This window comes from Nocardioides sp. Z38_18, from assembly GCF_058215695.1.
In genome coordinates this window covers 1,411,657-1,853,363 of the sequence record NZ_JBZAJE010000001.1, presented here as the reverse complement: position 1 = coordinate 1,853,363, position 441,707 = coordinate 1,411,657, and the positions used below count along the sequence as shown (strand labels likewise).

At 70.0% G+C, this 441,707-nt stretch carries 446 protein-coding genes, 5 tRNA genes, 2 pseudogenes and 2 riboswitches (2 of these 455 only partly in view); of the genes and pseudogenes, 205 read left to right on the top strand and 248 right to left on the bottom strand.

Features of this window, described 5'->3' with window-relative positions; translation table 11 throughout:
* Positions 1-1,302: the 5' portion of an HNH endonuclease signature motif containing protein gene (locus tag AC4BGC_RS08940; protein WP_490555241.1), read on the bottom strand. 45 nt of this gene lie to the left of the window's left edge; only the first 1,302 of its 1,347 coding nucleotides appear in the window; the start codon lies at positions 1,300-1,302; its stop codon lies beyond the left edge, outside the window.
* Between the two features lie 624 nt (positions 1,303-1,926).
* Here AC4BGC_RS08940 and cobT point away from each other — a divergent pair.
* Positions 1,927-3,000, top strand: a complete 1,074-nt coding sequence (cobT, locus tag AC4BGC_RS08935; protein WP_490555240.1) for a nicotinate-nucleotide--dimethylbenzimidazole phosphoribosyltransferase — start codon at positions 1,927-1,929, stop codon at positions 2,998-3,000.
* On the top strand, positions 2,993-3,742 hold the full coding sequence (locus tag AC4BGC_RS08930) for an adenosylcobinamide-GDP ribazoletransferase (protein ID WP_490555239.1): 750 nt from the start codon (positions 2,993-2,995) through the stop codon (positions 3,740-3,742). The genes cobT and AC4BGC_RS08930 overlap by 8 nt, the downstream gene beginning before the upstream one ends.
* Here AC4BGC_RS08930 and AC4BGC_RS08925 read toward each other — a convergent pair.
* From AC4BGC_RS08925 to AC4BGC_RS08910, 4 genes are read right to left on the bottom strand one after another with little or no spacing between them, the layout of a single operon-like run.
* A complete protein-coding gene (locus AC4BGC_RS08925; protein WP_490555238.1) occupies positions 3,739-5,067 on the bottom strand; it encodes a DUF2252 domain-containing protein in 1,329 nt (442 codons plus the stop codon). The genes AC4BGC_RS08930 and AC4BGC_RS08925 overlap by 4 nt on opposite strands.
* On the bottom strand, positions 5,064-5,699 hold the full coding sequence (locus AC4BGC_RS08920) for a hypothetical protein (RefSeq protein WP_490555237.1): 636 nt from the start codon (positions 5,697-5,699) through the stop codon (positions 5,064-5,066). Before AC4BGC_RS08920 ends, AC4BGC_RS08925 begins: the two co-directional genes overlap by 4 nt.
* 36 nt (positions 5,700-5,735) lie before the next feature.
* Positions 5,736-6,950, bottom strand: coding sequence for an acyl-CoA dehydrogenase family protein (locus tag AC4BGC_RS08915; RefSeq protein ID WP_490555236.1), 1,215 nt, complete (start codon positions 6,948-6,950; stop codon positions 5,736-5,738).
* 52 nt (positions 6,951-7,002) lie between these two features.
* Positions 7,003-8,388, bottom strand: a complete 1,386-nt coding sequence (locus AC4BGC_RS08910; protein WP_490555235.1) for an acyl-CoA dehydrogenase family protein — start codon at positions 8,386-8,388, stop codon at positions 7,003-7,005.
* 78 nt (positions 8,389-8,466) lie between these two features.
* Here AC4BGC_RS08910 and def point away from each other — a divergent pair, with 78 nt between their 5' ends.
* Positions 8,467-9,126 (top strand): peptide deformylase, encoded by a 660-nt coding sequence (def, locus tag AC4BGC_RS08905; RefSeq protein WP_490555234.1) that lies wholly within the window; start codon positions 8,467-8,469, stop codon positions 9,124-9,126.
* Here the strand turns inward: def and AC4BGC_RS08900 are convergent.
* The 3 genes from AC4BGC_RS08900 to cobA are packed head-to-tail and all read right to left on the bottom strand — an operon-like array spanning position 9,039 to position 12,713.
* A complete protein-coding gene (locus tag AC4BGC_RS08900; RefSeq protein ID WP_490555233.1) occupies positions 9,039-10,583 on the bottom strand; it encodes a sensor histidine kinase in 1,545 nt (514 codons plus the stop codon). The two genes, def and AC4BGC_RS08900, sit on opposite strands and share 88 nt — an antisense overlap.
* 25 nt (positions 10,584-10,608) lie before the next feature.
* Positions 10,609-11,427: a TrmH family RNA methyltransferase gene (locus tag AC4BGC_RS08895; RefSeq protein WP_490544194.1), complete on the bottom strand. Its 819-nt coding sequence runs from the start codon at positions 11,425-11,427 to the stop codon at positions 10,609-10,611.
* A 2-nt stretch (positions 11,428-11,429) separates the two neighbouring features.
* Positions 11,430-12,713 carry a uroporphyrinogen-III C-methyltransferase gene (gene cobA / locus AC4BGC_RS08890; RefSeq protein WP_490555232.1) on the bottom strand — a complete coding sequence of 428 codons (1,284 nt, stop codon included), beginning with the start codon at positions 12,711-12,713 and terminating at the stop codon, positions 11,430-11,432.
* A 69-nt stretch (positions 12,714-12,782) separates the two neighbouring features.
* Here cobA and AC4BGC_RS08885 point away from each other — a divergent pair, with 69 nt between their 5' ends.
* The 4 genes from AC4BGC_RS08885 (at position 12,783) to AC4BGC_RS08870 (ending at position 15,354) form a co-directional block, all read left to right on the top strand.
* Positions 12,783-13,310, top strand: a complete 528-nt coding sequence (locus AC4BGC_RS08885; protein ID WP_490555231.1) for a YbhB/YbcL family Raf kinase inhibitor-like protein — start codon at positions 12,783-12,785, stop codon at positions 13,308-13,310.
* Positions 13,311-13,373: 63 nt separating this feature from the next.
* Positions 13,374-13,994, top strand: a complete 621-nt coding sequence (locus AC4BGC_RS08880) for a LysE family translocator (protein WP_490555230.1) — start codon at positions 13,374-13,376, stop codon at positions 13,992-13,994.
* A gap of 27 nt (positions 13,995-14,021) precedes the next feature.
* Positions 14,022-14,960, top strand: a complete 939-nt coding sequence (locus tag AC4BGC_RS08875) for an alpha/beta hydrolase (protein WP_490555229.1) — start codon at positions 14,022-14,024, stop codon at positions 14,958-14,960.
* Positions 14,961-14,997: 37 nt separating this feature from the next.
* Positions 14,998-15,354, top strand: a complete 357-nt coding sequence (locus AC4BGC_RS08870; protein WP_490544199.1) for a hypothetical protein — start codon at positions 14,998-15,000, stop codon at positions 15,352-15,354.
* A 37-nt stretch (positions 15,355-15,391) separates the two neighbouring features.
* Here the strand turns inward: AC4BGC_RS08870 and AC4BGC_RS08865 are convergent, their stop codons facing one another.
* The 4 genes from AC4BGC_RS08865 to AC4BGC_RS08850 are packed head-to-tail and all read right to left on the bottom strand — an operon-like array spanning position 15,392 to position 18,655.
* Positions 15,392-16,159, bottom strand: coding sequence for a sulfite exporter TauE/SafE family protein (locus tag AC4BGC_RS08865; RefSeq protein ID WP_490555228.1), 768 nt, complete (start codon positions 16,157-16,159; stop codon positions 15,392-15,394).
* Entirely contained in the window at positions 16,156-17,340 is a 1,185-nt protein-coding gene (locus tag AC4BGC_RS08860) for an SPFH domain-containing protein (RefSeq protein WP_490555227.1), read from the bottom strand. The genes AC4BGC_RS08865 and AC4BGC_RS08860 overlap by 4 nt, the downstream gene beginning before the upstream one ends.
* Positions 17,341-17,377: 37 nt before the next feature.
* Complete coding sequence (locus AC4BGC_RS08855; protein WP_490555226.1) at positions 17,378-17,839, bottom strand: NfeD family protein; 462 nt, start codon at positions 17,837-17,839, stop codon at positions 17,378-17,380.
* A 30-nt stretch (positions 17,840-17,869) separates the two neighbouring features.
* Complete coding sequence (locus AC4BGC_RS08850; RefSeq protein ID WP_490555225.1) at positions 17,870-18,655, bottom strand: ABC transporter ATP-binding protein; 786 nt, start codon at positions 18,653-18,655, stop codon at positions 17,870-17,872.
* A 63-nt stretch (positions 18,656-18,718) separates the two neighbouring features.
* Between AC4BGC_RS08850 and AC4BGC_RS08845 the strand changes: the two genes are divergently transcribed.
* Both AC4BGC_RS08845 and serB read left to right on the top strand, forming a co-directional pair.
* Positions 18,719-19,420, top strand: coding sequence for an Rv1486c family protein (locus tag AC4BGC_RS08845; RefSeq protein WP_490555224.1), 702 nt, complete (start codon positions 18,719-18,721; stop codon positions 19,418-19,420).
* 33 nt (positions 19,421-19,453) lie between these two features.
* Positions 19,454-20,680, top strand: coding sequence for a phosphoserine phosphatase SerB (serB, locus tag AC4BGC_RS08840; RefSeq protein WP_490555223.1), 1,227 nt, complete (start codon positions 19,454-19,456; stop codon positions 20,678-20,680).
* Between the two features lie 8 nt (positions 20,681-20,688).
* Here the strand turns inward: serB and AC4BGC_RS08835 are convergent, their stop codons facing one another.
* Positions 20,689-21,228: a SixA phosphatase family protein gene (locus tag AC4BGC_RS08835; protein ID WP_490555222.1), complete on the bottom strand. Its 540-nt coding sequence runs from the start codon at positions 21,226-21,228 to the stop codon at positions 20,689-20,691.
* Between the two features lie 34 nt (positions 21,229-21,262).
* On the opposite strand from AC4BGC_RS08835, the gene AC4BGC_RS08830 reads away from it, so the two are divergent.
* On the top strand, positions 21,263-22,231 hold the full coding sequence (locus tag AC4BGC_RS08830; RefSeq protein ID WP_490555221.1) for a cyanophycinase: 969 nt from the start codon (positions 21,263-21,265) through the stop codon (positions 22,229-22,231).
* Entirely contained in the window at positions 22,228-25,038 is a 2,811-nt protein-coding gene (gene cphA, locus AC4BGC_RS08825) for a cyanophycin synthetase (protein WP_490555220.1), read from the top strand. Before AC4BGC_RS08830 ends, cphA begins: the two co-directional genes overlap by 4 nt.
* Positions 25,039-25,051: 13 nt before the next feature.
* Here cphA and AC4BGC_RS08820 read toward each other — a convergent pair whose 3' ends face one another.
* The 3 genes from AC4BGC_RS08820 to AC4BGC_RS08810 form a co-directional block, all read right to left on the bottom strand.
* The gene (locus tag AC4BGC_RS08820) at positions 25,052-26,281 is read right to left on the bottom strand and encodes an NYN domain-containing protein (RefSeq protein ID WP_490555219.1); all 1,230 of its coding nucleotides are present in this window, start codon (positions 26,279-26,281) and stop codon (positions 25,052-25,054) included.
* Positions 26,282-26,406: 125 nt separating this feature from the next.
* The gene (locus AC4BGC_RS08815; protein ID WP_490555218.1) at positions 26,407-28,107 is read right to left on the bottom strand and encodes a Mur ligase family protein; all 1,701 of its coding nucleotides are present in this window, start codon (positions 28,105-28,107) and stop codon (positions 26,407-26,409) included.
* A 7-nt stretch (positions 28,108-28,114) separates the two neighbouring features.
* Positions 28,115-28,327 (bottom strand): dodecin, encoded by a 213-nt coding sequence (locus AC4BGC_RS08810; protein WP_490544211.1) that lies wholly within the window; start codon positions 28,325-28,327, stop codon positions 28,115-28,117.
* 84 nt (positions 28,328-28,411) lie between these two features.
* Between AC4BGC_RS08810 and AC4BGC_RS08805 the strand changes: the two genes are divergently transcribed.
* Both AC4BGC_RS08805 and AC4BGC_RS08800 read left to right on the top strand, forming a co-directional pair.
* The gene (locus tag AC4BGC_RS08805; protein ID WP_490555217.1) at positions 28,412-28,708 is read left to right on the top strand and encodes a DUF3099 domain-containing protein; all 297 of its coding nucleotides are present in this window, start codon (positions 28,412-28,414) and stop codon (positions 28,706-28,708) included.
* Entirely contained in the window at positions 28,705-28,911 is a 207-nt protein-coding gene (locus AC4BGC_RS08800) for an acetone carboxylase (RefSeq protein WP_490555216.1), read from the top strand. The genes AC4BGC_RS08805 and AC4BGC_RS08800 overlap by 4 nt, the downstream gene beginning before the upstream one ends.
* A 91-nt stretch (positions 28,912-29,002) precedes the next feature.
* On the opposite strand, the gene moaA is transcribed toward AC4BGC_RS08800, so the two are convergent.
* Entirely contained in the window at positions 29,003-30,013 is a 1,011-nt protein-coding gene (gene moaA / locus AC4BGC_RS08795) for a GTP 3',8-cyclase MoaA (protein WP_490555215.1), read from the bottom strand.
* A 67-nt stretch (positions 30,014-30,080) separates the two neighbouring features.
* On the opposite strand from moaA, the gene AC4BGC_RS08790 reads away from it, so the two are divergent.
* Complete coding sequence (locus AC4BGC_RS08790) at positions 30,081-30,962, top strand: SURF1 family cytochrome oxidase biogenesis protein (RefSeq protein WP_490555735.1); 882 nt, start codon at positions 30,081-30,083, stop codon at positions 30,960-30,962.
* Here the strand turns inward: AC4BGC_RS08790 and AC4BGC_RS08785 are convergent.
* From AC4BGC_RS08785 to AC4BGC_RS08770, 4 genes are read right to left on the bottom strand one after another with little or no spacing between them, the layout of a single operon-like run.
* Positions 30,903-31,658 carry an SDR family oxidoreductase gene (locus AC4BGC_RS08785; RefSeq protein WP_490555214.1) on the bottom strand — a complete coding sequence of 252 codons (756 nt, stop codon included), beginning with the start codon at positions 31,656-31,658 and terminating at the stop codon, positions 30,903-30,905. The genes AC4BGC_RS08790 and AC4BGC_RS08785 overlap by 60 nt on opposite strands.
* 9 nt (positions 31,659-31,667) lie before the next feature.
* On the bottom strand, positions 31,668-33,611 hold the full coding sequence (locus tag AC4BGC_RS08780) for an ABC transporter ATP-binding protein (protein WP_490555213.1): 1,944 nt from the start codon (positions 33,609-33,611) through the stop codon (positions 31,668-31,670).
* Positions 33,612-33,668: 57 nt separating this feature from the next.
* On the bottom strand, positions 33,669-34,460 hold the full coding sequence (locus tag AC4BGC_RS08775) for an enoyl-CoA hydratase/isomerase family protein (RefSeq protein WP_490555212.1): 792 nt from the start codon (positions 34,458-34,460) through the stop codon (positions 33,669-33,671).
* 42 nt (positions 34,461-34,502) lie between these two features.
* Complete coding sequence (locus tag AC4BGC_RS08770) at positions 34,503-36,101, bottom strand: ABC-F family ATP-binding cassette domain-containing protein (protein WP_490544218.1); 1,599 nt, start codon at positions 36,099-36,101, stop codon at positions 34,503-34,505.
* Positions 36,102-36,215: 114 nt separating this feature from the next.
* On the opposite strand from AC4BGC_RS08770, the gene ypfJ reads away from it, so the two are divergent.
* Both ypfJ and AC4BGC_RS08760 read left to right on the top strand, forming a co-directional pair.
* Positions 36,216-37,130, top strand: coding sequence for a KPN_02809 family neutral zinc metallopeptidase (ypfJ, locus tag AC4BGC_RS08765; RefSeq protein ID WP_490555211.1), 915 nt, complete (start codon positions 36,216-36,218; stop codon positions 37,128-37,130).
* A 100-nt stretch (positions 37,131-37,230) separates the two neighbouring features.
* Positions 37,231-37,818, top strand: a complete 588-nt coding sequence (locus AC4BGC_RS08760; protein ID WP_490544220.1) for a biotin transporter BioY — start codon at positions 37,231-37,233, stop codon at positions 37,816-37,818.
* On the opposite strand, the gene AC4BGC_RS08755 is transcribed toward AC4BGC_RS08760, so the two are convergent.
* Together AC4BGC_RS08755 and AC4BGC_RS08750 are read right to left on the bottom strand one after the other, a co-directional pair.
* Positions 37,805-38,248 (bottom strand): DUF6314 family protein, encoded by a 444-nt coding sequence (locus tag AC4BGC_RS08755; RefSeq protein WP_490555210.1) that lies wholly within the window; start codon positions 38,246-38,248, stop codon positions 37,805-37,807. The genes AC4BGC_RS08760 and AC4BGC_RS08755 overlap by 14 nt on opposite strands.
* Positions 38,249-38,257: 9 nt before the next feature.
* Positions 38,258-38,983: a Clp protease N-terminal domain-containing protein gene (locus AC4BGC_RS08750; protein WP_490555209.1), complete on the bottom strand. Its 726-nt coding sequence runs from the start codon at positions 38,981-38,983 to the stop codon at positions 38,258-38,260.
* Between the two features lie 125 nt (positions 38,984-39,108).
* On the opposite strand from AC4BGC_RS08750, the gene AC4BGC_RS08745 reads away from it, so the two are divergent.
* Entirely contained in the window at positions 39,109-39,783 is a 675-nt protein-coding gene (locus tag AC4BGC_RS08745; protein WP_490555208.1) for an alpha/beta hydrolase, read from the top strand.
* Between the two features lie 24 nt (positions 39,784-39,807).
* On the opposite strand, the gene AC4BGC_RS08740 is transcribed toward AC4BGC_RS08745, so the two are convergent.
* A complete protein-coding gene (locus AC4BGC_RS08740; protein ID WP_490555207.1) occupies positions 39,808-40,713 on the bottom strand; it encodes a phosphotransferase in 906 nt (301 codons plus the stop codon).
* 93 nt (positions 40,714-40,806) lie between these two features.
* Here AC4BGC_RS08740 and AC4BGC_RS08735 point away from each other — a divergent pair, with 93 nt between their 5' ends.
* A complete protein-coding gene (locus AC4BGC_RS08735; RefSeq protein WP_490555206.1) occupies positions 40,807-42,630 on the top strand; it encodes an amino acid permease in 1,824 nt (607 codons plus the stop codon).
* On the opposite strand, the gene AC4BGC_RS08730 is transcribed toward AC4BGC_RS08735, so the two are convergent.
* The 3 genes from AC4BGC_RS08730 to AC4BGC_RS08720 form a co-directional block, all read right to left on the bottom strand.
* A complete protein-coding gene (locus tag AC4BGC_RS08730) occupies positions 42,631-43,242 on the bottom strand; it encodes an acVLRF1 family peptidyl-tRNA hydrolase (protein ID WP_490555205.1) in 612 nt (203 codons plus the stop codon).
* Positions 43,239-43,970, bottom strand: coding sequence for a dienelactone hydrolase family protein (locus tag AC4BGC_RS08725; protein ID WP_490555204.1), 732 nt, complete (start codon positions 43,968-43,970; stop codon positions 43,239-43,241). Before AC4BGC_RS08725 ends, AC4BGC_RS08730 begins: the two co-directional genes overlap by 4 nt.
* A 76-nt stretch (positions 43,971-44,046) precedes the next feature.
* The gene (locus AC4BGC_RS08720) at positions 44,047-44,568 is read right to left on the bottom strand and encodes a hypothetical protein (protein ID WP_490555203.1); all 522 of its coding nucleotides are present in this window, start codon (positions 44,566-44,568) and stop codon (positions 44,047-44,049) included.
* An 82-nt stretch (positions 44,569-44,650) separates the two neighbouring features.
* Here AC4BGC_RS08720 and AC4BGC_RS08715 point away from each other — a divergent pair, with 82 nt between their 5' ends.
* From AC4BGC_RS08715 to AC4BGC_RS08700, 4 genes are all read left to right on the top strand, one after another.
* Positions 44,651-44,995 (top strand): hypothetical protein, encoded by a 345-nt coding sequence (locus tag AC4BGC_RS08715; protein WP_490555202.1) that lies wholly within the window; start codon positions 44,651-44,653, stop codon positions 44,993-44,995.
* Positions 44,996-45,073: 78 nt separating this feature from the next.
* Positions 45,074-47,398, top strand: coding sequence for a protein translocase subunit SecD (gene secD / locus AC4BGC_RS08710; RefSeq protein ID WP_490555201.1), 2,325 nt, complete (start codon positions 45,074-45,076; stop codon positions 47,396-47,398).
* Positions 47,399-47,574: 176 nt separating this feature from the next.
* On the top strand, positions 47,575-48,948 hold the full coding sequence (locus tag AC4BGC_RS08705) for an HNH endonuclease signature motif containing protein (RefSeq protein WP_490555200.1): 1,374 nt from the start codon (positions 47,575-47,577) through the stop codon (positions 48,946-48,948).
* 775 nt (positions 48,949-49,723) lie between these two features.
* Positions 49,724-50,089, top strand: coding sequence for a hypothetical protein (locus AC4BGC_RS08700; RefSeq protein ID WP_490548757.1), 366 nt, complete (start codon positions 49,724-49,726; stop codon positions 50,087-50,089).
* 77 nt (positions 50,090-50,166) lie between these two features.
* Here AC4BGC_RS08700 and AC4BGC_RS08695 read toward each other — a convergent pair whose 3' ends face one another.
* From AC4BGC_RS08695 to AC4BGC_RS08685, 3 genes are all read right to left on the bottom strand, one after another.
* Positions 50,167-50,799, bottom strand: coding sequence for a hypothetical protein (locus AC4BGC_RS08695; RefSeq protein ID WP_490555199.1), 633 nt, complete (start codon positions 50,797-50,799; stop codon positions 50,167-50,169).
* Positions 50,800-50,883: 84 nt separating this feature from the next.
* Positions 50,884-51,198, bottom strand: coding sequence for a type II toxin-antitoxin system PemK/MazF family toxin (locus AC4BGC_RS08690; RefSeq protein ID WP_490555198.1), 315 nt, complete (start codon positions 51,196-51,198; stop codon positions 50,884-50,886).
* A 3-nt stretch (positions 51,199-51,201) separates the two neighbouring features.
* Entirely contained in the window at positions 51,202-51,435 is a 234-nt protein-coding gene (locus tag AC4BGC_RS08685) for a YlcI/YnfO family protein (protein ID WP_490555197.1), read from the bottom strand.
* Between the two features lie 338 nt (positions 51,436-51,773).
* Here AC4BGC_RS08685 and AC4BGC_RS08680 point away from each other — a divergent pair, with 338 nt between their 5' ends.
* The 3 genes from AC4BGC_RS08680 (at position 51,774) to AC4BGC_RS08670 (ending at position 54,568) form a co-directional block, all read left to right on the top strand.
* On the top strand, positions 51,774-52,055 hold the full coding sequence (locus AC4BGC_RS08680; RefSeq protein WP_490555196.1) for a hypothetical protein: 282 nt from the start codon (positions 51,774-51,776) through the stop codon (positions 52,053-52,055).
* Positions 52,056-52,207: 152 nt separating this feature from the next.
* Positions 52,208-52,282 (top strand) — tRNA-Gln (locus AC4BGC_RS08675).
* 27 nt (positions 52,283-52,309) lie between these two features.
* Positions 52,310-54,568, top strand: a complete 2,259-nt coding sequence (locus tag AC4BGC_RS08670) for a hypothetical protein (RefSeq protein ID WP_490555195.1) — start codon at positions 52,310-52,312, stop codon at positions 54,566-54,568.
* 156 nt (positions 54,569-54,724) lie between these two features.
* Here AC4BGC_RS08670 and AC4BGC_RS08665 read toward each other — a convergent pair whose 3' ends face one another.
* Positions 54,725-54,979 carry a hypothetical protein gene (locus tag AC4BGC_RS08665; protein WP_490555194.1) on the bottom strand — a complete coding sequence of 85 codons (255 nt, stop codon included), beginning with the start codon at positions 54,977-54,979 and terminating at the stop codon, positions 54,725-54,727.
* A gap of 256 nt (positions 54,980-55,235) precedes the next feature.
* Positions 55,236-55,592: a hypothetical protein gene (locus tag AC4BGC_RS08660; protein WP_490555193.1), complete on the bottom strand. Its 357-nt coding sequence runs from the start codon at positions 55,590-55,592 to the stop codon at positions 55,236-55,238.
* Between the two features lie 179 nt (positions 55,593-55,771).
* On the opposite strand from AC4BGC_RS08660, the gene AC4BGC_RS08655 reads away from it, so the two are divergent.
* The gene (locus tag AC4BGC_RS08655) at positions 55,772-56,053 is read left to right on the top strand and encodes a hypothetical protein (RefSeq protein ID WP_490555192.1); all 282 of its coding nucleotides are present in this window, start codon (positions 55,772-55,774) and stop codon (positions 56,051-56,053) included.
* A 90-nt stretch (positions 56,054-56,143) separates the two neighbouring features.
* Here the strand turns inward: AC4BGC_RS08655 and AC4BGC_RS08650 are convergent, their stop codons facing one another.
* The 4 genes from AC4BGC_RS08650 to AC4BGC_RS08635 all read right to left on the bottom strand — a co-directional run bounded on the left by AC4BGC_RS08650 (position 56,144) and on the right by AC4BGC_RS08635 (position 58,530).
* Positions 56,144-56,428: a hypothetical protein gene (locus AC4BGC_RS08650; RefSeq protein ID WP_490555191.1), complete on the bottom strand. Its 285-nt coding sequence runs from the start codon at positions 56,426-56,428 to the stop codon at positions 56,144-56,146.
* Positions 56,429-56,980: 552 nt separating this feature from the next.
* Entirely contained in the window at positions 56,981-57,283 is a 303-nt protein-coding gene (locus tag AC4BGC_RS08645) for a hypothetical protein (RefSeq protein WP_490555190.1), read from the bottom strand.
* 371 nt (positions 57,284-57,654) lie between these two features.
* Positions 57,655-58,020, bottom strand: coding sequence for a hypothetical protein (locus AC4BGC_RS08640; protein WP_490555189.1), 366 nt, complete (start codon positions 58,018-58,020; stop codon positions 57,655-57,657).
* Between the two features lie 234 nt (positions 58,021-58,254).
* Positions 58,255-58,530 (bottom strand): hypothetical protein, encoded by a 276-nt coding sequence (locus AC4BGC_RS08635; protein ID WP_490555188.1) that lies wholly within the window; start codon positions 58,528-58,530, stop codon positions 58,255-58,257.
* A 443-nt stretch (positions 58,531-58,973) separates the two neighbouring features.
* Here AC4BGC_RS08635 and AC4BGC_RS08630 point away from each other — a divergent pair, with 443 nt between their 5' ends.
* Entirely contained in the window at positions 58,974-59,243 is a 270-nt protein-coding gene (locus AC4BGC_RS08630) for a hypothetical protein (protein WP_490555187.1), read from the top strand.
* An 83-nt stretch (positions 59,244-59,326) separates the two neighbouring features.
* A complete protein-coding gene (locus tag AC4BGC_RS08625; RefSeq protein ID WP_490555186.1) occupies positions 59,327-59,764 on the top strand; it encodes a hypothetical protein in 438 nt (145 codons plus the stop codon).
* Positions 59,765-59,858: 94 nt separating this feature from the next.
* Here the strand turns inward: AC4BGC_RS08625 and AC4BGC_RS08620 are convergent, their stop codons facing one another.
* On the bottom strand, positions 59,859-60,455 hold the full coding sequence (locus tag AC4BGC_RS08620; RefSeq protein ID WP_490555185.1) for a hypothetical protein: 597 nt from the start codon (positions 60,453-60,455) through the stop codon (positions 59,859-59,861).
* 259 nt (positions 60,456-60,714) lie between these two features.
* Here AC4BGC_RS08620 and AC4BGC_RS08615 point away from each other — a divergent pair, with 259 nt between their 5' ends.
* From AC4BGC_RS08615 to AC4BGC_RS08605, 3 genes are all read left to right on the top strand, one after another.
* On the top strand, positions 60,715-61,179 hold the full coding sequence (locus AC4BGC_RS08615) for a PH domain-containing protein (RefSeq protein ID WP_490555184.1): 465 nt from the start codon (positions 60,715-60,717) through the stop codon (positions 61,177-61,179).
* Positions 61,180-61,544: 365 nt separating this feature from the next.
* The gene (locus AC4BGC_RS08610; protein WP_490555183.1) at positions 61,545-62,045 is read left to right on the top strand and encodes a hypothetical protein; all 501 of its coding nucleotides are present in this window, start codon (positions 61,545-61,547) and stop codon (positions 62,043-62,045) included.
* A gap of 365 nt (positions 62,046-62,410) precedes the next feature.
* Positions 62,411-63,028: a hypothetical protein gene (locus AC4BGC_RS08605; protein ID WP_490555182.1), complete on the top strand. Its 618-nt coding sequence runs from the start codon at positions 62,411-62,413 to the stop codon at positions 63,026-63,028.
* A gap of 589 nt (positions 63,029-63,617) precedes the next feature.
* Here the strand turns inward: AC4BGC_RS08605 and AC4BGC_RS08600 are convergent.
* Positions 63,618-63,971, bottom strand: coding sequence for a hypothetical protein (locus AC4BGC_RS08600; protein WP_490555181.1), 354 nt, complete (start codon positions 63,969-63,971; stop codon positions 63,618-63,620).
* Between the two features lie 225 nt (positions 63,972-64,196).
* On the opposite strand from AC4BGC_RS08600, the gene AC4BGC_RS08595 reads away from it, so the two are divergent.
* The 4 genes from AC4BGC_RS08595 (at position 64,197) to AC4BGC_RS08580 (ending at position 68,006) form a co-directional block, all read left to right on the top strand.
* Positions 64,197-64,607, top strand: coding sequence for a VOC family protein (locus AC4BGC_RS08595; protein ID WP_490555180.1), 411 nt, complete (start codon positions 64,197-64,199; stop codon positions 64,605-64,607).
* Positions 64,608-64,763: 156 nt separating this feature from the next.
* Positions 64,764-65,240 carry an META domain-containing protein gene (locus AC4BGC_RS08590; protein ID WP_490555179.1) on the top strand — a complete coding sequence of 159 codons (477 nt, stop codon included), beginning with the start codon at positions 64,764-64,766 and terminating at the stop codon, positions 65,238-65,240.
* Positions 65,241-65,616: 376 nt separating this feature from the next.
* The gene (locus AC4BGC_RS08585; RefSeq protein ID WP_490555178.1) at positions 65,617-67,821 is read left to right on the top strand and encodes a carbon starvation CstA family protein; all 2,205 of its coding nucleotides are present in this window, start codon (positions 65,617-65,619) and stop codon (positions 67,819-67,821) included.
* Positions 67,818-68,006 (top strand): YbdD/YjiX family protein, encoded by a 189-nt coding sequence (locus AC4BGC_RS08580; protein ID WP_490555177.1) that lies wholly within the window; start codon positions 67,818-67,820, stop codon positions 68,004-68,006. The genes AC4BGC_RS08585 and AC4BGC_RS08580 overlap by 4 nt, the downstream gene beginning before the upstream one ends.
* A gap of 418 nt (positions 68,007-68,424) precedes the next feature.
* Here AC4BGC_RS08580 and AC4BGC_RS08575 read toward each other — a convergent pair whose 3' ends face one another.
* Positions 68,425-69,372: an alpha/beta hydrolase gene (locus tag AC4BGC_RS08575; RefSeq protein WP_490555176.1), complete on the bottom strand. Its 948-nt coding sequence runs from the start codon at positions 69,370-69,372 to the stop codon at positions 68,425-68,427.
* Between the two features lie 80 nt (positions 69,373-69,452).
* Here AC4BGC_RS08575 and AC4BGC_RS08570 point away from each other — a divergent pair, with 80 nt between their 5' ends.
* Both AC4BGC_RS08570 and AC4BGC_RS08565 read left to right on the top strand, forming a co-directional pair.
* On the top strand, positions 69,453-70,004 hold the full coding sequence (locus AC4BGC_RS08570; RefSeq protein ID WP_490555175.1) for a TetR/AcrR family transcriptional regulator: 552 nt from the start codon (positions 69,453-69,455) through the stop codon (positions 70,002-70,004).
* A 275-nt stretch (positions 70,005-70,279) separates the two neighbouring features.
* A complete protein-coding gene (locus AC4BGC_RS08565) occupies positions 70,280-70,789 on the top strand; it encodes a cupin domain-containing protein (RefSeq protein ID WP_490555174.1) in 510 nt (169 codons plus the stop codon).
* A gap of 272 nt (positions 70,790-71,061) precedes the next feature.
* Here the strand turns inward: AC4BGC_RS08565 and AC4BGC_RS08560 are convergent, their stop codons facing one another.
* The 8 genes from AC4BGC_RS08560 to AC4BGC_RS08525 all read right to left on the bottom strand — a co-directional run bounded on the left by AC4BGC_RS08560 (position 71,062) and on the right by AC4BGC_RS08525 (position 77,830).
* A complete protein-coding gene (locus AC4BGC_RS08560; protein ID WP_490544246.1) occupies positions 71,062-71,436 on the bottom strand; it encodes a metal-sulfur cluster assembly factor in 375 nt (124 codons plus the stop codon).
* Entirely contained in the window at positions 71,433-71,891 is a 459-nt protein-coding gene (gene sufU, locus AC4BGC_RS08555) for a Fe-S cluster assembly sulfur transfer protein SufU (protein ID WP_490544247.1), read from the bottom strand. The genes AC4BGC_RS08560 and sufU overlap by 4 nt, the downstream gene beginning before the upstream one ends.
* Positions 71,891-73,144, bottom strand: a complete 1,254-nt coding sequence (locus AC4BGC_RS08550) for a cysteine desulfurase (RefSeq protein WP_490555173.1) — start codon at positions 73,142-73,144, stop codon at positions 71,891-71,893. Before AC4BGC_RS08550 ends, sufU begins: the two co-directional genes overlap by 1 nt.
* A gap of 129 nt (positions 73,145-73,273) precedes the next feature.
* Positions 73,274-74,032 carry a Fe-S cluster assembly ATPase SufC gene (sufC, locus tag AC4BGC_RS08545; RefSeq protein ID WP_490544249.1) on the bottom strand — a complete coding sequence of 253 codons (759 nt, stop codon included), beginning with the start codon at positions 74,030-74,032 and terminating at the stop codon, positions 73,274-73,276.
* 29 nt (positions 74,033-74,061) lie between these two features.
* Entirely contained in the window at positions 74,062-74,385 is a 324-nt protein-coding gene (locus tag AC4BGC_RS08540; protein WP_490544250.1) for a non-heme iron oxygenase ferredoxin subunit, read from the bottom strand.
* On the bottom strand, positions 74,385-75,581 hold the full coding sequence (gene sufD / locus AC4BGC_RS08535) for a Fe-S cluster assembly protein SufD (protein WP_490555172.1): 1,197 nt from the start codon (positions 75,579-75,581) through the stop codon (positions 74,385-74,387). The genes AC4BGC_RS08540 and sufD overlap by 1 nt, the downstream gene beginning before the upstream one ends.
* 117 nt (positions 75,582-75,698) lie before the next feature.
* On the bottom strand, positions 75,699-77,117 hold the full coding sequence (gene sufB / locus AC4BGC_RS08530; protein WP_490544252.1) for a Fe-S cluster assembly protein SufB: 1,419 nt from the start codon (positions 77,115-77,117) through the stop codon (positions 75,699-75,701).
* On the bottom strand, positions 77,114-77,830 hold the full coding sequence (locus AC4BGC_RS08525) for a helix-turn-helix transcriptional regulator (RefSeq protein ID WP_490544253.1): 717 nt from the start codon (positions 77,828-77,830) through the stop codon (positions 77,114-77,116). Before AC4BGC_RS08525 ends, sufB begins: the two co-directional genes overlap by 4 nt.
* Before the next feature lie 100 nt (positions 77,831-77,930).
* Here AC4BGC_RS08525 and AC4BGC_RS08520 point away from each other — a divergent pair, with 100 nt between their 5' ends.
* The 4 genes from AC4BGC_RS08520 to AC4BGC_RS08505 are packed head-to-tail and all read left to right on the top strand — an operon-like array spanning position 77,931 to position 81,095.
* A complete protein-coding gene (locus tag AC4BGC_RS08520) occupies positions 77,931-78,434 on the top strand; it encodes a mycothiol transferase (RefSeq protein ID WP_490544254.1) in 504 nt (167 codons plus the stop codon).
* 23 nt (positions 78,435-78,457) lie between these two features.
* Positions 78,458-79,396 carry an ABC transporter ATP-binding protein gene (locus AC4BGC_RS08515; protein WP_490555171.1) on the top strand — a complete coding sequence of 313 codons (939 nt, stop codon included), beginning with the start codon at positions 78,458-78,460 and terminating at the stop codon, positions 79,394-79,396.
* On the top strand, positions 79,393-80,163 hold the full coding sequence (locus AC4BGC_RS08510) for an ABC transporter permease (RefSeq protein ID WP_490555170.1): 771 nt from the start codon (positions 79,393-79,395) through the stop codon (positions 80,161-80,163). The genes AC4BGC_RS08515 and AC4BGC_RS08510 overlap by 4 nt, the downstream gene beginning before the upstream one ends.
* A gap of 2 nt (positions 80,164-80,165) precedes the next feature.
* A complete protein-coding gene (locus tag AC4BGC_RS08505) occupies positions 80,166-81,095 on the top strand; it encodes a COX15/CtaA family protein (protein WP_490555169.1) in 930 nt (309 codons plus the stop codon).
* Here AC4BGC_RS08505 and AC4BGC_RS08500 read toward each other — a convergent pair.
* The gene (locus AC4BGC_RS08500; protein ID WP_490555168.1) at positions 81,079-81,393 is read right to left on the bottom strand and encodes a DMT family transporter; all 315 of its coding nucleotides are present in this window, start codon (positions 81,391-81,393) and stop codon (positions 81,079-81,081) included. The genes AC4BGC_RS08505 and AC4BGC_RS08500 overlap by 17 nt on opposite strands.
* Positions 81,394-81,404: 11 nt before the next feature.
* Positions 81,405-81,469: riboswitch (guanidine-III (ykkC-III) riboswitch) on the bottom strand.
* A 135-nt stretch (positions 81,470-81,604) separates the two neighbouring features.
* Between AC4BGC_RS08500 and AC4BGC_RS08495 the strand changes: the two genes are divergently transcribed.
* Positions 81,605-82,156, top strand: coding sequence for a hypothetical protein (locus AC4BGC_RS08495; RefSeq protein ID WP_490555167.1), 552 nt, complete (start codon positions 81,605-81,607; stop codon positions 82,154-82,156).
* 9 nt (positions 82,157-82,165) lie between these two features.
* Here AC4BGC_RS08495 and AC4BGC_RS08490 read toward each other — a convergent pair whose 3' ends face one another.
* Positions 82,166-83,107 (bottom strand): heme o synthase, encoded by a 942-nt coding sequence (locus tag AC4BGC_RS08490; protein WP_490555166.1) that lies wholly within the window; start codon positions 83,105-83,107, stop codon positions 82,166-82,168.
* Positions 83,108-83,316: 209 nt separating this feature from the next.
* On the opposite strand from AC4BGC_RS08490, the gene tkt reads away from it, so the two are divergent.
* The 6 genes from tkt to pgl are packed head-to-tail and all read left to right on the top strand — an operon-like array spanning position 83,317 to position 91,482.
* Positions 83,317-85,437, top strand: coding sequence for a transketolase (gene tkt, locus AC4BGC_RS08485; protein ID WP_490555165.1), 2,121 nt, complete (start codon positions 83,317-83,319; stop codon positions 85,435-85,437).
* 41 nt (positions 85,438-85,478) lie between these two features.
* Positions 85,479-86,594 carry a transaldolase gene (gene tal, locus AC4BGC_RS08480; protein ID WP_490555164.1) on the top strand — a complete coding sequence of 372 codons (1,116 nt, stop codon included), beginning with the start codon at positions 85,479-85,481 and terminating at the stop codon, positions 86,592-86,594.
* Positions 86,591-88,228, top strand: a complete 1,638-nt coding sequence (locus AC4BGC_RS08475; protein ID WP_490555163.1) for a phosphoglucose isomerase-related protein — start codon at positions 86,591-86,593, stop codon at positions 88,226-88,228. The genes tal and AC4BGC_RS08475 overlap by 4 nt, the downstream gene beginning before the upstream one ends.
* A gap of 11 nt (positions 88,229-88,239) precedes the next feature.
* The gene (zwf, locus tag AC4BGC_RS08470; protein WP_490555733.1) at positions 88,240-89,808 is read left to right on the top strand and encodes a glucose-6-phosphate dehydrogenase; all 1,569 of its coding nucleotides are present in this window, start codon (positions 88,240-88,242) and stop codon (positions 89,806-89,808) included.
* A gap of 49 nt (positions 89,809-89,857) precedes the next feature.
* Positions 89,858-90,766: a glucose-6-phosphate dehydrogenase assembly protein OpcA gene (locus tag AC4BGC_RS08465; protein WP_490555162.1), complete on the top strand. Its 909-nt coding sequence runs from the start codon at positions 89,858-89,860 to the stop codon at positions 90,764-90,766.
* Positions 90,763-91,482 (top strand): 6-phosphogluconolactonase, encoded by a 720-nt coding sequence (gene pgl, locus AC4BGC_RS08460; RefSeq protein WP_490555161.1) that lies wholly within the window; start codon positions 90,763-90,765, stop codon positions 91,480-91,482. Before AC4BGC_RS08465 ends, pgl begins: the two co-directional genes overlap by 4 nt.
* A gap of 13 nt (positions 91,483-91,495) precedes the next feature.
* Here the strand turns inward: pgl and AC4BGC_RS08455 are convergent, their stop codons facing one another.
* Genes AC4BGC_RS08455 through uvrC form a run of 9 tightly spaced genes read right to left on the bottom strand, consistent with a single transcriptional unit; the run spans position 91,496 to position 100,063 of the window.
* Entirely contained in the window at positions 91,496-91,855 is a 360-nt protein-coding gene (locus tag AC4BGC_RS08455; RefSeq protein WP_490544267.1) for an RNA polymerase-binding protein RbpA, read from the bottom strand.
* A gap of 27 nt (positions 91,856-91,882) precedes the next feature.
* Positions 91,883-92,119 carry a preprotein translocase subunit SecG gene (secG, locus tag AC4BGC_RS08450; protein ID WP_490544268.1) on the bottom strand — a complete coding sequence of 79 codons (237 nt, stop codon included), beginning with the start codon at positions 92,117-92,119 and terminating at the stop codon, positions 91,883-91,885.
* 42 nt (positions 92,120-92,161) lie between these two features.
* Positions 92,162-92,962: a triose-phosphate isomerase gene (gene tpiA, locus AC4BGC_RS08445; protein WP_490544269.1), complete on the bottom strand. Its 801-nt coding sequence runs from the start codon at positions 92,960-92,962 to the stop codon at positions 92,162-92,164.
* A 10-nt stretch (positions 92,963-92,972) separates the two neighbouring features.
* Positions 92,973-94,181: a phosphoglycerate kinase gene (locus AC4BGC_RS08440; protein ID WP_490555160.1), complete on the bottom strand. Its 1,209-nt coding sequence runs from the start codon at positions 94,179-94,181 to the stop codon at positions 92,973-92,975.
* 15 nt (positions 94,182-94,196) lie between these two features.
* A complete protein-coding gene (gene gap, locus AC4BGC_RS08435) occupies positions 94,197-95,201 on the bottom strand; it encodes a type I glyceraldehyde-3-phosphate dehydrogenase (protein WP_490544271.1) in 1,005 nt (334 codons plus the stop codon).
* 57 nt (positions 95,202-95,258) lie between these two features.
* Positions 95,259-96,245 carry a DNA-binding protein WhiA gene (whiA, locus tag AC4BGC_RS08430; protein ID WP_490544272.1) on the bottom strand — a complete coding sequence of 329 codons (987 nt, stop codon included), beginning with the start codon at positions 96,243-96,245 and terminating at the stop codon, positions 95,259-95,261.
* Positions 96,246-96,254: 9 nt separating this feature from the next.
* Positions 96,255-97,205 carry a gluconeogenesis factor YvcK family protein gene (locus tag AC4BGC_RS08425; RefSeq protein ID WP_490555159.1) on the bottom strand — a complete coding sequence of 317 codons (951 nt, stop codon included), beginning with the start codon at positions 97,203-97,205 and terminating at the stop codon, positions 96,255-96,257.
* A 3-nt stretch (positions 97,206-97,208) separates the two neighbouring features.
* A complete protein-coding gene (gene rapZ / locus AC4BGC_RS08420) occupies positions 97,209-98,084 on the bottom strand; it encodes an RNase adapter RapZ (RefSeq protein WP_490555158.1) in 876 nt (291 codons plus the stop codon).
* Positions 98,084-100,063: an excinuclease ABC subunit UvrC gene (gene uvrC / locus AC4BGC_RS08415; RefSeq protein WP_490555157.1), complete on the bottom strand. Its 1,980-nt coding sequence runs from the start codon at positions 100,061-100,063 to the stop codon at positions 98,084-98,086. Before uvrC ends, rapZ begins: the two co-directional genes overlap by 1 nt.
* Positions 100,064-100,174: 111 nt before the next feature.
* Here uvrC and AC4BGC_RS08410 point away from each other — a divergent pair, with 111 nt between their 5' ends.
* Genes AC4BGC_RS08410 through AC4BGC_RS08395 form a run of 4 tightly spaced genes read left to right on the top strand, consistent with a single transcriptional unit; the run spans position 100,175 to position 103,597 of the window.
* Positions 100,175-101,275 (top strand): substrate-binding domain-containing protein, encoded by a 1,101-nt coding sequence (locus AC4BGC_RS08410; RefSeq protein WP_490555156.1) that lies wholly within the window; start codon positions 100,175-100,177, stop codon positions 101,273-101,275.
* A 59-nt stretch (positions 101,276-101,334) separates the two neighbouring features.
* Entirely contained in the window at positions 101,335-102,372 is a 1,038-nt protein-coding gene (locus AC4BGC_RS08405; RefSeq protein WP_490555155.1) for an ABC transporter permease, read from the top strand.
* Positions 102,369-103,190, top strand: coding sequence for an ATP-binding cassette domain-containing protein (locus AC4BGC_RS08400; RefSeq protein WP_490544278.1), 822 nt, complete (start codon positions 102,369-102,371; stop codon positions 103,188-103,190). The genes AC4BGC_RS08405 and AC4BGC_RS08400 overlap by 4 nt, the downstream gene beginning before the upstream one ends.
* Positions 103,187-103,597 (top strand): universal stress protein, encoded by a 411-nt coding sequence (locus tag AC4BGC_RS08395; protein WP_490555154.1) that lies wholly within the window; start codon positions 103,187-103,189, stop codon positions 103,595-103,597. Before AC4BGC_RS08400 ends, AC4BGC_RS08395 begins: the two co-directional genes overlap by 4 nt.
* Here AC4BGC_RS08395 and AC4BGC_RS08390 read toward each other — a convergent pair whose 3' ends face one another.
* Positions 103,598-104,062 (bottom strand): Rieske (2Fe-2S) protein, encoded by a 465-nt coding sequence (locus tag AC4BGC_RS08390; protein WP_490555153.1) that lies wholly within the window; start codon positions 104,060-104,062, stop codon positions 103,598-103,600.
* A gap of 35 nt (positions 104,063-104,097) precedes the next feature.
* On the bottom strand, positions 104,098-107,043 hold the full coding sequence (uvrA, locus tag AC4BGC_RS08385; protein WP_490555152.1) for an excinuclease ABC subunit UvrA: 2,946 nt from the start codon (positions 107,041-107,043) through the stop codon (positions 104,098-104,100).
* Between the two features lie 124 nt (positions 107,044-107,167).
* Here uvrA and AC4BGC_RS08380 point away from each other — a divergent pair, with 124 nt between their 5' ends.
* From AC4BGC_RS08380 to AC4BGC_RS08345, 8 genes are all read left to right on the top strand, one after another.
* A complete protein-coding gene (locus AC4BGC_RS08380; protein ID WP_490555151.1) occupies positions 107,168-107,854 on the top strand; it encodes a phosphatidylserine decarboxylase in 687 nt (228 codons plus the stop codon).
* Positions 107,821-108,747 (top strand): CDP-diacylglycerol--serine O-phosphatidyltransferase, encoded by a 927-nt coding sequence (gene pssA, locus AC4BGC_RS08375; RefSeq protein WP_490555150.1) that lies wholly within the window; start codon positions 107,821-107,823, stop codon positions 108,745-108,747. The genes AC4BGC_RS08380 and pssA overlap by 34 nt, the downstream gene beginning before the upstream one ends.
* Positions 108,748-108,765: 18 nt before the next feature.
* Positions 108,766-109,194, top strand: coding sequence for a cupin domain-containing protein (locus tag AC4BGC_RS08370; protein WP_490555149.1), 429 nt, complete (start codon positions 108,766-108,768; stop codon positions 109,192-109,194).
* 5 nt (positions 109,195-109,199) lie between these two features.
* Positions 109,200-109,895: an MBL fold metallo-hydrolase gene (locus AC4BGC_RS08365; RefSeq protein WP_490555148.1), complete on the top strand. Its 696-nt coding sequence runs from the start codon at positions 109,200-109,202 to the stop codon at positions 109,893-109,895.
* Between the two features lie 95 nt (positions 109,896-109,990).
* Positions 109,991-110,269 carry a type II toxin-antitoxin system RelE/ParE family toxin gene (locus tag AC4BGC_RS08360; RefSeq protein ID WP_490555147.1) on the top strand — a complete coding sequence of 93 codons (279 nt, stop codon included), beginning with the start codon at positions 109,991-109,993 and terminating at the stop codon, positions 110,267-110,269.
* A 17-nt stretch (positions 110,270-110,286) separates the two neighbouring features.
* Positions 110,287-110,571, top strand: a complete 285-nt coding sequence (locus AC4BGC_RS08355; RefSeq protein ID WP_490544287.1) for a HigA family addiction module antitoxin — start codon at positions 110,287-110,289, stop codon at positions 110,569-110,571.
* 147 nt (positions 110,572-110,718) lie between these two features.
* Positions 110,719-111,048 (top strand): hypothetical protein, encoded by a 330-nt coding sequence (locus tag AC4BGC_RS08350; RefSeq protein ID WP_490544288.1) that lies wholly within the window; start codon positions 110,719-110,721, stop codon positions 111,046-111,048.
* A 297-nt stretch (positions 111,049-111,345) separates the two neighbouring features.
* Positions 111,346-112,251 (top strand): abortive infection family protein, encoded by a 906-nt coding sequence (locus AC4BGC_RS08345; RefSeq protein ID WP_490555146.1) that lies wholly within the window; start codon positions 111,346-111,348, stop codon positions 112,249-112,251.
* A 726-nt stretch (positions 112,252-112,977) separates the two neighbouring features.
* Here the strand turns inward: AC4BGC_RS08345 and AC4BGC_RS08340 are convergent.
* The 7 genes from AC4BGC_RS08340 to AC4BGC_RS08310 all read right to left on the bottom strand — a co-directional run bounded on the left by AC4BGC_RS08340 (position 112,978) and on the right by AC4BGC_RS08310 (position 118,213).
* Entirely contained in the window at positions 112,978-113,364 is a 387-nt protein-coding gene (locus tag AC4BGC_RS08340) for an aggregation-promoting factor C-terminal-like domain-containing protein (RefSeq protein WP_490544291.1), read from the bottom strand.
* 466 nt (positions 113,365-113,830) lie between these two features.
* Complete coding sequence (locus tag AC4BGC_RS08335; protein WP_490555145.1) at positions 113,831-114,226, bottom strand: YybH family protein; 396 nt, start codon at positions 114,224-114,226, stop codon at positions 113,831-113,833.
* Positions 114,227-114,697, bottom strand: a complete 471-nt coding sequence (locus AC4BGC_RS08330) for a hypothetical protein (RefSeq protein ID WP_490555144.1) — start codon at positions 114,695-114,697, stop codon at positions 114,227-114,229.
* An 18-nt stretch (positions 114,698-114,715) separates the two neighbouring features.
* Entirely contained in the window at positions 114,716-115,798 is a 1,083-nt protein-coding gene (locus tag AC4BGC_RS08325; RefSeq protein WP_490555143.1) for a 2Fe-2S iron-sulfur cluster-binding protein, read from the bottom strand.
* Positions 115,788-116,090, bottom strand: a complete 303-nt coding sequence (locus AC4BGC_RS08320) for a hypothetical protein (RefSeq protein ID WP_490544295.1) — start codon at positions 116,088-116,090, stop codon at positions 115,788-115,790. Before AC4BGC_RS08320 ends, AC4BGC_RS08325 begins: the two co-directional genes overlap by 11 nt.
* Positions 116,090-117,271: a 3-ketosteroid-9-alpha-monooxygenase, oxygenase component gene (locus AC4BGC_RS08315; protein WP_490544296.1), complete on the bottom strand. Its 1,182-nt coding sequence runs from the start codon at positions 117,269-117,271 to the stop codon at positions 116,090-116,092. The genes AC4BGC_RS08320 and AC4BGC_RS08315 overlap by 1 nt, the downstream gene beginning before the upstream one ends.
* A 63-nt stretch (positions 117,272-117,334) precedes the next feature.
* Complete coding sequence (locus tag AC4BGC_RS08310) at positions 117,335-118,213, bottom strand: SDR family oxidoreductase (protein ID WP_490555142.1); 879 nt, start codon at positions 118,211-118,213, stop codon at positions 117,335-117,337.
* Positions 118,214-118,391: 178 nt separating this feature from the next.
* Between AC4BGC_RS08310 and AC4BGC_RS08305 the strand changes: the two genes are divergently transcribed.
* The 3 genes from AC4BGC_RS08305 to AC4BGC_RS08295 are packed head-to-tail and all read left to right on the top strand — an operon-like array spanning position 118,392 to position 122,310.
* Positions 118,392-119,606, top strand: a complete 1,215-nt coding sequence (locus AC4BGC_RS08305; protein WP_490555141.1) for an acyl-CoA dehydrogenase family protein — start codon at positions 118,392-118,394, stop codon at positions 119,604-119,606.
* 8 nt (positions 119,607-119,614) lie between these two features.
* Positions 119,615-120,739: an acyl-CoA dehydrogenase family protein gene (locus AC4BGC_RS08300; protein WP_490544299.1), complete on the top strand. Its 1,125-nt coding sequence runs from the start codon at positions 119,615-119,617 to the stop codon at positions 120,737-120,739.
* Positions 120,736-122,310, top strand: a complete 1,575-nt coding sequence (locus tag AC4BGC_RS08295; RefSeq protein ID WP_490555140.1) for an AMP-binding protein — start codon at positions 120,736-120,738, stop codon at positions 122,308-122,310. The genes AC4BGC_RS08300 and AC4BGC_RS08295 overlap by 4 nt, the downstream gene beginning before the upstream one ends.
* A 127-nt stretch (positions 122,311-122,437) precedes the next feature.
* Here the strand turns inward: AC4BGC_RS08295 and AC4BGC_RS08290 are convergent, their stop codons facing one another.
* Together AC4BGC_RS08290 and AC4BGC_RS08285 are read right to left on the bottom strand one after the other, a co-directional pair.
* Positions 122,438-123,499 carry an HNH endonuclease signature motif containing protein gene (locus AC4BGC_RS08290; RefSeq protein ID WP_490555139.1) on the bottom strand — a complete coding sequence of 354 codons (1,062 nt, stop codon included), beginning with the start codon at positions 123,497-123,499 and terminating at the stop codon, positions 122,438-122,440.
* Positions 123,500-123,505: 6 nt separating this feature from the next.
* Positions 123,506-123,709, bottom strand: a complete 204-nt coding sequence (locus AC4BGC_RS08285) for a hypothetical protein (protein ID WP_490555138.1) — start codon at positions 123,707-123,709, stop codon at positions 123,506-123,508.
* Positions 123,710-123,966: 257 nt separating this feature from the next.
* On the opposite strand from AC4BGC_RS08285, the gene AC4BGC_RS08280 reads away from it, so the two are divergent.
* Positions 123,967-124,578 (top strand): MBL fold metallo-hydrolase, encoded by a 612-nt coding sequence (locus AC4BGC_RS08280; protein ID WP_490544302.1) that lies wholly within the window; start codon positions 123,967-123,969, stop codon positions 124,576-124,578.
* 123 nt (positions 124,579-124,701) lie between these two features.
* Here the strand turns inward: AC4BGC_RS08280 and AC4BGC_RS08275 are convergent, their stop codons facing one another.
* Positions 124,702-125,196, bottom strand: a complete 495-nt coding sequence (locus tag AC4BGC_RS08275; RefSeq protein WP_490555137.1) for a DUF3995 domain-containing protein — start codon at positions 125,194-125,196, stop codon at positions 124,702-124,704.
* A 75-nt stretch (positions 125,197-125,271) separates the two neighbouring features.
* Between AC4BGC_RS08275 and AC4BGC_RS08270 the strand changes: the two genes are divergently transcribed.
* Positions 125,272-125,802 carry a DUF1990 domain-containing protein gene (locus tag AC4BGC_RS08270; protein WP_490555136.1) on the top strand — a complete coding sequence of 177 codons (531 nt, stop codon included), beginning with the start codon at positions 125,272-125,274 and terminating at the stop codon, positions 125,800-125,802.
* On the opposite strand, the gene AC4BGC_RS08265 is transcribed toward AC4BGC_RS08270, so the two are convergent.
* Together AC4BGC_RS08265 and AC4BGC_RS08260 are read right to left on the bottom strand one after the other, a co-directional pair.
* Positions 125,784-126,287 (bottom strand): hypothetical protein, encoded by a 504-nt coding sequence (locus AC4BGC_RS08265; RefSeq protein ID WP_490555135.1) that lies wholly within the window; start codon positions 126,285-126,287, stop codon positions 125,784-125,786. The genes AC4BGC_RS08270 and AC4BGC_RS08265 overlap by 19 nt on opposite strands.
* A gap of 9 nt (positions 126,288-126,296) precedes the next feature.
* A complete protein-coding gene (locus AC4BGC_RS08260) occupies positions 126,297-126,869 on the bottom strand; it encodes a TIGR03086 family metal-binding protein (protein WP_490555134.1) in 573 nt (190 codons plus the stop codon).
* 185 nt (positions 126,870-127,054) lie between these two features.
* Between AC4BGC_RS08260 and bsh the strand changes: the two genes are divergently transcribed.
* The 5 genes from bsh (at position 127,055) to AC4BGC_RS08235 (ending at position 132,617) form a co-directional block, all read left to right on the top strand.
* Complete coding sequence (gene bsh / locus AC4BGC_RS08255) at positions 127,055-128,002, top strand: choloylglycine hydrolase (RefSeq protein ID WP_490555133.1); 948 nt, start codon at positions 127,055-127,057, stop codon at positions 128,000-128,002.
* 88 nt (positions 128,003-128,090) lie between these two features.
* Positions 128,091-130,652, top strand: a complete 2,562-nt coding sequence (locus AC4BGC_RS08250) for a helix-turn-helix transcriptional regulator (protein WP_490555132.1) — start codon at positions 128,091-128,093, stop codon at positions 130,650-130,652.
* Positions 130,653-130,716: 64 nt separating this feature from the next.
* On the top strand, positions 130,717-131,163 hold the full coding sequence (locus tag AC4BGC_RS08245) for a cupin domain-containing protein (protein WP_490555131.1): 447 nt from the start codon (positions 130,717-130,719) through the stop codon (positions 131,161-131,163).
* Positions 131,160-131,618 (top strand): hypothetical protein, encoded by a 459-nt coding sequence (locus tag AC4BGC_RS08240; RefSeq protein ID WP_490555130.1) that lies wholly within the window; start codon positions 131,160-131,162, stop codon positions 131,616-131,618. The genes AC4BGC_RS08245 and AC4BGC_RS08240 overlap by 4 nt, the downstream gene beginning before the upstream one ends.
* 102 nt (positions 131,619-131,720) lie before the next feature.
* Complete coding sequence (locus AC4BGC_RS08235) at positions 131,721-132,617, top strand: arginase family protein (protein WP_490555129.1); 897 nt, start codon at positions 131,721-131,723, stop codon at positions 132,615-132,617.
* 171 nt (positions 132,618-132,788) lie between these two features.
* Here AC4BGC_RS08235 and AC4BGC_RS08230 read toward each other — a convergent pair.
* From AC4BGC_RS08230 to AC4BGC_RS08220, 3 genes and pseudogenes are all read right to left on the bottom strand, one after another.
* Positions 132,789-132,890: pseudogene (locus AC4BGC_RS08230) on the bottom strand (DUF3027 domain-containing protein); the annotation flags it as partial.
* A 148-nt stretch (positions 132,891-133,038) separates the two neighbouring features.
* Positions 133,039-134,100 (bottom strand): hypothetical protein, encoded by a 1,062-nt coding sequence (locus AC4BGC_RS08225; RefSeq protein WP_490555128.1) that lies wholly within the window; start codon positions 134,098-134,100, stop codon positions 133,039-133,041.
* A 449-nt stretch (positions 134,101-134,549) separates the two neighbouring features.
* Positions 134,550-136,454, bottom strand: coding sequence for an AAA family ATPase (locus AC4BGC_RS08220; RefSeq protein ID WP_490555127.1), 1,905 nt, complete (start codon positions 136,452-136,454; stop codon positions 134,550-134,552).
* Between the two features lie 306 nt (positions 136,455-136,760).
* Between AC4BGC_RS08220 and AC4BGC_RS08215 the strand changes: the two genes are divergently transcribed.
* The 3 genes from AC4BGC_RS08215 (at position 136,761) to AC4BGC_RS08205 (ending at position 139,046) form a co-directional block, all read left to right on the top strand.
* Positions 136,761-137,099: a hypothetical protein gene (locus AC4BGC_RS08215; protein ID WP_490555126.1), complete on the top strand. Its 339-nt coding sequence runs from the start codon at positions 136,761-136,763 to the stop codon at positions 137,097-137,099.
* Positions 137,100-137,240: 141 nt separating this feature from the next.
* Positions 137,241-138,575, top strand: coding sequence for an HNH endonuclease (locus AC4BGC_RS08210; protein ID WP_490555125.1), 1,335 nt, complete (start codon positions 137,241-137,243; stop codon positions 138,573-138,575).
* Positions 138,576-138,680: 105 nt separating this feature from the next.
* Positions 138,681-139,046 carry a hypothetical protein gene (locus AC4BGC_RS08205; protein WP_490555124.1) on the top strand — a complete coding sequence of 122 codons (366 nt, stop codon included), beginning with the start codon at positions 138,681-138,683 and terminating at the stop codon, positions 139,044-139,046.
* A gap of 237 nt (positions 139,047-139,283) precedes the next feature.
* Here the strand turns inward: AC4BGC_RS08205 and AC4BGC_RS08200 are convergent, their stop codons facing one another.
* Together AC4BGC_RS08200 and AC4BGC_RS08195 are read right to left on the bottom strand one after the other, a co-directional pair.
* A complete protein-coding gene (locus tag AC4BGC_RS08200; RefSeq protein ID WP_490555123.1) occupies positions 139,284-140,240 on the bottom strand; it encodes an NAD(P)-dependent alcohol dehydrogenase in 957 nt (318 codons plus the stop codon).
* Positions 140,241-140,400: 160 nt separating this feature from the next.
* Positions 140,401-140,976 (bottom strand): GNAT family N-acetyltransferase, encoded by a 576-nt coding sequence (locus AC4BGC_RS08195; protein ID WP_490555122.1) that lies wholly within the window; start codon positions 140,974-140,976, stop codon positions 140,401-140,403.
* Between the two features lie 158 nt (positions 140,977-141,134).
* Between AC4BGC_RS08195 and AC4BGC_RS08190 the strand changes: the two genes are divergently transcribed.
* The 3 genes from AC4BGC_RS08190 (at position 141,135) to AC4BGC_RS08180 (ending at position 142,742) form a co-directional block, all read left to right on the top strand.
* The gene (locus AC4BGC_RS08190) at positions 141,135-141,659 is read left to right on the top strand and encodes a 2'-5' RNA ligase family protein (protein ID WP_490555121.1); all 525 of its coding nucleotides are present in this window, start codon (positions 141,135-141,137) and stop codon (positions 141,657-141,659) included.
* A 103-nt stretch (positions 141,660-141,762) separates the two neighbouring features.
* Positions 141,763-142,395: a dihydrofolate reductase family protein gene (locus AC4BGC_RS08185; protein ID WP_490555120.1), complete on the top strand. Its 633-nt coding sequence runs from the start codon at positions 141,763-141,765 to the stop codon at positions 142,393-142,395.
* A gap of 125 nt (positions 142,396-142,520) precedes the next feature.
* Positions 142,521-142,742 (top strand): hypothetical protein, encoded by a 222-nt coding sequence (locus AC4BGC_RS08180; RefSeq protein WP_490555119.1) that lies wholly within the window; start codon positions 142,521-142,523, stop codon positions 142,740-142,742.
* Between the two features lie 16 nt (positions 142,743-142,758).
* Here the strand turns inward: AC4BGC_RS08180 and AC4BGC_RS08175 are convergent, their stop codons facing one another.
* Positions 142,759-144,345 (bottom strand): long-chain-fatty-acid--CoA ligase, encoded by a 1,587-nt coding sequence (locus AC4BGC_RS08175; RefSeq protein ID WP_490555118.1) that lies wholly within the window; start codon positions 144,343-144,345, stop codon positions 142,759-142,761.
* 123 nt (positions 144,346-144,468) lie between these two features.
* Between AC4BGC_RS08175 and AC4BGC_RS08170 the strand changes: the two genes are divergently transcribed.
* Genes AC4BGC_RS08170 through AC4BGC_RS08155 form a run of 4 tightly spaced genes read left to right on the top strand, consistent with a single transcriptional unit; the run spans position 144,469 to position 147,457 of the window.
* On the top strand, positions 144,469-145,227 hold the full coding sequence (locus tag AC4BGC_RS08170) for an SDR family NAD(P)-dependent oxidoreductase (protein WP_490555117.1): 759 nt from the start codon (positions 144,469-144,471) through the stop codon (positions 145,225-145,227).
* Positions 145,217-146,062: an alpha/beta fold hydrolase gene (locus AC4BGC_RS08165; protein WP_490555116.1), complete on the top strand. Its 846-nt coding sequence runs from the start codon at positions 145,217-145,219 to the stop codon at positions 146,060-146,062. The genes AC4BGC_RS08170 and AC4BGC_RS08165 overlap by 11 nt, the downstream gene beginning before the upstream one ends.
* The gene (locus AC4BGC_RS08160) at positions 146,055-146,366 is read left to right on the top strand and encodes a hypothetical protein (protein WP_490555115.1); all 312 of its coding nucleotides are present in this window, start codon (positions 146,055-146,057) and stop codon (positions 146,364-146,366) included. The genes AC4BGC_RS08165 and AC4BGC_RS08160 overlap by 8 nt, the downstream gene beginning before the upstream one ends.
* On the top strand, positions 146,363-147,457 hold the full coding sequence (locus AC4BGC_RS08155; protein ID WP_490555114.1) for an alpha/beta fold hydrolase: 1,095 nt from the start codon (positions 146,363-146,365) through the stop codon (positions 147,455-147,457). Before AC4BGC_RS08160 ends, AC4BGC_RS08155 begins: the two co-directional genes overlap by 4 nt.
* Positions 147,458-147,460: 3 nt before the next feature.
* On the opposite strand, the gene AC4BGC_RS08150 is transcribed toward AC4BGC_RS08155, so the two are convergent.
* The 5 genes from AC4BGC_RS08150 to AC4BGC_RS08130 are packed head-to-tail and all read right to left on the bottom strand — an operon-like array spanning position 147,461 to position 151,999.
* Complete coding sequence (locus AC4BGC_RS08150; RefSeq protein WP_490544328.1) at positions 147,461-147,775, bottom strand: DUF6510 family protein; 315 nt, start codon at positions 147,773-147,775, stop codon at positions 147,461-147,463.
* Between the two features lies 1 nt (position 147,776).
* Complete coding sequence (locus tag AC4BGC_RS08145) at positions 147,777-148,583, bottom strand: ferredoxin reductase (RefSeq protein ID WP_490555113.1); 807 nt, start codon at positions 148,581-148,583, stop codon at positions 147,777-147,779.
* The gene (locus AC4BGC_RS08140; protein WP_490555112.1) at positions 148,576-149,175 is read right to left on the bottom strand and encodes a molybdopterin-dependent oxidoreductase; all 600 of its coding nucleotides are present in this window, start codon (positions 149,173-149,175) and stop codon (positions 148,576-148,578) included. The genes AC4BGC_RS08145 and AC4BGC_RS08140 overlap by 8 nt, the downstream gene beginning before the upstream one ends.
* 58 nt (positions 149,176-149,233) lie before the next feature.
* A complete protein-coding gene (locus AC4BGC_RS08135) occupies positions 149,234-150,337 on the bottom strand; it encodes an NAD(P)H-dependent flavin oxidoreductase (RefSeq protein WP_490544331.1) in 1,104 nt (367 codons plus the stop codon).
* 3 nt (positions 150,338-150,340) lie between these two features.
* Positions 150,341-151,999 carry an acyl-CoA synthetase gene (locus AC4BGC_RS08130; RefSeq protein ID WP_490555111.1) on the bottom strand — a complete coding sequence of 553 codons (1,659 nt, stop codon included), beginning with the start codon at positions 151,997-151,999 and terminating at the stop codon, positions 150,341-150,343.
* Between the two features lie 46 nt (positions 152,000-152,045).
* Here AC4BGC_RS08130 and AC4BGC_RS08125 point away from each other — a divergent pair, with 46 nt between their 5' ends.
* A complete protein-coding gene (locus tag AC4BGC_RS08125; RefSeq protein WP_490544333.1) occupies positions 152,046-152,891 on the top strand; it encodes a crotonase/enoyl-CoA hydratase family protein in 846 nt (281 codons plus the stop codon).
* 33 nt (positions 152,892-152,924) lie between these two features.
* Here the strand turns inward: AC4BGC_RS08125 and AC4BGC_RS08120 are convergent, their stop codons facing one another.
* From AC4BGC_RS08120 to AC4BGC_RS08100, 5 genes are read right to left on the bottom strand one after another with little or no spacing between them, the layout of a single operon-like run.
* Positions 152,925-154,679: an ABC transporter ATP-binding protein gene (locus tag AC4BGC_RS08120; protein ID WP_490555110.1), complete on the bottom strand. Its 1,755-nt coding sequence runs from the start codon at positions 154,677-154,679 to the stop codon at positions 152,925-152,927.
* On the bottom strand, positions 154,676-156,400 hold the full coding sequence (locus AC4BGC_RS08115; protein WP_490555109.1) for an ABC transporter transmembrane domain-containing protein: 1,725 nt from the start codon (positions 156,398-156,400) through the stop codon (positions 154,676-154,678). Before AC4BGC_RS08115 ends, AC4BGC_RS08120 begins: the two co-directional genes overlap by 4 nt.
* Positions 156,393-157,190, bottom strand: a complete 798-nt coding sequence (locus tag AC4BGC_RS08110) for an ABC transporter ATP-binding protein (RefSeq protein WP_490555108.1) — start codon at positions 157,188-157,190, stop codon at positions 156,393-156,395. Before AC4BGC_RS08110 ends, AC4BGC_RS08115 begins: the two co-directional genes overlap by 8 nt.
* Positions 157,183-158,277, bottom strand: coding sequence for a FecCD family ABC transporter permease (locus AC4BGC_RS08105; RefSeq protein WP_490555107.1), 1,095 nt, complete (start codon positions 158,275-158,277; stop codon positions 157,183-157,185). Before AC4BGC_RS08105 ends, AC4BGC_RS08110 begins: the two co-directional genes overlap by 8 nt.
* The gene (locus AC4BGC_RS08100; RefSeq protein ID WP_490555106.1) at positions 158,274-159,290 is read right to left on the bottom strand and encodes a FecCD family ABC transporter permease; all 1,017 of its coding nucleotides are present in this window, start codon (positions 159,288-159,290) and stop codon (positions 158,274-158,276) included. The genes AC4BGC_RS08105 and AC4BGC_RS08100 overlap by 4 nt, the downstream gene beginning before the upstream one ends.
* A gap of 56 nt (positions 159,291-159,346) precedes the next feature.
* Between AC4BGC_RS08100 and AC4BGC_RS08095 the strand changes: the two genes are divergently transcribed.
* The 8 genes from AC4BGC_RS08095 to AC4BGC_RS08060 all read left to right on the top strand — a co-directional run bounded on the left by AC4BGC_RS08095 (position 159,347) and on the right by AC4BGC_RS08060 (position 167,140).
* Positions 159,347-160,336, top strand: coding sequence for an ABC transporter substrate-binding protein (locus AC4BGC_RS08095; protein ID WP_490555105.1), 990 nt, complete (start codon positions 159,347-159,349; stop codon positions 160,334-160,336).
* Complete coding sequence (locus tag AC4BGC_RS08090; RefSeq protein WP_490555104.1) at positions 160,336-161,205, top strand: siderophore-interacting protein; 870 nt, start codon at positions 160,336-160,338, stop codon at positions 161,203-161,205. The genes AC4BGC_RS08095 and AC4BGC_RS08090 overlap by 1 nt, the downstream gene beginning before the upstream one ends.
* 42 nt (positions 161,206-161,247) lie before the next feature.
* Entirely contained in the window at positions 161,248-161,826 is a 579-nt protein-coding gene (locus AC4BGC_RS08085; protein WP_490555103.1) for a DUF1707 SHOCT-like domain-containing protein, read from the top strand.
* A 10-nt stretch (positions 161,827-161,836) separates the two neighbouring features.
* Entirely contained in the window at positions 161,837-162,397 is a 561-nt protein-coding gene (locus AC4BGC_RS08080; RefSeq protein WP_490544342.1) for a DUF1707 SHOCT-like domain-containing protein, read from the top strand.
* A 33-nt stretch (positions 162,398-162,430) separates the two neighbouring features.
* On the top strand, positions 162,431-163,228 hold the full coding sequence (locus tag AC4BGC_RS08075; protein WP_490555102.1) for a class I SAM-dependent methyltransferase: 798 nt from the start codon (positions 162,431-162,433) through the stop codon (positions 163,226-163,228).
* A 29-nt stretch (positions 163,229-163,257) separates the two neighbouring features.
* Positions 163,258-164,826, top strand: a complete 1,569-nt coding sequence (locus AC4BGC_RS08070; protein ID WP_490555101.1) for an alkaline phosphatase D family protein — start codon at positions 163,258-163,260, stop codon at positions 164,824-164,826.
* The gene (locus tag AC4BGC_RS08065) at positions 164,826-166,082 is read left to right on the top strand and encodes an alkaline phosphatase family protein (protein ID WP_490555100.1); all 1,257 of its coding nucleotides are present in this window, start codon (positions 164,826-164,828) and stop codon (positions 166,080-166,082) included. The genes AC4BGC_RS08070 and AC4BGC_RS08065 overlap by 1 nt, the downstream gene beginning before the upstream one ends.
* 65 nt (positions 166,083-166,147) lie before the next feature.
* Complete coding sequence (locus AC4BGC_RS08060) at positions 166,148-167,140, top strand: YihY/virulence factor BrkB family protein (RefSeq protein WP_490555099.1); 993 nt, start codon at positions 166,148-166,150, stop codon at positions 167,138-167,140.
* Between the two features lie 9 nt (positions 167,141-167,149).
* Here AC4BGC_RS08060 and fadD8 read toward each other — a convergent pair whose 3' ends face one another.
* From fadD8 to AC4BGC_RS08045, 3 genes are all read right to left on the bottom strand, one after another.
* Positions 167,150-168,808 carry a fatty-acid--CoA ligase FadD8 gene (fadD8, locus tag AC4BGC_RS08055; RefSeq protein WP_490555098.1) on the bottom strand — a complete coding sequence of 553 codons (1,659 nt, stop codon included), beginning with the start codon at positions 168,806-168,808 and terminating at the stop codon, positions 167,150-167,152.
* 31 nt (positions 168,809-168,839) lie between these two features.
* Positions 168,840-169,241, bottom strand: coding sequence for an SseB family protein (locus AC4BGC_RS08050; protein WP_490544348.1), 402 nt, complete (start codon positions 169,239-169,241; stop codon positions 168,840-168,842).
* A gap of 100 nt (positions 169,242-169,341) precedes the next feature.
* Positions 169,342-169,743, bottom strand: coding sequence for a hypothetical protein (locus AC4BGC_RS08045; RefSeq protein ID WP_490544349.1), 402 nt, complete (start codon positions 169,741-169,743; stop codon positions 169,342-169,344).
* A gap of 194 nt (positions 169,744-169,937) precedes the next feature.
* Here AC4BGC_RS08045 and AC4BGC_RS08040 point away from each other — a divergent pair, with 194 nt between their 5' ends.
* Positions 169,938-170,906, top strand: coding sequence for an MsnO8 family LLM class oxidoreductase (locus tag AC4BGC_RS08040; RefSeq protein WP_490555097.1), 969 nt, complete (start codon positions 169,938-169,940; stop codon positions 170,904-170,906).
* Between the two features lie 52 nt (positions 170,907-170,958).
* Here the strand turns inward: AC4BGC_RS08040 and AC4BGC_RS08035 are convergent, their stop codons facing one another.
* The 3 genes from AC4BGC_RS08035 to AC4BGC_RS08025 all read right to left on the bottom strand — a co-directional run bounded on the left by AC4BGC_RS08035 (position 170,959) and on the right by AC4BGC_RS08025 (position 172,875).
* The gene (locus AC4BGC_RS08035) at positions 170,959-171,387 is read right to left on the bottom strand and encodes an SAM-dependent methyltransferase (RefSeq protein ID WP_490555096.1); all 429 of its coding nucleotides are present in this window, start codon (positions 171,385-171,387) and stop codon (positions 170,959-170,961) included.
* Positions 171,387-171,770, bottom strand: coding sequence for a hypothetical protein (locus AC4BGC_RS08030; protein WP_490544352.1), 384 nt, complete (start codon positions 171,768-171,770; stop codon positions 171,387-171,389). The genes AC4BGC_RS08035 and AC4BGC_RS08030 overlap by 1 nt, the downstream gene beginning before the upstream one ends.
* Before the next feature lie 61 nt (positions 171,771-171,831).
* A complete protein-coding gene (locus tag AC4BGC_RS08025; RefSeq protein WP_490555095.1) occupies positions 171,832-172,875 on the bottom strand; it encodes an LLM class F420-dependent oxidoreductase in 1,044 nt (347 codons plus the stop codon).
* Between the two features lie 122 nt (positions 172,876-172,997).
* Here AC4BGC_RS08025 and AC4BGC_RS08020 point away from each other — a divergent pair, with 122 nt between their 5' ends.
* From AC4BGC_RS08020 to AC4BGC_RS08010, 3 genes are read left to right on the top strand one after another with little or no spacing between them, the layout of a single operon-like run.
* Positions 172,998-174,059 carry a Zn-ribbon domain-containing OB-fold protein gene (locus tag AC4BGC_RS08020; protein ID WP_490555094.1) on the top strand — a complete coding sequence of 354 codons (1,062 nt, stop codon included), beginning with the start codon at positions 172,998-173,000 and terminating at the stop codon, positions 174,057-174,059.
* Between the two features lie 30 nt (positions 174,060-174,089).
* Positions 174,090-175,151, top strand: coding sequence for a thiolase family protein (locus AC4BGC_RS08015; RefSeq protein WP_490555093.1), 1,062 nt, complete (start codon positions 174,090-174,092; stop codon positions 175,149-175,151).
* On the top strand, positions 175,151-176,329 hold the full coding sequence (locus AC4BGC_RS08010; RefSeq protein ID WP_490555092.1) for a thiolase family protein: 1,179 nt from the start codon (positions 175,151-175,153) through the stop codon (positions 176,327-176,329). The genes AC4BGC_RS08015 and AC4BGC_RS08010 overlap by 1 nt, the downstream gene beginning before the upstream one ends.
* Before the next feature lie 4 nt (positions 176,330-176,333).
* Here AC4BGC_RS08010 and AC4BGC_RS08005 read toward each other — a convergent pair whose 3' ends face one another.
* Entirely contained in the window at positions 176,334-176,783 is a 450-nt protein-coding gene (locus AC4BGC_RS08005; protein WP_490555091.1) for a GNAT family N-acetyltransferase, read from the bottom strand.
* A gap of 92 nt (positions 176,784-176,875) precedes the next feature.
* Here AC4BGC_RS08005 and AC4BGC_RS08000 point away from each other — a divergent pair, with 92 nt between their 5' ends.
* Positions 176,876-177,202 carry a helix-turn-helix domain-containing protein gene (locus AC4BGC_RS08000; RefSeq protein WP_490544358.1) on the top strand — a complete coding sequence of 109 codons (327 nt, stop codon included), beginning with the start codon at positions 176,876-176,878 and terminating at the stop codon, positions 177,200-177,202.
* Positions 177,203-177,221: 19 nt separating this feature from the next.
* On the opposite strand, the gene AC4BGC_RS07995 is transcribed toward AC4BGC_RS08000, so the two are convergent.
* Positions 177,222-177,563, bottom strand: coding sequence for a hypothetical protein (locus AC4BGC_RS07995; RefSeq protein WP_490555090.1), 342 nt, complete (start codon positions 177,561-177,563; stop codon positions 177,222-177,224).
* A 59-nt stretch (positions 177,564-177,622) separates the two neighbouring features.
* On the opposite strand from AC4BGC_RS07995, the gene abmR reads away from it, so the two are divergent.
* Positions 177,623-178,141 (top strand): ATP-binding transcription factor AbmR, encoded by a 519-nt coding sequence (abmR, locus tag AC4BGC_RS07990; RefSeq protein ID WP_490555089.1) that lies wholly within the window; start codon positions 177,623-177,625, stop codon positions 178,139-178,141.
* 37 nt (positions 178,142-178,178) lie between these two features.
* On the opposite strand, the gene AC4BGC_RS07985 is transcribed toward abmR, so the two are convergent.
* Together AC4BGC_RS07985 and AC4BGC_RS07980 are read right to left on the bottom strand one after the other, a co-directional pair.
* On the bottom strand, positions 178,179-179,075 hold the full coding sequence (locus tag AC4BGC_RS07985) for an alpha/beta fold hydrolase (protein ID WP_490555088.1): 897 nt from the start codon (positions 179,073-179,075) through the stop codon (positions 178,179-178,181).
* Entirely contained in the window at positions 179,072-179,647 is a 576-nt protein-coding gene (locus AC4BGC_RS07980; protein ID WP_490555087.1) for a TetR/AcrR family transcriptional regulator, read from the bottom strand. The genes AC4BGC_RS07985 and AC4BGC_RS07980 overlap by 4 nt, the downstream gene beginning before the upstream one ends.
* A 71-nt stretch (positions 179,648-179,718) precedes the next feature.
* Between AC4BGC_RS07980 and AC4BGC_RS07975 the strand changes: the two genes are divergently transcribed.
* Positions 179,719-180,648, top strand: a complete 930-nt coding sequence (locus AC4BGC_RS07975; protein WP_490555086.1) for a DMT family transporter — start codon at positions 179,719-179,721, stop codon at positions 180,646-180,648.
* Here the strand turns inward: AC4BGC_RS07975 and AC4BGC_RS07970 are convergent.
* On the bottom strand, positions 180,635-181,867 hold the full coding sequence (locus AC4BGC_RS07970; protein ID WP_490555085.1) for a cytochrome P450: 1,233 nt from the start codon (positions 181,865-181,867) through the stop codon (positions 180,635-180,637). The genes AC4BGC_RS07975 and AC4BGC_RS07970 overlap by 14 nt on opposite strands.
* 43 nt (positions 181,868-181,910) lie before the next feature.
* Positions 181,911-183,143, bottom strand: coding sequence for a cytochrome P450 (locus tag AC4BGC_RS07965; protein ID WP_490544378.1), 1,233 nt, complete (start codon positions 183,141-183,143; stop codon positions 181,911-181,913).
* A 135-nt stretch (positions 183,144-183,278) separates the two neighbouring features.
* On the opposite strand from AC4BGC_RS07965, the gene AC4BGC_RS07960 reads away from it, so the two are divergent.
* Positions 183,279-184,445: a steroid 3-ketoacyl-CoA thiolase gene (locus tag AC4BGC_RS07960; protein WP_490555084.1), complete on the top strand. Its 1,167-nt coding sequence runs from the start codon at positions 183,279-183,281 to the stop codon at positions 184,443-184,445.
* Between the two features lies 1 nt (position 184,446).
* On the opposite strand, the gene AC4BGC_RS07955 is transcribed toward AC4BGC_RS07960, so the two are convergent.
* The 3 genes from AC4BGC_RS07955 to AC4BGC_RS07945 are packed head-to-tail and all read right to left on the bottom strand — an operon-like array spanning position 184,447 to position 187,484.
* A complete protein-coding gene (locus AC4BGC_RS07955) occupies positions 184,447-185,910 on the bottom strand; it encodes a protein adenylyltransferase SelO (RefSeq protein ID WP_490555083.1) in 1,464 nt (487 codons plus the stop codon).
* 39 nt (positions 185,911-185,949) lie between these two features.
* Positions 185,950-187,023, bottom strand: a complete 1,074-nt coding sequence (locus tag AC4BGC_RS07950; RefSeq protein WP_490555082.1) for an NAD-dependent epimerase/dehydratase family protein — start codon at positions 187,021-187,023, stop codon at positions 185,950-185,952.
* Entirely contained in the window at positions 187,020-187,484 is a 465-nt protein-coding gene (locus AC4BGC_RS07945) for an SRPBCC family protein (RefSeq protein WP_490555081.1), read from the bottom strand. Before AC4BGC_RS07945 ends, AC4BGC_RS07950 begins: the two co-directional genes overlap by 4 nt.
* A gap of 118 nt (positions 187,485-187,602) precedes the next feature.
* Here AC4BGC_RS07945 and AC4BGC_RS07940 point away from each other — a divergent pair, with 118 nt between their 5' ends.
* Positions 187,603-188,001, top strand: a complete 399-nt coding sequence (locus tag AC4BGC_RS07940; RefSeq protein ID WP_490555080.1) for an SRPBCC family protein — start codon at positions 187,603-187,605, stop codon at positions 187,999-188,001.
* Positions 188,002-188,022: 21 nt separating this feature from the next.
* Here AC4BGC_RS07940 and AC4BGC_RS07935 read toward each other — a convergent pair whose 3' ends face one another.
* Positions 188,023-188,925: an SDR family oxidoreductase gene (locus tag AC4BGC_RS07935; RefSeq protein WP_490555079.1), complete on the bottom strand. Its 903-nt coding sequence runs from the start codon at positions 188,923-188,925 to the stop codon at positions 188,023-188,025.
* Positions 188,922-189,716, bottom strand: a complete 795-nt coding sequence (locus AC4BGC_RS07930; RefSeq protein WP_490555078.1) for an SDR family oxidoreductase — start codon at positions 189,714-189,716, stop codon at positions 188,922-188,924. Before AC4BGC_RS07930 ends, AC4BGC_RS07935 begins: the two co-directional genes overlap by 4 nt.
* A 121-nt stretch (positions 189,717-189,837) precedes the next feature.
* Between AC4BGC_RS07930 and AC4BGC_RS07925 the strand changes: the two genes are divergently transcribed.
* Genes AC4BGC_RS07925 through AC4BGC_RS07910 form a run of 4 tightly spaced genes read left to right on the top strand, consistent with a single transcriptional unit; the run spans position 189,838 to position 193,380 of the window.
* Positions 189,838-190,644, top strand: coding sequence for an enoyl-CoA hydratase family protein (locus AC4BGC_RS07925; protein WP_490555077.1), 807 nt, complete (start codon positions 189,838-189,840; stop codon positions 190,642-190,644).
* A 2-nt stretch (positions 190,645-190,646) separates the two neighbouring features.
* Positions 190,647-191,510: a CoA transferase subunit A gene (locus tag AC4BGC_RS07920; RefSeq protein WP_490555732.1), complete on the top strand. Its 864-nt coding sequence runs from the start codon at positions 190,647-190,649 to the stop codon at positions 191,508-191,510.
* Entirely contained in the window at positions 191,507-192,316 is an 810-nt protein-coding gene (locus AC4BGC_RS07915; protein WP_490555076.1) for a CoA-transferase subunit beta, read from the top strand. The genes AC4BGC_RS07920 and AC4BGC_RS07915 overlap by 4 nt, the downstream gene beginning before the upstream one ends.
* The gene (locus AC4BGC_RS07910) at positions 192,313-193,380 is read left to right on the top strand and encodes an NAD(P)H-dependent flavin oxidoreductase (protein WP_490555075.1); all 1,068 of its coding nucleotides are present in this window, start codon (positions 192,313-192,315) and stop codon (positions 193,378-193,380) included. Before AC4BGC_RS07915 ends, AC4BGC_RS07910 begins: the two co-directional genes overlap by 4 nt.
* Before the next feature lie 7 nt (positions 193,381-193,387).
* Here the strand turns inward: AC4BGC_RS07910 and AC4BGC_RS07905 are convergent, their stop codons facing one another.
* Positions 193,388-194,095 carry a TetR/AcrR family transcriptional regulator gene (locus AC4BGC_RS07905; RefSeq protein ID WP_490555074.1) on the bottom strand — a complete coding sequence of 236 codons (708 nt, stop codon included), beginning with the start codon at positions 194,093-194,095 and terminating at the stop codon, positions 193,388-193,390.
* Between the two features lie 133 nt (positions 194,096-194,228).
* Here AC4BGC_RS07905 and AC4BGC_RS07900 point away from each other — a divergent pair, with 133 nt between their 5' ends.
* Complete coding sequence (locus AC4BGC_RS07900; RefSeq protein ID WP_490555073.1) at positions 194,229-195,179, top strand: NAD-dependent epimerase/dehydratase family protein; 951 nt, start codon at positions 194,229-194,231, stop codon at positions 195,177-195,179.
* Between the two features lie 45 nt (positions 195,180-195,224).
* On the opposite strand, the gene arr is transcribed toward AC4BGC_RS07900, so the two are convergent.
* A complete protein-coding gene (arr, locus tag AC4BGC_RS07895; RefSeq protein WP_490555072.1) occupies positions 195,225-195,635 on the bottom strand; it encodes an NAD(+)--rifampin ADP-ribosyltransferase in 411 nt (136 codons plus the stop codon).
* An 85-nt stretch (positions 195,636-195,720) separates the two neighbouring features.
* Here arr and AC4BGC_RS07890 point away from each other — a divergent pair, with 85 nt between their 5' ends.
* The 3 genes from AC4BGC_RS07890 to AC4BGC_RS07880 all read left to right on the top strand — a co-directional run bounded on the left by AC4BGC_RS07890 (position 195,721) and on the right by AC4BGC_RS07880 (position 197,835).
* Complete coding sequence (locus AC4BGC_RS07890) at positions 195,721-196,188, top strand: hypothetical protein (protein ID WP_490555071.1); 468 nt, start codon at positions 195,721-195,723, stop codon at positions 196,186-196,188.
* Positions 196,189-196,312: 124 nt separating this feature from the next.
* On the top strand, positions 196,313-196,777 hold the full coding sequence (locus AC4BGC_RS07885) for a hypothetical protein (RefSeq protein WP_490555070.1): 465 nt from the start codon (positions 196,313-196,315) through the stop codon (positions 196,775-196,777).
* 347 nt (positions 196,778-197,124) lie between these two features.
* Positions 197,125-197,835 (top strand): serine protein kinase RIO, encoded by a 711-nt coding sequence (locus AC4BGC_RS07880; RefSeq protein WP_490555069.1) that lies wholly within the window; start codon positions 197,125-197,127, stop codon positions 197,833-197,835.
* Positions 197,836-197,869: 34 nt separating this feature from the next.
* Here the strand turns inward: AC4BGC_RS07880 and AC4BGC_RS07875 are convergent, their stop codons facing one another.
* From AC4BGC_RS07875 to AC4BGC_RS07860, 4 genes are read right to left on the bottom strand one after another with little or no spacing between them, the layout of a single operon-like run.
* Positions 197,870-199,036, bottom strand: coding sequence for an acetyl-CoA C-acetyltransferase (locus tag AC4BGC_RS07875; protein ID WP_490555068.1), 1,167 nt, complete (start codon positions 199,034-199,036; stop codon positions 197,870-197,872).
* Positions 199,029-199,706: a TetR/AcrR family transcriptional regulator gene (locus AC4BGC_RS07870; protein ID WP_490555067.1), complete on the bottom strand. Its 678-nt coding sequence runs from the start codon at positions 199,704-199,706 to the stop codon at positions 199,029-199,031. Before AC4BGC_RS07870 ends, AC4BGC_RS07875 begins: the two co-directional genes overlap by 8 nt.
* Positions 199,703-200,506 carry an SDR family oxidoreductase gene (locus tag AC4BGC_RS07865; RefSeq protein WP_490555066.1) on the bottom strand — a complete coding sequence of 268 codons (804 nt, stop codon included), beginning with the start codon at positions 200,504-200,506 and terminating at the stop codon, positions 199,703-199,705. Before AC4BGC_RS07865 ends, AC4BGC_RS07870 begins: the two co-directional genes overlap by 4 nt.
* Positions 200,503-201,684 (bottom strand): acyl-CoA dehydrogenase family protein, encoded by a 1,182-nt coding sequence (locus tag AC4BGC_RS07860; RefSeq protein WP_490555065.1) that lies wholly within the window; start codon positions 201,682-201,684, stop codon positions 200,503-200,505. The genes AC4BGC_RS07865 and AC4BGC_RS07860 overlap by 4 nt, the downstream gene beginning before the upstream one ends.
* A 52-nt stretch (positions 201,685-201,736) precedes the next feature.
* On the opposite strand from AC4BGC_RS07860, the gene AC4BGC_RS07855 reads away from it, so the two are divergent.
* The 7 genes from AC4BGC_RS07855 to AC4BGC_RS07825 all read left to right on the top strand — a co-directional run bounded on the left by AC4BGC_RS07855 (position 201,737) and on the right by AC4BGC_RS07825 (position 209,823).
* Positions 201,737-203,326, top strand: coding sequence for a FadD3 family acyl-CoA ligase (locus AC4BGC_RS07855; RefSeq protein WP_490555064.1), 1,590 nt, complete (start codon positions 201,737-201,739; stop codon positions 203,324-203,326).
* The gene (locus AC4BGC_RS07850; protein WP_490555063.1) at positions 203,323-204,492 is read left to right on the top strand and encodes an acyl-CoA dehydrogenase family protein; all 1,170 of its coding nucleotides are present in this window, start codon (positions 203,323-203,325) and stop codon (positions 204,490-204,492) included. Before AC4BGC_RS07855 ends, AC4BGC_RS07850 begins: the two co-directional genes overlap by 4 nt.
* Positions 204,492-205,553, top strand: coding sequence for an acyl-CoA dehydrogenase family protein (locus tag AC4BGC_RS07845; RefSeq protein WP_490555062.1), 1,062 nt, complete (start codon positions 204,492-204,494; stop codon positions 205,551-205,553). Before AC4BGC_RS07850 ends, AC4BGC_RS07845 begins: the two co-directional genes overlap by 1 nt.
* The gene (locus AC4BGC_RS07840) at positions 205,553-206,551 is read left to right on the top strand and encodes an acyl-CoA dehydrogenase family protein (RefSeq protein WP_490555061.1); all 999 of its coding nucleotides are present in this window, start codon (positions 205,553-205,555) and stop codon (positions 206,549-206,551) included. Before AC4BGC_RS07845 ends, AC4BGC_RS07840 begins: the two co-directional genes overlap by 1 nt.
* Positions 206,552-206,583: 32 nt before the next feature.
* Positions 206,584-207,816, top strand: coding sequence for a serine hydrolase domain-containing protein (locus AC4BGC_RS07835; protein ID WP_490555060.1), 1,233 nt, complete (start codon positions 206,584-206,586; stop codon positions 207,814-207,816).
* 70 nt (positions 207,817-207,886) lie between these two features.
* Positions 207,887-208,948 (top strand): HpcH/HpaI aldolase/citrate lyase family protein, encoded by a 1,062-nt coding sequence (locus tag AC4BGC_RS07830; RefSeq protein WP_490544420.1) that lies wholly within the window; start codon positions 207,887-207,889, stop codon positions 208,946-208,948.
* Positions 208,948-209,823, top strand: coding sequence for an HpcH/HpaI aldolase/citrate lyase family protein (locus AC4BGC_RS07825; protein ID WP_490544422.1), 876 nt, complete (start codon positions 208,948-208,950; stop codon positions 209,821-209,823). The genes AC4BGC_RS07830 and AC4BGC_RS07825 overlap by 1 nt, the downstream gene beginning before the upstream one ends.
* 34 nt (positions 209,824-209,857) lie before the next feature.
* Here AC4BGC_RS07825 and AC4BGC_RS07820 read toward each other — a convergent pair whose 3' ends face one another.
* The 7 genes from AC4BGC_RS07820 to hsaA all read right to left on the bottom strand — a co-directional run bounded on the left by AC4BGC_RS07820 (position 209,858) and on the right by hsaA (position 215,230).
* Positions 209,858-210,070 (bottom strand): hypothetical protein, encoded by a 213-nt coding sequence (locus tag AC4BGC_RS07820; RefSeq protein ID WP_490555059.1) that lies wholly within the window; start codon positions 210,068-210,070, stop codon positions 209,858-209,860.
* A gap of 68 nt (positions 210,071-210,138) precedes the next feature.
* On the bottom strand, positions 210,139-211,032 hold the full coding sequence (locus AC4BGC_RS07815; RefSeq protein ID WP_490555058.1) for a type IV toxin-antitoxin system AbiEi family antitoxin domain-containing protein: 894 nt from the start codon (positions 211,030-211,032) through the stop codon (positions 210,139-210,141).
* Positions 211,033-211,095: 63 nt separating this feature from the next.
* The gene (locus AC4BGC_RS07810; protein WP_490555057.1) at positions 211,096-211,527 is read right to left on the bottom strand and encodes a TetR/AcrR family transcriptional regulator; all 432 of its coding nucleotides are present in this window, start codon (positions 211,525-211,527) and stop codon (positions 211,096-211,098) included.
* A 21-nt stretch (positions 211,528-211,548) separates the two neighbouring features.
* Positions 211,549-212,238 carry a flavin reductase family protein gene (locus AC4BGC_RS07805; RefSeq protein ID WP_490555056.1) on the bottom strand — a complete coding sequence of 230 codons (690 nt, stop codon included), beginning with the start codon at positions 212,236-212,238 and terminating at the stop codon, positions 211,549-211,551.
* Positions 212,239-212,272: 34 nt separating this feature from the next.
* Positions 212,273-213,169 carry an iron-dependent extradiol dioxygenase HsaC gene (gene hsaC / locus AC4BGC_RS07800; RefSeq protein ID WP_490555055.1) on the bottom strand — a complete coding sequence of 299 codons (897 nt, stop codon included), beginning with the start codon at positions 213,167-213,169 and terminating at the stop codon, positions 212,273-212,275.
* Positions 213,166-214,062, bottom strand: coding sequence for a 4,5:9,10-diseco-3-hydroxy-5,9,17-trioxoandrosta-1(10),2-diene-4-oate hydrolase (gene hsaD / locus AC4BGC_RS07795; protein WP_490555054.1), 897 nt, complete (start codon positions 214,060-214,062; stop codon positions 213,166-213,168). Before hsaD ends, hsaC begins: the two co-directional genes overlap by 4 nt.
* A gap of 1 nt (position 214,063) precedes the next feature.
* Positions 214,064-215,230 (bottom strand): 3-hydroxy-9,10-secoandrosta-1,3,5(10)-triene-9,17-dione monooxygenase oxygenase subunit, encoded by a 1,167-nt coding sequence (gene hsaA / locus AC4BGC_RS07790; protein ID WP_490544436.1) that lies wholly within the window; start codon positions 215,228-215,230, stop codon positions 214,064-214,066.
* Between the two features lie 196 nt (positions 215,231-215,426).
* On the opposite strand from hsaA, the gene AC4BGC_RS07785 reads away from it, so the two are divergent.
* Positions 215,427-215,945 (top strand): nuclear transport factor 2 family protein, encoded by a 519-nt coding sequence (locus AC4BGC_RS07785; RefSeq protein WP_490555053.1) that lies wholly within the window; start codon positions 215,427-215,429, stop codon positions 215,943-215,945.
* Between the two features lie 199 nt (positions 215,946-216,144).
* On the opposite strand, the gene AC4BGC_RS07780 is transcribed toward AC4BGC_RS07785, so the two are convergent.
* The 14 genes and pseudogenes from AC4BGC_RS07780 to AC4BGC_RS07715 all read right to left on the bottom strand — a co-directional run bounded on the left by AC4BGC_RS07780 (position 216,145) and on the right by AC4BGC_RS07715 (position 229,877).
* Positions 216,145-216,600, bottom strand: a complete 456-nt coding sequence (locus AC4BGC_RS07780; RefSeq protein WP_490555746.1) for an IclR family transcriptional regulator — start codon at positions 216,598-216,600, stop codon at positions 216,145-216,147.
* 54 nt (positions 216,601-216,654) lie between these two features.
* Positions 216,655-216,837, bottom strand: a pseudogene (locus AC4BGC_RS07775) (helix-turn-helix domain-containing protein); the annotation flags it as partial.
* A 35-nt stretch (positions 216,838-216,872) separates the two neighbouring features.
* On the bottom strand, positions 216,873-218,474 hold the full coding sequence (locus AC4BGC_RS07770; protein ID WP_490555052.1) for an FAD-dependent oxidoreductase: 1,602 nt from the start codon (positions 218,472-218,474) through the stop codon (positions 216,873-216,875).
* Positions 218,474-220,111, bottom strand: a complete 1,638-nt coding sequence (locus tag AC4BGC_RS07765) for a bifunctional 3-(3-hydroxy-phenyl)propionate/3-hydroxycinnamic acid hydroxylase (protein ID WP_490555051.1) — start codon at positions 220,109-220,111, stop codon at positions 218,474-218,476. The genes AC4BGC_RS07770 and AC4BGC_RS07765 overlap by 1 nt, the downstream gene beginning before the upstream one ends.
* Positions 220,112-220,137: 26 nt before the next feature.
* Complete coding sequence (locus AC4BGC_RS07760) at positions 220,138-220,995, bottom strand: alpha/beta fold hydrolase (RefSeq protein ID WP_490555050.1); 858 nt, start codon at positions 220,993-220,995, stop codon at positions 220,138-220,140.
* Positions 220,992-221,948: a 3-carboxyethylcatechol 2,3-dioxygenase gene (locus AC4BGC_RS07755; protein ID WP_490555049.1), complete on the bottom strand. Its 957-nt coding sequence runs from the start codon at positions 221,946-221,948 to the stop codon at positions 220,992-220,994. Before AC4BGC_RS07755 ends, AC4BGC_RS07760 begins: the two co-directional genes overlap by 4 nt.
* A gap of 13 nt (positions 221,949-221,961) precedes the next feature.
* A complete protein-coding gene (locus AC4BGC_RS07750) occupies positions 221,962-222,747 on the bottom strand; it encodes an ABC transporter ATP-binding protein (RefSeq protein WP_490555048.1) in 786 nt (261 codons plus the stop codon).
* 1 nt (position 222,748) lies between these two features.
* Positions 222,749-223,999 (bottom strand): ABC transporter substrate-binding protein, encoded by a 1,251-nt coding sequence (locus AC4BGC_RS07745; RefSeq protein ID WP_490555047.1) that lies wholly within the window; start codon positions 223,997-223,999, stop codon positions 222,749-222,751.
* Positions 223,996-225,066 carry a branched-chain amino acid ABC transporter permease gene (locus tag AC4BGC_RS07740; protein WP_490555046.1) on the bottom strand — a complete coding sequence of 357 codons (1,071 nt, stop codon included), beginning with the start codon at positions 225,064-225,066 and terminating at the stop codon, positions 223,996-223,998. Before AC4BGC_RS07740 ends, AC4BGC_RS07745 begins: the two co-directional genes overlap by 4 nt.
* A 19-nt stretch (positions 225,067-225,085) precedes the next feature.
* Complete coding sequence (locus tag AC4BGC_RS07735; protein WP_490555045.1) at positions 225,086-225,976, bottom strand: branched-chain amino acid ABC transporter permease; 891 nt, start codon at positions 225,974-225,976, stop codon at positions 225,086-225,088.
* A gap of 4 nt (positions 225,977-225,980) precedes the next feature.
* The gene (locus AC4BGC_RS07730; RefSeq protein WP_490555044.1) at positions 225,981-226,760 is read right to left on the bottom strand and encodes an ABC transporter ATP-binding protein; all 780 of its coding nucleotides are present in this window, start codon (positions 226,758-226,760) and stop codon (positions 225,981-225,983) included.
* Positions 226,761-227,066: 306 nt separating this feature from the next.
* The gene (gene dmpG, locus AC4BGC_RS07725) at positions 227,067-228,140 is read right to left on the bottom strand and encodes a 4-hydroxy-2-oxovalerate aldolase (protein WP_490555043.1); all 1,074 of its coding nucleotides are present in this window, start codon (positions 228,138-228,140) and stop codon (positions 227,067-227,069) included.
* On the bottom strand, positions 228,137-229,078 hold the full coding sequence (locus AC4BGC_RS07720) for an acetaldehyde dehydrogenase (acetylating) (protein ID WP_490544440.1): 942 nt from the start codon (positions 229,076-229,078) through the stop codon (positions 228,137-228,139). The genes dmpG and AC4BGC_RS07720 overlap by 4 nt, the downstream gene beginning before the upstream one ends.
* A 1-nt stretch (position 229,079) precedes the next feature.
* A complete protein-coding gene (locus AC4BGC_RS07715; RefSeq protein ID WP_490555042.1) occupies positions 229,080-229,877 on the bottom strand; it encodes a 2-keto-4-pentenoate hydratase in 798 nt (265 codons plus the stop codon).
* A gap of 34 nt (positions 229,878-229,911) precedes the next feature.
* Between AC4BGC_RS07715 and kstD the strand changes: the two genes are divergently transcribed.
* The gene (gene kstD, locus AC4BGC_RS07710) at positions 229,912-231,630 is read left to right on the top strand and encodes a 3-oxosteroid 1-dehydrogenase (protein ID WP_490555041.1); all 1,719 of its coding nucleotides are present in this window, start codon (positions 229,912-229,914) and stop codon (positions 231,628-231,630) included.
* The gene (locus tag AC4BGC_RS07705; RefSeq protein ID WP_490555040.1) at positions 231,630-232,517 is read left to right on the top strand and encodes a MaoC/PaaZ C-terminal domain-containing protein; all 888 of its coding nucleotides are present in this window, start codon (positions 231,630-231,632) and stop codon (positions 232,515-232,517) included. The genes kstD and AC4BGC_RS07705 overlap by 1 nt, the downstream gene beginning before the upstream one ends.
* Here AC4BGC_RS07705 and AC4BGC_RS07700 read toward each other — a convergent pair.
* Positions 232,514-233,311, bottom strand: a complete 798-nt coding sequence (locus AC4BGC_RS07700; protein WP_490555039.1) for an IclR family transcriptional regulator — start codon at positions 233,309-233,311, stop codon at positions 232,514-232,516. The two genes, AC4BGC_RS07705 and AC4BGC_RS07700, sit on opposite strands and share 4 nt — an antisense overlap.
* A gap of 133 nt (positions 233,312-233,444) precedes the next feature.
* Here AC4BGC_RS07700 and AC4BGC_RS07695 point away from each other — a divergent pair, with 133 nt between their 5' ends.
* Genes AC4BGC_RS07695 through AC4BGC_RS07660 form a run of 8 tightly spaced genes read left to right on the top strand, consistent with a single transcriptional unit; the run spans position 233,445 to position 242,207 of the window.
* A complete protein-coding gene (locus AC4BGC_RS07695; RefSeq protein ID WP_490544448.1) occupies positions 233,445-235,019 on the top strand; it encodes an ABC transporter substrate-binding protein in 1,575 nt (524 codons plus the stop codon).
* 3 nt (positions 235,020-235,022) lie between these two features.
* Positions 235,023-236,057: an ABC transporter permease gene (locus AC4BGC_RS07690; RefSeq protein ID WP_490555038.1), complete on the top strand. Its 1,035-nt coding sequence runs from the start codon at positions 235,023-235,025 to the stop codon at positions 236,055-236,057.
* On the top strand, positions 236,054-236,920 hold the full coding sequence (locus AC4BGC_RS07685) for an ABC transporter permease (protein ID WP_490555037.1): 867 nt from the start codon (positions 236,054-236,056) through the stop codon (positions 236,918-236,920). The genes AC4BGC_RS07690 and AC4BGC_RS07685 overlap by 4 nt, the downstream gene beginning before the upstream one ends.
* On the top strand, positions 236,920-238,725 hold the full coding sequence (locus tag AC4BGC_RS07680; protein ID WP_490555036.1) for an ABC transporter ATP-binding protein: 1,806 nt from the start codon (positions 236,920-236,922) through the stop codon (positions 238,723-238,725). The genes AC4BGC_RS07685 and AC4BGC_RS07680 overlap by 1 nt, the downstream gene beginning before the upstream one ends.
* Positions 238,725-239,855, top strand: a complete 1,131-nt coding sequence (locus tag AC4BGC_RS07675) for a serine hydrolase domain-containing protein (protein WP_490555035.1) — start codon at positions 238,725-238,727, stop codon at positions 239,853-239,855. The genes AC4BGC_RS07680 and AC4BGC_RS07675 overlap by 1 nt, the downstream gene beginning before the upstream one ends.
* 50 nt (positions 239,856-239,905) lie before the next feature.
* Positions 239,906-240,796, top strand: a complete 891-nt coding sequence (locus AC4BGC_RS07670; protein ID WP_490544459.1) for a beta-keto acid cleavage family enzyme — start codon at positions 239,906-239,908, stop codon at positions 240,794-240,796.
* Entirely contained in the window at positions 240,793-241,740 is a 948-nt protein-coding gene (locus tag AC4BGC_RS07665) for a 3-hydroxyacyl-CoA dehydrogenase NAD-binding domain-containing protein (RefSeq protein WP_490544461.1), read from the top strand. The genes AC4BGC_RS07670 and AC4BGC_RS07665 overlap by 4 nt, the downstream gene beginning before the upstream one ends.
* Positions 241,737-242,207, top strand: coding sequence for a thioesterase family protein (locus AC4BGC_RS07660; protein WP_490555034.1), 471 nt, complete (start codon positions 241,737-241,739; stop codon positions 242,205-242,207). The genes AC4BGC_RS07665 and AC4BGC_RS07660 overlap by 4 nt, the downstream gene beginning before the upstream one ends.
* A 3-nt stretch (positions 242,208-242,210) precedes the next feature.
* On the opposite strand, the gene AC4BGC_RS07655 is transcribed toward AC4BGC_RS07660, so the two are convergent.
* Complete coding sequence (locus AC4BGC_RS07655) at positions 242,211-243,206, bottom strand: zinc-binding metallopeptidase family protein (protein WP_490555033.1); 996 nt, start codon at positions 243,204-243,206, stop codon at positions 242,211-242,213.
* Between the two features lie 501 nt (positions 243,207-243,707).
* Between AC4BGC_RS07655 and AC4BGC_RS07650 the strand changes: the two genes are divergently transcribed.
* Entirely contained in the window at positions 243,708-244,382 is a 675-nt protein-coding gene (locus AC4BGC_RS07650) for a GNAT family N-acetyltransferase (protein WP_490555032.1), read from the top strand.
* Positions 244,383-244,478: 96 nt separating this feature from the next.
* On the opposite strand, the gene AC4BGC_RS07645 is transcribed toward AC4BGC_RS07650, so the two are convergent.
* Genes AC4BGC_RS07645 through AC4BGC_RS07585 form a run of 13 tightly spaced genes read right to left on the bottom strand, consistent with a single transcriptional unit; the run spans position 244,479 to position 257,762 of the window.
* The gene (locus AC4BGC_RS07645; protein WP_490555031.1) at positions 244,479-244,907 is read right to left on the bottom strand and encodes a type II 3-dehydroquinate dehydratase; all 429 of its coding nucleotides are present in this window, start codon (positions 244,905-244,907) and stop codon (positions 244,479-244,481) included.
* Entirely contained in the window at positions 244,904-246,019 is a 1,116-nt protein-coding gene (aroB, locus tag AC4BGC_RS07640) for a 3-dehydroquinate synthase (protein ID WP_490555030.1), read from the bottom strand. The genes AC4BGC_RS07645 and aroB overlap by 4 nt, the downstream gene beginning before the upstream one ends.
* The gene (locus AC4BGC_RS07635) at positions 246,012-246,557 is read right to left on the bottom strand and encodes a shikimate kinase (protein ID WP_490555029.1); all 546 of its coding nucleotides are present in this window, start codon (positions 246,555-246,557) and stop codon (positions 246,012-246,014) included. The genes aroB and AC4BGC_RS07635 overlap by 8 nt, the downstream gene beginning before the upstream one ends.
* A complete protein-coding gene (aroC, locus tag AC4BGC_RS07630; RefSeq protein WP_490555028.1) occupies positions 246,554-247,732 on the bottom strand; it encodes a chorismate synthase in 1,179 nt (392 codons plus the stop codon). Before aroC ends, AC4BGC_RS07635 begins: the two co-directional genes overlap by 4 nt.
* Before the next feature lie 42 nt (positions 247,733-247,774).
* Positions 247,775-248,581: a prepilin peptidase gene (locus tag AC4BGC_RS07625; protein ID WP_490555027.1), complete on the bottom strand. Its 807-nt coding sequence runs from the start codon at positions 248,579-248,581 to the stop codon at positions 247,775-247,777.
* A gap of 29 nt (positions 248,582-248,610) precedes the next feature.
* Complete coding sequence (locus AC4BGC_RS07620) at positions 248,611-249,453, bottom strand: shikimate dehydrogenase (RefSeq protein WP_490555026.1); 843 nt, start codon at positions 249,451-249,453, stop codon at positions 248,611-248,613.
* 3 nt (positions 249,454-249,456) lie between these two features.
* Positions 249,457-250,632, bottom strand: a complete 1,176-nt coding sequence (mltG, locus tag AC4BGC_RS07615; RefSeq protein WP_490555025.1) for an endolytic transglycosylase MltG — start codon at positions 250,630-250,632, stop codon at positions 249,457-249,459.
* A gap of 10 nt (positions 250,633-250,642) precedes the next feature.
* Positions 250,643-251,131 carry a Holliday junction resolvase RuvX gene (gene ruvX / locus AC4BGC_RS07610; RefSeq protein ID WP_490544482.1) on the bottom strand — a complete coding sequence of 163 codons (489 nt, stop codon included), beginning with the start codon at positions 251,129-251,131 and terminating at the stop codon, positions 250,643-250,645.
* Positions 251,132-251,137: 6 nt separating this feature from the next.
* Positions 251,138-253,798, bottom strand: coding sequence for an alanine--tRNA ligase (alaS, locus tag AC4BGC_RS07605; protein WP_490555024.1), 2,661 nt, complete (start codon positions 253,796-253,798; stop codon positions 251,138-251,140).
* A 3-nt stretch (positions 253,799-253,801) separates the two neighbouring features.
* Positions 253,802-254,056: a DUF6167 family protein gene (locus AC4BGC_RS07600; protein WP_490555023.1), complete on the bottom strand. Its 255-nt coding sequence runs from the start codon at positions 254,054-254,056 to the stop codon at positions 253,802-253,804.
* 21 nt (positions 254,057-254,077) lie between these two features.
* Positions 254,078-254,578, bottom strand: a complete 501-nt coding sequence (locus AC4BGC_RS07595) for a hypothetical protein (protein ID WP_490544488.1) — start codon at positions 254,576-254,578, stop codon at positions 254,078-254,080.
* An 11-nt stretch (positions 254,579-254,589) separates the two neighbouring features.
* Complete coding sequence (locus AC4BGC_RS07590) at positions 254,590-255,996, bottom strand: replication-associated recombination protein A (protein ID WP_490555022.1); 1,407 nt, start codon at positions 255,994-255,996, stop codon at positions 254,590-254,592.
* Positions 255,997-256,025: 29 nt separating this feature from the next.
* Positions 256,026-257,762, bottom strand: a complete 1,737-nt coding sequence (locus AC4BGC_RS07585; RefSeq protein ID WP_490555021.1) for an ABC transporter ATP-binding protein — start codon at positions 257,760-257,762, stop codon at positions 256,026-256,028.
* A gap of 56 nt (positions 257,763-257,818) precedes the next feature.
* Between AC4BGC_RS07585 and AC4BGC_RS07580 the strand changes: the two genes are divergently transcribed.
* Complete coding sequence (locus AC4BGC_RS07580; RefSeq protein WP_490555020.1) at positions 257,819-258,349, top strand: PH domain-containing protein; 531 nt, start codon at positions 257,819-257,821, stop codon at positions 258,347-258,349.
* Positions 258,350-258,372: 23 nt separating this feature from the next.
* On the opposite strand, the gene AC4BGC_RS07575 is transcribed toward AC4BGC_RS07580, so the two are convergent.
* The 6 genes from AC4BGC_RS07575 to AC4BGC_RS07550 all read right to left on the bottom strand — a co-directional run bounded on the left by AC4BGC_RS07575 (position 258,373) and on the right by AC4BGC_RS07550 (position 267,027).
* Complete coding sequence (locus AC4BGC_RS07575; protein ID WP_490555019.1) at positions 258,373-259,440, bottom strand: ABC transporter permease; 1,068 nt, start codon at positions 259,438-259,440, stop codon at positions 258,373-258,375.
* A gap of 70 nt (positions 259,441-259,510) precedes the next feature.
* Complete coding sequence (locus AC4BGC_RS07570; protein ID WP_490555018.1) at positions 259,511-261,064, bottom strand: ABC transporter permease; 1,554 nt, start codon at positions 261,062-261,064, stop codon at positions 259,511-259,513.
* Between the two features lie 140 nt (positions 261,065-261,204).
* Positions 261,205-263,025: an ABC transporter family substrate-binding protein gene (locus AC4BGC_RS07565; protein WP_490544499.1), complete on the bottom strand. Its 1,821-nt coding sequence runs from the start codon at positions 263,023-263,025 to the stop codon at positions 261,205-261,207.
* Between the two features lie 171 nt (positions 263,026-263,196).
* On the bottom strand, positions 263,197-264,966 hold the full coding sequence (gene aspS, locus AC4BGC_RS07560) for an aspartate--tRNA ligase (RefSeq protein ID WP_490555017.1): 1,770 nt from the start codon (positions 264,964-264,966) through the stop codon (positions 263,197-263,199).
* Complete coding sequence (gene hisS, locus AC4BGC_RS07555; RefSeq protein WP_490544501.1) at positions 264,963-266,309, bottom strand: histidine--tRNA ligase; 1,347 nt, start codon at positions 266,307-266,309, stop codon at positions 264,963-264,965. Before hisS ends, aspS begins: the two co-directional genes overlap by 4 nt.
* Position 266,310: 1 nt before the next feature.
* The gene (locus AC4BGC_RS07550) at positions 266,311-267,027 is read right to left on the bottom strand and encodes an MBL fold metallo-hydrolase (protein WP_490544503.1); all 717 of its coding nucleotides are present in this window, start codon (positions 267,025-267,027) and stop codon (positions 266,311-266,313) included.
* 151 nt (positions 267,028-267,178) lie between these two features.
* On the opposite strand from AC4BGC_RS07550, the gene AC4BGC_RS07545 reads away from it, so the two are divergent.
* Positions 267,179-268,543 (top strand): DUF349 domain-containing protein, encoded by a 1,365-nt coding sequence (locus AC4BGC_RS07545; RefSeq protein ID WP_490555016.1) that lies wholly within the window; start codon positions 267,179-267,181, stop codon positions 268,541-268,543.
* Positions 268,544-268,738: 195 nt separating this feature from the next.
* Here AC4BGC_RS07545 and AC4BGC_RS07540 read toward each other — a convergent pair whose 3' ends face one another.
* The 12 genes from AC4BGC_RS07540 to pgsA form a co-directional block, all read right to left on the bottom strand.
* Positions 268,739-271,072, bottom strand: a complete 2,334-nt coding sequence (locus AC4BGC_RS07540; protein ID WP_490555015.1) for a RelA/SpoT family protein — start codon at positions 271,070-271,072, stop codon at positions 268,739-268,741.
* A 63-nt stretch (positions 271,073-271,135) separates the two neighbouring features.
* Positions 271,136-271,687 (bottom strand): adenine phosphoribosyltransferase, encoded by a 552-nt coding sequence (locus AC4BGC_RS07535; protein ID WP_490555014.1) that lies wholly within the window; start codon positions 271,685-271,687, stop codon positions 271,136-271,138.
* A gap of 11 nt (positions 271,688-271,698) precedes the next feature.
* Complete coding sequence (gene secF / locus AC4BGC_RS07530) at positions 271,699-272,934, bottom strand: protein translocase subunit SecF (protein ID WP_490555013.1); 1,236 nt, start codon at positions 272,932-272,934, stop codon at positions 271,699-271,701.
* Complete coding sequence (gene secD, locus AC4BGC_RS07525; RefSeq protein WP_490555012.1) at positions 272,934-274,649, bottom strand: protein translocase subunit SecD; 1,716 nt, start codon at positions 274,647-274,649, stop codon at positions 272,934-272,936. Before secD (AC4BGC_RS07525) ends, secF begins: the two co-directional genes overlap by 1 nt.
* Before the next feature lie 10 nt (positions 274,650-274,659).
* On the bottom strand, positions 274,660-275,022 hold the full coding sequence (gene yajC, locus AC4BGC_RS07520) for a preprotein translocase subunit YajC (RefSeq protein ID WP_490555011.1): 363 nt from the start codon (positions 275,020-275,022) through the stop codon (positions 274,660-274,662).
* A 124-nt stretch (positions 275,023-275,146) separates the two neighbouring features.
* Entirely contained in the window at positions 275,147-276,202 is a 1,056-nt protein-coding gene (ruvB, locus tag AC4BGC_RS07515; protein ID WP_490555731.1) for a Holliday junction branch migration DNA helicase RuvB, read from the bottom strand.
* Positions 276,203-276,236: 34 nt separating this feature from the next.
* On the bottom strand, positions 276,237-276,842 hold the full coding sequence (gene ruvA / locus AC4BGC_RS07510) for a Holliday junction branch migration protein RuvA (RefSeq protein WP_490555010.1): 606 nt from the start codon (positions 276,840-276,842) through the stop codon (positions 276,237-276,239).
* Positions 276,839-277,381 (bottom strand): crossover junction endodeoxyribonuclease RuvC, encoded by a 543-nt coding sequence (gene ruvC / locus AC4BGC_RS07505; RefSeq protein WP_490544518.1) that lies wholly within the window; start codon positions 277,379-277,381, stop codon positions 276,839-276,841. The genes ruvA and ruvC overlap by 4 nt, the downstream gene beginning before the upstream one ends.
* Positions 277,382-277,478: 97 nt before the next feature.
* Entirely contained in the window at positions 277,479-278,243 is a 765-nt protein-coding gene (locus AC4BGC_RS07500; protein ID WP_490555009.1) for a YebC/PmpR family DNA-binding transcriptional regulator, read from the bottom strand.
* Positions 278,243-278,860 (bottom strand): pyridoxal 5'-phosphate synthase glutaminase subunit PdxT, encoded by a 618-nt coding sequence (gene pdxT / locus AC4BGC_RS07495; RefSeq protein ID WP_490544520.1) that lies wholly within the window; start codon positions 278,858-278,860, stop codon positions 278,243-278,245. The genes AC4BGC_RS07500 and pdxT overlap by 1 nt, the downstream gene beginning before the upstream one ends.
* 190 nt (positions 278,861-279,050) lie before the next feature.
* Positions 279,051-279,965, bottom strand: a complete 915-nt coding sequence (gene pdxS, locus AC4BGC_RS07490) for a pyridoxal 5'-phosphate synthase lyase subunit PdxS (protein WP_490544521.1) — start codon at positions 279,963-279,965, stop codon at positions 279,051-279,053.
* A 44-nt stretch (positions 279,966-280,009) separates the two neighbouring features.
* The gene (gene pgsA, locus AC4BGC_RS07485; RefSeq protein WP_490555008.1) at positions 280,010-280,630 is read right to left on the bottom strand and encodes a phosphatidylinositol phosphate synthase; all 621 of its coding nucleotides are present in this window, start codon (positions 280,628-280,630) and stop codon (positions 280,010-280,012) included.
* A gap of 95 nt (positions 280,631-280,725) precedes the next feature.
* On the opposite strand from pgsA, the gene AC4BGC_RS07480 reads away from it, so the two are divergent.
* Both AC4BGC_RS07480 and AC4BGC_RS07475 read left to right on the top strand, forming a co-directional pair.
* Positions 280,726-280,860: a hypothetical protein gene (locus AC4BGC_RS07480; RefSeq protein WP_490555007.1), complete on the top strand. Its 135-nt coding sequence runs from the start codon at positions 280,726-280,728 to the stop codon at positions 280,858-280,860.
* On the top strand, positions 280,857-282,005 hold the full coding sequence (locus tag AC4BGC_RS07475) for a N(5)-(carboxyethyl)ornithine synthase (RefSeq protein ID WP_490555006.1): 1,149 nt from the start codon (positions 280,857-280,859) through the stop codon (positions 282,003-282,005). The genes AC4BGC_RS07480 and AC4BGC_RS07475 overlap by 4 nt, the downstream gene beginning before the upstream one ends.
* Here AC4BGC_RS07475 and AC4BGC_RS07470 read toward each other — a convergent pair.
* From AC4BGC_RS07470 to AC4BGC_RS07460, 3 genes are all read right to left on the bottom strand, one after another.
* Positions 281,998-282,558 carry an HIT family protein gene (locus AC4BGC_RS07470; protein WP_490544527.1) on the bottom strand — a complete coding sequence of 187 codons (561 nt, stop codon included), beginning with the start codon at positions 282,556-282,558 and terminating at the stop codon, positions 281,998-282,000. The two genes, AC4BGC_RS07475 and AC4BGC_RS07470, sit on opposite strands and share 8 nt — an antisense overlap.
* Positions 282,555-284,486 (bottom strand): threonine--tRNA ligase, encoded by a 1,932-nt coding sequence (gene thrS / locus AC4BGC_RS07465; protein ID WP_490555730.1) that lies wholly within the window; start codon positions 284,484-284,486, stop codon positions 282,555-282,557. Before thrS ends, AC4BGC_RS07470 begins: the two co-directional genes overlap by 4 nt.
* A 232-nt stretch (positions 284,487-284,718) precedes the next feature.
* Positions 284,719-284,793, bottom strand: a tRNA-Val gene (locus AC4BGC_RS07460).
* A 356-nt stretch (positions 284,794-285,149) separates the two neighbouring features.
* Between AC4BGC_RS07460 and AC4BGC_RS07455 the strand changes: the two genes are divergently transcribed.
* Positions 285,150-285,575, top strand: a complete 426-nt coding sequence (locus AC4BGC_RS07455) for an SsgA family sporulation/cell division regulator (RefSeq protein WP_490544531.1) — start codon at positions 285,150-285,152, stop codon at positions 285,573-285,575.
* 30 nt (positions 285,576-285,605) lie between these two features.
* On the opposite strand, the gene AC4BGC_RS07450 is transcribed toward AC4BGC_RS07455, so the two are convergent.
* On the bottom strand, positions 285,606-286,427 hold the full coding sequence (locus tag AC4BGC_RS07450; protein ID WP_490555005.1) for an aminotransferase class IV: 822 nt from the start codon (positions 286,425-286,427) through the stop codon (positions 285,606-285,608).
* 125 nt (positions 286,428-286,552) lie between these two features.
* Between AC4BGC_RS07450 and AC4BGC_RS07445 the strand changes: the two genes are divergently transcribed.
* The 8 genes from AC4BGC_RS07445 (at position 286,553) to AC4BGC_RS07410 (ending at position 289,920) form a co-directional block, all read left to right on the top strand.
* Positions 286,553-286,625: transfer RNA gene (locus AC4BGC_RS07445), tRNA-Gly, on the top strand.
* A gap of 23 nt (positions 286,626-286,648) precedes the next feature.
* Positions 286,649-286,719 (top strand) — tRNA-Cys (locus AC4BGC_RS07440).
* A 24-nt stretch (positions 286,720-286,743) separates the two neighbouring features.
* A tRNA-Val gene (locus tag AC4BGC_RS07435) sits at positions 286,744-286,818 on the top strand.
* Positions 286,819-287,059: 241 nt separating this feature from the next.
* Positions 287,060-287,542, top strand: a complete 483-nt coding sequence (locus AC4BGC_RS07430) for a hypothetical protein (protein WP_490555004.1) — start codon at positions 287,060-287,062, stop codon at positions 287,540-287,542.
* A gap of 322 nt (positions 287,543-287,864) precedes the next feature.
* Entirely contained in the window at positions 287,865-288,272 is a 408-nt protein-coding gene (locus AC4BGC_RS07425) for a hypothetical protein (protein ID WP_490555003.1), read from the top strand.
* A 40-nt stretch (positions 288,273-288,312) separates the two neighbouring features.
* Positions 288,313-288,657, top strand: coding sequence for a hypothetical protein (locus AC4BGC_RS07420; RefSeq protein ID WP_490555002.1), 345 nt, complete (start codon positions 288,313-288,315; stop codon positions 288,655-288,657).
* Positions 288,654-288,995, top strand: a complete 342-nt coding sequence (locus AC4BGC_RS07415; RefSeq protein WP_490555001.1) for a hypothetical protein — start codon at positions 288,654-288,656, stop codon at positions 288,993-288,995. The genes AC4BGC_RS07420 and AC4BGC_RS07415 overlap by 4 nt, the downstream gene beginning before the upstream one ends.
* Before the next feature lie 529 nt (positions 288,996-289,524).
* A complete protein-coding gene (locus tag AC4BGC_RS07410) occupies positions 289,525-289,920 on the top strand; it encodes a hypothetical protein (RefSeq protein WP_490555000.1) in 396 nt (131 codons plus the stop codon).
* 6 nt (positions 289,921-289,926) lie between these two features.
* On the opposite strand, the gene AC4BGC_RS07405 is transcribed toward AC4BGC_RS07410, so the two are convergent.
* From AC4BGC_RS07405 to AC4BGC_RS07395, 3 genes are all read right to left on the bottom strand, one after another.
* Complete coding sequence (locus tag AC4BGC_RS07405; RefSeq protein WP_490554999.1) at positions 289,927-290,781, bottom strand: hypothetical protein; 855 nt, start codon at positions 290,779-290,781, stop codon at positions 289,927-289,929.
* A gap of 493 nt (positions 290,782-291,274) precedes the next feature.
* Positions 291,275-292,300, bottom strand: a complete 1,026-nt coding sequence (locus AC4BGC_RS07400; RefSeq protein WP_490554998.1) for a hypothetical protein — start codon at positions 292,298-292,300, stop codon at positions 291,275-291,277.
* Between the two features lie 114 nt (positions 292,301-292,414).
* Positions 292,415-292,639 carry a hypothetical protein gene (locus AC4BGC_RS07395; protein WP_490554997.1) on the bottom strand — a complete coding sequence of 75 codons (225 nt, stop codon included), beginning with the start codon at positions 292,637-292,639 and terminating at the stop codon, positions 292,415-292,417.
* A gap of 195 nt (positions 292,640-292,834) precedes the next feature.
* On the opposite strand from AC4BGC_RS07395, the gene AC4BGC_RS07390 reads away from it, so the two are divergent.
* Positions 292,835-293,971, top strand: a complete 1,137-nt coding sequence (locus AC4BGC_RS07390; RefSeq protein ID WP_490554996.1) for a hypothetical protein — start codon at positions 292,835-292,837, stop codon at positions 293,969-293,971.
* 31 nt (positions 293,972-294,002) lie between these two features.
* Here the strand turns inward: AC4BGC_RS07390 and AC4BGC_RS07385 are convergent, their stop codons facing one another.
* Genes AC4BGC_RS07385 through nadA form a run of 5 tightly spaced genes read right to left on the bottom strand, consistent with a single transcriptional unit; the run spans position 294,003 to position 298,368 of the window.
* Positions 294,003-294,308 (bottom strand): hypothetical protein, encoded by a 306-nt coding sequence (locus tag AC4BGC_RS07385; RefSeq protein WP_490554995.1) that lies wholly within the window; start codon positions 294,306-294,308, stop codon positions 294,003-294,005.
* Positions 294,309-294,337: 29 nt separating this feature from the next.
* A complete protein-coding gene (locus AC4BGC_RS07380; RefSeq protein WP_490554994.1) occupies positions 294,338-294,955 on the bottom strand; it encodes a hypothetical protein in 618 nt (205 codons plus the stop codon).
* A gap of 10 nt (positions 294,956-294,965) precedes the next feature.
* Positions 294,966-295,880, bottom strand: a complete 915-nt coding sequence (nadC, locus tag AC4BGC_RS07375; RefSeq protein ID WP_490554993.1) for a carboxylating nicotinate-nucleotide diphosphorylase — start codon at positions 295,878-295,880, stop codon at positions 294,966-294,968.
* Positions 295,877-297,403, bottom strand: coding sequence for an L-aspartate oxidase (gene nadB, locus AC4BGC_RS07370; RefSeq protein ID WP_490554992.1), 1,527 nt, complete (start codon positions 297,401-297,403; stop codon positions 295,877-295,879). The genes nadC and nadB overlap by 4 nt, the downstream gene beginning before the upstream one ends.
* On the bottom strand, positions 297,400-298,368 hold the full coding sequence (nadA, locus tag AC4BGC_RS07365) for a quinolinate synthase NadA (protein ID WP_490554991.1): 969 nt from the start codon (positions 298,366-298,368) through the stop codon (positions 297,400-297,402). The genes nadB and nadA overlap by 4 nt, the downstream gene beginning before the upstream one ends.
* A gap of 59 nt (positions 298,369-298,427) precedes the next feature.
* Between nadA and AC4BGC_RS07360 the strand changes: the two genes are divergently transcribed.
* Together AC4BGC_RS07360 and AC4BGC_RS07355 are read left to right on the top strand one after the other, a co-directional pair.
* Positions 298,428-299,138, top strand: coding sequence for an NUDIX hydrolase (locus AC4BGC_RS07360; RefSeq protein WP_490554990.1), 711 nt, complete (start codon positions 298,428-298,430; stop codon positions 299,136-299,138).
* 609 nt (positions 299,139-299,747) lie between these two features.
* Positions 299,748-300,089 carry a LapA family protein gene (locus tag AC4BGC_RS07355; protein ID WP_490554989.1) on the top strand — a complete coding sequence of 114 codons (342 nt, stop codon included), beginning with the start codon at positions 299,748-299,750 and terminating at the stop codon, positions 300,087-300,089.
* Between the two features lie 102 nt (positions 300,090-300,191).
* Here AC4BGC_RS07355 and AC4BGC_RS07350 read toward each other — a convergent pair whose 3' ends face one another.
* The 5 genes from AC4BGC_RS07350 to AC4BGC_RS07330 all read right to left on the bottom strand — a co-directional run bounded on the left by AC4BGC_RS07350 (position 300,192) and on the right by AC4BGC_RS07330 (position 303,867).
* Entirely contained in the window at positions 300,192-300,578 is a 387-nt protein-coding gene (locus tag AC4BGC_RS07350; RefSeq protein WP_490554988.1) for a hypothetical protein, read from the bottom strand.
* 152 nt (positions 300,579-300,730) lie between these two features.
* A complete protein-coding gene (locus AC4BGC_RS07345) occupies positions 300,731-301,213 on the bottom strand; it encodes a PGPGW domain-containing protein (protein ID WP_490554987.1) in 483 nt (160 codons plus the stop codon).
* Between the two features lie 80 nt (positions 301,214-301,293).
* Complete coding sequence (locus AC4BGC_RS07340) at positions 301,294-302,400, bottom strand: potassium channel family protein (RefSeq protein WP_490544551.1); 1,107 nt, start codon at positions 302,398-302,400, stop codon at positions 301,294-301,296.
* Between the two features lie 6 nt (positions 302,401-302,406).
* Positions 302,407-302,757, bottom strand: a complete 351-nt coding sequence (locus AC4BGC_RS07335; RefSeq protein WP_490544553.1) for a hypothetical protein — start codon at positions 302,755-302,757, stop codon at positions 302,407-302,409.
* A gap of 45 nt (positions 302,758-302,802) precedes the next feature.
* Complete coding sequence (locus AC4BGC_RS07330) at positions 302,803-303,867, bottom strand: YihY/virulence factor BrkB family protein (protein WP_490544555.1); 1,065 nt, start codon at positions 303,865-303,867, stop codon at positions 302,803-302,805.
* An 18-nt stretch (positions 303,868-303,885) separates the two neighbouring features.
* Between AC4BGC_RS07330 and AC4BGC_RS07325 the strand changes: the two genes are divergently transcribed.
* Positions 303,886-305,532, top strand: a complete 1,647-nt coding sequence (locus tag AC4BGC_RS07325; protein ID WP_490554986.1) for an acyl-CoA dehydrogenase family protein — start codon at positions 303,886-303,888, stop codon at positions 305,530-305,532.
* 28 nt (positions 305,533-305,560) lie between these two features.
* Here the strand turns inward: AC4BGC_RS07325 and pgm are convergent, their stop codons facing one another.
* On the bottom strand, positions 305,561-307,207 hold the full coding sequence (gene pgm, locus AC4BGC_RS07320; protein WP_490554985.1) for a phosphoglucomutase (alpha-D-glucose-1,6-bisphosphate-dependent): 1,647 nt from the start codon (positions 307,205-307,207) through the stop codon (positions 305,561-305,563).
* Complete coding sequence (gene glgC / locus AC4BGC_RS07315) at positions 307,204-308,451, bottom strand: glucose-1-phosphate adenylyltransferase (RefSeq protein ID WP_490544561.1); 1,248 nt, start codon at positions 308,449-308,451, stop codon at positions 307,204-307,206. The genes pgm and glgC overlap by 4 nt, the downstream gene beginning before the upstream one ends.
* Positions 308,452-308,514: 63 nt before the next feature.
* Between glgC and glgA the strand changes: the two genes are divergently transcribed.
* A complete protein-coding gene (gene glgA / locus AC4BGC_RS07310) occupies positions 308,515-309,723 on the top strand; it encodes a glycogen synthase (protein WP_490554984.1) in 1,209 nt (402 codons plus the stop codon).
* On the opposite strand, the gene AC4BGC_RS07305 is transcribed toward glgA, so the two are convergent.
* Together AC4BGC_RS07305 and AC4BGC_RS07300 are read right to left on the bottom strand one after the other, a co-directional pair.
* Positions 309,705-311,117: a cation:dicarboxylate symporter family transporter gene (locus AC4BGC_RS07305; RefSeq protein ID WP_490554983.1), complete on the bottom strand. Its 1,413-nt coding sequence runs from the start codon at positions 311,115-311,117 to the stop codon at positions 309,705-309,707. The two genes, glgA and AC4BGC_RS07305, sit on opposite strands and share 19 nt — an antisense overlap.
* A gap of 140 nt (positions 311,118-311,257) precedes the next feature.
* The gene (locus tag AC4BGC_RS07300; protein ID WP_490555729.1) at positions 311,258-312,742 is read right to left on the bottom strand and encodes a glycine hydroxymethyltransferase; all 1,485 of its coding nucleotides are present in this window, start codon (positions 312,740-312,742) and stop codon (positions 311,258-311,260) included.
* 336 nt (positions 312,743-313,078) lie between these two features.
* Between AC4BGC_RS07300 and AC4BGC_RS07295 the strand changes: the two genes are divergently transcribed.
* The 4 genes from AC4BGC_RS07295 to AC4BGC_RS07280 all read left to right on the top strand — a co-directional run bounded on the left by AC4BGC_RS07295 (position 313,079) and on the right by AC4BGC_RS07280 (position 316,584).
* A complete protein-coding gene (locus tag AC4BGC_RS07295; RefSeq protein ID WP_490554982.1) occupies positions 313,079-314,809 on the top strand; it encodes a nitrite/sulfite reductase in 1,731 nt (576 codons plus the stop codon).
* Positions 314,806-315,012 (top strand): hypothetical protein, encoded by a 207-nt coding sequence (locus tag AC4BGC_RS07290; RefSeq protein WP_490554981.1) that lies wholly within the window; start codon positions 314,806-314,808, stop codon positions 315,010-315,012. Before AC4BGC_RS07295 ends, AC4BGC_RS07290 begins: the two co-directional genes overlap by 4 nt.
* Positions 315,009-315,755 carry a phosphoadenylyl-sulfate reductase gene (locus AC4BGC_RS07285; RefSeq protein ID WP_490544571.1) on the top strand — a complete coding sequence of 249 codons (747 nt, stop codon included), beginning with the start codon at positions 315,009-315,011 and terminating at the stop codon, positions 315,753-315,755. Before AC4BGC_RS07290 ends, AC4BGC_RS07285 begins: the two co-directional genes overlap by 4 nt.
* 85 nt (positions 315,756-315,840) lie before the next feature.
* Positions 315,841-316,584 carry a sirohydrochlorin chelatase gene (locus tag AC4BGC_RS07280; protein WP_490554980.1) on the top strand — a complete coding sequence of 248 codons (744 nt, stop codon included), beginning with the start codon at positions 315,841-315,843 and terminating at the stop codon, positions 316,582-316,584.
* Between the two features lie 7 nt (positions 316,585-316,591).
* On the opposite strand, the gene AC4BGC_RS07275 is transcribed toward AC4BGC_RS07280, so the two are convergent.
* From AC4BGC_RS07275 to AC4BGC_RS07265, 3 genes are read right to left on the bottom strand one after another with little or no spacing between them, the layout of a single operon-like run.
* Complete coding sequence (locus tag AC4BGC_RS07275; RefSeq protein ID WP_490554979.1) at positions 316,592-317,002, bottom strand: DUF3037 domain-containing protein; 411 nt, start codon at positions 317,000-317,002, stop codon at positions 316,592-316,594.
* Positions 316,999-317,769 (bottom strand): HipA family kinase, encoded by a 771-nt coding sequence (locus tag AC4BGC_RS07270; RefSeq protein WP_490554978.1) that lies wholly within the window; start codon positions 317,767-317,769, stop codon positions 316,999-317,001. Before AC4BGC_RS07270 ends, AC4BGC_RS07275 begins: the two co-directional genes overlap by 4 nt.
* Positions 317,766-318,665: a PPK2 family polyphosphate kinase gene (locus AC4BGC_RS07265; protein WP_490554977.1), complete on the bottom strand. Its 900-nt coding sequence runs from the start codon at positions 318,663-318,665 to the stop codon at positions 317,766-317,768. The genes AC4BGC_RS07270 and AC4BGC_RS07265 overlap by 4 nt, the downstream gene beginning before the upstream one ends.
* 109 nt (positions 318,666-318,774) lie before the next feature.
* On the opposite strand from AC4BGC_RS07265, the gene AC4BGC_RS07260 reads away from it, so the two are divergent.
* The 3 genes from AC4BGC_RS07260 (at position 318,775) to AC4BGC_RS07250 (ending at position 321,561) form a co-directional block, all read left to right on the top strand.
* Positions 318,775-319,899 (top strand): ATP-dependent DNA ligase, encoded by a 1,125-nt coding sequence (locus tag AC4BGC_RS07260; protein WP_490554976.1) that lies wholly within the window; start codon positions 318,775-318,777, stop codon positions 319,897-319,899.
* 88 nt (positions 319,900-319,987) lie between these two features.
* Entirely contained in the window at positions 319,988-320,524 is a 537-nt protein-coding gene (locus AC4BGC_RS07255) for a hypothetical protein (RefSeq protein ID WP_490544582.1), read from the top strand.
* On the top strand, positions 320,524-321,561 hold the full coding sequence (locus tag AC4BGC_RS07250) for a DUF695 domain-containing protein (RefSeq protein ID WP_490554975.1): 1,038 nt from the start codon (positions 320,524-320,526) through the stop codon (positions 321,559-321,561). The genes AC4BGC_RS07255 and AC4BGC_RS07250 overlap by 1 nt, the downstream gene beginning before the upstream one ends.
* Before the next feature lie 5 nt (positions 321,562-321,566).
* Here the strand turns inward: AC4BGC_RS07250 and AC4BGC_RS07245 are convergent, their stop codons facing one another.
* The 4 genes from AC4BGC_RS07245 to AC4BGC_RS07230 are packed head-to-tail and all read right to left on the bottom strand — an operon-like array spanning position 321,567 to position 325,382.
* Positions 321,567-322,643 (bottom strand): DNA polymerase domain-containing protein, encoded by a 1,077-nt coding sequence (locus AC4BGC_RS07245; RefSeq protein ID WP_490554974.1) that lies wholly within the window; start codon positions 322,641-322,643, stop codon positions 321,567-321,569.
* 46 nt (positions 322,644-322,689) lie between these two features.
* Positions 322,690-323,097: a hypothetical protein gene (locus AC4BGC_RS07240; RefSeq protein ID WP_490544587.1), complete on the bottom strand. Its 408-nt coding sequence runs from the start codon at positions 323,095-323,097 to the stop codon at positions 322,690-322,692.
* A complete protein-coding gene (locus AC4BGC_RS07235; protein ID WP_490544589.1) occupies positions 323,094-324,287 on the bottom strand; it encodes a fatty acid desaturase family protein in 1,194 nt (397 codons plus the stop codon). Before AC4BGC_RS07235 ends, AC4BGC_RS07240 begins: the two co-directional genes overlap by 4 nt.
* Before the next feature lie 18 nt (positions 324,288-324,305).
* Positions 324,306-325,382 carry a ferredoxin reductase gene (locus AC4BGC_RS07230; protein ID WP_490554973.1) on the bottom strand — a complete coding sequence of 359 codons (1,077 nt, stop codon included), beginning with the start codon at positions 325,380-325,382 and terminating at the stop codon, positions 324,306-324,308.
* Positions 325,383-325,499: 117 nt separating this feature from the next.
* Here AC4BGC_RS07230 and msrB point away from each other — a divergent pair, with 117 nt between their 5' ends.
* Complete coding sequence (msrB, locus tag AC4BGC_RS07225; protein ID WP_490544591.1) at positions 325,500-325,919, top strand: peptide-methionine (R)-S-oxide reductase MsrB; 420 nt, start codon at positions 325,500-325,502, stop codon at positions 325,917-325,919.
* Positions 325,920-325,936: 17 nt separating this feature from the next.
* Here the strand turns inward: msrB and hemQ are convergent, their stop codons facing one another.
* Positions 325,937-326,638, bottom strand: a complete 702-nt coding sequence (hemQ, locus tag AC4BGC_RS07220) for a hydrogen peroxide-dependent heme synthase (RefSeq protein WP_490554972.1) — start codon at positions 326,636-326,638, stop codon at positions 325,937-325,939.
* A 196-nt stretch (positions 326,639-326,834) separates the two neighbouring features.
* Positions 326,835-328,274 carry a protoporphyrinogen oxidase gene (hemG, locus tag AC4BGC_RS07215; protein ID WP_490554971.1) on the bottom strand — a complete coding sequence of 480 codons (1,440 nt, stop codon included), beginning with the start codon at positions 328,272-328,274 and terminating at the stop codon, positions 326,835-326,837.
* 67 nt (positions 328,275-328,341) lie between these two features.
* Here hemG and AC4BGC_RS07210 point away from each other — a divergent pair, with 67 nt between their 5' ends.
* Positions 328,342-329,289, top strand: a complete 948-nt coding sequence (locus AC4BGC_RS07210) for a DUF4349 domain-containing protein (RefSeq protein WP_490554970.1) — start codon at positions 328,342-328,344, stop codon at positions 329,287-329,289.
* On the opposite strand, the gene hemE is transcribed toward AC4BGC_RS07210, so the two are convergent.
* A complete protein-coding gene (gene hemE, locus AC4BGC_RS07205; RefSeq protein ID WP_490554969.1) occupies positions 329,255-330,307 on the bottom strand; it encodes a uroporphyrinogen decarboxylase in 1,053 nt (350 codons plus the stop codon). The two genes, AC4BGC_RS07210 and hemE, sit on opposite strands and share 35 nt — an antisense overlap.
* 69 nt (positions 330,308-330,376) lie before the next feature.
* Between hemE and AC4BGC_RS07200 the strand changes: the two genes are divergently transcribed.
* Both AC4BGC_RS07200 and AC4BGC_RS07195 read left to right on the top strand, forming a co-directional pair.
* Positions 330,377-330,976, top strand: a complete 600-nt coding sequence (locus tag AC4BGC_RS07200; RefSeq protein WP_490554968.1) for a DUF3000 domain-containing protein — start codon at positions 330,377-330,379, stop codon at positions 330,974-330,976.
* Positions 330,976-332,298 carry a ribonuclease D gene (locus AC4BGC_RS07195; protein ID WP_490554967.1) on the top strand — a complete coding sequence of 441 codons (1,323 nt, stop codon included), beginning with the start codon at positions 330,976-330,978 and terminating at the stop codon, positions 332,296-332,298. The genes AC4BGC_RS07200 and AC4BGC_RS07195 overlap by 1 nt, the downstream gene beginning before the upstream one ends.
* Positions 332,299-332,396: 98 nt before the next feature.
* Here AC4BGC_RS07195 and AC4BGC_RS07190 read toward each other — a convergent pair whose 3' ends face one another.
* A complete protein-coding gene (locus AC4BGC_RS07190) occupies positions 332,397-333,806 on the bottom strand; it encodes an extracellular solute-binding protein (protein WP_490554966.1) in 1,410 nt (469 codons plus the stop codon).
* Between the two features lie 132 nt (positions 333,807-333,938).
* Here AC4BGC_RS07190 and AC4BGC_RS07185 point away from each other — a divergent pair, with 132 nt between their 5' ends.
* The 3 genes from AC4BGC_RS07185 to AC4BGC_RS07175 all read left to right on the top strand — a co-directional run bounded on the left by AC4BGC_RS07185 (position 333,939) and on the right by AC4BGC_RS07175 (position 335,965).
* Positions 333,939-334,703: a hypothetical protein gene (locus AC4BGC_RS07185; protein WP_490544603.1), complete on the top strand. Its 765-nt coding sequence runs from the start codon at positions 333,939-333,941 to the stop codon at positions 334,701-334,703.
* 1 nt (position 334,704) lies between these two features.
* Positions 334,705-335,331, top strand: coding sequence for a hypothetical protein (locus tag AC4BGC_RS07180; RefSeq protein WP_490544605.1), 627 nt, complete (start codon positions 334,705-334,707; stop codon positions 335,329-335,331).
* A gap of 154 nt (positions 335,332-335,485) precedes the next feature.
* Complete coding sequence (locus AC4BGC_RS07175) at positions 335,486-335,965, top strand: type II toxin-antitoxin system PemK/MazF family toxin (RefSeq protein ID WP_490554965.1); 480 nt, start codon at positions 335,486-335,488, stop codon at positions 335,963-335,965.
* Between the two features lie 42 nt (positions 335,966-336,007).
* Here the strand turns inward: AC4BGC_RS07175 and hrpA are convergent, their stop codons facing one another.
* The gene (gene hrpA / locus AC4BGC_RS07170) at positions 336,008-339,775 is read right to left on the bottom strand and encodes an ATP-dependent RNA helicase HrpA (protein ID WP_490554964.1); all 3,768 of its coding nucleotides are present in this window, start codon (positions 339,773-339,775) and stop codon (positions 336,008-336,010) included.
* 120 nt (positions 339,776-339,895) lie between these two features.
* Between hrpA and AC4BGC_RS07165 the strand changes: the two genes are divergently transcribed.
* The 4 genes from AC4BGC_RS07165 (at position 339,896) to AC4BGC_RS07150 (ending at position 345,565) form a co-directional block, all read left to right on the top strand.
* Complete coding sequence (locus AC4BGC_RS07165; RefSeq protein ID WP_490554963.1) at positions 339,896-340,645, top strand: response regulator transcription factor; 750 nt, start codon at positions 339,896-339,898, stop codon at positions 340,643-340,645.
* Between the two features lie 3 nt (positions 340,646-340,648).
* Positions 340,649-342,076, top strand: coding sequence for a sensor histidine kinase (locus tag AC4BGC_RS07160; protein WP_490554962.1), 1,428 nt, complete (start codon positions 340,649-340,651; stop codon positions 342,074-342,076).
* A 79-nt stretch (positions 342,077-342,155) separates the two neighbouring features.
* Entirely contained in the window at positions 342,156-344,258 is a 2,103-nt protein-coding gene (locus AC4BGC_RS07155) for a mannosyltransferase YkcB-related protein (protein WP_490554961.1), read from the top strand.
* Between the two features lie 8 nt (positions 344,259-344,266).
* Positions 344,267-345,565 (top strand): bifunctional glycosyltransferase family 2/GtrA family protein, encoded by a 1,299-nt coding sequence (locus AC4BGC_RS07150; protein WP_490554960.1) that lies wholly within the window; start codon positions 344,267-344,269, stop codon positions 345,563-345,565.
* Here AC4BGC_RS07150 and AC4BGC_RS07145 read toward each other — a convergent pair.
* A complete protein-coding gene (locus tag AC4BGC_RS07145) occupies positions 345,492-346,100 on the bottom strand; it encodes a TetR/AcrR family transcriptional regulator (RefSeq protein ID WP_490544618.1) in 609 nt (202 codons plus the stop codon). The two genes, AC4BGC_RS07150 and AC4BGC_RS07145, sit on opposite strands and share 74 nt — an antisense overlap.
* A 70-nt stretch (positions 346,101-346,170) precedes the next feature.
* On the opposite strand from AC4BGC_RS07145, the gene AC4BGC_RS07140 reads away from it, so the two are divergent.
* From AC4BGC_RS07140 to AC4BGC_RS07120, 5 genes are all read left to right on the top strand, one after another.
* Positions 346,171-347,709 carry a flavin-containing monooxygenase gene (locus tag AC4BGC_RS07140; RefSeq protein ID WP_490554959.1) on the top strand — a complete coding sequence of 513 codons (1,539 nt, stop codon included), beginning with the start codon at positions 346,171-346,173 and terminating at the stop codon, positions 347,707-347,709.
* The gene (locus AC4BGC_RS07135) at positions 347,706-348,551 is read left to right on the top strand and encodes an SDR family NAD(P)-dependent oxidoreductase (RefSeq protein ID WP_490554958.1); all 846 of its coding nucleotides are present in this window, start codon (positions 347,706-347,708) and stop codon (positions 348,549-348,551) included. The genes AC4BGC_RS07140 and AC4BGC_RS07135 overlap by 4 nt, the downstream gene beginning before the upstream one ends.
* A gap of 43 nt (positions 348,552-348,594) precedes the next feature.
* Positions 348,595-349,107, top strand: coding sequence for a DUF402 domain-containing protein (locus AC4BGC_RS07130; RefSeq protein ID WP_490554957.1), 513 nt, complete (start codon positions 348,595-348,597; stop codon positions 349,105-349,107).
* A gap of 134 nt (positions 349,108-349,241) precedes the next feature.
* Complete coding sequence (locus tag AC4BGC_RS07125) at positions 349,242-350,798, top strand: hypothetical protein (protein WP_490554956.1); 1,557 nt, start codon at positions 349,242-349,244, stop codon at positions 350,796-350,798.
* 28 nt (positions 350,799-350,826) lie between these two features.
* Complete coding sequence (locus tag AC4BGC_RS07120; RefSeq protein WP_490554955.1) at positions 350,827-351,939, top strand: glutamate--cysteine ligase; 1,113 nt, start codon at positions 350,827-350,829, stop codon at positions 351,937-351,939.
* Positions 351,940-352,132: 193 nt separating this feature from the next.
* On the opposite strand, the gene AC4BGC_RS07115 is transcribed toward AC4BGC_RS07120, so the two are convergent.
* Genes AC4BGC_RS07115 through AC4BGC_RS07105 form a run of 3 tightly spaced genes read right to left on the bottom strand, consistent with a single transcriptional unit; the run spans position 352,133 to position 356,380 of the window.
* Complete coding sequence (locus AC4BGC_RS07115; RefSeq protein WP_490544628.1) at positions 352,133-353,284, bottom strand: FUSC family protein; 1,152 nt, start codon at positions 353,282-353,284, stop codon at positions 352,133-352,135.
* Entirely contained in the window at positions 353,262-354,788 is a 1,527-nt protein-coding gene (locus tag AC4BGC_RS07110) for an aldehyde dehydrogenase family protein (RefSeq protein WP_490554954.1), read from the bottom strand. The genes AC4BGC_RS07115 and AC4BGC_RS07110 overlap by 23 nt, the downstream gene beginning before the upstream one ends.
* A complete protein-coding gene (locus tag AC4BGC_RS07105) occupies positions 354,785-356,380 on the bottom strand; it encodes a GMC family oxidoreductase (RefSeq protein ID WP_490554953.1) in 1,596 nt (531 codons plus the stop codon). The genes AC4BGC_RS07110 and AC4BGC_RS07105 overlap by 4 nt, the downstream gene beginning before the upstream one ends.
* A gap of 179 nt (positions 356,381-356,559) precedes the next feature.
* On the opposite strand from AC4BGC_RS07105, the gene AC4BGC_RS07100 reads away from it, so the two are divergent.
* The gene (locus AC4BGC_RS07100) at positions 356,560-357,966 is read left to right on the top strand and encodes a WS/DGAT/MGAT family O-acyltransferase (RefSeq protein WP_490554952.1); all 1,407 of its coding nucleotides are present in this window, start codon (positions 356,560-356,562) and stop codon (positions 357,964-357,966) included.
* An 18-nt stretch (positions 357,967-357,984) separates the two neighbouring features.
* On the opposite strand, the gene AC4BGC_RS07095 is transcribed toward AC4BGC_RS07100, so the two are convergent.
* The 5 genes from AC4BGC_RS07095 to AC4BGC_RS07075 all read right to left on the bottom strand — a co-directional run bounded on the left by AC4BGC_RS07095 (position 357,985) and on the right by AC4BGC_RS07075 (position 361,544).
* A complete protein-coding gene (locus tag AC4BGC_RS07095; protein WP_490546775.1) occupies positions 357,985-358,287 on the bottom strand; it encodes a helix-turn-helix domain-containing protein in 303 nt (100 codons plus the stop codon).
* A gap of 102 nt (positions 358,288-358,389) precedes the next feature.
* Entirely contained in the window at positions 358,390-359,037 is a 648-nt protein-coding gene (locus AC4BGC_RS07090) for a response regulator transcription factor (RefSeq protein WP_490546776.1), read from the bottom strand.
* Between the two features lie 71 nt (positions 359,038-359,108).
* Entirely contained in the window at positions 359,109-359,636 is a 528-nt protein-coding gene (locus tag AC4BGC_RS07085; RefSeq protein WP_490554951.1) for a flavin reductase family protein, read from the bottom strand.
* A complete protein-coding gene (gene macS / locus AC4BGC_RS07080) occupies positions 359,633-360,793 on the bottom strand; it encodes a MacS family sensor histidine kinase (protein ID WP_490554950.1) in 1,161 nt (386 codons plus the stop codon). The genes AC4BGC_RS07085 and macS overlap by 4 nt, the downstream gene beginning before the upstream one ends.
* 4 nt (positions 360,794-360,797) lie before the next feature.
* Positions 360,798-361,544, bottom strand: coding sequence for a lysophospholipid acyltransferase family protein (locus AC4BGC_RS07075; protein WP_490546777.1), 747 nt, complete (start codon positions 361,542-361,544; stop codon positions 360,798-360,800).
* Between the two features lie 271 nt (positions 361,545-361,815).
* Between AC4BGC_RS07075 and AC4BGC_RS07070 the strand changes: the two genes are divergently transcribed.
* Together AC4BGC_RS07070 and AC4BGC_RS07065 are read left to right on the top strand one after the other, a co-directional pair.
* Positions 361,816-362,583, top strand: coding sequence for an alpha/beta hydrolase (locus tag AC4BGC_RS07070; protein ID WP_490554949.1), 768 nt, complete (start codon positions 361,816-361,818; stop codon positions 362,581-362,583).
* Positions 362,584-362,596: 13 nt separating this feature from the next.
* On the top strand, positions 362,597-363,064 hold the full coding sequence (locus AC4BGC_RS07065) for a hypothetical protein (RefSeq protein ID WP_490554948.1): 468 nt from the start codon (positions 362,597-362,599) through the stop codon (positions 363,062-363,064).
* Positions 363,065-363,081: 17 nt separating this feature from the next.
* Here AC4BGC_RS07065 and AC4BGC_RS07060 read toward each other — a convergent pair whose 3' ends face one another.
* The 6 genes from AC4BGC_RS07060 to AC4BGC_RS07035 are packed head-to-tail and all read right to left on the bottom strand — an operon-like array spanning position 363,082 to position 368,574.
* Positions 363,082-364,077, bottom strand: coding sequence for an ROK family protein (locus tag AC4BGC_RS07060; protein ID WP_490544640.1), 996 nt, complete (start codon positions 364,075-364,077; stop codon positions 363,082-363,084).
* A complete protein-coding gene (locus AC4BGC_RS07055; RefSeq protein ID WP_490554947.1) occupies positions 364,074-365,483 on the bottom strand; it encodes a TgpA N-terminal domain-containing protein in 1,410 nt (469 codons plus the stop codon). The genes AC4BGC_RS07060 and AC4BGC_RS07055 overlap by 4 nt, the downstream gene beginning before the upstream one ends.
* A gap of 59 nt (positions 365,484-365,542) precedes the next feature.
* A complete protein-coding gene (locus AC4BGC_RS07050; RefSeq protein WP_490554946.1) occupies positions 365,543-366,487 on the bottom strand; it encodes an ROK family glucokinase in 945 nt (314 codons plus the stop codon).
* On the bottom strand, positions 366,484-366,951 hold the full coding sequence (locus tag AC4BGC_RS07045; protein ID WP_490554945.1) for a hypothetical protein: 468 nt from the start codon (positions 366,949-366,951) through the stop codon (positions 366,484-366,486). The genes AC4BGC_RS07050 and AC4BGC_RS07045 overlap by 4 nt, the downstream gene beginning before the upstream one ends.
* On the bottom strand, positions 366,948-368,135 hold the full coding sequence (locus AC4BGC_RS07040; RefSeq protein WP_490554944.1) for an ArsA family ATPase: 1,188 nt from the start codon (positions 368,133-368,135) through the stop codon (positions 366,948-366,950). Before AC4BGC_RS07040 ends, AC4BGC_RS07045 begins: the two co-directional genes overlap by 4 nt.
* Position 368,136: 1 nt before the next feature.
* Entirely contained in the window at positions 368,137-368,574 is a 438-nt protein-coding gene (locus AC4BGC_RS07035; protein ID WP_490544648.1) for an SRPBCC family protein, read from the bottom strand.
* Positions 368,575-368,777: 203 nt separating this feature from the next.
* On the opposite strand from AC4BGC_RS07035, the gene AC4BGC_RS07030 reads away from it, so the two are divergent.
* From AC4BGC_RS07030 to AC4BGC_RS06985, 10 genes are all read left to right on the top strand, one after another.
* Positions 368,778-370,580, top strand: a complete 1,803-nt coding sequence (locus tag AC4BGC_RS07030; RefSeq protein WP_490544649.1) for an AMP-dependent synthetase/ligase — start codon at positions 368,778-368,780, stop codon at positions 370,578-370,580.
* A 186-nt stretch (positions 370,581-370,766) separates the two neighbouring features.
* The gene (gene cpaB / locus AC4BGC_RS07025; RefSeq protein ID WP_490554943.1) at positions 370,767-371,492 is read left to right on the top strand and encodes a Flp pilus assembly protein CpaB; all 726 of its coding nucleotides are present in this window, start codon (positions 370,767-370,769) and stop codon (positions 371,490-371,492) included.
* 47 nt (positions 371,493-371,539) lie between these two features.
* The gene (locus AC4BGC_RS07020; RefSeq protein ID WP_490544653.1) at positions 371,540-372,718 is read left to right on the top strand and encodes a CpaE/TadZ family protein; all 1,179 of its coding nucleotides are present in this window, start codon (positions 371,540-371,542) and stop codon (positions 372,716-372,718) included.
* Positions 372,715-374,313, top strand: coding sequence for a TadA family conjugal transfer-associated ATPase (locus AC4BGC_RS07015; RefSeq protein ID WP_490554942.1), 1,599 nt, complete (start codon positions 372,715-372,717; stop codon positions 374,311-374,313). The genes AC4BGC_RS07020 and AC4BGC_RS07015 overlap by 4 nt, the downstream gene beginning before the upstream one ends.
* On the top strand, positions 374,310-376,313 hold the full coding sequence (locus tag AC4BGC_RS07010) for a type II secretion system F family protein (protein WP_490554941.1): 2,004 nt from the start codon (positions 374,310-374,312) through the stop codon (positions 376,311-376,313). The genes AC4BGC_RS07015 and AC4BGC_RS07010 overlap by 4 nt, the downstream gene beginning before the upstream one ends.
* On the top strand, positions 376,313-377,248 hold the full coding sequence (locus AC4BGC_RS07005) for a type II secretion system F family protein (protein ID WP_490544659.1): 936 nt from the start codon (positions 376,313-376,315) through the stop codon (positions 377,246-377,248). Before AC4BGC_RS07010 ends, AC4BGC_RS07005 begins: the two co-directional genes overlap by 1 nt.
* 2 nt (positions 377,249-377,250) lie before the next feature.
* Positions 377,251-378,771 (top strand): sensor histidine kinase, encoded by a 1,521-nt coding sequence (locus tag AC4BGC_RS07000; protein WP_490544661.1) that lies wholly within the window; start codon positions 377,251-377,253, stop codon positions 378,769-378,771.
* 36 nt (positions 378,772-378,807) lie between these two features.
* A complete protein-coding gene (locus tag AC4BGC_RS06995) occupies positions 378,808-379,446 on the top strand; it encodes a response regulator (RefSeq protein WP_490544663.1) in 639 nt (212 codons plus the stop codon).
* Positions 379,447-379,667: 221 nt separating this feature from the next.
* Positions 379,668-379,868 (top strand): Flp family type IVb pilin, encoded by a 201-nt coding sequence (locus tag AC4BGC_RS06990; RefSeq protein ID WP_490544665.1) that lies wholly within the window; start codon positions 379,668-379,670, stop codon positions 379,866-379,868.
* 297 nt (positions 379,869-380,165) lie between these two features.
* Entirely contained in the window at positions 380,166-380,369 is a 204-nt protein-coding gene (locus tag AC4BGC_RS06985) for a Flp family type IVb pilin (RefSeq protein WP_490544666.1), read from the top strand.
* 162 nt (positions 380,370-380,531) lie between these two features.
* Here AC4BGC_RS06985 and AC4BGC_RS06980 read toward each other — a convergent pair whose 3' ends face one another.
* The 4 genes from AC4BGC_RS06980 to AC4BGC_RS06965 all read right to left on the bottom strand — a co-directional run bounded on the left by AC4BGC_RS06980 (position 380,532) and on the right by AC4BGC_RS06965 (position 384,550).
* A complete protein-coding gene (locus AC4BGC_RS06980; protein ID WP_490554940.1) occupies positions 380,532-381,794 on the bottom strand; it encodes a M48 family metallopeptidase in 1,263 nt (420 codons plus the stop codon).
* Between the two features lie 5 nt (positions 381,795-381,799).
* A complete protein-coding gene (locus AC4BGC_RS06975) occupies positions 381,800-382,999 on the bottom strand; it encodes a gluzincin family metallopeptidase (protein ID WP_490554939.1) in 1,200 nt (399 codons plus the stop codon).
* Between the two features lie 67 nt (positions 383,000-383,066).
* On the bottom strand, positions 383,067-384,050 hold the full coding sequence (locus tag AC4BGC_RS06970; RefSeq protein WP_490544671.1) for a C40 family peptidase: 984 nt from the start codon (positions 384,048-384,050) through the stop codon (positions 383,067-383,069).
* A 12-nt stretch (positions 384,051-384,062) separates the two neighbouring features.
* A riboswitch (cyclic di-AMP (ydaO/yuaA leader) is annotated at positions 384,063-384,216 on the bottom strand.
* A 127-nt stretch (positions 384,217-384,343) separates the two neighbouring features.
* Positions 384,344-384,550: a hypothetical protein gene (locus AC4BGC_RS06965; RefSeq protein ID WP_490544673.1), complete on the bottom strand. Its 207-nt coding sequence runs from the start codon at positions 384,548-384,550 to the stop codon at positions 384,344-384,346.
* A 134-nt stretch (positions 384,551-384,684) separates the two neighbouring features.
* Between AC4BGC_RS06965 and AC4BGC_RS06960 the strand changes: the two genes are divergently transcribed.
* Together AC4BGC_RS06960 and AC4BGC_RS06955 are read left to right on the top strand one after the other, a co-directional pair.
* Complete coding sequence (locus AC4BGC_RS06960) at positions 384,685-386,436, top strand: DEDD exonuclease domain-containing protein (protein ID WP_490554938.1); 1,752 nt, start codon at positions 384,685-384,687, stop codon at positions 386,434-386,436.
* Between the two features lie 31 nt (positions 386,437-386,467).
* The gene (locus AC4BGC_RS06955; protein ID WP_490544677.1) at positions 386,468-386,746 is read left to right on the top strand and encodes an Lrp/AsnC family transcriptional regulator; all 279 of its coding nucleotides are present in this window, start codon (positions 386,468-386,470) and stop codon (positions 386,744-386,746) included.
* Positions 386,747-386,779: 33 nt separating this feature from the next.
* On the opposite strand, the gene trpD is transcribed toward AC4BGC_RS06955, so the two are convergent.
* The 3 genes from trpD to AC4BGC_RS06940 are packed head-to-tail and all read right to left on the bottom strand — an operon-like array spanning position 386,780 to position 389,139.
* Positions 386,780-387,808 carry an anthranilate phosphoribosyltransferase gene (gene trpD, locus AC4BGC_RS06950; protein WP_490554937.1) on the bottom strand — a complete coding sequence of 343 codons (1,029 nt, stop codon included), beginning with the start codon at positions 387,806-387,808 and terminating at the stop codon, positions 386,780-386,782.
* A gap of 13 nt (positions 387,809-387,821) precedes the next feature.
* On the bottom strand, positions 387,822-388,241 hold the full coding sequence (locus AC4BGC_RS06945; protein ID WP_490555728.1) for an Rv3143 family two-component system response regulator: 420 nt from the start codon (positions 388,239-388,241) through the stop codon (positions 387,822-387,824).
* Position 388,242: 1 nt separating this feature from the next.
* Positions 388,243-389,139, bottom strand: coding sequence for a cytochrome c oxidase assembly protein (locus AC4BGC_RS06940; protein WP_490554936.1), 897 nt, complete (start codon positions 389,137-389,139; stop codon positions 388,243-388,245).
* A gap of 103 nt (positions 389,140-389,242) precedes the next feature.
* Here AC4BGC_RS06940 and ctaE point away from each other — a divergent pair, with 103 nt between their 5' ends.
* Genes ctaE through qcrB form a run of 4 tightly spaced genes read left to right on the top strand, consistent with a single transcriptional unit; the run spans position 389,243 to position 393,558 of the window.
* Positions 389,243-389,881, top strand: coding sequence for an aa3-type cytochrome oxidase subunit III (gene ctaE, locus AC4BGC_RS06935; protein ID WP_490554935.1), 639 nt, complete (start codon positions 389,243-389,245; stop codon positions 389,879-389,881).
* A gap of 23 nt (positions 389,882-389,904) precedes the next feature.
* Positions 389,905-390,783, top strand: a complete 879-nt coding sequence (gene qcrC / locus AC4BGC_RS06930) for a cytochrome bc1 complex diheme cytochrome c subunit (RefSeq protein ID WP_490544684.1) — start codon at positions 389,905-389,907, stop codon at positions 390,781-390,783.
* Positions 390,780-391,814, top strand: coding sequence for a cytochrome bc1 complex Rieske iron-sulfur subunit (gene qcrA / locus AC4BGC_RS06925; RefSeq protein ID WP_490544687.1), 1,035 nt, complete (start codon positions 390,780-390,782; stop codon positions 391,812-391,814). Before qcrC ends, qcrA begins: the two co-directional genes overlap by 4 nt.
* A gap of 7 nt (positions 391,815-391,821) precedes the next feature.
* A complete protein-coding gene (gene qcrB / locus AC4BGC_RS06920) occupies positions 391,822-393,558 on the top strand; it encodes a cytochrome bc1 complex cytochrome b subunit (protein ID WP_490544689.1) in 1,737 nt (578 codons plus the stop codon).
* Positions 393,559-393,697: 139 nt separating this feature from the next.
* On the opposite strand, the gene AC4BGC_RS06915 is transcribed toward qcrB, so the two are convergent.
* From AC4BGC_RS06915 to AC4BGC_RS06875, 9 genes are all read right to left on the bottom strand, one after another.
* Positions 393,698-394,102 (bottom strand): hypothetical protein, encoded by a 405-nt coding sequence (locus AC4BGC_RS06915; RefSeq protein WP_490554934.1) that lies wholly within the window; start codon positions 394,100-394,102, stop codon positions 393,698-393,700.
* A 233-nt stretch (positions 394,103-394,335) separates the two neighbouring features.
* Positions 394,336-395,292: an SPFH domain-containing protein gene (locus AC4BGC_RS06910; RefSeq protein ID WP_490554933.1), complete on the bottom strand. Its 957-nt coding sequence runs from the start codon at positions 395,290-395,292 to the stop codon at positions 394,336-394,338.
* Between the two features lies 1 nt (position 395,293).
* Positions 395,294-395,563 carry a hypothetical protein gene (locus tag AC4BGC_RS06905; RefSeq protein WP_490554932.1) on the bottom strand — a complete coding sequence of 90 codons (270 nt, stop codon included), beginning with the start codon at positions 395,561-395,563 and terminating at the stop codon, positions 395,294-395,296.
* 201 nt (positions 395,564-395,764) lie between these two features.
* Entirely contained in the window at positions 395,765-396,367 is a 603-nt protein-coding gene (locus AC4BGC_RS06900) for a hypothetical protein (RefSeq protein WP_490554931.1), read from the bottom strand.
* Positions 396,368-396,414: 47 nt separating this feature from the next.
* Positions 396,415-397,596, bottom strand: coding sequence for a L,D-transpeptidase (locus AC4BGC_RS06895; RefSeq protein WP_490554930.1), 1,182 nt, complete (start codon positions 397,594-397,596; stop codon positions 396,415-396,417).
* Between the two features lie 135 nt (positions 397,597-397,731).
* Positions 397,732-398,127: a cytochrome c oxidase subunit 4 gene (locus AC4BGC_RS06890; protein ID WP_490544698.1), complete on the bottom strand. Its 396-nt coding sequence runs from the start codon at positions 398,125-398,127 to the stop codon at positions 397,732-397,734.
* Positions 398,124-399,815 carry an aa3-type cytochrome oxidase subunit I gene (ctaD, locus tag AC4BGC_RS06885; RefSeq protein ID WP_490546779.1) on the bottom strand — a complete coding sequence of 564 codons (1,692 nt, stop codon included), beginning with the start codon at positions 399,813-399,815 and terminating at the stop codon, positions 398,124-398,126. Before ctaD ends, AC4BGC_RS06890 begins: the two co-directional genes overlap by 4 nt.
* A gap of 56 nt (positions 399,816-399,871) precedes the next feature.
* Positions 399,872-400,759, bottom strand: a complete 888-nt coding sequence (gene ctaC, locus AC4BGC_RS06880; RefSeq protein ID WP_490544700.1) for an aa3-type cytochrome oxidase subunit II — start codon at positions 400,757-400,759, stop codon at positions 399,872-399,874.
* A gap of 163 nt (positions 400,760-400,922) precedes the next feature.
* Complete coding sequence (locus AC4BGC_RS06875; protein WP_490554929.1) at positions 400,923-401,897, bottom strand: carbohydrate kinase family protein; 975 nt, start codon at positions 401,895-401,897, stop codon at positions 400,923-400,925.
* A gap of 102 nt (positions 401,898-401,999) precedes the next feature.
* On the opposite strand from AC4BGC_RS06875, the gene AC4BGC_RS06870 reads away from it, so the two are divergent.
* A complete protein-coding gene (locus AC4BGC_RS06870; protein ID WP_490544704.1) occupies positions 402,000-402,239 on the top strand; it encodes a hypothetical protein in 240 nt (79 codons plus the stop codon).
* A 176-nt stretch (positions 402,240-402,415) separates the two neighbouring features.
* Here the strand turns inward: AC4BGC_RS06870 and erpA are convergent, their stop codons facing one another.
* From erpA to AC4BGC_RS06835, 7 genes are all read right to left on the bottom strand, one after another.
* Complete coding sequence (erpA, locus tag AC4BGC_RS06865) at positions 402,416-402,778, bottom strand: iron-sulfur cluster insertion protein ErpA (protein ID WP_490544706.1); 363 nt, start codon at positions 402,776-402,778, stop codon at positions 402,416-402,418.
* 127 nt (positions 402,779-402,905) lie between these two features.
* Positions 402,906-404,000 carry a glycerate kinase family protein gene (locus AC4BGC_RS06860; protein WP_490554928.1) on the bottom strand — a complete coding sequence of 365 codons (1,095 nt, stop codon included), beginning with the start codon at positions 403,998-404,000 and terminating at the stop codon, positions 402,906-402,908.
* 54 nt (positions 404,001-404,054) lie between these two features.
* The gene (locus AC4BGC_RS06855) at positions 404,055-405,296 is read right to left on the bottom strand and encodes a GAF domain-containing sensor histidine kinase (protein WP_490554927.1); all 1,242 of its coding nucleotides are present in this window, start codon (positions 405,294-405,296) and stop codon (positions 404,055-404,057) included.
* Positions 405,297-405,343: 47 nt separating this feature from the next.
* Positions 405,344-405,913 carry a PspA-associated protein PspAB gene (pspAB, locus tag AC4BGC_RS06850; protein WP_490554926.1) on the bottom strand — a complete coding sequence of 190 codons (570 nt, stop codon included), beginning with the start codon at positions 405,911-405,913 and terminating at the stop codon, positions 405,344-405,346.
* Positions 405,914-405,915: 2 nt separating this feature from the next.
* On the bottom strand, positions 405,916-406,824 hold the full coding sequence (gene htpX, locus AC4BGC_RS06845) for a zinc metalloprotease HtpX (protein WP_490544714.1): 909 nt from the start codon (positions 406,822-406,824) through the stop codon (positions 405,916-405,918).
* Positions 406,825-406,837: 13 nt separating this feature from the next.
* Positions 406,838-407,119, bottom strand: coding sequence for a PspA-associated protein PspAA (gene pspAA / locus AC4BGC_RS06840; RefSeq protein WP_490544716.1), 282 nt, complete (start codon positions 407,117-407,119; stop codon positions 406,838-406,840).
* Entirely contained in the window at positions 407,116-407,898 is a 783-nt protein-coding gene (locus tag AC4BGC_RS06835; protein WP_490544718.1) for a PspA/IM30 family protein, read from the bottom strand. Before AC4BGC_RS06835 ends, pspAA begins: the two co-directional genes overlap by 4 nt.
* A 118-nt stretch (positions 407,899-408,016) precedes the next feature.
* Here AC4BGC_RS06835 and AC4BGC_RS06830 point away from each other — a divergent pair, with 118 nt between their 5' ends.
* Positions 408,017-408,610 carry a DUF3043 domain-containing protein gene (locus AC4BGC_RS06830; RefSeq protein ID WP_490544720.1) on the top strand — a complete coding sequence of 198 codons (594 nt, stop codon included), beginning with the start codon at positions 408,017-408,019 and terminating at the stop codon, positions 408,608-408,610.
* A gap of 10 nt (positions 408,611-408,620) precedes the next feature.
* Here the strand turns inward: AC4BGC_RS06830 and AC4BGC_RS06825 are convergent, their stop codons facing one another.
* Together AC4BGC_RS06825 and gcvT are read right to left on the bottom strand one after the other, a co-directional pair.
* Complete coding sequence (locus tag AC4BGC_RS06825; protein ID WP_490544722.1) at positions 408,621-408,875, bottom strand: hypothetical protein; 255 nt, start codon at positions 408,873-408,875, stop codon at positions 408,621-408,623.
* Between the two features lie 38 nt (positions 408,876-408,913).
* A complete protein-coding gene (gcvT, locus tag AC4BGC_RS06820; RefSeq protein WP_490554925.1) occupies positions 408,914-410,014 on the bottom strand; it encodes a glycine cleavage system aminomethyltransferase GcvT in 1,101 nt (366 codons plus the stop codon).
* 99 nt (positions 410,015-410,113) lie between these two features.
* On the opposite strand from gcvT, the gene AC4BGC_RS06815 reads away from it, so the two are divergent.
* Positions 410,114-411,646, top strand: a complete 1,533-nt coding sequence (locus AC4BGC_RS06815; protein ID WP_490554924.1) for a leucyl aminopeptidase — start codon at positions 410,114-410,116, stop codon at positions 411,644-411,646.
* Here AC4BGC_RS06815 and AC4BGC_RS06810 read toward each other — a convergent pair.
* Positions 411,643-412,035 carry a hypothetical protein gene (locus tag AC4BGC_RS06810; protein ID WP_490544726.1) on the bottom strand — a complete coding sequence of 131 codons (393 nt, stop codon included), beginning with the start codon at positions 412,033-412,035 and terminating at the stop codon, positions 411,643-411,645. The genes AC4BGC_RS06815 and AC4BGC_RS06810 overlap by 4 nt on opposite strands.
* Before the next feature lie 159 nt (positions 412,036-412,194).
* Between AC4BGC_RS06810 and lpdA (AC4BGC_RS06805) the strand changes: the two genes are divergently transcribed.
* Both lpdA (AC4BGC_RS06805) and sucB read left to right on the top strand, forming a co-directional pair.
* Positions 412,195-413,574 (top strand): dihydrolipoyl dehydrogenase, encoded by a 1,380-nt coding sequence (gene lpdA, locus AC4BGC_RS06805; protein ID WP_490554923.1) that lies wholly within the window; start codon positions 412,195-412,197, stop codon positions 413,572-413,574.
* A 57-nt stretch (positions 413,575-413,631) separates the two neighbouring features.
* Positions 413,632-415,428: a 2-oxoglutarate dehydrogenase, E2 component, dihydrolipoamide succinyltransferase gene (gene sucB / locus AC4BGC_RS06800; protein ID WP_490554922.1), complete on the top strand. Its 1,797-nt coding sequence runs from the start codon at positions 413,632-413,634 to the stop codon at positions 415,426-415,428.
* Between the two features lie 166 nt (positions 415,429-415,594).
* Here sucB and AC4BGC_RS06795 read toward each other — a convergent pair whose 3' ends face one another.
* Positions 415,595-416,644 carry a type IV toxin-antitoxin system AbiEi family antitoxin domain-containing protein gene (locus AC4BGC_RS06795; RefSeq protein WP_490555727.1) on the bottom strand — a complete coding sequence of 350 codons (1,050 nt, stop codon included), beginning with the start codon at positions 416,642-416,644 and terminating at the stop codon, positions 415,595-415,597.
* Between the two features lie 38 nt (positions 416,645-416,682).
* Here AC4BGC_RS06795 and AC4BGC_RS06790 point away from each other — a divergent pair, with 38 nt between their 5' ends.
* Together AC4BGC_RS06790 and AC4BGC_RS06785 are read left to right on the top strand one after the other, a co-directional pair.
* Complete coding sequence (locus tag AC4BGC_RS06790; RefSeq protein WP_490554921.1) at positions 416,683-417,294, top strand: carboxymuconolactone decarboxylase family protein; 612 nt, start codon at positions 416,683-416,685, stop codon at positions 417,292-417,294.
* Between the two features lie 221 nt (positions 417,295-417,515).
* Positions 417,516-418,685 carry an RtcB family protein gene (locus tag AC4BGC_RS06785; RefSeq protein ID WP_490554920.1) on the top strand — a complete coding sequence of 390 codons (1,170 nt, stop codon included), beginning with the start codon at positions 417,516-417,518 and terminating at the stop codon, positions 418,683-418,685.
* A 120-nt stretch (positions 418,686-418,805) separates the two neighbouring features.
* Here the strand turns inward: AC4BGC_RS06785 and lpdA (AC4BGC_RS06780) are convergent, their stop codons facing one another.
* Positions 418,806-420,218: a dihydrolipoyl dehydrogenase gene (lpdA, locus tag AC4BGC_RS06780; RefSeq protein ID WP_490554919.1), complete on the bottom strand. Its 1,413-nt coding sequence runs from the start codon at positions 420,216-420,218 to the stop codon at positions 418,806-418,808.
* Positions 420,219-420,274: 56 nt separating this feature from the next.
* Between lpdA (AC4BGC_RS06780) and AC4BGC_RS06775 the strand changes: the two genes are divergently transcribed.
* Positions 420,275-421,174, top strand: coding sequence for a TIGR01777 family oxidoreductase (locus AC4BGC_RS06775; protein WP_490544739.1), 900 nt, complete (start codon positions 420,275-420,277; stop codon positions 421,172-421,174).
* Here AC4BGC_RS06775 and AC4BGC_RS06770 read toward each other — a convergent pair.
* On the bottom strand, positions 421,134-421,649 hold the full coding sequence (locus tag AC4BGC_RS06770; RefSeq protein WP_490554918.1) for a hypothetical protein: 516 nt from the start codon (positions 421,647-421,649) through the stop codon (positions 421,134-421,136). The genes AC4BGC_RS06775 and AC4BGC_RS06770 overlap by 41 nt on opposite strands.
* A 75-nt stretch (positions 421,650-421,724) precedes the next feature.
* Here AC4BGC_RS06770 and lipB point away from each other — a divergent pair, with 75 nt between their 5' ends.
* Genes lipB through AC4BGC_RS06755 form a run of 3 tightly spaced genes read left to right on the top strand, consistent with a single transcriptional unit; the run spans position 421,725 to position 424,450 of the window.
* Entirely contained in the window at positions 421,725-422,468 is a 744-nt protein-coding gene (gene lipB / locus AC4BGC_RS06765; RefSeq protein ID WP_490554917.1) for a lipoyl(octanoyl) transferase LipB, read from the top strand.
* A 54-nt stretch (positions 422,469-422,522) separates the two neighbouring features.
* A complete protein-coding gene (locus AC4BGC_RS06760; RefSeq protein ID WP_490554916.1) occupies positions 422,523-423,482 on the top strand; it encodes an ABC transporter ATP-binding protein in 960 nt (319 codons plus the stop codon).
* Entirely contained in the window at positions 423,482-424,450 is a 969-nt protein-coding gene (locus AC4BGC_RS06755; RefSeq protein ID WP_490554915.1) for a hypothetical protein, read from the top strand. Before AC4BGC_RS06760 ends, AC4BGC_RS06755 begins: the two co-directional genes overlap by 1 nt.
* A 6-nt stretch (positions 424,451-424,456) precedes the next feature.
* Here the strand turns inward: AC4BGC_RS06755 and AC4BGC_RS06750 are convergent, their stop codons facing one another.
* Both AC4BGC_RS06750 and AC4BGC_RS06745 read right to left on the bottom strand, forming a co-directional pair.
* The gene (locus AC4BGC_RS06750; RefSeq protein ID WP_490554914.1) at positions 424,457-424,957 is read right to left on the bottom strand and encodes an SRPBCC family protein; all 501 of its coding nucleotides are present in this window, start codon (positions 424,955-424,957) and stop codon (positions 424,457-424,459) included.
* Positions 424,954-425,331 carry an ArsR/SmtB family transcription factor gene (locus tag AC4BGC_RS06745; RefSeq protein WP_490554913.1) on the bottom strand — a complete coding sequence of 126 codons (378 nt, stop codon included), beginning with the start codon at positions 425,329-425,331 and terminating at the stop codon, positions 424,954-424,956. Before AC4BGC_RS06745 ends, AC4BGC_RS06750 begins: the two co-directional genes overlap by 4 nt.
* Positions 425,332-425,524: 193 nt before the next feature.
* On the opposite strand from AC4BGC_RS06745, the gene lipA reads away from it, so the two are divergent.
* The gene (gene lipA, locus AC4BGC_RS06740; RefSeq protein WP_490555725.1) at positions 425,525-426,460 is read left to right on the top strand and encodes a lipoyl synthase; all 936 of its coding nucleotides are present in this window, start codon (positions 425,525-425,527) and stop codon (positions 426,458-426,460) included.
* Positions 426,461-426,557: 97 nt separating this feature from the next.
* On the top strand, positions 426,558-427,310 hold the full coding sequence (locus AC4BGC_RS06735) for a DUF4191 domain-containing protein (RefSeq protein ID WP_490554912.1): 753 nt from the start codon (positions 426,558-426,560) through the stop codon (positions 427,308-427,310).
* Positions 427,311-427,346: 36 nt separating this feature from the next.
* On the opposite strand, the gene AC4BGC_RS06730 is transcribed toward AC4BGC_RS06735, so the two are convergent.
* Together AC4BGC_RS06730 and AC4BGC_RS06725 are read right to left on the bottom strand one after the other, a co-directional pair.
* Positions 427,347-428,150, bottom strand: a complete 804-nt coding sequence (locus AC4BGC_RS06730; protein WP_490554911.1) for an SCO4651 family lipoprotein — start codon at positions 428,148-428,150, stop codon at positions 427,347-427,349.
* Between the two features lie 74 nt (positions 428,151-428,224).
* On the bottom strand, positions 428,225-428,593 hold the full coding sequence (locus tag AC4BGC_RS06725; protein ID WP_490544757.1) for an RDD family protein: 369 nt from the start codon (positions 428,591-428,593) through the stop codon (positions 428,225-428,227).
* A 189-nt stretch (positions 428,594-428,782) separates the two neighbouring features.
* Here AC4BGC_RS06725 and glnA point away from each other — a divergent pair, with 189 nt between their 5' ends.
* From glnA to AC4BGC_RS06710, 3 genes are all read left to right on the top strand, one after another.
* Entirely contained in the window at positions 428,783-430,207 is a 1,425-nt protein-coding gene (gene glnA, locus AC4BGC_RS06720) for a type I glutamate--ammonia ligase (RefSeq protein WP_490544759.1), read from the top strand.
* A 281-nt stretch (positions 430,208-430,488) separates the two neighbouring features.
* Entirely contained in the window at positions 430,489-431,448 is a 960-nt protein-coding gene (locus AC4BGC_RS06715; RefSeq protein ID WP_490554910.1) for an alpha/beta hydrolase, read from the top strand.
* Positions 431,449-431,644: 196 nt separating this feature from the next.
* The gene (locus AC4BGC_RS06710; RefSeq protein WP_490554909.1) at positions 431,645-432,163 is read left to right on the top strand and encodes a MarR family winged helix-turn-helix transcriptional regulator; all 519 of its coding nucleotides are present in this window, start codon (positions 431,645-431,647) and stop codon (positions 432,161-432,163) included.
* An 8-nt stretch (positions 432,164-432,171) separates the two neighbouring features.
* Here AC4BGC_RS06710 and AC4BGC_RS06705 read toward each other — a convergent pair whose 3' ends face one another.
* A complete protein-coding gene (locus AC4BGC_RS06705) occupies positions 432,172-432,858 on the bottom strand; it encodes an NADPH-dependent F420 reductase (RefSeq protein WP_490554908.1) in 687 nt (228 codons plus the stop codon).
* 67 nt (positions 432,859-432,925) lie between these two features.
* Between AC4BGC_RS06705 and AC4BGC_RS06700 the strand changes: the two genes are divergently transcribed.
* The 4 genes from AC4BGC_RS06700 (at position 432,926) to AC4BGC_RS06685 (ending at position 439,547) form a co-directional block, all read left to right on the top strand.
* On the top strand, positions 432,926-434,788 hold the full coding sequence (locus tag AC4BGC_RS06700) for an FAD-binding oxidoreductase (RefSeq protein WP_490554907.1): 1,863 nt from the start codon (positions 432,926-432,928) through the stop codon (positions 434,786-434,788).
* Positions 434,785-435,699, top strand: a complete 915-nt coding sequence (locus AC4BGC_RS06695; protein ID WP_490554906.1) for an LLM class flavin-dependent oxidoreductase — start codon at positions 434,785-434,787, stop codon at positions 435,697-435,699. The genes AC4BGC_RS06700 and AC4BGC_RS06695 overlap by 4 nt, the downstream gene beginning before the upstream one ends.
* Before the next feature lie 6 nt (positions 435,700-435,705).
* Positions 435,706-436,764: an LLM class flavin-dependent oxidoreductase gene (locus tag AC4BGC_RS06690; protein WP_490554905.1), complete on the top strand. Its 1,059-nt coding sequence runs from the start codon at positions 435,706-435,708 to the stop codon at positions 436,762-436,764.
* Between the two features lie 170 nt (positions 436,765-436,934).
* Positions 436,935-439,547, top strand: a complete 2,613-nt coding sequence (locus AC4BGC_RS06685) for an ATP-binding protein (protein ID WP_490554904.1) — start codon at positions 436,935-436,937, stop codon at positions 439,545-439,547.
* Positions 439,548-439,581: 34 nt separating this feature from the next.
* Here the strand turns inward: AC4BGC_RS06685 and AC4BGC_RS06680 are convergent, their stop codons facing one another.
* Positions 439,582-441,707, bottom strand: partial view of an AAA family ATPase gene (locus tag AC4BGC_RS06680; RefSeq protein ID WP_490555723.1) — the 3' portion only. 625 nt of this gene lie beyond the right edge of the window; 2,126 of the gene's 2,751 nt are visible here — the last part of the coding sequence; the start codon falls outside the window, past its right edge; its stop codon occupies positions 439,582-439,584.

Below are 441,707 nucleotides of genomic sequence, written 5' to 3'. Positions count from 1 at the left end.
ACCCGGCGGCGGGTCGAACCTGAACTCGCTGGGTCCGGTGCGGGTGATCTGCCATGGCCCGGCGTGGATCAGCCGGTGGTGGTGGCCGCAGAGCAGGATCGTGTTCGAGAGTGAGGTCTCGCCGCCCTCGCACCAGTGCACGAGGTGGTGGGCGTGGCACATCACCGGCGGGCGGGTGCAGTTGGGGAACCGGCAGTGCTTGTCCCGGGCGACCAGGGCCTTCCAGATCGCCGCGGAGGCAAGCCGCATCTGCCGGCCGACGTCGAGGACCTCGGACCCGCCACCGAGCACGATCGGGATGATGTCGGCGTCGCAGGCCATCCGGCGTACGGCTCCTGCGTAGAGGTCCTCACCGGTCTCGGTGGTCCCGAACCCGGACAGCTTCTTGAGGTCCTCGAAGTCGATGGTCACCGAGACCCTGGGCCGGGCGCCGTGGCACTCGGGGAGCAGGTCCACAGTGGCGGCGCGGTCGCAGAGCTCCACCAGCGCGTCGAGCATCCGGGCGCCGTGGTCGCGCGGGTCGCGGCCGTCGTGCCCGCAGCCGGGGATCTCGCAGGTGCCGGGGTCACAGACCGGTCCGGGGGCGGGCTGGGGCTTGGCCAGGGGCAGCAGGGTGGCGCGGAGCTTGGCACCGTCCTCGGCCGAGCAGCGGCCCTTGATCCAGCAGCCACCGGCGGTGTCGAACCGCAGGGAGAGGTCGCGGTCGAGGTGGGCGGCGCGTTCCTCGCGGTCCAGCTCGCGTTCGGCGCGACGCTCCTCGCCGTCGGGATCCACGATGGAGACGAGGATGCGGCCGACCTTGGCCAGGTCGGTGGCGTCCAGTGCCTTGGCCTCGGCGAGCATCGCGTGCACGCCACGGGTCCGGACGTCGGGGTTCGTGGGAAGGGCGTCGACAGCGCGCTCGATCACCTGGGCCTTGGTCACCGAGAGCCAGCCGTCGGCCAGTGCGTCACCAACCGGCGCCAGCACCGGCGTTTGCACGGCAGCGGAAAGGCGTACGGTCGCCGCGCCGGTGCCCTTGCGGCCGCCCGCGACCGCCGTCACGAAGTCCTGGGTCGAGGCCCAGCCGACCGGCTTCACCGCGTGGCTGACTTCCAGCTCGTGGACCACCTGAAGCTCGACGGCATCCAGGGTCGACTTCAGCCCCTCGATCTCGGCGACGGTGTCCATCAACTCCTCGCCACGACCGGCCGCCCACAAGGTGTCGATCATGCCGTCCACCTCGCCGCGGATCCTGGCCAGCGCAGCCGCGACTCCCCCGGCGCAGGAGGCGCCGGGCGGAGTGTCCGGCTGGGAAGTCATGAGTCGATCCAAGCATCGAGCACTGACAGGAATATTCGAGAATCCCCTTGTTCTATGGGGATTCAGGGATATATCTGGACGGTTTCCTGTGTGAAGTGGAGATGCGCTGGAAGGTGGAGCGTGCGCCTTGGGTTTGGCTGTCGCGTCGCCTGAGTGGTCTCGACTGTTCGCTCGCTTCGCTCGCTGCTCGACCACCTATGGGTCGCTTGAGTGGTCTCGACTGTTCGGTCGCTTCGCTTGCTGCTCGACCACCTATGGGTCCGCTTGAGGGGTCTCGACTATCCGCTCGCTTCGCTCGCTGCTCGACCACCTTCGGGTCACCTGAGTGGTTTCGGCTGTCGCTCGCTGTCGACCACCTTCGGGTCACCTGAGTGGTCTCGGCTGTTCGCTCGCTTCGCTCGCTGCTCGACCACGTATGGGTCGCCTGAGTGGTCTCGACTGTTCGCTCGCTTCGCTTGCTGCTCGACCACCTATGGGTCACCTGAGTGGTCTCGACTATCCGCTCGCTTCGCTTGCTGCTCGACCACCTTCGGGACTGCCGCTCGTCTGCCTACCTTGCCGCTGGTCGGCCACCGCAGGGCGGCGGTGCTCAGCTGCGGGGTGGGGCTCTGGTAGAGATCGCCCATGGACAACACCTGGTGGAGCCTCCCCTGCGCCGAGCCCTCCGAGGCGCATCGTCGGGGGGCGCTGGAGCGGCAGGGGCAGCTCACCAAGCCCGCAGGCTCCCTGGGGCGGCTCGAGGAGGTCGCGGTGACGCTGGCTGCGCTGCAGGGACGGGAGCGACCCTCGGCGGACCGGGTCCCGGTGCTGGTCTTCGCCGGTGACCACGGCGTCGCCCGGCGGAGCGTCTCGGCGTACCCGCCCGAGGTCACCGTGCAGATGCTGTGCAACTTCATCGGCGGCGGGGCGGCGATCTCGGTGCTCGCACGCCAGCTGGGCCTGCCCCTGACCGTGGTGGACGTGGGCACGCTCGCCGAGGAGCCGATCCCGGGCGTGGTCGACGACAGGACTCGCCGCAGCACCGCCGACTTCACCACCGAACCGGCGATGACCGAGGCCGACCTGGCGCACGCGCTGGACGCCGGCCGCCGCGCCGTCGCCGAGGCGTTGTCCGCCGCACCCGCCGGGGGCACCGACCTCGTCGTCCTCGGTGAGCTCGGCATCGGCAACACCACCTCCGCCAGCGCGGTGGCCGCCGCCGTACTCGGCGAGGACCCCGCCCGGCTGGCCGGGCCAGGAACCGGCCTCGACAGCGAAGGTGTACGCCGCAAGGCAGCCCTGATCTCCGAGGCGCTGGAGCTGCACGGGCCGGCCGTCACCGAGGCGGACCTTCCTGCCCACGAGGCGCTGCGCCGACTGGGCGGGCTGGAGATCGCCGCGCTGACCGGGGCAGTGCTCGCCGCGGCACAGCAGGGCGTACCCGTCCTGGTCGACGGGCTGATCGTCTCGGCGGCTGCGCTGGCCGCAGTCGGCATCAACCCCGGCTGCCGCGAATGGCTGGTGTTCTCCCACCGGTCCGCCGAACAGGGCCACGCGCGGGTGCTGGAGGCGCTGGACGCACGCGAGCTCCTCCAGCTCGACCTGCGGCTCGGCGAGGGCTCGGGTGCCGCGCTCGCCGTACCGCTGCTGCGGCTCGCGTGCGCGCTGCACAACGAGATGGCGACGTTCGCTGAAGCCTCGGTCTCTGACCGTGGCTAGCGGACCCGTGCAGGTGCTGCGCGCCCTCAGCGTCGCGTTCGGGTTCATGACCCGGCTCCCGATGCCGGCGGTCAAGGACTTCGGTCCGCGCGACCTGGAGCGGGCCTCGACCTACTTCCCCGTCGTGGGCCTCGTCCTGGGGGCGGGCGTCGCCGCGTCCCTGGCGTGGGCACCCGGCGGTCCGTGGGTGGGCGCCTGGCTCGGCCTGCTGATCTGGGTCTGGGTGACCGGGGCGCTGCACCTCGACGGCCTCGGCGACGTCGCGGACGCGTTCGGGGCCGCCCACCGCGTGCCCGAGCGGTTCTACGAGGTGCTCAAGGACCCGCACATGGGGGTCTTCGGGGTCGTCGTCGTGGTGATGCAGGTGCTCACCAAGCTGGTCCTGCTCGCGGAGCTGGCCCCGTCCGGCTGGTGCTGGGGCGTCCTGCTGGTCCCGGCCTGGGCCCGCTGGTCCACGATGCTCTGCGGCCGCGTCGTCCCCCGGTTCGACGGCAGCGCCGCCGAGCCGCAGACCGCTCCGACGAGCTGGGCGCCGATCATTGTGTGGGCCGTGCTGCTCGGCGGCCTCGCGCTCTGGCTCGCGCCGGTCACCCTGGTCGCGCTCCCCCTGGCCGGACTCGTGATCCTCTACTGGCGGCTGCGGCTCGGCTGGGTCTCCGGCGACTGCTTCGGCGCCAGCATCGAGGTCATCGAAAGCGTCCTGATCGCCGCCCTCGTGCTCGCAGCAGCCGTCCAGCTCTAGGTCGCCGCGACCCCGATGCGGCCGCTGCGGAACGCCTCGACGAACAGCGCGTGGTCCCGGCGCACGCGCTCCGCGTAGGCGAGGGCAAACTCCACGAGGTGGTCGCTGAACTCGCGCCGACGGCCCTTCAGCGAGGCCACGATCGCCCCCTCCACCTGGAAGTCGACCAGGTCCTGGTCGCTGTCCTCGTCCGAGGCGCAGTGCACCTTGGCGGTCGCCTGCCCGAGCAGCTCCACCACGGCAGCGATGTCGTCGGGCTCGGTGATGTTCGCCCAGTCGAGGTCGACCTCGTAGGGCGAGACCTCGGCGACGACGTAGCCCACGCCGCCGAGCTCGGCGTACCCCAGCAGCGGGTCGGTGTGCACCTGCAGCGCGCGCTGGCTCACCACCGTGCGATGGCCCTCGTGGTCGAAGTAGCGGCCGACGGCCGCACTGTCCACGAACCTGCTCAGCGCCGGCACGTTGGCCTGCTTCATGGACAGCACCACATCGTTGTCCAGGGCCTGGCTGTAGCCCTCGACCAGCAGGTTGTACGCCGGGAGCCCGGCACTGCCGATCCCGAAGCCCGACTTGCCCACCACGTCGCGCAGCTCGTAGAACAGCTCGCGATCAAACCGCTTGGACGGCGGGATCGTGTCCAGGTAGGACTCGAACGCCGCCGCCACCGCGTCGCGCTCCTTCGCGGGGAGTCGGCGGATGCTGGCGTCCTCGGTGAACACCCGGACGTGGTTCTCGACATGGGTCATCTCGTCGAGCAGGTCCGCCCGGCGGATCGACCGCGCGGCGACCAGGGCGTCCTGGACCGGGCCGGTGGTGTTCTCCAGGTGCAGCCCGAAGTCCTCGTCCTGTGCCGTGCTCGCGTAGTGGTCCACCTGCTTGAGATAGGAGCGGAGGTAGCGGCGGATCAGCGACTCGATGTCCTTCTGCGGCAGCGCCTTCTGCCACGCCATCAGGGCCAGGCTGGCGACGAACCGCTGCAGGTCCCAGCTGAAGTGGCCGATGTAGGCCTCGTCGAAGTCGTTGACGTCGAAGACCAGCCGCCCGTCGGAGCTGAGGTAGGTGCCGAAGTTCTCCACGTGCAGGTCGCCGTGGATCCAGATGGCGCCGCTGCGCTCGTCGACCCACGGGTCGCGGGTGGCCGTCACGTCGGCGTAGTAGAGGCAGGCCGCGCCGCGGTAGAACGCGTGCGGATCGGCCGCCATCTTGCGGTACTTCGCGCGGAACGCCTTCGGGTCCGCCCGCATGAGCGGGGCGAACGCGTCCCGGAAGACCTCGATCAGCAGGTCGGTCCGGCGGGTGTCGTTCATCCGGGGCACGGTGCTCACGAGGTGCCCCCTTCCGGGAGCCGCTCCGGCACGCGCAGACCCGCCGAGCGCAGCTCGAGACGCGCCAGCCGGTCGATCACCGCCGGGTCGCCGCGGCGCCACGCGCCGGCCGGGTCCGGGTCGATCCGTGCGAGCACGTGCAGCGGCTGCGAGGACATCGCCCGCAGGGCGAACAGGTCGAGGTCGGCGCCGGAGTCCACAAACTTCCGCCCCGCAGTGGCCCGGCGGACGAACGCGATCCGCGCGGGCAGGTAGAACCCCAGCACCACCAGGATCGGGATCAGCGCCACCGCCAGGCCCAGCCAGTTGGCGAGGCTGCCCACGGCGTCGACCTGCTGCTGACCGGCGGCGGCCAGCCCGCTGGCGGCCTTCCCGGCGTCGTCGAACGGGCTGCTCGCCTGGTCACCCACGAGCGGCACGTCGGCCACGATCCTGCCGGCGTCGCGGAGCCGCTCGGCCAGGTCGCTGGCCGACGAGTCGATCTTGCGCCCGGGGGTCGCGAGACCCAACGTGGCGTCATGGACCTGGTCGGCGACCGTGATCCACAGCCACACCCAGACCACGACAGCCAGGTCCCCCACGATCTGGAGAGTGCGACGGACGCTGGTGTCGGCGTACAGCTTGAGGCTCATACGGTGACTGTGCCCGCTGGCCTCAGCTTGGAACGCTCACTTCAGCTGGGCTGAGGTGAGGCCCAGCACGCGGCGAGCCACGATCAGCTGCTGGATCTGCTGAGTGCCCTCGAAGATGTCGAGGATCTTGGAGTCCCGGCCCCACTTCTCGAGCAGCTCCACCTCGGAGTAGCCGAAGGTGCCGGCGAGCTCCACGCAGCGCAGCGTGACGTCGGATCCCATCCGGCCCGCCTTCGCCTTGGCCATCGAGGCCTGCATCGAGTTGGGCTTGCGGTTGTCGGCCATCCACGCCGACTGCAGGGTGAGCAGGTACGCCGCCTCCCAGTCCGCCTCGAGCTGGAGGAAGGTGGCTGCGGCCGCGGACTGGGCGAGCGCCGGCCGGTCGTAGTCGATGGTGATGCCGGCCTCGGCCAGGATGTCGCGGGTCAGGTCGAGCGAGGCCCGGGCGCAGCCGAGCGCCATCGCGGCCACCAGCGGACGAGTGTTGTCGAAGGTCGCCATCGCGCCCGCGAAACCCTGCTTGGGGTCGACGCCGGCGTCGCCGAGCAGGTCCTCGGCCGGGACCCGGCACTCGTCGAGGATGATCACCGCGGTGTCGGAGGCACGGATCCCGAGCTTGTGCTCGAGGCGCTCCACCCGCATCCCGGGGTTGCCCTTCTTGACCACGAACGACTTGATCGCCGCGCGGCCCAGGCTCTTGTCCAGGGTCGCCCAGACCACGACGCTGTCGGCGCGCTCGCCGGAGGTGACGAAGATCTTCTCGCCGTTGAGGACGTACTCGTCGCCGTCCTTGCGGGCGGTGGTCTGGATGGCCCCGGAGTCCGAGCCGGTGCTGGGCTCGGTGATCGCCATCGCGGCCCAGGTGCCGGCGAAGCGCTCGAGCTGCTCGTCGTTGGCCACCGAGGCGATCGCGGAGTTGCCCAGGCCCTGCCGCGGCATCGAGAGGAGCAGGCCGACGTCGCCCCAGCACATCTCCATGACGGAGAGCACCGAGGCCAGGTTGGCGCCGTTCTTGTTGCCCTGCTTGTCCTCGGGCTTCTCATCACGGCGTACGCCGGCCGCGCCTGCGCCACCGGTCGCACCGGACTCGGAGATGCCGTCGATCATCGCGGCGAGCATGTCGAGTTCCTTGGGGTACTCGTGCTCGGCCTCGTCGTACTTGCGCGAGATGGGCCGCAGCATGTTCATCGCGACCTGGTGGGCCTGGTCGATCAGCGGGCGGATCTTCTTGGGGGTCTCGAGGTTGATCATGAGTGTGTGCTCCTGGGTCGAAGAGTGACGGACGTGACGGGGACGGCCGTGCTCAGACCAGGACCGCTCCTTCCATGAGTCCGATAGCGCGCAGGTCGCGGTACCAGCGCTCGACGGGGTGCTCCTTGACGAACCCGTGCCCGCCGAGGAGCTGGACGCCGTCGAGGCCGATCTGCATGCCGCGCTCGGCGCACAGCCGCCGTGCCAGCGCGATCTCGCGCTCGGCCGGCTTGCCCTGCGCCACCCGGCTGGCGGCCCGGTAGGTGACCAGCCGCATCCCCTGCAGCTCGATCGCGATGTTTGCGACCATGAACGCCACCGACTGCCGGTTGGCGATCGGCTCGCCGAAGGCCTCGCGCTCCTTGACGTAGGGCGTCACGTAGTCGAGGACCGCCTGTCCGGTGCCCACGGCGAGGGCGCACCAGGCCAGGCGGGAGAACCGGACGCAGTCCCGGTAGTCGTCGGCGTCGCCCAGCAGGGCGATCTTCTCCACGGCGACGTCCTTGAGCACGAGGCGCGAGAGGCTGGCCGCGCGCACGCCCATCGAGGGGTCGGACTCGATGGTGATCCCGTCGGTGGAGGACTCCACGACGAACAGCTGCGGCCGGCCGTCGACCTCGGCGCCGACGATGAACAGCTCCGCCTCGGAGCCGCGGACCACGGCGGACTTCACACCGTTGAGCACGTAGCCGTCACCGCGGGCCTCGGCCGTGGCCGACGGCGAGAGCGGGTCGAAGAGCGCGGTGGGCTCGCTGAGGGCAAGCGCGGCAGCCGGGACCTCGTCGCCGGTGAACGCGGGCAGGTAGGTGGACTGCTGCTCCTCGGTGCCCCACAGGGACAGGGCGGTGGCCACGGCGCCGGGGGCGAGGGCGGCGACCGCCAGGCCCATGTCGCCCTTGGCGAGCGCCTCGTGCACCAGGGTCCCGGCCATCGCGGAGCGCTCGGTGGCGATCCCGCCGAGGTCCTCGGGGACCCCGAGGATCGGCAGGCCGATGTCCAGGGACGCCTTGAGGATGTCCTCGGGTGCGGCGCAGGACTCGTTGGCCGCCGCCGCGGCAGGCCGCACGACCTCTGCGGCGAACTCGCCCACCACGTCGGCCAGCATCTGCTCGTCCTCGCCGGGGGTGAGGTCGAACAGGCCGGTGTTCTTCGCCGGCGGCACCCGGTTGCCCTGGGTTGCCTTGCCGGCGCGGGCGAAGGTGCGCCCGACGCTGCCCGCGGTCCGGAACCCCGCACTGGTGACGCGGTAGACACCCCGCTCGCTGGCCTTGCGCAGGCCCAGGGAGTCCAGCAGGTCGCTGGAGGCCAGCCGGTTCAGGGCGGCGACAGCCAGCCCGATCGGGTCCCGCTTCTCGCTGTCGGAGAGCCCGTGACGGCCTCCGGCGCGGAGGAGGCTCCAGGGCAGCTTCTGTGGCTCGTTGACCGTGTTCGAAGACATGACAGGTAATGTAACTGCGAGTTACACATCGTGCCACACCCGCCCGGCGTGTCGCGGGTCACGCACTAGGATTCGGGCATGCCCACATCGCAACCTGTCCCCGAGGCCGCCCCCGGTTCGGCTGTCCTCCCCACGGGAGGAACGGTGCGTCCCGTGGTCCGCTGGGGCACCGAGGTGATGCATCGTCAGGCCCGGCCGGTCACGGCGTACGACGAGGAGCTGCGCAGCCTGGTGGCCGACATGGTCGCCACGATGTACGCCGCCAACGGGGTCGGCCTGGCCGCCTGCCAGATCGGGGTCGACCTCGCAGTGTTCGTCTTCGACTGCCCCGACGACGCGGGCACGCCGCACCGAGGCGTGGTCTGCAACCCGGAGCTCCACCTGCCCGAGGGACGCGACCGTCGGCTCGACGACGGCGACGAGGGGTGCCTGTCCTACCCCGGCGCGTTCGTGGAGTGCGCGCGACCCGACTGGGCCCGGGTCACCGGGTTCGGGCTCGACGGGCAGCCGGTCGCCTACGAGGGCGACGGGCTGCTGGCGCGCTGCCTCCAGCACGAGACCGACCACACCGTCGGCACGGTGTTCGGTGACCGGCTCAACAACCGGGCACGCAAGCGGCTCCGCAAGGAGATGGAGGCCGCGATCGCGGACTACCCGCCGGACTGGCCCGTGGGCGAGTCGGGGACCCCCGAGGGGCCCGCTGACACCACGGCCGAGGACGACCACGACGCTCTCTGAGTCGCAGGGAGCTCGCGCAGCGACCCGGGTGCGGGCAGCTCCACGGTGACCGTGGTGCCGACCCCCACCTCGCTCTCGATGGTGACGGTCCCGTCCTGCTGCTCCATCAGCTCACGGACGCTGGTCAGTCCCAGGCCGGTGCCGCCGTCGTCCTCGGAGAGCCGGCCGCGGACGAACTCGTCGAAGATCGTGCCGAGGTCCCCGGCGTCGATCCCCCGGCCTTGGTCCCGGATCGACACGCGCACCCGGCCGGGTCCGGCGCGGCCGAAGGTGACCTCGACGGGCGAGTCCGGCGCGGAGTACTTCAAGGCGTTCACGAGCAGGTTGCTCATCACCCGGTGCATGGCCACGCCGTTGGCGCGGGCGAGCGCCACCACGTCGTCGGACAGCCGGACCCGTGAGGAGCCCAGCACCGGCGCCAGGTCCCGGACGACGCTGCGGGTGACCTGGACGATGTCGATGTCGGCCATCAGCAACGTGGCGTTGCCGGTGCGCTGGCGAGCGAACTCGACCAGCCCCTCCACCATCCCGAGCAGCCGGTCCGCGCTCGCCTCCACCCGCTCGATCAACGTCTCCCGGGACTCCGGACCGGCGTTCCGGAGGGCGTCGACGAACCCCTTGATCGCGGTGATCGGCGTCCGGAAGTCGTGGTTGAACGTGGCGTAGAACGCGTCCTGGGCGTCCTCGAGCGTCTTGGCGTCGGTGCGGTCACGCGTCACCTTGGCGTAGCCGGTCAGCGTGCCGGACTCGTCCCGCAGCGCGGTGATGATCACGTCGCCCCAGAACCGGGAGCCGTCCTTGCGGACCCGCCACCCGGTGTGCTCGACCCGGCCCTTCTCGCGGGCCTCGGTGAGCAGTCGCTCCGGCAGGCCCGCGGCCAGGTCCTCGAGGGTGTAGAACATCTCGAAGCTGTGGCCGATCGCCTCCTGGGCGCTGTACCCCTTCACCCGCTGGGCGCCGAGGTTCCAGGTCTCGATGATCCCGTCGGGGTCGAGGGCGATGATCGCGTAGTCGACGACCTGGCCCACCAGCAGCCGCAGGCGCTCCTCGCTGGCGCGCAGCGTGGTCTCGAGCTCGTGCTGCTCGGTGAGGTCGCGGGTGACCTTGGCGTAGCCGATCAGGTCGCCCGCGTCGTCGTGGAGGGCGGTGATCACCACGTCCGCCCAGAACCGGGATCCGTCCTTGCGGACCCGCCATCCGGTGTCCTCGACCCGGCCCTCCTCACGGGCCAGCGCCAGCAGCTTGTGCGGCCGGCCCGAGTCACGGTCGTCCTCGGTGTAGAACATCTCGAAGCTGCGCCCGATGGCTTCCTGGCTCGAGTAGCCCTTCACCCGTTGAGCCCCGAGGTTCCACCGCCTGATGATGCCGTTTCGGTCCAGGCCGATGACCGCGTAGTCGACGACCTGGCTTACGAAGTCGTCGACGAAAGGTGAGCCCTGATCGGCTTCCGATCCCACGGGAGAGAAATATAGGGGACAACCCTCATTTCGGGGCCAGTTCTCTGCGAGCGGTTTCGTAACAGGCGATCGCCGAGGCCGCCCCCACGTTGAGCGAGTCGATCCCCGCGCGCATCGGGATCACCGCGCACCGCTGGGCGGTTCGCTCCCACCGCGAGGACAGCCCGTGCCCCTCCGAGCCGAGGACCAGCGCGACCCGTTCCTGGCCGGCCACCGCCTCCTCGATCGGTACGGCGCCCGGCGCCAGGGTGAGGGCGACGGTGGTGAACCCGTGCTCGGCGAGGGTGGGCAGTGCGTCGTACCAGTCGGGGAGGCGGGTCCAGGGCAGCGCGAAGACCGCGCCCATCGCCACCTTGATCGACCGGCGGTAGAGCGGGTCCGCGCACCGGGGGGCGAGCAGGATCCCGTCGACGCCGAGCGCCGCGGCCGAGCGGAAGATGGTGCCGAGGTTCGCGTGGTCCACCAGTTCCTCGCACACCACGACCGTGCGGGCGCCGTCGAGCACCTCCTCCACCGAGGGCAGCGGGGTCCGGGCCAGCGAGGCGAGCGCCCCGCGGTGGACGTGGAAGCCGGTGACCTCCTCGGCGAGCGACTCCGCCAGCACGTAGCAGGGGGCGTCGGTGCGGTCGAGCACGTCCGCGAGCCCCTCCAGCCAGCGCGGAGCCATCACGAACGAGCGCACCGGGTGCCCCGCCTCGACGGCACGGCGCACCACCTTCTCGCCCTCGGCGATGAACAGCCCGTGCTCGGCCTCCAGCGACTGGCGCAGCTGTACGTCGCGCAGGTTGCGGTAGTCGTGCAGCCGGGGGTCCTCGGGGTCCGAGATCTCGACGTACGTCGCCACGTTCAGGCGTCCTTCGCGGCGGCAGCCCCGGTCGCGTAGCGGTCGGGGAACGCCACCCGCACCACCTCGCCGACGACGATGATCGCGGGCGGTTGCACGCTCTCGGAGTCCAGGGTTCCGGCCAGCGTGCCGAGGGTGCAGAGCACGGTGCGCTCGGTGGGCATCGTGCCGTCGCAGACGACCGCCACCGCGGTGTCGGCGTCGCGTCCGCCGCGGAGCAGCACCTCGGCGATCAGTGGCGCGTTCTCCACGGCCATCATCAGCACCAGGGTGCCGCGGAGGCTGGCCAGCGCGCCCCACTGGACCAGGGACTCGGGGTGCCCGGGCGGCAGGTGCCCGGAGACGATCGTGAGGTCGTGGGTGACCCCGCGATGGGTCACCGGGATCCCGGCCATCGCGGGCACGGCCAGCGGGCTGCTGATGCCGGGTACGACGCTGACGGGCACCCCCGCGGCGCGGCACGCCAGCACCTCCTCGTAGCCCCGCCCGAAGACGAAGTTGTCACCGCCCTTGAACCGCGCCACCCGCCGCCCGGCCAGTGCCGCGTCGACGATGATCTGGTTGATCTGGTCCTGGGTGGCCGAGCGACCGCGCGGGAGCTTGGCGACGTCGACGATCTCGGTGTCCGAGGGGAGCTCGGCGAGCAGCTCACGCGGTGCGAGCCGGTCCGCGACGACGAGGTCGGCCTCCATCAGGGCCTTGCGACCCGCCACCGAAATCAGCTCGGGGTCCCCCGGTCCCCCACCCACCAGCACCACGCCCGCAGGGCCGTCGACGTGGTGGCGCGAGGTCACCGAGCCCTCCCGGAGCCCGGCGACGATGTCGTCGCGTACGCCGGCCGAGCGGCGCGGGTTGCGGTCGGCCGCGGAGCTGCCCATCACGGCGACGGTGATGCCGCCGTGGCTGCCGACCGCGGGGGTGAACGCCGTGGCGGCGTTCGCGTCGTCGGCCCGCACGCAGAAGATCCGCTGCTGCTCGGCGAGCTCGCTGACCCGCTCGTTGACGGCCGAGTCGTCGGTCGCGGCCATCACGTACCACGCGCCCTCGAGGTCGTCGTCGGCGAAACCTCGGCGGATCCAGAGCACCTCGCCTGATCCGACCAGCCCCTCGATGGCGGGGGTGACCTCGGGCGAGACCAGGTGCACCACGGCCCCGGCGGCGATCAGCGTCGGCACCCGGCGCTGGGCGACGTTGCCCCCGCCGACCACCAGGACCCGGCGCCCGGCGAGCCGCAGCCCGGCCGGGTAGGTGGGGAAGTCGCCGGGGGTTCGAGAATGGGATGTCACGGGTCCATTGTGCGGACTCGCGACGTGGGGTCCGTGTGCCGGGTTCACCCCGCGGACTATGTTCAGGCCATGACTCTCGAGCGCCCAGTCCACCCAGACCCCTACGAGCTGCTCCCGCGCGTCCCGTCGTTCACGGTGACCAGTGCCGACGTCACCGAGGGCGAGCCGCTCAAGGACGACCAGGTCGCCTCGGGAGGCGACAGCTCACCGCAGCTGTCCTGGAGCGACGCACCCGAGGGCACCAAGAGCTTCACGGTCACCTGCTTCGACCCGGACGCGCCCACCCCCTCCGGCTTCTGGCACTGGGTGCTGGTCGACCTCCCCGCCGACGTCACCTCGCTGGACGCCGGTGCCGGCGCCGAGGGCGCGGACCTGCCCGGCAACGCGTTCATGTGCCGCAACGACGGTGGCACCAAGGCATTCATGGGCGCGGCTCCCCCCGAGGGTGACCAGGTCCACCGCTACTACTTCGTGGTGCACGCGGTGAAGGAGGAGACCCTCGGTGTCGACTCCGACGCCTCCCCCGCCGTGGTGAGCTTCAACCTCGCCTTCAAGACGGCCGGGCGCGCCATCGTGAAGGGCACCTACCAGCACTGACCATCGGGCCGGTCCCCGTTTGCGCCGGTTGCCCACACTTCTCAGATCGGATGACCTCCTCACGTGGACCTGCTGCTGCTGGGCGCCACGATCGGCCTCACCGCCGGCATCAGTCCCGGGCCGCTGCTGTTCCTGACGATCACCTCGGCGCTGCGCTCCGGAGCCCGGGCCGGGGTCGTGGTCGCGTGCGCGCCGCTGCTCTCGGACCTGGTGGTCGTCACGTTGACCCTGCTGGTGCTCGGTCAGCTGCCGGAGGAGGCGCTCGCGGTCATCGGGGTGCTCGGCGGGGTGTTCATGGCCTGGCTGGGCGTGGGCACCTGGCGCGAGGCGGCCACTGCCTCCCTGTCCGCCGCCGAGGCGCAGTCCCGGCCCTCGACGCTGCGGGCCCTGCGTGACGGTGCCGTGGTCAACCTGCTCAGCCCGCACCCGTGGATCGCGTGGGCCACGGCGCTTGGCCCCCTGACCCTGGCGGCCTGGCGCGAAGGACCGGTGGGGGCGGTCGCCTTCGTGGCGGCGTTCTACCTGCTCCTGGTCGGGGCCAAGATCGCGGTAGCCCTGCTCGCCGGCAGGGGGCGGCGACGTCTCGGGGACCGGGGCTACCGGTACGCGCTACGGGTGGCGGGACTCCTGCTGCTGGTCAGCGGCGCCGCCCTGGTCGTCGAGTTCGGCCGGGCGCTGCTGTAGGCCGGGTCCCATGGCAAGATCGCGCGCATGGCATCGGCGCGCGAGGACATCCTGGGGGCGCCGTACACCTCGGAGACGCTGGCGCTGCGGCCCGACGCCGAGGGCGAGGTCGTCGCGACCCTGGTGCACCGCCCCGCGGAGGTTCCGACGGGCAAGGCCGTGCTGCACGTGCACGGCTTCTGCGACTACTTCTTCCAGACCGCGGCGGCCGACTTCTGGGTCGACCGGGGCTACGACTTCTACGCGCTGGACCTGAGGAAGTACGGCCGCTCGCTGCTCCCTCACCAGACCCCCAACTACGTCGCGGACCTCGCGACGTACTACGAGGAGCTCGACCTCGCGTTCGCCCGGATCACCCGTGACCACGACCACGTGGTGCTCTCGGCGCACTCCACCGGTGGCCTCACGGTGCCGCTGTGGCTGCACGACCGGCGTCACCGGGCCGCGGGCCTGTTCCTCAACGCTCCCTGGATCGACATGCACGGCGATGCCTTCACCCGGCTGCTCGCCATGCCCGCGATCCACCGGATCGGCCGCTACCAGCCGATGCGCCTGGTGCCGCGCGAGGTCAGCGGCGGGTACACCCGCAGCCTCCACCGCGACTTCGGCGGCGAGTGGGACTTCGACCTCGCCTGGAAGCCGGAGCACTCCTGGCCGGTGTACGCCGGCTGGATCCGGGCCGTCCGGACGGGGCAGGCGCGGATCCAGCGCGGCCTCGAGGTGGACGCGCCCGTCCTGCTGGTCAGCTCGACGAGATCGGGTACGGCGCTCTCGCCGGCCGACCTGGCTGCCACCGACGTGGTCCTCGACGTGGAGCGGATGCGCAGGCGCGCGGCCCGGCTCTCCCGCCACGTCACGATCGTGCAGGTGCCCGGCGCGCTGCACGACGTCACCCTCTCCCCAGAGCCCGCCCGCGGGATGGTCTTCGGCGAGCTCGACCGGTTCCTGTCCGCCTACGTGGACTGAACAGACAGGTCGCCCGCGCACCGCTAGCCTCACCGCCATGGATCCCATCACCGGCCTGGCACTCGGCCGCATCGCCCTGGGCACAGTCGCCCTCGTCTCCCCCTCGCTGGCCGCCAAGGCCCTGATGCTCGACGGCGCCGCGAACCGGTCCCTGCCCTACATGACCCGCATGTTCGCCTCCCGCGAGATCGCCCTCGGCGGCCTCACCCTCGCCTCGACGGGCGCAGCCCGGCGCCGGCTGGTGCAGGTGGGCGTCGCCATCGATGCGGCCGACGTGTTCACCGGGATCACCGCCGCCGCCAGCGGAGCCGTCACGAAGAAGGCCGGGGTCGCTCTCGCCCTGGTCGCCGCCGGCGCCGTCGCGAACGGTGCGCTCGCCCTCCAGGAGGAGTGAGCCAGCCGGCCTTCGTTCGATCCGCGTTACGAGCAGCTCAGAGCGGGAAGACGAACGCCACCACCGCGACGAGCCCGACCACCACGATGATGGCGCGCAGCACGTTTGCGGGGAGCCTGCGGCCGACGGTGGCGCCGATCTGGCCGCCCACGATCGAGCCGAGGGCCAGCAGGCCGGCCACGGACCAGTCCACGTCGGCGACGAAGGCGAAGATCACGGCCGCGATGCCGTTGACCAGCAGGGCGAGCACGTTCTTGGTGGCGTTGTGGCGCTGCATCGAGTCGACGACACCGATGCCGAGGATGGCCATCAGCAGCACGCCCTGGGCGGCGCCGAAGTAGCCGCCGTAGACGCCCGCGAGCGCGACCGCCGGCCACACCCACCACAGTCCGCGGTCGGGCACCCCGCCGTGTCCCGCGGCCCGCTGGGCGACGCGCCGGGAGATGCGGGGCCCGAGGATGACCAGGACGCAGCCTAGGAGGATCAGGACCGGCACGATCGTGTCGAAGGCCGCCGACGGCAGCACCAGGAGCAGTACGGCGCCGGCGACTCCGCCTACCAGTGAGGCGCTGCCCAGCCAGACCAGCCGGGACCGCTGCCCCGCGAGCTCGGCCCGATAGCCGATCGCACCCGACAGCGAGCCCGGCGCGAGGCCGACGGTGTTGGACACGTTGGCCGTCACCGGGGGGATCCCGAACGCCAGCAGGGTCGGGAACGTGATCAGCGTTCCCGACCCCACCACGGTGTTGATCGTTCCGGCCGCCACCCCTGCGAGCAGGATGGCGACCACCTCCACGGGGCTCACCTGGCGGTGGGCGCCTCTCCCGTGGGATCACCCGGGTCCGTCAGGAACGGCGTCGGCGGCTCTGCGGGAGTGGTGTCCTGCGGCACCGACGGTGCGGCGGGCGCTCCGTCCGGGGTCGGCGTACCGCCTGCGGACCGGGCAGCCCCCTCCGCGGCAGCGATCGCCTTCTGCACCTCGGCGTGCGCACTGGAAAGCGAGGCGTCGGAGTCGGTGTCCGGCTCGATGACCGGCACCTCCACGCGCTTGCGCGGGCCGTCGACCTTCTGCGGGATCCCGGCCGCCTGGTGCACGGCGGAGCCCAGGCCCTCGAGCGCCTTGGTGATCTCCGAGGGCACCACCCAGACCTTGTTGGCCGAGCCCTCGGCGATCTTGGGCATCATCTGGAGGTACTGGTAGGCCAGCAGCGCCTGGTCGGGCTGTCCGTCGTGGATGGCCTGGAAGACCGTCTGGATGGCCTGCCCCTCACCCTGGGCCTTGAGGATCGCGGCCTCCCGGTTGGCCTGGGCGCGCAGGATCAGCGCCTCACGGTCACCCTCGGCGTTGAGGATGGCGGCCTGCTTGTTGCCCTCCGCGGTGAGGATGGAGGACTGTCGCTGCCCCTCGGCGGTGAGGATGACGGCACGCTTGTCGCGGTCCGCGCGCATCTGCTTCTCCATCGAGTCCTTGATGGAGGGCGGCGGGTCGATCCCCTTGATCTCCACCCGGCCGACGCGGATGCCCCAGCGGCCGGTGGCCTCGTCGAGCACCCCGGAAAGCCCGCGGTTGATCTCCTCGCGGGAGGTCAGGGTCTGCTCGAGCGTCATGCCGCCGACGATGTTGCGCAGGGTGGTCATCGTGAGCTGCTCGACGGCCGAGATGTAGTTGGCGATCTCGTAGGTCGCCGAGACCGGGTCGGTGACCTGGAAGTAGATGACGGTGTCGATGGAGACCACCAGGTTGTCCTCGGTGATCACCGGCTGGGGCGGGAACGAGACGACCTGCTCACGCATGTCGATCACGTAGCGCACCCGGTCCACGAAGGGGGTGACCACGTTGAGGCCTGGCGAGAGCGTGTTCTTGTACTTGCCGAACCGCTCCACGATCCCGGCCCGCGCCTGCGGGACGATCCGGATCGTCTTCGCCAGCACCAGGACCACGAAGACCAGGAACAGTGCGAACAGGATGAGGATTGCCGAACCCATTGCGGGACCCCCTACTTTCTTCCGTGTGCTCGGGTCGTCATGACCCGAGGCTCTGGACACGCAGCACGTAGGCCGTCGCGCCCTTGATCTGTACCACGTCGACGAGCTCGCCGGGCTCGATCCGGTCGTCCTCGTCGTAGGGGAGCGCGGTCCACTCCTCGCCCTCGATCTTCACCCGCCCCGGGGTGGCGTGGGTCAGCTCGCGCAGCACGGTCGCCCGCTTGCCGATCAGCGCCTCGGCGCCGGTCTTCAGGTCGGGCCCGCTGTGCAGGCGGCGTACGACGCCCGGGCGGATGACGCCCAGGAGCCCCACCGCCGAGATCATCGCGAACACGATCTGCAGCGGGATCGGGCCGCCGAGCAGCGCGGTGACGGATCCGACGAGGGCTCCACCGGCCAGCATCACCAGGAACAGGTCGAGGCTGACCAGCTCGAGCACACCGAGCAGAACCGCAAGCGCCAGCCAGCTCTCCCACATGTGGTCCCGAAGCCAGTCCATGCGTGGACCCTACCCAACCGCCCGCAACGCTCAGACCACCCGGCGCGCCGTGTAGCGGTCGTCCTCCTCGCGCAGCCTGAGCCGCATCCCGAAGGTCTCGCTCAGCACCTGCTCGGTCATCACCTCGGGCAGCGGCCCCGCGGCCACGACCCGGCCCTCGCGCAGCATCAGCGCGTGCGTGAAGCCCGGGGGGATCTCCTCGACGTGGTGGGAGACCAGGATGGTCGCCGGGGCGTCCTCGTCCAGGGCCAGCCGGGAGAGGGTCGCGACGAGGTCCTCACGGCCGCCGAGGTCGAGCCCGGCCGCGGGCTCGTCGAGGATGAGCAGCTCGGGGTCGGTCATCAGTGCCCGCGCGATCTGCACCCGCTTGCGCTCGCCCTCGCTCAGGGTCCCGAAGGTGCGGTCGAGCAGCGGCGCGGCGCCCACCTCGACCAGCAGCTCGCGGGCCCGGTCGTGGTCGAGCTCGTCGTAGTGCTCGCGCCAGCGACCGACCACCCCGTAGGAGGCCGAGACCACCACGTCTCGGACGATCTCGTGCCGCGGGATGCGCTCGGCGACCGCGGCGCTGGTCCAGCCGATGCGGGGGCGCAGCTCGAAGACGTCGACCGTTCCGACGACCTCGCCCAGGATGCCGGCGACCCCGGACGTCGGGTGGATCTGGGCCGAGCAGATCTGCATCAGGGTGGTCTTGCCGGCACCGTTCGGTCCCAGGATCACCCAGCGTTCGTCCTCCTCGACCGCCCAGTCGACGTTGTCGAGCAGGGTGGCCTGCCCGCGCCTGACGGTGACGGATGCGAGCTCGAGTACGGCGTTCACGGCCGCCAACCTAGCGCGACAGGTGCTGAGGGTCATCGGGCCGGGTGCGCCTAGGCTGCCCAGATGAGTGCTCTGCCGATGTCGGCCGTGCTGTGCACCTGGCTCGATGCCGTGCAGGAAGGCCGTGCGGGTCCCGACGACCTGGCCGACGCCGTGCGCGGCGATGCCCCGCGGCACCTCGTCACCGGACTGCCCGAGCGTGGGGACCTGGACCTGCACGAGCTGCCGGCGGCCCTGTCCGGGCGCGTCTCGCTCGCCCTGCCCGCTTCCGGGGACCCGCTGGGGCTGGGCGGCCCGGCTGCGTTCAACCTCGCGGCGCTGGACGCCGGCGAGGCCGTGGTCGCGGGCTCGGTGGGGCTGGTCCCGGTGGAGGACGCCCGAGTGGTCGTCTGGCACGCCCATCCCGCGAACCCGGCGCCGTGGGTCGACGAGCGGGAGACCGCCTCCGAGCTCCGGATCACCCTCGCGGAAGCCACGCAGCGGCTGGTGGACCTCGACGTGGCGTCGTGGCAGCCCGACATCCCTGACCTGCTGCTCAACCTGCGCCACCGGTCCCCGCTGCCGCTGCCTCCGGGGTACGACGCCCGCCGGCTCGAGACGACGGAGCGGGCGGTGCTCTGCCTCGACATCGTCGCCCTGGCCCGCCGGGACCCGGGAGGGGCCGTGTCGGCGTACGAGATGGACCGGAGGCGGACCGCGCTGGACGACCTCGACCGAGCAGCGAGGCGCGCCCTGGTGGGCGCCTGCTCGTCGCGGACCGACTGAGCCGGCGGGACCGCGCCCGGTTAACCTCGTCCCGTGCCGGAGGACAAGACCCGCGACCTGCCGCGGACGCTGCTGATCACCCTGACCGGCAAGGACCGTCCGGGCGTGACGTCCCTGGTCTTCGACACCCTGGCCGGGTTCGGGGTCGAGGTGATCGACATCGAGCAGATCGTGCTGCGCGGCCGGCTGATCCTGGGCGTGCTGGTGAGCGCGCCCCGGGACTGGAAGTCCCTGCGCAGCGCGATGGAGCAGGTCGCGGCCGACCTGGGGATGACCCTCGACGTCGACCGGGGCACCGGGGACAACCGGCCCCGCCCGCGGGGACGCAGCCACGTCACCGTGCTCGGCACCCCGCTGAAGTCCCAGGCGATGGCCGCCATCGCGGGCCGGATCGCCGACACCGGGGCCAACATCGACCGGATCGAGCGGATGGCGCGCTACCCGATCACGGCCATCGACCTGCACGTCTCCGGCGTCGACCCGGAGCGGCTGCGCGACATCCTGGCCCGCGAGGCCGCGGTCCAGCGCGTCGACATCGCCGTCCAGGCCGCGAACCTGCTCCGTCGCGGGATGCGGCTGATCGTGATGGACGTCGACTCCACCCTGATCCAGGGAGAGGTCATCGAGATGCTGGCGGCGTACGCCGGCTGCGAGGCCGAGGTGGCCGGCATCACCGAGCGGGCGATGCGCGGCGAGCTCGACTTCGCACAGAGCCTGCGCGAGCGCGTCGGCCTGCTCGCCGGCCTCGACGCCGACGTCCTCGACAAGGTCTACGACGCGCTGGTGCTCTCCCCCGGCGCCCGGACCACCGTGCGGGTGCTCAAGCGGCTCGGCTACCGGTTCGCCATCGTCAGCGGCGGGTTCAGCCAGCTCACCGACCGGCTCGCGGCGGACCTCGGGATCGACTTCGCCATGGCGAACGAGCTCGAGATCGTCGACGGCAAGCTCACCGGACGCGTGGTCGGCGACATCGTCGACCGGGCCGGCAAGGCCTCCGCGCTGCGGCGGTTCGCGGCCGAGTGCGGCGTACCGGTCAGTGCCACCATCGCGATCGGGGACGGCGCCAACGACCTCGACATGCTGAACGCGGCCGGGCTGGGGATCGCCTTCAACGCCAAGCCCGTCGTGCAGGAGGCCGCGCACGCAGCGGTGAACGTCCCCTACATGGATGCCGTGCTCTACCTGCTCGGGATCAGCCGCGAGGAGATCGTGGCCGCGGACGCCGAGGCCGGGATCACCACCCCCGAACCGCTGATCTGATCCTGGGCTCAGCCGCCACCGGGGTGGAACGCCACCAGGTGGCCGGTGGCCAGCTCGAGGTCGGCCCAGGGCACGGAGATCTCCAGCACCGCGAGCGAGGCGGGCGAGAAGCCGTCGCTGAGCGCGCGGAACGCCTCGGCGTCGGGGGTCCCGTCGTCGAGCAGGTGGCCGAGCGAGGCCACGGTGGGGTTGTGCCCGACGTAGAGCACCACCTCTGCGTCCGCGGGCGCACCGCGGAGCACGTCCAGCGCGCCCTCGGTGTCGGCCGAGTAGACGGCGTCCTCGACGCTGGCCCGGGCCTGCGTCCCGGAGCCGGTCACCACGGCGTTCCAGGTCTGCTGGGTGCGGGTGGCCGAGGACACGAACGCGTGGGTGGGCACCAGGTCGTGGCGGGCCAGCCAGCGACCTGCGGCGAGGGCCTCGGTCCACCCCCGGTCGGTGAGCCGACGCCCGTGGTCGTCCTCGGCGAAACTCTCCGCCTTGCCGTGTCGCATCACCACGAGCAACCTGCGTGGCACCGCAGCAGAATCGGGAGAAGACGGGCTCACCGAGGTCACTCTAGGACCCCTTAGGCTTCCTGTCATGCCACGGGATCCCGAGAACGGCGAAGGCGACCTGCTCGTCATCGGAGGGGCCGAGGACAAGCTCGGCAAGCGCACGGTGCTCAGGGAGTTCGTGGAGCGGGCGGGCGGTGCGGAGGCCCGGATCGCGGTGATCCCGACGGCCTCCTCGCTGGGACCCGAGATCATCGAGGTGTACGCCGCGCTGTTCGAGCGGCTCGGTGCCGCGGAGGTGTACGCCGTGCGCCCGGAGAGCCGGGCCCAGGCCGGCGACCCGGCGCTGGTGGCCGAGCTGGACCGCGCGACCGGCATCTTCATGACCGGGGGCAACCAGCTCAAGCTCTCCACGGTGATCTCCGGCACCCCGTTCGGGCAGGCGATCGTCGACGCGCGGCACCGCGGGGTCACCGTGGCCGGCACCTCCGCAGGCGCCAGCATCCAGTCCTCGCACATGGTGGCCTTCGGGCCCGGGGGCTCGACCCCCAAGCAGCGGATGACCCAGGTCGCGGCCGGTCTCGGGCTGGTGCCGAACTGCGTGATCGACCAGCACTTCGCCCAGCGCAACCGCTACGGCCGGCTGCTGATGATCGTCTCGCAGAGCCCGCAGCTGCTCGGGATGGGCGTCGACGAGGACACCGCCGCGATCATCAGCACCACCGAGGAAACCCAGGTGCTCAGGGTCGTGGGCCGCGGGTCGGTGACCCTGATGGACGGCACCCACATGGTCACCAACGCCCACGAGGCGCACGAGCACCGGCCGATCCTGGCCTCCGGGGTGGCGCTGCACGTGCTGCCCGCGGGCGCCGTGTTCGACCTGCAGGCCAGGGTGCTGCTGTCCTCCCGGCCACCCGCGGACCCCGACGAGGCCGACGAGCTCGCCGGCGCCAACAGCGACCTGCGCAAGATGGCCCGTGACATCGCGGCCGGTGACATCGGGCCCCAGGTCCTGCGCCGCCGCATCGCCCGACGAAGCAGAGGAGCCACCCAGTGACCGACACGAACGACCGAGCGGGCGTCCGGGGCTCCGGAGGCCGGCCGACCGCCGACCTCGCGATCCTGGAGACCCGTGTCTACCGCGGCGCCAACGTCTGGTCCTACGACAAGGCGATCCACCTCGTGGTCGACCTCGGCGTGCTCGAGGACTACCCGACGAACACGATCCCCGGGTTCACCGACCACCTCCTCGAGGCGCTCCCCGGCCTGCGCGAGCACTCCTGCTCACGCGGGCGCCGCGGCGGCTTCGTGGAGCGGCTCAACGAGGGCACCTGGCTCGGTCACGTCGCCGAGCACGCGGCCCTGGCGCTCCAGCAGATCGTCGGCCACGACATCCGCCGCGGGAAGACCCGGCAGGTCAAGGGCAAGCGCGGGCACTACAACATCATCTTCGGCTACGTCGACGAGCAGGTCGGCCTCGAGGCGGGCCGGCTCGCCGTACGCCTGGTCAACCACCTCGTCGAGGCCGACCCCGACCTCGACTTCGCCGACGAGCTGGACGCGTTCATCCTGCGCGCGCAGCGCACGGCGTTCGGCCCGTCCACGCAGGCCATCCTGGACGAGGCCGTCTCCCGCGACATCCCGTGGCTGCGGTTGAACAAGCACTCGCTGGTGCAGCTCGGCCAGGGAGTGCACGCCAAGCGCATCCGCGCGACGATGACCTCCGAGACCAGCTCGATCGCGGTCGACATCGCCTCGGACAAGGACCTCACCACCCGCCTGCTGAGCGCGGCCGGGCTGCCGGTCCCCAAGCAGGAATCGGTGCGTACGGCGGACCGGGCGGTCGCGATGGCCCGGCGGATCGGCTTCCCGGTCGTGGTCAAGCCGATCGACGGCAACCACGGCCGAGGGGTGTGCCTGAACCTCGACGACGACGACGCCGTCCGGGAGGCCTTCGACATCGCGAAGGCCCAGTCCCGCGGCGGCACCGTGGTCGTGGAGTCGTTCATCACCGGCAAGGACTACCGGTGCCTGATCATCGACGGCAAGGTCGCCGCGATCGCCGAGCGCGTCCCCGCGCACGTCATCGGTGACGGCGACCGCACCGTGCAGCAGCTCGTCGACGACACCAACGCCGACCCGAGGCGCGGCGTCGGCCACGAGAAGATCCTCACCCGGATCCGGATCGACCCCGTGGCCGAGGAGGTGCTCGCCAGCCAGGGGCACACCCTGTCCTCGGTGCCCGAGCTGGGCGAGATGGTGAAGCTGGCCCTCACCGGGAACATGTCCACCGGCGGCATCTCGATCGACCGCACCCTGGAGGCGCACCCGGAGAACGCCGAGATCGCCGAGGAGGCGGCCCGGATGATCGGGCTCGACATCGCCGGCATCGACTTCATCTGCCCCGACATCACCCAGCCCGTCCGCGAGACCGGTGGGGCGATCTGCGAGGTCAACGCCGCACCCGGGTTCCGGATGCACACCCACCCGACCATCGGCGAACCGCAGTTCATCGCCAAGCCCGTGGTCGACATGCTCTTCCCGCCCGGCGCCCCGAGCCGGATCCCGATCGTGGCGGTCACCGGCACCAACGGCAAGACCACCACCAGCCGGATGATCAGCCACATCTTCAAGGGCATGGGACGCAAGGTCGGGATGACCTCGACCGACGGCGTCGTCATCGACGAACGGCTCGTCATCCGCGCCGACGCCTCGGGCCCGCGCAGCGCCCGGATGGTGCTGCAGAACCCGCGCGTGGACTTCGCGGTCTTCGAGGTGGCCCGCGGCGGCATCCTGCGCGAGGGCCTGGGCTACGAGCGCAACGACGTCGCCGTGGTGCTCAACGTGCAGCCCGACCACCTCGGCCTGCGCGGCATCGACACCGTCGAGCAGCTCGCCGACGTGAAGGCGGTCCTCGTGGAGGCCGTGCCGCGCGACGGGCACGCCGTGCTCAACGCCGACGACCCGCTGGTGCGGGAGATGCGACGCCGCTGCTCCGGACAGGTGGTGTGGTTCTCGATGGCCGCCCCCGGGTCGGAGGAGCGTGACCTGATCGACGCCCACTGCCGTCGCGGTGGCAAGGCGCTGGTGCTGCACGCCACCGAGCGCGGCGAGATGATCGTCGTACGCCACGGAGGGCGCGACATGCAGCTCGCGTTCACGCACCTGTTGCCCTCGACGTTCTCGGGCCGGGCCCGGATGAACGTGCAGAACGCCCTGGCGGCCGCGGCGGCGGCGTTCGCCGCGGGCGCCCCCCTGCACGACATCCGTCAGGGGCTGCGCACGTTCTCCACCAGCTACTACCTCTCCCCCGGTCGCCTCAACGAGATCGAGGTCAACGGCGTCAACGTGATCATCGACTACTGCCACAACGCGCCGGGCATGAAGATGCTGGGCGACTTCGTGGACCGGCTCGGTGACAGCCTCGACTCGGGAAGCGAGCTGGGCAAGCCCTCCCGGATCGGCGTGATCGCCACCGCGGGTGACCGGCGCGACGAGGACATGCGGGAGCTCGGCCAGATCGCCGCCCACCACTTCGACGTGGTCGTGGTGCGTGAGGACGAGGCGCTGCGGGGACGCGCTCGCGGCGAGACCGCGGCGCTGGTGGCCGAGGGCGTGCGCACCGCCATGGACGAGGGGGTCCGGTGCAAGCAGCTGGAGGTGATCGTCGACGAGATCGAGGCAGTCCGGCACGCGATGAGTCGCGCCAACCGCGGTGACCTGCTGATCGTGTGCGTGGACAAGCACGGCGAGGTGATGGCCGAGCTGGAGAACTGGTCCCCGCACGCCCAGGCCGGCGCCACCTCAGGCGGTGACGCCAGCCGGGTCGCTGATCCTGACTACACGCCGCCGCCGGAGGCCTGAGCAGCGTCCCGGCCTAGGGCTCTACCGGGGCCTGTGCGTTCGTCGCGGAGACCTTCCGGGTGGTACGCCGGCGCGCAGGAGCCTTCTTCACCGGCTCCTCGTCGCGGTCTCGCGACGCGGGCTCAGCAGTCTTCTGAGCGGGCTCCTGGGCAGGCTTCTCGGCGGGCTTCTCGGCGGGCTTCTCGGCGGGCTTCTCGGCAGGCTCCTCGGGCGCCTTCGCGGCAGTCTTCCGGGTGGTCCGGATGGTCCTCTTCCGGACGGCCCTCTCAGGTGCCTGCTCGGCAACTGGGTCAGGTGCCTGCTCAGCAACTGGCTCAGGTGCCTGCTCGGCAGCCTTCTCAGGTGCCGGTTCAAGCGCCCGCTCGGGTGACTGCTCGGGCGCGGGTGCCTTGACCGGGGTCGGCTCGTCCGCCTGGGGAGCCGGCTCGTCCTTCGCCTTGCGGGGTGACCTCGCCGCGGCCTTCTTCGGCGCGCTGCCCCCGCGTCGCTTGAGCCGCACCCACACCTGGGCCCGCCCCGAGTCGCCCTCGACGGACCTGGTCTCCAGGAAGGGCTGGTCCTTGACGAGGTCGCTGAGCTTGGCGAACCCGTAGGTGCGCGGGTCGAAGGAAGGATCGGTCCGGTTCAGGTGGCTGCCCAGTGATCCGAGCGCGGCCCAGTCGTCCTCCCCCGCGGTCTTGTTCAGGGCCTTGGTCAGCATGCTCTGCAGGTTGCCGCCCTTGGTGTCGCGCACCGGCTCGGGGGTGGCCGCCTCGTCCTCGGTGACCGGAGCAGCTGTCACCGGGACATCGGCCTCGGTGTTGTCGGCCCGCAGCACCTCGAGGAAGGTGAACTTGTCGCACGCGTCACGGAAGGCCCGCGGGGTCTTCTTGGCCCCGACGCCGTAGACCTTCATCCCCGACTCCCGCAGCCGGGTGGCCAGCCGGGTGAAGTCGCTGTCGCTGGAGACCAGCACGAACCCGTCGAGATGGCCCGCGTAGAGCAGGTCCATCGCATCGATGATCAGCGCGGAGTCGGTCGAGTTCTTGCCGACGGTGTAGGCGAACTGCTGCATCGGGGCGATGGCGTAGGCGTGCAGCTGGTCCTTCCAGCCGTTGAGCTGGCTGGTCGTCCAGTCGCCGTACGCCCGCTTCACTGTCAGCGTGCCGTAGCTGGCCAGCTCCTCGAAGATGTCCTTCGCGACCTTCGCCGAGATGTTGTCGGCGTCGATGAGTACTGCGAGCCGACTGTTGTCGTCGCTCATGGTTAGTCCCTCTCCCTGGTGGGGGTGTGGCGGGGTCTCGGTCGAACAGGCGGCCGCGTGGGGGCCGGACCAGGAGATGACCCCGTCCATGGGCCAGCATGCCTGATCGCGGTCGCGGCGGGGACTCAGCCCCGCTCGGCGGCCCGCAGCACCTTGTCCCGCAGCTGCTCGGGCGAGTCGGGGGTGGCGCCGTTCCCGGCGAGCCAGTCGTAGACCTCCTGGCGTTCGGCGTGGCACATCAGTCCCACCACGTCGCCGGGTTCCGCCAGCGCCACGAGAGCCTCCAGGGAGGCCAGCTCGGTCGGGTAGGACTCGATCTCCGTGACGCCGACCCGGGCCGCCCCGGCGCGGAGCAGCGCGTCGAGCTCCCCGACGGTGCGGTCGCGCAGGTACTTCTCCTTGTGCCCGATAGCCACCACGTCCGCGTCCCGGGCGGCGATCTCCCCGAGCATCTCGAGCAGGACGTCCTGGCGGTCGCCCACGGCGCCCAGCCCCAGCAGCAGGCGCCGCCCGGGGGCGCGTACGCCGCGCATGATCTCGATCATCGCCTCCAGCCCGGCCTCGTTGTGGGCCAGGTCCATCACCACGGTGACCTCCCCTGCCGGGGTGGGCAGGGTGAAGAAGTTCATCCGGCCCGGGTTGTGCTCGGCGTCGGGGAGGAAGGAGCGCAGCCCGGCCGCGACGTGGCCGGCGGGGATGCCGGCCGCGAGCGACGCCGAGGCCGCGGCGAGCGCGTTCTCGACGTTGAACCGGGAGAGGCCGCTCAGGGTCATCGGCACGTCCACGACCTCCACGAGGGGGTCGGCCCGGTTGCCCTCGAGCACGGTGATCCAGCCGTCGATGACGGTGGTGGCCCGTCCTCCCTGGGCCAGGACCTCGCGCAGGGCCGGCGAGTCGGGGTCGCGGGTGAACACCCAGGGGCGGGCGGGGGTCACGCTGCGCATGGCCAGGACGCGGGGGTCGTCGGCGTTGAGGACCGCCCACCCGGACCTCTTGGTGATCCGGGGGACCACGCTCTTCACCTCGGCGAGCTGGTCCACGGTGTCGATGCCCTGGAGCCCGAGGTGGTCCGCGGTCACGTTCGTGACCACGGAGACGTCGTTGCTGGCCACCCCGATCCCCTTGAGCAGCACGCCGCCCCGCGCGGTCTCGGTCACCGCGAAGTCCACGCCCGGGAACGCCAGCACCCGGCCGGCGCCCGAGGGCCCGGAGTAGTCGCCGGCCTCCACGAGCCGGCCGTCGAGGTAGATCCCGTCGGTGTTGGACCACCCGACGTGGTGACCGGCCTGCCTCGCGACGTGCGCGATCATCCGCGAGGTGGTGGTCTTCCCGTTGGTGCCGGTCACCGCGACCACCGGGACGCGCGGCCGGATCGTCGTGGGCGAGGGTCCGCGGTCCACCGACGAGACGTGCTCGGCGGCACGCTCGACCAGCACGCCCACCTCGGCGGTGCCGAGGTCGTCGAGGACCGAGGCGACCGCCTCCCCCAGCGCCTGGGCGCGGTTGCGGTCACGCCAGGGGTAGGCGACCACGATCAGCTCCGGCTGCGCCGTCGGACGGACGCGTACGCCGAGCCGGGTCGTGCCCGCCTCGGCCGCGATCCGGCGTACCAGCTTGACCAGCAACCGGGTCAGGGACCGCTGGCGGAACCCGCTCAGCGGTACCCCGGGCCGGATCGAGGCGATGCCGAGCCGCTGGGCCAGCCTGCGGACCTCCTCCTCGGGCGCCTCCGCCAGGGACGTGACGTCCAGGGTGAGCTTGACGGCGGCACGGGGGAAGTAGAGGTTGGGCCCTTCGAGGACCCTCAGCTCGACCAGCGACGACACGGGTGGGTCAGTCGTCCTCGAGGCGGAACCCGACCTTGAGCCCGACCTGGAAATGCTCGACCTGGCCGTCCACGACCGCACCACGGACCTGGGTGATCTCGAACCAGTCCACGTGACGCAGGGTGCGCGCGGCCCGCTCGACGCCGTTGCGGACGGCCTGGTCGATCCCCTCGGGAGAGGTCCCGACGATCTCGGTGATGCGGTAGGTGCGGTTGGACATCGGCGCTCCTGTGCTCGGTGGTGTGGGGCCCCAGAATGTCACGTCGGGTCGGGGCTGCCGTACTCGCGACGTAGGCTGGTGGACGTGGCAGCAGGAGGCAGGGCACGACGCGAGCCCGAGGCGGTTCGGATCACCACGGCCGCGACCAGCAGGCACGACGACATCGACCTTCGCCGGCGCCGCTACATGTTCTCGATGGCGGTGCGGACCCTGTGCTTCCTGGGCGCCGTGGTCGTCGGCGACAACTGGTTCCGGTGGGTGCTGGTCGCCGGCGCGTTCATCCTTCCTTACATCGCCGTGGTGGTGGCGAACACCGCGACCACACGCGTCGAAGGAGCCGACCTCGTCGGCCCGCAGGACACCCACCGGGAGCTGCAATGAGCGACGACCAGGGCCCGGCGATCTGCTCGGCCAAGGGTTGCCAGACGCCTGCGACGAACGAGCTCCGCTGGAACAACCCCAAGCTGCACACCCCCGACCGCCGCAAGGTGTGGCTCGCCTGCGAAGACCACCGCCAGAGCCTCTCCGACTTCCTCTCCGCGCGGAAGTTCCTCCGCGAGGTCGCCCCGCACGAAGCCGGGTAGGGGGCCTCGCCAGCCGTGGCTTGGCCTCGCTCGCTCCTCACCCGGTCTCGTGACGCGTCGACCTCCGCCATTTTCGGAGGCTTCGCTTCGCTCAGCCTCCGATGGCGGACATCGAGCGGGTGGGCTGGAGGAAGGACTGGTCATCGATGCCGTGGCCGGGGCGCTTGGTCATCATCGCGAGGCGCCACTGGTCGGCGATCTCGGCGTCGGTGGCGGTGCCCCGGAGCGCCTTGCGCAGGTCGGACTCCTCGCGGGCGAACAGGCAGTTGCGGACCTGGCCGTCGGCGGTGAGGCGGACGCGGTCGCAGTCGCCGCAGAACGGCCGGGTCACCGAGGCGATCACGCCGACCTTCGCGGGGCCGCCGTCGACCAGGAAGGTCTCGGCGGGCGCGCTGCCGCGGTGCTCGGGGTCGGGGGTCAGCTCGAACTCGGACTCCAGCGCGGCGAAGATCTCCTCCGCGGTCACCATCGCCTCCCTCGACCAGCCGTGCTGGGCGTCGAGGGGCATCTGCTCGATGATCCGGAGCTGGTAGTCGTGCTCGAGGCAGAAGCGGAGCAGCTCTGCGGCGTACCGGTCGTTGACCCCGCGCAACAGCACGGCGTTCACCTTGACGGGGCCAAGTCCCGCCCGCTGGGCGGCTGCGAGGCCCTCCAGCACGTCGTGGAGGCGGTCACGGCGGGTGATCTCGTGGAAGACGTCGCGGCGAACGGTGTCCAGGCTGACGTTGACGCGGTCCAGACCCGCCGCAGCGAGCGCCCCGGCGGTGCGCGAGAGGCCGAGCGCGTTGGTGGTCAGGGAGACCTCCGGCGACGGGGAGAGCGCCTTGGTACGGGCCACGATGTCGGGCAGGCCGCGGCGTAGCAGCGGCTCGCCGCCGGTGAACCGCACCTCGCGGATGCCGAGGCTCTCCACACCGATCCGGACCAGCCGGACGACCTCGTCGTCGGTCAGCGTCTCCTCGGTCGGCAGCCACTCCAGCCCCTCGGCCGGCATGCAGTAGTTGCAGCGCAGGTTGCACCGGTCGGTGAGCGAGACACGCAGATCCGCGGCGACACGTCCGTAGCTGTCGACCAGTCCGAGATCACGTGTGGAATTGCTCACTGAGCCAGTCTAGGGCCACGTCAAGGGGGGTCACCGGTGACGAACTACTGTCGCGGACGTGAGATTCATGTTGAGCCGGCGATGGGGGCTGTTCGCACTGACGGTCGGGCTCCTGGCATGGGGAGCCGTGGAGCTGGGCCAGTGGCAGTTCCATCGCCTCGAGGACCGCAAGCGCGACAACGACATCGTCTCCACCAACCTGTCCGAGCCGCCGGTCCCGATCCAGGACGTGCTCTCCACGGACCGGCAGCCCGCGCCCGACCAGGAGTGGCGCCGCGTCACCGCGCACGGCACCTGGGACGACGAGAACACGATCGTGCTGAAGTACCAGACCCGCGACAAGGGCGCCGGCGTCGACGTGATCACCCCGCTGGTCACCGACAGCGGCGACGCCGTCCTGGTTGACCGTGGGTGGATGGCCACCGACAACTCCGGCGGCGCCCGCCCAGACCTCCCCGCCGCGGCCGAGGGTCAGGTCACCGTCACCGGATGGGTACGCCGGGACGCGACCGGGAACGCCACCAAGGTCGACGACATGTCGACGCGCGCGGTGTCCTCGGTCGTGATCGCCGAGGAGCTGCCCTACCCGCTCTACCAGGGCTTCCTGGACCTGGCGGCGGAGAGCCCGACTCCCCCGGACGAGCTCAAGCTGACCGAACTGCCCGACGACACCAGCAACGGCCCGCACTTCTTCTACGGACTGCAGTGGTGGTTCTTCGGGGCGCTGGCGATCTTCGGCTTCTGCTACCTGGCCTGGGACGAGTTCCGCCAGGCCCGGACCCGGCGGGCGGACGCGGAGGCCGCGGCTGCCGCAGGCCCGGATCCGGATCCGGGCAACAAGCAGCCAGGCAACCCGAAGTCAGGCACTCAGAGGCGGGTGAGCCCAGGTTCAGAGGGCGCGGAGCATGCCGCCGTCCACGGGGAGCATCGTCCCGGTGATGAAGGATGACGCCGGGCTGAGCAGGAAGGCGGCTGCGGCCGCGAACTCCGCGGGTTCTCCGTAGCGGCCCAGCGGGATCGTGGCGATGGCCTTGGCCCGAGCGGCCTCGGCGTCCCCGGTCGAGGCGTCGAGCTCCTCGAGCCGCTCGGTGCCCACCCGGCCCGGCAGCAGGCCGTTGACCCGGATGCCCTCCGGCCCGAGCTCGTCGGCGAGGTTCTTGGCGACCATGGCCAGCCCGGGACGCAGTCCGTTGGAGATCGCGAGGTTGGGCAGCGGCGCCCGCACGGAGCTCGACAGCACGAACGCGATCGACCCCGGTCCCTCGATGGCGGAGGCGACCGCACGGGCGACCCGGAGCCCGCCCAGGAACACCGACTCGAAGCTCGCCGTCCAGGCCTCGTCGGGGGTGTCCATCACGGTGCCGGTCGGCGGGCCACCGACCGAGACCAGGGCTCCGTCGAGACGGCCCCAGGTGGACAGGGCGGCGTCGACCAGGCGCTGTGCGGCCCCGGGGTCGGCGTTGTCGGCGACCACGGTGACCGCGTTCTCACCCAGCTCGGCGGCCGCGGCGGAGAGGGACTCCTCGCTGCGGCCCGAGATCACCACGCGGGCGCCCTCGGCTACGAGGAGGTCCACGGTGGCCCGGCCGAGGCCGCGGCTCCCGCCGGTGACGAGGTAGACGTGCTGTGCGAGTCCGAGGTCCATGGCGACAACCTAGCCAACCCGCTCGGGACGGGTCACCCCGTCCACTCCTCCCGCCCCGGTCGCGCGCCGCCTCCCCTCGACGTCGACGGTGGCGTCCTCGATGAACTGGGTCCGGTAGAGGTCGGCGTACAGACCCCCCTCGGCGAGCAGCTCGGTGTGGGTGCCGCGCTGGACGATGCGTCCGTCGTCGATCACCAGGATCATGTCGGCATTGCGGACCGTGGAGAGGCGGTGCGCGATCACCAGGGACGTGCGCCCCTCGAGCGCCTCGTCCAGTGCCCGCTGCACGGCGTACTCCGACTCGGAGTCGAGGTGGGCGGTCGCCTCGTCGAGCACCACGATGTCGGGTGCCTTCAGCAGCAACCGGGCGATCGCCAGGCGCTGCCGCTCGCCGCCGGAGAGGCGGTAGCCGCGGTCGCCGACCACGGTGTCGAGGCCGTCGGGCAGCGAGCGCACCAGCGCTGCGACCCGCGCCGACTCCAGGGCGGCCCAGATCTGCTCCTCGGTGGCACCGGGAGCGGCGTACAGGAGGTTCTCCCCGATGGTGTCGTGGAACATGTGCGCGTCCTGGGTCACGTAGCCCACCGCGTCCTCCAGGGACTGCAGGGTGACCTCGCGGACGTCCTCGCCGCCCACCAGCACAGCTCCCCCGGAGACGTCGTAGAGCCGGGCGACCAGGTGGGTGATCGTGGTCTTCCCCGCGCCGGACGGCCCGACCAGTGCGACCATCTGCCCGGGTTCGGCGGTGAAGGTGACGTCGTGCAGCACCTCGGTGTTGTCGCGTCCCTCCGCCCGCGACACCGTCTCCAGGGACGCCAGCGACACCTCGTCGCCGCGCGGGTAGGTGAAGTCGACGTGGTCGAACTCGACCCGAGCCGCACCAGGGGTGAGCGGCTTGGCGTCGGGCTTCTCCACCACGGTCGAGGGCAGGTCGAGCACCTCGAAGACGCGGTCGAAGCTGACCAGGGCGGTCATCACGTCGACGCGCACGTTGGAGAGCCCCTGCATCGGGCCGAGCAGGCGCAGCAGCAAGGTGGCGAGAGCGGTCAGCGTCCCGATGGTGAGCGCGCCGTTGACGGCGAGCGTGCCGCCGATGCCGTAGACCAGCGCGATGGCCAGTGCCGGGATCAGCGTCATGATCGCCATGAAGATCCGGGTGATCAGGGAGATCCGGACCCCCAGGTCGCGCACCACGCCTGCCTTCTCGGCGTACTTCGCGTCCTCCTCGTCACGGCGGCCGAACAGCTTGAGCAGCAGGGCTCCGCCCACGTGGAAGCGCTCGGTCATCATGTTGCCCAGGTCGGCGTTGCCGTCCATCTGCTGGCGGGTGAGCCCGCTGATCTGGCGCCCGACCCAGCGGGAGGCGAGCAGCAGCAGCGGGAACAGCGCCAGGCAGGCCAAGGTGACCTGCCAGCTCAGGAAGAACATGGTGATCCCGACGACCACCACGCTGATCGAGTTGGACACGGTGCTGGACAGGGTCGAGGTGAAGGCCCGCTGGGCGCCGATGACGTCGTTGTTCAGCCGTGAGACCAGGGCGCCGGTCTGGGTGCGCGTGAAGAACGCCAGGGACAGTCGCTGCACGTGGGCGAAGACCTGCGTGCGCAGGTCGAAGATCAGGCTCTCGCCGATGCGGGAGGACAGGAAGCCGGACCCGACCCCGAGGATCGCCGTCACGATCGAGACCACCCCCATCGCCAGGGCCAGCCAGAGAACGACGCTGGCGTCCTTGGCGAGGACACCGTCGTCGAGCAGATGCTTGATCAGCAGCGGGTTCACGACCACGAGGCCGGCGTCGAGCACCACGAAGAACAGGAAGCCCGCGATCAGCTTCTTGTGGGGTACGGCGAACCCGACCACCCGTCGTACGGTGTCGCGGGTCAGCTTCTGCTCGACGACCGAGGGGTCGCGCCGCATCGATCGCATCAGCATTCCGGGATGCATGGAGCTCATCTGCGCTCCCTCCTTCTCAGTCGCCGGGTGGGAGCCCGGCCGACTCTCCTGAGCGTCTCAGGCCCCGCTGACAAGCTCGCGGAACCTGCGAAGCTGTGCTTCACGCTCCGCGCGACGTTGCTCCTCCAGGTCCCGCTCGCCGGCGCCGATCAGCAGCGCCTTCGTCTCCCGGACTGCTCCGGTGTTCGTGGCGAGCAGGGCCCCGACCAGGTCCGACGTGGTCGCGTCGAGCTCGGTCCGTGGCACGACCGCGGTGGCGAGCCCCAGGTGCTGGGCCTCCCCTGCCTCGACGTACCGCGCGGTGGCGCAGATCTCCAGCGCCCGCGAGTAGCCAACAAGGTCCACCAGCGGTTTTGTTCCCGCGAGGTCGGGGACCAGGCCCAGCGCGGGCTCCTTCATGCAGAGCTTCACGTCGTCGGCCACCACCCGCAGGTCGCACGCCAGCGCCAGCTGGAAGCCCGCACCGATCGCGTAGCCGTGCACCGCGGCCACCGAGACGATCCGGGGGTCCGAGAGCCAGACGAAGCCGCGCTGGTAGCCCTCGATGGCGTCCAGCACGTCCTGGTCGCTGCGCTGCATCAGCTCGAAGACCGAGTCCTCGCCCTCGACGCCCTCGGGGCCGAACAGGCGGGTGTCGATGCCGGCGGAGAAGCAGTCGCCCTCGCCGCGTACGACGACCACGCGGACGTCCTCGGGTAGGTCCTCCCCGATCGCGGCGAGCGCGTGCCACATCCGCGGGGTCTGGCTGTTGCGCCGCTCCGGCTTGTCGAGCGTGATCGTCAGGATCGCTCCGCTGGTCTCGACGCGGAGGCCGGCGGACCGGAGGTCTGCCTCAGAAGGGAGTGCCATGTGGCGCACTCTAGGTCAGGACCCGGCGGTCGCAGGCCCGGGTCAGGCCAGGGTCACGAGGTCCGCGTAGTCGGGGGTCCAGAGGTCCTCGACGCCGTCGGGGAGGATCAGCACCCGGTCGGGCTCCAGCGCGTGTACGGCGCCCTCGTCGTGGGTCACCAGCACGATCGCGCCGGCGTACTCGCGGATCGCGGCGAGCACCTCCTCGCGGGAGGCCGGGTCCAGGTTGTTCGTGGGCTCGTCGAGCAGCAGCACGTTGGCGCTGGAGACCACCAGGATCGCCAGTGCGAGCCTGGTCTTCTCCCCGCCGGAGAGCACCGCGGCCGACTTGTTGGCGTCGTCGCCGGAGAACAGGAACGAGCCCAGCACCGAACGCGCCTCGGCGTCCTGGAGCTGCGGGGCGGACGCGTGCAGGTTCTGCAGCACGGTGCGCGAGGTGTCCAGGGTCTCGTGCTCCTGGGCGTAGTAGCCGATCTTGAGCCCGTGCCCGGGCACGACCCGGCCCGTGTCCGGCTCGTCCACGCCGGCCAGGATCCGCAGCAGCGTGGTCTTGCCGGCGCCGTTGAGCCCGAGGATCACGACGCGGCTGCCCTTGTCGATGGCCAGGTCCACGTCGGTGAACACCTCCAGCGACCCGTAGGACTTGGAGAGCTCGGTCGCGGTCAGCGGGGTCTTCCCGCACGCGGCAGGCGCCGGGAACTTGATCCGGGCGACCTTGTCGGCCTTGCGCTCCCCCTCGATGCCGGCCATCAGCTTCTCGGCGCGCTTGAGCATCGACTGCGCCGCCTGGGCCTTGGTGGCCTTGGCGCGCATCTTGTTGGCCTGGTCGGTCAGCGTCTTGGCCTTGGTCTCGGCGTTGATGCGCTCGCGCTTGCGGCGCTTCTCGTCGGTCTCCCGCTGGGCCAGGTAGGCCTTCCAGCCGATGTTGTAGATGTCGACCACCGCGCGGTTGGCGTCGAGGTGCAGCACCCGGTTCACGCACGCCTCGAGCAGGCCCACGTCGTGGGAGATCACCACGAGGCCGCCCTTGTGGTTGCGCAGGAACTCGCGCAGCCACCCGATGGAGTCGGCGTCGAGGTGGTTGGTGGGCTCGTCGAGGAGCAGGGTCTCGGCCCCGGAGAACAGGATCCGGGCCAGCTCGACCCGGCGGCGCTGTCCACCGGAGAGGGTGCCGAGAGGCTGACCCATCAACCGGTCGGCGATGCCGATCGAGGAGGCGATCTGGGCTGCCTCCGCCTCGGCGGAGTACCCGCCCGCGGCGTGCAGGGCTGCCTCGGCCTTCTCGTAACGGCGCATCCCCCGGTCGCGGACGTTCGGGTCGTCGCTGCCCATCTCGGCCTCGGCCTCCCGCAGGCGGCGTACGACGGTGTCGAGCCCGCGTGCGGACAGGATCCGGTCCCGGGAGAGCACCTCGGGATCCCCGATGCGCGGGTCCTGGGGCAGGTACCCGATGTCGCCGGAGGTGGTGACCGTGCCGCCGGCCGGAGCTGCCTCACCGGCGAGGATCTTGGTCAGCGTGGTCTTGCCGGCGCCGTTGCGGCCCACGAGGCCGATCCGGTCCCCCGCAGCGATGCGGAAGGAGACGTCATCCATCAGGAGGCGGGCACCGGCACGGACCTCGAGCTTTGAAACAGTGATCAAGACAGACTTTCGAAAGAGTGTGGCGGCGCCGCCTCGCAATGGGCAGGCCGATGGGGGCGCGTCAGGGCACCCGGTGACTAGTCTACGAGCCCGGTACTGGTGAAAGGGACACGCATGCGCTTCAACCCCAGGGCCAGGATCGACCGGAGCCAGATCCAGACCCGCGGCGGCGGTGGCGCGGGCCGTGGCGGGATGCGGTTGCCGCTCCCAGGCGGGGGCGGTGGTGGCGGCAGGATCGGCCTGGGCACGGTCGTGGTGGTGATCCTGTTCGTGGTCGTCAGCCAGTTCGCGGGTGTCGACCTCCTCGGCGGGAGCCCCGGCGACGGGGAGACCACCAGCGCCGAGGAGTGCCGTACCGGCGCGGACGCCAACGCCTCGGACGCCTGCGCGATCGACCTGTTCACCAACTCGGTCCAGGACTTCTGGAAGAAGACCTACCCCGAGCAGGTCGGCAACGAGTACGACGTCGTCCAGACCGTGCGGTTCGAGGGGTCCACCAGCTCGGGCTGCGGCCAGGCGAGCTCGCAGATGGGGCCGTTCTACTGCCCCAACGACAGCCTGGTCTACCTCGACGACAGCTTCTTCGACGACATGCTCGAGGGCGAGCTGGGCGCTCGGGGAGGCCCGTTCGCGATCGGCTACGTGATCGCCCACGAGTACGGACACCACGTCGAGGACCAGCTCGGGTTCCTGGGCAGGATCCGCACCCAGCAGGGGCCGAGAAGCGACGCGGTGCGGGTCGAGCTGATGGCCGACTGCCTCGCCGGCATGTGGGCCGCCGGTGCCCAGGAGACCGAGGACAGCTCGGGGCAGCCGATCATCTCCGACCTCACGCCGGAGGACATCCGGCTCGCGATCGACGCCGCGGAGGCCGTGGGCGACGACCGGATCCAGCAGCGGTCCTCCGGCCGGGTGGACACCGACTCGTTCACGCACGGCTCCGCCGAGCAGCGCGTGAAGTGGTTCAACCGCGGGATGGAGAAGGGCACGATCAAGGCCTGCGACACCTTCGCGACCGACAAGTTGTGATGCTCAAGCCCCTTGCTGCGTGGGGTAGGTCACTGCTCTGGTAGACATGTCCGCAATCCTGACCAGTCGCCCCGGAGGTCGTCCCGTGTCCAGCTCTGCGATGTCTGCCCCACTGCACCAGCAGCGTCCGCTCGTCCTCGCCGACCTCGTGCCCGGCGCCCGGGTGCGCGATGTGCTCCTCGTCGTCGGAGGTGCGGCGCTGACCGGGCTCGCGGCCCAGGTCGTGATCCCGGTGGCCGGCTCCCCGGTCCCCGTGACCGGCGGCACCTTCGCAGTGCTCGCGGTGGGCGCTGCCCTCGGCTGGCAGCGTGGCGCGGCCTCCCTCGCGCTCTACCTCGTCGCCGGCATGGCCGGGATGCCGTGGTTCGCGGCGGCCGGCTCGGGCTTCGGCTTCCCGGCGTTCGGCTACATCGTCGGCTACGTGTTCGCGGCGGCGATGGTTGGCGCGCTCGCCAGCCGTGGCGGTGACCGCTCGGTCGCGAAGACCATCGTCACGATGCTGCTCGGCAACGCGGTGATCTACGCCTTCGGCCTCGGCTACCTGATGTACGACCTCGACCTGAGCATCGTCGGCGCCTGGGACATCGGGATGAAGAACTACCTGCTCGGCGACGGCCTCAAGATCCTGCTGGCCGCCGGCTGCCTGCCCGCCGTCTGGCGCGGCGTGGACGCGTTCAGGAAGGGCTGAGCCCCGACGGGCGCAGCGTCGTCCGCATCAGGTAGTCCTTGGCCGGGCCGGTGACGTCCCAGGCCACGGTCCAATGCTCCGGCGTACCGGCCACGACTCCGCGGTAGGTGTCGGCCCCGCACGGGTGGGTGACCTGCTCCCCCGGCGACCAGGGGTGGAACTCGCGCTCGTCGTCGAACCTGACCCACCAGCCCGCGGTCTCGGGGTCCCGCACCACCCAGAGGTGGCGGTGCACCTCGACGTCACCACCCGGCTGGTGCCAGTGGCCGCGCTCCACCCAGCGGAGGCGGTCCGGAGACACGGCGGTGAGCGTGAGCACCCCGTCGATCCTGCTCTCCTGGCCCGACAGGCGGTCGTCGATGACCCGGGAGAGCTGCCAGGTGCCGGTGAGGCTGAGCGGGTCGCTGAGCACGTCGGAGCCGGTCGCCATGGGGGAAGCCTAGGCGGTCGAGGACGAGGCGCCGGCGTCCCGGAGCAGCCGGACGATCTCGGGCTCCACCGTGGCCTTGGTGACGCCGAGCCCGCCCAGGGGTCCACCGTCGCCCTCCTGCTCCAGCAGGGCCAACAGCACGTGCTCGGTGCCCACCGCGTCCTGCCCCAGGCGCAGCGCCTCCCGGAACGTCAGCTCCAGCACCTTGCGCGAGGCCGCGTCGTAGGGGACCAGGCTCGGAGGGTCCTCCGCCGCCGCCGGGAGGGTGACGGCCCCGCGTACCGCGGCGGGTGCGGTCCCCAGCGCCTCGAGGGCCCGGCAGGCCAGGCTCTCCGGCTCCGAGAGCAGGCCGAGCAGCAGGTGCCCCGGGGTGATCTCGGCGTTGGCTGCCGCCACGGCCTCGTTGTGGGCGGCCATCACGGTGTTGCGGGCACGCGGGGTGAACCGGTTGAACCCCTGCTCGGCGTCGAGGTCGTTCTGCTCCTTGGGCACGAACCGCTTCTGCACGGCTTGCTTCGTCACCCCCATGCTCCTGCCGATCTCGGCCCACGAGGCGCCCGCGCGGCGGGCCTGGTCCACGAAGTGCCCGATCAGGTGGTCGGCGACGTCGTCGAGGTACTCCCCTGCCTCCACGGCGCCGGAGAGCCGCGCGAGCGGGTCCTCGCTGGTCTGCTTGATGGCGACGATCAGGTCGTCGAGCCGGATCGGTCGCAACGGGCGGGTGGGCTGGGTCATGGCGTCAACCCTAGGTTGACGATCTAGGCCCGTCAACCCTGCGTTGACGCTTTCCGGCGGTGGGTACGTTCTCGTCAGGGCCCCGACTGGCCCTTTTCAGCGCGACCGCCGAACACAGGAGCACCATGGACACCGCCGCCAGGCTGATCACCACCCGCCTCCCGCGGGACCCCGAGGGGCTCGTCCTGGTGCTGCACGGAGGTGCGTCGCGGCGCGAGACCACCGCGGTCAGCCCCACCCAGCTCTCGGTGGTCCGGATGATCCCGATCGCGCACCGGATCGCGCGGGCCGGACGCGGCCGCCTGGCCGTCGTACGCCTGCTGAACTCCGTGCGTGGCTGGGACACCGGGCACACGCCGGTGGAGGACGTGCGGTGGGCTCTGACGGAGCTGGCCGAGCGCCACGGGGGTCCGCTCCCGACCTGCCTGGTCGGGCACTCCCTCGGCGGCCGTGCCGCGCTGCTGTCCGGTGACCAGCCCGGGGTGACCAGCGTCGTCGCCCTGAACCCGTGGGTGCAGGTCAGCGACCAGGTCGACCTGGACGGGCGACCCACCCTGTTCGTGCACGGCACCCGGGACCGGGTCGCGGACCCGCGTCGCGCCGAGGTGCTGGCCGAGCGGCTGGCCCGTACGGCGCCGGTGGGCTTCCTGCGGGTCAGCGGAGGCAAGCACGCGATGCTGGGTCACCGGGACGTCTTCGAGAAGGCGGCCGCCGACTTCGCCACCGCCACCCTGCTCGGCGCCGAGGTCGACGGCCCCGTCGCCACACTGCTGTCGGGCGAGCGCAGCGTCACCGTGTGAGAGCACCTGCGTGAGGCCGGGCGGTCACAGCAGCTGCTCGATCTGGGCCCCCTGCCGCTGCAGGGCCCGCAGGTGCGGGGCCACGGCCGGGTGCCGGAACTTCGCGGCCAGGGCGCCCTCCCCCGGGGCCGCACGGGCCAGGGCCCACTCGGCGCGGCTCAGCACGGTGTAGACGGCCGTGACCTGGGCGGCCATCCTGATCGCCGTCCGGTCGGCGCCGGGGCCGACTCCCTCTAGGAACGCCTCGAGCAGCACGTCGAACTCCTCCCGGGTGGACAGGGAGTAGTAGCCGAGGTCCGAGCCGATCGGCCCCACCCCGAAGCACTGCCAGTCGACGGCCACCACGTCCTCACCCCGGCGGGTGAGGAAGTTGCCCGGTACGGCGTCACCGTGGAGCCTGCCCGCGGGGCCCTGCGCGCAGCGCGCCAGCCAGTGGCCTCGGCGTCTCCACAGCACGTCGGCGACGTCCGCCAGGGTGGTCCTGGCCAGGGTGGGCCAGCCGCCGCGTCCCTCGGCCATCAGCAACCGGTCCGCCAGCAGGCCGCGCGAGGCCCAGGCGGGCGCCGCGCTCTCGGCGGCGGCGAACCGGCCCAGGGCACGGGCGACGAACAACCCCGGAGGGGGCTCCCCGACCTCCTCGAGGGTGCGCACGGTCACCCCGTCCTCGTCCTCCTCCACCGGCCCGAACTCCGGTGCCACCAGCCCGGGTCCGTCCACGAACTCCGGGGCCAGGGCGACCTCGGCCTCGCGCCGCCAGTAGCCGGCCCGGGTCGGCTGGGTCAGCGCCGGGTCACGGTCGTGGGGCGCACCGAGCCGCTTGACCACCCACCGGTGTCCGTCCGCCTCGGCGAGCCACAGGCCCACGGTCGAGGGGCCACCCGCCCCCGGGAGGCGGCGCCACGACGGGTCCGGCTCCCACATGCTGGTCATCTTGACAGAACGCGGGTCTCACCGGCGGTTATGCATGCTGCGGCGCGGGGTACGACCTCGGCACTGCCCGCCCCAGGGGATCGAGGACGCGCCATGACCGAACCCGCACAGCTGCAGAAGGGCCTCAAGCAGCGGCACCTGACGATGATCGCCATCGGCGGCGTGATCGGGGCCGGCCTGTTCGTGGGCTCCGGGGTCGTGATGAACGAGGCGGGCCCCGCGGCGTTCCTGACCTACGCCATTACCGGGGTGCTGATCATCCTGGTGATGCGGATGCTCGGGGAGATGGCCACCGCGAACCCCTCCACGGGATCCTTCGCCGACTATTCGCGCCGAGCGCTGGGCGGCTGGGCGGGCTTCTCGGTCGCCTGGCTCTACTGGTACTTCTGGGTGATCGTCGTCGGCTTCGAGGCGGTCGCCGGCGGGAAGATCATCCAGGAGTGGGTGGACACCCCGCTGTGGGTGCCGGCGCTGGTCCTGATGGTGCTGATGACCGCCACCAACCTGTTCTCGGTGGGGTCCTACGGCGAGTTCGAGTACTGGTTCGCCGGCATCAAGGTGGTCGCGATCATCCTGTTCCTGGTCATCGGCGCGGCGTTCGTCCTCGGGCTCTGGCCCGACCGCAGCGTCGACTTCAGCAACCTCACGGACCAGGGTGGCTTCCTGCCCAACGGGGTGGGTGCGGTGTTCTCCAGCGTCGTGGTGGTGGTGTTCTCGATGGTCGGCGCCGAGATCGCCACCGTGGCGGCCGCGGAGTCGCGCGACCCGGAGAAGGCGATCGCCAAGGCCACCAACTCGGTGATCGTCCGCGTCGGCACCTTCTACGTCGGTTCCATCTTCCTGCTGGTGTGCATCGTCCCCTGGAACGACAGCGAGCTGGGAGCCTCGCCGTACGTTGCGGCGTTCCGGCAGATGGGGATCCCGTACGCCGACCACATCATGAACGCGATCGTGCTGACCGCCGTGCTGTCCTGCCTGAACTCGGGGCTGTACACCGCCTCGCGGATGCTGTTCGTCCTCGCCGCCCGCCGCGAGGCCCCGATGCAGCTGATCACCGTGAACAGGCGCGGTGTGCCGGTCTGGGCGATCCTCGCCTCAACTGTGGTGGGGTTCCTCAGCGTGATCGCCGCCTACGTGGCCGAGGACACCGTGTTCAAGTTCCTGCTGAACTCCTCGGGCGCGGTGATCCTGTTCGTGTACCTCCTGATCGCCATCTCGCAGTTCGTGCTGCGCCGGCGTACGCCCAAGGAGGACCTGAAGGTGAAGATGTGGCTGTTCCCCTGGCTGACGATCGCTGCGGCGCTCGGCATCCTCGCGGTCCTGGCGCAGATGGCCTTCAAGAGCGACACCCGGTCCCAGCTGCTGCTCAGCCTGCTGTCGTGGGTCGTGGTGCTGGTCCTGTACGGCGTCACCCGGTGGCGTGGCGGCTCCGTGTCACCCGACGAGCTCGAGGAGGACGCCGGGCCCGACCCGCAGCCGGCCCAGCGCGTCCTGCTGCTCGCGAACCAGACGCTGGCCGAGAGCCAGCTGCACGACGCGCTCGAGCGCATCGTGGGCAGCCAGGACGCCAGCTACTTCGTGGTGGTCCCTGCCAACCCGGTCGACACGGGACAGGCCGAGCTCGAGGGGGCGGCCTTCGTGTGGCAGGCGACCACCGAGGCCGCCCAGCGGCGGCTCGACCAGACGATGGAGGCCCTCCGCGACCGCGGCCTGAGCGTGGAGGGGGAGCTCGGTGACCACCGGCCGCTCGTCGCGCTGGACAAGGCGGTCCGTGAGTTCGACCCGGACCACGTGGTGATCGCCACCCACCCCGAGGACCGGTCGACCTGGTGGCGTCAGGGAGTCGTCTCCCAGGCGCGCAGGCGCCACGACGTCACCATCCAGCACGTGGTGGTGCAGGGCGTGCTCACCGGGTAGTCAGGCGTTGTGCACGACCAGGCGCACCGAGGAGGCGTCCGCGACCGCCTGCTCGAGCACCGACCTCCGGGGATCGGGCACCGCGAGGAACGGCGGCACGACGACGAGCCGGGTGAGCCGGCGGTCGCCGAGCACCGCTTCCACGGCGGAGTGGTCGCCTCCGGTGACGACGAGATCGACGCCGGCCAGGATCCTGGCCGCGTGCTCGGCGGCCGCCTCGTACGCCGCTCGCGCCTGGTTGTCCCGGCGCCTGGCGAACCGCTGCTGGCTCTGCCCGCCCGCCTTGGTCCGGCCCTGGACGTGTCGCTGGCCGACCTTCGACTCCTCGGTGCGCTCCCCCGCCAGCCGCGCGACGGCGAAACCGCCCTTGCGGACGAGCAGCACGCCCCACAGCGGGGGCGGTGCACAAGCCGCGACGAGCGAGGCCGGGTCTGCCGGGCCGGCGTACGGCCGACCGAAGGGTGGATGCGCGGCGAACCGGGAGCCGTCCTCGGCCAGTCCGGTGAGCCGCCCGTCGGCCACCTCGAGGGCTGTCTGCCCGTGACGGGTGCCGAAGTTGGCCACCCACCGCTCCAGCCGGGCCGGCGGGACCAGGACGTCCTGACCGGTCATCGGGTGGGCAGGTGCCGGCCCAGGAAGTCGACGGTGCGGTCCCAGGCCAGCGCCGAGGACTCGGCGTCATAGAGGAAGAAGTCGTCGTTGTCGAAGGCGTGGTCGCCGGACTCGTAGGTCTCGAAGGTGACCTGATCCAGCGGGGACAGCAGGTGACGGAGCTGTTCGACCGTCGGGCGGGTCAGGAAGCGGTCCTGGAGCCCGAAGTGGTGCAGCGAGCGCGCTCGCACCTGGGTGGGGTCGAGGACGGGCATGCCCGGCGCCGTCGGGGCGAGGCCGAGCAGCTGGGGCAGCGCGGAGCCGTAGTAGCTGACCAGGACCTCCGGCGAGCGCTCGGCAGCGACGTTGAACCCGAGCCCTCCGCCGAAGCAGAAGCCGACGATGCCCGCTCCCCCGGTGGCCTCGGGCCGCTCCTCGAGCACGTCGAAGGCGAGCGCGGCGTCCTGCACCGCCGTGGGCCAGTCGGTGCGCTGGAGCAGCGCCGAGGCCTCGTCGAGCGCGGTGGGCCCGTCCTGGACGCTGGAGACCCCGAGCCGCCAGAAGATCTCCGGGGCGAGGACGACGTACCCGAGCTCGGCGAGGTCCGCGGCGCGGCGCTCGATGTAGGGGCTGATCCCGAAGATCTCCTGCAACAGCAGGAGGCCAGGGCCGGTTCCCGAGGCAGGACGCCACAGATGGGCGGGCATCGCCCCGTCGGCTGTCTCCACCGTGATGACGTCGTGATCCATCCTCGGAACCTACGCCACGGGCGGTGCGGGCAGGCTTCCCGTCCGACGCTCGCCCCGGACGTCTCTATCGGTCGGCTCAGCGGTCGGCCGCAGTGATGCGTACGTCGACTCCGTCCCCGACCGGCGCGGCGAGCCCACCCAGCGCGCCCACGAGCACGCCCACCGCGACCAGGTGACCGATCCGGGCGCCTTCGCGGACCGACGGTCTCGTGCGCTGCCAGGCGTACCAGTCGCTGCGTCGGAACCTTGCAAGTGCGGCGAGAGCCACCGCCGTGCAACCGAGCGAGAGCGCGGCGACTCCGGCCTGACCCAGGTCGTCGACCAGGACCAGGCCGACGAGCCCACCGATCGCGCTCAAGGTGAGCACGACCCAGGCAAGGACGAGGCGGACCGTTCGGCCGCGAACGACGCCGGCGGAGACGTACCCCACGAGGAGCCCGCTGATCACGACGGACAGCCCCAGCGAGACCTCGTCGCCGAGCCGGAACCCTTCGCGGCCCAGCAGCACCGCTTGTCCCGCCAGCGAAGCCCAGGCAACCACCCAGATCGAGCTCGGCAATGGTGGCGGGGCAACGTCGACAGCACGTTCCTCGTTCACGGGCGCCATGCTCGCACCTGGGGCGCACGGGCTGTCGCGGTTCGGTCGATCCGGTCCGCGCGGAGGCACCTACACTCGGACGATGCCACGCGTCTCGCACCACGACGGCCGCCGCGCGGTCGTGGCGGTGCTCTCGGCGGTGTTGCTCCTCTTGGGGGCGCTGGCAGGCGTGCAGTCCTCGGCGTCCGACCCGGTCGGCCACAGCGACCTGCACTCCTCGAGCCACCTGGACCTGGGGACGCTGGCCGTGGCGAAGAGCCATTGGACCAGCCACCACCAGCGGCCCGACGTGCACACGCCAGGAGTCCTGACCTCTCGGGCCGAGTCGGCCGATGCGTTGTTCCCGGTGGCGACCTCGCCCGCGTCTCTGGCTCCGCGGTGCGCCGCGTGCCAGGTCCCTCTGCGGGGCCGAGCTCCTCCTGCCTGACGTACCCACCAGTCCGTCCGGTCCAGTCCTGTCGCCGCTGTGTGCGGTCGTCAGGCGCCCCTCTTTCGTGGAGTCCGCATGCCCACAGCACCGTCAGCTCGTCCGCCGTCCCGCGCGCCACTGTGGCGCGCCGTCGCCTCCTTGGTCGTGATCGGGCTCGCCCTGTTCGCAGCGCTCTCCCTGTCACCCCGGCTCGGCCTCGACCTCGAGGGCGGCACCCAGATCGTCCTCGAGACCCAGGACACCGAGCGGGTCAAGGCCGACCGCGAGTCCACCGATCGTGCCCTGGAGGTACTCCGAGGGCGGGTCGACGCGCTCGGTGTCGCCGAGCCCACCCTCGCCCGCGCGGGTGAGCGGCGCATCATCGTCGAGCTGCCCGGCGTGCAGGACCCACGGGAGGCGGCGCGGGTGATCGGACGCACCGCCCAGCTCGGGCTGCACGTCGTCCAAGGGCCCGGCCAGACCGACGACGCTGCAGCCGAGCCCTCGACCCCGGAGGGAACCACGCAGGTGGACGACGAGGACGGTCGGCCGATCCTGATCGGCCCCCTGGTGCTGGACGGCAACGGCATCAAGGACGCACGGGCCGAGATGCAGCAGAGCGGCGTCGGCGCCTGGGTCGTAGCCGTCACCTTCAACGGGTCCGGTGTGCCGCAGTGGCGCGAGCTGGTCGAGCGCGCCTGCAGCACACCTGAGGGCAACCAGCGGATCGCGATCCTCCTCGACCGGGAGGTGATCTCGTCACCCGCAGTGCAGCCCGGACTCTGCTCGGGGCCGGGGACCGCGACCAAGATCACCGGACAGTTCACCCAGCAGTCCGCCGAGGACCTCGCGGTCCTGATCAAGGGCGGCGCGCTGCCCGTTCCCGTCGAGGTGATCGAGCAGCGCACCGTCGGTGCGACGCTGGGCGACGCCGCGATCGACGCCTCCGTGAAGGCCGGCATCATCGGCATCGCGCTCACCGGGTTGTTCATCGTGCTGGTCTACCGGTTGATGGGCCTGATGGCGACGATCGCACTGGCGTCGTACGCCCTCATCTCCTATGGCCTCCTGCTGTGGTTCGGCGCCACGCTGACGCTTCCAGGACTCGCGGGCTTCGTGCTGGCCATCGGCCTCGCCATCGACGCCAACGTGCTGGTCTTCGAACGCGCCCGGGAGGAGTACGCCGCCCGCCGCGGCGAAGGGCTCGCCCCGGCGCTCGACACGGGCTACCGCAAGGCCTGGTCGGCGATCCTCGACTCCAACGTCACCACCCTGCTCGCGGCGGCACTGCTGTTCTTCTTCGCCTCCGGTCCCGTCAAGGGCTTCGGCGTGACACTGTCGATCGGCGTGGTGGCCTCGATGGTCTCGGCGCTCGTGATCGCGCGCACGCTCACTGACTGGGCAGTACGACGATCCTTCACCTCACCGGGACTCTCCGGCTTCGGCGGTAGCGGCCGACTGCGCACCTGGCTGGTCACCAGCGGCCCGTTCCTGATGCGTCGCGCGGGCGCCTGGATCGGCGTTGCTGTGGTGATCGGCGTGGTCGCCATCGGCGGTATCGCCCTGCGCGGACTGAACCTCGGGGTGGAGTTCACCGGCGGACGCCTGTTGGAGTTCTCCACCACCCAGGACGTCGATGTGGACAAGGCGCGCGCTGCGGTGGCGGACGCCGGGTTCCCGGGCGCGGTCGTGCAGAGCTCCTCTGGCACCGGCGACTCGGAGAACATCACCGTGCGCACCGGGCAGATCAACAATGATGAGGCCGTCGCCGTCGAGGAGTCGCTCGGACAGGTGGCCGGACAGGTGATCAAGGAGCGCGACGAGCTGATCGGCCCGACTCTCGGCCAGGAACTTCGTACGAAGGCACTGATCGCGTTCGCGATCGCCATCGGTGCGCAGATGGCCTACCTGGCCTTCCGGTTCCGCTGGACGTACGCCGCTGCGGCTGTCCTGTCGATGGCGCACGTCGTGCTCACCGTGGTCGGCATCTTCGCGTGGCTCGGCAAGCCCGTGGACGGGGTGTTCCTCGCCGCGGTCCTCTCCATCATCGGACTGGCCGTCAACGACACGATCGTGGTCTTCGACCGGATCCGGGAACGGGTGCGAGGCAGCGATGCGCGCCTGCGGGAGACCGTCAACCTGGCCATCCTGCAGACCATCCCCCGCACGCTGAACACCGGGCTCGGCGCGATGTTCATCCTGGCCACGCTGGCCGTGCTGGGTGGCGACTCCCTGCAGGACTTCGCCGTTGCGCTGCTGCTCGGCCTGACGATCGGCATCTATTCGACGATGTTCACCGCGGCTCCGCTGGCCATCTGGGCCGAGGAGCGGTGGGGGCCACGAGTGCGCTCCTCGCGCCCGCCCACCACCGACCCTTACGCGGAGGTGCCTGTCGCCGGACGGGAGAGCGGATCGCTCTAGGAGAGGCCTTTCCTGTGGCTCTCGGCGGATGTCGCGCTGGGGCAGCGATCCAACACCTAGGTCGGTAGGCAACCGCTGATCTTCACACAGGAAACTTCTCAGAAAGTTCGAGAATCCCCTGCAGAACAAGGGGAATCTCGCCAATTCTTGTCGGTGGTCGCTGCTTAGATTGATCCATGACCAGCCACCCGGACACTCCTCCGGACACCCCGTCTGGCGCCTCGTGCGCCGGCCGGGTCGCGGCCGAGCTCGCCCGGATCCGGCGACAGGTCCAAGGGCTGCAGCACACGTTGTGGGCGGCCGGACGCGGCGAGGAGCTGATGGACACCGTCGCCGAGATCGAGGCGCTCAAGTCGACCCTGGATGCCGTCGAGCTCCACGTCGTCCACGAGCTCGAGGTCACCAACGCCGTCAAGCCGGTCGGGTGGGCCTCCACCCAGGACTTCGTCACCTCGGTCGCGGGTGGTCGCAAAAGCGCCGGGTCCGGCACCGTGCGCTTGGCGAACGCGGTGCAGACCCCCGTGCTCGCCCCGGTCGGCGAGGCCCTCGCCGACGGCTGGCTCTCCACCGCCAAGGCCCAGGTCATCGAACGAGCCGTCGAGGACCTCCCCACCAACCCCGACCTCCGGACTCGTGGGTGCCGGGCAATGCTCGCCGAGGCCAAAGCGCTCGATGCCACCGACCTCGCCAAGGTCGGCCGGATCCTGGTCACCCTGGTGGACCCCGACGGCCAGGAGCGCCGTGCCGAGCGCGAGATGGAGCGTGAGGACCGCGCCGCCCACCTCGACCGCGATCTCTCGCTGCGGTTCGACACCGCCGGGGGCTGCTGGATCAAGGGCCGTTGCTCGGCCGAGGACGGCGCCAAGCTCCGCGCCACCCTCCTCCCCCTGGCAAAACCGGTCCCCGCCAACGGCCCGGTGTGCGACCCCGGCACCTGCGAGATCCCCGGATGCGGGCACGACGGCCGCGACCCCCGCGACCACGGCGCCCGGATGCTCGACGCCCTGGTCGAGCTCTGCGACCGCGCCGCGGCGGTGGAACTGCTGCCGGAGTGCCACGGAGCCAGTCCGCGGGTCTCGGTGACCATCACCCTGGCCGACCTCCAGCAGCAGACCGGGTTCGGGACCACCGAGACCGGTGAGGACCTCTACGTCGCCGCCGTACGCCGGATGGCATGTGACGCCCACGTGATCCCGATCGTCCTCGGCAGCGACGGCGAGGTCCTCGACGTCGGCCGCCAGCTGCGGCTCGTCACCGCCGCGATCTGGAAAGCCCTCGTCGCCCGCGACAAGCACTGCCGATTCCCCAACTGCACCCGCCCACCGGTGATGTGCCACGCACACCACCTCATTCACTGGGTAGACGGCGGGTCGACGTCGCTGGCGAACACGCTCTTGCTCTGCGGGCATCACCACCGCCTCGTCCACGCCGGCCCCTGGCAGATCACGGCCACCGGACCCAACGAGTTCGAGTTCACCCCACCGCCCGGCGTACGCCGGATGATCTCTGGCGGACGAGAACCACCCGACGGTCAGAGGCTCAGGAGCTGAGGGAACCAGGGATGGCACGCACGAGCAGCCGCTCCCCGGGACGGCTACGTCGTTCGCCCTCGCCGGATCGCCAGCGAGAGCCCAGCATCAAGGGCAGCCACCCGAGGTGGACGGTTCCAGAGTTGGGGCCGGTCGACTTTCCGACAACATCCGGACATGCCGATGAGCGGACGTTGCGGTCGGCCTTGCGGACGGATCAATCCGAGGTCAGTTCTTCGACCAGTACGTCCCAACTCCGGGCCGTGAAGGACGACGGCCACCGAGAGTCAGTCTCGACGTGATACGTCAGGTGGACCCAGGCCCAAGTGGACGAATCCGGCAGCCAGAAGATGACCTCTTTCAGGTGACGCCGAACCGCAACGGCGTGAGCCGAGACGCCAGCGAAAATGTGGTCCGGCGGCAGTTCACTTGCCATCTCGCGTTCGAGACCGGCTCCGTCGTCAGTCCCGTGGACCTCCCACCACTCGCCCGGCAGCCGCTCTAGATGAAATGGCGGAAGCATCCACTGATCGCCAGCAGCACTCACTCGACGCACGCATCTGCCGCCATCCGCGGCGACCCTGCTGATGAGCGTGGCAGGCACAGACACCTAGGCACCGGTGAGTACCTGTGCGGATGCGGCGGCCTTCCGGCTGGACGACCCTGGGGTCATGAACTCCGAACAGGGCGGCGCTCCGACACATCTCGTGCGGCGATCTGGCTCGTCGCCAACTAGGACGCGTGACTGATGAGCCGTAGTAGACCCCTGCGCGCCGGGCTGGTGACGCTCTGCTCCGTGTCAGCGTTCTGGCTGCTCATGCACGAGCTCTTTACCGGGCCTCAGTGCGACTCGAGCTACATGCAGCAATCCAGCTGCCTCGGAGGCGAACTCCTCATGGCCGCGATTGGCGCACCCTCCTTGCTCATCATCGTCGCCCTCGCCCTCTCGGGCCGTGGGATGGGCCACTCGTTGCTGGGAGCGCTGCTGTCCCTGGGGGCAGGTTGGCAATCCGTCAGCGGCATCTTCGACTTGCTTGACCTGGCCGAGTCCGACTTCCTCGGGCAGATGCTCACGGCCCCCGCCGCAGCCCTCTGCGCCGCCTTGTGGGCTTTCTACGGTCCAGGCACTACGGACGCGAACGAGCCACCATCGGAGGCCTAGACCGCGCCCGCGTCGGGCGAGAGCCCGCTCATGCAGCGCTCCGCGCGGTCTGTCGAGATGCGGACGTTCTTAGCGTCTCAGTCTGTGTCAGTGATGCAGAGGACGGTCATCTCGGCGTTTCGATAGTCGGTGAGGACAAACGTCTCGTCCCACGCCACATCGAAGAACCATGGTGTCCAGGGTTCGTTCGTCCGGTCGAGACGAAAGTCCTCATACCTTCTGCCCGTAAGTCCCGCGACCGCTTCATCTGCCAGTCGCTTAGCCTCGGCTCCACGCCCTGCGAAAGCCCCGTAGGCACCACCGTGCACGATGGTCGTGGCGAGGATGCCGTCCAGGGTGAGCGCACCTCCAGGCACCTCCTCCAACGCGCCTGGCAGAGGGTCGAGCTTCGCGGGAATCTTGAGCGGTGACAGGTCATCGCGGACGACCGGACTGTCGAAGAGCAACCTGTGCATCTCGTACTCGTCCAGACGGTTGCGCGATGCGAACCAGGCGGCGGGGTCGCCGTACTCAACGGCGCGCCATCGTCCAAGCTGGTACCCGCCATTCACGTGAGTCTCTGCGACGTGGCCGAGGTACTCGTCTAGGGGCGCGGAATCAACCGGCACCGATTCCCAAATCACTTGCGGCCACGAGTCGACTACTTCCTGGCCTGACGGTCGCGGCTGATCCCAATCGATGTCCTTCCACGAGCGCACAGCGCCGATCATCTCAGCATTGGAGGATTCGCATGCCTACATCTTCCGATCAGACGCCGCGGCAATCTCATGCTGCAGTCGGTGCACGCCTGCGGGTCATTCGAGAACGGGCAACTCGAGGTCGTAGGCCAAGACCACGGCGTGCGCCAGCTGAGCCTCTTGCTCGGCGCTGAGGTACCCGACGGTGCGACCGAGCAGGTTCACCGGGACGGTGATGACATTGTCGAGGGCGACCACGCAGTCGTGATCCAGCCCGTTCTCGGGTCCGACCAGGACCTCGCTGGACAAGCCCTTGATGGTGGTGGTGATCGGAGCGACCGTCACCTTGGTCATCGCGGCCCTTGCCGCTTCGCGGGTCAAGACCAGTGCCGGCCGGGTCTTGTCGAGACGGACCAGGCAGATCTCGCGCACCGATCAGTCCTCGACCTCGAGGTGGGTGCTGCTCCACTGCACCAGATCGTCCAGCTCGTCGGCGGGGCCGTGCTCACGTAGGGTCTGTGCGTCTTGCTCGGCAGCCTGTCGACGCATCTCCCGCTCCACCGCGGCTGCGACGAGCGCGGCCCGGCTGGGAGCCTTGCCAGTGGCCACGGCGCGGTCCAAGAAGGCGACCATCTCGGCGGGGAGGCGAACGGCGATCTGTGTGCTCATGCGACCCATTGTACCTGGACGCATCCCATTGTGGGATGCGCACGCTCATGCCGCGATCCGCGCGGTTATGGCCCATGGCCTCTGTCGGACGCTGACATGATTGGCAAGTGAGCGATCCGGTCCAGAGCCAGTCCCTGTGGGTGCGCATGCACGATTGGATCCCCGTTGAAGCCGAACTGCCCGACCCCCTGCCTGGGTCCGTCCTCCAAGGGATCGGCCTCAGAGTGCGGGGTGCACTTGTACCTTCAGGCCCTGGAACTGTTGAGGGACTCGTCAGGTGTGAGCCCGCCGGAGTGGAGTCGTCGCGCACGGTCGAGTACCTCGTCAGTGGATCGGCGGTGGATGCGAGTGACTTCAATACCGATTCGGGGCACGGCGGGGCGGACGTCGTACTGACGGTGAACGGGTCCGCGATCCAGGTGCAGACGGACGGGTGGGCACGTGACGTGGTGGCGGGCTCCCGCCTAAGTGTGCGAGGCGAACTCCTGGTGATCCCGTTGTACGAGTGGGCAGACTTCGATCTGGTGGACACGCGCGGCACATGGGCAGTCGAAGAGACACTTCGACTGCCCGACGGCGAGATGTTGCTTCGACTGCGCCTCACGCCAGCATCCACCTGATCCGCCGGTGGTCGAACGTCCGCTCATGCCGCTGACCGTGCGCCGCAAGAGGTGCCGCCCATCGCGTCTTGCGAACGAGATCGGGGGTAGGCGCGCGCTGGTTCGAGAAACCTGAGCGCAGGTGCCATGTCGCTCACTAGGGTGGCTTCCATCGGCGTGTAGCTCAGTAGTAGAGCACCGGGCTCTGGACCCGGAGGGCGCAGGGGCAGGACCTGCCACGTCGGCCATACCAGCTACCCGGGCAGGCGGGCGCGATGACAAACGGCTACGCCCTTGGGCAGTTGGCACAGGCGTTCCTCACGTCAACGACTCACGAGAGCCCTGAGGTTCGTCGCCGTGCGGACCGTCGCGCGCTGCGCTGGACTCAGGCGATCGAGGGAATGGCCGACGGCCGTTTGGCTGTCGGGTCTCGGATCCCCGTGCGTGGGCTTCCGGCATGGGTGACTCTGGAGGTCTTGCGAGGCGGATTCGCGACCGGTACGGCCTCGGCTGAGGTGCCCCTCCAGGCCGATGAGAGGGCAGTGGCACGCCGACAGGGGTTTGCTGCAGAGCGTGGACTCATCCTCGGGTACTTCCTGACCGACTCCGGGCTAGAGGAGCTGTACGACCTTTTGGACTCAGGCGCGTATCAGGTCGAGATTCCGGAGGACGCCATACTCCTCACGATCGCGTGGCTGGTGCGGGCGGGGGATCGCGAAGCCGCTTTCGACGTCCTTGACGCTGTGGCACCGCTGACACAGCGGCTCCGGCTAGCGCCCAAGATCGCGACTGCTCCGACTTCGCCGCCCGACTTCGTCTTCCGCATCGCTGCAGACGAGGCCGCCAAGGCACTACGGGCCCGAAAGCCGAATCCTCGGGTAGAGGCGCAGCGCGAAGCCTTGACCGTATGGAACCCGTTGGGCGACCGGGTGCTCGACCTGTGGCTCGAGAGGTACGGGAACGACCTGGCTCCCATTGCCGTAGACCCCGCGTGGACAGGCAAGGCGGCAGCACTTGTTGAAGAGTACGAGCGGCTCGCTGAAATCCACACGCGCTGCACGAAGCATCGCAACCCGAAGCAGAATCTTGCGATTCTCATTCGTGGCCTGAGAGCTGCGAGCGCGGGTGAGGACCTTGAAACCCGTGAGTTGGGGCTCCTACGTCGCGCGATCGATGCTTCGGTGGCAAAGCGTGGGATCCCGGGGTCCTCGGGGCACGCAGGCTTGCGCGAAAGGCAAGCATCCATCGCGGCCGCCCCCGCGCACAGCCGGCTCGCGATGATCGCCGCTGACCGCCTCAGCGGGCTGGTTGCTACCGAGGGCATTGAGCATCCGGAGTCGTTCGCTGGCGAACTTACGCCGGAGGAGGCGGCAGAGTCCGGAATCGCGCAGGGGTCGGCAATGCCTCCGATCGTTGCAAGACTTCTCACCCGCGCGCATGCCGCCCCGGTCGAGGACCTCCTCGACGAGGGGGTGGTGCCATCGGCTGAAGTGCTTGCCGCACTGGTGCCCCGTATCAGTGCCACCGTCGTGGCCTCTGGCTTCACAGACCAGTCTCTCGCCACCCTGGCGGCCGCGAACTACCGCGCGTTCCGACGGCGCCGCTCACTACTCTTAGTGAACCTCGAGGAGCAAGTCCAAATCACCGAGCTTCCCTGGGTACGCGCCGTCGCTGGGCACAGTGAAGTTGCGACCGACGACGCCATGGCCGTGGCCCTACGCCTGGGGGCCCTGGCGCTCGATCACTTCCCAGCGACCATCACACCGAACCCGCTGGTCCAGGAACTCCAGCAGCTTCTCTCGCAAGCAGCCCATGACGTTCCCCTTGTCGAGGAACTCGCGGCCGACATATTCATGGGTCGATTCTCAGACAAGTTCCGCACGGCCGCGCAAGTCGCAGCACGAGTCGTCGACGGAACGCTCTACGCGCACTACTACGCAATCGACACCGCCCAGGTGCTGAGCCTTGCGGCACCGCCCGGGAAGACGTCCCGATGGGCACGGTGGCGCACCCGGGCCACTAAGCCTGGGCTGAGTTTTAGCGAGCTATGCCGGGCTCGGGCAGGGGAAGCACCTGCTGACAACTGGTCCACTGCCGCAAACGGCACGATCATCGAGCAGGCTCAGATCCTGACCACCCACAACCTCGCTGCCATGGTCTCGATCGGCATCCAGCCAACAAGACCTTGGATCGACCTAGCCCGCGCGGCGTTCGATCAAGCTGCCGACCTCCTTGATCTCGCGACTCGACAACGACGCCCGCTCGCGTCCGTGAAAGACGCTGCCTACGCCTGGCGTCAGGGAGTCTTTTTCCTGAGCCTCGCCGGGCCGGCGGAAGCGCAGGCTCTACTCAGCGACGCCTCCGTCGCTGCCTCCGGACCAGCGGTGTTGAGAGCTCTCCTCGGCGATCTGGCCGCCTTGAATGCAGAACATGCACTCGACACGAGACTCCCACCGTTTCTCGGCTGGACCGTGGAACGACACTGGATGCTGGACGCCATCGGCCACGTCAGAACCGGGTCCCTAGACTTCTGACCGGCCGCGTCTTTGCGGCGAATGTCACCACTTCGAACGTCCGCATCTGCCGCGAAGTGCGTTGTCGCGCGGAGTTGCATGCGTCAGCATGCGTGGACCTGTGGCCCGGCTGCCAGTGAGTCGGCGCCGGCGCAGGGAGATCGACGCTTGGGCGGGTCAGAGCGCGGCGACGGCCATCCGCTTTGCCCGGGCGAGTGCGTCAGGCACCGTCAGTCTGATCACCTCGCCGCTGCTCTTGTCGACCAAGCGGGGCCCGTTTGCGACGGGCTCGACGCCCCGCTGGCCGCCGCTCGTGTCGAGGACCAGCAGGAGATATGCCTCCGCGTCATGTCGCGCCCGCTTGCGATCGACGCGAAGATGCGGAGAGTCCAGTGTTGCTTCGACGGCAGCAACGGCGTCGTCCAGGGTCATGTCGAGAGGCCTTTCCTAGGCGCTACGCTCCTGTGAAGCGCGGTGCAGCAAGCGGTATTCCCCCTGGCGATCTGCACGGCGGGGGCTGCCCGTTCGAGCCGGGCCGGGTCCGGGAAACTCACTCCTCGGCGGGAGGTGTCGGGGTTCCCACCTTCTCCGGCCATCCGGATCTGCCGCGATGCGCGCGATGCGCCAAGGCGACTCGCGTGCCTAACTGGGTGTGTCCCTATTGACCGCCGCGCGCCGGACCGCGCCCTTACCGGATCTGGCCGATGTCCGGTCGGTCCCTGCCGTCCGCAGGGAACACGAGAAGGTCGCCGTCGGGAAGTTGGGCAACTATCGAGCCCTCGGTGGCAGCCGCGGCCCGAATGAGCGAGTCTGAGGTGTTCTGGTGTCGCGGCCGCGAGAACTTGAAACCGCGCGCCCCGAATGATCTCAGGCTCCTAGTCGCAGCCCTGCGTTCAGTCGATGCGCAGGCCAACCAGGCCTCCTCGCGCGTGGACGTGTCGTGGACCTTGCAGGTAACGACCACCAGCCCTGGCGAGAGGTACCACCACCCAAGTAGGTCGGCGGTCATGTCGTCGAAGCGTTCACGGAACTCGTCCGGGGTCATCTCCAACTCGAGTCTGCGGATTGTTTGGCTCGCCTATCGTCTGTCACGGCGGGGATGATCTCGTCTCGAGCTTCGCGCGATCGGTGAATACACGAGACAACGTCCGGATCTGCCGCTCATTGCGCGCTCGGTGCCGATGAGTGAGGCGGGACGGCGAGTGTGTGTCCTATGGTGCACAGATGCCGGCCATTCGGATCTTTCAGGACGGCAGGCGGGTGCTGCTCGACGGAACGAAACTCGACCTTGAACATGTCTGGCTCAGTCATGAGGATGCTCGGTTGGTGTCCGAACTCGCTGACTTCGTGGTCCATGCGACTGGTCTTGGGACGGCGGATATCTCGTCGGACCGGGATCACATCGTTGAACTGCTGGCGCGAGTCGACGGGAACAGGGGTCCGGTGGGGGCGCGGCGCTACCGGTCAACTGACATGGTGGTGCTTGTCCTTCAAGAGTTTCACTGAGGTCTAACGGCCGCCCGCAAAATCCGCATCTGCCGCGATCCGCACTCTTGTCGATGGTCGCGTAGTGGCAACGTGAGAACGAGCCCGGGTTCACTCCCAGATGAAGAGCCCAACAACGACCAAACCGACTCCAAGAACTAGGAGTGCGTTGCGAAGGCGGTTCAGGTTCCTGGGAGGTGCATCGGGACTGGCAATGATCGCCCCGACCATCACGAGCACGGCGACACCGATCAGGGCGAGGCCGGGTGTGGGACCAAGTTCCTCGCCCCATGCCAGCGTGGAGAACAGCGGTGCCATGAAGAGGAAGGCAACCAGCAGGCCGGCCAAAACGCTCATCCAGTTCAGGACCTGATTCCGCCAGGCAACCGATCTCATGTTCCGGACCCTATGCCTGCCGGGCGGCCCGAGCATCCGCATCTGCCGCGATCCGGGCGATCGCGCCAATCAGTGGTGCGATTGAGAGCGCATGGCCAGACGGCGGCGTCGGCAGCGCCATCAATCGTCCAGGCAGGCAGCTTGAAGTCAACAAACTGCATCGCTTGGCGCACTAAGATCAGTAAATGCCCCCAGCGCAGGAACAGCCCGCACCGGAACCTGCGCCTGCCTCTCCCCTCTCGTGGCGGAGGGTGATGGCGACAGTGTCACTTCCCGTATTGGCCGTCTCGGCCATGCAAATCATCTTCGCCCTTGCGGCGGGTGAAGACATCAACTGGATCGCACAGGCCCTCGGGGCGGTCTTGGTCTTCCTTCTCCTCACAGTCTTGGTCCTCTGCGGACAGCGCCTCGCTCGCTCGAACGGGTAGTGCGCCAGAGGCCCTAGTCGTGGAGCCGTGCTCCTGCGGGTGCTGGGATCGCACAGAAACGCACTCACATACCGCTGATCGCGCGCTCGTGCCGAGATGAGTGTGTCCTCCGGCGGCCGTTCGATCAGGGCTTCGAGTCCACTCGGCGTTCGTGCATGCGCGCGTTCCAGTGCTGCCACGGAACCCAAGAGCGGTCACCCAGAAAACTCAGTCGCCAGAGCAACATGGCCGCCGGCCAGTAGGCCACGGCCGCGATCAGGGCCGCGGGCGTCCTTCGGCTTCCGGCCGTCCATGCCGCATGGCCAAGCGCGTTGGCCCATGCGTCGACGGCGAGGAAACTGACGACCCAGCCGACGACGATGGCAATGCCCCACACCCGCCGCGCCAACTTGGATGACCGTCGATGCTTCCAATCACCCGCCGCCACGTCCCAAGTGTTTCACCTCTGGCCGCGTTTCGTGGGCGGGGGAAAGGTGGCGAGTCCCGTCAGGCGCAGTATTGCGCGGAGCTGGCTCGATCCGAGCGGGTATGCCGAATGAGAATGCGTTCCTCTCCGGTGAGACCTACGCTGTGGCCGAACCCGCCCAAGGCGCATCTAGCCGGTAAGGGTGCGTCCTGCCCGCCGCATGGCGAGGGTGGCTGCCCGTTCGTGCCGGGCCGGGTCCGGGGAACTCGCTCTTCGGCGGGAGGTGTCGGGGTTCCCACCTTCTCCGGACATCCGCATCTGCCGCGATCAGCGCGGGGCGTATCGCGGGTCAGCAATTCCTTGTCCGTCGCGTGGCCTGGGGCTGGTCCCACCTACTCGAGCATCACCCATACGAGGGTCCAGAGGAGATACAGGAGAGGCGTGCCTAGGACGACGAGGCGACCGAACCCCGCTAGTAGTCGCGCGGTCTCCGGTCGCTGGCCACGGATGCCGATCCCCAAGGAGCCGAGCGCGAGCGAAAGCAGCCCGAAGAGTCCGTAGAACTGGGCTTTGAACATGAACTCGTCACGGGGAGTGTCATCGAACTCGACCATGAGGGCTTGTCGCAAGAACCACAGCCCTAAGCCGCACAAGACAAGTCCGCCCACCATCGCTATGAATCCGTCTCGCAGAACGGCACTGGGCCGCCATGCTGTGACGGCCTCCAGCTGGGAGGTAGGGACCTGCTCGGGCGTCACCACCACAGTCTGCCCACGGTCGGGTGCAAGGTGTGCGCGAACTTCCGCATCTGCCGCGAATTGCGCTCCCTACGCGCGGGCAGGCGTGCCAGACTGCGTTGGTGACTTCATGGCGAGACTCCGTTCCTGAAGCGGTTCAGGAGGAGCTCGACGGCCTGTTCAACGTCGCCCTTGATGCGGCGTCGGAGTTCTTGGTCAAGAACGGCGAGTTCGTCCCCTTCGGCTTTTCAGTCGCTAATGAGAACGATTTTCGGGGCGGATCCGACCCTTGGTGAACATCCGCCCTCGACCGAGGTGCTCAAGTTGCTCGGCGAAGGAGCCCGCGCAGACCGTGAACGGCTTCGAGCTGTCGCGTTCGTGGCCGATGTATCGCTTCGCGATGGCGGCGATGCCGTGCGCATCGAGCTCGAACACCGAGAGGGCGCGGTGCTGGAAATCCACCTCCCGTACAGGCGTCGAAGGTTCGGCGGCAAGCTGACTCTTGGCGAGATGTTTGTGAGTGAAGGACACTCTCAGGTCTGGGCAGTCTGAACGTCCGCATCTGCCGCTGATCGGGCTCCCTGCCGAAATGCGCGGCCCTATGGTGGTCCCGTGAGCAACCCTTTACGTCGCGCCTATCGTGACGCCTGGCGAGTCCGACAGCAGACAGGGAACGAGTCGCTTGATCTACTGCTGGACCACCTGCGGGCAGAATCCGCCGACCCGGTGTGGTTGGAGCCAGACGGGGAGTTGCACAGGTGGCTGATGGGGGTTTGGGGGCGCGGCGTCTCGCCTCGAGGGATGACTGTGGAAGCGGCCAAGAAGATGGGCAGCCTCATTCCGCGCATCGTAAAGCCGTATCGAGAGATTCTTCGATACATGCGCTGAGAGGCCTTGCCGTCCGCATCTGCCGCTGATCTCGCGCTCGTGCCGAGTCGGGTGGGTTCGGGCTAACGGCGTGAGAACCTCTGCGCATGACCACTGCGGAGCCGGATCAGCGCCGACTGTTTCTCTGCGCAGCGGGGTTGGCGACGCTATTGGTTGCTGGTCTCGTGTTGGCCTCGGCCTGGTTCGTGTCGTACCCCCCAGCAGTGCTGCAGGGGGCATGGCTGCTGGCTGTGTCGGCGATGACCGCTGTGGTCGTACTCGCCTTTCGGCAGGCTAGAGCAACCGGCAGCACCTTCTTCGCGGCAATCGGTCATGGTTTCAAGGCGCTGGGACAGTTCATCCTCGCCTTCTTCTAACGACCCAGCGGACCGCAACAGCAACGTCTGCATCTGCTGCGAATGCGCTCTCTACGCGCGGGCAGGCGTGCCAGACTGCGCCGATGACTTCATGGCGAGACTCTGTCCCTGCAGCCGTTCAGGAGGAGCTCGACGGCCTGTTCAAAGTCGCCCTTGATGCGGCGTCGGAGTTCTTGGTTAAGAACGGCGAGTTCGTCCCCTTTGGGTTTTCAGTCGATGACGAGAACGAGGTCGCGATGTTCGGGGCGGATCCGGCCCCTGGTGACCATCCGCCGTCGACCGAGGTGCTCAATCTGCTCGGCAAAGGAGCCCGCACAGACCGTGAACGACTTCGAGCTGTCGCGTTCGTGGCCGATGTATCGCTTCGCGATGGCGGCGATGCCGTACGCATCGAGCTCGAGAACCGAGAGGGCGCCGTGCTGGAAATCCACGTCCCGTACAGGCGTCGAAGGTTCGGCGGCAAGCTGACTCTTGGCGAGATGTCTGTGAGTGAAGGACACGCTCAGGTATGGGCAGTCTGAACGTCCACATCTGCCGCGATCCGCGCGGTCGTAGCCGATGAGCGAATGTTCGGGAGTAGCGACTCTGCCGACCCGAGCAGGCGGCTGCGAACCGTCAGTATCGGTTTGATCTACGACCCCGCTTCAAGGTGCGCTTCGCCTCAGGGCCTAGGTAGGGGTGCTCCGTTAGTTGCCCAAGCAACTCCATGGCGGCTGGTGTACGCAGGCCGATCAGCCCGTCTAGGAGCAGGGTCCGATTGTTGTCGGAGTCGTCGTTGAACAGTTCGAGGAAGCGGTCCTCGTGCTCGGGTGTGACGGTTGCCGCGACCGCGACCGCGAGCCCTTGGACTCCAAACTCGGATCTAGCGCGATCGGTCACATACATCTGATAGAGCCTGTCGAACGCGAACGCGGCCTTCTTTGGCACTGCCAGCTTTCGCGCGATGCCGTCGATCGTGCCGTCGTCATATGGCCCACGGAGATGGTCAAACAACACGCGAAGCACCGCGGGCGAGTTATCGGCTTGCTCTCTGGTCATGTACCAAACCGAGTCCACCTCGACCCCGACCTCGGCGAGGTCCGCCAGCAGCAGTGCTTCGTGTTCTCTGCACTCCGCGGCTTCCGCGGCCTCCTCGGCGAGCGCCTCTTCCTCGCTCTGAACGTCCGACGCAGGCAACTCAGGGCCTTCGACATGCTTGACTGAGGGTTTCACGCGATTGATCGCAGTTTGCAACATGCTTCGGAGGCCAGGCATTGTTGAAATCTACCGCGCGGCAGCTGGACCCAGGTCCGAGTTCATCCCGGCGTCGTTCGCGACCCGATCGTGCGGTTGGGGTACGAACGCGCGGATCTGCCGCGGACGGCGCACCACCCAAATTGGCCAGCGCTCCCGATCCGACGCATGCGATTGATCGCTGCGAGCGCGACCAAGAAGACTGCCCTGGAACCCTCCTTGGTGGAGACTCACCAGCATGACGTCTAACCAGGTGCGACCGACTGGTGCACCGATGAAGGGCATCGTGCTGCGCACGCCCAAGCTTGTGCGAGCCCTCGCAGTTGGCGCGGCGCTCCTGTTCACCGGATTGGCGTGGAACGCGCAAGCCTCGACCTCATCTTCAACGCCGGAGTGGTTTCTCGTCTTTGCGTTAGTCGTTGGATACCTCTTCTGCTGGGTCGCGGCGTTTCGCCCACGGGTCAAGTTGGACGAACGGCACCTTGCGGTGATCAACTTTCTGCGCGCCTACCGAATCCCGCTCGCGCACATCCAGGATGTAGAACCCTCCTTCGACGGGATCGTGATCAGCACGAGGGATGGCAGACGAGTCACCGCCGTCGCGGTTCAGCGTCCCAACCTGTGGCTCTTCCTCAAGAGGCGAAGTAGGAGCGACGACTTCGCAGCCGAGATCCTCCGCCGCGCGGGAAGCAGCGAACACTGACCAGCACTCAACGTCCGGATCTGCCGCGACCCGCGCGTGGTCGTGTCGATGAGCGAATGTTGCCACCACAGCCATGGAAGTGTGTGCCTATGTCGGCGCGTGGGGCGAAGTTGCGTTACGAGGCAGCGCACCTCGTAGAGGCGATTGATTGTGCACGTGGCGATGGTCGCTATTTCTTGGTGAAAGCACTTTGCGACCTGCCCTCAAATCAACGTGAGGATGCGCTAGCGCAAGCGCTGGGGAAAGACCTACGACTAGGCGAGCGCCAAGTTGTACTTGCCGAACTCGCGCGGCTACGACCGACGACGTATCTCGCGCCTCTGATCGAGACGGGGCTCCGGTCCCGATCTATCAACGTTCAGCAGATGGCTGTTGCCAGCCTTCCCGGGTTGGTTCGCGAGGGCCTGGCGCCTGCACTCGCGGATCAGGTTGAGGCCTGGCTGCGCCGCAGGCTCGCGAACCCGCGACGAGAAGGCACATGGGCAATGTGGGAGATACCTAGCGCTGCCCTATCGCTGTTGCCGTCGTACGGAACAGACCGCGTCGTCGCACTGCTCACTGACCTTGACCCATGCATGCAGGCAGAAGAGCGGGACACCTGGCGGTCACTGAAGACAACGGTGAACGACTCCGGGGCATTAAAGGAGGGGCTGGTGGACTGGATGCGCGAGAACAATCACCCGACTACGGAGTCCGATCCGCGCGACCCGACCGCGGAGGTCAGCGTCGACCGAGTGATGAAACGGCTGGGTTATACCCCTGACAACCCCGAGAGTGACGTCTACGACTCCCTTGCGGCGGGCTTTGATGTACCGCCATACGTGATTGGCGTAGGCGATAATGGACGGTTCACGAACGAGGGCTGACCAGCAGAACGTCCGCTCTTGCCGCTATCTGCGCGCCGTCACCCCGATCTGATCCTGCGAAGATGATCCCGTTCATCCTCGGCGATTCCTGCTGGGTGGGCCGATTGACGCGTGGGCGAGCGAGTTCAGCTGAGCCGCGAGCGACTCGGCACCTAGCAAGGATCGCTCAAGGACTTAACCCTGTTCCTGCTCGGACTGGCGCTCGTAATCGCACCGATCTGGATCATCGGGGAGCTTGTATTCGACCCGACCGGGTGATTCCGGCATGCTCGCGAAGTTCGGTCATGGGATGACCGCGTGCGGTCCTTGTCGTAGTCATTCCCGGAAAGGGCCCTACGCCACTGGTTGGCTGGGAGACTCTGCGCGTGAGGATCGCGAGCCCCGACATTGAGCCGACCCCTGGGGCTCGGCCGCGGCGTTGGAGTCAGCGGCGCACGGTCGGCCTGGTCCTGCTCGTGGGGGCCATGCTCGGCGTCGCGGCAGGTGCTTGGTGGTGGACGCATCCTCGGGCGTTCATGAGCGGCGCCGGCGCCGAGATGAAGCTCGACACGGTGCCACTGGATGACGTCCCGTTCTACGTCGGCTTCGCCCATGCCGGAGCAAGCAAAGGCTCCGAGACCGTCACCCTGCGCTCGGTGCGGGTACGGCTGCGCGACAACACCGCTGGGGAGACCGCGAGCGTGGCGGTGTGCACGCCCCGTCCGGTCGCCGAAGGCACAAGCGCCTTGGGGAGCGGTACGGCTGCAACCATGCCCGACCTCGGCAAGTACTGCACGAGCCTGAGGCCGGTGCGTCCCGGATCAAAGATGCGGCTCGAAGACGGCGGTCAATACTTGATCGCGTCCATCTCTGCATCTCGGCCCGGACACGCGATCTTCGCGAATGCTGATCTGACCTACAGCCGCGACGCAAGTCACCTGTACCAGCGCGGTACCCAACACATCGAGATCGGCACCATCACGACCCTGCGGGTTAGTGAATAGATAGCTACTCCTGCCCAGGGTTCACTTCTACGGGCATCAGGTGCACAAGAAGGTTCGTCGTCCACCCACCGATGCTGGCATCGACATCCTCATCTGGCGCGATCCGGGCGATCGCGCCAATCAGTGGTGCGATTGAGAGCGCATGGCCAGACGGCGGCGTCGGCAGCGCCATCAATCGTCCAGGCAGGCGGCTTGAAGTCAACAAACTGCATCGCTTGGCGCACTAAGATCAGTAAATGCCCCCAGCGCAGGAACAGCCCGCACCGGAACCTGCGCCTGCCTCTCCCCTCTCGTGGCGGAGGGTGATGGCGACAGTGTCACTTCCCGTATTGGCCGTCTCGGCTGTGCAAATCATCTTCGACCTTGCGGCGGGTGAAGACATCAACTGGATCGCACAGGCCCTCGGGGCGGTCTTGGTCTTCCTTCTCCTCACAGTCTTGGTCCTCTGCGGACAGCGCCTCGCTCGGTCGAACGGGTAGTGCGCCAGAGGCCCTAGTCGTGGAGCCGTGCTCCTGCGGGTGCTCGGATCGCACAGGAACCGTTCACATGCCGCCGATTGCGCGCGCGTGCCGATGTGCGTGCGTATCGACTAGTGAATGGGCCGTCCGGCTCGACGCCACCAGGCAGCAATCAGACCAGCGCCAAGCACGGCCAGCACCGCTGTCAGGACAGCGAACATCCGGGCGTCCTTCGTGTCATCCTCGAACCCGTTGGTGGAAACGACAACCCACAGGAAACCCGTCATGAAGGACGACACCAGGCACAGGTAGCCAGTCTTCATGAGCGCTCGGTAGCGTCCCCGCCGGACAGCGAAGGAAGGCCTGCGAAAGACCGTCTCCTTCGCCTCGTCCACAGCAAAGTCACCGATAACCATGAGGACTATCCAGCCGAGTCCTGATAGGACCACCGCACCCACTGCAAGAAGGGATGCCTGGGTCACCACCGCACAAACGGTACTTCACCACGCCTGCCATCGCGGGTGATTGCAGCCCTCAACAACGTCCGCATCTGTCGCGAAGTGTGCGGTCCTGTCGATGGGCGAACGTTCCCCGCACCACAGCAAAGAGAGCGGTGCCGTGAAGGCACCTCTCAACTCTTCGATGAGGATTGAACCCGGTCGCGGTCCCTACCGATGGACCAACGACACCAGACCAGAAGGAACGTGCTGATGCCAGACCGCGCCGCACAGTCGATCATGGTGAGCCTGCCCATCGCCGACCGACCAGCATCGTCGGCGTTCTACCGAACGTTCCTCGGGCAGGATCCTTGGGGCGAGCCGCAAGACGACGGTGAGCCGGAGCCGTTGCAGTTCGTGCTCAACGACGGCACAGGCTTGATGTTGATCCCCACAGGTGGTTTCGCGTGGGTGGTCGGGGACGATCACCAAGTCGCCGGACCCGGCCAGGTTGAGGTCTTGCTTAGCCGAGCAGCAGCTGGCGAAGAGGAGGTTCGATCCTGGTGCCTCCTCGCGGTGTCCGGGGGCGGCCGGATCGTGGCCGAACCTGATCGCCAGCCGTGGGGCTACACCGCCGTCGTCGCCGACCCAGATGGCCACCTGTGGCAACTCGCCACGGACTGACGGTCTAGCTCTGACGCCGCCGTGCATGTCACCCGGGCGCAACGCGCGTCACTCCTTTGCCTACGAGCGCTTCAATGTCCGGATCTGCCTCGATCCGCGCTGGTGCTGTGAGCACGTGCTATCCCATGGGGACCGACCGGGTCATCATTGCGTCCCATGAACGTGACCTCTGGACCTCGCCTCGCTACGGCAGGGACATTGATGACCTTGGCTGCCGTACTTACGGCATGCGGAGGGAGCGCCAAACCTTCTGCCGAAACGTCAGCAACCCATGGTGCCGGGGTCGCCGGCTCGACGTTGAATGGAGTTTGGACCGTACGAGAACTGCACGACCGAGAGGGGCACGCCACGCTCAGGTCCTCGTATGCCGGCAAGGTGCAGTTGACCTTCGATGGCGACACCCTGACAGGGAACACCGGCTGCAACTCCATCTCAGGCCCTTACCGACAGTCGGGCCATCAACGGCAAGACCTCGTGTTCTCCAAGAACATGTCCACAACCTTGGTGGGTTGCCCCGACGAGCCACAGCTGATGCAACGTTTGCTCGACGTCCGACACGTAAGCGGAGTTGGTGACGTCCGGTATCTACGCGACGCAGACGATTCTGTGATCGCGGAGATCCGCAGGGCATAGCCATCCGATCCACCTCGCGGATCTGCTGATGACCGGGCGCGCGATCGTGCCGATGTGCGGGCGGCGGAATCCCGCGTCAGGGACCTTCCGCGGCTCCCCTGTCCGCACCGAAACGACCACGACGTGGATCGCCCGGGTGACCGAGGCGACATGATTGGGTATCCACGAAGGAATCATGGGTCGCCTCTGACACGACGCGGTGAAAGCTGCTGGTCGGTAGCGTGACCGTCGTTCTGACGGTGTAGTCGACAGGACGGGCCGACCAGCACATACGGACCCGGAACATCTGCACGATCCAGCAGCATGAGGTGGCTGTGGGCGGATACTGATCCGGTGCAGGGCCTGCCGGGCCCGCAGGACGCTCGAGGAGGACCCCATGTCGACGACCATGTCCGGACGCACCAGGCCCCCTGGCGGCAAGCCGCGGATGAGTAAGAAGTCGGTTGCGATCTGGGGGGCGGTCGCCGTTGTCGGAGCCGTCTGCTGGAGCGTGCTGGCCCTCTCCCGTGGTGAAGACGTCTCCGCGCTGTGGATCCTGTTCGCTGCCCTCTCGTCGTACGCCATTGCCTACCGCTTCTACGCACGCTTCATCGCCTACCGCGTGCTCGAGGTCGACGACACCCGGGCCACCCCCGCCGAGCGCCTCCAGAACGGCCGTGACTTCGACGTCACCGACCGACGGGTGCTGTTCGGCCACCACTTCGCGGCGATCGCCGGCGCGGGACCGCTCGTAGGTCCCGTGCTGGCCGCGCAGATGGGCTACCTGCCGGGCACCATCTGGATCATCGTCGGTGTCATCTTCGCCGGCGCCGTCCAGGACATGGTTGTTCTGTTCTTCTCGATGCGCCGCGACGGCAAGAGCCTGGGTCAGATGGTCCGCGAGGAGATCGGCACCATCGGTGGGATCGCCGCCCTCATCGCCGTCTTCGCGATCATGATCATCATCCTCGCCGTGCTGGCGCTTGTGGTCGTCAACGCGCTCGCTGAGTCGCCGTGGGGCGTCTTCTCGATCGGGCTGACCATCCCCATCGCACTGTTCATGGGCTTCTACCTGAGGCACTTGCGACCCGGCCGTGTTGCCGAGGTCACCGCCATCGGCGTCGGCCTGCTGCTGCTCGCCATAGTCGGTGGCGGCTACGTCGAACAGATGGGTCTCGAAAGTGCCCTGACGCTCTCCCCGGAGCGGCTGACCCTCGGCCTGGTCGTTTACGGCTTCGTCGCCTCGGTCCTGCCGGTCTGGATGTTGCTGACGCCGCGCGACTACCTGTCGACCTTCATGAAGGTCGGCGTCATCGCCCTGCTGGCCATCGGTCTACTGTTCGCCGCGCCGGTCCTGCAGAACGAGGCCATCACTGACTTCGCCATCGAGGGCACCGGCCCCGTCTTCGCCGGAAAACTCTTCCCGTTCGTCTTCATCACCATCGCCTGTGGCGCGCTGTCCGGCTTCCACGCGCTGATCGCGTCGGGGACCACGCCCAAGATGGTGGCCAAGGAGAGCCACGTCCGAATGATCGGCTACGGCGGCATGTTGATGGAGTCGTTCGTGGCGATCAGTGCCCTGATCGCTGCCTCGGTCATCGACCCGGGCCTCTACTACGCGATCAACTCGCCGATCGGTGCGACCGGCGGCGACGCGCAGACTGCCGCGGAGTTCGTGAAATCGATCGGCTTCTCGATCAGCCCCGACACCCTCACTGCGGCCGCGGCGTCGGTCGAGGAAGGGACGCTGATCTCCCGCACCGGCGGCGCGCCGACCTTGGCGTTCGGCATGTCGTCGATCTTCACGACCGCTTTCGGTGGCGGACTGGCGGCGTTCTGGTATCACTTCGCGATCATGTTCGAGGCACTCTTCATTCTCACCGCTGTCGACGCCGGCACCCGGGTCGGCCGGTTCATGCTGCAGGACACCATCGGCAACGTGTGGCCGAAGTACGCCGACCTGTCCTGGAAGCCCGCCTCCTGGTCCGCGAGCGCGATCGTCGTCGGGCTGTGGGGCTACATGCTCTACGTCGGGGTCACCGACCCGCTCGGGGGCATCAACCAGCTCTTCCCGCTGTTCGGCATCGCCAACCAGCTGCTGGCCGCGATCGCACTGACCCTCTGCGTCACGCTGCTCATCAAGCACGGCAAGGTGAAGTGGGCCTGGGTGCCCGGAATCGGCCTGGCGTGGGACCTGATCACCACCATGACCGCCAGCTACCAGAAGGTGTTCTCGTCCAACCCGAAGATCGGCTACTTCGAGCAGCGGTCGACGTACCAAGCAGCGATCGACAACGGCGAGGTCCTGGCCCCCGCGACCGACATGGACCAGATGCAGACCGTCGTCACCAACTCCACGGTCAACGGCACCCTGCAGTCCATCTTCGCGATCCTGGTGATCATCATCGTCGCGAACGCCCTCGTGATCTGGTTCAAGGCCATCCGCGCTGGCGGGCTGCCCACCACCGAGGTGCCGGCTACGAAGTCCGACATGGTGGCCCCGTCCGACTTCTTCGCCACCAAGGAGGAGAAGCAGGCGGTCCGCGAGTGGGAGGCTAGCCACGACCAGGTCGGCGCCATGGGAAGCGGTGACCGGCAGTGAAGGCCGCGGTGCTCCGTGCTGGACGTGGTCTGCGCTGGTACCTCCGGCAGGCCACCGGCGAGGCCAAGTGGGACGATTACCTCGCCGTGTGCCGCGAGCAGGGTGCCGAGCCGATGAGCCGCCGCGAGTTCGAGCGTCGCCGCGCCGACCACCGCGAGGCGCATCCCCAGTCCCGCTGCTGCTAGTGATTGCGAGATTGTCCCGTGGAAGCGCACTCACGTGCCGCGATCCGCGCTCTCGTGCCGATGTGCGGGCGCCCGCCAGGCAAGCGGGGGTTCTACAAGGTGCGGACAGGGCGACGAAGTCTCCAGCGCTCACGAGCAAGTCGAACTCCAGTCGCAACCCGCCAAGTTGCTATGAAAAGCCCCAACCCGGCGAGGAACCACAGGAAGGATCGAACGGCAGTGTCGGACTCCCCGACCGCCCAGTAGAGCGCAAGTCCTGCCATCGCCAGCCAGAAAACGACCCCCAGAGCGGCCTGCCCCACGCTGTCGCTCTTCGGATACCCGCCCACTCTTCTAGAGTACGAGCCGGGGCTCGAACACGTCCGGACATGCCGCGATCCGCGCGGACATGCCGACGTGCGACGTCCGGCCGGCCCCCTCAGTCGCGACCAGGTGCCGGGACCTGGGCGCGCAGGAAGTCCAGTTGGTCGGACACCACCTGGTCGAAGTGTGGTTCCACGTAAGGGTCGAAGTGCCCGCAGTCATAGACGTGCACGGTCGACTGGGGCATCTTGGCGGCGGCTCGTTCGGCAACTGGGCGTGGGGTGACGGCGTCGTGGGCGGCGATCTGGACCAGCGCCGGGCAGCTCACGCGAGCTGCGTGCCTGGCTGGCGAGTAGAGGCCGATCTTGAGAGTGACCCGGGCTGCGACGTAGGCGGGGTAGTCATCCTCGACCAGACCGGACGCGTCGATCTGACGCGCGAGACCCGGCGCGGCGTCCGGGGTGGTCATCACGGCGGTCGTGCCGGGCTCCCCCACGGCCTCGACGTAGACAGGAGGACGTCGGAGCAACGCCGCGACCTGATCGAGGACGGCTGGTCGCATGAGACGCAGAGCTGGGAACAGGCCGGTCGCCCGCACGGCTGCGGGACCGCTGACGTGCGGGACCTGCGCGATGATCGCGGCGAGCCTCTCGCCCCGCCCCGCCAGGGTGATGACGTGCCCACCTCCGAACGAAGTGCCCCACGCGACGAGCCGCTCCGGGTCGGCGCCCGGCAGTGCGCGGGCGAAGCTCAGCGCAGACCGCCAGTCCTGAAGCTGCATGCCCACGTCGAGCAGCTGCCGGGGGCTGCCTTCGCTCTCCCCGAACCCGCGGTAGTCGAAGACCACGACCAGATAACCGGCGGCGACGAAACGCTCGGCATAGGCGTAGAGCCGCAACGCCCGGACCCCGCCGAAACCGTGACCCATCACGATGACCGGCCTGCGCTCATCCGCGGCCGAGGGATCGCCGACGGGACGATAGACCCGCGCCGCGCACGTCGTCCCCTCGGAGCGGAATGTCTGCTCCGAGGTGGTGAACGGGAGCTCAGAGGAGTTGGGCACGGGGCCTCCCGGCGTAGTTCTTGAACGGAATGCGAGAAAGGCTCGCCTGCTCTTGAACAGCAGTCAAGATAAGGTGACCCATGCCTCGAAACCGCCGGCCGCAGGACCGCGAGGAGAAACGCGCCGAGATCATCGACGCAGCCGCCGGACTGTTCACCGAGGCCGGCTACGACCACACCTCCATGGCCAAGGTCGCAGCGAGCGCCGGAGTCACGACGAACACGATCTACTGGTACTTCGAGGACAAGGACGCCCTTCTCGTCGGCGTGCTCGACCACCTTCTCAGCGAGTCACTGGCGGCTGCGTCACTCCATGCCGACGAGCCTTGGGTCGACCAGGTGCTGTGGGCGGTCGAGCAGCTCGACCAGTACAACCGCCTCGTCACGGACGTCCACGCAAGAGCCTCGACCTCGCCCACCATCGAGACCTGGCACAAGAACTTTCACGACCTGATGGACTCGCTGATGGCCAGCGGTTTCCGCGGAGTCGGCGTAGCCGAGGCTGACCTGGCCGCAATGAACCGGATCGGCGCCTTCGTCGTCGAAGGACTCCTCATGCACCCACACACGGGGCCGAGTCGACGAGCGATCGTCGAGCAACTGGTCCGCCCTCGCGGCCATCTGAGCGGGTAGCTCGCCTTTCGCTCGGCATGCGCAACGTCCGGTAGTGCCGCGAAGTGCGCTTGCCCCTTGGCGCGGTGGGTGTCGCTGATGCCCCGCCGGCCCACCGACGAGCAACCTCACGAGTTTGGCTTGCTGTCACGAAGCGGTTCTCGCCTGCCCTTTCAGGTATCCCTATTCGGTCCTACTCTCGGGAGAGAACCTGTCGGTCCCCCCGGCCGAGCTACCGGACTTCTCGGGCCGGCAAGGGGTGGAGCCATCTTTTCCGATCGAGAGGAGGCGTGGACATGGAGCCGGAGCGCCTGTCGATCAGCCCCGAGGATGGCGAGCAGCTGCAGATCGGCGCCGGTCTGGGAGTCGTGTTCAAGATCGAGGGAAACGAGACAGGTGGTGCCTTCTCAGTCGTGGAGCACCCTGTCGAGGCTCGCACGCTCGTGATTCCACACGTGCATGAGCGGGAGGATGAGTATTCCTACGTCCTTGAGGGCGAGATCGGGGTTCGAATCGGCGACCAGGAGTTGACCGCAGGGCCAGGGTCATACGTGCTGAAGCCCCGTGGCATACCGCATACCTTCTGGAACCCCACAGATCAGCCGGCTCGCCTTCTCGAGATCATCTCGCCTGCAGGGTTCGAGATGTTCTTTCGCGCGTTGGCCTCTGTACTCGCAAACCCCGGTGAACCCGACCCGGCCGAGATGGATGCCCTCGACGACCGGTACGGCGTTGGGGGCCAGGTGGGCCAGATGGACTGGATTCCTGACCTGGTGCAGCGCTACGGGCTGAACTCAATGCTGTAGTCGTCGCGGGTCAGTCACAAGACGAACCTCCAGCCGGGCGCTGCGCTCAAGAAGCGAGCCCGACGTCTGGTCGCCGCTGGAGTACTTTTCCCGCCACCCAGACCCGCTCGGTGGGCTGGATCGCGAGACACACGTTGCACGAGCTGGTCCACCACCTCCTGACCTCGAAGAGGGTGCCAGGCATGAACGGTTCAGGGTTCCTTGACGGCACACCGGGACTGGCCATGATCGTTGCGATCATCCACGAGCACCGATGCTGCTCGCAGGCGAGCTCAGACGTTGAAGCCCAGTGCCCGGAGCTGCTCGCGGCCGTCGTCGGTGATCTTGTCCGGACCCCACGGCGGCATCCAGACCCAGTTGATCGTGACATCGCCGACGAGGCCCTCGAGGGCCGTGTTGGTCTGGTCCTGGATCACGTCAGTCAGCGGGCAGGCCGCCGAGGTCAGCGTCATGTCGAGCACGGCGTTGGAGTGCTCGTCCAGGTGCACGTCGTAGACCAGGCCGAGGTCGACCACGTTGATGCCCAGCTCGGGGTCGACGACGTCCTTCATCGCCTCGAAGACATCGTCACGGCTCGCGGTGGCGGTGCCGACACCGGTTGCCTCGGGAACCTCGGGCAGGTCGTCGTGGTTGGCTGTCTCGGTCATGAGTCCTCCTTGGTGATGACCTGGGCAGTGGCGTCTTTGAACGCCATCCAGGAGAGCAGGGCGCACTTGATGCGTGCGGGGAACTGGGCGACACCGGCGAACGCGATGCCGTCCTCGAGCACCTCTTCGTCGGGCTCGACCTTGCCACGGCCGTGCATCAGCTCGACGAAGGCCTCGTGCGTCGCGAGGGCCTTGGTGACCGGTTGACCGATCACGAGGTCGGCCATCACGGAGGTCGCGGCCTGGCTGATCGAGCAGCCCTCCGCGTCGTAGGACACGTCGGTGACGGTCTCGGCGCCCGGCTCGCCCTCGAGCTGGACGCGCAGCGTGATCTCGTCGCCGCAGGTGGGGTTGACGTGGTGCACCTCGGCCCCGAACGGGTCCCGCAGGCCTGCATGGTGCGGGTTCCGGTAGTGGTCGAGGATGATTTCCTGGTAGAGGCTGTCGAGATCCATCACGTCACCTTGAAGTACTTCTTGGTGTAGTTGATTCCCTCGATCAGGGCGTCGATCTCGTCAGGTGTCGTGTAGAGGTACGACGAGGCGCGGGTCGAGCTCTGCACGCCGTACCGCTTGTGCGCGGGCTTGGCGCAGTGGTGACCGGCGCGTACGGCGATCCCGCGGGCGTCCAGGGTCTGGGCGACGTCGTGCGGGTGGACGCCCTCGATCTCGAAGGACACCGCTCCCCCGCGCATCGTCGGGTCCAGCGGGCCCATCACCGAGACCCCGCCGACGGTGGCGAGCCCCTCGAGCAGGTAGCCGGTGATCGTCTGTTCGTGGCGGTGGATGTTGTCCAGGCCGATCTCGCGCAGGTAGTCGACGGCGGCACCGAGGCCGACCGCCTCCACGATCGGCGGGGTGCCGGCCTCGAAGCGGTGCGGGATGGCGGCGTACGTCGACTTCTCCATCGTCACGGTGGTGATCATCTCGCCACCGCCGAGGAACGGCGGGAGCTGCCCGAGCAGCTCCGCCTTGCCCCAGAGCACTCCGATACCGGTCGGGCCAGTGACCTTGTGCGCGGTGAAGGCGAGGAAGTCGGCGTCGACGGCCTGCACGTCCACCGGCAGCTGCGGGGCCGCCTGGGAGGCGTCCACGACGACCACAGCACCCACCTCGTGGGCACGGCGGGCGATCTCGGCGACCGGGTTGATCGTGCCGAGCATGTTCGAGACCCAGGTGAGCGCGACGACCTTGGTCGCCGGCGTGATCAGCTCGTCGATGTTCGACAGGTCGAGCTGGCCGTCCTCGGTGAGCCCGAACCAGCGCAGCTCGGCACCCTTGCGCTCGGTGAGCAGCTGCCACGGGACGATGTTGGAGTGGTGCTCCATCTCGGTGATCACCACCCGGTCCCCGGCCTTCACCTCCAGCGGGCCGGCCCAGGCCATCGTGTTGGCGACCAGGTTCAGCGCCTCGGTGGCGTTCTTGGTGAAGATCACCTCGTCGCGCGAGGGCGCGTTGAGGAACGCCGCGACCTTGTCGCGGGCCTCCTCGAAGGCCGCCGAGGACTCCGCACCGAGCTGGTGCATCGCCCGGGCCACGTTGGCGTTGTGGTGCTCGAGGTGGTCGACCATCGCGTCGATCACGCACTGCGGCTTCTGGGAGGTGTTGGCGCTGTCGAGGTAGACGAGCGGCAGGTCACCGCTCATCCGGCGCTCCAGGATCGGGAAGTCCTTGCGGATGACTTCCAGACCGGGCAGTAGCCCTTCCATCAACCGGACTTCCTTTCCATCATTGTCGCTGTCGGCGTTGTAAGAGGTGGTGCGGGGCAAGGCGGAGGGGCGAAGGCGGCCTTTGAGCGAAGCGGGCCGTCGAGTGACGACAACGCAGCCCAGCGCCGCTTATCGCAGCGCCGACTGGTACTTGTCGTAGCCCTCGGCCTCAAGCTGGTCGGCCAGCTCGGGGCCGCCCTGCTCGACCATGCGCCCGTCGACGAAGACGTGCACGAAGTCGGGGGTGATGTAGCGCAGGATGCGGGTGTAGTGGGTGATCAGCAGCACACCCTTGTCGCCGGACTCCTTGAAGCGGTTCACGCCCTCGGAGACGATCTTGAGCGCGTCGATGTCCAGGCCGGAGTCGGTCTCGTCGAGCACCGCGACCTTGGGGTCGAGCAGCTCGAGCTGGACGACCTCGTGGCGCTTCTTCTCACCACCGGAGAAGCCCTCGTTGACGTTGCGGGTGGCGAACGCCTTGTCCATGTGGACCCGGTCCATCGCCGCGTTGACGTCCTTTACCCACGTGCGGAGCTTGGGGGCCTCGCCGGAGATGGCGGTCTTGGCGGTGCGCAGGAAGTTCGACACCGAGACGCCGGGGACCTCGACGGGGTACTGCATCGCGAGGAACAGGCCGGCGCGGGCGCGCTCGTCCACGCTCATCGAGAGCACGTCGACGCCGTCGAGGGTGATCGAGCCCTGCGTCACGGTGTACTTCGGGTGCCCGGCGATGGAGTAGGCCAGAGTGGACTTGCCGGACCCGTTGGGGCCCATGATCGCGTGGGTCTCGCCCTCGTTGATCGTCAGGTCGACCCCCTTGAGGATCTCCTTGGGGCCGTCCTCGGTATCCACCGAGACGTGCAGGTCCTTGATGTCCAGCGTTGCCATGTGTTGCTCCTTGTTCGTGGAAAGTCGGGTCAGCCCGCGAGGGGCGTGTCGATGTCGATGAGTACGTCGTCGCCGTCGATCTGCACGGGGAAGACAGGGACGGGATCGGTCGCCGGAGGCCCGGTCGGCTTGCCGGTGCGCAGGTCGAAGCACGAGCCGTGCAGGAAGCACTCGATCGTGAGGTCCTCCACCTCGCCCTCGGACAGCGGCACGGCTGCGTGGCTGCACTCGTCCTCGATGGCGAAGACCTCGCCGCCGTGACGGACCACGGCCACAGAGTGGCCGTCGACCTCTGCCTTGAAGGGCTCGCTGTCGACGAGCTCGGCGAGCGAGCACGCGCGGGTGAAAGCCATCAGAGGATCCTGTGCACGTTCTTCTCGAGCTCCGCCTCGACGGTGCTGACCAACTGCTCCTCGAGCTCGGGCACGCCGATCTTGTGGATCAGGTCGATGAAGAACCCGTGCACCACCAGGCGGCGGGCCTCGGACTCCTCGATCCCGCGCGAGCGCAGGTAGAACAGCTGGTTGTCGTCGAACCGGCCCGTGGCCGAGGCGTGCCCGGCTCCGAGGATCTCGCCGGTCTCGATCTCCAGGTTGGGCACGGAGTCGGCCTGGCAACCGTCGGTGAGCACCAGGTTGCGGTTCTCCTCGTAGGTCTCGATGCCCTCGGCGACCTTGCGGATCAGGACGTTGCCGATCCACACGGCGTGCGCACCCTCGCCCTGCAGGGCGCCCTTGTAGACCACGTTGCTCTTGGTGTGCGGCTGGTTGTGGTCCACGAACAGGCGGTGCTCGATGTGCTGGCCACGCGAGTCGCCACCACCGTCGGCGAAGTACAGACCGAGCATCTCCACCGAGCCGCCGGGAGCGGAGAACTCGGCGGTCGCGTCGTGGCGTACCAGGTCGCCACCGAAGGAGACGGCGACGTGGCGCAGGTTGGCGTCGCGGCCGACCTTGGCGTGCTGGGTGGAGTGGTGCACGGCCTCGTCGTCCCAGTCCTGCACGGTGACGAGCGTGAGTTCGGCGCCGTCGCCGACGACGATCTCGACGTTCTCGACCAAGGTGGCGGTGCCGAGGAACCTCAGCACCACGGTGGACTTGGAGAAGGCGCCCGCACGGACCACCAGGTGGCCCGCCGAGGCGACGTCGTTGCCGGTGCCGGTGAGCGTCACCGTGGTGGCCGCGTCACCGACGTGGTCCTTGGGGACGTCGACCAGGAACACCGAGTCCGCAGCGGCCCAGGCACGGGCACTGACCCGGTCCGGGGGGATCAGGCCGGAGGTGCCGCGGGACTCGTGGTCGATGCCGACCTGGCCGGCGACCACGCCGTCGGCCGCGGAGACCGCGATCTCGAAGGAGTGGCCGTCCAGCGGCGCATCGGCGTGGATCCCGCGGAGACGCTTGAGCGGCGTGAACCGCCACACCTCCTCGCGCCCCGTGGGGACGTCGTGGTCGGCGAGGTCGAAGGACCCCTCCGGGTGCAGGTGGCTGAGCACCTTCTCAGCAGGCATCTCGAGCGCGTCGCGCACAGATGATTCAGTAAGAGTCACGATCTACTTTCCTAGTTCAACATGTCTGGCAATGGTGAGACCGGCACAGAGCCGAGCTGACGAGTGCGAGCCGCCAGGCGAGCACGAGCCCGCATCAGTGGGCAGAGCGCAGAGCGCTCAGCCCACTGCCCCCTCCATCTGCAGCTCGATCAGCCGGTTCAGCTCGAGGGCGTACTCCATCGGCAGCTCCTTGGCGATCGGCTCGACGAAGCCACGCACGATCATCGCCATCGCCTCGTCCTGCTCCATGCCTCGCGACATCAGGTAGAACAGCTGGTCGTCGGAGACCTTGGAGACGCTGGCCTCGTGACCCATGGAGACGTCGTCCTCACGGATGTCGACGTAGGGGTAGGTGTCGGAGCGGCTGATCTGGTCGACCAGCAGGGCGTCGCACAGCACGTTGCTCTTGGAGCCGTGAGCACCCTCGTTGATCTGGATCAGGCCGCGGTACGACGTACGCCCACCGCCACGGGCCACCGACTTGCTCAGGATCGAGCTCGAGGTGTTCGGGGCGGCGTGCACCATCTTGGCGCCGGCGTCCTGGTGCTGGCCCTCGCCGGCGAAGGCGATGGAGAGCGTCTCGCCCTTGGCGTGCTCGCCCATCAGGTAGACGGCGGGGTACTTCATCGTGACCTTGGAGCCGATGTTGCCGTCGACCCACTCCATCGTCGCTCCGGCCTCGCAGGTGGCGCGCTTGGTGACGAGGTTGTAGACGTTGTTCGACCAGTTCTGGATCGTCGTGTAGCGGACGCGGGCGCCCTTCTTCACGATGATCTCCACGACCGCGGAGTGCAGCGAGTCCGAGCTGTAGATCGGCGCGGTGCAGCCCTCCACGTAGTGCACGTAGGAGTCCTCGTCGGCGATGATCAGCGTGCGCTCGAACTGGCCCATGTTCTCGGTGTTGATCCGGAAATAGGCCTGCAGCGGGATCTCGACGTGGACGCCCTTGGGGACGTAGATGAACGAGCCGCCCGACCACACCGCGGAGTTCAGCGCGGAGAACTTGTTGTCACCGACCGGGATCACGGTGCCGAAGTACTCCTGGAAGATCTCCGGGTGCTCCTTGAGCGCGGTGTCGGTGTCCAGGAACAGCACGCCCTGGGCCTCGAGCTCCTCGTTGATCGCGTGGTAGACGACCTCGGACTCGTACTGCGCGGCGACACCGGAGACCAGGCGGGCCTTCTCGGCCTCGGGGATGCCGAGCTTGTCGTAGGTGTTCTTGATGTCCGCGGGAAGGTCGTCCCAGGTCTGGGCCTGCTTCTCGGTCGAGCGGACGAAGTACTTGATGTTGTCGAAGTCGATCGTCGACAGGTCCGAGCCCCACTTCGGCAGCGGCTTGCGGCCGAAGAGCTTGAGGCCCTTCAGGCGCAGGTCGAGCATCCACTGGGGCTCGTTCTTCAGCATGGAGATGTTGCGCACCACGTCCTCGTTCAGGCCGCGCGTGGCGTTGGCACCCACGTCGTTCTTGTCGGCCCAGCCGAACTCGTAGCGGCCGATCCCCTTCAGTGACGGGTTCAGCTCTTCGATCGAAGTCATCGGGTGACCCTCTCCTTGCTTGGTGTGGCCTTGCTGTGGGTGGTGCTGATGGCAGGAATGCAGGTGGTACACACGCCGTCGCCGTGGGCGATGGTCGCGAGGCGTTGGACGTGACGACCGCCGAGCATCCGGCTGATGGCGGCCGTCTCGGCCTCGCACAGCTCCGGGAACTCGTGGGCGACGTGGGAGACCGGGCAGTGCTGCTGGCACAGCTGCTCCCCGACGGGACTGTTGCGCACAGCGGCGGCGTAGCCCTGGTCGGTGAACACCATGGCCAGTGCCTCGACCGGGTCGAGGTCGGGACGGTCCGCGAGCAGCCGGTCGAAACCCTGCTCGATCTTGTTGGCCCGCCGCTCGGCGAACAGCCGGACGGCCTCCGCTCCCCCTGTCTCGGCGAGGAAGCGGATCGCCTGCGCGGCCAGGTCGTCGTAGGCCTGGTCGAGCCGGTCACGGCCCGCCGCGGTCAGCGCGAAGACCTTGGCCGGGCGACCACGTCCTCGTACGGCGGTGGCCCGTGGTTCCCGGGCCTCCAGGGTGCCCTCCTCGATCAGGTGGTCGAGGTGGCGGCGTACGGCGGCCGGGGTGAGCTCGAGACGCTTGGCCAGTGCTGCGGCGGTGGAGGGACCGTTGACCATGACCGACCGCACCACACGCTCACGCGTGGGCTGGTCGACCTGGGTCTGCTCACTGGGGAGCGGTCCGGCGATTTCCACAACGTCAGTGTGCCTTTAATACGGAGGCCCTTTCAAATAAGGTGACCCTTACCTCGATCGGGGCCTGCCGGGCCGCCGACCCCCGTCGTAACGTCGGGGCATGAAGACCTCAGACCTGCTGGCCGACCACTTCGGACGCGTCCGTGAGCTCTACGTCGACGTCGCCTCCGACCTGGACCCCGCTGCGGCCCGGTACCGCCCCGGCGGAACCGGCAACCCGATCGTGTGGCTGCTGTGGCACACCGCCCGGGTCCAGGACGACCACGTCGCCGGTCTCGCCGGCACGCAGCAGGCCTGGCACTCCGGCTGGGCCGACCGGCTCGACCTCCCCCTGGAGCCCCACGACATCGGCTACGGGCACTCCTCCGAGCAGGTCGACCTCGTCCGGGTCGAGAACCTCCAGGACCTCGTCGACTACCACGCCGAGGTGCACCAGCTCTCGCTCGACTACGTCTCCCGGGTCGACGCCGACGAGCTGGACCGGGTCGTCGACCGGAGCTGGAACCCCCCGGTCACGGCCGGGGTCCGGCTGGTCAGCGTCCTCGGCGACTGCCTGCAGCACCTCGGCCAGGCCGCCTACGTCAAGGGCCTGCCGGTCCCGTGAGCAACGCTCCGTAGAATCCAGGAGTGCCTTCTTCCCCCACCGCCGCGGTTGCGGTCGAGGGACTGGTGATGCGCTACGGAGACAAGGTGGCCGTCGACCACCTCGACCTCGTCGTGGACCGACACACGATCACCGCGGTCCTCGGACCCAACGGCGCCGGCAAGACGACCACGCTGGAGACCTGCGAGGGCTACCGCAAGGCGCAGTCCGGCTCGGTCTCCGTCCTGGGCCTCGACCCCCAGCGGCAGCGCCGCGAGCTGCTCCCCCGGATCGGGGTGATGCTCCAGGACGGCGGGGCCTGGTCGGGCGTGCGGGCCATGGAGATGCTCACGCACGTCTCCCGGTTGCACGCGCACCCCCTCGACGTCGACCTCCTCGCCGAGCGCCTCGGCCTCGGCGAGTGTGGCCGCACCCCCTACCGGCGGCTCTCGGGCGGCCAGCAGCAGCGGCTGAAGCTCGCCCTGGCGGTGGTCGGGCGGCCCGAGCTGGTCTTCGTCGACGAGCCCACGGCCGGGATGGACCCCGCGGCCCGGCGTACGACGTGGGAGCTGCTCCAGGAGATGCGCACCGACGGGGTCACCGTCGTGCTGACCACCCACCACATGGACGAGGCGGAGCGGCTCGCCGACCGGATCCACATCATCGACCACGGCCGGATGATCGCCTCCGGCACGCCGCTCGAGCTCACCCGGGGCGGGACCTCCACGATCCGGCTCGTGGTCACCAAGCCGTTCCCCGACGGGGCGCCGGCGCTGCTCCAGGGCGCGCTGGGCCACGGCCTCGACGTGCGCACCATCAGCGACGTCAGCCTGCTGATCACCGGACCCGCCGACAGCACCACCCTGGCCACCGTCTCGGCCTGGTGCGAGGAGCACGGGGTGCTGCCCGAGTCCCTCCAGCTCGGACAGCGCAACCTCGAGGACGCCTTCTTGGAGCTGACCGGCCGGGAGCTGACCACATGAGCGCCACCGGCATGTTCACCCCGCGGCCGGGCGCGGCACCGCTGCCGCGCCAGGTGCTGGCGCAGGCGTCGATGGAGTCGCGGCTGATGCTGCGCAACGGCGAGCAGCTGCTGCTCGCCGTCGTGATCCCGGTGATCGTGCTCGTCGGCGGCGTGCTCGGGTCCAGGCACCTCGACCTGTCCTTCACCCGCGAGCCCATCGACGTGTTCGCCCCCGGTGTCCTGGCCCTGGCGGTGATGTCCACCGCGTTCACCTCGCTGGCCATCGCCACCGGCTTCGAACGGCGTTACGGAGTGATCAAGCGGCTGGGGTCCTCACCGCTCCCCCGTTCCGGCCTGCTGCTGGGCAAGGTCGGCGCCCTGCTGCTGGTCGAGCTGCTCCAGGTGACGGTGATCACGGCGGTCGCGCTGGTGATGGGCTGGGACCCGCACCTGAGCGTGCTCGCGCCGCTGCTGATGATCGTGGCGGGGACGGCCGCCTTCGCGGCGCTCGGCCTGTTCGTGGCGGGCGTGCTGCGCGCCGAGGCCACCCTGGCCGCCGCCAACCTGGTCTACCTGCTGCTGATGGCAGGCGGCGCCGTCGTGCTCCCCGCCTCGGCGTACGGCGCCTTCGGCAGCCTCACCCAGCTGCTCCCCTCCGGCGCGCTGGGTGAGGGACTCCGTGAGGCATTCTGGACGGGGACCGTCGACTGGGCGGCGCTGCTGGTCCTCCTCGTGTGGGCGGGGATCGGCACGGCGCTGACCGCCAGAACGTTCAAGTGGGAATGAGAATGACCTTGAAGCAGGACCTCGTCACCGAACCGGCCCGCTCCGCCGGGGACCCGACCGGGCTGGGCACACCCGCGTGGCTGCGCCGGCTCGGGTTCGCGACGCTGTTCGCCAACATCGCCATCGTGGTCACCGGCGGCGCGGTCCGCCTGACCGCCTCGGGGCTGGGCTGCCCCACCTGGCCGCGGTGCACCGAGGAGTCGTTCACCCCGCACGGCGCCCTGGACTTCCACTCCGCGGTGGAGTTCGGCAACCGGATGCTGACCTTCGCGCTGGCGGCGATCGCGATCGCAACGTTCATCAGCGCCTGGCAGTCGGGCCGGCGCGACCTGCGCCTGTTCGCCTTGTGGCTCGGGCTCGGCATCCCCGCGCAGGCGGTCGTCGGGGGCATCACCGTGCTCACCGACCTGAACCCCTGGGTGGTCTCGCTGCACCTGCTGGTGTCGATGGCGATGATCAGCCTCGCCGTGCTCTACCTGCGCCGGATCGACCATCCCGCGCCCGACCCCGTCCCGGGCCAGTCCCGGCACGTCGCGATCGCCTGGGCGACGTACGCCGTGGCCTGGGTGGTCCTCTACCTCGGCACCGTGGTGACCGGCTCGGGACCGCACGCCGGCGACCTCGACGTGCCGCGCAACGGCCTCGACCCGCTGCAGCTCTCCCAGCTGCACGCCGACGCCGTGTTCCTGCTCGTCGGGCTCTCGGTGGCGCTGCTGCTCCTGCACCGCAGCCGGGCCACCTGGACCCTGCTCCTGGTCGAGCTCGCCCAGGGCGCGGTCGGCTTCGTGCAGTACTTCACCGACCTCCCGGAGATCCTCGTCGGCCTGCACCTGCTCGGCGCGGCGGTGCTCTCGGCAGCAGTCACGTGGGCGGTGATCGACGTCCGCGAGTCCCGCTCAGCCCGCGCGGACGAGCTCAGTGCGCGAGCTTGAGCCCGACCACGCACCCGACCAGGCCGACCAGCAGCAGCACCTTGACCACCGAGAAGGACTCGTCCCCGGTGGCCATCCCGAAGGCGACCGTGAGCGCGGCGCCGATGCCGACCCACACGGCGTACGCCGTGCCGATGGGCAGTGTCCGCATCGCGTAGGCGAGTCCCGCCATGCTGGCGCCGATCGTGACCAGGAACACCACTGACGGCGTCAGCCGGGAGAACCCCTCGGACTTGCCGAGGGCCACGGCCCAGACGGCCTCGAGGACACCGGAGAGAACAAGGACCAGCCATGCCATGCGGAGCTCCATCCAGGCCGTCTTGTCGCGTTCCGGGTACGGCTCCCTCGTCCGGTGAGCCGCTGCGGCTCGCGGCCAAGGCTACGTGGTGGCACAGGTCCTCGCGACACCTCGATCGTTCGGCCTGTCACCGCGCCCACGCTGTGGTGAAATGTGGCCCGTTGCGACCTCACAGGGCCGCGCGGGATGCCCAGGACAGCGAGGAGGCGTGATGGCGACAGCACGGCGTCATGCTCGTCTGGGGACGGTGCTCGCCGCCCTGCTGCTGGCCTCGGGCTGCGGCACCCCGGAGCCCGAACCCCTCCAGCCGCTGGAGCCGGTCGTCCCGGCCGACCTGTGCGCGACGGTCCCCGACCAGGCCCGGGAGGGGTTGGTCGCCAGCTCGAACAGCGACGCGACCGGCAACCCGACCGCTGCGTGCTCGCTGCGCTCCCCGGACGGCACCGCGGCGACGGTGCAGGCGGTGGTGACCTGGTTGCAGGCCTCCGACGAGATCTCGGCCGACGACGTGTGGACGAGCCAGTGCCAGGCGATCGACCGGGCAGAGCTGAGCGAGGTCGCCGGCTTCACCCCTCAGGGAGCCGACCAGGCGTGTGCCGCGGCAGGGGCCGAGGGCGGATCCGGCTCGGTCACGATGGCCGCCGTCAGCGGTCTCGAGGTGGTCACCGTGCGGCTCAGCGCCGACAAGGCGACCCGGCCCGCGGTGATCTCCCGGGGACAGCAGATGCTCGAGGGCGTCCTGGAGTCGCTGGCGGGCTCCTGAGCGCCGGGCTCAGCCCTTGACCAGCGGGTCCAGGGCGACGGCGACGAACAGCAGCGAGAGATACATGTTCGACCAGTGGAACAACCGCATCGGCCGCACGTCGGTGAGCTGGTTGCTGCGACGGGCCCGGCGCCACATCAGGTGGGCCTCGACCAGGAAGAAGGCGCCCAGAACGGTGGCCGCGATCGGGTAGAGGACGTGGGTCCCCGCCACCGGCCACAGCAGCAGCGAGGTGGCCACCATCACCCAGGAGTAGGCCACGATCTGCTTCGAGACACCCTCCGCGTCCTTGACGACGGGCAGCATCGGCACGTCGACGCGGGCGTAGTCCTCGCGGTAGCGCATCGCCAGGGCCCAGGTGTGCGGCGGCGTCCAGAAGAACACCACCAGGAACAGCACGACCGGGGCCCACGCGAGCTCGTTGGTCACCGCGGTCCAGCCGATCAGTGTGGGGAAGCAGCCGGCCAGGCCGCCCCACACGATGTTCTGCGTCGTACGCCGCTTGAGCACCATCGTGTAGACGAAGAGGTAGAACGCGCTCGCCGCGAGCGCGAGGCCGGAGGAGAGCCAGTTGACGAAGAACCCGAGGACCAGCGTCGAGAGCGCGACAAGCGTCAGCCCGAAGACCAGGGCGGCCCGCGGAGTGACGATGTGGCGAGGCAGCGCGCGGCGACGGGTGCGGCGCATCTGCTCGTCGATGTCGCGGTCGTAGACGCAGTTGAGCACGCTGGCGCCACCGGCCGAGAGGGTGCCGCCGACCACGGTCGCGACCACCAGCCACAGCGGGGGCACCCCGCGCTCGGCGAAGAACATCACCGGGACCGTGGTGAGGAGCAGCAGCTCGATCACGCGCGGCTTGGTCAGTCCGACGTAGGCGGCGACCACATCGCGGACCCCCGGGCGCCCGGAAGCGCGCGTATCGACGGCCAAGTCGGAGTCAACTGCGGTCATTCGGGGTCCCTGCGTCCGGGCGTGCGCGTCGAGGTGCGAACGAGAAAGATCACGCGGCCTCGCCTTCAGGGCCCGGGGACAGCTGGATCGTGGTGCACGAACGGGGTACTACCCGATCGAGCATATCTCCGGGGGGTCTCGGTCCACGACCCGACCGACGTGACCTGCACTGCACCGGCGCACTACGCTCGAACACAACGCTCAAGCCGATGAGAGGACCCACCGACGTGCCCACAGATGCCCGACTCGACTGGACCGAGCTGGACGACCGGGCGGTGGACACCGCACGGGTCCTGGCCATGGACTCCGTGCAGAAGGTGGGCAACGGTCACCCCGGCACGGCGATGAGCCTCGCTCCGGCGGCGTACCTGCTGTTCCAGAAGGTGATGCGGCACGACCCCGCCAACCCCGACTGGATCGCGCGCGACCGGTTCGTGCTCTCCGCCGGCCACTCCAGCCTCACGCTCTACATCCAGCTCTTCCTGGGCGGCTGGGGCCTCGAGCTCGAGGACCTCAAGTCACTGCGCACCTGGGGAAGCAAGACCCCCGGGCACCCCGAGTACGGCCACACCGCCGGCGTCGAGACGACCACCGGACCCCTGGGCCAGGGCATCGGCAACGCGATCGGCATGGCGATGGCCGCCCGTCGCCAGCGCGGCATGCTCGACCCCGGACCGGCCCCGGGCAACTCGGTCTTCGACCACCAGATCTACGTGCTGTGCTCCGACGGCGACCTGGAGGAGGGCGTCAGCGCCGAGGCCTCCTCGATCGCGGGCACCCAGAAGCTGGGCAACCTCACCGTGATCTACGACGACAACCAGATCTCGATCGAGGACGACACCAACATCGCGTTCACCGAGGACGTGGCCAAGCGCTACGAGGCCTACGGCTGGCACGTGCAGACCCTCGACTGGACCAACGGCGGGCAGCAGTACCAGGAGGACGTGCCCGCCCTGCACCGCGCCATCCAGGCAGCGGCCGAGGTCACCGACCAGCCCAGCTTCATCGTGCTGAAGACGATCATCGCCTGGCCCGCGCCCAACGCACAGGGCACCGGCGAGGCCCACGGGTCCGCGCTCGGCGAGGCCGAGGTCGCCGCGACCAAGAAGGTCCTGGGCTTCGACCCCGACCAGACCTTCGAGATCGCCCCCGAGGTGATCGCCCACACCCGGCAGCTGCGCGAGCGCGGCGTCACCTACAACAGCGACTGGGACAAGAAGTACGCCGCCTGGGCCAAGCGGCACCCGGACCGCCAGGAGCTCCTGCACCGGCTGCAGAACCGCGTGCTGCCCGAGAAGTGGGACGCCGACCTGCCCAGCTTCCCGGCCGACGAGAAGGGGATGGCCACCCGCAAGGCCTCGGGCGCGGTCATCCAGAAGATCGCCGCCGTGCTGCCGGAGTTCTGGGGCGGCTCGGCCGACCTCGCCGGGTCCAACAACACCACCATCGAGGACGCCGCCTCGTTCATCCCCAAGGAACGCTCCACGAAGATGTGGAAGGCCGACCCCTACACCGGTCGGGTGCTGCACTTCGGGATCCGTGAGCACGGCATGGGCGCGATCATGAACGGCATCGCGGCGCACGGCGACACCCGCGTCTTCGGCGGCACCTTCCTCACCTTCTCCGACTACATGCGCGGCGCGGTGCGGCTGGCCGCACTGATGCGGCTCCCGGTCACCTACGTGTGGACCCACGACTCCATCGGCCTCGGCGAAGACGGCCCGACCCACCAGCCGGTCGAGCACCTCGCCGCCCTGCGCGCGATCCCCGGCCTGGACGTCGTACGCCCGGCCGACGCCAACGAGACCACGGCGTGCTGGAAGGCGATCATCGAGAACAGTGACCGCCCGGCCGGGATCATCCTGACCCGGCAGAACGTGCCGGTCTTCCCGCGCGGCGAGGACGGCTTCGCCGGTCTCGACGACGTCCGCAAGGGCGGCTACGTGCTGCTCGACGCCGAGAACGGCACCCCGGACGTGGTCCTGGTCGGGACCGGCTCCGAGGTGCAGCTCGCCGTCCGGGCACGCGAGATCCTGGCCGAGCAGGGCGTGCAGGCGCGCGTCGTCTCGATGCCGTGCCGGGAGTGGTTCGACGAGCAGGAGCCCGCCTACCGGGAGACCGTGATCCCACCCACGCTCAAGGCGCGTGTCGCCGTCGAGGCCGGCGTCGCCCAGGGGTGGCGCGAGATCGTCGGCGACCACGGGCGGATCGTCTCGCTGGAGCACTACGGCGCCTCTGCCGACTACGCCCGCCTCTACCGAGAGTTCGGCATCACCGCCGAAGCGGTGGCTGCGGCCGCCGAGGACAGCATCCGCGTGGCCACCGGCTGAGCGGCAACCGACACCCGCACCATCGAACAGGGAGTACCGACATGTCTGACAACCTCAAGCAGCTTTCCGACGTAGGGGTCTCCATCTGGCTCGACGACCTCTCCCGCGAACGCATCGAGACCGGCAACCTGGCCGAGCTCATCAAGAACGACAGCGTCGTGGGCGTCACCACCAACCCGTCGATCTTCGCCTCGGCGCTGGCCGAGGGTGAGCGCTACGACGCGCAGCTCAAGGAGCTCGTCGCCGACGGCGCCGACGTGGACCGGGTCGTCTTCGGGCTGACCACCACCGACGTCCGCAACGCCTGCGACGTGCTGATGCCGGTCTTCGAGTCCACCGGCGGGGTCGACGGACGGGTCTCGATCGAGGTCTCCCCCGAGATGGCGCACGACACCGACGCCACCCTGGAGTCCGCGCGCGAGCTGTGGAAGGAGGTCGACCGGCACAACACCTTCATCAAGATCCCGGCGACCACCGAGGGCGCACCCGCGATCAGCGACGCGCTCGGGGACGGCATCAGCGTCAACGTCACCCTGATCTTCGGCCTCGAGCGCTACAACAACGTGATGGAGGCCTACGTCGCCGGGCTGGAGAAGGCGCTGGAGAACGGCGAGGACCTCTCCAAGATCCACTCGGTGGCCTCGTTCTTCGTCAGCCGGGTGGACAGCGAGATCGACAACCGCCTCGACGAGATCGGTGGTCGCGACGACCTCAAGGGCAAGGCCGGGGTCGCCAACGCGCGACTGGCCTACCAGGCATACGAGAAGTTCTTCTCCGGGGAGCGCTGGGAGAAGCTCGCCCAGGCCGGCGCCAACAAGCAGCGGCCGCTGTGGGCCTCCACCGGGGTGAAGAACCCCGACTACGACGACACGATGTACGTCATCGACCTGGCCGTGGAGAACACCGTCAACACCATGCCCGAGAAGACCCTCCAGGCCGTCAAGGACCACGGTGAGGTCAAGGGGGACCAAGTGCGTCCGCACTACGACGACGCCCGCAAGGTGATGTCCGACCTGGCCGAGGCGGGCATAGACTACGACGACGTGATCGCCACCCTCGAGGAGGAGGGCGTCGAGAAGTTCGTGAAGTCGTGGCAGGAGCTCCTGGGCACGGTCGAGGAGAACGTCGAGGCCGCCCGCGAGGGGTCCGGTAAGTGAGCGGCTGGAGCATGTCGGCCGCCGACGACTTCGAGCTGTTCCTCACCCCGGGAGACCCGGCGGCCTTCGACTCGGTCGTCGAGGAGCTCGTCGCCGCCGGGGTCCCGTCCGGCATCGCTGCCCGGGACGCCTCGCTGTGGGGGCCCGAGGCCGCCGACGAGGCCGGCAAGCGGCTGGCCTGGGTGGGCCTGGCGCAGGAGTCGCGCGACCTGGTCGCGGAGATCACCGGCCTGCGTGACGTGCTCGCCGACCGCGGCCTGGGACACGTGGTGCTCTGCGGGATGGGCGGCTCCTCGCTGGCACCGGAGGTCATCTGTGCCGCGCACGGCGTCGAGCTGACCGTGGTGGACTCCTCCGACCCCGACTACGTCCGCCGCGCGCTCCAGGACCGCCTGGAGGAGAGCATCGTGGTGATCTCCAGCAAGTCCGGCGGGACCGTGGAGACCGACAGCCAGAAGCGTGCGTTCGAGAAGGCCTTCCGCGACGCCGACCTCGAGCCGAGCGCCCACGTGATCGTGGTGACCGACCCCGGCTCCCCGCTTGACCAGTCCGCGAGCGAGGCGGGCTACCGCGTCTTCCACGCCAACCCCGACGTGGGTGGCCGCTACTCGGCACTGACCGCGTTCGGCCTCGTGCCCAGCGGCCTCGCCGGCGCCGACATCGGCCGGCTCCTCGACGAGGCGGAGGCGGTGCAGTCCTTCCTGGAGGAGGACGACCCCGAGAACCCCGGGCTCCGGCTCGGCGCCCTGCTCGGCGCCGCCAACACCGCAGGTGCCGACAAGATCGTGCTCGCCGACTCGAACTCGGGCATCCCCGGGTTCGGGGACTGGGCCGAGCAGCTGATCGCCGAGTCCACCGGGAAGAACGGCAAGGGCATCCTGCCGGTCGTCGTACCTTCCCTGGACGCACCCAACTTCGCCCCGAGCACCCCCGACGAGGTGCTGGTGACCATCGGCACCGAAGTCGCCCGGGACACCCAGCCCGCTTCGGGCTGGGCCGCCGCGGTGCGCGCTCCCCTGGGTGCCCAGCTGTTGCTGTGGGAGTACGCCACGGTGATCGCCGGACGGGTGATCGGGATCAACCCGTTCGACCAGCCCGACGTCGAGAGCGCCAAGCAGGCGGCCCGCGACATGCTCGAGGGCGGCGGGGAGAAGCCGTCGCCGGTGTTCACCGACGGCTCCGTCGAGGTCTACGCGACCGACGGGCTGCTCTCCGAGGAGTCGACCGTGGCCGAGGCCGTGGCGACGCTGCTGGACCAGCTCGACGGCGAGCGCGGCTACCTCGCGGTGATGGCCTACCTCGACCGGCTCGGGGACAAGGACCTCGCCGCAGTGCGTGAGTCCCTGGCCACGCGCACCGGGCGGCCGACCACGTTCGGGTGGGGACCCCGGTTCCTGCACTCCACCGGGCAGTATCACAAGGGCGGACCCCCGGTCGGCGTCTTCCTGCAGGTCACCACGCAGCCCCACGAGGACCTCGAGATCCCCGACCGCCCCTTCAGCTTCGCCACGTTCATCAGCGCGCAGGCGATCGGCGACGCCGCCGTACTGGCCGAGCACGGACGCCCCGTGCTGCGGCTCCACCTGACCGACCACGACGCGGGACTCGACGCCGTACGTCGGGTCCTCGGGTGACGGAGCCCCACATGGCCGAGGCCGGCAGCGGGAACCAGCGCGAAGTGTGGACCAACCCCCTGCGGGACCCGGAGGACCGGAGGCTGCCGCGCATCGCCGGCCCCAGCGGGATGGTGCTGTTCGGGGTCACCGGCGACCTGGCGCGCAAGAAGGTGATGCCGGCGATCTACGACCTCGCCAACCGTGGCCTGCTGCCCCCGGGGTTCAGCCTCGTGGGCTACGCCCGGCGGGAGTGGGAGGACCAGGACTTCGCGAAGATCGTGCACGACTCGGTGCGCGCCCACGCCCGCACCGAGTTCCGCGAGGAGGTGTGGCACCAGCTCGCCGAGGGCCTGCGGTTCGTGCAGGGGGACTTCTCCGACGACGAGGCCTTCGCCAACCTGCGCCGCACGATCAAGGAGCTCGACGAGGCCCGCGGCACCCGCGGCAACCACGCGTTCTACCTCTCGATCCCGCCCAAGTTCTTCGGTGACGTGATCGGCCAGCTCCAGGAGCACGGCCTGACCGACCCGGACGAGGACTCCTGGCGGCGTCTCGTGGTGGAGAAGCCGTTCGGCCACGACCTCGCCTCGGCGCGTGAGCTCAACGCCGCCATCGACAAGGTGTTCCCGCCCGAGGCCGTCTTCCGGATCGACCACTACCTCGGCAAGGAGACGGTGCAGAACATCCTCGCGATGCGCTTCGCCAACAACCTGTTCGAGCCGATCTGGAACGCCAACTACGTGGACCATGTGCAGATCACCATGGCCGAGGACATCGGCATCGGTGGCCGGGCCGGCTACTACGACGGCATCGGCGCGGCCCGCGACGTGATCCAGAACCACCTGCTCCAGCTGATGGCGCTCGTCGCAATGGAGGAGCCGGTCTCCTTCGACGCCGAGAGCCTGCGGATCGAGAAGCAGAAGGTGCTGTCCTCCGTCGTACTCCCGCGACGGCTGGACCTCTACACCGCCCGCGGCCAGTACGCCGCCGGGTGGGCCGGCGGCGAGAAGGTCGGCGGCTACCTCGACGAGGAGGACATCCCCCGGTCCTCGACCACCGAGACGTTCGCCGCGATCCGGCTCGACGTGGAGACCCGGCGCTGGGCCGGCGTCCCCTTCTACCTGCGCACCGGCAAGCGGCTGGGCCGGCGGGTCACCGAGGTGGCGCTGGTGTTCAAGCGCGCACCGCACCTGCCGTTCTCCGAGACCTCGACCGAGGACCTCACCCACAACGCGGTGGTGTTCCGGATCCAGCCCGACGAGGGCATCACGATGCGGTTCGGCTCCAAGGTGCCTGGGACGGCGATGGAGATCCGCGACGTGAACATGGACTTCGCCTACGGGGGATCCTTCACCGAGGCCAGCCCGGAGGCCTACGAGCGGCTGATCCTCGACGTGCTCCTCGGCGATCCCCCGCTGTTCCCGCAGCACCGTGAGGTGGAGCTGTCCTGGCAGATCCTGGACCCGATCCTCGACCACTGGGCCAGGCAGGACGCCGCCGGCAAGGTGAAGGTCGAGCAGTACGCCTCGGGCCGGTGGGGTCCCGACTCCGCCCACGAGATGCTGGCCCGCGACGGACGCACCTGGCGGCGACCATGACCTCGTGCAGGCCGCAGGACCGTCGGTTGGACGAGGCAGGGAGCCCGAGATGATCGAGCTGAAGGCGACGAACTCCGCCGGCATCGCCAAGGAGCTCACCCGGGCCCGGATGCGCGCCGGCTCCCCCGCCATGGGCATGGTGATGACCCTGGTCGTCGTCGTGGACGAGGACGACGCGGACGAGGCGATGCGCTCGGCCCAGGAGGCGTCCAAGGAGCACCCCGCACGGGTCCTCGGCGTGATCCTCGGGGACGGGCGCGGCACCGCCGTCGTCAACGCCCAGGTCGGGACCGGTGCCGGCTGGAGCGGGGAGACCGCGCTCATCCGGCTCCAGGGCGAGGTCGTCAAGCACCCCGAGTCCGTAGTACTCCCGTTGCTGCTCCCCGACTCCCCGGTGGCGGTGTGGTGGCCCACCGACGCACCGCAGGACCCGGCCGCCGACCCCCTCGGCGCCCTGGCGCAACGACGGGTCACCGACGCCGCGGCCGCGACCCGGGCCAAGACCAAGGCGCTGCACCACCAGTGCTCGTCGTACGCCAAGGGCAACACCGACCTCGCCTGGACCCGGATCACCCCGTGGCGGGCGCTGCTGGCGGCCGCGCTCGACCAGTACCCGCACAAGGTCACCCACGCCTCGGTCACCGCCGAGCGGATCAGCCCCAGTGCGGACCTGCTGGTGGCGTGGCTCGTCGACCGGCTCAAGGTGGAGGTGGACCGGAAGAGCTCCAAGGGCCCGGGGATCACCGAGGTCGTGCTCACGACCCGGACCGGAGACATCCGCATCCGCCGCCCCGACGGCAAGCTGGCCCAGTTCATCTCCCCCGGCCAGCCCGACCGGCCGGTCGCGCTGAAGCGGCGCTCGGTCCCCGAGCTGCTGGCCGAGGAGCTGCGCCGTCTCGACGAGGACGACATCTACGCCGCCACCACCCGACGACTCGTGAAGATGGGATCGCTGTGACCACGACCAAGGTGCTGCCCACCGCCGATGCCCTCGCCCGCAGCGTGGCCGAGCACCTCGTGGCCCGGATCGCGGAGGTGCAGGCGCAGGGCAGGGTGCCCTCGATCGTCCTGACCGGCGGCACGATCGCCAACGAGATCTACCGCGCCGCAGCACAGCTGCCCTCCGACGACGTCGACTGGACGCAGGTGGACTTCTGGTGGGGCGACGAACGCTACGTCCCCGCGGACTCCACCGACCGCAACGACCGCGCCGCCGAGCTCGACCTGCTCGACGTGGTCGGGGCGGACCCGGCGCGCGTGCACGCGATGCCCGCGGCCGACGAGGTCCACCCTGACCGCGACGCGGCCGCGGCGGCGTACGCCGAGACCGTGGGCAAGCACCTCGACAGCGACTTCGACCTCGTCCTCCTCGGGCTCGGCCCCGACGGCCACGTGGCCTCGCTGTTCCCCGGCTTCCCCCAGCTCGAGGTCGAGGACCAGCTCGTGGTCGGCGTCGACGACTCCCCCAAGCCGCCCCCGGAGCGGATCACGCTCACGTTCCCGCTGCTCAACCGCGCCCAGGAGGTCTGGTTCCTGGTCGCCGGCGAGGGCAAGGCCGACGCCGTGGCCCGTGCCCTGGCCCCCGAGGGCACCGTCCAGGAGACCCCCGCCCGCGGCATCACCGTCCCCAACGCCACCTGGTGGCTGGACGAACCCGCCGCCAGCGCCCTCTAGCGCGCCGACCGGGCTAGAAGATCAGGTCGCCGCTCTTGCGGCGGGCGCGGAGGGTGGCGAGGGCCTCGTTGAGGATCTGCTTGGCCTCGGCGTCGGAGCGGCGCTCCTTCACGTAGGCCAGGTGGGTCTTGTACGGCTCGATCTTGGGAGCCGGCGGCGGGTTGTCAGAGTCGAGGCTGGCCGGGAGGCCGCAGCGCGGGCAGTCCCAGGTGGCCGGAGCCGTGGCCTCGACCGCGAACGCGATCATGGTGCGGTGCTCGTTGGAGCAGAAGTACGTGACGTTCTGGCGCGGGGCCGCGTCGCCGCGCTCCGCCTCGCCCATGGGCCCGGCTCCGACACGGCTGCCTCTGATGGCGCTTCCTCCGCCTGCCACGCTGTGTCTCCTTCGAGCCGTTGAGGATCAGTTGGTGGTCTTGAGCAGGAGCCCGAGCCCGACGACGCACGCGAACCACACCAGGCCGATGCCCACCGTGATCCGGTCGAGGTTCCGCTCAGCCACCGAGGATCCGCCGAGGCCGCTGGAGACGCCGCCACCGAACATGTCGGAGAGCCCGCCACCGCGCCCCTTGTGCAGGAGCACGAGCAGGATCAGCAGCAGGCTCGTGATCACGAGCAGGACCTCGAAGACGATAACCACGGGGTGAGCCTAACAACACCCGGCGCACATCACAGGCACCGGTCAGCTGAGAACTGGCATGTCATAGAACCGGCAGATGCCGCCGAACTCCTCCGGCTGCAGGCTGGCGCCGCCGACGAGGCAGCCGTCGACGTCGGGCTGCTGCATGATCCCGCCCACGTTGTTCGCCTTCACCGAGCCGCCGTAGAGGATCCGGAGGCCGGCAGCCGCCTCCTCGCCCGCGGTCTCGGCGACGCGCGCACGGATCGCGGAGCAGACCTCCTGGGCGTCGTCGGGGGTGGCGACCTCGCCAGTCCCGATGGCCCAGACCGGCTCGTAGGCGACCACGAGACCAGCCAGCTGCTCGGCGGTGAACCCGGCGAGGGAGCCGTCGACCTGGGCGAGGGTGTACTCGACCTGACGGCCCTCCTGGCGGACCTCGAGACCCTCACCCACGCACACGATCGGGGTCATCCCCGCGGCGAGCGCCTTGTGCGCCTTGGCGTTGACCAGCGCGTCGTCCTCACCGTGGTGTTCACGACGCTCCGAGTGGCCCACGCACACGTAGGAGCAGCCGAGCTTGGCCAGCATCGCCGCCGAGACCTCGCCGGTGTAGGCGCCCTGGTCGTGCTGCGAGACGTCCTGGGCGCCGTACTTCAGCTGGAGACGGTCCCCGTCGACCATGGTCTGCACGCTGCGCAGGTCGGTGTACGGCGGAATCACCACGACCTCGACCTTGGAGTAGTCGTGCTTCTTGTCCGACAGCGTCCAGGTGAGCTTCTGCACCAGGACGACTGCTTCCTGGTGGTTCAGGTTCATCTTCCAGTTGCCGGCCATCAGGGGCGTCCGGGAGTGCTTGGGCATGGTCCTTCTCTCAGTCGGTCAGTACGTCGATACCGGGGAGGTTCTTGCCCTCGAGGTACTCCAGGCTGGCCCCTCCTCCGGTGGAGATGTGGCCGAACGCGTCGTCGGCGAACCCGAGCTGGCGTACGGCGGCCGCGGAGTCGCCACCGCCGACCACGGAGAGGCCGTCGACCTCGGTCAGCGCCTGGGCGACCGCCCGGGTCCCGCCGGAGAACGCCTCGAACTCGAACACGCCCATGGGCCCGTTCCAGAACACCGTGCGTCCCTCGGCGATCGCCTCGGCGAAGGCCCGTGCGGAGTCAGGACCGATGTCGAGGCCGATCTGGTCCTGCGGGATCGCGTCGACGGCGACCGTGGTCGCAGGTGCGTCGGCCTTGAACTCGGGGGCCACCACGATGTCGGTGGGCAGCACGATCTCCACCCCGGTGTCCTTGGACCGCTGGAGGTACTCCCGGCAGGTCTCGACCTGGTCGGCCTCCAGCAGGCTGTTGCCGACCTCGTGACCGTTGGCGGCGAGGAAGGTGAACACCATCCCGCCGCCGATGAGCAGCTTGTCGGCCTTGCCGAGCAGGTTGTCGATCACGGCGAGCTTGTCGCTGACCTTCGAGCCGCCGAGCACGACCACGTAGGGCCGCTGCGGCGACTCCGTGAGCCGCTGGAGCACCTCGACCTCGGTGCGGACGAGGCCACCCATGGCGTGCGGCAGCCGCTGCGCCACGTCGTACACGCTGGCCTGCTTGCGGTGCACGACCCCGAAGCCGTCGCTGACGAAGGCGTCACCGAGGTCGGCGAGCTGGTCGGCGAACGCACCCCGCTCCGCGGCGTCCTTGCTGGTCTCGCCCGCATTGAAGCGGACGTTCTCCAGCAACGCCACCTCGCCGTCCCCGAGGGCGGCGACGACCTCCTGGGCCGACTCCCCCACCGTGTCGGTGGCGAAGAAGACCTCGGTGCCGAGCAGCTCACTGAGCCGGGTGGCGACCGGGCGCAGCGAGTACTTCGGGTCGGGCTCCCCCTTGGGGCGGCCGAGGTGCGCCATCACGACGACCCGGGCCCCCGCCTCGGACAGCTCGCGGATCGTGGGCACGCTCGCCCTGATCCGGCCGTCGTCACCGATCTTCTCTCCGTCGAGAGGCACGTTCAGGTCCGAGCGGACCAGAACGCGCTTGCCCGAGACGGAGCCGCCGAGCTGGCTCGCCAGCGCGTCGAGGGTGGCGCTCATCTCAGCAGCTGCCGATCAGAGGGTGGCGCCGACGTGGGTGACCAGGTCGACGAGGCGGCAGGAGTAGCCCCACTCGTTGTCGTACCAGCCGACGACCTTGACCTGGTTGCCGAGCACCTTGGTCAGGCCGGAGTCGAAGATGCAGGAGCTCGGGTCGGTGACGATGTCGGAGGACACGATCGGGTCAGCCGTGTACTTCAGGTAGCCCTTGAGGGGACCCTCGGCGGCCTTCTGGACCGCGGCGTTGACCTCCTCGGCCGTCGTCTCGCGGCCGACCTCGATGGTGAGGTCGGTGGCGGAGCCGGTGGGGACCGGGACGCGGATGGCGTAGCCGTCGAGCTTGCCCTTGAGCTCGGGGAGCACCAGCGAGATGGCCTTGGCGGCGCCGGTGGAGGTCGGCACCAGGTTGATCGCGGCCGCGCGGGCGCGGCGGAGGTCCTTGTGCGGCCCGTCCTGGAGGTTCTGGTCACCGGTGTAGGCGTGGATGGTGGTCATCAGGCCCTTGACGATGCCGAACTCGTCATGGATGGCCTTGGCCATCGGCGCGAGGCAGTTCGTGGTGCACGAGGCGTTGGAGATCACCTGGTGCTTGTCGGTGTCGTAGTCCTCGTGGTTGACGCCCATCACGATCGTGATGTCCTCGTTGGAGGCCGGCGCGGAGATGATGACCTTCTTGGCGCCGCCGTCGATGTGCGCCTTCGCCTTGGTCGCGTCGGTGAAGAATCCGGTGGACTCGATCACCACGTCGACGCCGAGGTCGCCCCACGGGAGCGCGGCCGGGTCCTTCTCGGCCAGGATCTTGATCGTCTTGTCCCCGACCTTGATCCCGTCGTCGGCGACGGAGACCTCCTCGGGGAAGCGCCCGAGGATCGAGTCGTACTTGAGCAGGTGAGCCATCGTCTTGAGGTCGCCGAGGTCGTTGGCGGCGACAACCTCCACGTCGGCGCCCATGGAGTGGACGGCGCGGAAGAAGTTGCGGCCGATGCGGCCGAAGCCGTTGATGCCTACGCGAACAGTCACAGTCGGTACTCCTGGTCAACGAGAAATGGGCTGAGTCCCGACCCTATCGTGATCGGGTCAGGCCTCTTCTACGAGCATCTCCGGAGTCAGCGACGACTCCGTGTCCGGGATGCCGAGCTCCTCGGCACGCTTGTCGGCCATGGCGAGCAGCCGCCTGATCCGGCCGGCGATCGCGTCCTTGGTCAGGACCGGGTCGCTGAGCTGGCCGAGCTCCTCCAGGGAGGCCTGCTTGTGCTCCAGTCGGAGACGCCCGGCCTGCTGGAGGTGGTCGGGGATCTCGTCGCCGAGGATCTCCAGGGCGCGGTCGACCCGGGCGCCGGCAGCCACTGCAGCGCGTGCGGACCGACGCAGGTTGGCGTCGTCGAAGTTGGCGAGGCGGTTGGCGGTGGCGCGGACCTCGCGGCGCATCCGGCGCTCCTCCCACGCAAGGAGGGACTCGTGGGCGCCGAGCCGGGTGAGGAGCTGGCCGATGGCGTCGCCGTCGCGGATCACGACCCGGTCGACGCCGCGTACCTCGCGGGCCTTGGCGGAGATGCCGAGGCGACGGGCGGAGCCCACCAGCGCCAGGGCCGCCTCGGGCCCGGGGCAGGTGACCTCCAGGGAGCTGGAGCGACCGGGCTCGGTGAGCGAGCCGTGGGCGAGGAACGCGCCCCGCCAGGCGGCGACGGCGTCGCAGCCCGACCCGTTGACGACGGCGGGCGGCAGGCCACGGACGGGACGGTTGCGCTGGTCGATCAGGCCGGTCTGCCGGGCCAGGGACTCACCCTCGCGAGCGACCCGGACCAGGTAGCGGGTGCCGCGCCGGATGCCGCTCCCCTTGAGGAGCACCACCTCGGGCTGGTGGCCGAAGACCTCGGCGATGTCCTTGCGCATGCGGCGTGCGGCGGACCCGGTGTCGAGCTCGGCCTCCACCACGATGCCGCCGTTGACCAGGTGGAGTGCGTCCGCGAAACGGAGCATGGCCGAGACCTCGGCCTTCCTGCAACAGGTCTTGGTCACCTTCGTGCTGGCCAGTTCTGCTTTCACCTGTGCCGTCATCGCCATGCGGTCACCTTAGTTCGCCGCGAAGACACGCGCATAAGTGGCGGCAAGTTTTTGCGGGTCGTGGACACCGGGCTCGGCCGACGCGACGTCCGCGATCTCCAGCCTGGCGCCCGCGGCAGCCACCGTTTCCTGCAGCCGGCCGCTGTCCCGCACCGCGGACGGATCGGCCAGAACGGTGTGGATCCGCAGGTCAGGCGCATGCCGCCGGAGTACGTCGAGATGGTCGGCCAGGTCGTAGCCCCGTGTCTCGTCCATGTCCGGCTCCAGGTTCAACGAGACGACCACCCGGGCCTGGGTGGAGCACAGCGCCTCCCGCAGCTCGGGCACCAGGAGGTGCGGGATCACGCTGGAGTACCAGGAACCCGGCCCGAGCACGACCCAGTCGGCCTCCCGGATGGCCGCGACGGCCTCCGGGCACGCCGGGGCGTCCTCGGGCACCAGGCTGACCGAGAGCACCTCGCCCGGGGTCGTCGCCACCTCGACCTGCCCGCGGGCCGTGGAGATCTCGTCGGGGTCCTCCCCCGCGCCGCGTACCTCGGCGGTGATGTCCAGCGGGGACAAGGACATCGGCAGCACCCGTCCCCGTGCCCCGAGCAGCCCGGCGACCCAGTCGAGGCCCTCGACGTGGTCGGGCAGCAGCTCCCAGAGGGTGACGATGAGCAGGTTGCCCAGCGAGTGCCCGTCCATCTCGCCCTCGGACTCGAACCGGTGCTGCAGCACCCGCGCCCAGGTCTGCCCCCACCGGTCGTCCCCGCACAGCGCTGCGAGCGCCATCCGCAGGTCACCGGGCGGGAGCACCCCGAACTCGTCGCGCAGCCTGCCGGAGGAGCCGCCGTTGTCGGCCACGGTGACCACCGCGGTGAGGTCGGTCGTCACGGTGCGCAGGGCGGTCAGCGAGGCCGCGAGGCCGTGCCCGCCACCCAACGCGACGACGGAGGGTTCTGTGGACCAGAGCTTCAAGGACTACTCCCGCCCCAGGTCGCGGTGCGAGGCCTCTGCCTCGAGCCCGCTCGCCCGGAGCCGGGCCACGATCTCCTCGGTCATCGCGACGCTGCGGTGCTTGCCGCCGGTGCAGCCGATGGCCACGGTCATGAAGCGCTTGCCCTCGCGCGCGTAGCCGGCGTCGACGGTCTCGATCACCGGCACGTAGCGGTCCAGGAACTCCTGGGCGTCCTTGCGGTCCCGGACGTACGCCGCGACGTCGGTCTCCAGGCCGGTGCGCTCCCGCAGCTCCGGGACCCAGTGCGGGTTGGGCAGGAAGCGCATGTCGGCCATCAGGTCGGCGTCCACCGGGACGCCGTACTTGAACCCGAAGCTGAGCACGGTGATCCGCTGCCGGACGGTTTCACGGGTGCCGAAGGCGCGGGCGACGGTGCTCTTGAGCTGGTTGACGTTCAGTGAGGTGGTGTCGATGACCAGGTCGGCGTCGCCGCGCAGGTCCGCCATCACCTTGCGCTCGCGGGCGATTCCCTCGAGCAGGCGTCCGCTGCCCTGCAGCGGGTGCGGGCGCCGGGCCGCGTCCTGGCGGCGAACCAGGATGTCGTCTCGGGCCTCCAGGTAGAGCAACGAGGTACGGCGGGTCGGGAGCGCCATCGCCAGCTGCTTGCGCAGCGACTCGAAGAACACCCCGGCACGTACGTCCACCACCGCCGCGACCGGCTGACCGACGCCCTGCTTGTCGTCGACGAGGCGGACGAGGTCGGCGACGAGCTCGGGGGGCAGGTTGTCCACGACGTAGTAGCCGAGGTCCTCGAGCTCCTTGGCAGCCGTGCTTCGCCCGGCCCCGGTCATCCCGGTCACCACCACGAGCTCGCCGATCTTGTCGGGCGGGGTCTCCATCAGTGCTCCTCGATCTCTCCGGTCGCCGTGTTCACGGAGGCGCCGCGTGGCGAGCGCGAAACCGCCTCCGAGATCGCCGTGGCGGTGCGGGTCCCGATGCCCGGGACCTCGGCGATCTGCTCGATAGTGGCAGTCCTGAGCTTGCGAAGTGACCCGAAGTGCTTGATCAGTGTCTTGCGGCGCACCTCGCCGAGGCCCGGGACGTCGTCCAGCAGGCTCTCCACCATCGTCTTGGAGCGGCGCGAGCGGTGGTGGGTGATCGCGAACCGGTGGGCCTCGTCACGGATCCGCTGGAGCAGGTAGAGGCCCTCGCTCGAGCGCGGCAGGATCACCGGATCCTGCTCCCCCGGCACCCACACCTCCTCGAGCCGCTTGGCCAGGCCGCACAGCGGTACGTCGTCGATCCCGAGCTCGTCCAGGGCCCGCTGGGCCGCCGCGACCTGCGGCGGGCCGCCGTCGACGACGACGAGGCCGGGGACGTAGGCGAACTTCCTGGGGCGGCCCGTCTCGGGGTCCACCAGCATCGGGCCGGCGGTCGCGTCCCGGTCGATCTCCCCGCCGGGCAGCTCGGGGCTGTCCATCCGCTCGTCGAGCATCCGCCGGAAGCGGCGGCTGATCACCTCGTGCATCGAGGCGACGTCGTTCTGGCCGTCCACCCCGCGGATCACGAACCGGCGGTACTCGCTCTTGCGGGGCAACCCGTCCTCGAAGACCACCATCGAGGCCACCACCTCGGTGCCCTGCAGGTTCGAGACGTCGTAGCACTCGATGCGCAGCGGGGCGGAGGGCAGGTCGAGCGCCTCCTGGATCTCCTCCAGCGCCTGGTTGCGGACGGTGAGGTCGCTGGCGCGCTTGGTCTTGTGCAGCGCGAGCGACTGGGCGGCGTTCTTGGCGACGGTCTCCTGCAGCGCGCGCTTGTCGCCGCGGCGGGGCACCCGGATCGAGACCTTGCTCCCCCGGGTCTCCGACAGCAGCTGCTCGAAGGTGTCCGCGTCCGGGGGCATCTCCGGCACCAGGATCTCGCGCGGGATCGAGTCCCCTTCCTCCCCGGCGTAGAGCTGGAGGAGGAACTCCCCGACCAGGCCGGCGGTGTCGATGTCCTCCACCCGGTCCGCGACCCAGCCGCGCTGGCCGCGGATCCGGCCGTGGCGGACGTGGAAGATCTGCACCGCCACCTCGAGCGGGTCCTCGGCCAGTGCGATCACGTCGGCGTCGGTGCCGTCGCCGAAGACGACCGCCTGCTTCTGCAGCGCCTTGTTCAGCGCCCCGAGGTCGTCGCGCAGCCGGGCGGCTCGCTCGTAGTCCTGGGCCGCGGAGGCGGCGTACATCTCGCGCTCGACGCGCTTGACGAAGGAGTCGGTGCGACCACCGATGAACTCCGCGAAGTCCTCGGCGATCGCGCGGTGCTCCTCGGCGTCGACCCGCCCGACGCACGGCGCCGAGCACTTGTCGATGTAGCCGAGCAGGCACGGGCGGCCGATCTGCTCCGAGCGCCGGAAGACGCCGTTGCTGCACGAGCGCATCGGGAAGACCCGCAGCAGCAGGTCGACGGTCTCGCGGATCGCCCAGGCGTGCCCGTAGGGGCCGAAGTACTTCACGCCCTTCTTCTTCGCACCCCGCCCCACCATCACCCGGGGGAACTCCTCGTTCATGGTGATCGCGAGCCAGGGGTAGGACTTGTCGTCGCGGTACTTGACGTTGAACCGCGGGTCGAACTCCTTGATCCAGGAGTACTCCAGCTGGAGCGCCTCGACCTCGGTGGCGACCACGGTCCACTCCACCGAGCACGCGGTGGTGACCATCGTGGCCGTGCGCGGGTGCAGGTTCGCCAGGTCCTGGAAGTACGACGAGAGCCGCGGCCGCAGGCTCTTCGCCTTGCCGACGTAGACGACGCGGCCGTCCTTGTCGCGGAACCGGTAGACGCCCGGCTGGGTAGGGATGGACCCCGGCTCCGGACGGTACGTCGAGGGATCGGCCACGGGCTCAACCCTACGAGGGCCCGGGGACAGCGCCGTACCCGTGGGGGCCGGGGGGGTTGCGCGACTCCCCCACTGGGGCTAGACCTGAAGGTGGAGCTTGGAGGCCCTCGGATGCCGACTGTCCTGCGTGGTGGTGACTCGGGCCCACGGCGGGCAGTCGTGGCCGTGGCCCTGCTACTGGTGTCCCTGCTCGTCTCCGGTCTCCTCTCCAGCTGCGGCGGCAGCGACGACGACCGGACCGGCGTCGCGCTGATCCTGAAGACGCAGAGCAACCCCTACTTCGTGGCGATGAAGGACTCCGCCAGCGCCCAGGCACGCAAGTCCGGCGCGCGGCTCTCGGTCGCGACCGGCAACGCCGACGGGGACACCCAGACCCAGATCAACGCGATCAACACGGCGATGGCCCGTGGCGACAAGGGCATCCTGATCACCTCCAACGGCCCCGCCGTCAACGCAGCCCTGCGCCAGGCCAAGGACTTCGGGCTGTTCGTGATCGCGCTGGACACGCCCCTGGACCCTCCGAAGACGGCCGACCTCACCTACGCGACCGACAACTTCAAGGCCGGCCGGCTGATCGGGGAGTACGCCGCCCAGCGACTCGACGGCAAGCCGGCCGTGATCGCCATGCTCGACCTCTACGACGACCAGGTGGTCTCCGTCGACGTGGACCGCGACCACGGCTTCCTCGAGGGCATGGGGATCGATCCCGGCAGCAAGACGCTGAACGCCAAGGAGGAGAAGTCCGGGCGCTACACCGGCGGCAAGGGTGGGACCTACGAGATCGCCTGCCACCAGGCGACCCAGGGCGCCGTCGACGGCGGTCGGCAGGCGATGGAGCAGTGCCTGTCCCGCAACCCGGACATCAACGTGGTCTACACGATCAACGAGCCCGCGGGCGAGGGCGCCCACAACGCCCTGAAGGCGGACGGGCACGAGGACAAGGCGTTCATCGTCTCGATCGACGGCAGCTGCCGTGGGATGGAGGACGTGGAGAAGGGCATCTTCGCCGCGGACGCCACGCAGTACCCCGGCAAGATGTCGCAGCTCGGCGTCTCCGCCGTCACCGCCATCGCGAAGGGCGAGGACGCGCCGTCTCTCGACGCGGGGCAGACGTTCCTGGACACGGGGACCGCCCTGGTCACCGCGGAGCCGCTGGAGGGCATCGAGAGCCAGACCGTGGCGGAGGGCAAGAAGGCCTGCTGGGGCGACTAGGGCTGGACGAGAACTGGGGCCGGACGAGAACTGGGGCTGGACGAGAAGAGGAGCGCACCGTGAACGACGAAAGGTCATCGACCGCCGAGGCACCGGCCTCGGCGGACGACCTGGTGCCCACGCGGCACACACCGGCTCAACGCGTCCAGCACGTCCTGCACGGCAACCCGGCGCTGAGCCCACTCATCGTCCTGGTGCTCGGCGTGATCATCTTCGGCGTCGTCGCCGACAACTTCCTGCGGCCGCAGGCGCTCTCGCTCCTGGTGCAGCAGGTGGCGGTCGTCGGCGCGCTGGCGGTGGGCCAGACGCTGATCATCCTCACGGCCGGGATCGACCTGTCGATCGGGATGGCGATGGTGCTCTCGTCGCTGGTGATGGTGAAGCTGAACGCCGACCAGGGGGTGCCCGGGCCGATCGCGCTGCTGATCGGGATCGGTGTCGCGATCCTCACCGGCCTGGTCAACGGGCTGCTGGTGACCCGGCTGAACCTGCCGCCGTTCATCGTGACCCTCGGGACCTTCTCGATCTTCACCGCGATCTCGCTGCTCTACGCCGCGGGCCAGACGATCGCGCTGCCGCCCGATGCCTTCCTGGTGTGGACGGGCGAGACGATCAGCATCGGCAACGTCAGCGTGACCTGGGGCGTGGTGCTGATGCTGGTGCTCTACGCCGTGGTCGGGTTCGCGCTGCGCAACACCGCCTGGGGCAGGCACCTCTACGCCACCGGCGACGACCGTGAGGCCTCCCGGCTCGCGGGCATCTCGACCGACCGGGTGCTCCTCAGCGCCTACGTCGTCGCCGGGGTGACCGTCGGCGTCGCCGCCTGGATCGTCTGTGGCCGGGTCGGTGGCGCCGACCCCAACGCCGGCCTGAACTACAACCTGCTGAGCATCACGGCGGTGGTGATCGGCGGCACCAGCCTGTTCGGCGGCCGCGGGCTGGTGATCGGCACGCTGATCGGCGCCCTGATCGTGCAGGTGTTCAACAGCGGTCTCGCCCTGGCCGGCGTCGACCCGAACTACCAGGTGCTGGCCACCGGGATCCTGGTGATCCTGGCGGTCTCGGTGGACCAGTGGATCAGAAGGGTGAAGGCATGACCGAGACCCGAGGAGCGACCCAGGCGGCCCGGAGCGCGGACCAGCCCATCCTGGAGGCGCAGGGGCTGGTGAAGCTGTTCGGCCGGGTGGTGGGCCTGCGCGGCGTCGACCTGCGCCTGTACCCCGGCGAGGTGCTGGCGGTGATCGGCGACAACGGCGCTGGCAAGTCGACGCTGATCAAGTGCCTGTCCGGCGCGATGGTCCCCGACCGCGGCACCCTGAAGGTCGAGGGCCGCGAGGTCGCCTTCCGGTCCACGCAGGAGGCTCGGGCTGCGGGGATCGAGACCGTCTACCAGACCCTCGCAGTCGCGCCGGCGCTCGACATCGCCAGCAACCTCTACCTCGCCCGCGAGATCCGGCGGAAGGGCTTCGCGGGGTCGGTGCTGCGGATGCTCGACCAGAAGGCGATGCGCCAGCACGCCTCCGACCACATCAAGAGCCTCGGCATCTCGACCCTGCAGAACATCAACCAAGCGGTGGAGACCCTCTCAGGCGGCCAGCGCCAGATCGTGGCAGTCGCTCGCACCGGCGCGTTCGGAAGCAAGATCGCCATCCTCGACGAGCCGACGGCCGCCCTCGGCGTACGCGAGACCGAGCAGGTGCTGCGGCTGGTGCGCGACCTGCGCGACCGGGGCCTCGGGGTGATCCTGATCAGCCACAACATGCCCAACGTGTTCGAGACCGCGGACCGGATCCACATCCAGCGCCTCGGCGGCCGAGCGGCCGTGATCACCCCCGAGTCGCACTCGATGCAGGACGCCGTGGCGATCATGACCGGGGCGATGACGGTGCCCGAGGACGAGCAGAGCGTGCGATGAGCCGGCTCGTCGGCACCATCGTGGTCGGCTACCTGCCCTCCCCCGAGGGCCAGGCCGCCTTCGAGTACGCCAAGCAGGCGGCCGTGGAGAGCGGTGCCCGGGTCGTGGTCGTGAACACCGGCCACCTCGGGGACAACTCGCACCCCAGCTATGCCAGCGGCCAGGACCTCGACGCGATCGAGGAGGAGCTCACCGGGGCGGGGGTCGAGCACGAGGTGCTCCAGCTCAACGACGCCAGGCCCGCCGCCGAGGTCCTCCTGGGCGCGGCGCTGCGCTCCTCCGCGGACCTGATCGTGCTCGGGCTGCGGCGGCGTACGCCGGTGGGCAAGCTACTCCTCGGCAGCACGGCCCAGCACGTCCTGCTCGACGCGACCTGTCCCGTCCTCACCGTCAAGGCGGGCGGCTGATCAGCTGACGCTGATGCTCTCGCCGTCGACGGTGGCCGTCAGCTTGTCCAGCGGCTGCTCGGCCGGGCCGTCGATCACGGACCCGTCGGTGATCGAGAACTTGCTGCCGTGGCAGGTGCACTCGATCTCGTCGCCCTCGATCTTGGTCACCGGGCAGCCCTGGTGGGTGCAGATCGCGCTGAACGCCTTGAACTCGCCGTCGGTCGGCTGGGTCACCACGACCTTCTCGGCCTTGTAGATCTTGCCGCTGCCGACCGGGACCTCCGAGGTCTTCGCGATGCCGCCGGTGGAGGTGGTGCTGCCGCTCCCCTGCCCGTCGGTGCCCCCGGACCCCGTGGACCCGCCGCCGTTCGAGTCCGAACCGCAGGCGGCCACCAGCGGAACGCCCACTCCGAGCCCGACGACCCCCGTGACCAGAGTCCGGCGCGAGGCCTTCCCTGTTGTCGCATCGTTGCTCTGTGACATCTGACCTCCAGATAGCTGTGGTTGTCGCTTCAACCTTACTTGCTGGAGGAAACCTTGCGGGCCTTTGCGCCCGCCCTGCTCTTCCTGGGCGCCGGCTGTGGGGTGCGCGCGGTGCCGGCCAGGAGCGGAGCGAGGAACTCGCCGGTGAAGCTGCCCTCGTGGGCCGCGACCTGCTCCGGGGTGCCGGTGGCGACCACGGTGCCGCCCTTGTTCCCTCCGGCGGGGCCCATGTCCACGACCCAGTCGGCGGTCTTGATCACGTCGAGGTTGTGCTCGATCACCAGGACGGTGTTGCCCTTGTCGACCAGGCTGGACAGCACGCCGAGCAGCTTGCGGATGTCCTCGAAGTGCAGGCCGGTCGTGGGCTCGTCGAGCACGTAGACGGTGCGTCCGGTGGACCGCTTCTGCAGCTCGCTGGCCAGCTTGACCCGCTGTGCCTCGCCGCCGGACAGGGTGGTGGCCGGCTGGCCGAGACGGACGTAGCCGAGGCCGACCTCGACGAGCGTGGTCAGGTGGCGCGAGATCGCCGGGATCGCGGCGAAGAACTCCACCGCCTCCTCGATCGGCATGTTCAGCACGTCGGCGACCGTCTTGCCCTTGTAGTGCACCTCGAGCGTCTCGCGGTTGTAGCGCGCGCCGTGGCAGACCTCGCACGGGACGTAGACGTCGGGCAGGAAGTTCATCTCGATCTTGAGCGTCCCGTCGCCGGAGCACGCCTCGCAGCGGCCGCCCTTGACGTTGAACGAGAACCGGCCCTGAAGGTAGCCACGCATCTTGGCCTCCGGGGTGGAGGCGAACAGCTTGCGGACGTGGTCCCAGACCCCGGTGTACGTCGCCGGGTTGGAGCGCGGCGTACGCCCGATCGGCGACTGGTCGACGTGGATCACCTTGTCCACGAGGTCGACGCCGGTGATCTTGCGGTGCCGTCCGGGGACGGTGCGGGCGTTGTAGATCTGCTTGGCAAGCGAGGTGTACAGGATGTCGTTGACCAGTGTGGACTTGCCGGACCCGGAGACCCCGGTGACCGCGACGAAGCACCCCAGCGGGAACGCGACGTCGACGTTCTTCAGGTTGTTCTCGTGGGCGCCGTGGACCTTGAGCTCACGCCCCGGAGTCACCGGGCGGCGTACGTCGGGGACGGGAATCGACTTGCGGCCGGAGAGGTAGAGCCCGGTCTCGGAGTCGCGGTGCTTGAGCAGCTGCTTGACGGTGCCGGAGTGCACCACCTGACCGCCGTGCTCGCCTGCCCCGGGCCCGATGTCGACGACCCAGTCGGCGGCCATGATCGTGTCCTCGTCGTGCTCGACCACGATCAGGGTGTTGCCGAGCTCCTTGAGCCGGACCAGGGTCTCGATCAGTCGCTTGTTGTCGCGCTGGTGCAGGCCGATCGAGGGCTCGTCGAGGACGTAGAGCACCCCGACGAGGCCGGCGCCGATCTGGGTGGCCAGCCGGATCCGCTGCGCCTCGCCGCCCGACAGGGTGGCCGAGGGACGGTCGAGCGAGAGGTAGTCCAGGCCGACGTCGAGCAGGAACCGCAGCCGCTCCTGGATCTCCTTGAGCACCCGGTCGGCGATCTGGCGCTCCCGGTAGGACAGCTCCACGCCGTTGAGGTAGGCCGAGGCCTCGTCGATCGGGAGTCGGCACACCTCGGCGATGTTGAGCCCGCCGGCGTCCTTGTCCCCCAGGGTGACCGCCATCGAGACGGGCTTGAGGCGGGTGCCGTGGCAGACCGGGCAGGGCACCTCGCGCATGAACTCCTCGAAGCGGTCCCGGCTGGTGTCGGTCTCCGCCTCGCGGTGCCGGCGCTCGATGTAGGGGCGGACGCCCTCGAACGCGGTGTAGTAGGACCGCTTGCGGCCGTAGCGGTTGGTGTGCTGGACGTGCACCTTGGTCGAGTGGCCCTCGAGGATCGCCTTGCGCGCCTTCGCGGGGAGGTCCTCCCAGGGCGTGTTCAGGTCGAAGCCGAGCTCGTCGCCGAGCGCCCCGAGGAGCCGGATGAAGTAGTCCCGGACGTGCGCGCCCGACCACGGACCGATGGCGCCCTCGCCGAGGGTGGCGCCGGGGTCGGAGATCACCAGCTCGGGGTCCAGCTCGAGGCGGGTGCCGATTCCGTGGCACTCGGGGCAGGCACCGAAGGGCGAGTTGAACGAGAACGAGCGCGGCTCGAGCTCGTCGGTCTCGATGTCGTGCTCGTTGGGGCACGACATCTTCTCGGAGAACCGCATCTCCTTCTGGGGGTCCTTGTCGTCGAGGTCGACGAAGTCCAGGATCACCAGGCCGGAGGCGAGGTTGAGGGCGGTCTCGATGGAGTCGGTGAGCCGGCGCTTGGAGGACGCCTTGGCCGAGAGCCGGTCGACGACCACCTCGATGGTGTGCTTCTTCTGCTTCTCCAGCTTCGGCGGGCCGTCGATCATGTCGGCGAGCTGCACGGTCTCGCCGTTCACGCGGGCGCGGCTGAAGCCCTGGGACTGCAGGCTGCGGAACAGCTCGACGTACTCGCCCTTGCGGCCGCGGATCACCGGGGCGAGGACCTGGAACCGGGTGCCCTCCTCGAGCTGGAGAACGCGGTCGACGATCTGCTGCGGGGTCTGCCGCTCGATGGGGGCGCCACAGACGGGGCAGTGCGGGCGGCCGGCGCGGGCGTAGAGCAGGCGGAGGTAGTCGTAGACCTCGGTGATCGTGCCGACGGTCGAGCGGGGGTTCTTCGAGGTGGACTTCTGGTCGATGGAGACCGCGGGGCTCAGGCCCTCGATGAAGTCCACGTCGGGCTTGTCCATCTGGCCGAGGAACTGGCGGGCGTACGCCGAGAGCGACTCGACGTAGCGGCGCTGACCCTCGGCGAAGATCGTGTCGAAGGCGAGGCTGGACTTGCCCGAGCCGGAGAGGCCGGTGAAGACGATCAGCGAGTCGCGAGGCAGATCGAGGGAGACGTCCTTGAGGTTGTGCTCACGCGCACCCCGAATGACCAGTTGATCCGTCACGAAATGAGACCCCTGTTGTGGATACGAGTTGTTCGAACAAGTGTTCGCCATCCTAGCGGAGATGGCAAGCCGTGGAGCGGGTGGCCAGAGCACCGTGAATACCCAGCATCTAGGCTGCTCAACCGTGTCCTCCATCATTCGCTACATCGACCGCGCCGCCGTCTCGGCCGTCGCCGTGGGCTGTGTACCCGCCCTGGCTGCCGCCCTGACCGGCCACCGCCGCACCGCGGGAGCACTGACGGCCCTGCCGGTGGCGCTGGCTGCGTTCTTCCGCGACCCCGACCGTACGCCGGACCGCGAAGCCGTCGACGCCGACCTCGTGGTGGCGCCCGCCGACGGCCTGGTGATGTACGCCGGGCCGGGCCAGGTCGGGGTCGCGCCCGCTGGCCAGTGGCAGCAGATCAGCATCTTCTTGTCGGTCTTCGACGTGCACATCAACCGGACGCCCTACAGCGGCCGGGTCGAGGAAGTGACCTATCGCCCCGGCAAGTGGCACGCGGCCTACCGCTTCGAGAGCGCCACCGAGAACGAGCGCAGCGAGATCACCCTGGTCGACACCGTGGCTGGTGAGGAGCGCCGGGTGGTGTTCCGGCAGATCGTGGGCCTGGTGGCGCGCCGGGTGGTCACCCGGGTGCGGGCCGGCGACGTGCTGCGGACCGGCGAGCGCATCGGGCTGATGAAGTTCGGCTCGCGGATGGACGTCTTCGTCCCGCCCGGCGTCGAGCTGGTGGCGCAGAAGGGTGACCGCACCGTCGCGGGCGAGACCGTGATCGCACGGTGGTCCTCCCCCGATCGCGGGAGCACCCCCTGAGCCGCGCTGCGGATAAGCCCAACCGCCGGCTGCTCGACCGCTGGCGGTTGCAGTCCCCCTCGGGCGCCGAGGTCGTCTCGCTGCGGCAGCTGAACCCCAAGGAGCGGTTGCGGGTCACCGCACCCAGCATGTTCACCACCGGGAACATGGCCTGCGGGTTCTCGGCGATCCTGCTGGCGTTCGCCGACGAGTTCCACTGGGCCGCGATCATGCTGGCCGGGTCGATCGTGCTCGACATCGCCGACGGCGCCGTTGCGCGTCTCGTCGGAGCAACCTCCCCGTTCGGCGTACAGCTCGACTCGCTCGCCGACCTGGTCTCCTTCGGCCTGGCCCCGGCCGTGCTGGTGCACACGTGGGCGCTGCCGGAGAACCCGGTGATCGCCTGGCTGTCCGCGTTCTTCTGGCTGGCGTGCGCGGCGTTCCGGCTGGCCCGGTTCAACGTCACCGTGAACCCGATGGCGGACAAGAAGTACTTCGTCGGGCTGCCCAGCCCGGGCGCGACCCTGGTGGTGATCGCCACCATCCTGGGGCTCGGGACCCCCGAGCACGGCCCGTGGATGCTGGTCCCGGTGGCCGTGAGCATCATCCCGGCGTTGCTGATGATCACCACCGTCCGGTTCCGGTCGTTCCGCGGCCTGCTCGCCCCCGACACGAGCCAGGCTCGCGTGGTCACCACCGTCCTGGGCGCCGCGCTGGTGGTGGGCCTGGCGGTGGACGCCGCGACCACCGGGCTGGTGGTCGCATGCGCCTACCTGCTCACCGCGCCGCTCGGAGTGTGCACCGCGCCCCTGCGTGCCCGGGTCTTCGGGCCCCAGTCGGTGGCCCCGCCGCGCACCAGGCTGCAGTCGGTGTTCCTGCCGATCGTCGACGACGTCGAGACGGAACCCCTCTAGCCCCTAGCCTGTGGGCCCATGGACGACCGACCCGCGCTCGCGGCAGCACTCGACCTGGCACCGCACCCGGAGGGCGGGTGGTTCCGGCGGTCCTGGGCGGCGCCGGAGACCGTCGTACTCCCCGACGGGCGCGCCCGGCCCACCGCCTCCCTGATCCATTTCCTGCTGCCCGCCGGCGAGTGCTCCGCGTGGCACCGGGTCGCCTCCGACGAGATCTGGCTCGCCCACCTCGGGAGCGTCACGCTCGAGCTGGGTGGCTCCGGCCCCACACCGTCTCCGGAGTCCTCGACCACCGTGGGCACCGACCACGCCGCCGGCCAGCAGACCCAGGCGCTGGTGCCCGCCGGCGTCTGGCAGCGCACCCTGCCGGGCGCCGCCGACGCGCTGGTGAGCTGCCTGGTCTCCCCGGGCTTCGACTTCGCCGACTTCGAGCTCGCCCTAGGCTGACCCCCATGGCAGCGAGCATCGGCGACAGCGGTCCCTACTCCGGCGAGGTCTCCCCCGGCGGTCCCCCCGACACCCGCGAGCTCGCGGGCCTGATCATCTCCAAGCTGGCGGTGGACCCGGACATGTCCAACAACTGCTACCTGCTGCGCTGCCGCGCCACCGACGAGCAGGTGCTCATCGACGCGGCCGCGGAGCCGGAGCGGTTGCGCACGCTGATCGGCGACGGCGGGCTGAGCAAGGTGATCACCACGCACCAGCACTGGGACCACCACCGCGCCCTGGCCGACGTCGTCGCCGCGACCGGCGCCGTCGTGGTGGCTGGCGAGCCCGACTCGGAAGCGATCACCGAGCAGACCGGCGTCACGGTCGACGACCGGGTCCAGCAAGGTGACACGATCGAGTTCGGCGACTGCCGCCTCGAGGTGATCCACCTCGTCGGGCACACTCCCGGCTCGATCGCGCTGCTGTACGACGACCCCGAGGGCACCCCGCACCTGTGGACCGGCGACAGCCTCTTCCCCGGTGGGGTGGGCAACACCTTCGGCGACGCCGAGGCGTTCCAGACCCTCGTCGAGGAGGTCAGCACCAAGGTGTTCGACCGACTCCCCGACGAGACCTGGTTCTACCCCGGCCACGGCAACGACTCCGTCCTCGGCAACGAGCGGCCCCACCTCGAGGAGTGGCGCGAGCGCGGCTGGTAGGGCGCCCGACACCAGGGCATCCGGCAGGAACGGGACGCGAGCCGACAGCGGCGAACATCATTGTATCGTGTCACGTTACGCGATACAGTGTGAGAGTGATCGTGAGCTTCCGGCACAAGGGGCTTGAGAAGTTGTACCGCGACGGTGTGAAGAAGGGCGTCCAAGCCGACCACGTCCCGAAGCTGCTCCGAATCCTTTCGGCTCTGGACGTGGCCCAAAGCCTCGACGACCTGGCGATCCCATCGTTCCGGACCCACAGACTCAAGGGCGACTTGGCCGGGCACTACTCGATGTGGGTGAACGGGAACTGGCGGATCACATTCCGATTCATCGAATCGGATGTCGAACTGGTCGACTATCAGGATTACCACTGAACAGGAAGGAGAGGCCCATGATGAAGAACCCCGTCCACCCCGGCGAGATCCTGCGTGAGGACGTGCTCGCCGACATCGGCCTCAGCGTCAGCGAGGCCGCCTCACGGCTCGGCATCTCCCGTGTGACGTTGAGCCGCGTGCTGCACGGTCATGCCCGGATCAGCTCCAACCTCGCCGTCCGCCTCGAAGAGGCCGGCGTGGGAACCGCACGCGCCTGGCTCGCCATGCAGGCGGCCTACGACCTCGCCACCGAGCGGGCCGCTGGCACTCCCAAGGTCCGCCGCCTGCAACCAGTCGCCTAGCTCGAGGCCGGCAAACCAGATCATCGACGCCGCCACCATGGCGGGCTCACGACGAGGATGCACTCCAGCGACCGCGCGGATCGCGGCAGATGAGAACGTTCTTGCAAGACCCGTGCGTAGCGCCTCGATCTGAATAACACTTTTGGTGTGCGCCTCGATGAGCCTCTGCCGTTCCACGGATACGTGGTGTGGCTGACGCCAGAACAGGGTGGGCGGGAATCCGGTCCACCACCCACCCCAGCCGACAAGGACTACGCCGCAACGGGCTTCGTTCCACCGGCGACAGTCGACTCGGGGCTTGCATCGGTGGTGCTCCGCGTGCGGGACCGTGCAGCGTGGCGGTCCGAGGCGGATGCCCAGTGGCTGCTCGAGGACAACGTGCCTCCGCAGCGCGTGGGCGAAGGCGGCGTCATCGTCGTTACCGAGGGTCGCCGAATCACGGCGTACTTTCACGTGGAGTCCATAGACGCTGTCTGACGACTCACCGGTTACAGACCATCCGACATCGGCATGACCGCGCGGATCGCGGCAGATCCGGACGTCGAGCGCGCCGTAGCCTCCACGCATGGTGCGAGCACAAGTGAGTGAGCGGCACGACGAGCCTCGGGTGGGACGTTCTCGACAGTCCTGAGACGCCTGGCGGGTGTTGGGGCGAGTCGGCCGTCCAGACCCGCCTTGTCTCGAGCAGCGACGGCGCAGTATGCCGGTTGTCGAACTGCCTGCTCCACCTCGAATATCGACAGGCCCCGTGCACAACACAGGTAATCTCACGCCGTGGTTGAGCCCCCGCTCCGAGTCTTTGGCGATGAGACAAAGTTCCGCGCCGAGCTGCGCAAGCGGCTCAGGACAGCTAACGACTTGCGCGCACGTCTGGACGCCGCTCGGGACGAGCTAACGCAGATGCCCCCGTACGATCCCAACCTCAAGGGCCTCGCGGCGTTGCTCCAGTCGGCCCCGAGCACCGGTGGACTGACCGCCGTCGCAGAGTCAGTGGAGAAGTGGCGCTCCGGCAACAACGCGGTGATGACGCGCTACCTCGGATCCGCAGGCGACCACGTGTCCCTCGACTACGCCCCGTCGTGGCACCGCGATGACGAACGGGACCCGAACCGCCGGGCGAGCAAGTGCCAGACGCGCATCGAGGAAGGCGTCGAGGTGATCGAGCGCGTGCTCTCCCGTTTGCCGCAAGCCGCCACAGCGACCACGGCACCCGTGGAGGCCCGCTTCGCCGAAGTGCGGCAGTCCGGGCTCCTCGACCCAGCCGCGTTCGACTCGTACGTCACGCGCATGTCGCGCCTCCGCACCCGCCCGCAGATCTCCGATGCGATCGGAGCCGCCAAGGAGATGGTCGAGGCGTGCAATCGAGCTACCTGTGAGCTACTCGACCTCCCCTATCCCGAGGGCGACTTCGGCAAGCTGGGGAAAGTCGTCCGCAAGGAGCTGGCCGCGCGCGACCACGCCGCACCTTCATCGCGCGCGGTGCACGCCATTGACCAACTCTTCGCGGGCATGGCCTCGGTTGAGGTTGCGCTGGCGACGCTGCGTAACGAGTTGGGCACCGGGCACGGGCGGCGGGACCTACCGCGGCTGCGTCCCCGGCACGGACACCTCGCCGTGGATACCGCCGACACCTACGGTCGCTACCTCGTCGCGACTCTGCGCGACCTAAAGCTGCTCTGAGGCGCGTCCAGATCGCGCGCAGCCTCACCGTTGGCGTCTGACCGAGGCCTCACCCCAACCGAGTGACGCGCTTCGCGCACGACCACTCATCGGCATGACCGCGCGGATCGCGGCAGATCCGGACGACCCACTAGATATCCAAATCTCACCGTTCGGGGCGCCGGGTCTACCTAGTAAGAGTGATACTTCAGACGTGACGCTGACGCGGCCCCCGCAACGATCGCTTGTGAGCCGCCTTTGGCCGCGTTCCTGGATTCTCTACCTGGTTTGTGGCCTCGCGCACCTAGCGACGTACTGGAGTGGCGGGTCGCCACTGTGGATGGCTCTGGTTTGGCTGGGCGGTGCTGTCGTACTTTTCGTACGGGAGCGGTTCGAAGCGCGATCAGGCTCAGAACACAATCCAACCGACGCCTGATCTACTTCCCCCGTTGCGGACTACCGCGCGGATCGCGGCAGATGAGTGCGTTACCCCTGCAGACGCGGAGCAACGCGTTCTCAGCGCAAGTTCCTGACAATCTCTCGGTATGCCTCTCGGGCATGGGGGCGAAACCCAAGGCCGCTCGGATGTGGCGGGAAAAGGCCGCCCGGGCTACACACAGACGCACGCTGAGTACGGCGTGAACAAGGCTGGCCTCAACGGAAGTTGCGCAGCACCCAACTACGCCTCGATCTAACTGGACGGGTGCTCCTCCATCCACCGCTCGCCCCGACCGCTCGGGCCCGTCGTCAGTACCAGCCGACGCGCTGGGAGTGTCCCCACGCGCCCTGGGGGTTGTCGTAGCGCGCGGCGATGTAGGCCAGCCCCCAGGTGATCTGGGTCTCCGCGTTGGTGCGCCAGTCGGGAGCGACGTCCGCCATCTTCGAGCCCGGCAGCGACTGCGGGATGCCATAGGCACCTGAGGAGGCGTTCTCGGCCAGGTGGTTCCAGCCGGACTCGCGCTGCCACAACGCGTCAAGGTACTGCCACTGGTCGGCCGCAAAGCCGAACTGGAGCATCAAGCGATGTCCGAGCCCGCGGTTGGAGTCGGGGTCGACGTCGGTGGGCAGCACCTCGGGAGAGGCGCTGGCCATGGACGCGGCGATGCGCTCCGCGCGCCTGGCCAGCTGCTCCATGATGACGCGGTGCGGCACGCTGGCGGCGGCGCCGGTGCGCTTGACCGGAGCCTTCGTCCTCGTCGGGGTCGGTGCCTCGGTGGTCTGCGTCGCGACCGGTTCTTGGGACGGGGTCCGCGTCGGCTCGGCCGCTGCGCAACCAGCGGTCAGTAGCGCGACGATCAGTAGCGCGACGATCGTCGCGGCTGGCCGCCTGGGAACCCCTTGATACCTGCCGGAGTGTTGGCGCCGATGCCATACTCGCCACTCCGTGCTTGCGTTCACCGGCACAGGGTGGCATGGGGCCGTTGATCTGCGCACCGAACATCCCGGATCTCGGCATGTCCGGACGTCTGGCCGAAGCGCTCACCAGGTCGTTTCCGGGTGTCGGCGGGGCTGACCTCATTGCTGGGTTGGTTGTGCCACGGACGTTTCCACATCCCGCCGGGCGGGGGCGTCGGAAGTGCATCGTGGTGTTGCAGGACGCTCACTCGGTCAGCGGGAACGAGTGGTGCTCGTGCGCGACGACCCAACGGTCGCCCTCCCGCCGCAGGCCCAGGGTCAGCCGCAGCCGGCGGTCCGGCGCCGCGGCCAGGCCCTCGGGGGTGTCGCACCGGAGCAGCGCATGCGCGAACGCGACGTCCTCCCCCGCAGTGACCTCGAGCGAGTCGATCTCGAAGACGGCACCCTGCTGCTGCCAGCCGAAGAAGGCCGGCCACACGTCACGGTACGCAGCCAGCCCGCGGACGCCCTGGTCCGGTGGGGGTACGTCGAACATCACGATGTCCTCGGCATGGTCAGCGAGGACACCGTCGAGGTCTCCGGCATGGACCGCGGCGGCCCAGCGCCGCACCAGCTCCTCGATCCGGTCCTCGTCCCTCATTCAGCTCTCCACGGGTTCCCGGAAACCTGAGACAACCTCGGCGAGCAGCCACACCACCGCCGACGGGACGGACACCAGCAAGCACGACACGAACACCCAGCCCAGGATGTCGACGCTGAAGATCGGCACGACGAACAACAGCACCAGCATCACCAGCATGGTGACGGCGCAGATCTCGAACACCGCCAGCGCCCAGCGGCCGACGACGGACCTCGTCAGGGCGTGCCGACTCTGCATGTTGCGGCGGCCGACGACGACGAGCAGTACTCCCTGGGCGGCCGCGCTGACTGCTAGAGCGACGAGGGCTGCCCCCTCCAGGCCGCGGCCCAACGTCGTCTCGGAGGAGCGCCCCGGAAGCAAGGCGTCCGCGAGCAGGTAGACCAGCATCAGCACCAGGAACGCGAAGAACGCCCAGGAGCGCACCGTCGCGGCGTGGCTCGCGACGCGGTTCCGGCTCACCGGGTCGGTCATGACCTCACCTTGGCACAGTCAGCCGCTGTAGGTGATCCGGATCTTCTCGCTCGCCGGCAGCGACTGGCAGACCAGGCGGATCCCGTCGGAGAGGTCCTCCTTGTCGAGCACCTCGTTGTTCTTCATCCTCACCTCGCCCTCCAGGACCACGCAGGCACAGGCGCTGCAGTTGCCCTCGCGGCAGGAGAACGGGGCGTCGAGCCCCTTCTCCTCCAGGAAGTCGAGCAGGGGCTTGTCGCCCTGCCAGTCATCGAAGGAGTAGTCCTGGCCGTCGAGCTCGACCTCGACCGCGATTGGTCCCGTGACCGGCTGCTCGTCGTCGTCCTCGTGGTCGTCCGCGTCGGCCAGGGTCTTCGCCGCCGCCCGCATCTCCTCCACGTCACCGAACGGGTTGCCGCCCAGCGAGACGAACTTCTCCTGGTGGCGCCGGTCGCGCGGGAAGCCGAGCTCCTTGAGGCTGCTCACCACCGACTTCATGAACGGCGGCGGGCCGCAGACGAAAGCGGTGTGGCTGGAGAAGTACGCCGCGAACGCCTTCAGCTGGTCGGGCTCGGGAAGCCCCTGCACCGACTCAAGCCAGTGCACGACGACGAACCGCTCGCCGTACTCCCGGCCGAGCGCCGCGAGCTCCTCGGCGAAGATCACCGACTTCTCGTCGCGGTTGGCGTAGAACAGGACGACCTTGCCCTGGCCCTTCTCCAGCGCGCTGCGCGCGATCGACATCACCGGGGTGATCCCGGACCCGCCGGCGAACAGCAGCAGGTCGGAGTCGAGCTCGCGCGGGGTGAAGATGCCGCTGGGCGGGAGCACCCGCAGCGAGTCACCCACCCGGACGTTGTCGCAGATCCAGTTCGACGCGTAGCCCTCGGCCGTGCGCTTCACCGTGATCTGGTGGCGCCCCGAGTGCGGCGCCGAGGACAGCGAGTAGCACCGCGCCGCCAGCCCGGTCTGCTCACTGGGTACGGCGACCGTCAGGAACTGTCCCGGCGTGTAGGTGAACTGCTCGGCCAGCTCCTCGGGCACCTCGAACACGATGGAGTGCGCGTCCGCGGTCTCCTCCACGACATCGAGCACCTTCAGGACGAAGGACTCAGTAGCCATCCTCTGCTCCGATCTCGAGCTCACCCTCGGCCACTGCGCGGTCGATCGAGGAGCTCAAGCGAGAGCATGAGGCATAGACGTGGCGACCCCCCGGCTGCCCCTCCATCTTGCGGAACTCCGCGCACTGCGAGAGCGCGCCGGCGTGCCACTGGATGGAGGTGTGGTGCTCGCTGTTCTTCTTCACGCCGACCTTGGCGAGGCAGTCCAGGCAGGCCACCTCGGTCAGACGCGCCTGGGTGTAGAGCCGCTGGTCCTCCAGGGTCTCCTGGTTGGTGGGGGCGAACGAGACCATCAGACCCCGCCGGCAGCGGTCGGCGCGTCCACCTTCTCCTGGGCGTCCTCCGAGGTCCCTTCCTCCGCGGCCCGCTTCTGGAGGTTCTCGGAGACCTCGGCGCGCCAGAACTCGTTGGCCTTGGTGGTGTCGACCTCGAACTCGAAGCGCTCGGCCATCTCCGGGGTGACGTCGGCCTTGTCGACGTAGAACTGCTCGTACCAGCGGCGCAGCTGGTAGACCGGCCCGTCCTCCTCGCAGAGCAGCGGGTTCTGCACCGGGGCCTTGTTCAGCCAGATGTGCACGTCCTGCATGAACCCGTCACCGAACATCTGGGTGTACTTCTTGCCGATGTAGTCGGTGGTCTTCGCGTCCATCCCCTCGGGCTTGAGCACCTTCAGGCCGTACTGCAGCACGAAGGAGTTGTCCCCGGTCGGGATGTGGCAGTTGACCAGGACCACGTCGGTGACGAAGCCCTTGTAGTCGTTCTTGATCCAGTTGACCATGAACGACGGTCCGAAGTACGTCGCCTCCGACTTGAGCACCAGGTCCTCGTCGCCGTACCCCTCGCCGGCCATGTCCGGGCGGCCGGTGGACTCCATGAACTGGGTGGCCATGTGACCCTCGAAGACGTTGCGGAAGCTCGTCGGGAAGGCGAAGTGGATGTAGAAGAAGTGCGCCATGTCCACGACGTTGTCCACGATCTCGCGGCAGTGGGCGCCGGGCACGTCGAGGGTGTTCCAGCTCCAGTCCGTGTAGACCTCGGGGTCCAGGATCCGGTCGAGCTCGGGAGGCAGCAGGTCGTGGTCGGCGGCGCTGCCCTCGACGTCGTGCCAGATCATCAGCAGACCGTTGCGCTCGACGGTCTCGTACTTCTGGGTGCGGGCGCGCAGCGGGATCCGGCGCGCGTAGGGGATCGCCTTGCACTTGCCGTCACCGCCCCAGCGCCAGTCGTGGAACGGGCAGGCGATCTCGTCGCCCTTGACACTCCCCTGGGTGAGGTCGCCGCCCATGTGCCGGCAGTAGCCGTCGAGCACGTTGAGCTTGCCGTCGGTCGCCGCCCACACCACGAGCTTGCCGCCGAAGGCCTGCACCGCGTGCGGCTTGCCGTCCCGGAACTGGTCCACGGGCCCGAGGCAGTGCCAGCCACGCGCGAACCGCTCAGGCGGCTTGCCCTTGTCGAGGTATCGGGTCTCGCTCATCGCGGGTGCCTCTCCATCCGTGCTCGTCGAACCAGGTGGATCGAACGTCAAAACAAGAACAGGTTATAGTTTTTGGCGTAGCGAGGCCAGCCTGCCGGGCCGCTGTCCCACCGCTGCGGCCTCGGCCCGGGCCGCCTGGAGCTTGCGCTGCTTGGCCACGAACCGGATCGACATCTGCTGGGTCGTGCGCGGTGCGAGCCGGCCGACCAGCCAGGTCGCCCGGGCGGTGCGCGGGGTCACCAGCAGCGCCCGGTTCGCCGCCACGGCGGCGAGCACCTCCGCGGCGAGGACGTCGGGGTCGTGCGGGCGTCGTACGCCCTGGCCCTTGAGGAAGTAGTCGCGCCCGTGGAACCGCCCGACGGCGCCCTTGTCCAGGATCGGGGTGTCCACCGCCGAGGGGCACACAGCCGTGACGCCGACCCCCTTGGCGGCCGCCTCGGAGCGCAGCGCGAGCGAGAGCCCGACCACCGCGTGCTTGGTCATCACGTAGCTGGTCAGCAGGCCGGCTGCCATCAGACCTCCCATCGAGGCGGTGTTGACGATGTGGCCGCTCCCCTGCCTCACCATCACCGGGTACGCCGCCGCCACTCCGTGCACCACGCCGCGGATGTTCACGTCGATGATCGAGTCCCAGTGCGCCAGGGTGAGTTCCTCGGTCTCGCCGCCCAGGGAGATGCCGGCGTTGTTGAAGATCAGGTCCAGGCGACCGTGCTCGGCGACGACGCCGTCGACCGCGGCCTGCACCGCCGCCGCATCGGTCACGTCGAGGGTCAGGGCCCGCGCGTTCGGAGACCCCGCGGCTGCATGCTCGGCGGCCTCGGCGTCGATGTCGGCGCAGACCACGTGGGCACCGGCGGAGGCCAGGGCTCGGGTGAGGGAGAGTCCGATGCCGGAGCCGGCCCCGGTCACGATGGCGGTCTTGCCGCGCAGGTCCTGGCTCATGAGTTCCTGACATCTGTGAGGTATTCCTGACACCTGTCAACTTAAGGCGCAGGTCGCACCCTGGCAACGGTTCCGGGAAACAAGAACAGGTTATAGTTTTGCGCCGGTGCCGATTTGCCGTCTTTCTGCCGGCAGCGTCGTCCCCGAACCGTGTCAGGAACCCGTGTCAGGAGCCCACATGCACATTGCGCTGAGCGCCGAGCAGGAGGCGTTGCGCGCAGAGCTGCGTGACTACTTCGCGGAGCTGGTGACCCCGGAGCGACGTACCGCCCTGGCCGCAGCCACGAGCGACTTCGGCGCCAGTGACGGCGACGCCGAGGGCGGCGAGTTCGGCAACGCGGACGTCTACCGCGAGGTGATCCGCCAGGTCGGTCACGACGGGTGGCTCGGCATCGGCTGGCCCGAGGAGTGGGGCGGCCAGAACCGCTCGATGATGGACCAGCTGATCTTCACCGACGAGGCGGCGATCGCCGGCGTACCGATCCCCTACCTGACCCTGAACACCGTCGGCCCCACGATCATGCGCTTCGGCACCGACGCGCAGAAGCAGGAGATGCTGCCCAAGATCCTCAAGGGCGAGATGCACTTCTCGATCGGGTACTCCGAGCCCGAGTCCGGGACCGACCTCGCCAGCCTGAAGACGCGGGCGCGCCTCGAGGGCGATGAGTGGGTGATCAACGGCCAGAAGATGTGGACCTCGTTGATCCAGTACGCCGACTACATCTGGCTCGCCTGCCGTACCGATCCCGACCTGCCCCGCCACAAGGGGCTCTCGATGATCCTGGTGCCGGCCGATGCACCCGGCTTCTCCTACACCCCGGTGCACACGGTCGCCGGCGTCGGGACCAGCGCCACCTACTACGAGGACGTGCGGGTGCCGCACGACAACCTCGTCGGCGAGCTCAACGGCGGCTGGGCGCTGATGACCAACCAGCTCAACCACGAGCGGGTGGCGCTGACCTCCGCGGCCCCGGTGACCCACTCCATCGCGCTGGTCACCGACTGGGCCCAGCAGACCCGCAACTCCGACGGGTCCCGGGTGATCGACTCCGAGTGGGTCCAGGTCCTGCTCGGACGTGCGCGCGCCCGGGCCGACATGCTCAAGCTGCTGAACTGGCAGCTCGCCTCCGCCACGAAGGACCTCTCCCCCGCCGACGCCTCGGCGACGAAGGTCTACGGCTCCGAGATGGCCACCGAGGTCTACCGCTCCCTGATGGAGGTGGTCGGGCCCAAGTCGCTGGTGGCCGGCTCCTCCCCGGGCGCCGTGCTGCGGGGCCGGCTGGAGCGCTACTACCGGTCCTCGCTGGTGATGACCTTCGGTGGCGGCACCAACGAGATCCAGCGCGACATCATCGGGTACGTCGGACTCGGCCTCCCGGCCGCGAAGCGATAGGCAGCTCCATGGACTTCAGCCAGACCCCGGACGGCGTCGAGGCCGCAGAGCTCGCGGCGGTCATCCTCGACAAGCACTGCACCCCCGACGCGCTCAAGGCGGTCGAGAACGCGGCAGCGCGGTTCGACCACGACCTGTGGCGCCGCTTCGCCGACTCGGGGCTGATCTCGCTCACGATCCCCGAGGAGCACAACGGTGCCGGGCTCGGCGTGCTCGAGCTGTGCAGCGTGCTCGTGGAGGTCGGCCGCAAGGTCGCCCCGCTCCCGCTCGGGGCGCACGCCGTCACCGGGATGGCGATCAGCCGGTTCGGCTCGGTCACCCAGCAGGCGCGCTGGCTGCCGGTGGCCGGCCTCGGCGAGTTCATCCTCACCTCGGCCCTGTCCGAGGACCGCGAGTTCGCCCCGGCCGTGCCGATCACCCGGGCCGACAACGACGGCTCCCACTGGCTGCTGACCGGCAGCAAGGTCGTCGTACCGTCCGGCCCGCTGGCGGACCTCTTCCTGGTCCCGGCCGAGACGACCAACGGGCTCACCGTGTTCCTGGTGCACTCCGACGACCCCGGCGTGGCGGTGGTGCCGCAGCAGCTGAGCGGCAACGAGGTCGCGGCGCGGCTGGAGCTGGACCGGGCCTCGCTGCCGCTGGACCGGGTGCTGGGCACCATCGGCGACGGGCTGGAGATCTCCGAGTGGCTCTCCCGGCACCTGACGCTGGCCCTGTGCGCCGAGCAGCTCGGCACGCTGGAGGGCGCCCTGTCCCTCACCGCGGAGTACGCGAAGACCCGGGAGCAGTTCGGCCGGCCCATCGGCACCTTCCAGGCCGTCTCCCAGCGTCTCGCGGACGGCTACATCGACGTGCTGGGTGCGCGCCTGACGATGTGGCAGGCCGCGTGGAAGCTGAGTCAGGGCCTCGACGCGCTCGAGGACCTGGCGACCGCGAAGCTGTGGTCGGCCGACGCCGGGCACCGGGTCGCGCACACCACCGTGCACGTGCACGGCGGCGTCGGCATCGACCTCGACGGCGAGGCGCACCGCTACTTCACCGCAGCCAAGCGCAACGAGTTCGCCCTGGGGGGCACCACCGAGCACGCGCGGGCCCTCGGTGCGCTGATGGCGGCGGAGACCCCCTCCGCATGAGCACGATCCGCGACGCCCTGTGCCGGCGGCTCGCGGACGACCGGCCGGCCCTCCTGGCGGGGGACGAACGCTGGACCTGGCGCGAGTACGTCGAGCAGGCAGCCCGGCGCTCGCGCGTCCTCGGCGGGCTGCTCGACGAGGCCCGCCCACCGCACGTGGGGCTGCTGCTCGACAACACCCCGGAGATGGCCTTCCAGCTCGCGGCGGCCGGGCTGGGCACGCACGTCGCCGTCGGGCTGAACACCACCCGGCGCGGCGACTCGCTCCTCGCCGACATCGTCAAGGCCGACTGCCAGCTCGTGCTCGCCGATCGGCGGCACCTGCCCCTGCTCGATGACCTCGACCTGTCCGGCGTACGCGTGATCCCCAGCGATGACCCCGACTGGGTGCGGGCGGTGGCCGAGGCGGACGGGGTCGTGCCGGAGGCCGCGCCGGAGCCGGACTCGCTGTTCATGCTGATCTTCACCTCGGGCACGAGCGGGAGTCCGAAGGCCGTGCGGATCACCCACGAGAAGGTGACCTATCCCGGCGGCTACCTCGTCGAGCGGCTCGGTCTGAGCGGTGACGACGTCTACTACGTGTCGATGCCGCTGTTCCACAGCAACGCGGTGATGGCCGGCTGGGCACCCGCGCTGGTCACCGGGGGCACGGTCGCGCTGGCGGAGAGGTTCTCCGCGCACCAGGTCCTCCCCGACCTGCGGCGGTACGGCGCGACGTACCTCAACTACGTCGGCAAGCCGCTCGCCTACGTGCTGGCCACCCCCGAGCAGCCCGACGACGCCGACAACCCGCTGCGGCTGGCGTTCGGCAACGAGGCCGGGGACCGCGACATCGCGGCGTTCGCGAAGCGGTTCGGGTGCCGCGTGATCGACGGCTTCGGCTCCACCGAGAACGCCATCGTGATCTCCCGGATCCCCGGCACCCCCGCGGGGTCGCTGGGCCAGCCGCTGGCGGGCGTCGCCGTGCTGGACCGGGAGACGGGGCAGGAGTGCCCGCGCGCCACCTTCGACGACACCGGCCGGGTGACCAACCTCGACGAGGCCACCGGCGAGCTGGTGAACACCACCGGCGGCGGCCAGTTCGCCGGCTACTACAACGACGACGCCGCCACCGCGGAGCGGCTGCGCGACGGCATGTACTGGAGCGGCGACCTCGCCTACCGCGACACCGACGGCTGGGTCTACTACGCCGGCCGCACCGCCGACTGGCTCCGCGTGGACGGCGAGAACCTCGCCGCCGCCCCGATCGAGCGCATCCTGGTCCGCCACCCCGCGATCGCGCAGGCCGCGGTGTACGCCGTCCCCGACCCGAGGTCCGGCGACCAGCTGGTCGCGGCGCTGGTGCTGGCGGGAGACATCTCCCCCGCCGACTTCGAGCAGTTCCTATCCGACCAGCCGGACCTCGGCCCCAAGCAACGCCCGAGGTTCGTGCGGATCGTGGACGACCTCCCGCGGACTGCGACGAACAAGGTGCTCAAGCGCGAGCTGAAGGCCGAAGGGCTGGGCAACGAGGGCGTGGTCTGGCAGCGCGAAGAGCGCGGCACGGCGTACTCGGTCGCTGTGGTGGGCTGAGCAACCCGACGCAAGGAACCCGCCTACGAGATGGCGAGGCGCACCACAGCCTCCGTCACTCCGCCGCTAATGCCCGTCCTTTCAGGCGGCTGCCGCGGGCGCTGACTAGCCGGAATCTCCGAGCCGGTCACTCCCGCCGATAGAACCGGACCTTCCCGTCCGGCAGCCGGTCCGCTCGGTAGGTCGGGTCGTGAACCCGGCGGTGGTGGTGCGGACACAGCAGCCGGCCAGTCTTCACGTTGGTGTGGCCGCCGTCGGCCCAGCGTTTGTCGTGGTGGGCATGGCAGAGACCGGGCGGGGTCTCGCAGTGTTCGGCGGTGCAGCCGCCGTCGCGCACGGCCATGGCTAGACGCATGGCTTCGCTGTGCAGCCGCCGACGTCGCCCGACGTCGAGGACCTGGCTCTGCCCGCCCAGGACCATCGGGATGATGCCGGCGCGGCAGGCGAGGCGGCGGGCCTCGCTCGCGGAGATGCGGCCGCCGGTGTCCAGGGTGCACACGCCGGCGGCGTCGAGGCGCCCCATCAGATGGTCGAGGGTCATGGTGACCACGATGGTGGCGCCGCAGCCGCCGGTCTGGGGCAGTGACTTCGCCGGGACGGCTTCGAGCAGCTGGGTGAACGCGATCCCGTGTCGCACCGGAGTGGGCAGGTCGGGGTCGATCCCGGTGTCGTTGACTCCCACGGCCCGGGAAGGAGACGTGAGGGCGAGGATCATCTTGGTGAGGATCTGGCCGTGCAGCGCGGGGATACGGAACCGGCCGTGGCAGGTGCCTTCGTCGTCCTCGTGCATCGACAATGTCGTACGCCGCAGGGCCTCTGCCTCTTCGCGTTCCAGCGCCCGGCCCTCGAACTCCTCGGCCAGCTCAGGTGCGATCACCTCGAACAGGTGCCGGCCCAGCAGCCGCAGCATCTTCGCGTCGTGATCCGCAGCCAGACCGACGAGGTGGGCCTCCGCAGCCACCCGCTGCTCGGCCGAGACCGCGAACGGGCCCGTTCGGGGAAGCCGGTCCAAGGAGGCGACGATGGCCCGAGCCTGGGGCAGGTTCACGCCGCCGGCGGCCATCGCGGCGGCGAGGACTTCGTGGTCCTCCAGCTTCAGGGCGAGCTTCAGGTCACAGCGAGCGTCGCGGCGGGTCTGGTGAGTCTCGACCGCGAGCCAGTCGGCGGCGGTCGCGGCGCCGGTGTCCACGGTGGCCTAGCTGTGCTCGGCCTCGGCGAGCAGCCGAAGACGGAGCGAGTCGAGCTGAGCACTGGCATCGGAGAGCTCCACCAGGGCCTCTCGCTTCTCCGACGCCGTCATCGAACACAGCGGGGTCGAGGCCAGCGAATCGAGCCGCCCCTTCAGCCGATGGGCGAAGTCGACCACCGGGTGAAGGTGGTCGACCGGCTGGCTGCTCATAGGTGAATCAAAGCACCGAGCACTGACAACAATGGGCCGCTGACCAGCGGTTATGACCCAAATGCGAAAGTCCTCGAAAGGAATGTTTGTCGGCTTCTCGAGGACTACCGTGGTGCGCGATGACTTCCGCATGGGCGTTGGGTCCAGACGTCGAGAGCCGCGCCCAGCGGCGTACACATGAACGGGAGCTGAGGGCGATGAGTGAGTCACGACCCAGCACAGAGCAGCGAACGGCGAGCGGGAGCTCGGCGCCGACCGTGACCCCGGTACTCGTGGCCGAGCTGCTCGCCGAGGACGAGCGGATGCCGGTCTACGTCCACGTGATCGACCATCCCGAGGCGCGCGTACTGGTCGACACCGGGATGACGGAGCTGCACCCGGCGGTGGCCGACATGGATCCACGCCTGACCCCACTGAGCACGCAGGCCGACTTCGACCTGGACAGCATCGACATCGTCGTCAACACCCACCTGCACTTCGACCACTGTGGCGGCAACCGCCTCTTCGCCGGCAAGCCGATCTACGTCCAGCGCGTCGAGCTCGACGACGCACGCAGCAAGGACGACTACACGATCCGCGAATGGGTCGAGGCGCCCGGCGTGGAGTACGTCGCGGTCGACGGCGAGCACGAGCTGCTGCCGGGGATCCGGCTGGTCCCGACCCCGGGGCACACGCGTGGCTCGCAGGTGGTCGTCATCGAGACGGGCGGGCAACCAGTCGTCGTCTGCGGCGACACGGCGGTCTTCCACGGAGAGCTGGACGAGCCGAGCACCGAAGGCCAGCGGCTGGTCCGCGCGCTCGACCCTGCGGAGGTCTGGCTCTCGCACGAGCACGAGCCGTGGCGTCCACAGGTCGAGCAGGGCGGGTGACGCGGCGAAACCGTGGGGCCGCCCGATAGCTGATCGAGCGCCGAATACCCACCGGAAGCGAACACGTCCGATACCTGCTGACCTCTCCCCCATCGTCCGCGAACGCCATCCGGGAGGCGATCCCTACCGCGATCCAGTGGTGTGCTCTCGCACGTGGTCAGGCCGCCGTGCGGTGGGCCCCCTTCGAAGCCCGAGGAGCAGCAGAATGCCCCAGAGCAGGAACAGCGGATCCCACAGCGCGGCGTGGCCGATCATCGCGTCCCGGTCGTAGCCATCGGATGAGGTCACGACTCCGCCCAGGACGAGCCAGGCCACGGCTGCGTTCACGCCGCCGTACAAGACGAGAAGCCAGGCACCTGCGCGGCACAGCGTTCGCCATACCCGGGGCGCCGGCAGTCGACCTGAGGCGAGCAGCAACGGAACTGCCGCCGCCGCGAGCTTGAGCACACCGACAGCCGTCAGACCCAGACCAGCGACGACGGGCCGCGTGTCCACCAACGTCACTGCCCAGGGGCCCACGGTGGCCAGCAGTGCTCTCCCGCCCAGCGCCCAGTACAGGCTGAAGCCGGCGTGGATCCCACCAGCCAGGGCAGCGGCCCACAGGAATCGCCTGCTCATCACACGACGGTAGGTCCAGTCACGACGCCAGCGGATCAGGGATGACCCCGATCCGCGAGGTGCGAGGATGCGCCCGTGGAGCCCGACCTGCTGACCAGCCGACAAGTCGCCGCACTGGAACAGCAGGAACTGACGTACGCCGAGGTGGGCGCCTCGCTCGGGAGACTGCCTCGCGGCTATGCGCACCTGCAGCGCTACCGAGTCCTGGGCAGCGGCTCCGCCAGGTTCGAGGAGGCTTCCCGCACGTTGCTGGGGTGGGACATGCACCGCAGGGCCGGGCTGGCCATTCGCCCCTCGAGCCCCGACATCGTCGAAGGCGCTGTCGCGGTGCTGCGCATCGGCTGGTCACGACTCGGCCTGGACGCACCGGTGCGTGTGGTGGAGGTCATCGACGAGCCACGGCATCGCGGTTTCGCCTACGGCACCTTGCCCGGGCACCCCGAGCGCGGCGAGGAGGCCTTCGTCGTCGAGCTGCGCGAGGACGGGCAGGTGCAGTTCACGATCACTGCGTTCTCTCGGCCGGCGTCCTTGCTCACGAAACTCGGTGGCCCCATCAGCGCAGGCGTCCAGAGCTGGATGACGAACCGCTACCTGCGTTCGGTCTGAGCCTCGGCCAGCTCCTTGAGAGTGAGCAGCTGCTTGCGCGCCATCACGAGATCGCCGACCGCGAACAGCGGTCCGAGCGCGCGCCCGTTGTGCGCGGCGAGCTTCAACAGGAGCCGGGTCGCCGGCCCAGTGCCCTCCAGGACGTAGGACATGTGAACGCCCATGATCTTGGCCGTCAGGTGGACACCGGGCGCCACCGCCACGATGGTCCCCAGTGGACGGCCCGCGGTGGCGCTGAACGGCTCGCCGGCCTCGGGCTCGGCCAGTCCTCGGAGCTCACGAGGCGAGCGCCGGCCGCGGTTGTCGATCCAGTCATAGGAGTAGGGCGCGAGCCTGATCTGTGCGATCCAGGGCCACACCACGTCGGGCGAGGCGTTGACGGTCACCCCGCGCCAGGCCTGCCACGCGGGGTTCGGGACCATGTCGTCGCACGGGTAGCGCATGGACACCTCGGCGGGCGTCACACCCCAGCGGTCGCCGATCATCAATCGATCCTAGGTCGCGGGCGGCGGAGCCCAGTAAGGGTCGCGACCCAAGAATGCGACCAGCCGCGTTTCAGGGTCGGCGTCCCCCTGCACCTCGACGCGAGGTCCGAAGTGCCCGCTGTCCCTCAGCAGCTGGTCGATGGGCTCCATCTCGGCGAGCAGTGACTCGCATCGCTCCGGGTCGAGTGCCGGCACCTGACCGGTGGCCATGGCCAGGTCCCACGTGTGGTTGAACACGTCGGGAGTGAAGAACTGCGAGACCGCTTGGTCGAGCGGCACCCCACCGAAGTTCGGGTCGGGGGGCACGAGTGCGGCGGAAGCGGGGTCTTCGAGCAGCGAGATCACACCTCCTGCGAAGACCCGCCAAGCCGCACCAGGGTCCGTCTCAGCCGAGGGACCAGCCGGGAGCGCCAGGTCCAAGTCATGCACGAGTGCCGGGAACCACCCGATCAGGTGACCGACGACGTCGCGTGCCTTCCACCCGGCCACTGGCGTGGGGGCATCCCACTGGTCGGAGCGGACCGCGTCCACGATCTCGCCGAACCGACCCCCGATCTCACGAAACTCTTCAGCTGGTGTCATGCAGGTGAGACTGCCTGACGGCTGGCGAATCATCGCCGCCAGCGCACTTCGCGGCATTTCGTCCGGCGCTACGGTGGAAAGGACTACCACCGGGGCCCGTCGGGTCACGGCGCACCGGACGAGCGAGGTCGGGCGGCGACTGTCACGCGGGGTCGTCGGAGCTCGCCACAGGCAGGGGCAACGACATGTGCACGAGCATCAGGTTCACCGACGCAAGCAGCAATCTCTATCTCGCACGCAACCTCGACTGGACTTTCGGCTACGGCGAGCGGGTGGTGGTGACACCCACCGGATACGACACGAACTCCCCCTTCGGCGCGGTGCCGCGCATCCGGTACGCCGTCATCGGCATGGGGATCGTGGAGGAGGACACGCCGCTGTACTTCGACTGCGGCAACGACGCGGGCCTGGCCGTGGCCGGCCTCAACTTCCCGGGCTACGCGAGCTACGCGCCGGCGCCACTGGACGGTGCGACGAATGTCGCCGCCTTCGAGTTCCCTCTCTGGGTGGCCTCTCAGTTCGCCAGCGTCGACGAGGTCGAGGCCGCGCTCGGCGATGTCGTCATCGTCGACAAGCCCATCAACGACAAGTACCCGAGCTCGCTGCTGCACTGGATCATCGGCGACTCGGACCGCGCCATCGTGGTGGAGTCCACGAGCGAGGGCCTGCAGGTCTTCGACGACGACGTCGACGTCCTCGCCAACCAGCCGGGTTTCTCGTGGCACCACGAGAACCTGCGCAACTACCTCAACGTGGACCCCGCCTTTCCCGAGGAGATCGTGCTCGGGCGGGCGCACCTGGGCCCGTTCGGTTCGGGGTCGCACATGCGGGGGGTCCCCGGGGACTACTACTCACCGTCCCGGTTCGTGCGCGCGGCGTACGTGAACGCGCACTACCCGGAGAAGGCGAGCGAGGAGGAGAACGTCAGCAGGGCGTTCCACACGCTCCAACAGGTCGCGATGGTCGACGGCAGCGCAGCCATGGGCGACGGCGACTTCGAGAAGACCATCTACACCGGGCTCTACTCGGCGCGGAGCAAGACCTACTACTGGAACACGTATGACGACCCCGCGATCCAGCGAGTCGCGATGGCCGACCACGCACCCGACGGAAGCAAGCTCGTCGTCGTCTGACCGGAGCCGGCCCGACGGCGCGCGTCAGGCAAGCAACGCCTGGTCGGCGTGGGTGCGCCGTCCGTCCCACGCTGGCTAACCTGAGCCGATGGAGCGGTCGTGGCCGCTGACCGGCCGGGACGAGGAGCTGCGCAGGGTCGTGTCGGCGATCCGGCCCGACGCGGCGGGCATCGTGGTGGCTGGCCCGGCCGGGGTGGGCAAGACCCGGCTCGTCCGCGAGGCGCTGGCTGTCCCCCGGGGGCGCGGCGCGACGCTGGTCTGGGCGCACGGCAGCACGGCCGCCCGGCCGTTCCCGCTCGGCGCCTTCGCCGGTCTCCTCGACGTACCCTCCGGGGACGCCGCCCAGACCGCCGCCCAGACCGTCGCCCGGGCGCTGGACCAGCTCGCCCGGCAGCAGCCGCTGGTGCTGGCCGTCGACGACGCGCACCTGCTCGACGAGCACTCCGCGATCGTGCTGCACCGCGCGGTGCAACGGCGCGTCGCACCGGTCGTGGTCACGCTACGCAGCGGGGAGCCGGCCCCCGACACGGTGACCTCGGTGTGGAAGGACGACCACCTCCCGCGCCTGGACCTGGCGCCGCTGGACGTCGCCGAGACCACCGGCCTGGTCGCCCGGGTCCTCGGCGGCCCGGTCGACTCGGCCTCCGCGCACCGGTTGTGGACCCTGACCCAGGGCAGCCCGCTGTTCCTGCGGCACCTGCTGGCCGGGGAGGTGTCGGCTGGCCGGTTCACCGCGGCGTCCGGGATCTGGCGATGGACCAGCGAGCCGGCGATCTCCCCGGAGCTGGCCGACCTCCTTGCCCGCGAGATCGGCAGCCTTCCGGCGGGGGTGCACGACGTCGTCGACGTGGTCGCGCTGGCCGAGCCGGTGGCGGTGCCGGTGCTGTCCGCGCTCACCTCACCCACGGACCTGGAGGAGGCCGAGAGCCGAGGGCTGGTGCGCATCGACGGGCAGGTCGCCCGGCTGGCGCACCCGCTGTACGGCGAGGTCCGCCGCGCCGCGATGGGCACCCTGCGCGCGCGCCGCCTGCGGGGCCGGGTCGCGCTGACCCTGGACGCAGCACCGGATCCGATCCCCCGCGCCGTGCTCACCCTCGACTCCGACCTGCCGGCGGACCCCACGCTGTTCCTGCAGGCCGCCCAGGCGGCAACGGCGGTGTACGACCTGCCCCTGGCCGAGCGGCTGGCCCGCGCGGCTGCCGCCACCGGTGACCCTGCCGCCCGGCTGGTGCACGCCGCAGCGCTGTCCTGGCTCAGCCGCGGCGACGAGGCCGAGGCGCAGCTCACCGAGATCGCCACGCGCGCACCGGACCCCGGGACCCGCGCGCTGGCACAGCTGCACCGCACCGGCAACCTGCTCTTCACGATGGCCCGGCCCGACGAGGCGCGACGGGCGCTGGCCGCAGCCGAGGCCACTGGCGTGGCCCCGCTGCACGTCGCCGCGATGTCCATCGCCCTGGCTGCCGCGGTCGGCGACCTCTCGACCGTCCTCGGCCCCGGTCGGGAGCTGCTGCGCGAGGAGCTGCCCGACGACCTGGCCCGCATCCTGGTCGCCTCCGGGGTGTCCGCGGGAGCCGCGGTCGCCGGCGACGCCGGACTCCTCGACGAGGCCTCGGCCGTGGGCGGTCTCACCGCGGAACGCGTGCCGACGGTGATTCCCGGGTTCGGGCTCGCGGACTACCAGGTGCTCGGGCACCGCCTCGCCGGGACGCCCGACCGAGCCAGCGACCAGGCCCGGAGGATGCAGGCCGCCTCGGCCGACCTCCCGGGCCCGGCCAGGTTGATGGGGCTGGTCGTCACCGGGCATGCCGCCCTTGCCGGTGGCCGGGTCCGCGACGCCCTGGTCCCGCTGCGGGAGGCGTGGGCCGGGCTGGCGGACTCGCGCCACGAGTTCCGGTTCCGCTGCCGCACACTGCTGGCCACGGCCCTGGCGCAGGCAGGCCAGGCTGCGCTGGCCGCTCCCCTGCTGGCCGACCTGGCCGCCGGGGGGCAGCACCCGGCGTACCGGATCTACGCCCCCGACGACCTGCTGGCGCGGGCGTGGGGAGCGGCCGCGGAAGGCGCCACGACCGAGGCGATCGGCCACGCCGTGGCCGCGGCCGGTCTCGCCCACGAGACCGGCGCTCCGGGCTACGAGGTGCTCGCCTGGCAGAGCGCGGTCCAGCTCGGCGACCCCGGGGCGTGGCCCCACCTCGCGGCGCTCGCCGGGCTGAGCCCTCGCGCCGCAGCGGCCTGCGCCCATGCCCGGGCGTGGGCCGACCAGGACGGGCAGGCGCTGCTCGACGCGGCCGATGACTGGGCCCGGCTCGGCGACCTCCTCGCCGCCGGCGACGCGGCGGCGCAGGCGGCCGACGTACGCCGCCGCGAGGGCCGCCAGGGTTCGGCGCTCACCGCCGCGGCCCGCGCCGCGAAGCTGGCCGACCGGTCCGGCGCCCGCACCCCTGCCCTGGCGACCGCGGCCCGGCCGCTGCCGCTGACCGCGCGCGAGCGCGAGATCGCCTCGCTGGCCGCACGGGGGCTGACGAACAAGTCCATCGCCGAGCGGCTGAGCGTGTCGGTGCGCACCGTCGAGGGGCACCTGTACCGCGCAGGCCTCAAGCTCGGCGTCTCCGAGCGCACCGCGCTGGCCGACGTCCTCGGAGTCGAGTAGCGCACTACTCGCCCCCCTGCTCCTCCCCCGGCGGATGCTGAATCTCCCGACCCGAGGAGGAACCATGAGCACCACCCACATCCGGCCCGGAGAAGGCCGGCACTACCCGATGATCGACGGCGACCACATCGCGAAGACCACCGTCCAGGACGCCGCCGGGGCCTTCGAGGTCTTCGAGGTGGTGGCGCCGGCCGCGCCGATGGCGCCCCCGCACGTGTCGCCGTGGACCGGCGTGCTGTTCCTGCTGGAGGGCAGGGTCAACGCGCTCGTCGACGGCACGACCTACGACGTCGAGCCGGGCGGCGTGATCGTCTTCCCGGCCGGGACACCGAGCACCTTCGAGGTCGTCAGCGAGTCCGCACGGTTCGTGGCGATCACCTCCGGCGACGGGGCCGGTCGGTTCTTCGCCGACTTCTCCAGCTCGGTCCCGGCTGACCGGCCGGTCGAGGACTCGATGGCGGAGATCATGTCGGTGACCAGCCGGCACGGTGTCCAGCTCGTCGGTGCGTGAGCCCGATGCGCTTCGAGGTGGACACCCTCGCGTCGCCCGAGCAGGTCCTGGGGGCTCTGACCGACTTCACCGAACGTCGTACCCAGATCTGGAGCCGCACCCTCGACCCGAAGGCCTACGAGGTGCGCGCACTCGGAGACACCTGGGCGGTGGCCCGGGAGAGCACCGCCGGATCGCCGTTCTGGGTCGTCTCCCGCTACGACTGGTCCGATCCCGACGTGCTCCGGATGACGGTCGAGGACAGCAGCTGGGGTGGGTCCGGCACGGGATCGGTCCGAGCCGTCGCCGCGGACGGCGGTGGCAGCCACGTGTACGTCGAGTGGACGCACACCGGCGTCACCCGCACCCGCGACAAGGTCGCGCTGGCGTTGCTCCACACCCCGCCGGTGAGGCGGATGATCGCCCGCCTCTGGGTCAAGGCCCTGAACCGGTACGCCGAGTCGAACTTCGCCTAGCTCGCTGGCAGCCTCTGTGCGATCGGAGTCCGAGACGCCAGGCCCCACACCGGTCCGCGGAACCCCCTTGCTGGTTTCGGGACGCGGAGGTAGGTGTGGGGCGTGGCCACGCTCACCGTCCTCGGCTATCCCAGCAGCGCAGGCGCCTACTGCCTCGGCACCGAGCAGGCGCCCGCGGCGCTGCGCGCGGCCGGCCTGGTCGACGCGCTCGAGGCCGCCGGGCACACGGTCACGGATGCAGGCGACCTGCGGGAGCGCCGCTGGCGTCCGGACCGCGATCGCCCGTTGGCCCAGAACCTCGACGAGGAAGTGGCCGCGCTCCGCGAGCTCGCCGAGCGGGCCGCCGCCCTGTTCACGCCGAGCGAGCGCCTGCTGGTGATCGGCGGCAGTTGCACCGTCGCGCTGGGCGTATGCGCCGCCGCCGAGCTGGCGGGAATCGAACCTGGACTGATCTACATCGACCGCCACCTCGACCTGAACACCCCCGCCTCGACCTCGCAGGGGTCACTGAGCTGGATGGGCATGGCGCACGCGTTGAACCTCGAGGGAACGGCCAGGGAGCTCGTCGAGGCAGGGCATCGGTCGCCCCTGCTGCGGCCGGACCAGCTGAGCTATCTCGGAGTCGACCTGGGCGCCACCACGGCCTGGGAGCGCACCCAGGCCACCGAGCTCGACCTGTCCGTCGTACCCCAGGACGAGCTGGTCGCGGCCCCGGAACGCGCAGCGGAGAAGGCGAGGCAGGCACTGCCCGCGCGCGCGTTCCTCGTCCATGTCGACGTCGACGTCCTGGACTTCCTGGACGCCCCGATCGCGGAGGACACCAACGGGCGCAACAGCGGCCCCACCCTCACGCAGCTCGGACTGGCCCTGGCGCACCTGTGGCGAGACCCCGACTGCCTGGGCGTCTCGGTGGGCCAGATCGTCCCCGCCCACGCGGCGTCCGACCCCACGTCCCTGACGCGCCTGATTGAGGTGCTCACGCCGCCTGGGGATTTGTGAGTCAGCATTCCGGACCCAAACGCAACCTCCCAAGACGTCGCCGCGCGATGGCGCGTCACAGCACCCAGATAGACGCGGGTTGCGAACCGCCGATGCTTCCGGCGATCTCATGCGCAACGCGCTCAACAGCGGGGGCGGCAGCTGCTTCTTGCGCAGCTGCGCCTCGGAGTGCGCACCGCAGCCGTGGTCCAGGGAGACGACCTGGCCGTCGTCGTTGGCGAACTCGTTCGCGCACACGCCGAAGGTCTCCGAAGCAGTCGGCCGCCGCGCCAGCTGCAGAGGGGGCCAAGGCTAGGTCGGGGCTGTGCCGACGTTCAAGGCGCGATTCGGCACCGGAACCCCGTGAAGGCTCCTACCTGCAGCAAGCAACACGCTCAACGGCTACGCGTCCTTGGGCGAGACACTTCCACCCTCGATGCGCCTAGGAAGTAGGTGGGGCCTGCACGAGGTAGGTGGAGTTGGGATCGACATCATCGGTGTGCGCAAGTTTTGGAAGATCAGCGCCGTCTAGGCCATCCGCCAACAGTCGCGCTCGACCCAGAGCGTGGGCTGCTCCGATGCTCTCGCCGTCAGCGACGGCCGAATAGAACTGCGCGGCATAGACAATGGCGTCACCGTCGTCGATCTCGTCGGCCATCCCGATGGCAAACTCAAGCGGCGTCGTGTCAACCAGATTGTCGATCTGACTCGCCGAGTTACACGAGTTCAACAGGACCAATAGCGGAGGCTCGTCCGGTGCGGCAAGCGCTGCTGCGAAAGCGCCCGCCGTAACGATGGCGCCTTCGACATGAGGCTCATCCCGATCGTGCTCTAGTTCGATGACGTCATGATTGCTGTGGCCGGAAAAGTGGACCACGTGCGGCTTGAACTGAGTAATCCCATCAAACAGGTCGGCGGTCGTAGCGGCAGGACGACTGCGAATGTCAACTGCATCTCGGTGGTTAGCGTTGCGGACCGCCTTTTCGATGCGCTGCTGTTCTCTGCCGATTCGCAATCCCCCATCGGGCGTTGCTCCCAGCAGAAGGATGCGAAGCTTCTCCTGTTTGGGTGCTCGTAGATGTCGGACCATATCGGCCACCTGCGTTTCCGTCTCACTCACGCGGTGATGCACCTCTGCGAGGACTTGTTCATTCTCACGCTGGGCGTCACGCTGGGCCCGCTCGCTGGCCCTCGCCTCGGCTTGCTGCGCTGAAGCCAACCGCTGCTCCAGCGCCGCCTCTTCGCGCTGGTAGCGGTTGGTCTTCTTCTCAAAATCGCCAGCGCTTTTGCCTGCCTTGGCAGCGGCCGCGTCTGCCGTCGCCGCCTTGCGCAGCTTCGTCCTCTGAGTTGTGGCGCTCTTGGTTCGTCCAGCCGCGGCTCGTGCTTCCGCGGCTTCGGCTCGTTTCTTGGATTCTGTTTGGCGGTACTCGGCCGCCCTCTTTGCCGCTGCGACTCGCTGGCCCCTCTTGCTCTCGAGTGACCTGCGTGTCTGTTCCGTCCTCATGGTTTTTCAACGTCACCCACCGAGTTTGGTCACGCTTGGTGACTGCGTGCATTCAAAAGCGCGATCCAAGGCCCCGTCTAGCACCCGGCAGGGGCGTCGCGCGTAGGCGAATCACTCAGGCAGACCTGCCGCGCCTTGTAGGTCAGGCGTTGCCGGCCGGGGCCGCTGCCGCGTTTCACGGACGTGGTCACCGGCCTTGGGCAATATCTAACACTGGTGACGCCACGATGCTCGCCCATCTACTCGTGGCTGCTCGTGGATACTGCAGCCGAGTCCACGGGCGCACCATATGACCGACAACAGCCCACCGTTCACGACGGGCGGTGGCGGGCTCTGGTCTGCCCGTCTCCGACCTACTCGTTGAGAACCGGGCACCGCTCGGAGCATCGGACGTCCATGCCTCTGTCTGTCATCGACTTTCGACTGAGATGCTTCAGTCCGCCGCACGGTCAACTCGCAAAGCCCGCCTTGATTAGGGTGTGGAGTTCGCGGAGCTCGTATTCGGCAGCAAGGACGATTCGCTCGGGATGTTCAACGATGTGCGAGGCCACTGCGCGCTTGCCTGGTGCTTTCAACTGACGGGCCTTGCACCAGTCGGCGACCGATTTAGCAACCGGTTGGTTTGCGACGAGATCCGACCTTGAGATCTTTGGCCCGACGCCGAGGAACGCATTGATCACTTCGAGGTAGAAGTCGGGGTCAAGGTAGTCCTCGGCCGCTCGCTGTAGTCCATGTGACAGCACCCTCTGATCCGGCACCTGCTTATCGCGCCGAAGCTGTTCGGCATATTCCAGGCCCGTTGCATCACCGTCGGTCAAGAACACCACTTTGCCTGCGACGGCGTCGAAGTCCACCGCCGCCAAGTCAGCTCCCGCTAACCCTGGCGCAACCTGGTAGTCGAGGTCGGTTTCGTCGTTTGCGATGCGTAAGAGGGTTGGGAGCAGCACCATGTCCGCGGCGCCCTCGCCAATGACCGCTTGCCTGCAGGCCGAAAATGCGGCACCAGCCGCCCCCATCTGCATGAGCAACGGCGAGAATCCTGGTTCGGCATCATCCCAATACACCGACGAAAGGACGCTCAACTGCTCGTTCTCGGGGTGGGGTTTCACGACCCGGATTCCGCGACCGAGGTCTTTCGGAAGACAACCCGGTGAGTGCGTTGAATAGAAAACCTGCTCGACGTTCGGGTATTGCGACATGACCTCCAGGAGGTCGGCTTGGGCATCGAAGTGCAGATGGGTCTCCGCCTCATCCACGAGCAAAACGGGTCGGCGAGTGTGATCCTGGCAGGTGAGGAGCGCCACCAGGGCAACGAACACCTTAAGACCATCGCTGCGTTCGTGAATGGGCGTGATGTCTGCGTAGTCGTCGTCGGGATCGATCATGACTTTGAGTTCGGTGCCCTGGATCTTGAACGCAACCGTGATGCCGTACTGGTTCCAGGCCTCTGAAAAGACTTCCCGCAGTTTCCTGTTGGCCCTTTTAAGAGCGGTCTCGTAGGCCCGCTCATGACCATGAGAGATCGCGGCGGCGAGGTCGTCAAGATTGAGCTCTGCTAGTTCGACAAGATTTCTGACGCCGCCTGCCAGCGCTTGGCGATGAGCGGTCTGGGAGATTTCCGAGGCAGTCGGCAGCTTGCGGTCTTCCTCGGAGAACATAACGAAGCGTGGCATGCTCTCGCGGAGTCGAGTTCTGGCGGTGACATCTGGATGTTGTCGCGTAAGACTCCGTCGGAGATCTCGAAGTAGATCAGCAGTTTTTGAGTCTCGCGGCTTTCCGTTGCTGGACTTGCGCATGAGCCACCGCGTCAATTCGTCGACGGCGAAGATCTCGTTGGTGCGCCAAGTTGTATCCGGATCATTCAAGCTAGTGATCAGCAGGTCAGCCCACTCGAGAGGCGTCTGTTCCAGCACCTTGTCTTCAGTCTCGATTTCAAGAACTTCTTGGTACTGCTTGGGTCGAGAACGCTTTGACGCCTCCAGTGCGGCGATAGCGGCCCTGATTGGCTCTGGATTTCGCCGAGGCTTCGGCCGCACTGCCGTCGCATAGGAGCCGTCTCGTCTCCGCTCGATTTCGAACCACTCTGGCTCTTCAGCCAGGTCGAGGTCGGCGAGGGATTGCTTGTCCGCGAGCTCGAGGTAGAACGTCACATCTACTACGGCGTCATCGTCTGCGACTGGCTGGCCGTGAGTTATGTCGGAGGCGGGCAGAGCGTCAGCCTCGTCATCGCCGAACCAGGCTAAGGCTTCCAACAACGAAGTCTTGCCGGCTTCGTTCCTCCCAACGAAAGCGATCAGTCGTCCATCGACATTGCACGACGTACTCGATAGCCGCTTGTACCCGTTGAACGTCACCCTCGTACACCGCATGCGAGCTGCCCCCTGAACGACATTAGAAGTCGCTCTTAATACCTGACGTGTGAATCCTGGACCCTACGTGGGTCGTGACGCCTTCCATGGGATTTACGGGCAATGATCGCGCAGGATAGGGGCGCCTCGTGAGTCCGAGACGTCACTGACATCGACCGCGATGAGGGCACCTACCTCCCGGTAGATCTGAGAAGCACGAATGCCGCGTCATACACCGCGATCCGGACGCACGGGTCTACCGGGTTCTGCGGAGTGCCCCGGTGACTGCTGATTGGCTGCAACGATGCGCACATGACGTACGACACCGCCGTTTGGAAGCCTGCCAGCGACCTGTCAGATCCGACCGCCGAGTTCGAGCGGCGTCTCGAGCAGAGCGATGCCCGCTTCCCGAACTACCGCCCGCCGATCCCAGAACTCGTCCAGCTGGCCGACCTGCTCGAGGCGGAGTTCACCGGGCCGAGCCCATGGGAAGACCTTCGGGACTCCCTTGATGGCGACTTTCTCTACTTGACGATGAGCTACTCAGAGGGATCGACCGTTGAGGCGTTCATTGCACGCCACGCACCATCGCTCGGGTTGGTCGTCTACAGCCCGTTGTCTGAAGATTTCGTCGACGCCGAAACCTCCTGATGCCGCGATGAGTGCAACCTGAGACCTGCGTCCTACCACCGCGTCGGACGCAGTCGTCTGCCACTCACAAGAGGCTCGTTGCACCAACCCGTTGAACCCAGGCACCTTGTCAGATCCAACCAAACTGGTACACTCGAACACATGTTCGACCCTTCGCCGCCGCTCTCCCTCACGGAGCTCGAGGCCGTGCTCGAACGACTCTCGGCCGTCGACGGCGCCGGCGCAACGGAGGCCGAGCAGCTCGACCACGTCGCTGTGCTTGAAAAGCTGAAGGGCGCGGCTGCTGCCGCCCAGGCCCGGGTCACCGACCACCTGGCGGCCTCGCGGGCAGCCCGCGAGGCCAAGCAGGGCGTGCCTCCTGCGAAGCGCTGCCGGGGCCTCGCGGCCGAGGTCGCACTGGCGCGGCACTGCAGTCCTCACCGTGGCGCGCAGGGCCTGGGGTTCGCCCGGGCCATCGTCGGCGAGATGCCTCAAACGCACGCCCGCCTGGCACGCGGAGAGATCAGCGAGTGGTGCGCCACCGTGCTGGCGCGCGAGACGGCTGTCCTGTCCGCCGAGCACCGTGCCCAAGTCGATGCAGAGCTCGGCCCCGAGCTGGCCCACCTCGGTGAGCGCGAAGCCGCGGCCAAGGCGCGCGCGATCGGCTACCGGCTCGATCCCGGCTCCGCGATCCGGCGTACCCGCGGCGCACGGTCCGACCGTTTCGTCAGCCTGCGGCCGGCCCCCGACACGATGAGCTACCTGACGGCCTTCCTGCCCGTCGAGCAGGGCGTCGCCTGCCTCGCCGCCCTCCAGCAGGCGGCCGACACCACACGCACCGAGGGCGACCCCCGCTCCCGCGGCCAGGTCATGGCCGACACCCTGGTCGAGCGGACCACAGGGCAGGCCCACGCAGCCGACGTGAACATCGAGGTGCAAGTCGTGATGACCGACAGCACGCTGCTCACCGACGACCCCACCCCCGCACGAGTGACCGGCTACGGGCCGATCCACGGCGCGCTCGCCCGCCAGATCGTGCGGGAGGCACCCCGGGCGTGGCTGCGCCGCCTCTACACCCGTCCCGGCACCCACGACCTGGTGGCGATGGACTCCCGCCGACGCGCCTTCGACGGCGAGCTACGCGAGTTCCTCATCATCCGCGACCAGGTCTGCCGCACGCCCTGGTGCGACGCCCCCATCCGGCACGCCGACCACCCCGTCCGCGTGATCGACGGCGGCGAGACCACCGCCCAGAACGGTCAAGGTCTCTGCGAGGCCTGCAACTACGCCAAGGAAGCCGCCAGCTGGCGGGCTCTCCCGCTCCCCAGCGACCGCCACGAGATCCTGATCAGCACACCGACCGGGCACACCTACGTCTCGACCGCACCAGATCCGCCACAGCCCCAGCTCCCGCCCCCGGACGAGAGCGGCGACGTCGTCCACTTCTACACAGCGCATCGCACACCCGAAGAAGAGCTTCAGTCTCTTCTAGCCTGAGGTTCGTCGAGCGAGCCGGGCATCGGTAACACCCACGTCACATCACCGCGATCGACTCGGCCCGTGCGCACTGACGCACTGACGCACTGACTATCGTTGAGGACGATGATCACCCGCCGCGACGCTGCCCAACGCCTGGCCATCCCCCTGGAGATGGCCACTCGACACGGCCTGCCCACCACGCTCACCGAAGCACAGCTGCGTGAGATCGAGGACAGCCCGCCACCGTGGCTCGTCCAGTCCCGTGCCAACCGGACCGGCAAGAAGCCGGTTTGGGTCGATCTGGTCTGCAGTGTCTGCGGGTCCGCCGAAAGAGCTCGGCCGAAGAAGTGGTGGCCGACATTCTCATTCATCAGTTGCGACCACCATCGACCCTTCGATCTGCCGCCTCCGCTCCGCGGCGACCATCGTGAGGAGATCCTGGGTATTGGCAGCCGGTTCGTCGGCTGGGTCGACACCCCACTGGACTGAGCCAACCGTCCGCCAGCGCTGGGGCTGAGAACTTGCACTCGCCTCGACTGACATGGCCGCCCACCGCGTCCACACGGCAGGCGCGGCCCCCGACTCCAGGACCTCAGGGCCGCAGGTGGTCGGCACGCCCTGAACGCGCTGCGCCTCGCAACATCGAGTCATTCCCCGCCTCAGCCCGCCACATTGGCGCGTCACAGACGCAGCGACGTCGCGATTGACCGGTTCGGCGCAGCGACTCTATGACGGGACGATCACGACCTTGCCGAGCGCCTGCCCTTCTCCGACGTACGCGAGCGCCGCAGGGGCTTCCTCGAGCGAGAAGGTCCGGTCGATGGGAATCGCTATCTCCCCCTTAGCGCACAGCTCGGCGAGTGGCTGGAAGTGGACCGGGCCCTCCTTCACGGCGAGCACCCCGATGGAGCGGCGGCTGAGGAGCCCGACTACCGAACCGGCGGTGAGCACCCGGAGCAACGTACCGACCGACCCACCTACACACCGGTAGCGGCCCCCACGGGTCAGCGCGCGCCGGTAGGCGAAGACCGACCGATGCGCGACCAGGTCCAGTATCAGGTCGAAGGGTTGGGACAGACGCGTGAAGTCGCCCGCGGTGTAGTCGAGCGCGTCGTCGGCGCCCAAGGACCGCATGAAGTCCAGTTTCTTGCCGTTGTCGACGCCGGTGACGTGGGCACCCGCCCGCTTCGCGAGCTGGATGGCGTACGACCCCGAGCCTCCGCCAGCGCCGGGGATCAGCACCCGCGACCCTGGCCGTGCCCAGCTGGTCCCTTGCCAGGCGATCGCTCCCGACTGCGGGAGGGTCGCCGCCTGCGCGAACGTCAACGCAGACGGCTTGCGGGCCAACACCGACTCCGGTGCCACCGCGTACTCCGCGAAGCCGCCCTTGAGCGCGAGGTTGTCGCCGTACACCTCATCCCCAGCGTGGAAGCGGGTCACCCCGTCGCCGATCGACTCGACCATGCCGGCGATGTCCGAGCCGAGGGTCAGGTGCGCCGGAGAACGCAAGCCGCCGATCCGCGCGTAGGCGGGCGAGCCACGCAGGCACTCCCAGTCACTGAGGTTGATCGAGGTAGCCGCGACCTTGATCAGCACCTGGCCGGCGGCGGGCGACGGCATCGGCACGTCCTCGATGCGGAGCACCTCAGGACCGCCGTACTGGCCATAGATGACTGCTCTCACTTCGCCGCTCCCGCCTGGGGGCCCGGCAGAACCCCGCCCCAGCAGGGTAGGCGGCGAGCTTCGACTTGTCTGGCCTGCGCGGCGCTCCAGCCGGGCGCATCACACCACCGCCTGTCGGCGCCGTGTGCACGCCCCGCGCAATGGCCTTAGGCCACACGCCCTACCGCAGGTCGAGCCGCATGAGGACACGAGGGAACCCGTTGAGGACCGAGTCGGTCTCGGCTGCTTGCCGGAAACCGGCCCGACGGAACAGGCCCGCGGTGCCGACGTACGCCATCGTCAGGTCGACCTTCGATCCTTTGTTGTCGACCGGATAGCCCTCGATGGCGGGGGCACCCAGGCTTCGAGCGAACTCGACGGCACCGGAGAGCAGGTGGTGCGAGATGCCTGTGCCGCGATGCCCGGGGCGCACGCGGATGCACCACACCGACCAGACGTCGAGGTCGTCGACGTGAGGGATCTTGCGGTTGCGGGCGAAGCTGGTGTCGGCTCGAGGGTGCACTGCGGCCCAGCCGACGACCTCCTTCCCGTCGTACGCGAGGACACCGGGAGGCGGCACTTCTTCGACCAGGGAACGCACGTACTCGCCGCGTTCCGGTCCCACCAGCTCCCGGTTGGCCTTGGACGAGGTCAACCGGTAGCTCAAGCACCAGCAGACGTTGGCGTCTGGGCGCTTGGGGCCGAGCATCGTCGCCACGTCCTCAAAGTCGGTGGCCGGGCGGACCTCGATCCCCATGGATCGACCCTGCCAGCCGGTACGCCGAGCGGCAACCACTGACAGTCGCACGCACGAGTCGCCGCTTCCCGGCACACCGCTCAGCACGCCCCTCCTAGACGGTGATCGTCAGCACTCGGGCCGTGGCCACCGAACCGGGCACCGGGGATGCTGGGTGAATGGCACTCGCCGTCTGCCTGCTCTTCGACGCCCGGTCCGAACGCCGGGTGCGGGAGCTGTGGTCGCGCGTCGAGAAGGCCGGGATCGCCACGCTGGCCAGCCACACGCACCGCAACCACCATCCCCACCTGTCCTACGCCGTGCTGCGCCGGTGGGACCTGGCACGAGTGCGGGAGGTGCTCGGGTCGCTGCCTGACCCCGGCCCCGTCTCGGTGTCGGTGCACGGCACCCTGGCGTTCCCGCGCGGCCGGGCTGCGCTGGCGCCGTCGATCACGCCCGACATCGCACAGCGGCAGCTCGCCACCGTCACGGCGTTGGAGGCGAGCGGCGCTGAGCTGCACCGGCACTACGAGTTGGGCGAGTGGGTGCCACACGTCTCAGTGGCGACGCGGGCCCGAGGCACACAGCTGACGACCGTCACGAGGATGGTCTCCGACGTCCTGCCACTGACCGTCCGCTTCGACCGAGCCGCGCTCATCGACAGCTCGACCGGCCAGACCTGGCCACTGCCCCACCTGCTCTGACCCAGGCCCCGGGCAGCCGAGAAATCCTCCGCCACAACGACGATTCTCGTCCGTGGGCGCAGTCATAACGGCGAGAGACCACAGCCATCAGGAGGCGACCCCCATGGGCCAGATCCACATCGACCTGTTCACCACCCTCGACCTCGTGGCGCAGGCGCCCGGCGGTCCCGAAGAGGACCCTGAGGGGGGCTTCCCCTTCGGGGGCTGGCAGGCGCCGCTGTTCGACGACGTCGTTGGGCACGAGGTCGCCGCCGGACTGGCGGAGATGGACGCGCTGCTGCTCGGTCGCCGGACCTACGACATCTTCGCCGGCTACTGGCCGCACCAGGAGGGCGGCGAGGACGGCGGCATCGCCGAGCAGCTCAACAGCGTGCCGAAGTACGTCGCCTCCCGAGGCACCCCTGACCTCGGCTGGGCCGGCTCCGAGCTCCTCGGGCCCGACCTGGCCAGCGCTGCACAGGAGGTGCGGGACCGGCACCAGAACATGCACGTGATCGGCAGCGTGGACCTGGTGCAGACGCTGCTGCGGGAGCGGCTCTTCGACCGGCTCAACCTGTGGGTCTACCCGATCGTGCTCGGTGTCGGTAAGAAGGTCTTCGCCGACGGTGCCGTCCCCACGAACCTCGCTCTCCTCGAGCCGCCGGTCGCCAGCCCGGTCGGTGCGGTGCTGCTGCGCTACGGCCTCGCCGAGGGCGAGCCGCAGCTCGGTGACATGACTCAGGACCCGGACGACTGACCGAACCGGGATCGAGGGGCTAGCGGGGACGAACCCGAGGAGTGGGCGGACCGCCAGGGCGGCCGACCCCAGGCTGGTGTGCAGAAGTACGCATCACGACTCGACTTCTGCCGTACCTTCTCGACGTGAAGGATGCACTCGCCTGGTTCGGATACGGCGTCGTCGCTCTCTGCATGATCGGGACGGTGGCGTCGTACTTCTGGTCAGCCGACTACTTCTGGTGGCCCCTCCTGTTCGCCTGCATCGGCGCCGCTGTGCTGGTCACGCTCCTGTTGGCTCCCGCGGTCCGCGCCATCATGGATTCGTTCGAGCCACGACAGAAGGGTCGTCGACCCGACGGCGACTGAGCGAGGAGCGCCGAGCTCAGCCCAGCTGCTCGCGCAGCACCGGCTTCAAGATCTTGCCGGCCGCGTTGCGGGGCAGCTCATCGACCAGCTCCAGGGCCGTGGGCAGCTTGTAGCGGGCCAGCCGGCTGCCGGCCCACTCGCGCAGGGACTCGATGTCGAGGCCGGTGTCCGGGCCGGTGGCGATGACCACGGCGACCGGGGTCTCGCCCCACTTCTCGTGCTCGCGGCCGATCACGGTCACCTCGCGGATGTCGGGATGGTCGGCGAGGACGTTCTCCACCTCGGCGCTATATATATTTTCGCCACCGGAGATGATCATGTCCTTGGACCGGTCGACGACGTAGAGGAAGCCTTCCTCGTCCATCCGCACCAGGTCGCCGGAGTGGAACCACCCGCCCGCGAACGCCGCCGCGGTCGCCTCCTCGTTGTTCCAGTAGCCCTCCATCAGCCCGGTGCCCTGGTAGACGATCTCGCCGACGTCGCCGGGGCTCACGTCGTTCATCTCGTCGTCGACGATCCGGATGGCCACCGTGGTCACGGGCTTGCCGACCGAGCCGAGCTTGCGCAGCGCGTCCTTGCCCTCCAGCACGCAGGTGATCGGGGACATCTCGGTCTGCCCGAACACCGCTACGTTCAGGGCGTCGGGGAATGCCTCCCCCATCTGGCGCAGCAGCTTGTCGGTGGCCGGGGCGGCTCCCCAGGAGGTCGTCCGCAGGTGCGACAGGTCCCTCTTGTCGACACCGGGCGCGGCGCACAGCGCCTGCCACTGGGTGGGGACCAGGAAGGAGCTGGTCACCTGCTCGGACTCGAGGAGGTCGAGCACGTGCTCGGCGTCGAAGGCCACTGACGGCAGCACCACCATCGTTCCGCCGATCAGCATCATCGGGGCGAGCGAGCCGATCGCGCCGATGTGGAACATCGGCGAGGCGACGAGGTTCACCTCGGTCTCGGAGCACAGCTCGTAGGCCCGGATCAGCACCACGCTCTGCGAGAGCAGGTTCTGGTGGGACAACACCGCGCCCTTAGGCCGCCCGGTGGTGCCGGAGGTGTACATGATCAGCGCCGGCGAGTCCTCGGGTACGTCGATCAGCCCGAGCTGTGACTCGTCGGCGGGACCGTCGCGCAGGAGGTCGTCGTAGCTCACCGCCCCCTCCCAGGGCTTCGCACCCACCGCGACCACCGCGATGTCGCGCGAGCTGAGCTCGGCCGCGTCCCGGGCGGAGCGCTCAGCGATCTCGTCGGCGAACAGCAGCTCCGCCCCGGAGTCGTCGAGGATGTAGGAGACCTCTCCCCCGGAGAGCCGGAAGTTCACGGGTACGCCGATCGCCCCCAGCCGGTTGGCGGCGAGCACGATCTCCATGAACTCGGGACGGTTGCCCATCACCAGCGCCACCCGGTCACCGGCACCGACCCCGCGCTCGGCCAGCACACCGGCCAGCCGTTCCACCCGGTCGCGCAGCTCGCGCCAGGTGGTGCTCTCGCCACGGAACCGGAACGCGGGCAGGTCCGGTCGCGCGTGCGCATGGCGCTCGAGGTGGTTGTTCCAGTGCGACCTGCGGGAGGAGCGTGGGGCCCGGGGGAGGTGGGAGTTGAGGTGGGACATGTCGATGCCTCTCTCTGCTCGTCGCCCGGTCTCGAGCCGATGGGTGCCCGTTGACAGCACGCCCACCGCGTTCGATCCTCGTTGAGAGCGTCCGCTCGGTCAACGGCCACGAGGAGTCGTCCGATGGATCCACTCTCTGCTTTCAGGCTCGACGACCAGGTGGTCGTCGTGACCGGTGCCAGCTCGGGTCTCGGGGTGGGCTTCGCCCGGGCCCTGGCTGCTGCCGGCGCCGACCTCGTGCTCGCCGCACGCCGGCTGAACAAGCTCGAGGAGCTCGCGCCCTCGCTGCAGGAGGCCGGCGCCAAGGTGGTCACGGTCGCCGCGGACGTGAGCTCCCCGGAGGACTGCGCCGGCGTTGCCCGGGCGGCCGAGGAGCAGTTCGGCCGGGTGGACGTGCTGGTCAACAACGCGGGTGTCGGCACCGCCACCCCGGCGTCCCGGGAGACGCCGGAGGCCTTCCGGCAGGTGATCGACGTGAACCTCTCCGGGACATTCTGGATGGCCCAGGCCTGTGCGCCGCTGATGCCGCCGGGCTCCGCGATCGTCAACATCGCCAGCGTGCTGGGCCTGGTGGCGCCACGGTTCCCGCAGGCGGCGTACGCCGCGAGCAAGGCCGGGGTCCTCGGCCTCACCCGTGACCTCGCGCAGGAGTGGTCGGCGCGCAAGGGAATTCGTGTGAATGCGCTGTGCCCGGGGTACTTCGAGAGCGAAATGACGCAGGGAGAGGACGTTCTCCAGGAGATGGTGAGGACCGAGAGCATGATGGGTCGCTTCGGTGAGCAGGCCGAGCTGGACTCTGCGCTCATCTTCCTGGCCTCCCGCGCCTCGGCGTACATGACGGGCACCACGCTGGTGGTCGACGGAGGGCTCAGTGCGCTCTGACCCCGGCCACCATCGCGGCGGCCGGGGCACCCCGCTGCTGCTGCTCCATGGGCTGGGCATGTCCTGGCGGGCGTGGGCTCCCCTGCTCACCGGGCTCCAGGTGCGCCACGAGGTGCTGGCGCTCACCCTCGCCGGTCACCGCGGCGGACCTCCGGCACCCTCGGTCGTCAGCGTCGAGCGGCTCGCCGACGCCGTGGAGTCGCAGCTCGACGACGCCGGCATCGAGACCACGCACGTCGTGGGGAACTCCCTGGGTGGCTGGCTGGCGCTCGAGCTCGCCCGGCGCGGACGCGCCCGCACGGTCACGGCCGTCTCACCGGCCGGGGCGTGGCGCAACCCGCTGGACCTCCTCCGGATGCAGTTCACCCTCGGCGTGGCGGGCCGGGTCTCGGCGATGCCGCTCACGGCCGCGGCGATGGCCCCGATACTGCACTCCCCCATGGGTCGGCGGCTGGCGTTCCACCAGCTCCTCGAGCGCGGCGACCGGATGACGGCGAGGGCGGCCGCGGAGATGATGGCCGATGCCCGCGAGTGCACCGTGCTGCCCGCCCTGCTCCGGGCCGGCCGCCGGGACGGCCAGATCGCCCAGCTCAGCGGGGCCGGCTGCCCCATCCGCGTGGTCTGGGGACGCCGGGACCGGATCATCCCCTACGCGCGGCACGGCCGTCCGCTGCTGCGCCGGCTGCCCGACGTGGAGCAGGTCAGCCTTCCCGGCGCGGGCCACGTGCCGATGTACGACGCACCGGTGCTGCTGCGGAGCCTGATCCTCGACCTCACCGGGAGCGTGGACGGCGCAACGACCGAGGTGCCGACTCGAGGAGTCCGCCATGGCTGAGCCCCCACTGTGGCAACGAGCGGTGCTGGCCGCCCAGTCCCGTGCGACACCGGTCCTGCGCAGCGCCGTGGACCGCCAGGAGGTCGCGGCCGGCCTCGGCCTCCTGCAGGCCGTCCGAGGGGTCGTGGTCCGCACGACCGAGGGTCCCTCACGTCGGCTGCTGCACCTGCTCAACCTGCCGGCCGGCAGCGACGTGAACCGGATGCTGGTCCAGATCGCGTCGTTGGAGCGCGAGCTCCGCGAGGTGCGCAAACGGATCGAGGACCAGCAACGCGACGGAACCCTCAAGGAGCCGTTCTCATGAGCCGTGACCTCGGAGGCGGCGCCGGCAGCGCTGTCGAGTTCGTGCGACACACCGGGGTGCGGGCCCGCAACGCCGTCCGGAACGCGACCGGCCGCAACCTGCCGGCCGAGAGCCCCTCGCCCCGGCTGCAGGTGTGGTCGCGCGACAAGGTCCGGCTGTACCGCTACCTGCCCGCCGTGGAGCCGGCCGAGACCCTGGGCACGCCGATCCTGTTCGTGATGAGCCTGGTCACCAGCGCGAAGGTCTTCGACCTCCAGGAGGACAACAGCCTGGTACGCCGCTTCCTCGAGGCCGGGCACGACGTCTACCTGCTCGACTGGGGCGTGCCCGACGCGGTGGAGTCGCAGAACACGCTGGAGACCTACTGCGACGAGTACATCCCCCGCGCGGTGCGGGCCGTGCTCGACGAGTCCGGTGCCGAGGAGGTCAACCTCTTCGGCTACTGCCTCGGCGCCGTGCTCACCCTGCTCAGCGTCGCGGGCCACAAGGCGATGCCGGTGCGCAACATCGTGCTGCTGGCGACGCCGGTGGACATGGGTGAGCTCGGGCCGCTGACCAGCATGCTGCGGTCAGGCCAGCTCAGAGCCGAGGACCTGGTGGACTGGACGGGCAACGTGCCCGCGGACCGGATCAAGGACTCCTTCCACCTCGTCGAGCCCGCCGGGGAGATCACCACCTACCTGAGCCTGTGGAACAGCCTGGGGCACCCCGACCGGCTCGAGGCGCACCAGGCGCTGGTGCGGTGGTCGAGCGGGCACATCCCCTTCCCGGGCGCGGCGTTCCGCCAGATCGTCGACCTCTTCGTAGACCAGGACTCGCTCATCGACGGGAAGGTGCCGCTGGGCAACCGGGTGGTCGACCTCGCCGACATCACGGTGCCCGTCCTCGCGGTCACCGGGGCCAGGGACAAGCTGGTGCCGGCCGCCTCCAGCGCCCCGCTCGAGCTCCCTGGCGCCGAGCTCGACCGGCTGGAGCTGAACGCGGGCCACGCCGGACTGATCGTGGGACGTCGCGCGCACAAGGAGATGATCCCGACCATGCTCGACTGGCTCGCCGAGCACTCCGGATCCTCCGAGCCGGCGCGGGGATAGGCCTCACCCCAGCCCGAACCGCCACGACGACGAGCCACTCAGGTCGAGCCACACCGCGGTCGGCGTCTGCACGACCCGCGCCATCACCTGGTCGCAGTCCGGACAGCGCAGCACCGTGCCCGGACCACCCAGGAACGCGCGCTGCTCGGCGAAGACGCCCGACCACTCGCACCCGCCGCACGTCACCATCGCCGAGCTGACGTCGAGGCCGAAGACGTCCGCGAACGGTCCAGCGGCGGCGTTGCCGTCGAGCGCCCGCTCGAGTGGGGGGTCGAGCGCCCAGTGCTGGGCGGGGTCGGGGCCAGGTTCGTCGGTCATCTCAGGCTCCTGTGGGTCCGAAGCGTTCTGCACGGATGCTGCTGTTGCCGTAGCCGAGCTCCAGGAGCCGGCGGATGACGTCCTCCACGAATCCGGTGGGGCCGCAGACGTAGGCCCGGGGTGGCGGTACGGCGGGCCACCCTGCCCCCGCGGGAGTGACCAGGTCGGCGGTGGTCAGCCTGCCCGGCGGCCGGCTGCTGCCCTCGGGCGCCCGGCGGGTGTGGACGAGGTCGACCACCAGCCCGTCGTCGACGGCTCGCCGGGCGAGCTCCTCGGCGTACAGCACCTGCCCGGGGTCACGCACCGAGTAGACGAGGCGGAAGGGTGCCCGACTGCCGAGCCGGGCCCGCTCCCGGATCATCGCCATCAGCGGCGCGACTCCCGAGCCGCCGCCGACCAGCAGCACCGGCTGCTCCACCGGGGCATCGGCGCTGGGCGACCACACGAACCAGCCACCGATCGGCCCGCGCACCTCGAGCTGGTCACCGAGCTCCATCCCCTCCACGAGGTACGGCGAGACCTCACCGTCCGCCACCTCCTGGACGGTGATCGCCACCCGGTCGCCGTCGGTGGGTTCCGCGATCGAGTAGCCCCGCTGCGCGGAGTACCCGTCCGCCGCGGTGAGCCGCACGTCGACGTGCTGGCCCGCGAGGTGTCCCGGCCACCCGGGCACCGCGAAGGTCAGCGTCCGCGCTGTCGCGGTCTCCGAGCGCAGCCCGACCAGCTCTGCCGGGAACCACCGCGGGCGAGGTCCGCCGAGCTTTCCGCGCGTGCGCGCGGGTGCCCCAGTCACGGGTGTCTCAGTCACCGGCGTAGCGCTCCTCGCGCCAGGGATCGCCGTAGTTGTGGTAGCCGAAGCTCTCCCAGAACCCGGGCTCGTCCCCGGTCATCATCGTGAGGCCACTGAGCCACTTGGCCGACTTCCACAGGTACAGGTGCGGCACGAGCAGCCGGACCGGGCCGCCGTGCTCGGCCGGGATCGGGCCACCGTCGTACTCGTGGACCACCCAGGCCTTGCCGTCGAGGAGGTCCTCCAGCGGCAGGTTGGTCGTGTATCCCCCGTAGGAGTGGGCCATCACGTAGTCCGCCGTGCTCTCGAGCTCCTCGAGGAACGCCTCGACCGGGACACCGCGCCAGCGGGTCGCGAGCTTGGACCAGCGGGTGACGCAGTGGAGGTCCACCTCCACGTCCTCCTGGGGCAGCCCGTGCAGGGCGTCCCACGCGAAGGTCTGCGTCTCGCCGGTCTCGGTGGCGACCGCGAGGGACCAGTCCTCGGTGTCGACGTACTGCGTGGGACCGGCGCTGAGCACCGGGAAACCGTCCGTGAGGTGCTGCCCAGGGGGCAGCGTGACAGCGGCGGGGTCGCGGCGGCCGCCGAAGCCCCGCGTGAAGATGGCCATGGTCGAACCTAGGAGCGCGCCCCGTCAGAGTCAACGGGCCGACGGAGCTGAAGGGCGGCTAGCCCCGGATCTTCTCCAGGCGCTCGACGGCCTCGTCGTACTCGCGCACGAGACCGGCCATCACCTCGGCGACCGGGCGCACCTCGTTCATCCGGCCGACGATCTGGCCCACCGGCATCGAGACGACGTCGGGGTCGCCGTGCTCGTTCATCCGGCTGTGGGCGTCGGAGACGAGCAGGTTCTGCAGCGGCATCGGCAGCGGGCTCGGTGCGCCCTCCTGCTCCCAGGCCTCGGTCCACTTGGTCTTCAGCAGCCGCGCGGGCTTGCCGGTGTAGACGCGCGTGCGGACGGTGTCGGAGCTCGTCGCGCGCAGGAACGCCTCGGTCATGCCCTTGTTGGTGTTCAGGTTCGCGTACTCCTCGGTGGTCAGCCACATCGAGCCGGTCCACACGCCCTGGGCGCCCAGCGCGAGCGAGGCGGCGATCTGGCGACCGGTGCCGATGCCACCGGCGCCGAGGACGGGTACGTCGGGGCCGACCGCGTCCACGATGTCCGGGGTGAGCACCATGCTGGCGACCTCGCCGGTGTGTCCGCCCGCCTCATAGCCCTGGGCCACGATGATGTCGACGCCGTTCTTGAGGTGCGACAGCGCGTGCTTGGCGGCGCCGGCCAGTGCTGCGACGGCCACGCCCTTGGCGTGCGCCTGCTCGATCACGTCGACGGGCGGCGAGCCGAGTGCGTTCGCGATCAGCACCGGGCGGTGCTTGAGCGCGATGTCGACGTGGGAGCGCGCCATCGAGTGCAGCCAGCCGAGCACGCCCTCGCGCCCGTCACCCTCCGGCAGCGGGGGTACGCCGAGCTGCTGCAGCGTGCGCTCCACGAAGCTCACGTGCTCCTCGGGGATCATCGCCTTGAGGTCGACCGACTTGCCCTCGGTGGGGATCTTCATCGGCATCACGACGTCGACGCCGTACGGCTTGCCGTCGGTGTTCTCGTCGAGCCAGTCCAGGGTCCGGTCAAGCTCCTCGGGGTCGTTGAACCGCACCGCGCCGAGGACGCCGAGACCGCCCGCGCGCGAGACCGCGGCGGCGACGTGCTCGGAGGGGGTGAACGCGAAGATCGGGTAGTCGATGCCGAACCGCTCGCACAGCTCTGTGCGCATCCCTCAGGCCTCCACGGGCGAGGTGGCGACCTTGGCCGCGAACGAGGCGAGCGCGAGCTCCTTGGCCTTGGGGTACTGCGCCTTGCCGGTGGCGTTGCGCGGGATCTCCTCGACCAGGGTCAGGGCACGCGGCAGCTTGTAGCCCGACAGCGATGAACGCAGGAAGTTCCGGATGTCGTCGAGGTCGACCTCCATCCCCTCGCGCGGCTGGATCACCGCGGTGACCGACTGGCCGAACTTCTCGTCGGGCACTCCCACGACGAGCACGTCGTAGACGGCCGGGTGGGCCTTGATCGCCATCTCGACCTCCTCGGGGTAGACCTTCTCCCCGCCGGTGTTGATGCAGTTGGAGCCGCGACCGAGCAGGGTCACCTTGCCCTCGGGCTCGATCCGCGCGAAGTCGCCGGGCACCGAGTAGCGCTCGCCGTCGATCTCCAGGAAGGTCTTGGCCGACTTCTCCGGGTCCTTGTAGTAGCCGATCGGCACCGACCCGCCGCGGCCGAGGCGGCCGATCGCGCCGATGTTGGTGGCGAGGTCGAGGACGTGGTTGTCGTCGTCGATGACCACGGAGTGCGGGCCGAGCCCGACCACGGGACCGTCGGTGCTGAGCTGGTCCTTGTCCTGCAGGCCCATCCCCTGGAAGCCGGTCTCGGAGGCGCCGACCGAGTCGGTGAACACCGCGTTGGGGAACCGCGCCATCCAGCGCTCCTTGACCGAGGCGCTGAAGATGGCGGCGCTGCTGGCGATCGCGAACAGGCTGGACCCGTCGTACGGCGCGTCGGTCTCGGCCTTGCGCTCGTACTCCTCGATCAGCGGACGGGCCATCGCGTCGCCGGTCATGAACATCAGCTGGACGCCCTCGCGGTCGATGATCTCCCACGTGCGCTGGGCGTCGAACTTCGGCTCGAGGATCGTGAGGTGACCGGCGAACAGGTGCATCAGCAGGCCCGCCTGGGCGCCGCCGTGCATCAGCGGGCTGAGCGGGAAGGTGACCATCCGGGGGTCGGTGGCCTGCTTGGACTGGTCGTACTCGGTCAGCGGGGTGCCGGTGTAGAAGTCGATGCCGCCGCCGAGCACCCGCCAGAAGTCCTCGTGGCGCCACATCACGCCCTTGGGGAACCCGGTGGTGCCGCCGGTGTAGATGATGTGCAGGTCGTCGGCGGAGCGCTCCTCGAAGTCACGCTCGGCGCTCTGCCCGGCCAGTGCCTCCTCGTAGAGCACGCCGCCGTAGGAGCTCACCTCGGAGTCGTTGTCCGGGTCGAGCAGGTCGGTGAGCGCCACGAAGGTGTTCAGCTTCTCGTGCTTGGGCGCGCAGGTGGCCACCAGCGGCGCGTAGCTGCGGTCGTGGATCAGCGCGACGACCTCGGCGTTGTCGAAGAGGTAGTCGAGCTCGCCCTCGACGTAGCGGTAGTTCACGTTGATGTTGACCGCGCGGACCTTGACGATCGCGAGGACGGCCACGACGTGCTCGATGCTGTTCTTGGCGTAGATCCCGACGTGGTCGCCGGCGCCCACGCCCTGCGAGGCGAGGTAGTGGGCGAGCTTGTTGGACTCGACCTCCAGCTCCCCGTAGGTGATCACTCGATCCCCCACCTTGAGCGCCGGATTGTCGGGTGCGGCGTCCACGGCGTGCTCGAACAGGTCAGCGATGTTGAGGGCCATGGCGGAAGACTAGAACACGTTCTCGTTTCTGACTAGCATCGTCCGCATGACCGAAACGGCCCCCGAACAGACGTCCGCGCAGACCCCGGAACCCCCGGCCGGCGACGACCAGCCGCACGCCCTGGTCGAGCTCGAGGGGCACACGCTGGTGGTGACGATGAACCGGCCGAAGGCCCGCAACGCCCTCTCCGGGGAGATGCTCGCGATCATGGAGCAGGCCTGGGAGCGGGCCAACAACGACCCCGAGGTGCGGGTGGTGATCCTCACCGGGGCGGGTGGCTACTTCTGCGCCGGGGCCGACCTGAAGGCGATGTCGTCGAGCTCCCCCTCGGACAAGTTCGAGTCCGGGGAGTTCGATCCGTCGGTGATCAAGTCGCTGCTCAAGGGCTACCGGGTGGAGAAGCCCCTGATCGCCGCGGTCGAGGGCCCGGCGATCGCCGGGGGCACCGAGATCCTCCAGGCCACCGACATCCGCATCGCCGGTGAGTCGGCGCGCTTCGGGGTCTCCGAGCCGAAGTGGGGGCTCTACCCGCTGGGCGGGTCCGCGGTCCGGCTCCCCCGCCAGCTGCCCTACACCGTGGCGGCCGAGCTGCTGCTCACCGGACGGCACATCAAGGCTCCCGAGGCGAAGGAGATCGGGCTGATCGGCCACGTCGTCCCCGACGGGCAGGCGCTGGCCAAGGCCCACGAGATCGCCGACCTGATCGCGGCCAACGGCCCCCTGGCCGTGCAGGCGGTGCTCAAGACGATCCGCAGCTCCGAGGGCAAGCACGAGGACGACTGCTGGAAGGACGACGCCCGGGTCGGGGCGGCGGTGTTCGCCTCCAACGACGCCAAGGAGGGTCCGCGGGCCTTCGGCGAGAAGCGGGCGCCCAACTTCACCGGCACCTGAGCAGCGGGCGGCTGAGCCGCACCGGCGGTCGCGTCAGCTGCCGCTCCAGGCCTTCCACAGCTCGGCGTAGAGGCCGTCGCGTCCCAGCAGCTCGTCGTGCGTCCCCTCCTCCAGGATCCGCCCCTCACTCATCACCACGACCCGGTCGGCACTCTGCGACTGGGTCAGGCGGTGCGCCACGACCAGGGCGCTGCGGCCCTTGGTCACGGCCAGGGCGGCTTCCTCGAGCACCCGGGCCCCGGCCGAGCCGGCCTCGGCGGTGGCCTCGTCGAGGACCACCACCCGCGGGTCGCGCAGCGCCACCCGCGCGAGCGCGAGCTGCTGGGCCTGGGCGGCGGTGATGCTGCGGCCGTGGTCACCGACCACGGTGTCGAGCCCGTCGGGCAGGGCCCGGACCCACTGCCAGGCGAGTGCCGTCTCCAGCGCCTCCACCACCTGCTCGTCGGTCGCGTCGTGCCGCGCCAGGGTGACGGCGTCGCGCACCGTCCCGGAGAACACATGCACGTCCTGGCTGACCAGCACGACCTCGTCGCGGATCGAGCGTGGGTCCAGCTCGGCGTACGACCTGCCGGCGAGGGTGACGCCACCGCTCGTGGGGCGCAGGATCCCCGCGACCACCGCGGCCAGCGTGGTCTTCCCGGCCCCGGTCGCCCCGACCAGGGCCACCCGCTCGCCGGCTCGCAGGACGAGGTCGACCTCGTGCAGCACCGGCACGCCGTCGACGTACTCGTGCGTCGCGGCGGTGACCACCAGGTCTCCCGGGCTCTCCGACCGGGGGCTGGCCGGGCCGCCGGGACGCTCCATCAGGGCGACCCCGGCCAGCCGGCTCAGCGAGGCACCCGCCGACTGCACCTGGTCGAACAGCATCATCAGGGCGCCGATCGGGTTGAACAGCCGGTGGAAGTACAGCGCGGCAGCAGTCACGGCGCCGACCGTCACCGCGTCCGCGCGGACCAGGTAGAAGCCGGTCACCAGCACGGCGCCCAGCCCGAACAGCTCCGAGCGGTTGTTGCGCGCGCCGAACCGGGTGAGCAGCCCGAACACGGTGATCGCGATGCTGGCGGCCGTCCAGGAGGTGGTGCGCACCTGGTCCAGCTGCTCCCGCTCGCGTCCGAACGCTCGCAGGGTGGTGGCTCCCTGGATGCCGCTGATCAGCACCTGGGCGCGCTCCCCCTGCGCGGCGCGCTGCTCGCGGTAGAGCGGGGCGGAGCGGGGCAGGTACCACCGCAGTCCCAGCAGGTACGACGGCGCCGCGACCAGGCCGGCCAGGCCCAGCCGCCAGTCGAGCGCGAACAGCCCGACCGCGGTGAAGCCGACGGCGACCGCGGACTCGACCATCAGCGGCACGACCTCCTTGATCGAGTCGGCCACCGCGCGCACGTCGTCACCGACCCGGGAGAGCAGGTCGCCGGCGCCGGCCCGCTCGAGCCGCTCCGCGTCGAGGTGCAGTGCCCGGTCGAGCACCCGCTCGCGCAGGGTCGCCAGTGCCGGCTCGGCGGCGCGGGCCAGGAAGCTCAGCGAGAACGCGGAGGAGACACCGACGAGCACGGCGGAGCCGGCGATCACCGCGGCCATCACCAGCACCGAGTCGGTCTCACCGCCCGAGCGCACCTCGTCGACGATCAGGCCCAGCACCCACGGCGGGACCAGCCCGGCGAGCCCGCCCACGACGAAGGCCAGCACGCACGCGACCAGGGCGCCGCGGTGACGGCCGATCAGGGTGGCCGCGAGCCGGAAGGTCTCCCGCCGGCCGGCGATGGGAAGCAGGTCGCGGTCCGGGGCGGTCATCGCAGCACCAGCTCCCGGTACTCCTCGCGCGCGGAGAGCTCCGCGTGCGTGCCCTCGGCCACGACCTGTCCGCCGCGGACCAGCAGCACCCGGTCGGCCTGCGCCAGCAGCGCCGGGCTGCTGGTGAGCACCCAGGTCGTCAGCTCGCTGCCGGCCGGGTGCCGGACCTCGCGCAGGCCGCGCGCCATCCGGTGCTCGGTGACCGCGTCGACGGCGGTGGTCGGGTCGTGCAGGACCAGGATCGGCACCCGGCTGGCCAGCGCCCGGGCGTAGGCGATCCGCTGCCGCTGGCCGCCGGAGTACGTCGCGCCGTCCGGCGTCACGGGTCGCTCCAGCCGGTCGGGGTGCAGGTCCAGGACGTCGGTGACCGCGGACGCCTCGACCAGCCGGTCGAGCTCGTCCGCCGGAAGCGTGCCGTCCGGGTCGACGTTGGTGTGCACGGAGCCCTCGAAGAGGTCCACTCGGTGCGGCGCCACCGCGAGCACACCGCGCCGGGCCTCGGCGCTGAGCTCGGGCAGCGGCACTCCGCCGAGCCGGACCGATCCGGCCCCGGCGGGCTCGAGGCCCTCGGAGAGCAGGCCGATCAGGGCGGCGGCGTCGGCGGGGTCCTCGGCCGCGATCCCGAGCAGCTCGCCGGGCCGGGACCTCACGGTGAGCCCGGCCAGGGACTCCGTGCGCACGTCGCGGAGCTCGATCACGGGCGGCACCTGCTCGACGGCGCGCTCCCCGGTGGCCACCAGCGGCGGCGAGCCGAGGTAGTCGACGATGCGTCCGGCCGAGGCGTGCGCGCCGGCGACCTCCGCGCTCACATGGCCCAGCAGGGCGATCGGGCTGGCCAGGAACTGGGCGAGGCCGACGATCGAGATCAGCTCACCGATGCTGATCGAGCCGTCGAGCCCCCGGAGGCCGGCGAGCAGGGCGACCGCGGCGAGGAACAGGGCGCTGAGCCCGTTGGTGAGACCGGCCATGGCGCCGTACGAGTTGGCGGTGCGGATGCCGGCGGCCCGGGCGCGGTCGCTCTCCACGCGGTAGCGCTCGCTGGCCACGTCCTCGGCGCCGATGCCCTTGAGGCCGCGCAGCCCGCGGACCAGGTCGGTGGCGACGCCGGCAGTGTGCGCGATGCTCGCCTGCTGGGCCGCGCTGCGCCGGGCGATCGCCGGGGAGACCACCTGGACCAGCACCAGCACCGCGGGGGCGCCGAGGAGCACGACCAGGCCGAGGACGAGGTCGATCCGGAGGAGCACCACCGCGCTGACCACGAGCGCGAGCACCGAGGCCAGGGCGTAGCCCAGGGACCTGATCGTGAAGCCGACCTGCTCGACGTCCGAGGTGGCCAGCGAGAGGGTCTCGCCGGCGAGCAGCCCGCTGCGGACACCCCTCGGGTCCAGCTCGCGCTCGGCGATCTCCAGCCGCAGCCGGTGCGTCTCCCGCTGCATGGCGCCGAAGCCGATCGCGGCGCCCCAGCGGTAGGAGTAGCTGAGTACGGCGAACAGGGCGACCAGCACGCCGATCCAGAGCAGGAGCTGCTGTGAGTCCCCCGTGCTCACGGCACGGTCGATGGTCACCCCGATCAGCACCGGGACCATCAGCTCGCACAGCTGCCACACGCTGAGGAGCGTCAGGTAGCCGAACAGCGGCCCGCGGGAACGCCGCAGCGCCCGCAGCATCAGCCGCGTCGCGGTGGCGGGTGGCGCCGCAGCCACGGTGGTCGCCTCAGCCATGGTGGGCCGGGACCACCGTCGGGAGCCCGTCGACGGGGTCGGCGAAGACGTGGGCGCGCAGGCCGAAGACGTCGAGAAGGAGATCGCTGCTCATCACCTGGGCGGGCGGGCCCTGTGTGACGATCCGGCCCTGCTCCATCACCACGAGGTGGTCGCTGTAGCGGGCGGCCAGGCTCAAGTCGTGCAGCACCAGGACGATGGTGCGGCCGGTGTCCCGGCGCAGGCGTACGACGAGGTCGAGCACCTCGACGGCGTGGGCGAGGTCGAGGTGGGTGGTCGGCTCGTCGAGCAGCAGGATGCCGGTCTCCTGGGCCAGGGTCATCGCGATCCACGCGCGTTGCCGCTGGCCCCCGGAGAGCTCGTCGAGGGGCGATTCGGCGAGCTCGAGCATCCCGGTGGCGGCCATCGCGCGCTCCGCGATCAGGTCGTCGGCGACCGACCACTGGCGGTACCAGGGCTGGTGCGGCTGTCTCCCCCGGGCCGCGAGGTCGCCCACCGTCATCCCCTCGGGTGCGACCGGCGACTGCGGGAGCAGCGCCAGCTCGCGGGCGACGTCGCGTGCGCGCAGCGACGCCATCGGGCGGCCGTTGAGCAGCACCCGGCCGTGCGCGGGCGGGAGGATCCGGCCGAGCACCCGCAGCAGCGTCGACTTCCCGCAGCCGTTCGGCCCGATCACGGTGGTCACCTGTCCGGGCGGGACGTGCAGGGTGAGGTCCTGGAGGACCGGCCGTGCGCCGTACCCGACCTCGATCGACTCGGCGACCAGCGGGGCGACCCGGGTCTCAGACACTTTCCCTCCGAACATGCTGGGTGAGCAGGTACAGCAGGTACGGCGCCCCGATGACGGCCGTGAGAATACCCACCGGCAGCTCCGCGGGCAGCCGCTGGGCCCCCAGGTCGGCGGCGAGCACCAGCGCCGCCCCGAACAGGCCACCTGCCAACGGAGTCGGCCCGGCGGTGCCGAAGAGGCGCATCGCCGCCTGCGGCGCGACGAAGGCCACGAACCCGATCGGGCCGGCGACCGCGGTGGCCGCCGACGCCAGCACCACGGCGACCAGCAGGCTGATCGCCTCGACCCGTCCCGCAGGGACGCCCAGGCTCGGCGCCACCTCGCGGCCGAGCCGCAAGGCTGCCAGGGACGAGGACAGGGCGGCGCAGGCCGCCACCCCGAGGACCACCACGGGGAGCAGCATCGCGACGTCGCTCATCCGGACACCGGCGAGCGACCCGGTGAGCCACCTGCTCGCCACCTGCGCCTCGACCAGCTCGGCGCGGGTGAGCAGCCAGGACACGCCTGCCAGGCAGATGGCGTTGACGCTGAGGCCCACCAGGATCAGCCGGAGGCCGTCGAACCCGGAACGCCACGACAGCGCCAGGATGATTCCGGTCGTCAGCAGGCCACCGACGAGGGCGGCGGGTGCCAGCAGCTGGCCTGCGTTCCCCTCGCCGATCGCCTCGATCACCTCCGGCCGGGTGACGAGCAGCACCGCGAACAGGCTCGCGCCGGCGGTGACGCCGAGGATGTCCGGGCTCGCGATCGGGTTGCGGGTGATCGACTGGGTCAGGGCACCGGAGGCCCCGAGCACGAAGCCCACCAGAAGCGCGCCCAGGGCCCGGGCGAGGCGGCGCTCCACCACGACGAGGTTCTCGATCCGGGAGCCGGCGCCCTGCAGCGCGCCCCACACCCGGTCGACCGGGAGGTCGAGGGTGCCGGTGAACACGGAGACCACCAGCAGCGCGACGACGAGGACGGTCAGGGCCGCGGTCGCGGCGACCCCGCGCCGCTTCACCCGGAGCCCGACTGGCCCGAGGGCCACCCCACGGCGGCGGGTCCGGTTCCGGGGACGGCGGTCCCGGCGCTCCAGCAGCGCGCTCACAGCGGCAGCAGCCTGCGACGACGGGTGAGCGCCAGGAGCACCGGCGCACCCACGACGGCCATCACGATCCCGACCTGGAGCTCACCGGGGCGGGCGCTCACCCGGCCGACCGTGTCCGCGACCAGCAGCACGATCACCCCGACCAGTCCCGCGAACGGCACCAGCCAGCGCTGGTCGTGCCGGGTGAGCGCACGCGCGACGTGGGGGGCCACCAGGCCCAGGAAGGCGATCGGCCCGCACATCGCGGTGGCCGGCCCCGCGAGCAGGGTGATCGCCACGATGCCGGTGATCCGGCTGGCCCGGACCCGGGTGCCGAGCGACTGGGCCACGTCCTCCCCCAGCGACAGCGAGTTGAGCGAGAACGCGTTGCCCAGTGCCAGGGCAGACCCGACGGCCACCAGGCCCGCGACCGGGAGGAGCAGCTCGAAGGACCGGTTGGCGAGCGCGCCGACCTCCCAGAAGCGCAGCACGTCGAGAGTCTCGCGGTCCAGCAGCACCAGCGCGGAGGTGAGTGCGGCCAGGAGCGCCCCGAGCGTCGTACCCAGCACGGCGAGCATCACCAGGGCTCCGCCCCGCATGGCGCGCAGGCCGAGCAGGAACACCAGAGTGGTCACGGCCGCGGCGCCGGCCATCGCGGCCAGCACCGTCACCCCGGCGGACTGGACTCCGAAGCCGAAGACCATCACCGCGACCGCGAACGTGGCGCCCGCGTTGACGCCGAACAGGCCGGGGTCGGCCAGCGGGTTGCGGGTGTGCCCCTGCATCAGCGCTCCGGCCATCCCGAGAGCGAGGCCGGCCAGCACTCCGAGGACGGTGCGGGGCAGGCGCTGGGAGGTGATCACGGTGGCGTTGTCGGAGTCCACGTCGGTGAACACCGCGGCGAGCACCTCGCTGAACGGGATCGTCCGGGTGCCCACCGCCAGGCTCAGCAGGATCGCGAGCAGGACCCCCGCCGCCAGGACCCCGGCCCAGTGCTGCAGACGCAACACAGGCACCCGGCTGCTGGAGGACATTAGGCGAGGCTAGCCTTAGCGCCCGTTCGAGCCAGAACTGCCCCGAGGAGACCTCCATGAAGTCCACCCACCGCCGCTCCCGCAGGGTCGGCCTCGCGGCCGCCGGCGTCGCCGCCGCGATGCTCCTGGCTGCCTGCGGATCCTCCGGGAACGCCTCCGAGGACACCCCCGCCGAGGAGTCGAGCACGCGGACGGTCAAGGACACCTTCAACGGCGACATCACCGACGTCCCCACCAAGCCCAAGCGGGTGGTGGCCCTGTGGCGGACCGGGTCCGAGCTCGCCGAGCTGGGCGTCGTGCCGGTGGGCGCGCTGGAGGGCGAGTTCCTCGAGGAGGAGCTCGGGATGGAGGCCTACGGCCCCGTCGCGGACGTGCCGACCGTGGGCACCACCGATGGTGTGGACGTGGAGAAGGTGATCGCGCTCAAGCCCGACCTGATCATCGGGATGGACAACAAGGGCCTCAGCATCGACTACGACGAGCTCCAGGAGGTCGCCCCCACCGTGATCCTGAAGATCGCCGAGCCGACCGACGTGTGGAAGAACTACCCCGTGGTCGCCGACCTCGTCGGAAAGACCACGGACTTCGAGGAGCGCGAGGCCGCGCTGGAGAAGAGCCTCAAGGCAGTCAAGGACGAGTACGGCGACGCGATCGCCGGCGCGCAGGCCACGGCACTGAGCGCCTTCGAGGGGAGCCTGCTGATCGACACCAGCAAGTCCCTGTCGTGGCAGCGTATCGACGCCGCGGGCTTCGGCTACAACCCGACGTACACCGCCGACCCCGAGCGCTACGTCGCGGAGGTCTCCCAGGAGAACGTCGCCAGCCTCGCCGACCAGGACATCATCTTCTACGACGCGAACCTCGACGGCTCCCCCACCGAAGGGACCGACAAGCTCCTCGAGGCCGCCTCCTTCAAGCGGCTGCCCGCGGTGAAGGCCGGCAACGTCTTCCCCCTGACCTCCGGGACCATCTACACCTTCGAGGCCGCCGCCAAGCAGGTCGAGAACCTGCGCACCGCCGCACAGAAGTACCAGCCGGCGAGCTGATGGCGGCGCAGGGCGAACGTCCCCGGGCCACCCTGGCCACCTGGGACATCAAGATCCGCGAGGTCGAGGTGCTGCGGCGCGAGCAGGTCACGCCCGGGATGCTGCGGCTCACCCTGGGTGGCTCCCAGATGGACGGCTTCGAGAGCCACCTGCCCGACGAGCACTGCAAGCTGGTCTTCCCCGACGCGGACACCGGGCTCACCCGAGCCCCCGTCCCCGACGGCGACCACCTGTCCTGGCCACGCCCGTTCCCCACCTGCCGCGACTACACGATCAGGCGGTACGACGCGGCGGCCGGCGAGGTCGACATGGACTTCGTCCTGCACGAGGGCGGCGTCGCGTCGACGTGGGCGCAGACGGCGGCGATCGGGAGCACCATCTGGCTCGCCGGGCCGCGCCCGTCACGCTTGGTCCCGCCGGAGTTCGACTTCCTGGTGATCGTCGGCGACGAGACCGCGCTCCCGGCGATCGGCCGCTGGCTGGAGGAGATGCCCGAGCACCAGCGTGGCGTGGTCGCGGTCGAGGTGGCCTCGGCCACCGAGGAGCAGCCGCTGCGGGTGCCCGCCGGCGTCCGGCTTGCCTGGCTGCACCGGGACGGCGCCGCACCGGGGACGACGACGCTGCTGGGCGACTTCGTCCGCGACCTCGAGATCCCCGACGACGTGCAACACACCTACGTGTGGGCGGGTGGCGAGGCGATCTCCCTCAAGCCCGTGCGCACCTGGGCGAGGTCGCGGGGCTTCGGCAAGGACGACAGCGACATCACCGGGTACTGGCGTCGCAACGTCACCCAGGACCAGATGGAGAAGCCGACCGTGCTGGAGCGGGTCGAGCACGCGGTCGCGCACCTGCTGCGTCGCGGGCACTAGAACACGGGGCGTGGTGGGTCCACGAGCACCTAGGATCTCGCCATGGCTGGAGCGAACGTGTGGGACCGGTTCCCCCTGGACCCGCGCGCGGAGCAGCACGCACGGCTGCGCGCAGCCGACCGGGACCGCGACATCGTCAACGAGGTCCTCGGCTCGGCGTACGCCGAGGGCCGGCTCGCTCCCGAGGAGCTCGACGAGCGCAGCAGTGCCGTCGCCCGGGCCAAGACCCTCGGTGAGCTGCCGGCCCTGCTCGAGGACCTCGTGCTGCCGGGCGGACCCGCCGCCGCGCCCTCGTCGCGGCCCCTGGCCGGCCGCCGCGCCGCAGGCAGCCTGAGCCCGCACCACGAGCAGGCCGAGCGTCGCTACCGCGTGCTGCGGCTGGTGACGCTGATGGTGTTCCTGGTGCCCACGCTGATCTGCTGGGTGGTGTGGGGGACGCTGAATCTCTTCGACGCCGGCACAACGTTCCCGTGGCCGATCTTCCCCACGATGGGCACCTCCATCCCGTTGTTCGTGGTGCTGGCCGCGCACCGCGACATCGTGTCCGGGTCCGAGCACCATCTGGAACGACGCGAGATCCGCCGCCGCAACCGAGAGCTGCCACCGCCGCCGACGCCCTAGGCTGGTGCGCATGTCGGAGAGCATCTGGGAGCGGTTCCCCCACGACCCGCGCCGACCGGAGAACGCGGCGCTGAGGGCCAGCGACCACGACCGCGACCTGATCAGCGACGTGCTCTCCTCGGCGTACGCCGAAGGGCGGCTGACTCCGGCGGAGCTCGACGAACGCGGCACCGCGGTCGCGCACGCGAGGACGCTGGGCGAGCTCCCCGCCGTGATCGAGGACCTGGTGCCCGCCCTGGTGGTCCCCAAGCAGCTGGTCAGCGAGCGCCGGGCCGAGGCCGAGCGGCGCTACCGCCAGCAGCGGCAGCAGGCGCTGTTCTCGTTCCTCACCCCGACGCTGATCTGCTGGGCGGTGTGGATCGCCGTGCTGTTCAACGGCGGGGGCACTCCCTTCCCGTGGCCGCTGTTCGTGATGATCGGCACCGGGATGCGCTACGCGCAGCTGTCCACCAGCCGGGAGGACACCATCGCCGAGATCGAGCGCGACCTGGAGAAGAAGGAGCGCAAGCGCCTCGAGAAGGAGGGGAACCAGTCCCCCAGGGAGCTTCCCCAACAAGACGACCGGCCCTGAGCCGGGTCGCCGTTCCACTAGGAGGTGGGTCCGATGGACGTCCGCGATCTGGTGCGCAACCACTACGGCGGTGGTGACCTGAGCGGGGCGGTCCTCGCGGCACTCGCCGCCGCCGGCGTCGACGCCGACCACCTCCGCCCAGCGGACCTGTTCCCCGTCGACCAGCTGCACGCCGGGGGCGCAGCCGCGACCGAGCACGTGCTGAGCACGCTCGAGGTGCGGCCCGGCCAGCGGCTGCTGGACCTCGGTTGCGGGATCGGCGGCACCTCCCGGATGGCGGCGATGGCAGGTGCGCGGGTCACGGGCATCGACCTGACCCCGGACTTCGTGGAGGCAGCCACTGCTCTCACCGAACGCGTCGGGCTCTCCGACCGGGCCTCGTTCGTCGCCACCTCCGGTGAGTCGGCGCCGTTCGGGGAGGCCACCTTCGACGCAGCCGTGATGATCCACGTCGGGATGAACGTCCCCGACAAGGCCGAGCTGTTCGCCCAGGTCCACCACGTGCTCCAGCCCGGCAGCCGGTTCGCGGTCTTCGAGCAGATGCGTTCGGAGGATGGGGACCTCCCCTACCCGATGCCCTGGGCCGAGGACGAGCGGTCGTCGTTCGTCGAGACGGCCGATCAGTACGTCGCCCACCTGGAGGCCGCGGGCTTCACGATCGAGCAGGTCGAGGACCGTACGGCGTCGACGGCCGGCCCGCCGCCGACGGGCCCCATCTCCCCGGTGGTGGTCTTCGGCCCGGAGTTCGCCCGGCGCATCGGCAACAACGTGGCGGCGACCACGTCCGGGCTCCTGGCAGCCGTCCTCGTGATCGCGATCGCGCGACCATGACCTGAGGGACGTGCCGTCGTTGAGGTGGCATGTCCAACGCCTACTTCCCTCACGGCGTCGCGTCGGGAGACCCCACACCCGGCGCCGTGGTGATCTGGACCCGGGTCACGCCCACTTCTGCGAGCCGACCTGGATCCGGCGCCGGTCCCGACGTCGTCGTCACCTGGCAGGTCTCCACCAGCGCCAGCTTCAGCCGGGTCGTGAGCTCGGGCCGCGTCACCACCGGAGCCGCACGCGACCACACGGTGAAGGTGGACGTCACCGGCCTGCAACCGGGACGCACCTACTACTACCGGTTCGGCTACGGACGCCGATTCAGCCGCAGCGGGCGGATGCGCACCGCACCTGCGCCCACCTCCTCCCCCGCCAACCTGCGGTTCGGGGTGGTCTCCTGCGCCAACCTCCAGGCGGGCTGGTTCAGCGCCTACCGGCACCTCGCGGACCGCGAGGACCTGCACGCGATCCTGCACCTCGGTGACTACGTCTACGAGTACGGTCCCGGCCAGTACGGCTACGGCCAGCAGGACGTCGACATCCGCAAGCACGAGCCGGCGCACGAGACGGTCTCGCTCGCCGACTACCGGCAGCGGCACGCGCAGTACAAGCTCGACGCCGACCTGCAGCGGCTGCACGCGAAGTACTCCTTCATCCACACCTGGGACGACCACGAGTCCACCAACGACGCCTACCGCGACGGCGCCGGGAACCACAACCCCGACGACGGCGAGGGCACCTGGTCCGCGCGCCGCCAGGCCAGCCACCGCGCGTACGACGAGTGGATGCCGGTCCGGATGAGCGGGACCGCGACCACCGGTGACGGCACCCAGCTCTACCGGCGGCTGCAGTTCGGTGACCTCGCCGAAATCAGCATGCTGGACCTGCGCACCTACCGAGACGTCCAGGTGGCGCACCAGCTGGACCCCGAGCAGGCGAACCCCGACCGGAGCATCACCGGGCGGGCGCAGCTGGACTGGCTCAAGGCCTCGTTGACCCGTCAGGTCGCGCAGTGGAAGGTCGTCGGCAACCCGGTGATGATCGCGCCGGTGACGTTCGTCGGCCTGCCCCGCAACCTGGTGAAGCCGGTCAACGACACGATCGGTCTGCTGCCCCCCGACGGCGTCGCCTACAACGTCGACCAGTGGGACGGCTACACCGACGACCGGCGCGAGGTCTTCGAGCACCTCCGCGACCACGGAGTGACCGACGCTCTCTTCGTCACCGGGGACATCCACTCCGGCTGGGCGGCCGACCTCCCTGCCGAGAAGGCGACCTACCCCGGCACCCGCGACTCCGTCGGAGTCGAGTTCGTGACCAGCTCGGTGACCTCGAACAACCTCAAGGACATCACCGGCACGCCGCGGCGCACGACCAGCATCGCGGTCGAGGGGATCATCAAGGTGAACAACCCACACATCAAGTACCTCAACTTCGACGACCACGGGTACTCGGTCCTCGACATCACCGCGAAGCGCGCGCAGATGGACTGGTACGTGATCGGCGACCGGGCCGTGCGCGGGACCGGCGCGACGTGGAGCGCGTCCTGGGCAACGAGCGCCGGGACCCAGACCGTCCGCCCGGTGAAGGGGCCGGTGGCGTGATGGGCACCGGATCCGTGCGGCTCGATCGCCGTACCCTGTTGAAGGTCGCCGGCACCTCCGGTGCGGTGACGACGTTCTCCACCGCGGCGGCGGCACCCGCGCGTGCCTCGGCCGGTCGCAAGCGCGCCTACGTGCTGGTGATCGACGGGTGCCGGCCGGCCGAGATCGACGCGATGCCCGCGGTCGCGGCCCTGCGCGACGGCGGCACCTGGTACCCCGCCGCCCGGTCGCTGCCGGTGATGGAGACGATCCCCAACCACGTGATGATGATGACCGGCTGCCGCCCGGCCCGTAACGGGGTGCCGGCCAACAGCATCTACGACCGCACCCTCGGCGAGCTGCGCGACTGCGACCGCCCCGAGGACATCCGGGTCCCCACGATCATCGAGCAGCTGAACGCCTCGAAGCGGACGACCGGGACGGTGCTGTCCAAGGACTACCTCTACAACGTCTTCGGCACCCGGGCCACGCACCGCTGGGAGCCGTTCCCGCTGCTGCCGATCACCGACCACGCCCCGGACGCGGCCACGATGCAGGCGGCGCTGACCATGGTCGAGAAGCTCGACCCGGACATGATGTTCGTCAACCTCGGCGACGTCGACCGGGTCGGTCACTCCGACCTGACCGGCACCACCCTCAAGCTGGCCAGGGCCGCCGCACTGGCCTCGACGAACCTCCAGGTCGCGCGGTTCGTGGCGAAGCTGAAGTCCTCGGGACGGTGGGCCTCCTCGATGATCATCGTGCTCGCGGACCACTCGATGGACTGGTCGCTGCCGGCCAACGCGGTCAGCCTCACCCACGTGTTCAAGGCCGACCCGAGCCTCACCGGCAACTACGTGATCGCCCAGAACGGGGGCGCGAACCTCGTCTACTGGACCGGGCCCGCCTCGGGCCGCACCGCCGGCCTGGCCTCGATGAGATCGCTCGCCCTCGCCACCGAAGGGGTCTTCCAGGCCCACCGCGTCGACCAGACCCCCTCGCTCGGGCTCGACTCCAAGGCCGGGGACCTCCTCGTCTACTGCAAGGCGGGCTGGCGGTTCACCGACCCGCTGCCTGTGAGCAACCCGATCCCGGGCAACCACGGCCACCCGGCGACCGAGCCGATCCCGTTCCTCATCGGCGGCGGCTCACCGGCCGTGCGCACCGGCGTGGCCCGCTCGGCGAGGGCGACCACCATGGACGTCGCTCCCACGCTGGGCCGCTACTTCGGGATCGCCGCACCCAGGACCGGCTGGGAGGGCGTCAGCCGGCTCTGAAACCGCGGCCGAGACACACCGGTGGTTGCGGCTGCTCCCGGGACCACCCACGTACCGTTTGTCTGGTGCCCGGGCCGCTGGATCGTGTCGATGCCTTCCAACGCCGTCGGCGCGTCGCCGGCTTCCCGCTCGGCGTGGTCTACAAGTTCTTCGACGACCAGGGCGGCTACCTCGCGGCGGTGCTGACCTACTACGCGTTCGTGGCGATCTTCCCCCTCCTGCTGATCGGCTCCTCGGTCCTCGGGTTCGTGCTGCAGGGCTACCCCGAGCTCCAGGAGGACATCTTGAACTCCGCCCTGGCGCAGTTCCCGATCGTCGGGGACCAGCTGGGCCGCCCCGAGGGGCTGCAGGGCAGCACCTCCGCGGTCGTGGTCGGCTCCCTGACCGCGTTGTACGGCGTGGTGGGGCTCGGCCAGGCAGCGCACAACGCGGTGAACGTCGCGTGGGCGATCCCGCGCAACAGCCGGCTGAACCCGATCGTCAGCCGGTTGCGCAGCCTGGTCTGGCTGGTGCTCGCAGGCATCGGCCTGGTCGTGGTCGCCCTGATCACCAGCCTGGCCGGCAACCTGGACGTGCTCGGTGTCGACCTGGGCGCCGAGATCGCGTGGGTGGTGGCCGCGGCGACCGTCGCCCTCAACGCGCTCGTGCTCTCGGTGATGATGCGGCTCTCCACCCCGCGCGAGGAACGGCTCCGCGACGTGCTCCCCGGCGCGACGACGATCGCCCTGCTGTGGCAGGTGCTGCAGGTCCTCGGCGGCGTGTACGTCGAGCAGGTGATCGGCAAGGCCAACCAGATGAACGCCGTGTTCGCGGTCGTCCTCGGGCTGGTGGCGCTGCTCTACGTCGCCACGGTGATCGCGATGATCGGGCTCGAGGTCAACGTGGTGCTGTCCAAGCACCTCTACCCACGGGCCCTGCTCACCCCGTTCACCGACGCGGTCCAGCTGACCGAGGCGGACCGGCGGGTCTACCGCGAGTACGCCCTCGCCCAGCGGCACAAGGGCTTCGAGCAGATCCGGGTCAGCTTCGACGACCAGCCCCAGCAGGCGGGCGACTGACCCAGGACCTCAGCCGACGCTGCGCTCCAGGGCACCCCAGTACTGCGCCCGCAGGGCCTTCTTGTCGGGCTTGCCGAGACCGGTCAGCGGCAGCGCGTCGGTGGCGATCACCTGCTTGGGTGCCTGCACGGCGCCCTTGCGCTCCTTGACCGCGTCCTTGATCTCCCGGACGACCTCGTCGGTGAGCTCGGCGCCGTCGCGGAGCACGACGATCGCGGTGACCGCCTCGCCCCAGCGCTCGTCGGGGAGGCCGATCACCCCGACCTGGGCGACTGCCGGGTGCTCGGCGACCACGTCCTCGACCTCGCGCGGGAAGACGTTGAAGCCGCCGGTGACGATCATGTCCTTGGTGCGGTCCACGATGTACCAGAAGCCGTCCTCGTCCTCGCGGGCCACGTCGCCGGTGTGCATCCAGCCGTCGCGGAAGGTGTCGGCCGTCTCCTCGGGCAGCTTCCAGTAGCCGCCGGCCAGCAGCGGCCCGGCCACGCAGATCTCCCCCGGCTCGCCGACCGGCACCGGCTGCCCGGACTCGTCGAGGAGCGCGGTGCGCAGCAGCGCGGAGGGCCGCCCGCAGGAGGAGAGCCGCTGCCGGTTCTCCAGCGAGTGGTCCTTGCGGGCCAGGTAGCTGATCGCCATCGGGGCCTCGGACTGTCCGTAGTACTGCGCGAAGATCGGGCCGAACCGCTCGATCGCCTCGGCCAGCCGCACCGGGTTGATCGCCGAGGCGCCGTAGTAGACCGTCTCCAGGGAGGAGAGGTCGCGCGTGTGCGAGTCGGGGTGGTCCATCAGGGCATAGAGCATCGAGGGCACCAGCATGGTGGCGGTGATCTTCTGCTCCTCGATCGTGCGCAGCACCTCGGCCGGGTCGAAGCGCGGCAGCACGATCAGGCAGCCGCCCTTGATCACGGTGGGCACGAAGAACGCCGCCCCCGCGTGCGAGAGCGGGGTGCACATCAGGAACCGCGGTGACTCCGGCCACTCCCACTCCGCGAGCTGGACCTGCGTCATCGTGGCCATCGCCTGGCTGGTGCCGATGACGCCCTTGGGCTTGCCGGTGGTGCCGCCGGTGTAGGTGATCGACACGATGTGGTCCGGGGGCAGCAGCGCCGCCTGGAGCGGCTGCGGGGCGAAGGTCTCCGCCGCGGCGGCGAGGTCCTTGCCGACGTGCGCGAGCTCCTCGGGAACCGGCCCGATCGTGAGCACCTGGGTGAGGTTCGGGACCTTCTCCAGCAGCCCGAGCGCGCGCTCCACGAACATCGGCACCGGGTCGATGATCAGCGTGGTGATCTCCGCGTCCTCGAGCACGTAGGCGTGGTCGTCGAGCGAGCCGAGCGGGTGCAGCGACGTACGCCGGTAGCCCTGGGTCTGACCCGCGCCGAGGATGAACAGCACCTCGGGCCGGTTCAGCGCGAGCAGCGCCGAGGGAGCGCCCGTGCCGGCGCCGAGCGCCTCGAACGCCTGCACGTACTGGCTGATCCGCTGCTCGACCTCCCCGCCGGTCAGGGTGGTGTCGCCGAGGAACATCACCGGCTTGCTGCGGTGCCGCTTCAACGCGGCGACCATCAGGTGCCCGTTGTGCGTGCCCAACCGCATCGGATCCCAGGCGGTCGAGCCACCGTCGGCTGAGCTCGTCGAAACCACGTCCTCGTCCGGCAGCGCATCCGTCATGCCGCGAGACTAGAACGTGTTACAGAAATGATCAATCAGGATTGACGGGCGAGGCGAAGCTCGCCAGCGCGTGGACCGCCTCCGGCGGGAGCGTGAGCCCGTCCTGGCTGCCGGGGTCGATGGCCAGCCACAGGTCCTCGGCCGGCCAGTTGGCCGCGAGCTCGGCCACGGCCATCCGCACGGCCGGCTCGGGGTCGGCCCCGGCCGCCATCAGGGCCTCCTCGGAGGTGAACACCGGGACGTACTGCGTGCCGTCCTGCTCGATCACCGGGATGGCGATCGTCCCCTCGGGAAGCGTCTCGTCCTCGTCCATGCCGTCCTGGGGAAGCAGGGCGATGCTGGTCGCGATGCTCTGCAGCAACGCGGTGGCCTCGGCCTGCGTGGTCAGGGAGTCAGCGGAGACGTCCGCCGGCTGATCGTCGAAAGTGCTCATCGTCGTGCCTCTCGTCGGGTTCGCCGGAGCCCGTCACAGTCGGTCCCCGGGGGGAACGACCCACGGTAACGACGCCTCCAAGGAAGCGCGCGCCCGGTCCTCAGCGCTGGACGAGAACGACCGCGGCGTCGGCAGTGTCGTCGTCCACCGCGTGCGCGGGCGACCAGAACACCGCGACGCAGATGTTGACGACCGTCAGCACCAGCAGCGTGGCCCAGATCCCGGTCGAGATGCGCTCCTTGCGCAGGTTCGCCATCGCGAGCACGAGGATGATCAGGCCGATGCCGAGCTTGACCCCCACCTTGGCGTGGTTGACGTCGGCGTCGAGGCCCTCGAGCACCCCGACGAGGAGGACGCCGGCGAGGAACGCCGTACCGGCACCGTCACGCACGAACCCCGTCACCTTCTTGTTGGGCTCCTTGGCCTGCACCACCAGTCCACCGAGGAGCACGGCGAAGCCGAGCAGGTGGACGAACAGCAGGACGAGGCGAAGGAAGTCCATGTCTACTCCAGAACATGTCAGGGGCGAGGGGAAGGCCGGCCAGGGGCGGCGCAAGAGGCCGTCGGAGCGGCCGCACGCGCCACACCGTAACGGCGCCTCCGCCCGCACACACGCTCGGGGCGACCTTTGTGAACACGATCACAAGCCGTCGGGAGGCGGGGAAGCCCGAGCGATCTGCCACTGTTGGGCCCACTGTGAAGCTCTCCCTCCTCGACCGGTCCAGGGCCCGCGCCGGCCGCGCCGGGGCCGAGTCGGTGACCGGCACGGTGGAGCGCGCCGTCCGGGCCGAGGCGCTGGGCTACGACGGGTTCTGGGTGGCCGAGCACCACGCGGTGCCCGGCATCGGCTCCGGCTCCCCGCCCGTGCTCCTCGCGGCCATCGGCCCGCGCACCTCCTCGATCCGGCTGGGGTCCGCCGGGGTGATGCTCCCCCACCACCAGCCCCTCGTGGTCGCGGAGCAGTTCCGGATGCTCGACGCCCTCAACCCGGGCCGGGTCGACCTCGGGCTGGGGCGTTCGCTCGGGTTCACGGCCCCGGTACGCCGGGCACTGCGACACGAGGAGGCCGAACCGGACACCTTCACCGCCGACCTGACCGAGCTCCGCGACTACCTCGAGGGACGGGCCGAGGTCACCGCGCGGCCCGACACCGGCCGGGTCGTCCCGATGCACGTGCTCGCCACCGGCAAGGGGCTGGAGGTGGCCGCCGGTCTCGGCCTGCCCGTGGTCATCGGCGGCCCCATCCTTGACAGCGACCACCTCGAGGACGCCCTGGCCGGCTACCGCACCCGGTTCCGGCCACACCACGGCAGCGAGCCCGCCGTCACGGTATCGCTGGACGTCACCGTGGCCGACGACGACGCCACCGCACGCGAGCTCGCCCTGCCCGAGGCGTGGGCGATGGCCCGCGCCCGGCAGACCGGCGAGTTCCCTGCCCTGGAGCCCGCGGCGAGCATCCGCGAGGCGCACTGGCCCGCGCAGGTGCGCCGCCGGGTCGAGGCCTCCCTGGACCGGGCCGTGGCCGGCAGCCCGGACACGGTGCGGCGCAGGCTGGAGCGGCTCGTGGAGCGCTGTGCCCCGGACCAGCTGATGGCCAGCACGTCGACGTACGACCGGGAGGCACTGTTCGCATCGGACGCGCTCCTGCGCGACCTCGTGCATTGATCCCGGTGTCCCTCGCCCAGGTCCGTCCTCCTCGCGGCAGGACCTCTTCTCGTCACAGGACCTCGCGCAGCGGATCCGCCGTGTCGAGGAAGATGCGCCCGCCGGGGACGAGCATCCGTCGCAGGCAGCCAAGGGCCTCCGCCTCGCGCGCCGGGTGTCGCCCGTCCAGCACTCCGACCCGGCATGCGAAGGCGAGGTCGTAGGGAACCTCGTCGGGTGTCAGCGATGCCTCCTCGACAGCGACCGCCCGCACGCTGAGCAGCCCTGCCGCGATCACGTCGGCACAGGACTTCTCGGTCAGGGCGACACCCTTCGTGGAGCGATCGAGCACCAGGACATGGCCACCGGGACCCACCCGCCTGGCCACCTCCCGCGCGGCCGCGCCCGGGGCGCCACCCACCTCGATCACCCGTTGCCCTGGACGCAGAGGCAGGGCGTCGACCACGGCCCGTAGTCGCGGTGACAGGTCGCCCGAAACCATCAGGGCCCTGCGTCGGCGGGCAGCGGCAGCCGGGTGACCCCGCCGAGGCGGCGGTGGAAGCGGACGTGCGACGCCCAGTGCGCCAGCTCGCGCCAGAGCGCCTGGTGGGCGGACCACGGCAACGGCTCGTCCCCGTCGCGCCAGGTGGCGCCGAAGCCGATCCACACCGGCGTCCAGTCCGCGGCGAGGTCCCACTCCCCACGCTGCTGGGTCACCAGCCGCCGCCGGAGCTGGAACGCCTCCCGCGGCCCGTCGGCCGAGATCGGCGCGGTGTGCACCGGCCACAACCGCAGGTCCAGGGGCATCAGCGCCAGCTCGAGGTCCTCCAGCACGCACGGCTCGACCAGCACGGTCGCGACGTTCTCGTGTGGTGCGCGTCTCACATCGGCACGCTAACCCGTGACGCCGACGGCCGTCAGCCCCCCGAGGGATGAGAAACGAGCCCTACGCCAGGGTCTCGGCCACCAGGCGCACCTCGTCGGGCGAGCGCAGGCTGAGCAGCAGCGTGGTCACGCCGGTCTCCTCCCACGCGGCCACGCGCTCGCGCACCTGGCCGGCGTCGCCGACGATGTGCATGTCCTCGACGAGGTCGTCGGGGATCAGCGCGGTGGCGCTGTCGCGGTCTCCGGCCAGGAACAGCTCCTGCACCTTCTCGGTCAGCTCCGCGTAGCCCATCCGGTCGAAGACGTTCTTGTGGAAGTTCTGCTCCTTGGCGCCCATGCCGCCCATGTAGAGCGCCACCGATGGCTTGAGCGCGTCGATCACCGCGCGGCGCTCCTCCTCGCTGTCGGTGATCTGCAGGTGGCAGGTCGCGGCGATCTCGAAGTCGTCGCGGGTACGCCGGGCGCCGGGCCGGGCGAACCCCTCGTCGAGCCAGGGCTGGTACATCCCGGCGCTCCGGGGCGTGTAGAAGATCGGGATCCACCCGTCGGCGATCTCGGCGGTCTGCGCGACGTTCTTGGGCCCCTCGGCGCCGAGCCAGATCGGGATGTCCGCACGCAGCGGGTGCACGATCGGCTTCAGCGGCTTGCCCAGCCCGGTCGACCCCTCACCGGCGTACGGCAGCGGGAAGTGCGGCCCGTCGTTGGTCACCGGCGCCTCGCGGGCCAGCACCTTGCGGACGATGTCGACGACTTCGCGGGTCCGGGCCAGCGGCTTGGCGAACGGCTGGCCGTACCACCCCTCCACGACCTGGGGCCCGCTCACGCCCATCCCCAGCACCACCCGTCCGCCGCTGAGGTGGTCCAGGGTGAGCGCGTGCATCGCGATCGAGGTCGGCGTCCGTCCCGACATCTGCACGATCGAGGTCCCCAGTCGCACCCGGCTGGTCTCCCGGCCCCACCAGGCCAGCGGGGTGAACGCATCCGACCCCCAGGCCTCGGCGGTGAAGATCGAGTCGAACCCGGCCTCCTCAGCCGCGGCGACGAGCTCCCCGACCCCCGCCGGCGGCTGTGCGCCCCAGTACCCGAGCTGCAGTCCCAGCTTCATGCGTCTCCTCGCGTCGTTCGGTGGTCGAGCTGTCCTTGGGGTGGTTGAGCCGTCCCCGTGGTGGTTGAGCCTGTCGAAACCCGCCTTGCTCGCAAGACTAGAACGTGTTTCACTTTCGGGCCATGACCACCGCCCCAGTCTCCCGCACCCTGCACGCCCCGATGAAGGTGGAGTTCGACTACACCCGATCCCTGGGCCCGGTGCTCTCGCAGTTCATGACCGGCCTGCGCGACCGGCGGGTGATCGGTGGCGTCCTCTCCGACGGGACCGTCGTGGTCCCCCCTCCGGAGTACGACCCGTCCACCCACCAGGCGCTCTCCGAGCTCGTCGCGGTGGGTGACGAGGGCGTCGTACGCAGCTGGTCGTGGGTGCCGGAGCCGGTGATGGACCAGCCGCTGGACAAGCCCTTCGCGTTCGCGATGATCCAGCTCGACGGCGCGGACGCGCCCCTGCTGCACGCGGTCGACGTGGACTCCCCCGCCGCGATCGAGACCGGCATGCGCGTGCGGGTGCGCTGGGCCGAGGAGACCGTCGGCCAGATCACCGACATCGCGTGCTTTGAGCCCGTCGCCGGACTCGACGGAGTCGAGGACGGCGCTGGCGGGCCAGATCGAGCGCGACTGCAGCCGAGGCACGAGGCTGCAACGGAGCAGTCGAGATCCGGTGAGATGTCCAAGGAGCCCACCACCACTCCCACCCGCGACCCGGTCACCCGCATCGTCAGCCCGGTACGGCTGGCCTACGAGTACGCCGCCTCCCCGGAGGAGTCGAAGTTCTTCCGCGGCCTCGCGGAGGGGCGGATCCTGGGGCAGCGCTGTCCCACGTGCGGGAAGGTCTACGTGCCGCCGCGCGGGGCCTGCCCGGTCGACGGGGTGCCGACGACCGACGAGGTCGAGCTTCCCGACAAGGGCACCGTCACGACGTACTGCATCGTGAACGTGCCGTTCCTGGGGCAGAAGATCAAGCCGCCCTACGTGTCGGCCTACGTGCTCCTCGACGGCGCGGACATCGCGTTCCTGCACCTGATCCTCGATGCCGAGGCGGACGAGGTGCGGATGGGGATGCGGGTCGAGGCCGTGTGGAAGCCGCGCGACGAGTGGGGCACCACGATCGAGAACATCAGCCACTTCCGTCCGACCGGGGAGCCCGACGCGGACTACGAGACCTACAAGCAGCACCTCTGATCCCGAGCTGCCCCGAAAGAGGTATGGCGTATGCGTGACGTTGCGGTCGTGGGGTTCGCCCAGCGACAGATGAAGGAGATGGACGGGTCCCCCACGTGCGTGGAGATCCTCGTCCCGATCTTCGCCGAGCTGTTCGAGCAGACCGGGTGGACCAAGTCCGACATCGACTTCTGGTGCTCGGGCTCCAGCGACTACCTGGCCGGGCGCTCGTTCTCGTTCGTCTCGGCGGTGGACGCGATCGGTGCGCTGCCGCCGGTCAACGAGTCGCACGTGGAGATGGACGCCGCGTGGGCGCTCTACGAGGCCTGGGTGAAGATCCAGACCGGCGAGGTGGACACGGCCCTGGTCTACGGGTTCGGCAAGTCCTCGGCCGGCGTGCTCCGCCGGACGCTGGCTATGCAGCTCGACCCGTACACGATGACCCCGCTGTGGCCCGACACCGTCTCCCTGGCGGGGATCCAGGCGCGGCAGGGCATCGAGCAGGGGCTGTGGGACGAGCGCGCGATGGCCGAGGTCGCCGCACGCTCGCGCAGCTCGGCGGAGGGCAACGAGTACGCGATCCGCAAGGGCGCCACCACCGCCGAGGACCTCCTCGCCCAGGAGCTGTACGCCGACCCGCTGCGCCGCTCCGACTGCGCCCCCGTCTCGGACGGCGCCGCGGCGATCGTGCTCACCACGGCGGAGGCACCCGGCTTCGACCGGGTCGCGGACCGCGCCGCCTGGATCACCGGCTTCGAGCACCGCACCGACCAGCTCGCGCTCGGCACCCGTGACCTGACCCGCTCCCCCAGCGCCGCGCTGGCCGGCTCGGCCGCCGGCGCCCACGCGGTGGACACCGCCGAGCTGCACGCGCCCTTCTCGCACCAGGAGCTGATCCTGCGTCGCGAGCTCGGGCTCACCGAGGACGTGACGATCAGCCCCTCGGGCGGGGCACTGTGTGGCAACCCGATGTTCGCCTCGGGGCTGATCCGGATCGGCGAGGCCGCCAGCCGGATCTGGTCCGGGGAGTCCCAGCGGGCGCTGGGCCACGCGACCTCGGGGCCGGCCCTGCAACAGAACCTCGTCTGCGTCATGGAAGGACGTGGCAACTGATGGGTCTCGACAAGCGCACGCTGGCCGCCGTGATGGGGGTCGGGCAGACCCACCACCGCGCCAAGCGCGAGGACGTCTCTATCGCCGGCCTGCTCCGCGAGGCGATCGACCGGGCCCTCGAGGACGCACAGCTCACCTTCGACGACATCGACGCGGTCGTGGTCGGCAAGGCGCCGGACCTCTTCGAGGGCGTGATGATGCCCGAGCTCTACCTCGCGGAGGCGCTCGGCGCCGTCGGGAAGCCGTTGCTGCGGGTGCACACCGCCGGCTCGGTGGGCGGCTCCACCGCGATCGTCGCCGCCTCGCTGGTGCAGGCGGGACTGCACGAACGGGTGCTCACCGTGGCGTTCGAGAAGCAGTCGGAGTCCAACGCGATGTGGGCGCTGTCGATCCCGGTGCCGTTCATCATGCCGGTGCACGCGGGCGCGGGCGGCTACTTCGCACCGCACGTCCGCTCCTACATCCGTCGCTCCGGCGCACCCACCCACGTCGGCGCGATGGTCGCGGCCAAGGACCGGCAGAACGCGCTGAAGAACCCCTACGCGCACCTGCGCAACGACAAGACCACCGTGGAGACGGTGCTCGCCTCACAGATGCTGTGGGACCCGATCCGCTTCGACGAGACCTGCCCGTCCTCCGACGGCGCCTGCGCCATGGTGATCGGCTCGGAGGCGGCCGTGGACGCCTCGGCGATCGAGAACCCGGCCTGGATCCACGGCACCGTGATGCGCTCGGAGCCGACCACCGCGGCCGAGCGCGACCAGGTCAACCCGCAGGCGGGCCGCGAGGCCGCCGCCAAGCTGTGGAAGCAGACCGGGATCACCAACCCCTACGACGAGATCGACTGCGCGGAGATCTACGTGCCGTTCTCGTGGTTCGAGCCGATGTGGCTGGAGAACCTCGGATTCGTGCCCGAGGGCGAGGGCTGGAAGGCGACCGAGCGCGGCGCCACCGCGCTCGACGGCGACCTCCCGGTCAACATGAGCGGCGGGGTGCTCTCCTCCAACCCGATCGGCGCCAGCGGGATGATCCGCTTCGCGGAGGCGGCGCTGCAGGTGATGGGCGAGGCGGGCGAGCACCAGGTCGACGGTGCGAGGAAGGCGCTCGGGCACGCCTACGGCGGCGGCTCGCAGTTCTTCGCGATGTGGGTGGTTGGCTCGGACAAGCCGACCAACTGAGTCCTCACGTGTCCAGGTCGTAGGTCACCCACTGGGTACGCCGGGCCACGGCGTCGTACAGCCGTTGCGCGGCTGTGTTGTCCGAGGCGGTGATCCAGCGGACCTTGGCGCAGCCGTTCTCGCGGGCTATCCCGCCCAGCGCCTCGATCAGGGCGCGACCCACGCCCTGCCCGCGCAGCGACGCGCTGGTGAACAGGTCGTCGAGGAACAGCCCACGCTCCCCTTCGGAGGGCCGGGCGAAGAACCGGTGGTGCGCGAAGCCGGCGACCTCGCCGTCGAGGGTCGCCACCAGGGCGTTGGTCTCGTGGGCCGGATCACCGATCCACTCCCACACCCGGTCCACGACCGCGGGCTCCTCCGTGAGGCCGTAGAACTCGCGGTAGGCCGCGAACAGCGTGGCCCACCCGCCTCGGTCCCCAGGCTCAACAGGTCGTACGACGAGGTCAGCGCTCATGGGCCCCATCATGGCCCCGGCTGGTTCCGCCGAGGGCGAACGATCCCCAAGCGTCATGGCGCGCCCGGGGAGCGGCGGCCTAGTGTCGGAACATGGGAGAGGTCATCGGATTCCGTCCGGACCGCCGGGCGCCCCTCGCGGGGTCCGCGGCCGAGCCGCTGTGGCGTGAGGTGATCGGTCGCGAGCTCAGGGCGGAGCGGCTGCGCCAGCAGCGCACGCTCGCCGACGTGGCGCAGGAGGCCGGCGTCTCCACGCAGTACCTCTCCGAGGTCGAGCGTGGCCGCAAGGAGGCGAGCTCGGAGATCCTCGGTGCCGTGCGCGGTGCCCTCGGGCTGCGGCTCGTCGACCTCACCGAGCGGATGACCCGCTCGCTGACCAGCGCTCCCTCCGGGCCGCTGGCGCTCGCCGCCTCACTGTGAGCGGCCCGGGGCCGAGCCCTCAGTAGCCGGGGAAGACCTGGCGCAGCTCGTCGAGGGTGACGTTGCCGGTGACCTCGACGCCTGCCGGGGTGAACTCGGGGCGCAGCCGTCCCGACAGGAGCCGGATCGCTGCCTCCAGCGGCCCGGAGAACGTCGCGGTCGCGTCCTCGGACCGCCCCCGGGCGACCCGTACCGAGTCGTCGATCACCAGCTCGTAGCCCTCGAGTGTCACGACCGCCCGCTGTGGCAGCTGGTCCGCCTTCGCCGCGAACCCGAGCAGGAACCCGGCCCGCCCGCGAAGTGCGAGCCCCGGGGCCGATCCCAGTGAATCCGCCGTGGGCGGTTCTGCCGACAGCAGCACGCCTTGATTCCACCCCTGTCCGATTACATGATTACTGGATTACAACTTGAGGAGGAGTGATGGCGACGAACACGAACGAGATCACCGGCTGGCTGCGCGGCCGGCTCCCCGACGACTGGTTCACCGGACCCGTCGAGGTCACCGTGGATCGCGAGGAGATCCTGGTCATCGGCACCCTGGCAGCCCCCGAAGGGGTCGAGGGAGCACCCGACGGTCCGGAGGTGACCGAGGCGGCGCACGGGCGGATCTCCCGGTTCCGCGAGGACACCCGGGACGAGCGGATCGGCATCGCCCGCGAGGCCGAGCACCGGTTCGGCCGCAAGATCGCCTGGGGCGCCGAGTGCGGCCCGGTGCGCACGGTGTTCACGCACCTGGCGGTCCCGGTGATGACCCGGCTGCGGCAGTCGGAACGGATCGTCCTGGACACCCTGGTCGAGGCCGGCGTGGCGCGCAGCCGCGCCGACGCCCTGGCCTGGTCGGTGCGCCTGGTCGGCGAGCACGCGGAGGAGTGGCTGGGCCAGCTGCGCGAGGCGATGAGCGACGTGCAGAAGCTGCGCGAGGAGGGCCCCGCCCTGTGACGGGGCCGTCCGACCCGCGCAGCCCCGAGGTCGCCGGTCACTCCAGGTAGACCGCCACGAGCTCGTTGACCGTGTCCGGTCGCTCGAGGTGCAGGAAGTGCCCGCACCCGGTGAGCACCTCGGCCCGGCCACCCGCGGCCAGCACCGGGGCCACCCGGTCGGCCAGCGCGGCGGTCAGCGCCCCGTCGCGCTCGCCGTGGAGGTAGAGCATCGGGACCCGCGGGCGCTGGTCCCAGGTCCGGTGCCAGGCGCGGTAGGGCTCCGCCACCCGGAGGTTGCGGAAGGCCCGGTAGTAGCCGACCGCGGCCGACCTGTTCGCGGGAGCCGCCAGCGAGCGGCCCACCTCGGCGATGTCCTCCGCGGCGTCGTACCCGGGAGACCACGCGCCCCACAGGTGCCGGACCAGCCGCTGCAGGAGCCGCTCGGGCAGCACCGGCACCTGGTTGAACCCGATGTACCAGCTCATCCGCAGCTGTCGCGGCGCGATCCTCAGCCACGCGGCGAGGTCCCGCCCCGCGGCCATCGCAGGGACCGGCGGGACCGCCATCGAGACCACCCGGCGGAACGGGGAGTCCGGGTGGGCGCTGAGCCCGTTGGCCGCGAGCGCTCCCCAGTCGTGTCCGAGGAGTACGGCGCGCTCGTCGCCACCGAGCACGCGGTGCAGCTCCACCGCGTCGCTCATCAGGGCGCCGATCGAGTAGTCGCCATCCTGCGGAACCTCGGTGGGTGCGTAGCCGCGCATGAACGGGGCGACCACCCGGTATCCGCGCTCGGCCAGGAACGGTCCCAGGTGGCGCCAGGTGAAGGCGGTGTCCGGGAACCCGTGCAACGCCAGCACAAGGGGCCCGGACGGAGGACCCCAGGCGAGGGCCTGCACGGTCAGCGCAGGGAGCCGGAGCTCGAGGCGCTCGGCACCGTGGAGTGCGGGATTCACGACTCGATCAGCCTCCGGGTGGCGCGGCGGGCGTCGTCGAGGGCTTCGGGAGAGCCCCCGGCTGTGAACGCGATGATCGCACCCTCGTGGACCAGCGCCAGCTGGCGTCCGAGATCCTCGGGGGCGCCGAGGCCGGCTTCGGCGGCCAGGTCGGCGTACAGCCGGCGCATCCACTCCTTCTCGCGGCGCACGACGTGGGTGGCCGCCGGGGACTGGGTGGAGAGCTCGGCGTAGGCGTTGACGAAGCCACAGCCGCGGGTGCCTGCGGCCAGCCAGGTCTCGAGCGCGTCCAGCACGGCGAGGATGCGCTCGGGGCCGGTCGCGCCGGAGCCGGCGAGGTGCTCCTCGACGTGGGCCTGCCAGCGGGCCGCCCGCGCCTCGAGGTAGGCCACCACGAGACCGTCCTTGGAGCCGAACCGGTCGTAGATCGTCTTCTTGGTGGTGCCCGCGTGCTCGGCGACCAGGTCCATCCCCACGCTGGTGATGCCGCGGTCGTAGTACAGCTCGCTGGCCGCCTCCAGGATCCGGTGCGCCGCCGGGGTCATCCTCGGGGGCTGCTGGGTGATCGTCATCGCGTGCTCCTTGGGCGGTTTCCCGTTGGGTGCACTGCGAGTATACCCACCGGTGTGGTTACCTGTGTCCCATGACCTCGTTCTCCTGGCTTCGTCGCTGGGCCGGACCCGTCTCGGCTGTGGCCCTCGTGGTGACCTGGAGCTCGGGCTTCGTCGGCGCCGAGCTCGGCGCCCGCGCGGAGGCCGACCCGCTCACGCTGCTCGGCTGGCGGTTCCTGCTGCTCGCCGCCCTGCTGCTGGCGGTGTTCGCGCTGCGGCGTACGCCGTGGCCGACCTGGCGCGCCTGGCGCCGACAGGTGGTGCTGGGCGTGCTCAGCCAGGTGGGCTACCTGCTGCTCGTCTTCGAGGGGGTGACCCACGGCGTCCCCGGCGGTACGGCGGCCCTCGTCGCCGCCCTGCAACCGCTGCTGGTGGCGACCGTGGCGGGATCGCTGCTCGGCGAGCACTCCACGCCTCGGATGTGGGTCGGGATGGTGCTCGGACTGGTCGGCGTCGCGATCGTGGTCTCCGGCGACCTCGGCGTGAGCCAGGCGCCCTGGTGGGCCTACACACTGCCGGTCCTCGGGATGCTGTCCCTGTCCGCGGGCACGGTGCTCACCCGCCGGTTGCGCGCACGCGAGACCCTGCTGGAGACGATCATGATGCAGGCCGTGGTCACCGCCGTGGTCCTGATGGGACTGGCGATCGCCTTCGGCGAGGCCCGCCCGCCGGCCGCACTGGACTTCTGGGCCGCGGTGCTCTGGCTGCTCGTGCTCGCCAGCCTGGGTGGCTACGTGCTCTACGTGCTCGTGGCCCAGAAGCAGGGAGCGACCGTGGTGAGCACGCTGCTGTTCCTCACTCCCCCGACCACGATGTTCTGGGTCTACCTGATGTTCGGCACCAGCGTGACCCTGGCCGGCGTGGTCGGGCTGGCCGTGAGCGGAGTCGGCGTCTGGCTGGCGCTGGCCGGGCGGCGTACCTCCCCGTCGGCGAAGCCGGCGGAAGCGGTCAGGAGTACCTGACCGGCAGGTGCTTGATGCCGTTGATCCACCCGTGCCGCAGCCGGATCGGCTCACCGGTCTGCGTGATGTCGGGCATCCGGTCGGCGATGGCGTTGAACATCACCTCGACCTCGAGGCGGGCGAGGTTGGCGCCGATGCAGTAGTGGGCGCCGTGCCCGCCGAAGGCGAGGTGCGGGTTGGGGTTGCGCAGCACGTCGAAGGCGCCGGGGTTCTCGAACACCTCGGTGTCGTGGTTGCCGCTGGCGTAGAAGATGCCGACCCGCTGCCCCTTCTTCACCTCCTGGCCACCCACCAGCACGTCGGTGATCGCGGTCCGCTGGAAGACCGTCACCGGCGTCGCCCAGCGGATGATCTCGTCGGTGGCGGTCTTCGGCCGGTGCTCCTTGAACAGCTCCCACTGGTCGGGGTGCTCGAAGAACGCGTGCATGCCGTGCGTGATCGCGTTGCGGGTGGTCTCGTTGCCGGCCACCGCGAGCATGATCACGAAGTAGCCGAACTCGTCCTCGCCGAGCTTCTCCCCGTCGACGTCGGCGTGGACGAGCTTGGTGATGATGTCGTCCTGCGGGTTCCGCTTGCGCTCCTCGGCCATCTGCATCGCGTAGCCGAGGATCTCCGCGGCCGCGACGTCGGGCTGGCCGCCGTACTCCGGGTCGTCCTGGGCGAGCATCTGGTTGGACCAGTCGAACAGCTTGCGCCGGTCCTCCTGGGGTACGCCGAGCAGGTCCGCGATCGCCTGGAGCGGCAGCTCGGCGGCCACCTCCTCGACGAAGTCGCCCTCCCCCTTGACGAGGGCGTCGTCGATGATCTTGTTCGCCCGGCCGATCAGGACGTCGTGCAGCGCGTTCATCGCCCGGGGCGTGAACCCGCGGCTGATCAGCTGACGGGTCCTGGTGTGGGTGGGCGGGTCCTGGTTGATCAGCATGATCTGCTGCAGCTCGACCTGGTCGCGCGTCATCCCGGGGCCGAACCGGATGATCGCCCCGTTCTCGGCGCTGGAGAAGTCCTTGCTGTTCTTGGAGACCGCAGCGATGTCCTCGTGCCTGGTCACGGCCCAGTAGCCGGTGTCGTCGAACCCGTCGCTGGCCCCGCCGGACTGCTCGACCCACCACACCGGCGCCGTCTGGCGCAGCTCCATGAACTGCCGGAGCGGGATCGCCTCCTCGCACAGCATCGGGTCGGTGGGGTCGAAGCCCGGGGGGAGGAGCTCGCTGGTGGTCACGGGGTCACCTTTCGTCGGGCCGAGAGGTTCGGGTTGGAGGAACTCAGGTGTAGGAGACGTGCAGGTCCTTGACGCCGTTGATCCACGAGCTGCGCAGCTTGCGGGGTTCGGCGAGCTGGGTGATCTTCACGTCCCGGTCCGCAAGCGCGTTGAAGATCAGGTCGACCTCGAGGCGGGCGAGGTTCGCGCCGATGCAGTAGTGCGCGCCGTGGCCACCGAAGGCCTGGTGCGGGTTGGGGCTGCGGGTGATGTCGAAGGTGAACGGGTCCTCGAAGACGTCCTCGTCGAAGTTCGCGCTGGCGTAGAGCAGCCCGACCCGGTCGCCCTTGCTCACCTTCACCCCGCCGACCTCGACGTCGTTGATCGCGGTGCGCTGGAAGATCGTGACCGGGGTGGCCCAGCGGATGATCTCGTCGGTCGCGGTGCGCGGCCGCTCCTTCTTGAACAGCTCCCACTGCTCGGGGTGCTGCATGAAGGCGTGCATCCCCCAGGTGATCGCGTTCCGGGTGGTCTCGTTGCCGGCGACAGCGAGCAGGATCATGAAGAACCCGAACTCGTCGTCGGTGAGGCCGCGACCCTCCACGTCCGCGGTGACCAGGCGGGTGAGGATGTCGTCGCGCGGCGCCGCCCGGCGCTCCACGGCGAGGTTCATCGAGTAGCCCAGGATCTCCGCGAAGGCGATCATCTGGTCGCCCTCGATCTCGGGGTCGTCGTAGGAGAGCAGCTGGTTGGACCAGTCGAAGAGCTTGCCGCGGTCCTCCTGGGGTACGCCGAGCAGCTCGGCGATCGCCTGGAGCGGCAGCTCGGAGGCCACGTCGTTGACGAAGTTGCCCTCGCCCTTCGCCACAGCATCCGCGACGATCTTCTCGGCGCGCTCCTTGAGCTCGTCGTGCAGGGCGTTGATCGCCCGCGGGGTGAACGCCCGGGACACGATCGAGCGGAGCTGGGTGTGCTCGGGGGCGTCGTGGTTGATCAGCAGGAAGTTCGACTGCTCGACCTGGTCGCGGGTCATGTCGGGCGCGAACCGGACGATGACGCCGTTCTCCTTGGTGGAGAAGTCGGTCTGGTTCTTCGAGATCGCGGCGACGTCGGCATGCCTGCTGATCGCCCAGAACCCGGTGTCCAGGAAGCCGGCTCGCGCCGCCTCCTCCTGCTCGATCCAGGACACCGGAGCGGTGCGTCGCAGGGTGAGCAGCTCCTCGTGCGGGACGCGCTGGCTCATCGTGTCGGGGTCGGTCGGGTCGAAGCCGGCCGGCAGGGTGGACGTCGTTGTCACGAAGTGAGCCTTCCTATTTCTGGAACATGTTCTAGTCCCGCATCTTGACATACTCAGGGTTTGTTAGGAAGGGATGCCCACGCCCGATCGAGTGCGGGGTTTGCCGCTAACCAGAACGTGTTCTAGTTTTGCACCATGGGTACTCCCGTCATCATCGACGCCGTCCGCACTCCCCTCGGCAAGCGCAACGGGGGGCTGGCCGGGGTGCATCCCGGCGAGCTGCTCGGCTTCGTCCAGCGCGAGGTGCTCGCTCGCGCGGGCGTGGACCCCGAGCTCGTCGAGCAGGTCGTCGGTGGCTGCGTCTCCCAGGCCGGCGAGCAGTCCAACGACATGGTCCGTCGCGCGTGGCTGCACGCGGGGCTCCCCCAGCCGACCGGTGCCACCACGATCGACGCCCAGTGCGGTTCGGGGCAGCAGGCCGCGCACCTGGTGCACGACATGATCAAGGCGGACACGATCAAGGTGGGCATCGCCTGCGGCGTGGAGTCGATGAGCCGGATCCCGCTGGGCGCCAACGTCCCTCCGGGGGCGGGCGACCCCCGGCCGGAGTCGTGGTCCATCGACATGCCCAACCAGTTCCTGGGGGCCGACCGGATCGCCGGCAACCGCGGCCTCGCCCGCGAGGACCTCGAGCAGTTCGGTGCGGCCTCCCAGCACAAGGCCCGGGTCGCGGTCGACGAGGGCCGGTTCACCCGGGAGATCGCTCCCCTCGACGCCCCGGTGATCGACAAGGAGAGCGGGAAGCCGACCGGGGAGACCCGGACGGTCTCGGCCGACGAGGGACTCCGGGAGACCACGCTCGAGGGCCTCGCCCGGCTGCGCAGCGTGCTCCCCGACGGCCTGCACACCGCCGGCACCTCCTCGCAGATCAGCGACGGCGCCTCGGCGGTGCTGCTGATGGACTCCGACCTCGCCGCGTCCCTCGGCCTGACCCCGCGGGCGCGGATCGTGGACCACGCGCTGGTCGGGTCCGACCCCTACTACCACCTCGACGGCCCCATCGACGCGACCCGTCGGATCCTCCAGCGCACCGGGATGACCCTGGACGACATCGACCTCTTCGAGGTCAACGAGGCATTCGCGGCCGTCGTACTCTCCTGGGCGCAGCAGACCGGCGCCGACCTCGACAAGACCAACGTCAACGGCGGCGCGATCGCCCTGGGCCACCCCGTCGGCTCCACCGGCACCCGGCTGATCACCACCGCACTGCACGAGCTCGAGCGCCGCGACGCCACCCGCGCCCTGATCTCCATGTGCGCCGGCGGCGCGATGGCGACCGGCACGGTCATCGAGCGGGTCTGACTCAGGTCCCGCAGAAGGTCCGGTAGTCCCCGAAGTCCTTCGGGGCGGGCTCGGCGTACCGCTCGAGGCCGGGGCGCTCGTCGAAGGGCGAGGTGACCGCGGACAGCAGCTGCTCCAGCGGGCCGGTGTCGCCCAGAGTTCCCGCGGCCAGCGCCTCCTCGACCAGGTGGTTGCGGGGCACGTAGAGGGGGTTCACCCGGTCCATCGCGTCCGGGTCCGGGCCCAGCGCCCGCCAGCGCTCCAGCCACTGGTCGAATGCCGCGAGGTCGAGGAACACCCCGCGCACCGGCTCGGTCTGGCCGCGCGCGGCCAGGGCCAGGTCGCGGTAGAACGACGTGTGGTCCACGTGGTTGTGGTGCATCAGCTCCAGCAGCTCGTTGACCAGCTGGCGCGACAGCTCCTCCTCCAGGCCCTCGGGCAGGCCGAGCTTGGCCCGCATCCCCTCCGACCAGGCGTCGGAGTACGACGTCCGGAACCGGCCCAGCGACTCCACCGCCATCGCCACGGCCTGCTCCTGCTCCTCGTGCAGGAGCGGCAGCAGCGCCTCGGCGAGACGGGCGAGGTTCCACTCGGCGGCGACCGGCTGCATCCCGTAGGCGTAGCGGCCGCCCTCGTCGATGGAGCTGTAGACGGTGGCCGGGTCGAAGGCCTCCATGAAGGCGCACGGGCCGTAGTCGATCGTCTCGCCGGAGATCGTCATGTTGTCGGTGTTCATCACGCCGTGCACGAAGCCCACCAGCATCCACCTCGCCACCAGCTCCGCCTGCGCGGCCACGACCGCGTCGAAGAGCGCGAGGTAGGGCTGCGGCGCTCCGGCGGCCTGCGGGTGGTGACGCTCGATCGCGTGGTCGGCCAGGCGGCGCAGCAGGGCGTCGTCGCCGGTCGCCCGGGCGTACTGGAAGCTGCCCACCCGCAGGTGGCTGCTCGCCACCCGGGCGAGCACCGCGCCGGGGAGCACGGTCTCCCGCTGCACGCGCCGGCCGGTGGCGACCACGGCCAGCGACCTGGTGGTCGGGATGCCCAGTGCGTGCATCGCCTCGGCGACGACGTACTCGCGCAGCATCGGCCCGACAGCAGCCAGACCGTCACCGCCACGGGCGAACGGGGTGCGTCCCGAGCCCTTCAGGTGCAGGTCCCGGAGCCGTCCGTCGCGGTCTAGGAGCTCTCCGAGCAGCAGGGCCCGGCCGTCGCCCAACCGCGGGGAGTAGCCGCCGAACTGGTGCCCCGCGTAGCCCTGGGCCACCGGGTGAGCACCGTCAGGCACCTTCGTCCCCAGCAGCAGCTGGACACCGTCGGGGGTGCGCAGGGACCGCGGGTCCAGGCCGAGCTCGTCGGCCAGCGGCTCGTTGAGCACCAGCAGCCGGGGCTCGGGGGCCTCCTCCGCCTGCCAGGGCACGGCCAGCTCCGGCAGCGCCTGGGCGAACCGGTCCTGCAGGGTGATGGTCAGGGGGGTTGTGACACTCACGCTTGCGAGACTACGCGGGCGTCCCGACCCGAGCCACCGTCACGACGCCGCGTGACCGAGCAGGGACCGGGCCCGGTGCAGCGCGAGGCTGGCACCGGCGCGCACGGTCGCCGGCGCCCGGAGCTCGTCGAGGACCGGGGCACGCATCCGGGTCCAGCCGGGATCGCTGGCCAGGGCCGCCTCGGGCGAGCTGCCGACCGGGCCGAGCGCGAGCTCCATCGCCTCGCGCACCCCCATCAGCGGCTTGCCGTCCTGCGGCACCCAGGTGTGTCCGACCCGGCAGACCATGTCGTGGCGCAGGCTCGCGATCAGCGCGGTCACCGTCCAGAACGGAGCGGCCGAGAGCGCCGCGGCCCCGAGCCCGACCAGGGGTGCCGGCACCCGGATCGTGGGCACCCGCAACCGCAGCAGCCCCGAGGCGCGCGAGCAGTGACCGAGCAGGTCGGCGTACGGCAGCACGTCGGGACCTCCGATGTCCACGGCGCCGCTGCGCTTCGCCAGACCTGCGTTCGACTCAGCGAAGGCCTCGACCATCGCGCGGAGCACGTCGCTGACCGCGATCGGCTGCACCTTGTGCCGCAGCCAGCCGGGTACGGGCTGAACCAGCAGCAGCGTGGCCAGCTGGCGGATCACCTCGAAGGAGGTGGAGCCGGCGCCGATCACGACGCCTGCGCGCAGGGAGAGCACGCTCCGCTCGGGGCCCTCGGCCTCCTCGAGCACCTCCTCGACCTCGAGCCGGGAGGAGATGTGCCGCGAGAGGTCTTCGGGCGCGACATCGGGGACCAGGCCGGAGAGATAGACGATGCGGCGTACGTCGGTGCGCGCGAGCGCGTCCCGCACGGTCTCGGCGCCGAGCCGGTCGCGGTCCACGAACCCGCGTGAGCTCAGCGAGTGCACCAGGTAGCAGACGCCGTCGACGCCGACGAGCGCGCGACGTACTGCCGCCTCGTCGGTGACGTCGCACGTGGCCCAGTCGACCTGGCGCCCCCAGGAGAACCGCTCAGGTGCCGGCCTCGAGGACGAGGCCGCGACCACCTGGTGGCCCGCCTCCAGCAGCGCGGGCACCACGCGGGAGCCGACGTAGCCGGTCGCCCCGAGGACGAGGATCCTCACTTCTCGCCCAGGTGCCGCAACAGGTTGTGGGCGAAGCGCTTGCCCATGCCGGCCATCACGGCGCGGATCGCGCCCTCGACCGGGCCGCGCATGGCCTTGGGGAAGGGCAGCTCGACGGTCACGCCGAGGTCGATCGAGACGCGCGTCCCCGACCCGGCCTCCTCGAGCTGGTACTCCCCCTGGACGTGGGTCTTCTCCTCGGTGCGCTGGGGGTCGTGCTCGAAGCCGATCCGCTTGGGCTCGTCGAAGGTCATCACCTCGGTGAAGACCGAGCCGATGTTCTTGCCCAGGACCGGGACCTTGGTGACGTGCCAGGTCCACCGGTCGCCGTCGACGTCGATGCGCTGCAGGTAGGGGGTCAGCTTGGGGAGCAGCTCCGGGTCCGTCAGCGCGGCCCAGACGTCCTTCCGGGAGGACTTCAGCGTGGCGGCGGAGTTGTTGCTCGCGGTGAAGCTGGTCATGGTGTCTCCTCGTGTCGCCCTCGCGGGCGGCTCGTCTACGGGCCGGTGCCCCGTGCGGGGCGGCGCGGTCTGCTCGACGCCAACATGCCCAAAGTAGCGATCGGCTAACGTCAATGAGATGGCCGCCCTCACCCTGCACGCTCGGGGAGTGGCACCCGTCACGCTCGCCTGGGAGCGGTACGCCGATCCGGGCCTCTGGTCCACGTGGGCCCCGCAGATCCAGCGCGTGGACACCACGATGGACCGGCTCGTGGCCGGTGGCAGCGGCACCGTGCGCGCCGGCCTGCTCCCCCGCCCCACGCTCGCTGTCCCCTTCCGGGTGCTGGCCGTGGACGAGGTGACCAAGGAATGGTCCTGGCGGGCGCAGCTCGGTCCCCTCAGCCTGCTGCTCGAGCACGGGGTGACCGCACAGCCCACCGGGGCGGCCACGTGGCTGCGGGTGCACGGACCGCTGCCGGTGATCCTGGGCTACGCCCCGCTGGCACGCCTTGCCCTGAAACGGCTGGTCCGCGGCTGAGGCTCCTTGTGCCGGCGGGCCTCAGGTCCCGTAGACCGGGTCGGGCGTGACGGCCTGCTCGATCAGCTCCCTGACCGCGGGGCCCACCTCGCCCGCCTCCCAGCGACGACCGATGTCCTTGCGCGGCCCGTGGCGCCAACCCTCCTCCACGCAGATCTGCCCGCCCTCGATCTCGAGCACGCGGCCGGTGATCTCGCAGTCGGCCGAGGCCAGCCACGCGACCACGGGTGAGTTGTTGGCCGGGTCCATCGCGTCGAACCCGCCCGACCCCTCCGCCATCATCTCCGGGAACGCGCCCTCGGTCATCCGGGTGCGGGCCACCGGCGCGATCGCGTTGACGTTCACCCCGTAGCGCCCCAGCTCGGCGGCCGCGACCAGGGTCATCCCCGCGATCCCGGCCTTCGCGGCGGAGTAGGTGGTCTGCCCGATCGAGCCCTGCATCCCCGCGCCGGAGGAGGTGTTGATCACCCGGGCCGCGCGCTGCCGGCCTTCCTTGGCCTCGGTACGCCACCACGCACCGGCGTGCCGCAGGGGCGCGAAGTGACCCTTGAGGTGCACCCGGATCACGGCGTCCCACTCCTCCTCGGAGGTGTTCACCAGCATCCGGTCGCGCACGAAGCCGGCGTTGTTCACCAAGATGTCCAGGCCCCCGAACGTCTCGATCGCCTGGTGCACCATCGCCTCGGCCTGCGCGAAGTCCGCGACGTCGGCGCCGTTGGCGACCGCGGATCCCCCGAGCGCCTCGATCTCGGCCACCACCTCGTGGGCCACCTCGGACGCCGACCCCTCCCCCGACCCGGAGGTGCCGAGGTCGTTGACCACGACCTGGGCACCCTGGCGGGCGAGCTCGAGCGCGTGCGCGCGGCCGATCCCCCTTCCGGCGCCGGTCACGATCGCGGTGCGTCCTTCGAGGATGCGGGTCATCGGTTCTCCTTGGCTTCGGCGGGCACGCTCTGGAGGTCTTTCTGGGCGATCAGGAAAGCGGGGGGTTCGCCGCCGCCGTGGCACTCCACGGTGGCGCCGGAGACGTAGGAGGCCAGGTCGGAGGCCAGGAAGCAGACCACGTTGCCGATCTCGGCCGGGTCGGCCATCCGGCCCAGCGGGATGGTCCGCTCGATCGCCGCAACGGTCGCGTCACCCCCGTAGTGGTCGGTGGTCTGCTCGGTGCGGCACAGCCCGACATCGATGCTGTTGACCCGCACCTTCGGGCCCCACTCCACGGCGAGCGAGCGGGTCAGGCTGTCCACACCGGCCTTGGCAGCGCCGTACGCCGCGGTGCCCGGCGAGGGCCGCAGCGCCGAGACCGAGGAGATGTTCACGATCGCGCCGCCGGTCTCCTGCTGCTGCATCACCCGGTTGGCGGCCTGGGCGACGAGCAGCGGGGCGGTGAGGTTCAGGCCCAGGACCTTCTCGAGGAACCGCGGGGAGGCGTCCGCGGCCGGGGCGTACGGCGAGCCGCCGGCATTGTTCACCAGGACGTCGAGGCGACCGTGCTCGCGGACGAGGTCGGCGACCATCGCGGCCACTGCGTCGGGGTCACGGACGTCGCACTGCACGTGCGTGGTCCCGGGAGTCGGGGACTCGACGGCGGAGCGGGCGCAGGTGACCACGCTCGCGCCTGCCGCCACCAGCACCCGGGTGATCCCGGCGCCGATCCCCTGGCTGCCGCCGGTGACCAGGGCGACCCGTCCGGTGAGGTCGAGTTCCAGGCTCACGGCGTCTCCTGAGGGTGTGCGGCAGGCATCGGCGGATGAGCCGGGCGACTGCTAGGGTACCAAGCAAGCGTTAGGTTCGGTACTCACCGGGTCGTCAACCTCCACGGTCAGGGGTCAGGACATGGGCATCTCCAGTCAGCTCGACGAGAGCGGGATCCGGGTGATCACCGTCGACTACCCGCCGGTCAACGCCCTGCCGGTCCAGGCCTGGTTCGACCTCGCGGACGCACTCGACGTCGCCAGCCGCGACCAGTCGACCCACGTCGTGGTGCTGCGCGCCGAGGGCAAGGGCTTCAACGCCGGGGTGGACATCAAGGAGATGCAGCACACCGAGGGTTTCGACGCACTGATCGGCGCCAACCGTGGCTGCTTCGCCGCTTTCAAGGCCGTCTACGAGTGCTCGGTCCCGGTGATCGCGGCGGTCAACGGGTTCTGCGTCGGCGGTGGCGTCGGCCTGGTCGGCAACGCCGACTGCATCGTGGCCAGCGACGACGCGTTCTTCGGGATCCCCGAGGTGGACCGAGGCGCCCTCGGCGCCGCCACGCACCTGGCCCGGATGGTCCCGCCCCACCTGATGCGCACCCTCTACTTCACCGGGCGCAACATCGCGGCCGCCGACCTCGTCCAGCACGGTTCCGTGCTCGAGGTGGTCCCCCGCGACCAGCTCGACGACGCTGCGATGGCCGTCGCGGCCGAGATCGCCCGCAAGGACACCCGGGTGATCCGGATGGCCAAGGAGGCGATCAACGGGATCGACCCGGTCGACGTCAACCGCAGCTACCGGTTCGAGCAGGGCTTCACGATGGAGCTCAACCTCGCCGGCGTCGCGGACGAGCACCGTGACCGGTTTGTGAGTGGGCAGAGCGCCGGGACCGAGAAGGGGACCCGGGTCTCCACAGGATCGACCACCGAGGAGCGCAACCAGTGAGCATGCCCAGCAAGGTGATGACGGCCCAGGACGTGGTCGGGCGCATCAAGGACGGGATGACCGTCGGCATCGGCGGCTGGGGGTCGCGCCGCAAGCCGATGGCCCTGGTCCGCGAGATCCTGCGCAGCGATCTGCAGGACCTCACGATCGTCTCCTACGCCGGCCCCGACGTGGGTCTGCTGCTGCAGGCGGGGAAGGCGAGCAAGGTGGTGTACGCCTTCGCGACCCTGGACTCGATCCCGCTGGAGCCGCTGTTCTCCCGGGCTCGCCAGGAGGCCACCGCGTCGTTCCGCGAGTGGGACGAGGGCATGTTCGCCACCGGGCTCCGCGCGGCCGCGCAACGACTGCCGTTCCTGCCCATGCGGGCCGGGCTGGGCTCCGCCGTACTGGAGAACGACCCCACGCTGCGCACCGTGACGAGCCCGTACGACGACGGACAGGAGCTGGTCGCCGTACCCGCGCTGGAGCTCGACGTCGCGCTGGTGCACATGAACCGTGCCGACCAGTACGGCAACGCGCAGTACCTCGGCCCGGACCCCTACTTCGACGACCTGTTCGCGATGGCGGCCACCGAGACCTTCGTCTCCACCGAGCAGGTCGTCGACACGGCCGGCCTGACCCAGGACGCCGCGCTGCAGACGATGCTGCTCAACCGGACCATGGTCACCGGGGTCGTGGAGACGCCGAACGGCGCGCACTTCACCACGTGCACGCCCACCTACGAGCGGGACGAGAAGTTCCAGAAGGCCTACGCCACCGCGGCGAGGACCCCCGAGGACTGGGCCGCGTTCGCCGAGCGCTTCCTCTCCGGCAGCGAGCAGGACTACCAGGACGCGGTGCGGGCGTTCCACGAGGAGGACAAGTGAGCGAGATCAGCAGGGCGGAGTACTGCGCGGTCGCGATCGCGGACTGCTTCGCCGACGACGGCGAGATCATGGGCAGCCCGATGGGGCTGCTCCCGAGCCTGGGGGCGCGGCTGGCGAAGCTGACCAGCAACCCGCTGCTGATGATCACCGACGGCGAGGCCCGCATCCTCCAGGGCGCTCCCCCGCTGGGCGTGACCAACGACGTGGTCGAGGGCTGGATGCCGTTCCGGCTGGTGCTCGAGTCCGTGGTCACCTACGGCAAGCGCCACGTGATGATGGGCGCCACCCAGATCGACCGCGAGGGCAACCAGAACATCTCCGCCATCGGCGACTGGGCCCAGCCCAAGCGGCAGCTCCTCGGCGTGCGCGGCGCTCCGGGCAACACGGTGAACAACAAGACGTCCTATTGGGTGCCCAAGCACTCCGTGCGCGTGTTCGTCGAGCAGGTCGACATCGTCTCGGGCGTCGGCCGGACCCGCGCCGAGGCCGCCGGGCCCGCGGCCACCAGGTTCCACCAGGTGCACCGCGTGGTGAGCAACCTCGGCGTCTTCGACTTCGAGGGCCCCGGGCACACGATGCGGCTGGTCTCGGTGCACCCGGGTGTCACGGTCGAGGAGGTCCAGGAGGCCTCGGCGTTCGAGATCGCCTTGCCGGACACAGCGGCCGGCGACGTCCCGCTCACGCGCGACCCCTCACCGGGCGAGCTGATGCTGATCCGGGACCTGCTCGACCCGAAGAACCTGCGCGACCGCGAGGTCCCGCCGGTGGAGAAGAAGGCGGAGCAGGCCCAGGAGACGACCCGGTGATCGAGCAGCTGCTCCGCACACCGCTGACCGACCTGGCCGGCGTACGCCATCCCGTCGTGCAGACCGGGATGGGCTGGGTCGCCGGGCCGCGTCTGGTCGTCGGTACGGCGAACGCCGGCGGCCTCGGCATCCTGGCCAGCGCCACGATGACCTTCGAGGAGCTCGAGCGGGCGATCCTCGAGGTGAAGAGCCGCACCCAGCAGCCCTTCGGGGTCAACCTGCGCGCGGACGCCGGTGACGCTCCCGCGCGGGTCGACCTGCTGATCAAGCACGGCGTGAAGGTGGCCTCGTTCGCGCTGGCGCCGAAGAAGGAGCTGATCGCCAAGCTCAAGGACCACGGCATCGTGGTGATGCCCAGCGTCGGTGCCGCCCGGCACGCCGAGAAGGTCGCGGCCTGGGGCGCGGACGCCGTGATGATCCAGGGAGGCGAGGGCGGCGGCCACACCGGCAGCGTGCCCACGACACTGCTGCTGCCGACCGTCCTGGACGCCGTGGACATCCCGGTGGTGGCCGCGGGCGGGTTCTTCGACGGCCGCGGGCTGGCCGCCGCACTCTCCTACGGCGCCGCCGGCATCGGCATGGGCACCCGCTTCCTGCTCACCCAGGACTCGACCGTGCCCGACGCGGTGAAGCAGCGCTACCTCGAGGCCGACCTGAACGGCACCGTCGTCACCGCGAAGGTCGACGGGATGCCGCACCGGATGCTGCGCACCGAGCTCGTCGAGGAGGTCGAGGAGAGCAGCGGGCTCAGGCGGCTCGCGCCCACCGCCCGCCGGACCCTGGAGTTCAAGAGGATGAGCGGGATGTCCTGGCGCGAGCTCGCGGTCGACGGCCGCGCGATGCGCAAGGAGCAGGGACGGACCCTCGCCCAGATGACCCTCGCCGCGAACACCCCGATGATGCTGCGCGCCGGCCTCGTGGAGGGAGACACCGGCGCCGGGGTGCTGGCCAGCGGCCAGGTCGTCGGCGTGATCGACGACCTGCCCACCTGCGAGGAGCTGGTCGACCGGGTGGTCACCGAGGCGGCAGCATGCCTGCGCCGCACGTCGTCGCTGCTGGTCTGACTCGACCTCAGGGAAGACCGGTGGTGTCGGCGAGCACCTGCAGCTGGCGGTCGAAGAGCACCTCGGGGGCGGCGAACGTGTCCGCGCCGTACTGGCCGATCACCTCGAAGCTCACGCAGCCGAACAGTGCCGCCCAGCTGAGCACGCCACGCACCACGAGCTCGTCCGGGGCCGTGATCGGGAACTCGGCCCGGATCCGCTTCACGTCGGCGGCGAGCTTGCGCGGTACGCCGCCCGCCGACCCCTCCGGCAGGCGCACGTCGCCTGCGACCCACGCGTCCTCCCACAGCTGCACCAGCGCCCCGATCACCCGCGTCCCTGGTCCGGTCGTGCGCTCCGACGGCGCCTGGTAGCCCGGGACCGGGCTGCCGAAGAGCAGCGCGTACGTCGCAGGCTCGGCCAGCGCCCACTCGCGCACCGCGCGCCCGGCCGCCACGAACCGGCCACGGTGGTTCTTCCGCGGCACCTTGGCGATCGCGGCGTCGACCCGGTCACCTAGCTCGTTGTAGCCGTCGACGACCAGCAACGTCAGCAGGTCGTCGCGGCTGCGGACGTAGCGGTAGATCGCCGAGGACACCACACCGAGGTCGCGGGCCACGGCGCGCACGGACAGCGCTGCCGCCCCCTCCGTGGCCAGGTGCCGGCGCCCGATCCGGGTGATGTCCTCGAGGGTGCGTGCTCGCGCCCGCTCGCGCGGGGTGGGTGTCTCCTGCATGGCGCCATCATGGCAGACCCGCGAGCACCAGGCACGAAAGAGAGCGGTGCTCTTGACATTGGTGAACAACCCGGCGCACCATCAAAAGGAGAGCAGTGCTCTCGCATTCGCACTCCACATCGAGAGGCCAGTCATGCCCACCACCCCAACGCCCGCAGTCCACGTCGTCACCGGCGCCGGACCCGTCGGCGCCACCATCGCCCTTCAGCTGGCCGAGTCCGGTCATTCCGTGCGGCTGCTGACCCGCTCCGGCAGCGGCCCCGAGCACGCGCTCATCGACCGGCGTCAGGTCGACGTCTCCAGGCGCGAGGCACTCTCGGGGCATCTCGACGGCGCGGTCGCCGTGCATCACGCGATCCACGGGTCGGCGTACTCCGCGACCGCCTGGCGTGCCGAGCTCCCTGCCGCCGAGCAGGTGGTGATGGACGCCGCCGCCGAGGTGGGCGCGGTCGTCACCTTTCCGGAGAGCCTCTACAGCTATGGCCCGGTCGACGGGCCGATGACCGAGGACCTCCCCCGCAACGCCACACGCGGCAAGCTCGCGGTCCGGGCCGAGCTGCTCCGCGCCCGTGACGCCCACCCCGCCGCGACGGTCAGCGTGGCGGCCTCGGACTTCTACGGCCCGGGCGTGCGCATGTCCCACGCGGGCGAGCGCCTGGTCCCGTCCCTGCTGGCGGGCAAGCGGGTCTTCGTGATGGGCAGCCTCAGTCAGCCGCACTCGTTCACCTACGTCCCCGATCTCGCCCGGGCGATGATCACCGCGGCTGAGACCCCGTCACTGTGGGGACGCTTCCTGCACGCACCGACGGCTCCTGCGGTTACCCAGCGCGAGCTCGCCGAGGCGTTCGCCCACGCCGCCGGGGCCCCGAGCCCGAAGCTCTCGGCGGTCCCCGCCTGGGTGCTCAAGGCAGCCGGCCTCTTCTCGGCCGTGACCCGCGAGCTCGCCGAGACGTCGTACCAGTTCGCGCGCCCGTTCGTCATGGACTCGACCCACAGCGAGTCCCTGCTCGGACTGTCCCCCACCCCGGTGGAGACCGCCGCCAAGGAGACGGTCGACTGGTGGCGCGCGCAGCCTCAGGGGTGACCTGGTGCCCGGCCCCACAGATCAGGCCCGGGATGAGCCGGCGGATCAGTTGATGATCTCGCCGTGCTCCTCCTCGAGGATCACCTTGAGCCGGTCGCGCCAGGCCTGGAGCGCCTCGGGGGTCAGCCGGGTCCAGTCGGTCAGCTCCCCGACGACCCGCAGCGGGCTCGTGCTCCGGTAGGACCGGGTCGGGTTGCCCGGGAACTTCTTGTCCGTGACGTTGGGGTCGTCCTCGAAGTCGCCGGTCGGCTCGACGATGTAGACGTGCGGCTCACCGTCGCCCGCCGCCAGCTCCGCGGCCAGCCCAGCGCCATCGGTACCGGCAGTGAAGTAGATGTGGTTCATCACGATCTCGGGCCGGTAGTTGGACCGGAAGCCCGCCGAGAGCAGATCCCCCACCCGCAGATCGGCCTTCGTGCCGTGGAAGAACGGCCCGTCGTCCAGCACACCACTCATCGGCACAGCCTAGGGTCCCAACTTGTGCCGGGTGGGGTTCTGGGTTCGGCGTACGACGGAGCCCTGTGTGCCCTAGTTTGACCCGATGAGTTCCCTGGGGCGTGCCGTGATGATGGCGATGATCCCCGCCAACATCTTCCTGCTCTTGTGGATCTGGTTCGGACGGGCCTTCTTCGGGGCAGCGGGATGGCTGATGATCCTCGGCATCGCCGCCCTGCCCGTCTTCATCGGGGGCGTGGTCATCACCAGCGTCCTCGCCCAGAAGGTGGCCGGCTTCCCAGCCGCACTCACCCGTTCACAGGCCCTCGCGCAGCTGACCCAGTGGTCGGGGATGCTCGGCTTCGGCTTCTTCCTCGTGGACACCGCCGACGCCCCCGACAGCGAGTCGTCGGTGTTCACCCAGATGGTCGGACGCAGTGACGCCAACCTGTCCCTGAGCTGGACCCTCACCGGCCTCAGCACCGGGGTCGCCTTCGCAGGCTGGGTGGCACTCCTGGTCCTGCTGATCCTGGCGAGGCGCCGGGGCCGCGTGCACCCGCTGTACTCGTCGTAGTCGGGTCGGTGAGGGGCCGGGCAGTTTCCCAGGTCATGAACCCGAACCGCCCACCACGACCGTCATCGGCTGGCTGCTTCGGCTTCGGCGTTCGGCGGATCACCTGTTGCCCTAGGTTGACCGCGTGACTTCCCTGGGGCGCGCCGTACTGCTCGTGATGATCCCGGCCAACGTGCTGCTGCTGCTCTGGATGTGGATCGGCCGAGCCCTCTTCGGGGCTGCCGGCTGGTGGATGATCATCGGCCTCGCCGTGCTCCCGTTCGTGATCGTGGGGATGGTCCTCACCACCGTGATCGCCTACCGCGGGGCGGGCACGCCGCGCGCACTCACCCGGTCCCAGGCGCTCCTACAGCTCACGTCATGGGCGGGAATGCTCGCCTTCGGCTTCTTCCTCGTGGACTTCAGCGACGCGCCCGAGAGCGACGCCTCGGTGTTCACCCAGCTGGCCGGGCGCACCGACTCCACCCTGTCGCTCAGCTGGAACCTGTCGGGGATCAGTGTCGGGGTCGCCCTCGTGGCCTGGGTGCTCCTGCTGGTGCTCCTGATCGCGCAGAAGCGCAAGCATGCCGGGGTCGCGCAGTACGCGTAACCGCTCGTCGTTCGGCAGCGGGCAGCGAAAACCAGTTGCCCCGGCCGGCGTCCCCGAGCACGATGGACACACCACCAGTGCTGCTTCGCGAGAGAGGAGATGTGACATGACCACGACTGTCATCGGCCTGCCCGCCGCCCATCTCCCACTCTCCTGGAGCACCCTTGTCCTCAGCACGACAGCCCTCATCAACCCGGTCCGCTTCCACCGGACCTGAACCGCTCGATCCCGCCTTCGTCTTCGACTTCCGTGCGTACGACGATCCCGACGACTCCTGCCAGCGATGGTCCACCTGGTACGACGTGGAGCCGCTGTGTCGCGGACCAGAACCGCGCCCGGACTGGGTGGTGACCGACCGGGCCGCCATCGACACCGAGCTCGGCATCCTCAAGACCGGCAAGGAGGCAGACGTCTTCCTGCTGGAGCGCACGGTGGCCGGCGGCGCGTCCGTGGTGATGGCCGCGAAGCGCTACCGCAGCACCGATCACCGGAACTTCCACCGCAACGCGGCCTACACCGAGGGCCGGCGCGGCCGGGACAGCCGGGAGGCCCGCGCAACCGCCAAGGGCACCAGCTTCGGCCGCGTGGTGGCCGCAGGCCAGTGGGCCTACGCCGAGTGGGAGTCCCTCAAGCTGTGCTGGTCGCTCGGCCTCCCGGTGCCCTACCCGGTGCAGCTCGACGGCACCGAGCTGTTGATGGAGTGGGTGAGGACCGGCCCGCCGGACGATCCCGTCACGGCTCCACGGTTGGCGCAGAGCCGTCCGCCCGGAGACCTGCTCGCGGCGTACTTCGACCAGCTGCGCGAGGCGATGGCCACGATGGCGCAGCACGGGATCGTGCACGGCGACCTGTCGGCGTACAACATCCTCGCCGCGGACGAGCGGCTGGTCATCATCGACCTCCCCCAGGTGATCGACCTCGTCGGCAATCCCCAGGGCATGGACTTCCTGCTCCGTGACTGCGCGAACATCTGCGCCTGGTTCCGCAGCAAGGGGCTCGACCCCGAGGTGGCCGACGAGCACCGTCTGTTCGGCGACCTGCTCTCGACCGCGTTCTAGGGCGAGGAACCGGCCGTGGCCAGTCGGCGGAGCCTCAGTCCAGTCGCTCGATGATCGTCACGTTCGCCTGGCCGCCGCCCTCGCACATCGTCTGCAGGCCGTAGCGGCCGCCGGTGCGCTCGAGCTCGTTGAGCAGCGTGGTCATCAGCCGGGTGCCGGTGGCGCCGATCGGGTGGCCCAGGGCGATGCCGCCGCCGTTGACGTTGACCTTGTCCAGCGGCACGTCGAGCTCCCGCGACCAGGCGAGTACGACGGACGCGAACGCCTCGTTGCACTCGAACAGGTCGATGTCCTCGACGCCGAGGCCCGTCTTCTCCAGGGCGTGCCGGGTCGCGCGGATCGGGCCGGTCAGCATCCACACGGGATCGTCACCGCGGACGGAGAGGTGGTGGATCCGCGCTCGCGGGGTGAGCCCGTGCTCCTCGACCGCACGAGCGGAGGCGATCAGCATCGCCGAGGAGGCGTCGCAGATCTGGGAGGCCACCGCAGCGGTGATCCGGCCGCCCTCGGCCAGCGGCTTGAGCCCGGCCATCTTCTCCAGCGACGTCTCCCGCGGGCACTCGTCGGTGTCGAAGTCGCGTCCGTCCTGCAGATTGACCGGGACTATCTCGTTCTTGAACCGGCCCTCGTCGATGGCGGTGCGCGCGCGGGTGTGCGAGGCCAGCGCGAACTCCTCCATCTCGGCACGCGTGATGTCCCACTTCTCGGCGATCATCTCCGCGGAGCGGAACTGGGAGACCTCCTGGTCGCCGTACCGCTGCACCCAGCCGGGCGACTCGGCGAACGGCGTGGTGAAGCCGTACTGCTGGGCGACCAGCATCGCCGCCGAGATCGGGATCGCGGACATGTTCTGCAGTCCCCCGGCCACGACCAGGTCCTGGGTCCCGGACATCACCCCCTGCGCGGCGAAGTGCACCGCCTGCTGGGAGGAACCGCACTGGCGGTCGATCGTCACGCCGGGCACGTGGTCGGGCAGTCCGGCGACCAGCCAGGCCGTCCTGGCCACGTCGCCGGCCTGGGAGCCGATCGTGTCGCAGCACCCCATCACCACGTCGTCCACGGCTCCCGGGTCCACCCCGGTGCGCTGCACGAGCGCCGTGAGCACGTGCGCGCCGAGGTCGGCGGAGTGCATCGAGGCGAGGGACCCGCCGCGCTTGCCGACCGGGGTGCGGACGGCGTCGACGATGTAGGCCTCAGGCATGGGTTTCTCCGTTGGTCGATTCCGGGTTGGTCGATTCCGGCGTACGGGTGGCGATTCCGTCGAGCAGGATGTGCAGGTACTGGTCGGCGACCTGCCGCGGGGTCAGCTCCCCGCCGGGCCGGTACCACCGCACCGCCACCCACACGGTGTCGCGCAGGAACCGGTAGACCAGCTCCACGTCGAGGTCCGAGCGCAGCTCGCCGGACGCGACCCCCTCGGCGAGCAGCCCGGTCCACAGGTTGCGGAACCGGGTGTTGCGCTCCCCGAGGTAGGCGAACCGCTCGTAGGAGGCGAGGTGGGCCGCGTCGGTCTGGAAGATCGCGACCTCGCTGTGGTGCTGGTCGATCGCGTCGAACGAGGCCCGGACCACGGCCTCGAGCTTCTCGCGCGGGGTCCGGTCGGAGGCCTCGATGGCGTCGTAGGTCACCCACAGCTCGCGCTGGAAGGAGTCGAGCAGCTCGTCGACCATCGCCTCCTTGGAGTCGAAGTGGTGGTAGAGGCTGCCGGAGAGGATCCCCGCGGCGTCGGCGATGTCGCGCACAGTGGTGTTGTTGAACCCCCGCTCGGCGAAGAGCCTCGCCGCGATCGCGAGCAGCTCCTCACGCCGGGTCCTCCCCTGGCCGGCACCCGGCGCGTCAGCCACCGTGACCTCCTGGGGCGAGGCGATCATGCATGCTGGCTGCTCACCGAGACGACCTCACCGGTGAGGTACGACGAGTAGTCGCTGGCCAGGAACACCATCACGTTGGCGACCTCCCACGGCTCGGCCGCGCGGCCGAACGCCTCGCGCTGCTTGAGCTCGTGCAGCAGGTCGTCGGAGGTGACCTTGGCCAGGAAGGGGTGCATCGCCAGGCTCGGCGAGACCGCGTTGACCCGGATGCCGTGCGGCGCCACGTCGAGCGCCGAGCAGCGGGTCAGCGCCATCACGCCGGCCTTGGCCGCCGCGTAGTGCGCCTGACCCTCCTGGGCCCGCCACCCGATCACCGACGCGTTGTTCACGATCACCCCACGCTTCCCGCTCTCCACCATCTTCCTCGATGCCGCGCGGATGCAGCGGAAGGTGCCGGTCAGGGTGATGTCGATGACCTTGCCCCACTGGTCGTCGGTCATCTCCAGGATGGAGGAGGTGCCGCCGAGACCGGCGTTGTTGATCATCACGTCGAGCCCGTCGAACTCGTCGGCGGCGTCGACCAGCGCCTGCACCTGCGCCTCGTCGGTGACGTCGCAGGCCAGCGAGCGGACCCGGTCCTCACCGAACTCCCCGGCGAGCGACTCCTGCGCCTCGGCGAGACGGCGCTCGTGGGTGTCGCCGATGATCACCGCGCGGGCACCCTCCTCCAGTACCCGGCGTACGACGGCCGCGCCGATCCCCGCGCCGGCCGCAGCCGTCACCACGATCACCTTGCCGCGGAGCAGGTCGTGCGGGGGGACGTAGTCGGGAGTGGGCTGTTCGGGCCTGGTGGCAGTCATCGGGTCTCCGTGGGTCGCTGTTCGCGTGGCAGGCCGAGCACCCGCTCGGCCAGGACGTTGCGCTGGATCTCGTCCGAGCCGCCGTAGATCGTGTCAGCCCGGGTGAACAGGTAGAGGCGCTGCCACTCGTCGAGGTCGTAGTCGGTTCCGGTCGAGAGCGAGTCGGCGCCGCGCACCTGCATCGCGAGGTCGCCCAGGTTGCGGTGCCAGCGCGCCCACAGCAGCTTCGCGACGCTGGCCTGCTGCGGCGCCTGGTCCTCCGAGAGCGTGCGCAGCGCGTTGAGCCGGATCACCTCGAGCTCCACCTGGGCCCGGGCGAGCCGGTCGCGCAGCACGGGGTCCTCGAGGCTGCCGTTGGCGCGCGCCAGGTCGAGCACCGCGTCGAGCTCACGCTGGAAGCCGACCTGCTGACCCAGGGTGGAGACACCGCGCTCGAACCCCAGGGTGGCCATCGCGACCTGCCAGCCGTTGCCCTCGCCGCCGACGACCAGGTCGGCGTCGGTGCGGGCGCCGGAGAAGAACACCTCGTTGAACTCCGACGTCCCGGTCAGCTGGACGATCGGCCGCACCTCGACACCCTCCTGGTCCATCGGCACCAGCAGGTAGGACAGCCCGCGGTGCCGCGTGGACCCGGGCTCGGTCCGCGCGATCACGAAGCACCAGTCGGACTGGTGCGCCAGCGAGGTCCACACCTTCTGCCCGTCGATGACCCACTGGTCACCCTCGACCTTCGCCCGCGTCGACACCGCTGACAGGTCCGACCCGGCCCCGGGCTCGGAGTACCCCTGGCACCAGAACTCCTCGACGGCCCGGATCCTCGGCAGGAACCGGTCCTTCTGCTCCTGCGTCCCGAACGCGATCAGCGTGGGCCCGAGCAGCTCCTCACCGAGGTGGTTGACGCGTGCCGGCGCGTTGGCGCGGGCGTACTCCTCGTGGAAGATCACCTGCTGGAAGAGCGGCAGCCCGCGGCCGCCGTACTCCTGCGGCCAGCCGATGCAGGTCCACCCGTGCGCGGCGAGGTGGCGGTCCCAGGCGACGCGCTCCGCGTGGGCCTCGTGCTCGCGTCCCGGCCCACCCTTGCCGCGCAGGTCGGCGAACTCGCCGACGAGGTGCTCGGCGAGCCAGGAGCGGACCTCGGCGCGGAACGCCTCGTCCTCCGGGCCGTAGGTGAGATCCATGTCGGTAAGGTAGCCTACCAAGCACTTGTTTGGTTAGTCCCGAGGAGCCCCGATGCCGTCGTCCACCAGCATGCCCCGGGACACGCTGCCCGCCGTGCTGCGCGCGGCAGCCGAGCGCTTCGGCGACCACCCGGCGTACGTCGAGGGCGACCGCACCCTGAGCTTCACCGACCTGCTCGCCCGCGTCCGGACCACCGCGCGCGGCTATGCCGCACTGGGTCTCGAACCCGGTGGACGCGTCGTGCTCTGGGCACCGAACAGCATCGACTGGGTGGTCGCCGCCCTGGCGGTCTCGTACGCCGGCGGCACCCTCGTTCCCGCCAACAGCCGCTACACCGGCCATGAGGTGGCCGAGATCGTCGACCGCACGCACGCGGTGCTCGTCGTGGTCGACGACGGCTTCCTCGGACGGACCCAGATCGCCGACCTGCGCGCCGCCAGCGACCTGCCCACGGTGGCCGAGATCATCGACCTCGCGAACCTCGACTGGGTCGGCGGGCTGGGCGAGGACACCAGCGAGGAGGTCGAGGCGCGGGCGGACGCGGTCGCCCCCGACGACGTCGCCGACATCCTGTTCACCTCGGGCACCACCGGCCGACCGAAGGGCGCGATGTCGGCGCATCGGCAGACCGTCGGCGTCGCCCGCACCTGGGGGGAGCTCGGCGGCGTCACCTCCGAGGACCACTACCTGGTGGTCAACCCGTTCTTCCACTCCTTCGGCTACAAGGCCGGCATCGTCGTCGGGCTCACGACCGGGGCAACGCTCCACCCTGTCGCCACCTTCGACCTCGTCCGCACGATGCAGCAGATCCAGGACTCCCGGATCAGCGTGCTCCCCGGTGCACCGACCATCTACCAGTCGCTGCTCGACGCCCCGCACCGAGCCGACTACGACCTGTCCTCGCTGCGCCTCGCGGTCACGGGCGCCGCGGTGGTGCCGGTCGTGCTGATCGAGCGGATGCGCGCACCCGCCCCCGAGGGACTGGGGATCGACGAGGTGGTGACGGCGTTCGGGATGACCGAGGCCGTGGTCGCCACGATGTGCCGGCAGGGAGATCCCGCCGAGCTGGTCGCGACGACGTGCGGCCGCGCCGTCCCCGGCATGGAGACCCGCATCGCCGCACCCTCCGACCAGGGCGAGGGGGAGCTGCTGCTGCGCGGCGAGTTCGTGATGCTCGGCTACCTCGACGACCCCGAGGCCACCCGGCAGGCGATCGACGAGGACGGCTGGCTGCACACCGGCGACGTCGGCACACTCGACGCCCAGGGCAACCTCACGGTCACCGACCGCCTCAAGGACATGTACATCTGCGGCGGCTTCAACGTCTATCCCGCCGAGGTGGAGCAGGCACTGATGCGCATGGAGGGGATCAGCGACGTGGCCGTCGTCGGCGTACCCGATCACCGGATGGGCGAGGTCGGCAAGGCGTACGTCGTCACCGCCGCCGGGGCTGGGGCCGGTTCGGGGATCACGCCCGAGGACGTGCTCGCGTTCGCCCGCGAGCGCCTGGCCAACTTCAAGGTCCCGCGCGAGGTGGAGCTGATCGACGCGCTCCCGCGCAACCTCGGTGGCAAGGTACTCAAGACCCAGCTCCGACCGAGGACCCCCGAGCCTCACGATCCCGAAGGACCCCGCCTGTGAACCTCGAGCTGTCCGAGTCCGAGCTGGCCTTCCAGGCCGAGGCACGCCAGTGGCTGGCCGCCAACGTGCCCGCCGAGCCGCTGCCGTCGATGGACACCGCCGAGGGATTCCGCGCCCACCAGGAGTGGGAGGCCCGGCTCGCCGAGGCCCGGTGGGCGGTGGTCAGCTGGCCCGAGAAGTACCACGGCCGCGGCGCCTCGCTGGTGGAGTGGGTGATCTTCGAGGAGGAGTACTACCGCGCCGGCGCACCCGGACGGGTCAGCCAGAACGGGATCTTCCTGCTCTCCCCGACGATCTTCGAGAACGGCACCTCCGAGCAGCAGGACCGGTGGCTCCCGTCGATGGCCACCGGTGAACAGATCTGGGCGCAGGCCTGGTCCGAGCCGGAGGCGGGCTCCGACCTCGCGTCGCTGCGCTCGCGGGCCGAGCGCGACGACGAGCGCGGCGGGTGGGTGCTGAACGGGCAGAAGACCTGGTCCTCGCGTGCGTCGTACGCCCACTGGGGCTTCGGCCTGTTCCGCAGCGACCCCGACTCGCAACGCCACCACGGCCTGACCTACTTCTGCTTCCCGCTGGACGCCGAGGGCATCACAGTCCGACCGATCGCCCAGCTCGACGGCGAGCCCGGGTTCGCGGAGCTCTTCCTCGACGACGTGTTCGTCCCGGACGCCGACGTCCTCGGCGAGCCCGGCGCCGGCTGGGCGGTGGCGATGAGCACGGCGGGCAACGAGCGCGGGCTCTCGCTGCGCTCCCCCGGCCGGTTCTGCGCCGCCGCGGACCGGCTGGTCGACCTGTGGCACCGCCAGGGAGCACCGGTGGAGCACCGCGACCGCGTGGTCGACGCCTGGCTCGCCGCGGAGGCCTACCGCCTCTACACGTGGGGGACGGTCAGCAGGCTGGCCACCGGCGGGCAGATCGGCTACGCGGGCTCGGTCAACAAGGTCTTCTGGTCCGACCTCGACGTCGCCCTGCACGAGACCGCGCTCGACCTCGTCGGCCCCACCTCGGAGCTGCGCGAGGGACCCGACTCCTCCTGGATCGACGGCTACCTGTTCTCCCTGTCGGGACCGATCTACGCCGGCACCAACGAGGTGCAGCGCAACGTGATCGCCGAGCGCATCCTCGGCCTGCCCCGGGAATCCCGCGGCGAATCGAAGGGATCCTGATGGACTTCCGCCTCACCCCCGAGCAGACCGGCTTCGCCCAGTCGCTCGCCGAGCTGATGACCAAGGCCGACTCGGTCTCGGTCGCCCGGTCCTGGGCCGCCGGGGACTCCGAGCCCGGCCTGGCGCTGTGGCGCCGCCTCTCCGAGCAGGGGATCAACGCCCTCCTGGTGAGCGAAGAGGACGGCGGCATGGGCGGCACCGCCGTCGACCTCGTGGTCGCGTTCGAGGTCCTCGGCCACCAGCTCGCCGTCGGCCCCTGGATCGAGTCGGCCGCCTACCTCACCGGGGCCCTGGAGGGTGCGGAGCTCGCCGCGGTCGCGGAGGGCGCACTTGCCACCCTCGCCCTGCCGCCGCACGTGCCGCTCGCGCTCGACGCCGACGTGGCGCAGGCCGTCTACGTCCCCAGCGACGCGGGCCTGCAACGGCTCGAGGACCTCCCCTCCCCCGACGCCGTGCTGCACTCGGTCGACACCACCCGCAGGCTCTTCGACATCACCGGCGGTCGAGCAGGTCGAGCAGCGAGCGAAGCCTTGCGTCGAGCAGCGAGCGTCAGCGAGCGGACAGTCGAGACGAGCGATCAGTCGAGACCCCCCGCCGCGATCAACCAGCTGGCCTTCGACCGCGCCGTGCTCGCGGCCGCCGCCGAGCTCCTCGGCTGCGGTGAGCGCCTGCTCGCCGACTCGGTGGACTACGTCAAGGTGCGCAAGCAGTACGGCCGCACCATCGGTTCCTACCAGGCGATCAAGCACTCGCTGGCCGACGTGCGGATCGCCCTCGACTTCGCCCGGCCGCTGGTGCACGGCGCCGCCCTGTCGGTCGCCGAGGGCTCCCCCACGGCTGGTCGAGACGTGTCCGGGGCGAAGGTCGCGGCCGGGGACGCGGCGTACCTCGCCTCCCGCGTCGCCCTCCAGGTGCACGGCGCGATCGGCTACACCGCGGAGTTCGACCTCGGGCTGTGGATCAACCGGGTGCGCGCCCTCGTGGGCGCCTGGGGCAGCCCCTCGCACCACCGCTCCCGGATCGCCGATTCGCTGGTCCCGGCCGATGCGGCGGGTGCCTGATGCACTTCGCCCGGACCGAGGAGCAGGAGGAGCTCGCGACGATCGTCCGCTCGCTGCTCGACAAGCGCAGCGACAGTGCCGCGGTGCGTGCCGCGATCGAGTCGGAGACCGGGTACGACGAGTCGCTGTGGCAGGCGCTGTGCGAACAGGTCGGCGTGGCCGCCCTCCCGGTGCCCGAGGACCACGACGGCTTCGGGGCCTCGCTGGTCGAGACCGGGCTCGTCCTCGAAGAGCTCGGCCACAACCTCGCGCCCAGTCCCCTGCTCGCCACCGCGATCGCGACCGCCGCCGTGATCCTGTACGCCGAGCCCGGCAAGCAGGCCGAGCTGCTGCCGCGGATCGCCGCCGGCGAGATCGCCACCGTGGCGCTCGACGACCTCGTCCTCGACGCCCCCGCAGCCACCATCGTGCTCCGGGTCGCCGATGGCCGGCTGGAGCTGGTCACGGGTCCCGACGTGGAGCCCGTGCCGGCGCTGGACCAGAGCATGCGGTTCGGACGGGTCGCCGGGACCGAGGTGGAGCCGCTGGGGACGGTGTCCGACGACCGTCCGCTGCGCGACGTCGCCGTCGCGCTCACCTCGGCCCTCCAGGTCGGCGCCGGGCAGCGTGGCCTCGACCTGACCGTGGCCTACAGCCTCGAGCGGGTGCAGTTCGGCCGCCCGATCGGCTCGTTCCAGGCGCTCAAGCACCGGATGGCCGACATGCTCGTGCTCGTCGAGGCGTCCCGCTCGGCCTCCTGGGGCGCGACGGCTGCCGCGGCGGCGTACCTCAGCGACCCGACGGAGGCCAACGCGGAGATCCTGCGCCGCCGCGCGGCCGTGGCCCGCTCCTACTGCTCGGACGCGCTGGACCACGTCGCGGCCGAGACGGTGCAGCTGCACGGCGGCATCGCGATCACCTGGGAGCACGACGCGCAGCTGGTGTTCAAACGAGCCCACGCGCTGAGCCACCTCTGGGAGGCTGCCCACGTGGCGAGAGCGGGCCTGCTCACCCCGTGACGAGGGCGCCTGCTGCTGGTTAGTGTCGGTGGATGGAGGCGACCACCGCTCAGCAGCTCCTCGACGAGACCCTCACCCGGTACGGCGTCCCCGGCGCCCAGATCGGCCTGCTGCGCGGGTCCGAGCGCGTCGTGGTGTGCGCCGGCTCCCGAGTGGCCGGGACCGACGACCCCGTCGTGCCCGAGACCGCGTTCCACGCAGGCTCCCTCACCAAGGCCCTGGTCGGACTGATCGTGATCGACGCAGCCGGTCGCGGGGCGCTGAACCTCGACGTCCCCTGCTCGGGCCAGGCCGACGGGCTGTGGGAGGAGACCCCGCGCTCGCTGCTCTCCCAGACCAGCGGCCGGCCCAACGTGCTCCCCACTGCCCACGAGGACCTCGCCGAGTTCGTCGCGAGCACCGCCAGCCTGCCGCTGCTCCATGCCCCGGGCAGGTTCTCCTACTGCAACGCCGGCTGGTGCGCGCTCGACCTGCTGCTGCAGCGCACGACCGGGAGGTCCTTCGAGGAGCTGGCACAGGCCGCGCTCGGCCCCACCACCACGTTCGGGATGCCGGAGGGGGCGGCGGGCGGCCACGTGCTGCGGCCCGGTGAGCAACCCGTCGCGACGCGCGACAACTACGCGACCGCCGCCTCGGCGGCCGGCTCCCGCTGGTGGGCCACCGCCGACCAGCTCCTCGACTTCATGGCGCTCAACCTCCACGGCGGGGACGGGATCTTCGCCGATGCCGACGTGCGGGGTGTCCGGGCCACGACTGCCCGGCTGCCGGGCGCGACCGCCTTCGACTCCTGGGGCCTCGGCTGGGCGCTGTGGGACCGCGGTGACCACCAGGCCTTCGGGTGGGCCGGGATGACCGGCGGGCACCGCGCGTTCGCCCGGGCGTTCCCCGAGCAGGACGCCGCCCTGGTGGTGCTGGCCAACGGCGCCGGGCCGCTGACCGGCCCGCCCGGCGGCAGCGCTCTGTTCGACGCGATCCTGCCGCAGCTGCTCGAGCTCCTCGAGGTGCCCGCCCTGCCCGCGCCGCAGTACGGCGAGCCCACCCCGCTCGACCAGCTGGCCGGCCGGTACGGCGGGGCCACGGTGGAGGCCTCCGGGCCTGACACGGTCAAGCTGCAGGCCGAGTCCTTCGGGATCGCGGAGCCGGTGACCTACGAACGCCTGGGCGGTGACACCTTCGACGTCGCCGGAAACCCACCTGGGTCGATGCCGGTCGCCTTCGACGACGACCTGCTCTACCTGGGCCCGTTCGCCCTCCCACGAAGCTGACGCTGCCCTCGGCGTCCGCGGGTGGCATCCGTCATACCGGCTCCCGAACCGCGCTGCTAGCGTCCGGTCCATGCGCTCTGCCAAGGACTTCTTCGCCCCACTCGCCGTCGGTGCACCCACCCCGCTGCGCGAGATCCCCGCTCGCCCCAGCCGGGCGATCCACTTCTTCGACCCGAGCAACGCCAAGATGGCCAGCAAGATCCCCGACATGGTCGGCAAGGTCGACGTGCTCCTGGGCAACCTCGAGGACGCCATCAAGGCCGACAACAAGCTGGCCGCCCGTGAGGGCCTGGTCAGGATCGCCAAGGACACGGACTTCGGTCCCACCCAGCTGTGGACCCGGGTCAACGCACTCGACTCGCCGTGGGGCCTCGACGACCTGACCACGCTGGTCTCCGAGATCGGCGACAAGCTAGACGTGATCATGGTTCCGAAGGTGCAGGGCGCCGAGGACATCCACTACGTCGACCGGCTGCTCGCCCAGCTCGAGGCCAAGGCCGGGCTGGACAAGCCGATCCTGGTGCACGCGATCCTCGAGACCGCCCGCGGCATGGTCAACATCGAGGAGATCTGCGGCGCCTCCCCCCGGATGCAGGGCCTCTCCCTGGGCCCGGCCGACCTCGCCGCCGACCGCCGGATGAAGACGACGCGCGTGGGTGGCGGCCACCCGGGCTACCTGGTGCGCCAGGACCCGACCGACGGCGACATCGACGGGCCGCGGACGACGTACCAGCAGGACCTGTGGCACTACACGATTGCCCGGATGGTCGACGCGTGCGCGATGCACGGGATCTACCCCTACTACGGCCCGTTCGGCGACATCACCGACGTGGTCGCCTGCGAGGACCAGTTCCGCAACGCCTTCCTGCTGGGCTGCGTCGGCACGTGGTCGCTGCACCCCAAGCAGATCGCGATCGCCAACAAGGTGTTCAGCCCCTCGCCGGAGGACGTCGCCCACGCCCGGCGCGTCGTGGACGCCATGGGTGACGGCACCGGCGCGGTGATGCTCGACGGCAAGATGGAGGACGACGCCTCGCTCAAGCAGTGCCTGGTGATGGTGGAGCTGGCCGAGCAGCTGGCCGCGATCGACCCCGAGCTGAAGAAGCAGTACGACGCGATCGAGGCCTCCTGATGAGCGCCGAGGCGTTCCGTCCCCGCCGTTCCGTGCTCTACATGCCCTCCTCGAACGAGCGGGCGCTGGAGAAGGCGAAGTCGATCGCGTGCGACGGGCTGATCCTCGACCTCGAGGACGCGGTGGCACCTGACGCCAAGCCGGCCGCCCGTGAGGCCGCCTGCGCTGCCGCCACCTCGGGCGAGTACGGCGAGCGCGAGCTGGTCATCCGGATCAACGGCGCCGACACCGAGTGGCACAGCGACGACATGGCCGCCGCCTGCGCTGCGGGTCCCGACGCGATCCTGGTCCCGAAGGTGAACTCGGCCGACGCCGTGCTGCAGCTGGTCGAGTCGATGGCCGCCCACGACGCGCCGGAGCACACCAAGCTGTGGGCGATGGTGGAGACGCCGTACGCCATGCTGCACGCCGAGGAGATCGCCTCCGCCTCCGACCGGCTCACCGTGCTGGTGATGGGCACCAACGACCTCGCCAAGGAGCTGTACGCCGAGCACGTGCCCGGCCGCCAGCCGCTGCTCACCGGTCTCTCCCTCGCGCTGCTCGCGGCGCGGGCGACCGGCAAGGCGATCATCGACGGCGTCTACAACAACGTGAAGGACACCGAGGGCTTCCTCGCCGAGTGCCAGCAGGGACGCGAGATGGGCTTCGACGGCAAGACCCTGATCCACCCGGGCCAGGTCGAGGGCGCCAACGAGGCCTTCGCCCCGTCCGAGAAGGCTGTCGAGGAGGCCCGCGGCATCCTGCAGGCCTGGGAGGACGGCAAGGGCTCGGGCGTGGTCACCTACAACGGGCGGATGGTGGAGAGCCTCCACGTCGAGTCCGCCCAGCGGACGCTGACCATGCACGACGCGATCACGGCCCTCCAGCAGGGCTGAGCCTCGCAGCGCTGTCCCGGCTCAGCGGGTCGGCTCAGCTGGTGCCTGTCGTGCCCGACCCCGGCGCGTCCGCGTTGCGCGGGCAGTCGGGGTTGGGGCAGAAGTCGACCGCGGCCATCTCACCGGGCCGCAGCTCCGGTCGGTCGGCCTTCTCGGTGTCGAAGTCGATCACCGCGTGCTGGAGCTCGGTGCCGCACTCGGGGCAATTCGTCGGCCAGGTCGTCTCGTCCACTGTCGGTTCGTCCACCCACTCACCCTAGCCACGAGCGAGGCGTACTCCCGGCACGGACCTGAGGCCACCCGCCCGGCCGAGGCTCACCCCGACTGTGCCAGCAGCTGTTGGTGGAACTCCCGCTCGAGGTGGTGGGCCCACAGGGCGGGGTCGGTGCCCAGCACCCGCTCAGGCGTGAGTACGACGATCCGCCACCCGGCGCCCTGGAGGGCGACCAGCTCGGCCGCGGAGACCTGACCGAGCAGCACGGCCCCGAACTGTCGCTGGGGCACGGCCAGGCTGAGCCGGACCAGCCGGCCGGAGACGCACACCGGCAACCCCGGCGTCGCGGTCGGCAGACGCGCCTCGTGCCAGCGCAGCCGCAGCGCCGACTCCGCCAGGCTCAGGGAGCGGGGATCGACCTGCACGGCGAGGCGGCGCAGCTGGCCGACGCCGTGGTGCCCGGCCATCCGTGAGGTCTCGGCCAGCAGCTGGGCGAGCGTGAAACCGCCGTCGGCCAGCAGCCGGTCCATCGCGCCCAGCGCCAGGTCGGGGGCCAGCGAGCGTCCCAGGTCCAGGGCCGTGCGCAGCGGGGTGGTCAGGCGCAGCTCACCGAGGTGCTGGACGTCGCGGCCGAGGAGGTCGCGGGTGCCGAGCGCGGACCGCCCGGACCCGCCCGGGTGCACCGCCTCGACACCACGCACCTCCTCGGTGCCGGGTCGCCTCACGTCGACGCCGTGGACCCAGGCAGCGGTCCGGTCCACGGCCACGGCCCGTCGACCGATCGCGAGGGCGACCGCCGCGGCACGCATCGCGGTCGAGTCCTCGGTCGTGCTCGCGGCGTATACCCCGCGCAGCACCCGCCGGATCGTCCCCTCACGCACCATCCGGTCCAGCGCGGAGCGGGAGACGCCGCGGGCACGTGCGGTCGCGGGGGTGAACGGCCGGTCCAGCGGCAGCAGCGGGTGGAGCGGGGTCAGCGGCAGCGTCTGGTCCATCCCGACAGGGTTGTCCCGCGGCGCGGATCCGTCGAACGGCAATCCACAGGCTCGCCGGTCGTCTCACCAGGGAAGCGGGACGAGCTCCCTGGAGTGGCAGCTGCACGCCGCGACGGCCTGCGGCCCGGGGCGCTGCCCGATCGCACCCGAGAGGGTCTGGCGCAGGGAGGGCGCGAGCATGGGGACCAGCTCGTCGATCTCGACCGAGGCGATCGGCTCGACCTCGAGGACGTAGCGCATCATCGCCACGCCGATCAGCTGCGAGGCGACCAGCTCGAGCCGGACCGCGGAGGTGTCCATCCCGGTCGCGCGGGCCACCGGGTTGAGCACCATCCTGTTGACCAGCGCGTAGAGCCGCTTCCCGGAGCGTGAGTCGCTGACGCTCCCGCGCACCAGCGCGAGCACGCGTCGTTGCGTGCGTGGGCTCTCGCACAGCGAGAAGAAGCCGCGCAGCAGCCGCTCGACGTAGTCCTCGGACACGCTCGTGGCGCTCATGGAGCCCACCGTGCCAGAGAACTACTCGGGTCGGGTGTAGGCGCCGCGGTGGAACAGCAGCGGAGTCCCGGCGGGCTCGGCCTCGGGCCGGCCGTCGCCCATGTCGAGCGCCTGCACGCGCCCCACGACGATGTAGTGGTCGCCGGCCTCGTGCACGCGGTCGATCACGCAGTCGACGTACCCCAGCACCCCGTCGATCAGCGGCGCACCCGTGGAGGCCGGCTTCCAGCCGACCCCGTGGAACTTCTCCGCCCCCTTGGTGGCCATGCCGTTGGAGATGTGCTGCTGGTCCGCGGAGAGGAAGTTGACGCAGAAGAACCCCGCCTGGCGCATCAGCGGCCAGGCGCGCGAGGTCTTCGCCGGGCAGAACATCACCAGGGGCGGGTCCAGGGAGACGCTGGAGAACGACTGACAGGTCATCCCCACGGGCTCGTCGCCCGACATCGAGGTGACCACGGTGACGCCGGTGGCGAACATGCCGAGCACGTCGCGGAACCGGCGCGCCTCCTCGGCCGCCGCCGGGTCATCAACGGGGATCGGGGTGTGCTCGCCGAGCCGCAGCTCGAAGTCGAACCCGGTGCCGAGGAAGGAGTCGATCAGCTCCCGGCTGGGCCAGGTCTCGCGTGCGTCCTGGCGGATCCCCTCGGGTACGTCGGAGGAAGGCCCCGAAGCCTGCCCGGACGAGGACTCGGAAGGCCCTGAGGAAGACATGGAAACAGTCATATCAGTCCTGCCCGAACGGGTTTCACGCGCCGCCGAAGACGTGGCCCCAGTAGGAGACCGCGGTACTCTCCCGGGCCACCCAGCGGGCGTCGTCCACGGTGAGGCCCTCGGTCCCGAACTCCACGTCGAACCCGCCGGGCGACTTCACGTAGAAGGACACCATCTGGTCGTTCATGTGCCGGCCGAGCGTCGCGGAGAGCGGCGCCTTGTGCTTGCGCACCCGCTCCAGGGCACGGCCCACGTCGTCGAGCTTGTCGACCTCGAGCATGATGTGCACGCACTTGCTGGGGTTCGGCATCGGCAGGAACGCCAGGCTGTGGTGCCGGGGGTTGACCCCGAGGAAGCGCAGCCACACCTTGGAGCCGGGCTCCTTGCCGACGAACTCCCCCGGCATGCTCATCGAGTCGCGCAGCCGGAAGCCGAGCACGTCGGTGTAGAACCGCAGCGCCTCGACGTCGTCGGTGACCGGGATGACCACGTGCCCCATCCCCTGGTCGCCGGTGACGAAGCGGGCGGCGTACGGCGTGACGAGCGGATGCGACTCGTAGGTGATCCCGTGGAAGAGCTCGAAGACGTTCTCGAACGGGTCGCTGAACCGGATCAGCTCCTGGACCCTGCGCTCGGAGAGCTCCTCGGTGGTGCCCTCCTCGAAGGCGATGCCCTCCTTGGCGAGGTGCTCGCGGGCCTGCTGCAGCGCGGCGTGGTCGGCGAGCTCCCAGCCGATGCAGGAGAGCTGGTCGACCTCGGCGGGGAAGACGACGAGCCGCGCGGAGACCTCGTCGATGCGGTAGTAGAGGTTGTCCGGGTCGGGCCCGCGGCCCTCGGCCAGGCCGAGCACCTTGCCGGCGAAGAGCCGCCACTGGTCGAGGTCGGTACTGGCGACGCGGGCGTAGCCCATGCTGCGGATGTCGATGGTCATGCGTCCACCTCGGCCTTCGGGACCCTCTCCATGTGACGGTTCAGGAAGTTCGTGGCCACCTCGCGGAACTCGTCCGCTGCCTCGATCTGCGCCCAGTGCCCGCAGTTGGGGAACACGTGCAGCGAGGCCTTGGGGATCAGCTTGAGGGCGACCATGGCGCCGTCGAGCGGGTTGACCCGGTCCTCGCGGCCCCAGGTGAGCAGCGTGTGCTGGCGCAGCCGGTGGGCCTCGCGCCAGAGCATCCCGTCCTCGAAGGTGTCGGGCTTCCAGAACGAGGACCCCATCGAGATCATCGCCTCCTGGGCACCCGGCGCGGTGGCGTCGGCGTACCGCTCCTCGACGAGCTCGTCGGTGACGAGGTCCTGGTTGACCACCATCGTGGAGATGAACGCGCGCAGCGCCTCGCGGCTGGGGTTGGCCGAGAAGTCCATCAGCCGCTTGACGCCCTCGGTGGGGTCGGCGTGGAAGATGTTCAGCGAGGCACCGCCGGGGCCCATCAGGATCAGCCGGCCCACCCGCTTGGGATGGGTCAGGGCCAGGCGCATCGCCGTACCACCGCCGAGGCTGTTGCCCAGCAGGTGGATCCGCTCGATGCCGAGCTCGTCGAGCAGCTGTACGACGTGGTCGGCGGCGAAGCGGTAGTAGTTGCCCTCGACGGGCGGCTTGTCGGAGCCGCCGAATCCCGGCTGGTCGATCATCAGCGTGTGGAAGCTCTGCGCGAAGCCCGGCAGCGCCGAGCCGAAGTTGCTCCACGCGGAGGCTCCGGGGCCGCCGCCGTGCAGCATCACCAGCGGCAGCCTGCCGGTGGCGGGCTCCCCCGCCTCGTAGTAGTTCAGCGTCAGGTCGCCCGCCTTGCCGGAGCGGCGGGTCGCCTCCTTGGAGAAGTCGGTCACCTCAGTACATCCCCGGGTCGATCTTGTGGCCGAACTCGTGGGCGCCGTACATCTGCAGGGCCCGCTCCGGGTCGTTCGCGGCGTGCACCCGGCCCGCGTGCGCGTCGCGCCAGGCACGCTGGAGGTAGGTGCCGTTCGCCAGGGCGCGGCCGCCGGAGGCCTCGAAGAGCGAGTCGATGGCGTCGATGGCGCGCTGGCTGCCCAGCACCTGGTCGCGGCGCACCTTGAGTCGCGTCTTCAGCGGGATCTTCTCGCCCTTGGCGACGTACGCCTGCTCCTCGCGGATGTTGTTGACCAGCAGGGCCCAGGCCGCGTCGATCTCGCTGGAGGCCCGCGCGATCCGCACCGCGGCGAACGGGTCCAGGGACGCCTTCTCCCCGAGGTACGCCGCACGGGTGCGCTTCTGCTGCATCTCCACGTGCTCCTCGTAGGCACCCGTCGCCATCCCGATGATCGGCGTGGTGATCGTACCGGTGAAGATCGAGTGGAACGGGAGCTTGTAGAGCTCCGAGGGGTTGTGCTCCTGCCCCGGCCCGAAGCAGCGCCCGGTGTCGCCCATGGAGAGGGTGAACGCCTCAGGGATGAACACGTCGTCGACCACGATGTCGTTCGAGCCGGTGCCCCGGAGCCCGACCATGTCCCAGACGTCGATGATCTGGTAGTTCTCGCGCGGCACCATGAACGTGCGGAAGTCCACGACGTTGCCCTCGGCGTCGAAGACGAGCCCGCCGAGCAGCACCCACTGGCAGTGGTCGCAGCCCGAGGAGAAGCTCCACTTGCCGGAGAGCTGGAAGCCGCCGTCGGCGACCACGGCCTTGCCGGTCGGTGCGTACGACGAGCTCAGCCGGGTGCCGGTGTCGCTGCCCCAGACCGCCTGCTGCGCCTCGTCGCTGAACAGCGCCACCTGCCACGGGTGTACGCCGACCACGCTGGAGACCCAGCCGGTGGAACCGCAGGCCGAGGCGATGTCGCGCACGGCGGTGTAGAAGTCGACCGGGTCGGCCTCGAGCCCGTCGAAGCGCCGGGGCTGGAGCAGCCGGAAGAACCCGGTCTCCTCGATCTCCTTGATCGACGCCTCGGGGACGACCCGCAGGCGCTCGGCCTCGTCCGCCCGTCCGCGCAAGGTGGGCAGCAGGTCTCGGACGCCGTCCAGAACCGACTGGCTCATGGGTACTCCTCGTGCAGTGGGTGGTCGCGCTGAGCCTCAATACTAGAACACGTTCTAGGTTGCAGTCCACGCGCAGGGCGCGCAGCGGTCATCGCATTTTTCGAGACTGGTCATGCACCCTGCGTTCCGCCACTGTTTCGGGCGGGTCACGGTGTCGGAGTATGCCGACGGTTCGGGTCCTGGCAGAGGAGCTGCCATGAACGAGGACCGGCTCGCGACCGTGGAAGAGCGCCTCTCCCGTCTCGAGGACGAGCTGTCGATCACCCGGTTGATCGCCGGCTACGGCCCGTTCGTCGACGCCGGGGCCGCGGACGAGGTGGCGCAGCTGTGGACCGAGGAGGGCAGCTATGAGGTCGAGGGCTGGCACATGTCCGGTCGCGAGGACATCCGCGCCATGGTGGGCTCCGACGCGCACCAGCGGCTGATCAACGGCGGGGCGTGCCACTTCCTCGGCCCGGCCCGGGTCACGCTGGCCGGGGACACCGCGGTCGCGGTCTGCGCCTCACTGCTGGTGGTGCACCGGGACGGGCGCTTCCACATCTGGCGTGCCGGCGCCAACCACTTCGAGCTGCGCCGGGTGGGCGCGGGCTGGGCCGCGGTCCGCCGGGGCACCCGGGCGCTCGACGGCTCGCCCGAGGCCCGTGCCCTGCTCCGCGACGGTGCGGCCGGACGTGGGCTCGGCGACGGCCCCGAGAGCCCCAGACCAACGGAATGAGCCCGTCTCTAGACGATCTCGTCCCTCATACCCCACACCCGGCCCTCAGGAACACGAACTTCGCCCGCCTCGCCTCGGCGATATTGATCAGCTCCTGCTCAGGCGTCTGGGAGAAGGGGTCACGAACTGATCCAACTGGGCCAGTGCACCCCGAGGAGTCGCGACCCCGTCGCCGATGGTGAATGCCCGTCACCCACGATCACAACAGTGCTGCGACGTCCGCGGCTGCTTGTTTCAATCTCTCCTTTCCTGCCTCGGCCAGGTCGCGGCGGTGAGTGATCAGGTTCAGGCACATGGGCAGCGGCGTGCCCGATGCATCAATGGGGACAGCCAAACCGTAGACACCCTGCTCGACCTCTCCGAAGGTGAGCGAGAACCCCTGCCCGCGGGCCGCGGCCACTGCCTCAGGGTCGGTGGGACTAGGCGGTCGGATGGATGCCAGCGCGTGGCCGGCCGCGCCACGGTCCAGCTCATGTCGGCTTCCCTCCTGAAAGGAGAGCTGGAACTGTGCGGTGCTGGACTGGATCACTAGCAGAGCGACAGCTTCATGACCCTCCTCTGCCAGCAGCGCGATAGTGCATCCCAACTCTTGAGCAGCTTCACGCAGTACCGGTTCGACCGTCGAGCGCAGGGAGGCCTGGTAGTTGTTAGCCACCCGCAGCACCTGACCGCCCAGGCGGTAGCGCCCATCGCGTCCGCGCACTGCATACCCCAGCTCTCCTAGCGCCATAAGGAGGCGGTACCCAACCGAGCGATGAACTCCCAGCACGTCGGAGAGGTCCTGCACTGTCAGTCCATGAGGGGAGTCTGCGAGACGCTCCAGGGCCGTCAGTCCGCGGGTCAGAGTTTGGGCGCCATGTGGGCCCGTGGCTCCAGCGGTCTTGCTCGCCACAACGCATCTACCCCCGGTGTCCGCGGTGAAAGGAGTCAGCGCTTCGCCAGACTCCCACCCGCAAGGTACCCGTTGGTGATGATCGGCCCCAAAGTTGCGCCTGCACCCGGATAGCCTTGACCAGTCGGCGACGCAGCGCAGTTGCCAACTGCGAAGAGTCCAGGGATGACTTCGCCAGATACGTGGAGCACCTCACCGGTAGCAGACGTGCGCGGGCCTCCCTTGGTGTCCAAGGTCCCCATGCCGAGGATGGTCGCGTAATACGGGCCCTCCTCTGTGAGACCGCGCAGCAGTGGATTGGGTCCATCGCCATCGCCGAAACGAGCGCTGACGTAGCGTTCGAAGGGAGTCTCACCCCGTTGGAACTGCGCATCCTTCCCCTTCTCGGCGTACTCCCGGACGTTCTCGACGGTGGCGAGCAGATTCCCGAGGAAGTCCTCGTGGAGGCGGCCCCTACCGACGATGTGTTCAACCGATGCCAGCGCCTCACCGATGCCTTGGGCGAGATCTTCGAGAGTGGCCCCGCGGACCACCCAGTCGGCGGCTGTATCCGGATGGGCAATCGGGTTGCCAAGCGCGTCAATCCCCCACTTCAGTGCGTCGTGGGTATCCCAGATGGCTATCAGGGGAGAGTTCACGTACTCCAACGAGGACTCGTCCCAAGTGGAGAAGACCCTCGCCCGCTCGTTGTACGGCGCCTTTTCGTTGACCACGCGGTGACCGCGCCTATTGACCATCACCATTGCATCGCCCAAGACATAGAAGGCGCTGAACGCGTTCTCTGGGTCGGCCGCAAGCCGGGCAACCACCCCTGGCGCCAACCACGCTTCCTGCATGCACGCGAGCTCTGCACCCTGTGACATGGCTATCTTGACGAAGTCACCGGTGTTCGTCGGCGCTGCACACGAGGTGACGACGGGGGCTCCGAGGAACTGCAGACGTAAGTCTGAGTTCTGACTGAATCCACCTGAGGCAAACACCACTCCCACGTCCGCTAGCGCCCGATGGGGCGAACCGTCGAGAAGATAGTCGACGCCGACAACCCGTCCATCCTCAGTCACCACGTCGGTGACAGTGGCACCAGTGCGGATCTCCGCTCCGTGCGTCCGGGCCGTGTCGGCCAGCCCATCGACGAGTTCCTGGCCACCGCTCTTGCCACCCATCGCCGACGCCGGGTACAGCGTCCGGCCTCGGGGGCAAGCGTTCTCCGGGAGATGCGCCAAGTAGTCAACCACCCCGAGCCCTACCGGCGGAGCCAGGCTCAGAGCACCCATGTCTTCCAATGCCTCATGGGCAATTGCCGCGTTGTCAATGAAGCAGGCCAGGCCGTCGTGCTCCCATTGGGGTAGCCCGAGGTGGGGGGCGTCGGGGTTGTAGAGCGTCGGCCGCGCGAGCCGGGCCAGGTAGCGCAGACAATCCTCTCGAGGATCATCCAGCCCCTCCTCGCGCAGGAAGCGGTTGTTTGGGAGCCAAACTGCGCCGATCGACTTGCGCGTGGTGCCCCCTATGCGCTCCGCTTTCTCAAGGACCAGCACTGATCGACCACCCTGAGCAGCGGTAGCAGCTGCAGTCAGACCACCAGCGCCTGAACCCACCACGACGACGTCGTGTTCAGTGATCTGATCGAGCGGGATCATCAGAAGCCTCTTCTCGGTCGCAGAGCTGCAGGAACAGCCTCGTGATCGGCCGGAAAGACCCGAGTCACCCGTGCCACCGCCGCAGTGAGCTTTCCCGATTCCTGCGCGAGCCCAGCCGCCGCCACAATCCGATCTGGGCGCAGGACGACCACGCCCACTGGATGTTGGTCGAACCAACGTTTCACGTCACCGTCAACGTCACCGAGCACAACTCCGTGCGCCTCCTCCTCCGCCGACGAATGCCAATGGAGCTGCGACATCGGACGCACCTCCAGCACGCGTGCGCCCAGTCGGCTCAATGTCTCCCGCGCCCGCTCGTCGAAAACTCGCTCCAGGGGGTTGCACCAGACGATGGCCGCGAACCAGCCACCGATGGCTTCGTCCAGCTGGATCATCAAGCCCTCGCGAGTGACGAGACGGGGTTGCGGGAACATCCTTCCGACGGGTGAGTCCTTGGCGGGCGGGGCCTGTAGGTGCGCGACAGCGCCTGACTCGTAACGAGGCATCGGTTTGAACCGCATCTCGGTCAAGTACTTCTTGGCAGCGGGCATGGTGTTGAGCGCTAGGAAGATCGAGTCACGGAACAGTGCCACCGAGCGTCTGGTTGGCGAGATCACGCGGCCCACCAAGAGCGACAACCTCACCATCTGTGTCGCATGGGGACGGCGTTCGACGTCGTAGGTGTCCAGCAGCGACGCGTCGCTTTGTCCCCTGAGGACAGCAGCAAGCTTCCACGCCAGGTTCGCTGCATCCCGGATTCCTGAGTTGTACCCCTGGCCCTGCCAGACCGGCATCAGGTGGGCCGCATCGCCGATCAGGAAGGCTCGCCCGCTGCTAAACCGGCTCGCCACCCGGGCATGGTGGGTATAGACCCGAGACCTGATGACGTCGAGGCCTCGAGAATCGGGGACAAAAGGGGCGAGCAGTTCGCTCAAGCGGTCCGGATCATCCACCAACTGCTGGTCCTCCCCCGCGTGCATCATCAGCTCTAGTCGGCGGACGCCGTGCGGCAGCTGGATGGATACGTAGGGGCGCCGAGGATCACAGCCCACGTAGAGATTGGGGGTACCGATTGGATCACCGGCCAGGTCGACCACGAGCCACCGCGTTGCTTCGGTTTCGCCGTCGAAGCCGATGCCTAGCGCCTTCCGAACCGAGGACCTCCCACCATCGGCCCCGACAAGGAAATCGCCTGTCCAGGTGCGGATGCCATCTGGTCCTGTGGACCTGACAGAGACCTGTTCGTGGAGGTCTTCCAAAGTCGTGACGGTCTCACCGAAGTGCACTCGGACGTGGGGGAAGCGATCCAGGGCGCGCAGGAGCTCATCATCCACCAGGGGTTGGATAAAGGAGTTTCGACGCGACCACCCATAGGGGCCCATGCCGGGCGCAATCTCCGCGATGAGCTTTCCATTGGCCCCGAGAAAGCGCATGGCGTGGTCCGGCCCAGTGTGCTCAAGCACGACATCTGCCACACCGGCCGACTGGAATACGCGCATGCTCTCGTCATCCAGGCCGACAGCGCGTGGGTAGTCCAGCAGCGCCGGGGCGGCTTCCAACACGTCCACCGAGATCCCGTAGCCACCCAGGAGGTTCGCGAGGGTAAGACCCGCAGGGCCGGCGCCGACGATCACCACCGACCTGATTGGAGCCGAAGCGCGGGTCACGCGTCCTTCCCGTCAAGGAAGCCGAGAACCAGGGCGTTGAATCGCTCAGGCTGTTCCCACTGAGGCCAGTGTCCGGCCGCCTCGATCAGCTCGAACCGGCCCCCTGGAATCATCGAGGCCATGTGTAGGCCAGCGGCCGCAGGGCCGGAGGGGTCCGCGCTCGTCCACACCACCAACGTGGGGTGTACGAGCGCAGCCAGTTCGGCGTCGGTGATGCGATTGGACTCACGGATCTCCGGGTCCTGAAGGCACAGGATGTGGCGCATCGATCGGTCGAACCCCGATCGTGAGTAGATGCGCCTCCGCACGTCGACCAATTCGTCGGTCACCGAGGAGGGATCGGCCATGAGCCACTCAAGCCGGGCCCGGATGCGCACGGGACTGGGGTCGTCCGCCGCTTGTTGGGATAGCGACCGGATGCGCTCCATCACCTCGGGGTTCGCCATCGTCCCCCCCGGTGTGTTCAGGACCAGCCGACGAACCCGTTCCGGGTGTGCAGCGGCGTACTTGACGGCAACCCACCCCCCAAGGGACTCACCCGCGATGTCGACTTGCTCGACGTCCAGATGCTCGACAAGAGAGTGCAGATGGGCGACGTAGTGCTCGAGTTGCAAGTCTTGCGTGGCCAGAGAGGTGAAGCCATGCCCCGGATAGTCGTAGGCCACGACCTTCCGGTTCTCTGCGAGTGCCCCGATGTTGCGTGAGTAAGCCTCCAGGTGACCGCCCGTGCCAGGCAGTAGGAGCAGCGGAACACCGCCCTTGCCGGCCTGAAGAAGCCGCGTGTCCCAACCACCGATCACCACATGGCGAACCGTGTGGTCGGTACCCAAGAGCTCCGTCCAGATTGACGTCATTTGGGGCCCGCTTCTTCATCGGGAACAGCGAAGGTAACGGCGTAGCCAGCGAACCATTCGCGGATCGGTTGGTAGTGACGGTGTGTAAGCGAGTAGGGCCCCCGTGTTCCCAGGGCGGCGTAGGCGGCCAACCACGTGCGCACTTCATGGGCAGAGTGACCGGCTTGTTCGATGTACCACGAGGCCGGCTGTGCTGCGTAGGACTCCAGGTCTGCCGACGCACAGGCGTCCAGGAACTGCCTGTCCCACACAGGGTTCAGGTCCTGGCACCCACCTTCTCCATCGGCGAACGAGCGCGCGGCCGCGATGGTTCTCGACTCTCTCACCTGACGCTCGGCAGGGCTCACCTCCCGACGTTGCGTGATCCGCTCGGCCACCTCCGGTGGGGCTCCGAGCAGCCGCGGGACTGGCGGATCGTGCGAGAGCCCACCACTAGCTAGGAAGAGGATTCTGCGGTCATCATCCGCGAGCGCCTCGGCCACTGCTACACCGAGCGAAACGCTTCTTCTAGCAGGCCCCAACGGCTCGGCCACGCAGTTGATGAACACAGGTAGGACGGGCACGGCATCGATCGAGCCGAACAACAGCATGAGCGGTTGAACGAGGCCATGGTCGACTCGCATGCGTTCTGAGCACGCGACGTCGATCCCACCGTTCAGGACGTGCTCAGTCACTCTGCGGGCCGTTGCCGTCTCGACATCGAGCAGACCACTGGGTAGTCCGTAGTCCCCGATCGATTCTGCTGTGGTGCCGATACAGAACGGGGGCATCACGTCGTAGAGAAACCCGTTGTAGTGATCAGGGGCGAAGGCCACGACTAGATCCGGCGCGAACTCCGCCACGAGCTCTCGAGCGCGTCCGATCGCTTCCTGCACCCCGGCGGCCACAGCCTGCGACGGATCCACCTTTCCCATGAGCGGACTGTGGGACATTGCACACAGGGCGACAGGCATCGGTGCCTCTTTCTCAGTTAGTCCACGGCGAAAGATTGCCGTGAGTGATGGTGGCGTGCTCGCCGGCGGAATCGGGTTCCGACCCCCCGCTCAGGTACAGATGACGCACCTGCTCCATGAGCTCCGGATCCTGTGGTTGTCCGCGCAGAGCCACCTTGCCTTGGTCCAGCACGTACACCGACGTGGCTATCGAAAGCGCCATGGTTGCGTTCTGCTCGACCAACACGACGGTCGTGCCCGACTGGTTGATTTGCTGGATCGTCTTGCCGATCTGGCCGATGATCTTGGGCGCTAGCCCTAGAGATGGCTCGTCGAGCATCAGCAATCGCGGCCGAGCCATCAGCGCTCTGCCGATGGCGAGCATCTGCTGCTCGCCCCCGCTCAGCTGACCAGCCGACTGGCGTCGTCTGTCGCCAAGCACGGGGAACAACTCGAAGACCTCCCCCATCGGGGACGACCTCCCGCTGTGCCCCGCGCCCACATGGCCCAGACGCAGGTTGTCCTCCACCGTCATTCTGGCGAAGATTCGGCGGCCCTCCGGGACGTGAGCAATACCTGCGGCAACCGTCTGGGCCTGCGAGAGCCCGAGCAAAGACCTTCCATCGAAGGAGATGCCGCCCTTGGCGGAGCCACGGTGTCGAGGCAGGTTGCCGCTGATGGCGCGCAGCAGCGACGTCTTCCCGGCGCCGTTGCTGCCGAGGACGGCCACCGCCTCCGCCTGACCCGCATGCAGGTCGACGCCGCGCAACGCCACAACGGCTGCCCCATAGGTCAGGTGAAGAGCGGTGACCTCCAGCATGTCAGTCAGACTCGCCCATCAACTTCTTGGCGAACTCCGAGGCATAGGGGCCCTCGATCATCTTCAGCCCACCCGGTACCTCAGCGGCACGGGTCACGAACTCCTCGGCTGTCACTGGGACACCGGAGCTGCTGAGGTCCAGGGTGGGGGTCACACCGTCCGTCTCGAACGTGTCGATCTCTCCACGCGCCTCCATCACACCTTTGGGTGTCAAGTCGCCGTTTTCACAGGCCTTCTCCAGGACCGCATCCATGGCCAGGGCCTCTGAGTAGGCCAAGATGATCTGGAGGCTCGGGTCCTCGCCCGCGTACTTGCCGATGTACGCCTTTCGGAATTCCGCGGCCTTCGGGTTCTCGAAGCCCGAGACGGGGAACGTCGTGTACATCCGCTCCGTCAGGGCCTTGGCTGCAGGCGTGTCCAGCAGCCCCGCGGTCCAGGCTGGCGTGCTCGCTACGATCGGCACGTCGAGACCCTCGCTCTCGGCACCGAGTGCGATCGAGGCAAGTTGCGGCGGTGAGGTCGAGGCGACGATCACCCGGACGCCCTTGCTCGCCATCGTGGTCATGGCAGCAGTGAGGTCAGTGGCCGTGGCTGCAATCCGCGACTCCACCAACGGCATCTTGTGCGCCGAGGCAAACTTCTTGACTCCTTCCAGGACGCCCTCGCCATACGACCCCTCGAGGTAGATGTGCCCGACAGCATCGCCCTCGGACAACTTGCCTTCCTCCAGGAGGTAGCCCAGCCCGTTGGCGGCCTCCACTGCAAAGGTCGTCCCGGTCATCAGGACGTTCGGGTGCTTCAACACCTCTGCACCCTGGCCGTGCAGAATCGCCAGCTGGTCATCAGTTTTGAGGCGATCGGCTATCGCCAAGACCGGCGCCGTTCCGAGGACGTTCTGAAAGGCCAGGACCTCACGACTCATTGTGCTGTGCAAGGACGTGGTCTGCTGGACGTTGTATGCGTTGTCCTTGGTCACGACCTTCACGTCGTAGGTGTCGCACACTCCCCCATCCGCGTTGCGCTGCTGCCAGTAGAGATCCAGGGACTGCTGAACTTCCTTGCCAATCGGAGCGAATGGCCCTGACAGATCTGTCAGAACCCCGAGGCTGATGGTCTTGCCGTCCACACCGACGCCGGTCTTCACCCCCGAGTCGCCCGCCTCAGTGTTGGAATCGTCTGCCTTCGTTCCACAGCCGGTAGCTGCCAGCAGCACAACAGCGAGAGCAGCGGGTAGGTGTTTGCGCGGGTTCATACCTCGGGCCTTTCGATAGGTGGTTGTGCAGATTGATGAACCGAGATCTTCCGTCCGGCGAGCTGCGGAAGTGGTACACGCCGGACAAGCGAGATGAGCCCCCTGGGCTCCACCAAGAGGACCAACACCAACGCGAAGCCGTACACATATCTAGCGATCGCTGGTGCGGAAACCTCGTGGGCGAATACGTCGAAGGACACAGACGAACGGACCAGAAGCAATGGCAGCGAGGTGACAAACAGCGCGCCCAGGATCGAGCCGCCCACGGACGAGAGTCCACCGACGACAATCATCACGAGATATTGAATCGAGACATCAAGGGCGAACGACACTGGCGCCACACTGCCGATGAGTAAGGCGTACAACACACCCGAGAGTCCTGCCAGCCCCGAGGAGATGACGAACGCCGTTCGTTTCCATCGACGAACGTCGACGCCGACAACCCCCGCGGAATGTGTCCGGTCTCGAATCAAACGCCAAGCCCGCCCGGTTCGCCCCTGCAGCAGATTGTGAACGATCAGGGCGCACACTCCCAGCACCACAAATCCGAGGTACCACAGGCGTTCGAATCGTTCGAAGGGAACACCGAGCACGACCAGGTCGGGCGAGTCCGCGAAATTCACCCCGGGCAGTGCGAAGTCGGGGACCGATCGACCCTCGAAACCGCCGGTGATCGAGGTCAGGGAGCCCAATAGGTGTTGACCCAGGAAGACCAGAGCAAGGCTGGCGATGCCGAGGTAGAGCCCGTTGAGCCGCTGCGCGACCGGGCTGAAGGCAAGCCCGAAACCGGCCGCGACGAAAACCGCGAGCACCCCGGCAAGGGAGGGAGGAAGGCCGAGCCCTTGAGGCCCATACGTGGGATCAGGGCTTCCAGCTGCCCAGCTGTAGGTGACGGCACCCACGGCGAGGAAGAACGCATGAGCCAAGCTGAGCTGACCCGTGGTCCCTGTCAACAGGTTCAGGCCCAGGGCGCCCACCGCTGCTCCACAAACTGCGAACCCAAGGCGCATCCAGAACTCGTCGAGATAGAGGGGCGCGATGAGGGTCGCGGTGACGCAAGCCGCCACGAGGAGAAGTCGGAGAGGCCTAGACACGGATAGTGCTCCGCTCTCCAAGGATGCCCTCGGGACGCCATGCCAATACCAGGATCAGGACCGCGTACGGAATGACCGTGCCAATTCCGCGCCCCATGAATTCGAGATGATCTTGGTAGCCCGTGACGAGAGTTTCGGACAGGCCGACGATCAGACCGCCTAGTAGCGCCCCGGGAATCGAGGTAAGCCCCCCGATGATCGCGGCTGGAAAGGCAGCGAGTGCGACGGTTCCCAGACTTGGGGAAAGACCTGGCGTGGGAGCGCCGGTGAGGAACAGCGCAGCGACCGCAGCGAGCACTCCAGCAGTTGCCCACGCGGCAAGCTGCACCTTCCAGAGCTGTAGGCCGACTATTTCGGCGGTCTCCGGATCCTCTGCCGCTGCGCGCATGCGCAGCCCCCACGATGTCTTCTTGAACGCTGCCAGAATCAGTCCGATCAGCACCCCGGAGACAATCAGGGCGAGCGCGCGATTCGTTGGCAACCCATACTCGCCTAGCTGAATGCTCTGAGACCCCCACGGGTGGCCCACATCACGGATCCCCGGGCCCATCAGATCGGTGAGCAGCGTGATCAAGACGATGTCGACACCGAGGGTGGCGATGGTCATGGGGACGGGTCCTGGGTGCTTGGCGAGTCCGAAGAGACCACGTTCCACGACCACGGCTGTCACTGCGGCGACCGTCACGCCCAAGGCGAGGGCGGGCCAGAACCCGATGGAGTCGTGCGTCCGCATGATGACGTAAGCGCCGATGACCACGATCGAACCATGCGCAAAGTTGAGAACCTCGCTGGCCTTGAAGACAATCACGAAACCCATCGCGACCAGGCTGTAGGTGATTCCCAGGGATAGGCCCGCCACTGTCAGGGATAGAAGTTGCTCCACGTGGTCACCCGACGCCGAGATATGCACGAGTGACCGCGGGATCACCCTGGACCTCGTCAGGACTCCCTGAGCAGAGCACGCTCCCGAAGTCCAGAACCGAAACCTGGTCGCTGATGCTCATCACCATCCCCATGTCGTGCTCGATCAACAACACGGTGAGACCGAGTTGCTCCCGCAGAGCCTGGATGGTCTTCCCCATTCGTTCAGTCTCGAGGTGATCCAGTCCGGCGGCTGGCTCGTCGAGCATCAAGAGCCGGGGCTCCATGCACAGTGCGCGTGCGATATCGACGCGCTTCTGGTCGCCGTACGGCAACTCGGCGACTCGGCGATCGAGCTTGTCCTCGAGTCCCATGAATCGCGCGATGTCCCGGACCCGGGCCTGGTGCCGAGCCGTCTCCCGGCGTGCGGACCGCAGTGAGAGAGCCTCAGCCAGAATCGAGTGCCGAAGCAACCGGTGACGCCCGAGCATGAGGGTGTCCAGCACCGTCTCGTCGCCAGTCTCGACGAGGTTCTGGAAGGACCGCGCCACGCCGCGTTCCGCGACCTGGTGGGGCTGCGCCCGGGTGATGTCGTGACCGTCGAGTGTAAGTCGACCCGTAGTGCACCTGTACAACCCCGAGACGACATTGAACAACGTGGACTTGCCGGCACCGTTCGGGCCGATCACCGCGTGGATCGAGGCGGGCGCCACGTCCAGAGAGACATCGTCAAGCACGCGGAGGGCGCCGAAGCTCACGCAAACGCGCTCAACGTGCAGCCCCGCACCTGCCAGTTCGGTGTTCACTATTTGCACGTCTCCGTTCGCATAGTGAGCATCGTTACACCGGGTGTGACGTACGTCAACCCCGAGGCCAGCTGAAATCGCCCCATTCCCGAGGCCCACGGATCCCGCACGCGGGACCAGGAGTGGCAGCGGCGGTGCGGCCGCGCAGGGTCAGCGGATGTCGTGCATGCTGCCTGAAGCGTCAGCCGCGAGACGCCTCCCAGACCCTGGCGAAACGCCTGGTGGCAAGACCGCTCAAGCACCGAGCAAAGGCCGCCCCCAGCGAACGGAGCCGGAGTTCCATCCAGCCCGCGCCGCGCGTCACCTTCAGCCGTTCGCGTCCTGCTTGCTGCGCAGCTCCAGGGCGATGTCGATCAACTGGTCCTCTTGGCCGCCGATGAGCTTGCGCTCGCCGGCGATCTGCAGGATCCGGGCGCCGGAGACTCCGTAGCGCTCGGCGGCGTTGCCGGCGTGCTTGAGGAACGAGGAGTAGACCCCGGCGTACCCCATCATCATCGTCATCCGGTCGAGGCGGCACTCATCGGGCATCGCCGGGCGCACGACGTCCTCGGAGGCGTCGATGATCTTCATGAAGTCCACCCCCGTGCGCCAGCCGAGCTTGTCGCAGATGCCGACGAAGGCGTCCAGCGGCGTGTTCCCCGCACCGGCCCCGAACCGGCGTACGGACCCGTCGATCTGGGTGGCACCGGCACGCACGGCCATCACGGTGTTGGCGGCGCCGAGGTCGAGGTTCTCGTGGCCGTGGAAGCCCACGGTGGCCTCGGAGCCGATCTCGGCGACGAGCGCCGAGACCCGGTCACTGACGCCCTCCATGATCAGGGCGCCGGCGGAGTCCACCACGTAGACGCACTGGCACCCGGCGTCGACCATGATCCGGGCCTGCTTGGCCAGCACCTCCGGCGGCTGGGTGTGGCTCATCATCAGGAACCCGACGGTCTCCAGGCCACGCTCGCGCGCCAGCGCGAAGTGCTGCTCGCTGGTGTCGGCCTCGGTGCAGTGCGTCGCGATCCGGCAGATCGAGCCGCCGTTGTCCTGTGCCTGCAGGATGTCGTCCTTGGTCCCGACCCCGGGCAGCATCAGGAACGCGATCTTGGCCCGCTTCGCCGTCTCCGCGGCGATCTTGATCAGCTCCTGCTCGGGGGTGCGGGAGAAGCCGTAGTTGAAGCTCGACCCGCCCAGCCCGTCGCCGTGGGTCACCTCGAGCACCGGCACCCCGGCCTCGTCGAGGGCCGCGATCACAGAGCGCACCTCCTCACCGGTGAACTGGTGGCGCTTGTGGTGCGACCCGTCGCGCAGGCAGGTGTCGGTCAGGCGGATGTCCAGGTCTTCGGACCAGGTGCGGTCCAGGACGTTGAGCTGGGGGTCTCCGGCGATGCTCATGACAGGTCCTCTCCGGGGGTCTCGACTGATCGCTCGCTGCTCGACCGCCGCTGGGCCATCCCTTCACCGGCGCGCGCGGCGGCGGCCGTCATGATGTCGAGGTTCCCCGAGTACGGCGGCAGGAAGTCACCGGCGCCCTCGACCTCGATGAAGATGCTCACCTTGGTCTGCCCACGCGTTGCGGTCGTGGGCGGATCGAACTGCGGGTCCTGGAGCAGCCGGTAGCCCGGCACGTAGTCCTGCACGGCCTCGACCATCCGGTGCACCGACTCCGAGATCGCGTCCTGCCCCTCGTCGTAGACCTCCGGGCCGACGGCGCAGAAGATCGTGTCGCGCATGATCATCGGGGGCTCGGCAGGGTTGAGGATGATGATCGCCTTGCCGTTCTCGGCGCCACCGATCGTGGAGACCCCGCTGGCGGTGGTGCGCGTGAACTCGTCGATGTTCTGCCGCGTCCCCGGGCCGGCGGAGAGCGAGGCGACCGAGGCGACGATCTCGGCGTAGGAGACCGGCGTCGCCCGCGACACCGCGGCGACCATCGGGATCGTGGCCTGCCCGCCGCAGGTGATCATGTTGACGTTGTCCTTGTCCGCGTGCTCGTCGCCGTTGACCGCGGGGATCACCGCGGGACCCACGGCCGCCGGGGTGAGGTCGACGGCGCGGATGCCGGCCTCGCGGTAGCGCGGGGCGTACTCGCGGTGGATGTAGGCGCTGGTCGCCTCGAAGATCAGGTCCGGCAGCTCGTCCTGCTTGAGCAGCCAGTCCACACCCTCGTGGCTCGCCACGAGCCCCTCGTCCCGGGCCCGCCCGAGCCCGGGACTGTCCGGGTCGACCCCGATCATCCAGCGCGGCTCGATCAGCTCACTGCGCAGCAGCTTGTACATCAGGTCCGTGCCGATGTTGCCCGGCCCCACGATGGCGGCGGTCAGCTTGGTCATCTCAGTCCTCTTGGTCGGTGAAGGTCAGGTGGACGGATCCGAAGTCGAGGAACTCGGCGACGAACTCATCACCGGGTCGTACGTCGATGGCCCGGTGCACCGAGCCGGGGAGGATCACGTGCCCGGCCTCGAGGGTGACCCCGAAGCCGGAGACCTTGTCGGCGAGCCAGGCGACCGCGGTGACGGGGTTCCCGAGCACCGCGTCGGAACGGCCCTCCGCGACCTTCTCGCCGTTGCGGGTCAGCACCGCGTCGATCGCCCGCAGGTCGATCGCGCGGGGGTCGACCCGCTCGGGTCCGAGCACGAACCCGGCGGAGGAGGCGTTGTCGGCGATGGTGTCGGCGATCTTGATGTTCCAGTCGGCGATCCGGCTGTCGATCAGCTCGATGGACGGTGCGACGTACTCCGTGCACCGGAGCACGTCTTCCTCGGTGCAGCCCGCCCCGGGGAGCGTCTCGCCGAGGATGAACGCCACCTCCACCTCCACGCGCGGGAAGCAGTAGCGCCCGGCTGGGACCGGCTCACCCTCGAACAGCTCCATGTCGGAGAGCAGGTGGCCGTAGTCCGGCTCGTCGACCGACATCATCTCCTGCATCGCCTTCGACGAGAGCCCCACCTTGTGGCCACGCACGGTGGCCCCGGCCCGGAGCCGGCGCCCGATCGTGTCGAGCTGGATCTCGTAGGCGTCGACGACGTCGATCCCGGGCCAGGTCTCGCGCAACGGGGCGATCGGGTGGCGGGCCGTCTCCGCGTCCCACAGGGCGTCGGCGACCGTGCGTCGTACGTCGTCGGAGAGCATGCCGCAACAATAGAACCTGTTACAGTTTTGCGCCATGAAGCCCCGTGACGAAGTCACCGACGGTTCCGTCTACGACGTGGTCGTGGTGGGTGCCGGCGGCGCCGGAATGACCGCCGCCCTGACAGCAGCCAGCCAAGGGCTGGACACCGTGCTGATCGAGAAGAGCAACTACTTCGGCGGGTCCACCGCCAGGTCCGGAGGAGGCGTCTGGATCCCGGGCAACTACGCCCTGCGGGAAGCCGGACAGGCCGACGACCTCAGCGAGTCCAAGCGCTACCTGGACGCGATCGTCGGGGACCGGGTGCCCAAGGTCCGTCGTGACACCTACGTCGACCGCGGCTCCGAGGTGATGGACTTCATCCGCGACCGGACGCCGGTGCGGTTCACCTGGGTCCCCGAGTACGCCGACTACCTGCCCGAGCAGCCCGGTGGACGCGCCCGTGGCCGCAGCGTCGAGCCGGTCCCGATGGACGCCCGCTTCCTCGGCGAGGAGCTCGAGCACCTGCACCCGCCGTACACCAAGGCCCCGGCCAACCTGATCGTCACCCAGGCCGACTTCCGCAAGATCAGCCTGGGCATGCGCACGATCCGGGGCCCGCTCACGATGATGCGGGTGGTGCTCAGCCGGATCATCAACAGCTTCCGCGGCCGCAAGATGTACGCGATGGGCAACGCGATCGCCATCGGGCTGCGCAAGGGTCTCCAGGACGCCGGCGTGCCGGTCCTCTACGAGACCGCCCTGACCGACCTCGTCGTCGAGGACGGCGCCGTGGTCGGCGTGCGCGTGGACCACGGCGGCGTCGTGCGCACGATCCGCGCCCGCCGCGGCGTGATCCTGGGCAGCGGCGGCTTCGAGCACAACCAGGAGCTGCGCGAGAAGCACCTGCCCCAGCCCACCCAGGCCGACTGGAGCACCGGCGCCCCGACGAACACCGGCGCCGGGCATCTCGCGGGCATCACCGCGGGCGCCTCCACCGACCTGATGGACGACGCCTGGTGGGGGCCGACGATCCCGCTCCCCCGCGGCCCGTGGTTCTGCCTCGCGGAGCGCAACCTGCCCGGGTCGATCATCGTGAACTCGGCGGGCAAGCGGTTCATGAACGAGGCGCTGCCCTACGTCGAGGCGACCCACGCGATCTACGCCGGCGAGGCGACCGGCGTCTCCCACGTCCCGGCCTGGATGGTGATCGACCAGCGCTACCGCAACCGCTACCTGTTCGCCGGGCTCTCCCCGCGGCAGCCGTTCCCCGGCCGCTGGTACAAGCACGGGACGATCAAGAAGGCCGACAGTCTCGAGGCCCTGGCCGCCGAGATCGACGTACCTGCCGACGCGCTGCGTGCGACCGTCGACCGGTTCAACGGGTTCGCACACACCGGTGTCGACGAGGACTTCCACCGCGGCGAGAGCGCCTACGACAAGTACTACTCCGACCCGACCGTGAAGCCGAACCCCTCACTGCACCGCATCGACCAGGGCCCGTTCTACGCCGTGAAGATCGTGCCCGGCGACCTCGGCACCAAGGGCGGCCTGGTCACCGACGAGCACGCCCGGGTGCTGCGCGCCGACGGCTCCGTCCTTCCCGGCCTGTACGCCGCCGGCAACGTCTCCTCGGCCGTGATGGGCAACACCTACCCCGGGCCGGGTGGCACCATCGGCCCCGCGCTCGTGTTCGGCTACCTGGCTGCGCTCGACCTCGCCGCCGCCCCCTACGCTGGGCAGCCCGTCAGACCCGTCGACAGCGAGGCCTCCTGATGCCCATCGACCCGCAGGTCGCCATCGGCGCCGTGCTGCCCGAGCGCACGTTCTCGTGGGACAGCTCGGACGTGCTGCTCTACCACCTCGCGATCGGCGCCGGCTCGCGGCCGGGCGACAACCTCGACCCCGCCGCACTGCGCTACACCCTCGACGACGAGCACCTGCAGGTGCTGCCCAGCTTCGGGATCGTGGCGCCGTCGTTCCACGAGACCGACCCGCCGCCACTGGACCTTCCCGGCTGCGACATCAACCTGGCCCAGGTGGTCCACGGCAGCCAGGAGATCGAGGTGGCAGGCCCCCTGCCCACCTCCGGGTCGGCCACCCTGCACACCCGGATCACCGACGTCTGGGACAAGGGCAAGGCCGCGGTGATCTGGCAGGAGGGCCGGGCGGTGGACGCCGGCGGGGACACCCTGTGGACGGTGCGCTCCTCGATCTTCGTCCGCGGTGAGGGCGGCTGGGGCGGCGACCGGGGCAGCTCCACCAAGGTGGAGATCCCCGATCGCGAGCCGGACTGCGACTCGTCGTACGCCGTCACGCCGCAGCAGGCCCTGCTCTACCGGCTCTGCGGCGACCGCAACCCGCTGCACTCCGACCCTGCCTTCGCGGAGTCGGCCGGGTTCCCCGCCCCGATCCTGCACGGCCTGTGCTCCTACGGCATCGTGCTGCGCACCGTGACCGACGAGCTCCTCGGAGGCGACGCCGGCCGGGTGCGCTCCTTCGCCGCGCGCTTCGCCGGCGTCGTCTTCCCCGGGGAGACGATCCGGGTGCGCGCCTGGCGCACCGAGGCGGGGCTCGTCGTCTCGGCCACGGTCAGCGGCGAGGGCGAGCGTGACGGTGCCCCGGTGCTGGCCGACTGCCTACTGACCACCGCAGCGGTCTAGTCCGCTCTGGCCGGCTTCCGGTCTTCTCCGGGAGCCCTGTCGAGGTCCCGCGCCGACGAGAGCCGCTGCGCCGCCCGCATCACCGAGCGCCCGAGGGCGGGCAGGTTCTCGTCGGAGATGCGGTCGCTGGGACCCCAGATGCTGAGGACCGCGAGCAGCCCACCCGAGGGGCCGAGCACCGGTGCCGAGACCCCCCACGCGGAGGCGTCGAACTCGCCACGACAGATGGCGTACCCCCGCTCGCGCGTGCAGGCGAGCTCCTCCTTCAGGGCGGCCCTGGTGGTGATCGTCGCATCGCTGTGCCGGCGCAACCGGGACGGCAGCAGCGCCTTCACGTCGTCGTCCCTCGACCAGGCGAGCAGTGCCTTCCCGGTGGAGGTGGAGTGCAGGCTCATGCTGCGTCCTGCCCAGCGCACCGCCACCACAGAGGCGGGAGCCACCTCGTCCACGCAGGAAAGGTCGCCGTCGCGCAGCACGGCGAGCGCCGCTGTCTCGCCGGTCTCCTCGGCCAGGTCCTCGAGCACACCGTGCGCGTGCCGCAGCACGGAGTCGCGCCCGGAGGTCTGCACGATCTCGACCAGCCCCGCACCGATCCGCCACCGATTGGTGGCGGCGTCGCAGCTCACCAGGCCGTGGCTCTCCAGTGTCGAGAGGATCCGCCAGGCCGTCGCGCGGTTGAGCCCGCACCTGTCCGCGAGGGCGACCGTCCCGGCTCCGAAGTCCGCCGTGTCAGCCACCGCCTGGAGCAGGTGCACCGCCCGGTCGACCGACTGCACCCGCGATGCGGGCGACACCGTCTCCCCCGGAGAAGCGGCACCGGAAGGCAACGATCGCTTTCGCAGAGATTCGGTCACGAAGCCATGTTGCCCTTGACCTTGCCTTGGAGCCAACCTAAGTTCTGTTCGGATTACAAACAGAGGAGTTCGGATGACGAACAACGCGGATGCCATGTCGGGACTCTCCAACCATTCCCGGCGCGACCTGTTTCGCTACACCGGACTCGCGGCAGCTGCCGTCGGCGGCGCCCAGCTCCTCACGGGCTGCGGCAGCGACGACGACAGCAGCGCGAAGAAGAAGACCGGCGGGATCCTGGTCCACGGCGCCACGGGCGGCAGCACCAAGGACACCCTCGACGCGCACGCCCCGGTGACCAACCCCGACATCGCCCGCGTCAGCAACCTGTTCGAGCCCCTCCTGTTCTGGGACAGCCAGTACAAGGTCTCCCCCGGCCTCGCCGAGGCCGTGACTCCTTCGGCCGACGCGATGACCTGGACCATCGAGCTGCGCGAGGGCGTGACGTTCCACAACGGCAAGGACCTCACCGCCGAGGACGTCCTGTTCTCCATCCAGCGGGTCGCCGACCCCAAGGCGCCCACCTCCGCCGGAGTGGCCCTGGCGCCGATCATCGACCTCGCCGCGACCAAGAAGCTCGACGACAAGACGATCGAGATCAAGCTCAAGTCGCCGTACGCCCTGCTCGACTACCTGCTCGCGGAGTACACCTTCGGCATCGTCCCCGAGGGCTACGACCCGTCCAAGCCCCTCGGCACCGGCCCCTTCGCCCACAAGTCGTTCACCCCCGGCAAGGACAGCGTCTTCACCAAGTACGCCGGCTACTGGGGCGACGCGGCACTGGTCGACGAGCTGCACATCCAGGACTTCTCCGACCCCAACGCACAGGTCAACGCCCTGCAGGCCGGACAGATCCAGACCATCGACAACCTGCCCTACAACCTGATCGACACCCTCAAGGGCCAGGGCGGCAAGATCCTCGAGTCCGACACCGGCGCCTGGGTCCCGTTCACGATGCGGGTCGACACCAAGCCGTTCTCCGACGTACGCGTGCGCCAGGCCCTGCGACTGATCTGCGACCGCCAGCAGATGATCGACCAGGCCCTGAGCGGCTACGGCAGCCTCGGCAACGACATGTACGCCCCCTTCGACCCGGCCTTCGCCAAGGACCTGCCGCAGCGCGAGCAGGACATCGACCAGGCCAAGTCGCTGCTGAAGGCTGCCGGCCAGGAGGGCCTGCAGATCCAGCTGTTCACCGGCGACGACATCGGCTCGGTGGCTCCCGCCTCGGCGAACCTGTTCAAGGAGCAGGCCAAGAAGGCCGGCGTCGACGTGAAGATCACCAAGAAGAACCCCTTCTACGGTGACGACTACCTCTCCTACCCGTTCGCGCAGGACTTCTGGAACACCCGCAACTACCTGCCGCAGGCAGCGGTGTGCGCCCTCAAGAGCGGCACGTACAACGAGACGCACTTCGACGACCCGAAGTTCGCCGGGCTGATCGCGGCCGCCCAGCGGGAGACCGACGAGGCCAAGCGCACCACCCTGCTCCAGGACGCGCAGGAGATCGAGTACAACACCGGCGGCTACATCATCTGGGGCTTCCGCCGACAGGTCGACGGCTACTCCAGCAAGGTCTCGGGCATCGAGCCGAGCAAGTACCTTCCGTTGGGGTCGTACAAGTTCCAGAACGCCTCCGTCTCGGCCTGAGTCGTGGCCGACGCAGCGACCCTGCCCGACGCCCTGGACGAGGTGGCACCGCCCAGGTCACGAAGCGGCGCGGTCGCCTGGGCCTCCTGGCTGGCGCGACGCGTCGGGCTGGCGCTGCTCACGCTGTGGCTGGTCTCGATTCTCGTCTTCATCGCGACCACCTCGCTGGGTGACCCGGTGCGGGCGATCCTGGGCCGGGAGTACAACTCCAACCCGGCCCGGGTCCAGCAGCTCACCGAGCAGCTCAACCTCGACGACTCGGTGTTCACGCGCTACTTCGACTGGCTCGGCGGTCTGCTCACCGGCGACCTCGGCACCTCGATCGCCAGCCAGCAACCGGTCAGCGAGATGATCAGCAGCAACGTCACGAACACCATGGTCCTGGTGCTGCTCTCGGCGCTGGTGATGATCCCGATCGCCTTCGGCATCGCGATGCTCTCGGCGAACTACCGCCGCCGCCGTCCGGACACGGTGATCCAGACGCTGCTGCTGGCGCTGGCCGCGCTCCCCGAGTTCGTGATCGGCATCCTGCTCGTCGCGTTCTTCTCCACCTCGGTGCTGCACCTGCTGCCGGCGGTGACGATCGTGAGCTCGGGCGGTCACCCCTGGGACGAGCCCAAGGGGATGATCCTCCCGGTGGCGACGCTGGTGCTGGCGGTGGCGCCGTACGTCTCGCGCATCATCCGCTCCACCCTCCTCGAGGTGCTGGACAGCGACTACGTGGAGCTGGCCCGGCTCAAGGGCATCCCCGAACGGGTGGTGATGCGCAAGCACGCGCTGCTCAACGCGATCGTCCCCGGCATCCAGGTGATCGCCCTCCAGCTGGCCTGGCTCGCAGGCGGCGTCGTGCTCGTGGAGACACTGTTCAACTACCCCGGCGTCGGCTTCCAGCTCGTCGACGCGGTCCGCAACCATGACATCCCGGTGGTCCAGGCGCTGAGCATGATCATCGCCGGCGTGTACGTCGTGGTGAACCTGATCGCCGACCTCCTCTCGATCCTGCTCACCCCGCGCGCACGGACGGCGATCTCCTCATGAGCACCTCAGCGGCCCCGCCCACCCCGGCCCCAGCCCCGGAGGAGCTCTCCACGTGGCGCAAGGCGCTGCAGCAGAAGCGCTTCCTCGCCGGCGGCCTCCTCACCGCCTTCGTCGCGCTGATCGCGGTGGCCGGGCCGTTCCTCGCGCCCCACGGCGAGAACGAGGTGGTCGGCCCGCCGTTCGCGTCCCAGGGCATCTTCGGGACCGACTACCTCGGTCAGGACGTGCTCACCCGCGTGCTGCACGGCGGCACCGAGATCCTCCTGATCGCGCTCGCAGGCACGGTGCTCAGCATGGTGCTCGGCACGCTGATCGGAGTCGTCGCGGCGTACGCCGGCGGCTGGTGGGACGAGGTGGTGATGCGGCTCAACGACGTGATGCTCGCGTTCCCCCAGATCCTGCTCGCCCTCGTCGTGCTCACGGCCGTCAACCAGCCCAAGGCCTGGATCATCATCGTGCTCGTCGGCGTCTCCAACGCGCCCCGCACCGCGCGGATCGCGCGCGGCGTCGCGCTCGGACTGGTCTCACGCGACTTCGTGCACGCCGCCGAGGCCCTCGGTGAGCGACGCACCCGCGTGGTGGTGGCCGAGGTGCTGCCCAACATGAACGCTCCCCTGCTGGCCGAGGCCGGTCTGCGGCTGACCTTCTCCATCGCCCTGGTGGCGTCCCTGGGCTTCCTCGGGTTCAACACCGACCCCGGCGGCGCCAACTGGGGCCAGATGATCTACGAGAACCGCCTGGGCCTGGCCACCCAGCCGTGGGGCGTGCTCGCCCCCGTGCTCGTCATCGGCCTGTTCACGATCGGCACCAACCTGATGGCCGACGGAATCGCGCAGCTGAGCCAGCGAGGAGGGGACGACTGATGACAGCGCCAGCCCGCGAACCGGACACTGCCCGGATCACGACGGGGATCTCAGTCCAGAACCTCCGGATCGGCCTCAGCGCGCGCCCGGGCGTCGATGTCGTCGACGACATCGACCTCGTGCTGCACCCTGGCGAGGTGGTCGGCCTCGTCGGTGAGTCCGGCAGCGGCAAGACCACCGTGGGCACCGCCCTGCTCGGGTACACCCGGCCGGGCGCGCAGATCGAGCAGGGCAAGGTGCTCTACCAGGACACCGACCTGCTCGCGATGACGTGGCAGGAGGTGCGGCAGCTGCGCGGCGAGGAGATCGCCTACGTCCCGCAGGACCCCGCCTCCGCGCTGAACCCCAGCATCCGCATCGGCAAGCAGATCGTCGAGCTGATGGAGCTGCGCGGTCTCGGCACCCCCGAGAGCCGGCTGCAAGGAGCGCGCGACGGACTGGCCGAGGTCGGCCTCCCGAACGACGACGAGTTCCTCCGCCGCTACGCCCACCAGCTCTCCGGCGGGCAGGTGCAGCGCGTCGCCCTGGCGATGGCGTTCCTGCCCAAGCCGAAGGTGCTCGTGCTCGACGAGCCCACGACCGGTCTCGACGTCACCACCCAGGGCATGGTGCTGCGGACGATGAGCGCGCTGTGCCGCTCCCACGGGGTGGCCGCGCTCTACGTCACCCACGACCTGGCGGTGATCGCCAACATCGCCGACCGGGTCGCGGTGATGTACGCCGGCCAGATCGCCGAGCTGGGCGAGCGCGACGTGATCTTCAACAACCCGGCGCACCCCTACACGCGCGCGCTGCTGGACTCGATCCCGCACCTGAGCCAGGCCCGTGCCCTCGCCGGGATCCCCGGCCGCACGCCCGCACCCGGTGCGCGGCCGTCGGGGTGCCGCTTCAACGACCGCTGCGAGTTCGCGATCGACCAGTGCCGCCAGGCTGTCCCCGAGCTGCGCGAGGTCGCCCCCGCCCACGAGGTGCGCTGCATCCGTGTGGGCGAGATCGGGACCTGGGACATCTCCCGGGGCGCGGTGCCCGACACCGACCCCGCGAAGCCCCGCGACATCATCTTGAACATCGAGGACCTGGGGATCTCCTACGGTCGCAAGCAGGTGGTCTTCGACGTCAGCTTCGACCTCGGCAGGGCCGAGGTGGTTGCGCTGGTCGGCGAGTCCGGGTCCGGCAAGACCACGATCTCGCGCTGCGTCGGCGGCCTGCACAAGGACTGGACCGGGAAGATCGAGTTCGAGGGCACCCAGCTCGGCCACGGCTCTCGCAAGCGCAGCGCGGCGGACCGCAAGCGGATCCAGTACATCTTCCAGAACCCCTACCTCTCCCTGAACCCGCGCCTGACGATCGAGCAGATCGTCAAGCGGCCGATGGAGCTGTTCGGCATCGCCTCCGGCAAGGCGGCGACCGAGCGCGTCGTCGAGCTGCTCGACCAGGTCGCGCTCGGGCCGGCCGTGCTGAAGTACCAGGCGAGCAGGCTCTCCGGCGGTGAGCGCCAGCGCGTCGCGATCGCCCGCGCTCTGGCAGCCGAGCCCGACGTCCTGGTCTGCGACGAGATCACCTCGGCCCTCGACGTGTCGGTGCAGGGCTCGATCGTCTCGCTGCTGGAGTCGCTGCGGGTCTCCCGCGGCATCAGCATGCTCTTCGTCACCCACAACCTCGCGCTGGTGCGCTCCATCGCCGACCGCGTGCAGATCCTGAACGCGGGACGGGTCGTGGAGTCCGGCTCCGTGGTCGAGGTGATGGACTCCCCGAAGCAGGAGTACACCCAGCGCTTGTTGGCGAACAGTCCGCGCATCGACTGATGTCAGCTGCTGCCCCGTCCCGGCTCTCGGGACTGCGGTTCGTCAACCCCCAGGACGGGTTCGGCTCCGCTCTCGGTCAGGAGTTCCGCACCATCGCCGCGGTCCCCGGCACTCCCCTGCCTGGGCAGCCGCAGCAGCTCGAGGTCGCCATCGCCGGGGCCGGGCGGATGTTCGACCTCGACGAGTGGAACGCCTTCACCCACGGCACCTCGCTCCTCGTCCTGCGCCGGGGCCGGGTGGTGCACGAGTGGTACGCCGACGGCCTCAGCGCCGACGACTGCTTCCTCGGCGCCTCGATGACCAAGTCGGCGCTGGCCCACCTCGTCGGGACCGCTGTCGCGTCGGGGTCGCTGGGCCCGGCCGACCGGGTCACCGACCACGTGCCCGAGCTGGCCGGCACCGGCTACGCGGCCTGCACCGTGCACGACCTGCTCACGATGACCTCGGGCGTCGACTGGGTCGAGGACCACCGCGACCCCGACGGCCCGGCCAGCCGGCTCACGGCGTGCTTCGCCGGCGACGGGGGCGACTCGCGTGCGCTGCTCTCGCAGATCGGCCCGCGCTCCGTGCCCGGCACGCGCTACGAGTACTGCACCGCCGACTCGCAGGTCCTCGACTGGGTCCGCGAACGGGCCACCGGGGCGGCGTACGACGTGGCGCTGGGTGAGCTCTGGCGGACCCTGGGCTGCACCGGCGACGCGTACGTCGGCGTCGACTCGGCCGGCACCCCGATGGCCGGCGGCGCCCTGGTCGCGACTGCCCGGGACTGGGCCCGGATCGGCCTGCTCCAGCTCGACGGCACCGTGGGCGAGGAGCGCCTGCTCGACGAGTCCTGGGTCGAGGAGAGCCTGCGGGCGGAGTACCCGTTCCTGGCGCCGGGCCGGCTGCCGAGCTCGATCACCACGCACGCCGGCTTCGGCCGGCACTGGTGGCCCACCGACGAGACCGGGCGACGCGGCACTGCTGACGGGAGCCGCGGCCAGTTCACCTACGTGGACCGCGACCTCGACGTGGTCGTGGTGAAGACCTCGCAGTGGCCCTACGAGGACTTCGTCTCCGACCGGCAGTTCCGCGACCTGAGCTATCTCGGGCTCGCCTCGGTGGCCCGGGCGGCCGCCGCCACCTCTTGACCCATGCACCACGCACCACCAGACAGGGAGGCACCACCGTGCAGCACACGATGAACCGCAAGGTCATGATCACCTGCGCCCTCACCGGCGCCGGCGACACCGCCGGTCGCTCCGAGCACGTGCCGGTCACGCCCGAGCAGATCGCGGAGTCCGGCATCGCCGCGGCCCGCGCGGGGGCGACGATCATCCACATCCACGTGCGCGATCCGGAGACAGGCGTGGGCTCGCGCGAGGTGTCCTACTACCGCGAGGTCGTGGAGCGGATCCGGGCGAGCGACGTCGACGTCATCATCAACACCACCGCCGGGATGGGCGGCGACCTGATGCTGGACCCGCAGAACCCCACCGACTTCGTCGAGGGCACCGACCTGGTGAACGGGGTGGAGCGGCTCAAGCACGTCGAGGAGCTCCTGCCCGACATCTGCACGCTCGACTGCGGGAGCCTGAACTTCGGCGAGGGCAGCCTGGTCTACGTGAGCACACCCGACATGCTGCGCGACGGCGCGAAGCGGATCCAGGAGCTCGGCGTCCGCGTCGAGATGGAGATCTTCGACACCGGGCACCTGTGGTTCGCCAAGCAGCTGGTCGAGGAAGGGCTGATCGACGCGCCCCCGATGTTCCAGCTGTGCATGGACATCCCCTACGGCGCCCCCGCCGACCCGCGGCTGCTGGCGACGATGGTCGAGCAGCTCCCCGACGGCGCCGTGTGGGCGTCGTTCGCGCTCGGGCGGATGCAGATGCCCTGGGTGGCGCAGTCGGTGCTGCTGGGCGGCCACGTCCGGGTCGGCCTCGAGGACAACCTCTACCTGAGCAAGGGAGTGAAGGCGACGAACGCGCAGCTCGTCGAGCGTGCGCGGACGATCATCGAGGCCATGGGCGCGGAGGTCGCGACCGCCGACGAGGGTCGCGAGATCCTGGACCTGAAGCCGAGGGCCGCATGAGCACGCCTCCGGTGGCGGTCGACGACGTACGCACCGTGTGCTGCGTCGGGGCCGGAGTGATCGGCGGCGGCTGGGCGGCGTACTTCCTGGCACGCGGGTACGACGTGGTCGCCTGGGACCCCGCCCCCGACGCGGAGGCGCGGCTGCGGCACCTCGTCGACGCGGCATGGCCGGCGCTGACCCAGCTCGGGCTGGCGGAGGGCGCGGACCGCTCCCGTCTCCGGTTCGAGCCGGACCTCGCCAAGGCGCTGGCGGGCGCCCAGTTCGTCCAGGAGAGCGCGCCCGAGGACCTCGACCTGAAGGTGAAGCTGCTCGCGGACATTGACGCGGCCGCCCCGGAGGGGATCGTGATCTCGTCCTCGACCTCGGGCTACGGGATGAGCGAGATGCAGGTCGCCTGCGCCACCCCCGGGCGCACGATCGTCGGACACCCGTTCAACCCGCCGTACCTGATCCCGCTGGTGGAGGTCGTCGGTGGAGGGGACACCTCGCCCGAGGTGGTCGCCTGGACCTCGGACTTCTTCAAGCACGTGGGCAAGTCGGTGATCACGATGGATCGCGAGGTGCCCGGGTTCATCGCCAACCGGCTCCAGGAGGCGCTGTGGCGCGAGGCGCTGCACATGATCGCCGAGGGTGAGGCGACCGTGGAGCAGATCGACCTCTCCATCACCGACGGCCCTGGGCTGCGCTGGCCGCTCCAGGGCCCGATGCTGACCTTCCACCTCGCCGGTGGCCAGGGCGGGATGGCGCACATGCTGGACCACTTCGGCCCCTCGCTGAAGTCTCCCTGGACCAGGCTGGACGCCCCCGAGCTGACCCCGGAGCTGCGTGACGCGGTCGTGGACGGGTGCGACCGCGAGGCGGACGGGCGCACCATCGACCAGCTGGTCGCCGAGCGCGACGCGGGCGTGATTGCCGTGCTGCGAGCCCTGGGCCGCGTGTGAGCGAGGCGCAGGCGGCTCCCCCCACCGGGCCGCTGACCACCTGGACCGAGGGCGTCCGCGACGAGTGGATCGACTACAACGGTCACCTCTCCGAGGCGTACTACGTGCTGGTGCTCGGGAACGCCACCGACGAGGTGATGGAGGCGGTGGGCCTCGGACCGGCGTACCGCGAAGCCAAAGGGTCCTCGCTGTTCACCGTGGAGGCGCACATCCGCTACCTCGACCAGGTGGGTCCCGGCGAGGAGCTGGAGGTGCGCTCGTGGGTCGTGGGTGCCAGCTCGAAGCTGCTCTGGATCTGGCACGAGCTCTGGGCGGGCGGCACCCTGCGCGCGACCGAGGAGATCCTCGGCGTACACGTCACCGGCAGCGCCTCGTCCCCGTTCCCCGACGAGGTGCGGTCGAGGATCGAGGCCGCTCTGGTGCCGCCGGGCCCGGACGCGTCCCGCGCGATCCGGATCCGCGGCTAGCGCTCAGGCGTCCCGCGCGGCGGGGGCGAGCGAGGCGACGAACTCGAGCTTCTCGAGCACAGCGTCGGGGATCACGAACGGGTAGAGGTCCTCGTGGCCCATGCTGCGGTTGATCATGTTCAGCGCCACGCTGAGCGGGACCCACACCCCCACGACGACGTCGCGGAAGTGCGAGAACCGCGTGATCGCGTTGACGGTCGCGAGGCCGTACTCGGACGCGGTCTGGATGGTGTCGCTGATGTGCAGGTAGTGCGCCCACGTCTCGGCGAAGTCCTCGAACGGGTGCATCGTGGCGTAGCTGGAGATGTAGGACGTCTCCCAGCCCTCGGGTGGGCCCTCGGCGTAGTGCCGGTCGATCTCGGCCTGGTAGTCCTTCGACTCGTCGCCGAACAGCTCGCGGCAAGGCTCGATCAGGTCACCCTGCACCAGCTGCCACTCGTAGTAGTGACCGACCTCGTGGCGGAAGTGCCCGAGCATGGTGCGGTAGGGCTCCCCCAGCCGCTCGCGGACCTTCTCGCGGTGGGCGACGCGGCTCTCGGCGAGGTCGATGGTGATCAGGCCGTTGGCGTGGCCGATCACGACGTTCTCCTCGACGCTGCTGAGCAGGTCGAAGGCCAGCCCGTTCTCGGGGTCCTGGCCCTTGCCGACCACAGGGAACCCGAGGGTGTCCAGCTCGGTGATCAGGTGGCGCTTGGCGGCCTCGGCCGCCGGGTAGTTCGCCAGTCCAACGGCGTCCTCGTCGTTGGGCCGGGTCCGGGTCAGGTCGCAGGCGAAGCACTGTCCCCCGTCGGTCCGCGCCAGCCAGGTGCACCCGGAGAGCCCGATGTTCGTGCACACGAACCATTCGTCCCCGTGCCCGTCGACGTAGCGCCCCTTCCCGTCCACCGGCACGATCGCCCGCTCGTCGCGCGAGTAGCCGAGGCGGCTGCCGCAGGACACGCACGCGGAGTTCTCGAAATGCAGGGGCTGGTCACAGATACGACACCGAAAAGCCTTCACCCCGAGAGCCTTCCACAATCCCCCCACCCCAACCCCCCGCGGGCCAGCAGATGGTCGATCGGCGCTTCAGGGTGGTCGATCAGCGACCTCTCCCGGTGGTCGAGCAGCGAGCGAACCCTTGCGTCGAGCAGCGAGCGCCAGCGAGCGAAGAGCCGAGACGAGCGGGTAGTCGGGACCACACCAGGCGACTCGGAAGCCAGACGTACGACGGCACGAGGTCCCGCACTCGGACGTACGACGGGGCACGCGACCACATGGTGGTCGAGCAGCGAGCGAAGCGAGCGGATAGCCGAGACCACTCAAGGTGACTCGACAGGCAGTCGTACGCCGAAGCACGCGACCGCAAGGTGGTCGAGCAGCGAGCGCCAGCGAGCGGATAGCCGAGACCACTCAGGGTGACCCGACAAGCAGCCGCACGACGGTGCACGCGACCACAACGGTGGTCGAGCGCCCCGGCGTACCTCCGACCCACCACCCCGCGCGCCGTAGCCTCTCGGTGTGATGCGGAACTTGGCGATCCGGCCTCTGTCGACCGGGGACGAGGGACTGCTCGTCCGGGCCACCCTCGGGAACCTGAACTGGAGTGAGGACCGCTTCACCGAGGACGACGTCCGGGACAGGGCTGAGTTCTGGCACTACACACGGCTGGACAGTGATCGCGGGGACTTCGGGTTCGTGGCGGAGGTCGGGGGCGAGCCGGTCGGGGTGGGGTGGGCGCTGTTCCTGTCCAGCGCGGACCCGGGGTATGGCTTCCTCGACGACTCCGTCCCCGAGGTGAGCTTGTGGGTCCGGGAAGACGGCCGGGGCGAGGGCGTCGGCCGGCTGCTGCTGGAGCGGCTGCAGCAGGAGGCTGCGGCCCGAGGTCTCCCCCGGCTCAGTCTGTCGGTCGAGGACGGCAACGATGCCCGGCGCCTCTACGCGTCCCTGGGGTTCACCCCGATCAGCGGCCGAGAGGCAGACGGAGTGATGGTCTGGGAGCAATTGGGTGCCGAGGAGCGACGTGACCTCGTTGGCACCGGCGAAGTTCGGCGGCCCGGCCACCTAGTGGTTGCGTGCTTCGGCGTACGGCTGCCTGTCGAGTCACCCCGATTGGTCTCGACTATCCACTCGTCTCGCTGTCCGCTCGCTGGCGCTCGCTGCTCGACGCAAGGCTTCGCTCGCTGCTCGACCACCTAGTGGTCCCAACGTGGTCTCGACTCTTCGCTCGCTGGCGCTCGCTGCTCGACCGCCTGCGGGGTCGCGTCCCTCACCGCCGGTCGGCCGGAGCCGAAGTCAGCGGCCGGCGAGGTACTCCAGTGCCTGGCGGTAGCCGTCGATCCCCTGCCCGGTGATCTCCTTCGCGGCGTGCGGGGTGACGACCGAGTGGTGCCGGAACTCTTCCGGTCGCGACTTGGGGTCGCTGATGTGCAGCTCGACCATGGGCGCGACCAGCTGGGCGCAGGCGTCGTAGAGAGCCAGCGAGTAGTGCGTCCACGCGGCGGCGTTCAGGACGACCGGAGTCTCGTCGTCGGCGGCCCGGTTGAGCCAGTCGAGCAGCTCGCCCTCGTGGTTGGTCTGCCGCACCTCGACGTCGAGGCCCAGGTCGGTGCCCCAGCCGCGGCACAGCTCGACGAGGTCGGCGTACGTCGTGGTGCCGTAGATCTCCGGCTGCCGGCGACCGAGCCGTCCCAGGTTGGGTCCGTTGAGCACCAGGACCTTCACGAGGCCACCCCCCTCACGAGTTCGTACGCCGCCCGCAGCACGTCCTCGTCGGGATCGGTGAGGATCGCGGGGCGGGCCAACCCGTCGAGCACCAGGAACCGGAGCTGGGCCCCACGGGCCTTCTTGTCCACGCGCATCGTCGCGAGCACCTCCTCGAACGGCAGGTCGGCGCCGACCTCGGCCAGCGTCGTCGGGAGCCCGACCGAGGCGAGCACGGCTGCGTGCCGCTCCGCCGTGGAGTCGTCGAGCCGTCCCACCAGCCGCGCGACCTCGGCGATGAAGACCATCCCCAGGGCGACCGCCTCGCCGTGGCGGACGCGGTAGCCGGTGCCCTTCTCGACGGCGTGCGCGAGGGTGTGCCCGTAGTTGAGGGCCTCCCTGCCCGGGTGCCCGTCGGTGCCACCGGTCTCCTTGAGGTCTCCCACCACGACGTCGACCTTGACGGCGATCGCCCGCTCCACCAGCTCGCGGAGCACGGCGGACCCGGGCTGCAGCGCCTCGGCGGGCGAGGCCTCGACCAGGGAGAGGATCTCCGGGTCGGCGATGAAGCCGCACTTGAGCACCTCCCCGAGACCGGCGACGAGCTCGGCCGGCGGGAGGGTCTCGAGCACGTCGAGGTCGCAGATCACGCCGGCGGGCTCGTGGAAGGAACCGACCAGGTTCTTGCCGGCACCGGTGTTCATCCCGGTCTTGCCGCCGACCGCGGCGTCGACCATGCCCAGCAGGGTCGTGGGCACGTGGACCACGGGGACGCCCCGTAGCCAGGTCGCGGCGATGAAGCCGCCCATGTCGGTGGTCGCGCCGCCGCCGACGGTGACCACCGCATCGGAGCGGGTGAACCCGGCCGCGCCCAACTGCTCCCACGCGTCCACGGCGACCTGCGCGGTCTTGGCCGACTCCCCGTCCGGGAGCGGCAGGCGCAGCAGCTCGACCCGCTCGCCGAGTCCGGCCACGACCCGGTCGGCGAGACCGGAGAGCGCCTCGGGGTACGCGAGCGCGACCCGGCGTACTTCCTGGCCCAGCATGCCGGGAAGCTCGTCGAGGACGCCGTTGCCGACGACCGCGTCGTAGGGCGAGGCGCCGCCGACGTGCAGCCGGGTCCGGTCAGCCACGGGTCTCACCCGGGACCTCGTCGGTGACCTCGTTGGGGACCAGCGCGAGCACCTGCTCGACCACCTCGTCGACCGCGAGGCCGTCGGTGTCGACGACGTGGGTCGCCACGGACTCGTAGACCGGGGTGCGCTCGTCGATTAGCTGCTTGATCCGCCCGCGCACGTTGCCCAGCAGCAGCGGGCGGGAGACACCGAGCCCCACGCGCTTGGCGGCGTCGGTGAGCCCTACGCGCAGGAACACCACCCGGTGGCCGGCGAGTGCGGCACGGGTCTGCTCGTCGAGGACAGCGCCGCCACCGAGCGCGAGCACCCCGTCGTGGTCGGCCAGGGCAGTGGCCACGGCCTCACGCTCCAGCTCGCGGAAGTGCCCCTCGCCGGAGTCCACGAAGATGTCGGAGACCGGCCGCCCCTCGGTGGCCTCGACGTCGTGGTCGGTGTCACGGAAGCCCACGCCCCAGGCATCGGCGAGACGACGACCGACCGTGGTCTTGCCCGCTCCCATCGCGCCGATCAGGACCAGGCGCGGCGTGCGGCTCAACGGAACCTCAGGGTGTCCAGGTAGCTCTCGACGTTGCGCCGGGTCTCGGTCACCGAGTCGCCGCCGAACTTCTCCAGCACGGCGTCGGCCAGGACGAGCGCGACCATCGCCTCGGCCACGATGCCCGCGGCCGGGACTGCGCAGACGTCGGACCGCTGGTGGTGCGCCACGGCGGGCTCGCCGGTCGCGACGTCGACGGTGCGCAGCGCGCGGGGAACGGTGGCGATGGGCTTCATCGCGGCGCGCACCCGCAGCACCTCGCCGGTGGACATGCCGCCCTCGGTGCCGCCCGAGCGTCCGCTGGTACGCCGCAGCACACCGTTCTCGGTGACGATCTCGTCATGGGCCAGCGAGCCGGGAGTGGCCGCGAGCTCGAAGCCGTCGCCGATCTCCACGCCCTTGATCGCCTGGATGCCCATCAGGGCACCGGCCAGGCGCGAGTCGAGCCGGCGGTCCCAGTGCACGTGCGACCCGAGGCCCGGGGGCAGGCCGTGGACGACCACCTCGACGACACCGCCGAGGGTGTCCCCGTCCTTGTGGGCCTGGTCGATCCGCTCCACCATCAGCTTGGAGGCGTCGGGGTCCAGGCACCGGACCGGGTCGGCGTCGAGGTAGGCGACCTGGTCGGCCGTCGGCACCGAGCCCGCCGGGGCAGGAACCCCACCGAGCTCCACGACGTGCGCCACCATCCGGGCGCCGGTCGCCTGCTCCAGGAAGGCCGAGGCGACCCGTCCGAGCGCCACCCGCGCCGCGGTCTCGCGAGCCGAGGCGCGCTCCAGGATCGGGCGGGCCTCGTCGAAGTCGTACTTCTGCATCCCGGCGAGGTCGGCGTGACCGGGCCGGGGGCGGGTCAGCGGAGCGTTGCGGCCCAGCGCCTCGAGCTCGGCGGGGTCGATCGGGTCCGCGGACATCACCCGCTCCCACTTGGGCCACTCGGTGTTGCCGATCACCAGCGAGACGGGGCCGCCCTGGGTGAGCCCGTGGCGGACGCCGCCGGTGATCTGGATCTCGTCCTGCTCGAACTTCATCCGGGCGCCGCGGCCATAGCCGAGGCGGCGACGCGCGAGCGCGTCGGCGATGTCCTCGGTGGTCACGCGTACGTGGGCAGGGAGACCTTCGAGGATTGCGGTGAGCGAGGGGCCATGGGACTCCCCTGCCGTGAGCCAGCGCAGCATGGGGGCAGTCTTTCACGCACGCCGTGCTGCGGTGATCAGCCCCTAGTAGCCGAGGGTCCGCGCGAGCCACGGACCGATCAGGACCGCGAGCAGCGCCCCCACCAGCATCGACGGCCCGTAGGGCACCCGCGCTCGCAGGCTGCCGCGCACGAGCCCGACCACGACCCCTCCGATGGCTCCCACGAACACGATCAGCACCAGCCCCATCAGCAGCTCCGACCAGCCCAGATATCCCAGTGCCGGTCCCAGCACCCGGGCGAGACGGACGTCGCCGAACCCCCAGGCGTTCAGCAGCCACCAGAACACCCAGAACCAGCCGCCGATCACGAGCCAGCCCCAGCCCGCCCGGTAGAGCGAGTCGAGGTCCTGGTCGACCAGGGCCGCGAGGGGGACCAGGACGGCCAGCAGGGCGTACGTCGGGTGGATGATGCGGTTCGGGAGCAGCGTCGTACGCCAGTCGATCACCAGCAGCACCACGCCGATCGGGGCCAGCGGGACCAGGTAGAGCAACGCCCCCGTCCAGCCCAGCGTCAGGCCGAAGAGTCCGCCGACCACGCCGGAGGACACCGCCAGCCACCACGCCAGGTGCGGCCGCGCCGCGATGTCGGCGTAGGGCTCCTTGGGTGGGGCAGCCGGCAGCTCGTGCGCGAACAGCTTGCGCTCGTCCTCGGTGGCCTCACCGCCCTCCTCACCCGTCGGGGAAGCCGGCCCAGGAGCGGGCCCAGGAGCAGGCTCTGGTTCCGGCTCGGGCAGCCGGGCGATGAGCAGCGGCGCGAACCAGCCGAGCAGTCCGCTCACGACGAGGCAGGCCAGGGCGGCCTGCAGGTGGGCGGGATCGGCGAGGTTCACACGGTGAGGTTAGAGGACCGCTACCGGTCCTAGGCGAAGTCGTGCACAGCCCTGCGGGCCAGCTCGGCGCGCCCGGCGTCGCGGACCAGCTCCACGGGTACGACGGCGCCGGTCATCAGCTCCATCTGGAGGATCGCCTGGTGCGCGAGCAGGTCGAGCCCGCTGACCAGCCGGCGACCGGAGTCCAGGGCTGCCCGCGCCATCGGCGTCGGCCACGGGTCGTAGACGACCTCGAAGACCGACGGCACCTCCGCGCACGCCGCGAGCAGCTCCGGCGACTGCGCCGAGGTGGGGATGGTGGAGACGACCATCTCGGCTCCGGCGAGGGACGTGCCGGTCGCCTCCGCCTCGGCGATGGAGCCCACGGACACCACGGGGGCCCTGGGGTGGCGGGCCACGGCGGTGACGGTCTCCTCGGCACGGGCAGGGTCGCGCACGAGCAGGTGGGCCGTCGTACACCCGAGCTCCGCGAGGGCGAGCAGCACCGAGGTCGCCGTCGCTCCGCCGCCGAGCACGAGCGCCGAGGCCGGTGGCTGCGGCAGCCGCTCGGTGATCGCGGCGATGGCGCCGGGGATGTCGGTGTTGTGCCCCAGTCGTCGGCCGTGGTCCAGGACCACGGTGTTGGCGACGCCGGAGAGCCGGGACCAGTCGTCGAGGGTGTCCACCAGCGGCACCACGGTCCGCTTGAGCGGCATCGTCAGCGAGAGCCCGCGCCAGGTCTCGTCGAGACCGTCCAGGAACGCCTCCAGGCCGGCCGAGTCGACGAGGATGCCGTCATAGGTCCAGTCGAGCCCCAGATGGGCGTACGCCGCCCGGTGCAGCGCCGGTGAGAGCGAGTGGGCGATCGGTGTCCCGAGGACAGCGCAACGCACCCCCTAGCACTCCTTGTCGGTGGTGCGGCAGTACTCCTGCAGTCGCTTGACGGCCACGTTGTGCTCGGCGAGCGTTGCGGAGAACACGGTCGTCTTGTTCTCGTAGTCGGGCACGAAGAACAGCCAGTCCCCCTCGGCCGGCGCCAGCGCCGCCTCGATGGTCTCCTTGCCGGGCGACCCGATCGGCCCCGGCGGGAGACCGGTGTGCACGTAGGTGTTGTAGAGCGACTTGTTGGCGCGCTCGGCCGCCGTGGTCCACACGTCGCCCTTGCGCTTGCTGACGTAGGTGACGGTCGAGTCCAGCTGGAGCTTCATCCCCTGCTCGAGCCGGTTGTAGAGCACCCGGGCCACCTTCGGGTAGTCCTCGGACCGGTTCGCCTCGTACTCCAGGATGCTGGCCAGCGTGAGCACCTGCTCGGGGTCGAGACCGACCTTGGCCGCCCGGGTCGCGATGTCAAGCGAGGCCTCCACCTCGACGGTCTTCGCCACCATCTGCTTGAGCAGCCCGAGGGCCGTCTGCTTGGGCGGCACCGTGTACGTCGCGGGGTACAGGTAGCCCTCCGGGTTCCCCTTCGCCTCGGGTGGCAGCCCGAGCGCCTCCGGGTCGGCCAGGCCGGCGGTGACGGCCTTGCGAGGGATGTCGGTCTTGTCGACGATGGTCTTGACGATCTGGTCCACCCGCGCGCCCTCGGGCACGACGACGATGCTCTGCATCAGGTTCTTCGGGTCGATCAGCACCGACAGGGCCGCGTCCGCCGGCATCTTCTTCTTCAGCTGGTAGTAGCCCACCTGGATGTTGCGCGAGCGGTCGTTCTTCTTGGCCGCCTCGGTGAAGGCGTCGACGCTCTTGACCACGTCGGCGGCCTTGAGCTCGCGGCCGATCTGCGTCGACGAGGCGCCCGACTTGACCTCGTAGAGGACCGAGCCGGTGCCGGCTCCGGAGTAGTCGGGAGCGGGAGCGAACCGGTCGCTGATCTCGCCGTACGCCCAGCGTCCGCCGAACCACACGATGGCGAGCAGCACCACCAGCGCGAGCAGCACCGGCAGGCAGCCGCGGCGGAACCGCGGCCCCCGCGGTTCGCGGTCGTCGTTCTCGTCCGTGTCCACGAATCCACCGTCCGATCCACCGAGGAAGGGTTCGCCCTGGTCGTCGACGTGCGTCTGGTCGATCTGGCTCAACGCATCTGTCCTAGTCGCTCGTGTCCCCGGCTGGCAACAGCTCCCCGGCCAGTTTGCCGGTCTGCCGTTCCCGCTCGAGGGCTCCCTGCAAGATGACGACGGCAGCAGCCTGGTCGACCACGGCGCGGCGCTTCTTGCCCTTTCGCCCCTGGGCCCGCAGCTGCCCCTCGGCAGTCACGGTGCTCAGGCGCTCGTCGCACAACCTGACCGGGACCGGGGTGACCCGGTCGGCCAGGGCACGTGCAAACGTCCGCACTTTACCGGCCGAGGGGCCCTCTCCCCCGGACATCGAGCGCGGAAGGCCCACATAGATCCGGACCGCCTCCAGCTCCTCGACGATCGCCGCGATGCGGTCCAGGTCCCCGTCGGCCCGCGGGACGGTCTCGACCGGCGTGGCCAGGATGCCGGACGGGTCACTGCTGGCGACGCCGATGCGCGCGTCCCCGGGATCGATCCCCAGGCGTACGCCGCGCAGGCCGGCGGGAGCGGAAGTCTCCATCCCGCCCTAGCGCGCGAGCTCGCGACGGATCGCCGCGAGCGCGTCCGTGGCGCGGGACGGGTCGGTGCCGCCACCCTGGGCGACGTCGTCCTTGCCGCCTCCCTTGCCGCCCAGGACCTCCGAGGCGGCACGGACGAGGGTGTTGGCGGAGATACCGGCCGCGCGGGCGGCGTCGTTGACCGCCACCACGACCGACGGCTTGCCCTTGGCCGCGCCGAGGATCGCGCTGACCCCGGGCCGGTCCGCGGGCATCCGGCCACGCACGTCCAGTGCCAGGGTGCGTACGTCGCCACCACCGGCTCCGGGCGCCTCGTGACCCACGAACAGCACTCCCCCGATGTCCTCGGCACCCGCGGCGAGCTCGCCCGCGGCGGCCAGCAGCTGCTGCACCCGGACGCGCTCGATCTCCTTCTCGGCCGCACGCAGACGCTCGACCATGTCGCAGACGCGGTCGGCGAGCTGGTCGGGCTGGACCTTGAGCAGGCCGGTCAGCTGACCGACGAGGTCGCGCTCGCGCGCGAGGTACTCGAAGCCCTCCAGGCCGACCAGCGCCTCCACGCGACGGCTGCCCGAGCCGACCGAGGACTCCGAGGTGAGCACGATCGTGCCCACCTGGGAGGAGTGCCGCACGTGCGTGCCGCCGCACAGCTCACGCGACCACGGTCCGCCGATCTCCACGACGCGGACCTGCTGGTCGTCGTAGGTCTCCCCGAACAGTGCCAGCGCGCCCCACTCCCGGGCCTCGGCCAGGGTCATGTAGTCGGCCCGCACCGCGAGGTCCTGGCGCAGGGCAGCGTTGGAGACGCGCTCCACCGCCTGCACCTGGTCGGGGCTCAGCGCCTGCGTCCAGCCGTAGTCCAGCCGCAGGTAGCCGGGCCGGTTGTACGAGCCCGACTGCAGCGCGGTGGGGCCGAGCACCTCGCGCAGCGCGGCGTGCACCACGTGGGTGCCCGAGTGCGCCTGCGCGGCGCCGGTGCGCCAGTCGGGGTCCACGGAGGCGGCGACCGCCGCGCCGGGGCGCAGCTCACCGTCCAGCACGCGCACCTGGTGGACCACCAGTCCCCGGATCGGGCGCTGCACGTCGAGGACCTCGAGCGCGCCGCCGTCCCACTCGATCGTGCCGGCGTCGGCGACCTGGCCACCGGACTCGGCGTAGAACGGCGTCCGGTCGAGCACCAGCTCACCGACCTCGCCCTCGCCGAGCGCGTCCACGGCCTTGCCACCCGAGAGCAGCGCGACCAGCGAGGACTCGGTGTCGAGGGTCTCGTAGGCGAGCCACTCCGTGGGGCCGGACTGGTCGAGGATGGACCGGTAGACGCCGGTGTCGGCGTGCTGGCCCTTCTTGGCGCGCGCGTCGGCCTTGGCCCGCTCGCGCTGCTCGTTCATCAGCCGGCGGAAGCCCTCCTCGTCGACGCTGAGGCCCTTCTCGGCCGCCATCTCCAGGGTGAGGTCGATCGGGAACCCGTAGGTGTCGTGGAGGGCGAACGCCTGGTCCCCTGGGAGGCTGGTGCCGCCCGCCGCGCTCACCCGGGTGGCGGCGGAGTCGAAGATCGTGGTCCCGGTCTGCAGCGTGACCCGGAACGCGTCCTCCTCGGCGTACGCGACGGCCGAGATCCGGTCCCAGTCCAGCATCAGCTCGGGGTAGCCCTGCGACATCTTGTCGCGGCTGACCGGCATCAGCTCGGGCAGCGCCCGGTCCTCGTAGCCGAGGAGCCGCATGGACCGTACGGCGCGGCGCAGCAGCCGGCGCAGGACGTAGCCGCGGGACTCGTTGCCGGGCCGGACGCCGTCACCGATGAGCATCATCGAGCTGCGGATGTGGTCGGCGACGACGCGGAAGCGGACGTCGTCACCGGGGTCGGCCCCGTAGCGGCGCCCGGTGAGCTGCTCGGCCATCTCGATGACGGGGAACATCACGTCGATCTCGTACATGTTGGGCTTGTCCTGGAGCAGGAGCGCGATCCGCTCCAGGCCCATCCCGGTGTCGATGTTCTGCTTGGGCAGCCGCCCGGAGATGTCGAAGTCGGTCTTGCTGCGCACGGCGCTGAGCTCGTCCTGCATGAAGACGAGGTTCCAGATCTCCAGGTAGCGGTCCTCGGCGCCGAAGTCGCCCTCCTCGCCGTACTCCGGGCCGCGGTCGTAGAGGATCTCCGAGCACGGGCCGCCGGGGCCCGGGACACCCATCGACCAGTAGTTCTCGCTCTCGCCCAGCCGGATCACCCGCTCGTCGGGGAGGCCGGTGACCTTGCGCCACAGCTCGGCCGCCTCGGGGTCACCGTGGTAGACGCTGGGGTAGAGTCGGCTCTCCTCCAGGCCCCAGCCTCCGTCGGCGAGAGGCTTGGTGACGAGGTCCCAGGCGAGCTCGATCGCACCCTGCTTGAAGTAGTCGCCGAAGCTGAAGTTGCCGCACATCTCGAAGAACGTGCCGTGCCGGGTCGTCTTGCCAACGTCCTCGATGTCGGGCGTGCGCACGCACTTCTGGACGCTGACGGCGCGCTTGTAGGGCGGCGTCTCCTGACCCAGGAAGTAGGGCTTGAACGGGACCATGCCCGCGTTCACGAACAGCAGGTTGGGGTCCGGCACCAGCAGCGACGCCGAGGGCACAGCCTGGTGGCCGGCGGCTTCGAAGTGCGCGACGAAGCGGCGGCGGATGTCGGCGGTGTCCATGGCTTAGGTGATCTCCTGCGTCGGTGTGGTCAGTTCTCGTGGTCCGTCGGGCGCCCAGCCGAGCCGGTCGCGCAGGTCGGACTCCTTCTCGTTCATGCCGGCCCGGACCTCGTCGGCGAAGAGCTGCGCCCCCACCCCGAGACCCGAGAGCCGGTCGCGGAGGCCGTCGGGCGTCAGCGCCTCGGCCGCGCGCCTTGCCTTGACCATCGCATACACGCCCGCTCCGGCGCCCGCGACGAACCACACTCCCCTGTTCATGGCGTCCTGTTCATCGCGTGCTCATGCCGCGCCGGTGCTCTCGGTGCCCCGCTGGGCGGCGCGGGACTCCCGGATGGAGGCCTTGTTCTCCTGGCGTCGTCGCCGGCGCGCGGCGCGCACCTCTCGGCGCATCTCGAACCGGATCCGGTTGCGCGACTCCGGGGACAGCGCGCGGCGCAGGCCGTGCCCGAACGCGACCGCCTTGAGGAGCGGCTCACCCACCGTGGTGCTGAGCACCACCCGGTCGGCGACGGTGGGCTCGAGGTGGGTGGTCCCCGCGTCGGTGATCACGTACGCCGGGTCGTCGACCCGGATCATCGAGGCGGACTGCCGCTCCAGCTGCTCGGTGAGCGCGTCCAGCCTGGCGCGCAGCTCCTCGGTCTCCCTCTGGGCCGCGGCGAGTGCCGCCGCCAGCTCCTGGCGCGATCGCCTGCGGGCGCGCAGCACCAGCGCCACCACGAGGGCAGCGACCAGCAGTGCGCCGACCGCGACGGCGCCGGCGATCAGGACGGGCGGTTCCATGGTGCCCGACCCTACCTGCCGCGGATCAGGCGCCTGATCCGCTCCCACCGCTCCTTGAACGCGCTCTCCGCACCGAGGTTGGTGGGCTGGTAGTAGGTCTCGTCCAGCACCACGTCGGGGGCGTACTGCTGCTCGGCGATCCCGAACGGGGCGTCGTGGGAGTACTTGTAGCCCTTGCCGTGGCCGAGCTTCTTCGAGCCGCCGTAGTGGGCGTCGCGCAGGTGCGCGGGCACGGCGCCGATCTTGCCCGCACGCACGTCCGCGCTGGCGGCATCGATGCCCTTGATCACCGCGTTGGACTTGGGCGCCAGCGCCAGCGCGATCGTGGCCTGCGCCAGGTTGAGGCGGCCCTCGGGCATCCCGATCAGGGCGACGGCCTGGGCGGCGGCCACCGCCGTGGTCAGGGCGGTGGGATCGGCCAGCCCGATGTCCTCGCTGGCCAGGATGATCAGGCGGCGCGCGATGAACCGGGGGTCCTCGCCGGCCTCCACCATCCTGGCGAGGTAGTGCAGCGCGGCGTCGGCGTCCGAGCCGCGGATCGACTTGATGAAGGCACTCGTGACGTCGTAGTGCTGGTCGCCCTGCCGGTCGTAGCGCACCGAGGCCCGGTCGACCGCGGTCTCCGTGGTGGCCAGGTCGATCACGACCGGCCCGTCGTCAGTGGTCGCGCCGTCCTTGTTGGTCGAGCCTGTCGAGACCGCAGCCCCGGCGGCCGCCTCGAGGTATGTCAGCGAGCGCCGGGCGTCCCCGCCCGCGAGCCGGACCAGGTGGTCGAGGGCGTCGTCCTCGATCGTGACCTGCCCGTCCAGCCCGCGCGGGTCGGTGAGCGCTCGCTGGATCACCCCGCGCACGTCGTCGTCGGTGAGCGGCTCCAGCGTGAGCAGCAGCGAGCGCGACAGCAGCGGGGAGATCACGGAGAAGAACGGGTTCTCGGTCGTCGCGGCCACGAGCGTCACCCAGCGGTTCTCCACCCCGGGGAGGAGACCGTCCTGCTGGGCCTTGCTGAACCGGTGCACCTCGTCGACGAAGAGCACCGTCTCCTGCCCCGTGGCGACGAGCCGGTTGCGGGCGCTGTCGATGGCGGCGCGGACCTCCTTCACGCCCGCGGAGACGGCAGAGACCTCCACGAAGTGCCGGTTGGTCTGGCCGGAGACGATCGAGGCGATCGTGGTCTTGCCGGTCCCCGGCGGTCCCCAGAGCAGCAGGGACATCGGCTGGTCCCCCTCGACCAGGCGACGCAGGGGTGCGCCGGGAGCGAGCAGGTGCTGCTGGCCGACGAGCTCGTCGAGGTTGCGCGGGCGCATCCGTACGGCGAGAGGAGCCGAGGTGTGCGTGTTGCCGGCCAGGGTCCCCGACGAGCCGGTAGCCGCCGTCGAGGGTCCCGATCCGGGTCCGTCGTACGCGAAGAGGCCATCCACCGTGCGACCCTATCCGGCTGTGACCCGGCTCAGGACACTCCCGCCTCGTCGATGATCGCGTCCCGCGCCTCGCGGCGGCGGCGCTGCTCGGCGGGATCCGGGACGGGCACGGCCGAGACCAGCCGGCGTGTGTACTCGTGCTGCGGGTGGCGCACGATCTGGTCGCGGTCGCCGATCTCCACGATCTTCCCGCGGTACATCACCGCGATCCGGGAGGCGAGGATCTCCACCACGCCGAGGTCGTGGCTGATGAACAGGCAGGCGAAGCCCTGCTCCTGCTGCAGCTCCTGGAAGAGCTGCAGCACCTTGGCCTGCACCGAGACGTCGAGCGCGGAGGTCGGCTCGTCCGCCACCAGCAGCTCGGGGTCGAGGGCGAGCGCCCGGGCGATGCCGACACGCTGCCGCTGACCACCGGAGAGCTCGTGGGGGTAGCGGTTGCGGAAGCCGCGCTGGAGCTGCACCTTGTCGAGCAGCTTCTCGACCTCGGCGTCCAGCGCCCGGCCCTTGAGCTTGCGGTGCAGGAAGAGGGGCTCTCCGATCGACTCACCGATCGGGAGCCGGGGGTTCAGCGACGACCCGGGGTCCTGGAAGACGATCCCGACCCGCTCCCGCAGCGGTCGCAGCGCCTTGGCCGACGCACCCTGCATCGCCACGCCACCGATCTCCAGCTTGCCGCCGGCGACGGGCAGCAGGCCCAGCGCGGCGCGGCCGATCGTGGTCTTCCCGGAGCCGGACTCCCCCACGAGCCCGACGACCTCGCCGGAGCTGATCGTGAGGTTCACGTCGTCCACGGCCCGGAACACCGGCTGGCTGCCCCGCTTGGGGTACTCCAGGACCAGGTTCTCGGCGACCAGGATCGGGCTCCGCGTGCTTCGCTCGGCACGACCCCGCTCCTCCTCGGCCCTGGCCGCGGCCTCGGCGTCGGTGACCGCGCCGAAGTGCGGCACGGCCGTGAGCAGCTGGCGGGTGTAGGGGTGCTGCGGATCGTTGAACACGGCCTCGGTGGTGCCCGACTCCACGATCCGGCCCTGGCGCATCACCATGATCCGGTCGGCCATGTCCGCCACCACACCCATGTCGTGGGTGATCAGCACCACGCCCGCGTTGACGCGCTCGCGCAGGTCGCGCATCAGCTTGAGGATCTCGGCCTGGACCGTCACGTCGAGGGCCGTGGTCGGCTCGTCGGCGATCAGCAGCTTGGGCTCGCACGCCAGCGCCTGGGCGATCATCGCGCGCTGCCGCTGGCCGCCGGAGAGCTGGTGCGGGAAGGCGTCGAAACGCCTCTCCGGCTCGGGGATCTCCACCATGGTCAGCAGCTCGATGGCGCGTTCCCTGGCCTGCTTGGGCGAGACGTCGAAGTGCGAGCGGATCGTCTCGACGATCTGGAAGCCGATCGTGTAGACGGGGTTCATCGCCGTCATCGGCTCCTGGAAGATCACGGCGATCTCCTTGCCGCGGATGCGGCGCATCCCCGCCCCGGTCAGCCCGACGAGCTCCTGGCCCCTGAGCTTCGCGCTGCCGGTCGCCCGGCCGTTGGCGGGCAGCAGGCCGAGCAGCGACATCGCGGACTGGGTCTTGCCCGAGCCGGACTCACCGACGATGGCCAGGACCTCACCGGCGTTGACCTGGTAGGTCACGTCCACGGCGGCCGGGAACCACTCGCCGTCGACGTAGAACGAGACGCAGAGGTCCTCCACCTCGAGGATCGGGCCGGTGCCCTCGGCGGGGTTTGCGGACTGGGGGGAATCGTGGATCGGGGTGCTCACGAGCGGCCTCTCCTTGCTGGCGTGGGCGGCGTCGGGGCATCTGTCAGGGTGTGTCCATGCAACCGACGGTGCGGATCAGGTCTCGATCGGCGCAGCTGCTGGGCGTGACGATGGTGCTGTTGTCCCTCGCCGGCATGGTGTCGCTGGTGCTGGACAGCGCCGAGGCGACGCTGCGGCTCGGCGCCCCCGTCGTGCTGTTCGGGGTGGTGGGCTGGGCAGCGTTCTGGCAGCCCTACGTGGAGGTCTCCGACGGTGGCATCACGGTCGCCAACACGCTGCGCACGGTGGAGGTTCCCTGGCCCGCCGTACAGGCCGTCGAGGGCCGCTACGGCCTGCGCCTGTGTACGGCGCTTGGGCAGGTGACCGCCTGGGCGGCACAGGCGCCTTCGGGGCGCGACCGCGCCAGGGGCGTTCCGAGCACCGCGGCAGCACTGGTCCAGGAGCGACTCGACCGGCTGCGGGCCGAGGGACACCTGGACGACCCGCGGCTGGAGCACCCGGATGCCGTCGTCCGCTGGCACCGTCCCCTGCTGGCGGCACTGGCCGTGCTCGCCGTCGCCACGGTTGCCCTGCCACTGCTCGCCTGAGTCCGGCACGCGCTGGGGGCAGGTCATCCTGCGTCCCCGTCGCGCTTGCCGAGCTTGCCGGTCAGCAGCGCGGCGCGCTGCATCTTGCGCGCGGACGGAACCCGCTTCTGCCGGGGGTCGAAGGCGTCGCGGAGCCCGTCGCCGATGAAGTTCACCGAGAGGGCGATCAGGATGATGAACACACCGGGCCACCAGAACAGCCACGGCCGGGTGGAGAACGCGGACTGGTACTGCGCGATCATCGTGCCCAGCGAGACGTCGGGCGCCCGGACCCCGAAGCCGAGGTAGCTCAGCGAGGTCTCGAGCAGGACCGCGGTGGAGGCCAGCAGGGTGGTGTTCACGATGATCACCCCCATGGCGTTGGGGATCATGTGCTTGCGGATGATCCGGAAGCTGCTGGCGCCGGCGACCTTGGCCGCGTCGACGAACTCGCGTTCGCGTAGCGAGAGGAACTCGCCCCGGACCAGTCGGGCCAGGGTCGTCCACGTGATCCCGCCCAGCGCCACGGCGAGCCAGAAGGCACCTGCCGACCCGACGAAGTTGCCCAGGACGGCGCCGATGACGATCACCGGGAACGTGATGAACAAGTCGGTGAACCGCATCAGGAGCTGGTCGACCCAGCCGCGGAAGTAGCCGGAGACCGCGCCGATGGTCATCCCGATGAACGCTGCCAGCAGGCTGATCACGAGCATCACGTTGATCGAGGTCTGGGTGCCCTTCATGGTGCGGGCGAAGATGTCGCGACCGATCTCGTCCTGCCCGAACGGGTGATCGCCGATCGCGAACCCGCTTCCGCCGAGCCACCTCGGCAGGCTCAACGTCGGCGCGCCGCCGTTCTGCACGGCACCGGTGTTCACGTGGTCGAACTTCCACCAGCCCGGGATCCCCAGGGTGCCGATGGAGGAGTAGGCCAGCAGCACGATCACCAGGAGGGTGACCAGCCCGGCGATCGCGCCTCGGTGCCGGAAGAAGCGGCGCCGCACGATCTGGCCCTGCGAGAGGCCGGCGACGTCCTTGAGCTCGATCGGGCTCGCGGTCGTGTCGTCCGCGACCGTGTCCGTGCGCCCTGTCGGTTCCAGGGGCGTACTCATCGGGGCCCCCGCCGGAAGGTGAGCTCCATCAGCGCACTGCGTCCTTTCACGAGCAGTTCTGGGCGGTGGCTCATGCGGCCACCCGGATGCGCGGGTCGAGCACCGCGTAGATGAGGTCTGCCACCAGGCTGGCGATCACCGCGAGGATGCCCACCACGACGATGTAGGCCATCACCGGGTCCTGCTGGTTCGCGTCGAGGGACTCCACGAACAGGCGTCCCATCCCGAACCACCCGAAGACGGTCTCGGTGATCACGGCGCCGCCGAGCAGCGTGATGATGTCGATGGGGACGATCGAGGCCAGCGGGAGCAGCGCGTTGCGGAACGCGTGCCGCATGATGACCGTTCGCTCCGTGAGGCCCTTGGACCGGGCCGTGCGGATGTAGTCCTGGTTCATCACCTCGAGCATCGAGGCCCGGGAGTAGCGCGTGTAGGACGCGAACGAGATCAGGATCAGCGTCGCGGTCGGGAGCACGAGGTGGGCCGCGGAGTCGATGGTGTGGATCCAGAAGTCGCCCTGCAGGTTCGGCGTGGAGCTGCCCAGCGTGGCGATCGGTCGGCCCTTGATCGCGGGGTTGTCGTTGTAGGAGCCCCAGCTCTGCAGCACCCGGTCGACGAAGATCAGGCCCGAGACCGGCACCGCCGTGAGCACCGCGGTGCGCGCGGACCGCGCCCGGTCGGGGCCACCCCAGGCGAGGCCGATGCCTGCGCTGATCACCAGAGCGCTCAGGAACAGCGCGAGGACCAGGGGCCAGCCCAGGACGCCCGCGTCCTTGGCCCAGGCCCAGAAGAACAGCAGCGGCAGCCACAGCGCGGTGCCGACTGCGGCGACCGTCAACGAGGAGTACAGCGCCTTGCGGTTGCGCAGGCCGGTGCTCAGCGCGGTCACCGCAAGCGCCGAGCCGAACGAGCCGAGGGCGATGAGCACGATGCCCAGCGCGGGGTCGACGAACCAGTCCGTCAGGTCGAGGTAGACGAGCAGGGCGGCCGTGGCGAGAGCCGCGACGGCGAAGTTGCGCAACCGCGTTCGGGCGTCACCGGCCACCGCAGAGCTCACCACGATGCCGAAGACGACCGCGCACACCGCGATCGCGGCGGTGGAGATCACCGGATCCCGCAGGAAGTCGTTGAAGTCGATCGCCAGGAAGACCTTCGCCAGCACCGCGACCCAGAACACCGGCAGCGAGTAGAGCAGGAAGGACAGGAAGGTGATCGTGTAGTCGAAGCCGCTGTACTGGCGAAGCGCGCTGATCACGCCGACCAGCACACCGAGGATGATGGCGACGATGGTCGCCGCGCCGACGAGCTGGATCGTGGTTCCCACTGCTCCACTGAGCAGCGAGGTGACCTGCTGGTTGGTCATCCAGTTGGTGCCCAGGTCACAGTTGCCGTACAGGCACCCGCTCGCGCCGCGCAGCCAGTCGAGGTAGCGCACGAGCACGGGGTCGTTGAGGTTGAGCTCGGCGATCCGGTTCTGGATCTGGGCCGCCTTGTTGGGGGCGGTACTGGTACGGAGATCCTCGAAGGGGTCGATCGAGATGTCCACGAGGACGTACATGATCACCGTGGAGATCAGCACGACCAGGAGCGACATGGAAAGTCGCTTGACGAAGAACGAAACCATCGGGGGACCCAACCTGTGTGGGGGCGCGCGCAGCCGGACTCGGGAGGCGCAGCACTGGCGGACGTGGTGCCGGGTGCGGCCGGGGAACCGGCCGCACCCGCCACCAGACTCTTACTAGTCAAACATGCGTCGAACAGCGGTCAGCTGTTGGGGACCTTCCAGTTCCAGAAGCCCTGGAACATGGTCGGCGACAGCGGCCCGGGCTCGAGACCCGTGACCCGCTCCTCGTTGGAGATCGTCGCCCCCGGGTGCTGGAAGATGGTCAGACCGACGGCGTCCTCGAAGAGGAGCTTCTCCACCTCGGTCTGGATCCGCAGCTGCTCCGCGGGGTCGATGGTCACGCTGACCTCGTCGAGCAGCGCGTCGACCTTCTTGTTCGAGTAGCCGTTGAGGTTGTTGATCCCACCGGTTCCGAAGGTGGGCGGACCGCTCTCGGTCACACCGGTGGTGGTGGACTGCCAGCCGAAGATCACGGCGTCGTAGGTGCCGTCGCCGAGCTTCTCGCCCCACTTCTCGCTGCCGTTGTCGATCAGCTCGAAACCGGCCTTCGCGAGCGCGGGCTTCATGATCTCGAACTGGTTCTCACGCCGGACGTTGCCCTTGGCGTACATCACGCGCACCTTGACAGGCGTGGTGACGCCGGCCTGCTTGAGCAGCTGCTGCGACTTGGCGGGGTCGACCTCGGCGTACTCCGAGGAACCGTTCGCGGCCACGACCTCGTCGTACCCGGGGGTGCCCTCGGTGTAGAGGAAGGAGTCGCGGACGTTCGCATCGGACGTGATCGGCTTGATCAGCTTGTCGACGATCTCCTGGCGCGGCACCGCGTGCAGGAACGCCTGGCGCACCTGCTTGGCCTTGGCTGCGTCGCCGCCGTAGCTCGCCGGGTCGAAGGGACCCTTGTTGTTCATCACGAGGTCGATGTGCTCGTAGGTGGCGTCGAGGCTCGACTCGATCTTTGCGTTCTTGATCTTCTCGGCGGCCTTGACCACGTCCGCGGTCACCTGCGGCGACATCACGTCGATCTCGCCGTTCTCGAGCGCCTGGACCTGAGCCATCGGGTCCTCGTTCCAACGCACCGTCAGGGTGTCGATGGCGCCCTCGTGGTCCCCCTTGTACTCAGGGTTCTTGTCGAGGGTCATGAACTCGTTCTCCTTGAACTCCGTCAGCACGTAGGCGCCGGTGGAGAGAGTGAGATCCTTGTCCTCAGGCATCTTGGTGTAGTCGAAGCCGGTGTTCCAGAAAGCCGAGATCTTCTGCAGGGCGGCCTCGTCCTTGTCCTGGACGGCCTTCACGAGGGCGTCCTTGGCCTCCTGCGGGTCCTCGATGCCGAGGGCCTTGCCAGCGGTCACGTGCGCCGGGGTGTGGACCTCGACGTCGAGCTGCCAGTCGGCGAAGGGCTTGGTGTAGGTCAGCGTGAGCGACTTGCCGTCGTCACCGATGACCGGGGTGTCCTTGACCAGTGCGAGGCCGGGGACGGCGCCGTCGAAGTAGACCTTGCCCTTGGTGTTCTGGGGCAGGCCGGTCGCCTCGTCGCGCTTGACCTGGTCGGAGTCGATGGTGTTCACGTTGCCACTGCCGCTCGCCCAGACCAGGAGCAGGTCAGCCGCGTCGACCGGGGTGCCGTCAGACCACTTGCTGTCCTCGTTGACGGTGTACTTGACCGTCAGCGGGTCCTCGCTGACCTTCTCGTAGGTACCGAAGGACTCGTTGGTCTGGAGCTCCGAGTTCTGGTCGTAGTACCAGAACTGGTCGGTCATCAGGTACTTGATGACGGCATTCGCAGTGGAGTTACCGTTCGAGGTCTCGGTGTTGTACGAGTAGAACGGCTGGTTCCAGCCGAGGCTGAGGGACGTCTTCTTGTCCCCGCTGTCCTCGTCGGCCGAGGGCGCGGAGCAGGCTGTGCCCACGAGGCTCAGCGCAGCGACCACCGCCCCCGCAGCGAAGATCCGCTTGTTAATCACTTGTGCTCCTCTTCGTGTCGTCCCACCGTGTCTCGATGGGGCCGCGGTTGGGTCAGTCGAAGACGACTGACCCAACCAACATTAGGCACAACACGTGACCGAACTTGACCGTTGACGACCCGAAATGGGAATTGTTACCGGAGTGCGACTATTATCCCGAAGTAACGTTGCTCACACGGGCTTTTCGGGACGTGCGTCCACACCGGCTTCCTTGCGCTGCTCCGGGGTGATCGGAGCCGGGGCCGCGGTCAGGGGGTCGTAGCCGCCTCCGCTCTTCGGGAAGGCGATCACCTCCCGGATCGAGTCCGACCCGGTGAGCAGGGCGCAGATCCGGTCCCAGCCGAAGGCGATGCCGCCGTGGGGCGGGGCGCCGTACGCGAAGGCGTCGAGGAGGAACCCGAACTTCTCCTGCGCGGCCTCCTCGTCGAGCCCCATCAGGGCGAAGACGCGCTTCTGCACGTCGCTGCGGTGGATCCGGATCGAGCCACCGCCGATCTCGTTGCCGTTGCAGACGATGTCGTAGGCCCAGGCGAGCGCGTTGCCGGGGTCCTTGTCGAAGTTCTCCACGTCCTTGGGGCTGGTGAACGCGTGGTGCACGGCGGTCCACGCGCCAGTGCCGACGGCGACGTCACCCGCGGCGGTCGCGTCCGCGGCCGGCTCGAACAGCGGCGCGTCGACGACCCACACGAAGCTCCAGGCGTCCTCGTCGATCAGGCCGCCGCGGCGACCGATCTCCAGGCGGGCCGCCCCGAGCAGGGCGCGACTGGGCTTGGTGGCGCCGGCGGCGAAGAAGATGCAGTCACCGGGCTGCGCCCCCACGTGCGCGGCGATGCCCGCCCGCTCCTCCTCGCTGATGTTCTTCGCGACCGGCCCGGCTAGCTCGCCGTCCTCCTTGACCAGGAGGTAGGCCAGCCCCTTGGCGCCACGCTGCTTGGCCCACTCCTGCCAGGCGTCCAGCTTCTTCCGCGGCTGGCTGGCGCCACCGGCCATCACCACGGCACCGACGTACTCGGACTGGAAGACCCGGAACGGGGTGTCCTTGAAGAACTCGGTGCACTCCACGAGCTCGAGGTCCAGGCGCAGGTCCGGCTTGTCGGAGCCGAAGCGGGACATCGCCTCGGCGTAGGTCAGGCGCGGCAGCGGGGTGGGCACGTCGTACCCGATCAGGGACCAGACGGCGGTGAGGATGCGCTCGGTCAGGGCGATCACGTCGTCCTGGTCCACGAAGCTCATCTCGACGTCGAGCTGGGTGAACTCGGGCTGCCGGTCGGCGCGGAAGTCCTCGTCGCGGTAGCAGCGGGCGATCTGGTAGTAGCGCTCCATCCCCGCCACCATCAGCAGCTGCTTGAACAGCTGCGGGCTCTGTGGCAGGGCGTACCAGCTACCGGGCTGCAGGCGGGCGGGGACCAGGAAGTCGCGGGCGCCCTCGGGGGTGGACCGGGTCAGCGTCGGGGTCTCCACCTCGACGAAGCCCTCCTCGTCCAGCACGTCGCGGGCCGCCTTGTTGACCTTGCTGCGCAGCCGCAGCGCGTGGCTGGGTCCGCTGCGTCGCAGGTCGAGGTAGCGGTACTTGAGGCGGGCCTCCTCGCCCACCGCGCCACCGGTCGACGTGTCGTCGATCGGGAACGGCAGCGGGGCCGAGCTGCTGAGCACCTCGACGTCGGTGGCGATGACCTCGATCTCGCCGGTGGGCAGGTTGGGGTTCTGGTTGCCCTCGGGCCGGAGACCGACGGTGCCGGTGATCTTCAGGCAGTACTCGCTGCGCAGGTGGTGCGCGACGGCCTCGTCCCGGATGACGACCTGCACCACCCCGCTGGCGTCGCGCAGGTCGATGAAGGCCACTCCCCCGTGGTCGCGACGTCGGGCCACCCATCCGGCGAGGATGACTTCGGTGTCGACGTGGCTCGCGCGGAGTTCGCCGGCCGTGTGGGTACGGATCACTGTTGCTCCTGTTGGTTGCTGCGGACACGCGGGCGCAGGTCCTCGACCGGCGGCATCCACGTGGTGGGGTCCACAGCGGTCTGCTCGCCGCTGCGGATGTCCTTGATCTCGGCGGGCTGGTCGGCCGCACCGGGGAAGAGCACGAAGGGGATGCCACGGCGCTCCGCGTGGCGGATCTGCTTGCCGAACTTCTGCGCGGCGGGCGCCACCTCGCAGGGCACGCCGTTGGCCCGCAGCTGCCCGGCGAGCACGTCACTCGCGGCGCGGCTGTCCTCGTCGGTCACCGCGACCAGCACGGCGCTGGGCACGGTCCGGTCGGCTGCCACGACTCCCCTGCCGAGCAGCGGCACGAGCACGCGACTCACCCCCAGCGAGATGCCGACGCCGGGGTAGGTCGCCCGGCCGTCGCTGGCCAGTGCGTCGTACCGGCCACCGGAGCAGATCGAGCCGAGGCTCTCGTAGCCGTCGAGCCGCGTCTCGAAGACCGTGCCGGTGTAGTAGTCCAGACCCCGGGCGATCTTCAGGTCGGCGACGATCCGGACCCGGTCGGTGACCAGGGTGGCGCAGCCCTCGACCACCGCGGCGAGCTCGGTGAGCCCCTCGTCCAGCAGCTCGTGGTGTACGCCGAGCGCGCGCACCTGCTCCACGAACGAGGTGTCGGTGGTGCTGATCCGGGCCAGCGCCAGGCAGCTCTCCGCCTGCTCGGCCGTGAGCCCTGCCTCCTCCACCAGCAGCGCGCCCACGCGCTCCTCGGAGATCTTGTCGAGCTTGTCGACCGTGCGCATCACCGCATCGAGGTCGGGGACGCCCAGGCCTGCGTAGAAACCCTGGATCAGCTTGCGGTTGTTCACCTGCAGGCGGAACCCGGGCAAGAAGTCGAGGCCGGCGAGCGCGTCGAGCATCACCCGGGCGACCTCGACATCGTGGTGGAAGGAGAGGGAGTCGCGTCCGATGACGTCGACGTCGGCCTGCGTGAACTCGCGGAAGCGGCCCTCCTGCGGGCGCTCCCCGCGCCACACCTTCTGGATCTGGTAGCGGCGGAACGGGAAGTCCAGCTTGCCGGCGTTCTCCAGGACGTAGCGGGCGAACGGGACCGTGAGGTCGAAGTGCAACCCCATCCCGGCGTCGCCCTCCTGGTCGTGGATGCGCTTGAGCACGTAGACCTCCTTGGAGGTCTCCCCCTTGCGCAACAGCTGGTCCAGCGGCTCCACGGCACGGGTCTCGATGTTGGCGAAGCCGTGCAGCTCGAAGGTCGCGGCCAGGCGGGCGAGGACCTGCTGCTCGACGTACCTCTGCCCGGGCAGCAGCTCGGGGAACCCGCTCAGCGGGGTGGGACGGCTCATCTCAGAGGCCTCGGGTGATCGGGGCGGAGGAACCGCGTCCCTCGTCCTGGAGCTCGAGCAGGAACGGGTTGGTGGCGCGCTCGCGGGCGATGCTGGTCTGCTCGCCGTGTCCGGGGAGCACCACGATGTCGTCGGGCAGGGTGAGCACCTTCTCGCGCAGGCTGCGCAGCATCGTCGGGTGGTCGCCGCCGGGGAGGTCGGTCCGGCCGATGGAGCCTGCGAAGAGCAGGTCACCGGAGAACATCACCTCGGAGACGTCCGCGTCGGGGTACGGCGAGCGGAAGGTCACCGAGCCCTCGGTGTGCCCGGGGGTGTGGTCCACGACGAAGCTCAGGCCGGCCAGCTCGAGCGTCTGGGCGTCGCTGAGCTCCTCGACGCGATCGGGCTCGGCGAACTCGTACTTGCCGCCGAGCATCATCGCGGTGGTCTCAGCGGACATGCCGGCCATCGGGTTGGCGAGCAGGTGCCGGTCCCTGGGGTGGATCCAGGCGGTGGCGTCGTAGGTGCCCGCGACCGGGGCCACGCACCACATGTGGTCGACGTGCCCGTGCGTGACCAGGACGGCGACCGGCTTCAGGTTGTGCTCGCGCACCACCTGCTGGACTCCTTCGGCTGCGTCCTTGCCCGGGTCGATCACGACGCACTCGGTGCCGGGACCGGTTGCCGCGACGTAGCAGTTGGTGCCCCACGGTCCGGCTGGGAAGCCTGCGATCAGCACCTTGACGTCTCCTGCTTCGGGGTTGGGGACCAGATTGGACTCAGCCAGCCTACTGTCCCGGGAACCCCACCTCGGCATGCGTACGATGTGACCAGGCCGAAGAGCCGGGCCGAACAGCAGGTACGGACAACGCAGGAGCAGGTGTAGCGACGTGACCGCGCAGGGCAACTCCCCCGACCAGGGCCCCCCGGCTCGTCCCGGCAAGCCCGGTCCGCCGCCGCGTCCCGCGGCACCGCCGGTCCCGCGACCGGCCCCGCCTGCCGCGGCCGCTCCCCCGGCTCCGTCGGGTCCGCCGGCCAGTGAGTGGGGGCGCGTCGAGGAGGACGGGACCGTCTACCTGCGCACCGCCGAGGGCGAGCGCGTCGTCGGCCAGTACCCGGAGGGCACGCCCGAGGAGGCGCTCGCGTTCTTCACCCGGCGTTTCGACGCGCTCGAGTTCGAGGTCGCGCTGCTCGAGCAGCGCGTGCGCGCCGAGTCGCTGAGCCCCGACGAGGCGACCGAGTCGATCAAGCGGGTGGCAGCCCAGATCGCCGAGGCCAACGCGGTCGGCGACATCGTCGGGCTCACCGCCCGGCTCGACGCCCTCGGCCCGCTGGTCGGGCTCCAGCGCAACAAGCGCAAGGAGGAGCGCGCTCGCCGGCTTGAGGAGTCGCGCGCCCGCAAGGAGCAGATCGTCGGCGAGGCCGAGAAGATCTCCCAGGGCAAGGACTGGCGCAACGGGGTCAACCGGCTGCGCGACCTGCTGGAGGAGTGGAAGACGCTCCCCCGCCTGGACAAGAAGAGCGACGACGAGCTGTGGCACCGCTTCTCCGGCGCGCGCACGGCGTACACCCGGCGCCGCAAGGCGCACTTCGCCGAGCTCGGTGAGCAGCGCGAGGGCGCCCGGGTCGTCAAGGAGCGGCTCCTCAAGGAAGCGGAGGCGATCAGCGGCTCCACCGAGTGGGGGCCCACCTCCACCCGCTACCGCGAGCTGATGCAGGACTGGAAGGCGGCCGGCTCAGCCCCGCGCGACGTCGAGGAGAAGCTCTGGCAGCGGTTCCGCGCCGCCCAGGACGCCTTCTTCAGCGCCCGCGAGGCCGCCAACGCCGAGGAGGACCGCGAGTTCGCGGCCAACGCGGAGAAGAAGCGCGCGCTGCTCGTGGAGGCCGAGGCCCTGGTCCCCGTGACCGACCTCGAGGCCGCCAAGCGCGCCTTCCGCGACATCAGCGAGCGCTGGGACGCCGCCGGGAAGGTGCCGCGCGACGACATCAAGCCCCTCGAGGCCCGGATCCGGAAGGTCGAGCAGGCGATCCGCTCGATCGAGGACGACAAGTGGAAGCGCACCGACCCCGAGAAGTCGGCTCGTGCGGGCGACATGCTCAGCCAGCTCGAGCGCGCCATCGCCGCCATCGAGGCCGACCTGGACAAGGCCCGCGCCGCCGGCAACGAGAAGAAGACCAGGGAGCTGGAGGAGAACCTCGCCTCGCGCCAGCAGTTCCTCGAGATGGCCCAGAAGGCCGCAGCCGACTTCTCCTAGTCCGCCGACCGGGCAAAACGTTCCGCCGTACGACGCCGACCGGGCAGAAACCTCTCCCGTACGACGCCGACCGGGCAGTTCTGTTTGCGCGCCCCGGACACAAGTGCCCGCTCACCGCGCTCCGGCGAGACGTTTGTGCCCGCTCACCGCGCTCCGGCGAGACGTTGGTGCCCGCGCACCGCGCTGCAGCGAGAGCTACTGGGTGACGCGGTAGGCGTCGAAGACGCCGTCGACCTGACGGACGGACTTCAAGATGGCGCCGAGGTGCTTGGGGTCGCCCATCTCGAAGGTGAACCTGCTCTTGGCGACGCGGTCGCGGTTGGTGGTCAGGGTCGCGGAGAGGATGTTCACGTGCTGGTCGGAGAGCACCATCGTGATGTCCGAGAGCAGCCGGGCCCGGTCGAGGGCGTCGACCATGATCTGGACCAGGAACGTCGACTGTGAGCTGGGGGCCCACTCCACCTCGGCGAGCCGCTCGGGCTGGCTGAGCAGCTGCGCGGCGTTGGTGCAGTCGCGGCGGTGCACCGAGATGCCGTCGCCGCGGGTGACGAAGCCGAGGATCTCGTCGCCGGGCACCGGGGTGCAGCAGCGGGCCAGCTTCACCAGTACGTCGGTGGCCCCCTTCACCACGACCCCGGAGTCGTGCGCGGCCGCGCCACGGCGGCGCGGCCGGGTGATCGTCACGGCCTCGGCGAGGTCCTCGGCGGCGCCGTCGGTGCCACCGGAGACCTCGACCACCTTGCGTACGACGGTCTGGGCACCCAGGTTGCCCTCGCCGACGGCGGCGTAGAGCGCCGTCACGTCGGCGATGTTGAGCTCGTTCGCGACCTGGGTCAGGGACTCGTGGGTCATCACCCGCTTGAGCGGGAGACCCTCCTTGCGCAGCAGCCGGCCGATCTGCTCCTTGCCCTGCTCGATGGCCTCCTCGCGCCGCTCCTTGGTGAACCACTGGCGGATCTTGTTGCGCGCCCTCGGCGACTTCACGAACGTCAGCCAGTCGCGGGTGGGTCCGGCCGTGGGCGACTTGGAGGTGAACACCTCGACCACGTCGCCGTGCTCGAGCTCGGACTCCAGCGGGACGAGCCGGCCGTTGACCCGCGCACCGATGGTGTGGTGCCCGACCTCGGTGTGGATGGCGTAGGCGAAGTCGACCGGCGTCGACCCGATCGGGAGCCCGATCACGTCGCCGCGCGGAGTGAAGACGAAGACCTCGGCGCTGTTGATCTCGAAGCGCAGCGAGTCCAGGAACTCACCCGGGTCGTCGACCTCGTTCTGCCAGTCGAGGAGCTGGCGCAGCCACGGCATGTCGGAGTCCTTGAGACTCTTGTCGGTGTCGACGCCGTTGCGCGAGTCCTCCTTGTACTTCCAGTGGGCCGCGACGCCGTACTCCGCACGACGGTGCATCCCCACCGTGCGGATCTGCATCTCGACGGGCTTGCCGGAGGGACCGATCACGGTGGTGTGCAGCGACTGGTACATGTTGAACTTCGGCATCGCGACGTAGTCCTTGAACCGGCCCGGGAGCGGGTTCCAGCGGTTGTGCAGCACACCGAGCACGCCGTAGCAGTCCTGGTCGTTGTCCACGAGGATGCGGATCCCGACGAGGTCGTAGATGTCGGAGAACTCGCGTCCGCCGTGGATCATCTTCTGGTAGATCGAGTAGTAGTGCTTGGGACGGCCGGTCACCCGGGCGCTGATCTTGCTGCTCCGCAGATCCGCCTCGACCTGGGAGATCACCTGGGCCAGGAACTGGTCGCGCGAGGGGGCGCGTTCCGCGACGAGCCGGACGATCTCGTCGTAGATCTTGGGATACATCGTGGCGAACGCGAGGTCCTCGAGCTCCCACTTGAGCGTGTTCATGCCCAGCCGGTGTGCCAGCGGCGCGTAGATCTCCAGGGTCTCGCGCGACTTGCGCTCCTGGGTCTCCTGCTTGACGTAGCGCAGCGTGCGCATGTTGTGCAGCCGGTCGGCGAGCTTGATCACCAGGACCCGGATGTCCTTGCTCATCGCCACGATCATCTTGCGGATCGTCTCGGCCTGCGCCGAGTCGCCGTACTTCACCTTGTCGAGCTTGGTCACGCCGTCGACGAGGGCCGCGACCTCATCGCCGAAGTCCCGGCGCAGCTCGTCGAGCGTGTACGGCGTGTCCTCGACCGTGTCGTGGAGCAGGGCCGCCACCAGGGTCGGCTCGGTCATGCCGATGTCCGCCAGGATCGTGGTCACGGCGAGCGGGTGGGTGATGTAGGGGTCACCGCTCTTGCGCATCTGCCCGCGGTGGTGCTTCTCGGCGATGTCGTAGGCGCGCTCCAGCAGGGCCAGGTCGGCCTTGGGGTGGTTGGCGCGCACCGTGCGGAACAACGGCTCCAGCACCGGGTTGCCGACCTGCTTGCTGGTGCCGATCCGGGCCAGCCTCGCGCGTACGCCGCGTCCGGTCAGGGTCGACCCGCGGTCCGCGGGCGCGGGCGGGGACGTGCCGGTGCCGGTGCCGGCCGGTGCCTCGGGGGCGGGCGCCAAGCGGTCCTCAGCCAACTGACACCTCCCTCAACCGGTCGGACAACACTCCCAGTCTAGGCACCTCGGCAGGCTCGCCGTTCAGACCCTGTGCAGCACCGTCAGGGGAACCTCGCCGATGGCCTGCCTTCCGGGCAGGAAGCTCAGCTCCAGCAGGACCGCCAGACCGTGTACGACGGCCCCGAACCCCTCGATCAGCTCGGCGGTGGCGCGCGCCGTGCCGCCGGTGGCGAGCACGTCGTCGATGACCAGGATCCGCTCCCCCTCCGCCACCGCGTCGGTGTGCATCTCGAGGGTCTCCGCGCCGTACTCGAGGTCGTAGCTCACCGCCGCGGTGCGCCACGGCAGCTTGCCCGGCTTGCGGACGGGGACGAAGCCGACCCCCAGGAGCAGTGCCACGGGGGCGCCGAGGATGAACCCACGGGCCTCCATCCCCACGACCTTGTCCACCACGACGGCTCCGGTCTCGTCGCGCCCGGCGTCAGCCAGTGCCGCGACCACGGCCGTGAACGCGGCGTGGTCGTCGAGCAGCGGGGTGATGTCCTTGAAGGTCACCCCGGGCATCGGGAAGTCCGCGATGTCACGAACGAGAGCACCGATCAGTGCGCTGAGCTCCTCACGGTTCTCACCCACGGCCGGCGTCCTCACTTGCCGCGCTTGGAGCGAGGCTCACGCCTCGGTTGGCTGCGCTTGGCCGCACCCGAGTCGCGCATCGGCGCCTTCGGGTCGGGCACGGTCCGTCCCGATCCCGATGCCTCCGGTCGTCGCGGCGGGGCCTTCACCGGGGCTGCGCGCTCCTCCGGCTCGGACTCGAGGTCGTCGTGGTCCGCAGGGGCGTCGTGCATCGGCAGGTCCTCGGAGAAGCTCGGCACGTCGGCGTACCGGTCCACGTCGCGCTTGGCGCGGGCCCTGGCGCGGGCGTCCTGCTGGGTGACCTCCTTCTCCCCCGCCTTCAGCTGCACCGCGAGCGGTGTGGCGATGAAGATCGAGGAGTAGGCACCGGCCGCCATGCCGACGAACAGCGAGAGCGAGAGGTCCTTCAGCGAGCCCGTCCCGAGGCTGACCGTGCCGACGTAGAGGATCACGCCGACTGGCAGCAGGGCGACGATCGAGGTGTTGATCGAGCGGACCAGGGTCTGGTTCACCGCGAGGTTGGCCAGCTGGGCGTAGGTGCGCTTGCCCTTGCGTCCCTTGCGGGTGTTCTCCTTCACCTTGTCGAAGACGACCACGGTGTCGTAGAGCGAGAAGCCCAGGATCGTCAGCAGGCCGGTGACCGTGGAGGGCGTCACCTCGAAGCCGGAGATCGCGTAGACGCCGATCGTGATGATCACGTCGTGGGCCAGCGCCACCAGCGCGGCGACCGACATCTTCCATTCTCGGAAGTAGGCCCAGATGAACAGCACCACCAGGACCAGGAACACCACGAGACCGGTGATGGCGCGCTCGGCCACCTGTTGGCCCCAGCTCGCGCCGATGTCCTGGGTGGAGATGTCGTCGCGTGCGTCGACCCCGACGGCCTTCGCGATGGCGTCGGTCACCTCGTCGGACTGCGTGTCGGTGAGCTCCTCGGTCTGCACCCGGATCGACTCGCCCGAGGTGTTCACGATCGGTGAGGAGGCGGCGTCGATCCCGGTGTCGGCGACGGCGGCGCGGATCTTGTCGACGTTGTCCTGGGTGACCTGGTTGGCCGGGAGGCTCACCCGGTACTCGACCCCACCCTCGAACTCGATGCCGAAGTTGAGCCCCTTGAAGAACAACCCGGCCATGGCGACCGCGATGATCACGATCGAGATGCCGTACCAGAGCCACTTGCGGCCGACGAAGTCGATCGAGACGTCGCCCTCGTAGAGCGCGTTTCCGAGCCTGCTCATCTTGCCCATCAGGAACCTCCTCCGACGAGCTGCGGCTGCTTGGACTTTGGAGCCTCGTCGATGCCGAGGGTCTCAGGAGAGAGCCCGGAGAACCGGGACCCGGAGTTGAAGAACTTGCGTCTCGCGAGCAGGGTCATCATCGGCTTGGTGAACCAGAAGAACACCGCGACGTCGATCAGGGTGCTGATGCCGAGCGCGAAGGCGAAGCCCCGCACCACGCCGATCGCGAAGATGTAGAGAACCACGGCGGCCAGCAGCGAGACGGCGTCCGCGGCCAGGCAGGTCATCCGCGCGCTGGCCCACCCGGTCTCCACGGCCACCCGCATGGACTTCCCGTCGCGCATCTCGTCACGTATTCGTTCGAAGTAGACGATGAAGGAGTCAGCGGTGATACCGACCCCCACGATCAGTCCGGCGATGCCCGGGAGGGTGAGCGTGAAGCCGGCAGCCTTGGCCAGCACCAGCACGGTGCCGTAGGTGATCACGCCGGCGACGACCAGTGAGGCCACGACGACGATGCCGAGTCCTCGGTAGTAGACCAGGCAGTAGATCATCACGATCACCAGGCCGATGCTTCCGGCCAGGATGCCTGCAGAGAGCTGGTTGCCGGCGAGCGAGGGGCCGATGGTCTCGACGGTGCTGTCGAAGCGCAGCGGGAGGGCGCCGTACTTCAACGAGTTGGCCAGTGACGACGCATCGGCCTCACTGAAGTCGCCGGTGATCTGGGCGTTTCCGTCGAGGATCGGCTCGTTGACCCCCGCGTAGGAGATGACCGAACCGTCGAGCACGATCGCGAACGTGCCCTGGTTCTGGTTGAGCGCGGTGGTCGTGTCGCCGAACACCTTGCGGGCGGTGCTCTTGAACGACAGGTTCACGGCCCAGCCGACCCCGTTGGGCGGGGTGCCGTAGGAGGCCGACTTCAGCTCGGTGCCCTCGATCAGGGACTTGGAGAGCAGGAACTTCTGGCCCTCGTCGTCGCAGGCGATCAGCGGCTGGTTGGGGTTGTCCGCCTTGGGTGCGGCCTCGTCGGCGGTCGGGCACACGAACTCGGAGAACTTCTGGAGCCACTCGATGCCCGGGTCCTGGGACCAGGCCAGCGGGTCGTTGACCGGTGCACCCTTCTGGGTGATCTGCGGGGCCTCCTGCGTGGGCGCCTGCTCAGCGGGGGCACTCGGCGTCGGTTCGGACTCCGGCGAAGGGGTGGTCGTGGCCTGGGGCTTGGTGAAGGGTGCGGTCCGCGGCTTGGGCGTGGCCGTCGCCTCCGGGGCCTTCTGCTGCTTGTCCTGGCCTGCCTTGCCCTTGGGGGCCGCCGACGGGCTCGGGGAGGCGCTGGGCTCCTCGGCGGGAGTTCCCGGCTGCGGCGAACCGGCCACCAGCCGGAAGCGGAGCTGGGCGGTGCGCTTGACCGCCTCGACGAGGTTGGAGGCGTTCTCGCCGGGGATCTCCACGATGATGTTGCGGTTGCCCTGGGTGGAGACCTCGGCCTCTGAGACACCGCTGCCGTTGACGCGGGAGTCGACGATGCTCGCCGCTTCCTTGAGCTTCTCCTGGGTGATCGAGTCGCCCGCGGAGATGGCCGACAGCGTGATCCGGGTGCCACCCTCGAGGTCGAGGCCCAGGCGCGGCTTCCAGGTCTGCCCGATCGCTGCGAGCCCGTAGAGCACGCAGATGGTCAGTCCGAAGATGACCAGCGTCCGCACTGGACGGAGCTTGTTCTTCGCCACGGCGGTGTCCTCAGTCCTCGGTCTTGGTCGGGTCGGACCCGGCGGAACGCTCCCCCGGAACCTCGCCGGCGTCAGGTGCAGCCTCGGTCCGGGGCTGGTCCCCGGCACCCTCGAGCTCGTCCACACGGCGTACGACGACCTGGCGGGCCACCGTGACGACCACGCCGGGCGCCACCTCGAGCTCGACCTTCCCCTCGGACAACGCGCGGATGGTTCCGAAGATCCCCGAGGACAGCACGACCTCCTGGCCCACCTCGAGTGAGTTCTGCAGGTCCTGGACCCGTCGTTGCTGGTTGCGGGCAGGTCGCATGACGATGGCCCAGAAGGCCAGCATGGCGACGACGATCACAAGCAGCTGCGCAGCGGCAGACACGAGAAACAACTCCCAGGGGAAGACAACAGGTGAAGGGCGCCACCTCAGGACCGCCGCAAAGCCAGGTGGCTCCGTCCGGTCCACTCAAGGTCACCGACCGTGAAGTCTAACGGCCGAGGGGCGCTCAGTCCGACTGCGACCCGAACAGAACGGGGTCTTCTCCTGCGACTCCGGGCGGGGGCTTGAGCCCCAGGTGCACCCAGGCCGCGGGGGTGGCGATCCTGCCGCGGGCGGTGCGGGCCAACAGGCCCTGGCGCACCAGGAACGGCTCCGCGACCTCCTCCACGGTCTCGCGCTCCTCACCCACGCCGACCGCGAGCGTGCTGACCCCGACCGGCCCGCCACCGAAGCGGCGGCACAGGACGTCGAGCACGGCGCGGTCCAGGCTGTCGAGGCCGGACTCGTCGACCTCGAACAGCTCGAGGGCCGCGCGGGCCAGCTCGCGGGTCACCACGCCGTCGGCACGGACCTGCGCGTAGTCGCGCACCCGGCGCAGGAGCCGGTTGGCGATCCGGGGGGTGCCGCGGGAACGCAGCGAGATCTCGTGGGCGCCATCGCGCTGCAGCTCGACGTCGAGGAGGCCGGCTGAGCGACGCACGATCCGCTCGAGGTCGGCCGGCTCGTAGAACTCGAGGCGGGCCGTGAACCCGAACCGGTCCCGCAGCGGGCTGGGCAGCAGTCCCGCACGGGTCGTGGCCCCGACCAGGGTGAACGGCGGGATCTCCAGGGGGATCGCGGTCGCGCCGGGTCCCTTGCCGATGACCACGTCGACCCGGAAGTCCTCCATGGCCATGTAGAGCATCTCCTCCGCCGGCCGGGACATCCGGTGGATCTCGTCGACGAAGAGCACGTCGCCCTCGTTGAGACCGGAGAGGATCGCTGCGAGGTCGCCCGCGTGGGTGATGGCGGGACCGCTGGTCAGCCGGAGCGGTGCGCTCATCTCCGCGGCGATGATCATCGCCAGGGTCGTCTTGCCGAGGCCGGGGGGACCACTCATCAAGACGTGGTCGGCCACCCGATTGCGATTCCTGGCTGCCTGCAGCAGCAGGGACAGCTGCTCGCGGACGCGTTCCTGGCCGACCACCTCGTCGAGGGTGCGCGGGCGCAGTGCCGCCTCCACCACTCGCTCGTCCCCGTCCGCGTCGGCCGCGGTGAGGGGTCGGGAGGTCAGGTAGGCGATCTCTGCCGCGTCGAGCTCGGTCTCGTCCACCGGGTCAGGCCTTGCTCATCGTCTGCAGCGCAGCACGCAGCAGGGGCGCGACCTCTGGAACGGGCATCGCCTCGGCCTGCGGGAGGACTGCGGTCACAGCCTGGTCGGCTTCCTTGGCAGACCAGCCGAGACCCACGAGCGCGACCTGGACCTGCACCTTCCAACCGTCGCGAGCGGGGGCCGCGGGCCGGGTCGCGGCTGCGGAGGTGGGTGGACCGATCCGGTCGCGCAGCTCGAGGATGATGCGCTGCGCACCCTTCTGACCGATGCCCGGGACGGCGGTCAGGGTCTTGACGTCGTCACCGGCCACGGCTCGGCGCAGCGTCTCGGGGCGGTGCACCGCCAGCATCGCCTGCGCCAGCTTGGGTCCGACCCCACTGGCGGTCTGGACGAGCTCGAACATCTGCTTCTCGTCGTCGTCGGCGAACCCGAACAGGGTCAGGGAGTCCTCACGCACGACCATGCTGGTGGGCAGGGTGGCCTCGGCGCCGATGCGCAGGCCGGCGATCGTGTCCGGGGTGCACTGCAGCTCCAGTCCCACGCCGCCCACCTCGAGGACGGCGGAGGTCAGGCCCACGGCAGCGACCCTGCCCCGCACGAACGCGATCATCGTGCGCGTCCCGAGGTCGCGTGCACGGCTGTGTGGGCAGCCACGGCCGCCTCGAGGCGGTTGGTCGCGCCCCCACGCCAGATGTGGCAGATGGCCAGAGCCAGGGAGTCGGCCGCGTCAGCCGGTTTCGGCACCTCGGTGAGCCGCAGCAGCCGGGTCACCATGGCTCCGACCTGGGCCTTGTCGGCGCGGCCACTCCCGGTCACCGACGCCTTCACCTCGCTGGGGGTGTGCAGTGCCACCGGGATGCCGCGCCGTGCCGCCACCAGCAGGGCGATGCCGCTGGCCTGGGCGGTGCCCATCACCGTCTTGACGTTGTGCTGGCTGAAGACCCGCTCGACCGCCACAGCGTCGGGCCGGGTCGCGTCGAGCCACTCCTCGAGGCCGGACTCGATCAGGCACAGCCGCTGCGCGAGCGGCATCTGCGCCGAGGTGCGGACCACACCGACGTCGACCAGCGAGAGTGGCCGGCCGACCGAGCCCTCGACTGCACCCACACCGCACCGGGTGAGGCCGGGGTCGATCCCGAGCACACGCATGAAGACTCCTCGCTCGTCCGAACACCTGTTCGCACCACGCTAACCGGGCGACCCCGCCCGGGGCGGCCCGACTCGCCGGGAGCGGGCCCGGAGCCCCTCACGCGTCGAGGGCCGCCAGCACGTCGTCGGGGACGTCGAAGTTGGCGTAGACGTTCTGGACGTCGTCGAGGTCCTCGAGCGCCTCGACCAGCCGGAAGACCTTGCCGGCCCCGTCGGCGTCCAGCTCGACCTGCATGCTCGGCACGAACGAGGCCTCGGCGGAGTCGTAGTCCACGCCCGCGGCCTGCAGCGCGGTGCGTACGGCGACCAGGTCGGTCGGCTCGCTGACCACCTCGAAGGCCTCCCCGTGGTCGTTGACGTCCTCGGCACCGGCCTCCAGCGTGGCCTCGAGGACGTCGTCCTCGTCGACGCGCTTGCCCTCCTGCTCCGCGGGCACCACGACGACGCCCTTGCGGTGGAACAGGTAGGAGACCGAGCCCGGGTCGGCCAGCGAGCCGCCGTTGCGGTTCATCGCCGTCCGGACCTCCATCGCGGCACGGTTCTTGTTGTCGGTGAGGCACTCGATCAGGAACGCCACACCGTTGGGGCCGTAGCCCTCGTACATGATCGTGCTGTAGTCGGCCCCACCCGCCTCGGCGCCCGAGCCGCGCTTGACCGCGCGGTCGATGTTGTCGTTGGGGACCGAGGACTTCTTGGCCTTCTGGATGGCGTCGTAGAGCGTGGGGTTCCCGGAGATGTCCCCTCCGCCCATCCGGGCGGCGACCTCGATGTTCTTGACGAGCTTGGCGAACATCTTGCCGCGCCGGGAGTCGATGACGGCCTTCTTGTGCTTCGTCGTCGCCCACTTGGAGTGACCTGACATCAGCGGTTCCCTTCCGTTGCACGTGCGACTACGAGGTCACAGAAGAGACGGTGGATGCGTACGTCGGATCCCACCTCGGGGTGGAACGACGTCGCCATCAGCGATCCCTGCCGGACGGCGACGATCCTACCCGCGGCAGCGCCGGTGGCGGCCCGGGCAAGCACCTCGACACCAGGTCCGGCCGACTCCACCCAGGGAGCGCGGATGAAGACGGCGTGCACGGGGTCCTCGAGACCGGCGAAGTCGAGCGGCTCCTCGAAGGAGTCGACCTGGCGGCCGAAGGCGTTGCGACGGACGGTGACATCGAGTCCCCCGATGCCCTCCTGGTCGTGAGTGCCGTCCACGACCCGGTCGGCCAGCAGGATCATCCCCGCACAGGTGCCGAAGGCCGGCATCCCGCCCCGGACCCGGTCGCGCAGCGGCTCGAGCAGGTCGAAGATCCGCGCCAGCTTCGCGATCGTGGTCGACTCCCCGCCCGGGATCACCAGGCCGTCACAGCTCGCCAGCTCCTCCGGGCGGCGTACGGCGAACGCCGCGACCTCGAGCTCGGTCAGCACCCGCAGGTGCTCGCGGACGTCGCCCTGGAGGGCGAGTACGCCGACACGGGGCCCCGTCACCGGATCACCGGAACCGGTCGGGCGAGGCGGCCACCGAGGTCCCGATGGGGTGCCTCCCCCGCGGCGGCACCCCACCGGGACTGGTGGGTTGATCGCGCTAGGCGATGCACCGCCAATGGTGGCCTAAAAAACGGGCAGATGCCATCGTTTTCGGCAAAAGTCACAAACCGCGCATAGCGGACGGGATTCGTCACCAGCCGCGTTCGGCCAGCCGGTGCGGCTGCGGGATCTCCTCGACGTTGATGCCGACCATGGCCTCACCGAGCCCGCGGGAGACCTTGGCCACCACATCGGGGTCGTCGTGGAAGGTGGTCGCCTTGACGATCGCCTCGGCACGCTCGGCCGGGTTGCCGGACTTGAAGATGCCCGACCCCACGAAGACCCCTTCGGCCCCGAGCTGCATCAGCAGCGCTGCGTCGGCCGGTGTCGCGATGCCTCCCGCGGTGAACAGCACCACCGGGAGCTTGCCGCTGGACGCTACCTCGGCAACCAGGTCGTAGGGCGCCTGCAGCTCCTTGGCGGCGACGTACAGCTCGTCCTCGGCAAGGGAACCCAGCCGGCGGATCTCGCGGCGAATGGTGCGCATGTGCGTGACGGCGTTGGAGACGTCACCGGTGCCGGCCTCGCCCTTGGAGCGGATCATCGCCGCGCCCTCGGTGATCCTGCGCAGCGCCTCCCCCAGGTTGGTGGCCCCGCAGACGAAGGGAACCGTGAAGGCCCACTTGTCGATGTGGTTGGAGTAGTCGGCCGGGGTGAGCACCTCGGACTCGTCGACGTAGTCCACGCCCAGGCTCTGCAGCACCTGCGCCTCGGCGAAGTGCCCGATCCTGGCCTTGGCCATCACCGGGATGCTGACGGCTTCGATGATGCCGTCGATCATGTCCGGGTCACTCATCCGCGAGACGCCGCCCTGGGCCCTGATGTCGGCGGGGACGCGCTCGAGCGCCATCACGGCGACGGCGCCCGCGTCCTCGGCGATCTTCGCCTGCTCGGCGGTGACCACGTCCATGATCACCCCGCCCTTGAGCATCTCGGCCATGCCGCGCTTGACGCGCGAGGTGCCTGTCTCGGGAGAGCTCTGGGTGATCGAGGGGTCCTGGGTCATAGTCGAAGCCTACGACTGCGTCACACCACGACCACCGCCGGTCGTCAGTCCTGGCGCTCCGCGGCCAACGCCTGCTGGCGCACCATCAGGATGCGGCGGGCGACGGTCTCGGTGCTGGCCAGGGCCAGCGCCCACAAGGTGACCAGCATCAGGATCGGCAGGTCGAAGATCGCACCGAGGCCGGTCATCACCAAGATGGCCACGAGCCGGTCCGCCCGCTCGGCGATCCCACCCTTGGCCTGCATCCCCAGGGATTCCGCCCGGGCCCGCGCATAGCTGGTCACGGCGCCCATCACCAGGCAGTAGAGCGAGAGGCACAGGTAGAGGTAGCTGTCCCCCGGCCCGGCGAAGTAGAGCACCAGGCCACCGAAGATGGCTGCGTCACCGATCCGGTCGAGCGTGGAGTCGAAGAAGGCACCGAACTTGGACGTGCGGCCGGTGGCGCGGGCCATCGCACCGTCGACGAGGTCGCTGAACACGAAGGCGGTGATCACCAGGACGCCGGTGAGCAGCTTGCCCTGGGGGAAGAACACCAGGGCGCCGGCGCTGACACCCAGGGTGCCGACGAGCGTGACCGCGTCCGGACTGATCCCCAGCCTGATGAAGGCGTTCACGATCGGCGCCAGCATGACGCTCTGCCAGAAGTGCTTGAACCGGTCCAACATGTCGCGATGAGGCTACCGTCCGGCAGTCGGCCTGCTTGCGCAGGGCGTACGGTCTGGTCACGGAGCCATTCAGGCTTCCCATGAAAAGGGTCCCGATGAGCGACAAGTCGCCTCGCCAGAGCATGACCAAGAAGACCGGCAAGTCCATCAAGGAGAAGCGGGCCGCCAAGCGGGAAGGCACTCAGGACACCCCCCTCGCCAAGACCCCCCAGGTCGGCAAGAAGCGTTGAGTTCCGCGGCGCTACGCCTGGGAGTCATCGGTTCGTCGTCGAAGGAGAACGAGCACCGGCTCCCGCTCCACCCCGACCACCTCGACCGGATCCCGAGCGAGCTCCGGCGACTCATCACCCTCGAGCACGGCTTCGGCGCACGCTTCCGACGCACCGACGCCGAGCTCGCGGGGCTCGTGGCGGGTTTCGCGACGCGTGAGGAGATCCTCGCCGACTCCGACGTCGTGCTCCTGCCCAAGCCGCAGCCCTCGGACGTCGAGGCCATGCGCCCCGGGTCCGTGTTGTGGGGTTGGCCGCACTGCGTCCAGGACCCGGTCGTGACCCAGATCGCGATCGACCGGCAGCTCACCCTGATCGCATTCGAGGTGATGAACCACTGGACTGTCGATGGCAACGTCGGACTGCACGTGTTCCACAAGAACAACGAGCTGGCCGGCTACTGCTCGGTGCTGCAGGCACTGGAGCTGACCGGTTCGACAGGAGACTACGGTCGTCGGCTGCAGGCGGTGGTGATCGGGTTCGGCGCGACTGCTCGAGGGGCGGTCACCGCCCTGAACGCGCACGGGATCCACCAGGTGGCCGTGCTCACCAACCGAGGAGTGGCCGCAGTCGGCTCCCCGATCCATTCCGTGCAGATCCGGCAGTTCGACCACGACCCTGAGCCGCCGTACAAGAGCCACGTGATCACCGAGCGTGGCCGGACGCCGCTGGCGGACTACCTCGCCGAGAACGACATCGTCGTCAACTGCACGCTCCAGGACACCGCCGCACCACTCATGTTCCTGTCCCTCGACGACCTTGCCGGGTTCCGCCAGGGCAGCCTGGTCGTCGACGTCTCGTGCGACGAGGGAATGGGGTTCGAGTGGGCCAGGCCCACCTCGTTCGAGGACCCGATGTTCACGGTGGCCGACAAGATCGACTACTACGCGGTCGACCACTCCCCGTCGTACCTGTGGAACTCGGCGACCTGGGAGAACAGCGAGGCGCTGCTGCCCTTCCTGCCGGTCGTGCTGGCCGGACCCGCAGCCTGGGACGCGAACGAGACGATCAGTCGGGCGATCGAGGTGCGGGACGGCCACGTCGTCAACCCGGCGATCCTGAGCTTCCAGGGGCGCAGGGCCGAGCACCCGCACGAGGTCAGCTGACCGGATCCACCCAGGCGCCGGCCAGCAGGTCCCGCGTGTCCTGCAGCAGCTCGGGCAGGGTCTTGGTCTGGCCGATGATCGGCATGAAGTTCTGGTCGCCCAGCCAGCGCGGCACCACGTGCTGGTGCAGGTGCGCGGCGATCCCGGCCCCTGCGACGGCACCCTGGTTCATCCCCACGTTGAAGCCCTGGGCGCCCGAGACGCTGCGCAGCGTGGTCATCGCGCTCTTGGTCAGCCCGGCGATCTCGGCGACCTCGGCCTCGGTGGTCTCGGTGTACTGCGCGATGTGCCGGTAGGGGCAGACCATCAGGTGACCGGGCGCGTAGGGGTAGAGGTTGAGCACGACGTAGGCCAGCTCACCGCGGTGTACGACGAGGCCCTCGGCGTCCCCGAGCGAGGGGATCCGGCAGAACGGGCACTCCCCCGCGGTGTCGTCGGCCGGCTTGCTCTCCCCGCGGATGTAGGCCATCCGGTGGGGTGTCCAGAGCCGGTCGAGCCCGTCGGGCTCGCCGATGCCGTCCTGGCGGATCACCCGGTCGCTGCCCTGGCTCACACCTGCACCCTGGCCGCGACCGCCTCCGCGACGCGGGCGATGGCCTCCTCGATCGGGACGCCGTTGTCCTGGCGCCCGTCGCGGTAGCGGAAGCTCACGGCGCCCGCCTCGACGTCGTTGTCGCCCGCGATCACCATGAACGGGACCTTCTGCAGCTGCGCGTTGCGGATCTTCTTCTGCATCCGGTCGTCGGAGTCGTCGACCTCCACGCGGATCCCCTGCGACCGCATCTGGGCGGCAATCCCGGCGAGGTAGTCGTTGTGCCGCTCGGCGATCGGGATCCCCTGCACCTGCACCGGCGCGAGCCAGGGAGGGAACGCTCCGGCGTAGTGCTCGGTGAGCACCCCCATGAACCGCTCGATCGAGCCGAACTTGGCCGAGTGGATCATCACCGGCTGCTGCCGGGTGCCGTCGGCGGCGACGTACTCGAGGTTGAACCGCTCGGCGGAGGGCTGGTTGAAGTCGTACTGGATGGTGGACATCTGCCAGGTGCGGCCGATGGCGTCGCGGGCCTGCACGGAGACCTTGGGCCCGTAGTAGGCCGCCCCGCCCGGGTCCGGGACGAGCTCGAGGCCGGTCTCGGTGCACACGTCCTCGAGGACCTTGGTCGCCACGGCCCAGTCCTCGTCGGACCCGATGAACTTGTCCTTCGACGCGTCGCGCGTGGACAGCTCGAGGTAGAAGTCGTCGAGCCCGAAGTCGCGGAGCAGACTGAGCACGAACCCGAGCAGGTGCCTGATCTCGTCGGGAGCCTGCTCGGCGGTGACGTAGGAGTGGGAGTCGTCCTGGGCGAAGCCGCGCACCCGGGTGAGCCCGTGGACCACACCGGACTTCTCGTGCCGGTAAACGTGCCCGAACTCGAACAGGCGCAGGGGCAGCTCACGGTAGGAGCGCTGCCGCGAGCGGAAGATCAGGTTGTGCATCGGGCAGTTCATCGCCTTGAGCCGGTAGTCCTGGCCGTCGACGTCGAGTGCCGGGAACATCCCCTCGCCGTAGTACGGCAGGTGCCCGGAGGTGTGGAAGAGCCCCTCCTTGGCGATGTGCGGCGTACCGACGTACTCGAAGCCCTCCTCGATGTGACGGCGACGGACGTAGTCCTCCATCTCGCGCTTGATCACCCCGCCCTTGGGGTGGAACACCGGGAGTCCCGAGCCGATCTCGTCGGGGAAGCTGAACAGGTCGAGGTCGCGCCCGAGCTTGCGGTGGTCGCGGCGCTCAGCCTCCTCGATCCGGTGGAGGTGCGCGTCCAGGGCCTCCTTGCTCTCCCAGGCGGTCCCGTAGATGCGCTGCAGCTGCTTGTTCTTCTCGTTGCCGCGCCAGTACGCCGCCGCGCTCCGCATCAGCTTGAACGCGGGGATCCGCTTCGTGGTGGGCAGGTGGGGCCCGCGGCAGAGGTCCTTCCAGGCCACCTCGCCCTTGCGGTTGACGTTGTCGTAGATCGTCAGCTCACCGGCGCCGACCTCGGCGCTGGCTCCCTCCGCGGCCTCGCCCGCCGACCCCTTCAGCCCGATCAGCTCGAGCTTGTAGGGCTCCGCGGAGAGCTCGGTCCTCGCGTCGTCGTCGGAGACCGCACGGCGTTCGAACCGCTGGTTCTCCTTGATGATCTTGCGCATCCGGGACTCGATCTTCTCGAGGTCCTCGGGCACGAACGGCGTCTCGACGTCGAAGTCGTAGTAGAAGCCGTTCTCGATCGGCGGCCCGATGCCGAGCTTGGCGTCGGGGAACAGGTCCTGCACGGCCTGGGCCAGCACGTGGGCGGTGGAGTGACGCAGGATGTCGCGCCCGTCGGGGCTCTCGATGCTCACCGGCTGCACCTCGTCACCGTCGCCGAGCACGTGGGAGAGGTCACGCAGCGCGTCGCCGACCCGGACGGCGATCACGTCGGGGGTCTCGGTGAACAGCTCCCAGGCCTTGGTCCCGTCGGTCACCGTCCGGTCCTCGCACGCGGCGGCCCCGTCGTCAGGGACGAGATGGACGAGGATGTCGGACACGAGGCGGGCTCCCTGACGTGGTGGGGGGTGCGAGATGGAGGCTTCTGCCGGGGGCAGCGCAGCCTGGAGCGATCGTATCGACGTGCGCCCCGGACGCGGTACCGGGATTGCCGCCGGCGATCCGCCACAACGCACAGAGCCCGGCCGCTGGGGCCGGGCTCGGTGCAACTGGTGGGCGATACTGGGTTCGAACCAGTGACCTCTTCGGTGTGAACGAAGCGCGCTACCACTGCGCCAATCGCCCGGGGATACCCCGGAGCATCCCTGCTGTCGGGCGAGTTATCGCCGACGGGATGATCCGGAGGAACCTTAGCGCAGGTTCCGGCGTGGTTCGACACGGGGTCACGCCACCCGGTTGGCGCTCCAGGTCCCATAGCCGTTCGACCGGAAAGACCTCGCATTTGGGCTATTGCTGACTAGACCACTGACAACCGAAAATAGACCAGCAGCGTGAGAAAGTTAGACCACTCGTGGGATAAAACGGACATATCGGTAGAAGCCCTGTGCGACTTCCCATTCGCGCCCCAGAATCAACTCATCGCGTGGAGGGCGCGTTGGGGTTTCTGGAGGGAGACCCCGATGAGAGCAAGGGGAGTTTCGATGAAGCAGACGAAGACCGCTCAGGTCGTCACCGAGAACGTCGAGCTGGAGTTCGTGGACCCGCAGGGCGAAGCCACCTCGATCGAGGCGGACCTGGTCTTCGACCCGGCCGACCCGTACGCCGTGACCATGGTGTTCCGGACCGGCGTGCAGGAGGTCCTGTGGACCTTCGGTCGTGAGCTCCTCGTCGACGGGCGCTACGAGCCCACCGGCGACGGCGACGTCCACGTCTGGCCCTGCCTGAGCTCCGACGGCTGCGCCGTGGTGATCATCGAGCTGTGCTCCCCCGACGGCGAGCTGCTCGTCCAGGCCGCGGCGCGCAGCGTCGACCGGTTCGTCACCGCGATGCTCGCCTCGGTCCCCGACGGCCAGGAGAGCGCATTCGTCGACTTCGACGACGAGCTCGCCTCGATCCTCAGCATCTGACGCACCCGCCCACAGCGCGGCGACCCGTCCTCACGGGTCGGGGTGCTGTGCCTGCCTGGTCGACCAGGTGGCCATCAGCTCACGAGTGACCGGTCCGGGCGCTTCCAGCACGCGGTCGTCGATGCGCTCGACTCCCTGCACGTCGCGCGTCGTCGACAGCAGAAAGATCTCGTCTGCGGTGTCGAGCACCTCGATCGGCTCGTCGACCTCAGTGACGTCGTACCACTCCAGCAGCAGGGCCCTGGTGACCCCGGCGAGGCATCCGGAGGCCAACGTCGGGGTGCGAACCTCACCGCCGACGACGTAACCGATGTTCGAGCCCGTGCCCTCGCACAGGTTCCCGGCCAGGTTCGCGAAGATCGCCTCGCCAGCCCCTCGCCGGGCCGCCTCCGCGAGCGCCACCACGTTCTCGGCGTACGACGTGGTCTTGACCCCCGACAGGGCCCCTCGCTCGTTGCGTGGCCACTGCACGCGCGCCACGGCTGCTGTGGGGGATGCCGCGCTCATCGGGGCAGCCAGCACCACCACCGTGGGTGGCCCGTCTCCCCTGCCGGAGCCCAGCGGAGCCGCACCGGCGGTGTAGGTGACCCGGAGCCGTCCCAGCTCGAGGTGTTCGCGTGCGAGCACCTCGGAGACCCCGGACCGGATCTCCCCCAGGTCCGGACCGGACAGGCCCAGCGCCGCCGCGGAGCGGCCCAGCCGCTCCAGGTGCCGGGTCAACGCGAACGGCTCCCCGTCGACGACCTTGATCGACTCGAAGACCCCGTCCCCGACGGTGAATCCGTGGTCGGTGACGCCGATGACAGGCTCGTCCGGATCCTCGAGCAATCGGCCGTTCACCCAAGCGCGCATGGGTCGAGATTAGCCCGTGGCACAGGGGAAACAGGGCTGTCCGAGGCGCGAAGGATGCCCCGAGTTTGTAGCCGTTCAGACATCGGCTATGGTTTCCCACGCAACGCCGGTTCGCCGGCAAGCAAGCGGACGTAGCTCAGTTGGTAGAGCGCAACCTTGCCAAGGTTGAGGTCGCGAGTTCGAGTCTCGTCGTCCGCTCGGAGTAAAGCCGAAGCCTCCACGGTGGGTTGGCCGAGAGGCGAGGCAACGGACTGCAAATCCGTCTACACGGGTTCAAATCCCGTACCCACCTCGATTCGTTAGAGTGCAACATCCAGGGCGATTGGCGCAGTGGTAGCGCGCTTCCTTGACACGGAAGAGGTCACTGGTTCAAACCCAGTATCGCCCACCAGAGAAACAGCAGGTCAGAGGCCCTTTCGGGGGCCTCTTTCTGTATCCCGTGCAGGATACGTGCGGAATTACTCCGGGTAGGTCCGAGGCGCCAGCACTCGGAGGAACCCGTCGATGAGCGCACTCAGCGCCCTGCACAGCACTGTCGGCGCTCCATGCTCAGAAAATCAGTCGACCTCGCCTGGTGCTGCAACACCGGACGAGGTCTAGGAACCACGCGCCCCAAGGAGGCACGCGAAACCATGAACACATTGTCATCCACATCAGCACCATCCAGAGAACCCGTTGCTACCGTCCAACAGACCGCTCGCTTCACTTGGCGCGAGCTGCTCGGCCCGTACGAAACCGTGCCCGGCTGGACCGGTGGCATCCGCCCGTCCGACGCGGACCGGGACAACTTGAGCTTCGGCAGCACGCCACTGCGTCATCACGTGGCGGCGGAGACCACGGCAGACGGAATCTTGCTCTGGAACCGGACGCTCGACGAAGAGTCTGGCGACCTCATCATGCTTACGGGTCAGGACTGCGCCGAGGAACGACAGGTCGTCCAAAACGCCACATGGATGACCAGTTGCGGGGCGGTGCAGTATTCGGTTGCTCGCACCGGCATGAAGGGCTGGAAGCTGCGACCCGACTACAAGTTCAGGATGGGTGGCCGCGTGGGGGACCTGATGTTCACTTGGGTGTTGCCGAACGACCGCGATGTCGAAGGGGTGCGCCGATGACCAACACGATCGCCACCGGCACCCAACTCCGCGGCGACGTCTGCCCGCCCTGGTGCGGGGGGCGAGCACGAGGTTGACCGCACCGAGAGCACCCACCCCGAGGACCGAGGGAGCTGGCATCACACCCCCTTGATCGACGCCTGGACCGCAGCCCAAGGGGCGGGGATGTTCGGGTCATCGTGACGGGCTTCCGTCATGGCGACGGAACAGACTCCGCTGCCTGCATCTCGGCCACAGCGGACCTGAGCTTGATGGAGGTGGGGGACGCCCGCCGCCTCGGCTGGGCGCTCCTGCTGGCCGCGGACTTGATGGAGGGGCGGGCATGAGCGCCACGACGCCGGGCACCAGCACCATCCGCTGGGCCGACCCCGTCGCCACTGACCGAGTCGGCACCTGGTCTGGGGAGCTAACGCTGAGGCGCGCCCACTCTCCGAAGGCCGGCGACCTCGTGGCGGTTGAGTGGGCGGGAAACGAGTCCCTCCTTTTGACCCGCGAAGAGGCAGCGGAACTCGCCGAGGCACTTCGGACGGTCTCCGGCATGGCAAGCGCACCGCGCACGGCTCAGTACCTCGCGCAGGCAGTTCGAGAAGGCATCGCGGATCGCGGACGAACGCTCAAAGAAGTCTGCGCGGCCACGGGGATCACCAGATACCGGCTCCGCCTGCTCCTCACGGGCAGGCGCGCGATGACCCAAGAAGAGCTCGTAGCCATCTCCGGCGAGGCGTCATGACCGCCGCAACCGACGAGAGCTCACCGACCTGGATGCATTGGTGGTGAAGAGCAGCGAGGCGAGTACGCCTCAAGCCATGGCCTGCGAGTGCGCCGTCTGGTGGCGCACCGAGGAGAAGTGTCGTGGAGAGCACCACGCAGACGTCAACGACACAGTGCCGGCAACAGCAGATATCCCGCGTGCGTCGCTGTACGGCGGCTTCTGGTTTCCGGGCGTCAAGGTCGCGATCGGCTGGGACACCCTCGACCACGAGCAGCCCTGCGTCTGGCTCCACATCGGCGGAGAAGCCGTCGATGAGCAGGTCAACCTCCACATCCACCAGGCGAAGGAGTTGGTGGAGAACCTGCACACCGCCGTCGCCACTCTTGAGGGGCGTCTGCCGTGAGCGCGCCCAGCTACACCTGCCCGGACTGGTGCAAGGACCGCGTGGTCATGGTCGACACCAGCTATCACAACTCCGGAGATTGGATCGTGCATGATCACGTGCTCGTCGTGACGGGTCCGGGAGACAGCCCCTATGGGGTGGAGCCGGCAGGCGTCTATTTCTTCGGAGAACGCGAGCCCTTCCCCGCGCGGCCCTTCAGTGCGGAAGAGGCTGAAGCCAAGGTGCTGGAGCTGCGTGAGGACATCGCGAAGCGAACCGAGATCGCGGATGCCCTGAGCACCGCGGTCCAGTACGTGCGCGAGGCCCAGCTCTGCCCGATCCCGGAGCCCCAACCGTGAACGCCCCTTACTCCCCCGGCCGTTCCCCACCATCGAGCCCGCCTCCTGAGGCGGGCTGAACAAGGTGGTCGCCACCCGACCACCTTGTTCGCGCGACGTCGTCCCCCCGACCAGCAAGGAACACCATGCCCGACTCCCCCACCGTCGAGATCCTCGACGTCACACCCGAGATGGCTAAAACCTGGCTTTCCCGGAACCCGAACAACCGGAACCTGCGCGGCCAGGTCATCGCCTCCTACGCCAGGGACATGGCATCGGGCTCCTGGGGTGCTCAACGGGGAGACGGTGAAGATCTCCTCCACCGGCCACCTGCTCGAAGGCCAGCACCGCCTCAGCGCGGTCGTCCAGGCCAGCGTCACCGTGCCCATGATCGTGGTCAGCAACATCCCGCCTGAGGTGATGGCCACCGTCGACGCTGGGGCGAAGCGGACGTACGCCGACGCGCTCAAGCTCCAGGGGGAGGAGAACACCAGCGGTTACACGACGTGCGGTTCTGTGGTCAGGGGGCTACAGGACCAAGACGGGCTCGATGACGCCGACCGCGCTCGAGATGAACGAGTTCCTTGCCCAGAACCGAGGCATACGGACGTCAGCCGAAGTCGCGGTGAAGATCGCCAATCGCACGCTGCTGCCCGCAAGCATCATCGGGCTGTGCCACTGGCTGTTCAGCGACTACGAACCTGACGACGCCGGCTGGTTCCTCGCACGCCTGGCAGACGGCGACGGGCTCGCGGCCGAGGACCCGATCGCAGCCTTGCGCAACCGCATAGTGAAGATGCGGGTCGGCGGCGGCAGGGTCAACGAGACCGAGGCCCTAGCGCTTGTGATCATGGCCTGGAACGCGCGACGAGCCGGCGAGAAACGGAGCAAGCTTCAGTTGCCGCGGGGTGGGCTCAAGTCGGATAACTTCCCGGAGCCGCGGTGAGCGCCCTCACCCTTCGGGCGTGGGCAACTCCGGATCAGATGCCCCGTCGGCCGGCGGCAGCGCTGCGTCTCGGCTGCTGCCCAGGGGGCCTTCCACCTGCTTGTAACCCTGCACGTGGTGGACGAATGTGCCTTCCGCGCCAGCCTCTACGATTGCCGGAAGGCGGTCCATTGCAGTTCGCAGCTCCGTATCAGTCTCGACCGAGATGGCGATCTTCAGTGTTCGCGTCCCGCGTCGTGACTCACGGAAGTTCACTTCAATCTGGTTGGTGGCTCCGCGCCGAAAGAGTCCCTTAGCCGCGTCGTAGATAATCGAGGCGGCGATGTTAGGGCCGACCCCCATCACAAATTCGAGCGCGAGATCGAATACAACTTTCACTTGCGGTATCGCAGACAGCTGATAGAGGCGTCCACCAGCCGCACTGTTGTCAAGGCGGCGCAGAACCGAGACCGCTTCCGCTATCTGTTGATCCGTGTAGTGATGGGCGTCTGCGCTCACGACCACTTCGCCGCTAGGCATCTCGTCGACGCCTTCCAGGGGAGTCATGAAGGCGATTGACATCCCACCGAGCCCCTCCACACCGGCGGCCCGCAGTTCAGCCTGATACTCGTTCCAAGTGTCTTCGTCGACATCCACCTCCGCCCACGCTTGGAGAAAGCCATCCGTTCCTCGGGTCGTCCCGCTACTGACCACATGGGAGGCGAGGGGGCGGCCACCATCGTGACGCACATGCATGGGAATCTCGTTCCTCCCCAAGGCGTCGGCCAATCCAATAATCGCTTTTTCGCTAAGGGCCAAGCCGCCATAGGCTTCGATCGGGCGACTGGTTGCGACGATCGCGCGGACGCGGGCGAGAGGCATGTTTTGTGGATACCACGAAAGTTGGGAGTGATCCTCCTGCGAAATTCCGCCCTGAGACAGAGGCACCGCGACTGACGCAGTTGGATGCAGCGGCGATCCTCGGCTGCCACCCTTCGAACGTGCCCAAGCTCGTCGCTAGGGGCCAACTGACCTCCACCGGCAAGCGCGGCGCCTCCCTGGACCGCGCACAGGTCGAGGCCCTGGCCGACCGCCGGGCGTCCGAGCGTTCGGCCCGACCCCGAGGCCGCCTGGGCGCCAGCGGGTCGACCACCGCCCCGACGCCGACCACGAGTGGCTCAGTCCCCGAGAGGTCGCCGAGCTCCTCGGAGTCACCACGCCGGCGGGCATCGGTCGTATCAAGCGAGAGCGGATGCCGGCGGTCGAGAGCGGTGGGCGCTTCTGGGTGCGGCGGGATCTGCTCGAGCAGGTGGAGGCAGCGCGGCTAGTTCGAAGGACGAGGCGGTTGTAGTTGCCGCGTGCGGCAAGGGGAGCGCTAGGTCTTGCTGCTTCGAAGGAGGGACAATATCTGCTCCATCATGACCGGAGTCATCATCCCCGGGGCATCCGCGGGCTCGCCGTTGACGGTCGCCGATTGGCCAAACACCCGAAGCGCCAGCGTCTGCATCACCGCATCTCTCGAAGACTCGTTCAAGGGTGCGCAGAAGTCGGTGATGCTCTTCAGTTGCACCTCCGAAGTTCTGGCCCACTGCGCTACCTGCCTGTGACGCGAAGCCTCCCTCGCCAAATAGCCGGCCAAACCACCACCGGCAAGCAGCACGGCCACATGCTGGATCGCGGACTCGAGCGAGGTGGCCGGGCCCAGCAGTCCCGCACCGCCCACCGCGATCAGCACACCAGTCGCCACCAGCACCACGATGGCGAAGATTCGGAAGACTTGCGCGGTGGCGCCTTCCTCGTCTGACATGCGCTTGAAATGCGCTCCGAGTTCGAGGCTGCCCACATCCCCGGCTACTTGCTTCAGGTTCTCGCGGACCGACTCGTATTCAGCAAGCTGCGCTTCCTGCTGCACCGCACGGTCCTTGATTCTGTCAATCAGGTGTAGTTGCTGATACTTCGCCTGCTGCGAGGTGACGATGGCCAGATACGGGGCGACTTGCGCCGCGGCCTCGTCACTTGGCTCCGACCGCAGCCCCACCTCTATCTCCCCCAGGATCGGTGGTACGTGATTTAGAAAGCCTGTGCGGATCGAATCGAGATCCCGGTCGATACGCTCCCGAGTGAGCACGTCGTAAGCTAACTGGGTCAAATCGAGCAGTCCCTGGACGGATTCTTGCGTACAAAAATCTAGCAACGAGACGGCGCTACCCGTCCCAAAGAAGTCATGGCCCTTCGCCAAGGAGGCGACATCGTCCAGAAGGTCGGCGAAGTCAATGGGGAGCCCGGCCGGGACGGGAAAGCTAGTCGTGCGAAGCATGGACCGCATTTCGTCCGCTAGGCGGCCGATCTCGCGTACCCCTTCGGAACGTGAATCGTCGGGAGATGGAAAGAGTACGGTCACCGCCGCAGGCTATGTCCGGGTGGATTGATACGACTAGTTCGAGTCCGCGGGACGAGTGCTGGGCACCCACGAACGGCGCGACGCCGCATCTGCATCGAGGATCGTCTAGCCGTTTCAGCCGTACGACCGATCCACGGTGTCCAGCCGCACATCGTCTTCATGGAACGTACCGAGCAGGGTCTCCCCCAAGGCGCGATGCCAGGTGCAGTTGGCCCACCACGCTGAGGGATTCGTTGACCAGGAGCGCACCTCAGCCGGGTACCAGCTGTCAGCGACCCGCACCTCGACGTCAGGGCGCTCGCCGCCTGGGTAGGTGCGGTATCCGGTCGCCTCGCTCATGGGTCGAGCGTGGCAGCTAAGACCGACACCGGCTAAGCCGGAACCGCGATGTGTGGAGCGCCGGGGTAGGCGCTGGCCCGTCTCGAGGAGACTTCTGTCTATTGTTCGGGGATGCCTCAATCAACGAGCCCGCACCCCGAGCCGGAGGCCAACTTTGAAGGGCGCTTGGCCCGAGCGAAAGCGGCCGCTGCCGCCGTGTCCGACGACATCCTCGAGCTAAATTCACTAGACGCCATCGTCGAGGACTTGGTGGAGCGGCACTCAGCCAAACCGATCGTCGCCTCCTTCGAAGACAAGTATTCGGATACTCACGAGTACACGGCGCTCGGTCCCCCATCTGATGAGCCGAATAGGCCACTGACTCTCGAGCTGCACGTTCCCTGTCGCGGATCCGTTCAGGCGCTGATGGGTGTGCCTGGACGAAACTTTTCGTCGCTGTCCTCCTACGGAGATCAGAGCGAGGTAATCATCGGCACGGTCATCGACTTCAGTCAGCCTTGGGACGAGGAGCACCTCGGGCGACTGCTCCAGGGGTGGACGGACAACCTGGCACAGACCATCGGCCTCGCCAACAGCCGCATAGATGACAGTCGAGGTGAACTCGAGGCGGCCGTGCGCACGGTCCTTGAGCCCCGGTGGGAACGAACACGGCGACTCCGCGGCGCCCTACAGCGGCTGAGCATTCCACTGAAGCCTGTATCTCACAGTCCCATGTCCATCCCCCTTCGACCACAGTCGCTGGCGCTCGCGCAAGTCGAGACCCGGGCGGCCCAGGGGGCTCCGGAGTGGTCGCTCGAGGCTGACCTAGCTGAAGGCGTCATGGCCACGATTGCAGGCTTCTCCAAGGCGCTGGAGCGGCTACCAGATACCGCGGACCGACTACTCGGCGAAGACGAAGAGTCCCTGCGGGATGTCCTCCTCTTTGTTCTCAACGCCAACTATCACGGTCTAGTCACAGGTGAGACGTTCATCGGCAAGGGCAAGTCGGACTTGCTGCTGCGGTGGAAAGACCGGGACGCGTTCGTCGCAGAATGCAAGATCTGGAAAGGTCAGTCAGCTTTCAGGGCCGGGGTCACGCAGTTGCTAGAGCGGTACACCCTGTGGCGCCACACACGGATCGCCATCATCTTGTTCATCAGAGAGCCAAGAGATGCCACCAAGATCATTGAGACTGCACGGGCGGCGGTCTCCGCGCACGAGCGCACGGTGAACTCGCTCCCCGGGGGTGAACCGGCTACACGGAGTGACTACACCGTCGAGGCAAGTGGAGATGAGCGCAGACCTGTACGCCTCTCCCTGTTGCCAGTTGTCATCCCACGCAGTGTGCGGTGAGCCCCTCGCGAAAGGCGTCTCGATGGCAGGGTTAGTCGAACTTCGGTAGCCAGTGTCCAACAGGAGTCATGTACCAGCGGCCCACTTCTGCGGAACTGGCCGCCCACCCATTGCGGCGCGGGTCGTCGGCCTGCAGAAGTTGAGCGACGGTCGTGCGCGCCCACAAGTGGATACCCTCCGTGTCCTCGAGGGATAGGCCGGGGCGGACCAGAAGAAGCACTTCCCAACCGTTCGGTCGCTGGATCGCTGTGAGATGGCCCTGTCCCTCATGATCGGCGAGCACTTTCTCGAGGGCCGGTTCGACTATCAGTAGCACTTTGGGCAGGCCATCGTCCATAGCAATGACGCTATATACCTCCGCGGCGCTCAAGCGATCCCCAACTCGATGCCGCCCATTCGGCGCTTGTACTGCAGCAACATCGAGCGAACCTGAGCCGCGACGGCGCTCGGGTCGAGCGCGCCGTTGATGGTGATATACACGTCGCCGCCGCCAGCAGGTGTCGTCGGCACCCGTGGAACGATCCGCCCACTCTGGTGTGGCACGAACAGCTCCGGGCGGTGCTCGCCCACGATGTAGGACTCCCCCGCGGTGACCGGGCCACCCAGCGCCCGCTTGCCCTTCACCTTGGGCAGGAACCCGGCCCCCATCAGCTCCGCCAGCGTCGCTCCAATGGGCCGCCAGGACAGCACCGGTGTGACGGAGGTCGTGCCAGCGCAGGTCCTTGCGGCCGGCGGCCTCTCGAACGGGTAGTAGACGCGGTACAGCGTCGACGGCGCCAGATGCGAGTTCGCGTTCGCAGAGGCCGGGCACAGCAGAGCGTCCCTCCCCGCCGCGGCAGTGTGCTTCGACAGGTGGTCCTTCACCAGAGGCATCAGGTGTGGCGAGATCGCGACGTCACGAACCCCGGCGTCGGACTTGGGCTGCCCGATGATGAACTGAACATGCAGGTCGGAGGCCTGGAACGGTGAACCACACGTCAGCACCCGATGCCGCCTAGTGGCCGCCGCACTCCCTACGGCGGCCAGCCACCGCGTCCAACCCGATGTCGAGCGCGGGTGCGGAGTGGGTCAGGGCGCCGACGGCGAGGAAGTCCACGCCGGTCTGCGCCACCGCGCGGGCGTTCGCGAGGGTGAGTCCGCCGCTGGCCTCGAGCAGCGTGCCGGGGGCACGGGAGCGGGTACGCCGGACGGCTTCGCGGAGGTCGTCCACGGCGAAGTTGTCGAGCAGGACCTGCGGTACGCCGTGTGCCAGCGCCTCGTCGAGCTGCGCGAGGTCGTCCACCTCGACCTGGACCGGCACCCCCCGTGCCGACGGCGAGGCCGCGACCGCGGCGAGCGCGGCCGAGACACCGCCCGCAGCGGCGACATGGTTGTCCTTGATGAGCACGGCGTCGTGCAGGCCGGCGCGGTGGTTCACACCACCCCCGCAGCGCACGGCGTACTTCTCCAGCGAGCGGAGCAACGGCATCGTCTTGCGCGTGTCACGCACGCGCGCGCCGGTGCCCTCGAGAGCGGCGACCCAGGCAGCCGTGACCGTGGCGACACCGGAGAGGCGGCTGAGCAGGTTGAGCGAGGTCCGTTCCAGAGCCAGCACGCCGCGGGCCGGGCCCGTGAGCTCGGCGAGCACCTCACCTGGGCCGACCCGGGCGCCGTCGGCGACCCGGACCTGCAGGCGCGCGCCATCAAGCCTGTCCTCCACCATGGCCGCCAGCACCGGCAGTCCGGCGACCGTGCCCGGCTCTCGCGCGACGTAGCGGACCTCCAGCCTGGCCGCCTCGGGCACGGTGGCCAGCGAGGTCAGGTCACCGGCCTCCCCCAGGTCCTCCGCAAGCGTGGCCCGCACCAGCCGGAGGACCAAGTCGGGGTCCAGGCCGGCCGCCCGCAGCGCGTCCCGCGGTCCCGGGTTCATGCCACCCTCGCCACGGCCGAGTCGACACCGGCTCTTGGGACGCCCGCTTCGTCGACCCGCACCGAGACGTGCCTGCGCCAGCGCTCGGAGGCGACCGGGTGGTCGGCGCGGAAGTGGGCGCCACGGCTCTCCTCCCGGGCCGTGGCCGCGGCAAGGACTGCGGAGGCGACCAACCACGTGGGGTCCTGACGCGGTCCGCCGGCCAGCAGACGACCCGCCCGGTTCAGCCCCTCACCGCTGCGGACCACCCCCACGTGAGCGCTCATGGCGCGGCGGATGGCGTCCCCGGCGCCCGGGTCGGGCACGAGCGACACCGTCGGCATCTCGTCGACGGCGGGCTCGGGGAGCTCGAGCGCCAGCCGGGCCGCCGTGCGCCGCCCGAAGACGAGCCCTTCGAGCAGGCTGTTGGAGGCCAGCCGGTTGCCGCCGTGCACGCCGGTCGCCGCGGTCTCCCCCACGGCGTACAGCCCGGGGACGTCCGTGGCGCCCCACCGGTCGGTGGCCACCCCGCCGCAGAGGAAGTGTTCGGCCGGCGCGACCGGCAGCCACTCCCGGGCCGGGTCGAGACCGACTTCTGCGCAGGTCGCCGTGACGGTGGGGAACCGCCGCAGGACGTCGGGGACCGACGTGGCGTCGAGCCACATGTGGTCGCGGCCTTCCGTGCTCATCACCTCGTGGACCGCCCTCGCCACGACGTCGCGCGGCGCGAGGTCGGCCAGTGGGTGCCGTCCGACCATCAGCGGGCGACCTTCGTGGTCGCGCAGCACCGCGCCCTCGCCGCGCAGCGCCTCGGTGACGAGCGGCAGCTGACCGCGCCCGGCGCCGGTGCGCAGCGCCGTGGGGTGGAACTGCACGAACTCCATGTCACGCAGGGTGGCCCCGGCCAGGAGCGCGAGCGCCAGCCCGTCGCCGGTGACGCCCGCGGGGTTGGTGGTCGAGGCGTACGCCGCCCCGATGCCGCCCGTGGCCAGCACGACGGCGCGGGCACGCACGAGCCGCGCACCTGCAGGGCTGTCCAGCAGGGCACCGGTGACCTGCGGCCCGCCGGCGGCCGACCCCCGGGTCAGTCCGACCACGCGGGTCTCGGGCCACCAGGTCAGGTGCGCGGCAGCGGCACGGAGAGCTCGGGCGACCTCCGTCCCGGTGGCGTCGCCACCCGCGTGCACGACCCGGTGGCGGTGGTGCCCACCCTCCCGGCCGCGGGCCAGACGACCGGCGCCGTCCCGGTCGAACCGGGTGCCGAGGGCGAGCAGTTCCGCCAGTCGCTGCGGCCCCTCCTCCACCAGGCAGGTCAACGCACGCGTGTCACACATCCCGGCTCCGGCCACCTCCGTGTCCTGCGCGTGCTCGTCGGCATCGTCGCCAGGGGCGAAGGCTGCCGCGATTCCCCCCTGCGCCCATCCGGTGCTGCCCTCCCCGGCCGAGACCACTGCGACCCGGCGGCCGGCGGCGTGCAGCCCGAGTGCGGCCGACAGCCCAGCCACTCCTGCGCCCACGACGAGTACGTCGACCTCGCTGGTCACTCCGCGCCTCCGGGCTGGCCGATCGCGATCATCCGCTCCACGGCCCGGCGGGCCAGGGCTGCCGTCGCGGGGTCGACCTGCACCTCGTCACCGCCTCCCCGCAGCGTGTGGAGGAGCAGCTCGGGCGTGGTCATCTTCATGAAGCGGCACGACGCCTGGGGGTTCATCGGCAGGAACGTCGTGGTGTCGTTGACCTTGCGCAGCTGGTGCAGCATGCCCACCTCGGTGGCGACCAGGGAGACCGGTGCCGTCATCTCCCGGGCGGCCTCGACCATCCCACCTGTGGAGAGCACCTGGGTGCGCCCTGCCGGGAGGTCCCCGACCCCGGCCAGCCACAGGGCCGAGGTTGCGCAGCCGCACTCGGGGTGGACCAGGAGTTCGGCGTCAGGGTGTGCTGCCACCTGGGTGCGGACATCGGCGGGGGTGATGCCTGCGTGCACGTGGCACTCCCCCAGCCAGACCGACAGGTTGGTGCGGCCGGTCTCCCGGCGTACGTGCGCCCCCAGGAACTGGTCGGGCAGGAACAGCACCGGCGTCTCGGGCGGGATCGCCTCGACGACCTGCACTGCGTTGGAGGAGGTGCAGCAGTAGTCGGCCTCTGCCTTCACCGCAGCGCTGGTGTTCACGTAGGCGACCACGATCGCCCCGGGGTGCTCGGCCTTCCAGGCGCGCACCTGCGCGGCATCGATCGAGTCGGCCAGGGAGCATCCTGCTTCAGCAGTCGGCGCCAGCACCGTCTTGTGCGGAGCCAGGATCTTGGCCGTCTCCGCCATGAACCACACCCCGCAGAACACGATCGTGCTCGCGTCGGTCGTCGCGGCGATCCGCGAGAGCGCCAGGGAGTCACCGACGTGGTGAGCGACGTCCTGGATCTCGGGGCGCATGTAGTTGTGCGCCAGCACGACCGCATCGCGCTCCTTCGCGAGGCGGTGGACCTCGTCCTGCCACGTGGTGGTGACGCTCATGCGGTCTCCTGAGGTTTTCGACTGATAGGCGATAACTGACCGAACGTTACCATCACGCCATGTCGACGAGCGGAACATCCACGGGCGGTGCCGGTCTCGCTCGTTTCGCTCACGAGGTCCTGGCCGTGGTGCTCTCGGTCCGAGAGGACCGCCTCTCGGTGCTGCTCTGGCGCCGCGACCTGGCCCCCGACGATGGCCGCTGGGCCCTTCCTGGAGGCGGGGTGCTGGCCGACCAGCGCCTGCGGGAGGCAATCAGCAACCACCTGGCGGCCAAGGTCGACGTCCGCGACGTCTCGTGGCTCGAGCAGGTGGCCACGCACAGCAAGGTCGACCGCGACCCGCGCGAGCGCGTGCTCGCCACCGGCTACCTCGCGCTGGTTCCGGTCGACGTCTCCCCCGCGCTGCCTGAGGACACCTCGTGGTTCGACGTCTCCCGGCTTCCGCAGACCGCCTTCGACCACCACCACTTCGTCCAGGCGGCCGTCGAGCGGCTGCGCGCAAAGCTCAGCTACACCAACATCGGCTTCGCCCTGGCCCCGTCGGAATTCACGATGCCGGTCATGCGCGACATCGTCAGGGCGGCACTCGGCCACCCGGTCTCGACGACCAACCTGACCCGGGTGATGACCCGACGCGACATGGTGGAGCCCACCGGGGGCACGGCCGCGCCCGGCCCCCATGGCGGCCGCCCGGCCGTGCTCTACCGGTTCCGCGAGCGGACACTCACGGTGACCGACCCGTTCGCCGTACTGAAACCACCCTCAGGCTGACTGCCCGCTCGCCCAGTCCAGCGCAGTGCGAAGACTCCCCGGGAGCCGCCTGTCGGAGTCGAAACCCGGGACGGCGATCGCGCGTGGTCCCCCACGTCTCCCCGGCGCTCCGGAGCGCCTTGCGCAGCTGGCAGCAGGGAACCACTCTGCTCTGGTGGCAGGCGTTCGCCGGCATGCGAAGGGCTCGGGAGAACAACGACGAGCCCCCGGTGGCCCCCTGGATCCACGTCACGGGGCTGCTGGACTGAGTCCAGGCGTCACCTGCGCCGCGGACGGGGGCTGTTTCCGCGGCGTCGAAGCCGGGCCAGGAGTCCTTCGCCGTCTCCACCACGGTGCCCAGCACCTCCTCCAGGCTGGAGGGCGAGTGGATGGCGCGCGCAGCGTGTGCGGAGCACCCACCCTAGGCCTCGCGCCAGGTGCCGAGTCGGGTCCAGCCCGTGGCATCGCCGACCGTCGCCGAATGCCCACCGGCTTCCGGGGGTACACCGCTTGCATGAGTACGACACCGAACGGACCGAGCACCGACCCAGCAGTGGATCCTGACGCGCACCCCGAGGGCGAGCCGAGCCGTCCCCACGGCGATCCCTTGATCCCGGACGAGGTCGAGGATTGAGCAGCGGGGGCACGGCCGAACCCTCTCCCCCGGCCAGCGACCCGGGTGCCGTCGGAGACAGAGGGCGGCGCGCCGACCACGATCCGCTGCGCGGATCGCGCACCAGCGGGATCTGGATCAGCGTGATCGTGCTCTCGCTCGTCCTGCTCCTGCTGGCGATCTTCATCCTCCAGAACACCCAGGAGGTGGAGGTCTCCTACCTGGGCTGGCACGGGCGCGCTCCCCTTGCCGCGGCTGTCCTGATCTCCGCCGCAGCGGGCGCGCTCCTGGTCGCCAGTGCCGGCGCCCTGCGCATCCTCCAGCTCCGGCGCCGGATCAAGCGCGAGAGAAAGCCCTGACCCACTCTTCGACGAGACCGAGACCCTCGCTCTGTGCCATCAAGAGTTTCAATGTCCCGGTTTACGTGATTCGGGAAGTTTGGGCGGCGTCTGCGTCGCACATCAGGCTGAGTGACGACCCGGAGAACGCCGCTTGGACTCCCAGGGCTCTGTCGCCTGTCGTGGGAGCACCACTTCCTTGCCAGGCGCATCCGGCGCCGCGTGCCGCCCCTCGGGGGCCGCCCCCAGCTCCTGCCTCGCGGCGTACTCCTGCTGGGTGAGCACGTGCGCGGTGATCGGCTCGGCTCCGGTGGCGGCCCTGGCCAGCGCAGCCGCCTTCGTGCAGGCATGAGCGAGCCCGGTGGCGGTGAACGTCATCTCCACCTCGACCCAGCCCCGGGATGAGGTTCCCAGCGCAGGCCGGTAGTCGGCCAGCACCTTCATGGCCTCGGCCACGTCGAGGGATCGCGTGGTCTGCACCTCGACGGCCGCCACGTACATCATCCGCATTCAAGTTCTCCCCTGGTCGTGCGGCCATACTGCGGGGCGGAACCCGGTTGGGCCAACCTCGACACCAGCGGCCGGACAGGCGAACTAGACCGATTTGCGAGACTCTTCCCTGCACGAGGGTTTTCGGGCTATGCCCGGTACAGCTGCCGGTCTCAGCGAGGGGTGACCGGGCGCTGCCCGTCGTCGTCGAGCTCGGCGGCGGCGACCTCGTCGCCCTTGATCTCACGGAAGTTCAGGTAGCTGTAGACCACCATCACGCCGGCGATGATCCCGGAGCCGATCAGCGTCGCACCGGTCCCCCAGCCACCGACCAGCCACAGCCCGTCGTCCAGCGGCCACCAGGAGGGCGCAGGCGGGTGAACGCACCACAAGGTGCCGATCGCGACCAGGGACAGCACACCGGCGCACGACGTCAGGATCCGCGGCCAGGTCTTCACTCCGTCGGCAGCCGTACGCAGCGCCGCCGCCTTGACCCTGTCCAGCCGTCGCTCGGCCCATTCGTACTGCGTCGCGAGGAGCGTGACCCCGGCGAACAGCGCGAGCAAGCCAGGCCCGGGCAGCACGAGGGCTGCCAATCCCACGAGCACCAGGATCCAGCCCAGTCCCTCGAGAAGGACGCGCTTGGCGATCTGCACCTACTCCCCCACCCTGTTCTGCCGGTCCGTGCGACCGGAGTGACCAAGACTACGAGGTCCCTGGCAAGGACCGGCGATGTTCACTGCTCCTCGTCGGAGCCGACCTCGTCGTGGGTGCCGGGACGGGGCGCCCACGGCAGCTCCTTGGAGGGGCGTACGACGATCAGCTGGTCGCCTCGCGCCAGCAGCGTGACGGTCGGGTCGAAGTAGCGGTAGACCTTCTCGTCGCGGACCACGGCGATCACCTGGTCGGGCAACGACTGCGGAGCCTTGCCCACCTCGTTGATCAGCAGGTCCCGCTGAGCCACCTCGAGACCCTCGCCGTAGGTGAGGAGGTCCTCCATCACCCGGCCCAGGTTCGGGGAGTAGGAGGCGAGCCCGAGCAGCCGCCCCACCGCGTCGGAGGAGGTGATCACCGAGTCCGCCCCGCTCTGGCGCACCAGCGGCACGTTGTCGGCCTCCCTGACCGCGGCGACGATGTAGGCCTCCGGGTTGAGCTGGCGCACCGTGAGCGTCGCCAGCACCGTGGTGTCGTCACGGGCAGTGGTGATGATCACCTGCCGGGCGCTGCCGACGTGGGCGCGGCGCAGCACCTCGCGCCTGGTGGCGTCGCCGGTGACGATGGCCAGGCCGTCGGCGTGGGCCTCCTCCTGCGCGACCGTGCCCGGGTCCACGACCACCACGGAGTCACGGGAGGTGCCGTTGTTCACCAGCGTCCCCACGGCGCTGCGTCCCTTGGTGCCGTAACCGATCACGACGACGTGCTGGTCCATGTGCTTCCTCCACCGGGCGACCCGGAACATCTCGCGCCCCTGCGCGGCGAGTACTTCGAGCGTGGTCCCGATCAGCAGCACCAGGAAGGCGATGCGGAGCGGGGTGATCAGGAACGCGTTGATCATCCGGGCGTTCTGCGTGAACGGCGCGATGTCGCCGTACCCGGTCGTGCTCAGGGTGACGGTCGTGTAGTAGATCGCGTCGCTGAGGTCGACGATCCCGTTGGGGTGCCTGGCGCTGATGTCGGTGCTGTCGCGGTAGCCGTCGCGGTCGAAGTAGACCAGCAGCACCGTGACCACCAGGATGCCCACGGCCGCCAACACCCGTCTGCCGAGCTCCCACCACGGCGAGCGCGTCGGCGCCGGCAGCTTCAGCTGGCCGGCGTAACCCCCGGCGTTGACGTCGTCGGGCACGGGGACCTAGTCCACCACGTCGCCGAAGATCACGGTCTGCTCCTTGGCCTTGCCGTCCACCTCACCGGTGGTGCGCACGGAGACGAAGCGGAACACGTCGCCCTTGCGGGGCGTCTGGGAGCTGGGCGTACGTCGCAGGGTGCCGCACAGGTGCCCCTCGGGGTCGGCCCCCTCCTGGTCGGTGATGGCGTCGCCCTCGAGGCACAGGCGTGAGTTCTTGGCGTCGAAGCTGACCACCTGGGCGGTGGTGCGCTCGGGGGTGTCAGGCCCCACGACGGCTCCCGCGAGGTAGCCGGCCACGAGGCACAGGGCGCCGCCGGCCAGGAACACCGGCGTCGGCAGCGTCACGTTTCCCACGCCTGCATGATCGCACGCAGAAGGGGTTCATTCGTGCAGCGCCCCTCAGTCGCGAGCGCTGTGTTCGGGCGGGCCCACGGGCACTGCGGGGTCGTTCGCCTGGGCGGACCGATCCTGCTCGACGGCCCCCTCCAGCGAGGACCGCCACGGCAGCACGTTCTCCAGCTTGAGCCGCTTGATCCGCTCGAGCCGGGCCGAGGTGAGCTCCTTCTGCGGCCAGATCTGGTCGAACGCCGCGTTGAGCGCAGCGCCGATCAGCACGGCGATCGCGAGCAGGTAGAGCCACAGCAGCACCGCGATCGGAGCGGCGAGCGGGCCGTAGATCGAGGTCGAGCCCTGCGCCGTACCGACGAGGATGAAGCGCAGCAACGCGGACCCGAACACCCAGCAGAACATCGTGAACACGGCGCCCGGGAGGTTGTAGCGCCAGGCCGTCCGCACCGGCACCGACACGTGGTAGAGCGTGGCGAGGAAGCAGACCCCGAGCAGCAGCACGATCGGCCAGTAGAGGCTGGTCAGCGGTGAGAGTCCCTCCGGCATCCACTTGGCCACGAGGGTGGGGCCGGCGACCACCAGCGGGATCGTCACCACCCCGGTGACCATGCCGAGGACGTAGAGCAGGAACGAGAGCGCCCGGGTCCGCACGATCCCGCGCTGGCCGCCGAGGCCGTACATGATCGTGATCGTGTCCACGAAGACGTTCAGCGCCCTGGAACCGGACCACAGCGCCAGCACGAACCCGATCGAGACGACGTCGTAGCGTCCGCCGCCGTCGAGCACCTCGTCGAGCGTCGGCTTGATGATGCTGTCCACGGTCTGCGGCGTCAGGGCCTGGCTGGACAGCGAGAGCACGGTCTCGCGCACCTCGTCGATCTGGCTGTCGCTGAACTGCGCGAACACGTAGCCGATCGATCCCGCGAGCGCGAAGATCAGCGGCGGCAGGGAGAGCACCGCGAAGAACGCGGCCTCGGCCGCGAGGCCGGTGACCCGGTTGCGCATGCAGGTGCCGACCGTCGAGACGACCAACCGCCACAGCGCGTCGCGCACCCGGCGCCACGCAGGCGACGCCGTGCTCGCGGTGCTCGCGTCCGCTCCGCCCTCGGCTGCCATGGCAACTACCGTAAGGCCATGACGCCGCTGAACTCGGACGACAACCGGGTGGCCCGCAACCAGGCTCCCCCGCTCGCCGGCCACAACGTGGTCACCTCGGATCTCGCTCTGGTCGAGGCGGTCACCCGCCACGCCCCCGGCGTGGTCGACGACCTCACCGCGCTGGGTGCCGAGGCAGGCTCCGCGGAGGCCCGCGAGCACGGCATGCTCGCCAACGAGTTCCACCCCGAGCTGGTGCCGTTCGACCGATACGGCAACCGGGTCGACGAGGTCCGCTTCCACCCCTCGTGGCACTGGCTGATGGAGCGGGGTGTGGGCCACGGGCTCCAGGCCGCGCCCTGGGAGTCCGAGGACCCGAACGCCCACCTGCGGCGCGCGGCCGGCTTCTTCGCCTGGTCGCAGACCGAGCAGGGCCACGGGTGCCCGATCTCGATGACGTACGCCGCGGTCCCGGCCCTGCGGGCAGATGACGCCCTCGCCAAGGAGTGGACGCCCAAGCTCGCCGCCACCTCCTACGACTTCGGCCTGCGCCCGGTCGCGGACAAGAGCGGGGTCCTCGCCGGCATGGGGATGACCGAGAAGCAGGGAGGATCCGACGTCCGGGCCAACGAGACCCGGGCCGTGCCGACCGCGGTCGACGGCGAGTACACCCTGCACGGCCACAAGTGGTTCACCTCCGCTCCGATGAACGACGTCTTCCTCGTGCTGGCCCAGGCCCCCGGAGGGATGACGTGCTTCCTGCTCCCCCGGGTGCTGCCCTCCGGCGAGCGCAACCGCCTCGACGTCGTACGCCTCAAGGACAAGCTGGGCAACCGCTCCAACGCCTCCTCGGAGCTGGAGTTCCACGGCACCTGGGCGCAACGGCTCGGCGACGAGGGGCGCGGCGTGCGCACGATCCTGGAGATGGTCGCGGCCACCAGGCTCGACTGCGTGCTGGGCTCGGCCGCGCTGATGCGGCGAGCGCTCGCCGAGGCCTCCTGGCACGTCGCCCACCGCTCGGCCTTCGGTGGGCTGCTCGCGGACAAGCCGCTGATGCAGAACGTGATCGCGGACCTCGCCGTGGAGTCCGAGGCCGCGACGGCGCTCGCGATGCGCCTCGCGACCGCAGTTGACCGCCGGGACTCCCCTCACGAGGCCGCACTGCGCCGGATCGCGCTGCCGCTCGCGAAGTTCTGGGTCTGCAAGCGCACCCCGATGATGGTCGCCGAGGCGCTGGAGTGCCTCGGCGGCAACGGGTACGTCGAGGAGTCCGGCATGCCGCTGCTGTTCCGCGAGTCGCCGCTGAACTCGATCTGGGAGGGCTCGGGCAACGTCAACGCCCTCGACGTGCTGCGGGCCCTCGGCCGTGAGCCGGAGGTACTCGCCGCCTGGCTGACCGAGGTCGGCCTGGCCCGGGGCGAGGACCCTCGCCTGGACCGGGCGATAGAAGGCGTGCTCACCATGCTGGCCGACACCACCACCCTGGAGGTCTCCGCCCGCCGTCTCGCCGGCCAGATGGCTGCCTGCCTCCAGGCCTCCCTCCTGGTGCGCTTCGCCCCCTCCGCGATCTCCGACGCCTTCTGCGCCACCCGCCTCGGCGGCGACTACAACGGCACCCTCGGCACCCTCCCCATCGGCACCGACCTGGCCTCGATCGTGGAGCGGACCACGCCTGTGGCTGGTTGAGGGGGCCCTGTTTTTCGCGTATGCGAGATCAGCCGAGCGCGGAAGAGACCACGTCCCGGGCCTCGGCCTGCACGGCGGCGAGGTGGTCGGGGCCGCGGAAGGACTCGGCGTAGATCTTGTAGACGTCCTCGGTGCCGGAGGGGCGGGCGGCGAACCAGGCGGACTCGGTGGTCACCTTGAGGCCGCCGATCTTGGCGTGGTTGCCCGGCGCCTCGGTGAGCTTGTCGATGATCGGCTCCCCGGCCAGCTCGGTGGCGGTGACGTCGTCGGGTGAGAGCGCGGCCAGCTTGGCCTTCTGCTCACGGTCGGCGGGGGCGTCGACCCGGGCGTACGCCGGCTCGCCGTGCTCCTTGACCAGGTCGGCGTAGTGCTCGCTCGGGGTGCGGCCGGTCGCCGCGAGGATCTCCGAGGCCAGCAGGGCGAGGATCAGCCCGTCCTTGTCGGTCGTCCAGGTGCCGCCGTCGCGGCGCAGGAACGAGGCCCCGGCCGACTCCTCGCCGCCGAAGCCGAACGAGCCGTCGAGCAGGCCCGGGACGAACCACTTGAACCCGACCGGCACCTCCACCATCGGCCGTCCCAGCGAGCTGGCGACGCGGTCGATCATCGACGAGGAGACCAGGGTCTTGCCGATCCGCGCCCCGGCCGGCCAGTCCGGTCGGGCACCACCGAAGAGGTGGCCGATCGCCACCGCGAGGAAGTGGTTGGGGTTCATCAGTCCCCCGTCCGGCGTGACGATGCCGTGCCGGTCGGCGTCCGCGTCGTTGCCGGTCGCGAGGTCGTACTCGTCCTTGCGGCTGATCAGGGAGGCCATCGCAGAGGGCGAGGAGCAGTCCATCCGGATCTTCTCGTCCCAGTCCAGCGTCATGAACCGCCACGTGGGGTCCACCAACGGGTTGACCACGGTCAGGTCGAGGCGGTGCCGCTCGGCGATCTCCCCCCAGTAGGCCACGCTCGCCCCACCCAGCGGGTCGGCCCCGATCCGCACGCCCGCGTCCCGGATCCGGTCGAGGTCGAGCACGTTGGGGAGGTCGTCGACATAGGTCCCCATGAAGTCGTACGCCGAGGCAGCCGCCCGGGCCCGCGCGAACGGCACCCGCTTCACCTCGCGCAGGCCTGCGGCGATCAGCTCGTTGGCCCGCCTGGCGATCACGCTCGTGGCGTCGGTGTCGGCCGGACCACCGTGCGGCGGGTTGTACTTGAAGCCGCCGTCGCTCGGGGGGTTGTGCGAGGGCGTCACCACGATCCCGTCGGCCAGACCCGACCCCGTCTGCGGGTCCTTGCCCCGGTTGGCACGCAGGATCGCGTGCGAGACCGCGGGCGTGGGCGTGTAGCCGTCGCGGTCGTCGACGAGCACGGTGACGTCGTTGGCGACGAGCACCTCGAGGGCCGTGGACCACGCCGGCTCCGAGAGGCCATGAGTGTCGCGGCCGATGAACAGCGGGCCGTCGTACCCCTGCTCGCGGCGGTAGTCGCAGATCGCCTGGGTGGTGGCGAGGATGTGGTCCTCGTTGAACGAGGTCTTCAGGCTGGAACCGCGGTGGCCGCTGGTACCGAAGGCGACCTGCTGGTCGACGTTCTCCGGGTCCGGTGTCCCGGTGTAGTAGGCGGTGACGAGGTGGGAGACGTCGACGAGGTCCTGCGGCTGGGCCGGCGTACCGGCGCGGGACTCGGTCACGCGACGACCTCCTGGTCCTTGGCGATCACGGTCAGCCCGTCCTCGACGACGAAGCCGCGGGCCCGGTCGGCCTCGTGGTCGACGCCGATCTCGCAGCCGGGAGGGATCGTGACGAACTTGTCGATGATCGCGTTGCGCACCACCGCCCCGGCGCTGATCTTCACCGAGTCGAGCAGCACCGATCCGGAGACCTCGGCCCCCGACTCGACCCGGCACGCCGGCGAGAGCACCGAGTTGCTCACCGCGCCCCCGGTGACGATCACCCCCGGAGACAGGATCGAGTTCCAGGCCGTCGGCCGCGCCCCGCCGTCCCCGCCGACGAGCTTCGCAGGAGGCTGCGGCCCGTAGGTGGTGAAGATCGGCCACTCGGAGTTGTACAGGCTGAAGTCCGGCAGCGGCGCCACCAGGTCCATGTGGGCGGCGTAGTAGGAGCGCATCGTCCCGACGTCACGCCAGTAGTCACGGTCACGGTCGGTCGATCCGGGCACGTCGTTGTCGCGGTAGTCGTAGACGGCCGACTCGGTGCGGTCGACGAACCACGGCACGATGTCGCCACCCATGTCGTGCTCGGAGCGCTCGCGCGCGGCGTCGCGGGTGACGGCGTCCCGCAGGGCGTCGGCGTCGAAGATGTAGTTGCCCATCGAGGCGAGCACCTCCTCGGGAGAGTCCGGCAGCCCGGCGGGGGCCAGTGGCTTCTCGAGGAACGCCCGGATCCGTTCCGGCGAGGACGGGTCGACGTCGATGACTCCGAACTGGTCGGCGAGCTTGATCGGCTGCCGGATGGCCGCCACCGTGCACGCTGCCCCCGACTCCACGTGGGCGTCGAGCATCTGGCTGAAGTCCATCCGGTAGACGTGGTCGGCCCCCACGACGACCACGATGTCGGGCCGCTCGTCGTTGAGCAGGTTCAACGACTGGAAGATCGCGTCCGCGCTGCCGAGGTACCACCGCTTGCCCACGCGCTGCTGGGCCGGGACCGGCGTGACGTAGTTGCCGAGCAGGGTCGACATCCGCCAGGTCGTGCTGATGTGCCGGTCCAGGCTGTGTGACTTGTACTGCGTGAGCACGACCACCTTCAGGTAGCCGGAGTTCACGACGTTCGACAGCGCGAAGTCGATCAACCGGTAGATCCCGCCGAACGGCACCGCGGGTTTCGCCCGGTCCGAGGTGAGCGGCATCAGCCGCTTGCCCTCACCCCCCGCCAGCACGATCGCGAGGACGTTCTTCCGAGATGAGGGGCTCATGGGTCGAACCTAGTTCGCCACGGCACGAGCGGTCGAGACATCGGCGCGAGTAGGTTCAGATCCATGCGTATCGATGTCGTCTCCCGTGAGTACCCGCCCGATGTCTACGGAGGTGCCGGAGTGCACGTGGCCGAGCTGGTGCGCGCACTGCGGAGCGTCGACGGTGTCGATGCCCGGGTGCACTGCTTCGGTGAGGACCGGCCCGAGGCCGGGACCACGGCGTACGCCGATCCCCCTGGCCTGAGCACCGCCAACGCGGCGATCCGCACGCTCGGGGTCGACCTCGAGATGGTGCAGGGCATCGGCGGGACCGATGTCGTGCACTCCCACACCTGGTACGCGAACATGGCCGGACACCTGGCCAAGCTGCTGCACGGCGTACCCCACGTGGTCACCGCGCACAGCCTGGAGCCGCTGCGCCCGTGGAAGGCCGAGCAGCTCGGCGGCGGGTACGCCGTCTCCAGCTGGGCCGAGAAGACGGCCTACGAGTCCGCCGACGCCGTGATCGGCGTGAGCGCGGCGATGCGCGACGACATCCTGCGGAGCTATCCCGCCATCGACCCGGCCCGCACCCACGTCGTGCACAACGGGATCGACACCGAGGAGTGGCAGCCCCTTCACGACCCACGGAGAGTGGCCGAGCTCGGGGTCGACCCGAACCGGCCGAGCGTCATCTTCGTCGGGCGGATCACGCGACAGAAGGGCCTGCCGCTGTTCCTGCGGGCAGCCGCCGAGCTGCCCCCGGAGGTGCAGCTGGTGCTGTGCGCCGGGGCACCGGACACGGCCGAGATCGAGGCAGAGGTGCAGGCACTCGTGGACGGGCTGGCCCGCGACCGGGAGGGCGTGGTGTGGATCCGGCAGATGCTGCCCCGCCGTGACGTGGTCACGCTGCTGACCGCCGCCACCGTGTTCGCCTGCCCCTCGATCTACGAGCCGCTCGGCATCGTGAACCTCGAGGCGATGGCCTGCGAGACCGCAGTGGTGGCGACTGCCACTGGTGGGATCCCCGAGGTCGTGGTCGACGCCGATTCCGCGTCCGGGCTCCCGCCGACCGGGTGGCTGGTGCCGATCGAGCAGGCGACCGACGGCACCGGGACGCCCCTGGACCCCGACCGGTACGTCGCGGACTTCGCCGCCGCCCTCAACGAGGCCGTCGACGACTCCGAGGTGGCCAGGGAACGTGGTCTGGCCGGACGCAAGCGTGCCCAGGAGTCGTTCAGCTGGGACGCGATCGCCCAGCAGACCCTGGAGGTCTACCGCTCGGTGACCTGAGCGCTCGGCTTCTCCGACGGCACGGCGTCACGGTCGACTCCCTCGACCGGGTCGGAACGCTCACCCTCGGAGTGGTCCTCGTCGAGCATGTACCTCTCGTCGAACGGGTCCTCACCCGCCAGCACCCGGTCGAGCTGCTCGCGGTTGTAGGTCCCGGTCCAGTGCCCGACCAGCACGGTGGCCACGGAGTTGCCGGCGAAGTTGGTCAGGGCCCGGGCCTCGGACATGAACCTGTCCACCCCCACGATCAAGCCGACTCCGTCGAGCAGCTCGGGACGGTGCGAGGACAGTCCGCCGGCCAGGGTCGCGAGCCCGGCGCCGGAGACACCGGCCGCGCCCTTGGAGGCGATGACCATGAAGACGAGCAGCGAGATCTGCTCGCCGATGGACAGCGGGTCGCCCAGCGCCTCGGCGATGAACAGCGACGCCATCGTCAGGTAGATCGCGGTGCCGTCCAGGTTGAAGGAGTAGCCCGTCGGGATCACCACGCCGACCGTTGTCCGGTCGACCCCGGCGTGCTCCATCTTCGCGATGACCCGCGGCAGCGCGGACTCCGAGGACGAGGTGGACAGGATCAGCAGGAACTCGCGAGCCAGATACCTGAACAGGCTGAAGATGTTCACCCCGGTGACCATCTTCAGGATGGTGCCGAGCACCAGGAAGACGAACAGGAAGCAGGTGATGTAGAAGGCGACCATCAGCACGCCCAGGCTCTTCAGGGCCTCCCACCCGGTCTCGCCGACGACGGCCGCGATGGCGCCGAAGGCACCCAGGGGTGCCGCCCACATCACCATCGCCAGGACCCGGAACACCAGTCGCTGGAGGTGCCCGATCCCGGTCAGGATCGGCTGCCCCTTGCTCCCCATGGACTGGAGCGCGAAGCCCACGAGCAGCGCGACGAACAGGGTCTGCAGCACCTCGCCGGAGGTGAGCGAGGAGAACAGCGAGTCAGGGACGATGCCCTGGATGAACTCGGTGGTGGAGCCGGCCCCCTTGGCCTGCTCGGCGCCCGCCTGGGCGGTCTCCTCGGTGATGTTGAGGCCCTCGCCGGGGTGGATGATGTTGCCGACCACCAGCCCGATGGCCAGGGCGACGGTGGACATCGAGATGAAGTACGCCAGGGCCAGGCCGCCGACCTTGCCGACGCTGGCAGCGCTGCGGACCGAGCCGACCCCGATCACGATCGTGCAGAAGATGACCGGCTGGATCATCATCTTGACCAGAGCGACGAAGGTCTCCCCGATCCAGGCGAGGCCCTTGGCGAAGTCGGGTGCCGCGAAGCCGACGGCGATGCCGAGGACCACGGCCACGATCACCGCGACGTAGAGGTAGTGGGTTCGGTCCTGCTTCTTGCCGGGCGCTGGTGCGGGCGTCTCGTTCGCGGGAGCGGTCATGGATGGACTCACCCTTCGGGGGTGCGAGCCGTCGAGAGCCCGACGACGTGGCCTACCGGACCCTCACATCAAATCCCTCGGCCTGCCGCACGTCCACCATCGAGCCCACCGATACTGCGCCCACGAACGGGCGCCCGGGGTCAGGTGAGCTCGAGCCCCGGGTACAGCGGGTGCCGGTCGAGCATCTCGTCGGCCCGGGCCTGCACGCGCTCGGCCACCCCGTCGGCGGTGCTGTACGTCGCCTTCGACGGCGCCCCTGCCTTGTTGGTGCCCGCCGTGGTGTTCGAGAGCACCTCGTGGACCAGGTCGGCGACGTTGTCGAACTCGTCGTGCCCGAACCCGCGGGTGGTCAGTGCGGGCGTCCCGAACCGGATCCCGCTGGTGTACCAGGCCCCGTTGGGGTCGCTCGGCACCGAGTTGCGGTTCGTGACCACGCCCGCGTCGAGCAGGGCCGACTCGGCCTGGCGCCCGGTGAGGCCGTAGGAGGTGACGTCGAGCAGCACCAGGTGGTTGTCGGTCCCCCCGGTGACCAGCTTCGCGCCGCGCGAGAGGAAGCCGTCGGCGAGCGACTTGGCGTTGTCGGCGATGTTCTGGGCGTAGGTCTGGAACGCCGGCTGCCGGGCCTCGGCCAGCGCGACGGCCTTGGCGGCCATCACGTGCGAGAGCGGGCCGCCGAGCACCATCGGGCAGCCGCGGTCGACGTCGGCGGCGAACTCCTCCTGGGCCAGCACCATGCCGCCACGCGGGCCGCGCAGCGACTTGTGCGTGGTGGTGGTGGTGACGTGGGCGAACGGCACGGGGTTCTCGTCGCCGGTGAACACCTTGCCGGCCACGAGGCCAGCGAAGTGGGCCATGTCGACCATCAGCACTGCGCCGACCTCGTCGGCGATCTCGCGCATCTTCGCGAAGTTCACCCGGCGCGGGTAGGCGGAGTAGCCGGCGACCAGGATCAGCGGCTTGAACTCGCGGGCCTTGGCCGCCACGACGTCGTAGTCGAGGAGCCCGGTCTCCGGGTCGGTGCCGTACTGCTGCTGGTGGAACATCTTGCCGCTGATGTTGGGGCGGAACCCGTGGGTGAGGTGCCCGCCCGCGTCCAGGGACATGCCGAGCAGGCGCTGGTTGCCGAACTCGTGGCGCAGCGTCTCCCAGTCGGCCTCGGAGAGCTCGCTGACGTTCTTGGCACCGAGCTTCTTCAGGGTCGGCGTCTCGACACGGTTGGCGAGGATCGACCAGAACGCCACCAGGTTGGCGTCGATGCCGGAGTGCGGCTGGACATAGGCGTACGGCGCCCCGAACAGCTCGCGGGCGTGCTCGGCCGCGAGCGACTCGACGGTGTCGACGTTCTGGCACGCGGCGTAGAAGCGGTGGCCGACCGTGCCCTCGGCGTACTTGTCGGAGAACCAGGTGCCCATGGTCAGCAGCACCGCCGGCGAGGCGTAGTTCTCCGAGGCGATCAGCTTCAGCGAGGACCGCTGGTCGGTGAGCTCCTGCCGGGTGGCCTGGGCGATCCGGGGCTCCACCGCCGCGATCACCTCGAGCGCGGCGTTGTAGGCCTGGGAGGCCGTCTTCGCGAGGTTCTCCGCAGGCACCTCGGCCGCCGTGTGATCCGGCCCGGGGACAGTCATGTCGCTCATGGGGTCAGCCTAGGCGACGGGCTCCCGCGCCCCGGTGAGCACCGCCTCGGGAGCGATTCGAGGTCCACATTGTGGACTCCCGTCTCACGACATGAGATTTGAGTTTGTGGTCAGGGCGTCCGAACGATGAGACTCGACCCCATGATCAGCTCTGCAACCTCGACCTGGCTCGTGGCACGCCGCCACGTGGACCTCGGTCGTACCCGCAGCAGCATGTGTCGTTGCGCGCGCTGAACCTCGACAGGATTCCCCGCCGCACCCCCGTTGACCGTCACGACAGCGCCGTCGTACGACGTCCGGGCCCACGATCCCCAAGGACTCGACACTGTGACCTCCACTGCCAGCACCGCCCCGCAGACGGCCCCCGAGGGCCGGGTCGGGCGATCCGGCCGCACGCGCCCCAAGAAGGGCGAGGGCCAGTGGGCACTCGGCTACACCGAGCCGCTGAACAAGAACGAGCAGACCAAGAAGGACGACAACCCGCTCAACGTCCGTGCGCGGATCCTGAACATCTACTCCAAGCGCGGATTCGCCTCGATCGACCCCGCCGACCTGCGTGGCCGGTTCCGGTGGATGGGTCTCTATACCCAGCGGGCCCCCGGCTTCGACGGCGGCAAGACCGCGATGCTCGAGGAGGAGGAGCTCGACGACGAGTTCTTCATGCTCCGCGTCCGCAGTGACGGCGCCCTGCTCGACGCGGCCAAGCTCCGCGCCCTGGGCAGCATCTCCACCGACTTCGCCCGCGGCACGGCCGACATCACCGACCGCCAGAACATCCAGTACCACTGGATCGAGATCGAGTCCGTCCCCGAGATCTGGGACCGGCTCGACGCGGTCGGGATGACCAGCCTCGAGGCCTGTGGCGACTCCCCGCGGCCGTTCCTGGGCTCCCCGGTGGCCGGCGTCGCCTCGGAGGAGATCATCGACGCGACCCCCGCCCTGGAGGAGATCAAGCGCCGCTTCATCGGCGACCCGCGCTACTCCAACCTCCCGCGCAAGTTCAAGACCTCCGCCAGCGGGCACCCCAGCCTGGACTGCGTCCCCTCGGTCAACGACGTCTCCTTCGTCGGGACCGTCCACCCCGAGCACGGCCCCGGCTTCGACCTGTGGGTCGGCGGCGGGCTGTCCACGAACCCGATGCTCGCTCAGAAGCTCGGCGTGTGGATCCCGCTCGAGGAGGTGGCCGACGCCTGGGAGGGCGTCGTCTCGGTCTTCCGCGACTACGGCTACCGCCGCCTGCGCGCCCGTGCCCGGCTGAAGTTCCTGGTGGCCGACTGGGGCGTGGAGAAGTTCCGCGAGGTCCTCGAGACCGAGTACCTCCACCGCAAACTGGTCGACGGCCCCTCCCCCGAGGCCACCATTGACGGCGGTGACCACATCGGCGTGCACCCGCAGCGCGACGGCAAGTTCTACATCGGCGTCGCCCCCGTCGCCGGCCGCATCAACGGCGCCACCCTCACCGGGGTCGGCGACCTGGTGGAGAAGTACGGCGCCGCCGGCGCCCGGCTGACCGCCCAGCAGAAGCTGGTCGTGCTCGGCGTGGACGAGGCCGACGTGGAGCCCCTGATCGCAGACCTCACCGGGATCAACCTGGAGGCCCGGCCCTCGAACTGGCGTCGCTCCACGATGGCGTGCACCGGCATCGAGTTCTGCAAGCTGGCGATCGTCGACACCAAGCAGCGCGCGATCGACCTGGTCTCCGAGCTCGAGCGCCGCTTCCCCACCATCGACACCCCGATCACGGTCAACGTCAACGGGTGCCCCAACGCCTGCGCCCGCACCCAGGTCGCGGACATCGGCCTGAAGGGGATGCTGGTCCTCGACGATGACGGCAACCAGGTCGAGGGGTTCCAGGTCCACCTCGGCGGCAGCCTCGGGCTGACCAACGGGTTCGGCAAGAAGCTGCGCGCCCACAAGGTCACCAGCGCGGGCCTCGACGACTACATCACCACCGTGGTGGGCAACTTCCTGGCCGACCGGGAGGGCGCGGAGACCTTCGCCGCCTGGACCGTCCGTGCCGATGAGGTCCTGCTCCGCGGCGACAAGGCGATCGCATGAGCGGCCGCGCCGTCCCTTTCCACTGCCCCTACTGCGGCGACGAGAACCTGTTCCCGCACGAGGTGCTGGCCGAGGACGGGTCCGCGCACGCGTCCTCCCACGGCGCCTGGGAATGCAGGTCGTGCCTGCGAGCGTTCAAGGTCAGCATGATCGGACGCCTGCGGCCCCCGTCGACCGCCACCACACGGGGGGCCGCGCGATGACCGCCCTGACCACCCTCGCCGCCCGGGCCCGCCGCGGCTCCGCCACGGAGGGCCGCAACACCGACGAGCTGCGCGAGATCGTCTCCCACGTCGGGGCCGAGCTCGAGCTGGCGCCCGCCGAGGACATCATCGAGTGGGCGGTGGCCACCTTCGGCTCCCGGTTCTGCGTGACCTCCTCGATGAGCGACGCGGTCCTCTCCCACCTCGCGTCCAAGGTCGCCCCCGGCGTGGCCGTGGTCTTCCTCGACACCGGCTACCACTTCGCCGAGACGATCGGGACCCGCGACGCCGTCGAGGCGACGATGCCGGTCAACCTGATCAGCATCACCCCGGTGCAGTCGGTGGCCGAGCAGGACGCGACGTACGGCAAGGACCTCTACAAGACCGACCCCGACCTGTGCTGCAAGCTGCGCAAGGTGCAGCCGCTGGCCGAGGGCCTCTCGCAGTACGACGCGTGGGCGACCGGACTGCGGCGTGCCGAGACCCACAACCGGGTGATCGCGCCCGTCGTGGGCTGGGACGAGAAGAAGCAGAAGGTCAAGGTCTCCCCCATGGCCCGGTGGTCCGACGAGGACGTCGAGAAGTACATCGCCGAGAACGGGATCCTGGTGAACCCGCTCCAGTACGACGGGTACCCCTCGATCGGCTGCTGGCCGTGCACCCGTCGCGTCGAGGAGGGCGAGGACGCCCGCGCCGGCCGATGGGCGGGGACCAACAAGACCGAGTGCGGCATCCACCAATGACCCACGCCACCTCGGCCCATCCGCGCCACCACACCGCCAACGACGACGAAGTTCGCGGCACGAGCACGAAGGGAGACGGATCGTCATGACCGCTCCAGCACTGATCACCCTCGCCCACGGCAGCCGTGACCCGCGTTCTGCTGCCACCATCAACGCCCTGGTGGCCGAGACTCGCAAGCTGCGCCCCGACCTCCGGATCGAGGCGGCGTTCCTCGAGCTCACCAAGCCCGACTTCGGCAAGGTCGTCGACCGGCTCGTCAAGGCCGGCTACGAGGAGATCGTGGTCGTTCCGCTGCTGCTCAGCGAGGCCTACCACGCGAAGGTCGACGTACCCCGTGCGATCGCGCAGGCCAGCGAGCGGCACCCGTCCGTGCAGATCCGGCAGAGCGGCATCCTCGGGCTCGAGCCGACCTTCCTCGAGGTGCTCGACCGACGTCTGCGCGACGCCCTGAGCAACGCCCGCGTGCGCGAGCTCGACGCGCTCGTCCTCGCGGCCGCGGGGTCCTCGGACCCGATGGCCAACCAGGCGATCGCCCGGCTGGCGCGCGTGTGGGGTGCCCGGCACCGGCTCCCCGTCACCGCGGCGTTCGCGTCCTCGACTCCCCCGGCCACCGGTGAGGCCGTCCGCGCCTTCCGCGCGGAGGGTCGCCGGCACGTCGCGGTCGCCTCGATGTTCCTGGCTCCGGGGTTCCTCCCCGACCGGGCCGCGGAGCTGGCCGTCGAGGCGGGCGCCGTCGCGGTCTCCGACCCGCTGGGCTGCGACCCCGAGCTCGCCCGCACGATCCTGGCCCGCTACGCCGTGGGCGCCGTGGAGCTCGTACCGGTCTGAGCCCCCCTCAGCCGACGAGCGCGTCCAGCAGCCGCTGCAGCTCGGCGGCAGGGTCCTCGGTGAGGCCGCCGTGCACGGGTCCGGGCTGTACGACGGTGCTGCGCGGAGCACGCAGGAACCCGAACCTGGTGCTCTGGTCGTCCTTGCCCTCGCGCACGCCGTACGCCGTGGCCCGCTGACCGACCCCGAAGTCGACGTGGGCCTCCCCGCGGCACACCTGCTCCACCGCGGTGAGGGCCTCGCGCACCGCCGACACGTCGAGGCCGGGGTCGAGCGCCCGCAGCCGGTCCTCGTCGAGGCTGAACGCGGAGCCGAGGAAGTCAGCGGCCTGGCAGTACAGCACCACGCCCACGTTGACGAACTCCTCGCGCTCCACGCGGGGCACGCACCGCAGCGTGACGTACTGGTAGCCGTTCACGCGGCCCCCTCGGCAGCGGGCAGCCACGCCCGCGGAGCGGCGACCCGGGCGAGGAGGTAGTCGACGTACCGCTCCCGCAAGGCCTCCGGGGTCTCCGCGCCCGGGACCGGCTCAAGCCACTCGTCGGGCACCTGCGCCAGCGCCTCCCGCAGCACCTCGCCGGTGACCCTGGCCGCGAGCTCGGCGTCCTGGGCGCGCGCCTGCGCCGCGTAGCGCCGCATGATGTGCTCGCTGACGTCGAAGGGCTGCGCCGCGAACCGCTCCGGGGAGCCGCCGCCTCCGGGCCAGGCGTGGTGGAAGTACAGCGCCGCGCCGTGGTCGATCGCGAACAGGTCCCCGCGCCAGACCAGCAGGTTGGGGTTGCGCCACGACCGGTCGACGTTGGCGCACAGGGCGTCGAGCCACAGGATGCGGCCGGCGAGGTCCGGGTCCGGCTCGTAGGCGCTGTCATAGCCGAAGGCCCCCGGGAGCAGGTCGACGCCGAGGTTGAGGCCCAGGCTGTTGTTGAGCAGGTCCTGGACCTCCTGGTCCGCCTCGTAGCGGCCGATCTCGGGCGCGAGGTCGACGGTGACGAGGTCGGGGACCGGAACCTCGACGACGCGGGCGATCTCGGCGACGACCACCTCGGCGACGAGCACGCGTAGCCCCTGCCCGGCGCCACGGAACTTGCAGACGTAGATGCCGAGGTCGTCGGCCTCGATGATGCCCGGCAGCGAGCCGCCCTCACGCAGCGGCGTCACGTAGCGGGTCGCCCGGACGTGCCTCAACGACCGCCCCCGTTTGCGGTGTCCGTGTCCCCGGTGTCCTTGTCTTCGGTGTCCTCGGTGTCCTCGCCCTCGAGTCGCGCCCGCTGCTCGTCCACGTCGTAGTCGGGCTCGGGCCACTTCAGCTGCATCCCGCGCAGCGCCTCGAGGAGCAGCTGCCCCACGGCCCAGTTGCGGTACTTCTTGTGGTCGCCGGGGACGACGTACCAGGGAGCGGAGTCGGTGTTGCAGCGCTCCAGCACGGCCTCGTAGGCCTTCTCGTAGTCACTCCAACGGGCGCGCGCGTCGAGGTCCCCGGGCTTGAACTTCCACTGCTTGTCGGGGTCGGCGAGCCGGTCGAGGAGCCGGTCACGCTGCTTGTCGGCGGAGATGTGCAGCATGCACTTGATGATCACGGTGCCGTCGTCGACCTGGGCCTTCTCCCAGTCGTTGATCGCCCGGTAGCGGCGCTCGATCTCCGCCTCGTCGGCCAGCTCCTCGACCCGGCCGACCAGGACGTCCTCGTAGTGGGAGCGGTCGAAGACCGCGACCATGCCGGGCTCGGGCAGTGCCTTCTCGATGCGCCACAGGAAGTCGTGGGCCAGCTCTTCCTCGGTCGGGTTCTTGAACGAGGTCACCCGCAGGCCGTTGGGGCTCAGCAGGCCGGCGACGTGGTCGATCACGCCGCCCTTGCCCGAGGTGTCCATGCCCTGCAGGACGACGAGGACCCGACGGCGGCCACCGACGTACGCCTCGGCCGCCATCTTCTCCTGCAGCTCGGCGAGCTCGTCGGCGAGGCCCGCGAGCTCGTCCGCGAGCGTCTTCGTGTCCTTCGCCCCGGGGGTGGCGGCCGGGTCGTGCTCGGAGAGGCGCACGGGTCCCTGGGCCAGCCTGAGGCTGTCGGTGACGGTGTAGTTCATGGAAGCGAGTATGTCCGTGCTCGGCGACGGGGTGAAGCCGGTGTCCGTCTCCCCGCGGCACGACCCGTCTGTGCTGGCTGCCACTTCCCCGCCGGTCTACGGTCGAGCCATGGACCTCCCCGTGATGCCGCCCGTGCAGCCGATGCTGGCCAAGTCGGTCCCGGCGATCCCCGATCCGGCGAAGTTCGACGACGGCCTGTCCTTCGAGCCCAAGTTCGACGGCTTCCGTTGCATCGTGTTCAAGGACGGCGACGAGGTCGAGCTCACCTCGCGCAACACCAAGCCACTGACCCGCTACTTCCCCGAGGTCGTGGAGGCGTTGCGGGAGCAGCTCCCGGAGCGCTGCGTGCTCGACGGGGAGCTGTTCGTGGCGATCGGGCCCCGGATGGAATTCGAGGTGCTGCAGGAGCGGATCCACCCGGCCGCCTCGCGGATCACGATGCTCGCGGAGTCGACCCCGGCCTCGCTGGTCGTCTTCGACACGCTGGCGATGGGCGACGACTCCCTGGTCGACCGTCCCTTCGGGGAGCGCCGCCGGCTGCTGGAGGCCGAGCTCGGCGGACTCACCGGCCCGACCTACCTCACCCGCACGACCACCGACGTCGGGGAGGCGCAGGGCTGGTTCGAGCAGTTCGAGGGCGCCGGGCTCGACGGTGTGATCGCCAAGCCGCTGGGATCGCCGTACCGCCAGAACGCCCGCACGATGCTGAAGATCAAGCACGAGCGCACCGCCGACGTCGTGGTCGCCGGCTACCGGCTGCACAAGACCTCCACCCCGGACAAGCCGCTCCTGGGCTCGCTGCTGCTCGGCCTGTACGCCGACGGCGACCTCCAGCACGTCGGTGTCTCCGCCTCGTTCACCGCCAAGCGGCGCGCCGAGCTGCTCGAGGAGCTGCAGCCCCTGGTCTGCGACATCGCGGACCACCCCTGGGGCCGGTGGATGGAGGCCGCCCCGAAGGGGAGGTCCGACGGCGGCGACACCTGGGCCATCGCCAACCCCGACCGGGTGCCCGGCACGCAGAGCCGCTGGAGCGGCGGCAAGGACCTCTCGTTCACGCCACTGCGTCCCGACCGGGTGCTCGAGGTGAAGTACGACTCGATGGAGGGCCGGAGGTTCAGGCACACGGCGCACTTCAAGCGCTGGCGTCCGGACCGGGATCCCGAGTCCTGCACCTACGAACAGCTCGAGCAGCCGGTGAAGTACGACCTCGGCAGCGTGCTGCGGATCAGCTGAAGCCGTTGCGCGACGCACCCGAGGGCGAGGAACCGATCAGCCACGACCTCACTAGGGTGCTGGGTATGAACCCCACAGGAGGTGCCGCATGAGCGAGTACGACGTCGTGCTGCTCGTCGAGCAGCCGTTCAGCCCCACCGATGCCAAGAACGTGCGCAGCCTGCACGAGGAGATCGAGGACCCGGTCCGCTACCACGTGCTGATGCCGGTCGAGGACGCCTCTGCCCGGGTGGAGACCGCGATGGGCTCCCTCGCCACCGGCGAGATGCTCTCCACCCCGCCGGTCGCGATGGGCCAGGAGGACCTCGAGGGCCTGCGCGCCGAACTGCTCTCGACCTGCCGTGCCGGCGTGGACGCCACCGTGCAGGCGATCGAGGCCGCCGGCGGCCGCGCCACCGGGGAGCCGGTCACCGACGACCCGGTCCGTGCCCTGATCGCGAAGGTCACCGAGGTCGACGCCCGCGAGGTGATCATCCTGACCCGCCCGCACGTCGTGAGCGAGTTCTTCCACGTCGACTGGACCTCTCGTGCCCGGCGCAAGCTCGGCGTCCCGGTGCTGCACCTGCTCGAGCACGAGAACTTCGACGAGCAGGCCGGCGAGGGCGAAGGGATCTCGGGGTTCTAGTGGCGCTGTTCAAACGACGTTCCACCGGACCCGACACCCCCGTCACGGCGTTCTGGCGGTGGTGGCGCGACGAGGGTCGCGCGCTGGCCGAGCAGACCATCGCCGGCGAGCTGCCCTCGGCGGACTTCGCCTCGACCATGGCCGAACGGGTCCGCGCGGTGGGCGAGCTCGGCTGGGAGCTCGCCCCCGGGGAGACCTCCCAGCACGTCCTCGTGATCACCTCCGAGGGCGATCACTCTGACCGGGCGCTGGCGCGGCGGGTCGTCCTCGCGGCACCCGACGCCGACGAGACCTGGTCCTACGTCGACTCCAGGCCGGCTGCCGTCGACCTCGAGTCGATGGTGCTGAGCACGCCCGCGGCAGCCGAGATCGCCCTGTCGCGGGTGCAGGTGTCCGCGCGCAAGAACGGCACCAGGTTCGACGTACAGGTGCACCACCCGGCTTTCGCGGACCTCTCGGCCGAGGACCGCAGCCAGATCGCCTTCCTCGCCCTCGATGCCGCCCTCGGCGAGAACGACGTGGAGCTGTGGCTCGGCGAGATCCAGCCGATCGAGTTCCCCCCGCTGGACGGGTTCGGACTGATGGCGTTGCGGGCCCTGATCCGCGACCACCGCAGCAACAACCTCGACGCCGACGGCCGCCCCCGCTGGGCGATGCTGCGCGGCGAGACTCCCAGCGGGCCGCTGCTGGCGATGGTGCAGTCGCCGCTGCACCCGCTGACCGCACCCCAGCTGGACACCTACGTGCAGGTGGCCGTGCCCTACTCGGACCGCACCGAGTCTGGTCTGCCCGACGGAGGGTCGCTGCAGACGCTGCGTGACCTCGAGGACCGGCTGGACCGCACCCTGGGGGTGAGCGGCAAGGTGGTCGCCCACCTGAGCACCGCCGGCACCCGCACGCTGCACCTCTACGTCGACTCCACCACCGACGCCGTTGCCACGGTCAAGGAGATCGCCCGGTCCTGGCGCGAGGGCAAGGCCGTGGTGCACGAGATGCTCGACCCGGAGTGGGCGGCGGTCGCACACCTGCGCACCTGAGGAGATCAGTCCTCGATGCGCTCCCCCGCCTCGTTCCAGTGCGCGGCGACCTTCTTCGAGGGCTGCACCCGGGGCGGCTCGCCGGGCATCTTCGGGTAGTCCGGCGGGTAGTTGGCCTCCCCCTCCCCGGACTCCTCGTAGAGCCGGATCAGCGGCTCGAGGTCGTGCGCGACCTCGTCGATCCCGGCCCACGGGTCGCCGTCGGCGATCCGGTCGGGGACGGTGAACAGGTTGAACCCCGCCGGGGAGGTCAGCTCGGCGAGCTCGGCCCAGGTCACCGGGGTGGAGACGGGTGCGCCCGGCAGCGGGCGCAGCGAGTACGCCGAGGCGATCGTGCGGTCGCGGCAGTTCTGGTTGAAGTCGACGAAGATGCGCTCGCCGCGCTCCTCCTTCCACCACTTCGTGGTCACGCGCTCGTCCCGCTTCTCCAGCTCGCGGCCGAACCCGATCGCCGCGTGCCGCACGTCCACGAAGTCCCAGCGGGGGTCGGCGCGCACGTAGATGTGCACGCCGCGGTTGCCGCTCGTCTTGGGGTAGCCGGTGATCCCGAGCTCCTCGAGGAGCTCCCGGGCCACCCCGGCGACCTCGACCGCGTCGCGGAAGGTCGTCCCGGGCTGGGGGTCGAGGTCGATGCGCAGCTCGTCGGGGTGGTCGTTGTCCGCGCTGCGCGTCGGCCACGGGTGGAAGGTGATCGTGCCCATCTGCGCGCACCACGCGACGCTGGCCAGGTTGCGCACGCAGACCTCGTCGGCGGTGCGGCCGCTTGGGAAGGTGATCTGCGTGGTCTCGACGTACGCCGGCGCGCCCTTGGGCACCCGCTTGCTGTAGAACGCGTCGCTCTTGTCGCCGCGGCCGGTGGCCAGCTGGATCCCCTCGTGGACGCCGCTGGTCCACCGCTCGAGCGCCGTGGGGCGGTCGCGGAGCGCCCGCATGATCCCCTCGCCGACGCTGAGGTAGTACTCCACGACCTGGAGCTTGCTGACCTCGGGGGTCGCGTCGGTGGCGGGATAGATCAGGCGGTCCGGGCTGGAGACCCGGACCGCCTGCCCGTCCGCTTCGACCTCGGCTGCTTTGGCAGGCATGGCCGTCAATCTACGGCCAAGCCCGCGCCCGGAGCAGTCCTTGCTGCTACATCGCCCTGGTTTCGATCACGGAGTTCGGTGCGAACACCGAACTGGTTTCGTCGCTCTCGCCCGTGGGGCGAATGAACTCGAAGCCCGACGTGGTGACCAGCACCCAGCCGCCCTCCGGCGGCGAGGCCTGCCCCAGGGCGACGCTGTAGGAGTCGGCCCACACCGCCAGGGCTGCCTCCGCACAGGTGACGTGCGAGGGCGGGAAGTGGAACTCGTTGCGCTCCGCCTCCTGCACGCTGCCCAGGAAGGCCACGGGGCGGGCGAGGCTGTCCCCGCACACCCCGCAGATCCTGCTCAGCGCGCACTGGGTGACCTTGCGCTTGTCCAGCCCCAGGTCACCGCGGCTGGCGAACGGGATGTCACCACGGTGCATGTCCTGGCCACCGCGAGGCATGTCGATCAAGCGGAGGCCTTCGAGGTCCAGCCACCGGTCTCGGTACGACGCGTGGGGCGGTCGTCAAGCCGGCGTCCCCGCGGGACCTCGGGGGTCTCGGGGTAGTCACGCCGGTCCGGCTTGGTGAACTTGTTCGGCAGCGACAGCTTCATGATCGTCCGCAGCGCCTGGCCGTACTGCCGGTACAGCGGACCCGTGGTGTAGGGGATGCCGTACTTGTCGCACAGCGGCCGCACCCGCTCGCTGATCTCGGAGTAGCGGTTGCTCGGCAGGTCGGGGAACAGGTGGTGCTCGATCTGGTAGCCCAGGTTGCCCGACATGATGTGCAGCAGCGGACTGCCGGTGAAGTTCGCCGAGCCGAGCATCTGCCGCAGGTACCACTCGGCGCGGGTCTCGTCCTCGACCTCCTCCTCGGTGAAGTGCAGCGCACCGTCGGGGAAGTGCCCGCAGAAGATGATCATGTAGGACCACAGGTTGCGGGTCAGGTTGGCCAGACCGTTGGCCGCGGCGGTCTGCACGAAGGCAGGGCCGGTCAGCGCGGGGAAGAAGATGTAGTCCTTGCCGATCTGCTTGCGGATCTTGCGCCAGATCTGGAGGAGCTGCTTCTTCATCACCTCCGGGTCCTTCTCCATCTTGCGGATGGCCTCGATGTCGAGGTCGTGCAGCGCGACGCCCCACTGGAACAGGGTCGCCAGCAGCGCGTTGTAGACCGGCTGCCCCAGGTTGAAGGGGCTCCACCGCTGCTCGCGCGCCATCCGCAGGATGCCGTAGCCGATGTCGTTGTCGAAGCCGAGCACGTTGGTGAACTGGTGGTGCACGTAGTTGTGCGAGTGCTTCCACTGCTCGGCCGGCTGCGCGGTGTCCCACTCCCAGGTGCTGGAGTGGATCTCGGGGTCGTTCATCCAGTCCCACTGGCCGTGCATCACGTTGTGGCCGATCTCCATGTTCTCCAGGATCTTGGCCGCACCCAGCATCGCGGCGCCGGCGAAGAACGCCGGCTTCCACCTGCTGGCGAACAGGGTGATCCGGCCGGCGGCCGCGAGGCGGCGCTGGATGGTGATCATCCGGTTGATGTACGCCGCATCGGCGTCCCCACGGGACTCCTCGATGTCGGCGCGGATCGCGTCGAGCTCACGCCCGAGCTCGTCCACCTCCTCAGCCGAGAGGTGGGTGTACTCCTTGACGTCGGCGATTGCCATGTTGCTCCTCGTGTTGTTTCAGATGTCGAGCGTGCAGTCACCGGCTGCTGCAGTGACGCAGGTCTGGATGGGCTCGTTCGGGCCGGAGGTCTCGTCGCCGCTGCGCAGGTCGCGGACGGTGCCCTCGACCAGCGTGAGCGTGCAGGTGTGGCAGATGCCCATGCGGCAGCCGTAGGGCATCCCGATGCCGGCTTCCTCGCCGGCCTCCATCACCGTGGTGGCGCCGTCTGCCTCGATGGTCTTGTTGGAGTTGCGGAAGGTGATCGTGCCGCCCTCGCCGCCTTCACCGCCGAGATCGAGGGTGAACCGCTCGAGGTGCAGGGCGTCCTCGATGCCGGCCTTCTCCCAGTGCTCCTCGGCGGCGTCGAGCATCGGCCCGGGGCCGCAGGCCCACGTCTGCCGTTCCTTCCAGTCCGGGCAGACGCGGTGGAGGTCGTCCATCTCGAGCATGCCGTGCTCGTCGGTGTGCTGCTCGTGCAGCGTGAGCTTGGCGTGCTTCTCGCTGAGCTCGACGATCTCGTCGCGGAAGATCATCCGGTCCTTGGTCGGCGAGCTGTAGGCGACCACGACGTCGGGCATCGTGTCGCGCCGGTTCAGGGTGCGCAGCATCGCCATCACGGGGGTGATGCCGCTGCCGGCGACCAGGAACAGGATCTTCTCCGGGGGCGGCTCAGGCAGGACGAAGTCACCGTTGGGCGCGGCCAGGCGGATGATCGTGCCCGGCTCGAGGCCCTTGACGAGGTGCTCGGAGAGGAACCCCTCCGGCATCGCCCGGACGGTGATGGAGAGCAGCCGGCCCTCCTGCGTGGGCGGGGAGGACACCGAGTAGGAGCGCCAGTGGAACTTGCCCTTGACCTGGATCCCGATGCCGACGTACTGCCCGGGCTTGTGGTCGTAGTGCCACCCCCACCCCGGGCGGATCACGATGGTCGCGGCGTCCTCGGTCTCGGGGATCACCTTCTCGATCCGGCCGCGCAGCTCGCGCGCGGTCCAGAGCGGGTTGATCAACGAGAGGTAGTCGTCAGGGTGGAGCGGCGTGGTGAGGCGAGCCCCGATCTTGCGGACCCCGGCCCACGAGACTCGTTCAGCGACCATGCGTCGTGCCTCCTGCGATGGTGAGCAAGCAGAGTCTGTCAGTGAACAGTCGTGCACTCGGCACGTCAAGCCATCGCCCGCAAAATCTCGCCTTGGGACGGTACTAACATCACTTGCATGAGCTACCAGGTGAACAAGAGCGACGCACAGTGGCGCGAGGAGCTCTCCCCCGAGGAGTTCCAGGTGCTGCGCCAGGCAGGGACCGAGGCCCCGTTCGTGGGCGAGTACACCGACACCAAGACCGTCGGCGTGTACAACTGTCGCGCCTGCGGGACCGAGCTGTTCCGCTCGGAGACCAAGTTCGACTCGCACTGCGGCTGGCCGTCGTTCTACGCGCCGCTGGCCGAGGACCGGGTCGAGTACCTCGAGGACCGCTCGTTCGGCAGCGTGCGCACGGAGGTCCGCTGCGCGAACTGCGGATCGCACCTCGGCCACGTCTTCGAGGGCGAGGGCTACGGCACGCCGACCGACCAGCGCTACTGCATCAACTCGATCGCGATGACGCTGACGCCGGTCGGCGGCCCCGAGGACGCCTGACCCCGAGGACGCATGAATCAGGGCAGCGCGGTGACCAGCTCGCGCGGCGAACGCCGGCGGCCGGTGTAGAAGGGCACTTCCTCGCGGACGTGCCTCCGCGCGTCCGAGGCGCGCAGGTGGCGCATCAGGTCGACGATGCGGTGCAGCTGGTCGGCCTCGAAGGCGAGCATCCACTCGTAGTCCCCGAGGGCGAAGCTGGCGACGGTGTTCGCCCGCACGTCCTTGTAGTCACGAGCCATCTGGCCGTGCTCGGCGAGCATCCGGCGGCGCTCGGAGTCCTCGAGGAGGTACCACTCGTAGGAGCGCACGAACGGGTAGACGCAGATGTAGTCCCGCGGCTCCTCCCCGGCGAGGAAGGCCGGGATGTGGCTCTTGTTGAACTCCGCCGGCCGGTGCAGGGCGACCTGCGACCACACCGGGTCGAGGCGGCGCCCGAACGTCGTACGACGCAGCCGGTGGTAGGCGTCCTGGAGGCTCTCGATCTCCTCGGCGTGCCACCAGACCATCAGGTCGGCGTCCGCGCGCAGCCCGCTGAGGTCGTAGAGGCCGCGGACGACGACGTCGCCGGCCTCGAGCTCTGCGACCAGCTGCTCCACCTCGGCCGCCTCGCCGTCGCGGTCGGCGTCCTCACCGAGCACGTCGCGCAGGCTGAACACCGACCACATCGTGTAGCGGATGCTGTCGTTGAGCTCTCGGGCCTTCTTCGCGGGGGCGGTCATGGGCCCATTCTGGCAACAGGCACCGAAGGCCGCGGGCCCGGGTTCCAGATGCGACGTCTCGGCGGGGGCTGGGGTTTCAGATGGGACGTCTCGGCGGGAGCTGGGGTTTCAGATGGGACGTCTCGGCGGGGGCTGGGGTTTCAGATGGGACGTCTCGGCGGGGGCTGGGGTTTCAGATGGGACGTCTCGGCGGGTTTCAGGGGATCAGGGCCAGGTCGGTCGCTATCTTCTCGGCCGCGCGGTGGGCGGAGGCGATGCAGGCGGGGATGCCTACGCCGTCGTAGGCCGAACCGCAGACTGCGAGGCCGGGGACGGCCACGAGCTCGTGGCGGATCGAGGCGACCCGGTCCAGGTGGCCCACGGCGTACTGCGGAAGGGCGCCGCCCCAGCGCTGGACGTGGGTGTCGACCGGGTGGACGGGGCGCCCGACCGCCTCGGTGAGGTCCGCGAGGGCGATCAAGACGATCTCCTCGTCGGAGACCTGCAGGATCTGTTCCTCGCGGTGGCGGCCCAGGGAGCAGCGCAGCACGAGCAGGTCCTCCCCCGAGCCGGTCCCCGAGCCGCCGGCGGCGCCGGCCTCGCGGACCCAGGCCCACTTGGCGAAGGAGAACGTCGAGGCCTTGATCGCCCGGCCCTCGACGGGGGCCACCAGGAACCCGGAGCCGGCGACCTCGGGGAAGTCGCGGGCGGCCACGGCCATGGTCACCACGGCCATCGAGGCGTACTCGATCCTTGCCAGGGTGAGCGCGGCCGAGGGAGCGACGTCGCTGAGCAGCCGCGCGGTGCTGCGTGCGGGGGTCGCCAGGACCACGGCGTCGGCCTGGAGCACCTCGGGGTCGTGCGCCGAGCCGACCACCAGGTTCCACCCTCCGTCCGGGCGGCGGGCGAGGTCGCGCACGGTCGCCCTGGTGCGCACGGTGGCGCCGGACGCGGCGGCGACGGCCCCGGGCAGGCGGCCCACTCCCCCGCGGATGCCCGCGAACACCGGTACGGCGGCGGCCGGGTCCGGGGGCGGTGTCGCTGCGGCCGCGGCGCGGCTCAGGGAGCGGTCGCGGTCCAGGAGCGCCACGAGCTGGGGCACCGCGGCCCGTGCCGAGATCTCACGGGCGTGCCCGGCGTACACGCCGCCGAGCAGGGGCTCGACCAGCCGGTCGACGATCTCCTTGCCGAGCCGCTCCTGGACCAGGTCGCCGACACTGATGTCGCGGCCCTCGAGGTCGGTGGGCGGGAGCACGGTGTCCATCGCCGCCCGCGCGATCCCCTTGGCCGAGATGATCCCCTCGAGCGAGCGCAGATCGAGCGGGACACCCATCATCGTGCGCGGCATCGGCACCAGCCGGCCGCGGTTCCACAGGTTCGCCGAGGTCGTGGCCGGGTGCACGAGGTCCTGCTCCAGTCCCACCTCGGTGGCCAGGGCGACGCCCTCGGGACGCCGGTAGAGCATCGCCTCCGCGCCGACGTCGACGGTGATGCCACCGACCTCGGCGGTGTGCAGGCTCCCGCCGAGACGGGGGGACCCCTCGAGCACGATCACCTCGGCCTCCGGGAGGTCGCGCACCACCCGGTGCGCGGCCGAGAGACCGGAGACACCGCCACCCACGACCACGACACGCGTCTTCCTCGGCAGCCCGTCCACCCGACCAGCGTGGCACAGCGGATCCGGTGGCCGGGAACCGATCGCGGGTGGGCCGCGTCACACCCGCATGAGCAACCTGAAGCGTGTCCTGGTCGCCGTCCCGGTGCTGTTCCTCGTCGGCGTGCTCGCCGTCGCGACGTTCGGCTGGACCCAGGACCGATCATCCTCCGACAGCAAGATCGGCACGGCCTCGGACAGCCTGGCCACCGACGACTCGGGCGGGACCGCCGATCGCGCCGAGTCCGTGACGAAGCCCGACCGAGGCGCCCCGAACACGATCTCCACGGGTGCGGCGTCCACCCAGCCGATGAACCGGGCGGTCATCTCCACCGGGCAGGTCGCCCTGCGTCCGGAGTCGGTCACTCGCGCCCGCGCCGAGGTGATGCGGCTGGTGGCGTCCTGGGGCGGCACGGTCGCCGACGAGCAGAGCACCAGCGACGAGCGCGGGCGCCTGGTCGAGTCGGCGCTGACCCTGCGCGTCCCGAGCCCTAGGTTCGACGAGGCGATGAACGCCTTCGCCGGGCTGGGCAAGGTCGCCGACCAGAGCCGCAAGGCAGAGGACGTCACCACCAAGGTGATCGACAACGACGCCCGGGTCAGGGCGGCCGAGCGGAGCATCCGGCAGATCGAGAACCTGCTGGGCCGGGCCGAGGAGCTGCGTGACGTGATCGCGATCGAGGCCGACCTGGCGCGGCGCCAGGCCGACCTGGACTCGTTGAAGTCGCAGCAGTCCTACCTGGCCGACCAGACCGCGCTGAGCACGATCAACGTCTACCTCTCGCGGACCGCGCCAGCCGGCTCCGCCGACCCCGAGGACCGCGGCTTCCTCGCCGGTCTGGCCGGCGGCTGGGACGCGTTGCAGGGCGCCACCGTGGTGCTGCTGACGGTCGTGGGCGCGGTGCTCCCGTTCGCACTGGTCCTGGCGCTGCTCGGCGTACCCGTGTGGCTGGTGCTGCGACGCCGCGCCGCCCGTGGCCCGGTCAGCGGCGGGAGTGCTCCTGCACGAAGTGCGTGAGGCGGGCCAGCTGGTCGGGGTCGGTCGAGGGGATCACGCCGTGACCGAGGTTGAAGATGTGACCGGGGGCGGCGGCGCCCGCCTCCAGGACCTCCGCGGCCCGCTGGAGCATCACCTCGGTCGGCGCGAAGACCAGCGTCGGGTCGAGGTTGCCCTGCACGGCACGGCCCCCGACGCGCTCGATCCCCGCAGCCAGCGGCACCCGCCAGTCCACCCCGACGATATCGGCACCGGCCTCGCCCATCAGGTCGAGGATCTCGCCGGTGCCGACCCCGAAGTGGATCCTGGGGACCCCGGTGGCCCCGATCCGCTCCAGCACCCGGGCCGAGTGCGGCAGCACGTGCGTGAGGTAGTCCTGCCGGGTCAGTGCCCCGGCCCAGGAGTCGAAGAGCTGCACCGCCGAGGCGCCCGCCTCGACCTGCACCTCGAGGTAGGTCGCGGCGATGTCTGAGATCTTGCGCATCAGCGCGTCCCACACGTCCGGCGCACCGAACATCAGCGCCTTGGTCCTGGCGTGGTCCTTGGACGGCCCGCCCTCCACGAGGTACGACGCCACGGTGAACGGCGCGCCCGCGAAGCCGATCAGCGGGGTGTTGCCCAGCTCGCCGACGAGCCCGTGCACCGCCTCGGTGACGAAGCCGACGTGGTCGGGGGTCAGGTCGGGGATCGCGTCGACGTCGGCGAGGGTGCGCACCGGCTCGGCGATGACCGGTCCCACACCGGGGACGATGTCGAGGTCGACCCCGATCGCCTTGAGCGGCAGCACGATGTCGGAGAAGAAGATGGCGGCGTCGACGCCGTACCTGCGCACCGGCTGCATCGTGATCTCGACGACCATCTCCGGGCGCATGCACGAGTCGAGCATGGTCACGCCCTCGCGCACCTTGAGGTACTCCGGGAGCGAGCGCCCGGCCTGGCGCATGAACCACACCGGGGTGTGCGCCGCGCGCTCACCGCGAGCCGTCTTCAAGAAGACCGATTCGTGCAGTTCGGGGTTGGTAGTCGATGCAGCGGGCATGCTCCGATCTTCGCAGGCCAGGCGGCGAGTCCTGCCCCCGGGACCGGCCTCTCGGCCTAATCTGTCCACATGGCGGCACCAGAGAAACCCCGCATCGAGCCTCCCACGGCTCCGCTGGAGTTTCGGCGTGCCGTCTCTCAGCTCAGAGCTGCGAAGTTCCGCGCCGAGATCTTCGCCGAGGAGATGCCCGCACCGCAGCGCATCGCGCCGTTCGCCTCGGCGCTCTCGGCCGACGTGACCATCGATGGCGATGACGTCGGCTCGGGCCGGATCGTGGTGCTGCACGATCCCGCCGGCAACGACGCGTGGGCCGGCACCTTCCGGTGCGTGGCCTACGTCCGCGCCGAGATCGACCCGGAGCTGGTCAGCGACCCGATGCTCGCCGGGGTCGGCTGGAGCTGGCTGACCGAGGCGCTGTCCGCCCACGGTGCGGAGTACGCCGTGCCCTCGGGCAGCGTGACCTGCGTGGCCTCGGAGAGCTTCGGCGGGATGGCCGAGGAAGCACCCACGGCCCAGCTCGAGATCCGCGCCTCCTGGTCCCCGATCGGCGACCTCACGCCGCACGTCGAGGCCTGGGGCGAGCTGCTCTGCACGGCGGTGGGACTGCCGCCGGTTCCCGAGGGAGTGGCGACGATGCCCTCCCGCCGCGGACAACGTGGCCCCGGCTGATGGCGGAGGACGAGACCCAGCCGAGACCCCCAGCCGAGTCGCCAGCGGACGACCCCGAGACCGCTCCTGCTGAGGTCGCGCCCGCCCCGCTGCTCACCCTGCGCGACGGGCTCCCGGAGGTCACCGAGACACAGGCCCAGCTGGACGAGGTCATCGCCCGCGTGGCGGCCGGCACCGGCCCGATCGCCCTGGACGCCGAGCGTGCCTCGGGCTACCGCTACTCCCCCCGCGCCTACCTGATCCAGCTGCGGCGCGAGGGCTCCGGGACCGCGCTGATCGACCCGATCGCGTTCGGCGACCTCACCGCGCTCAACGATGCCTTCGGCGGCGCGGAGTGGATCCTGCACGCCGCGAGCCAGGACATCCCCTGCCTGCGCGAGGTCGGCCTGGTGCCGACCCGGCTCTTCGACACCGAGCTCGCCGCTCGCCTGCTCGGCTACCCCCGTGTCGGCCTCGCCACGCTGGTCGAGGTGATCATGGGCCGCTCGATGCGCAAGGAGCACTCCGCGGTCGACTGGTCACGCCGGCCGCTGCCCGGCCCCTGGCTGGAGTACGCCGCACTCGACGTCGAGGTTCTCCTCGAGCTGCGCGAGGTGATCGGCCGCGAGCTCGAGGAGTCCGGGAAGGCCGAGTGGGCGGCGCAGGAGTTCGAGCACCTGATCCACTTCGCCCCTGCGCCGCGACAGGACCCGTGGCGGCGTACCTCCGGGATCCACAAGGCAAAGGGACGGCGCGCGCTCGCGGCCGTCCGCGAGCTGTGGACGACCCGCGACGAGATCGCCCAGCGCCAGGACACCACCCCCGGGCGCCTGGTCCCCGACTCCTCGCTCCTCGTCGCGGCCAACTCGATGCCGACCACCACGTCCGACCTGCTGGACACCCCCGGCTTCCACGGCCGTGGCGCGCGCCGGTACGCCGACCGGTGGATCGCCGCGATCGAGCGGGCCCGCAAGCTGCGCGACAGCGAGCTGCCCCCGGTGACCATCCGCTCCGACGGCCCCCCGGCACCGCGGGTGTGGGCCGAGCGCGACCAGGTCGCGGCCGCCCGGCTGGCCACGGCCCGAGAGCTCGTCAACGCCTTCGCCGAGGAGCGTGGGGTGCCGGTGGAGAACCTGCTGACGCCCGACTACCTGCGCCGGGTGCTGTGGAAGCCCCCGGCCGCCGAGCGTGACGAGATGGTCGACGCGGTCGCCGAGGAGCTGCGCGCCCTCGGGGCCCGCCGCTGGCAGGTGGAGATCATGGCCCCGATGCTGGCCCAGGCGATCCTGGACCCGAAGCCGGTCGAGCCGCCGGAGAAGCCGCGCGGGGACGCACCGGCCTGACCTGGACCGGCCTGACCTGAACCGGAACGGCCTCACGTGGCCGGCCTGGCGCGACCGGCTGCTCCGGGCCGACCCAGCAGGGCCGCCCGTGGGCTGCCTCAGGGAGTGGAGTCGTCGCCCGGGGTGGCGGTGGGAGCCGGGCTCGGGCTGCCGCCGGTGTCACCGGCCTCGGGATCGAGCACCGGCACCGAGGCCTCGTCGATCGCCTTCAGGCTGTCCTCCAGCGACAGGATCACCGGCTCGTAGAACAGCTTGGTCAGCTCCTGCGACGCGTTCTTGCTCACCTCCGGCCAGGTGGGCGTGCTGGGCAGCAGCCGGGTGTCACGCACCTCCTTGGAGAAGACGCTCGCGTTCAGGGGGCGCTGCCCGGACTGCAGGAATTCGTCGCTGTTGAGCACGTCGAGGTTGGCCGGCATCACGTAGCCGGTCTTGGCCAGCGTGCCCGCGCCCTCGTCGGAGATCACCGAGGTGAGGAAGTCCGCGGCCTCGGAGGTGTGCTTGGAGCCCGAGGAGATGCACACCCCGGACATGGTGGCGATGGTGGCGCCGCTGCCGATCCTGGGCAGTGGCATCACGTCGAAGGAGAGGTCCTGCTTGGCCCGCAGCTCCGGGGTCAGGTCACGGAAGCCCAGGAGCATCCCGAGCTTGCCGGCCTTGAACCGGTCCAGGGCCGAACGACGCTCCAGCGCGGTCTGGCCGAAGGTGAGGGCCGGGTCGCGGACCAGCTCGAGCAGCTTCTCGGTGGCACTGGCCGAGGCGCCCTCGGCGAGCGTGAGCGTGGTCGGGTCCTGCTGGTCGTCGACCACCTCGCCGCCGCCGGACCAGATGAAGGGGGCGACCTGCTCCAGCGTGGGCGCGACGTAGAGGCCGCGGACACCGGGCCTGCGCGGCTGGAGCGCTGCCCTGCCGAACTCCTCCAGCGACCAGCCGGCCTCCTGGTCGACCGGGTTGCGGCCGGGCTCGGCGATCTGGTCGAGCTCGATCAGCTTGGGATTGAAGTAGACGACCAGGGGCGAGACGTCCGAGGGCATGCACTGCAGGGCGGAGTCGAGGCTGAACGCCTCCAGGCCGTTGCGGGTGTAGCCGTCGCCGAAGTCCACCTCCCGGGCAGCGAGCAGGTCGTCGAGGCGGCGTACGGCCTTGTCCTCGGCGAGCGTGGCGAGGTCGTCGCGATCGGTGAGGAACACGTCGGGGGGATCGCCGTCGGCCGTGCCCTGCCGGACGGCGGCCATCGCGCGGTCGTGGTCGGGGTAGGGCTTGACCACGACCTTGGTGCCGGGGTTCTCCAGGGTGAACCGGGCGGCGATCTCCTTGTAGGCGGCGATCACCGGCTCCGGGCCGTAGACGGCGAAGTCGATCTCGACCGGACCCGCGGGCGTGGCCGACGGCTTCGCCTTCGGCTGCTCGTCGTCGCCACCGGAGGAGCATCCGGCGCCGATGAGGCCGAGGAGCAGCAGAGCGGTCACCGACCTGGTCACCTTGTTGGTCACCGTCGATCTGACTGACATGTCCGCCCCATCGTCCTTCCACGTCCTGGTCCGGCCTGCTGCCGGGCCGACTGGCCTCGGCCACGATATCGGGACGCGCCACACCGTCGTGAGCCGCCGTGCAGAAGGCATCAAGGGCTCTACGCTGACGCCATGTCAAAGACTCGGATGCGTACCGCCCTCGTCGCCCTCGCCACCGGCGCTGTGATCAGCAGCCTCACCGGCTGCTCGATCTCGCGCGACGAGCCCGACGCCTCCCCCGGAACCAGTACCGAGGAGCCGGCAGCCACCGAGGAGCCGACCGCCGACGCGACGCCGGAGCCGACCGCGACCGTCACCGTGACCCCTTCGGCCGAGCCGACCCCCGCTGCCACCAAGACCCCGGCGCCCGCGGCCACCCCCCAGGCGGCCCTGCTCAGCGCGGCGGAGATGCCCCGGCTGAACCCGGGCTCGAAGTGGACCCAGCGGCGCACCGGCCCGGCCGGCCAGGAGCCCTTCGGGCTGTGCCAGAAGTTCGACCTCCTCACCATCGGAGCCCTGACCGCGGTCGAGCGCACCTACGCCTCGGGCAAGGACACCGCCGGGCAGCAGGTCGCGGAGTTCCCGGACGCCAAGAACGCGATGCGCGCCAGCAAGGTCGTCGAGGCCTGGCAGCGCGACTGCGCGGGCCGCGTGAAGGGTCAGGGCGTGAAGGTGCGGCCGATCACCGACGTGGCCGTCCCGCACGGCAAGGGCTGGTCCTACCTGGTCACCTACGAGCGCGCCGGTGCCGGCCAGGTCCACTCCCTGGGAGCCGTGCTCTCCGGGACCCGGATGAGCCTGGTCCGGATCGACCACGCCGGGCAGGACCACAACTACGGGCCCGGCAAGGACCCGGTGCAGCTGGCCGTCAAGGCGGTCTCTGCAAAACTCGGTTGACATGAGTTCGGAGCGTCACCACCACCGGCCCCGGTTGCCGGGGGCCAAGCACTTCGAGGCCCTCGAGGACCACGTCGACCCCGCCGCGCTCAGCGAGGCGGCGGACCGGGCCGCCGGCGCGCTGGTGCGTGGCGCTCGTGACCAGGTCGACGAGGAGCTGGTCGCCCGGGTCATCCACCTCGCCGACTCCGAGGGCCTCGAGACGCTGGCCGAGCTGTGGTCGGGCGCCCCTGCCGACTCCCTGGCCGGATCCCTGTGGCGCCTCTACCTGCTCCGCAGCTGGGTGTACGCCGACCCGGCGACCGCCGCCAGCGAGTTCGACCGGGGCCGGGCCAGTGCCCCGGTCGCGGAGGTCATCTCCGGCGTGGTGGAGCCTCCCGGTCCAGACGAGGTGCGGGCCCTGGTCGACGAGGTGCTCAGCGGCGTCGTGGTCGGTGACTTCGCCGACACCCTGTTCCGGGCGGCCGCCTTCGCCAGGGTCGCGGCCGCCGGCCGGGTGCAGCGCACCTCCGAGCGTGAGCATTCCCACGCCTCCCACGCCTCCGACGTGTCGGCGGCACGCCTGCTCACGCTGGCTGACCAGCTGCAACGGGCCGCTCACCTCGAGCTCGCCGGCAAACTGGCCTGAGCGGAACTCCACGCGACGTGGTCCGGGCTTGTAGCATCGGGCGTGCGCCGGGCCGTGGCAGCCCCGGGTCCCAAATGAAGCCGCTACGAGCGGCCACGCGCCGTGAGGCGCTCCCGGTCCGGCGCTCTACTTCTCCCCGACGTGGAGGTTCGCGATGCGGTTCCACCTCCCCCGCATCCGCGCCGTGCGCCCGATCGTGCCCCCGATCGGGCCGAGCCTGCGCAGGACGCAGACCCGCCGGGCAGCGCCCCGCGCCGACCCCGCAGCGGGCTACGCACCCCGCCAGGACGGCCGGCCCGACCCGGGCGAGGTGGTGTGGGCCTGGGTCCCCTACGAGGAGGACCCGCAACGGGGCAAGGACCGACCGGTGCTGGTCATCGCTCGCGACGGAGATCAGCTCCTCGCCCTGCCGATGACCTCGCGCGACCACGACGTGGACGCGGCCCAGGAGTCACGCGACGGCCGGGAGTGGATGGACATCGGCACCGGCACCTGGGACTCCCGCCGCCGCCCGAGCGAGGTCCGGCTCAACCGCGTGCTGCACCTCGAGGAGCAGTCAGTACGCCGCGAGGGCGCCGCGATCCCCGGCGACCTGTTCCGAGCAGTGCTCGAGGCCGCCCGCCCCTATCTGTGAGGGCTGGTTGCGACAGGCTCAACCGGCGTGGGGCTCCGCGCCTCACCCCAGCGCCTTCCGGATCCGCGCGTCGGAGACCGGCTGCGCGGTGCCCAGGCTCTGCGCCCACAGCGAGACCCGGTACTCCTCGAGCATCCAGCGCACCCGGCGCAGGTCGGCGCCCATCGGACGCCCCTCGGGGAGGGCGTCGACGCGGTGCTGCCAGGGCCGCTGCAGCTCCTGGACGCGGTCCATCAGCTCACGGTCGCGTGCCTGCTCCGGCAGCCGCTCGATCCGGGCGGCCATCGCCTTGAGGTAGCGGGGGTACTCCCGCAGCGCCGCGGACCCCGCCTCGGCGATGAACCCGGGGTGCACCAGCCGCTCGAGCTGCCCCCGGAGGTCGGTCATCGCCGGCAGCAGCGCCATGTCCACCCGTCCGTGCAGCGACTTCTCCACCGGGCGCCACTCGGCCAGCACCCGGATCACCAGCTGGAGCACCGTGGCGGCCGCCTCCGGCAGGGTGGCCCGCGCCTGGTCGAGCAGCGCGGAGAAGGCCTCGGGGTCCCGGACCGGGGGGTTGCGGTCCACCAGGTCGCCCACGGCGGCGCTCACGCAGTCCTCGACCAGCGCCCGGACGTTGGGGTAGGGAGAGGCCGCCAGGCCGAGCTTGGCGGTGTTGTCCAGTACCTCGATGAGCGTGGCGGCCGGTGAGCGCACCGCCAGGAGCACCAGGCGGCGTACACCGAGCCGGTGGTAGGCCTCCTGCTCGTCGGGCGTCGCCGCGATCCGCAGTCCCACGGTGGCGCCCTCGTCGACCAGGGCGGGGTAGCCGCGGACCTCGTGCCCGGCGCGGGTCTGGGTGAACGAGGGGGCGATCGTGCCGAAGGTCCACTCGGTCTGCCCGGTCGCGGTCACCCCGGACTCCTCGGCGACCTGGCGCATCGCCCGGTCGAACGAGGGACGCAGCGGCTGCTTGAGCGCCTCGAGGTCCTTGCCGGTCGCGACCTCCTGGCCGGTGTCGTCGACCACGCGGAAGGACGGGCGCAGGTGGTCGGGCACCTTCTCCGGGTCCCAGGCGGTCTCGGGGACGTGCACCCCCGACAGCGAGCGCAGGTAGCGCGACAGCGCGGTGAGCAGCGGCTCCTCCCCCGGCGGGACGTCCTCGAGGAAGCGGCGCGCCACGTCGGGTGCCGGGACGAAGTTCACCCGCAGCTTCTTGGGCAGCGAACGGATCAGCGCGGTGACCAGGTCCTGGCGCAGGCCCGGGACGTTCCAGGTGAACGGCGCCGACCCGACGGTGTTCAGCGTGGCCACGGGGACGTCGATCGTGACGCCGTCGGCCTCGTGGCCCGGCTCGAAGTGGTAGCGCAGCGGCAGGGTCAGCGCGCCCTCGTGCCACTCGTCGGGGAAGTCCCCGGCGCGCACCTCCTCGGCGCGGTCGTGCACCAGCATCGAGGGGTCGAAGGTGAGCAGGTCGGGGCGGGTACGACGCTCCTGCTTCCACCAGGTGTCGAAGTGGGCACCGGAGACGACGGAGGCGGGGATCCTGGCGTCGTAGAAGTCGAACAGGGTCTCCTCGTCGACCACGATGTCGTGGCGGCGGGCGCGGTGCTCGAGCTCCTCGGCCTCCTCCAGCAGGCGCCGGTTGGTCTCGAAGAACCGGTGCCGGGCACGCCACTCCCCCTGCACCAACGCGTGCCGGATGAACAGCTCGCGGGCGACGTCGGGCTGGTGCCGCCCCAGGGGCACCGAGCGGTCGGCGACCAGCGGTACGCCGTACAGGGTGACCCGCTCGTGGGCCATCGCCGACTCTCGCTTCTTCGACCAGTGCGGCTCGGAGTAGGTGCGCTTGACCAGGTCCCCGCCGAGGCGTTCGGCCCACGCGGGGTCGATGGCCGCGTTCTGCCGCCCCCACAACCGCGAGGTCTCCACCAGCTCGGCGGACATCACCAGGTCGGGCTGCGACTTGAACAGGCCCGATCCGGGGAAGATCGCGAACCGGGTGCCACGGGCGCCGAGGTAGTCGCGGCGCTCCACGTCGCGCAGGCCGATGTGGGACAGCAGCCCGGACAGCAGCGCCTGGTGGATCGCGTCACCGTCGGGGGCCTCGCCGTCGCTGGCGGACCTGCCGGTCGTGAGGCCCACCTGCCTGGCCACCTGGCGCAGCTGGGACTCGAAGTCCTGCCACTCCCGGATCCGCAGGTAGTTGAGGTGCTCCTCGCGACACATCCGCCGGAACGCGCTCGAGCCCATCTCCTGCTGCTTCTCGCGCAGGTAGCGCCACAGGTTGAGCCAGGCCATGAAGTCCGAGCGCGGGTCGCGGAAGCGCGCGTGCAGCTGGTCGGCCCGGGCACGCTTCTCCACCGGGCGCTCGCGGGGGTCCTGGATCGAGAGCGCCGCCGTGATCACGAGTACGTCGGGCAGGCACCCGAGCCGGTCCGCCTCGAGGATCATCCGGGCCAGCCGGGGGTCGATCGGCAGCCGAGCGAGCTTGCGGCCCACGCCGGTGAGCCGCGGTCCCTTGCGGGACGCGGGCGCCGTGGGGACCAGCGCGCCGAGCTCCTCGAGCAGCTGGACGCCGGCGCGTACGGCGCGGTTGTCGGGCGGGTCGACGAACGGGAACTGCTCGACCTGGCCCAGGCCGAGCGAGGTCATCTGCAGGATGACGCTGGCCAGGGAGGTACGCAGGATCTCCGGCTCGGTGAACTCCGAGCGGCCGAGGAAGTCCTCCTCGCTGTAGAGCCGGATCGCCACGCCCGGCTCGACCCGTCCCGAACGTCCCGAGCGCTGCTGGGCCGAGGCCTGGCTGATCGGCTCGATCGGCAGCCGCTGCACCTTGGTCCGCGAGGACCATCGGCTGATCCGGGCCAGGCCCGTGTCGATGACGCCGGTGATCCCGGGGACGGTCAGCGAGGTCTCGGCGACGTTGGTGGACAGGATGACGCGGCGGCGGGTGTGCCGCTCGAAGACCCGGTGCTGCTCGGCCGAGGACAGGCGGGAGTACAGCGGCACGATGTCGAAGCCCCGGGGTCCCTGCGCCCGGCGCTTGAGGACGTCCTCGGTGTCGCGGATCTCGCGCTCGCCGGGGAGGAACACCAGGATGTCGCCGGGTGTGTCGGCGAGCAGCTCGACCACGGCGTCCTCGATCGCCTCGGTCTGGTCCCGGAAGACGCGGTCCCCCTCGGGGCTGTCGGGGTCGTCGTAGGACTCCTCGAGCAGCGGCCGGTAGCGGACCTCGACGGGGAAGGTGCGCCCGGAGACCTCGATGATCGGGGCCGGCTTGCCGTCCGCGTCGGCGAAGTTGCGCGCGAACCGCTCCGGGTCGATGGTCGCGGAGGTGATCACGACCTTGAGGTCGGGACGCTGCGGCAGCAGGCGGCGCAGGTAGCCGAGGAGGAAGTCGATGTTCAGGCTGCGCTCGTGCGCCTCGTCGATGATCAAGGTGTCGTAGCGCTTCAGCATCCGGTCGTGCTGGAGCTCGGCGAGCAGGATCCCGTCGGTCATCACCTTGACCCGGCTCTGCTTCGACGTACGGTCGGTGAACCGGACCTGGTAGCCGACGGTCTCCCCGAGCTCTTCGCCGAGTTCCTCGGCGATCCGCTCCGCGACGCTGCGGGCAGCGATCCGGCGCGGCTGGGTGTGCCCGATCATCCCGCCGCCGGGAGCGGTCGGGTCCCCGCGTCCGAGGGCGAGGCACATCTTGGGCAGCTGGGTGGTCTTCCCCGAGCCCGTCTCCCCCGCGACGATCACCACCTGGTGGTCACGGATCGCCTCGGCGATGTCGTCGCGACGGGCCGAGACCGGCAGGTCGGGAGGGAATTGGATGCGCACAGCCCCACCATTGTCCCTGTTTCCCGATCCGGTGCGGCACAGCCCGTCCCGCGCGGGGTTCACAGGGAAGTCACAGGCAACTCACGGGTCCCTGCTTTCGTGGGGAGGCACAGTTGACGCATGAGGAGGACGCCCGCCGAGCTGACCCGCGCGGACGGCACCCCGCTGCGGGTGCTGGTGGTCGACGACGAGGAGAACATCGCCGAGCTGCTGCGGATGGCGCTGCGCTACGAGGGCTGGGACGTCGAGGTCGCGCTCAACGGCAGCAAGGCCGTCAGCACCGCCAAGCGGCAGCGTCCCGACGCCGTCGTGCTCGACATGATGCTGCCCGACTTCGACGGCATGGAGGTGCTGCGCCGGCTCCGGACCGACCAGCCCGACGTACCGGTGCTGTTCCTCACCGCCCGCGACTCGGTCGAGGACCGGGTGGCCGGGCTGACCGCGGGCGGCGACGACTACGTCACCAAGCCGTTCTCGCTCGAGGAGGTCGTCGCCCGGCTGCGGGCCCTGATGCGGCGCGCCGGCGCACGCCAGGCGGAGAGCGACTCGGTCCTGCACGTCGGTGACCTCGCCCTCGACGAGGACAGCCACGAGGTGACCCGCGGCGGGGAGGAGATCTCCCTGACCGCGACCGAGTTCGAGCTGCTGCGCTTCCTGATGCGCAACCCGCGGCGCGTGCTGAGCAAGGCCCAGATCCTCGACCGGGTGTGGAACTACGACTTCGGCGGGCAGGCCAACGTGGTCGAGCTCTACATCTCCTACCTGCGCAAGAAGATCGACGCCGGCCGGGCACCGATGATCCACACCATGCGCGGGGCGGGCTACGTCCTCAAGCCCGCCGAACCGGCGCAGCGCGCCAACGACGGCTGAGCCGTGCGCGTCCCGAGGACGCTCAGCGCCCGCCTCGTGGCGACGGCGGTGCTGCTGGTCGCGGTCGTCTCGCTGCTGGTAGCCGCGGTCACCACACTGGCGATCCGCTCCTCGCTGATGGAGCGGCTCGATCAGCAGGTCGTCTCCTCGGTCGGCCGGCTGAGCGGCGAGGACCCGGGGTACGAGCGAGGGCCGGACAGGGGCCGGCCGTTGCCCGCCCCGAACAACCAGGGCCCGGGCACGCTGATCGCGATCGTGGACTCGCCGGCAGGGTCCGCCGGTGTCGTGCTGACCGAGCGCCGGGGAGGCGAGCGAGTCCTCTCCACCTCGACGCTGAAGAGGCTCGAGCACATCCCGGCGGACGGCGACGTCCACGGCGCCGACCTCCCGGCGGTGGGCTCCTACCGTCTCTCGGCCGCGCCGGGTCCCCAAGGGAGCCGGACGGTCAGCGGCCTCCCGACCAAGGAGGTCGACGAGACCGTGAACGCGCTGATCGGCTACGAGCTGCTGCTGATCACGCTCGGGGTGCTCGCCGCGGCCGGGCTCGGCACGCTGCTCGTACGACGCCAGCTGCGTCCGCTCAACGCGGTAGCGGAGACCGCCCACACCGTGGCGCAGCTGCCGCTGTCCTCCGGAGAGATCGACCTGACCGAACGCGTCCCGGCGGAGCTGACCGACGAGCGCACCGAGGTCGGGCGAGTGGGCTCCGCGCTGAACCTGCTGCTGGCCCACGTGGAGTCCTCGCTGGAGGCGCGGCAGCGCAGCGAGCAGCAGGTGCGCCAGTTCGTCGGGGACGCCTCGCACGAGCTGCGCACCCCGCTCGCCACGATCCACGGCTACGCCGAGCTGTCCCGCCGTACGCCGGACGACCCGGCTGCCCTGTCCGCGGCACTGGCCAAGGTCGAGACGGAGACGGAGCGGATGAGCAGCCTCGTCGAGGACCTGCTCCTCCTGGCGCGGTTGGACTCCGGTCGCCCCCTGGAACGCGTCGAGGTCGACCTCACCCGGCTCCTGCTCGAGTCCGTCGCCGACGCCCGCGTGCTGTCCCCGGACCACCGGTGGCAGCTCGAGCTCCCCGAGGAGCCGGTGACCGTCACCGGTGACGAGCGGCGCCTGCACCAGGTGGTCACCAACCTGCTCGGCAACGCCCGGCACCACACACCACCGGGGACGACCGTGACGGTCTCAGCACAGGTGGCCGACGACGGCGTCCGGATCCTGGTCCACGACGACGGTCCCGGACTGCCCGAGGGCCTCGCCCCACACGCCTTCGAGCGGTTCACCCGCGGCGACACCTCGCGCACGCGGGCCTCCGGCGGAGCCGGTCTCGGGCTCTCGCTGGTGGCGGCGATCGTCGCGGCCCACGGCGGGAGCGCCCACGTCGACTCCCGGCCCGGCAGCACCACCTTCAGTGTGCTCCTCCCCCGCTGAGCCGCCCCAGGGGAAGGCTCACAGCCAGGACACAGATCGGCCACACGGCAGCCGAAGGCCCGGATCGCACAGTGGCGCCATGGACACCACGAGCATCCTGCCGCGGCCCACCGGAGGGGACGCCACCCCCACCAGTCAAGGCTCCGGATCCACCCCCGGCCTGCTCCGCAGGCTGTGGCGCGGCCGCACCGACGACCCGGCGTGGGCCCGCCCGGCCCTGCTCGGCCTCCTGCTCGCCACCGGCGTGCTCTACGTGTGGGGCCTGGGCGAGAGCGGCTGGGCGAACTCCTTCTACTCGGCCGCCGTGCAGGCCGGCTCGGAGTCGTGGAAGGCCTTCTTCTTCGGCTCCAGCGACGCCGCCAACTCGATCACCGTGGACAAGACACCGCTGGCCCTGTGGCCGATGGCGCTGTCGGTGCGGTTGTTCGGGCTCTCCAGCTGGAGCATCCTCGTCCCCCAGGCCCTTGCGGGGATCGCCACGGTGGCGCTGCTGCACCACACCGTCCGGCGTACGACGGGCTCGGCAGCCGCGGGCCTGCTCGCCGGCACCGTGATGGCACTGACCCCGGTGGCGGCGCTGATGTTCCGGTTCAACAACCCCGACGCGCTGCTCACCCTGCTCCTCGTCGCTGCCGCCGCCGCGACCCTGCGCGCGATCGAGGCCACCCGCGGTCCGACCCGCCCCGGGGCCTCGACCGGTCACCCGCTGCGCTGGCTCGCACTGGCCGGCGCCCTGGTCGGCCTCGCGTTCCTCACCAAGATGCTGCAGGCGTTCCTGGTGCTGCCGGCCCTGGCACTGGCCTACCTGCTGTGCGCGCACACCTCCTGGGGCAAGCGTCTCGGCCACCTGCTGGTGGCGTTCGGCTCGATGCTGCTGGCCGGTGGCTGGTGGATCGCGGTCGTGGAGCTGTGGCCAGCCGCGAGCCGTCCCTGGATCGGTGGCTCGCAGAACAACTCGATCCTCGAGCTGACCCTCGGCTACAACGGGTTCGGCCGGCTGAACGGCAACGAGGTCGGCTCGGTCGGCGGTGGCCCGGGTCGAGGCTGGGGTGAGACCGGCCTCCTGCGGATGTTCGACAGCGAGATCGGCGGCCAGATCGCCTGGCTGCTCCCGGCAGCGCTGGTCCTGGGCATCGCAGCCCTGTGGTTCGGGCGTCGCCAGGTCAACCTCCGGGCCGCGGTGATCCTGTGGGGCACCTGGCTCCTGGTCACCGGCCTCACGTTCAGCCTGATGGCCGGCATCTTCCACGCCTACTACACCGTGGCCCTGGCCCCGGCCGTGGCCGCACTGGTCGCAATGGGCGCCTGGGTCCTCTGGCAGCACCGCGACTCACTCGTCGCCACCGGCGTGCTCTGCTTCACCGTCGCACTCACCTCGGCGCTCGCGTGGTTCCTGCTCGACCGGACACCCGACTACCTGCCCTGGCTGAAGTGGGCCGTGCTCGTCCTCGGCGCGCTCTCCGCGCTCGCCCTCGCGGGCGCCGGACAGCTACCCCGCCCGGTGGCCCTGGGCGCGGCCTGCCTCGCCGTCGTAGCCATGCTCGCGGGCCCGGCGGCGTACGCCGTGACCACCGCGGCCACCCCGCACACCGGCTCCATCCCCAGTGCGGGACCCGCGTCGCAGGGCGGTCCCGGCGGAGGCCCCGGCAGAGGACCCGGTGGGCGCGCCCCCGGCGGCATGCCCGGCGCGATGCCGGGCCAGCTACCGGGCGGCCAGGTACCGGGCGGCCAGGCCCAGAACGGCTCCATGGGCCGACCGCCCAGCAGCTTTATGGGCCAGGCACCCAGTCAGGGCGGTGGCATGGGTGGGCTGCTGCACGGCAGCACCTCCAGCGCCGCGGTGACCGAGCTGCTGCGCACCGACGCGGAGGCCTACACCTGGGCCGCGGCGGCAGTGGGGGCCAACCACGCCTCGGGCTACCAGCTGGCCAGCCAGGAGCCGGTGATGGCGATCGGCGGCTTCAACGGCAGTGACCCGAGCCCGACGCTGGAGCAGTTCCAGCGCTACGTCGCCGACGGCCGGATCCACTGGTTCATCGCCAACGGTGGTGGGCCCGGTGGTGGGCCCCGTGGTGGGCCCGGTGGTGAGGGCAACGAGATCACCGAGTGGGTCGAGGCCAACTTCACCGCCACCACCGTCGACGGAACCACGCTCTACGACCTGTCCGGAGGGATCCGGTGAGTGCCCTGATGCAGCCCATGCCCCCGCTCGAGTGCCCAGATGAGGGCCCGACGGCGACAGTCCTGGACGTGGTGATCCCGGTCCACGACGAGGAGCTCCAGCTCGAAGACTCGGTCGAGCGCGTGCTCGAGCACCTGCGGACGATGCCGTGGAGCTTCCGGATCACCATCGCCGACAACGCGAGCACCGACCACACCCCGGTGATCGCGCGCCGGTTGAGCCACACCCACCCCGAGGTGAGCGTGGTGCGCCTGACGCAGAAGGGGCGCGGGCGTGCCCTGAAGGCGGTGTGGGCCGCCTCGGCCAGCGAGGTTCTCGTCTACATGGACGTCGACCTCTCCACCGACCTCGCGGCGCTGCTGCCCCTGGTGGCGCCGCTGGTCAGTGGGCACTCCGACCTGGCGATCGGCTCGCGGCTCGACCGTGCGGCCCGGGTACGGCGGGGCGCCAAACGGGAGTTCATCTCGCGCAGCTACAACCAGATCCTGCGCCGGGTGCTGCGTGCCCGGTTCAGCGACGCCCAGTGCGGGTTCAAGGCGATCCGCCGTGACGCCGCCCGCGAGCTGCTCCCGCTGGTGGAGGACAACTCCTGGTTCTTCGACACCGAGCTGCTCGTCGTCGCGGAGCGGGCCGGCCTGCGGATCCACGAGGTCCCCGTCGACTGGACCGACGACCCGGACAGCAGCGTGGACCTCGTTCGCACCGCGGCCGAGGACCTCGCGGGCGTTGCCCGCCTGGGTCGCTCACTGGTCCTGGGCAGGCTGCCGCTGCGTGAGATCGGGGAACGGCTCGGGCGGACCAGCGCCGAGGCCGGCCGCGGCCGGCTCGGCATGCAGCTGGGGATCTTCTTGATGATCGGTGTGTGCTCGACGCTCGCCTACGCGCTGCTCTACCTCGGGCTGCGCCCGGTGGTGTCGCCGTGGACTGCGAACTTCACCGCCCTGCTGCTCACCGCTGTCGCCAACACGGCGGCGAACCGCCGGTTCACCTTCGGCGTGCGCGGCCCGCGCGACGTCGTACGCCACCACGTGCAGGGCCTGCTCATCTTCGGCGCCGGTCTGCTGGCCACCTCCGGGGCGCTGAGCGTGATGGCGGCCCTGGGTGCGCGCAGCGCCGGGCTCGAGGTCGTGGTGCTCACCGCGACCAACCTCGCCGTGACCGTGCTGCGGTTCGTGGCGATGCGGGTGTGGGTGTTCGCGCAGCGCCCGCGCCGGAGCGGGGCGCGCGCGGACCTCACTGCGCGCGGAACGGCGCCAGGATCCCCGGCAGTGACGCCGACAGGGTCACCAGCAGCTCCTCGCGAGTGATCCCCCGGGAGTCGCGGACCCACTCCAGGACGACGTCCTCGGTGAACGCGGCCCAGCCGTGCACCAGCAGGCGTACGCCGGGCGTGTCGGTGAGGCCCAGGGCCGCTGCCTCCTGCGCGACCGGGCCCTCGAAGAGCCGGTCGGTGAGCGCGGCGCGCGCGGTCTCGTAGATCTCCCGCAGGCCCTCGTGGCCGCCCGCCGCGCCGCGCAGCAGCGAGAGGTAGCCCTGGTAGTTCTCGGTGACGTAGTCGACGTAGCGCTCCAGGGAGCCGGCGAGCTGCTCCAGCGGGGTGCCCTCCCCCGTGGGCGCCGTGACCGCGAACAGCTCGTCGGCGGCCCGCTGCACCACGGCGGTGTGGAACTCCTGCTTGTTGCCGAAGTAGTGGTAGAGCAGGCCGCGGGAGATCCCCGCCTCCACGGCCAGCGCCTCGATGGAGAGGTCCTCCAGCGACCGCGTGGCGAACAGCTGGACACCGAGGTCGAGCAGCTGCTCGCGGCGACCGTCCTTGCTCATCCGGGTGCGGGGGGAGGACATGTGTCTCATCTTACTGAACATCCTTCAATACCTCTATTGACGGACGTTCAACTTTTTGTAGAGTCCATGCATGACCCAGACAGACACGACCCCCGCCCCCCAGGGCCTCCCGCTCCCCGGGCACGTGCGCACCCTCGTCGTGGGCGCCGGGTTCGCCGGGCTCGGTGCCGCGATCAAGCTCGACGAGGCCGGCCTGCGGGACTACGTCGTGCTCGACCGCGGCGAGTCCGTCGGCGGCACCTGGCGCGACAACACCTACCCCGGCGCGGCCTGTGACGTCCCGAGCCAGCTGTACTCGTTCAGCTTCGCCCCCAACCGCGACTGGACGAGGTCGTTCTCCTTCCAGCCCGAGATCCACGCCTACCTCCAGCGCACGGCCGAGCAGGCCGGCGTGCTCGACCGGTTCCACTTCGGCGTGACCGTGCAGGACCTCAGCTGGCGCGAGGAGGAGCAGCACTGGCTGGTCACCACCGACCACGGCGCCCTCACCGCCGAGGTCGTGATCACCGGCTCCGGCGGCCTCTCCGAGCCCAAGCTGCCGGAGATCTCCGGGATCGACTCCTTCGAGGGCGAGATCTTCCACTCCGCGCGGTGGAACCACGACTACGACCTCACCGGCAAGCGGGTGGCCGTGATCGGCACCGGCGCCTCCGCGATCCAGATCGTGCCCGAGGTGGCCAAACAGGTCGCCCACCTCGACGTCTACCAGCGCACCGCCCCGTGGGTGATCCCACGGCTGGACCGGAGGTACACCCGCGCCGAGCGGCTCGCGTTCCGCCACCTCCCGCTCTTCCAGCGGATGTACCGCACCGGGGTCTACCTCGGCCGGGAGTCGCTGGTCCCGGGATTCGTGGTCAACTCCAAGCTGGCGACGCCGGCGCTCCTGCTGGCGAAGGGCAACATCGCCCGGGGCATCTCCGACCCCGCGCTGCGCGCCAAGGTCACCCCCGACTTCAAGATCGGCTGCAAGCGGATCCTGATCTCCAACGACTACTACCCCGCGCTGAACTCGAAGCACGTGGACCTCGTCACCGACGGGATCGCGGAGATCACCGCGACCGGCATCGTCACCGCCGACGGCACCCGTCGCGAGGTCGACGCCATCATCGTGGCGACCGGGTTCCACACCACCGAGCAGCCGATCTCCGAGCACATCGAGGGTCGCGGGGGCCGAACCCTCGCCACCGCCTGGCGCGAGGAGGGCATGGCGGCGTACAAGGGCACCACGATCGCGGGCTTCCCCAACCTGTTCCAGATCGTCGGACCCAACACCGGCCTGGGCCACTCCTCGATGGTGTTCATCATCGAGAGCCAGATCGCCTACATCGTCTCCGCACTGGGGAAGATGAGGGAGCGGGACCTCGTCACCGTGGAGCCGCGGCCCGAGGCGCAGCAGCGGTGGAACGAGGACCTGCAGCAGCGGATGCAGAGCACGGTGTGGAGCACCGGTGGGTGCGCGAGCTGGTACCTCGACCGGCACGGGCGCAACACCACGCTGTGGCCGCGCACCACCTACAAGTTCCGTGAGCTGCTCAGCGACTTCGACGTCGACCAGTACGCCGTGACCACCCCCCAGGACCGCCCCACCACGAAGGAGAACGTCGCATGAAGACCCTCGAGAACAAGGTCGTCGTCATCACCGGGGCCGGATCCGGGATCGGGCGCGAGCTGGCCCTGCGGGCGGCTCGCGGTGGCGCGCTGCTGGCCATCTCCGACTGGAACGAGGTGGGCCTGGCCGAGACCGTCGAGCTGGTCAAGGACGCCGGCGTACGCGAGCTGCGCAGCGACCGGGTCGACGTCTCCGACCGTGCTGCCGTGGCCGAGTGGGCCACCGCGGTGGTCGGCCAGTTCGGGCGGGTCAACATGGTGGTCAACAACGCCGGGGTGAGCCTGACCGGCGACTTCGAGGAGATCTCCTACGACGACTTCGACTGGATCGTGGGCGTCAACCTGATGGGCGTGGTGCACGGGACCAAGGAGTTCCTGCCCCACCTGATCGCCTCGGGCGACGGCCATGTGGTCAACGTCTCCAGCCTGTTCGGGCTGGTGAGCATGCCCAGCCAGACCGCCTACAACGCCACGAAGTACGCCGTCCGCGGCTTCACCGAGGCGCTGCGCGAGGAGATGCTGGTCAACAAGCATCCCGTCGCCGTCACCTGCATCCACCCCGGCGGGATCAAGACCGGGATCACCCGCAACGGCCGCAAGACCGCGAGCCAGGACTCCACCGGCCTGGACAGCTACTTCGAGAAGAAGCTCGCCCGCACCACCGCGGCCAAGGCCGCCGAGGTCATCCTCGACGGCGCCCTGTCCGGCAAGGCGCGCGTGCTCGTCGGCGCCGACGCCCACGCGCTGCACCACTTCGCCAAGCTCACCGGGTCGCGCTACCAGGACATCGTCGCGCGGGTGTGGACCAGGGTGGGGCCGAGGAAGAATCCCGGCACGCGCTGAGGCGCGCCGCGGGGCGGCCCCGGGCCCACGTATCCTCGCGGGCATGCTGCGACCCCTCCGCGTCGAGTGCCGCAAGTGGCCCGACGCCCCGCACTGGGAGTACGACGGGCTCCGGCTCGGCGTCGACGGTCACGGCACCTGGGTCGGGATCACCCAGGGCACCCTGCTGTCCAGCCCCACCCGGGCGTTCCAGGCGGCAGCCGACCACGTGACCCTGGTCCCTCACGACGGCTGGTGGCTGGGCACCTTCTACGCCGACGACCCCCGGCGGCCGTTCGACACCTACGTCGACATCGCCACGCCCGCGGTGTGGCACGGCGACGAGCTGGTGCGCGCGGTCGACCTCGACCTCGACGTGATCAAGGGGACGACGGGCCGGGTCTGGGTCGACGACGAGGACGAGTTCGCCGAGCACCGCGTCTCGCTCGGCTATCCCGATGAGCTGGTCACCGAGGCCGTTGCCAGCAGCCAGGCGATCCTGCGGGCGGTGACGGATCGCGTCGCCCCCTTCGACGGGACGCACCTGGCCTGGATCGAGCGCCTTCGCGCCCGCTGAACGGCGCCACCTGTCTAGTCCTGCCTAGTTCTTTTCGTCCTATTTGTAGGTAATAGCCAATTCCCGCGTGTGCACGGGTCCGGCCCGCCTACGCTGGTCTTCTCGCGACCGTTCTCGGATGAAGGCCCCCCTCCATGAAGCACCTCTGGGCGCTCCCCAGCACCCTGACCCTCGCCCTCGCGCTCGTCGTCACCGGCGTTGCGTCCTGGGCCGGCGAGACCTCGGTCCCCGGTCTCGGCGAGACGACCACGACCAGGTCCGCGGCACTGAGCAGCGCGACCGCCACCCCCTCGGCTCACAGCCTGTTCTGGCAGCTCGCCGCCCCGCAGCCGGTGGTCGCCGGCGTCCACCTGAGGAGCCGCGGGCAGGTGCCGGGGACCGGCGGGCCGCTGGGCACCCGGAGCGACCGGCAGTTCTTCGAGATCAGCAGCACCGGCGGGAACGACGTACCGGACGCGGCCCTGCGGGCCTACCGGAACGCGGAGCAGGCGATGGCCCTGGCCGACCCGGGCTGCGGGATCTCCTGGACGTTGCTCGCCGCGATCGGCCGGGTGGAGTCCAACCACGGCCGCTTCGCCGGCGCCCAGATCGGCTCGGACGGCGTCTCCCGCCCCGAGATCCGTGGCCCGCGCCTGGACGGCGCCGGCCCCTTCGCCGCGATCGCGGACACCGACGGAGGCACCCTGGACCGCGACCCGCTGTGGGACCGAGCCGTCGGCCCGATGCAGTTCCTGCCCGAGACCTGGAGCTCGGTGGCGCGCGACGGCGACCGCGACGGCCGGTTGAACCCCGACGACATCGACGACGCCGCGCTCGGCTCAGCCGTCTACCTGTGCGGGGTCGGCGGCAGCATCGCCGATCCGGCCGGGGCCGCCCGGGCCGCGTTCCGCTACAACCCGTCGAGCTACTACGTGGACCTGGTGCTGGCGATGCAGGCCGGCTACCAGACCGGTGTCTTCGCCACGCCCACCCCGCCGCCTCCGCCCGCCAAGGTGCGCAAGCCCGCCAAGCCGCAGACCCCGGGGAAGCCGCGCCCGATCAGGCCTCGTGGGACAGGTGGGCCGGGTGGGTCCAGCCTGGTGCCGCCCGGCAGCGTTCCTGCCCCGGCCCCGCTCCCCAAGCCCGCTCCGGCACCGGCGACTCCCCCGCCGCCCGCCCCGGGTACGACGACCCCGAAGCCGGCCCCCAAGCCGACGCCGAAGCCGACACCGGCGGCTCCGAAGCGCGGCGAGCTCAGGGGCACCTGGAACGCCTGCCCCGCCGGGTTCTGCGTGTCCGGCACTGCGCTCGACCTCGGTCCGGTGGACCGGCTGGACACCCCTGCGGCCGCCGACTTCGACGGGGACGGTGCCGTGAAGACCAACCGGGTGGAGTTCACCGGCCTGATCGGCAAGCGGGTGACCCTCTCCGTGGAGTACTCCGGCGGCGGGACCGTGGTCCTGCTGATCAACGGCAAGGGCCTGCGCAACGGGGACGGCAGCTTCGCCCGCCCGAGCGCCCTGGCCAGCGACGGACCCAGCTCGCAGCGGAGCTCCGCGCCCAGTGAGCTGACCAGTGAGCTGCCCAGTGAGCAGCCCAGTGAGCTCGCCAGCGAGGAGCCGGGCTCGCAGCCTTCCGGGAGTGCGTCCGGGCAGCCTGGTGACCGGAACAGCGCCGGCCCCTCCGGCACGCCGGAGCCCTCTGCGCACTGAGCGTCCCCGGGCGTGGAACGATGTGTCCGTGCCGATCGAGTTCGTCGACTCCCCCGAGCCGACCCTGGGCGTCGAGTGGGAGTTCGCCCTCGTCGACAAGGACACCCGTGACCTGGTCAACGCCGCCTCCGAGCTGTTCGACCTCGTCTCGGAGCGGCACGGGCCGCAGCCGCGGATCCACAAGGAGCTGCTGCGCAACACCGTCGAGCTGACCACCGGCATCTGCCGCACCGTCGGCGAGGCCGTCGACGAGCTCTCCTCGATGATCGACCTGGTCCGCCCGCTCGCCGAGGAGCTCGGGGTCGAGCTCTACTGCGCGGGCACGCACCCGTTCGCCGAGTGGTCCCACCAGCTGCTCACGCCGGGGCACCGCTACGAGGAGCTGATCGCCCGCACCCAGTGGTGGGGCCGGCAGATGCTCATCTGGGGAGTGCATGTCCATGTCGGCGTACGCCGTGAGCACGCGATGCCGATCGTCTCCGCCCTGCTGAAGTGGTACCCCCACCTCCAGGCACTCTCCGCCTCCTCGCCCATCTGGGCCGGCACCGACACGGGCTACGCCAGCAACCGGGCGATGATGTTCCAGCAGCTGCCGACCGCGGGGCTGCCGTTCCAGTTCGAGGCGTGGTCCGACTTCGAGCACTACGCCCAGGACCTGATCACCACCGGGGTGATCGAGGAGATCAACGAGATCCGCTGGGACGTGCGCCCGGCCCCGCACCTGGGGACCGTGGAGATGCGGATCTGCGACGGCGTCTCCACCCTGGACGAGATGCGCGGCCTGGTGGCGCTGACCCACTGCCTGGTCGTGGACCTCTCCGACCGCCTCGACCGCGGCGAGACGCTCCCGACGATGCCGCCGTGGCACGTGCAGGAGAACAAGTGGCGCGCGGCCCGCTACGGCCTCGACGCCTGGATCATCCTGGACGAGCACTCCAACGAACGCCTGCTCCAGGACGACCTCGCCGAGCTCCTCGAGCACCTCGCCCCGGTGGCCGAGCGCCTCGGCTGCTCCGCGGAGCTCGACCTCGTCGCCGAGATCCCGAGGCGCGGCGCGTCGTACCAACGCCAGCGCGAAGTCGCCCTCCGCACCCACGGCGACCTCGTCGCCGTCGTCGACTCCGTCGTCCGCGAGCTCTGACCGGGCACAATCGTCACGCCGTACGACGCCGACCGGGCACAAACGTCACGCCGTACGACGCCCACCGGGCAGTCAGGCACCCTTTGCTGCGGCCACAGCTGCCCGCTCGGCGCGCTGGAGGGGAACGTTTCTGCCCGCTCGGGGTGCCACCGCGGAACGTTTCTGCCCGCTCGGCGTGCTGGAGGGAAAGGGGTCAGACGCTCATCGGGGGGATCATGTCGGTGGCGGTGAGGGGGTCGACGCCGGTGACAGCGAGGAGGTCGGCGATCAGGGAGCGGACCTGGGCCAGGACCACCTCGGCGGAGAGGACGTGGGAGCGCTGGGCGTCGGTGGTGGCTCGGGCCAGCTCGATCAGGCGCCCGCGTACGGCGGTGGCCGCCCGGCCTGCTGCCAGCTCGTCGGCGACGGCGTCGGTGCACGCAGCCAGCTCGTCGAGCAGCGTGGCGTACGCCGGTGGGATCGCCTGGCGTTGGTAGGAGGCCACCGCCACGCGCCGTACCAGCACCCGGGTGTTGCGCAGCGCGAAGTCCAGCGGCTCCACGAGCTCGGCCATGGCCTGCACCCGCCCACGATGGCGGCGCCGGAACGGTGAGGAGCGCACCACCGAGAGCCCCTCGTTGGCCGCGGCGCGGAGCTCGACGACGAGGTCCTCGGTGGCGCGGGCGTCCCGCAGCACCTGCAGGGCGCGCTCCACGTCGCCGTCGAGGATGCTCCGGGCGGCGGCGCGCAGCAGCAGCGAGACCCGCCGCACCACGACCGCGGCCTGCTCACGCGGTCGTCGCAACGGCGCCCGGGGCACCACCGCGGCGGCGACCAGGGCGACCCCGCCGCCGATGAGGGCGTCCGTCCACCGGATGAAGGCGCCGCCCGCCGACGGCACCAGGGTGCTCACCACGATGGCCTGGACGGCCGCCTGGTTCACGAACAAGACTCCCTGCCCGAGCAGCAGGGCCATGGTCATCGCCAGGGCGACGATCAGCGCCATCTGCCACCCTCCCGAGCCGAGGAAGTGCGTCAGCGCGTCACCGACGAACACCCCGATCGCCACCCCCACGGTCACCTCGGCCACCCGCCGGAGCCGCTGGCCGTAGGAGGTGCCGAGGCTGATCACCGCGGCGATCGGGGCGAAGAACGGCGTCGGGTGCCCCAACACGTCGCTGGCCAGGGTCCAGGCCACTCCCGCCGCGATGGCGCACTGCGCGATCTGGAAGGACTTGGCGCTGACCCGTTCCCACCGCGCGCGCAGGGAGGTGCGGCTGCGGCTCACGGCCAGCTCGAGGCGCGGGACGACGACCGGCCGGCGCGCGATCTCCTCTCCGGCGCTACTTCCGGAGCGTGGATCCACGGCCGTGCAGGAGGGTGAGGACCTGGGCCAGCTGGTTGTCGGCCTTGTCGGTGCGGGCGAAGCTGGTCAGGGTGAGGAGCGGCTTGAACCGCTGCCGGGCGATCGACTTGGCATAGGTGAACTCCCGGAGCCCGTCGGGCCCGTGGATCCGGCCGAAGCCCGAGTCGCCCACCCCGCCGAACGGCAGCGAGGGGATGGCCGCGTAGGTGATCATGCCGTTCACCGCGGTCATGCCCGACCGGATCCTCCGGGCGAGCTCCATCCCCCGCGCCTTGGAGAACACCGTCGAGCCCAGCCCGTAGCGGGTCCCGTTGGTCCTCTCGACCGCCTCGTCCATGTCCCTGACCCGAGTGATCGTGACCGTGGGCCCGAACGTCTCCTCCTGCACGGCCAGCGCGTCCTCGGGGACGTCGACCAGCACGGTCGGCTGCACGAAGCGCTCCCCGACGGCGCCGGGACCGCCCAGCAGCGCCCGGCCGCCCCGGTCCAGCGCGTCCTGGATGTGCGACGCGATGATGCGGCCCTGGCCCGGCATGGTCATCGGCCCGATCTTCGCCTCGGGCGCGTCCTCGGCCTTCAGGTCACGGGCCAGCTCCAGCAGCCGGGAGAGGAACTCGTCGTAGACCCGGTCGTGGACGTAGACGCGCTCCACCCCGATGCAGGTCTGGCCGGCGTTGCTGGCCGCCCCCCACAGGGTGGCCTCGGCTGCGGCGTCGAGGTCGGCGTCCTCGTCGACCAGTACGGCGTCCTTGCCGCCCGCCTCGATCACCACCGGGGTGAGCGTCTCGGCGCACGTGGCCATCACCACCTTGCCGGTCTCGGTGGACCCGGTGAACGCCACCTTGTCCACCCCGGAGCGGCACAGGGCGGCTCCGGTCTCGCCGAGGCCGGTCACGACCTGGAAGACGGAGTGCTCGGGGACGACCTCACCGAAGGCGGCGGCGAGCCAGTAGCCCACGCCGGGAGTGAGCTCGCTCGGCTTGAACACCACGGCGTTGCCCGCCGCCAGCGCGTAGGCGATGGAGCCCATCGGCGTGAACACCGGGTAGTTCCACGGGCCGATTACCCCGACCACGCCCAGTGGCAGGTACTCGACCGTGGCCGCCTGGTTGGTCATCAGCAGTCCCGAGGGCACCTTGTGCCGGCCGAGCACCTTGCGCGCGTTCTTCGCCGCCCACGCCACGTGGTCCAGCGCCAGGGCGATCTCGAGGGTGGCGTCGCTGTGCGGCTTCCCGGTCTCCTGGTGCACCACGTCGGCCAGCTGGGCGATGCGCCGCGTCATCACCCCGGCCCACGCGGTGAGCCGCTCGGCACGCTCGTCGAAGGTGAGCGAGGACCACCACTCGGCGCCGTCGCGGGCTCGTCGTACGACGGCCCCGACGTCCTCGGGCGTGTGGATGGGCCAGGTGCCGACCACGTCGCCGGTGATCGGGCTCAGCGAGTCGAAGGTGTCCCCGGACCCGGGGGTCTCGGAGCCGGTCGGAACCTCTACGTCAGCGGTCATCGTGCGCTCCTGATCAGGTCGGCGGCCTTCTCGGCCGCCATCACGGTGGGTGCGTTGGTGTTGCCTCGTGGCACGGCCGGCATCACCGAGGCGTCCACGACGCGCAACCCCTCCACGCCGCGGACCCGCAGCTCGGGGTCGACCACGGCGTCCTCGCCGCTGCCCATCGAGCAGGTCGCGACGGGGTGGTAGAGCGTCTGGGTGTACTGACGGATGTGCTCGACGAGCTCGTCGTCGCTCGGGTTCTCCGAGAGCTCCCACGGTGACGCGAGGTACGCCGCCACCGGACCCTGCCCGCAGATCTCCCACACCCGCTTCATCCCGGCCAGCATCGCGTCGAGGTCGGCGCCGTCGTCGTAGTAGGCGGCATCGATCTCGGGGTGCCACACCGGGTCCGCGGACCGGAGCCGCAACGAGCCCCGGCTGCGCACCGAGACGAGCGTGGGCGCGGCGGTGAACATCCGGCGGGTCGGTTCGCGCAGGCCGTTGTCGTAGAACCCGGCGGGGGCCACATGGTACTGCATGTCGGGAGCCGGCAGGTCCTCGCGCGTCTTGATGAACCCGCCGCCCTCGCCCACGTTGGAGGTCAGTGGACCGGTGCCGCGGACCTTCCAGCGCAACAGGTTGGGCACGGTGGAGAACTCCACGAGATCGGTGGTGTCGCGGGTGTACCAGATCATCGGGACCGCGGGGTGGTCCTGGAGCCGCTGGCCGACCCCGGCCAGGTCCGCGACCACGTCGACGCCGTGCTCACGCAGGTGCGCCGCCGGGCCGATGCCGGAGAGCATCAGCAGCTGCGGGCTGTTCACCGCGCCCCCGCACAGGAGGACCTCCCGCTCGGCCCTCGCGGTGATCTCCCTGCCGGCGATTCGGTAGGTCACCCCGGTGGCGCGCTCCCCCTCCACCTCGATGCGGGTGACGAACGCACCCGTCTCCACGTCGAGGTTCTCCCGCTTGCGGGCCGGCTTCAGGTAGGCCTCGTCGACCGACCAGCGCCGACCGTTGCGGCAGGTGACCTGGTAGAGCCCGGCGCCCTCCTGCTCGGCGCCGTTGAAGTCGTCGTTGCGCTTGAGGCCCGCGCTGACCGCGCTCTCCACCCACGAGGTGGTCAGCTCGTGGGTGTAGCGGCGGTCCTCGACGTGCAGGGGCCCGTCCTGGCCGTGGTACTCCCCGCCGAGCCGGGTGTTGCCCTCGGCCTTCTTGAAGTACGGGAGGACGTCGTCGTACCCCCAGCCGGTGGCGCCGTACTCGTCACGCCAGGCGTCGTAGTCGGCGGCGTTGCCCCGGATGTAGATCATCGCGTTCATCGAGGAACATCCCCCGAGCGCCTTCATCCGCGGCCAGTAGGCCCGCCGGTTGTGCAACTGCTTCTGCTCGGTGGTGTCGTAGTTCCAGTCCCACTTGGTCTTGAACAGCTGCGGGAAGGCGGCCGGGACGGAGACCTCGTCCCCGACTGCCTCGGGTCCTGCCTCCAGCAGCAGCACGGTGACGCCGGGATCCTCGCTCAGTCGTGCCGCCAGCACCGCGCCGGCGCTGCCGGCTCCCACGATGACGTAGTCATGCGCACCGGATGCGCTGCTGGATCGCGACATGAGGGACCTCCACCTCGTCGACATCACTGTCGCCGAACCTATACCCGCAAAGCCGAGGCTCACCCGGGTCGAGCGCGCCGATCCCTCCCGGGACGCTGGCCGAGAAGCAGGGTGGCCAATCGCGGACAAAGCAGCGAGGATCGGCTGGTCCCGGGACCGGGCCACAGAGAGGTGGACACGTGGTTGCTCCGATCGATCCGACGTCAGCAGCATTCCTGTTCGCGGAGAACCGGCAGATGCCGATGCACGTGGGCGGCCTCCAGCTCTTCGAGAAGCCGGCGGACGCCCCGCGCGACTACGTCCGCAAGCTCTACGAGCAGATGTCAGAGACCAGCGAGATCGCCCCGCTGTTCCGCAAGCGCCCCACGCGCGGCATCGGCACCGCGGGCCAGTGGGTGTGGACCCAGGACGAGCAGTTCGACCTCGAGTACCACTTCCGGCACAGTGCGCTGCCCAAGCCCGGACGGGTGCGCGAGCTGCTCGAGCTCTGCTCCCGGCTGCACGGCACCCGGCTGGCCCGCGAGCGGCCGCTGTGGGAGGCACACCTGATCGAGGGCCTGCGCGACGGCCGCGTGGCGCTCTACACCAAGCTCCACCACTCCCTGGTCGACGGCATCGCCGCCATGCGCCTGATGGGCAGCGTGATGAGCACGGACCCGGACGAGCGCGGGATGCCTCCGATGTGGGCCGACCGCCCCAGCTCGCGCTCGGCGAAGGTCCGCGACGAGGCCGAGAACAGCCTGGCCCAGGTCCCGCTCGAGGCGATGCGTACGGCGCTCGGCATCACCGCCGACGCCGCCGGGATGCCCGCCGCACTGATCAAGACGCTCAAGCACGGGCTGCGCAACGAGACCTCCGCGCTCTCGCTGCACGCGCCCCGCACGATGTTCAACACCACGATCACCGGCTCCCGGCGGTTCGCAGCCCAGGGCTGGCCGATCGAGCGGCTGCGCGCCGTCGGATCAGCCAGCGGGACCACGCTCAACGACGTCGTGCTGGCGATGTGCTCCGGCGCAATCCGGTCCTACCTGATCGAGCACGAGGCGCTGCCCGACCTGCCCCTGGTCTCGATGGTGCCGGTGGCCCTGGACGCCAAGCGTGCCGGCAAGGGCGAGGGCGAGGGCGGCAACGCCGTCGGCGCGGTGATGGTCCAGCTCGGCACCGACCTCGACGACCCCGCGGACCGGCTGTCCTCGATCCACAAGTCGATGCAGACCGGCAAGCAGGCCCTGGGCTCGATGAGCCAGCTCCAGATCATGGCGATGAGCGCGCTGGGGATGGCCCCGTCGATCATCACCCCGATGCTGCGGATGCACGGGATCGTCCGGCCGCCGTTCAACCTGATCATCAGCAACGTGCCCGGACCGAAGAAGACGATGTACCTCAACGGCGCCAAGATGACCGGCACCTACCCGCTGTCCATCCCGATCAACGGGATGGCGCTGAACATCACCTGCAACAGCTACGCCGACGACATGGACTTCGGGCTCACCGGCTGCCGGCGCAGCGTGCCACACCTGCAGCGGCTGCTCACCCACCTCGACGACGAGCTGGGCGCGCTCGAGAAGGCCGCCGGGGTCAGCTGAGCAGGGGCCGGCCGCGAATCAGGCGGCGGAGGCCACCACGTCGCCGGGCAGGGTCGGGACCTGGACCACCTCGAGCGCGAGCTCCTGGCGCTCGATGTGCTCGCTGACCTCGCGGAGCACGCCGGACAGCGGCATGTCGAGGGCCTCGCACAGCGCGGCGAGCAGCTCGGAGGAGGCCTCCTTCTGCCCACGTTCGATCTCGGAGATGTAGCCGAGACTCACCCGGGCCGAGGAGGACAGCTCGCGCAGGGTCATCCCCTGACGCATCCGCTCGGCTCGCAGCACTTCACCGAGCGATGCGCGGAACAGCAGCGTTCCCAGACCCATGTGGTGCTCCTTATCGTCTTCTGTGCCTTCACAACGCTACCGAACCCGTCGTTCTTCCCTGCAGGTGCGTCCCGCCGCCCGCGTGTCAGCGTCGCTTCACCGGTCGTCGTCGACCTCGTCGAGACCCTGCTCGATCGCGTAGCGGACCAGCTGGACCCGGTTGTGCAGCTGCAGCTTGCGCAGCGTGTTCTGCACGTGGTTCTGCACGGTGCGGTGGGAGAGGAACAGGCGCTCGGCGATCTGCTTGTAGGACAGCCCCTTGGCCACCAGCCGCAGCACCTCGGTCTCGCGCTCGGTCAGGCGGGGCGTGTCGTCACGGTCGGTCACGGAGGAGTCGGAGAGACGACGGTACTCCCCCAGCACCAGCCCCGCGAGACCCGAGGTGAACACGGTGTCACCGACCGCGACCCGGCGTACGGCGTCGACCAGCTCGGTGCGCGAGGCCGACTTCACCAGGTAGCCGGTCGCGCCTGCCTTGACCGCCTCCAGCACGTCGTGCTGCTCGCCGCTCGCGGAGAGGATCAGGACGCGCACCGCAGGGTTCTGCCGCACCACCTCGGCGGTGACGGCGACCCCGTTCGGCTCGGGGATCTGCAGGTCGAGCACGACCACGTCGGGACGGGCCGCCGGGAACCGGCTGATCGCACCGCGGCCGTCCGCGGCCGTCGCCACCACGTCGAACCCGGCCTCGGTGAGGTCGCGGGCAACGCCCTCACGCCACATGGGGTGGTCGTCGACCACCATCACCCGCAGCTTGTCCTCCACGGCCCGCACCCTAGACGACCGGACCGACACCAGGAGGCCGACCGCGAGGATCAGTGGGGCGCACGCGGCTCCGGAGGCTGCAGGTAGCGCCCGCGCCGGTGCTCCAGTGCGTGCTCGTCCTCGCCCACGACGACGTCGACCACCCGGGCGACGACCAGGGCGGACCACCCCACGGCCTGCAGCTCCTCCACCTCGACGGTGGCGAAGCTGGGCGCGGTGACCAGTCGCGGACCGTGGTCGGTCTGGTCCCACTCCCCCACGGTGAACTGGCCGCCGGGGGCCGGCATCTGGCCGGCGAACACCTCGGCGAGGTCGCGGTGCTCCCACCGCAGCAGGTGGACCACCCCGCGCCCGGTGCGCTCGAGGACGTCGCGCAGGTCGCTGTCGGGGTCGACCAGGGCGAGCAGCCGGCCGGGCTCACCGCCCGCCACCATCACCGAGGACACCGTCAGGCCGGCCCGCGGGACGCCCTCGTTGCCCCCGCTGGTCCACAGGGTCACCGCCCCGCCGAGGCGGCCGCGGAACCGGCGTACGGCGTCGGAGGGGTCCAGGAACGGGTGCTCGTCGTGGATCGTCATCGGGTCGACCTCGCCCGGACGCCGCGCGGGACCTCGAGCTCCCACTCGGTGCCGGTGCCCGGCCCGGAGCGAACGGTGGCGGTGCCGCCCAGGTCCTCGATCCGCCCGACGATGGACTGCCGTACCCCGAGCCGGCCCTCGTCGACCGCCGCCTCCAGCCGGCCCTCGGGGATGCCGGGACCGTCGTCGCGCACCGAGACCACCCACCGGTCCTCGAGCTCCTCGAGCAGCACCCAGGCCGGGGCGTCCGGGCCGACGTGGTGCCGCACGTTGCTCAGGCAGGACTGCACCGCGGCCAGCACCTCGTGGGCCGTGGCGGCGGGCAGGGTCGCCGGGGTCCCCGGCAGCGCCACCTGCACCTGCGGCGTCTGCAGTCCGGCCAGCAGCTGCGCCAGGTCGAGGTCGCCCGCCGGTGCCAGCAGGTCGCGCGAGTCCTGCTGGACCAGTGCCCGCAGCCTGGCCTCCTGCTCGCCGGCGAGCTGCCCCAGCTCGACCCCGCCGGGGCCCAGCTCGGGCGCCCGCCGCTGGACCAGCGCCAGCGCCTGGAGTGCCCCGTCGTGGACCACCCGGCTCAGCCGCTGTCGCTCGGCCGCTGCTGCTGCCGCCCGCTCGGCACGGTCACGCTGGGCGGCCATCTCCTGCAGCAGCCCGGACAGGAAGCCCACGATCGCGCCGCCGAGGACCAGCAGGAAGATGTTGCCGTAGGCCTTCTGGGTGAGGTCGTCGCGGATGCTGAGGTCGGCCACGACGATCACAGCGGCGGCCACCAGGCCACCCGCATATCGCCACAGGACCGCCCAGGCCAGCACCACGCCCATCACCCAGAAGCCCGGGAGGGTGGCGTTGAGCCCCTCGCCCTTCACGTACGGCGAGGCCGCGATCGCCGCGACCGCCACCGCGAGGTCGGCGACCAGCAGCCACGGGCGGCGGCGCGAGGCGCCCCCGTAGGCCCACACGGCGAAGCCGGTCCACGCCGTCAGCGCGCCCATCACCACGAAGCCGGCGACCGGGTGGTCGTAGCCCTCGTGGCGCCACAGGTAGATGCCCAGCGAGTTCAGCAGTACGACGATCCGCAGCACCGCGAGGGCGCGGAACATCGTGTCCTGCACCGGGCCGTGGGGCTCGACGCCCAGGGCCGGCTGCGTGGCGGCGGCCACGGGATCAGGAGGCCTTCGCGTCCGGGCCGGGCTCGGTCCGGGTCCCGTTCTCCTTCTCGGCCTGCTTGTCGGCCTGCTTGCGCTCCTCCTTGGCGACGGCGGCGTACTTGTCGACGTACTCCTGGCCGGAGAGGCGCATGATCTCGTACATGATCTCGTCGGTGATCGAGCGCAGGATGTAGCGGTCGTTCTCCATGCCCTCGTAGCGGCTGAAGTCGAGCGGCTTGCCGAAGTGCACCACCGGGCGCGTGACCCGGCCGAACTTCTTCCCGGGGGGCGCCACGACGTCGGTCCCCACGACGGCGATCGGGATGACGGGCACCCCGGTCTCGAGCGCGAGCCGCGCCACACCGGTCTTGCCGCGGTAGAGCTTGCCGTCGTGCGACCGGGTGCCCTCGGGGTAGATGCCGAAGAGCTCCCCGTCCTCGAGGATCTTCTTCGCCGCCGAGAGCGCACCCTCGGCCGCGTTGCCGCTGGTCCGGTCGATCGGGACCTGCCCGGCCCCGGAGAAGAACAGCTTCTGGAACCAGCCCTTGATGCCGGGAGCGTTGAAGTACTCCGCCTTGGCCACGAACGTGACCTTGCGCGGCACCGTCATCGGCATGAACAGCCAGTCCGCGTAGGAGAGGTGGTTGCTGGCCAGGATCGCCGGGCCCTCCTCAGGGACGTTCTCGGCGCCGGAGACGCGGGGACGGAACACCACCCGCAGGAGCGGACCGATGGCGATCCACTTCAAGAACCAGTAGAACAAGCTGGCCACCTCCCTCTCCGCACCCATCGAACCCTAGGGCACGCGGAGCCATCCCACCGACTGGCTCGGGCAGCGTCTCCCCGCGGCGACCGTCCGGCGACCGGCCCGCGACCTGCGCTGCGACCAGCACGTGGCCGTCATCGCGACGTCCACCGCGACCTCACCGGGCAGCGACCCGGGTGCGGGTCACTAGTGTGGCGGGGCGCCGCGTGACACGATTGCCGTGCCCCCTCCTCCCGTCCCCCTCTCGCCCTCAGCCTGGAGTCCGCCCGTGACCGTGCACCCTCTCGCCGAGCCGTTCCACTCGCCCGGCGACGTGTCCTCACGGCGCGGACGCGTCGGGGTGCTGCTCAGCCACGGATTCACCGGCTCGCCGGCGTCGATGAGGGACTGGGCCGAGCACCTGGCCGGTCTCGGGTACGCCGTGTCGGTGCCCCTGCTCCCCGGCCACGGCACCACCTGGCAGGAGGCGAACACCACCACCTGGGCCGACTGGTACGGCGAGGTGGAGAGTGCCTTCGAGAAGCTCGGCACCGACGTGGACCGGGTCTTCGTCTGCGGCCTGTCCATGGGTGGCGGGCTGGCCCTGCGGCTCGCCGCGGACCACCCCGACCGGGTCTCCGGGCTGGTGCTGGTCAACCCCGCGGTGGCGAGCGACCGCAAGGACGTCAAGCTGCTGCCGCTGCTCAAGCACGTGATCCCCTCCCTGCCCGGGATCGCCAACGACATCAAGAAGCCCGGCGTCGAGGAGCACGGCTACGTGCGGACCCCGCTCCGGGCGGCCGCGGCGATGTTCGCGGGATTCACGGCGCTCCGCGCCGACCTGTCCAGGATCACCTGCCCGGTGCTGCTGTTCCGCTCCGCCGAGGACCACGTCGTCGACCCGTCCTCCGCCCGGCTGATCCTGGCCGGGGTGTCCTCGAGCGACACCCGCGAGGAGATCCTCGAGAACAGCTACCACGTCGCCACGCTCGACAACGACGCCGAGCGCATCTTCGAAGGGTCCGCGGCGTTCATCGAGCGGGTCTGCGGCGACTGAGCGGGCTGCACCGATGCCACCACCCACGGAGCCCGAGGAGGAGCCGACAGCCGGCGACCTCCCCGACAAGGCGTCCGCCGAGGACCTGCTGTGGCAGTCCATCGTGGACAACTACGGTGACCGTCCCCAGCTCGACGAGCCGGAGACCGGCGTACCGCCGCCCGCTCGCGACCTCGCCCCTGCCGCGTCCCGCTCCGAGGAGCGCCCCGAGCCCGAGGAGCTGCGACCCCCGGACCCCGAAGACCACTTCGTGCCGCCGGAGCCGCCCCCGCTCCCCAAGCCGCCACCGGCCCGGCTGCTCGCCTGGCTCGGCCTGTTCGGCGTCCCGGCCTTCGTGCTGCTGGCCCTCGTGGCCCGGATCGACCTTCCCGGGTGGGCGGGCCTGCTGCTGATGCTCTGGTTCGTGGGCGGCTTCGTCTTCCTGGTGGTCTCCATGGGACCCGACACCGGCCGCGACCACGACGACGGAGCCAGACTCTGAGCTGACCGCTGACCGGGTCAGCGGCGGCGGGTCCGGCCCCGGGCGACGCGTGAGGGGGCGCGACCGCGCCTGCCCACGCGGCTGGGGCGGGTGGCGACGCGGGCGAGGTCTGCTGCGCCGACCACCCCGGCCATCGGGCCGAGCACGGCTCGAACCACGCGGGGCAGGTCCCGGTGGCCGGCCCCGACGATGCTGTCCCCCAGCGCCTGCCTGGCCGGGGCCAGCAGCAGGTCGCCGCCGGCGATGACGCCGCCGCCGACCACGACCAGCGGCGGGTCGAGCGCGGCCACGAGGTTCGCGAGCCCGACTCCGAGCCAGCGCCCCACCTCGGCGTACGCCGCCATCGCCACCGGGTCCCCCTCGTGGGCCGCCGTGGTCAGCGCCGGGCCGGAGAGACTCGAACCGTGGTCGGCCGCGGCGCGGGCCAGCGCCCGTCCCGAGCAGTACTGCTCCCAGCACCCCCGGCGCCCGCACTCGCACGGCCGGCCGTCCGGGACCACCTGCATGTGGCCGTACTCCCCCGCCATGCCGTTCACGCCCCGCACCAGCCGTCCGTTGACGACCAGGGACCCGCCGATGCCGGTGCCCAACGTCACCATCACCGCGTCGGGTGACTCCTGGGCCGCCCCGAAGCGGGCCTCGGCCCAGAGCGCGGCCGACGCGTCGTTGTCGACCAGCACCCGACCGAGGGCACGGTGGCCCAGGCGCTTGCCGAGGCGCTCGGCCAGGGGTTCGTCGCGCCAGGGCAGGTGCGGCGCGAACCGCACCCGCTCGCCGTCGCGGGCCACGAAGCCGGCGGCCGCGACCCCGACCGTGAGCCGCCCGTGCTGGGCGATCAGCCGCTGCACCACCTCGACGAGGGCGTCCTCGACCTCCTGCACGGTGGCGTTGTCGATGCCGGAGCCGGGTCCGGGCGTGGAGGTCGCCTCGGTGTCCAGCACGCGGCCGAAGGTGTCCACGACGGCGGCCAGCACCTTGGTGCCGCCGATGTCGACCCCGATCGAGAGGCTCATCGGGTCCACCCGGGCCCGGCCTGCAGCATCACCACGTCGCGCGAGGTGTGCAGCACCTCCCACCCCTCGAGGCGCAGCGCGTAGGCCAGCCTGCTCTTCGTCGGGAGCAGCGCCACCTCCACCTCGCTCTCGCGCAGGGTGCGGTCCCAGCCGCGGTCCAGCTCGGCCAGGTCGAGCTGTCGTTGCAGGTGCTTGTCCGTGTACGCGTCGGAGTAGCCGTCGATCACCGGGTTCAGCTCGGGGTGGCGCCACATCAGGTAGCCGCCCATCACGTCGGCGGTCTGCACCGAGGTGCCGGCCGGGAGCCGGTCCAGTGCCGGGTTGAGCCATCCGGGCACCGAGGCCGGCCGGTCCGCGGTCACCGGCACCAGCGCGGTGATCAGGGCGACCGCACCCAGGGCGAGCCCGGCCACGACCGTGCGCTCGCGTCCCGGGGCCGGCCGGGACTGCCCGATCACCGACTGCAGCGCCGCGGCGACGAAGGGCACGGCCATCATCGCGGCGAGGGGGACCGTGCGCACCGCGTAGGCGCTCCACCCGGCGGCCAGGACGAGCAGGAACACCGAGACCGCGTCGGGCCGGCGCTCCTGGCGCCCGAGCAGCCAGATCACCAGGGTCAGGCAGATCATCGCCGCGACGACCGCCGCCTGGCGCATGTGGAAGTCGGTCGCCGCCCACTCCGCGTGGAACTTCGCCCGCCCTCCGACCAGGAGGACCGCGGAGTAGAGCCGGGGGCCGGCCGGGGTGAGGGCGGCCACGACCAGGCTCAGGGCGGGTACGGCGAGCAGCCGCACCAGGACCGGCCGCAGCTCACGGAGCCGCGACCGCTGGTCGACCACGATGCCGAGCACCGCGACCACCCCGATCAGGGCGCCGACCGGCCACATGCCGTGCAGCATCGCCCATACCCAGGTCACCGGCACCAGCCACCAGCGCGGCCGCAGGTCCTGGGCGGTCCGCAGCCAGGCGTGGGTGACCAGCAGGACCAGCAGGTAGCTGACCACCTGGGGACGCGGCGTGAGGTTGTTGCTCGTGGCCAGCACGACCAGCAGGGTCACGACCGTGGCGGGCAGCGGGTCGGCGTACCGCCTGGCGACGAGGAAGACCGCCACCACGGTGGCGATCACGACGACGCCGCTGAGCCAGGCGACCCCGGCCAGGCCGAATGCCGACTCGGTCAGCGCCATCAGCACCTGGCTCGCCCACTGGGTCGGCACCCAGTCGCGCTGGCCGAAGCTGGACACGTGCCCCGGGCTCCACGGCGACCAGTTGGTGAGGAACTCGTGGCCGTAGCGCAGGTGGAAGAACGTGTCCGGGTTGGAGATCGGCGCCGTGACGATCCGGACCGTGGCCAGCAGCAGCCCAGCGAGGAGGGCGTAGGGCATCCAGGTGATCAGCCGCGTCACCGGGGAGCTCCCGGCGGCGGAGGGCTCGGGAGCCACTTCCGGCGGCGTGACCGACGTGGTCACCGACGTCGCGCCAGGTCCGCCACACCGACCATCCCGCCGGCGTTGCCGAGCTCGGCGGCGCGCACCTCGAGCAGCGGCCGGTACCGGACAGCGGTGACGTGCTCCAGGAAGCTGGCGCGGATCGGCTCCAGCAGGAGCTCGCCGGCCTCGCTGACCCCGCCCCCGATCACCACGACGTTGGGGTCGAGGACGGCGGTGAGGGTCGCCACCCCCTGCCCGATCCAGTCGCCGAGCTCGGCCAGGCGCTCCAGCGCGAACCGGTCGCCCTCGCGGGCGGCCTCGGTGACCATCGGGCCGGTGATCTTCGCCGGATCGCCCCCGGCGCGGGCGAGGATGCCGCCGGCCTGCTCCGGCATCTCCGCGGCGTGCTCACGGGTCATCCGGACCAGCGCGGTCCCGGATCCGTAGGACTCCAGGCAGCCGAGGTTGCCGCAGCCGCACAGGACGCCTCCCGGGACCATCTGGATGTGGCCGACCTCGCCACCGATCCCGAACCCGCCGCGCAGGAGCTCGCCGTCGATCACCACGCCCCCACCGACGCCGGTGCCGATGGTCAGCATCAGCAGGTCCTCGACGTCCTCGCCGGCGCCGAAGTTGAACTCGCCCCAGGCGGCGGCGTTGGCGTCGTTCTCCACGACGACGGGCAGCCCGAGGCGCTCCTGCAACCGCGCCTGGAGCGGCTCGTCGCGCCAGGCGAGGTTGGGGGCGAAGATCACGGTGGAGCGACGGCTGTCCACGAAGCCGGCGGCGCACACGCCGACGGCCTCGACCTCCTCGGCACCGACCAGGGAGGCGACCAGCTCGCCGATGGTCTCCACGATCTTCCCCGGGTCCGTGGCGGGCGAGACCCGCACGTCGCGGGCGATCAGCTTCCCGTCCTCGTCCACGAGGCCTGCGGCGATCTTCGTGCCGCCCACGTCGACTCCGACGGCGACGCTCACCGGTCCTCGTCCCAGTCCGCGTCGGAGTCGAGGTCGATCTTCTCCACCGGGGCGGAGGACTGACGGGTGTCGGTGTGCGTGGCGAGGAGCCCGGCCGCAGCGTGCACCAGCGAGCTCGCGGCCGCGGACAGGTGCGTGCGCACCTCGGGGCTGGTACGCCGGACCGCGTGGATCACCTGGCACACGGGGCAGTAGCGGCAGTCCTCGCCGCCGGTGGCCACGTGCTCGTTCACGTCCTCCACCGCCCGCGCGAACGCGCCTGCGAGGCCGGTGGCGTTGTCCACGTGCTCTGCGCCCTGGTCGCGGGCCCAGTCGGAGAGCACCCCGAACAGCTTCGCCGCCTCGTCGGCGACGCTGCCCACGGCCTCGTCGCCGCCGGGCTGGTGGTCACCGGGCTGGTGGCCGGAGTCGGAATCTCCGCCGTCGGGGCGGCTGGCGTTCCTGTCCTCGTCTGCGTCGCTCACGACTGCTCCTCCTGCTCGAACCGGAACCGTACCTGCAGCGACCCCTGCTCCACGCGAGCCGCGGACACGGTGTGCCGCCGCAGCGCCGCCGGGAGCGTCAGCAGCCGGCGGTAGGAGCCCACGGTCACGACGAGCTCGTCGCCGTGCCGGGCGAGGTCGACGTCCTCCTTCTGCGCGAACGGGAGGGCGATGCGCAGCACGGCGCCGCTGGGCGAGCGGGTGATCGTCATCGGTCCCTCCCCCTTCGGCACCGCGAGCGGGTCCGCGCCGGCGTACGCCGCCTCCGCGAGGCTCGCGAGCGCATCGGTGCCCACCGGCTCCCCCGGGCGGTAGTCGGAGGTCCAGATCGGGAGGTCGGCGAACGACTGCCGCACCTCCGCGAGCACCTTGCGCTGGGCCTCGACCCAGCCCTGCCGCCAGGGGTCGCCCTCGTCGTCGGGGAACACCCGGTTGGCGATCACGCCGTCCACCCGGTAGCCGTAGAGCGACAGCGTGGTCAGCGAGCGCCGCGCCTCGGCGACCACGACGGACTCGGGCGTCAGCACCAGCCGGATGCTGGAGCCGTCCTCGCCCAGGATCTGCTGCACCTGCTCGAGGTCGCGATGCAGCCGCTCGACCGCCTCGAAGACGGAGTCCTCGGGCATCGGGACCCCCGCGGCCCGGGTGAGCACCGGCCGCAGGGCCCGGACGACGCGGCGCTGCACCCCGAAGAGCCGGTTCATGTACCAGCCGAGCGCCTCGGGCAGCGCGAGCAGGCGCAGCGTCTCCGCGGTGGGTGCGCAGTCCACGATGATCACGTCCCAGGCGTCGCTGATCGCGTGGTTGCGCAGCTCCAGCAGGGCGAGGACCTCCTCGGCTCCGGGGATGACGGTGAGCTCCTCGGCGGTGATGGAGTCGACCCCGGCGGCGTCGAGCACCGAGACCAGGTAGCCCTGGATCTCCCCCCACGACCGCTCGAAGCGCCGCTGCACGTCCACCTGCTGGACCCACAGCCGCGGCTCGATCTCGACGGGCTCCGAGCCGGCCACCTCGACCCCGAACGCGTCGCCGAGGGAGTGGGCCGCGTCCGTGGACAGGATCAGCGTGCGCTGCCCTCCCCGGGCGGCGAGGGTCGCGGTTCCGGCGGCACTGGTCGTCTTCCCGACGCCCCCCTTGCCGGTGAACAAGACGATGCGGACGCTCACCTCAGGCCAGCGACTCGACTCGCCTCTTCAAGCCCTTCAGCGCGGTGTCGATGATGACCTTCTCGGCCTTGCGGCGCAGCAGGCCGATCATCGGGATGCTGAGCTCGACGGCGAGCCGGTAGGTGACCTCGGTGCCCGGGCCGCTGGAGCGGAGCTCGTAGGCACCCTCCATCGCCTTGAGCATCTTGCCCTCGACCAGGTTCCAGCGCACCGAGGTGTCACCCTGCCAGTCGTATCCCAGGGTGTAGGAGTCCTTGATCGGTGCGGCCTCGAGGTCGAAGTGCACCTTGCGGGCACGACCGTCGGCGCCCTGCTCCACGACCTCGGCCTTCTTCATCCCCTGGGCCCATTCCGGGTACGCCGGGAAGTCCGCGATGACCTCCATCACCTGCGCCTGGGGCGCGTCGATGACGATGCTGGAGGTGGTCTGCTCGGCCATGGTTCCGGTCCTGACGTCGACAGCTGCTGAAGGCGCATCTCGCACGCGTCGGGCCCCGATCCAGGCCCGGCTGCACAAGGTTAACGGACCCTCTCGGTCCGGGGCCGCCACTCCTGCGGCTCGGGATCGCTCCGGGCGCGAGTAACGTGCTCCTGCGATGCAGCACCCCGGAAGACCGGTGCTGCGCTGAAGAGAGGTGCAACTTGCGCGAGTACTCCACTGCCTTGCAGGTCGAGGTCCCGTCGACCGGCAACCTGACCGACGACGTCGTCACCAACGGCACCGAGCACGGCGACGCGATCGTCTTCTCCCGGCGTCACGAGGGCGGCTGGAGTGACGTCACCGCAGCGGAGTTCCTCAGCGACGTGCGCTCGGTGGCCAAGGGACTGGTCGCGGCGGGGATCGAGCCCGGCGACCGGGTGGCGCTGATCTCCCGGACCCGCTACGAGTGGACCCTGATCGACTACGCGATCTGGTTCGCGGGTGCCGCCACCGTGCCGGTCTACGAGACCTCCAGCGCCTCCCAGGTGGAGTGGATCCTCAGCGACTCCGGCGCCCGGGCCGTGCTCACCGAGACCCAGGAGCACAGCTCACGGGTCCAGTCGGTGCGCGGTGAGCTGCCCGAGCTCCACCACATGTGGTCGATCGACGGGAACGGTCTCGGTGTGCTGCGCACGCTGGGCGAGGACGTGTCCGACGAGGAGCTGGAGGGGCGGCGTACCGGCAGCGGGCCCGACGACCTGGCGACCCTGCTCTACACCTCCGGGACCACCGGCCGCCCGAAGGGCTGCATCCTCACCCACGGCAACTTCATGTTCGAGCTGGGTGTGGCCGTCGACGAGCTCGACCAGCTGTTCACCCCCGGCGAGGGTGACGAGCCCCCCTCGACCCTGCTGTTCCTGCCGCTGGCGCACGTGTTCGCGCGGATCATCCAGATCGGCTGTGTCAAGGCGCGCGTGCGGATGGGGCACTCCTCGGACATCAAGAACCTGCTCGACGACTTCGCCGCGTTCCGGCCCACGTTCATCCTCGGGGTGCCGCGGGTCTTCGAGAAGGTGTTCAACACCGCCTCCCAGCGTGCCGTGGCCGACGGGCGCGGGAAGATCTTCGGCCGCGCCGCCGACGTCGCCATCGCCTGGTCGCGCGGCCTGGAGTCCGGCAAGACCCCGCTGGCCGTGCGCGCCCAGCACAAGGTCTTCGACCGTCTCGTCTACGGCAAGCTGCGCACCGCCCTGGGCGGGAAGTGCACCTACGCCGTCTCCGGCGGCGCCCCCCTCGGGGAGCGACTGGGTCACTTCTACCGCGGCATCGGGGTCAACGTCCTCGAGGGCTACGGACTGACCGAGACCACCGCCGCCGTGACCGTCAACCTCCCGGAGGCGCAGAAGGTCGGCACCGTGGGCCGCCCCCTGCAGGGGACCAGCGTGCGGGTCGCGGACGACGGCGAGCTGCTGTTCCGCGGTGGCCAGGTGTTCGCCGGCTACTGGCACAACGAGGAGGCCACCGCCGAGGCCAAGAACGCCAACGGCTGGTTCCACACCGGCGACGTCGGTGAGATCGACGACGAGGGATTCGTCCGGATCACCGGCCGCAAGAAGGAGATCCTGGTCACGGCCGGCGGCAAGAACGTGGCGCCGGCGGTGCTGGAGGACCGGCTCCGGGCCCACTACCTCGTGGACCAGTGCATCGTGGTCGGCGACGGGCAGCCTTTCATCGCGGCCCTCGTCACGATCGACCCCGAGGTGCTGCCCGGCTGGGCCGAGCAGCACGGCAAGCCTGCGGACATCGCCCGCCTCATCGACGACCCCGAGCTGCGTGCCGAGATCGAGGAGGCCGTCGAGGAGGCGAACAAGGCCGTGTCCAAGGCCGAGTCGATCCGCCGGTTCGCGATCGTGCCGAGCCTGTGGACCGAGGAGGGCGGACACCTCACCCCGAGCATGAAGCTCAAGCGCGCCATGGTGATGCGCGAGCACAGCGAGGACGTGGACGCGCTCTACGGCGGCTGACCCTGACCCCGCTGGGGGGACATTTCGGGCGACTGGTCCTACTGAGTATCGGATTTCGCGTACAAAACGGACTCCGGTGCGGCAACCTGTCCCTGTCGTGGACGCATGTGGTCCACCGACACCAACGGGAGCCGCCGTGGACCGGCAACGCTCCTGCCCCCCACGGACTAGTTAGGTCAACCGTTCATGGATCGCAGAAAAGTACTCCTCGTCGTCGCGGCCGTGATCGCAGCCTTGGGTACGTTGCTCGTCTTCCTCTACGTCCGCACCGCTGACAACCGGGCCGACCAGCGCTACGCCGCCGTCCAGGTCCTGCGCGTGGTCAAGCAGATCCCCGTGGGCGAGACGATCGAGGCTGCCCAGGCCGCCGGCAAGGTCGAGACCGGGACCGTCTCCCAGCAGGACCTGCTCCCCGGTGCGCTCACCGGCACCGAGCCCGTCGCGGGCCAGGTCGCCGTCACCAACATCTACCCCGGCGAGCAGCTGATCAGCACCAAGTTCGGCGCCGCCGGCGCTGCCTCGAGCCTGACGATCCCCAAGGGCAAGATCGCGGTCTCGATCAACCTCTCCGACCCCGCGCGCGTCGCGGGCTTCGTGAACCCCGGCGACAAGGTCGCCATCTTCATGAACGGCACCGCAGGCGCCGGCACCTTCACCAGGCTCCTGCTCCCCAACGTGCAGGTCATCGGCGCGGGTACGACGACCGTCGTACCCACCACCACCACGGACGCCGCGGGCGCCCAGGTCGTCGACCAGCTGCCCAAGACCCTGCTCACCCTCGCGGTCAGCCAGGCGGAGGCGGAGCGGGTGCTCTACGGCAGCGGCAACGGCGAGCTGTCCTTCGGCCTGATGAACAAGGACTCCCAGGTCGCTCCCTCCGGCGGCGTCACCGGGTCGAACCTGTTCCAGTGACCCCGACCCGCTGACTCCCCCCGCCCCCGCTGAAAGGAAGGACCCCGATGCCGATCCTCGTCGAGGCTGACAGCACCACCGCCGGTGTCCTGGTCAACGCCCTGCCCGCCGGGTCCCCGGTCGTCTCGCGCCCCGACGACGTGGAGGGGCTGCTGACGGGACGCGGCCACTCGGCCGTCGTCATCGGCCCCACGATGGACATGGCCACCGCGACGCTGCTCGCCGACCGCACCCGGATCGGCTACCCCGCCACGAGCGTGGTGCTGATCCGCCACGACCTGCATCCCGAGATCTACGCCCAGGCCATGCAGGTGGGCATCATCGCCGTCGTCGCCGCCAACGACCAGCCGGCGCTGAACACCGCCCTGAGCCGTGCCCGCACCACCTGGGAGGCCATCCACGGCCCCACCAACCCGGGCGAGCGCGACGGCCGCGTCTTCACGGTCTTCTCCCCCAAGGGCGGGGTCGGCAAGACCACGATGTCGGTCAACCTCAGCGTGGCCCTCGCCCGGACCCGCGCGGAGGTGTGCGTGGTCGACCTCGACCTCGCCTTCGGCGACGTCGCCATCACGATGCAGGTCATCCCCGAGCGCACGATCACCGACGCCGCGGAGTCCGAGGCCGACCTCGACTACTCGCTCCTGCAGCAGCTGCTGACCCGACACGAGAGCGGCATCTCGATCCTCGCGGCCCCCACCCACCCCGAGGGCCGTGACCTGGTCACCGCCACTCTGGCGCGAAGCGTGATCCAGACCCTGCGCCGCCACTTCGACTACGTCGTCATCGACACCCCGCCCGGCTTCGACGACCAGGTCCTGGGTGCCTTCGACGAGACCGACGAGCTCGTGGTGATGGCGACCCTCGACGTACCGACGATCAAGAACACCAAGGTCGCGATGGAGACCCTCGACCTTCTCCACCTGATCCCGAACAACCGGCACCTCGTGCTGAACCGGGCCGACGAGGAGGTCGGCCTCTCCCAGGCGAACGTCGAGGAGATCCTCTCGATGCCGGTGGAGGTCTCCCTGCCCAGTACGCCGGCCGTGGCCAGTGCGACCAACCACGGGCGGCCGATCGTCCTCTCGAACCCCGGTCACCCGGTCTCCAAGGCCCTCGACGCCTTCGCGCAGAAGCTCGCCGGCAACACTGCGGCCGCGATGGCGGCCACCGCGCCCGCCAAGCGCAGCTTCTTCGGCCGGCAGCGCAAGCAGCAGGTGGCGCCGTGAGCAGCCTCAGCGACCGGCTCGCCGCCCTCAACCGGGCGACCCAGGTCCCCGGCGACGGGGCCGACCCGGCCGGCGCCATCCCGTCCGCCCCGGTCCCCAAGCGCCGCGCGGACGTGCCCATCGACGCTCCCCCGGCCACCGGGGTCGCCCAGGCGACGCCGCACATCCCCACGGTGACCCCCGGCACGCAGCCGGACAGCAGCGTCAGCGAGGCGGAGGCCGGCGGCTACCACAGCCCCAGCTCGAACGGCGCCAAGCCGGGCACCTCGACGAAGACGAGCTCGGTCGCGAAGACCGCCCGGGCGGAGGCGGTCAAGGACCGGTTCGAGGACCTCAAGGAGAACGTCCACAGCGAGCTCCTCCAGCAGCTCGGCCCCCAGCTCTACGACGCCAACCTCGACGCCGCCGAGCTCGAGTCCAAGGTCCGGGCCGTGCTCGGCGACGTCCTGGCCGGGAACAACCGCCCGCTGACCCGCGCCGACCGGGAGCGGATCACCCAGGACATCTCCGACGACATCCTCGGCTACGGGCCGCTGGAGCCCTACCTGCGCGACATCGACGTCGCCGAGGTGATGGTCAACGGGCCCTTCGACATCTACCTCGAGCGCCGGGGCAAGCTGGTCAAGGTCGACGGCAAGTTCAAGGACGAGGCCCACCTGCGGCGCACGATCGACAAGATCGTCTCGCGCATCGGCCGGCGCGTCGACGAGTCCTCCCCAATGGTCGACGCGCGGCTCCCCGACGGCAGCCGGGTCAACGCCGTCGTACCCCCGCTGGCGATCGACGGCAGCACCCTGACCATCCGTAAGTTCGCAGCGGACCCGCTGACGGTCAACGACCTGATCAAGTTCGGCTCGCTCAGCGACCGCACCGCCGACTTCCTCGACGCCTGCGTGCGCGGCCGGCTCAACGTCGTCGTCTCCGGGGGCACCGGCGCCGGCAAGACGACCACCCTGAACGTGCTCTCGTCCTTCATCCCGAGCGACGAGCGGATCGTGACCATCGAGGACGCGGCCGAGCTCCAGCTCAAGCAGGACCACGTCGTGCGCCTGGAGTCGCGTCCCGCGAACATCGAGGGCAAGGGCGCGGTCACGATCCGCGACCTGGTCCGCAACTCCCTGCGTATGCGGCCCGACCGTATCGTGGTCGGTGAGGTGCGCGACAGCTCCGCCCTCGACATGCTCCAGGCGATGAACACCGGCCACGACGGCTCCATCTGCACCGTCCACTCCAACGGGCCGCGCGACACCTGCTCCCGGCTGGAGACGCTGGTGCTGATGGCCGGCATGGACCTCCCCATCCGCGCGATCCGCGAGCAGGTGGCCTCCGCGGTGGACCTGATCGTGCACCAGGCCCGGCTCAAGGACGGCACCCGCCGGATCACCCACGTCACCGAGGTGGAGCGGATGGAGGGTGACGTGATCACCCTCCAGGACATCTTCCTGTTCGACAACTCCGCAGGCTTCGACTCCGAGGGACGCTCGCTGGGGACGTTGAGGGCCACCGGCCTGCGCCCCAAGTTCCTCGAGAAGATGCTGCACAACAACGTGACCGTGGACCCGCGCATCTTCGCCACCTCGGACTACCACCGATGAGCGACCTGCTGGTGCGCCTGCGCGGTGCCCGGAGCCGTCTGGTCTCGGCAGTCCTGCTCGCACTGCTGTTCCTGCCGCTCGCGGCGTCGGTCCCCGCCCACGCGGCGCTCCCCCTCGCTGACCCCGCTGGCGAGAAGGCGGCGATCGACCACGCCCTGCCGTCGAAGGGCAACCTGCGCCTCCTCGTCTCGGTGCCCGGCAGCGACGCGGTCGACCTCGGTTCGGTCACCGTCAGCATCGACGGCACCGAGGTGAAGGGCACCGCCAGCGCCGCCTCGCAGAGCAGCGCGGTCTCCCGGACCTCGGTCCTGGCGATCGACACCAGCGCGAGCATGAAGGGACAGCGCATCGCCGAGGCCAAGAAGGCCGCGCTGGCCTACCTGGCCGCGGTGCCTGCCAACGTGCGGGTGGGCGTGCTGAGCTTCGACTCCACGGTCAAGCTCGTGGTGCCGCCCAGCCTCGACCGCGACGCAGCCCGGGCCGCGATCCTCGGACTGAAGCTCACTTTGCAGACGGCGCTGTACGACGGTGTGCTCGGCGCCCTCAAGGCCGCCGGACCCCAGTCCCAGACCTCCGGGCAGCGCAAGATCCTGCTCCTCTCGGACGGCAAGGACACCACCCGCACCCGGCTGGACGACGTGGTCGCGGCGGTGAAGAAGTCCGGTGCGGTCGTCGACGTCGTGTCGCTGCAGGCCGGCGACGACGCCAACCGCCCGCTGAACGCGATCGCCACCGCCAGCAAGGGCACCATGCTGACGACCGCCGACCCGGCGGCGCTGACCGCGGCCTTCGCCAAGGAGGCCGCCGACCTCGCCCGCCAGGTGGTCGTGACCGCCGAGATCCCCGCGGGCATGGACAAGACGAGCGCGAACGTGGAGGTCGCCGTCCCCACCGGCACCTCGACGTACACCGCTGCGGCGTACGTCCCGGTGCAGCGCGAGGCCGACATCGAGGCCGCCAAGGCCGTGGCGGCCATACCGCAGGTGGTCGAGGCCGGCCCCTTCGACCTCTCCCCCACGGTGATGTACGGCGCGGTAGCGGCCATCGGGCTCGGCCTGCTCGGGCTGGTCGCCGCCATGGCCACCGGGTCCCGCAAGCCCTCCAACGACCTCACCCTCAACGAGCAGATCCGGGCGTACGGCGTGATGGCCGTCCCGGGCCAGTCCGGGCCACGCCGCGACGCGGAGCCGGCGAACCCGTTCGCCGGCCAGGCCAAGCAGGCCGCCGAGCGTGCCCTGGCGAACAACCAGAACCTCGAGGCGCGGATCGCGCACAGCCTCGAGGGCGCGGGCGTCGCCCTGCGTCCCGCGGAGTGGCTGCTGCTGCACGCGGCGATCGCCATCGGCGGCGGGCTCCTCGGGCTCCTGCTCGGCGCCGGCAACGTCGTCCTGGGCTTCGTGTGCATCGTGGTCGCGATCGTCGGCCCCTGGTTCTATCTGAAGCACAAGCGGTCCAAGCGGTTCAAGGCGTTCGGCCTCGGGCTGGCGGACACGCTCCAGCTGATGTCCGGGAGCCTGTCGGCCGGCCTCTCGCTCGGCCAGTCGATCGACACCATCGTGCGTGAGGGCTCCGAGCCCATCGCGGGTGAGTTCCGGCGCGTGGTGATCGAGAGCCGGCTCGGGGTGACCCTCGAGGACGCGATGGACGGCATGGCCGACCGGATGGAGAGCCGCGACTTCAAGTGGGTCGTGATGGCCATCAGGATCCAGCGCGAGGTCGGCGGCAACCTGGCCGAGCTGCTGCTGACGGTGGCCGCCACCCTGCGGGAGCGCGAGTACATGCGCCGCCACGTCCGGGCGCTCTCCGCGGAGGGCCGCCTGTCCGCCTACATCCTCGGCGGCCTGCCTCCCGGGTTCCTGCTCTACCTCACGCTGTCGAAGCCGGACTACGTGAAGCCGCTGTACACCACCCCCATGGGGTGGATCCTGTGCATCCTGATGGGTGTCCTGCTCAGCGTGGGCGTGTTCTGGATGTCCAAGGTCGCAAAGGTGGACGTGTGATGGGGATGGTGCTGCTCGTCGGCTGCGTGATGATCTTCGGGGCCGTCTTCCTCGCCCTCGCCTCGGTGGGAGGAACCACCAAGGAGGGCGCCGGGGTCGGTCGCTCCATCGCGGTGCTGGAGGCCCTCACCTCCGCGCCCGACGAGATGAAGGGCGACCTCGAGCCCTCGTTCGCCGACCGGGTGCTGTTCCCGTTGCTCGCGCGCAGCCAGCGCATGGGTCGCCGGCTCACCCCGGAGGACGCCAGCGAGCGGATCCGCGAGAAGCTCGAGCTGGCCGGCAACCCGTTCGGCTGGACCGTGGAGCGGGTGATGGCCGGAAAGGTCGTCGGGTTCGCCTTCGCCCTGGTGGCCTCGCTGGTGCTCTCCCTGATCCTCGGCCTCGGCTTCCTGCCCACGCTCGGGTTCGTCCTGCTCGCCTCGCTGGCCGGCTACATGGCACCGAACATGTACCTGCACCAGCAGACCTACGACCGTTCGGAGAAGCTCCAGCGGGCGCTCCCGGACGCCATCGACCTGCTGACGATCTCCGTGGAGTCGGGCCTGGGCTTCGACGCCGCCTGCGCCCAGGTCGCCCGGAACACCGACGGCCCGCTCGCCGACGAGTTCGCCCGGATGCTGCAGGAGATGCAGATCGGTCTCGGCCGCTCCGACGCGCTGCGGTCGCTGGCCGACCGCACCAACCTGCCCGACCTGCGCGCGTTCGTCAGCGCCATGGTGCAGGCCGACGCCTTCGGCATCCCGGTGGGCCAGGTCCTGCGGGTCCAGTCCTCCGAGATCCGGGTCAAGCGCCGTCAGTGGGCCGAGGAGGCCGCGCAGAAGGTGCCGGTCAAGATCCTGGTCCCGCTGATCTTCTGCATCCTCCCCTGCCTGTTCATCGCAGTCCTGGGACCCGCCGCGATGGCGATCATGGACAGCTTCCAGGGCAAGCTCTGAGCGTGACTGACGTAGGCCGGGTGGCACTCGCCGCCCGAGTGTTCACCATCGCGGCCCTGACCCCCCTGGCCGCGCTGGCCGGCGGCGAGTACGTCAAGGGCGCGCTGCTGGTCCTGCTCGCGGCCGCCCTGGCGATCGTGCTGTCCCTGACCCACCGGTTCTCCGAGCTCACGGTGGCGGTCATCGAGGGCATGGCCGTGGCGACCCTGGCCGTCCTGGTCTACCCCGACCACGCCAACATCACCCCCTACCTGGTCATCCCCGCGCTGATCGGCGCCCTCGACCGTGGCCTGCGCGGACTGCTCAGCGTCGTCGCGGCCGAGTTCGGGCTGCTCGCGGTCCTCTGGGCCGGAGTCATCCGGCAGTGGGACCGAGAGCTCGCCTCCAGCGGGTTCACCTGGCTGGCCACCGCCGTCGGCATCGGGCTGATGGGCTCCGCGCTGCGTCGTGCGGCGACCAGCCCCGACGCCGACGCCTCCTACCGCAGCGCGGTCGGCCTGATCCGGCGCCTGGAGGCGCTCTCGGGCAAGCTCAGCGGCGGGCTGGACTCGGTCGACATCGCCGAGCAGATCATGGTGGAGGCGGACCTGGTGGTGCCGGTGCGCTGCGCCGGGGTGTTCGTGCGCTCACAGAACAAGTCGATGTCCCCGCTGCGCTACTCCGTCGGCACCCAGCCCGGTTCGATGCCCTGGGCCGAGCCGTTGGCCGCCCAGGCCCGCCACGAGGAGGAGGTGGTGATCCGCGACCGGCACGTGGCCATCCCCCTGGTGGCCGGCGAGGAGACCGTCGCGGTCCTCGTGCTCGAGACGCTCCAGCCGATCGACTCCCACGCGGCGCTCGGGCTGCGCAACCGGCTGACGCGGCACGCCGTACAGCTCCAGGCTGCGCTGCTGTTCGGCCGCGTCCGCGACAACGCGATGAGCCAGGAGCGCCAGCGGATCGCCCGGGAGGTCCACGACGGGGTGGCCCAGGACGTCGCCTCGCTGGGCTACCTCGTGGACAACCTGGCCCAGTCCTCGGCCGACCCGGTCCAGCAGCAGCAGATCGCCCAGCTGCGCCAGGAGGTGACCCGGGTGGTCACCGAGCTGCGGCACTCCATCTTCGACCTGCGCCACGAGATCGCCGCGGGCGCCGGCCTCGGCGAGAGCCTCTCGGCGTACGCCAACCAGGTGAGCGCGAGCTCCCCGATGACGGTGCACGTCACGCTGGACGAGAAGGGCCCACGGCTCTCCAGCGACGTCGAGCACGAGCTGTTGCGCATCGCCCAGGAGGCGATGGCCAACGCGCGCAAGCACTCGGGAGCCGCGAACCTGTGGCTGCGGTGCACCGTGCGGTCCCCGTTCGCCGAGATCGAGGTGCGCGACGACGGCATCTCACCCCACGCCCCCAGGCCGGACTCGCAGGGCCTGATGATCATGCGCGAGCGCTCCCGGATGATCGGCGCGGAGCTGCACGTGCGCGAACCCGATCCCGAGAGCCCCGGAACACGCGTCCTGGTCCGTGTGGGGTCCCCGAACCGCTAGCCTGCACGCGGAGGCCGGACGACCACCGGGTGCCTGATGACGACCGTGCTGCTGATCGACGACCACGAGCTGATCCGCCAGGGGCTGGCGGGAGCGTTCACGCAGGCCGAGGGCTTCGCCGTCGCGGGCCAGGCAGGCTCCGTCGCCGACGGCCTCGCGCTCGCGCAGCAGGTGGCCCCGGACGTGGTGGTGACCGACGTCCGGCTCCCCGACGGCTCCGGTCTCGACGTGGTCCGGACGCTGCGCAAGGAGAGCCGCCAGATCGGACTGGTCGTGCTCACCATGTACGCCGGCGACGAGCAGCTGTTCGCGGCGATGGACGCCGGAGCGTCCGCGTTCGTGGGCAAGGACGCCCCGACCTCGACGGTGATCAGTGCCGCACGCCAGGCGATCGTCTCCCCTCTCACCTTCTCCTGCACCGGCCTCGGCGAGGCGATGATCAGGCGGATGAGCTCGGGGGCCCCCCGGCTCTCCGACCGGGAGCGCCAGGTCCTCGAGCTGCTCGCCGACGGCCTCGGCGTCACCGCGATCGCCGGACGGCTCTTCCTCAGCGAGTCCACGGCCAAGAGCCACATCGGCCGGATCTACGAGAAGCTCGGCGCCGCCAACCGCGCCCAGGCCCTGGTCACGGCGATGCGCCTCGGGCTGATCAGCGCCGCCACACCCCCCGGCTGAGCCCTTTTCAACTGCTCCGCGGCAGTCAAACCGGCCGCGGTGTCAAGCGGTTCCGGGCGGCATGACCCAAACGGACTAGTCCGCTAGTGCCAAGTAGGCCAGAAGGTTCAAACCGGACGACCAATGTCATGATCTGTCCGTTTTTGCCATACTTTCTGTACGCCGGGCCATGTGGGTCGGCCCGACCGAAAATCCACCTAGTTCCAGAGGGGAACACACTCATGCTCGAGTTCATCCGCACCATCACCGGCCGCCGCAACGAGGACGGTGCCTCCGCCGTCGAGTACGGCCTGCTGGTCGCCGGCATCGCCGCGCTCGTCGTGGTCATCGTCTTCGCCTTCGGCGGCGTCATCAAGGGCGCCTTCGAGAGCACCTGCAAGACCGTCAAGGGAAGCGGCAGCGGCTCCGCGCAGGCCTGCTGACCCTGCCCCAGGAACAGGCGCCGGGCCCGGTGGAGGGCAGCTGACTCCACCGGGCGCCGCGCCCGAGACCGGGAGACGAGCCGTGCGGCATTCGGGAGGGAGCCGCACGACCCGCCTCCCCCAGCTTGTCGAAGAAGTCTGCGCCACGAGCGCAGCCGTGCAGATGGTTCCGCTGCGGGCCGGCATCACGCCCGCGCACCGGGGGGTGGTGGAACCAGCAGCACCCGAGCGCCCGGTCCGCCACTGGTGTGGCGGGCCGGGCGCCCCCGGGGTCCCCCGCTAAGAGAGAAGAAACCCATGCTCGACCTCATTCGAAGCATCCAGTCCCGGCGCCGCGGCCAGGACGGCGCCTCCGCCGTCGAGTACGGCCTGCTGGTCGCCGGCATCGCCGCGCTCGTCGTGGTCATCGTCTTCGCCTTCGGCGGCGTGATCAAGACGGCCTTCCAGGGCACCTGCAAGAGCTTCAAGAACAGCGGCACCACTTCCGGTACCGCCTGCTGATCCGCCTCGGGCACGGATCCAACCACCTGAACCTCCTGCGCTGAACCAGTGCAGGCACGCCGCGGCTCCCCGGCGGGCGTGTCTGAGCAGCACGTCCGCGGCACCGGGGGTGGTAGCCGCGAGCGGGAAGCCTGGCCCGTCACCCCCGGGTGACGGGCCGGGTCATCCCGTCCTCTGCCGCTCCAGTGCCCGGGCCAGTCCCAGGCGCTGCAGGGTGGTCGGGTGGCTGCCGAACCAGAACTGGCTCAGCTTCGGTGGGTCGTCGTCGCTCAGGGAGCGACGGGCCAGCCGCAGCTGCATCTGCTCGAACCCGGCCTCGTCGCCTGTCGCCTCCAGGGCGGCACGATCCGCACGCGCCTCCATCGCCCTGCTGATCGTGTTCTCGACCGGGCTCACCAGCAGCGACCCGACCGCGACCAGCGCCAGCAGCAGCGCGGCCACCTCCGGCTGGCCGGCTCCCTCGACGCCGGCCCGTGCGAGGAGGCGCCGACGGCCGAGCAGCAGGCCGAGAAGTCCGCTGGCCGCGACCACGCCGGTGGCGCCCAGGCTCGTGCCGAGGAGCACGTCGTGGTTGCGGGCGTGGCCGAGCTCGTGGGCCACGACCGAGAGTGCCTCGCGCCGGGGGACGTCGTCGACCAGGTTGTCGTAGAGCACGACGCGCTTGGTGTTCCCCAGACCCGAGACATAGGCGTTCAGGGTCGTCGTACGCCGGGACGCGTCTGCCACGAGCACGTCGGAGACCGGCACCTTCTCCTTGCGCGCCAGCGCCATCACCTCGGAGCGCAGCTTGCCGTCGGGCAGCGAGGTGAAGTTGTTGAACAGCGGCTCCACCACCACCGGGTACACCCAGGAGCCGAACACCGTGAGCACCGCACCGGCCAGGGCGGTCCAGGCGGGCCAGTGCCGCGGTGAGCGTCTCGCGGTGCCGACGACGAGCAGCACCACCACGGCGGCGAGCACCCAGTCGACCAGGAGCGAGGTGCCCTGGTCGCGAAGCCAGCCCGCCAGCGACTGGCGGGTGAGACCCTCCTCGAGCGCGTTGCGCCGGATGGCGACCGAGAACGGCGACACGGCCACCTCGCCCACCAGCACCAGGACGAAGGTGGCCAGCGCGACGCGCAGCCACCACGGTCGCGGCAGGCGCCGCGTCAGCCGCGCGCCCAGGGGGGTCAGCCCCAGGACCAGGGCCAGCACGAGCTGCACCGCCAGCGCTGCCCAGCTGAGGTGACGCTGCGCGGTGGCGTAGGCCTCGGCCCGGCGCAGGTGCGCCGCGGAGAACACCTCGCTCCCCCGCACCTCGACCAGCTCGCCACCCGGGAGCCACGACCACGGGACGAACAGCACGCCCAGCACGACCAGGACCAGCACTGATCCACCGATGAGGCCCAGGCACAGCCGCACGCTGGGTCGCTGTCCGGGGGGCACGTCGCTCAGCCTGCCACCCCGGCAAGGCGGACCAGGTCACTGCGCCAGCGCATCACGAACTCTCGCTGCGTGGTGCCGACCCGGGTGCGGAACGCCTCCTGCGTCGAGGCGCCGGAGCCGACCGCCTCGTAGAAGGCGAGCAGGCGGTCCGCGCCGTACTCGCGCGCCAGGAAGCGGCAGGCCAGCCAGGCCTCCTCGTAGGTGGCGCCGAGTCCCGCCGCCGTGGGGTCGAGGTCCTCGGTGCTGGGCAGGTCACGAGGCGCCCCCTCCTTGCGGACCTTGGCCAGGATCTGGCCGGCGGCCACGTCCACCGGCACGCCCACACCTTCGAGCGCGACGTAGTCGGCGAAGCCCTCCAGGAGCCAGGTGGGCATCGAGGTGAACGTGGCGTCGGTCGCGACGTGGGTGGCCTCGTGGGTCATCACCACCTGTGCGCCCCGGTCCTGCAGCTTCTCGAAGACGCCCGGGTTCACGAAGACCCGCACCGGCGCTCCGGGACGCAGCGAGCCGTCGGCCGTGGTGGTCACGGCGGCGATGTTGTCGTACTTGCCGGACTCCGCCGACAGCGCCCGGTCCAGCTGGGCCCTGCTGCGGGGAACCTCCACCAGCAGCGGACCACGCCACTGCGGGAGCACCTGCCGGACCTGGCGCAGCGCGGTGGTGACCAGGGCGGGATAGCGCCCCGCCGAGTCACCGGCCACGGCCAGCAACGACTGCGGCGTGCGTACGACGCTCAGCCGCTCCGCCAGCCACAGCGGACTCCGGTCGTTCTCCCCGCCCATCGACGCGATCGCGGCGCCGTCGGGGCGCGGGACGAACACCACGCTGGTCTCGTGGTTGGCGGTCGACTCGTCGAGGCCGTCGTAGCGATAGGCGAGCTGGACGGTGCCGCGCCAGGAGCCCTCGCCGAAGCGCGCCTGCTCCTTCCCGTCGAGCGGTGCCGCTTCCTCGACGTAGCGCATCGACAGCTCACCGATCCGGAGGTCGACCGAGTTCTGGAGGATCCCCTCCAGGAGCTCCCGGGCGCCGGGCGCGGCCACGGCCCCCGCGGCTGCCCGGTCCTGCTCGCGCACGGCTGCGACGAGCGCGTCCAGAGCCGCCTGGGCGGTCCCGGGATCGCGGGCCTCGGCCCCGGGGGGCGCCTTGGGCGGCGCCACGTCGACCTCGCGGTCGCACCCGGCCAGCACCCCGGCGAGCAGGGCCACGAGCAGCCCCGCAACAAGCAGGAAGCCGCCCGCCCCGAAAGGGCGAGCGGCTCTGCGGGCGGGTCGGTCAGCCAGGGCGGACCGCGCCGACGTAGGGCATGTCGTGCAGGCCGGAGATCTTGACCCCGGAACCGGGGTTCAGCGCGTTCACGATCTGGCCGTCGCCGATGTAGATGCCGACGTGGCTGATCGGGCTGTAGTAGAAGACGAGATCACCTGGCTGCAGCTCGCTCTCGGAGACACGGGTTCCCGAATTGTACTGCGCCGAGGAGCTGTGCGGCAGGCTCACACCCGCCTGCGCCCAGGCCATCATGGTCAGGCCGGAGCAGTCGAAGGACGACGGCCCGGCAGCGCCGTAGACGTAGGAGTTGCCGATCTTCGACTTCGCGTAGGCCAGCACCGGGCCGCCGAGACGCTTGAGCCGCTCGGCCGCGGCCTTGACCCGGGCAGCCTCGGCCTGCGCCTCCAGCCGCTTCAGGTGCGCGTTGGCGTTCGCCACCCGCGCGTCCTCGCTCCGCTTGCGCTCCAGCAGCGCCTTCTCGCGGCCCGCCTGGGCGTCGACCTGGCCGCGCACGGCCACCCGGCGCTCGTGGAGCTGCGCCAGCTTGATGTTCGAGTCGGCCAGGGCCTGTGCGCTGGCTCCCGCCTCCTCGGTGGTCAAGGTGACGTTGGACAGCAGCACGTCGGCGCTGCGCGAGAGGTCCTTGGCCGGGATCGAGGCGCCGGCGGCACTCACCGAATCGCTGGAGACCGTGCTGGCCACCTGGGCGCGCAGGCTGTCCAGCACCTGGCGATGGTGGCGGATGTCGGCACGGACCCGCGCGAGCGTCGTGCGCTTCTTCACCAGGGTCGACCTGGCGGCGTCGTGCCGCTTCTCGGCGGCCTCGGCGCGGTCCGAGAGTCGGTCGACCCTCGCCTGCACGGCTTCGATGCCGTTCGGAGCGGCTGCGGCAGGCGCTGGCGCGACGACGCCGAGTCCGAGGGTGGTCAGTGCCGTGGTCGTGACCGCCGCGGCAATTCGGGCATGGGTTTTTTTCCGGCCGTCGAGCAAGATCGGTCGGTCTCCTCTTTGTCTGTACGCCTACCAGGTCAGCTGACGGATTCGGGCCCAAAGACGCCCTACCAGCCTCCGCGACACCTCAGTGACGCGTTGGCCGGATTCACCCCAAGTAACGTGGGTCCCCGGCTCCGGCACAGACACTCGGGAGTGACTGATTCAGACTCGGCGCGGCCCCCGAGCTCACCTGGTCGGTGTGCTGGTCCGAGGGCCCTAGGTTCAACACACTAAGCACGAAACCGCACGGTGGCCAACTCGGCGAGGGGCGCAAGGGGCTGTGTTCATGTTCACGCGGACTCCACCTCGGGGCCCGACATCGGTGTCACCATCCGCAGCGGCGGCACCAGTCCTGACTGGGCGAGAACGCCCAGAGCCTCCTGCTCCTCGCTGTCGAAGCTGAGCTCGGGAGGCGGCCCGAGCAGGACCGTCACCACGCAGTCGTGGCAGGACAGGCCACGCACCAGGCAGGTGTCGCAGTCGATGTGAACGCTCATCTGTGGGCTCCTCGGGGGTGGTGCTGGGGAAGTGATACCCGGACTCCACCACCTGCCACCGACAGTGTTGCTTTCGCCACGTCCACGGCCCTGCCTGGCGGCTTTTGTCGGTGCGGCTGCCTAGCGTCGTCCACGTGAGCAAGTGGTCCGCACAGATGAGCTTCGACGAGCTGGGGCGCCCCCTGCGTGATGTCACCTTCTGCGTGGTGGACCTCGAGACCACCGGCGCCTCGGTGCGAGGCGGGGCGATGATCACCGAGATCGGCGCGGTCAAGGTGCGCGGCGGCGAGGTCCTCGGCGAGTTCCAGACACTGGTCAACCCGCACACGCAGATCCCGCCCTTCATCGCCGTGCTCACCGGCATCACCAACTCGATGGTGGCTTCCTCCCCTCCGATCGAGTCGGCGTTGCCCGCCTTCCTCGAGTTCGCCCAGGGCAGCGTCCTCGTGGCCCACAACGCGCCCTTCGACATCGGCTTCCTCAAGCACTTCGCCGCCGCTCAGGGGCACCCCTGGCCGGGGTTCGAGGTCCTCGACACGGCGCGGCTCGCCCGCCGCGTGATCACCCGTGACGACGCCCCCAACTGCAAGCTGAGCTCGCTCGCGGTGGCGTTCGGGTCCACGACCACCCCCAACCACCGGGCCCTCTCCGACGCCCGGGCGACCGTCGACGTGCTGCACGGCTTGATGGAGCGCCTCGGCGGGCTGGGCGTGCACACGCTCGAGGAGCTCTCCACCTACACCTCGCGGGTCAGTCCCGCCGTACGCCGCAAGCGCCACCTCGCCGAGCACCTGCCGCACTCCCCCGGCGTCTACCTGTTCCGCGACGAGCAGGAGCGGGTGCTCTACGTGGGCACCTCACGAGACCTCCGCACCCGGGTGCGCTCCTACTTCACCGCCTCGGAGAGCCGCTCGCGGATGGGCGAGATGGTCAACCTGTCGGCGTCGGTGACCGGGATCGAGTGCGCCACCCCGCTCGAGGCCCGCGTGCGCGAGCTGCGCCTGATCGCCGCCCACAAGCCCCGCTACAACCGCCGCAGCCGGCACCCGGAGAAGGTGCACTGGCTCAAGCTGACCGTGGAGCCGTGGCCCCGGCTCTCACTGGTCCGCAAGATCGCCGAGGACGGCGCCGACTACCTCGGTCCGTTCAGCTCGCGCCGGGTCGCGGAGAAGTGCCTGTCCGCGCTGCACGAGGCCTTCCCGATCCGGCAGTGCAGCGACCGCCTGCCGATCACCCCGACGCGCTCCGCCTGCGTGCTGGCGGAGATGGGCCGGTGCCTGTCCCCGTGCGACGGCAGCATCTCGATGGACCACTACGCCGACCTCGTCACCCGGGTGCGCGAGAACCTGCTGCACCGCGCCGACGAAGTGGTGGACTCGCTCACGGCGCGGATGAACCGCCTCGCCGAGGACGAGAGGTTCGAGGAGGCCGGAGTCCATCGCGACCGGCTCTCCGCGTTCCTCAGGGCGGCCGCACGCACCCAGCGCCTGGGTTCCCTGTCCTCGTGCGCCGAGCTCGTGGCCGCGCGCCGCGAGGACGACCACCGGTGGGCGGTGCACGTCGTGCGCCACGGCAGGCTGGCCGCTGCCGGGGTGATCCCGGCCGATGCCCATGCCGGCGAGTGGGTCACGCAGCTGCGCGGGTCTGCCGAGACCGTGCTCGGCGGCCCCGGGCCGACCCCGTCGGCGAGCGCGGAGGAGTCCGAGCAGATCCTGCGCTGGCTCGAGCAGCCCGGCGTACGCCTGGTGCACGTCGAGGGCGAGTGGACCTGCCCGGTCCGCGGCGCCACCCGCCACCTGGCCCTGCACGACGCCGTGGAGACCTCACGTGCCTCGCTGGAGCCCTTCGACGAGCGCCGCAGCCTCGCCACGGTCCACCAGCCCTGAACCGTGAGCCCCGACGGGATACCTTGGGCCCATGATCACCGCCATCGTCTTCGTGAAGGCCGACGTCGCCCGCATCCCCGAGGTCGCGGAGGCCATCGCGGCACTGGCCGGGGTCAGTGAGGTCTACAGCGTCACCGGCCAGATCGACCTGATCACGCTCGTGCGCGTCACCGACCACGAGGACGTCGCCCGCGTGGTGGCCGACCAGATCAACAAGGTCCCCGGCGTGATGGAGACCGAGACCCACATCGCGTTCCGCAGCTACTCGCGCCACGACCTGGAGTCTGCGTTCTCCCTCGGGCTCGACTGATATCTAGGGCCCGCACGCACGCCTGGGCGCCGGTCAGCTGGTCGCTGCGACCCAGCGGTCGAGGGTGGCCTGAGCCGATCCGGAGTCGATCGCCTCGCGGGCGCGCTCGATGCCCACCAGGAGCCGTTCCTCCAGCGATCCGTCCTGCGCCGCGTGCACCGCGAGCGCGGCGCCGGCGTTGAGCAGGACGGCGTCCCGGACGGGGCCGGTATCTCCCGCCAGCACGCGGCGGACCACGCCGGCGTTGTACACCGCGTCCTGGCCGCGCAGCCCCTCGGCGGTGCCACGGGGGATCCCGAGCTCGGCGGGGTCCAGCGTGTGCTCGACCACCTCGCCCCCCTCGACGGCCCACACGCTCGACGTGGTGGTCGTGGTGAGCTCGTCCAGCCCGTCGTCGCCCCGGAAGACCCAGGCGTCCACGCCGCGACGGGCGAACACGCCCGCCATCACCGGGGCCATCGCCCGGTCGGCGCACCCGATGGCCTGTGCCTCGGGCTTCGCGGGGTTCGCGATCGGGCCCAGGAAGTTGAAGGTGGTGCCGATGCCGAGCTGGCTGCGAGCCGTCGCGGCGTGCCGCAGTGCCGGGTGGAAGGCCGCTGCGAAGCAGAAGGTGATGCCGGCGTCGGCTCCGACGCGGGCGACCTCGTCGGCCGAGAGGTCGAGGCGGATGCCGAGCTGCTCGAGCACGTCCGCGCTGCCCGCCTTGCTCGAGGCGGAGCGGTTGCCGTGCTTGACGACCGGGGCTCCTGCTCCCGCTGCCACGATCGCCGACATCGTGGAGATGTTCACCGAGAAGGAGCGGTCTCCCCCGGTGCCGACCACGTCCAGGACGCGTCCGGGCACGAACAGGGGCGTCGCGTGCACGTACATCGCGTCCACGAGTCCCTGCAGCTCATCGACGGTCTCGCCCTTGGCGCGCAGCGCCACGGCGAACCCCGCGATCTGTACCGGCGTCGCCTGGCCGGAGAGGATCTCCCCCATCGCCCACGCCGTCTGCTCGGAGCTCAGGTCGGCGCCCCCGACCAGTGACCCGAGCACCTCGGGCCACGTGATCGCGCCCATCAGCGGGTGACCGTCACGCCTGCGCCGCGACCCGCGAGCGCAGCAGCCGGGTCACGGCCTCGGCGAGCTCGATGGGGTCGAGCGGGTGGGCGACGGCGCCCTCGGCGCGCGACCAGGTCGCGAGCCAGTTGTCCTGCACCCGGCCGGTGAGCACCAGGACCGGAGGACATTCGTAGATCTCCTCCTTGAGCTGGCGGGCGATGCCGAGCCCGCCTGCGGGGACCGCCTCGCCGTCCAGGATCACCAGGTCGATCCCGCCGGCATCCATCTGCTGGATGACGACCGGCTCGGTGGCCACCTCGACGTACTCCAGCTGAGGGAGGTCGGGGTGGGGACGCTTGCCGAGGGCCAGGATCACCTGCTGGCGAGTGTCGCGGTCGTCGCTGTAGACGAGCACCTTCAAGGGCGCGGGCTGGCTGGTCACGCGGACGATGCTACCGGTTGGACTCGGCGGCGGAGGAGGTGGATTGGAGCCGCTCCAGGCGGTCCAGCCGCCGGTCCTCCCGCTTCCCCTCCTGGATGGACGAACGCACCCACTGGGCGAAGAGCACACCGAACAGGATCAGCGCGATCAGGTCGCCCGAGGCCCACAGGATGCCGCCGGCCAGGTGCTGGTCGTCGCGGGGGTCCGGGAGCCACGACAGCGTCTCGCCCAGCTTGGGGTACCAGTCTCCCCCGATCAGCTGGGTCTGGCCCATGATCGTGACGCCGAGGAAGGCGTGGAAGGGAAGCGACAGCATCAGCGTCAGCATCCGGAACGGGTAGGCCACGCGCCCGGGGACGGGGTCGACGCCCAGGATGGGCGTGAAGAACAGCGCCCCGGTCGCCACCAGGTGCAGGTGCATGAACTCGTGCAGCAGGTCGGAGTTCAGCGTCGCGGTGTACCAGCCGGTGAAGTACAGCGCCCACGGGCTGAGCACGTAGAGCGCGAACGCGATCGGCGCGAAGGTGAGCACCCGGGCGAAGCGCGAGTGCAGCAGGCTCAGGAGCAGACGGCGCGGCCGCGGGGGCATGGTCCGCAGCGCGAGGGTCACCGGTGCGCCCAGTGCGCAGAACACCGGCACCAGCATCGACAGGATCATGTGCTGGACCATGTGCACGCTCAGCAGCGTGGTGTCGTACGCCGCGATACCGGAGCTGGCGGCGAACAGGAACGACCCCATCCCGCCGCCGACGAACGCCAGGGTGCGTCCGATCGGCCACCGGTCACCGCGCTGGTGCAGGCGGTACACGCCGAGCAGGTACAGACCAGTGGCCCAGACGACGAGCACGAACAGGATCGGCGGCAGTCCCCACTGGGTGAAGACGGCCGAGAAGGAAAAGGGCGGCACTCCCACAGGTTAGGCGGTGCCTGCGCACGCAGCAGAACCAAGATCGCAGCGAAACACCGGGGGTAGGGGTGCTGTCTCGGAACCGTCGGGCAATAATGACGACGTGGCGAACGCAACGGCTATCCCAGCATCCCGGCTCCATGCTCACGACGACCGTCCGAGCATGGTTGCCGTAGGCACCATCGTGTGGCTCGCGAGCGAGCTCATGTTCTTCGCGGCGCTGTTCGCGGCCTACTTCACGATCAGGTCGGTGAGTCCTGAGCTGTGGGCCCAGAACACGGTGGAGCTCGCCGTGCCGTTCTCCACCGTGAACACCCTGATCCTGGTGCTGTCCTCGGTGACCTGCCAGCTCGGCGTGTTCAAGGCCGAGGACGGCGTCGTGGGCCGCACCGGCAAGCTCCTCCAGGTCAAGCTCTGGGGCCTGCGCGAGTGGTTCGCCCTGACCTACATCATGGGCGCGATCTTCATCGCCGGGCAGGCCTTCGAGTACGCCGAGCTGGTCCACAAGGGCCTCACCATCCAGGACTCGGCGTACGGCACCGTGTTCTACCTCGCAACGGGCTTCCACGGCATCCACGTCCTCGGCGGACTGATCGCGTTCCTGTTCGTGCTCGGCCGCACCCTCATCGCACGCAAGTTCACCCACGAGCAGGCTGTCACCGCGATCGTCGTGTCCTACTACTGGCACTTCGTCGATGTGGTGTGGATCGCCCTGTTCGCGACCGTCTACCTGATCAAGTAGCACTGACCACAAAGGACCCACAGGTGCCACTCTTCAAGAAACCCAGCAACGGGTTGCTTCACCGGATCGCCGGCCGACTCTCCGTCGGTCGCCGCTCCCGGCTCGCCGCCCCCCTGGTGCTGGTGCTCGGCCTGCTGCTCACCGGCGGCATGTACGCCGCGCTCTCCCCCGCGACGGCCCAGACGAAGGCCGCCGACGAGGAGATGGTGGCCAAGGGCCGCGCTCTCTTCCTGGTCGGTTGTGCTTCTTGTCACGGTAAGAACGCCGAGGGCGTTCCCACGGTCAAGGGCAACCAGTACGGCCCCACCCTCGTGGGCGTGGGCGCGGCCGCGGTCGACTTCCAGGTCGGCACCGGCCGGATGCCGATGTCCCAGCCCGGCACCCAGGCCCTGCGCAAGCCCCCGGTCTACGACGAGGACGAGATCGAGGCGCTCTCCGCTTACGTCGCCTCCCTCGCCCCGGGTCCCGACGTGCCGAACAAGGCCGACTACGACCCGAACGACGCCAGCAACGAGGACATCGTGCGCGGCGGCGAGTTCTTCCGCACCAACTGCACGGCGTGCCACAACTTCGCCGGCAAGGGCGGCGCGCTCGCCCGCGGCCGGTTCGCCCCGGACATCCAGGGCGTCGACCCCAAGTACATCTACGAGGCGATGCTCACCGGCCCCCAGCAGATGCCGGTGTTCTCCGACGAGCTGATGACCCCCGATGACAAGCGTCAGGTCATCGCCTACCTGAAGAAGAGCGAGGAGACGCCCAGCTACGGCGGCTTCGGCCTCGGCAACCTCGGACCCGTCTCCGAGGGCCTCTTCGGCTGGCTGGTCGGCATCGGCACCCTCGTGGGCGCGGCAGTGTGGATCGCTGCCAACTCCACCCGTTCGAGGAAGAAGAACCAGGCATGAGCGAGAACCAGGAGCTCTCCACGGTCGAGGGCGATCCGATCCCCGATCCAGGGATGCACGAGCACCAGCCGCGCCCCACCGACGTCGATCCGGCGGCGGAGAAGCGCGCCGAGCGGCAGATCGTCACCCTGTTCTTCCTCTCGGCCGTGTTCACGGTGCTGTTCTTCGTCTCGTTCTTCGTCTTCAAGATCGGCGACGACCCCGACCACGCCCTCGGCTTCGGGCTCTCCACGCCTGCCCTGGGCACGACCCTCGGCCTGGCTCTGCTGTGCATCGGCATCGGTGTCATCCAGTGGGCCCGCAAGCTGATGAGCGACCAGGAGATGATCGAGATGCGCCACCCCGGCGCATCCTCCCCCGAAGACCGTGAGCAGGCCCTCGAGGCGCTCTCGGTCGGCGCGGAGGAGTCCGGCATCGGGCGCCGCCCGCTGGTGCGCAACTCCCTGTTCGGCGCACTCGGCATCCTGCTCCTCGCCCCGATCGTGGCGCTGCGCGACCTCGGTCCCCTTCCCGGCGACAAGCTCTTCCACACCGTGTGGAAGAAGGGCATGCGCGTCGTCCAGGACGTCGACGGCACCCCGATCCGGCCCCAGGACATGGAGGTCGGCCAGTTGGTGAACGGCGAGCCTGCGCTGTTCTTCGAAGAGAACGCCGAGGGCGAGCACGTCATCGAGGGCGTCGAGCTGATGCAGGAGAAGGCCAAGGCCGCCGTCATCGTCGTCCGGATGCCCCCTGACGACATCAAGGTGGCCAAGGGCCGTGAGAACTGGGGCATCGACGGGATCTTGTGCTACTCCAAGATCTGCACCCACGTCGGTTGCCCCATCTCCTTGTGGGAGCAGCAGACCCATCACCTGCTCTGCCCGTGCCACCAGTCCACCTTCGACCTCGCGGACAACGGCAGGGTGGTCTTCGGCCCGGCCGCTCGTGCAGTGCCCCAGCTACCGTTGGACCTGGACGACGAGGGTTACTTGATCGCTCGCAGCGATTTCACCGAGCCGGTTGGCCCGAGCTTCTGGGAACGTAGGTGATCTGACAATGACCACTATTGCCAACACGAATGGCACGAAGCCGGCGACGGCCACAAAACCCTCCAAGGCCGGCAAGGCCGCCGAGTGGGCCGACGATCGGCTCGGACTCGCCGGGCTCGCCAAGAAGAACCTCCGCAAGGTCTTCCCGGACCACTGGTCGTTCATGCTGGGCGAGATCGCCCTGTGGAGCTTCGTCGTCCTGCTGCTCACGGGTGTGTTCCTGACCCTGTGGTTCCGCCCGAGCATGGTCGAGGTCATCTACGACGGCTCCTACGACCAGCTGCGCGGCCTGCACATGTCGGAGGCCTATGCCTCGACGCTGAACATCTCCTTCGACGTGCGTGGCGGCCTGCTGATGCGGCAGATCCACCACTGGGCGGCCACGATCTTCATCGCCTCGATGATGATCCACCTGCTGCGCGTCTACTTCACCGGCGCGTTCCGGAAGCCCCGTGAGCTCAACTGGGTGATCGGCTGCCTGCTGCTGCTGCTCGGCACCCTGGAGGGCTTCACCGGCTACTCGCTTCCCGACGACCTGCTCTCCGGCACCGGTATCCGGGCCGCGGACGGCTTCATGAAGTCGATGCCCGTCGTCGGCACCTACATGTCGTTCTTCCTCTTCGGCGGGGAGTTCCCGGGCGACTCGATCATCCCCAGGCTCTACACGGTGCACGTGCTGCTGCTCCCGGGCCTGCTCCTGGCGCTGATCGCGGCGCACATGCTGCTGCTCGTCTACCACAAGCACACCCAGTGGCCCGGGCCCGGCCGCACGGAGCACAACGTCGTGGGCTTCCCGATGCTCCCGGTCTACATGGCCAAGGCGGGCGGCTTCTTCTTCGTCGTCTTCGGCGTGCTCACCCTGATGGGTGCGTTCATGACCGTGAATCCGGTCTGGCAGTTGGGGCCGTACAACCCGGCTGAGGTGACCGCAGGCTCGCAACCGGACTGGTACATGGGGTGGCCCGACGGCGCCCTGCGGATCATGCCGGGCATCGAGAGCGTGTTCTGGGGCCACACCTGGTCGTGGAACGTGTTCCTGCCGATCATCGTGCTGCCCGGCCTGATGTTCACGATCCTGCTGGTCCTGCCGTTCATCGAGGGCTGGATCACCGGTGACAAGCGGGAGCACCACCTGCTCCAGCGCCCCCGCAACGCCCCGACCCGGACCGCGGTCATGGTCGCGCTGATGACCTTCTACGGTCTGATGTGGGCTGCCGGCGGCAACGACATCATCGCGCTGACGCTGGACCTGAGCATCAACCAGATCACCTACTTCATGCGTGGTGCGGTCTTCATCGGGCCGGTGGTCGCGTTCCTGATCACCCGCCGTTGGTGCATCTCGCTGCAGCGTCACGACAACGAGATGCTGCTGCACGGCTACGAGAGCGGCGTGATCATGCGCGACGCCCAGGGCGGCTACAGCGAGAAGCACCTGCCGCTGCCCGTGGAGCGTGCCTACACGCTCACGGCTCGGGACCGCGACGAGGTGTACGTGCCGGAGCGGGAGGCCGACGAGAACGGCATCCCCTCCCCCACGGCCCGCAAGGACAAGATCCGGGCAGCGCTGTCGCGGTACTGGTACGGCAGCAACGTGCAGAAGCCCACCAGGGCCGAGCTCGAGGAGGCGCACCACCACGTCGAGATCGAGCACCAGCACGAGGCAGGTCTCGACCAGGCGGCCGACGGCCACCAGTTCGACGGCCGGCACGACGTGAGCGGCGACGAGCTCAGCTCCAAGCACTGACGCAGCACCACAAGGCCGAGGGGCCCGGGGATCTCCCCGGGCCCCTCGGCCTTTCTCGTGCCTGCTCATGGCCTGGCGCGTCTGGCACGTCCCCTGCTCCGCCCGGCCGAGCCGATCGCGGCAGGCCCGGGCGCTGGGTCTACTGACCAAGTCTGCGCCCGAACCGATCGAGCACGCCGGCGTCGTCCCAGTCGTCACCGCCACCGAAAGGGCCGGGCGCCTCGCCTCTGAGCCATTCCAGCACCGCGGCAGGGTCGGTATGACCCCCAGCAGATGACTCGGCATCGACAACGTCGGAGACCTCGGCCCTGTCGGGGACTCGACACCACATCACTTCGCGGTTCATGTCCTCGTAGATCAGCCATGTCGGGGCGTCGTCCATCGTCTCGCAAGCGCAGATCCACAGCGCGTGCGTCGATAGAACTGGTTGGCCCTTCCGCGTGCGACGGGCGGTCTCACGAAAAACGAAGGCTCGGCTGAGAAGCGCCTCCACCGGACCAACCGCCGGATCTTCGGGAGGGGATGGAGCCTTCCGTCCGAACATGAGGGGAGCGTATTTGCCGACCGTGCCAGGGGCACGGCCTTTTCAACTCCCACTCATTGGCACGAGCGCACGACCTGTGGGTACATCCACGCCCAGCTCGCCGAGGCCCAGCAGGGGTTGGCGCCTCCTCCATGGCGTGCCTGGTTCAGCTCGGCCGCGCGTACCGCCCTGTCCTCGTCGATCTGCAAGCGCTCGATCTCGTCCAGACCGGCCCGCGGGCGCCGCACAGGGCGTTACTGCCCCTGCCCGCCCTGGTTGGTGAAGACACCCGAGGTGGTGGGCTGCCAGGGGTTGAGCCCCTTCTCGACGGCCTGCGCCTTGAGGTAGGCCTCCGTCGAGCCGTAGCCGTTGATCTCGGCGCGCCGCTTGGCCGCCTGTGCCTGCGCGACCTTGACCTCGGCGTCGGCACGGGCGACGTCGGCCCGGGCCCGCGCGATCGCTTGCTCCGAGACTGCGAGCAGCTTCTGCGACTCGTTGATCGACGCGATCAGCTCCTTGTCGATCGGAGACGGCTTCTTGACCAGCACCGTGAAGCCCTCGAAGTAGTGGCCGCGTGCCTGGCGATCGACCAGGGTCTCCATCTGGTCGGAGACCTGGCTCTCGATCTCCGCCTTGATCGCGGGGTCGTTCCAGACCTTGCGCCACGGGTAGCGCTGGACGATCCGGTCCAGCTGGGCGTCCAACGGGTCCGCGACCAGCTTGCGCAGCGCCAGGTCCCAGCCGCTGGTCATCGCACCGTCCTCGGTCAGCGAGGCGCCGTAGCGCTGCCCGTGCTCGTTGTACCAGTTCTTCAGCGTCTTGCAGTCGGTCACCATCGAGAACCGGACGACGATCGGCACCTGCATCTCCACGTTGTCGCTGGAGACCGACCGCATCGCCGCGGAGTCCGAGCCCCGCTGCCCGGTGGCGTCCCAGTCACGTTCCGACAGCGGGTAGTAGGCGTACTTGTCCCCCGGCGAGTTGAAGTTCTCGTGGGTGCCCGCCGGGATGCATCTCTTGATCTTGCTGTCCTCGATCGGACCGCCGCCGATCTGGAGCGCGGTGATGTTGGAGCCGGTGTTCACCGAGGACGCCGCCACCAGCGCCACCAGTCCCGCAACGGCCAGGAGCACCACCGCGGCCACCACCGGCAGCCCCATTGCGCTCATCCGCGGTCGCGACGTGGGAGCCGACTCGCCCTTACGTGCCACCTCAGCTGTCCTTGTCGTCGTCGGGGCGCTGCCGCAGGCTGCGTTGGTGCGTACGGATCTCGTCGATGACCAGGGGCGCGAGTACCGAGTCGACGTCTCGCCGGTCGACGGCAGCGTCCAGCAACCGGTCGATCAGGTCCCGAGCAGCCTCGAGCTCACGGAGCTCCTCGGCGTGGTCGACCTCGTGAGTGGTCGGGCGTCGCGCGGAGACCCACAGGGCCAGGCAGAAGGGCACCAGCAGGACCAGGAAGAGGATCAGCAGGACTCGCACAGGCTGACCCTAGCGGCGACCGGGAGGACGCCGGGGTGGTTTGGTGAGCTGAGGGCGGAGCCTGAGCGGTACTCGTCGAAACCCGCTCCAGTTCGACGGCCTGCACGACGTGAGCGGCAACGAGCTCAGTTCCAAGCTCTGACGCCTCAGTAGAGCGACGGGCCCGGGACATCCCCGGGCCCTCGCTCTTGTCCGGGCGATCTACCGGTACACGCGCGGGCCCAACGTCGGTAGGGGGCCGGGCGAGCCGGATGAGGCGGCGTCATCGGTGTACCCGGTGAAGCGGGCCGGATGGGCCTTCGAAGTGGACATGGCGACGCGCACCCATTTCGGGCGCCCGAGGCAGCGGCGCGGCACCGACACCCTCACGAAGCTCCTGGCATAGCTGATCGCCCAGCTTCTTCCTCGGCACCTGACGGCATCACCGCGTGGCGTCTCCATGGTCAGCGTTCCGTAGGGTTGGGTCGCCGTGGTCTCCAGGCGAATCTCACGGATGCGCTGCTTGCTCGTGACGATGCGGAAGTAGTGCAGGGCGAACTCGTTGGCCGAGGCGGGCGGTGTCAGGTCCGCGTGGTCGATGGCCAGCGTCACCCGGCGCTTCCCGTGCACGACCGAGGTCCGCAGGATGTCTCCGTCGGAGCGATCCGGCCGTGGCGTCGTGGTCTGGTCCTCGTGGAACTCAACGACGTCCGAGGCCGCGTCGGATCCGCGGTGGGTGTCGGCCACGGCCACCGTGGGGGCCATGACGACCAGGATGGTGGCGAGCACGAGCCCGCCCGAGCGTGCTGTGGCTGTGGTGTGCATGGTGCCTCCCGGTGGAGCCACTCACACTCTAGCCCCGGGTGCTGCGATCAGCTGAGGGCGGAGCCTGAGCGGTACTCGTCGAAGCCCACGTTCCAGTCCCCGTAGCCGTTGGTCAGGTCCGTGCCGCGGTCGGTGCCGACGTACTCGATCACGTCGCCGATATTGGAGTTGCTGTAGAGCCACTGCGCGTTGGCGGTGCTCATCCCGGTGCACCCGTGACTCACGTTGGAGCGGCCCTGCTGGCCCACCGACCAGGGAGCCGCGTGCACGAACTCACCCGAGTAGGTGACGCGCATGGCGTACTCGACGTTGTCGAGGTCGTAGCCGTCCGCGCTGGCGGGATCGATCCCGATCGTCTCGGAGTTCATCCGCTTCTGGCGGAACTTCTCCACGATCACCTTGGTGCCCGAGCGAGTGGTGAACTTCGGCTGCTCCCCCGTGGTGATCGGGATGGTGCGGATCTTCTTGCCGTTGCGGAAGACCCGCATCTGGTGGGTGTTCATGTCGACCTTGCTGACCATGGCGTCGCCCACGTGGAACTTGACCGCACGGTCCTTCTGTCCGTAGATGCCGTTGCCCGCCGGGACGCCGCCGATGTCGGCGGTCACGGCCACGTCGGTGCCGGGTCGCCAGTAGGTCCGGGGCCGCCAGTGCACCTCGGAGTCGCTGATCCAGTGGAACGCGCCGGCCTGAGCGGGCTGGCTGACCACCTTGAGGTGGCGCTCGATCGAGGCCTGGTCGGTGACGGGCACGTCGAAACGGATGATGACCGGCATCCCGACCCCGACCGTCTGGCCCTGCGTGGGCACGAAGCTGGGGAAGGTCTGCTCGTCCAGACTGAGCTTGCGGGTCGCGAACTGTGCCTGGTAGGTGTTCTGGCGACCCTCGGCGTCGAGGGCGGTGCTGGAGATCCGGTAGCTCGACGCTGGCAGGAGCGTCGCCTGGGAGACCCAGCGGGTCTTGTCGGCGGACAGTCGCCCTTGGACCGAGGCTCCCCCGGGTCCGGTGACCGCGACCTGCTCCAGGGTGCCGCCCTGCACGCGCAGTCGTACCTTGCGCTCGAGGCCGACCCCGGTGGCACCCGGGCGGATGCTGCTCGAGATCGTGGCCGCGGAACGCTCGTCGACCTGCTGCTTCCCGGCCGGCGCCGCGTCCGGCTCATCGTCGTCGGAGACTCCTGAGCAGGCCGACAGCGACACGAGGGCCACGGTGACAGCGATCAGGGACATGCGCACACGAACCGGCCGACCGGACATCTGGAACCCCACGAGACGTAAAGCGAAACAGCGACGACTCAGGCTAACAACGCAAGGCGCCAGAATCGTCGCGCCGTCTCGTATTTCTTTGTCACGACCCCGCAACGACTAGTGGGCGTGCTCTCCGCGGTAGTACTCGAAGACGAGACCGCACAGCGCAATGATGCCGAGCGCCGCCCCGATGATGAACAGCCACCAGCCCAGTGCAATGCCGAGGACCATCACGGCCGCGCACAGCGCGCACCACAGCGGCCACCAGCTGTACGGCGGGAAGAACCCGAGCTCGCCGGCCCCCTCCGCGATCTCCCCGTCCTTGCGGTCCTCGGGACGAGGACCCATCTTGCGGGCGTGGAAGCCGAGGTAGAAGGCGATCAGCGCCACCAGCAGGAAGGTCATCGCCAGTGCGGTGGTGCCGGTGTAGTCGCCGCTGATGTACCAGTAGGCGGGAGTGACCAGGAAGAAGAAGATGGAACAGATCACGAAGATCAGGGTCTCGTTCTTCATCGGGCGTCGCCTTCCTTGCCGACCTGTCCCGGGCGGCCTTCCATGTCCGGTGCGTCGGAGACCTTGCCGTCCTCACCGAGACCCTCGTTGTCGGAGTACTCCAGCGCGGCGATCTCCGGGTGGTGGAGGTCGAAGGCCGGCGATTCCGAGCGGATCCGGGGCAGGGTGAGGAAGTTGTGCCGGGGCGGCGGGCAGCTGGTCGCCCACTCGAGCGAGCGTCCCCAGCCCCACGGGTCGTCCACGGTCACCTTCGGCGCACGGGTGGTCAGGTAGACGTTGAGCAGGAACGGCAGCGTCGAGAAGGCCAGCAGGAACGCTCCCACGGTCGAGACCTGGTTGAGCAGCGTGAACCCGTCCGAGGCTGCGTAGTCGGCGTAGCGACGCGGCATCCCCTCGACCCCGAGCCAGTGCTGGACCAGGAACGTGGTGTGGAAGCCGATGAACAGCAGCCAGAAGTGGATCTTGCCGAGCCGCTCGTCGAGCATCCTGCCGGTCATCTTCGGCCACCAGAAGTAGAAGCCCGCGAACATCGCAAACACCACGGTGCCGAAGACCACGTAGTGGAAGTGCGCCACCACGAAGTAGGAGTCCGAGACGTGGAAGTCCAGCGGGGGCGAGGCCAGGATGACGCCGGTCAGGCCACCGAAGAGGAAGGTGACCAGGAAGCCGATCGACCACAGCATCGGGGTGTCGAAGGAGATCGATCCGCCCCACATCGTCCCGATCCAGTTGAAGAACTTCACTCCGGTTGGCACCGCGATCAGGAAGGTCATCCCGGAGAAGAACGCGAGATCGACCGCGCCACTGACGAACATGTGGTGCGCCCACACGGCGACGGAGAGGATGGCGATCGCCAGGGTCGCGCCGACCAGGCCGACGTAGCCGAAGATCGGCTTGCGGCTGAAGACCGGAAGGATCTCGGTCACGATGCCGAAGAACGGCAGCGCGATGATGTACACCTCTGGGTGTCCGAAGAACCAGAACAGGTGTTGCCACAGGATCGGCCCGCCGTGACTTGGGTCGAACACGTGGGCGCCGAGCTGGCGATCTGCCTCCAGCGCCAGGAGTGCCGCACCGAGGATCGGGAACGCGATCAGGGCGAGCAGGCTGGTGATCAGCGTGTTCCAGGTGAACAGCGGCATCCGGAACATCGTCATGCCGGGCGCGCGCATGCAGATGACCGTGGTGACGAAGTTGACCGAGCCCAGGATGGTGCCCAGACCCATCAGGTACAGGCCCATGATCCAGAGGTCCCCGCCGGCTCCGGGCGACCGGATCGCGTTCGACAGCGGCGTGTAGCCGGTCCAGCCGAAGCTCGCGGCGCCGCCAGGAGTCAGGAAGCCCGAGATCGTGATCACGGAGCCGAACAGGTAGAACCAGTAGCTCAGCATGTTCAGGCGCGGGAACGCCACGTCGGGAGCACCGATCTGCAGCGGCATCAGCACGTTGGCGAAGCCGAAGAACAGCGGCGTCGCGAACATCAGCAGCATGATCGTGCCGTGCATCGTGAACATCTGGTTGTACAGCTCTTCGTTCACGACCTGCTGGCCCGGGAAGGCGAGCTCGGACCTGATCACCAGGGCCATCAGGCCGCCGATCAGGAACCAGATGAAGGACGTGGTCAGGTAGAGCTTGCCGATCAGCTTGTGGTCGGTGGTCGTCAGGACCCGCACCACCTGCTGCCCCATGCTGGGGTTCGGGGCGTCGACAATCGCGCTGGTGGGCGCGTCAGAGACGGCAGTCACTACTCTCCTCCTACGCTGTCGCCGGTCTTCAGACCCGCGGTTTCCTGGGCGTCAACGCCCCCCAGGGCTGGGCCGGTCGAGCCGCGCTCGGCGAGCTCCTCGAGATGTGCGTCGTACTCCGCCTGTTCGACGACCTTGACGTCGAAGAGCATCCGCGAGTGGTAGACGCCGCAGAGCTCGGCGCACCGTCCCACGAAGGTCCCCGTGCGGGTCGGCGTCACGGTGAACTCGTTGTGCAGTCCGGGGACCACGTCCAGCTTGAACAGGAAGGCCGGGACCCAGAACGAGTGGATCACGTCGGGTGAGGCCAGGTTGAGCGTCACGGTCTTGTCCTTGACCAGCCACAGCGTGGGGCGGTCCGCGGTGGTGCCGACCTCGTGGACGACCTCCTTGCCCGCGACCGGCTCGTACTTCTTGGTGTCGTCGTCGTAGTCGAGGTTGTAGTTGAACGACCAGGACCACTGCTGACCGACGACCGTGATGACCTCGTCGGGGTCCTTCGAGACCTTCAGCACCTTGTCCTGGGTCTCCAGGGTGAAGAAGAAGAAGACGATCACCATCATGATCGGAGCGACGGTGTAGAAGATCTCGATCGGCAGGTTGTAGCGCGTCTGCACCGGGATCTCGCTCTCGCTGCGACGCCGGTAGCGCGCGGAGACGAAGAGAATCAGGCCCCACACGACGACGCCGGTGATCATGGCCGCGATCCAGGCCCCGATCCACAGGTCGAGGATGTAGGGAGCTTCCTTGCTCGCCGGGAGGGGCATCGCGAGACGCTCCCACTCACCTTCTTGCGCGGCCGAGCAACCGCTGAGGAGCAGCAGCGTCGTGGCCGACAGGCCTCCGAGTGCTACGCGCCGGAAGCGCGGGGGGTAAAGCAGACTCACGGACGAGCCCTTTCTCCAAGCTGACGCGGACTTCTGACCTGTTGGGGACTCTGGAAACCCTACTACTCGCCGGGGGCCAAGGCCCGGGCAGGGCGGGCGCGCGTCGCCCCGCGCAGTGTGCTTCGGCGCTGCCCCGGGCTGAGCGGGTCGAGAGGGTGCGGGATCACCCCAGGTGGGGCCGTACGTCGGCCGCAGCAGCCTCGCCGTAGGCCTGCGCCAGGCGCTGGAGGAACTCCTCGTGGGTGAAGGAGTACTCCTGGGTGCCGACGCGCTCCACGACGTACGCCGCGAGCACGCAGCCGACCTGGGCGGCCCGCTCGTGCGGCAGGCGCCACTCCAGCGCAGCGAGGAAGCCCGACCGGAAGGCGTCGCCCACGCCGGTCGGCTCCACCGCCACCACGCCGGGGACGGCGCCGACCTCGACGGTCTCCTGGTCGGTGCCCACGATCCGCACGCCCGCCGGGCCGAGGGTGATCACCTGGGTGCCCACCCGGGACAGGATCTCCTCCTCGGACCAGCCGGTCTTCTGCGCGATCAGGTGCGACTCGTACTCGTTGGAGAACAGGTAGGCGGCGCCGTCGACGAGCTCACGGATCATGTCGCCCTCACCGAAGGCGAGCTGCTGGCTCGGGTCGGCGACGAAGGCGTAGCCACGCTCACGGCACTCCTGGGTGTGCCGGACCATCCCCTCGGGGTCGTCGGGGCCGACCAGGACGTAGGAGGGCTCCCCCACGCGCCGGACGATCGGCTCGAGCTCGATCAGCCGGGCCTCGCTCATCGCGCCGGGGTAGAAGCTGGCGAACTGGGCCATCGTGGCGTCGGTGGTGCACACGAAGCGCGCGGTGTGGAGGTCCTCGGAGATCCGCACGGACTCGCAGTCGACCCCGTGGCGCTCCAGCCAGGAGCGGTAGTCGGCGAAGTCCGTGCCCGCGGCACCCACCATCACCGGTCGCAGGCCGAGCCGGCTCAGGCCGAACGCGATGTTGCCCGCGCACCCTCCTCGCCGGATCTCGAGGTCGTCGACGAGGAAGGACACGGACAGCTTGTCGAGCTGGTCCACCACCAGCGAGTCGGCGAACTTCCCGCCGAAGCTCATCAGGTGGTCGGTGGCGATCGATCCGGCAATGAGCAGCGACATGAGGGGTCCTCGTTTGTTACGACCTGGTGAAACCTGGGGAGACACGAACACTACCGATGGGTAAGCGTGGGGCTACCAGTTGGTAGCCCCTAGCGTCGGGGCATGACCTACGAGCGCCTTGCCTACGACGACCAGGACTCCGCCAACCAGATGCACCTCGACTGCACCGCCTGTGCCAGTTCGATCATGCTGCCCCGCGAGCGCATCGACAACACCGCACTCACCTCCGCGCCCCGTTCGCTCGCCTACGACCAGTACCCGCGCGAGGTCCGCAAGCCCGAGATCGAGGTCAGCCGGGCCGCCGCCCACCTTGCGTCGCGGATGCACCTGCACCTCGACTGAGGGGCCCCGGACGCACCAGAGGCGCTGTCCCCTGAGGGGGACAGCGCCTCTGGTTTTTGCTTTGGTGGGGCTTGGCTTTCGCCTCACCCGGTCTCGACACGCTCGTCGCGACTTCGTTCCTCAGTCGCGGTCGCTGCTCGACCACCATCATTCACGTCCGCTGGCGCGGCCGTGAATCAGTGGAACGAGTCGCCGCAGGCGCAGGAGCCGGTCGCGTTGGGGTTGTCGATGGTGAAGCCCTGCTTCTCGATGGAGTCGACGAAGTCGATCGTCGCGCCGTTGAGGTAGGGGACGCTCATCCGGTCGACGACCACGGAGACACCGTCGAAGTCGGTGACTACGTCACCGTCGAGGTTCCGCTCGTCGAAGAAGAGCTGGTAGCGCAGGCCCGAGCAGCCACCGGGCTGCACGGCGATCCGCAGCTGCAGGTCGTCGCGGCCTTCCTGCGCGAGCAGGCTCTTGACCTTCGCGGAGGCGGTCTCGCTGACGTTGATGCTGTCGGTGCGGGTCTCGGTTGCGGTGTCGAGCTGCTCGGTCATCGATGCTCCAGTACTGATCGGAAAGGCGCTTGTTACTGGTCAATGGTCGCACATCGCCGGTTATTCCACGTATCCGCGAGTCCACCGGCCGGTGAGGCGTCCGTGCGAGGCCAGGGCAGTGCAGAGGTCAACGGGACCAGGTGCGGGCCGTGCGCGCGGCGAGCTCAGCCAGCGCCTCAGCGGGAGCGCCGAGAGCGCGCTCCTCCCCCACCAGGTCGACCAGCGAGTACGCCGACTCCACCCCCAGCGCCCGCATCTCGCGGGAGCCGATCAGCACCTGCCCGGCGAGGGCGATGCACGGGACCAGCTGCTCGGCGGCCACCTGCGCGACGCCGTAGGGCACCTTGCCCGAGCGTGAGGAGAAGTCGAAGGCACCCTCACCGGTCACCACCAGGTCCGCGCCCCGGACCAGGTCCGCTAGCCCGACCGCCTCGGCGACCAGCTCCACCCCCGGCGCGCGGGTGCCGCCGAGCAGCATCAGCGCGAACCCGAGCCCGCCCGCGGCGCCGGCACCCTTCTGAGCAGCGAGCTTGCGGTCTGTCAGGTCGGCGAAGTGCTGCAGCCACCCGTCCACCGTGACCAACTGCTCCTCGGTCACGCCCTTCTGCGGGCCGTAGATCTTGGTGGCCCCGTTGATGCCCAGCAGCGGGTTGTCCACATCGCTGGCCAGGACGACCTCCACCCCCTCGAACCGGACCCGGGCGGCCTCGAGGTCCACCGAGGTGAGCGCCGACAGCCCGGCCGGCCCCTCGTCCAGTGTTCCGCCCTCGGCCGTCGCCCCCAGGGCTGCGAGCAGGCCGGCACCGGCGTCGTTGGTGGCCGATCCTCCGAGCCCCACGACGATCCGCGTCGCCCCGGTGTCCAGGGCGTGCTCGAGCACCTGCCCCAGTCCACGGGTCGTGCCGACTCGCGGCTCGCGCTGCTCCGGCTCGGTCAGGTGCAGCCCGACGGACTGGGCGCTCTCGACGTACGCCGTCTCGCCGACCCGCAGGATCCCGGCAGGGACGGGCACTCCGTAGGGATCGCCGACGGTGACGTTGTGCAGCTCGCCGCCGAGGGCGGCCTGCAGCCCGTCGAGGAAGCCTGGTCCCCCGTCGGACATCGGCACCTGGACCAGTTCGTCGTCAGGAGCCCGTTTCGCCCATCCACGCGCCATCGCGGCTGCCGCCTCTCGGGCGCTCAGCGTTCCGGCGAACTTGTCAGGGGCGAATACGACGCGCACGCAGCCATCCTGCCGTGTCGGGGCCGGTGCGCGCTCGCCGGACCTGCCGGCCCCTCACGGCGTGACCGCCGCGAGCCGGTCCGCACGGGGTGCCTGCGGTGCCGGCCCGGCCTCGGGGACGGTGATCCGGACCAGCGCGCCGCCCTCGGGCGCGTCGCCGATCGCGATGGTGCCGCCGTACGCCTGCACCAGCCGGCTGCAGGTGGCCAGGCCGAGGCCGATGCCCCCCTTGGTCGCGTCTCCCTGGGTCATCAGGCCGAAGACGCGTTCCCGATCGGCCACCGGGACACCGGGGCCGTTGTCGGCCACCTCGAGCCACCAGCCCGTGAGGTCCGTGCCGGCGCTGACCCGGACCAACGGGCTCTCCACGTGCCGGGTGAACTTCGCCGCATTGGCGACGAGGTTCTGCAGCACCACCCGCCAGTGCGTGGCACCACCGCGTATGACGGGCAGCTGCTCTCCCACGAGCAGGACCCCCTCCAGCGCGGCCTCGAGGTCCTCGCGGACCAGCTCCAGCACGGCACGCAGGTCCACTTCCCCGTCCTGGGGGCGGGACCCCAGCGCCGCGAAGTCGAGCATGTCTCCGATCAGGGTGTTCATCCGCGCGACGCTGTTCAGGGACCGGTCCAGGAGCCACGCCCGGTCCCCGCTCTCGTCTCCGTCGAGCTCCTCGCGAAGCGTGCCGAGCGTCATCGAGAGGCCGGTCAGCGGGCCCCGGAGGTCGTGCGCGATCTGGCCGGTGAACATGTCCAGCATCTCGTTCGAGCGCTGCAGCTCCTGGCGGGCCGCGGTGAGCTCGAGGACGGTCTGCTCGAGCTCGTGGGTGCGCCGGTGCAGCTCGAGCAGGTCGACGACCCGTTTGGCGACCCGTTCCAGCAGCCCCAGCTGCTCGTCGGTGAGCCGGCGCGGCTGGCGGTCGAAGACGCACAGGGTGCCCACAGCGACCCCCCGCGGGGAGACGAGCCTCACCACGCCGTAGAACCGGAAGGACTCCTGCTCGCCGTTGACGAACGGGTGATCGGCCCAGCGCGGGTCGGCGGATGCGTCCACCACCTGGAACGTGCTGGTCGCCTCGGGCAGCGCACCGCACATCGACTGGTCGCGCGAGCACGCCTGTCGGTCCAGGTGATAGGAGGCGATCGTCGTCTGGGTGTGCGAGCTCATCACGTTGATCGCGACCGCCGGGACGTGCACGAGGCGCCCGGCGACCGCGGCGAGGTCGTCGAGCTCCGGCTGCTCACCCCCGAGGATCTGGTAGTCGGCGATCTCGAGGTCCTGCGGTGCGGGCGGGGTCATCGTTACCTGTTGCTCCGAGAGTGAGGTGCGGCGACGCTGACTGCGTCTCAGCTGCCCGGTATGCCCCAGATAGGCATCCACCGGCTGACGTCTGGCTCGATGGGCAGGTCCGCTCCGACTGCGTCACGGACCTGACGCTCCAGGAGCGTATCTCGATTTCCGGACCCAACAGGACAAAAAGGATAGAAAGTGCCCTGCTTGTACAGGTACACCAGGTAGACCGGCGGTGTCGTCTCGGAGGTGAACCCCAGCACGGAGCAGAGCAGGCCGGTACCGAAGCCCTGCGCCTCGAGTGCGGAGTTGACCGCGTGCAGGTCGGTCACCAGGCCGCTGGTGTCCTCGGGCGCGGCCCGCACGGTCAGCCAGGTGTAGCCGTACTCGTCGACCCGGCTCTCGGTGGCCGGCCCGCCGTCCACGGCGATCAGTGCCGATGCCTCGCGCTGGCTGACCAGCGCCGCCTGCCCCTCGGCGGCCCGGAAGCACACGGACCCCACACCCATCGGGTGCAGCCCCATCGCGGCCTCGAGCGTCATCGCGGCAGCAGGCAGCGCGAAGAGTGCGTCCAGGTTGGCCTCACGGGGGCGCGAGCGCCCCCTGATCGCGTCCCACAGGCCCATGGCTAGTACGTCTGCCCGAGCTTGGCGGCGATCTTCGCCAGCTGGTCGAGGCGTTGCTCCAGCGGCGGGTGGGTGGAGGTGAGCGTCCCCAGCGCGAGGCCACGGACCGCGGGGGTGATGAAGAAGGCGTTCATCGGCTGCGCCGCGCGCAGGTCGCGCTCGGGGACCGCGTTCATCTGCCCGCTGATCTTGGTCAGCGCCGAGGCCAGGGCCGAGGGCTTCTGGGTCAGGTAGGCGCCGGCCCGGTCGGCACACAGCTCGCGGTAGCGGGAGAGCAGGCGCAGCAGCAGGAAGCTGATCGCGTAGACGACCAGGCTCACCACCAGCATCAGCACCAGGACCGCCGCTCCCCCGTTGTTGTTGCTGCGCGAGCGCCCCAGGCTGCCGAACTGGGCGCCCCGGGTGACCATCCCGGCGGTGATGCCCGCCGACGCGGCGACCGTCATCACCAGCACGTCGCGGTGGGCGACGTGGGAGAGCTCGTGCGCCAGCACGCCCTCGAGCTCCTCGGTCGTGAGCGTGCGCAGGATGCCGGTGGTCACGCACACCACCGAGCGGCTCGGGGAGCGCCCGGTGGCGAACGCGTTCGGCAGTGCGGTGTCCGCGATCGCGACCCGCGGCTTGGGCATGTCGGCCATCGCGCACAGGCGGTCGATCATCCCGTGCAGCTCGGGGGCCTGCTCAGGGGTGACCTCGTAGGCGCCCATCGCGCGCATCGCGACGGTGTCCGAGCGCCACCACTGGAAGAAGGCGACCCCGATGCCGGCGATGCCGATCAGGGTGCCGAGCCCGCTGCCCGCGAAGTAGATCGCGGTCACCACGAGCGCGACGAACAGGGCACCGAGCAGGAACATCACCGTGGTCATCCGGACGGTGAGGCCGCGGTCGGGAAGGAACCGGGTACGAGCCATCAGCGGTGTCCGCTCAACCCGGGATCAGTCCGTCGCCCTCGAGCAGCAGCTCGCGGACCTCCTCGAGCGTGGCGTCAGCGGGAGGCAGGATCAGGTCGGAGTCCTCGAGGGACTCCTCCGGGAGCGGGGCACCGACCCGGCGTACGCCGTCGAGCAGCGCCGCGAGCGTGGTGGTGAAGGTCGCCTCGTCGCCGGCCTCGACCGCCGCCTCGACCGCCCGGTCGAGCTCGTTGAGCATGTCCATCTGGTCGTCGGGCAGCTTGAGCTGTCCCTCGCCGAGGATGCGCACGATCACGGCTGCTCCTCCTTGCGGACCTCGGTGTCCTCGACGACGCTCTCCGGCGCCGAGCGGGGCTCCGGCGCGTCGATGGCGGGAGCGGAGCTGCCCTTGAGCGCGGCGAGCTCGGCCTCCACGTCGGACTGTGCGCTCATCGACTCCAGCTCACGGCTGATGTCGTCGCCCCGGTTGATCGAGCTGGCGTCGTCGAGCGCGCCCGAGGCGATCAGCTCGTCGATGGCACCGGCGCGTGCCTGCATCGCCTGGGTCTTGTCCTCGGCGCGCTGGACGGCCATACCGACGTCGCCCATCTCCTCGGAGATGCCCGAGAACGCCTCACCGATGCGCGTCTGCGCCTCGGCGGCGGTGTAGGTGGCCTTGATCGTCTCCTTGCGGGTACGGAAGGACTCCACCTTGGCCTGCAGCCGCTGGGAGGCGAGGGTCAGCTTCTCCTCCTCGCCCTGCAGCTGCTGGTGCTGGGCGTCGAGGTCGCCGATCTGCCCGGTGAGCGCCGACTTGCGCGTGAGCGCCTCGCGGGCCAGGTCCTCGCGTCCCATCGAGAGTGCCTTCTGCGCCTGCTCGGTGAGCTTGTCGGCCTGCGTCTGGAGCTGGTTGCGCTGCAGCTCGATGCGCTTGCGACTGGTCGCGACGTCCGCGACGCCTCGGCGTACCTTGGTCAGCATCTCGAGCTGTCGCTGATAGCTGTAGTCAAGGGTCTCCCGGGGGTCCTCGGCCTTGTCGAGGGCGCTGTTGGCCTTCGCACGGAAGATCGTGCTGATCCGCTTCATCATGCTCATGCGGTCAACCTACCGGGCCGCGCCCAGTGGGACGAGAGGAGCACGCCGCCGACCCGTGTTCCTTGGCTTCCCTGGCCCGGTACTCTGGCGATTCACTCCCCTCCACCATCGATCCGTCATGTCCCCGGAAGGCCCCGTGTTCCGCCGAAACAGCAAAACCGACGAACAGCCCACCGTGCTCGAGCCCAAGGGCCCCGGCGCCAAGGGTCGCCCGACGCCGACCCGCCGGGAGGCCGAGGCTGCCCGCCGTGAGCGCGCGAAGGCCGGCATGGACAAGAAGGCCGCGCAGAAGCTCCAGCGCGAGCGCCGTGCCGAGGCCAACGCCAAGGCCCGCCACGGGATGAGGACCGGCGACGAGCGCTACCTGCCCAAGCGCGACCAGGGGCCGGTCAAGCGGTTCATCCGCAACTTCGTCGACGCCCGCATCTCGATCGCGGAGTTCCTGCTGCCGCTGCTGGTCGTCATCATGCTGATGCAGTACTCCGGCAACGCCAACCTCGTCGAGGCGAGCGGCCGGCTCTGGGCGACCACGATCCTGGTGGTCGCGCTCGACACGACCTGGCTGCTGTTCCGCCTCAAGCGGGCGCTGCGCGCGCAGTTCCCCGACGAGAGCCTGCGGGGCACCACGTTCTACACGATCATGCGGGTGCTCCAGCTGCGCTGGCTCCGGATGCCCAAGCCGACCGTCAAGATCGGCGGCGCACCGCGCTGACGCCGGCCGGCTATCCGGCCGAGAGCGACATCGGTCCGTAGACCTCGCGGTCGCCCTCGAACAGGGTCACCGACTCGACGCCGTCCTCGGCCAGGTCCGGGTAGGCCTCCCCCAGCCACGACTCCGCGTCGCTGCGGGTGGGGAAGTCGATCCGCTCCTCGGGGGTGATCACGCGGCCGTCGGCGTCGACGAGCTGCCACCACCAGGGGACCTGGTCCTGCCTGCGGGCGGTGCTGCCGAAGGCCGGCTCGGAGATGTTGGTCACGGGTGGACACCTTTCACTGGGTGGTCGGCAAAACGGGATCAGGAGTCGCGTACGTCGGTCTCCACGAAGGGTGGCCTGGTCACGACGAAGACCTCGGAGCGACCACGTACGTCGACCAGCACCTCGGCCCCCAGCTCGACCTGGTTGTTGATCAGCGCGAGCGCCAGGCCCTTGCGCAGGGTCGGTGAGAACGTCCCCGACGTGACGTGGCCGACCGGGAGGTCGCGGGTGAGCTTCACGCTCATCTGCGGGCGGGCGATCCCACGCCCCTGGGCGACAAGGCCGCGCAGCAGCACCTTGGCTCCCGCCTCCTTCTCGGCCAGGAGCGCCTCCTTGCCCCAGAACTCCGGCTTCGACCACCCCACGGCCCAGCCCAGTCGGGCCTGGACGGGCGTGACCTCGAGGCTGATGTCCTGCCCGTGGAGCGGATAGCCCATCTCGGTGCGCAGCGTGTCCCGGGCACCCAGGCCGCAGGGGATCAGGCCGTGCGGCTCGCCCGCCTCGACCAGGGCGTCCCACAGGGTCGGCGCGACCGCGTTGTCCGCGATCAGCTCGTAGCCGCGCTCCCCGGTGTAGCCGCTGCGGCACACCACGACCTCCTCGCCCGCGAAGGTGGCCACCTCGAAGGACATGTAGTCGTGCCCCACCGGCAGGCCGAGCGCGGTGAGCACCTCGTCCGACCTCGGGCCCTGCACCGCCAGGACCGCGCGGGTCGTGTGCTGGTCGGTGATCCTCACCCCGGCCGGGCTGCCGGCCTCGAGCCGGCTGACCAGGCCCGCGGAGTTCGCGGCGTTGGGGACGAGCAGGACGTCGTCGTCCGCACGGTGGTAGGCGATCAGGTCGTCGACGATGCCGCCCGTGTCGGGGTCGCACGCCAGGGTGTACTGCGCGCGTCCAGGCCCGATCCTGTCGAGGTCGTTGCTCAGGCACCGGTTGAGGTACGCCGCCGCTCCCTCGCCGCTGACGGCGACCTTGCCGAGGTGGCTGACGTCGAAGATCCCCACGCGCTCGCGCACCGCTGCGTGCTCCTTGAGCACCCCGGTGGGGTACTCCAGCGGCATCTCCCAGCCGCCGAACTCCGCCAGCTTGGCCCCGGCGGCGACGTGACGGTCGTGGAGGGGCGAGTGCATGAGCGACATGGACGCGAAGTTACCGCAGTCTCCCCCGGGCCGATCCGGGCCCGGCCGCTCCCGTGCCGGGTGCGAGGGAGCGTGCTGCCCACGGCCTAGCATGACCTCGTGACGACGTACACGCTGCGCAAGGGCAGCCCGGCCAAGACCCGCACCGACCTCGTCGTGATCGGCGTGGTGAAGGCCCCCAACGGTGACCTGACCGCCTGCACGGGATCCGAGGAGGTGGCCGAGGCCTACGGACGCAGGTTCCGCCCGCTGCTCACCTCGATGGGCTTCCGCGGTGAGCACGGCGAGACGCTGCGGCTGCCGACGGCCGGGACGATCAAGGCCGGCCAGCTGCTCGTCATCGGTCTCGGGGCCGCCGACGAGGTGACCCCCGAGCGCGTACGCCGTGCCGCCGGCGTCGCTGCCCGCAGCATCGGCAACGCCGCCTCCGTCTCGCTGGCGCTGCCGGCCCACGACGCCGAGCACGTGCGCGCCGTCGCCGACGGGTTCATCTCCGGGAGCTACTCGTTCACGCGCTACAAGTCGAAGTCCGACGAGGCCGGGCTCGCCGACGTCTCGATCCTCAGCGACGCCGCGCGACGCAACGACGCGATCGCGGCGCTCGAGGCCGCACGCTCTGTCGGCCACATCGTGCACCGGGCCCGGGACTGGGTGAACACGCCGCCGAACGACCTCACCCCCGAGCTGTTCGCCGACGCCGTGGTGGCGCTCGACAAGGAGCTCACCGGCCGGGCCAAGCGCAGCAAGGTGAAGGTGGAGGTCCTCGGGGTCGAGGAGCTGGAGGAGCTCTCCTGCGGCGGCATCCTCGGCGTCGGCGGCGGCTCCGCCAACCCGCCTCGGCTGGTCCGGCTCACCTACCGGCCCGAGGAGGCGCACAGCAGCATCGCGTTCGTCGGCAAGGGGATCACCTACGACTCCGGCGGCCTCACCATCAAGCCGGGCGGCTCGATGGCGACGATGAAGTACGACATGGGCGGTGCCGCCGCCGTGATCGGCGCGACGTTCGCCATCGCCGAGCTCGGCGTGCCGGTCGCGGTGACGACGTACGCGCCGATGGCCGAGAACATGGTCTCCGGCACCGCGATGCGCCCCGGTGACGTGCTCACCATGCACGACGGCCAGACCGTCGAGGTCACCAACACCGACGCCGAGGGCCGGCTGATCCTGGCCGACGCCCTGGCGATGGCCGTCGAGGACGAGCCCGACTCCGTCATCGACGTCGCCACCCTGACCGGGGCCTGCATCGTCGCGCTCGGCGAGAAGGTCGCCGGCGTCTTCGGTGACGACGAGACCACCGCCGCCGTCACGGCTGCCGCCGAGGCGAGTGGCGAGCTGGTGTGGCGCCTGCCCCTGCCCGAGGAGAGCCGGGAGGCGGTGCTCGACACCAAGATCGCCGACGTGCTCCAGCACAACTGGATCCGGTGGGGATCCTCGGTGTACGCCGCGGCCTTCCTCCGCGAGTTCGTGGGCACCACCCCGTGGGCCCACCTCGACATCGCGGGGCCGGCCTGGAACACGGGCGGCCCCTGGGGCCACCTCCCCTCCGGCGCCACGGGCTACGGCATCACCACGCTGCTCGCGTACGCCGAGTCCCTCGCGGACGCAGCCGAGGCGGGTACCGACTCCGACTAGTCGGAGCTGTGCCCGCCGCCGTCGAGGTCGCGGCGCAGCTGCTGCTTCTGCCGCTCCTTCTCGCGCCGGTTGTACTCCCGCATCCGCGCCGGGATCCCGACCAGGCCCGCGTCATAGCTCGGCACCGCGTGCTTGTTGCAGAAGTCGTGGGCCCACTGCACCGACGGCACCCGGCGCCGGGTCCACTCGCCGTCGTGGGCGACCAGCAGCAGCGTCACGTCGGTGACCGTGGTGCGGGGCTCGACGAAGCCCTCGACGCCACGGCGTGAGCTGACGAACTCCAGCAGGTGACGCTGGTCGGCGTCGTCGTTGGCGCGGGTGGTCACGCCTCCGCCCGCACCACCACCATGGCGGCGAGCACCGCGCCGGAACCGATCAAGCAAACCCATGGGGACAGTGTGGCGCATGGGGGGTCGCAGCACGCACGAACCGGGCCTTATCGCCCGCCGGGAGGCGTGATGATTGGATGAGGGTCGACAACCCGGTTCCCGGCGCACAGCTGGACCACCGTGTCGCGGGAACGGGTCGCTGAACGGGAGGAGGCAGGCGTGCCGGAGCGCCGTGAGTTCGACGTCGTCATCCTGGGCGCCGGCTCAGGTGGCTACGCGTGCGCTCTCCGCGCTGCCCAGCTCGGGCTCACCGTGGCCCTGGTCGAGGAAGACAAGCTCGGCGGCACCTGCCTGCACTCCGGCTGCATCCCCACCAAGGCGCTGTTGCACGCCGCCGAGGTCGCCGACGCTGCTCGCGACTCGGAGAGGTTCGGGGTGCGCGCGAGCCTCGAGGGCATCGACATGGACGGCGTGAACGCCTACAAGGACGGCGTCGTCGGCCGGCTGTTCAAGGGCCTCGCCGGTCTCGTCAGGGGACGTGGCATCACAGTGGTCGAGGGCACCGGGACGCTCATCGGCACGCACACGGTCGAGGTCGACGAGACGTCGTACGCCGGGAAGGCCGTCGTGCTCGCCTCCGGCTCCTACGCCCGGTCGCTGCCCGGCCTCGAGATCGACGGCACCCGGGTGATCACCTCGGACCAGGCACTGCGCCTCGAGCGCGTCCCGTCCTCGGTGATCGTCCTCGGAGGTGGGGTGATCGGTTGCGAGTTCGCCAGCGTGTGGCGCTCCTTCGGCGCCGAGGTCACCATCGTCGAGGCACTCCCCCGGCTGCTCCCGGCCGAGGACGAGCAGTCCTCGAAGGCGCTGGAACGCGCGTTCCGCAAGCGCCGGATCGGGTTCGCCACCGGCACCCGGTTCGAGTCGGTGGAGACCACCGACACCGGGGTCACCCTCACCGTCGAGGGCGGCAAGACCTACGACGCCGAGCTGCTCCTGGTCGCGGTGGGCCGTGGTCCCCGCACCGACGGGCTCGGCTACGCGGAGCAGGGCGTCGAGATGGACCGCGGCTTCGTGGTGACCGACGAGCGCTGCCGCACCTCGCTGGAGGGCGTGTACGCCGTCGGCGACATCGTCCCCGGCCTGCAGCTGGCGCACCGCGGCTTCGCCCAGGGCGTGTTCGTCGCCGAGGAGATCGCCGGCCTGTCCCCCACTCCTGTCGCGGAGAGCAGCATCCCCCGCGTCACCTACTGCGACCCCGAGGTCGCCTCGGTCGGGCTGACCGAGGCGCAGGCGCGCGAGCAGCACGGTGACGGCGTCGAGACGCTCACCTACGACCTCGGGGGGAACGGCAAGAGCCAGATCCTCGCGACCCAGGGCTTCGTCAAGCTGGTGCGGATCACGGATGGTCCCGTGGTCGGCGTACACATGGTGGGGGCCCGGGTGGGCGAGCTCGTCGGGGAGGCCCAGCTGATCTGCAGCTGGGATGTCTACCCTGAGGACGTCGCTCCCCTGCTGCATGCGCACCCCACCCAGAACGAAGCGCTGGGCGAGGCACACCTCGCTCTAGCGGGCAAGCCGTTGCACGCACATACCTGAACTGCTGGACTCTGGACTAGCCTCAACCCGGACTGAAGAAACGAGCGAAGGAACCCGATGTCGACACCTGTGAAGCTCCCCGAACTTGGCGAGTCCGTCACCGAAGGCACCATCACACGCTGGCTCAAGCAGGTGGGCGACACCGTCGAGGTCGACGAGCCCTTGCTCGAGGTCTCCACCGACAAGGTCGACACGGAGATCCCCTCTCCGGTGGCCGGCACGCTGCTGGAGATCAAGGCCGAGGAGGACGAGACCGTCGAGGTCGGCGCCGAGCTCTGCATCATCGGCGACGAGGGTGAGGGTGGCGGCTCCGCCGACTCCGAGGACTCGGCCGACGACTCCTCGGAGGAGCCCGAGGAAGACGCCGACGACGCCGACGACTCCGGGGACTCCTCGGGCGACTCCGACTCCGACGCCGAGGACTCGGATGAGTCGATGGCGGACGAGGAGGAGGAAGAGCCCAAGCCCGCAGCGAAGAAGAAGGGTGGCGGCGGCGGGAAGGCCGTGACCCTCCCCGAGCTCGGTGAGTCCGTGACCGAGGGGACCATCACCCGCTGGCTGAAGTCGGTCGGTGACGAGGTCGAGGTCGACGAGCCGCTCGTGGAGGTGTCCACCGACAAGGTCGACACCGAGATCCCCTCCCCGATCGCCGGCACCCTGCTGGAGATCAAGGCCGAGGAGGACGACACCGTCGAGGTCGGCGCCGAGCTCTGCATCATCGGCGACGGCTCGGCTTCCGCCGACGACTCCGACGACTCGGACGACGAGCCGGAGCCCGAGCCGGAGCCCGAGCCCGAACCGGAGCCTGAGCCCGAGCCGGAGCCCGAGCCGGAGCCCGAGCCGGAGCCTGAGCCCGAGCCCGAGCCTGAGCCCGAGCCCGAGCCGGCGAAGGCCGAGGAGAAGCCCAAGGAGGAGCCGGCGAAGAAGGAGTCCTCCTCCGACGGCGGCACCTACGTCACCCCGCTGGTGCGCAAGATGGCCTCCGAGCACGGCGTCGACCTGTCCAGCATCAAGGGCACCGGCGTGGGCGGGCGGATCCGCAAGCAGGACGTGCTCGCGGCCGCCGAGTCCTCGAAGTCGCAGGAGGCACCGGCAGCGGCGGAGAAGTCCTCGGCGGGCGCACCTGCGGCCGCGCCGAGCCCGCTGCGCGGCAAGACCGAGAAGATCTCGCGCCTCCGCAAGGTGATCGCGACCCGGATGGTGGACTCGCTGCAGACCACTGCCCAACTGACCCAGGTCGTCGAGGTCGACGTCACCAACATCGCCCGGTTGCGCGACAGCGTGAAGGCCGACTTCCTGGCCCGCGAGGGCGTGAAGCTGTCCTACCTGCCGTTCTTCGCCAAGGCTGCGGTCGAGGCGCTCAAGGCCCACCCGGCCCTGAACGCCACCTTCGACCTGGAGGCGGGCGAGGTGACCTACCACGACAGCGAGAACGTCGCGTTCGCCGTGGACACCGAGAAGGGCCTGCTGACACCGGTCGTCAAGGAGGCCGGCGACCTCTCGATCGCGGGCCTGGCCAAGAAGATCGCCGACGTCGCGCAGCGCACGCGCGCCAACAAGATCGGTCCCGACGACCTGTCGGGTGGCACCTTCACGATCACGAACCTCGGCAGCGTGGGCGCCCTGTGGGACACCCCGATCATCAACAAGCCGCAGGTCGCCATCCTCGGCCCGGGCACCGTGGTCAAGCGCGCGGTCGTGATCGACGACCCCAACCTGGGCGAGACGATCGCCGTGCGCCACATGGTCTACCTCGCGCTGACCTACGACCACCAGCTGGTCGACGGCGCCAACGCCGGCCGCTTCCTCCAGGACGTCAAGGCGCGCCTGGAGTCGGGCAGCTTCGACGTCTGAGGGTTGGCCGGGGGCCGGTAGTCCGGTTTCCCAGGTGATGAACCCGAACTGCCTCTTCACACACGTCACGCCGTGTGTGAAGAGGCAGTTTCGCGTGTGAAGAGGGGTGGGCCCGACCGAGAGGCAGGCGAGCCCGACCAGGAGGCAGGCGCGCGGCGTACGACGATCAGGCGGCCGCACCCAGCACGGCGCGGAACCGATCGCCCGTCTCGCGCGGGGTGGAGAGGTCGCGCCACACGAGCCGCGCGCAGCGGTAGCCGGTGATCGAACGGACCAGGTCCTCGCGCTGCTTCTCCCGGAACACCGCCGTCCCCGGGTCCTCGCCGTCGCGAAGGAGCCGGCCGTACTTCACCTGGCCGTCGAACTCGCCGAAGACCCGTTGCCGGTGCCAGACGAAGTCGAGGACTGCGACCAGCACCCCGCGGTCGTCGTACACCTCGAACTGGAGCTCGGGCCGCGGCAGGCCCTGGCGCCAGAACAGGTACAGCGACCGGGACTCCCCCACCGACTCCACGCGCCCGTCCATCTGGTTGAGCAGCACGTGGATCTTCTGCGAGCCCGGCCAGTGCCGCATCGTGCCGAACATGTCGTAGAGCCCCGACGGGGTGCACCGCTCGAGGTGCAGGGCGTGATCGGCCGAGACCAGCGCGGACTCGAGACTCTGGACCGTGGCGGCCTCGACCACGGCGCGATCGGGGGTCACGACGGGCAGCCCGCCGACCTCGACGACCTCTTCGAGGGGACAGGCGGCGACGTGGTGCACCACGTCGCGCTCGATCCGCGCCGCCCCGTCATCGAGCCGGGTCACGTGCACCCGGCCGAGCTCGGCGCCCCACACGGCGATGCCATGGGCAAGCAGCGCCGTGGTGTGACTGAGCACGACCGGCCCCGGCGTGGTCCTGAGCACGGCGCGAGCCAGCGTGAGGTGCCGCTCCTCGCCGGAGTACGTCGCCCAGACGTCGCCGAAGCAGTAGGCCCCCTGCCGGACCCGGTGAAGGGTCCCGCTGCGCCGCATCCGCGCCAGGGTCTTGTCGTCGTATCCGCAGTCCAGCGCCTCGCGCCGCGGAACACGCCGTGCTGCTCGGCGATCAGTCGCAGTGGGTCGTCCATGCGGGCCACGGTGGTCCCGGCGAGCATGGTTCGTCGGGGCCGCGGCGTCGCGCTGTGGACGGCGCCGCCGTCGTACGCCGTTGTGGACGCGGGCTGGCCGCAGCATCATCGCGGTGCGTACGCCGTCTGGCCTATCGTCCAGGGATGGACCAGTCGCCATCCCAGAGTGCTGCCAGCTTCCTGCGCGCGCCGGACCCGGGCCCCGAGCTGCAACGCCTCTTCGACGAGGACGTGGAGCAGATGGGCTTCGTCATGAACGTCTCCCGGTTGTGGGGACACCTTCCGGCGCAGCATGACGCTCTGTTCGAGCTGATCGGCTCTGCGGCGGCCGCGGCGGGGTTGTCGTTCCGTGAGCGCGGCGTGATGGTCACCGCCGCCGCCTCGACCCTGGGTGACTCCTACTGCGCGCTCGCGTGGGGCCACAAGCTCGCGGGCGCGGCCGGGGCGGAGGTCGCCGTCGGCGCGCTCACCGGCTCGGACGAGACCCTCACCGCGCGGGAGCAGGCGCTGGCGACCTGGACTCGTCGCGTCAGCGCGAACCCCAACGCCGCGACCGCGGACGACGTCGCCGCGCTGCGGGAGGCCGGCTTCGACGACGCCCAGGTCCTGGCCCTGACCCTGTTCGTGTCGCTGCGGCTCGCGTTCTCGACCGTCAACGACGCGCTCGGTGCCCGACCTGACCGCGAGATGGCCGACACCGTGCCCGAACCGGTGCAGGCAGCGGTCAACTGGGGGCGTGCGATGGTCCGGCCCTGAGCGCAGGCCTGCGGCGTACGGCGCCAGGCCCGGGACCCGCCACCTCGCACACGAAACTGCCTCTTCCCACACGGCGTGGGGTGTGTGAAGAGGCAGTTCGGGTTCATCACCTGGGAAACCGGACGCCCGCCCGACCGATAACCCGGTGACATCGCCCCCACCGGCTGGGAGGCTTCCCCGGCCCCACTCACCGGGAGCGGGGCACCGACAGAGGAAGGACGATGGAGAAGATCTCGAAGAGGCTGGTCAACTGGGCCTCGATCCTGGAGGACAACACCCGGGAACAGGCAGAGACGGCGGCGACGATGCCCTTCATCCACCCGCACGTGGCGCTGATGCCCGACGCCCACCTGGGCCTCGGCGCGACCGTGGGGTCGGTGATCCCCACCCTGGGGGCGATCATGCCTGCTGCGGTGGGTGTGGACATCGGCTGCGGCATGATCGCGGTGCGCACGAACTACTCCGCGAAGCAGCTGCCGCAGGAGCGCGCCAGGGTGCGCCGGGCGATCGAGCAGGCGATCCCGCTGAGCGCCGGTGTCGCCAACCGCGACATCTCGCGCCAGCACACCCACGACCGGATCGAGCAGCTGGACTCCCTGGCGCAGAAGGCAGGGTTCGACCCGGCGTCGTACGCCAAGCGGTGGAAGCTGCAGCTCGGCACGCTGGGCTCGGGAAACCACTTCATCGAGATCACGGTCGACGAGCTCGACCGGGTGTGGCTGTTCCTGCACTCGGGGTCCCGGGGCGTCGGCAACAAGATCGCGCAGCACCACATCGGGGTGGCGCGGGCGTACTGCGAGCGGAACCGGATCGAGCTGCCGCACCGCGACCTGGCCTACCTCGTCGAGGGGACCGACGAGTTCTGGTCCTACATCGAGCAGATGCGCTGGGCGCAGACCTACGCGCTGCTCAACCGCGAGGAGATGATGGACCGGGTGCTCGCCTGCTTCGCCGACTGGGTCGGTGACGAGGTGGTGCGGCAGGAGGAGATCAACTGCCACCACAACTACACCGAGCAGGAGGAGCACTTCGGCCGCTCGGTCTGGCTCTCCCGCAAGGGCGCGATCAACGCGGAGCAGGGGCGGATGGGCCTGATCCCGGGATCGATGGGGACGGCGTCGTACGTCGTGGCGGGCAAGGGTGACGCGATGTCGCTGAACTCGGCTCCGCACGGTGCCGGTCGGCAGTACTCCAGGTCGAAGGCGCGCAAGACGTTCACCCGGGAGCAGCTGCGCACGGCGATGGCGGGGATCGAGTACCGCGACACCGACGCCTTCCTCGACGAGATCCCGGCGGCGTACAAGGACATCGACCAGGTGATGGCCGACGCGGCCGACCTGGTCGAGGTCCGGCACACGCTGCGCCAGATCGTCAACGTCAAGGGCGACTAGGCCGCTACCGGTCCGGGACCTCACACATGAAACTGCCTCTTCACACACCGCGTGAGGTGTGTGAAGAGGCAGTTCGGGTTCATCACCTGGGAAACCGGACGACCGGAACCCCGAGCAGAACTACATGTGGATCATGTGGCCCGCGAGGCCCTCGACGGCTTCCTTGACGGCCTCGGAGAGGGTCGGGTGGGCGAAGATGTTGCGGGCGACCTCGTCGGCGGTCAGGTCCCACTTCTGGGCCAGGGTCAGGGCCGGCAGCAGCTCGGTCACGTCGGGGCCGATCAGGTGGGCGCCGATGATCTCGTTGTGCTTGGCGTCGGCGATGATCTTCACGAACCCGGTGGTGTCCCCCAGGCCCTTGGCCTTGCCGTTGGCCGAGAACGGGAACTTGGCGACCTTGACGTCGTACCCCTTCTCCTCGGCCTGGGCCTCGGAGTAGCCGAAGGAGGCGATCTGGGGCTGGCAGTACGTCGCCCGCGGGATCATGTCGAAGTCGATCTCGATCGTGTCGTGGTCGGCGATCGTCTCGGCGGTGACGATGCCCATCGCCTCGGCGGTGTGGGCGAGCATCAGCTTGCCGGTGACGTCACCGATCGCGTAGACGCCCTCGACGTTGGTGCGGCCGCGCGCGTCGACGGCGATCGCACCGCGGTCGGTGGTCTCCACGCCGGTCTTCTCGAGGCCGTAGCCCTCGAGGCGAGGGGCGAACCCGATCGCCTGGAGCACCTTGTCGGTCTCGATGACCTCTTCCTTGCCGTCCTTGCTGACGGTGACCTTGACCTTCGAGCCGGAGTCCTCGATCTTCTCGACCTTGGTCTTCAGCAGGACCTTCACGCCGAGCTTCTTGTAGTGCTTGGCGAGCTCCTTGGAGATCTCCGCGTCCTCGGTCGGCACCATCCGGTCGAGGAACTCCACGATGGTGACGTCCACCCCGAAGTTGGCCATCACGTAGGCGAACTCCACGCCGATGGCGCCGGAGCCGGCGATCACGACCGACTTGGGCAGCTCGTTGTTGAGGATCTGCTCCTCGTAGGTCACCACGTTCTCGGAGAGCTCGGTGCCCGGCACGAGACGGGTGGTGGCGCCGGTGGCGATGATGATGTTGTCGCCGGTCACGGTCCGGGTCTTGCCGTCGTCGCCCTCGACCTCGATGGTCTTGGCGTCGACGAAGGTGCCCCAGCCGTCGATCTCCTCGATCTTGTTCTTCTTCATCAAGAAGTGGACGCCCTTGACGATGGAGTCGGAGACCTCGCGGCTGCGTGCGTGGGTCGGCTCGTAGGCCATCGAGGCATCCCCGGTGATCCCGAACTTGTCCTTCTCGTGGGTCAGGATGTGGGACAGCTCGGCGTTGCGGAGCAGCGCCTTGGACGGGATGCAGCCGACGTTGAGGCACACCCCTCCCCAGTACTTCTTCTCCACCACCCCCACCTTGAGACCGAGCTGGGAGGCGCGAATGGCGGCGACGTACCCACCGGGGCCGGCACCGAGGACTAGGACATCGAAATCGCTCACGGGGGCGAGCCTATTCCTCATCCCTGCGTCCCTCGCAACGGGTTGACCGTGCGCACCGTCGTGGGACCGTGGGTGGCATGCGTTTCCTGATCGCCGGCGCGTCCGGCTTCCTCGGCGCCCGGCTCACCGAGACGCTCCGCACGCGTGGGCACGACGTCTCCACGCTGGTACGCCGCCCGCCATCGAGCTCCAGCGAGGTCCGCTGGGACCCGTACGCCGCCCCGCTGGGTGTCGAGGTCGTGGAGTACCACGACGTCGTGGTCAACCTGGCCGGCTCCCCCACGCTCGGCAACCCGCACTCGAAGAAGTGGGCCGAGGACCTGATGAACAGCCGCGTCACCACGACCCAGGTGCTCGCCCAGGCGATCGCCGCCAGCGAGGGCAAGCCTGCGTTCCTGGCCGGCAACGGGATCAGCTACTACGGCGACCACGGCAGCGAGCCGCTCCCCGAGACCGCGGACTCCCGCGGCGACGCGCTGCTCACCCGGGTGGCGCGGGCCTGGCAGGAGGCAGCCGCTCCGGCAGCCGACGCCGGCGCCCGGGTGGTCGTGCTGCGCACCTCCCCGGTCTACGACCGGCGCAGCCAGCCGCTCGGCATGCTCCGGCGGCTGTTCAAGGCCGGTCTCGGTGGGCCGATGGGCGACGGGAGCCAGTACGCGCCGATGATCTCGGCCCGCGACTGGGTCGACGCCGTCATCCACCTCGCCGAGACCGAGTCCGTCTCCGGGCCGGTCAACCTGTGCAGCGAGCGGACCCCCACCAACGCGGAGCTCACCCGGGCGCTGGCCCACCAGGTGCACCGCCCGGCGGTCCTGCGGGTGCCCTCCGCAGTGCTCCGGCGGGCCGCCGGGCAGATGTCCGACGAGCTGCTCGGGTCGCTGAACTGCGTCCCGGCCGCTCTGCTCGCGAGCGGGTTCACCCACCGCGACCCCGACGTCAGCGCCGTGCTCCGCGAGGGTCTCGACCCGAGCCGCTGACGCTCGCCACCCGCCATCCGTCCTCGACCAGCCGGAAGGCGACGGTCCGGGTGACGGGCCGGCTGCTGGGGACGGTGAGCCGGCGCCCGGCGCGGACCATCTCGCCACCTGCCACCCGGTCGAAGACGCTGAGCCGCAGCGTGGTGGGGGTGCGGGCCAGGAGCCTGACCGAGAACACCTGGGTGACCAGCTCCTGCACGACGATCCCGCGGGCGGCGTACTCCTCCAGCAGGCGTACGTCGGCGCGCGCGGCACCGGAACCGGGGACGTAGAGCGACCGCAGCGCGGGGACGTCCCCGCGTGCCCAGGCGCGGGCCCGTCGTGCGTCCCACTCGTGGAGCACCCCGAGCGCCTCCGCGAGCTCGGTGCGCGGTCCGGTCGCGCTCCCCTCCTCGCGATCCCCGGGACCGGCAGCGGGGACCAGCAGCCCCGCGAGCAGCACCAGGACCGGGAGCGTGACCGGGAACGGGCTCATGGATCCACCCTGCACCGGCGCAGCGTGCTCGAGGAGGTTGTCCACAGGGGAACCGCGCGGGGTTAGCCTGACCTGATGAACCCGCTTGTCTTCGAGGAGATCACCGACGGCCCGACCGACTACCTCCTCGCGTGGGACCGCCAGCGGGAGGTGCACGCGGAGGTGGTGTCCGGCGCGCCGGACACGGTGCTGCTGCTGGAGCACTCCCCCGTCTACACCGCAGGGAAGCGCACCGAACCGCACGAGCGGCCGACCGACGGCACCCCGGTCATCGAGGTCGACCGCGGCGGCAAGATCACCTTCCACGGTCCCGGCCAGCTGGTCGGCTACCCGATCGTGCGGCTCCCCGACCACGTGCTGGTCGTCGACTACGTACGCCGCCTCGAGGAGGCCCTGATCGCGGTGTGCGCCGACCTCGGTGTGACCACGGCGCGGGTGCCCGGCCGCAGCGGCGTGTGGCTGCAGGCGACCCCGGCGACCGACGCGGGACCGGGCCGGCCCGAGCGCAAGATCGCCGCGATCGGGATCCGGGTCAGCCGGGGCGTGACCATGCACGGGTTCGCGCTGAACTGCGACGTCGACCTCTCCTGGTACGAGCGATTCGTGCCGTGCGGCATCGCCGACGCCGGGGTCACCTCGCTGTCGGAGGAGCTGGGGCGCACCGTCACGATCGCCGAGGCCCTGCCCCTGGTCGAGCGCCACCTGAGCGACCTGCTGGCGTGGGCGCCGTACGACCCCACCCCTGACTACGAGCCCCGCCCCGAACCGGGCCGGCGCCCGGCGGACCTGCGTGTCCCCGTGCTCAATCCGCTCGCCTGAGGACCCCATGGGCCATGCTGGGGGCTGGCTGGCGAAGGGGTGTGTCCAGGACCGATGAACGATCTCGTGATCGAGACTCGCGACCTCCGGAAGGTCTATCGGTCCCGAGGCCGGCGGACCGTCGCGGTCGACGGACTCGACCTCGCCGTACCGGCGGGTGGGGTGCACGGCTTCCTGGGACCCAACGGGTCCGGCAAGACCTCGACGATCAAGATGCTGCTCGGCCTGTCCCGTCCCTCCCAGGGTGAGATGCGGCTCTTCGGCGAGCCGGTGCCGGCGCAGCTGCCGCGCGTGATCAACCGGGTCGGCGCCGTGGTCGAGGAGCCTCGCTTCGTCCCCTCCTTCACCGGGCGCAAGAACCTCATCCTGCTGGCGCGCTCCATCGGGCTGCCGCGCTCGGCGGTCGACGGCGCTCTTCAGCAGGTCTCGCTCACCGAGCACGCCCGCCAGGACTACCAGGCCTACTCGCTGGGGATGCGGCAACGGCTGGCGATCGCCGCCGCGCTGCTGAAGGGACCCGACCTGCTCATCCTCGACGAGCCGACCAACGGCCTGGACCCCGCGGGGATCCAGTCGATCCGCAACCTGATCCAGGGCCTGGGCGAGTCCGGGGTCACGGTGCTGCTGAGCTCGCACATCCTCGCCGAGGTCCAGCAGGTGTGCCACTCGGTCTCGATCGTCGGCGACGGCCGCCTCCTCGCCTCAGGCAAGGTCGAGGACCTGCTCGGCGAGAACGTGTCCCGCACCCGCGTCGGCGTGGCCGACCCGCAGGGCGCGCGGCACTTCCTGCGCTCCGCCGGGTACGCCGTGACCCAGGACGGCGACCAGCTCACCGTTGAGGGCCACCAGCACCCCGAGCAGATCACCCGCGTCCTGGCCGAGCACGGCATCTACGTCCAGGAGCTCACAGCCGTGCGGCCGACCCTGGAGTCGTTCTTCCTCGAGCTGACCCGGCGCCGTCCGGCCGCGGACGACGCGTCGGCGGCCGCCCCGAGCGAGAACGAGGCGTCGTGATGCGACTGCTCGCCGTCGAGCTCAACCGGTTCCGCTCCCGCAGGGCGATCGCCCTGCTGGCCCTGGCGGCGATCCTGGTCGCCGTGGTCTTCGTCGCCGCGACGGCGTGGAACACCCGTCCGCTGTCCCAGGGCGACCGCACCGACGCCGTGGCCCAGGCCGAGCTGGAGGGCCAGAAGCCGGAGCGCCAGCAGGAGGTCCGCGCCTGCGAGGCTGATCCGCAGGCATACCTCGGGCCGGAGGCGAGCGCGGAGGACTGTGCGTCGGCCCTGGTCGAACCTCCCGAGACCTACTACCCGCGCCAGCAGCTCGATCTCGGCACGGTGCTGCAGGAGCAGGGGGTCTCGCTCGCCCTGATCGTGGTCGCCCTGATCGTGATCGCCGGCTGCACCTTCGCCGGGGCCGACTGGTCCTCGGGCTCGGTGACCAACCAGCTCCTGTTCGAGCCACGGCGGACGCGGCTGTGGCTGGCCAAGGCCGCCGCGGTGACGATCGGCAGCGGGTTGCTCGCCCTGGTCGCGCTGGGCGGGTTCTGGCTCGGGCTCGGGCTGCTCGCCCAGGCCCGGGACGTGAGCGTGCCGGGCGGCGACGTCGAGGAGATCGCCCGGCACGTCGTACGCGCGGTGGCGCTGGGCATGGGCGCCGGACTGGGCGCGTTCGCCCTGACCATGATCTTCCGGCACACCGTCGCCACCCTGGCGCTGCTGTTCGTCTACGCCGTCGGCGGCGAGCTGGTCGCCAACCTGGTGCCCTTCGAGGGCGCCGGGCGGTGGGCCGTCGGCAACAACGCGATGGGCTGGCTGGCGCCGGTGCACCGCTACTTCGATGCCACGATCACCTGCACGCCCGGGCAGCGGTGCAGCTCGATGCAGGTGATGACCCATGCGGAGGCAGGCACGTTCCTCGGGGTCCTGCTGGTGATCGCCGTCGCGGTCTCCCTGGTCTGGTTCCGCCGCCGCGACGTGTGAGCGGTCTCAGTCCCGCGCGACCCGGTAGTGCTCGAGCATGGCCGGGTAGTAGTCCCGGTCGAAGTCGATCGCCTCGACGTCCCCGTTGCTCTGCGCCGCGACCAGCCGGTCGAGGTAGTACTCCCACCCGGGCCCGACGCTCTCCGCAGCAACCGGGTCGATGTCGGTCTGGACGAAGGTCAGCGTGGTGATCCCGGCGTGCTCCTCGAGGGCGAGGTCGAGGAGCCACGGGTCCTCCCCCACGGTCCAGGCGACCCGGAGGACGCGCGGCGGGACGCACTCACGGATCTCGACCTCCTCGAGGGGCGCACCCTCCTCGGCGGTCATCCGGAAGGCCACCCTGCCGGCCCGCGGGTCGCCGGTGAAGGTGCCGATCCAGCGGGCCAGCCGCTCGGGCTCGGTCACCGCGGCCCAGACGTCCTCGATCGGTGCCCGGAACTCCCGGGAGAGTGTGAGCACCACGCGATCGCCGGCTGCGGCCACGTGGCCGGTGGGTTTAGGGCTCATCCGGTCTCCTCGTGCGGTTGCTCGGTGCTCGCGGGACGGGTGTCCGCGCGGCGCTGGCGCGAGGTACGGCGGACCTCGGTGTCGAGCGCGTCCAGTGCCGCCTCCCCCACCAGCCGCTGGCGCGGTCCCGCGAGCTCGGCCAGCAGGTCCGCCACCGGCGCCAGTGCATCGCGGTCCAGCGAGTACCTCCGCTCCCGGCCCTGCGCGGTCGCCCGCACCAGGCCGGCCTCGCTCAGGACCCGCAGGTGCTTGCTCACCGCCGGGCGCGAGATCGGGCGGCCGGCAGCGAGGTCGACCACGCGTGACGGCGCGGCCGCGATAGCGCGCAGCAGGGACCGGCGTACCGGGTCGGCCAGCGCTGCGAACACGTCCACGTCATCAAAGGTAACCACTGGGTTACCAATGCGCAACGGGTCCGATCTCGGCGTGGCCGCCCGGTGGGGCTTTTGCGGCGTACGCACGTACAGTGAAACCGTGACTCAAGCGCCTGAACAAGCCGCCCACACCGCCGCCGGGACCTCGGCTGCGCCCTCCTCGGCAGCCCCCACTGTCCCGGCCGGACGCAAGCTGCTCCGCCTCGAGGTCCGCAACGCGGAGACCCCGATCGAGCGCAAGCCCGAGTGGATCAAGACCCGGGCCAAGATGGGCCCGCAGTACACCGAGCTCAAGCAGCTGGTGAAGTCCGAGGGCCTGCACACGGTGTGCCAGGAGGCGGGCTGCCCCAACATCTACGAGTGCTGGGAAGACCGCGAGGCCACCTTCCTGATCGGTGGCGACCAGTGCACCCGGCGCTGCGACTTCTGCCAGATCGACACCGGCAAGCCGCAGCCGCTGGACCGCGACGAGCCCCGTCGCGTCGCGGAGTCGGTGCAGACGATGGGCCTGCGCTACGCCACGATCACCGGTGTCGCCCGCGACGACCTCCCCGACGGCGGCGCGTGGCTGTACGCCGAGACGGTGCGCGCGATCCACGAGCTGAACCCCGACACCGGCGTGGAGAACCTGATCCCCGACTTCAACGGGGAGCCCGACCTGCTGCGCGAGGTCTTCGAGAGCCGCCCCGAGGTGCTGGCCCACAACGTGGAGACCGTCCCGCGGATCTTCAAGCGGATCCGCCCTGCGTTCCGCTACGAGCGCTCGCTGGACGTGATCACCCAGGCCCGCGAGTTCGGGCTGGTGACCAAGTCCAACCTGATCCTCGGCATGGGCGAGACCCGCGAGGAGATCCACCAGGCCCTGGTCGACCTGCACGCGGCCGGGTGCGAGCTGATCACGATCACGCAGTACCTCCGACCCTCCCCGCGCCACCACCCCGTCGAGCGGTGGGTCAAGCCCGAGGAGTTCGTGGAGATGGCTGCCGAGGCCGAGGAGATCGGCTTCGCGGGGGTCCTGAGCGGGCCGCTCGTGCGTTCGTCGTACCGCGCCGGACGGCTCTACAAGCAGGCCATCGAGGCTCGCGACCTCGCTACTCCCGGGGCCACTGCCGGGGCCGTCCGGATCTGACGCTCCCCCGCCTGTCCACCAGCGGGGCCCAGTGCCCGACCACCTAGACTGGGAGTTCCGCTCACCCCCCAGTCGCAGACAGGCAGAGGCATCACGCATGGCCCAGAAGCCCAGCACGAAGGCCGACAAGTCGGTCACCAAGAAGGCCCGCAAGCAGAAGAAGGTCAAGGACCCGAACAACCCGGGCCGGATCAAGCAGATCCGCCAGAGCTACAAGATGACCAAGAAGTCCGATCCTCGGATCGGGCTCATCCTGGCTGGCGTCTTCCTGCTCGCCGGGCTGGCCGGCTTCGCGGTGATGCTGCTGATCTTCAAGAGCCTGCTCTTCGCGATTCCCTTCGGCGTGCTCGTCGGCCTCCTGGCCACGTTGATCATCTTCGGCCGCCGCGCCCAGAGCGCCGCGACCAGCCAGATCGAGGGCAAGCCGGGCGCCGCGGCCGCGGTGCTGGGGATGCTCCGTCGCGGCTGGAAGACCGACCCGGCGATCGCGGTCAACAAGCAGCAGGACGTCGTCACCCGGGTCGTGGGCCCTCCCGGCATCGTGCTGATCGGTGAGGGCAACCCGAACCGGTTGCGGCCGATGCTCACCGCGGAGCGCCGCAAGCACGAGCGCGTGGCCAGCGAGATCCCGATCCACGAGCTCATCGTGGGCCACGACGAGGGCCAGGTGCCGCTGGGCAAGCTGACCCGCACCGTCACGAAGCTCGGCAAGAAGGTCAAGCCGGCTCAGATGACCGACGTGCTCGCGCGGATCAGGGCCCTGGACGCCACCCGTTCGGCCATCCCGATGCCCAAGGGGCCGATGCCCACGAGCATGAAGGGGATGCGCGGCCAGCAGCGCGGACGCTGACCGACCGGCCCCTCGAGGAAGCTGTCAGGCGGCCTGTCAGGAGATGGGCCGCCGGGCGATGTCGCCGGGGGCCGGCTTCTCGACCTTGACCGGCTCGCCCCAATTCGAGACGAGGATCTCGACCGAGGCGCCCGCGACGTCGAAGCTCATCTTGCGGATCAGTGACTGGTCGTCGAGCCAGAGCTTGTAGGTCACCGACTTCGGGACGTCCATGTTCGGCATCGACTTCTCGTGCTTCGCCATCAGCTTCTCGGTGTCCACGGTGACGTCGTACTCGTCCACCGCGACGCCGTCGAGCGTCGCCTCGCCGACGCGCTCGGACCTGGTGACGGCGCCCTGCAGCTGCTGGACGCCCTCCAGCGGGTCGAGCTGCTCGGTGACTCCGGCCAGCATCTTGCCCAGCATCGAGTTCTCGTCCTTGGTGTCCAGCATCAGGAACTTGCCGGCCGGGGTCATCCCGGGGACCTGCACGTAGAGGATGCCGTCGACGAGCCGGATCGCCGCCTTGCCGCCGCCCATCTGGCCCATCGTCGCGGTCATCTGCATCGTGGGGTCGTCGTCCCCGTAGGAGACGTCACCCTCGGCGCTCGCCTCCATGCGACCGGTCGCCTTCATCGACAGGTGGGCCGATCCTGCCTTCTCGGCAGCCTCGTAGGCGTCGACCAGCAGCTGCTCACCGACCGCCGCGGCCTGGACGGCCGTCACCTTGCCCTGCGTGGACGTGGCGGCCTTGGCCCCCGTGGAGGCGGCCTCGGTGTCCCCGCAACCGGCCACTCCGAGCGTCAGCACTGCGGCGAGGCTCAGGGCGGTGGCGCGACGGCGGAAGATGCTGCTTGTCATGACTTGCCCCCAGGTGAGTGTGAGTTCGATTCCAGAGTAGGACACCCGTCCTATCGGCAACCGGAATCCACAGGTCACTCGCGCAGGTACGCCGCGGACCCCGTCCACAGGTCGTGCAGGCCGCGGCCGCTGTCGGGCCTGAAGATCATCGGAGGGATCACCAGGCAGATCAGCAGCGTCCGGGCCACGGCCATCAGCAGGTTCAGCGGACGACCGTCGATGGTGAGCACCCGGATCCTGGTCAGCAGCTGACCGAAGGACCCTCCGGTCAGTGCCGTCAGCACCGAGACTTCAGTCGCAAAGACCGCCAGGACGACCCAGCTGGAGTTGCGGTCGTCGAGGTAGTAGCCCCAGCCGAAGATCCCCACCACCACGAGGGTGGAAGCGGCCCAGTCGATGACAAGTGCGGCGATCCGTCGCCGCCACGACGCGTAGGCGGGCACCCCCGGACACTATCCGGCCCGCGACCGTCCGAGGGGCCGGGGCCATGGGACCGCTGTTACATCGCGGAAACAAAGTGGATACGGTCGTGCAACGGGTTGTCCGTAGTTTCACGACCGTCGCGCCTCGCAGTGTGGCGTCGCAAGCTCACCAAAAACTCACCCGGCCGCGATGCGGCCACAGGAGGACGAATGTTCCAGAACAGCGAAGAGCTGCTCAAGTACATCAAGGACGAAGGCGTCGAGATGGTCGACGTGCGGTTCTGTGACCTGCCCGGCATCATGCAGCACTTCACGGTGCCGGTCTCGTCCTTCGACCAGTCCGTCTTCGACGACGGGCTCAGCTTCGACGGGTCCTCGATCCGCGGGTTCCAGGCGATCCACGAGTCGGACATGTCGCTGTTCCCGGACCCCACGACGGCGTACATCGACCCCTTCCGCACCGCCAAGACCCTGGCCGTGAACTTCTTCATCCACGACCCGATCACCGGCGAGGCCTACTCCCGCGACCCGCGCAACATCGCCCGCAAGGCGATGGCCTACCTGGCCAGCACCGGCATCGGCGACACCGCGTTCTTCGCCCCCGAGGCCGAGTTCTACGTCTTCGACAACGTGCGCTTCGAGACCAAGGCCAACACCGGCTTCTACGAGATCAACTCCTCGGCCGGCGCCTGGAACACCGGCGACGCGTTCGAGAACGACAACCGCGGCTACAAGGTGAAGTACAAGGGTGGCTACTTCCCGGTCGCGCCCACCGACCACTTCGGTGAGCTGCGTGACGAGATGGTCATCGAGCTCGAGGCCGCCGGCCTGCAGGTCGAGCGTGCCCACCACGAGGTCGGCACCGCCGGCCAGGCCGAGATCAACTACAAGTTCGCCGAGCTGCTCCAGGCCGCCGACGACGTGATGAAGTTCAAGTACATCATCAAGAACACCGCTTGGCGCAACGGCAAGACGGCCACCTTCATGCCCAAGCCGATCTTCGGTGACAACGGTTCCGGCATGCACGTGCACCAGTCGATCTGGAACGAGGGCTCGCCCCTGTTCTACGACGAGACCGGGTACGCCGGCCTCTCCGACATGGCTCGCCACTACATCGGCGGCATCCTCAAGCACGCGCCGTCGCTGCTGGCGTTCACCAACCCCACGGTGAACTCCTACCACCGCCTGGTGCCGGGCTTCGAGGCCCCGATCAGCCTGGTCTACAGCCAGCGCAACCGGTCGGCCTGCGTCCGCATCCCGATCACGGGTGCCAACCCGAAGGCCAAGCGCATCGAGTTCCGCTGCCCCGACCCCTCGGCGAACCCCTACCTCGCCTTCTCGGCGCTGCTGCTCGCCGGCATCGACGGCATCCAGAACAAGATCGAGCCGTCCGACCCGATCGACAAGGACATCTACGAGCTGCCGCCGGACGAGATGGCCGACATCGACCAGGTGCCCACGTCGCTTAACGCGGTGCTGGACAACCTCGAGCGCGACCACGAGTTCCTGACGGCCGGCAACGTCTTCACGCCGGACCTGATCGAGACGTGGATCGACTTCAAGCGCACCCAGGAGATCCTCCCCGTGCAGCTGCGCCCGCACCCGCACGAGTTCGAGCTGTACTACGACATCTGAGTCGCAAACTGGTCGAATTCCTCATTCGATCACCGATGGCCCCCGGTCCCCCGGGGGCCATCGTCATTTCTGGGCCCGTCAGTCTGTCGTCGAGCTCGACTCATGGGCTCGGCCCAGCGCGCCCGGGGACGGGCGGGCGCCCGGGTGACACGGGCCCGACGCGGGTGCGGACCGGGGGGTGCACGGGGGCGACCAGCGGCCTGGTCGAAGAGGCTCATGGCCTACCGACCAACAGCTGCACACCGCCGGTGGCGGCGAGCAGCCGAGCAAAGGACGACGACATGACCACATCCGAGGTCGTTCTCGAACCCCAGGCTGCGGAGTTCGCCGCCGCCACCGCCGACCCGCCGTACCTGTTCGACCTGGGACCGGTGGAGGGCCGCAAGACAGTGGACGAGGTGCAGTCCGGCGACATCACCAAGCCCGAAGTCCACGATGAGTGGCTCACCGTGGAGGGCGGTCCTACCGGATCGGTCCACGTCCGGGTCATCAGGCCCCTTGATGCCGATGGCCCGGTGCCGGTGATCCTCTACCTGCACGGCGCCGGCTGGGTCTTCGGCAACGCGCACACCCACGACCGCCTGGTGCGCGAGCTCGCCGTCGGCACCGGTGCCGCGGTGGTCTTCCCAGAGTACGACCTGTCCCCCGAGGCTCGCTACCCGATCGCGATCGAGCAGAGCTACGCCGCGGCGCGCTGGGTGGTTGACCACGGTGCCGAGCGCGGGCTCGACCCCACCCGGATCGCCGTGGCCGGCGACTCGGTCGGCGGCAACATGGCGGCGGCGCTGACGTTGATGGCCAAGGAGCGCGGCGACGTCCCCCTCGTCCAGCAGGTGCTGTTCTACCCGGTGACGAACGCGGCCTTCGACACCGCGTCCTACGAGGAGTTCGCCACGGGATACTTCCTGCGTCGCGACGCGATGGAGTGGTTCTGGGACCAGTACACGAGCGACGACGGGGAACGCGCCGAGATCACCGCATCACCACTGCGGGCCACGACCGACCAGCTGACGGGCCTGCCCCCGGCCCTGGTCATCACCGCCGAGGCTGACGTGCTGCGCGACGAGGGCGAGGCGTACGCGCGCAGGTTGCGGTCTGCCGGAGTGCCGGTCGTCGCGACCCGCTACCAGGGCGTCATCCACGACTTCGTGATGCTCAACGCCCTTCGCAGCACCCACGCCACCCAGGCCGCGATCGACCAGGCCACATCGACCCTGCGCACGGCCTTCGCACACGCCTGAGCCGCAGCGAGGGCGAGTCGATGTCCACGGATCCAGATCGCACCACCGACTACGGCGTCGTCGGAGCGGTGACGGCCGGGTCCACCGTGATGCCGCTTCCGCCCGCAAGCGGCATCGCCCGGACACCACTGCCCATGGGCAGTAGATGGTCGGACCAACAGTATGTGTGCCAGCAGACCGAGGTAGCATCGATCGGGTGGAAGATGTCAGCAGCGCGCCGACCGAGGGCATCCCGGGATCTGACCTGGGCTGGTACCTGGGGGTGATCCTGCGCCGATGGCACGAACAAGTGGAGCAGGCGGTGTCCGGGGTGCCGCACGGGCCGCGCGGATACCAGATCCTGTCGTTCGTGGGGCACAACAGCGCTCCGGCGCAAAGCGGTCTGGCCAAGCACCTGAACATCGACAAGACGGTGATGCCCTACATCATCGACTCGCTCGAAGCGGCGGGCCTGGTCGAGCGCCAGACAGATCCGTCGGATCGTCGGGTCCGCAGGATCGCGATCACGCGACGAGGGAGTCGACAGCTGGCCAAGCTCGAGGCCAAGGTGGCAGCGGCCGAGGAGGCCGTGTTCGAGGGCGTCCCGGCCCAGGTCCGCACCGAGTTCGTCGAGCAGGCCGCGAGGCTCGCCATGGGCATCCACCAGGCCGATCACTCCGTCGATGCCTGTGCTGCCGTACTGGACGCCCTCACCGACGAGGTCGCGGATCACTAGCAGCCGGCTCAGGCAGAGATCCGTCCAGGTTTCGCGAGCAGCTCTGTCACCAGCTGCGTGAGGTCCTCCTCGCTCAGCACAGCCCCGAACGCGGGACTCCCGGGCTCGAGGACGCGTCCCGCCCGCAACGGACCGATCCGGAGCGGGTCGAAGCCCAGGTCGTCGACGAGCTCTGCGACGGTCGCGACCGCCGCGGGGTCGTCGGAGGCCAGCGCGACCGCAACCCGCTCCCGCGCGCCGGGCGGGAGGGCGCGCTCGTCCAGGTCGTGGTAGCCGAGATGGTTGAAACCCTTGACCAGTCGTGCCTCCGGGAACGCCCGCTGAAGGTGCTCGCTGGAGGACTCGGCGGGGTCCAGCCAGATGTCGCGAGGACCGTCGATCTCCAGCCAGTGGTTGACAGCGTCGACGACGACCTTGCCGGCCAGGAGGTCAGGGGGCAGGTCGACGTGAGCGCGGAGCGGGATCGCCAGGATGACGATGTCTGCCGTCTCGACGGCCTCCGAGGTCCATGCGGTGCGGACCCCCGGAGCGAGGACTTCCGCAGTCAGGTCGATCGCCGCCGGATCACCCGAAGCGGCCACCAGCACCCGGTAGCCCGCGTCGCGAGCGAGGCGGGCCAGGACCGTACCGACCCTGCCGAACCCCACGATCCCCACGGTGTGGTCCCCAGCACGATCGATCAGGTGGGAATGCATCGGCGACCCCTTCTGTTAGTTCGTATGTACCACATACTACTTGTGGCACCAAGGAAAGGGGTCTGATGTGGAGATCGGCGTATTGCTGGACGCGGACAGCGCCGGCCCGGAGGAGCTGGTCGCACTGGCCCGGGCGGCCGAGGAGCACGGGATCGACATCGCGGTGATCGAGGGCCGCGGCCAGGCTGATCCCTGGGCGCTCGCGACGTGGGTCGTCGGAGTGACCTCGCGACTCCGTGTCGGGGTTCCTGCCCGCCCGGACGCCTACGACCCCGTCGACCCAGACTCGTCGGTGGCGGCGGTTGCCGACAAGTCCCGGGCGACCCTCGCCGCCCTGGCCCCCGACCGGGATCTCCCTCCGGGCGCGCGCTGGACCGCAGTCGACGCCGGCGCGGACACCACGGCGATCCGAGACGCCGTGGGGTCGACGATCCCGTTGGTGCGCGTCCGGGACACCGAGGACATCGGTCGCCTGGCTCCCTTGGCTGCAGCACTCGACGAGCTGTCACCAGGCGGCGGGCGGCACCGGTCCGCGCTGGTGCTGGCGCAACGGGTGCCAGGCATCGACTACGACGCCGTACCGGCCAGCCTGGTCGACGGTGCGGTCGAGCCCGGGGACCCCGAGCACGCGTCGGTCTCCTCGACCTACCTGCGCGCCGGCTCACCGGGGCTGGTCCTGCGGCCGAGGACCGTGGCTGAGGTGGCCGATGCCATCGCCTTCGCCCGCGACCACCCCCAGGTGCCCCTGGGTATCCGGAGCGCAGGTCACGGGATCAGCGGCCGCTCCACGAATCGGAACGGCCTGGTGATCAGCGTCGGCGCGCTGGACGGGATCGAGGTGCTTGACGAAGCGCGCCGGCTGGTGCGCATCGGTCCCGGCCGGACCTGGAAGCGGATCGCGCACTCCCTCCGCCCGTACGGCTGGGCGCTCGGCTCGGGCGACTACGGCGGCGTGGGGGCCGGCGGGCTCGCGACGGCCGGCGGGATCGGCCTGCTCTCCCGCAAGCACGGCCTCACGATCGACCGCCTGCGCGCGGTCGAGCTGGTCCTGGCCGACGGCACGCCCGTGCGTGCGTCCGAGACCGAGAACCCCGATCTGTTCTGGGCGGTGCGAGGTGCCGGGGCGAACTTCGGGATCGCCACGGCCTTCGAGTTCGAGGCCTCCGTGGTCGGCGAGGTGGGGTGGGCGCAGCTCACCCTGGTCACCGACGACATCGAGGAGTCCATCTACCGATACGGGCAGCTGGCCGGCAACGCACCTCGCGACACGACCGCCTTCTTCGTCACCGGCCGGCGGCACCAGGGGGTGTGGGTGGTGTCGCTGTTCGTCGTGGTCGACAACCCCGACCCCGACATCGTCGTCGAACGCCTGACGCCGTTCCTCGAGCTGGGACAGCTGGCCCGCCAGCAGGTCGTGATGACGCCCTACTCCGGGGTGATGGACAACGCCGTCGACATCGGACCCGACGGTCAGCGGGGCTTCGGCGAGCCCGTCTCGCGCTCGGCGTTCATCCCTGCTCTGACCCGCGAGTTCGCACACGACGCAGCCGAGCTGCTCAGCAGCGATCTCGTCTACTTCCTCGAGCTGCGCGCCATGGGCGGAGCGATCGCCGACGTCCCACCGGACGCCATGGCCTACTCCCACCGCGCCCCCATGTTCCAGCTCGCCGCGATGAGCTCGAGCGACGATCTGCTCTCTGCGCGGTGGGAGCGGCTGCGGCCGCACTTCGACGGCCTCTACCTCAGCTTCGAGACCGATCGACGCCCGGAGCGACTGCTCGACGCCTTCCCACCCGGCGTCTTCGACCGGCTGCGCCGGCTCAAGGCGCAGTACGACCCCGACAACCTGTTCCGCGACAACTTCAACATCCCACCAGCAGGCCACACCGTGGTCGACACGAGCGGCCTCGTCGACGAGGAGACCCCATGACCAGCCACGACTACGGCCACGACCTGCTGTTCGGCAGCTTCGTCACCCCGGTGGGCCGGCCCGCGCGACGCGCCGTGGATCTCGCAGTCGCATCCGAGCAGGCGGGGCTGGACCTGGTCACGTTCCAGGACCATCCCTATCAGCACCAGTTCCACGACACGTCCACCCTGTTGACGTTCGCCGCCTCGAAGACCGAGCGGATCGCCCTCAGCGGCAACGTCACCAGCCTGCCGCTGCGCCCCCCTCTCGGCCTCGCCCGCACCGCGGCGACCGTCGACCGGCTCTCGGGTGGCAGGTTCCGTCTCGGGATCGGCGCCGGAGCGTTCTGGGACGGCATCGAGGCCATGGGTGCCAGGAGGCTGAGCACCGGACAGGGCATCTCCGCCCTCGCCGAGGCGATCGGGATCATCCGCGACGCCTGGGACACCGACTCGTCGGAGCCCTTCACCCACGAGGGAGAGTTCTACCGGGTCACCGACGGTCGCCGGGGGCCATTCCCCCAGCACCCGATCCCGATCTGGGTCGGCGCCTACAAACCCCGGATGCTCGCCCTCACCGGCGCGTTGGCTGACGGCTGGCTGCCCAGCATCGAGTACGTCGAAGGCGGCCTCGCGGGTCTGGCGGAGTCCAACGCCCGCATCGACGACGCGGCCCATGAGGCGGGACGACAGCCGGCCTCGGTACGACGACTCATGAACTTCATGCACGCCAGCCTCAGTCCGACCGGGCGGGGGTTCCTCGACGGCCCGCCCGAGGCGTGGGTCGACCGGCTCACCCTCATGGCACTGGAGCACGGCATCAGCGCCTTCCTGATCGGCGGGGACGACCCCGTGACCCTGGCCCGTTTCGGCAACGAGATCGCCCCAGCCGTCCGCGACCACGTCGCGCAGGCGCGCCAGGGCAAGGAGTAGGTGGCAATGGAGCTCGGCATCGGCGCCTTCGGTGACGCCAACTGGGACCCCCGGACAGGCACCCGGATCTCGGAGGCCCAGGCGATCCGCAACGTCGTCGAGTCGGCCGTGCTGGCCGAGCAGGTGGGCCTGGACTGGTTCGGCATCGGCGAGCATCACACCCCGGAGTTCCCCGCGTCAGCCGGAGCCCCGATCCTCGCCGCCATCGCCGCGCAGACAACCAGGATCAAGCTCTCCACTGCCGTGACAGTGCTCAGCACCGACGACCCGGTGCGGGTCTACGAGCAGTACTCGACGGTGGACGCGATCTCCCACGGTCGCGTCGAGCTGATCGCCGGGCGTGGATCGTCGATCGAGTCCTTCCCACTCTTCGGCCACGACCTGCGCGACTACGACGAGCTGTTCGCCGAGAAGCTCGCCCTGCTCCTGGAGATCAACACCAACGAGCGCGTCACCTGGAAAGGCGAGACCCGCCCCGACCTCAACGGCGAGTACGTCCCGCCTCGCGCCGAGCACGGGCCCATCCCGATCTGGCTCGGTGTCGGCGGCGACCCCAGGTCAGCCATCCGCGCCGCGGAGCTCGGCCTTCCCATGGCCACCGGCGTGCTGGGAGGCAACGCGATCCGCAACGCCGGGATCGCGACTCTCTACCGTCGGGCGGCCGAACAGTTCGGCAACACTCCTGAGCAGACTCGCATCACCCTCGGGTCGCCGGGATTCCTCATGGCAGACGGCAAGAAGGCGCGCGACTTCTGGTGGCCGCACTGGCACCAGTTCATGAAGGTCGTGGGTGAACAGCGCGGCTTCCTGCCTCCCCGGCGTGACGCCTACGACCGCGACACCGGTCCGCTGGGCGGGCTGCTCGTCGGCTCCCCCGAGGAGATCGTCGAGCGCATCCTGCTGATGCACGAGCACTGGGGTCAGGTTCGCTCCTTCATCCACCTCGACATGGGCGCCGTCCCGCAGAAGGAGCTGCTCACAGCGATCGAGCTCTACGGCACCGTCGTCCGCCCGGCCGTCCAGGCCGTTCTCGGCGCAGGTCTGTCCAAAGGTCCTGGGCGATGAGTCCGAGGCAGCAGTGCTCGAGACGAGGTGCCGGACATCGTCGCGACGACGTCGGTGCACGTCCCGTGCGGGGGCCCGCCGGGTGCCGACACCCGGAGCCACCCGGATGCGAGCGGCCCCCGATCCGAGGAGTGTGGCCGCACCACGTGGGAGTCATCCGGGGGGTTCTGATGCCAACGATCCGCACACCGGACCAGCGACTGCGCGTCTTCGTGAGCTCGACGCTTGGAGAGCTGGCCAAGGAGCGACAGACGGTCTCGCGCGCCCTGTCGGCGCTGAGGCTCACCCCCGTCATGTTCGAGGCGGGGGCCCGCCCGCAACCTCCCGCCGAGCTCTATCGGGCGTACCTGGCACAGAGCGACGTCTTCATCGGGCTGTACTGGCAGCAGTACGGCCAGCTGGTTCCCGAGAAGGGCGTGTCCGGCATCGAGGAAGAGTTCGAGCTCGCACGAGGAATGCCGAGGCTCCTCTACCTCAAGACTCCCGCTCCCGAGCGAGAACCCCGCCTCTCGGAGCTGGTCCAGCGGATCCAGGGAGAGGCGTCGTACCGCCGCTTCCGTACCTCCGCCGAGCTCAGCCGCCTGGTCCGGGACGACCTCGCGCACCTCTTGAGTGAGCGATTCGCCACCAGCGCACCCGAAATCTCGAAGCGTCCCGCGCCCCCGGCCATCCACCCTGCGCCCGCAGCGCTGTCTCCCGCACCGCTGCCAGTCAGTACGACGCCGCTCATCGGCCGCGAGCAGGCCATCGACGAGGTGGTAGATCTGTACTCGCAGGGTGGACAGCGGTTGATCACGCTCACTGGCCCCAGCGGCATCGGCAAGACCCGGCTCGCGACAGCCGTGGCCGAGCGGCTCAGCCAGAACTTCGACGGTCAGGCGGTGTTCGTGCCGCTCGAGGACGTGACCGACCCCGGCGGCGTACTACCTCGCATCGCCTGGGCCATCGGTGCCGATCTCGCCGGCGCCTCACCGGTTTCTGCCCTGAGCGACGTCCTCGGTGACGGCCGGTGGCTACTCGTCCTGGACAACCTCGACCGGCTGGTGGAGACAGCCCCGGACATCGCCGCACTGCTGTCGCGGAACCCCCACGTCTCCGTGCTCGCGACGAGCACGACGGTCCTGGGGGTGCGGGCGGAGCGGATCTACCCGGTCCGTCCCCTTCCTGTTCCGGAGCAGCAGGTGAGTGGGCTCCCCGAGCTGCTCCAAAGCCCTGCCGCCCAGATGTTCCTGGACCGTGCCCGAGCCGTCCGCCCGGACATCGCGCTCACGGACGACCACACCCTCGCCGTCGCAGAGATCTGCCGTCGACTGGAGGGTGTTCCGCTGGCCATCGAGCTGGCCGCAGCCAGGCTCCGGCTCCTCGACCCGGCCAGCGTCTTGCACCGACTGTCCCGGTCCCTTGATGCCCTCGGCACTGGCCTGGTCGACCTTCCGCCGCGACAGCGAACCCTCCGGGCCACGGTGGAGTGGAGCTTTGACATGCTGGGAGAAGCCGAGCAGTCCCTCGCCGAGGTGCTCTCGGTCTTCTCCGGCGGCTGGACCGTGGAGGCGGCGGCTCACGTCGCCGGCCTCGATGACGACGAGGCCCTGGACCTCACTGAGAACCTGGCCCGGCACAGCCTGCTCTACCTCGAGGGCTCCCCCAAGGGTCCGCGGACCCGGATGCTGCACACTGTCCGCGCCTTCGCTGCAGAACGGCTGGCGGCACGCGCTGATGTCGACGAGATTCGCCGACGGCACGCCGAGTACTACCGCGCGCTCGCCGAGAGTGCCGATCAGGCCCTCCGCGGGTTCCGTCAGAGCTCGTGCGCGGCTCTCCTCGCCCAGGAGAACGAGAACATCACCAGCGCAGTCCGCTGGCACCTCTCCCGTGACCCGGAGCCCGTCCCGCGATTGTTGCGGGTGCTGTTGCCGTTCCGGGTGCTGTGGCCGTTCCTCGGCCTCGGGGACGCCATCATCAGTGAGGCACGTTCCTGGGTCGCCGAGCTCCTGCCCACGATCGACGACCTTCCGGCCGCCGACCGGGTGGCGGTTCTCGCCGCGTCGCTGGTGTCCGCGCTGGAGGCGGGGGACGTCGAGGCTGCCCGTGCCGCCTGCAGGTGCCTCGCGCCACTGCTCGACGAGGTCGACGATCCCTACCTCGATGCGTTGTCGCGCCTGCTCATGGCCTGGGTCCCGGTGTTGGTGCACGACGCTGACACGGCTGGTCCCGCCCTGACCACCGCGCTCGAACGGTTACGGCCGCTCGACGAGCCCCTGTGGACGGCCCTTGCCGCGATCACAGCGGGATCGGTCGAGTCGGCCCTCGGTCACCATGACACCGCGCGACGTCACGCCATGGAGGCGCAACGACTCGCAGGGCGGTTCGACAACCCCTGGCTCGCCACGGTCTCGCGGGTCATCCTCGCGGGCTCGGCCTTGGCGCAAGACGAGCTCGAGCAGGCCAGGGACCTGCTGGAACAAGCGTTGGACCTCAACCTGTCCGGGCAGAGCCTCCACTGCCTCTGCATGGTGCTGGAGATGACCGCCGCGCTGTCCCTCGCCGCGGGGAGCAGCCAGCGAGCGACCCTGCTGACGGGTGCCGCCCAAGGCCTACGCCGTCGATCGGGTCTCCGGGCCTACGCATCGATGCGCAAGGACGACGATCTGGCAGCCGAGGTCCGCGCGGCAACGGGAGTGGAGCTCTTCGACGAGCTGGTTGCCCAGGGTCGTCGGCTCAGCATGACCGAGGCGCTCGCGCTCACCCGTGACAGTCTCCAGGAAGTTTCCCCGACACCCTGAGTCATTGACATCTGCCACGGCCGGGACGTGCGGCTCAGCGCTTCAATGCTGCTCGGAGCTGCGCTCGGGAGGTGATCCCCACCTTCGAGAACACCTTGTTCAGGTGGTACTCGACGGTCCGGGGACTGATGAAGAGCTGCTTCCCGATAGCCGGGTTCGAGTACCCCTCGATGGCCAGCTCCACCACTTGGGACTCGCGCTCGGTGAGCGCGCCGAGCGTGTCCGGCGTACGGCGGCGAGCCTGCTCACCCGAGGCGCGCAACTCGAGCCACGCTCGCTTCGCGAACACGACGGCACCGGCCGCGTCGAACACCTCGAGTGATTGGCGCAAGGGTCTCCGCGAGTCGACTCGCCTGGTCTGCCGACGCAGCCATTCCCCGTACAGCAAGTGAGTCCGGGCGAGGTCGAGCCTCATGCCGCAGAGCTCCAACTGTCGCGCGGACTCGCGGAAGTGCTCCTCCGTCGAGTGGTCATCGGCGAGGAGGGCGAGACAGCGATGCTCGATCCCCAGGGCCCAGGACGATCCGGTCGCGCGGCAGATGGCGCGGATCAGCTCGATCGCCGGCGTCGCCTGGTGTGGTCGGCCCGCCCGCACAGCAGCCTCGACCACCTGAGGCGCCGCCCACGACGAGATGAGCGGCTCGTCGAGGTCGAGCAGACGCTGGGCGTCGCGAAGCGCCGGTTCGTACCGACCCGCGGCGATGTGGACGAGCGATCGGCCGAGGACCACGACCGGCGTCGCGCTCCCGTCGGCACCGGCAGCGGCATCGCCGCTTGCACCTCGCCAGCCCCTGAGCATGGCCGGCGCCAGCGCCGGCGCGGCCGTGCCGATCCGGCGGGCGAGATCCGCCCCCTCCTCCGATGCGGCTGCCGCACTGTCCGTCTCTGCTCGCCACAGATGGAGGCAGGCCAACAGGTCGAGCGCCCGCGGCAGGCTCGCCAACGCACCGGTCTTCCGAGCGTGGTCGACATCTCGCCGTGCGAGTGTCGCCCACGCCTTCTCGTCCAGCAGGTCCATGGCGATCCGGGTCGCGAACGGGTGTGCGGCCGACTCATCGGCGCACCATGTGTCGAGCGCACGAGCGACTGTGTCGCGACCGGGTCCCACCCCGGTCCCCCACCGCGTGACTGATGCCTGGAGCAGTCGTTCGGCTGCCTTGCCGCCGGCACAGGTGGCCAGTGAGCCGGCTCGGGTGGCGACGAGATGCAGGCCGCCGGCCGCACCGACCCGGCCGGCGGACGTCACTGCGTCGAAAGCTGTCAGTCCGGCCGTCACCGCGCGCTCCGGCTCCACGACATCGATCCGTGCCGCGGCGTCCAGGAGCTCACCAGCTGCGTCCGGGTGGCCGGTCCATGCGCGGATCTCCGCAGCCGTGAGGTCTGCGAGGGCCTGCGCGGCGCTGCCTGCGCCCCGCTGCTCGATCTCGGCGACCAGTCGGAGGGCATCGTCGAATCCTCCGCTTCGGCTGTACAGACGCGCCGCCCCGAGCGCGCGCCGGTCCCGCTCGCACGGATCCTCGCTCAGCAAGGCAGCTCGTTCCAGGAAGACGGCCGCCGCGGCGACACCGCCAGTCCGCCCGACCGAGACGCTCCATCGCTCCATCGACTCTGCGACCTTCTCGTCGGGGCCGGCGCAGGAGAGTGCCCGGTGCCAGATCACGTGAGCGCCCCTGGAGCTCGGCTCGAGCGACTCCGCCAACACCCGGTGGGCCTCGCGGCGCTGCCCCTCGGACGCGCGGCGATAGACGAGGTGGCGCACGAGCGGGTGGCTGAAGAGCACGCGGTCGCCGACCTCGACCAACCCCGTCGCCTCGACGGCACGCTCCACCCCCGCTCGCAGGCCCGCGACCGAGCATCCCTTCCGAAACGCCGACACGTCGCCCAGCGGCTCCGCCGCAGCAACCAACAGCGCAGCCACGACCTCGTCGGACGACCCCGCCAGGCAGGCACTGACATCGCGGTCCAGGTCCGCGTCCACCTCCGTCACGCTGTCGACGAGGAACCCTCCGGCGAGCGCGGGGACGGTCAGGGCCTGGCCGAGCTCCCGGAGGACACGCGGGTTGCCGTGCGCCTCGGCGAAGATCCTCTGCCGCACCTCGGCGTCCAGCCGCGCCGGCAGCTCACGGCCGAGCATGAGGTGCGCCTCTCCCGGCGCCAGCG

What these genes read in the sequence shown, in the direction of transcription:
- AC4BGC_RS08150 (WP_490544328.1), bottom strand. Translation starts at nt 147,775, where the DNA reads ATGACCGACGAACCTGGCCCCGACCCCGCCCAGCACTGGGCGCTCGAC.
- AC4BGC_RS07285 (WP_490544571.1), top strand. Translation starts at nt 315,009, where the DNA reads ATGACCGCCCTGACCACCCTCGCCGCCCGGGCCCGCCGCGGCTCCGCC.
- AC4BGC_RS08910 (WP_490555235.1), bottom strand. Translation starts at nt 8,388, where the DNA reads ATGTCTTCGAACACGGTCAACGAGCCACAGAAGCTGCCCTGGAGCCTC.
- AC4BGC_RS07570 (WP_490555018.1), bottom strand. Translation starts at nt 261,064, where the DNA reads ATGGTTTCGTTCTTCGTCAAGCGACTTTCCATGTCGCTCCTGGTCGTG.
- AC4BGC_RS08065 (WP_490555100.1), top strand. Translation starts at nt 164,826, where the DNA reads ATGGGCACCGGATCCGTGCGGCTCGATCGCCGTACCCTGTTGAAGGTC.
- AC4BGC_RS06995 (WP_490544663.1), top strand. Translation starts at nt 378,808, where the DNA reads ATGACGACCGTGCTGCTGATCGACGACCACGAGCTGATCCGCCAGGGG.
- AC4BGC_RS08650 (WP_490555191.1), bottom strand. Translation starts at nt 56,428, where the DNA reads ATGAGATCGGTTGCCTGGCGGAATCAGGTCCTGAACTGGATGAGCGTT.
- AC4BGC_RS07130 (WP_490554957.1), top strand. Translation starts at nt 348,595, where the DNA reads ATGCTGCGACCCCTCCGCGTCGAGTGCCGCAAGTGGCCCGACGCCCCG.
- AC4BGC_RS06760 (WP_490554916.1), top strand. Translation starts at nt 422,523, where the DNA reads ATGAACGATCTCGTGATCGAGACTCGCGACCTCCGGAAGGTCTATCGG.
- nadC (WP_490554993.1), bottom strand. Translation starts at nt 295,880, where the DNA reads ATGAACCCGGGACCGCGGGACGCGCTGCGGGCGGCCGGCCTGGACCCC.
- AC4BGC_RS08035 (WP_490555096.1), bottom strand. Translation starts at nt 171,387, where the DNA reads ATGGTTTCGGGCGACCTGTCACCGCGACTACGGGCCGTGGTCGACGCC.
- AC4BGC_RS08140 (WP_490555112.1), bottom strand. Translation starts at nt 149,175, where the DNA reads ATGGCCATCTTCACGCGGGGCTTCGGCGGCCGCCGCGACCCCGCCGCT.
- AC4BGC_RS07125 (WP_490554956.1), top strand. Translation starts at nt 349,242, where the DNA reads ATGAAGCACCTCTGGGCGCTCCCCAGCACCCTGACCCTCGCCCTCGCG.
- AC4BGC_RS08250 (WP_490555132.1), top strand. Translation starts at nt 128,091, where the DNA reads ATGGAGCGGTCGTGGCCGCTGACCGGCCGGGACGAGGAGCTGCGCAGG.
- AC4BGC_RS08505 (WP_490555169.1), top strand. Translation starts at nt 80,166, where the DNA reads ATGACCTTGAAGCAGGACCTCGTCACCGAACCGGCCCGCTCCGCCGGG.
- AC4BGC_RS07860 (WP_490555065.1), bottom strand. Translation starts at nt 201,684, where the DNA reads ATGGATCTCACCTACGGCCCGGAGGACGAGGCGTTCCGCGCCGAGGTC.
- AC4BGC_RS08590 (WP_490555179.1), top strand. Translation starts at nt 64,764, where the DNA reads ATGAACGTGACCTCTGGACCTCGCCTCGCTACGGCAGGGACATTGATG.
- AC4BGC_RS07110 (WP_490554954.1), bottom strand. Translation starts at nt 354,788, where the DNA reads ATGACCGCTGACGTAGAGGTTCCGACCGGCTCCGAGACCCCCGGGTCC.
- lipB (WP_490554917.1), top strand. Translation starts at nt 421,725, where the DNA reads ATGAACCCGCTTGTCTTCGAGGAGATCACCGACGGCCCGACCGACTAC.
- AC4BGC_RS08100 (WP_490555106.1), bottom strand. Translation starts at nt 159,290, where the DNA reads ATGTCCTCCAGCAGCCGGGTGCCTGTGTTGCGTCTGCAGCACTGGGCC.
- AC4BGC_RS08665 (WP_490555194.1), bottom strand. Translation starts at nt 54,979, where the DNA reads ATGACCCTGGACGACGCCGTTGCTGCCGTCGAAGCAACACTGGACTCT.
- AC4BGC_RS08330 (WP_490555144.1), bottom strand. Translation starts at nt 114,697, where the DNA reads ATGACCGACCCGGTGAGCCGGAACCGCGTCGCGAGCCACGCCGCGACG.
- AC4BGC_RS06915 (WP_490554934.1), bottom strand. Translation starts at nt 394,102, where the DNA reads ATGTTCGGACGGAAGGCTCCATCCCCTCCCGAAGATCCGGCGGTTGGT.
- AC4BGC_RS07925 (WP_490555077.1), top strand. Translation starts at nt 189,838, where the DNA reads ATGGGCATCTCCAGTCAGCTCGACGAGAGCGGGATCCGGGTGATCACC.
- sucB (WP_490554922.1), top strand. Translation starts at nt 413,632, where the DNA reads ATGTCGACACCTGTGAAGCTCCCCGAACTTGGCGAGTCCGTCACCGAA.
- lpdA (WP_490554919.1), bottom strand. Translation starts at nt 420,218, where the DNA reads ATGAGGAATAGGCTCGCCCCCGTGAGCGATTTCGATGTCCTAGTCCTC.
- AC4BGC_RS07750 (WP_490555048.1), bottom strand. Translation starts at nt 222,747, where the DNA reads ATGCTGGAGGTCACCGCTCTTCACCTGACCTATGGGGCAGCCGTTGTG.
- AC4BGC_RS06855 (WP_490554927.1), bottom strand. Translation starts at nt 405,296, where the DNA reads ATGACCCCGCCCGCACCGCAGGACCTCGAGATCGCCGACTACCAGATC.
- AC4BGC_RS08885 (WP_490555231.1), top strand. Translation starts at nt 12,783, where the DNA reads ATGACTCTCGAGCGCCCAGTCCACCCAGACCCCTACGAGCTGCTCCCG.
- AC4BGC_RS06790 (WP_490554921.1), top strand. Translation starts at nt 416,683, where the DNA reads ATGGACCAGTCGCCATCCCAGAGTGCTGCCAGCTTCCTGCGCGCGCCG.
- AC4BGC_RS06715 (WP_490554910.1), top strand. Translation starts at nt 430,489, where the DNA reads ATGACCACATCCGAGGTCGTTCTCGAACCCCAGGCTGCGGAGTTCGCC.
- AC4BGC_RS08500 (WP_490555168.1), bottom strand. Translation starts at nt 81,393, where the DNA reads ATGGCATGGCTGGTCCTTGTTCTCTCCGGTGTCCTCGAGGCCGTCTGG.
- ruvX (WP_490544482.1), bottom strand. Translation starts at nt 251,131, where the DNA reads ATGGAGACTTCCGCTCCCGCCGGCCTGCGCGGCGTACGCCTGGGGATC.
- AC4BGC_RS08400 (WP_490544278.1), top strand. Translation starts at nt 102,369, where the DNA reads ATGACCGAGACCCGAGGAGCGACCCAGGCGGCCCGGAGCGCGGACCAG.
- AC4BGC_RS06875 (WP_490554929.1), bottom strand. Translation starts at nt 401,897, where the DNA reads ATGTCGCTGCTCATTGCCGGATCGATCGCCACCGACCACCTGATGAGC.
- trpD (WP_490554937.1), bottom strand. Translation starts at nt 387,808, where the DNA reads ATGGGCGCGATCACGTGGCCCGAGGTGCTCGGGTCACTGGTCGGGGGC.
- AC4BGC_RS08395 (WP_490555154.1), top strand. Translation starts at nt 103,187, where the DNA reads ATGAGCCGGCTCGTCGGCACCATCGTGGTCGGCTACCTGCCCTCCCCC.
- AC4BGC_RS06990 (WP_490544665.1), top strand. Translation starts at nt 379,668, where the DNA reads ATGCTCGAGTTCATCCGCACCATCACCGGCCGCCGCAACGAGGACGGT.
- AC4BGC_RS07230 (WP_490554973.1), bottom strand. Translation starts at nt 325,382, where the DNA reads ATGGTCGCTGAACGAGTCTCGTGGGCCGGGGTCCGCAAGATCGGGGCT.
- AC4BGC_RS07165 (WP_490554963.1), top strand. Translation starts at nt 339,896, where the DNA reads ATGAGGAGGACGCCCGCCGAGCTGACCCGCGCGGACGGCACCCCGCTG.
- ypfJ (WP_490555211.1), top strand. Translation starts at nt 36,216, where the DNA reads ATGCGCTTCAACCCCAGGGCCAGGATCGACCGGAGCCAGATCCAGACC.
- AC4BGC_RS07905 (WP_490555074.1), bottom strand. Translation starts at nt 194,095, where the DNA reads ATGCAGGAGACACCCACCCCGCGCGAGCGGGCGCGAGCACGCACCCTC.
- AC4BGC_RS06770 (WP_490554918.1), bottom strand. Translation starts at nt 421,649, where the DNA reads ATGAGCCCGTTCCCGGTCACGCTCCCGGTCCTGGTGCTGCTCGCGGGG.
- AC4BGC_RS08410 (WP_490555156.1), top strand. Translation starts at nt 100,175, where the DNA reads ATGCCGACTGTCCTGCGTGGTGGTGACTCGGGCCCACGGCGGGCAGTC.
- AC4BGC_RS08810 (WP_490544211.1), bottom strand. Translation starts at nt 28,327, where the DNA reads ATGTCCAACCGCACCTACCGCATCACCGAGATCGTCGGGACCTCTCCC.
- AC4BGC_RS07260 (WP_490554976.1), top strand. Translation starts at nt 318,775, where the DNA reads ATGGACCTCCCCGTGATGCCGCCCGTGCAGCCGATGCTGGCCAAGTCG.
- AC4BGC_RS07190 (WP_490554966.1), bottom strand. Translation starts at nt 333,806, where the DNA reads ATGTCAGTCAGATCGACGGTGACCAACAAGGTGACCAGGTCGGTGACC.
- msrB (WP_490544591.1), top strand. Translation starts at nt 325,500, where the DNA reads ATGAGCTACCAGGTGAACAAGAGCGACGCACAGTGGCGCGAGGAGCTC.
- AC4BGC_RS08595 (WP_490555180.1), top strand. Translation starts at nt 64,197, where the DNA reads ATGCCAGACCGCGCCGCACAGTCGATCATGGTGAGCCTGCCCATCGCC.
- AC4BGC_RS08075 (WP_490555102.1), top strand. Translation starts at nt 162,431, where the DNA reads ATGGACGTCCGCGATCTGGTGCGCAACCACTACGGCGGTGGTGACCTG.
- AC4BGC_RS08285 (WP_490555138.1), bottom strand. Translation starts at nt 123,709, where the DNA reads ATGAGCAGCCAGCCGGTCGACCACCTTCACCCGGTGGTCGACTTCGCC.
- ctaD (WP_490546779.1), bottom strand. Translation starts at nt 399,815, where the DNA reads ATGGGGCAGCAGGTGGTGCGGGTCCTGACGACCACCGACCACAAGCTG.
- glgA (WP_490554984.1), top strand. Translation starts at nt 308,515, where the DNA reads ATGCGTATCGATGTCGTCTCCCGTGAGTACCCGCCCGATGTCTACGGA.
- AC4BGC_RS07875 (WP_490555068.1), bottom strand. Translation starts at nt 199,036, where the DNA reads ATGCCTGAGGCCTACATCGTCGACGCCGTCCGCACCCCGGTCGGCAAG.
- AC4BGC_RS07185 (WP_490544603.1), top strand. Translation starts at nt 333,939, where the DNA reads ATGTCAAAGACTCGGATGCGTACCGCCCTCGTCGCCCTCGCCACCGGC.
- AC4BGC_RS07960 (WP_490555084.1), top strand. Translation starts at nt 183,279, where the DNA reads ATGGGTACTCCCGTCATCATCGACGCCGTCCGCACTCCCCTCGGCAAG.
- AC4BGC_RS08325 (WP_490555143.1), bottom strand. Translation starts at nt 115,798, where the DNA reads ATGGCTACTGAGTCCTTCGTCCTGAAGGTGCTCGATGTCGTGGAGGAG.
- AC4BGC_RS08725 (WP_490555204.1), bottom strand. Translation starts at nt 43,970, where the DNA reads ATGGATCACGACGTCATCACGGTGGAGACAGCCGACGGGGCGATGCCC.
- AC4BGC_RS07195 (WP_490554967.1), top strand. Translation starts at nt 330,976, where the DNA reads ATGGCGGAGGACGAGACCCAGCCGAGACCCCCAGCCGAGTCGCCAGCG.
- htpX (WP_490544714.1), bottom strand. Translation starts at nt 406,824, where the DNA reads ATGGCTCGTACCCGGTTCCTTCCCGACCGCGGCCTCACCGTCCGGATG.
- ruvA (WP_490555010.1), bottom strand. Translation starts at nt 276,842, where the DNA reads ATGATCGCGTTCGTGCGGGGCAGGGTCGCTGCCGTGGGCCTGACCTCC.
- AC4BGC_RS06685 (WP_490554904.1), top strand. Translation starts at nt 436,935, where the DNA reads ATGCCAACGATCCGCACACCGGACCAGCGACTGCGCGTCTTCGTGAGC.
- AC4BGC_RS08565 (WP_490555174.1), top strand. Translation starts at nt 70,280, where the DNA reads ATGGAGCCGGAGCGCCTGTCGATCAGCCCCGAGGATGGCGAGCAGCTG.
- AC4BGC_RS07720 (WP_490544440.1), bottom strand. Translation starts at nt 229,078, where the DNA reads ATGACCAAGCTGACCGCCGCCATCGTGGGGCCGGGCAACATCGGCACG.
- AC4BGC_RS07675 (WP_490555035.1), top strand. Translation starts at nt 238,725, where the DNA reads ATGTCAGCTGCTGCCCCGTCCCGGCTCTCGGGACTGCGGTTCGTCAAC.
- alaS (WP_490555024.1), bottom strand. Translation starts at nt 253,798, where the DNA reads ATGGACACCGCCGACATCCGCCGCCGCTTCGTCGCGCACTTCGAAGCC.
- AC4BGC_RS07065 (WP_490554948.1), top strand. Translation starts at nt 362,597, where the DNA reads ATGCCACCACCCACGGAGCCCGAGGAGGAGCCGACAGCCGGCGACCTC.
- AC4BGC_RS06965 (WP_490544673.1), bottom strand. Translation starts at nt 384,550, where the DNA reads ATGAGCGTTCACATCGACTGCGACACCTGCCTGGTGCGTGGCCTGTCC.
- AC4BGC_RS08095 (WP_490555105.1), top strand. Translation starts at nt 159,347, where the DNA reads ATGAAGTCCACCCACCGCCGCTCCCGCAGGGTCGGCCTCGCGGCCGCC.
- AC4BGC_RS07825 (WP_490544422.1), top strand. Translation starts at nt 208,948, where the DNA reads ATGAGCGCCGAGGCGTTCCGTCCCCGCCGTTCCGTGCTCTACATGCCC.
- AC4BGC_RS07815 (WP_490555058.1), bottom strand. Translation starts at nt 211,032, where the DNA reads ATGGACCAGACGCTGCCGCTGACCCCGCTCCACCCGCTGCTGCCGCTG.
- AC4BGC_RS07770 (WP_490555052.1), bottom strand. Translation starts at nt 218,474, where the DNA reads ATGATCCCGCTCGATCAGATCACTGAACACGACGTCGTCGTGGTGGGT.
- AC4BGC_RS08570 (WP_490555175.1), top strand. Translation starts at nt 69,453, where the DNA reads ATGCCTCGAAACCGCCGGCCGCAGGACCGCGAGGAGAAACGCGCCGAG.
- AC4BGC_RS06985 (WP_490544666.1), top strand. Translation starts at nt 380,166, where the DNA reads ATGCTCGACCTCATTCGAAGCATCCAGTCCCGGCGCCGCGGCCAGGAC.
- AC4BGC_RS07705 (WP_490555040.1), top strand. Translation starts at nt 231,630, where the DNA reads ATGCCCATCGACCCGCAGGTCGCCATCGGCGCCGTGCTGCCCGAGCGC.
- AC4BGC_RS08855 (WP_490555226.1), bottom strand. Translation starts at nt 17,839, where the DNA reads ATGGACTGGCTTCGGGACCACATGTGGGAGAGCTGGCTGGCGCTTGCG.
- AC4BGC_RS07450 (WP_490555005.1), bottom strand. Translation starts at nt 286,427, where the DNA reads ATGCGCGCTTGGGTGAACGGCCGATTGCTCGAGGATCCGGACGAGCCT.
- AC4BGC_RS07575 (WP_490555019.1), bottom strand. Translation starts at nt 259,440, where the DNA reads ATGAGTACGCCCCTGGAACCGACAGGGCGCACGGACACGGTCGCGGAC.
- AC4BGC_RS07060 (WP_490544640.1), bottom strand. Translation starts at nt 364,077, where the DNA reads ATGAGCCTCTCGATCGGGGTCGACATCGGCGGCACCAAGGTGCTGGCC.
- AC4BGC_RS08750 (WP_490555209.1), bottom strand. Translation starts at nt 38,983, where the DNA reads ATGACCCAGCCCACCCGCCCGTTGCGACCGATCCGGCTCGACGACCTG.
- tkt (WP_490555165.1), top strand. Translation starts at nt 83,317, where the DNA reads ATGAGAGGACCCACCGACGTGCCCACAGATGCCCGACTCGACTGGACC.
- AC4BGC_RS08440 (WP_490555160.1), bottom strand. Translation starts at nt 94,181, where the DNA reads ATGAGCGCCACCCTCGACGCGCTGGCGAGCCAGCTCGGCGGCTCCGTC.
- AC4BGC_RS07835 (WP_490555060.1), top strand. Translation starts at nt 206,584, where the DNA reads ATGGAGGCGACCACCGCTCAGCAGCTCCTCGACGAGACCCTCACCCGG.
- AC4BGC_RS07265 (WP_490554977.1), bottom strand. Translation starts at nt 318,665, where the DNA reads ATGAACTACACCGTCACCGACAGCCTCAGGCTGGCCCAGGGACCCGTG.
- AC4BGC_RS06775 (WP_490544739.1), top strand. Translation starts at nt 420,275, where the DNA reads ATGCGTTTCCTGATCGCCGGCGCGTCCGGCTTCCTCGGCGCCCGGCTC.
- AC4BGC_RS08625 (WP_490555186.1), top strand. Translation starts at nt 59,327, where the DNA reads ATGACTTCATGGCGAGACTCTGTCCCTGCAGCCGTTCAGGAGGAGCTC.
- AC4BGC_RS08705 (WP_490555200.1), top strand. Translation starts at nt 47,575, where the DNA reads ATGACCAGCCACCCGGACACTCCTCCGGACACCCCGTCTGGCGCCTCG.
- AC4BGC_RS08615 (WP_490555184.1), top strand. Translation starts at nt 60,715, where the DNA reads ATGACGTCTAACCAGGTGCGACCGACTGGTGCACCGATGAAGGGCATC.
- sufU (WP_490544247.1), bottom strand. Translation starts at nt 71,891, where the DNA reads ATGGATCTCGACAGCCTCTACCAGGAAATCATCCTCGACCACTACCGG.
- AC4BGC_RS07865 (WP_490555066.1), bottom strand. Translation starts at nt 200,506, where the DNA reads ATGACTGCCACCAGGCCCGAACAGCCCACTCCCGACTACGTCCCCCCG.
- AC4BGC_RS08260 (WP_490555134.1), bottom strand. Translation starts at nt 126,869, where the DNA reads ATGACACCAGCTGAAGAGTTTCGTGAGATCGGGGGTCGGTTCGGCGAG.
- AC4BGC_RS07890 (WP_490555071.1), top strand. Translation starts at nt 195,721, where the DNA reads ATGAGTTCCCTGGGGCGTGCCGTGATGATGGCGATGATCCCCGCCAAC.
- AC4BGC_RS08655 (WP_490555192.1), top strand. Translation starts at nt 55,772, where the DNA reads ATGCCGGCCATTCGGATCTTTCAGGACGGCAGGCGGGTGCTGCTCGAC.
- AC4BGC_RS08305 (WP_490555141.1), top strand. Translation starts at nt 118,392, where the DNA reads ATGCACATTGCGCTGAGCGCCGAGCAGGAGGCGTTGCGCGCAGAGCTG.
- AC4BGC_RS07830 (WP_490544420.1), top strand. Translation starts at nt 207,887, where the DNA reads ATGCGCTCTGCCAAGGACTTCTTCGCCCCACTCGCCGTCGGTGCACCC.
- AC4BGC_RS07135 (WP_490554958.1), top strand. Translation starts at nt 347,706, where the DNA reads ATGAAGACCCTCGAGAACAAGGTCGTCGTCATCACCGGGGCCGGATCC.
- AC4BGC_RS07085 (WP_490554951.1), bottom strand. Translation starts at nt 359,636, where the DNA reads ATGACGATCCACGACGAGCACCCGTTCCTGGACCCCTCCGACGCCGTA.
- pdxS (WP_490544521.1), bottom strand. Translation starts at nt 279,965, where the DNA reads ATGACCCAGGACCCCTCGATCACCCAGAGCTCTCCCGAGACAGGCACC.
- AC4BGC_RS08175 (WP_490555118.1), bottom strand. Translation starts at nt 144,345, where the DNA reads ATGTCCCACCTCAACTCCCACCTCCCCCGGGCCCCACGCTCCTCCCGC.
- AC4BGC_RS06830 (WP_490544720.1), top strand. Translation starts at nt 408,017, where the DNA reads ATGTCCCCGGAAGGCCCCGTGTTCCGCCGAAACAGCAAAACCGACGAA.
- AC4BGC_RS07280 (WP_490554980.1), top strand. Translation starts at nt 315,841, where the DNA reads ATGACCGCTCCAGCACTGATCACCCTCGCCCACGGCAGCCGTGACCCG.
- AC4BGC_RS06890 (WP_490544698.1), bottom strand. Translation starts at nt 398,127, where the DNA reads ATGAAGAACGAGACCCTGATCTTCGTGATCTGTTCCATCTTCTTCTTC.
- AC4BGC_RS08090 (WP_490555104.1), top strand. Translation starts at nt 160,336, where the DNA reads ATGGCGGCGCAGGGCGAACGTCCCCGGGCCACCCTGGCCACCTGGGAC.
- bsh (WP_490555133.1), top strand. Translation starts at nt 127,055, where the DNA reads ATGTGCACGAGCATCAGGTTCACCGACGCAAGCAGCAATCTCTATCTC.
- AC4BGC_RS08050 (WP_490544348.1), bottom strand. Translation starts at nt 169,241, where the DNA reads ATGAGCACTTTCGACGATCAGCCGGCGGACGTCTCCGCTGACTCCCTG.
- AC4BGC_RS07670 (WP_490544459.1), top strand. Translation starts at nt 239,906, where the DNA reads ATGAACCGCAAGGTCATGATCACCTGCGCCCTCACCGGCGCCGGCGAC.
- AC4BGC_RS08660 (WP_490555193.1), bottom strand. Translation starts at nt 55,592, where the DNA reads ATGACCCCGGACGAGTTCCGTGAACGCTTCGACGACATGACCGCCGAC.
- AC4BGC_RS08170 (WP_490555117.1), top strand. Translation starts at nt 144,469, where the DNA reads ATGGATCCACTCTCTGCTTTCAGGCTCGACGACCAGGTGGTCGTCGTG.
- AC4BGC_RS07600 (WP_490555023.1), bottom strand. Translation starts at nt 254,056, where the DNA reads ATGAACAGGGGAGTGTGGTTCGTCGCGGGCGCCGGAGCGGGCGTGTAT.
- AC4BGC_RS06785 (WP_490554920.1), top strand. Translation starts at nt 417,516, where the DNA reads ATGGAGAAGATCTCGAAGAGGCTGGTCAACTGGGCCTCGATCCTGGAG.
- AC4BGC_RS08495 (WP_490555167.1), top strand. Translation starts at nt 81,605, where the DNA reads ATGGCGACAGCACGGCGTCATGCTCGTCTGGGGACGGTGCTCGCCGCC.
- AC4BGC_RS07410 (WP_490555000.1), top strand. Translation starts at nt 289,525, where the DNA reads ATGACGCCGACCGCGCTCGAGATGAACGAGTTCCTTGCCCAGAACCGA.
- AC4BGC_RS08870 (WP_490544199.1), top strand. Translation starts at nt 14,998, where the DNA reads ATGGATCCCATCACCGGCCTGGCACTCGGCCGCATCGCCCTGGGCACA.
- AC4BGC_RS06690 (WP_490554905.1), top strand. Translation starts at nt 435,706, where the DNA reads ATGGAGCTCGGCATCGGCGCCTTCGGTGACGCCAACTGGGACCCCCGG.
- AC4BGC_RS06810 (WP_490544726.1), bottom strand. Translation starts at nt 412,035, where the DNA reads ATGGGTTTGCTTGATCGGTTCCGGCGCGGTGCTCGCCGCCATGGTGGT.
- glnA (WP_490544759.1), top strand. Translation starts at nt 428,783, where the DNA reads ATGTTCCAGAACAGCGAAGAGCTGCTCAAGTACATCAAGGACGAAGGC.
- AC4BGC_RS07035 (WP_490544648.1), bottom strand. Translation starts at nt 368,574, where the DNA reads ATGGCCGAGCAGACCACCTCCAGCATCGTCATCGACGCGCCCCAGGCG.
- AC4BGC_RS06695 (WP_490554906.1), top strand. Translation starts at nt 434,785, where the DNA reads ATGACCAGCCACGACTACGGCCACGACCTGCTGTTCGGCAGCTTCGTC.
- AC4BGC_RS08120 (WP_490555110.1), bottom strand. Translation starts at nt 154,679, where the DNA reads ATGACCGCCCCGGACCGCGACCTGCTTCCCATCGCCGGCCGGCGGGAG.
- AC4BGC_RS07005 (WP_490544659.1), top strand. Translation starts at nt 376,313, where the DNA reads ATGGGGATGGTGCTGCTCGTCGGCTGCGTGATGATCTTCGGGGCCGTC.
- AC4BGC_RS07330 (WP_490544555.1), bottom strand. Translation starts at nt 303,867, where the DNA reads ATGGCAGCCGAGGGCGGAGCGGACGCGAGCACCGCGAGCACGGCGTCG.
- AC4BGC_RS07840 (WP_490555061.1), top strand. Translation starts at nt 205,553, where the DNA reads ATGCACTTCGCCCGGACCGAGGAGCAGGAGGAGCTCGCGACGATCGTC.
- AC4BGC_RS08520 (WP_490544254.1), top strand. Translation starts at nt 77,931, where the DNA reads ATGAAGACCTCAGACCTGCTGGCCGACCACTTCGGACGCGTCCGTGAG.
- AC4BGC_RS07695 (WP_490544448.1), top strand. Translation starts at nt 233,445, where the DNA reads ATGACGAACAACGCGGATGCCATGTCGGGACTCTCCAACCATTCCCGG.
- AC4BGC_RS08760 (WP_490544220.1), top strand. Translation starts at nt 37,231, where the DNA reads ATGTCTGCCCCACTGCACCAGCAGCGTCCGCTCGTCCTCGCCGACCTC.
- AC4BGC_RS07935 (WP_490555079.1), bottom strand. Translation starts at nt 188,925, where the DNA reads ATGACCCGCATCCTCGAAGGACGCACCGCGATCGTGACCGGCGCCGGA.
- AC4BGC_RS08190 (WP_490555121.1), top strand. Translation starts at nt 141,135, where the DNA reads ATGGCACTCGCCGTCTGCCTGCTCTTCGACGCCCGGTCCGAACGCCGG.
- AC4BGC_RS08745 (WP_490555208.1), top strand. Translation starts at nt 39,109, where the DNA reads ATGGACACCGCCGCCAGGCTGATCACCACCCGCCTCCCGCGGGACCCC.
- AC4BGC_RS08785 (WP_490555214.1), bottom strand. Translation starts at nt 31,658, where the DNA reads ATGGACCTCGGACTCGCACAGCACGTCTACCTCGTCACCGGCGGGAGC.
- sufC (WP_490544249.1), bottom strand. Translation starts at nt 74,032, where the DNA reads ATGGCAACGCTGGACATCAAGGACCTGCACGTCTCGGTGGATACCGAG.
- AC4BGC_RS08610 (WP_490555183.1), top strand. Translation starts at nt 61,545, where the DNA reads ATGGCTGTTGCCAGCCTTCCCGGGTTGGTTCGCGAGGGCCTGGCGCCT.
- AC4BGC_RS08070 (WP_490555101.1), top strand. Translation starts at nt 163,258, where the DNA reads ATGTCCAACGCCTACTTCCCTCACGGCGTCGCGTCGGGAGACCCCACA.
- glgC (WP_490544561.1), bottom strand. Translation starts at nt 308,451, where the DNA reads ATGAGCCCCTCATCTCGGAAGAACGTCCTCGCGATCGTGCTGGCGGGG.
- AC4BGC_RS08540 (WP_490544250.1), bottom strand. Translation starts at nt 74,385, where the DNA reads ATGGCTTTCACCCGCGCGTGCTCGCTCGCCGAGCTCGTCGACAGCGAG.
- AC4BGC_RS06755 (WP_490554915.1), top strand. Translation starts at nt 423,482, where the DNA reads ATGCGACTGCTCGCCGTCGAGCTCAACCGGTTCCGCTCCCGCAGGGCG.
- AC4BGC_RS07105 (WP_490554953.1), bottom strand. Translation starts at nt 356,380, where the DNA reads ATGTCGCGATCCAGCAGCGCATCCGGTGCGCATGACTACGTCATCGTG.
- AC4BGC_RS07020 (WP_490544653.1), top strand. Translation starts at nt 371,540, where the DNA reads ATGCCGATCCTCGTCGAGGCTGACAGCACCACCGCCGGTGTCCTGGTC.
- AC4BGC_RS08915 (WP_490555236.1), bottom strand. Translation starts at nt 6,950, where the DNA reads ATGATCAACCTCGAGACCCCCAAGAAGATCCGCCCGCTGATCGACCAG.
- kstD (WP_490555041.1), top strand. Translation starts at nt 229,912, where the DNA reads ATGAAGCCCCGTGACGAAGTCACCGACGGTTCCGTCTACGACGTGGTC.
- AC4BGC_RS06955 (WP_490544677.1), top strand. Translation starts at nt 386,468, where the DNA reads ATGATCACCGCCATCGTCTTCGTGAAGGCCGACGTCGCCCGCATCCCC.
- AC4BGC_RS07180 (WP_490544605.1), top strand. Translation starts at nt 334,705, where the DNA reads ATGAGTTCGGAGCGTCACCACCACCGGCCCCGGTTGCCGGGGGCCAAG.
- AC4BGC_RS07210 (WP_490554970.1), top strand. Translation starts at nt 328,342, where the DNA reads ATGAGCAACCTGAAGCGTGTCCTGGTCGCCGTCCCGGTGCTGTTCCTC.
- AC4BGC_RS08205 (WP_490555124.1), top strand. Translation starts at nt 138,681, where the DNA reads ATGATCACCCGCCGCGACGCTGCCCAACGCCTGGCCATCCCCCTGGAG.
- AC4BGC_RS07900 (WP_490555073.1), top strand. Translation starts at nt 194,229, where the DNA reads ATGCCCACCACCCCAACGCCCGCAGTCCACGTCGTCACCGGCGCCGGA.
- AC4BGC_RS08320 (WP_490544295.1), bottom strand. Translation starts at nt 116,090, where the DNA reads ATGGTCTCGTTCGCCCCCACCAACCAGGAGACCCTGGAGGACCAGCGG.
- AC4BGC_RS08365 (WP_490555148.1), top strand. Translation starts at nt 109,200, where the DNA reads ATGGCAGCGAGCATCGGCGACAGCGGTCCCTACTCCGGCGAGGTCTCC.
- AC4BGC_RS08685 (WP_490555197.1), bottom strand. Translation starts at nt 51,435, where the DNA reads ATGAGCACACAGATCGCCGTTCGCCTCCCCGCCGAGATGGTCGCCTTC.
- qcrB (WP_490544689.1), top strand. Translation starts at nt 391,822, where the DNA reads ATGACCACTATTGCCAACACGAATGGCACGAAGCCGGCGACGGCCACA.
- ruvC (WP_490544518.1), bottom strand. Translation starts at nt 277,381, where the DNA reads ATGCGTGTGCTCGGGATCGACCCCGGCCTCACCCGGTGCGGTGTGGGT.
- AC4BGC_RS07455 (WP_490544531.1), top strand. Translation starts at nt 285,150, where the DNA reads ATGAAGCAGACGAAGACCGCTCAGGTCGTCACCGAGAACGTCGAGCTG.
- def (WP_490555234.1), top strand. Translation starts at nt 8,467, where the DNA reads ATGCCCACATCGCAACCTGTCCCCGAGGCCGCCCCCGGTTCGGCTGTC.
- AC4BGC_RS08300 (WP_490544299.1), top strand. Translation starts at nt 119,615, where the DNA reads ATGGACTTCAGCCAGACCCCGGACGGCGTCGAGGCCGCAGAGCTCGCG.
- AC4BGC_RS08045 (WP_490544349.1), bottom strand. Translation starts at nt 169,743, where the DNA reads ATGGACTTCCTTCGCCTCGTCCTGCTGTTCGTCCACCTGCTCGGCTTC.
- rapZ (WP_490555158.1), bottom strand. Translation starts at nt 98,084, where the DNA reads ATGGAGACCCCGCCCGACAAGATCGGCGAGCTCGTGGTGGTGACCGGG.
- AC4BGC_RS07200 (WP_490554968.1), top strand. Translation starts at nt 330,377, where the DNA reads ATGGCGGCACCAGAGAAACCCCGCATCGAGCCTCCCACGGCTCCGCTG.
- AC4BGC_RS07385 (WP_490554995.1), bottom strand. Translation starts at nt 294,308, where the DNA reads ATGGACGATGGCCTGCCCAAAGTGCTACTGATAGTCGAACCGGCCCTC.
- hsaA (WP_490544436.1), bottom strand. Translation starts at nt 215,230, where the DNA reads ATGAGCCAGTCGGTTCTGGACGGCGTCCGAGACCTGCTGCCCACCTTG.
- AC4BGC_RS07290 (WP_490554981.1), top strand. Translation starts at nt 314,806, where the DNA reads ATGAGCGGCCGCGCCGTCCCTTTCCACTGCCCCTACTGCGGCGACGAG.
- AC4BGC_RS08295 (WP_490555140.1), top strand. Translation starts at nt 120,736, where the DNA reads ATGAGCACGATCCGCGACGCCCTGTGCCGGCGGCTCGCGGACGACCGG.
- AC4BGC_RS07395 (WP_490554997.1), bottom strand. Translation starts at nt 292,639, where the DNA reads ATGAGCGAGGCGACCGGATACCGCACCTACCCAGGCGGCGAGCGCCCT.
- hsaC (WP_490555055.1), bottom strand. Translation starts at nt 213,169, where the DNA reads ATGACCATCGACATCCGCAGCATGGGCTACGCCCGCGTCGCCAGTACC.
- AC4BGC_RS08730 (WP_490555205.1), bottom strand. Translation starts at nt 43,242, where the DNA reads ATGACCGGTCAGGACGTCCTGGTCCCGCCGGCCCGGCTGGAGCGGTGG.
- AC4BGC_RS06730 (WP_490554911.1), bottom strand. Translation starts at nt 428,150, where the DNA reads ATGACAAGCAGCATCTTCCGCCGTCGCGCCACCGCCCTGAGCCTCGCC.
- AC4BGC_RS07360 (WP_490554990.1), top strand. Translation starts at nt 298,428, where the DNA reads ATGTCGACGAGCGGAACATCCACGGGCGGTGCCGGTCTCGCTCGTTTC.
- AC4BGC_RS07010 (WP_490554941.1), top strand. Translation starts at nt 374,310, where the DNA reads ATGAGCGACCTGCTGGTGCGCCTGCGCGGTGCCCGGAGCCGTCTGGTC.
- AC4BGC_RS08275 (WP_490555137.1), bottom strand. Translation starts at nt 125,196, where the DNA reads ATGAGCAGGCGATTCCTGTGGGCCGCTGCCCTGGCTGGTGGGATCCAC.
- AC4BGC_RS08820 (WP_490555219.1), bottom strand. Translation starts at nt 26,281, where the DNA reads ATGAGCGACGACAACAGTCGGCTCGCAGTACTCATCGACGCCGACAAC.
- AC4BGC_RS07350 (WP_490554988.1), bottom strand. Translation starts at nt 300,578, where the DNA reads ATGCGGATGATGTACGTGGCGGCCGTCGAGGTGCAGACCACGCGATCC.
- AC4BGC_RS08085 (WP_490555103.1), top strand. Translation starts at nt 161,248, where the DNA reads ATGGCTGGAGCGAACGTGTGGGACCGGTTCCCCCTGGACCCGCGCGCG.
- AC4BGC_RS07920 (WP_490555732.1), top strand. Translation starts at nt 190,647, where the DNA reads ATGCCCAGCAAGGTGATGACGGCCCAGGACGTGGTCGGGCGCATCAAG.
- AC4BGC_RS08245 (WP_490555131.1), top strand. Translation starts at nt 130,717, where the DNA reads ATGAGCACCACCCACATCCGGCCCGGAGAAGGCCGGCACTACCCGATG.
- AC4BGC_RS07425 (WP_490555003.1), top strand. Translation starts at nt 287,865, where the DNA reads ATGAGCGCCACGACGCCGGGCACCAGCACCATCCGCTGGGCCGACCCC.
- secF (WP_490555013.1), bottom strand. Translation starts at nt 272,934, where the DNA reads ATGGGCAAGATGAGCAGGCTCGGAAACGCGCTCTACGAGGGCGACGTC.
- AC4BGC_RS07715 (WP_490555042.1), bottom strand. Translation starts at nt 229,877, where the DNA reads ATGCTCTCCGACGACGTACGACGCACGGTCGCCGACGCCCTGTGGGAC.
- AC4BGC_RS08195 (WP_490555122.1), bottom strand. Translation starts at nt 140,976, where the DNA reads ATGGGGATCGAGGTCCGCCCGGCCACCGACTTTGAGGACGTGGCGACG.
- AC4BGC_RS08550 (WP_490555173.1), bottom strand. Translation starts at nt 73,144, where the DNA reads ATGGAAGGGCTACTGCCCGGTCTGGAAGTCATCCGCAAGGACTTCCCG.
- AC4BGC_RS08000 (WP_490544358.1), top strand. Translation starts at nt 176,876, where the DNA reads ATGGGAGAGGTCATCGGATTCCGTCCGGACCGCCGGGCGCCCCTCGCG.
- AC4BGC_RS08390 (WP_490555153.1), bottom strand. Translation starts at nt 104,062, where the DNA reads ATGTCACAGAGCAACGATGCGACAACAGGGAAGGCCTCGCGCCGGACT.
- AC4BGC_RS07150 (WP_490554960.1), top strand. Translation starts at nt 344,267, where the DNA reads ATGCAGCCCATGCCCCCGCTCGAGTGCCCAGATGAGGGCCCGACGGCG.
- AC4BGC_RS08215 (WP_490555126.1), top strand. Translation starts at nt 136,761, where the DNA reads ATGACGTACGACACCGCCGTTTGGAAGCCTGCCAGCGACCTGTCAGAT.
- AC4BGC_RS07945 (WP_490555081.1), bottom strand. Translation starts at nt 187,484, where the DNA reads ATGACCAGCTTCACCGCGAGCAACAACTCCGCCGCCACGCTGAAGTCC.
- AC4BGC_RS08790 (WP_490555735.1), top strand. Translation starts at nt 30,081, where the DNA reads ATGTTGAGCCGGCGATGGGGGCTGTTCGCACTGACGGTCGGGCTCCTG.
- AC4BGC_RS07685 (WP_490555037.1), top strand. Translation starts at nt 236,054, where the DNA reads ATGAGCACCTCAGCGGCCCCGCCCACCCCGGCCCCAGCCCCGGAGGAG.
- AC4BGC_RS07430 (WP_490555004.1), top strand. Translation starts at nt 287,060, where the DNA reads ATGAACACATTGTCATCCACATCAGCACCATCCAGAGAACCCGTTGCT.
- tpiA (WP_490544269.1), bottom strand. Translation starts at nt 92,962, where the DNA reads ATGCCCAAGCACTCCCGGACGCCCCTGATGGCCGGCAACTGGAAGATG.
- AC4BGC_RS07680 (WP_490555036.1), top strand. Translation starts at nt 236,920, where the DNA reads ATGACAGCGCCAGCCCGCGAACCGGACACTGCCCGGATCACGACGGGG.
- AC4BGC_RS06870 (WP_490544704.1), top strand. Translation starts at nt 402,000, where the DNA reads ATGACCTACGAGCGCCTTGCCTACGACGACCAGGACTCCGCCAACCAG.
- AC4BGC_RS08125 (WP_490544333.1), top strand. Translation starts at nt 152,046, where the DNA reads ATGACCGAAACGGCCCCCGAACAGACGTCCGCGCAGACCCCGGAACCC.
- AC4BGC_RS06795 (WP_490555727.1), bottom strand. Translation starts at nt 416,644, where the DNA reads ATGCTGCGGCCAGCCCGCGTCCACAACGGCGTACGACGGCGGCGCCGT.
- AC4BGC_RS08490 (WP_490555166.1), bottom strand. Translation starts at nt 83,107, where the DNA reads ATGACCGCAGTTGACTCCGACTTGGCCGTCGATACGCGCGCTTCCGGG.
- AC4BGC_RS08265 (WP_490555135.1), bottom strand. Translation starts at nt 126,287, where the DNA reads ATGATCGGCGACCGCTGGGGTGTGACGCCCGCCGAGGTGTCCATGCGC.
- AC4BGC_RS07235 (WP_490544589.1), bottom strand. Translation starts at nt 324,287, where the DNA reads ATGGCAATCGCCGACGTCAAGGAGTACACCCACCTCTCGGCTGAGGAG.
- AC4BGC_RS07175 (WP_490554965.1), top strand. Translation starts at nt 335,486, where the DNA reads ATGCGGTTCCACCTCCCCCGCATCCGCGCCGTGCGCCCGATCGTGCCC.
- AC4BGC_RS08315 (WP_490544296.1), bottom strand. Translation starts at nt 117,271, where the DNA reads ATGAGCGAGACCCGATACCTCGACAAGGGCAAGCCGCCTGAGCGGTTC.
- AC4BGC_RS08695 (WP_490555199.1), bottom strand. Translation starts at nt 50,799, where the DNA reads ATGATCGGCGCTGTGCGCTCGTGGAAGGACATCGATTGGGATCAGCCG.
- qcrA (WP_490544687.1), top strand. Translation starts at nt 390,780, where the DNA reads ATGAGCGAGAACCAGGAGCTCTCCACGGTCGAGGGCGATCCGATCCCC.
- AC4BGC_RS08025 (WP_490555095.1), bottom strand. Translation starts at nt 172,875, where the DNA reads ATGAAGCTGGGACTGCAGCTCGGGTACTGGGGCGCACAGCCGCCGGCG.
- AC4BGC_RS08920 (WP_490555237.1), bottom strand. Translation starts at nt 5,699, where the DNA reads ATGAGCCTCAAGCTGTACGCCGACACCAGCGTCCGTCGCACTCTCCAG.
- dmpG (WP_490555043.1), bottom strand. Translation starts at nt 228,140, where the DNA reads ATGAGCATCGCCGGAGACCCCCAGCTCAACGTCCTGGACCGCACCTGG.
- AC4BGC_RS07480 (WP_490555007.1), top strand. Translation starts at nt 280,726, where the DNA reads ATGAGCGACAAGTCGCCTCGCCAGAGCATGACCAAGAAGACCGGCAAG.
- whiA (WP_490544272.1), bottom strand. Translation starts at nt 96,245, where the DNA reads ATGGCGATGACGGCACAGGTGAAAGCAGAACTGGCCAGCACGAAGGTG.
- AC4BGC_RS07805 (WP_490555056.1), bottom strand. Translation starts at nt 212,238, where the DNA reads ATGTCTTCCTCAGGGCCTTCCGAGTCCTCGTCCGGGCAGGCTTCGGGG.
- AC4BGC_RS06835 (WP_490544718.1), bottom strand. Translation starts at nt 407,898, where the DNA reads ATGAGCATGATGAAGCGGATCAGCACGATCTTCCGTGCGAAGGCCAAC.
- AC4BGC_RS08005 (WP_490555091.1), bottom strand. Translation starts at nt 176,783, where the DNA reads ATGAGCGCTGACCTCGTCGTACGACCTGTTGAGCCTGGGGACCGAGGC.
- AC4BGC_RS07760 (WP_490555050.1), bottom strand. Translation starts at nt 220,995, where the DNA reads ATGACGTCAATCTGGACGGAGCTCTTGGGTACCGACCACACGGTTCGC.
- arr (WP_490555072.1), bottom strand. Translation starts at nt 195,635, where the DNA reads ATGAGTGGTGTGCTGGACGACGGGCCGTTCTTCCACGGCACGAAGGCC.
- AC4BGC_RS08225 (WP_490555128.1), bottom strand. Translation starts at nt 134,100, where the DNA reads ATGAGGACGGAACAGACACGCAGGTCACTCGAGAGCAAGAGGGGCCAG.
- pgsA (WP_490555008.1), bottom strand. Translation starts at nt 280,630, where the DNA reads ATGTTGGACCGGTTCAAGCACTTCTGGCAGAGCGTCATGCTGGCGCCG.
- AC4BGC_RS08370 (WP_490555149.1), top strand. Translation starts at nt 108,766, where the DNA reads ATGGACGACCGACCCGCGCTCGCGGCAGCACTCGACCTGGCACCGCAC.
- abmR (WP_490555089.1), top strand. Translation starts at nt 177,623, where the DNA reads ATGGCGACGAACACGAACGAGATCACCGGCTGGCTGCGCGGCCGGCTC.
- AC4BGC_RS06750 (WP_490554914.1), bottom strand. Translation starts at nt 424,957, where the DNA reads ATGAGCCCTAAACCCACCGGCCACGTGGCCGCAGCCGGCGATCGCGTG.
- AC4BGC_RS06735 (WP_490554912.1), top strand. Translation starts at nt 426,558, where the DNA reads ATGGCCCAGAAGCCCAGCACGAAGGCCGACAAGTCGGTCACCAAGAAG.
- tal (WP_490555164.1), top strand. Translation starts at nt 85,479, where the DNA reads ATGTCTGACAACCTCAAGCAGCTTTCCGACGTAGGGGTCTCCATCTGG.
- AC4BGC_RS07975 (WP_490555086.1), top strand. Translation starts at nt 179,719, where the DNA reads ATGACCTCGTTCTCCTGGCTTCGTCGCTGGGCCGGACCCGTCTCGGCT.
- AC4BGC_RS07870 (WP_490555067.1), bottom strand. Translation starts at nt 199,706, where the DNA reads ATGATCGCCTCGCCCCAGGAGGTCACGGTGGCTGACGCGCCGGGTGCC.
- AC4BGC_RS08335 (WP_490555145.1), bottom strand. Translation starts at nt 114,226, where the DNA reads ATGAGGGACGAGGACCGGATCGAGGAGCTGGTGCGGCGCTGGGCCGCC.
- AC4BGC_RS08130 (WP_490555111.1), bottom strand. Translation starts at nt 151,999, where the DNA reads ATGGCCCTCAACATCGCTGACCTGTTCGAGCACGCCGTGGACGCCGCA.
- AC4BGC_RS08780 (WP_490555213.1), bottom strand. Translation starts at nt 33,611, where the DNA reads ATGAGCTCCATGCATCCCGGAATGCTGATGCGATCGATGCGGCGCGAC.
- AC4BGC_RS07785 (WP_490555053.1), top strand. Translation starts at nt 215,427, where the DNA reads ATGAACGAGGACCGGCTCGCGACCGTGGAAGAGCGCCTCTCCCGTCTC.
- AC4BGC_RS07845 (WP_490555062.1), top strand. Translation starts at nt 204,492, where the DNA reads ATGGACTTCCGCCTCACCCCCGAGCAGACCGGCTTCGCCCAGTCGCTC.
- AC4BGC_RS07650 (WP_490555032.1), top strand. Translation starts at nt 243,708, where the DNA reads ATGCGGAACTTGGCGATCCGGCCTCTGTCGACCGGGGACGAGGGACTG.
- cpaB (WP_490554943.1), top strand. Translation starts at nt 370,767, where the DNA reads ATGGATCGCAGAAAAGTACTCCTCGTCGTCGCGGCCGTGATCGCAGCC.
- AC4BGC_RS08155 (WP_490555114.1), top strand. Translation starts at nt 146,363, where the DNA reads ATGAGCCGTGACCTCGGAGGCGGCGCCGGCAGCGCTGTCGAGTTCGTG.
- AC4BGC_RS08715 (WP_490555202.1), top strand. Translation starts at nt 44,651, where the DNA reads ATGCCACGCGTCTCGCACCACGACGGCCGCCGCGCGGTCGTGGCGGTG.
- AC4BGC_RS07145 (WP_490544618.1), bottom strand. Translation starts at nt 346,100, where the DNA reads ATGTCCTCCCCCCGCACCCGGATGAGCAAGGACGGTCGCCGCGAGCAG.
- AC4BGC_RS06895 (WP_490554930.1), bottom strand. Translation starts at nt 397,596, where the DNA reads ATGTCCCTGATCGCTGTCACCGTGGCCCTCGTGTCGCTGTCGGCCTGC.
- pspAB (WP_490554926.1), bottom strand. Translation starts at nt 405,913, where the DNA reads ATGGGCCTGTGGGACGCGATCAGGGGGCGCTCGCGCCCCCGTGAGGCC.
- AC4BGC_RS08830 (WP_490555221.1), top strand. Translation starts at nt 21,263, where the DNA reads ATGCCACGGGATCCCGAGAACGGCGAAGGCGACCTGCTCGTCATCGGA.
- sufB (WP_490544252.1), bottom strand. Translation starts at nt 77,117, where the DNA reads ATGACTTCGATCGAAGAGCTGAACCCGTCACTGAAGGGGATCGGCCGC.
- AC4BGC_RS08670 (WP_490555195.1), top strand. Translation starts at nt 52,310, where the DNA reads ATGACAAACGGCTACGCCCTTGGGCAGTTGGCACAGGCGTTCCTCACG.
- AC4BGC_RS07755 (WP_490555049.1), bottom strand. Translation starts at nt 221,948, where the DNA reads ATGCCTGTCGCCCTGTGTGCAATGTCCCACAGTCCGCTCATGGGAAAG.
- AC4BGC_RS08775 (WP_490555212.1), bottom strand. Translation starts at nt 34,460, where the DNA reads ATGGCACTCCCTTCTGAGGCAGACCTCCGGTCCGCCGGCCTCCGCGTC.
- AC4BGC_RS08740 (WP_490555207.1), bottom strand. Translation starts at nt 40,713, where the DNA reads ATGACCAGCATGTGGGAGCCGGACCCGTCGTGGCGCCGCCTCCCGGGG.
- AC4BGC_RS08560 (WP_490544246.1), bottom strand. Translation starts at nt 71,436, where the DNA reads ATGACCGAGACAGCCAACCACGACGACCTGCCCGAGGTTCCCGAGGCA.
- AC4BGC_RS07595 (WP_490544488.1), bottom strand. Translation starts at nt 254,578, where the DNA reads ATGGAACCGCCCGTCCTGATCGCCGGCGCCGTCGCGGTCGGCGCACTG.
- hemQ (WP_490554972.1), bottom strand. Translation starts at nt 326,638, where the DNA reads ATGACCGCCCCCGCGAAGAAGGCCCGAGAGCTCAACGACAGCATCCGC.
- AC4BGC_RS08630 (WP_490555187.1), top strand. Translation starts at nt 58,974, where the DNA reads ATGACCACTGCGGAGCCGGATCAGCGCCGACTGTTTCTCTGCGCAGCG.
- secD (WP_490555201.1), top strand. Translation starts at nt 45,074, where the DNA reads ATGCCCACAGCACCGTCAGCTCGTCCGCCGTCCCGCGCGCCACTGTGG.
- AC4BGC_RS08010 (WP_490555092.1), top strand. Translation starts at nt 175,151, where the DNA reads ATGGGTCTCGACAAGCGCACGCTGGCCGCCGTGATGGGGGTCGGGCAG.
- AC4BGC_RS07980 (WP_490555087.1), bottom strand. Translation starts at nt 179,647, where the DNA reads ATGACGATCACCCAGCAGCCCCCGAGGATGACCCCGGCGGCGCACCGG.
- AC4BGC_RS08355 (WP_490544287.1), top strand. Translation starts at nt 110,287, where the DNA reads ATGATGAAGAACCCCGTCCACCCCGGCGAGATCCTGCGTGAGGACGTG.
- AC4BGC_RS07855 (WP_490555064.1), top strand. Translation starts at nt 201,737, where the DNA reads ATGCCGTCGTCCACCAGCATGCCCCGGGACACGCTGCCCGCCGTGCTG.
- AC4BGC_RS07155 (WP_490554961.1), top strand. Translation starts at nt 342,156, where the DNA reads ATGGACACCACGAGCATCCTGCCGCGGCCCACCGGAGGGGACGCCACC.
- AC4BGC_RS08875 (WP_490555229.1), top strand. Translation starts at nt 14,022, where the DNA reads ATGGCATCGGCGCGCGAGGACATCCTGGGGGCGCCGTACACCTCGGAG.
- AC4BGC_RS07665 (WP_490544461.1), top strand. Translation starts at nt 240,793, where the DNA reads ATGAGCACGCCTCCGGTGGCGGTCGACGACGTACGCACCGTGTGCTGC.
- AC4BGC_RS08310 (WP_490555142.1), bottom strand. Translation starts at nt 118,213, where the DNA reads ATGAGCCAGGACCTGCGCGGCAAGACCGCCATCGTGACCGGGGCCGGC.
- AC4BGC_RS08340 (WP_490544291.1), bottom strand. Translation starts at nt 113,364, where the DNA reads ATGGAGCAGCTGGCCAGGCGCGCGGAGCGCATCGCCGCGTCCATGGCC.
- AC4BGC_RS08135 (WP_490544331.1), bottom strand. Translation starts at nt 150,337, where the DNA reads ATGCGCACAGAGCTGTGCGAGCGGTTCGGCATCGACTACCCGATCTTC.
- erpA (WP_490544706.1), bottom strand. Translation starts at nt 402,778, where the DNA reads ATGACCGAGCAGCTCGACACCGCAACCGAGACCCGCACCGACAGCATC.
- AC4BGC_RS08015 (WP_490555093.1), top strand. Translation starts at nt 174,090, where the DNA reads ATGCGTGACGTTGCGGTCGTGGGGTTCGCCCAGCGACAGATGAAGGAG.
- AC4BGC_RS07090 (WP_490546776.1), bottom strand. Translation starts at nt 359,037, where the DNA reads ATGGTGGTCGACGACCACCCCATGTGGCGTGAGGGCGTTGCCCGCGAC.
- AC4BGC_RS08735 (WP_490555206.1), top strand. Translation starts at nt 40,807, where the DNA reads ATGACCGAACCCGCACAGCTGCAGAAGGGCCTCAAGCAGCGGCACCTG.
- AC4BGC_RS07500 (WP_490555009.1), bottom strand. Translation starts at nt 278,243, where the DNA reads ATGTCAGGTCACTCCAAGTGGGCGACGACGAAGCACAAGAAGGCCGTC.
- hemE (WP_490554969.1), bottom strand. Translation starts at nt 330,307, where the DNA reads ATGCCCGCTGCATCGACTACCAACCCCGAACTGCACGAATCGGTCTTC.
- AC4BGC_RS08585 (WP_490555178.1), top strand. Translation starts at nt 65,617, where the DNA reads ATGTCGACGACCATGTCCGGACGCACCAGGCCCCCTGGCGGCAAGCCG.
- nadA (WP_490554991.1), bottom strand. Translation starts at nt 298,368, where the DNA reads ATGAGCGTCACCACCACGTGGCAGGACGAGGTCCACCGCCTCGCGAAG.
- AC4BGC_RS06900 (WP_490554931.1), bottom strand. Translation starts at nt 396,367, where the DNA reads ATGCACACCACAGCCACAGCACGCTCGGGCGGGCTCGTGCTCGCCACC.
- AC4BGC_RS07405 (WP_490554999.1), bottom strand. Translation starts at nt 290,781, where the DNA reads ATGCCTCTCGCCCGCGTCCGCGCGATCGTCGCAACCAGTCGCCCGATC.
- AC4BGC_RS07245 (WP_490554974.1), bottom strand. Translation starts at nt 322,643, where the DNA reads ATGCCTGCCAAAGCAGCCGAGGTCGAAGCGGACGGGCAGGCGGTCCGG.
- AC4BGC_RS08800 (WP_490555216.1), top strand. Translation starts at nt 28,705, where the DNA reads ATGAGCGACGACCAGGGCCCGGCGATCTGCTCGGCCAAGGGTTGCCAG.
- AC4BGC_RS08510 (WP_490555170.1), top strand. Translation starts at nt 79,393, where the DNA reads ATGAGCGCCACCGGCATGTTCACCCCGCGGCCGGGCGCGGCACCGCTG.
- hisS (WP_490544501.1), bottom strand. Translation starts at nt 266,309, where the DNA reads ATGAGCCGTCCCACCCCGCTGAGCGGGTTCCCCGAGCTGCTGCCCGGG.
- AC4BGC_RS07810 (WP_490555057.1), bottom strand. Translation starts at nt 211,527, where the DNA reads ATGAGCGCCACGAGCGTGTCCGAGGACTACGTCGAGCGGCTGCTGCGC.
- AC4BGC_RS07940 (WP_490555080.1), top strand. Translation starts at nt 187,603, where the DNA reads ATGGCCGCCCTCACCCTGCACGCTCGGGGAGTGGCACCCGTCACGCTC.
- AC4BGC_RS08185 (WP_490555120.1), top strand. Translation starts at nt 141,763, where the DNA reads ATGGGCCAGATCCACATCGACCTGTTCACCACCCTCGACCTCGTGGCG.
- aroC (WP_490555028.1), bottom strand. Translation starts at nt 247,732, where the DNA reads ATGCTGCGCTGGCTCACGGCAGGGGAGTCCCATGGCCCCTCGCTCACC.
- AC4BGC_RS08465 (WP_490555162.1), top strand. Translation starts at nt 89,858, where the DNA reads ATGATCGAGCTGAAGGCGACGAACTCCGCCGGCATCGCCAAGGAGCTC.
- AC4BGC_RS08080 (WP_490544342.1), top strand. Translation starts at nt 161,837, where the DNA reads ATGTCGGAGAGCATCTGGGAGCGGTTCCCCCACGACCCGCGCCGACCG.
- AC4BGC_RS08210 (WP_490555125.1), top strand. Translation starts at nt 137,241, where the DNA reads ATGTTCGACCCTTCGCCGCCGCTCTCCCTCACGGAGCTCGAGGCCGTG.
- AC4BGC_RS08845 (WP_490555224.1), top strand. Translation starts at nt 18,719, where the DNA reads ATGAGTGCTCTGCCGATGTCGGCCGTGCTGTGCACCTGGCTCGATGCC.
- AC4BGC_RS07255 (WP_490544582.1), top strand. Translation starts at nt 319,988, where the DNA reads ATGAGCGAGTACGACGTCGTGCTGCTCGTCGAGCAGCCGTTCAGCCCC.
- AC4BGC_RS08755 (WP_490555210.1), bottom strand. Translation starts at nt 38,248, where the DNA reads ATGGCGACCGGCTCCGACGTGCTCAGCGACCCGCTCAGCCTCACCGGC.
- AC4BGC_RS07325 (WP_490554986.1), top strand. Translation starts at nt 303,886, where the DNA reads ATGACGCCGCTGAACTCGGACGACAACCGGGTGGCCCGCAACCAGGCT.
- AC4BGC_RS08020 (WP_490555094.1), top strand. Translation starts at nt 172,998, where the DNA reads ATGACCACCGCCCCAGTCTCCCGCACCCTGCACGCCCCGATGAAGGTG.
- gcvT (WP_490554925.1), bottom strand. Translation starts at nt 410,014, where the DNA reads ATGTCGCTCATGCACTCGCCCCTCCACGACCGTCACGTCGCCGCCGGG.
- AC4BGC_RS06705 (WP_490554908.1), bottom strand. Translation starts at nt 432,858, where the DNA reads ATGCATTCCCACCTGATCGATCGTGCTGGGGACCACACCGTGGGGATC.
- AC4BGC_RS08860 (WP_490555227.1), bottom strand. Translation starts at nt 17,340, where the DNA reads ATGGGTTCGGCAATCCTCATCCTGTTCGCACTGTTCCTGGTCTTCGTG.
- cobT (WP_490555240.1), top strand. Translation starts at nt 1,927, where the DNA reads ATGGACAACACCTGGTGGAGCCTCCCCTGCGCCGAGCCCTCCGAGGCG.
- AC4BGC_RS07300 (WP_490555729.1), bottom strand. Translation starts at nt 312,742, where the DNA reads ATGACTGTCCCCGGGCCGGATCACACGGCGGCCGAGGTGCCTGCGGAG.
- AC4BGC_RS07745 (WP_490555047.1), bottom strand. Translation starts at nt 223,999, where the DNA reads ATGAACCCGCGCAAACACCTACCCGCTGCTCTCGCTGTTGTGCTGCTG.
- AC4BGC_RS08115 (WP_490555109.1), bottom strand. Translation starts at nt 156,400, where the DNA reads ATGGCTGAGGCGACCACCGTGGCTGCGGCGCCACCCGCCACCGCGACG.
- fadD8 (WP_490555098.1), bottom strand. Translation starts at nt 168,808, where the DNA reads ATGACGGATGCGCTGCCGGACGAGGACGTGGTTTCGACGAGCTCAGCC.
- AC4BGC_RS07580 (WP_490555020.1), top strand. Translation starts at nt 257,819, where the DNA reads ATGCAACCGACGGTGCGGATCAGGTCTCGATCGGCGCAGCTGCTGGGC.
- AC4BGC_RS08160 (WP_490555115.1), top strand. Translation starts at nt 146,055, where the DNA reads ATGGCTGAGCCCCCACTGTGGCAACGAGCGGTGCTGGCCGCCCAGTCC.
- AC4BGC_RS07140 (WP_490554959.1), top strand. Translation starts at nt 346,171, where the DNA reads ATGACCCAGACAGACACGACCCCCGCCCCCCAGGGCCTCCCGCTCCCC.
- zwf (WP_490555733.1), top strand. Translation starts at nt 88,240, where the DNA reads ATGGCCGAGGCCGGCAGCGGGAACCAGCGCGAAGTGTGGACCAACCCC.
- AC4BGC_RS07305 (WP_490554983.1), bottom strand. Translation starts at nt 311,117, where the DNA reads ATGACCGCTCCCGCGAACGAGACGCCCGCACCAGCGCCCGGCAAGAAG.